Source organism: Pseudomonas sp. lyk4-R2A-10, assembly GCF_030209075.1.
Classification (GTDB): domain Bacteria; phylum Pseudomonadota; class Gammaproteobacteria; order Pseudomonadales; family Pseudomonadaceae; genus Aquipseudomonas; species Aquipseudomonas glycinae.
This window is the reverse complement of record NZ_JARVSR010000012.1, coordinates 113178-574550: the sequence shown is the minus strand read 5'-3', so window position 1 is coordinate 574550 and position 461373 is coordinate 113178. Positions and strand designations below refer to the sequence as shown.

The 461373-nt window shown below is 61.2% G+C and carries 394 protein-coding genes, 5 tRNA genes, 5 pseudogenes and 1 riboswitch (2 of these 405 running past the window's edge); of the genes and pseudogenes, 221 read left to right on the top strand and 183 right to left on the bottom strand.

What is annotated here, in order from left to right; translation table 11 throughout:
- From QRN46_RS23495 to QRN46_RS23480, 4 genes are all read right to left on the bottom strand, one after another.
- Nucleotides 1-46 carry the 5' portion of a DUF4123 domain-containing protein gene (locus QRN46_RS23495; RefSeq protein ID WP_285357556.1) on the bottom strand. Its footprint begins 803 nt before the window's first position, so the window shows 46 of its 849 coding nt (coding positions 1-46); it begins with the start codon at nt 44-46; the stop codon falls past the left edge of the window.
- Nucleotides 43-2112, bottom strand: coding sequence for a type VI secretion system Vgr family protein (locus tag QRN46_RS23490; RefSeq protein WP_285357554.1), 2070 nt, complete (start codon nt 2110-2112; stop codon nt 43-45). Before QRN46_RS23490 ends, QRN46_RS23495 begins: the two co-directional genes overlap by 4 nt.
- Nucleotides 2113-2273: 161 nt before the next feature.
- Nucleotides 2274-2585, bottom strand: a complete 312-nt coding sequence (locus tag QRN46_RS23485; protein ID WP_011331869.1) for a DUF6916 family protein — start codon at nt 2583-2585, stop codon at nt 2274-2276.
- 56 nt (nt 2586-2641) lie between these two features.
- Nucleotides 2642-3229, bottom strand: a complete 588-nt coding sequence (locus QRN46_RS23480; protein ID WP_011331870.1) for a phage tail protein — start codon at nt 3227-3229, stop codon at nt 2642-2644.
- Between the two features lie 242 nt (nt 3230-3471).
- Between QRN46_RS23480 and QRN46_RS23475 the strand changes: the two genes are divergently transcribed.
- From QRN46_RS23475 to QRN46_RS23445, 7 genes are all read left to right on the top strand, one after another.
- A complete protein-coding gene (locus QRN46_RS23475; protein ID WP_285357551.1) occupies nt 3472-5067 on the top strand; it encodes a glycosyltransferase family 39 protein in 1596 nt (531 codons plus the stop codon).
- Between the two features lie 137 nt (nt 5068-5204).
- Entirely contained in the window at nt 5205-6050 is an 846-nt protein-coding gene (locus QRN46_RS23470) for a sulfotransferase family protein (RefSeq protein WP_011331872.1), read from the top strand.
- Nucleotides 6051-6105: 55 nt separating this feature from the next.
- The gene (locus QRN46_RS23465) at nt 6106-14328 is read left to right on the top strand and encodes an Ig-like domain-containing protein (RefSeq protein WP_350310509.1); all 8223 of its coding nucleotides are present in this window, start codon (nt 6106-6108) and stop codon (nt 14326-14328) included.
- Between the two features lie 48 nt (nt 14329-14376).
- Nucleotides 14377-15891: a TolC family protein gene (locus QRN46_RS23460; RefSeq protein ID WP_102717897.1), complete on the top strand. Its 1515-nt coding sequence runs from the start codon at nt 14377-14379 to the stop codon at nt 15889-15891.
- Nucleotides 15875-16480, top strand: a complete 606-nt coding sequence (gene cysC / locus QRN46_RS23455) for an adenylyl-sulfate kinase (protein WP_221615579.1) — start codon at nt 15875-15877, stop codon at nt 16478-16480. Before QRN46_RS23460 ends, cysC (QRN46_RS23455) begins: the two co-directional genes overlap by 17 nt.
- On the top strand, nt 16477-17262 hold the full coding sequence (locus tag QRN46_RS23450; protein WP_285357546.1) for an aspartyl/asparaginyl beta-hydroxylase domain-containing protein: 786 nt from the start codon (nt 16477-16479) through the stop codon (nt 17260-17262). Before cysC (QRN46_RS23455) ends, QRN46_RS23450 begins: the two co-directional genes overlap by 4 nt.
- The gene (locus QRN46_RS23445) at nt 17250-18224 is read left to right on the top strand and encodes a sulfotransferase family protein (protein WP_041475102.1); all 975 of its coding nucleotides are present in this window, start codon (nt 17250-17252) and stop codon (nt 18222-18224) included. The genes QRN46_RS23450 and QRN46_RS23445 overlap by 13 nt, the downstream gene beginning before the upstream one ends.
- Here QRN46_RS23445 and QRN46_RS23440 read toward each other — a convergent pair.
- Together QRN46_RS23440 and QRN46_RS23435 are read right to left on the bottom strand one after the other, a co-directional pair.
- Nucleotides 18190-18948 (bottom strand): slipin family protein, encoded by a 759-nt coding sequence (locus QRN46_RS23440; RefSeq protein WP_007957673.1) that lies wholly within the window; start codon nt 18946-18948, stop codon nt 18190-18192. The two genes, QRN46_RS23445 and QRN46_RS23440, sit on opposite strands and share 35 nt — an antisense overlap.
- A 2-nt stretch (nt 18949-18950) precedes the next feature.
- Entirely contained in the window at nt 18951-19478 is a 528-nt protein-coding gene (locus QRN46_RS23435) for an NfeD family protein (protein ID WP_011331880.1), read from the bottom strand.
- A gap of 196 nt (nt 19479-19674) precedes the next feature.
- Between QRN46_RS23435 and QRN46_RS23430 the strand changes: the two genes are divergently transcribed.
- The 13 genes from QRN46_RS23430 to pgaD all read left to right on the top strand — a co-directional run bounded on the left by QRN46_RS23430 (nt 19675) and on the right by pgaD (nt 34808).
- Nucleotides 19675-20136 (top strand): aminoacyl-tRNA deacylase, encoded by a 462-nt coding sequence (locus QRN46_RS23430; RefSeq protein WP_007957669.1) that lies wholly within the window; start codon nt 19675-19677, stop codon nt 20134-20136.
- 129 nt (nt 20137-20265) lie between these two features.
- Nucleotides 20266-20511, top strand: coding sequence for a DUF2789 domain-containing protein (locus QRN46_RS23425; protein WP_011331881.1), 246 nt, complete (start codon nt 20266-20268; stop codon nt 20509-20511).
- 211 nt (nt 20512-20722) lie between these two features.
- Nucleotides 20723-21151, top strand: coding sequence for a MarR family winged helix-turn-helix transcriptional regulator (locus tag QRN46_RS23420; RefSeq protein WP_011331882.1), 429 nt, complete (start codon nt 20723-20725; stop codon nt 21149-21151).
- Nucleotides 21148-23211 carry an FUSC family protein gene (locus QRN46_RS23415; protein WP_011331883.1) on the top strand — a complete coding sequence of 688 codons (2064 nt, stop codon included), beginning with the start codon at nt 21148-21150 and terminating at the stop codon, nt 23209-23211. Before QRN46_RS23420 ends, QRN46_RS23415 begins: the two co-directional genes overlap by 4 nt.
- Nucleotides 23208-23417, top strand: coding sequence for a DUF1656 domain-containing protein (locus QRN46_RS23410; protein ID WP_285357539.1), 210 nt, complete (start codon nt 23208-23210; stop codon nt 23415-23417). The genes QRN46_RS23415 and QRN46_RS23410 overlap by 4 nt, the downstream gene beginning before the upstream one ends.
- Nucleotides 23414-24301, top strand: coding sequence for an efflux RND transporter periplasmic adaptor subunit (locus QRN46_RS23405; protein WP_201818004.1), 888 nt, complete (start codon nt 23414-23416; stop codon nt 24299-24301). The genes QRN46_RS23410 and QRN46_RS23405 overlap by 4 nt, the downstream gene beginning before the upstream one ends.
- Entirely contained in the window at nt 24298-25740 is a 1443-nt protein-coding gene (locus QRN46_RS23400) for an efflux transporter outer membrane subunit (RefSeq protein WP_285357536.1), read from the top strand. The genes QRN46_RS23405 and QRN46_RS23400 overlap by 4 nt, the downstream gene beginning before the upstream one ends.
- A 93-nt stretch (nt 25741-25833) precedes the next feature.
- The gene (locus QRN46_RS23395) at nt 25834-26469 is read left to right on the top strand and encodes a hypothetical protein (protein ID WP_011331886.1); all 636 of its coding nucleotides are present in this window, start codon (nt 25834-25836) and stop codon (nt 26467-26469) included.
- Nucleotides 26470-26668: 199 nt separating this feature from the next.
- The gene (locus QRN46_RS23390; protein ID WP_285357534.1) at nt 26669-28174 is read left to right on the top strand and encodes a YdgA family protein; all 1506 of its coding nucleotides are present in this window, start codon (nt 26669-26671) and stop codon (nt 28172-28174) included.
- Nucleotides 28175-28430: 256 nt separating this feature from the next.
- Nucleotides 28431-30911, top strand: a complete 2481-nt coding sequence (gene pgaA / locus QRN46_RS23385) for a poly-beta-1,6 N-acetyl-D-glucosamine export porin PgaA (RefSeq protein ID WP_285357531.1) — start codon at nt 28431-28433, stop codon at nt 30909-30911.
- A 12-nt stretch (nt 30912-30923) separates the two neighbouring features.
- The gene (pgaB, locus tag QRN46_RS23380; protein ID WP_285357529.1) at nt 30924-32921 is read left to right on the top strand and encodes a poly-beta-1,6-N-acetyl-D-glucosamine N-deacetylase PgaB; all 1998 of its coding nucleotides are present in this window, start codon (nt 30924-30926) and stop codon (nt 32919-32921) included.
- 1 nt (nt 32922) lies between these two features.
- Nucleotides 32923-34278 (top strand): poly-beta-1,6-N-acetyl-D-glucosamine synthase, encoded by a 1356-nt coding sequence (gene pgaC, locus QRN46_RS23375; RefSeq protein WP_201817989.1) that lies wholly within the window; start codon nt 32923-32925, stop codon nt 34276-34278.
- Nucleotides 34275-34808: a poly-beta-1,6-N-acetyl-D-glucosamine biosynthesis protein PgaD gene (gene pgaD, locus QRN46_RS23370; RefSeq protein WP_221615574.1), complete on the top strand. Its 534-nt coding sequence runs from the start codon at nt 34275-34277 to the stop codon at nt 34806-34808. The genes pgaC and pgaD overlap by 4 nt, the downstream gene beginning before the upstream one ends.
- On the opposite strand, the gene QRN46_RS23365 is transcribed toward pgaD, so the two are convergent.
- Nucleotides 34801-36330, bottom strand: a complete 1530-nt coding sequence (locus QRN46_RS23365) for an FAD-dependent oxidoreductase (RefSeq protein ID WP_221615573.1) — start codon at nt 36328-36330, stop codon at nt 34801-34803. The two genes, pgaD and QRN46_RS23365, sit on opposite strands and share 8 nt — an antisense overlap.
- A 139-nt stretch (nt 36331-36469) precedes the next feature.
- Between QRN46_RS23365 and QRN46_RS23360 the strand changes: the two genes are divergently transcribed.
- The 5 genes from QRN46_RS23360 (at nt 36470) to QRN46_RS23340 (ending at nt 40309) form a co-directional block, all read left to right on the top strand.
- Nucleotides 36470-37030, top strand: coding sequence for a YbhB/YbcL family Raf kinase inhibitor-like protein (locus QRN46_RS23360; RefSeq protein WP_011331893.1), 561 nt, complete (start codon nt 36470-36472; stop codon nt 37028-37030).
- Nucleotides 37031-37117: 87 nt separating this feature from the next.
- A complete protein-coding gene (locus QRN46_RS23355) occupies nt 37118-38809 on the top strand; it encodes a vWA domain-containing protein (RefSeq protein ID WP_221615572.1) in 1692 nt (563 codons plus the stop codon).
- 29 nt (nt 38810-38838) lie between these two features.
- A complete protein-coding gene (locus QRN46_RS23350; protein ID WP_285357592.1) occupies nt 38839-39420 on the top strand; it encodes an RNA polymerase sigma factor in 582 nt (193 codons plus the stop codon).
- Nucleotides 39417-40019: a hypothetical protein gene (locus QRN46_RS23345; RefSeq protein WP_011331896.1), complete on the top strand. Its 603-nt coding sequence runs from the start codon at nt 39417-39419 to the stop codon at nt 40017-40019. Before QRN46_RS23350 ends, QRN46_RS23345 begins: the two co-directional genes overlap by 4 nt.
- Before the next feature lie 20 nt (nt 40020-40039).
- Entirely contained in the window at nt 40040-40309 is a 270-nt protein-coding gene (locus QRN46_RS23340) for a hypothetical protein (protein ID WP_011331897.1), read from the top strand.
- 67 nt (nt 40310-40376) lie between these two features.
- Here QRN46_RS23340 and QRN46_RS23335 read toward each other — a convergent pair.
- Nucleotides 40377-40453 (bottom strand) — tRNA-Arg (locus QRN46_RS23335).
- A gap of 443 nt (nt 40454-40896) precedes the next feature.
- On the opposite strand from QRN46_RS23335, the gene gabD reads away from it, so the two are divergent.
- The 3 genes from gabD (at nt 40897) to QRN46_RS23320 (ending at nt 45155) form a co-directional block, all read left to right on the top strand.
- Nucleotides 40897-42339, top strand: a complete 1443-nt coding sequence (gabD, locus tag QRN46_RS23330) for an NADP-dependent succinate-semialdehyde dehydrogenase (RefSeq protein WP_011331898.1) — start codon at nt 40897-40899, stop codon at nt 42337-42339.
- 186 nt (nt 42340-42525) lie between these two features.
- The gene (gene gabT / locus QRN46_RS23325; protein WP_221615570.1) at nt 42526-43803 is read left to right on the top strand and encodes a 4-aminobutyrate--2-oxoglutarate transaminase; all 1278 of its coding nucleotides are present in this window, start codon (nt 42526-42528) and stop codon (nt 43801-43803) included.
- Nucleotides 43804-43943: 140 nt separating this feature from the next.
- The gene (locus tag QRN46_RS23320) at nt 43944-45155 is read left to right on the top strand and encodes a response regulator (protein WP_011331900.1); all 1212 of its coding nucleotides are present in this window, start codon (nt 43944-43946) and stop codon (nt 45153-45155) included.
- 27 nt (nt 45156-45182) lie between these two features.
- Here QRN46_RS23320 and QRN46_RS23315 read toward each other — a convergent pair whose 3' ends face one another.
- Both QRN46_RS23315 and desA read right to left on the bottom strand, forming a co-directional pair.
- A complete protein-coding gene (locus QRN46_RS23315) occupies nt 45183-46172 on the bottom strand; it encodes a GGDEF domain-containing protein (protein ID WP_011331901.1) in 990 nt (329 codons plus the stop codon).
- Between the two features lie 145 nt (nt 46173-46317).
- A complete protein-coding gene (desA, locus tag QRN46_RS23310; protein ID WP_285357520.1) occupies nt 46318-47502 on the bottom strand; it encodes a delta-9 fatty acid desaturase DesA in 1185 nt (394 codons plus the stop codon).
- Between the two features lie 146 nt (nt 47503-47648).
- Between desA and dibA the strand changes: the two genes are divergently transcribed.
- The 6 genes from dibA to QRN46_RS23280 all read left to right on the top strand — a co-directional run bounded on the left by dibA (nt 47649) and on the right by QRN46_RS23280 (nt 53856).
- On the top strand, nt 47649-49568 hold the full coding sequence (gene dibA / locus QRN46_RS23305; RefSeq protein ID WP_285357517.1) for a phosphodiesterase DibA: 1920 nt from the start codon (nt 47649-47651) through the stop codon (nt 49566-49568).
- 190 nt (nt 49569-49758) lie between these two features.
- On the top strand, nt 49759-49941 hold the full coding sequence (gene oscA / locus QRN46_RS23300; RefSeq protein ID WP_007952821.1) for a sulfur starvation response protein OscA: 183 nt from the start codon (nt 49759-49761) through the stop codon (nt 49939-49941).
- 132 nt (nt 49942-50073) lie between these two features.
- Nucleotides 50074-51087 (top strand): sulfate ABC transporter substrate-binding protein, encoded by a 1014-nt coding sequence (locus QRN46_RS23295; protein WP_011331904.1) that lies wholly within the window; start codon nt 50074-50076, stop codon nt 51085-51087.
- Between the two features lie 71 nt (nt 51088-51158).
- Nucleotides 51159-51977: a sulfate ABC transporter permease subunit CysT gene (cysT, locus tag QRN46_RS23290; RefSeq protein ID WP_007952818.1), complete on the top strand. Its 819-nt coding sequence runs from the start codon at nt 51159-51161 to the stop codon at nt 51975-51977.
- A gap of 13 nt (nt 51978-51990) precedes the next feature.
- Nucleotides 51991-52863 carry a sulfate ABC transporter permease subunit CysW gene (gene cysW, locus QRN46_RS23285; protein ID WP_011331905.1) on the top strand — a complete coding sequence of 291 codons (873 nt, stop codon included), beginning with the start codon at nt 51991-51993 and terminating at the stop codon, nt 52861-52863.
- A gap of 3 nt (nt 52864-52866) precedes the next feature.
- Nucleotides 52867-53856, top strand: a complete 990-nt coding sequence (locus QRN46_RS23280; RefSeq protein ID WP_064382696.1) for a sulfate/molybdate ABC transporter ATP-binding protein — start codon at nt 52867-52869, stop codon at nt 53854-53856.
- Nucleotides 53857-53979: 123 nt separating this feature from the next.
- Here QRN46_RS23280 and QRN46_RS23275 read toward each other — a convergent pair whose 3' ends face one another.
- Nucleotides 53980-54504 carry an Mpo1 family 2-hydroxy fatty acid dioxygenase gene (locus QRN46_RS23275; RefSeq protein WP_011331907.1) on the bottom strand — a complete coding sequence of 175 codons (525 nt, stop codon included), beginning with the start codon at nt 54502-54504 and terminating at the stop codon, nt 53980-53982.
- A gap of 85 nt (nt 54505-54589) precedes the next feature.
- Here QRN46_RS23275 and QRN46_RS23270 point away from each other — a divergent pair, with 85 nt between their 5' ends.
- On the top strand, nt 54590-55273 hold the full coding sequence (locus QRN46_RS23270; RefSeq protein ID WP_285357504.1) for a Crp/Fnr family transcriptional regulator: 684 nt from the start codon (nt 54590-54592) through the stop codon (nt 55271-55273).
- 61 nt (nt 55274-55334) lie between these two features.
- On the opposite strand, the gene uraH is transcribed toward QRN46_RS23270, so the two are convergent.
- Together uraH and QRN46_RS23260 are read right to left on the bottom strand one after the other, a co-directional pair.
- The gene (gene uraH, locus QRN46_RS23265) at nt 55335-55745 is read right to left on the bottom strand and encodes a hydroxyisourate hydrolase (protein ID WP_285357501.1); all 411 of its coding nucleotides are present in this window, start codon (nt 55743-55745) and stop codon (nt 55335-55337) included.
- A gap of 16 nt (nt 55746-55761) precedes the next feature.
- Nucleotides 55762-56244 (bottom strand): GlcG/HbpS family heme-binding protein, encoded by a 483-nt coding sequence (locus QRN46_RS23260; RefSeq protein WP_011331910.1) that lies wholly within the window; start codon nt 56242-56244, stop codon nt 55762-55764.
- A gap of 136 nt (nt 56245-56380) precedes the next feature.
- Between QRN46_RS23260 and QRN46_RS23255 the strand changes: the two genes are divergently transcribed.
- From QRN46_RS23255 to QRN46_RS23240, 4 genes are all read left to right on the top strand, one after another.
- On the top strand, nt 56381-57061 hold the full coding sequence (locus QRN46_RS23255; protein ID WP_011331911.1) for a heavy metal response regulator transcription factor: 681 nt from the start codon (nt 56381-56383) through the stop codon (nt 57059-57061).
- Nucleotides 57051-58439: a heavy metal sensor histidine kinase gene (locus tag QRN46_RS23250; RefSeq protein ID WP_285357497.1), complete on the top strand. Its 1389-nt coding sequence runs from the start codon at nt 57051-57053 to the stop codon at nt 58437-58439. The genes QRN46_RS23255 and QRN46_RS23250 overlap by 11 nt, the downstream gene beginning before the upstream one ends.
- Nucleotides 58440-58553: 114 nt before the next feature.
- A complete protein-coding gene (locus tag QRN46_RS23245) occupies nt 58554-58802 on the top strand; it encodes a helix-turn-helix domain-containing protein (protein WP_011331913.1) in 249 nt (82 codons plus the stop codon).
- The gene (locus tag QRN46_RS23240) at nt 58795-60018 is read left to right on the top strand and encodes a type II toxin-antitoxin system HipA family toxin (RefSeq protein WP_201817978.1); all 1224 of its coding nucleotides are present in this window, start codon (nt 58795-58797) and stop codon (nt 60016-60018) included. The genes QRN46_RS23245 and QRN46_RS23240 overlap by 8 nt, the downstream gene beginning before the upstream one ends.
- Before the next feature lie 15 nt (nt 60019-60033).
- Here the strand turns inward: QRN46_RS23240 and QRN46_RS23235 are convergent, their stop codons facing one another.
- A complete protein-coding gene (locus QRN46_RS23235) occupies nt 60034-61038 on the bottom strand; it encodes an AraC family transcriptional regulator (protein WP_285357493.1) in 1005 nt (334 codons plus the stop codon).
- A gap of 100 nt (nt 61039-61138) precedes the next feature.
- On the opposite strand from QRN46_RS23235, the gene QRN46_RS23230 reads away from it, so the two are divergent.
- Entirely contained in the window at nt 61139-62212 is a 1074-nt protein-coding gene (locus QRN46_RS23230) for a fatty acid desaturase (RefSeq protein WP_011331916.1), read from the top strand.
- Between the two features lie 227 nt (nt 62213-62439).
- On the opposite strand, the gene QRN46_RS23225 is transcribed toward QRN46_RS23230, so the two are convergent.
- Genes QRN46_RS23225 through QRN46_RS23215 form a run of 3 tightly spaced genes read right to left on the bottom strand, consistent with a single transcriptional unit; the run spans nt 62440 to nt 66475 of the window.
- Nucleotides 62440-64050, bottom strand: coding sequence for an arylsulfatase (locus tag QRN46_RS23225; protein ID WP_201817976.1), 1611 nt, complete (start codon nt 64048-64050; stop codon nt 62440-62442).
- Between the two features lie 14 nt (nt 64051-64064).
- On the bottom strand, nt 64065-64880 hold the full coding sequence (locus QRN46_RS23220) for an ABC transporter ATP-binding protein (RefSeq protein ID WP_201817974.1): 816 nt from the start codon (nt 64878-64880) through the stop codon (nt 64065-64067).
- The gene (locus QRN46_RS23215) at nt 64877-66475 is read right to left on the bottom strand and encodes an ABC transporter permease (RefSeq protein WP_285357490.1); all 1599 of its coding nucleotides are present in this window, start codon (nt 66473-66475) and stop codon (nt 64877-64879) included. The genes QRN46_RS23220 and QRN46_RS23215 overlap by 4 nt, the downstream gene beginning before the upstream one ends.
- Before the next feature lie 303 nt (nt 66476-66778).
- Here QRN46_RS23215 and QRN46_RS23210 point away from each other — a divergent pair, with 303 nt between their 5' ends.
- Complete coding sequence (locus QRN46_RS23210; protein ID WP_011331920.1) at nt 66779-67792, top strand: ABC transporter substrate-binding protein; 1014 nt, start codon at nt 66779-66781, stop codon at nt 67790-67792.
- A 39-nt stretch (nt 67793-67831) separates the two neighbouring features.
- On the opposite strand, the gene QRN46_RS23205 is transcribed toward QRN46_RS23210, so the two are convergent.
- Nucleotides 67832-68752, bottom strand: a complete 921-nt coding sequence (locus QRN46_RS23205) for a LysR family transcriptional regulator (protein WP_041475105.1) — start codon at nt 68750-68752, stop codon at nt 67832-67834.
- A 180-nt stretch (nt 68753-68932) separates the two neighbouring features.
- Here QRN46_RS23205 and QRN46_RS23200 point away from each other — a divergent pair, with 180 nt between their 5' ends.
- On the top strand, nt 68933-69841 hold the full coding sequence (locus tag QRN46_RS23200) for a TauD/TfdA dioxygenase family protein (RefSeq protein WP_102718543.1): 909 nt from the start codon (nt 68933-68935) through the stop codon (nt 69839-69841).
- A gap of 231 nt (nt 69842-70072) precedes the next feature.
- Here QRN46_RS23200 and QRN46_RS23195 read toward each other — a convergent pair whose 3' ends face one another.
- The gene (locus tag QRN46_RS23195; RefSeq protein ID WP_285357484.1) at nt 70073-71683 is read right to left on the bottom strand and encodes an alkaline phosphatase family protein; all 1611 of its coding nucleotides are present in this window, start codon (nt 71681-71683) and stop codon (nt 70073-70075) included.
- A 101-nt stretch (nt 71684-71784) separates the two neighbouring features.
- Nucleotides 71785-72729: a LysR family transcriptional regulator gene (locus QRN46_RS23190; protein ID WP_011331923.1), complete on the bottom strand. Its 945-nt coding sequence runs from the start codon at nt 72727-72729 to the stop codon at nt 71785-71787.
- Nucleotides 72730-72894: 165 nt separating this feature from the next.
- Here QRN46_RS23190 and QRN46_RS23185 point away from each other — a divergent pair, with 165 nt between their 5' ends.
- Nucleotides 72895-75255: a TonB-dependent receptor gene (locus QRN46_RS23185; protein WP_011331924.1), complete on the top strand. Its 2361-nt coding sequence runs from the start codon at nt 72895-72897 to the stop codon at nt 75253-75255.
- Nucleotides 75256-75462: 207 nt separating this feature from the next.
- On the opposite strand, the gene QRN46_RS23180 is transcribed toward QRN46_RS23185, so the two are convergent.
- Entirely contained in the window at nt 75463-76023 is a 561-nt protein-coding gene (locus tag QRN46_RS23180; protein WP_011331925.1) for a hypothetical protein, read from the bottom strand.
- Nucleotides 76024-76427: 404 nt separating this feature from the next.
- On the opposite strand from QRN46_RS23180, the gene QRN46_RS23175 reads away from it, so the two are divergent.
- The 10 genes from QRN46_RS23175 to QRN46_RS23130 all read left to right on the top strand — a co-directional run bounded on the left by QRN46_RS23175 (nt 76428) and on the right by QRN46_RS23130 (nt 84553).
- The gene (locus QRN46_RS23175; protein ID WP_041475106.1) at nt 76428-77240 is read left to right on the top strand and encodes an energy transducer TonB; all 813 of its coding nucleotides are present in this window, start codon (nt 76428-76430) and stop codon (nt 77238-77240) included.
- Between the two features lie 45 nt (nt 77241-77285).
- A complete protein-coding gene (locus tag QRN46_RS23170; protein WP_011331927.1) occupies nt 77286-78011 on the top strand; it encodes a MotA/TolQ/ExbB proton channel family protein in 726 nt (241 codons plus the stop codon).
- Nucleotide 78012: 1 nt separating this feature from the next.
- Complete coding sequence (locus tag QRN46_RS23165) at nt 78013-78414, top strand: ExbD/TolR family protein (protein ID WP_003220570.1); 402 nt, start codon at nt 78013-78015, stop codon at nt 78412-78414.
- A 169-nt stretch (nt 78415-78583) separates the two neighbouring features.
- Nucleotides 78584-79165, top strand: a complete 582-nt coding sequence (locus QRN46_RS23160; RefSeq protein WP_007952774.1) for an alpha/beta hydrolase — start codon at nt 78584-78586, stop codon at nt 79163-79165.
- Nucleotides 79166-79221: 56 nt separating this feature from the next.
- Complete coding sequence (locus tag QRN46_RS23155) at nt 79222-80154, top strand: sigma 54-interacting transcriptional regulator (RefSeq protein ID WP_011331929.1); 933 nt, start codon at nt 79222-79224, stop codon at nt 80152-80154.
- A gap of 164 nt (nt 80155-80318) precedes the next feature.
- On the top strand, nt 80319-81116 hold the full coding sequence (locus QRN46_RS23150; protein ID WP_011331930.1) for a MetQ/NlpA family ABC transporter substrate-binding protein: 798 nt from the start codon (nt 80319-80321) through the stop codon (nt 81114-81116).
- Nucleotides 81117-81578: 462 nt separating this feature from the next.
- Complete coding sequence (locus QRN46_RS23145) at nt 81579-82244, top strand: amino acid ABC transporter permease (protein WP_285357468.1); 666 nt, start codon at nt 81579-81581, stop codon at nt 82242-82244.
- Nucleotides 82225-82884, top strand: a complete 660-nt coding sequence (locus QRN46_RS23140; protein ID WP_285357465.1) for an amino acid ABC transporter permease — start codon at nt 82225-82227, stop codon at nt 82882-82884. Before QRN46_RS23145 ends, QRN46_RS23140 begins: the two co-directional genes overlap by 20 nt.
- A complete protein-coding gene (locus QRN46_RS23135; RefSeq protein WP_285357463.1) occupies nt 82881-83678 on the top strand; it encodes an amino acid ABC transporter ATP-binding protein in 798 nt (265 codons plus the stop codon). The genes QRN46_RS23140 and QRN46_RS23135 overlap by 4 nt, the downstream gene beginning before the upstream one ends.
- On the top strand, nt 83675-84553 hold the full coding sequence (locus QRN46_RS23130; RefSeq protein WP_064382718.1) for a transporter substrate-binding domain-containing protein: 879 nt from the start codon (nt 83675-83677) through the stop codon (nt 84551-84553). The genes QRN46_RS23135 and QRN46_RS23130 overlap by 4 nt, the downstream gene beginning before the upstream one ends.
- Here QRN46_RS23130 and QRN46_RS23125 read toward each other — a convergent pair.
- Nucleotides 84550-85710, bottom strand: a complete 1161-nt coding sequence (locus tag QRN46_RS23125) for an AAA family ATPase (protein ID WP_285357460.1) — start codon at nt 85708-85710, stop codon at nt 84550-84552. The genes QRN46_RS23130 and QRN46_RS23125 overlap by 4 nt on opposite strands.
- Before the next feature lie 144 nt (nt 85711-85854).
- Here QRN46_RS23125 and QRN46_RS23120 point away from each other — a divergent pair, with 144 nt between their 5' ends.
- Genes QRN46_RS23120 through QRN46_RS23110 form a run of 3 tightly spaced genes read left to right on the top strand, consistent with a single transcriptional unit; the run spans nt 85855 to nt 91069 of the window.
- Entirely contained in the window at nt 85855-86958 is a 1104-nt protein-coding gene (locus QRN46_RS23120) for an efflux RND transporter periplasmic adaptor subunit (RefSeq protein WP_011331936.1), read from the top strand.
- On the top strand, nt 86955-88019 hold the full coding sequence (locus QRN46_RS23115) for an efflux RND transporter periplasmic adaptor subunit (RefSeq protein WP_011331937.1): 1065 nt from the start codon (nt 86955-86957) through the stop codon (nt 88017-88019). The genes QRN46_RS23120 and QRN46_RS23115 overlap by 4 nt, the downstream gene beginning before the upstream one ends.
- Nucleotides 88016-91069, top strand: coding sequence for an efflux RND transporter permease subunit (locus QRN46_RS23110; RefSeq protein WP_011331938.1), 3054 nt, complete (start codon nt 88016-88018; stop codon nt 91067-91069). The genes QRN46_RS23115 and QRN46_RS23110 overlap by 4 nt, the downstream gene beginning before the upstream one ends.
- 26 nt (nt 91070-91095) lie before the next feature.
- On the opposite strand, the gene QRN46_RS23105 is transcribed toward QRN46_RS23110, so the two are convergent.
- Nucleotides 91096-91725 (bottom strand): class I SAM-dependent methyltransferase, encoded by a 630-nt coding sequence (locus QRN46_RS23105; protein ID WP_011331939.1) that lies wholly within the window; start codon nt 91723-91725, stop codon nt 91096-91098.
- A gap of 182 nt (nt 91726-91907) precedes the next feature.
- Between QRN46_RS23105 and QRN46_RS23100 the strand changes: the two genes are divergently transcribed.
- The gene (locus QRN46_RS23100; protein WP_011331940.1) at nt 91908-93326 is read left to right on the top strand and encodes a hypothetical protein; all 1419 of its coding nucleotides are present in this window, start codon (nt 91908-91910) and stop codon (nt 93324-93326) included.
- 5 nt (nt 93327-93331) lie between these two features.
- Here QRN46_RS23100 and QRN46_RS23095 read toward each other — a convergent pair whose 3' ends face one another.
- The 11 genes from QRN46_RS23095 to QRN46_RS23045 form a co-directional block, all read right to left on the bottom strand.
- The gene (locus QRN46_RS23095; protein ID WP_007952752.1) at nt 93332-93976 is read right to left on the bottom strand and encodes a methionine ABC transporter permease; all 645 of its coding nucleotides are present in this window, start codon (nt 93974-93976) and stop codon (nt 93332-93334) included.
- Nucleotides 93966-95090: a methionine ABC transporter ATP-binding protein gene (locus QRN46_RS23090; RefSeq protein WP_201817966.1), complete on the bottom strand. Its 1125-nt coding sequence runs from the start codon at nt 95088-95090 to the stop codon at nt 93966-93968. Before QRN46_RS23090 ends, QRN46_RS23095 begins: the two co-directional genes overlap by 11 nt.
- A gap of 2 nt (nt 95091-95092) precedes the next feature.
- A complete protein-coding gene (locus QRN46_RS23085; protein ID WP_007952748.1) occupies nt 95093-95902 on the bottom strand; it encodes a MetQ/NlpA family ABC transporter substrate-binding protein in 810 nt (269 codons plus the stop codon).
- 13 nt (nt 95903-95915) lie between these two features.
- A complete protein-coding gene (locus QRN46_RS23080) occupies nt 95916-97280 on the bottom strand; it encodes an LLM class flavin-dependent oxidoreductase (protein WP_011331942.1) in 1365 nt (454 codons plus the stop codon).
- Complete coding sequence (locus tag QRN46_RS23075; RefSeq protein WP_011331943.1) at nt 97280-98473, bottom strand: SfnB family sulfur acquisition oxidoreductase; 1194 nt, start codon at nt 98471-98473, stop codon at nt 97280-97282. Before QRN46_RS23075 ends, QRN46_RS23080 begins: the two co-directional genes overlap by 1 nt.
- A 38-nt stretch (nt 98474-98511) precedes the next feature.
- Nucleotides 98512-99753, bottom strand: a complete 1242-nt coding sequence (locus QRN46_RS23070) for an SfnB family sulfur acquisition oxidoreductase (RefSeq protein ID WP_011331944.1) — start codon at nt 99751-99753, stop codon at nt 98512-98514.
- A 266-nt stretch (nt 99754-100019) separates the two neighbouring features.
- Nucleotides 100020-100784 (bottom strand): hypothetical protein, encoded by a 765-nt coding sequence (locus tag QRN46_RS23065; protein ID WP_011331945.1) that lies wholly within the window; start codon nt 100782-100784, stop codon nt 100020-100022.
- 456 nt (nt 100785-101240) lie between these two features.
- On the bottom strand, nt 101241-101990 hold the full coding sequence (tcyN, locus tag QRN46_RS23060) for an L-cystine ABC transporter ATP-binding protein TcyN (RefSeq protein ID WP_011331946.1): 750 nt from the start codon (nt 101988-101990) through the stop codon (nt 101241-101243).
- Nucleotides 101991-101994: 4 nt separating this feature from the next.
- The gene (gene tcyL / locus QRN46_RS23055; protein WP_011331947.1) at nt 101995-102660 is read right to left on the bottom strand and encodes a cystine ABC transporter permease; all 666 of its coding nucleotides are present in this window, start codon (nt 102658-102660) and stop codon (nt 101995-101997) included.
- Nucleotides 102660-103460, bottom strand: coding sequence for a cystine ABC transporter substrate-binding protein (gene tcyJ, locus QRN46_RS23050; protein WP_285357447.1), 801 nt, complete (start codon nt 103458-103460; stop codon nt 102660-102662). Before tcyJ ends, tcyL begins: the two co-directional genes overlap by 1 nt.
- Before the next feature lie 245 nt (nt 103461-103705).
- A complete protein-coding gene (locus QRN46_RS23045) occupies nt 103706-104710 on the bottom strand; it encodes a D-cysteine desulfhydrase (RefSeq protein ID WP_085647938.1) in 1005 nt (334 codons plus the stop codon).
- A gap of 190 nt (nt 104711-104900) precedes the next feature.
- Here QRN46_RS23045 and epsC point away from each other — a divergent pair, with 190 nt between their 5' ends.
- Nucleotides 104901-105827, top strand: coding sequence for a serine O-acetyltransferase EpsC (epsC, locus tag QRN46_RS23040; RefSeq protein ID WP_007952730.1), 927 nt, complete (start codon nt 104901-104903; stop codon nt 105825-105827).
- A 288-nt stretch (nt 105828-106115) separates the two neighbouring features.
- Complete coding sequence (betT, locus tag QRN46_RS23035; protein ID WP_181457854.1) at nt 106116-108077, top strand: choline transporter BetT; 1962 nt, start codon at nt 106116-106118, stop codon at nt 108075-108077.
- Between the two features lie 24 nt (nt 108078-108101).
- Here the strand turns inward: betT and QRN46_RS23030 are convergent, their stop codons facing one another.
- Nucleotides 108102-108362, bottom strand: coding sequence for a hypothetical protein (locus QRN46_RS23030; protein ID WP_201817942.1), 261 nt, complete (start codon nt 108360-108362; stop codon nt 108102-108104).
- Between the two features lie 199 nt (nt 108363-108561).
- Nucleotides 108562-109599, bottom strand: coding sequence for a LacI family DNA-binding transcriptional regulator (locus tag QRN46_RS23025; RefSeq protein ID WP_011331953.1), 1038 nt, complete (start codon nt 109597-109599; stop codon nt 108562-108564).
- Between the two features lie 206 nt (nt 109600-109805).
- Between QRN46_RS23025 and QRN46_RS23020 the strand changes: the two genes are divergently transcribed.
- The 3 genes from QRN46_RS23020 to mgrA are packed head-to-tail and all read left to right on the top strand — an operon-like array spanning nt 109806 to nt 114429.
- The gene (locus tag QRN46_RS23020) at nt 109806-112031 is read left to right on the top strand and encodes a TonB-dependent receptor (protein WP_285357437.1); all 2226 of its coding nucleotides are present in this window, start codon (nt 109806-109808) and stop codon (nt 112029-112031) included.
- Nucleotide 112032: 1 nt separating this feature from the next.
- Nucleotides 112033-113352, top strand: a complete 1320-nt coding sequence (locus tag QRN46_RS23015) for an LLM class flavin-dependent oxidoreductase (protein WP_221615547.1) — start codon at nt 112033-112035, stop codon at nt 113350-113352.
- A gap of 39 nt (nt 113353-113391) precedes the next feature.
- On the top strand, nt 113392-114429 hold the full coding sequence (gene mgrA, locus QRN46_RS23010) for an L-glyceraldehyde 3-phosphate reductase (RefSeq protein ID WP_011331956.1): 1038 nt from the start codon (nt 113392-113394) through the stop codon (nt 114427-114429).
- Between the two features lie 219 nt (nt 114430-114648).
- Here mgrA and tauD read toward each other — a convergent pair whose 3' ends face one another.
- From tauD to QRN46_RS22975, 7 genes are all read right to left on the bottom strand, one after another.
- Nucleotides 114649-115491 (bottom strand): taurine dioxygenase, encoded by an 843-nt coding sequence (tauD, locus tag QRN46_RS23005; RefSeq protein WP_285357434.1) that lies wholly within the window; start codon nt 115489-115491, stop codon nt 114649-114651.
- A gap of 57 nt (nt 115492-115548) precedes the next feature.
- Entirely contained in the window at nt 115549-116388 is an 840-nt protein-coding gene (tauC, locus tag QRN46_RS23000) for a taurine ABC transporter permease TauC (protein ID WP_064382739.1), read from the bottom strand.
- Nucleotides 116385-117179: a taurine ABC transporter ATP-binding subunit gene (gene tauB, locus QRN46_RS22995; RefSeq protein WP_285357431.1), complete on the bottom strand. Its 795-nt coding sequence runs from the start codon at nt 117177-117179 to the stop codon at nt 116385-116387. The genes tauC and tauB overlap by 4 nt, the downstream gene beginning before the upstream one ends.
- Before the next feature lie 16 nt (nt 117180-117195).
- Entirely contained in the window at nt 117196-118173 is a 978-nt protein-coding gene (gene tauA, locus QRN46_RS22990; RefSeq protein ID WP_011331960.1) for a taurine ABC transporter substrate-binding protein, read from the bottom strand.
- Between the two features lie 186 nt (nt 118174-118359).
- A complete protein-coding gene (gene gshA, locus QRN46_RS22985; protein ID WP_007952700.1) occupies nt 118360-119943 on the bottom strand; it encodes a glutamate--cysteine ligase in 1584 nt (527 codons plus the stop codon).
- A gap of 214 nt (nt 119944-120157) precedes the next feature.
- Nucleotides 120158-120541 (bottom strand): PaaI family thioesterase, encoded by a 384-nt coding sequence (locus QRN46_RS22980; protein ID WP_011331962.1) that lies wholly within the window; start codon nt 120539-120541, stop codon nt 120158-120160.
- A complete protein-coding gene (locus tag QRN46_RS22975) occupies nt 120541-122865 on the bottom strand; it encodes a Tex family protein (RefSeq protein WP_011331963.1) in 2325 nt (774 codons plus the stop codon). The genes QRN46_RS22980 and QRN46_RS22975 overlap by 1 nt, the downstream gene beginning before the upstream one ends.
- 360 nt (nt 122866-123225) lie before the next feature.
- Here QRN46_RS22975 and ompR point away from each other — a divergent pair, with 360 nt between their 5' ends.
- Both ompR and QRN46_RS22965 read left to right on the top strand, forming a co-directional pair.
- Nucleotides 123226-123966: an osmolarity response regulator transcription factor OmpR gene (ompR, locus tag QRN46_RS22970; RefSeq protein ID WP_007952694.1), complete on the top strand. Its 741-nt coding sequence runs from the start codon at nt 123226-123228 to the stop codon at nt 123964-123966.
- A 114-nt stretch (nt 123967-124080) separates the two neighbouring features.
- A complete protein-coding gene (locus tag QRN46_RS22965; protein WP_007952691.1) occupies nt 124081-125394 on the top strand; it encodes an ATP-binding protein in 1314 nt (437 codons plus the stop codon).
- 35 nt (nt 125395-125429) lie between these two features.
- Here the strand turns inward: QRN46_RS22965 and rimK are convergent, their stop codons facing one another.
- From rimK to rimA, 3 genes are read right to left on the bottom strand one after another with little or no spacing between them, the layout of a single operon-like run.
- Nucleotides 125430-126335 (bottom strand): 30S ribosomal protein S6--L-glutamate ligase, encoded by a 906-nt coding sequence (gene rimK / locus QRN46_RS22960; protein WP_007949201.1) that lies wholly within the window; start codon nt 126333-126335, stop codon nt 125430-125432.
- The gene (gene rimB / locus QRN46_RS22955) at nt 126332-126811 is read right to left on the bottom strand and encodes a retropepsin-like aspartic endopeptidase RimB (RefSeq protein WP_011331964.1); all 480 of its coding nucleotides are present in this window, start codon (nt 126809-126811) and stop codon (nt 126332-126334) included. The genes rimK and rimB overlap by 4 nt, the downstream gene beginning before the upstream one ends.
- A 16-nt stretch (nt 126812-126827) precedes the next feature.
- Complete coding sequence (gene rimA, locus QRN46_RS22950) at nt 126828-127607, bottom strand: S6 modification regulatory phosphodiesterase RimA (RefSeq protein WP_011331965.1); 780 nt, start codon at nt 127605-127607, stop codon at nt 126828-126830.
- Between the two features lie 116 nt (nt 127608-127723).
- On the opposite strand from rimA, the gene QRN46_RS22945 reads away from it, so the two are divergent.
- Entirely contained in the window at nt 127724-128131 is a 408-nt protein-coding gene (locus QRN46_RS22945) for an RNA-binding S4 domain-containing protein (RefSeq protein WP_011331966.1), read from the top strand.
- Nucleotides 128132-128197: 66 nt separating this feature from the next.
- On the opposite strand, the gene QRN46_RS22940 is transcribed toward QRN46_RS22945, so the two are convergent.
- Nucleotides 128198-128998, bottom strand: coding sequence for a phosphatase PAP2 family protein (locus QRN46_RS22940; protein ID WP_011331967.1), 801 nt, complete (start codon nt 128996-128998; stop codon nt 128198-128200).
- A 104-nt stretch (nt 128999-129102) separates the two neighbouring features.
- On the opposite strand from QRN46_RS22940, the gene hslO reads away from it, so the two are divergent.
- Complete coding sequence (gene hslO, locus QRN46_RS22935; protein WP_011331968.1) at nt 129103-130005, top strand: Hsp33 family molecular chaperone HslO; 903 nt, start codon at nt 129103-129105, stop codon at nt 130003-130005.
- A 181-nt stretch (nt 130006-130186) separates the two neighbouring features.
- Nucleotides 130187-131728 (top strand): phosphoenolpyruvate carboxykinase, encoded by a 1542-nt coding sequence (locus tag QRN46_RS22930; protein ID WP_007952682.1) that lies wholly within the window; start codon nt 130187-130189, stop codon nt 131726-131728.
- Between the two features lie 171 nt (nt 131729-131899).
- Here QRN46_RS22930 and QRN46_RS22925 read toward each other — a convergent pair whose 3' ends face one another.
- From QRN46_RS22925 to QRN46_RS22905, 5 genes are all read right to left on the bottom strand, one after another.
- The gene (locus QRN46_RS22925) at nt 131900-132172 is read right to left on the bottom strand and encodes a type II toxin-antitoxin system RelE/ParE family toxin (RefSeq protein ID WP_285357406.1); all 273 of its coding nucleotides are present in this window, start codon (nt 132170-132172) and stop codon (nt 131900-131902) included.
- On the bottom strand, nt 132172-132615 hold the full coding sequence (locus QRN46_RS22920) for a hypothetical protein (RefSeq protein WP_285357403.1): 444 nt from the start codon (nt 132613-132615) through the stop codon (nt 132172-132174). Before QRN46_RS22920 ends, QRN46_RS22925 begins: the two co-directional genes overlap by 1 nt.
- Before the next feature lie 157 nt (nt 132616-132772).
- The gene (locus QRN46_RS22915) at nt 132773-133072 is read right to left on the bottom strand and encodes a hypothetical protein (RefSeq protein WP_285357402.1); all 300 of its coding nucleotides are present in this window, start codon (nt 133070-133072) and stop codon (nt 132773-132775) included.
- Between the two features lie 344 nt (nt 133073-133416).
- Nucleotides 133417-134544 (bottom strand): hypothetical protein, encoded by a 1128-nt coding sequence (locus QRN46_RS22910; protein WP_285357401.1) that lies wholly within the window; start codon nt 134542-134544, stop codon nt 133417-133419.
- 102 nt (nt 134545-134646) lie between these two features.
- Nucleotides 134647-134928 (bottom strand): hypothetical protein, encoded by a 282-nt coding sequence (locus QRN46_RS22905; protein WP_064382752.1) that lies wholly within the window; start codon nt 134926-134928, stop codon nt 134647-134649.
- Nucleotides 134929-135232: 304 nt separating this feature from the next.
- Here QRN46_RS22905 and QRN46_RS22900 point away from each other — a divergent pair, with 304 nt between their 5' ends.
- Nucleotides 135233-135736, top strand: coding sequence for a polysaccharide deacetylase (locus QRN46_RS22900; RefSeq protein WP_285357399.1), 504 nt, complete (start codon nt 135233-135235; stop codon nt 135734-135736).
- A gap of 17 nt (nt 135737-135753) precedes the next feature.
- On the opposite strand, the gene QRN46_RS22895 is transcribed toward QRN46_RS22900, so the two are convergent.
- Entirely contained in the window at nt 135754-135888 is a 135-nt protein-coding gene (locus QRN46_RS22895; RefSeq protein WP_267895892.1) for a hypothetical protein, read from the bottom strand.
- 234 nt (nt 135889-136122) lie between these two features.
- Here QRN46_RS22895 and QRN46_RS22890 point away from each other — a divergent pair, with 234 nt between their 5' ends.
- The 3 genes from QRN46_RS22890 to QRN46_RS22880 all read left to right on the top strand — a co-directional run bounded on the left by QRN46_RS22890 (nt 136123) and on the right by QRN46_RS22880 (nt 139847).
- Entirely contained in the window at nt 136123-138051 is a 1929-nt protein-coding gene (locus QRN46_RS22890) for a RecQ family ATP-dependent DNA helicase (RefSeq protein WP_285357397.1), read from the top strand.
- 109 nt (nt 138052-138160) lie between these two features.
- Nucleotides 138161-139384 carry a 3-hydroxyacyl-CoA dehydrogenase gene (locus QRN46_RS22885; RefSeq protein ID WP_011331976.1) on the top strand — a complete coding sequence of 408 codons (1224 nt, stop codon included), beginning with the start codon at nt 138161-138163 and terminating at the stop codon, nt 139382-139384.
- Between the two features lie 31 nt (nt 139385-139415).
- Nucleotides 139416-139847 (top strand): acyl-CoA thioesterase, encoded by a 432-nt coding sequence (locus tag QRN46_RS22880; protein ID WP_011331977.1) that lies wholly within the window; start codon nt 139416-139418, stop codon nt 139845-139847.
- A gap of 65 nt (nt 139848-139912) precedes the next feature.
- Here the strand turns inward: QRN46_RS22880 and QRN46_RS22875 are convergent, their stop codons facing one another.
- The 4 genes from QRN46_RS22875 to QRN46_RS22860 all read right to left on the bottom strand — a co-directional run bounded on the left by QRN46_RS22875 (nt 139913) and on the right by QRN46_RS22860 (nt 144845).
- Nucleotides 139913-140392: a glycine zipper domain-containing protein gene (locus QRN46_RS22875; RefSeq protein ID WP_011331978.1), complete on the bottom strand. Its 480-nt coding sequence runs from the start codon at nt 140390-140392 to the stop codon at nt 139913-139915.
- 288 nt (nt 140393-140680) lie between these two features.
- Complete coding sequence (locus QRN46_RS22870) at nt 140681-143029, bottom strand: FdhF/YdeP family oxidoreductase (RefSeq protein ID WP_285357391.1); 2349 nt, start codon at nt 143027-143029, stop codon at nt 140681-140683.
- A complete protein-coding gene (gene fdhD, locus QRN46_RS22865; RefSeq protein WP_201817931.1) occupies nt 143026-143865 on the bottom strand; it encodes a formate dehydrogenase accessory sulfurtransferase FdhD in 840 nt (279 codons plus the stop codon). Before fdhD ends, QRN46_RS22870 begins: the two co-directional genes overlap by 4 nt.
- Nucleotides 143866-143957: 92 nt before the next feature.
- Nucleotides 143958-144845, bottom strand: a complete 888-nt coding sequence (locus QRN46_RS22860; RefSeq protein ID WP_011331981.1) for a LysR family transcriptional regulator — start codon at nt 144843-144845, stop codon at nt 143958-143960.
- 137 nt (nt 144846-144982) lie between these two features.
- Between QRN46_RS22860 and lysM the strand changes: the two genes are divergently transcribed.
- Nucleotides 144983-145423 carry a peptidoglycan-binding protein LysM gene (gene lysM, locus QRN46_RS22855; RefSeq protein ID WP_011331982.1) on the top strand — a complete coding sequence of 147 codons (441 nt, stop codon included), beginning with the start codon at nt 144983-144985 and terminating at the stop codon, nt 145421-145423.
- A 93-nt stretch (nt 145424-145516) separates the two neighbouring features.
- Here the strand turns inward: lysM and yrfG are convergent, their stop codons facing one another.
- A complete protein-coding gene (yrfG, locus tag QRN46_RS22850; protein WP_011331983.1) occupies nt 145517-146179 on the bottom strand; it encodes a GMP/IMP nucleotidase in 663 nt (220 codons plus the stop codon).
- Nucleotides 146180-146267: 88 nt separating this feature from the next.
- Here yrfG and nudE point away from each other — a divergent pair, with 88 nt between their 5' ends.
- Nucleotides 146268-146834, top strand: a complete 567-nt coding sequence (gene nudE, locus QRN46_RS22845) for an ADP compounds hydrolase NudE (protein ID WP_007952641.1) — start codon at nt 146268-146270, stop codon at nt 146832-146834.
- A 5-nt stretch (nt 146835-146839) separates the two neighbouring features.
- Nucleotides 146840-147673 carry a 3'(2'),5'-bisphosphate nucleotidase CysQ gene (cysQ, locus tag QRN46_RS22840; protein WP_041475109.1) on the top strand — a complete coding sequence of 278 codons (834 nt, stop codon included), beginning with the start codon at nt 146840-146842 and terminating at the stop codon, nt 147671-147673.
- Between the two features lie 29 nt (nt 147674-147702).
- Here cysQ and QRN46_RS22835 read toward each other — a convergent pair whose 3' ends face one another.
- From QRN46_RS22835 to rfbC, 4 genes are all read right to left on the bottom strand, one after another.
- Entirely contained in the window at nt 147703-148158 is a 456-nt protein-coding gene (locus QRN46_RS22835) for a YiiD C-terminal domain-containing protein (RefSeq protein WP_011331985.1), read from the bottom strand.
- 40 nt (nt 148159-148198) lie between these two features.
- Nucleotides 148199-149587 carry a sigma-54-dependent transcriptional regulator gene (locus QRN46_RS22830; protein ID WP_011331986.1) on the bottom strand — a complete coding sequence of 463 codons (1389 nt, stop codon included), beginning with the start codon at nt 149585-149587 and terminating at the stop codon, nt 148199-148201.
- Nucleotides 149584-151392: a sensor histidine kinase gene (locus QRN46_RS22825; RefSeq protein WP_041475488.1), complete on the bottom strand. Its 1809-nt coding sequence runs from the start codon at nt 151390-151392 to the stop codon at nt 149584-149586. Before QRN46_RS22825 ends, QRN46_RS22830 begins: the two co-directional genes overlap by 4 nt.
- A 106-nt stretch (nt 151393-151498) precedes the next feature.
- A complete protein-coding gene (gene rfbC, locus QRN46_RS22820) occupies nt 151499-152044 on the bottom strand; it encodes a dTDP-4-dehydrorhamnose 3,5-epimerase (protein WP_041475110.1) in 546 nt (181 codons plus the stop codon).
- 179 nt (nt 152045-152223) lie between these two features.
- Between rfbC and QRN46_RS22815 the strand changes: the two genes are divergently transcribed.
- The 3 genes from QRN46_RS22815 (at nt 152224) to QRN46_RS22805 (ending at nt 156883) form a co-directional block, all read left to right on the top strand.
- Nucleotides 152224-155136, top strand: coding sequence for an aminotransferase (locus tag QRN46_RS22815; RefSeq protein ID WP_285357383.1), 2913 nt, complete (start codon nt 152224-152226; stop codon nt 155134-155136).
- Nucleotides 155137-155316: 180 nt separating this feature from the next.
- The gene (gene aguA, locus QRN46_RS22810) at nt 155317-156423 is read left to right on the top strand and encodes an agmatine deiminase (protein ID WP_285357382.1); all 1107 of its coding nucleotides are present in this window, start codon (nt 155317-155319) and stop codon (nt 156421-156423) included.
- A gap of 247 nt (nt 156424-156670) precedes the next feature.
- Complete coding sequence (locus tag QRN46_RS22805; RefSeq protein ID WP_007952633.1) at nt 156671-156883, top strand: hypothetical protein; 213 nt, start codon at nt 156671-156673, stop codon at nt 156881-156883.
- Between the two features lie 65 nt (nt 156884-156948).
- Here QRN46_RS22805 and QRN46_RS22800 read toward each other — a convergent pair whose 3' ends face one another.
- Nucleotides 156949-159039 (bottom strand): TonB-dependent receptor, encoded by a 2091-nt coding sequence (locus QRN46_RS22800; protein ID WP_285357380.1) that lies wholly within the window; start codon nt 159037-159039, stop codon nt 156949-156951.
- 255 nt (nt 159040-159294) lie between these two features.
- Here QRN46_RS22800 and QRN46_RS22795 point away from each other — a divergent pair, with 255 nt between their 5' ends.
- The 6 genes from QRN46_RS22795 to QRN46_RS22770 all read left to right on the top strand — a co-directional run bounded on the left by QRN46_RS22795 (nt 159295) and on the right by QRN46_RS22770 (nt 163994).
- Nucleotides 159295-159963, top strand: a complete 669-nt coding sequence (locus QRN46_RS22795; protein WP_285357378.1) for a DsbA family protein — start codon at nt 159295-159297, stop codon at nt 159961-159963.
- Nucleotides 159964-160262: 299 nt separating this feature from the next.
- Entirely contained in the window at nt 160263-161549 is a 1287-nt protein-coding gene (locus QRN46_RS22790) for an OprD family porin (protein WP_011331994.1), read from the top strand.
- 232 nt (nt 161550-161781) lie between these two features.
- On the top strand, nt 161782-162528 hold the full coding sequence (locus QRN46_RS22785; RefSeq protein ID WP_011331995.1) for a 2OG-Fe dioxygenase family protein: 747 nt from the start codon (nt 161782-161784) through the stop codon (nt 162526-162528).
- A gap of 79 nt (nt 162529-162607) precedes the next feature.
- Nucleotides 162608-162985 carry a GNAT family N-acetyltransferase gene (locus QRN46_RS22780; protein WP_007952618.1) on the top strand — a complete coding sequence of 126 codons (378 nt, stop codon included), beginning with the start codon at nt 162608-162610 and terminating at the stop codon, nt 162983-162985.
- Nucleotides 162982-163698, top strand: a complete 717-nt coding sequence (locus QRN46_RS22775; protein WP_011331997.1) for an AzlC family ABC transporter permease — start codon at nt 162982-162984, stop codon at nt 163696-163698. Before QRN46_RS22780 ends, QRN46_RS22775 begins: the two co-directional genes overlap by 4 nt.
- Nucleotides 163677-163994 carry an AzlD domain-containing protein gene (locus QRN46_RS22770; RefSeq protein WP_041475112.1) on the top strand — a complete coding sequence of 106 codons (318 nt, stop codon included), beginning with the start codon at nt 163677-163679 and terminating at the stop codon, nt 163992-163994. Before QRN46_RS22775 ends, QRN46_RS22770 begins: the two co-directional genes overlap by 22 nt.
- Here the strand turns inward: QRN46_RS22770 and QRN46_RS22765 are convergent.
- Entirely contained in the window at nt 163911-164837 is a 927-nt protein-coding gene (locus tag QRN46_RS22765; protein ID WP_011331998.1) for a LysR family transcriptional regulator, read from the bottom strand. The two genes, QRN46_RS22770 and QRN46_RS22765, sit on opposite strands and share 84 nt — an antisense overlap.
- 379 nt (nt 164838-165216) lie before the next feature.
- On the opposite strand from QRN46_RS22765, the gene QRN46_RS22760 reads away from it, so the two are divergent.
- The 3 genes from QRN46_RS22760 to QRN46_RS22750 are packed head-to-tail and all read left to right on the top strand — an operon-like array spanning nt 165217 to nt 166820.
- Nucleotides 165217-165435: a tautomerase family protein gene (locus tag QRN46_RS22760; RefSeq protein ID WP_007952610.1), complete on the top strand. Its 219-nt coding sequence runs from the start codon at nt 165217-165219 to the stop codon at nt 165433-165435.
- Entirely contained in the window at nt 165432-166076 is a 645-nt protein-coding gene (locus QRN46_RS22755; protein ID WP_011331999.1) for a DsbA family oxidoreductase, read from the top strand. The genes QRN46_RS22760 and QRN46_RS22755 overlap by 4 nt, the downstream gene beginning before the upstream one ends.
- Nucleotides 166077-166109: 33 nt before the next feature.
- Nucleotides 166110-166820 (top strand): SDR family NAD(P)-dependent oxidoreductase, encoded by a 711-nt coding sequence (locus tag QRN46_RS22750; protein ID WP_011332000.1) that lies wholly within the window; start codon nt 166110-166112, stop codon nt 166818-166820.
- 59 nt (nt 166821-166879) lie between these two features.
- On the opposite strand, the gene QRN46_RS22745 is transcribed toward QRN46_RS22750, so the two are convergent.
- The 15 genes from QRN46_RS22745 to QRN46_RS22675 all read right to left on the bottom strand — a co-directional run bounded on the left by QRN46_RS22745 (nt 166880) and on the right by QRN46_RS22675 (nt 183720).
- Nucleotides 166880-167146 (bottom strand): DUF3077 domain-containing protein, encoded by a 267-nt coding sequence (locus QRN46_RS22745; protein WP_285357370.1) that lies wholly within the window; start codon nt 167144-167146, stop codon nt 166880-166882.
- A 907-nt stretch (nt 167147-168053) separates the two neighbouring features.
- Nucleotides 168054-169601 (bottom strand): DNA polymerase, encoded by a 1548-nt coding sequence (locus QRN46_RS22740; RefSeq protein WP_285357367.1) that lies wholly within the window; start codon nt 169599-169601, stop codon nt 168054-168056.
- The gene (locus QRN46_RS22735) at nt 169594-171435 is read right to left on the bottom strand and encodes an RNA-directed DNA polymerase (protein ID WP_285357365.1); all 1842 of its coding nucleotides are present in this window, start codon (nt 171433-171435) and stop codon (nt 169594-169596) included. Before QRN46_RS22735 ends, QRN46_RS22740 begins: the two co-directional genes overlap by 8 nt.
- Before the next feature lie 399 nt (nt 171436-171834).
- Complete coding sequence (locus tag QRN46_RS22730; RefSeq protein ID WP_223457452.1) at nt 171835-172500, bottom strand: hypothetical protein; 666 nt, start codon at nt 172498-172500, stop codon at nt 171835-171837.
- Nucleotides 172501-173010: 510 nt separating this feature from the next.
- Nucleotides 173011-173283 (bottom strand): hypothetical protein, encoded by a 273-nt coding sequence (locus QRN46_RS22725; RefSeq protein WP_080587823.1) that lies wholly within the window; start codon nt 173281-173283, stop codon nt 173011-173013.
- The gene (locus QRN46_RS22720; protein ID WP_285357358.1) at nt 173280-174257 is read right to left on the bottom strand and encodes an integrase domain-containing protein; all 978 of its coding nucleotides are present in this window, start codon (nt 174255-174257) and stop codon (nt 173280-173282) included. Before QRN46_RS22720 ends, QRN46_RS22725 begins: the two co-directional genes overlap by 4 nt.
- A 1096-nt stretch (nt 174258-175353) precedes the next feature.
- Nucleotides 175354-176388, bottom strand: a complete 1035-nt coding sequence (locus QRN46_RS22715) for a type II toxin-antitoxin system PemK/MazF family toxin (RefSeq protein ID WP_285357356.1) — start codon at nt 176386-176388, stop codon at nt 175354-175356.
- A gap of 312 nt (nt 176389-176700) precedes the next feature.
- Entirely contained in the window at nt 176701-178023 is a 1323-nt protein-coding gene (locus QRN46_RS22710; RefSeq protein WP_285357354.1) for a tyrosine-type recombinase/integrase, read from the bottom strand.
- A gap of 172 nt (nt 178024-178195) precedes the next feature.
- Nucleotides 178196-178271, bottom strand: a tRNA-Thr gene (locus QRN46_RS22705).
- A gap of 76 nt (nt 178272-178347) precedes the next feature.
- A complete protein-coding gene (locus QRN46_RS22700) occupies nt 178348-179163 on the bottom strand; it encodes an FkbM family methyltransferase (protein ID WP_285357351.1) in 816 nt (271 codons plus the stop codon).
- Between the two features lie 344 nt (nt 179164-179507).
- On the bottom strand, nt 179508-180743 hold the full coding sequence (locus QRN46_RS22695; RefSeq protein ID WP_285357349.1) for a methyltransferase: 1236 nt from the start codon (nt 180741-180743) through the stop codon (nt 179508-179510).
- Nucleotides 180724-181413, bottom strand: a complete 690-nt coding sequence (locus QRN46_RS22690) for an ABC transporter permease (protein ID WP_007952568.1) — start codon at nt 181411-181413, stop codon at nt 180724-180726. Before QRN46_RS22690 ends, QRN46_RS22695 begins: the two co-directional genes overlap by 20 nt.
- A complete protein-coding gene (locus QRN46_RS22685) occupies nt 181410-182105 on the bottom strand; it encodes an ABC transporter permease (RefSeq protein WP_285357346.1) in 696 nt (231 codons plus the stop codon). The genes QRN46_RS22690 and QRN46_RS22685 overlap by 4 nt, the downstream gene beginning before the upstream one ends.
- Nucleotides 182106-182183: 78 nt before the next feature.
- On the bottom strand, nt 182184-182933 hold the full coding sequence (locus tag QRN46_RS22680) for an ABC transporter substrate-binding protein (protein ID WP_285357344.1): 750 nt from the start codon (nt 182931-182933) through the stop codon (nt 182184-182186).
- A 13-nt stretch (nt 182934-182946) separates the two neighbouring features.
- Nucleotides 182947-183720 (bottom strand): ABC transporter ATP-binding protein, encoded by a 774-nt coding sequence (locus tag QRN46_RS22675; RefSeq protein WP_007897462.1) that lies wholly within the window; start codon nt 183718-183720, stop codon nt 182947-182949.
- A gap of 552 nt (nt 183721-184272) precedes the next feature.
- Between QRN46_RS22675 and gabP the strand changes: the two genes are divergently transcribed.
- Complete coding sequence (gene gabP, locus QRN46_RS22670) at nt 184273-185664, top strand: GABA permease (protein WP_285357335.1); 1392 nt, start codon at nt 184273-184275, stop codon at nt 185662-185664.
- 70 nt (nt 185665-185734) lie between these two features.
- Here gabP and QRN46_RS22665 read toward each other — a convergent pair whose 3' ends face one another.
- Genes QRN46_RS22665 through QRN46_RS22655 form a run of 3 tightly spaced genes read right to left on the bottom strand, consistent with a single transcriptional unit; the run spans nt 185735 to nt 187581 of the window.
- Nucleotides 185735-186187 (bottom strand): hypothetical protein, encoded by a 453-nt coding sequence (locus QRN46_RS22665; protein WP_011332010.1) that lies wholly within the window; start codon nt 186185-186187, stop codon nt 185735-185737.
- Between the two features lie 6 nt (nt 186188-186193).
- Nucleotides 186194-186607, bottom strand: coding sequence for a hypothetical protein (locus QRN46_RS22660; protein ID WP_285357333.1), 414 nt, complete (start codon nt 186605-186607; stop codon nt 186194-186196).
- Nucleotides 186608-186627: 20 nt separating this feature from the next.
- Nucleotides 186628-187581, bottom strand: a complete 954-nt coding sequence (locus QRN46_RS22655; protein WP_011332011.1) for an alpha/beta hydrolase family protein — start codon at nt 187579-187581, stop codon at nt 186628-186630.
- A gap of 265 nt (nt 187582-187846) precedes the next feature.
- Between QRN46_RS22655 and QRN46_RS22650 the strand changes: the two genes are divergently transcribed.
- Nucleotides 187847-188296: a carboxypeptidase regulatory-like domain-containing protein gene (locus tag QRN46_RS22650; protein ID WP_285357330.1), complete on the top strand. Its 450-nt coding sequence runs from the start codon at nt 187847-187849 to the stop codon at nt 188294-188296.
- On the opposite strand, the gene QRN46_RS22645 is transcribed toward QRN46_RS22650, so the two are convergent.
- The 5 genes from QRN46_RS22645 to QRN46_RS22625 all read right to left on the bottom strand — a co-directional run bounded on the left by QRN46_RS22645 (nt 188293) and on the right by QRN46_RS22625 (nt 192502).
- Nucleotides 188293-188631 (bottom strand): hypothetical protein, encoded by a 339-nt coding sequence (locus tag QRN46_RS22645; protein ID WP_285357328.1) that lies wholly within the window; start codon nt 188629-188631, stop codon nt 188293-188295. The genes QRN46_RS22650 and QRN46_RS22645 overlap by 4 nt on opposite strands.
- A 135-nt stretch (nt 188632-188766) precedes the next feature.
- Nucleotides 188767-188842 (bottom strand) — tRNA-Phe (locus tag QRN46_RS22640).
- 104 nt (nt 188843-188946) lie between these two features.
- Nucleotides 188947-189219, bottom strand: a complete 273-nt coding sequence (locus QRN46_RS22635; RefSeq protein ID WP_007952551.1) for an oxidative damage protection protein — start codon at nt 189217-189219, stop codon at nt 188947-188949.
- Nucleotides 189216-190283, bottom strand: a complete 1068-nt coding sequence (gene mutY / locus QRN46_RS22630) for an A/G-specific adenine glycosylase (RefSeq protein WP_285357322.1) — start codon at nt 190281-190283, stop codon at nt 189216-189218. Before mutY ends, QRN46_RS22635 begins: the two co-directional genes overlap by 4 nt.
- Nucleotides 190280-192502, bottom strand: coding sequence for an AsmA family protein (locus tag QRN46_RS22625; RefSeq protein ID WP_108559141.1), 2223 nt, complete (start codon nt 192500-192502; stop codon nt 190280-190282). The genes mutY and QRN46_RS22625 overlap by 4 nt, the downstream gene beginning before the upstream one ends.
- 354 nt (nt 192503-192856) lie before the next feature.
- On the opposite strand from QRN46_RS22625, the gene QRN46_RS22620 reads away from it, so the two are divergent.
- The 7 genes from QRN46_RS22620 (at nt 192857) to QRN46_RS22590 (ending at nt 198614) form a co-directional block, all read left to right on the top strand.
- A complete protein-coding gene (locus tag QRN46_RS22620) occupies nt 192857-194521 on the top strand; it encodes an OFA family MFS transporter (protein WP_011332016.1) in 1665 nt (554 codons plus the stop codon).
- Between the two features lie 208 nt (nt 194522-194729).
- Nucleotides 194730-195323 carry an imidazoleglycerol-phosphate dehydratase HisB gene (gene hisB, locus QRN46_RS22615; protein WP_011332017.1) on the top strand — a complete coding sequence of 198 codons (594 nt, stop codon included), beginning with the start codon at nt 194730-194732 and terminating at the stop codon, nt 195321-195323.
- Nucleotides 195323-195961 (top strand): imidazole glycerol phosphate synthase subunit HisH, encoded by a 639-nt coding sequence (gene hisH, locus QRN46_RS22610; protein WP_285357317.1) that lies wholly within the window; start codon nt 195323-195325, stop codon nt 195959-195961. Before hisB ends, hisH begins: the two co-directional genes overlap by 1 nt.
- A complete protein-coding gene (locus tag QRN46_RS22605; RefSeq protein WP_011332018.1) occupies nt 195962-196222 on the top strand; it encodes a DUF2164 domain-containing protein in 261 nt (86 codons plus the stop codon).
- Between the two features lie 42 nt (nt 196223-196264).
- Complete coding sequence (hisA, locus tag QRN46_RS22600) at nt 196265-197002, top strand: 1-(5-phosphoribosyl)-5-[(5-phosphoribosylamino)methylideneamino]imidazole-4-carboxamide isomerase (RefSeq protein WP_011332019.1); 738 nt, start codon at nt 196265-196267, stop codon at nt 197000-197002.
- Between the two features lie 9 nt (nt 197003-197011).
- Nucleotides 197012-197782 (top strand): imidazole glycerol phosphate synthase subunit HisF, encoded by a 771-nt coding sequence (gene hisF / locus QRN46_RS22595; RefSeq protein ID WP_011332020.1) that lies wholly within the window; start codon nt 197012-197014, stop codon nt 197780-197782.
- 76 nt (nt 197783-197858) lie between these two features.
- On the top strand, nt 197859-198614 hold the full coding sequence (locus QRN46_RS22590; RefSeq protein WP_011332021.1) for a substrate-binding periplasmic protein: 756 nt from the start codon (nt 197859-197861) through the stop codon (nt 198612-198614).
- Here QRN46_RS22590 and QRN46_RS22585 read toward each other — a convergent pair.
- The 5 genes from QRN46_RS22585 to gpmI all read right to left on the bottom strand — a co-directional run bounded on the left by QRN46_RS22585 (nt 198595) and on the right by gpmI (nt 205199).
- Nucleotides 198595-199983, bottom strand: coding sequence for a Vps62-related protein (locus tag QRN46_RS22585; protein WP_201817892.1), 1389 nt, complete (start codon nt 199981-199983; stop codon nt 198595-198597). The genes QRN46_RS22590 and QRN46_RS22585 overlap by 20 nt on opposite strands.
- A gap of 118 nt (nt 199984-200101) precedes the next feature.
- Nucleotides 200102-200878 carry a divergent polysaccharide deacetylase family protein gene (locus QRN46_RS22580; protein ID WP_201817889.1) on the bottom strand — a complete coding sequence of 259 codons (777 nt, stop codon included), beginning with the start codon at nt 200876-200878 and terminating at the stop codon, nt 200102-200104.
- 2 nt (nt 200879-200880) lie between these two features.
- Nucleotides 200881-202200, bottom strand: a complete 1320-nt coding sequence (locus QRN46_RS22575; protein ID WP_011332024.1) for a S41 family peptidase — start codon at nt 202198-202200, stop codon at nt 200881-200883.
- A gap of 31 nt (nt 202201-202231) precedes the next feature.
- Nucleotides 202232-203536 (bottom strand): murein hydrolase activator EnvC family protein, encoded by a 1305-nt coding sequence (locus tag QRN46_RS22570; protein ID WP_011332025.1) that lies wholly within the window; start codon nt 203534-203536, stop codon nt 202232-202234.
- A gap of 136 nt (nt 203537-203672) precedes the next feature.
- Nucleotides 203673-205199, bottom strand: coding sequence for a 2,3-bisphosphoglycerate-independent phosphoglycerate mutase (gene gpmI, locus QRN46_RS22565; RefSeq protein WP_285357310.1), 1527 nt, complete (start codon nt 205197-205199; stop codon nt 203673-203675).
- A gap of 152 nt (nt 205200-205351) precedes the next feature.
- Here gpmI and QRN46_RS22560 point away from each other — a divergent pair, with 152 nt between their 5' ends.
- From QRN46_RS22560 to secB, 3 genes are read left to right on the top strand one after another with little or no spacing between them, the layout of a single operon-like run.
- Nucleotides 205352-205765, top strand: a complete 414-nt coding sequence (locus tag QRN46_RS22560; RefSeq protein WP_007952524.1) for a rhodanese-like domain-containing protein — start codon at nt 205352-205354, stop codon at nt 205763-205765.
- A gap of 1 nt (nt 205766) precedes the next feature.
- On the top strand, nt 205767-206021 hold the full coding sequence (grxC, locus tag QRN46_RS22555; RefSeq protein ID WP_007952522.1) for a glutaredoxin 3: 255 nt from the start codon (nt 205767-205769) through the stop codon (nt 206019-206021).
- Between the two features lie 57 nt (nt 206022-206078).
- A complete protein-coding gene (secB, locus tag QRN46_RS22550) occupies nt 206079-206564 on the top strand; it encodes a protein-export chaperone SecB (RefSeq protein WP_007909233.1) in 486 nt (161 codons plus the stop codon).
- A gap of 65 nt (nt 206565-206629) precedes the next feature.
- Here secB and QRN46_RS22545 read toward each other — a convergent pair whose 3' ends face one another.
- On the bottom strand, nt 206630-207085 hold the full coding sequence (locus QRN46_RS22545) for a tRNA (cytidine(34)-2'-O)-methyltransferase (RefSeq protein WP_007952520.1): 456 nt from the start codon (nt 207083-207085) through the stop codon (nt 206630-206632).
- On the opposite strand from QRN46_RS22545, the gene QRN46_RS22540 reads away from it, so the two are divergent.
- The gene (locus QRN46_RS22540; RefSeq protein WP_285357299.1) at nt 207084-207524 is read left to right on the top strand and encodes a hypothetical protein; all 441 of its coding nucleotides are present in this window, start codon (nt 207084-207086) and stop codon (nt 207522-207524) included. The two genes, QRN46_RS22545 and QRN46_RS22540, sit on opposite strands and share 2 nt — an antisense overlap.
- Before the next feature lie 410 nt (nt 207525-207934).
- Here QRN46_RS22540 and ntrC read toward each other — a convergent pair whose 3' ends face one another.
- The 6 genes from ntrC to glnA all read right to left on the bottom strand — a co-directional run bounded on the left by ntrC (nt 207935) and on the right by glnA (nt 214737).
- On the bottom strand, nt 207935-209371 hold the full coding sequence (gene ntrC, locus QRN46_RS22535) for a nitrogen regulation protein NR(I) (protein WP_011332028.1): 1437 nt from the start codon (nt 209369-209371) through the stop codon (nt 207935-207937).
- The gene (gene glnL / locus QRN46_RS22530; protein WP_007952516.1) at nt 209368-210453 is read right to left on the bottom strand and encodes a nitrogen regulation protein NR(II); all 1086 of its coding nucleotides are present in this window, start codon (nt 210451-210453) and stop codon (nt 209368-209370) included. The genes ntrC and glnL overlap by 4 nt, the downstream gene beginning before the upstream one ends.
- 230 nt (nt 210454-210683) lie before the next feature.
- Nucleotides 210684-211307: a DUF4124 domain-containing protein gene (locus tag QRN46_RS22525; RefSeq protein WP_011332029.1), complete on the bottom strand. Its 624-nt coding sequence runs from the start codon at nt 211305-211307 to the stop codon at nt 210684-210686.
- Nucleotides 211304-211813 carry a DUF4124 domain-containing protein gene (locus QRN46_RS22520; protein ID WP_011332030.1) on the bottom strand — a complete coding sequence of 170 codons (510 nt, stop codon included), beginning with the start codon at nt 211811-211813 and terminating at the stop codon, nt 211304-211306. Before QRN46_RS22520 ends, QRN46_RS22525 begins: the two co-directional genes overlap by 4 nt.
- A gap of 99 nt (nt 211814-211912) precedes the next feature.
- Nucleotides 211913-213256, bottom strand: a complete 1344-nt coding sequence (locus QRN46_RS22515; RefSeq protein ID WP_111539332.1) for a toxin-antitoxin system YwqK family antitoxin — start codon at nt 213254-213256, stop codon at nt 211913-211915.
- Nucleotides 213257-213330: 74 nt separating this feature from the next.
- On the bottom strand, nt 213331-214737 hold the full coding sequence (glnA, locus tag QRN46_RS22510; protein WP_011332032.1) for a glutamate--ammonia ligase: 1407 nt from the start codon (nt 214735-214737) through the stop codon (nt 213331-213333).
- A 327-nt stretch (nt 214738-215064) separates the two neighbouring features.
- On the opposite strand from glnA, the gene thiI reads away from it, so the two are divergent.
- Nucleotides 215065-216519, top strand: coding sequence for a tRNA uracil 4-sulfurtransferase ThiI (gene thiI / locus QRN46_RS22505; RefSeq protein WP_011332034.1), 1455 nt, complete (start codon nt 215065-215067; stop codon nt 216517-216519).
- 139 nt (nt 216520-216658) lie between these two features.
- The gene (typA, locus tag QRN46_RS22500) at nt 216659-218479 is read left to right on the top strand and encodes a translational GTPase TypA (RefSeq protein WP_007952502.1); all 1821 of its coding nucleotides are present in this window, start codon (nt 216659-216661) and stop codon (nt 218477-218479) included.
- Nucleotides 218480-218777: 298 nt separating this feature from the next.
- On the opposite strand, the gene QRN46_RS22495 is transcribed toward typA, so the two are convergent.
- Nucleotides 218778-219215, bottom strand: coding sequence for a YkgJ family cysteine cluster protein (locus QRN46_RS22495; protein WP_007952500.1), 438 nt, complete (start codon nt 219213-219215; stop codon nt 218778-218780).
- Between the two features lie 258 nt (nt 219216-219473).
- Here QRN46_RS22495 and QRN46_RS22490 point away from each other — a divergent pair, with 258 nt between their 5' ends.
- From QRN46_RS22490 to QRN46_RS22470, 5 genes are all read left to right on the top strand, one after another.
- Nucleotides 219474-221924 (top strand): glycogen/starch/alpha-glucan phosphorylase, encoded by a 2451-nt coding sequence (locus tag QRN46_RS22490; protein ID WP_011332035.1) that lies wholly within the window; start codon nt 219474-219476, stop codon nt 221922-221924.
- 102 nt (nt 221925-222026) lie between these two features.
- Nucleotides 222027-225623: a DUF2339 domain-containing protein gene (locus QRN46_RS22485; protein WP_221615527.1), complete on the top strand. Its 3597-nt coding sequence runs from the start codon at nt 222027-222029 to the stop codon at nt 225621-225623.
- A complete protein-coding gene (locus QRN46_RS22480; protein ID WP_201817881.1) occupies nt 225620-226984 on the top strand; it encodes a DUF3999 domain-containing protein in 1365 nt (454 codons plus the stop codon). The genes QRN46_RS22485 and QRN46_RS22480 overlap by 4 nt, the downstream gene beginning before the upstream one ends.
- 195 nt (nt 226985-227179) lie before the next feature.
- On the top strand, nt 227180-228190 hold the full coding sequence (locus QRN46_RS22475; RefSeq protein ID WP_007952492.1) for a class 1 fructose-bisphosphatase: 1011 nt from the start codon (nt 227180-227182) through the stop codon (nt 228188-228190).
- 3 nt (nt 228191-228193) lie between these two features.
- Nucleotides 228194-228796: a DUF924 family protein gene (locus QRN46_RS22470; RefSeq protein WP_221615526.1), complete on the top strand. Its 603-nt coding sequence runs from the start codon at nt 228194-228196 to the stop codon at nt 228794-228796.
- A gap of 203 nt (nt 228797-228999) precedes the next feature.
- Here the strand turns inward: QRN46_RS22470 and QRN46_RS22465 are convergent, their stop codons facing one another.
- Nucleotides 229000-230892: a methyl-accepting chemotaxis protein gene (locus tag QRN46_RS22465; protein WP_201817876.1), complete on the bottom strand. Its 1893-nt coding sequence runs from the start codon at nt 230890-230892 to the stop codon at nt 229000-229002.
- Between the two features lie 282 nt (nt 230893-231174).
- On the opposite strand from QRN46_RS22465, the gene QRN46_RS22460 reads away from it, so the two are divergent.
- Together QRN46_RS22460 and QRN46_RS22455 are read left to right on the top strand one after the other, a co-directional pair.
- The gene (locus tag QRN46_RS22460) at nt 231175-231429 is read left to right on the top strand and encodes a hypothetical protein (RefSeq protein ID WP_007952486.1); all 255 of its coding nucleotides are present in this window, start codon (nt 231175-231177) and stop codon (nt 231427-231429) included.
- Nucleotides 231430-231460: 31 nt separating this feature from the next.
- Nucleotides 231461-232030: a lipocalin family protein gene (locus QRN46_RS22455; protein WP_108559160.1), complete on the top strand. Its 570-nt coding sequence runs from the start codon at nt 231461-231463 to the stop codon at nt 232028-232030.
- Between the two features lie 137 nt (nt 232031-232167).
- On the opposite strand, the gene QRN46_RS22450 is transcribed toward QRN46_RS22455, so the two are convergent.
- Nucleotides 232168-233532, bottom strand: a complete 1365-nt coding sequence (locus tag QRN46_RS22450) for a formimidoylglutamate deiminase (protein WP_011332041.1) — start codon at nt 233530-233532, stop codon at nt 232168-232170.
- A gap of 146 nt (nt 233533-233678) precedes the next feature.
- On the opposite strand from QRN46_RS22450, the gene hutC reads away from it, so the two are divergent.
- From hutC to QRN46_RS22350, 20 genes are all read left to right on the top strand, one after another.
- The gene (gene hutC, locus QRN46_RS22445; protein WP_170928949.1) at nt 233679-234389 is read left to right on the top strand and encodes a histidine utilization transcriptional repressor HutC; all 711 of its coding nucleotides are present in this window, start codon (nt 233679-233681) and stop codon (nt 234387-234389) included.
- Complete coding sequence (locus tag QRN46_RS22440; protein WP_011332043.1) at nt 234386-234955, top strand: HutD/Ves family protein; 570 nt, start codon at nt 234386-234388, stop codon at nt 234953-234955. The genes hutC and QRN46_RS22440 overlap by 4 nt, the downstream gene beginning before the upstream one ends.
- Nucleotides 234956-235376: 421 nt before the next feature.
- Nucleotides 235377-237059 carry a urocanate hydratase gene (hutU, locus tag QRN46_RS22435; protein WP_011332044.1) on the top strand — a complete coding sequence of 561 codons (1683 nt, stop codon included), beginning with the start codon at nt 235377-235379 and terminating at the stop codon, nt 237057-237059.
- Between the two features lie 74 nt (nt 237060-237133).
- Nucleotides 237134-238606 carry a purine-cytosine permease family protein gene (locus QRN46_RS22430; RefSeq protein ID WP_011332045.1) on the top strand — a complete coding sequence of 491 codons (1473 nt, stop codon included), beginning with the start codon at nt 237134-237136 and terminating at the stop codon, nt 238604-238606.
- A gap of 70 nt (nt 238607-238676) precedes the next feature.
- The gene (locus QRN46_RS22425; RefSeq protein WP_285357282.1) at nt 238677-239645 is read left to right on the top strand and encodes an ABC transporter substrate-binding protein; all 969 of its coding nucleotides are present in this window, start codon (nt 238677-238679) and stop codon (nt 239643-239645) included.
- 84 nt (nt 239646-239729) lie between these two features.
- Nucleotides 239730-240581, top strand: coding sequence for an ABC transporter permease (locus QRN46_RS22420; protein ID WP_007952475.1), 852 nt, complete (start codon nt 239730-239732; stop codon nt 240579-240581).
- Entirely contained in the window at nt 240578-241408 is an 831-nt protein-coding gene (locus QRN46_RS22415) for a quaternary amine ABC transporter ATP-binding protein (RefSeq protein ID WP_011332047.1), read from the top strand. The genes QRN46_RS22420 and QRN46_RS22415 overlap by 4 nt, the downstream gene beginning before the upstream one ends.
- A gap of 134 nt (nt 241409-241542) precedes the next feature.
- Entirely contained in the window at nt 241543-243066 is a 1524-nt protein-coding gene (gene hutH / locus QRN46_RS22410) for a histidine ammonia-lyase (RefSeq protein WP_011332048.1), read from the top strand.
- A 117-nt stretch (nt 243067-243183) separates the two neighbouring features.
- On the top strand, nt 243184-244716 hold the full coding sequence (hutH, locus tag QRN46_RS22405) for a histidine ammonia-lyase (RefSeq protein WP_011332049.1): 1533 nt from the start codon (nt 243184-243186) through the stop codon (nt 244714-244716).
- Between the two features lie 226 nt (nt 244717-244942).
- A complete protein-coding gene (hutI, locus tag QRN46_RS22400; protein ID WP_221615522.1) occupies nt 244943-246148 on the top strand; it encodes an imidazolonepropionase in 1206 nt (401 codons plus the stop codon).
- A 10-nt stretch (nt 246149-246158) separates the two neighbouring features.
- Nucleotides 246159-246959: an N-formylglutamate deformylase gene (hutG, locus tag QRN46_RS22395; protein ID WP_285357276.1), complete on the top strand. Its 801-nt coding sequence runs from the start codon at nt 246159-246161 to the stop codon at nt 246957-246959.
- 190 nt (nt 246960-247149) lie between these two features.
- Nucleotides 247150-248097: a choline ABC transporter substrate-binding protein gene (locus QRN46_RS22390; protein ID WP_041475116.1), complete on the top strand. Its 948-nt coding sequence runs from the start codon at nt 247150-247152 to the stop codon at nt 248095-248097.
- Nucleotides 248097-249014 (top strand): alpha/beta hydrolase, encoded by a 918-nt coding sequence (locus tag QRN46_RS22385; protein ID WP_285357273.1) that lies wholly within the window; start codon nt 248097-248099, stop codon nt 249012-249014. Before QRN46_RS22390 ends, QRN46_RS22385 begins: the two co-directional genes overlap by 1 nt.
- Before the next feature lie 104 nt (nt 249015-249118).
- Nucleotides 249119-250090 (top strand): prolyl aminopeptidase, encoded by a 972-nt coding sequence (pip, locus tag QRN46_RS22380; protein ID WP_007952436.1) that lies wholly within the window; start codon nt 249119-249121, stop codon nt 250088-250090.
- Nucleotides 250087-250524, top strand: a complete 438-nt coding sequence (gene dtd / locus QRN46_RS22375; RefSeq protein ID WP_011332054.1) for a D-aminoacyl-tRNA deacylase — start codon at nt 250087-250089, stop codon at nt 250522-250524. Before pip ends, dtd begins: the two co-directional genes overlap by 4 nt.
- A 321-nt stretch (nt 250525-250845) precedes the next feature.
- A complete protein-coding gene (locus tag QRN46_RS22370; RefSeq protein ID WP_011332055.1) occupies nt 250846-252660 on the top strand; it encodes a glucan biosynthesis protein G in 1815 nt (604 codons plus the stop codon).
- On the top strand, nt 252653-255223 hold the full coding sequence (mdoH, locus tag QRN46_RS22365) for a glucans biosynthesis glucosyltransferase MdoH (RefSeq protein ID WP_221615518.1): 2571 nt from the start codon (nt 252653-252655) through the stop codon (nt 255221-255223). The genes QRN46_RS22370 and mdoH overlap by 8 nt, the downstream gene beginning before the upstream one ends.
- A gap of 362 nt (nt 255224-255585) precedes the next feature.
- Nucleotides 255586-256383 (top strand): transporter substrate-binding domain-containing protein, encoded by a 798-nt coding sequence (locus QRN46_RS22360; protein WP_011332057.1) that lies wholly within the window; start codon nt 255586-255588, stop codon nt 256381-256383.
- Nucleotides 256384-256532: 149 nt separating this feature from the next.
- Entirely contained in the window at nt 256533-257492 is a 960-nt protein-coding gene (locus QRN46_RS22355; protein WP_007952431.1) for an amino acid ABC transporter permease, read from the top strand.
- Nucleotides 257485-258219: an amino acid ABC transporter ATP-binding protein gene (locus QRN46_RS22350; RefSeq protein WP_011332058.1), complete on the top strand. Its 735-nt coding sequence runs from the start codon at nt 257485-257487 to the stop codon at nt 258217-258219. The genes QRN46_RS22355 and QRN46_RS22350 overlap by 8 nt, the downstream gene beginning before the upstream one ends.
- Nucleotides 258220-258273: 54 nt before the next feature.
- Here QRN46_RS22350 and QRN46_RS29185 read toward each other — a convergent pair whose 3' ends face one another.
- The 11 genes and pseudogenes from QRN46_RS29185 to ubiE all read right to left on the bottom strand — a co-directional run bounded on the left by QRN46_RS29185 (nt 258274) and on the right by ubiE (nt 266615).
- Complete coding sequence (locus QRN46_RS29185) at nt 258274-258987, bottom strand: methyl-accepting chemotaxis protein (protein WP_371857706.1); 714 nt, start codon at nt 258985-258987, stop codon at nt 258274-258276.
- Nucleotides 258988-259128: 141 nt separating this feature from the next.
- A pseudogene (locus QRN46_RS29180) lies at nt 259129-260073 on the bottom strand (methyl-accepting chemotaxis protein); the annotation flags it as partial.
- A 224-nt stretch (nt 260074-260297) separates the two neighbouring features.
- Entirely contained in the window at nt 260298-261005 is a 708-nt protein-coding gene (locus QRN46_RS22340; RefSeq protein WP_011332060.1) for a 16S rRNA (uracil(1498)-N(3))-methyltransferase, read from the bottom strand.
- The gene (gene tatC / locus QRN46_RS22335; RefSeq protein WP_011332061.1) at nt 261002-261796 is read right to left on the bottom strand and encodes a twin-arginine translocase subunit TatC; all 795 of its coding nucleotides are present in this window, start codon (nt 261794-261796) and stop codon (nt 261002-261004) included. The genes QRN46_RS22340 and tatC overlap by 4 nt, the downstream gene beginning before the upstream one ends.
- A gap of 256 nt (nt 261797-262052) precedes the next feature.
- Nucleotides 262053-262499: a Sec-independent protein translocase protein TatB gene (gene tatB, locus QRN46_RS22330; RefSeq protein ID WP_011332062.1), complete on the bottom strand. Its 447-nt coding sequence runs from the start codon at nt 262497-262499 to the stop codon at nt 262053-262055.
- Nucleotides 262500-262509: 10 nt separating this feature from the next.
- On the bottom strand, nt 262510-262788 hold the full coding sequence (locus QRN46_RS22325; protein WP_007952423.1) for a twin-arginine translocase TatA/TatE family subunit: 279 nt from the start codon (nt 262786-262788) through the stop codon (nt 262510-262512).
- Nucleotides 262789-262813: 25 nt separating this feature from the next.
- A complete protein-coding gene (locus QRN46_RS22320; protein ID WP_007952422.1) occupies nt 262814-263146 on the bottom strand; it encodes a phosphoribosyl-ATP diphosphatase in 333 nt (110 codons plus the stop codon).
- Nucleotides 263139-263540 (bottom strand): phosphoribosyl-AMP cyclohydrolase, encoded by a 402-nt coding sequence (gene hisI / locus QRN46_RS22315; protein WP_007909357.1) that lies wholly within the window; start codon nt 263538-263540, stop codon nt 263139-263141. Before hisI ends, QRN46_RS22320 begins: the two co-directional genes overlap by 8 nt.
- A gap of 80 nt (nt 263541-263620) precedes the next feature.
- The gene (ubiB, locus tag QRN46_RS22310; protein ID WP_011332063.1) at nt 263621-265225 is read right to left on the bottom strand and encodes a ubiquinone biosynthesis regulatory protein kinase UbiB; all 1605 of its coding nucleotides are present in this window, start codon (nt 265223-265225) and stop codon (nt 263621-263623) included.
- A complete protein-coding gene (locus QRN46_RS22305) occupies nt 265222-265845 on the bottom strand; it encodes a ubiquinone biosynthesis accessory factor UbiJ (protein ID WP_007952419.1) in 624 nt (207 codons plus the stop codon). The genes ubiB and QRN46_RS22305 overlap by 4 nt, the downstream gene beginning before the upstream one ends.
- On the bottom strand, nt 265845-266615 hold the full coding sequence (ubiE, locus tag QRN46_RS22300) for a bifunctional demethylmenaquinone methyltransferase/2-methoxy-6-polyprenyl-1,4-benzoquinol methylase UbiE (protein ID WP_007952418.1): 771 nt from the start codon (nt 266613-266615) through the stop codon (nt 265845-265847). Before ubiE ends, QRN46_RS22305 begins: the two co-directional genes overlap by 1 nt.
- Before the next feature lie 165 nt (nt 266616-266780).
- Between ubiE and QRN46_RS22295 the strand changes: the two genes are divergently transcribed.
- From QRN46_RS22295 to QRN46_RS22285, 3 genes are all read left to right on the top strand, one after another.
- A complete protein-coding gene (locus QRN46_RS22295; protein ID WP_011332064.1) occupies nt 266781-267056 on the top strand; it encodes a polyhydroxyalkanoic acid system family protein in 276 nt (91 codons plus the stop codon).
- A gap of 161 nt (nt 267057-267217) precedes the next feature.
- Nucleotides 267218-267640: a phasin family protein gene (locus tag QRN46_RS22290; protein ID WP_007952416.1), complete on the top strand. Its 423-nt coding sequence runs from the start codon at nt 267218-267220 to the stop codon at nt 267638-267640.
- 10 nt (nt 267641-267650) lie between these two features.
- Entirely contained in the window at nt 267651-268529 is an 879-nt protein-coding gene (locus QRN46_RS22285) for a phasin family protein (RefSeq protein WP_011332065.1), read from the top strand.
- A 102-nt stretch (nt 268530-268631) separates the two neighbouring features.
- Here QRN46_RS22285 and QRN46_RS22280 read toward each other — a convergent pair whose 3' ends face one another.
- The 10 genes from QRN46_RS22280 to QRN46_RS22235 all read right to left on the bottom strand — a co-directional run bounded on the left by QRN46_RS22280 (nt 268632) and on the right by QRN46_RS22235 (nt 281427).
- Nucleotides 268632-269252 (bottom strand): TetR/AcrR family transcriptional regulator, encoded by a 621-nt coding sequence (locus tag QRN46_RS22280; protein ID WP_007952414.1) that lies wholly within the window; start codon nt 269250-269252, stop codon nt 268632-268634.
- A gap of 28 nt (nt 269253-269280) precedes the next feature.
- A complete protein-coding gene (phaC, locus tag QRN46_RS22275) occupies nt 269281-270963 on the bottom strand; it encodes a class II poly(R)-hydroxyalkanoic acid synthase (RefSeq protein ID WP_285357255.1) in 1683 nt (560 codons plus the stop codon).
- A gap of 151 nt (nt 270964-271114) precedes the next feature.
- On the bottom strand, nt 271115-271969 hold the full coding sequence (gene phaZ / locus QRN46_RS22270) for a poly(3-hydroxyalkanoate) depolymerase (RefSeq protein WP_007952412.1): 855 nt from the start codon (nt 271967-271969) through the stop codon (nt 271115-271117).
- 68 nt (nt 271970-272037) lie between these two features.
- On the bottom strand, nt 272038-273717 hold the full coding sequence (phaC, locus tag QRN46_RS22265; protein WP_011332067.1) for a class II poly(R)-hydroxyalkanoic acid synthase: 1680 nt from the start codon (nt 273715-273717) through the stop codon (nt 272038-272040).
- A gap of 258 nt (nt 273718-273975) precedes the next feature.
- Nucleotides 273976-274353, bottom strand: coding sequence for a gamma-butyrobetaine hydroxylase family protein (locus tag QRN46_RS22260; RefSeq protein ID WP_011332068.1), 378 nt, complete (start codon nt 274351-274353; stop codon nt 273976-273978).
- Between the two features lie 76 nt (nt 274354-274429).
- Nucleotides 274430-275767 carry an ATP-dependent protease ATPase subunit HslU gene (hslU, locus tag QRN46_RS22255; RefSeq protein WP_007952406.1) on the bottom strand — a complete coding sequence of 446 codons (1338 nt, stop codon included), beginning with the start codon at nt 275765-275767 and terminating at the stop codon, nt 274430-274432.
- Nucleotides 275768-275822: 55 nt separating this feature from the next.
- Entirely contained in the window at nt 275823-276353 is a 531-nt protein-coding gene (gene hslV, locus QRN46_RS22250) for an ATP-dependent protease subunit HslV (RefSeq protein WP_003196958.1), read from the bottom strand.
- 257 nt (nt 276354-276610) lie between these two features.
- Entirely contained in the window at nt 276611-277327 is a 717-nt protein-coding gene (locus tag QRN46_RS22245) for an SPOR domain-containing protein (RefSeq protein ID WP_007952404.1), read from the bottom strand.
- Nucleotide 277328: 1 nt separating this feature from the next.
- Entirely contained in the window at nt 277329-279065 is a 1737-nt protein-coding gene (gene argS / locus QRN46_RS22240) for an arginine--tRNA ligase (protein ID WP_011332071.1), read from the bottom strand.
- A 142-nt stretch (nt 279066-279207) separates the two neighbouring features.
- Nucleotides 279208-281427 carry a primosomal protein N' gene (locus tag QRN46_RS22235; RefSeq protein WP_285357247.1) on the bottom strand — a complete coding sequence of 740 codons (2220 nt, stop codon included), beginning with the start codon at nt 281425-281427 and terminating at the stop codon, nt 279208-279210.
- A 168-nt stretch (nt 281428-281595) separates the two neighbouring features.
- On the opposite strand from QRN46_RS22235, the gene rpmE reads away from it, so the two are divergent.
- From rpmE to QRN46_RS22220, 3 genes are all read left to right on the top strand, one after another.
- Nucleotides 281596-281814, top strand: a complete 219-nt coding sequence (gene rpmE, locus QRN46_RS22230) for a 50S ribosomal protein L31 (RefSeq protein ID WP_007952398.1) — start codon at nt 281596-281598, stop codon at nt 281812-281814.
- A 41-nt stretch (nt 281815-281855) separates the two neighbouring features.
- Entirely contained in the window at nt 281856-282638 is a 783-nt protein-coding gene (locus QRN46_RS22225) for a thermonuclease family protein (protein WP_285357245.1), read from the top strand.
- Nucleotides 282639-282822: 184 nt separating this feature from the next.
- On the top strand, nt 282823-284091 hold the full coding sequence (locus QRN46_RS22220; protein ID WP_007952395.1) for a malic enzyme-like NAD(P)-binding protein: 1269 nt from the start codon (nt 282823-282825) through the stop codon (nt 284089-284091).
- Between the two features lie 201 nt (nt 284092-284292).
- Here the strand turns inward: QRN46_RS22220 and QRN46_RS22215 are convergent, their stop codons facing one another.
- Nucleotides 284293-286740 carry a penicillin-binding protein 1A gene (locus QRN46_RS22215; RefSeq protein ID WP_201817091.1) on the bottom strand — a complete coding sequence of 816 codons (2448 nt, stop codon included), beginning with the start codon at nt 286738-286740 and terminating at the stop codon, nt 284293-284295.
- 217 nt (nt 286741-286957) lie between these two features.
- Between QRN46_RS22215 and QRN46_RS22210 the strand changes: the two genes are divergently transcribed.
- The 11 genes from QRN46_RS22210 to hemE all read left to right on the top strand — a co-directional run bounded on the left by QRN46_RS22210 (nt 286958) and on the right by hemE (nt 302760).
- Nucleotides 286958-288022, top strand: a complete 1065-nt coding sequence (locus QRN46_RS22210; RefSeq protein ID WP_011332076.1) for a pilus assembly protein PilM — start codon at nt 286958-286960, stop codon at nt 288020-288022.
- Complete coding sequence (locus QRN46_RS22205) at nt 288022-288588, top strand: PilN domain-containing protein (RefSeq protein WP_011332077.1); 567 nt, start codon at nt 288022-288024, stop codon at nt 288586-288588. Before QRN46_RS22210 ends, QRN46_RS22205 begins: the two co-directional genes overlap by 1 nt.
- Nucleotides 288585-289208, top strand: a complete 624-nt coding sequence (gene pilO, locus QRN46_RS22200; protein ID WP_011332078.1) for a type 4a pilus biogenesis protein PilO — start codon at nt 288585-288587, stop codon at nt 289206-289208. The genes QRN46_RS22205 and pilO overlap by 4 nt, the downstream gene beginning before the upstream one ends.
- The gene (locus QRN46_RS22195; RefSeq protein WP_197869308.1) at nt 289205-289729 is read left to right on the top strand and encodes a pilus assembly protein PilP; all 525 of its coding nucleotides are present in this window, start codon (nt 289205-289207) and stop codon (nt 289727-289729) included. Before pilO ends, QRN46_RS22195 begins: the two co-directional genes overlap by 4 nt.
- Nucleotides 289730-289743: 14 nt before the next feature.
- The gene (locus QRN46_RS22190) at nt 289744-291822 is read left to right on the top strand and encodes a type IV pilus secretin PilQ (RefSeq protein WP_201817092.1); all 2079 of its coding nucleotides are present in this window, start codon (nt 289744-289746) and stop codon (nt 291820-291822) included.
- A 4-nt stretch (nt 291823-291826) separates the two neighbouring features.
- On the top strand, nt 291827-292345 hold the full coding sequence (aroK, locus tag QRN46_RS22185) for a shikimate kinase AroK (protein ID WP_011332081.1): 519 nt from the start codon (nt 291827-291829) through the stop codon (nt 292343-292345).
- 152 nt (nt 292346-292497) lie between these two features.
- Entirely contained in the window at nt 292498-293598 is a 1101-nt protein-coding gene (gene aroB, locus QRN46_RS22180; RefSeq protein ID WP_201817093.1) for a 3-dehydroquinate synthase, read from the top strand.
- Between the two features lie 10 nt (nt 293599-293608).
- Nucleotides 293609-295210 carry an AAA family ATPase gene (locus QRN46_RS22175; protein WP_011332083.1) on the top strand — a complete coding sequence of 534 codons (1602 nt, stop codon included), beginning with the start codon at nt 293609-293611 and terminating at the stop codon, nt 295208-295210.
- 353 nt (nt 295211-295563) lie between these two features.
- Nucleotides 295564-300009 carry a glutamate synthase large subunit gene (gltB, locus tag QRN46_RS22170; RefSeq protein ID WP_201817100.1) on the top strand — a complete coding sequence of 1482 codons (4446 nt, stop codon included), beginning with the start codon at nt 295564-295566 and terminating at the stop codon, nt 300007-300009.
- Between the two features lie 33 nt (nt 300010-300042).
- Entirely contained in the window at nt 300043-301461 is a 1419-nt protein-coding gene (locus QRN46_RS22165; RefSeq protein ID WP_007909438.1) for a glutamate synthase small subunit GltD family protein, read from the top strand.
- Nucleotides 301462-301692: 231 nt separating this feature from the next.
- The gene (gene hemE, locus QRN46_RS22160; RefSeq protein ID WP_007968321.1) at nt 301693-302760 is read left to right on the top strand and encodes a uroporphyrinogen decarboxylase; all 1068 of its coding nucleotides are present in this window, start codon (nt 301693-301695) and stop codon (nt 302758-302760) included.
- A gap of 67 nt (nt 302761-302827) precedes the next feature.
- Here the strand turns inward: hemE and QRN46_RS22155 are convergent, their stop codons facing one another.
- Nucleotides 302828-304042, bottom strand: coding sequence for an MFS transporter (locus tag QRN46_RS22155; protein ID WP_285357585.1), 1215 nt, complete (start codon nt 304040-304042; stop codon nt 302828-302830).
- Between the two features lie 178 nt (nt 304043-304220).
- Here QRN46_RS22155 and QRN46_RS22150 point away from each other — a divergent pair, with 178 nt between their 5' ends.
- Nucleotides 304221-305117 (top strand): LysR family transcriptional regulator, encoded by an 897-nt coding sequence (locus tag QRN46_RS22150; RefSeq protein ID WP_039766450.1) that lies wholly within the window; start codon nt 304221-304223, stop codon nt 305115-305117.
- Here the strand turns inward: QRN46_RS22150 and QRN46_RS22145 are convergent, their stop codons facing one another.
- Nucleotides 305118-305555 (bottom strand): hypothetical protein, encoded by a 438-nt coding sequence (locus QRN46_RS22145; protein ID WP_011332087.1) that lies wholly within the window; start codon nt 305553-305555, stop codon nt 305118-305120.
- Nucleotides 305556-305599: 44 nt separating this feature from the next.
- Between QRN46_RS22145 and QRN46_RS22140 the strand changes: the two are divergent.
- Nucleotides 305600-305707 (top strand): annotated as a pseudogene (locus tag QRN46_RS22140) (helix-turn-helix domain-containing protein); the annotation flags it as partial.
- Between the two features lie 48 nt (nt 305708-305755).
- Here the strand turns inward: QRN46_RS22140 and QRN46_RS22135 are convergent.
- From QRN46_RS22135 to QRN46_RS22035, 21 genes are read right to left on the bottom strand one after another with little or no spacing between them, the layout of a single operon-like run.
- Complete coding sequence (locus QRN46_RS22135; protein ID WP_201817104.1) at nt 305756-306196, bottom strand: excinuclease; 441 nt, start codon at nt 306194-306196, stop codon at nt 305756-305758.
- Nucleotides 306197-306216: 20 nt separating this feature from the next.
- Complete coding sequence (locus tag QRN46_RS22130; RefSeq protein WP_074689577.1) at nt 306217-307452, bottom strand: beta-ketoacyl-ACP synthase; 1236 nt, start codon at nt 307450-307452, stop codon at nt 306217-306219.
- A complete protein-coding gene (locus QRN46_RS22125) occupies nt 307452-308180 on the bottom strand; it encodes a 3-ketoacyl-ACP reductase FabG2 (RefSeq protein WP_011332092.1) in 729 nt (242 codons plus the stop codon). Before QRN46_RS22125 ends, QRN46_RS22130 begins: the two co-directional genes overlap by 1 nt.
- Nucleotides 308173-308637, bottom strand: a complete 465-nt coding sequence (locus QRN46_RS22120; protein ID WP_011332093.1) for a hotdog family protein — start codon at nt 308635-308637, stop codon at nt 308173-308175. Before QRN46_RS22120 ends, QRN46_RS22125 begins: the two co-directional genes overlap by 8 nt.
- Nucleotides 308634-309830 (bottom strand): beta-ketoacyl-[acyl-carrier-protein] synthase family protein, encoded by a 1197-nt coding sequence (locus QRN46_RS22115; protein ID WP_221615511.1) that lies wholly within the window; start codon nt 309828-309830, stop codon nt 308634-308636. The genes QRN46_RS22120 and QRN46_RS22115 overlap by 4 nt, the downstream gene beginning before the upstream one ends.
- The gene (locus QRN46_RS22110; protein ID WP_108559220.1) at nt 309827-310309 is read right to left on the bottom strand and encodes a hypothetical protein; all 483 of its coding nucleotides are present in this window, start codon (nt 310307-310309) and stop codon (nt 309827-309829) included. Before QRN46_RS22110 ends, QRN46_RS22115 begins: the two co-directional genes overlap by 4 nt.
- Complete coding sequence (locus tag QRN46_RS22105) at nt 310309-311034, bottom strand: class I SAM-dependent methyltransferase (protein WP_127796691.1); 726 nt, start codon at nt 311032-311034, stop codon at nt 310309-310311. The genes QRN46_RS22110 and QRN46_RS22105 overlap by 1 nt, the downstream gene beginning before the upstream one ends.
- Nucleotides 311031-312278, bottom strand: a complete 1248-nt coding sequence (locus QRN46_RS22100) for an NAD(P)/FAD-dependent oxidoreductase (protein WP_201817119.1) — start codon at nt 312276-312278, stop codon at nt 311031-311033. Before QRN46_RS22100 ends, QRN46_RS22105 begins: the two co-directional genes overlap by 4 nt.
- On the bottom strand, nt 312265-313425 hold the full coding sequence (locus QRN46_RS22095; RefSeq protein WP_285357214.1) for a cation:proton antiporter: 1161 nt from the start codon (nt 313423-313425) through the stop codon (nt 312265-312267). The genes QRN46_RS22100 and QRN46_RS22095 overlap by 14 nt, the downstream gene beginning before the upstream one ends.
- Nucleotides 313422-315761: an MMPL family transporter gene (locus QRN46_RS22090; protein WP_285357212.1), complete on the bottom strand. Its 2340-nt coding sequence runs from the start codon at nt 315759-315761 to the stop codon at nt 313422-313424. Before QRN46_RS22090 ends, QRN46_RS22095 begins: the two co-directional genes overlap by 4 nt.
- Nucleotides 315745-316347 carry an outer membrane lipoprotein carrier protein LolA gene (locus QRN46_RS22085; RefSeq protein ID WP_201817129.1) on the bottom strand — a complete coding sequence of 201 codons (603 nt, stop codon included), beginning with the start codon at nt 316345-316347 and terminating at the stop codon, nt 315745-315747. Before QRN46_RS22085 ends, QRN46_RS22090 begins: the two co-directional genes overlap by 17 nt.
- Nucleotides 316344-316769: an acyl-CoA thioesterase gene (locus tag QRN46_RS22080; protein ID WP_201817131.1), complete on the bottom strand. Its 426-nt coding sequence runs from the start codon at nt 316767-316769 to the stop codon at nt 316344-316346. Before QRN46_RS22080 ends, QRN46_RS22085 begins: the two co-directional genes overlap by 4 nt.
- Nucleotides 316762-318306, bottom strand: a complete 1545-nt coding sequence (locus QRN46_RS22075; protein ID WP_201817132.1) for an HAL/PAL/TAL family ammonia-lyase — start codon at nt 318304-318306, stop codon at nt 316762-316764. Before QRN46_RS22075 ends, QRN46_RS22080 begins: the two co-directional genes overlap by 8 nt.
- Nucleotides 318287-319234, bottom strand: coding sequence for a lysophospholipid acyltransferase family protein (locus tag QRN46_RS22070; RefSeq protein WP_221615506.1), 948 nt, complete (start codon nt 319232-319234; stop codon nt 318287-318289). Before QRN46_RS22070 ends, QRN46_RS22075 begins: the two co-directional genes overlap by 20 nt.
- Nucleotides 319231-319965, bottom strand: coding sequence for a glycosyltransferase family 2 protein (locus tag QRN46_RS22065; RefSeq protein WP_011332103.1), 735 nt, complete (start codon nt 319963-319965; stop codon nt 319231-319233). Before QRN46_RS22065 ends, QRN46_RS22070 begins: the two co-directional genes overlap by 4 nt.
- Nucleotides 319958-321637 carry an acyl-CoA synthetase family protein gene (locus QRN46_RS22060; protein ID WP_221615505.1) on the bottom strand — a complete coding sequence of 560 codons (1680 nt, stop codon included), beginning with the start codon at nt 321635-321637 and terminating at the stop codon, nt 319958-319960. The genes QRN46_RS22065 and QRN46_RS22060 overlap by 8 nt, the downstream gene beginning before the upstream one ends.
- Nucleotides 321634-322179, bottom strand: coding sequence for a COG4648 family protein (locus tag QRN46_RS22055; RefSeq protein WP_285357202.1), 546 nt, complete (start codon nt 322177-322179; stop codon nt 321634-321636). The genes QRN46_RS22060 and QRN46_RS22055 overlap by 4 nt, the downstream gene beginning before the upstream one ends.
- The gene (locus tag QRN46_RS22050) at nt 322176-322430 is read right to left on the bottom strand and encodes an acyl carrier protein (RefSeq protein ID WP_007947135.1); all 255 of its coding nucleotides are present in this window, start codon (nt 322428-322430) and stop codon (nt 322176-322178) included. Before QRN46_RS22050 ends, QRN46_RS22055 begins: the two co-directional genes overlap by 4 nt.
- A gap of 9 nt (nt 322431-322439) precedes the next feature.
- Nucleotides 322440-322700 carry a phosphopantetheine-binding protein gene (locus tag QRN46_RS22045; RefSeq protein ID WP_007952344.1) on the bottom strand — a complete coding sequence of 87 codons (261 nt, stop codon included), beginning with the start codon at nt 322698-322700 and terminating at the stop codon, nt 322440-322442.
- A complete protein-coding gene (locus tag QRN46_RS22040) occupies nt 322681-323490 on the bottom strand; it encodes a lysophospholipid acyltransferase family protein (protein ID WP_041475120.1) in 810 nt (269 codons plus the stop codon). The genes QRN46_RS22045 and QRN46_RS22040 overlap by 20 nt, the downstream gene beginning before the upstream one ends.
- Nucleotides 323466-324191: a beta-ketoacyl synthase chain length factor gene (locus QRN46_RS22035; protein ID WP_285357194.1), complete on the bottom strand. Its 726-nt coding sequence runs from the start codon at nt 324189-324191 to the stop codon at nt 323466-323468. Before QRN46_RS22035 ends, QRN46_RS22040 begins: the two co-directional genes overlap by 25 nt.
- A gap of 369 nt (nt 324192-324560) precedes the next feature.
- Between QRN46_RS22035 and QRN46_RS22030 the strand changes: the two genes are divergently transcribed.
- Nucleotides 324561-325331 carry a ParA family protein gene (locus QRN46_RS22030; RefSeq protein ID WP_064382864.1) on the top strand — a complete coding sequence of 257 codons (771 nt, stop codon included), beginning with the start codon at nt 324561-324563 and terminating at the stop codon, nt 325329-325331.
- A gap of 7 nt (nt 325332-325338) precedes the next feature.
- Here QRN46_RS22030 and trxC read toward each other — a convergent pair whose 3' ends face one another.
- The 6 genes and pseudogenes from trxC to QRN46_RS29170 form a co-directional block, all read right to left on the bottom strand.
- Nucleotides 325339-325773, bottom strand: a complete 435-nt coding sequence (gene trxC, locus QRN46_RS22025; protein WP_011332109.1) for a thioredoxin TrxC — start codon at nt 325771-325773, stop codon at nt 325339-325341.
- 81 nt (nt 325774-325854) lie between these two features.
- Nucleotides 325855-327318, bottom strand: a complete 1464-nt coding sequence (gene selO, locus QRN46_RS22020) for a protein adenylyltransferase SelO (RefSeq protein WP_285357190.1) — start codon at nt 327316-327318, stop codon at nt 325855-325857.
- 48 nt (nt 327319-327366) lie between these two features.
- Nucleotides 327367-330720 (bottom strand): mechanosensitive channel MscK, encoded by a 3354-nt coding sequence (gene mscK, locus QRN46_RS22015; RefSeq protein ID WP_064592959.1) that lies wholly within the window; start codon nt 330718-330720, stop codon nt 327367-327369.
- Nucleotides 330721-330754: 34 nt separating this feature from the next.
- Nucleotides 330755-332497 (bottom strand): potassium/proton antiporter, encoded by a 1743-nt coding sequence (locus QRN46_RS22010; protein ID WP_011332112.1) that lies wholly within the window; start codon nt 332495-332497, stop codon nt 330755-330757.
- 446 nt (nt 332498-332943) lie between these two features.
- Nucleotides 332944-333906: pseudogene (locus QRN46_RS29175) on the bottom strand (methyl-accepting chemotaxis protein); the annotation flags it as partial.
- Between the two features lie 27 nt (nt 333907-333933).
- A pseudogene (locus QRN46_RS29170) lies at nt 333934-334449 on the bottom strand (MCP four helix bundle domain-containing protein); the annotation flags it as partial.
- A gap of 295 nt (nt 334450-334744) precedes the next feature.
- Between QRN46_RS29170 and QRN46_RS22000 the strand changes: the two are divergent.
- Together QRN46_RS22000 and QRN46_RS21995 are read left to right on the top strand one after the other, a co-directional pair.
- Nucleotides 334745-334975 (top strand): hypothetical protein, encoded by a 231-nt coding sequence (locus QRN46_RS22000; protein ID WP_011332114.1) that lies wholly within the window; start codon nt 334745-334747, stop codon nt 334973-334975.
- Complete coding sequence (locus tag QRN46_RS21995; RefSeq protein ID WP_285357183.1) at nt 334972-335274, top strand: cell division protein ZapA; 303 nt, start codon at nt 334972-334974, stop codon at nt 335272-335274. The genes QRN46_RS22000 and QRN46_RS21995 overlap by 4 nt, the downstream gene beginning before the upstream one ends.
- A gap of 92 nt (nt 335275-335366) precedes the next feature.
- On the opposite strand, the gene QRN46_RS21990 is transcribed toward QRN46_RS21995, so the two are convergent.
- Entirely contained in the window at nt 335367-335585 is a 219-nt protein-coding gene (locus QRN46_RS21990) for a hypothetical protein (protein WP_201817153.1), read from the bottom strand.
- A 186-nt stretch (nt 335586-335771) separates the two neighbouring features.
- Here QRN46_RS21990 and QRN46_RS29165 point away from each other — a divergent pair.
- Together QRN46_RS29165 and QRN46_RS29160 are read left to right on the top strand one after the other, a co-directional pair.
- A pseudogene (locus QRN46_RS29165) lies at nt 335772-336950 on the top strand (cache domain-containing protein); the annotation flags it as partial.
- Nucleotides 336951-336971: 21 nt separating this feature from the next.
- Entirely contained in the window at nt 336972-337817 is an 846-nt protein-coding gene (locus tag QRN46_RS29160; RefSeq protein ID WP_439958492.1) for a methyl-accepting chemotaxis protein, read from the top strand.
- 64 nt (nt 337818-337881) lie between these two features.
- Here QRN46_RS29160 and QRN46_RS21980 read toward each other — a convergent pair whose 3' ends face one another.
- Complete coding sequence (locus QRN46_RS21980; RefSeq protein ID WP_011332117.1) at nt 337882-339684, bottom strand: acyl-CoA dehydrogenase; 1803 nt, start codon at nt 339682-339684, stop codon at nt 337882-337884.
- Nucleotides 339685-339827: 143 nt separating this feature from the next.
- The gene (gene putA, locus QRN46_RS21975) at nt 339828-343781 is read right to left on the bottom strand and encodes a trifunctional transcriptional regulator/proline dehydrogenase/L-glutamate gamma-semialdehyde dehydrogenase (protein WP_011332118.1); all 3954 of its coding nucleotides are present in this window, start codon (nt 343779-343781) and stop codon (nt 339828-339830) included.
- Between the two features lie 456 nt (nt 343782-344237).
- Between putA and putP the strand changes: the two genes are divergently transcribed.
- From putP to QRN46_RS21950, 5 genes are all read left to right on the top strand, one after another.
- On the top strand, nt 344238-345722 hold the full coding sequence (gene putP / locus QRN46_RS21970) for a sodium/proline symporter PutP (protein WP_011332119.1): 1485 nt from the start codon (nt 344238-344240) through the stop codon (nt 345720-345722).
- A 227-nt stretch (nt 345723-345949) separates the two neighbouring features.
- Nucleotides 345950-347965: a type VI secretion system Vgr family protein gene (locus QRN46_RS21965; protein ID WP_011332120.1), complete on the top strand. Its 2016-nt coding sequence runs from the start codon at nt 345950-345952 to the stop codon at nt 347963-347965.
- Complete coding sequence (locus QRN46_RS21960) at nt 347955-348662, top strand: DUF4123 domain-containing protein (RefSeq protein ID WP_041475121.1); 708 nt, start codon at nt 347955-347957, stop codon at nt 348660-348662. The genes QRN46_RS21965 and QRN46_RS21960 overlap by 11 nt, the downstream gene beginning before the upstream one ends.
- Before the next feature lie 329 nt (nt 348663-348991).
- The gene (locus tag QRN46_RS21955) at nt 348992-349309 is read left to right on the top strand and encodes a hypothetical protein (protein WP_201817164.1); all 318 of its coding nucleotides are present in this window, start codon (nt 348992-348994) and stop codon (nt 349307-349309) included.
- 303 nt (nt 349310-349612) lie between these two features.
- Nucleotides 349613-350452, top strand: a complete 840-nt coding sequence (locus QRN46_RS21950; protein WP_285357173.1) for a 23S rRNA (adenine(2030)-N(6))-methyltransferase RlmJ — start codon at nt 349613-349615, stop codon at nt 350450-350452.
- A gap of 49 nt (nt 350453-350501) precedes the next feature.
- Here the strand turns inward: QRN46_RS21950 and msrA are convergent, their stop codons facing one another.
- The 5 genes from msrA to aceE form a co-directional block, all read right to left on the bottom strand.
- Nucleotides 350502-351167: a peptide-methionine (S)-S-oxide reductase MsrA gene (gene msrA / locus QRN46_RS21945; protein ID WP_285357171.1), complete on the bottom strand. Its 666-nt coding sequence runs from the start codon at nt 351165-351167 to the stop codon at nt 350502-350504.
- Nucleotides 351168-351272: 105 nt separating this feature from the next.
- Nucleotides 351273-353969 carry a putative bifunctional diguanylate cyclase/phosphodiesterase gene (locus tag QRN46_RS21940; protein WP_201817176.1) on the bottom strand — a complete coding sequence of 899 codons (2697 nt, stop codon included), beginning with the start codon at nt 353967-353969 and terminating at the stop codon, nt 351273-351275.
- Nucleotides 353970-354207: 238 nt separating this feature from the next.
- The gene (locus QRN46_RS21935) at nt 354208-355605 is read right to left on the bottom strand and encodes an alkaline phosphatase D family protein (protein ID WP_285357168.1); all 1398 of its coding nucleotides are present in this window, start codon (nt 355603-355605) and stop codon (nt 354208-354210) included.
- Between the two features lie 281 nt (nt 355606-355886).
- Nucleotides 355887-357842: a dihydrolipoyllysine-residue acetyltransferase gene (aceF, locus tag QRN46_RS21930; RefSeq protein ID WP_285357166.1), complete on the bottom strand. Its 1956-nt coding sequence runs from the start codon at nt 357840-357842 to the stop codon at nt 355887-355889.
- Between the two features lie 11 nt (nt 357843-357853).
- Nucleotides 357854-360499 carry a pyruvate dehydrogenase (acetyl-transferring), homodimeric type gene (gene aceE, locus QRN46_RS21925; protein ID WP_011332129.1) on the bottom strand — a complete coding sequence of 882 codons (2646 nt, stop codon included), beginning with the start codon at nt 360497-360499 and terminating at the stop codon, nt 357854-357856.
- A gap of 262 nt (nt 360500-360761) precedes the next feature.
- Between aceE and QRN46_RS21920 the strand changes: the two genes are divergently transcribed.
- The 16 genes from QRN46_RS21920 to QRN46_RS21845 all read left to right on the top strand — a co-directional run bounded on the left by QRN46_RS21920 (nt 360762) and on the right by QRN46_RS21845 (nt 378773).
- Nucleotides 360762-360887: a hypothetical protein gene (locus QRN46_RS21920; RefSeq protein ID WP_255261909.1), complete on the top strand. Its 126-nt coding sequence runs from the start codon at nt 360762-360764 to the stop codon at nt 360885-360887.
- Nucleotides 360884-363823, top strand: coding sequence for a bifunctional [glutamate--ammonia ligase]-adenylyl-L-tyrosine phosphorylase/[glutamate--ammonia-ligase] adenylyltransferase (glnE, locus tag QRN46_RS21915; RefSeq protein ID WP_285357161.1), 2940 nt, complete (start codon nt 360884-360886; stop codon nt 363821-363823). Before QRN46_RS21920 ends, glnE begins: the two co-directional genes overlap by 4 nt.
- A gap of 51 nt (nt 363824-363874) precedes the next feature.
- Nucleotides 363875-364909: a lipopolysaccharide heptosyltransferase II gene (gene waaF, locus QRN46_RS21910; RefSeq protein WP_011332131.1), complete on the top strand. Its 1035-nt coding sequence runs from the start codon at nt 363875-363877 to the stop codon at nt 364907-364909.
- A gap of 1 nt (nt 364910) precedes the next feature.
- A complete protein-coding gene (waaC, locus tag QRN46_RS21905) occupies nt 364911-365972 on the top strand; it encodes a lipopolysaccharide heptosyltransferase I (protein ID WP_011332132.1) in 1062 nt (353 codons plus the stop codon).
- Nucleotides 365972-367093: a glycosyltransferase family 4 protein gene (locus QRN46_RS21900; protein WP_285357157.1), complete on the top strand. Its 1122-nt coding sequence runs from the start codon at nt 365972-365974 to the stop codon at nt 367091-367093. Before waaC ends, QRN46_RS21900 begins: the two co-directional genes overlap by 1 nt.
- Nucleotides 367094-367900 carry a lipopolysaccharide core heptose(I) kinase RfaP gene (gene rfaP / locus QRN46_RS21895; RefSeq protein ID WP_201817182.1) on the top strand — a complete coding sequence of 269 codons (807 nt, stop codon included), beginning with the start codon at nt 367094-367096 and terminating at the stop codon, nt 367898-367900.
- The gene (locus QRN46_RS21890) at nt 367900-368634 is read left to right on the top strand and encodes a lipopolysaccharide kinase InaA family protein (RefSeq protein ID WP_011332135.1); all 735 of its coding nucleotides are present in this window, start codon (nt 367900-367902) and stop codon (nt 368632-368634) included. Before rfaP ends, QRN46_RS21890 begins: the two co-directional genes overlap by 1 nt.
- The gene (locus QRN46_RS21885) at nt 368631-369383 is read left to right on the top strand and encodes a lipopolysaccharide kinase InaA family protein (protein WP_011332136.1); all 753 of its coding nucleotides are present in this window, start codon (nt 368631-368633) and stop codon (nt 369381-369383) included. Before QRN46_RS21890 ends, QRN46_RS21885 begins: the two co-directional genes overlap by 4 nt.
- Entirely contained in the window at nt 369383-370834 is a 1452-nt protein-coding gene (locus QRN46_RS21880) for a lipopolysaccharide kinase InaA family protein (protein WP_011332137.1), read from the top strand. Before QRN46_RS21885 ends, QRN46_RS21880 begins: the two co-directional genes overlap by 1 nt.
- Nucleotides 370835-370993: 159 nt before the next feature.
- Nucleotides 370994-371329, top strand: coding sequence for a YceK/YidQ family lipoprotein (locus QRN46_RS21875; protein ID WP_041475123.1), 336 nt, complete (start codon nt 370994-370996; stop codon nt 371327-371329).
- 172 nt (nt 371330-371501) lie between these two features.
- On the top strand, nt 371502-373259 hold the full coding sequence (locus QRN46_RS21870) for a carbamoyltransferase family protein (protein WP_007952261.1): 1758 nt from the start codon (nt 371502-371504) through the stop codon (nt 373257-373259).
- On the top strand, nt 373243-374373 hold the full coding sequence (locus QRN46_RS21865; protein ID WP_011332139.1) for a glycosyltransferase: 1131 nt from the start codon (nt 373243-373245) through the stop codon (nt 374371-374373). Before QRN46_RS21870 ends, QRN46_RS21865 begins: the two co-directional genes overlap by 17 nt.
- On the top strand, nt 374373-375269 hold the full coding sequence (locus QRN46_RS21860; protein ID WP_011332140.1) for an antimicrobial resistance protein Mig-14: 897 nt from the start codon (nt 374373-374375) through the stop codon (nt 375267-375269). The genes QRN46_RS21865 and QRN46_RS21860 overlap by 1 nt, the downstream gene beginning before the upstream one ends.
- An 8-nt stretch (nt 375270-375277) precedes the next feature.
- Nucleotides 375278-376723 carry a PIG-L deacetylase family protein gene (locus QRN46_RS21855; RefSeq protein ID WP_041475124.1) on the top strand — a complete coding sequence of 482 codons (1446 nt, stop codon included), beginning with the start codon at nt 375278-375280 and terminating at the stop codon, nt 376721-376723.
- Nucleotides 376720-377874, top strand: a complete 1155-nt coding sequence (locus tag QRN46_RS21850) for a glycosyltransferase family 4 protein (protein ID WP_011332142.1) — start codon at nt 376720-376722, stop codon at nt 377872-377874. The genes QRN46_RS21855 and QRN46_RS21850 overlap by 4 nt, the downstream gene beginning before the upstream one ends.
- Nucleotides 377871-378773, top strand: coding sequence for a glycosyltransferase (locus tag QRN46_RS21845; RefSeq protein WP_011332143.1), 903 nt, complete (start codon nt 377871-377873; stop codon nt 378771-378773). Before QRN46_RS21850 ends, QRN46_RS21845 begins: the two co-directional genes overlap by 4 nt.
- Before the next feature lie 18 nt (nt 378774-378791).
- On the opposite strand, the gene QRN46_RS21840 is transcribed toward QRN46_RS21845, so the two are convergent.
- Nucleotides 378792-380009, bottom strand: a complete 1218-nt coding sequence (locus tag QRN46_RS21840) for an acyltransferase family protein (RefSeq protein WP_011332144.1) — start codon at nt 380007-380009, stop codon at nt 378792-378794.
- Nucleotides 380009-381871 carry a bifunctional O-antigen ligase/aminoglycoside phosphotransferase family protein gene (locus QRN46_RS21835; RefSeq protein WP_201817193.1) on the bottom strand — a complete coding sequence of 621 codons (1863 nt, stop codon included), beginning with the start codon at nt 381869-381871 and terminating at the stop codon, nt 380009-380011. The genes QRN46_RS21840 and QRN46_RS21835 overlap by 1 nt, the downstream gene beginning before the upstream one ends.
- Before the next feature lie 154 nt (nt 381872-382025).
- Here QRN46_RS21835 and msbA point away from each other — a divergent pair, with 154 nt between their 5' ends.
- From msbA to hldE, 4 genes are all read left to right on the top strand, one after another.
- The gene (gene msbA, locus QRN46_RS21830; protein ID WP_011332146.1) at nt 382026-383828 is read left to right on the top strand and encodes a lipid A export permease/ATP-binding protein MsbA; all 1803 of its coding nucleotides are present in this window, start codon (nt 382026-382028) and stop codon (nt 383826-383828) included.
- Between the two features lie 164 nt (nt 383829-383992).
- Nucleotides 383993-384697, top strand: coding sequence for a sulfotransferase family 2 domain-containing protein (locus QRN46_RS21825; protein ID WP_011332147.1), 705 nt, complete (start codon nt 383993-383995; stop codon nt 384695-384697).
- Nucleotides 384690-385301, top strand: coding sequence for an adenylyl-sulfate kinase (gene cysC / locus QRN46_RS21820; protein WP_221615489.1), 612 nt, complete (start codon nt 384690-384692; stop codon nt 385299-385301). The genes QRN46_RS21825 and cysC (QRN46_RS21820) overlap by 8 nt, the downstream gene beginning before the upstream one ends.
- A gap of 102 nt (nt 385302-385403) precedes the next feature.
- On the top strand, nt 385404-386828 hold the full coding sequence (gene hldE, locus QRN46_RS21815; protein ID WP_011332149.1) for a bifunctional D-glycero-beta-D-manno-heptose-7-phosphate kinase/D-glycero-beta-D-manno-heptose 1-phosphate adenylyltransferase HldE: 1425 nt from the start codon (nt 385404-385406) through the stop codon (nt 386826-386828).
- Between the two features lie 66 nt (nt 386829-386894).
- Here hldE and QRN46_RS21810 read toward each other — a convergent pair whose 3' ends face one another.
- From QRN46_RS21810 to QRN46_RS21795, 4 genes are all read right to left on the bottom strand, one after another.
- On the bottom strand, nt 386895-387863 hold the full coding sequence (locus tag QRN46_RS21810; protein WP_011332150.1) for a hypothetical protein: 969 nt from the start codon (nt 387861-387863) through the stop codon (nt 386895-386897).
- Between the two features lie 31 nt (nt 387864-387894).
- Nucleotides 387895-388707 (bottom strand): aldo/keto reductase, encoded by an 813-nt coding sequence (locus tag QRN46_RS21805; RefSeq protein ID WP_011332151.1) that lies wholly within the window; start codon nt 388705-388707, stop codon nt 387895-387897.
- Nucleotides 388704-389879 carry an NAD(P)/FAD-dependent oxidoreductase gene (locus QRN46_RS21800; RefSeq protein ID WP_011332152.1) on the bottom strand — a complete coding sequence of 392 codons (1176 nt, stop codon included), beginning with the start codon at nt 389877-389879 and terminating at the stop codon, nt 388704-388706. The genes QRN46_RS21805 and QRN46_RS21800 overlap by 4 nt, the downstream gene beginning before the upstream one ends.
- Nucleotides 389880-390008: 129 nt before the next feature.
- Nucleotides 390009-390341, bottom strand: coding sequence for a DMT family transporter (locus QRN46_RS21795; protein ID WP_011332153.1), 333 nt, complete (start codon nt 390339-390341; stop codon nt 390009-390011).
- Nucleotides 390342-390443: 102 nt separating this feature from the next.
- Between QRN46_RS21795 and QRN46_RS21790 the strand changes: the two genes are divergently transcribed.
- Nucleotides 390444-391346, top strand: a complete 903-nt coding sequence (locus tag QRN46_RS21790) for a LysR family transcriptional regulator (protein WP_285357149.1) — start codon at nt 390444-390446, stop codon at nt 391344-391346.
- A gap of 11 nt (nt 391347-391357) precedes the next feature.
- On the top strand, nt 391358-392638 hold the full coding sequence (gene waaA / locus QRN46_RS21785; RefSeq protein ID WP_011332155.1) for a lipid IV(A) 3-deoxy-D-manno-octulosonic acid transferase: 1281 nt from the start codon (nt 391358-391360) through the stop codon (nt 392636-392638).
- Nucleotides 392639-392669: 31 nt separating this feature from the next.
- Here the strand turns inward: waaA and QRN46_RS21780 are convergent, their stop codons facing one another.
- Nucleotides 392670-394103 (bottom strand): TolC family outer membrane protein, encoded by a 1434-nt coding sequence (locus QRN46_RS21780; protein ID WP_011332156.1) that lies wholly within the window; start codon nt 394101-394103, stop codon nt 392670-392672.
- 196 nt (nt 394104-394299) lie between these two features.
- A riboswitch (TPP riboswitch) is annotated at nt 394300-394405 on the top strand.
- 147 nt (nt 394406-394552) lie between these two features.
- Here QRN46_RS21780 and thiC point away from each other — a divergent pair.
- Nucleotides 394553-396442, top strand: coding sequence for a phosphomethylpyrimidine synthase ThiC (gene thiC, locus QRN46_RS21775; RefSeq protein ID WP_108559280.1), 1890 nt, complete (start codon nt 394553-394555; stop codon nt 396440-396442).
- A gap of 85 nt (nt 396443-396527) precedes the next feature.
- On the top strand, nt 396528-397820 hold the full coding sequence (cytX, locus tag QRN46_RS21770) for a putative hydroxymethylpyrimidine transporter CytX (RefSeq protein ID WP_285357145.1): 1293 nt from the start codon (nt 396528-396530) through the stop codon (nt 397818-397820).
- On the opposite strand, the gene QRN46_RS21765 is transcribed toward cytX, so the two are convergent.
- Entirely contained in the window at nt 397789-398535 is a 747-nt protein-coding gene (locus tag QRN46_RS21765; RefSeq protein WP_201817198.1) for an RsiV family protein, read from the bottom strand. The two genes, cytX and QRN46_RS21765, sit on opposite strands and share 32 nt — an antisense overlap.
- A gap of 221 nt (nt 398536-398756) precedes the next feature.
- Between QRN46_RS21765 and QRN46_RS21760 the strand changes: the two genes are divergently transcribed.
- The 10 genes from QRN46_RS21760 (at nt 398757) to QRN46_RS21715 (ending at nt 409449) form a co-directional block, all read left to right on the top strand.
- Nucleotides 398757-399374 carry an NUDIX domain-containing protein gene (locus QRN46_RS21760; protein ID WP_011332160.1) on the top strand — a complete coding sequence of 206 codons (618 nt, stop codon included), beginning with the start codon at nt 398757-398759 and terminating at the stop codon, nt 399372-399374.
- Nucleotides 399365-399817, top strand: a complete 453-nt coding sequence (locus QRN46_RS21755) for a DUF1249 domain-containing protein (RefSeq protein ID WP_007952222.1) — start codon at nt 399365-399367, stop codon at nt 399815-399817. The genes QRN46_RS21760 and QRN46_RS21755 overlap by 10 nt, the downstream gene beginning before the upstream one ends.
- A 105-nt stretch (nt 399818-399922) precedes the next feature.
- Entirely contained in the window at nt 399923-400738 is an 816-nt protein-coding gene (cpdA, locus tag QRN46_RS21750) for a 3',5'-cyclic-AMP phosphodiesterase (RefSeq protein WP_011332161.1), read from the top strand.
- A 96-nt stretch (nt 400739-400834) separates the two neighbouring features.
- A complete protein-coding gene (locus tag QRN46_RS21745) occupies nt 400835-401443 on the top strand; it encodes a YqiA/YcfP family alpha/beta fold hydrolase (RefSeq protein ID WP_064382909.1) in 609 nt (202 codons plus the stop codon).
- Nucleotides 401444-401485: 42 nt separating this feature from the next.
- Entirely contained in the window at nt 401486-403393 is a 1908-nt protein-coding gene (gene parE / locus QRN46_RS21740) for a DNA topoisomerase IV subunit B (protein ID WP_011332163.1), read from the top strand.
- Entirely contained in the window at nt 403393-404382 is a 990-nt protein-coding gene (locus QRN46_RS21735) for an esterase-like activity of phytase family protein (RefSeq protein ID WP_011332164.1), read from the top strand. Before parE ends, QRN46_RS21735 begins: the two co-directional genes overlap by 1 nt.
- Nucleotides 404383-404706: 324 nt before the next feature.
- Nucleotides 404707-405714 (top strand): esterase-like activity of phytase family protein, encoded by a 1008-nt coding sequence (locus QRN46_RS21730; protein WP_041475492.1) that lies wholly within the window; start codon nt 404707-404709, stop codon nt 405712-405714.
- A complete protein-coding gene (locus QRN46_RS21725) occupies nt 405711-406235 on the top strand; it encodes a retropepsin-like aspartic protease family protein (RefSeq protein WP_007952204.1) in 525 nt (174 codons plus the stop codon). Before QRN46_RS21730 ends, QRN46_RS21725 begins: the two co-directional genes overlap by 4 nt.
- A gap of 7 nt (nt 406236-406242) precedes the next feature.
- Complete coding sequence (gene parC, locus QRN46_RS21720; RefSeq protein WP_011332166.1) at nt 406243-408507, top strand: DNA topoisomerase IV subunit A; 2265 nt, start codon at nt 406243-406245, stop codon at nt 408505-408507.
- A gap of 231 nt (nt 408508-408738) precedes the next feature.
- Nucleotides 408739-409449 (top strand): PqiC family protein, encoded by a 711-nt coding sequence (locus tag QRN46_RS21715; protein WP_041475125.1) that lies wholly within the window; start codon nt 408739-408741, stop codon nt 409447-409449.
- A gap of 376 nt (nt 409450-409825) precedes the next feature.
- Here QRN46_RS21715 and QRN46_RS21710 read toward each other — a convergent pair whose 3' ends face one another.
- The gene (locus tag QRN46_RS21710; RefSeq protein WP_011332168.1) at nt 409826-411340 is read right to left on the bottom strand and encodes an AhpA/YtjB family protein; all 1515 of its coding nucleotides are present in this window, start codon (nt 411338-411340) and stop codon (nt 409826-409828) included.
- Nucleotides 411341-411474: 134 nt separating this feature from the next.
- On the opposite strand from QRN46_RS21710, the gene serB reads away from it, so the two are divergent.
- Nucleotides 411475-412689, top strand: a complete 1215-nt coding sequence (gene serB / locus QRN46_RS21705; RefSeq protein ID WP_285357134.1) for a phosphoserine phosphatase SerB — start codon at nt 411475-411477, stop codon at nt 412687-412689.
- Between the two features lie 39 nt (nt 412690-412728).
- Here the strand turns inward: serB and QRN46_RS21700 are convergent, their stop codons facing one another.
- Nucleotides 412729-414483: a cyclic-di-GMP receptor FimW-related protein gene (locus tag QRN46_RS21700; protein ID WP_011332170.1), complete on the bottom strand. Its 1755-nt coding sequence runs from the start codon at nt 414481-414483 to the stop codon at nt 412729-412731.
- Nucleotides 414484-414705: 222 nt separating this feature from the next.
- Here QRN46_RS21700 and QRN46_RS21695 point away from each other — a divergent pair, with 222 nt between their 5' ends.
- Nucleotides 414706-415107, top strand: coding sequence for a lectin OAA family protein (locus QRN46_RS21695; protein ID WP_011332171.1), 402 nt, complete (start codon nt 414706-414708; stop codon nt 415105-415107).
- A 60-nt stretch (nt 415108-415167) separates the two neighbouring features.
- On the opposite strand, the gene asd is transcribed toward QRN46_RS21695, so the two are convergent.
- From asd to QRN46_RS21680, 3 genes are read right to left on the bottom strand one after another with little or no spacing between them, the layout of a single operon-like run.
- Nucleotides 415168-416028 carry an archaetidylserine decarboxylase gene (gene asd / locus QRN46_RS21690; protein WP_064379081.1) on the bottom strand — a complete coding sequence of 287 codons (861 nt, stop codon included), beginning with the start codon at nt 416026-416028 and terminating at the stop codon, nt 415168-415170.
- A gap of 18 nt (nt 416029-416046) precedes the next feature.
- Nucleotides 416047-416862 (bottom strand): rhodanese-like domain-containing protein, encoded by an 816-nt coding sequence (locus tag QRN46_RS21685; protein ID WP_201817204.1) that lies wholly within the window; start codon nt 416860-416862, stop codon nt 416047-416049.
- Nucleotides 416863-416901: 39 nt separating this feature from the next.
- Complete coding sequence (locus QRN46_RS21680) at nt 416902-418440, bottom strand: HDOD domain-containing protein (RefSeq protein WP_201817206.1); 1539 nt, start codon at nt 418438-418440, stop codon at nt 416902-416904.
- A gap of 167 nt (nt 418441-418607) precedes the next feature.
- Here QRN46_RS21680 and motA point away from each other — a divergent pair, with 167 nt between their 5' ends.
- Nucleotides 418608-419459, top strand: coding sequence for a flagellar motor stator protein MotA (gene motA / locus QRN46_RS21675; protein ID WP_007952169.1), 852 nt, complete (start codon nt 418608-418610; stop codon nt 419457-419459).
- 3 nt (nt 419460-419462) lie between these two features.
- The gene (motB, locus tag QRN46_RS21670; RefSeq protein ID WP_011332175.1) at nt 419463-420530 is read left to right on the top strand and encodes a flagellar motor protein MotB; all 1068 of its coding nucleotides are present in this window, start codon (nt 419463-419465) and stop codon (nt 420528-420530) included.
- 55 nt (nt 420531-420585) lie between these two features.
- Here the strand turns inward: motB and rsgA are convergent, their stop codons facing one another.
- A complete protein-coding gene (rsgA, locus tag QRN46_RS21665) occupies nt 420586-421617 on the bottom strand; it encodes a small ribosomal subunit biogenesis GTPase RsgA (protein ID WP_007950741.1) in 1032 nt (343 codons plus the stop codon).
- Between the two features lie 107 nt (nt 421618-421724).
- Here rsgA and orn point away from each other — a divergent pair, with 107 nt between their 5' ends.
- Together orn and QRN46_RS21655 are read left to right on the top strand one after the other, a co-directional pair.
- Nucleotides 421725-422267 (top strand): oligoribonuclease, encoded by a 543-nt coding sequence (gene orn, locus QRN46_RS21660; RefSeq protein ID WP_011332176.1) that lies wholly within the window; start codon nt 421725-421727, stop codon nt 422265-422267.
- An 83-nt stretch (nt 422268-422350) separates the two neighbouring features.
- Entirely contained in the window at nt 422351-422962 is a 612-nt protein-coding gene (locus QRN46_RS21655; RefSeq protein WP_096819823.1) for a trimeric intracellular cation channel family protein, read from the top strand.
- On the opposite strand, the gene queG is transcribed toward QRN46_RS21655, so the two are convergent.
- Nucleotides 422944-424023, bottom strand: a complete 1080-nt coding sequence (queG, locus tag QRN46_RS21650) for a tRNA epoxyqueuosine(34) reductase QueG (RefSeq protein WP_011332178.1) — start codon at nt 424021-424023, stop codon at nt 422944-422946. The genes QRN46_RS21655 and queG overlap by 19 nt on opposite strands.
- 63 nt (nt 424024-424086) lie before the next feature.
- Between queG and QRN46_RS21645 the strand changes: the two genes are divergently transcribed.
- From QRN46_RS21645 to QRN46_RS21590, 12 genes are all read left to right on the top strand, one after another.
- Nucleotides 424087-425586 (top strand): NAD(P)H-hydrate dehydratase, encoded by a 1500-nt coding sequence (locus QRN46_RS21645; RefSeq protein ID WP_221615484.1) that lies wholly within the window; start codon nt 424087-424089, stop codon nt 425584-425586.
- Nucleotides 425574-426044 carry a tRNA (adenosine(37)-N6)-threonylcarbamoyltransferase complex ATPase subunit type 1 TsaE gene (gene tsaE / locus QRN46_RS21640; protein ID WP_007950729.1) on the top strand — a complete coding sequence of 157 codons (471 nt, stop codon included), beginning with the start codon at nt 425574-425576 and terminating at the stop codon, nt 426042-426044. The genes QRN46_RS21645 and tsaE overlap by 13 nt, the downstream gene beginning before the upstream one ends.
- A gap of 51 nt (nt 426045-426095) precedes the next feature.
- Complete coding sequence (locus QRN46_RS21635) at nt 426096-427481, top strand: N-acetylmuramoyl-L-alanine amidase (RefSeq protein WP_373423135.1); 1386 nt, start codon at nt 426096-426098, stop codon at nt 427479-427481.
- A complete protein-coding gene (gene mutL / locus QRN46_RS21630; RefSeq protein ID WP_011332182.1) occupies nt 427478-429385 on the top strand; it encodes a DNA mismatch repair endonuclease MutL in 1908 nt (635 codons plus the stop codon). The genes QRN46_RS21635 and mutL overlap by 4 nt, the downstream gene beginning before the upstream one ends.
- Nucleotides 429385-430356, top strand: coding sequence for a tRNA (adenosine(37)-N6)-dimethylallyltransferase MiaA (miaA, locus tag QRN46_RS21625; RefSeq protein ID WP_011332183.1), 972 nt, complete (start codon nt 429385-429387; stop codon nt 430354-430356). The genes mutL and miaA overlap by 1 nt, the downstream gene beginning before the upstream one ends.
- A gap of 93 nt (nt 430357-430449) precedes the next feature.
- Nucleotides 430450-430710, top strand: coding sequence for an RNA chaperone Hfq (gene hfq, locus QRN46_RS21620; protein ID WP_007902656.1), 261 nt, complete (start codon nt 430450-430452; stop codon nt 430708-430710).
- 12 nt (nt 430711-430722) lie between these two features.
- Nucleotides 430723-432024 carry a ribosome rescue GTPase HflX gene (gene hflX, locus QRN46_RS21615; RefSeq protein ID WP_085685167.1) on the top strand — a complete coding sequence of 434 codons (1302 nt, stop codon included), beginning with the start codon at nt 430723-430725 and terminating at the stop codon, nt 432022-432024.
- A 96-nt stretch (nt 432025-432120) separates the two neighbouring features.
- The gene (gene hflK / locus QRN46_RS21610; protein WP_011332185.1) at nt 432121-433290 is read left to right on the top strand and encodes an FtsH protease activity modulator HflK; all 1170 of its coding nucleotides are present in this window, start codon (nt 432121-432123) and stop codon (nt 433288-433290) included.
- The gene (gene hflC / locus QRN46_RS21605; protein ID WP_007950723.1) at nt 433290-434159 is read left to right on the top strand and encodes a protease modulator HflC; all 870 of its coding nucleotides are present in this window, start codon (nt 433290-433292) and stop codon (nt 434157-434159) included. Before hflK ends, hflC begins: the two co-directional genes overlap by 1 nt.
- 313 nt (nt 434160-434472) lie before the next feature.
- Complete coding sequence (locus QRN46_RS21600) at nt 434473-435660, top strand: ATP phosphoribosyltransferase regulatory subunit (protein ID WP_011332186.1); 1188 nt, start codon at nt 434473-434475, stop codon at nt 435658-435660.
- 54 nt (nt 435661-435714) lie between these two features.
- Complete coding sequence (locus tag QRN46_RS21595) at nt 435715-437004, top strand: adenylosuccinate synthase (RefSeq protein WP_007950715.1); 1290 nt, start codon at nt 435715-435717, stop codon at nt 437002-437004.
- 140 nt (nt 437005-437144) lie between these two features.
- Entirely contained in the window at nt 437145-439079 is a 1935-nt protein-coding gene (locus QRN46_RS21590) for a methyl-accepting chemotaxis protein (RefSeq protein ID WP_039766777.1), read from the top strand.
- Between the two features lie 40 nt (nt 439080-439119).
- On the opposite strand, the gene QRN46_RS21585 is transcribed toward QRN46_RS21590, so the two are convergent.
- From QRN46_RS21585 to QRN46_RS21570, 4 genes are all read right to left on the bottom strand, one after another.
- Nucleotides 439120-440685: an ABC transporter permease gene (locus QRN46_RS21585; RefSeq protein WP_285357103.1), complete on the bottom strand. Its 1566-nt coding sequence runs from the start codon at nt 440683-440685 to the stop codon at nt 439120-439122.
- Nucleotides 440685-441695 (bottom strand): extracellular solute-binding protein, encoded by a 1011-nt coding sequence (locus tag QRN46_RS21580; RefSeq protein ID WP_064379104.1) that lies wholly within the window; start codon nt 441693-441695, stop codon nt 440685-440687. The genes QRN46_RS21585 and QRN46_RS21580 overlap by 1 nt, the downstream gene beginning before the upstream one ends.
- 192 nt (nt 441696-441887) lie before the next feature.
- A tRNA-Leu gene (locus tag QRN46_RS21575) sits at nt 441888-441974 on the bottom strand.
- 182 nt (nt 441975-442156) lie between these two features.
- A tRNA-Leu gene (locus QRN46_RS21570) sits at nt 442157-442243 on the bottom strand.
- Nucleotides 442244-442468: 225 nt separating this feature from the next.
- On the opposite strand from QRN46_RS21570, the gene rnr reads away from it, so the two are divergent.
- The 11 genes from rnr to QRN46_RS21515 all read left to right on the top strand — a co-directional run bounded on the left by rnr (nt 442469) and on the right by QRN46_RS21515 (nt 459137).
- Nucleotides 442469-445099 (top strand): ribonuclease R, encoded by a 2631-nt coding sequence (gene rnr, locus QRN46_RS21565; protein ID WP_064379105.1) that lies wholly within the window; start codon nt 442469-442471, stop codon nt 445097-445099.
- A complete protein-coding gene (gene rlmB / locus QRN46_RS21560; protein ID WP_007950704.1) occupies nt 445096-445863 on the top strand; it encodes a 23S rRNA (guanosine(2251)-2'-O)-methyltransferase RlmB in 768 nt (255 codons plus the stop codon). The genes rnr and rlmB overlap by 4 nt, the downstream gene beginning before the upstream one ends.
- A 306-nt stretch (nt 445864-446169) precedes the next feature.
- Nucleotides 446170-446598 carry a 30S ribosomal protein S6 gene (gene rpsF / locus QRN46_RS21555; RefSeq protein ID WP_007950702.1) on the top strand — a complete coding sequence of 143 codons (429 nt, stop codon included), beginning with the start codon at nt 446170-446172 and terminating at the stop codon, nt 446596-446598.
- Between the two features lie 28 nt (nt 446599-446626).
- Complete coding sequence (gene rpsR, locus QRN46_RS21550; protein WP_002551829.1) at nt 446627-446857, top strand: 30S ribosomal protein S18; 231 nt, start codon at nt 446627-446629, stop codon at nt 446855-446857.
- A gap of 36 nt (nt 446858-446893) precedes the next feature.
- A complete protein-coding gene (locus tag QRN46_RS21545; protein ID WP_085611056.1) occupies nt 446894-447784 on the top strand; it encodes a YybS family protein in 891 nt (296 codons plus the stop codon).
- 19 nt (nt 447785-447803) lie between these two features.
- On the top strand, nt 447804-448250 hold the full coding sequence (rplI, locus tag QRN46_RS21540) for a 50S ribosomal protein L9 (protein WP_003186385.1): 447 nt from the start codon (nt 447804-447806) through the stop codon (nt 448248-448250).
- Nucleotides 448251-448370: 120 nt separating this feature from the next.
- The gene (gene dnaB / locus QRN46_RS21535) at nt 448371-449768 is read left to right on the top strand and encodes a replicative DNA helicase (RefSeq protein WP_011332193.1); all 1398 of its coding nucleotides are present in this window, start codon (nt 448371-448373) and stop codon (nt 449766-449768) included.
- 112 nt (nt 449769-449880) lie between these two features.
- Entirely contained in the window at nt 449881-452184 is a 2304-nt protein-coding gene (locus QRN46_RS21530; protein ID WP_201817224.1) for a YgiQ family radical SAM protein, read from the top strand.
- A 212-nt stretch (nt 452185-452396) separates the two neighbouring features.
- Entirely contained in the window at nt 452397-455672 is a 3276-nt protein-coding gene (locus QRN46_RS21525) for a transglutaminase family protein (protein WP_201817227.1), read from the top strand.
- Between the two features lie 88 nt (nt 455673-455760).
- Nucleotides 455761-458247 carry a circularly permuted type 2 ATP-grasp protein gene (locus QRN46_RS21520; RefSeq protein ID WP_201817231.1) on the top strand — a complete coding sequence of 829 codons (2487 nt, stop codon included), beginning with the start codon at nt 455761-455763 and terminating at the stop codon, nt 458245-458247.
- A complete protein-coding gene (locus QRN46_RS21515) occupies nt 458247-459137 on the top strand; it encodes a transglutaminase family protein (protein ID WP_201817233.1) in 891 nt (296 codons plus the stop codon). Before QRN46_RS21520 ends, QRN46_RS21515 begins: the two co-directional genes overlap by 1 nt.
- A 64-nt stretch (nt 459138-459201) precedes the next feature.
- Here the strand turns inward: QRN46_RS21515 and QRN46_RS21510 are convergent, their stop codons facing one another.
- Nucleotides 459202-459381 (bottom strand): hypothetical protein, encoded by a 180-nt coding sequence (locus QRN46_RS21510; protein WP_007950694.1) that lies wholly within the window; start codon nt 459379-459381, stop codon nt 459202-459204.
- 68 nt (nt 459382-459449) lie between these two features.
- Nucleotides 459450-460037 carry a cytokinin riboside 5'-monophosphate phosphoribohydrolase gene (locus QRN46_RS21505; protein ID WP_064379113.1) on the bottom strand — a complete coding sequence of 196 codons (588 nt, stop codon included), beginning with the start codon at nt 460035-460037 and terminating at the stop codon, nt 459450-459452.
- Nucleotides 460038-460380: 343 nt separating this feature from the next.
- Here QRN46_RS21505 and azu point away from each other — a divergent pair, with 343 nt between their 5' ends.
- Nucleotides 460381-460827: an azurin gene (gene azu / locus QRN46_RS21500; RefSeq protein ID WP_007950684.1), complete on the top strand. Its 447-nt coding sequence runs from the start codon at nt 460381-460383 to the stop codon at nt 460825-460827.
- Between the two features lie 55 nt (nt 460828-460882).
- Here the strand turns inward: azu and nadE are convergent, their stop codons facing one another.
- Nucleotides 460883-461373, bottom strand: partial view of an NAD(+) synthase gene (gene nadE / locus QRN46_RS21495; protein ID WP_064379115.1) — the 3' portion only. Its footprint extends 337 nt past the window's final position; the window shows 491 of its 828 coding nt (coding positions 338-828); its start codon lies beyond the right edge, outside the window; it ends in the stop codon at nt 460883-460885.

Genomic DNA, 461373 nt, shown 5'->3' with positions numbered 1-461373 from the left:
CATGGTGCTGTTCAAACAGCCAGCGTTGTACAACCGAGTCGGTCATGCAGCGGCCTCCGCAATGGCGCACTCGCCCGCGCGGCAGGCTTCGCAGATCGGGCAGAAATCCGCGCCCAGGCTTTTGCTCGCGGCCATCAATGCCTGTTGTGAGGGCGCCACCAGTGGCGGCAAGGGCGCGGGCGCCGACAAGTCTTCAATGCCTTCGGGCTGCAACAATCGGGCGCGCAGGAACGGTATGGGCACGCCGCCGATCAGCAGGTCGCTGCTCCCGAAAAGACCGCCGTGATCGAGCACGAAATGCTCGCCACCGACTTTCAGGCTGATGCTCTTTCCAGCCTCCAGCACCAAATGATCCCCGGCACTGAAACAGAGCTGCCGCCCGACTTCCATCGTCAGTGATTGCCCGATCCGGGTGTGACTGCTGTCGCTGACGTGCAGATGATCGCTGGCCTTGAGATGGGTCTTGCGATGACCGGTGAGGGTGCGGTGTTCTTCTGCGTGCAGCACGCTGACGCTGTTGCCACGGATGCTTTCCCGACGTTCGTTGCCGACCTCCAGGTGACTGTCGTGCTCGATCTTCTGCTGCAGATCACGCTGGGCGCGCAGATAGATCAGCTCCTGACCGGCGCGGTCTTCGATCATCAGCTCATTGAAGCCATTGCTGTCGGGCGTGCTGCGGGACCGGAACACGCTGCGGGTCTTGTGCGCCGGCAATTCATAGGGCAGCGGGTTGGCGCTGTTGGCCAGGCAACCGCTGATCACTGGATGGTCGGGATCACCATTGAGAAACGTCACCAGCACCTCCATGCCCACGCGCGGAATGATCACGCTGCCATGGGCGTTGCCGGCCCAGTTCGTGGTGGTCCGCAACCAGCAACTGCTCTTGTCGTTGTGCCGGCCTTCGCGGTCCCAGAAAAACTGCACCTTGACCCGGCCATACGCGTCGCAATGGATATCTTCGCCTTCCGGGCCGGTAACCACGGCAGTCTGAGTACAGCCGATGGAAGGTTTGTCGTAGCGCAATGACGGGCGATAGATCGCATCCCATGGCGTGACTTCGAAATGGTTCCGATAGCCCTGGACGAAGTCGCTTTGATCCTTCACGGCGATGTCGCTACCGCTTTCTTCAAGTACTTGAGGCTGCTTGCCTTCATGACGGATTCCGGTCAGCAGCCAGAGGTCATTTAACGCGGGGTCGGGGTGTTCTGACAGCGACAGAAAATGCCCCGACACCAGCGCTGGTTCGTCGCTGTCGCCTTCGCCCGTGAGCTCATCGCTGCGATGGCGTTCCAGAGCCCGCCGGGTCAGCAGTTTGCCGTGCTCACGGTTGAGGACCCGGTCCGGATACAGGTAGTCCTCCAGATCAGGCTGGCGGGGTTCGTTCGGTATTCGCGCCTCGGACTCCAGCACGAGGTGCGCCTTTTTGAAATCGTAGGCGCGCCGACGGGTGCGATTGGTGCGGGTATTTCGCCCACACTCGAAACGGTGAATCACCGGCCTGTCGGCCACCATCGCGTTGCGCTTTTTGAATGGTGTCGGCCGGGCCAGTCTGGGAAATACGGTCTGATCATCGCCAAATACCAGCAGGTGCCTGTCGAGGCTGTGGCGAAAGTGATAGTGCAGGCCGTCTTCCTGGCACAGGCGCTGGATGAAATGCAGATCGGACTCGTTGTATTGAACGCAATATTCGCGATCCGGCAGGGCCTGGCCGATCTGAAACAGATAGCCATCTGCGTGGATGCCATGTTCCTGAAGAATTTGCCCGATGATTTGCGCAATGCTCAGGTTCTGAAAAATCCGCTGATTGAAACGATGGCCCAGGTTCGCCAGGCATGGCGCGAGGGTCAGGTGGTATTGGGTCAACCGGTGCCCGATATCGCCCCGGCCAATGTGCTGGATCTGTCCATGGACGCCATGCCCGTTGTCATCGAAGGCCAGAAAGGCCTGCCGGTGCATGAGGTCGGGAAGATCGATGTCCGGTCTCGAGCTGACCAGTTTGACGTTGAAGCAATATGGCTGGCTGATGGATTCGGTGCCGGTGAAGGACAGCACCTGCAGATCGTGATCGAGGTCGTCGGTATTGAGGCGCAAACGAGCATTGGCATTGAACATCCGTTGTTCCTTGTCCTGTGACAGATTCGGAACAACGCTAACAAGATGGCCAGCGAATTTATGTCGGACGTTTCCCAAGAAAATGGGTTTAAAAACACAGCCTACAAGGACTGCGGCCTAATCCTACTGACATGTCCTACGTGGTTTTACACTTTGTCGAATCAGTTGAAGGAAATGCAGAAATAACCCAACTGCGGATCCCGTCCCAGCGCCGGCACCCGCGACACGAAGATGTCCTCTACCCGACCGAGTTCCGGCAGGTCCAGCGCGCACAAACCGTCGACAAACTCGGTCGGTACCAGGCTGTTGAATTCCAGGCAGAAGGGCATGCGTTCGCTGTAGCGGGTTTTCGCCGCGGGAACCTCATCAAGGTATTCGATCCGAATCGGCAAGGCCGTGCCATCGGGCAGGTAAAGCGTGCGTTGCTGTCCCAGCAACGGCTGGACATGTTGGATCTGCACCGCTTGCAGCATGGTTTGACTCCAGTGAAAAAAGAACGGCCGGGGGCCATCAAGCCCCCGGCGTTTACTCAGTTGCGCGACGGGAACAGACCGTTCAGGGCAATGCTGAAGTTAAGGACCAGGGCCGGGTTCAGGATCGGCAGTGGCTGGCTGCCGCCGGTGGAGGAAATGTCCCCGGTGACGGTGGTGGTCACACCCTTGAGCGGTACCGGTGTGGCACCTTGGGCGTCGGAATAGATATTCGCCGAACCAGGGCCGCCGCCGGACGCGCCGATGTACGAATTGGTGGCGGTGGGCACAGTCGCCGGATTGCTGGCGGGTACTGCCAGCGAAAGGGCCGTGTTGGCCGTCAGGCCGGTCATGGCGTGGGTGTGATTGGGCATGTTGGCGATGGTGGCGGTGACGTTTTCGGTGCCGTACACCTGACCGATGACGCGCGGTGTCAGGCCCAGTCCGGTGCCTTGTGCGACAGGCACGCGACCTTGCAGGTTGGGCAGTTGAAAGTTGGTCGTGCCATTGCCGCCGTAGTAAGTGCCCAGCAAGGCGAACAGCGCCTGGTATTGCGAGATGCCCAGGATTTGCCCGTTGCACAAGGCCCAGCCACTCGGGGCGAAGTTGAAGGCAAACGGTTGAATCGTACCCATAAAGACTTCCATGGTTCCTCATCCTTCTGTTGTGTGGTCGGCGCGCCGCGCGGTCGCCCTTGTTGTCGGGCCGGTCGAAACGTTGTGCTGACTCCTTCCTTTTGCGCGGGCAGGTCACGCCACGCCGTAGCGTAGACCCGGATCGACGGACTTGCCGGACGTCGTCACGGCCGCGCATCGACTTCGGCGCTGGCCTACAGTGTTCGCAGTCAATGACGCAAATCGAGTTCGCAAAAAACGCTGAGGGGAGGTTGATGGAGGTCCTTCGCGAGACGCCGCTGGGGGATACCCAGGACCCGTTCGCTGCACCGAATGCCGGTGTCCGGCGCCTGTTGCGCTGGGCGCGCGAGCACTGGTTGATACCGATCCTGCTGCTGGCCACGGCGGTGCGCTTTTATGATCTGACCGCTGCCGCGATCTGGGGCGATGAAGGTTCGAGCCTGCTGCTGGCGCGCTATTCGCCGGGCGTGATCTGGACGCATGCCGCGTTCGATGTGCATCCGCCGCTGTACTTCATGTTGCTGCACGGCTGGATCGGGTTGTTCGGCGACGGCCTCTTGGCCATTCGCAGTTTCAGTGCGCTGGCCGGCATCGCCACGGTCGGACTCGGCGTGAGCCTGGTCGACCGGCTGGCCACTCGCCGCGCGGCGATCATCGCCGGGGTGTTGCTGGCGCTGTTGCCGACGGCGGTACGCTACAGCCAGGAAGTGCGCATGTACGCGTTGCTTGGCTTGCTCCTGATCGGTGCGACGCTGGTGCTGGTCAAGTGGATCCGGCGCCCGCAGCGTCACCGCTATCTGCTGATCTACGCGCTGCTGATGACGGCGGCGTTGTACACCCACTACTTCGCCGTGCTGGCGGCGCTGAGCCATTGGCTGTATCTGGGGCTGATCCGCCTGTTGCCGGGTTATCGCCTGAAGCATCTCCAGCGCAAGGACTGGTGGCTGGCCAATCTCGCCATCGTCGTGCTCTACCTGCCGTGGCTACCGAACCTGATCGACCTGCTGCAACACATGGACGCGCTCAAGGCCGGCGGCGATGTAGGCTGGGAAGATCCGGTGACCCTGTCTTCGCTGCCGTCGATGATCTGGCTCTGGTTGATTCAGGACGAGGGCGAACATCTCCCGTTGCTGCTGTTCGGCGGTGTGCCCCTGGCTTTGCTGGTGCTGGCGGGGGTCGCCGTTGCCCGTGATCGCAGCGTGAACCATGGCAGCGTGCTGCTGGCGGTCTACACCGGCATGCCGTTGTTGCTGGTGTTCGCCGTGTCTTTCATTACGCCGGTGTTCATCGAGCGTTACCTGACTGCCTACGCGCTGGGGCTGCCGATGCTGGCGGCGCTGGGCATCGACCGGCTCTGCAGCAGCGTGCGCGTGCTGGCGATGGCGGTGCTGCTGTCGCTGGTCGGGGTCGAGATGATCGGGGTGAACAACAACGCCACGGTCGACCGCAACGACCAGTTCAACGTCATGGTCGATTACGTCAACCGCCACTTCGCCAGCGGCGACCGCATCGTCACCAGCGACATGCTCTGGTACCTCAGTTACGTCTATTACAACCGCACTGAGGCTCAAGTCCGGCTGTTTACGCCGCCCACTGCCGAGGGACGCTCGACTCGCCCGAACCATTACGGTTTCGGCACGCTGGTGTCCGATGAGGTTTACCTTGATCGGTTGGGCGACCTGCCGAAGGACAGTGCCCGGGTCTGGTTGATCGGCGATCAGGACGTGGATGTACCCGATCCATTCCTGCCCTTGCCAGCGGCCTGGCACTTGCGGGATCAGGTGCAGGCGGGTGGTGCGAAAGCGCGACTTTTTTCGTTGCAGACGCCCAATGGAGCGGGAGAAAACTGACTTAAACGCTTCACCATTTTATTCGCGATAAATACGAAGTTTTTAAGTCCGTTTTGCTCTTTTCTGATATCAAAACACTACTAGTCGAATGGGTATTGTTGGATTACGCTCATCAGACAAAAGGACTTACAAATACGGTGAAGGGATTGCAGCAGTTCCACTTTATCTCCGGCTTGCCGCGCTCAGGTTCTACCCTCCTTTCTGCAATCCTCCTGCAGAACCCGCGTTTTCATGCCGGCATGACCAGTCCGGTCGGCGCGCTGTTCTCCGGTGTCCTTGAACAATGCAGTGCCGGCAGCGAATTCGGCGCGGTGATCGATACCGACATGCGCCGCCGCCTGTTGCGCGGCCTGTTCGATTCCTACTACGCCGACAAGGCCGACAAACCGGTGGTGTTCGACACCAACCGCCAGTGGTCTGCGCGACTGCCGGCCATCAACGATTTGTTCCCACAAGCCAAGGTCATCGCCTGTGTGCGCAACGTCGCCTGGGTGATGGACAGCCTCGAGCGGCTGTACCGCGCCAATCCTTTTGAAAACACCAAGCTGTTCGGCGATGCGGTCGAGCGCAACACCGTCTACAGCCGCTGCGAAACCCTGGCCCAGCGCAATCGCCTGGTGGGTTTTGCCTGGGCGGCGCTCAAGGAAGCCTATTACGGCGAGCACGCCGATTCGCTGTTGATCGTCGATTATGACCTGCTGACCCAGGCTCCGGAGCGGGTGCTGCGGCTGGTCTACGACTTCATCGGCGAACCCTGGTTCGAGCACGATTTCGAGCACCTGGCCTATGACGCGCCGGAGTTCGACCAGGCCTTGGGCGTGGCCGGCCTGCACAAGGTCAAACCCAAGGTCGCCCTGCAGTCGCGGCGCACGATCCTGCCGCCGGACCTGTTCAAGCAATACGCCGATCTGTCCTTCTGGCTCGATGGCTCAGCCAGCGCTGCCAATGTCATTCGTATGAAGTCCGACGCCGCGATCAGCTGATCGCGGCGTTTTTCATTGATGCGTCAACAACTGTGTTCGAGTCCGGGTGAGCAACATGTGGTGGAGCAAGCAGAAGTCGCGGGTTACCGAAGGCCAACGGACGCTGGCGGCGCCCATGATCATGTCGCTCGAACCGCGCATGCTGTTCGACGGCGCCGTCGCGGCCACCGTCGCCGACACCGCCGCCCAGGCTGACAGCCATGCCACCGCCGATGCCGCGAAAGCACCGGCCGCCGACCACCCGAGCGCCAGCAAGGACACCCATGGCCAGGCCGACGCCACGCCCGCTGCCAGCCCGGTCGCGGTGCCGGGGCAGAGCGTGGTGTTCGTCGATTCCCGGGTCAAGGATACCGACAGCCTGCTCAAGGGCGTGGCCCCCGGCACCCAAGTGGTCAAGCTCGATGCGGGCAAGGACGGTTTGCAGCAGATCGCCGATTACCTCGATCAGCATCAGGGCGTGAGCTCGGTGCAGATCATCGCCCACGGAAACGCCGGTGACCTGTGGCTGGGCAACAGTTATCTGTCGGCCGACAACGTCGCCCAGCGCAGCGCGATCCTGGCGGAAATCGGCAAGGACATGAACGTCGGCGGCGACATCCTGATCTACGGCTGCTACACCGCCGAAGGCGATCGTGGCCTGAGCTTCGTCGACTCGCTGGCGCAATTGACCGGCCGCGATGTGGCCGCTTCGAACAATCGCACCGGGGTGGGCGGCGACTGGGATCTGGAGATCGCCACCGGCAACATCGAAAGCGCCAACGTGCTGTCGACCCAGGCGATGAGCGAATACCAGTGGGGCCTGGCCACCTGGACCGCCACCAACAATGCCAACACCGGGGTCGGCTCGCTGCGCGCAGCGCTGGCGTCTGCGCAGAACGGCGACATCGTGACCTTCAGCTCCGGGATGACGGTGCAGCTCACCTCGGAATTGCTGATCAACAAGAACGTCACCGTCGATGGTGACCTGAACAACGACGGGGTTGCCGACGTCACGCTCGATGGCCAATACCGGACCCGAGTGGTGGAAATAACCTCCGGCAGCACGGTGACCCTAGATGGTCTGGTCATTACCCGTGGCCTGGTTTCGGGCAACGGCGGTAATGGCGGCTACGGCGCAACCGGCGCCATGGGCGGCGGGATCTTCAACGCCGGCATCCTGACCCTGAACAACGTCTCGGTCACCGGCAACGCGGCGGCCGGTGGCGGCGGTGGCGGTGGTGTCACCGGTGCGTTCTACGGCGGTGCCGGTGGTGGTGGCGGTGGTCTTGGCGGTCAGGGCGGTGGTCATGGCGGTACGGCCGGGCCGGGCACCGGTACGCTGGGCGGCCAGGCCGGCAGCGCTGGTGTCGGCGGCTACGGCGGTGGCTACGACGCGACGCACATGGGCGGGCGCGGCGGCTCGACCACTGGCGGCGCGGGCGGTGTGGGCGTGTCCTATTACAGCAACGGCGGCAATGGCGGCACGGCCAGCAACGGTACGATTTCCATCGGTGGCGGCGGTGGCGGCGCCGGTTGGGACAAGGTCGGCGGCGCCGGCGGCAATGCCGCCGGTGGCATTTACAACGCTTCCACCGGCACGCTGAAAATCGTCGGCACCTCGGTCATCAGCAACAACATCGGCGCGGGTGGCGGTGGCGGTGGTGGCAGTGGCCAGGGTAGCAATAACCTGAACGGCGGCGACGGCGGACGAGGTGTCGGCGCGATCTGGAACCAGGGCGGCACGGTACTGATCACCGCCGCCAACTTCAGCGCCATCAGCGGCAACGCGGCCGGCAGCGGCTCCGGTGGTGCAGAACTGGGTGGCGGCGTGACGGGCTCTGTACCGCTGGCCTTCGCGGCGATCTATAACAACGGCGGCACGCTCAACACCGCTTACGTAGAGCCGCCGACCGCGACCATCGTGATGGCCGACACGGCCCTGAAAATCGGCGAAACCTCGCTGGTGACCATTACCTTCAGCCGAGCGGTCACCGGCTTCACCAACGCCGACCTGACGATTGCCAACGGCACGCTGACAGCGGTCAGCAGCAGCGATGGCGGCCTGACCTGGACGGCGACCTTCACGCCGACCAACAACATCACCGACAGCACCAACCTGATCACCCTCGACAACACCGGGGTGACCGCGATCAACGACGGCGTGGCGGGTGTCGGTACGACCAACTCCGTCAACTACGCCATCGACACCGCGCGGCCGACCGTGACCATCGTGATGTCCGATACGGCGTTGAAGATCGGCGATACGTCGCTGGTGACTTTCACCTTCAGTGAAGCGGTGACCGGTTTCACCAACGCCGATCTGTCTATCGCCAACGGCACGTTGAGCGCAGTGAGCAGCAGCGACGGCGGCATCACCTGGACCGGAACGTTCACCCCGACCGCCAGCATCAGCGATACCACCAACCTGATTACCCTGGACAACACCGGTATCGCCGACCTTGCCGGTAACGCCGGCACCGGCACCACCGATTCGGTCAATTATGCGATCGATACCGTGCGGCCGACGGCAACCATTGTGGTGTCCGACACCAATCTGGCGGCCGGTGAAACCTCGCTGGTGACCATCACTTTCAGCGAAGCCGTCAGCGGTTTCACCACCGCCGACCTGACCGTGGCCAACGGCACCCTGAGCGGCCTGAGCAGCAGCGACGGCGGCATCACCTGGACCGTCACGCTCACGCCGACCAGCAACATTACCGACACCACCAACCTGATCACCCTGGACAACACCGGGGTCGTCGATCTGGCCGGCAACGCCGGCAGCGGCACCACCAATTCCAACAATTACGCGATTGACACCGCGCGTCCGACCGCGACCATCGTGGTGGCTGACAATAGCCTGCGGATCGGCGAAACCTCGCTGGTGACCATCACCTTCAGTGAGGCGATCACCGGGCTCACCAACGCCGACCTGACCATCGCCAACGGCACCTTGACGGCGGTCAGCAGCAGTGACGGCGGCATTACCTGGACGGCGACCTTCACGCCGACCGCCAGCATCACCGACGCGACCAACCTGATCACGCTGAACAATACCGGCATTGCAGACCTGAACGGCAACGCCGGCAGCGGCACCACCGACTCCAACAACTACGCCATCGATACCGTGCGCCCGACCGCGACCATCGTGGTGGCCGACAACAACCTGCGGATCGGTGAAACCTCGCTGGTGACCATCACCTTCAGCGAAGCGGTCAGCGGTTTCACCAACGCCGACCTGACGGTCGCCAATGGCACGTTGAGCGCGCTCAGCAGCAGCGATGGCGGCATCACCTGGACCGCGACGTTCACCCCGAGCGCCAGCGTCACCGACACCACCAACCTGATCACGCTGGACAATACCGGCATCGCCGACCTGGCGGGCAACGCTGGCAGTGGCACCACCGATTCCAACAACTACGCCATCGACACCCAGCGTCCGACCGCCACCATCGTGGTCGCCGACAGCAACCTCAGCGCCGGTGAAACCTCACTGGTGACCATCACCTTCAGCGAAGCGGTGACCGGCTTTACCAACGCCGACCTGACGGTTGCCAACGGTACGCTGACCGCCGTTAACAGCAGCGACGGCGGCATCACCTGGACGGCCACCTTCACGCCGAACGTGGGTGTCAACGATGCGACCAACCTGATCACGCTGGCCAATACCGGCATCGCCGACCTTTCGGGCAACACCGGCAGCGGCACGACCAACTCCAACAACTACAGCATCGACACCGTGCTGCCGACCGCGACCATCGTCATTGCCGACAACGCGCTGAAAATCGGCGAGACCTCGCTGGTGACGATTACCTTCAGCGAGGCGGTGACCGGTTTCACCAACGCCGACCTGACGATTGCCAACGGCACGCTCAGCGCGGTGAGCAGCAGCGACGGCGGCATCACCTGGACGGCGACTTTCACACCGACCACCAGCATCACCGACGCCACCAACCTGATCACGCTGGACAACTCCGGCGTGCAGAACCTTTCAGGTAATGCCGGCAGCGGCACCACTGACTCCAACAATTACGCGATTGATACGGTCCGTCCGACTGCCACCATCGTGGTCGCCGACACGGCCCTTGGTATCGGTCAAACCACGCTGGTGACCATCACCTTCAGCGAGGCAGTGAGCGGATTCACCAACGCCGACCTGACCATCGCCAACGGCGCGTTGAGCGCGGTGAGCAGCAGCGATGGCGGCATCACCTGGACCGCGACGTTCACGCCGAGCGCCAGCATCGCCGACACCACCAACCTGATTACCCTGGACAATACCGGCATCGCCGACCTGGCGGGCAACGCCGGCAGCGGTACCACCGATTCGAACAATTACGCGATCGATACGGTACGGCCGACCGCGACCATCGTGGTCGCCGACAGCAACCTCAGCGCCGGTGAAACCTCACTGGTGACCATCACCTTCAGTGAAGCGGTGACCGGCTTTACCAACGCCGACTTGACGATTGCCAACGGCACATTGAGCGCAGTGAGCAGCAGCGACGGCGGCATTACCTGGACGGCGACCTTCACGCCGACCGTGGGCATCCATGACGCCACCAATCTGATCACCCTGGCCAACACCGGCATCGCCGACCTGGCGGGCAACGCCGGCAGCGGCACGACCAACTCCAACAACTACAGCATCGACACTGTGCTGCCGACCGCGACCATCATCGTCGCCGACCCCAGTCTGAAGATCGGTGAAACCTCGCTGGTGACGATTACCTTCAGTGAAGCGGTGACCGGTTTCACCAACGCCGACCTGACGATTGCCAACGGCACGCTCAGTGCGGTGAGCAGCAGCGACGGCGGTGTCACCTGGACGGCGACCTTCACGCCGACCACCAGCATCGCCGACGCGACAAACCTGATCACGCTGGACAACACTGGCGTGCAGAACCTGTCGGGCAATGCCGGCAGCGGCACCACCGATTCGAACAATTACTCGATCGATACCGTGCGTCCGACCGCCACCATTGTGGTCGCCGACACCGCCCTGGGCGTCGGCCAGACTACGCTGGTGACCATCACCTTCAGCGAAGCGGTGACCGGTTTCACCAACGCTGACCTGACCATCGCCAACGGTACGTTGAGCGCTGTCAGCAGCAGCGACGGCGGCATCACCTGGACGGCAACTTTCACCCCGGCAGCGGGCATCACCGACACGACCAACCTGATCACGCTGGACAACACCGGCATCGCCGACCTGGCGGGCAACGCCGGCAGCGGCACCACCGACTCCAACAACTACGCGGTCGACAGTCAGCGTCCAACGGCGACCATCGTGCTCTCCGACAACACCCTCAGTGCTGGCGAAACCTCGCTGGTGACCATCACCTTCAGCGAGGCGGTGACCGGTTTCGACAATTCCGACCTGAGCGTCGCCAACGGCACCCTGAGCAACGTTTCGTCGAGCGACGGCGGCATCACCTGGACGGCCACCTTCACGCCGAACATCGGCGTCATCGACCTCACCAACCTGATCGTCCTGAACAACACCGGCATCACCGACCTGGCCGGCAACACCGGTACCGGCACCACCAACTCGCCGAACTACAGCATCGACACTGTGCTGCCGACCGCGACCATCGTCATTGCCGACAACGCGCTGAAAATCGGCGAAACCTCGCTGGTGACCATCACCTTCAGTGAGGCCGTGACCGGTTTCACCAACGCCGACCTGACCATCGCCAACGGCACACTCAGCGCGGTCAGCAGCAGTGATGGCGGCATTACCTGGACGGCCACGTTCACGCCGACCACCAACATCACCGACGCCACCAACCTGATCACGCTGGACAACACTGGCGTGCAGAACCTGTCGGGCAATGCCGGCAGCGGCACCACCGATTCGAACAACTATTCAATCGACACGGTGCGTCCGACCGCCACCATCGTGGTCGCCGACACGGCGCTCGGCGTCGGTCAGACCAGCCTGGTGACCATCACCTTCAGCGAAGCCGTGACCGGTTTCACCAACGCCGACCTGATCATCGCCAACGGTACGCTGAGCGCGGTCAGCAGCAGCGACGGCGGCATCACCTGGACGGCCACTTTCACCCCGGCGGCAGGCATCACCGATACCACCAACCTGATCACCCTGGATAACACCGGCATCACCGACCTGGCAGGCAACGCCGGCAGCGGCACCACCGATTCCAACAACTATGCGGTCGACAGTCAGCGTCCGACGGCGACCATCGTCATGAGCGACATTGACCTGCGTCCCGGCGAAACCGCGCTGGTGACCATCACCTTCAGCGAGGCGGTGACCGGTTTCGACAACTCCGACCTGAGCGTCGCCAACGGCACGCTGAGCAATGTCTCGTCGAGCGACGGCGGCCTCACCTGGACGGCCACCTTCACGCCGAACATCGGTGTCAGCGACCTGACCAACCTGATTGTCCTGAACAACACCGGTACCACCGACCTGGCCGGCAACACCGGCACTGGCACCACCAACTCGGCCAATTACCAAGTGCAGACCCAGGTGCCGACTGCCACCATCGTGTTAGCCGACACTGCGCTCAAGGCCGGGGAAACCTCGCTGGTGACCATCACTTTCAGCGAAGCGGTCAGCGGGTTCGACAACAGTGACCTGACCATCGCCAACGGCACGCTGAGCAACGTCAGCAGCAGTGACGGCGGCATCACCTGGACCGCGACGTTCACCCCGACTGCCAATGTCACTGACGCCACCAACCTGATCAGCCTGAACAATGCCGGAGTGACCAACGTCTCAGGCAACAGCGGTATCGGCACCACCGATTCCAACAACTTCGCCATCGACACCGCGCTGCCAACCGCCACCATTGTGGTTGCCGATAACCGCCTCGGTATCGGTGAAACCACCACCGTGACCTTCACCTTCAACGAAGCGGTGATCGGGTTCGATCTGGGGGACATCAGCGTCGCCAATGGTTCGTTGTCAAACCTGACCAGCAGCGACGGCGGCGTGACCTGGACCGCAACCTTCACGCCGACAGCCAACGTCAACGATCCGACCAACCTGATCCTGATCGACACTGGCGGCGTCCAGGACCTGGCCGGCAACCTCGGGGCGAGCATCGCCATCTCCAACAACTACATTCTCGACGCGACCCGGCCGACGGTGAACATCGTGGTCGCCAATCCGAATCTGGGCATCGGTCAGAGCACCACGGTGACCTTCACCTTCAGCGAGGCGGTGAGCAATTTCGACCTGTCCGACCTTAGCGTGACCAACGGTGACCTCAGCAACCTGACCAGCAGTGACGGCGGCAAGACCTGGACCGCGACTTTCACGCCGACCGCGAATGTCACCGACCCGAGCAACTTCATCGCGCTGGACACCAGCAACGTCACCGACCTTGCGGGCAACGCCGGCAGCACGGTGGCGGTGTCGAACAACTACGCCCTCGACAGCGAACGGCCGACCGCCACGGTGGTGATCGCCAATCCGAACCTGGGCGTCGGTCAGACTTCGCAGGTGACCATCACCTTCAACGAAGCGGTCAGCGGTTTCGACCTGTCGGACCTCAGCGTGGCCAACGGCACTCTGTCCAACCTGAGCAGCAGCGACGGTGGCAAGACCTGGACCGCGACCCTGACGCCGAACGCCAACGTCAACAGCGCCAGCAATGCGATCAGCATCAACACGGCCGGGGTCAGCGACCTGTCGGGCAACAGCGGCAGCAGCGTCAGCAGTTCCGGCAATTACGTGATCAACACGGTGCCTGTGCCTCCTGTGACACCGACTACTCCGTTGATCGTGGTGACACCGGATCCGGAGTTCCGCAGCAGCGATCCGGTCGCGCCGCCGCCACCGCCGAACGTTCCGCTGCAGCCGATCGTCTTCACCGCGCCCACTGGCGACCTCGGTTCACCGCTGACTTTCGCGCCGTTGTTCGAGCAACGGGTGATCGGCAACGGCATCCGTCCACTGGGGGATATTTTCATCAATCGCGGTGCGCTGAGCCCGAGCTTCATTGCCCAGGTGTTCACCAGCAGTGACAACGGCGGTGACGGCTCCGGTCATGGCTTCCTCGGGTTTGGCGGTGGCGATGGCGGGGTGTTTGGCAGCAGCACGCTGTCGAGTCTGTTCAATCAGGACAGCAGCGCCGAGCGTGATTCGCTGAATGCCTTCGGCAGCCAGTCGATCAAGGGCGGCGATATTTCCCAGGGCCTGCGCGGTGTGTTCGGCGCGCCGACCCTGGGCCAGCAACTGCAACAGATCAAGGACAGCGAGCAGCACCGGGTCGACAACCTGGCCGCCGCACTGCAACAGATCGGCATCAGCGAAATGCCGGCCTGACAACACACAACAACTCACATATGTGCGGGACCTAGGGGCGATCCAGGGATGAAGAAAAGTCAGAAGTTGTTCGGCGCCAGCCTGCTGGCGCTGGCGATCAGCGGATGTGCAGTGACCAGTGAACCAATCGAGCGCAGTGTCAGCGAACAAAGGGCCCGGGCCGACCTGCAAAGCATGTACAAGGGCCAGGAACCGTTGAGCGGGCCGCTGACCCTGCACCAGGCGATGGCTCGCGCGGTGAAATACAACCTCGAAGGCCGCCTGAAAATCATGGAGGAAGCGCTGGCCAAGCGGCAGCTCGACCTCGCCAGTTTCGACATGCTGCCGCGCATGGCGCTGGACGCCGGTTACGTCGGGCGTAACAACGTCAGCGCCTCCAGCAGCCAGAGTGTGCGTACCGGCACTCAGTCTCTGGAACCGTCGACCTCACAGGACCGCGACCGTGACGTCGCCGACCTGACCATGGTCTGGAACGTCCTCGATTTCGGTGTCAGCTACATCAGCGCCAAGCAGCAGGGCGACCAGCGCCTGATCGTTCAGGAGCGCCGGCGCAAGGTGATCAACACCATCGTTCAGGACGTGCGCTCGGCCTATTGGCGGGCGATGGCTGCCGAACGTCTGCTCAAGCAGATCGACAGCCTGATGGCGCGAGTCGACACCGCCCGCCGTAACAGCGAAAGCATGAGCGAACAGCGCATCGGTGATCCGGTGCAGTCGCTCGGTTATCAGCGTTCGCTGATCGAAGCGACCCGGCAACTGGAAGAACAACGCCGCGCGCTGTCGCTGGCGAAAACCGAACTGGCGACCCTGATCAACCTGCCGCTGGGCACCAACCTGACCCTGGCCACCGATGACGGTTACCGGATCCCGGAACTCAAGGTCGATCTGAGCAAACTCGAACAGGAAGCCCTGACCAGCCGTCCGGAACTGCGCGAGCAGGATTACCAGACCCGGATCAGCGCCGCCGAAACCCGCAAGGCCATGCTGCGTCTGCTGCCGGGCCTGGAGTTCTCCGCCGGCGGGCACTACGACAGCAACTCGTTCCTGGTCGAGCAGGGCTGGGCCGACTACGGCGTCAAAGTCACCTGGAACCTGTTCAACGTGATCTCTGCCCCGGCGGCTATCGATGTGGCGAAGGCCGGTGAGGAAGTGGCTGCCGCGCGGCGTCAGGCGATGTCGATTGCAGTGCTGGCGCAGCTCTACGTGGCCAACGCCAACTATCAGGAGGCGCTGCGCCAGTTCAAGACCAACCAGCAACTGTCGGACATCGACGGGCAAATCGTCGGTCAGTTGCGCAACCGTCGTCAGGCCGACGGCATTGGTGAGCTGGACCTGATTCAGGGCGAACTCAACACCTTGCAGGCGGATCTGCGTCGCGATCTGTCCTACGCCGATCTGCGCAACGCCTATGGCCAGATCTTCGCCAGCGCTGGCCTCGATCCGCTGCCGGATCAGGTGCAGTCGACCGAGGTCCAGTCGATCGCCACCGCGCTGGCCAACCGCGAAGCCGCGTGGGCCTCGGGGGATATTTCGCTGCCGGTGGCCCATGCCGCCGCGCAGTGACGTATTGGCGCCGACCGCCAGCATCAGCCGTGCCCAACGCGAGGCCCGCAACGGCCATCGCGGCACGGCAATGCTGCTGACCGGCTTGCCGGCGGCGGGCAAATCGACCCTTGCCCAGGCGTTGCATGCCGAGTTGTTCAGTCGTGGTCTGCAAAGTGTGGTGCTCGATGGCGATGGCCTGCGCGTCGGGCTCAACCGTGACCTGGGTTTTACCGATGCCGACCGCCTGGAAAACATCCGCCGCGCCAGTGAGCTGGCGGCGTTGCTGGTGGAGAACGGGCAGATCGTGATTCTGGCGATGATCGCGCCGTTGGCGGAACTGCGCGAAGTGTTTGCCCGCCGTTTGGGCGAGGATTATCGCGAGGTCTGGTGCAGCGCCGCGCTGGCAGTGTGCGAGCAGCGCGATCCGAAAGGGCATTACGCCCGGGCCCGGCGTGGCGAGCTGGCCGGGTTCACCGGCGTGTCGGCGCCTTACGAGGCGCCGGCCCAGGCTTCGCTGGTGCTCGACACCGGCACGCTGACGGTCGAATCCTGTCTCGACCGGTTGCTGACCTGGCTCGGCGAATCCGCGGTGTTGCCCAAGGCATGAGCCGGCCGGCGTTCTCACGGTTGCCGCTGACCGCGGATCTGCCATTGCTGTTGCAGGCGCTGGCGGCGATTGACGACGCTGCCTGGCGCGGTCATTTCAACACCGCTTATTTCGCCGGCGACTGGAGCGGTGTGGCGCTGATTTCCGCCGCCGACGCGCTGACCGAACTGTCCCCCGGCAGTGCCGAACCCGTTCAACGCCCCCCTTGGCTGAATGACCGTCGCTGGCAGCAGGCCCTGCGGGATCTGCCGCTGGAAATCGTCAGTGCTCGGCTGTTGCGACTGGGACCGGGCGGACAGATTCATGAACATCGCGACTACGACCTTGAGGGCGCGGACGCCGATTTGCGCCTGCACATTCCGCTGCTCAGTCCGCCTGCCGTGGACTTCTGGCTCGACGGCCAGCGGATGCCGATGAGGGCCGGGGAATGCTGGTTTCTTGATCTTGCCCGGCCGCATCGGGTCGACAATCGCGACCGCACGGCACGGGTTCATCTGGTGCTCGATTGCCACCCCTCGCCTTGGCTGGAGCAGATGATTGCCAACGGTTTGCCGAGCACTCCGCTGCCTGATGCCACGGAAACAGCGCTTCAGCGCTTTCAACGATTGCTTGTCACAGAACCGCTGTTGTCCGCAACGTTGCAGGCATTGCACGACCCCGAAGCATTCACTGTCCAGACGCTGGCGTTGGCCGCTGAACGAGGCCTGCATTTTTCCCGTGAAGAGCTGCTGGCGGCGATGCGCAACGGTCGTCGGTCATGGAACGAGCAATGGCGCCTGTGAATTTCGACGGCTGGTTGCCGATCCGCGTCTGGAAAACCGCCGAGCAATGGCAGGTCGACTGGTGCTGGTTTGGTGACACCCCGCTGCATCAACCGTTCTTTCGTGAGGCCGTCGAAGACGCGTTGCACCTGCCGTTCAATCAGGCGTTTCGCCGGCAAACACCCTTGTCGGCGCTCATGGATTGGCAAACGCTCAGTCCGGGGCTGCTGCCGAGCGCGTTCATCCTGCACGCCTCGCGGTGTGGCTCGACGCTGATCAGTCAGATGCTCGCCCGGCTCGATGATCACATCGTAGTCTCGGAGCCGCCGCCCCTTGATGCCTTGTTGCGCAGCGATCTGCCGGACGAAGAGCGCCGCGCGGCCATCGTCGGACTGCTCTCGGCGTACGGTCAGCGTCGGCGCGGCACGGAGCAGCGACTGGTCATCAAACTCGACGCCTGGAACATCGGCGAATGGCCGCTGCTGCGCGAGTGTTTTGCCGATACGCCGTGGCTGTTTGTCTATCGCGATCCACTGGAAATCGCCGTCTCGCACCTGCGTCGCCCCGGCCTGCACATGGTGCCGGGGGCGCTCGGCGATTGTGTGCTGGACGATGATTTGCCCTTCGAGGGGCGTGAGGACTTCATCGCCCGGCGGCTGGGGCGCCTGTTGGAGGCGGGGTGCGTGCATTGTCGTGAGTCTGCCGGGCTGGCGGTCAATTACAGCGAATTGCCCGACGCGATGAGCGGGCGGCTGGCGCGGTTTTTCGGGCTCAGCGCCACGCAGTGTGAACAGGCGCTGACAGCGACGGCGCAGCACGCGAAGCAGCCGTCACAACCCTTTGTCGTCGATGGCGAACACAAACGCCGGGAGGCATCGGCGCTGTTGCGGGCACGGATCGAAGATTGCGCCCGTGCGCCCTATGTCGCGCTGGAACGCTTGCGTGCGCTCACGATTTCGCCGACAGATCCGCCATACCCTTGAGCAGTTCGATCGGCAACGGAAAGACGATGGTCGAGCTCTTGTCGCCGGCGATCGAACTCAAGGTCTGCATGTAGCGCAGTTGCATGGCGCCGGGCTGGCGACCAAGCATTTCGGCGGCCTGCATGAGTTTTTCCGAGGCCTGCAATTCGCCTTCGGCGTGGATCACTTTGGCTCGCCGTTCCCGCTCGGCTTCGGCCTGCTTGGCGATGGCGCGCACCATCGATTCGTTGAGATCGACGTGCTTGATTTCGACGTTGGCGACCTTGATCCCCCAGGCGTCGGTCTGGGCGTCGAGCACTTGCTGGATGTCGATGTTCAGGCGTTCGCGTTCGGCCAGCAGTTCGTCCAGCTCATGTTTGCCGAGGACCGCGCGCAGGGTGGTCTGGGCCAGTTGGCTGGTGGCCATGAGGAAATCTTCAACCTGGATGATCGCTTTCTGTGGGTCGAGCACGCGGAAGTACAGCACCGCGTTGACCTTCACCGACACGTTGTCGCGGGTGATCACGTCCTGTGGCGGCACGTCGAGGACGATGGTGCGCAGGTCGACCCGGACCATTTGCTGCACCACCGGGATCAGCAGGATCAGCCCTGGCCCCTTGACCTGCCAGAAGCGTCCGAGCTGGAACACCACCCCGCGTTCGTATTCGCGCAGGATGCGGAACGTCGAGCCGGCCAGGGCGATCAGCAACAGCAGCAGCGCGACAAAACCGATTTGCAGACCCATGATCACTCTCCGAGCGGTGCCGCGTCAGTCGCGGCCACTTGCAGCAACAGACCCTTGCGCCCGACCACCCGCACCGGTTGCCCGGTGTGCAGCGGCGTGGCGCTCAGCACCTGCCAGCGTTCTCCCTGCAACTGCACCCAGCCGTTGCGGCTGTCTTCCAGTTGCACCACGGTCACCGCCGTGACACTGCCGAGCAGGCCGGCATCGCCGCTGACCGGGTGGCGCGGTCGGGTTTTCAGGGCGCGGATCAACAGTGCGATCAGCAACAGGGCGCTGACCAGGCCGAGGCCGATCATCATCGGTACCGGCAGTTCGGCGTTGCTCAGGATCAGCGCGCCGATCACGAACATGACGATGCCGCCGAGGCCGATCACCCCGTAGTTGGGCAGCGCGGCTTCGGCGATCAGAAACGTGATGCCCAAGGTGATCAGCCACAGACCGACCGGGCTGGCGGCGGTAAACGGGTTGTCCGCCGCAATCACCGATCCACTCAGCAGCAACAGGGCAAGCGCACAGCAACGAATGTTCACGTGACCCTCCGCGAGAGTCAGGACTTGTTCTTACAGTCTAGTTGAGGCTGCGGCTGGATGAATTTTGATCAATTTTCCCGCCCCGCCAGTGGGCGGATTTCCCGGTGCTCGTGGCTTGCCGGACTAGACTTTGAAGGACAGCCACAGCGTTTCATTACCGTCCGCCGCGCAGCGTCGGCGGGCACCGAGGTGCATCATGCGTATGGCCAAGAAAGTGCAGAGCAGCCTCAACCGGGCGCAATGCGAATATGACATCGTCACCCACCCGCACTCGTCCAGCAGCCTGGAAACGGCGCGGGTCTCCGGGATTGCCGCAGAGCGGGTGGCCAAATCGGTGATCCTGGACGACCGTCACGGGCACTACCTGATGGCGGTGCTGCCCGCCAGCCGCCACCTGGACTTGAGCAAGGTGCGCAGCAGCGGCGAATGGCAGATCACCCGCGAAAGCAATCTGGCGCACATTTTCGACGACTGCGAACGCGGTGCCGTACCGCCACTGGGCGACTCCTACGGCCTGGACATGGTCATCGACCCGCTGCTGACCCGGCAGAAAGACATCTACCTGGAAGCCGGCAACCATAACAACCTGCTGCACATGAGCATGCCCGAATTCCTGAAAATGGTGCCGCATGCGCAGGTGCGGGAGTTGAGTCAGTAGCTTTTTTAGCGTCTGTGCCGACGCCAATCGCGAGCAAGCCCGCTCCCACAGGTTCTGCGCTAAACCTGTGGGAGCGGGCTTGCTCGCGAAAAATCTTTCACACCCTATAAATCTCGCAGGAGTTCCGACATGGAAAACCCGACGCACAGCCTCCCATCCCTGTTCAAGCAACTCGGCCTGGACAACGACCCGGTCAGCATCGACCAGTTCATCGCCACCCATTCCCCGCTCAAACCGGAACTGCACCTGTGCGACGCGTTTTTCTGGAGCAAGAGCCAGGCGGATTTCCTGCGGGACGAAATTCTCGATGATGCGGATTGGGCGGAGGTGGTGGATCAGTTGGATGTAATGTTGAGGAAGGGGCGGGGAATGTAAAAAAAATGATCGAAAAGACCGAAATGTAAAAAAATTTGTGAGCTGTAAAAAATCAGCGCAAAAGTCAGGTTGAGATATTTTTTCTGAATTCGCCTTCGGACATGAATTTGTTTCAAAACTTGACTGAATTTCCCCACCAATGCGATATTGATAGTTAGCAAACTAACAGTGTGTGCATTCCCTCGTGCCGAATAACCTCGACGCTCTCCAGATGAACATCAGCAGTGCCATGGTGGTGGCCGCCAGGCATTGGCGGAAGATCTGCCAGACCACGCTGGTCAACTATGGAATTTCCGAAGCCTGCGCCGTCCCGTTGTTGATGATCGGGCGGCTGGGCGAGGGTGTGCGCCAGGTGCAGGTGGCGCAGGCGGCAGGGATGGAGTCGCCGTCGCTGGTACGCCTGCTCGATCAGTTGTGTCACGCCGGTTTTGTCTGCCGCACCGAAGATGCCCAGGACCGTCGCGCCAAATGCCTGAGCCTGACCGACACCGGTCGTGAGCTGGTGCAAGCGGTGGAGGCGCAACTGGTGCGTCTGCGTCATGAAGTGCTCGAAGGCATCGACCAGCGCGATCTGGAGGCTACGCTTCGAGTACTGAGAGCTTTCGAGGCGGCCACTCCGCCAACGGTGATCAATCCGTGAACGGGTTCTTTTCCGGCATGCCCCCCGCGCGGGACTGGTTCTACGGGATCCGCACGTTCGCGGCCTCGATGACCGCGCTGTACATCGCCTTGCTCATGCAGATGCCGCGTCCTTATTGGGCGATGGCCACGGTGTACATCGTTTCCAGCCCGTTCCTCGGCCCGACCAGTTCCAAGGCGTTGTATCGCGCGATCGGTACGTTTCTCGGTGCGGCGGCGGCGGTGCTGTTCGTGCCGATGTTCGTCCAGAGCCCGTACGTGCTGGTGGTGGTCATCGCCTTGTGGACGGGGATTCTGCTGTTCCTGTCCCTGCACCTGCGCACCGCCAACAACTACGCGCTGATGCTGGCCGGCTACACCTTGCCGTTGATCGCTCTACCGGTGGTGGATAACCCGCTGGCGGTGTGGGACGTGGCCGAGTCGCGAACTGAAGAGATCTTCCTCGGCATCGCCGTGGCGGCGGTGGTCGGCGCGATGTTCTGGCCACGGCGCCTGGCACCGGTGTTCAACGATGCCGTGGGCAAATGGTTCGCCGACGCCACGACCTACAGCCTGAAATTCCTCAGCCGCGACGTGCAGCCCGAAGCGGTCGCAGCCCTGCGCATGGCAATGGTCGGCAGTTTCAACAGCCTGGAATTGATGATCGGCCAGTTGCCGCACGAAGGTGCGCGTCCGCAGACGGTGCGCAACACCAAGGAACTGCGCGGGCGGATGATCCACCTGCTGCCGGTGATCGACGCCCTTGAAGACTCGCTTTACGCCCTCGAACGGCGCACGCCCGAGCTGGTGGAAAAGTTCGCACCACTGCTCATCTCGACCCGCGAATGGCTTGGCCACAAAGACGCCGATCTGGAACGCTGGCAAGCGCTGCGGGATCAGCTCGAAGCGCTGCAACCGAGCGCCGAAGCCCTCGAAGATCGCAAGCAGTTGCTGTTTTCCAACGCGCTGTATCGCCTCGGCGAGTTCATCGATCTGTGGCAGGACTGCCGCAGCCTGCAGGACGCAATCCTGTGCGAGCGCCAGGACAGCTGGCGCGCGGTGTATCGTCACTGGCGCCTCGGTCGCCTGACGCCATTCATCGACCGCGGGCTGATGTTGTATTCGGTGGCCTCGACCATCCTGGCGATCATCGTCGCCTCGGTACTGTGGATCCTGCTCGGCTGGACCGACGGCGGCAGCGCGGTGATTCTGGCGGCGGTGTCGTGCAGTTTCTTCGCCTCGATGGACGACCCGGCGCCGCAGATCTACCGGTTCTTTTTCTGGACCGGGATGTCGGTGCTGTTCGCCAGCCTGTACCTGTTTCTGGTGTTGCCGAACCTGCATGACTTTCCGATGCTGGTGCTGGCGTTCGCGGTGCCGTTCATCTGTGTCGGCACCCTGACGGTGCAGCCCCGTTTCTACCTCGGCATGCTGCTGACGCTGGTCAACACCTCGTCGTTCATCAGTATTTCCGGTGCTTACGACGCGGACTTCTTTGCCTTCGTCAATTCCAACCTGGCGGGCCCGATTGGGTTGTTGTTCGCGTTTATCTGGACCCTGATCGCCCGGCCGTTCGGCGCCGAACTGGCGGCCAAACGCCTGACCCGTTTCAGCTGGAAAGACATCGTCAGCATGACCGAACCGGCGAACCTCGCCGAACATCGACAACTCGGCGTGCAATTGCTCGACCGCCTGATGCAGCACCTGCCGCGTCTGGCGCTGACCGGGCAGGACACCGGCATCGCCATGCGCGAAGTGCGCGTGGGGCTGAACCTGCTCGACCTGCTCGCCTATACGCCGCGAGTGACGGGCGCGCCGAACGCGCTGCTCAAGCAAGTAGTGGCTGAGGTTGGCGAGTATTTCCGGGCCTGTCTCAAGGCCGGGGAACGCCTGCCGGCGCCGAGCGCCCTGCTGATGACCATGGATCGCACCCGCCGTGCGCTCAGCGGCCACGGCGATGAAGACACCCGACTCAACCTGTTGCATGCCTTGAGCGGTTTGCGCCTGGCGCTGTTGCCCGGCGTGGAATTCGTTTCCAACGCAGAGCCCGAAGAACCGCTGCCCGAAGGAGCGCCCCTATGATCGGTGATCTGGACATCAGCGGCATATTCCTGTCGACCCTGCTGGTGTTGATGGGCATCACTTATGTGCTGTTTGTGTTGGTACACGGCGTGCTCACACGCCTGCATTTCTACCGTCTGGTCTGGCACCGGGCATTGTTCAACGTGGCTCTCTACGCCGTGATGCTGTACGGCGTGGATTCACTCAGTCGATACCTGATGACATGAAAAAACCGTTTCTGACCCTCGGTCGCGTTGTCCTGACGCTGCTGATCGTGACTTTCGCCGTCGTCGTGGTCTGGCGCATGGTGATGTATTACATGTTCGCGCCCTGGACCCGCGACGGCCACATTCGCGCCGACATCGTGCAGATCGCCCCGGACGTGTCCGGGCTGATCCAGCAGGTCGAAGTGAAGGACAACCAGTTGGTGAAACGCGGCCAGGTGCTGTTCAGCATCGACCAGGATCGTTTCAAACTGACGTTGCGCCAGGCCAGGGCGGCGGTCGCTGATCGCGAAGAAACCCTCGCTCAGGCGCAGCGTGAAGCCAAGCGTAACCGTGGTCTGGGCAACCTGGTGCCAGCCGAACAGCTGGAAGAAAGCCTGTCGAAAGTGGCCCGCGCGCAATCGGCCCTGGCCGAAGCGCTGGTGGCGGTGGACAGCGCTCAGCTCAATCTCGACCGCTCGGTGATCCGCAGTCCGGTGGACGGCTACGTCAACGACCGTGCACCGCGCTCGCAGGAATTCGTTACTGCCGGGCGTCCGGTGCTGTCGGTGGTCGACAGCAATTCGTTCCACATCGACGGCTATTTCGAAGAAACCAAACTCGACGGCATCCACATCGGTCAGTCGGTGGATATCCGCGTGATCGGTGACCGTGCTCGCCTGCGCGGGCATGTCGAAAGCATCGTCGCCGGTATCGAAGACCGTGACCGTTCGAGCGGCAGCAACCTGCTGCCCAACGTCAATCCGGCCTTCAGTTGGGTGCGTCTGGCCCAGCGGATTCCGGTGCGCATTGCCTTCGACGATGTGCCGGATGACTTCCGCATGATCGCCGGGCGTACCGCCACCGTGTCGATCATCGACGATCAACCGCAGGAGCCCGCGAAATGAGCAGGGCTCTGATGATCGCCGGTTTGGGTGTGATGCTGTCCGCCTGCTCGATGGTCGGGCCGGACTATCACGTGCCCGAAGATGCGGCGATCCAGCGCAAGGATTTCCAGGGCGAACTGGCGGTGGCCGGCAAACCGGTGGTGTCGGCCCCGGTGCCGGCGGACTGGTGGCGGCTGTATCAGGATCCGCGTCTGGATCAACTGGTGCAGCAGGCCATGGCGTCCAACACCGATCTGCGGGTGGCGGCGGCGAACCTGTCGCGGGCCCGTGCGCAGGTCGATGAAGCCGAAGCGGCCGGTGGCTGGAGCGGCGGCGTGAAGATGGGTGCGCAACGCTTGCAGGAATCCGGCGAGGCGTTCCTGCTGCCGGAAAAAGTGCCGGTGGCCAACATCGGTGATATCGGTATCAGCGCGTCCTACCAGTTCGATCTGTGGGGCACGCTGCAACGCGGGATCGAAGCGGCCAAAGCCAACGCCGATGCGACTCAGGCCGCTGCCGACACGGCGCGCATCACCCTGGTCGCCGACGTGGTTCGGGCCTACACCCAGGTCTGCGCGGCGAACGAGGAACGGGAAATCGCCCAGCATTCTCTCGACCTGCAATCCCAGAGCACCACCCTGATCCAGCGCCTGCGCGATGCCGGGCGTGGCGACGAAACCCAGGTCACCCGTTCGCAGACCCAATTCAAATCCTTGCGCGCCGACATGCCGCGTTATGAGGCGGCGCGGCAGGCCGGGTTGTTCCGGCTGTCGATGCTGCTGGCCAAGCCTGTCGATCAACTGCCGGCCGGCACCGCGACCTGCGCCGAGCTGCCGAAAATCGCCCAACTGGTGCCAGTCGGTGACGGCGCCGCGCTGCTCAAGCGCCGGCCGGACATCCGCCAGGCCGAGCGGCGTCTGGCGGCCGCGACCGCCGGTATCGGCATCGCCACCGGCGAGCTGTACCCGGACATCAGTTTCGGCGCGACGATCGGCACCGTCGGCATTCTCGACAACCTGGGCAAACCGTCCACCAACCGCTGGGGCTTCGGCCCGTCGCTGAGCTGGAGCGTGCCGACCAACGGCGCCCGGGCCCGCATCCGTGAAGCCGAAGCCACGACCCAGGGCGCGCTGGCGCATTTCGACGGCGTGGTGCTCAACGCCATCCGCGAAACCCAGACAGGTCTGTCCCAGTACTCCGCGCTGCTGCAACGCCGCGATGCACTGGCCGATGCCGAGCAGTCGGCAAAACTGGCGGCGGACCAGACGCACCGCTTCTTCCAGGCCGGTCGCGAGTCGTTCCTTGCCGACCTGCAGGCCACCCGCACCTACACCGATGTCACCGCGCAACTGGCCGCCGCCAACACCCAGGTTGCCATGAGCCAGATCGATTTGTTCCTCGCCCTGGGCGGCGGTTGGGAAAGCGGACGAACGCAAGCCTCGAGCGCCAGCAAACCCTGAGGCCGTTGCTATGCTTTGAAGTATTGAAAGGGCGCCCCGAACCAGGCGCCTTTTCAGTGCACATCGCTAGCGCAGGTCTAGGGGAAACCAATAATGAAAAACCCTTACGCTCTCGGCTTCTGGTGCGCCCTGGTAGCCCTGGTGCTGCTGTCGGCCACCTATTTCTACGGCATCATGCTGGCTCATCAGATTGACAAGGCAATGGTCTTCCTCGACAGCACCGTGGCGTTGATCGCGGTCATGGCGATCGTGGTCGTGGCGTCGGCGCTGGTGCAGACCCAACGACTCAAGAAACGCCAACTCGAGCAAAGCAAGACACTGCTGCTGATCTGGGACACCAAAGTTGCGCTGCGCAAAGTCGAAACCGTGTTCGACCGCTATTTCTGGGGCGGCTACTGGCAGCCGGGGCGTACCTTCGCCGAAGTCATGGGCGAGCTCACTGGCACGCCGCTGGAAAAAAGCCTCGAAGCCCTGAAAAAACAATGTCTGGCCCTCGACCGACAAGTTGCCGGCGACGGCTGGCACTGGCTCAACAACGCCCGCGAACTGTCGGACGTCGCCACAGCCATGGCCCGCGAGCGTTATCAACTGGATTTTTGCGACCCGCGCAGCGACGGGCCGGGCGGAGCGGTGATCGACCGGGATTTCGAAGTGCTGGTGTACACCTGGACCGCGCGGCTGAAAAGCTTCGACCATCAGCTGGACGAGATCGAGGTTCAATACTCCTGAGCCCGAAAAGATCGCCGAACCCGGCGATCTTTTTGTTTGTCCATGTCATGTCGACACTCTTTAACCTTTAAACATTGGGCCGCGTTGCACTGCCAGTGCTAATCTCCACCGCTAAATTCAGCGGAGTCGCGCCACGGCCCGGTCACGGGTTCAGGGAAGACGACCACACTTTCAGCCACGGAAATCGATCAGGTCATTCATGAATAAATCAGCAGGCGTGCTTCTCGGAATTGTTGTGGCCATTGGCGCCATCAGCGTAGGCGGGGCCTGGTACACCGGCACCAAAATCGAAGGCGTGCTGAATAATGCCGTCGCCAATGCCAACAGCGAGTTGCAGACCGCCATGGCCGGCTCCAACGGCAGTGCATCGCTGGAGCTGGTGTCGCTGGAGCGCAACACCTTCAGCAGCACCGCGCACTATCGCCTCAAGGGCGAGGGTGAAATGTTCGGCGAAGCGCCGGTCGAGCTGCTGTTCGTCGACCACATCGAACACGGCCCGCTGCCGTTCTCGCGTCTGGTTTCGCTGAAATGGCTGCCGGTCATGGCCACCAGTCACTTTGAGCTGGAAAAGACCCCGATCACCGAAAAATGGTTTGCCGCCACCAAGGGCGCGGCGCCGCTCAAAGGTGTGGTCAATATCGGCTACGACCAGTCCACCACCGGCAACCTCGAACTGCTGCCACTGGAAACCGCGCTGGATGACAAGTCGAACCTGAAGTTTTCCGGCCTGAACATGGACATTTCCGCCAGCGCCCAGGCCCAGAAGGTCAAAGCCAACGGTTACATGGACAGCCTGCACCTGAGCACGGTCGCCGAAGACCAGACGCCGGTGCAGATCGAACTCAATGGCCTGACCCTGGCCAGCAATCTCGCCAAAAGCACCTACGGCTACTACACCGGCGAGAACACCCTGGAACTGACCAGCAGCAAGACCACCTTCGGCGCCAAGCAGTCGGTGCTGGGTGTGAAGAACTTCGAAATGAAGAACCGTACCGAAGAGAACGGCAGCAACGCCTCCGGCCGTGCCGACTACAAGGTCGCTGAAGTAACCCTCAACGACAAGAAGATCGGTTCGGCCAACCTGGCCATGAGCCTGAAAAACCTCGACATTCCGTCGGCCATGTCGCTGATGCAGATCTACCAGACCAAACTGCAGCCTTACGAGAAAGCCGCCGCCGAAGCTGCCGCCGCCGGCCTGCCGGCACCGGAGCTGAACCTGACCGAGGCCGAGTCGACCCAGGTCAAGGCCGACCTGCAGAAACTGCTGGCGGCCGGGCCGCAACTGGCGCTGGAAGACCTGTCGCTGAAAACCGCCAACGGCGAAAGCCGGGCGAATCTGGTGCTTGATCTGACCAAGCCTGCGTCGATGGACCTGCCACCGGATCAACTGGGCAAACAGTTGATCGCGCTGCTGGACATCAATGTGTTGGTGTCCAAGCCGATGCTGGTCGACCTGCTCAGCGTGCAGGCGCAAATCGATGGCCAGACCGATGCCAAGGCCATCGTTGACCAGGCCAGCGCTGGCGCTGACATGTTCGCCGGCATGGCCGTTGGTTCGCAGTTGGCGACACTGGATGGCACCAACGTTGTCACCAAGCTGCATTACGCCGCCAATCAGGTTGAATTCAACGGCCAGAAGATGACCGTCGAGCAGTTCGTCGGCTTCCTGATGAGCAAGTTCGGCAGTATCGAACAGCCTCAGTAACGCCCCACGCGTCACCGAAACGCCCGGCCTCTGCCCCCGCAGATGCCGGGCGTTTTGCTGTCTGGCATCCGGGTTAACGGTTAGCCGGGGCCAGCCATCGTCACGAATCTGAACAATTATTGTGTTCTGAATATTGACCTACGCTTGCGTGCAAGACTGCTTGGATAAGCTTGGCCAGGCAAATCGACCTGGCCTCCGTTACGAATTGGGCAAGGGGGGCGTTGCTACCCGGCTGGCCATGTAAGGATGCTGACGAATGCCGCGTATTGATGGTCCTGTATTACATCGTGGTTTACGCCCTTTGTTTCGAGTCGCGCTGTGCAGCCAGTTGCTCTGGCCGGCGTTCGCGTTCGCCGACACGGCCTACGATCAAATGGTGCTTGACGCCCGGGCCGGGCATTACACGCCCGCGCTGAGCGTGTTGCGTCAGGTGCCGCCGGCCCAGGCCAGCACCGGCCAAGTCAGCGATCACCTGCAAATCGCCAGTTGGGCCGGGCTCGACGCCGAAGTGGTGCAGGTCTACGAGACTCAGGGCCGTGAGCGTGCACTGCCGGTTCAGGCGCTGACCGCCACCGCCCGGGCCTACCGCAACCTGAAACGCTGGGATCAGGCGATCCAGGTCTACAACAAGGCCCTGACGCTGGAGCCGGACAACGCTGACCTGCAACTCGGTCTGGCGCTGACCCAGGCCGACTCCGGCAAGCCTGACGAAGGGGTGATCCGCGCCCGTTCGCTGGTCGCCGCCAAACCCGATGATCCTTCCCGCCGACTGGCGCTGGGCTACGCCCTGAATCGCGCCGGCAAGCCGTACGACGCGCTGTTCGAATACGACCAGGCCTTCATCCGCGCCGGCAACAAACCCGAGGTCGCCCGCGAATACGTGGTCGCCCTGCAAAAGGCGCGTCTGCCGGAGCCGGCGCTGCGTCTTGCCAGACAGCGTCCGGGGTTGATCGATCCCGTCACCTTGCGGCGTCTGGCAGGCGATCTGGCCGCCGAACGCGTGCGCCTCGCCGAACTGGCCACCCGCAGCGAAAAAGAACGCTACGTGATCGCCGACCGCGCCCTGGCCGACTACGACCAGCTCCTCGCCACCTGGACTCCGGACGCCACCGCCCACGACGACGTGACCCGCTGGCGCATCGACCGCTTGGGCGCACTCAAGGCCCGAGCGCGCACCGCCGAAGTCATCAGCGAATATCAGAAGCTGCAAGCCGAAGGCGTGAAGATCCCGACCTACGCCCTGCGCTGGGTGGCGGCGTCCTATCTGGATCAGCGCCAGCCGGAAATCGCCACCGATCTCTACCGTCAGGTGCTGGCAGCGCCAGATGCCGATGTCGGTGACCGACTCGAAGACACCACGGCGCTGTATTACTCGCTGCTGGAAAGCGACCGCGCTGAAGAGGCGCGCAAAGTCGCTGAAGATCAGGCCAGGGCGCAGAAGCCGCGCGTCGAACTCAAGGGCCTGCCGATCGGCAACCCCAACGACGAATGGATGGACGCCCAGCAACTGGCGGCACAGGCCGGCACCTATGGATCCGACCTGCCTCACGGCGAGGAGCGCTTGCAGACCTTGGTGGATCAGGCGCCGGGCAACATCGGCCTGCGCCTGGCCCAGGCCGATCTGTACCTGGCCCGAAACTGGCCGCGCCGCGCTGAAAACCAGCTCAAGGAAACCGAGAGCATCGCGCCGCGCGACACGGGTTTGGAAGTCGCGCAGGCTCGCACCGCGATGGACTTGCAGGAATGGCGGCAAATGGATGCGCTGACCGATGACGTGGTGGCGCGCTTCCTCGACAACCGTCAGGTCCAGCGTCTGGCCCGCGAGCGTGAAGTGCACGACATGTCCGAGCTGCGTGTCGAAGCCTATGGCGGCAAGGCTAACGGAGGCAGCGGTGGCGATGCCGGCGCGGTCTCCGGTAGCCGGGATTTCGGCATCCAGACCACCCTTTACAGCCCGCCGATCGATGAGGACTGGCGAGTGTTCGCCGGGGCCGGATACGCCACCGGCGATTTTGCCGAAGGCACCGGCCACCACCGCTTCCAGCGTGTCGGCCTGGAGCGTCGCACCCGCGACATGACCCTCGAAGCCGAAGTGTCGAATCATTCCTACGGTTTCGGCGACAAGCAGGGCGCGCGTCTGGCGATTGCCCGCGATATCAACGACCACTGGCAATACGGCGGCAGCCTTGAATACCTCTCGGCCGAAACCCCGCTGCGGGCATTGAACAGCGACATCAAGGCCAACGGCGGCAGCGGTTTCATCCGTTGGCGCGCCAACGAGAGCCGCGAGTGGCGGCTGGCGGTCAGCCCGTCGCACTTCAGCGACGGCAACAACCGCGTCGAAGCCTTGCTGACCGGAAAAGAGGGCGTCTACAGCGCGCCGAACCTGCAAGTCGACGCGGGCCTGGAAGTGGGCACCAGCCACAACTCCAAGTCCGATGACGTGCCGTACTTCAACCCGAAGTCGGACTTCAGTGTCATGCCGCTGCTCAACGTCAATCACGTGCTGTACCACCGCTACGAAACCGCCTGGAGCCAGCAGTTCCAGGCCGGTGCGGGGACTTACAGCCAGCGTGATCACGGCACCGGCGGCATGGCATTGCTCGGTTACGGCCAGCGCTACGCCTGGAACGACGTGTTCGAGTTGGGCGGTTTGTTCAGCGTGATCAACCGGCCCTACGACGGTGACCGGGAAACCGATCTGCGTCTGCTCGTCGACCTCACTTTCCGCTTCTAGAAGAGTTTGAAGATGCCTTTGATTTCGCGTTTCATCCTTCTGCTGGGAGTGCTGCTGGTCAGCGCCTGCGCCCAGCAAGCTCCGGCCTTCGTGCCGCCGTCCGAGCGACCGCTGGCGGCCAATGAAAAGCCCTGGCCGAAAAATCACGTGCTGGGCATTGCCTACCACGACGTCGAAGACCGTGACCCCGATCAGGCGGTGGTGGCGGTGCGCACCGAGCGCCTGCTTGAGCAACTCGCCTGGCTGCGGGAGAACAACTACCAACCGGTGACGGTCGATCAGATCATGGCCGCGCGCAAAGGCGGGCCGGAACTGCCGCCCAAGGCGATCCTGCTCAGTTTCGACGACGGTTACTCAAGCTTCTACACCCGCGTGTTGCCGGTGTTGCGCGCCTACAACTGGCATGCGCTGCTGGCGCCGGTCGGCACCTGGATCGACACGCCGCTGAACCAACCGGTGGATTTCGCCGGTACACCGCGTCCGCGCTCGGACTTCCTGACCTGGGCTCAGGTGCGGGAAATCTCGCAATCGGGCCTGGTGGAAATCGCCGCCCACACCGACGCCAGCCACAAAGGCATCCTCGCCAACCCGCAAGGCAACCTGCAGCCGGCGGCCGCGACCCGACGCTACGATCCGGTGAGCAAACGCTACGAATCCGAAGCCGATTTTCAGGCGCGGATCCGTGCCGACGTGCAGGCGATCTCGGAGAAGATCCGCAAGAACACCGGTAAAAAACCGCGCATCTGGGTCTGGCCTTACGGGACGGCGGACGGAACCTCGCTGACCGTGGTCAGCGAAGAGGGCTATGAAATGGCCCTGACCCTGGATGATGGACTCGATGCCCTCGACAACCTGATGAGCGGGCCGCGTTTCCTGGTGGCTTCCGACCCTGACGGCGAGCACTTCGCCAACAGCGTGGTCGGCGTGCAAGCGGATTTCGTGATGCGCGTGGTCCACGTCGATCTGGACAACGTCTACGACCCGGACCCGGCGCAGCAGGAAATCAACCTCGGCAAATTGATCCAGCGCATGGCCGACATGGGCGCCAACACCGTGTTCCTGCAAGCCTTCGCCGATCCGAAGGGCGATGGCCTGGTGCATTCGCTGTACTTCCCCAACCGTCATCTGCCGATGCGCGCCGACCTGTTCGACCGCGTCGCCTGGCAATTGCGCACCCGGGCTCACGTGAAGGTTTTCGCGTGGATGCCGGTGCTGAGTTTCCAGCTGGATTCGAAGTTGCCACGGGTGACGCGCTGGGATCCGAAGACCGGCACGACCGCAGTCGACCCGGATCAATACAAACGGCTGTCGCCGTTCGATCCCGAAGTGCGGCGGATCATCGGCGAGATCTACGAAGACGTAGCACGCCTGACTTCGGTCGACGGCATTCTCTATCACGACGACGCAGTGCTTTCGGACTTCGAAGACGCCGGCCCGCAGGCGCTGAAGGCTTACACCGCCCAAGGCTTGCCGGGCTCGATCGCCGCTCTGCGTGACGATCCGGCAGCCATGCAGCGCTGGACGCGCTTCAAGAGCCGCTACCTGATCGACTTCACCAATGAGCTGACCGCCAAGGTGCGCGCGATTCGTGGCCCGCAAGTGCTCACCGCACGCAACATCTTCGCCGAGCCGGTGCTCAATCCGCACAGCGAAGCGTGGTTCGCGCAGAACCTCGACGACTTCCTCGGGACTTACGACTGGACGGCGCCGATGGCCATGCCGCTCATGGAAAAACAGACGTATGCGCAGTCCGGCCCGTGGCTCGAAGAACTGGTGGCGAAGATCAAACAACGCCCCGGCGCGCTGGATCGCACGGTGTTCGAACTGCAGGCCCGGGACTGGACGAAAAAGGACCAGGCCGACATCGATGGCGCACAACTGGCCGACTGGATGAGCCGCCTCAAGCGTCAGGGCGCCACCAGTTTCGGCTACTACCCGGACAACTTTCTCGAGAACCTGCCGGACCTGAAAACCGTGCGGCCTGCGCTCTCCAACAAATGGAACCCATGACATGCTGGATAGACTGCTGGCCCTGCTTGTTCTGGCGATCGTCCTCGGCGTCCCCCTGGGGCTGATCTTCCTGGTCACCGGGCAATTCCTGATGGACTTCGTGTTCTTCTACCCGCTGTTCATGTCCGGGTTGTGGATTTCCGGTGGCCTGTATTTCTGGCTGCACTGGGAACGGCACTGGCCGTGGAAGGACGACACCCTGCCGCCACCGCTGGAAGGCGAACCGCTGATTTCGATCCTGATCCCTTGCTACAACGAGGGCGATAACGCCGCCGACACTATCCACGCGGCGCTGGCGCAGCATTACCCGAACATCGAAGTCATCGCGATCAACGACGGCTCCAGGGACAACACCGCCGAAGTGCTGGATGCGCTGGCCAAGGAAGACCCACGGCTGCGGGTGCTGCATCTGGCGGAAAACCAGGGCAAGGCCGTGGCCCTGCGCATGGGCGCCATCGCGGCGCGCAGCGAATATCTGGTGTGCATCGACGGTGATGCGCTGCTGGCGCCGAACACCGCCGCTTATCTGGTAGCGCCGATGCTCGACAACGCACGACTGGGCGCGGTGACCGGCAACCCACGGATCCGCACGCGTTCGACTCTGGTCGGGCGGGTTCAGGTCGGCGAGTTCTCGTCGATCATCGGGCTGATCAAACGCACACAGCGGGTGTTCGGGCGGATCTTCACCGTGTCGGGTGTGATCGTTGCGTTCCGCCGCACGGCGCTGAACCGGGTCGGCTACTGGAGCCCGGACATGATCACCGAAGACATCGACATCAGCTGGAAGCTGCAACTGGACCACTGGAGCATCTTTTACGAGCCCCGTGCCCTGTGCTGGATCCTGATGCCGGAAACCCTGCGCGGTCTGTGGAAGCAGCGCCTGCGCTGGGCCCAGGGTGGTGCCGAAGTGCTGTTCAAGAACATTCGCGGGATCTGGCAGTACCGCCATCGTTACCTGTGGCCGCTGCTGTTCGAATACTGCCTGTCGACCGGCTGGGCGTTCACGTTCCTGTTGTCGGTGATCTTCTGGGCCGTCGGCAAGTTCGTGGTCATGCCTGAGGCGATTGCCGTCGATCACCTGATGCCGCCAGCCTTCACCGGTTTGCTGCTGGCGTTTGTCTGCCTGGTGCAGTTCGCGGTCAGCATCGTCATCGACCGGCGTTATGAGCCGGGCCTGGGCAGGACCATGTTCTGGGTGGTGTGGTACCCGATCGCGTTCTGGCTCGTCAGCCTGCTGACCACGCTGGTCAGTTTCCCCAAAGTCTTGTTCGGCCAACACCAGAAACGTGCGCGCTGGGTCAGTCCCGACCGGGGTATCAAGCCGCTCGGGGACGATGAAGAGGAGGTTATCAAATGAAAATCATCCGGACCCGGCAACGACCGTTTCTGGTGCTGCTCGATGCGTTCTTCACCGTGCTGGCCTGGATCGGCCTGCTGTATCTGCTGGTACGCGGTCTGTGGCCGCTGATTGATACTCACGAAGGTGGGCCACGCCTCGACAACTCGGCGTTCGAAGCCCTCGGCACCTTGCAGATTTACCTGTGGGTGGCGGTGGTCAACGCGGTGATCCTGATCGGCTGGGCGCGCTATCAGCAACGCAAGAGCCGCAGCTTCGCCCAGCGCCGCCTGCCGTCCCCGGTGGTCGACGATGAAGGGCTGAGCCGCAGCTTCAAACTTTGCGACGAGCGCTTTCAGAAACTGCGCGGGCCGGGCGTGATGACCATCCACAACGATCAGGACGGCGATGTCAGTGATGTGGTGCCGCATCTGTGGCCGGTTCAGCCGCAGGAGCTGCCACCACCGCTGGCCCCGCTGGAACATCCTCGGGTGATCTTTCTGCACGCCGAGGACGACGACAACCGCGAGCCGCTTAACCGGATCACCTGACGGCGCGAATCAGCCGCCAGGCTTCATCCATCGGGAGCGGTTGCTTCATGCGCTCGGCCAGCAGCGCCATTGCACGTTCCTCTTCGCAGGCGACCGCTGCCACTACAACGCCCTTGCTCCCGAACAGACCGATAAACGGCGGTTGTTCGGGTTTGCCGATAAATTCGACCGCATCCCAGCCCTCGGCCTGGCCGAGATAGTCGTAGTTGCGGCCGAAATGCCAGGTCCAGAAATACGGCACGTCGAGGTAATGCTCCTCGCCACCGAGCAGGTTGGCGGCGGCGATCCGCGCGTGCTGCTGGGCCAGACGCCAGTGTTCGATACGTTGAGGCTTGCCGTTCAACGGGAAGGTGGCGATATCGCCAATGGCCCACAGGCTCTCGGTGACGCGCAGGCTGGCATCGACCAACAATGATTGATCGTCCTCGCGCGGAAGATCGCCGAACGCTTCGGTGGCCGGATGCACGCCGATTCCCGCCAACACCAGATCCGCCGACAGGCGCAGGCCGTTGTCGAGCAACACCGCCTCGACCTTGCCGTCGCCGGTGATCTCCCTGGCTTCGTGATCGGTGATGAATTTCACGCCGTTTTCTTCATGCAGTGCCCGGATCGCCTTGCCGACGGCTTCACCGAATTGCGCCGCGAAGGGAATTGCGTGACGCGCCAGCACCGTCACCTCGAGACCGTGCTGGCGCAGGGCCGAGGCGCATTCGAGCGCGATGAAACTGTCACCGATGATCACCGCCCGCTGACCGGATTGGGCGGCGTCCATGATGTATTGCGCCTGGGCTTTGGAGCGCAGGACAAACACCTGGGGCAGGTCGGCACCGGGTAGTTCCAGCGTGTTCGGCGTTGCGCCGGTGGCCAGCACCGCCGCGCTGTAATTCAGTGTGCGGCCATCGCTCAGGTGAAGGGTTTTGGCTTCGGTATCGAGCCCGGTGACTTCGCCTGAAACCCGGTTGATGTGCTGTTCGCGGTAAAAGTCTTCATCGCGCAGCGGCGGGGTTTCCGCCGACGTCATTTCCCCGGACAGCACGAATTTGCTCAGCACCGTTCGGTCGTAGCCGGCGTCCGGCTCGCGGTCGATCAGCACGATCCGCCCGCCGAAGCCTTTTTCCCGCAGGGCGGCGGCGCAGGCCGTTCCCCCGGCACCGGCGCCGACGATGACGAAGGTGCGCGGATCGTCCTGCGGCGGGGTGTGCGGATCCGGCAGCGGCTGGTCATCGACCCACACCTCGTCGCCGCGCAGCTCCAGCGGGTAACGCTTGAGGCTGTCCAGCGCCGGAGGCTCGCACAGGGCGCCATCCTCGGCGCGAAAGGCTGCCTTGTGCCAAGGGCAGATCAGCCGGCCGTGGCACAACGCGCCTTCCGCCAGCGGCGCGCCGGCGTGCGGGCATTGCCCCTGAAAGGCGCGCAATTGGCCGGCAACGCGCAGCAGCACGATCTTGCAGTCGCCGATCTTTACCTCCAGGCCACGGTCTTCAGGCACATCGGCGAAACGGGCGACACGGTGCAGGGTCATGGTCGTGCTCCTCACAGGCATTTCTCTTACGAGTTTGGGCCGCATTGCGAGGTTCAGCCATTTGCCACTGCCACGGCACGAACGGTACGGCTATAGTTTGCAGGCCGACGAAGGCCCAACTGCACAAGGTGCTCCCGGAATGACCCGATTGACCTCTCTCAACCCTTGGCTGGCGGCCGTTGCCGTCGCCCTTTGCGTGCAGTTTCCTGCGCAGGCCCAGGAGCGTTTCACCCTCAGCATTCCCGGTGTGTCGGATAACCGTCTGTTCACCTCGGCGGCGGCCAGCGATGCGGCCGGTTGCGGTGGCAAGAACCAGTCGCCGGCCCTGAGCTGGAATGCCGGCCCGGCCGGAACCCTGAGCTACGCCATCGTCATGCACGATCCGGACGGCCAGAAAGGCGCGGGCGTCGATCACTGGATTCACTACGGCATCAAGGCCACGACCCGGCAGATTCCCGCCGGCGTTGGCGCCAAATCGGCCCTTGAAGGCGTCGGTGGCACCAACAGCAAAGGCACCACCAGCTACGTCGGCCCATGCCCGCCGGTTGGCGACAGCGCGCACCACTACATCATCCAGATCTACGCCCTGGATCTGGCCCCGGACGCCTTGGCCGCCGGCCTGACCCGCGCCCAGCTGATGGAAAAGATCAAAGGCCACGTGCTGCGTAACAGCAGTGCGGTGCGGCGTTATCACCGCTGAAAAAAATTCGGCGAGGTTTAACCCGAACTGGAAGGGCTGCCCGTCTCAGGGGATGAATGGATCAATTCTTCCCCGAGGTCAGCCCCCATGTCCCTTCCTTCCACGCTTCTGCGCCCCCTTGCTGCCAGTGTGTTGCTGGTGGTTGCCGGTTGCGGCGTTTCCTCCAGCCCGGAAACCACCGTCGCGCCGCCTCCGGCGCAGACTGAACTGAAGTCCTCCGTGCAGCCCGAAGCGGTCATGGCCGATAGCGCGATGGCCAAGCGCAGTGCACTGACGGCTCCGATCGCCAGTTTTGCACCGATGCCGGCCGGTGAAAGTTATCCACAGGGCTATCGCGACGAACAGCGCGAGCAGTACGCCAAGCTGGCCGACAATCCGATCCACAGCGTCACCGAAACCCCGGTCTCGACCTTTAGCGCCGATGTCGACACCGGCGCCTACGCCAATGTGCGGCGCCTGCTCAATCAGGGTCGACTGCCGCCGGAAGGCGCGGTGCGGCTGGAGGAGATGGTCAATTACTTTCCTTACGACTACGCGTTGCCGAGCGATGGCTCGCCCTTCGGCGTGACCACCGAACTGGCTGCTTCACCGTGGAACCCGCACACCCGCTTGCTGCGTATCGGCATCAAAGCGTCCGACCGTGCGGTGGCGGAACTGGCCCCGGCGAATCTGGTATTTCTGGTGGATGTGTCCGGCTCGATGGACCGCCGCGAAGGCTTGCCACTTGTCAAAAGCACCCTGAAATTGCTGGTCGATCAATTGCGCGAACAGGATAGGGTATCGCTGGTGGTGTATGCCGGCGAATCCAGAATAGTGCTGGAGCCGACTTCCGGACGGGAAAAGGCGAAAATTCGCACAGCCATCGAGCAATTGACTGCTGGTGGCTCGACCGCTGGCGCATCAGGCATCGAGCTGGCTTATCAGATGGCGCAGCAGGCGTTCATCCCCAAAGGCATCAACCGCATCCTGTTGGCCACCGATGGTGACTTCAACGTCGGCATCAGCGACTTCGACAGTCTGAAACAAATGGCTGTGGATAAACGCAAGACCGGGATTTCTCTGACCACCCTGGGTTTCGGTGTGGATAACTACAATGAACATCTGATGGAACAACTGGCCGATGCCGGTGACGGCAACTACGCCTACATCGACAACCTGCGCGAAGCGCGCAAGGTGCTGGTGGATCAACTCGGTTCGACCCTCGCCGTGGTGGCGAAAAACGTCAAGTTGCAGGTCGAGTTCAACCCGGCGCAGGTCAGCGAATACCGGCTGCTCGGCTACGAAAATCGCGCGTTGAAGCGTGAGGATTTCAGCAATGACAAGGTTGATGCCGGTGAAATCGGTGCAGGCCATACGGTGACGGCGTTGTATGAAATTGTCCCGACAGGCGAGAAGGGCTGGCTGGAACCGCTGCGTTACGGAAAAACCGATGCAGTGGTTTCCGAGAAGAGAGGAGAATTGGCAATGCTGCGCGTGCGATATCAAAAGCCTGAGGGTGGGAAAAGTCTGCTGATCGAGCGGCCGATTGCCAGTCAGGTTGCACCAGCCAGTGAAGACCTGCGCTTTGCTGCCGCCGTCGCTGCGTTTTCCCAGCAACTCAAGGACGGCCGCTACACCGGCGATTTCAGCCTCAAGGACACCGAAGCCCTGGCCCGCGGTGCCCGCGGCGATGACCGCTTCGGCTTGCGCAACGAGTTCGTGCAACTGGTGGAACTGGCGCAGAGCCTGCGTACCTCCACCGCCTCCAACGGAATGTCCACTGAGCGACGGATTGAATAGTGAGCCGCCTCAAAGGCTTCATCACACAGCTGTTTGCTTTCGCCGACAGCCTTGAGGCCAGCAGCGACGAATCGCTGCTGGCCCGTTATCGCGAGGGTGACGGCAAGGCGTTCGAGATCCTGTACGCCCGCCATCGGCAGAGTCTTTACCGGTTTCTGCTCGGTTTGAGCGGCAAACCGGAACTGGCCGACGAGGTGTTCCAGGAGACCTGGCTGAGCCTGATCCGCAGTAGCAGTCAGCCACAAGGCCGGGCGACCTTTCGTACGTGGTTGTTCCAGATTGCCCGCAATCGCCTGATTGACCACTGGCGCAAGCACGGCGCCCGACAACCGCTGCATGACAGCTACGACGAGCAATTCCACGCCGTCAGCGACGATGCCTCGGATCCCGAACAACTGCTCAACCTCAGCCGCAACAGCGAGCGCCTGGAGAGCGCTCTGCAATCCTTGCCCGCCGACCAGCGCGAAGTGTTTCTGCTTCGTGCCCACGGCGACCTCGACCTGGCGCAAATCGCCAGCCTCACCGAAACACCGCTGGAAACCGTCAAGAGCCGCTTGCGCTACGCCCAGCAAAAACTGCGTCGGCTGCTGGCCGAGGAGGTACTGACATGACGGACGCCCGCCCGACACCCGAAGAGCAAGTGCTCAAGCACGTGCGCGAACAGCACAACGCCGAACCGCCGGCACATCTCGATGCGCTGATCCTCAACGCCGCCCGTCATGAAACCCCGGCACCACGGCAGAGCCTGTGGCAGCGCTGGCTCAAGGCCTGTCAGCAACCGCGCTACCAGGTGGCCTTTGCCAGCCTGGTCGGCATCGCGCTGATGCTGTCGCTGGTGCAGCGCGCGCCGGAGCCCGTGGCTCAATTCGATTTCGCCCCCGCCGCGAAACCGGCTGCGCCCGTGGCCCGATCGTTGTCGGCGCCCGCCGGCGCGCTTTCCGCGCCTGCACCCGCAATGGCCCCCGCGCCGATGGCGGAAATGGCGGCGCCGATGCAGAGCGAATCGATCCGCGCCGACACGTTGGACGAAGCCAAGGTCAGCAAGCGTGCCGCCGCCCCGGTCAACGGTCTCGACGAGCAACTGCGCGAAGTCCTGCGCCTGCGCGAGTCGGGCCAGTCGCAAGCGGCCGACAGCCTGTTCAGTAACCTGCACAAGCGCTACCCGAACGTGAATCTCGACCTGCGGCTGGAAAAAATCCGCAAGAACTGACCGTATCAGCCATCCGCCATTTGGCATTGACCCGCAAAAACGCGCACTATCGGGTCATTGCCGATGCGCTGGAGGATGCCGTGGCCCAAAAAATCGACCGCATCGCCCAAATGCTCAACTGCCCGGTCAAGGGTGAGGAACTGCGGCGGGCAGTGACGGAGAGTCGCAAGGAGTTTCTTCTGGCCAAGCAGGCCGAAGAGGATCTGGAGGAAGACGTTCTCGATGATGACTTGATCGAGGACGAAGAAGACGATGATGAATACGACGAGTTTGACTGGACGACGGAGTGAGTCGCCAGTCGGCAGGCACAAAAAAGCCCCGGACCATCACAGTCCGGGGCTTTCTCGTTTAAATCAATGGCGCACCAGGCGGGATTCGAACCCACGACCCCTGCCTTCGGAGGGCAGTACTCTATCCAGCTGAGCTACTGGTGCAGCGGGCGACATCATACCTAGGTCGGCTCGGGGCGTCCATGCCGGGTTTTGGTGCGTATTGTCAGTGCGCGTGTCGGTTGAAAAGCACTGCATTCCATAAAGCTGTAACGTCCTGCAAAAGGCTCGCTTGGCGCTTTGGGGAGGCTGTTCTATGGTTTCCCTGCGACCCGAGCTGTTGGTACGTTGATCTGAAATGTTCAGCAAAAGCGGCGTTTTTGTTCTTTTTTTCGAACGCCCTATTGTCCTTCAACCCCTTTGAACCTAGGATTCGTTTGAGATTTCAAACGCTCCTTATCCAGGTGCTGAGCCGCACGCATTTTGAATCGTGCGCTATTCATATCTCAGCCCGGTGAATGATTTCCCTGACGGCAGCCTTGCGAGGCGCCTTTCTACAATCATAATTTTGCTCCGCGCCTTGCGCGGTGCTGTTAAGGAAAGCCGACATGCAGCTTAAAGACACCCAGTTGTTCCGCCAGCAAGCCTTCATCGATGGCGCATGGGTCGACGCGGACAACGGTCAGACGATCAAGGTCAACAACCCGGCCACCGGCGAGATTCTGGGCACCGTACCGAAGATGGGCGCTGCCGAAACCCGCCGTGCCATCGAAGCCGCCGACAAGGCGCTGCCGGCCTGGCGTGCACTGACCGCCAAGGAGCGTGCAGGCAAACTGCGTCGCTGGTTCGAACTGATGATCGAGAACCAGGACGACCTCGCTCGCCTGATGACCCTCGAGCAAGGCAAACCACTGGCCGAAGCCAAGGGCGAAATCGTTTACGCCGCTTCGTTCATCGAGTGGTTCGCCGAAGAAGCCAAGCGCATCTACGGTGACGTGATTCCGGGCCACCAGCCGGACAAGCGCCTGATCGTGATCAAGCAACCGATCGGCGTTACCGCTGCCATCACCCCGTGGAACTTCCCGGCGGCGATGATCACTCGTAAAGCGGGCCCGGCCCTGGCCGCCGGTTGCACCATGGTGCTCAAGCCTGCTTCGCAAACCCCGTTCTCTGCATTTGCCCTGGCCGAACTGGCCCAGCGCGCCGGCATCCCCAAAGGTGTGTTCAGCGTGGTGTCCGGCAGCGCCGGCGACATCGGCAGCGAGCTGACCAGCAACCCGATCGTGCGCAAACTGTCCTTCACCGGTTCGACCGAAATCGGTCGTCAGCTGATGTCGGAATGCGCCAAGGACATCAAGAAAGTCTCCCTGGAACTGGGCGGCAACGCGCCATTCATCGTGTTCGACGACGCGGACCTGGATAAGGCCGTCGAAGGCGCGATCATTTCCAAGTACCGCAACAACGGCCAGACCTGCGTCTGCGCCAACCGTCTGTACATTCAGGATTCGGTTTACGACGCGTTCGCCGAGAAGCTGAAAGTGGCAGTCGCCAAGCTGAAGATCGGCAACGGTCTGGAAGAAGGCACCACCACGGGTCCGCTGATCGACGAGAAAGCCGTGGCCAAGGTGCAAGAGCATATCGCTGACGCGGTGAGCAAAGGCGCGACCGTTCTGGCCGGCGGCAAGCCGATGGAAGGCAACTTCTTCGAGCCGACCATCCTGACCAACGTGCCGAAAGACGCTGCCGTGGCCAAGGAAGAAACCTTCGGTCCGCTGGCGCCGCTGTTCCGCTTCAAAGACGAAGCCGACGTGATCGCGATGTCGAACGACACCGAGTTCGGTCTGGCCTCGTACTTCTACGCTCGCGACCTGGGCCGTGTGTTCCGTGTGGCGGAAGCCCTGGAGTACGGCATGGTCGGCGTCAACACCGGGCTGATCTCCAACGAAGTCGCGCCGTTCGGCGGCATCAAGGCCTCGGGCCTGGGCCGTGAAGGCTCCAAGTACGGCATCGAAGATTACCTGGAAATCAAATACCTCTGCCTGGGCATCTAAGCCTCGGTAGAAGATCGCTGTAAACGCAAAGGGCACGAGAGCGCTGTCCCTTTGCGTCGTTTCAAACCGGAATTTTCTCTGCGGCCGGGAACGCCGTGGCAGTCGATCATCGCATGCTGCCACCGCCGATTCCTCCCGCTTTATCCTTGAACCACGCCGCCCGATGAGCGGCGAATGAGGACTGTAATGAGCAAGACTAACGCTGAACTGATGGCCCGCCGTACCGCTGCTGTTCCACGGGGTGTTGGCCAGATTCACCCGATCTTCGCCGAGTCCGCGAAGAACGCGACCGTAACCGACGTTGAAGGGCGTGAATTCATCGACTTCGCTGGCGGTATCGCTGTACTGAATACCGGCCACGTGCACCCGAAAATCATCGCCGCCGTGACCGAGCAGCTGAACAAGCTGACTCACACCTGCTTCCAGGTTCTGGCTTATGAGCCGTACGTTGAGCTGTGCGAGAAAATCAACGCTCGCGTACCGGGCGGCTTCGCCAAGAAAACCCTGCTGGTGACCACCGGTTCCGAAGCCGTTGAAAACGCCGTGAAGATCGCTCGTGCTGCCACTGGCCGCGCTGGCGTGATCGCCTTCACCGGCGCTTACCACGGTCGCACCATGATGACCCTGGGCCTGACCGGTAAAGTCGTGCCTTACTCGGCCGGCATGGGCCTGATGCCAGGCGGCATCTTCCGCGCGTTGTACCCGAACGAACTGCACGGCGTGAGCATCGACGACTCGATCGCTTCCATCGAACGCATCTTCAAGAACGACGCCGAGCCGAAAGACATCGCCGCGATCATCATCGAGCCTGTGCAGGGTGAAGGTGGTTTCTACGTCGCACCGAAAGAATTCATGAAGCGCCTGCGCGCCCTGTGCGACCAGCACGGCATCCTGCTGATCGCTGACGAAGTGCAGACCGGCGCTGGCCGTACCGGCACCTTCTTCGCCATGGAACAGATGGGCGTTGCTGCCGACCTGACCACTTTCGCCAAATCCATCGCTGGCGGCTTCCCGCTGGCCGGTGTGTGCGGCAAGGCCGAATACATGGACGCCATCGCGCCAGGCGGCCTGGGCGGCACCTACGCCGGTAGCCCGATCGCTTGCGCTGCGGCCCTGGCCGTGATGGAAGTGTTCGAAGAAGAAAAACTGTTGGACCGCTGCAAGGCTGTTGGTGAGCGTCTGGTCACCGGCCTGAAAGCCATCCAGGCCAAGTACCCGGTGATCGGTGAAGTCCGTGCCCTGGGCGCGATGATTGCCGTCGAGCTGTTCGAAAACGGCGACAGCCACAAGCCAAACCCGACCGCCGTCGCGGCTGTCGTGGCCAAGGCGCGTGACAAGGGCCTGATCCTGCTGTCCTGCGGCACCTACGGCAACGTTCTGCGCGTCCTGGTACCGCTGACCTCGCCGGACGAGCAACTGGACAAAGGTCTGGCGATCATCGAAGAGTGCTTCTCGGAGCTGTAATCCGTTGCACCGTGTGATCGGATCGACAAAAAACCCGCTTCGGCGGGTTTTTTCATGCCCGGGAAACACCTGCGCGGTTTTCAGGTTGTACCGAAACGCCAGCATTGGCTAAGGTTCAAGCATTGCAAGGGAGGGCGAGCATGACGGCCGTCGATTTACCCGCTGTACCCCGAGTGCTGATTGCCGAGGCCGACCCGTGGTCTCGTGACCTGCTCAAACAAGTGTTGCTGAATGTGCGCTGCGATGCGCGGCTGGACCTGTGCGCCGATGGCCAGGAGGCAATGACGCTGCTCAGCGAAGTCCCTTATGACTTGGCGATCGTCGACTGGGAGTTGCCCGGCGTCGATGGCTTGAGCGTGTTGCGCAGTGTCCGCCAGCGCAAACGCAATCCGCCGCTGCCGTTCATTCTGATGAGCAGTCGCAACGACAGCGCCAGCGTGCGCGAAGCCTTGCCGCTGGCGCCGACAGCCTACCTGGCCAAACCCCTGAACATGGAAAGCCTGACCGAGCGTTTGCAAGGGCTGCTGCTCAATGCCGGCGAGGAAGTATTCTGTGAAGTGCCTGCACTGGCGCCAGGCATGACCCTCTCGGTGTTCCTCGAACGCCGCCGCGAGCAGGCCGACGGCGCACCGCTGATGACCGACGTGCAGGTGGCGGTCAAGCGCAGCCTCAATCCCAACGGCTTGGACCTGAAGCTGCTGGAAGAGGAAATCCGCACCGATCCGCAGATCACCGCCGTGTTGATCGCCGCCGCCAACAGCGCCGCCCAGCACCATGGCGCGCCGGTGCAGACCCTGGCGCAGGCGCTGCATCGTCTGGGCACCGGGCAGAGCATGAATCTGATTCTTGGCCTTGCACTCAAACGCAGCGCCCGGCTCAGCGACCCATGCCTGGCGGATTACGCCGAGCGCTATTGGGGCCTGTCGCTGCACACCGCCGAGTACGCCCGTACGCTGGCGCGGCTGCTCGATCTGGATCAGGAGCGCTGCTACTGCGCCGGGATGCTCCATCGCCTCGGCGATCTCGCGTTGCTGCGTTGTCTTCAAGAGTGGAAGCAGGCCGGCGGTGAGCTGGATGAACTGGAGGAAGTCGGCGATGCGCTGGCGGAATTCGGTGCGGCGTACGGTTCGGCGTTGCGCACCCGCTGGCGGTTGCCGCTGGAGCTGCGCGAGCTGATTGCCTCGGTCTACCAGCTCGGTGGCGGGGTCTATTCCCGCGAGGCGCTGGTGATGAACATGGCGGCGCAGATGGCGCGGCTGACCGAGCATGAGGGCGTTGAGGAGCTGGCGAAGAGCCGCACGGCGCGGTTGCTCAAGATCGGCCTGCCGGAGCTGATGCGGATGCGCAAATAGCGGTTTGATTGCGCATCCGGTCGGGAATCAGGCGGAAATGATCCGGTTCTTGCCCTGCCGTTTGGCCTCGTACATCGCTGCGTCCGCGCGGGCGAACAGGGTGTCGAGGCTTTCGTCTTCCGGGGTGAGGCTGGTCAGGCCCTGGCTGACGGTGATGCCGAAGGTCTGATCGGCGTGATTGAAGCTCAGCCGCTGAATTTCCCGTTGCAACCGTTCGGCCACCTGCATCGCCATGTCCGGCGCACAGCCCGGGAAAACCGCCGCAAATTCCTCACCGCCAATCCGCCCGAACAGGTCGCCCCGACGTAGCGAGGCACGACCGCATTCGGCGATCCGTTGCAGCACATTGTCGCCCTCGGGGTGGCCGTAGGTGTCGTTGATCACCTTGAAGTCATCGATGTCCAGCAGCAGGAACGCCATTTGCGCGCCTTGCAGGCGGGCTTGTTCAAATTCCCGGTGGGCGCATTCGAAGAAGTGCCGGCGATTGCTGCTCTGGGTCAGCACGTCGGTGGTGGCCAGGCGCTGGAGCTCGGTTTCCATCTGCTTCTTGTCGGTGATGTCTTCGGCGATGCCGACGATGATCACCGGTTGCCCTGGTTCGTCCTGACGGTTGATGAAGCACTTGTCACTGATCCAGCGAACCTGGCCGTCGGCGGCGATGATCCGGTATTCGCGGTCTTCTACGGCGCCTTTATGCAGCACTTCGGCGAGGCTGCGTTCGGCGTATTCCAGATCATCCGGGTAGATGCTGTCGCGCCACTGGTTGTAGTCGGCCAGCAACAGGCCGGCGGAACGACCGAAGATCCGCTCGTAAGCGGGGCTGACGTACAACACCTGACGGGTTTCCCAGTTGAAGGCCCAAAGCACGGCGTTGACGCTGACCAGCAGCGAACTGAACAGCTGCTCGCGTTCGCTCAGTCGGGCGACTTCGCCCTGGGCGTGCATCAATGCCATCAGGGTTTGCGCGGCCTCGGGCCACTGGGGAGGGGATGAGTCTTTTTGATTGTTGTTGACCATCGACACGAATCTCAAAGGGCGTGCCGATCAGTCGACAACGGCCACGGGAAAGCCCGCCGGGGGTGGCGAAGTGTCTTTGAGATAGGGGATCGGGGGTGAAGTTCCGAAGGGTGCGCACAGGAACCGGGCGCACCGATCAACGGCATCAGATGGCGGCAGGGCGCAGCGAGTAGGTTTTCAACTGGTCGGCGAATTCACGCAGGGACTGGATGCCACTGGCCTCGGCCTCGTGTACCCATTCCTTGATGGCGGCGAGCATGTCGTGGCCATTTGCGCTGGTCTTGACCCAGATCTGCTGCAGGGCCAGACGTTTCTCGTAGATTACCTTCAGCGCCTGACTGTGCTCGAGCATGCTCTGGATGCGCGCGTGGTGGCGATCTTCCAACAGGCTGGTTTCCCGCGAGAGCAGACGTTTGGCCCGGTGGAACTGGTGGCGTACCGAATGATCGACCTTGGCCAGTTCCTGCTTGACCAGTGGCCCGATCACCAGCTTGCGGTACTGGGCCATGATCTGGAAGCGGTTGTTGAGGATCGCCATGGCGGTGTCCATGTCCAGGCTGCCCTTGCCTTCGACGCGGTGGGCGATCGGCGCGACCCGCTGCACTTTGGCCAGACGCAGGAAGCTGAAGACCTGGATCCACGCCCAGCCGAGGTCGAACTCCCACTTCTTGACCGACAGCTTGGCCGAGTTGGGGTAGGTGTGATGGTTGTTGTGCAGCTCTTCGCCGCCGATCAGGATGCCCCACGGCACCAGATTGGTCGCCGCGTCGCGGCATTCGAAGTTGCGGTAGCCGACGGCATGGCCGAGACCGTTGACCACACCGGCCGCCCAGACCGGGATCCACATCATCTGGATCGCCCAGATGGTGATGCCGATGGTGCCGAACAGCAGCAGATCGACGACCGCCATGATCGCCACGCCCAGCAACCGGTAGCGGCTGTAGAGGTTGCGCTCGATCCAGTCTTCGGGGCAGTTCTTGCCGTAGATGCGCAGGGTTTCCGGGTTCTGCGCTTCTTCGCGGTACAGCTCGGCACCTTTGCGCAGGACGGTGGACAGACCCTTGACGACCGGGCTGTGCGGGTCGTCTTCGGTTTCGCATTTGGCGTGGTGTTTGCGGTGGATGGCGGTCCACTCGCGGGTGTTCTGCGCCGTGGTCAGCCACAGCCAGAAACGGAAGAAATGCTTCAGGCCGGCATTCAGCTCCAGGGAGCGATGGGCCGAGTAGCGGTGCAAGTAGACCGTGACGGCAACGATCGTCACGTGGGTCATCACCAGGGTGACGGCGACCAGCGACCAGGCCGACAAGCCAAGAAAACCTTCGTACCACATAGGCTATAGGGCCCTCGATAAAGAAAAAACAGCCGTTGCATTATCACCAAGCACACAGATAAAACCAGTCGCCCTTTCAGATAAGAGATGGCTGGATGTTTCTTGACCTATAATCCCGACATTTTTGTAGGGACATGGACGGCCGAATGTCTGCCACTTACCGCGATGCCTTGCGTGCAGCGCTGCTTTACCTGGTCCTTGCCGTGGTCTGGCTGCAAGGTACTGGTTATTTATTGAACAGTTTCTTCGATAGCTCTGACGAGTTGCTGCGCTGGCAACTGATCAACGGCTACCTGTTCGTGGCGCTCAGCGCCGGGTTGATCTTCCTGGCCCGGGCGCGGCTGTTCGAATGCCTGGGCATCGGCGCCCGATTGCGTGAACGCCAGGCAGATCGCGAACGCCTGCGTCAGGCCGCTGCGGTATTCGATTGCACCCGCGAAGGCGTGCTGGTCACGGACCGGCAGGGGCTGATCGTGCACGTCAATCGCGCGTTCATGGAAATCACCGGTTATCAGCGCGATGAAGTCATCGGCCAGCAGCCCAGCCTGTTCAAGTCCGGGCATCATCCGCCGGGGTTCTATCAAGCGATGTTCGCTTCTTTACAGGCGCGGGACGAATGGAGCGGCGAGATCTGGAACCGGCGCAAGAGCGGTGAAATCTACCCGCAATGGCAGACGATCCGGGTCATTCGTGACGATGACAACCGGCTCAGCCATTACGTCGCGGTGTTTTCCGACATCAGCGCAATCAAGGATTCCGAACACGAACTCAAGCACCTGGCCCACCACGATCCGCTGACTGACCTGCCCAACCGTCTGCTGTTCAGCGACCGCGCCGAACAGGCGCTGGCATCGGCGCAGACCCACAAGCGCGGCTGCGCGCTGCTGATGATCGATCTGGACCATTTCAAACTGATCAACGACAGTCTTGGCCACACTATCGGTGACCGTTTGCTCAAGGCGGTCGCCGCGCGTTTGCAGGCGTTGTTCGGGCCGGGCATCACCCTGGCGCGGCTGGGCGGCGATGAATTCGCGGTTCTGCTGGAAAGTTGTCCACAGCCGGCACAGGCGGCAGCGCTGGCTCAGCGTATTCTCGATGCGCTCAAGGAGCCGTTCTGCCTCGACGGCCATGAACTGTTCATCAACGCCAGCCTCGGCATCAGTCTGTTTCCCAGCGATGCGCTGAGCGCCGAACAGCTGTTGCGCAACGCCGATGCGGCGCTGTTCAAGGCCAAGAGCAGCGGCCGCAATGGCTACGCGCTGTACACCGAAGAGCTCACGGCTCACGCCCAGCAGCGGGTCGAAATCGCCTTCGAGTTGCGCCGCGCGCTGGAGCAGCAGGAACTGCGGGTCTACTACCAACCGGTGCACGACCTGCAAACCAGTCGCCTGATCGGCGTCGAGGCGCTGGTGCGCTGGGAGCATCCGCAGCGGGGCCTGGTGTCGCCGGCGGAGTTCATCCCGATTGCCGAGCGCACCGGGCTGATCTCGGAGATCGACGCCTGGGTCATGCAGCAGGCCTGCCGGCAGATGTGCCAATGGCAGCAGGCCGGGGTGGTGCTGTCGTTTGTCGCGGTCAACGTGTCCTCGCGGTTATTCGCTCGCCGCGAGTTGTATCAGCAGGTGGCGCAGGTGCTGCACCAGACCGGCCTGGATCCGGCCTATCTGGAACTGGAAGTCACCGAAAGCGCGGTGATGGACGATCCGGAAGTCGCGCTGGAACAGATGCATCGTCTGCGCGAACTGGGCATTCGTCTGGCCATCGATGACTTCGGCACCGGTTATTCGTCGTTGCTGCGGCTCAAGCGCCTGCCGGTGCAGAAGCTCAAGATCGATCAGGGTTTCGTCGCCGGCCTGCCGTGGGACGAGGACGATGCGGCGATCGTCCGGGTGATCATCGCCCTGGCCCGCAGCATGGGCATGCAGGTGCATGCCGAGGGCATCGAGCAGGTGGAACAGGCCGCGTTCCTGCTGGAGCAGGCCTGTGATCTGGGGCAGGGCTACTGGTTTGGGCGGCCGGTCCCGGAAGCGCAAGTCGACTGGAACCGGGCGCCCTTGATCGGTTGATGACGGCGTACGGCGGGTTTGCCGGCGGCCAAATCCGCCGCAAACCCTTGCTGCATCACATAATGTTTTCCAGTTATATAAACATTCTTAAATAGTCTTTTTAAGAATATCCGCGCCTCTCTTATATTGCTCCCACGCCGAACGCAGTGCCGCCCACTGCCAGGCATATCCCATACAAAGGAGCAGCACCATGAGCGCATCCCTGCGTAGCGTTGACGGTCAGGACGAAAGCACCATCCTGCGTGAAATCCAGAGCGCCTTGCGCGACCTGCGTTTCGGCGCGGTGGAAATCACCGTGCATAACGCCCAAGTGGTCCAGATCGAACGCAAAGAGAAATTCCGTCTGCAGCAACCGGGTAACAAACCGGCCTGATTCGTAGTCTGCGGCAGCTCCTGCGGGGAGCTGTTGGCAGAAGCTGCCACAGGCTGCGGTCGTTGAACGAGCAACCCGATTCCAGCAATCCATAAGAAAAAGCCACCACCAAGAATTCCAGGAGCTTTCACCATGTCGTCGATTCGCCGTTACGCTTTGGCCGCCCTGGCCAGCGCTGTGTTTGCCGGTTCCGCGGTTGCCAAGGATTACGAACTGCTCAACGTGTCGTATGACCCGACGCGCGAGCTGTATCAGGATTACAACGCCGAATTCGTGAAGTACTGGCAGTCGGAGCACGCCGGCGACACCGTGAAAATCCAGCAATCCCACGGCGGTTCGGGCAAGCAGGGCCGTGCGGTGATCGACGGTCTGCGCGCCGACGTCGTAACCCTGGCCCTGGCCGGCGACATCGACGAAATTGCCAAGCTCGGCAAGACCCTGCCGGCCGACTGGCAGAAGCGTCTGCCGGACGCCAGCACTCCTTACACCTCGACCATCGTGTTCCTGGTGCGCAAGGGCAACCCGAAAGGCATCAAGGACTGGGGCGATCTGATCAAGAATGACGTCTCGGTGATCACCCCGAACCCGAAAACCTCCGGCGGTGCACGCTGGAACTTCCTCGCGGCGTGGGCCTACGGCCTGAAAGCCAATGGCGGCAACGAAGCCAAAGCCAAGGAATATGTACAAACCCTGTTCAAACACGTACCGGTTCTGGACACCGGCGCCCGTGGCTCGACCATCACCTTCGTCAACAACGGTCAGGGTGACGTGTTGCTGGCCTGGGAAAACGAAGCCTTCCTGGCGCTGAAAGAAGACGGCGGCAAGGACAAGTTCGACATCGTCGTGCCGTCGCTGTCGATCCTCGCCGAACCACCGGTGGCGGTGGTCGACAAGAATGCCGAGAAGAAGGGCAACGAGCAAATCGCCGAAGCCTACCTCAAGCACCTGTACAGCCCGGCCGGCCAGGAAATCGCGGCGAAGAACTTCTACCGTCCGCGTGACAAGGACGTGGCGGCGAAGTACGCCCAGCAGTTCCCTAAACTGGAGCTGGTGACCATCGACAAGGACTTCGGCGGCTGGAAAACCGCGCAGCCGAAATTCTTCAACGACGGTGGCGTGTTCGACCAGATCTATCAGGCGCAGTAATCTGAAATAGGTCATAAACGAGCCCCGATTTAACCGTCGGGGCTTTGTGCGTTCTCAAACCAAGGACTTTTATGTCGCGTCGTATCTCCCCCGTCATACCCGGCTTCGGGCTGACGCTGGGCTACACCTTGGTGTACCTCAGCCTGATTGTGCTTATCCCGCTGGCGGCGATGTTCGTCCACGCCGCCCAACTCACCTGGGATCAGTTCTGGACGATCATCTCCGCGCCCCGCGTCCTCGCCGCACTGAAGCTGAGCTTCGGCACCGCGCTGTGCGCCGCGATCATCAACGGCATCATCGGCACGCTGCTGGCGTGGGTGCTGGTGCGTTACACGTTCCCGGGGCGCAAGGTGATCGACGCGATGATCGATCTGCCGTTCGCCCTGCCGACCGCGGTGGCCGGTATTGCCCTGACGGCGCTGTACACGCCGACCGGGCTGGTCGGGCAGTTCGCCGCTGACCTCGGTTTCAAGATCGCCTACACCCCGCTCGGGATCACGTTGGCGCTGACCTTCGTGACCCTGCCGTTCGTGGTGCGCACGGTACAGCCGGTGCTGGCCGACATCCCGCGTGAAGTCGAAGAAGCGGCCGCGTGCCTGGGTGCCAAACCGTTGCAGGTGTTCCGCCACATCCTGCTGCCGGCGCTGTTGCCGGCCTGGTTGACCGGTTTTGCCCTGGCGTTTGCCCGGGGCGTTGGCGAGTACGGTTCGGTGATTTTCATCGCCGGCAACATGCCGATGAAAACCGAGATCCTGCCGCTGCTGATCATGGTCAAGCTCGACCAGTACGATTACACCGGCGCTACCTCCATCGGCGTATTGATGCTGGTGGTTTCCTTCGTCCTGTTGCTGCTGATCAACTTGCTGCAGCGGCGCATCGAAACCCCATAAGGAGGCGCGAACCATGTCCCAATCGTCTATTGCGGCCGCGTCCTCGGCCAACGCCGCCCGCCGTGGCAGCGCCACTTCGCGGCGGATCCTGATCGGCCTCGGCTGGCTGATTTTCTTTCTGTTTCTGCTGCTGCCGCTGTTCATCGTGGTGTCGCAGGGATTGAAGAATGGTCTCGGCGCGTTCTTCACCGCGATCTTTGAACCGGATGCCTTGTCGGCGCTGAAACTCACCGTGATTGCGGTGCTGGTGTCGGTGCCGCTGAACCTGGTGTTCGGTGTCAGCGCCGCGTGGTGCGTGAGCAAATACTCGTTCCGCGGCAAGAGTATGCTGGTGACGCTGATCGACCTGCCGTTCTCGGTGTCGCCGGTGATCGCCGGTCTGGTCTACGTGTTGATGTTCGGTGCCCAGGGCCTGTTCGGGCCGTGGCTGCAGGATCATGACATCCAGATCGTCTTCGCCCTGCCGGGCATCGTGCTGGCGACGATCTTCGTCACCGTGCCATTCGTGGCCCGTGAGCTGATCCCGCTGATGCAGGAACAAGGCACTCAGGAAGAGGAAGCCGCGCGCCTGCTCGGCGCCAATGGCTGGCAGATGTTCTGGCACGTGACCGTCCCCAACATCAAATGGGGTCTGATCTATGGCGTGGTGCTGTGTACCGCGCGGGCCATGGGTGAGTTCGGTGCGGTGTCGGTGGTCTCCGGGCACATTCGCGGGGTGACCAACACCTTGCCGCTGCATGTCGAGATCCTCTACAACGAATACAACCACGTGGCCGCGTTCGCCGTGGCGAGCCTGTTGCTGATCCTGGCGCTCTTCATCCTGCTGCTCAAGCAGTGGAGCGAAAACCGTATCAACCGCCTGCGCGCCAGCGCCGCGGAGGAATAATTCATGTCGATCGAAGTGCGTAACGTCAGCAAGAATTTCAATGCGTTCAAGGCGCTGGACAACATCAGCCTGGACATCCACAGCGGTGAGCTGGTGGCGCTGCTCGGCCCGTCCGGCTGCGGCAAGACCACCCTGCTGCGCATCATTGCCGGTCTGGAAACCCCGGATAACGGCAACATCGTGTTCCACGGCGAAGACGTGTCCGGCCACGACGTGCGGGATCGCAACGTCGGTTTCGTGTTCCAGCACTACGCGCTGTTCCGCCACATGACGGTGTTCGACAACGTCGCGTTCGGCCTGCGCATGAAGCCGAAAAACCAGCGCCCGACTGAAAGCCAGATCGCGACCAAGGTTCACGAGCTGCTGAACATGGTGCAACTGGACTGGTTGTCGGATCGTTATCCGGAGCAACTGTCCGGCGGCCAGCGTCAGCGTATCGCCCTGGCCCGCGCCCTGGCGGTAGAGCCGAAAGTGCTGCTGCTCGACGAGCCGTTCGGCGCCCTCGACGCCAAGGTGCGTAAGGAGCTGCGCCGCTGGCTGGCGCGCCTGCACGAAGACATCAACCTGACCTCGGTGTTCGTGACCCACGACCAGGAAGAGGCGATGGAAGTGGCCGACCGCATCGTGGTGATGAACAAGGGTGTGATCGAGCAGATCGGCTCACCGGGCGACGTCTACGAAAACCCGGCCAGCGATTTCGTCTATCACTTCCTCGGCGATTCGAACCGCCTGCATCTGGGCGATGACAACCACGTGCTGTTCCGCCCGCACGAAGTGTCGCTGTCGCGGCATGAGCTGGAGGATCACCACGCCGCTGAAGTCCGCGATATCCGGCCGCTGGGCGCGACCACGCGGGTGACGTTGAAGGTTGAAGGTCAAACCGATCTGATCGAGGCGGAAGTGGTGAAAGACCACGACAGCCTGACCGGGTTGGCGAAGGGAGAGACGTTGTTCTTCAAGCCGAAGGTCTGGCAGAAAGTCGCCAACGTTTGATCTCGCTCGTTCCCACGCTCAGCGTGGGAACGCCGCTATGGACGCTCCGCGTCCACTGTGACGCGGAGCGTCACGGAATACATTCCCACGCAGAGCGTGGGAGCGAGCGAATCAGCCTGTGGTTCAGACAGCCGCGCGATTCGGATTGACCCGCACCACGCCCGCCCGCGCCTCGATCTGCTCTTTCAGCTCATGGCGCATCCCGAGCATGAACGCCAGTTCGGCCACCACAAACAGCGGCCCGACAATCAACCCGCTCAAGTCATCGACAAACGCCGGTTTGCGCCCTTCATAGTGGTGCCCGACAAACTGGATCGCCCAGCCAATTACGAACATCGCCAGACCGCTGCTGAGCCAGACCATGGTGCTCTGCTGCGCCAGTACATGCCCGGCCCAGACAGACAGGCCCATCAACACGGTCATCAAAGCCCCAAGCTTCAGCTCCAGGCGCAGGTAAAACCACGCCGACGCAAGGGCGGCAATCACCGCCGGGGAAATCCACAATCCACCCACCGACCATTCCGGCCGCGACAACAGCACGGCCACCGCCACCACAATCAGCGGAATCCCGATAAAGTGGCTGGCGATGTTGCGCGGGTCACGGTGGTAAGCGGCGTATTGACTCAAATGATCGACGAGGCTTTTCATTGTTGTTCCTCCTGTAGGGTGATCGAATCATGCCCCGGGTTCACGGCTCGCTCTGTCAGGCAGGCGACAGTCTTTAGGAGAACTCATGGATAAGGTCTGGCGCGAGCGCCTGCTGACCGGGCAATGGTTCAGTCATCTGCCTTCGTCCTTTCAGGATAGTCTGCTGGCAGCGGCCCGGGAGCGGCGGCTGGCGGCGGGGCAGCGGCTGTTCCAGCGCGGCGATGCGCCGTGCGGGCTGTACGCGGTGCTCGACGGCGCAGTGCGCATCGGCGCGGTCAGCGAGCAGGGCAAGGAAGCGTTGCTGAGCCTGGTGGAAGCGCCGCACTGGTTCGGCGAAATCTGCCTGTTCGACGGCCAGCCCCGCACCCACGATTCCTACGCGGTCGGGTCTTGCACCTTGCTGAACATTCCCCAGGCCACGCTGCTGAAAATGCTCGACGAGCAACCCGTCTACTGGCGGCATCTCGCTCTGTTGATGAGCCACAAACTGCGCCTGACCTTCATCAATCTCGAACAGCTGAGCCTGCTGCCGGCCCCGGCGCGTCTGGCTCATCGCTTGCTGATGATCGCCGAAAGCTACGGCGAACTCGATCCGCCACGCCGGGTGCTGCAACTGCCTCAGGAACAGCTGGCGTCGATGCTGTCGCTGTCGCGGCAGACCACCAACCAGATCCTCAAGGAGTTGCAGGGGCAGGGGGTTATCGGACTGAGTTATGGCGAGATCGAAATCCTTGACGCCGCGCGATTGCGGGCACTGGCGACCCTCTGAAGAATACGGGTTCCCCTGTGGGAGCAGGCTTGCCCGCTCCCACATTGGATCGATGTTGTTTTTACGAACCGCGATAAGTGGAGAAGCCATACGGGCTCAGCAGCAACGGAATGTGATAGTGCTGATCCGTCTGCTTCACTTTAAAAATCACCGGAATCTCCGGAAAAAACGTCTCGTGCTTGGCCTTCTCGAAGTACTCACCGGTCTTGAACACCACTCGATATTCACCGGCCTCGAACGGTTTGTTCGCCGGGAACAGCTCGGCGATCCGCCCCTGTTCATTGGTGGTGCCCTGCGCAAGCGGCTGCCAGTCCTGGCCGACATGACGCTCCAGCATCACGTTGATGCCCGGCGACGGCAGGCCGTTTTCCAGGTTGAGCACGTGTACGCTCAGCGGGTTGCCGGCGGCCAGCGCCAGGCTCGAAAAGGCGCTCAGGCCGAGCGCGGCGAAAGTGATGCGCAGTGGGGTCATGGTGATGCTCCTGGGTTCAAATTCGGTTGATGGAAAGACCGCCAGCTTCGGCCGCCTTCGTCGCACAGCTTTCGTCCTGTTCACCGCCACCGGAACCGGCCACGCCCATGGCGCCGACCAGTTCTTTCCCGGCAAACAAAGGGATGCCACCGCCGAGCAACAGCAACTCGTCCAGCGTGTTGAGGTTGGCGGTTTCCGGGTTGTTGCGGGCGCGCTCGGCGAACAATCGAGTCGGGGTTTTCGTCGACAGCGCGGTGTAGGCCTTGCGTTGGCTGGCGGCGGTGTTGTGCGGGCCGATACCGTCGCCACGCAAGGTCACCAGCAGATTGCCGCCACGGTCGAGCACCGACACCGTGGCGGTGCAGTTTTCCAGCGCCGCGTCGGCCAGCAGCCGCGCGGTTTTCAGATCGAGATCGGCGTGACGGGGCAGCTCAGGCGTGGCGTGCGCCGCGCCGCTGAGGCCGATCGCGAGGCTGGCAAGCAGGTATTTGACGGACATGGGCAGGCTCCAAAAGCGAAGGCCATCACCTTATCCGCCGGTCCCCGTCGAAACCTCGTCAGTCGGATTACAAGTTTGTAATGGGCAACGTCGCCGAAGGGGCCTAGCCTGTGTCTCTGATCAATCGAGGTGTGCCATGCGTTTGCTGGTCGTAGAAGATGAAGCCAAAACCGCGAACTTCATCGCCAAAGGGCTGGGTGAGTCGGGTTTTGCCGTGGACGTGGCGCTGAATGGCCTCGACGGTCGCTACTTTATTGAGCAGCAGGAATATGACCTGATCATCCTCGACGTGATGCTGCCGGGCCTCAACGGCTGGCAATTGCTCCAGCTGATCCGCCAGCGCGGCGCCACGCCGGTGCTGTTCCTGACGGCGAAGGACGCCATCGAAGACCGCGTGCGCGGCCTCGAACTGGGGGCCGATGACTATTTGCTCAAGCCGTTCGCCTTCGCCGAATTGCTGGCGCGGGTGCGCACGTTGTTGCGGCGCGGCCCCCTGCGTGAAGCCGAGTCGTACAACATCGCCGATCTCGAAATCGACGTACTGCGCCGCCGGGTCAGCCGGGGCGGCCAGCGCATCGCCCTGACCAACAAGGAATTCGCTCTCCTGCATCTGCTCGCCAGCCGTCAGGGTGAAGTGCTGTCGCGCACGCTGATCGCCTCGCAGGTGTGGAACCTGAATTTCGACAGCGACACCAACATGGTCGAAGTCGCGGTGCGCCGGCTGCGTTCGAAAGTCGATGATCCGTACATGCCCAAACTGATTCACACCGTGCGCGGGGTCGGCTATCAACTCGAAGCGCCCGACGATGCGCGCTAGGTCGATTGCCTGGCGCCTGGCCCTGGCGTTCGCTGCTGTCTGTGCGTTGGTACTCAGTGCGATTGGCGTGTTCCTGTATCGCTCGCTGGCTGCGGAAATCGCCTGGCGCGACGACATGGCGTTGCTCGGTCGCCTGGAACAGGTGCGCGCGCTGCTCGCCGACAGCGACAGCCTCGACGCCCTGCAGGCGCGGCCACGGCTGTACCAGAACATGCTCGGCAACCTCGACAGTCTGCTGCTGGTGCAACGAGCGGACGGCTCGAACGTGATCACGATCAACCCTCGCCAACGCGCACTGCCGTCCGTGCAGGCCATCCCCCGGGATCAACCGCCGCAACGCCGCGATGTGCTGACCTGGCAGGCGGCGGACGGTGTCGAGCTGGCCCTGTTGTCAGGTCAGGCCCAAGGGCCGAACGGCGAAGCACTGACCGTGATCGCCGGCAAGGTCTTGAGCGAGCGCGAGCAGATGCTCGGCAGCTATCGCCTGCGCTTGTATCTGGCCGTCGGCTTGGGTGCCGTGCTCGCCTTCACGCTGGGTCTGGTGCTGTTGCGCCGAGGTTTGCGGCCTCTGCGCAAGCTGAGTGAAGCGCTGCGCGGCATCGACCTGCGCAGCCTCGACCAACGCGTTCCCACCGCCGGCACGCCAGCGGAATTGCTGGAGCCGGTGCATGCGCTGAACGGCATGCTCGGGCGGCTGGACGACGGCTTCCAGCGCCTCTCACAGTTTTCCGCCGACCTCGCCCACGAAATCCGCACGCCCCTGCACACCTTGCTCGCGAGCAACGGCCAGGCACTGAATTACCCGCGCAGCAGCGCCGAGTATCAGGAAGTGCTGGCTTCAAACATGGAAGAGTTTGAACGGCTCAAGCGCATGGCCGAAAACCTGATGTTTCTCGCCCGCGCCGAGCAAGCTGAGCGAGCGCTCGATCTGCGCACGCTGGAACTGCACGAAATCGGCGATGAGTTGTGCGACTACTTCGAAGCCCTGGCGGATGACTGGGAAATCCGCCTCGAAAACACGTTCAGCGGAGAATTGCTGGCGGATCAGCAACTGCTGCAACGCGCCTTGGGCAATCTGCTGGCCAACGCCGTACGCCATGCCGATGCCGGCTCGGTCATCAGCCTGCGCCGACGCGATGAGCCAGGCCTGTGCTGGCTGCAAGTCCACAACCTCGGCCCGGTGATCGCGGATGAGCATCTGGGCAAACTGTTCGACCGCTTCTACCGCGTCGACCCGTCCCGCGCGGAGCCAGGAGACTCCGGCGGATTGGGACTGGCGATCGTGCAGTCGATCATGCAGTTGCATGGGGGCCGGGTGCGGGTCAGCAGTGATGCAACGGGTACGGTTTTTGAGCTTGGATTTGTAACCAGTCGCTAATCGACCCGCACATGCCGTTTCATCTGAGCTAGACTCGCCCTGAATTGGCATCAAATGCGATGCGTAAACGTAGAATTACGATTTTTTGCACTGTATATAATGCACGGGTGCGTCATGGAACAGTTGGGCGAACTGATCAGAACTCTGCGCAAAGCGCAAAAACTCTCGCAACAGGCGTTGGCGCAACGTTACGGCATGAGCCGCGCCACCATTTCGGGTATCGAAAACAATACGATTTCTGAAATTGGTCTGCGCAAAGTCGAGGCGATCCTCAACGGCTTTGGCTATGAGCTGACGGCGGTTCCCGTGAGAGCGCAACGTCCGACACTCGACGCGTTGCAGAAGGCCAATTTCCATGACTGAGCCGACAGATCGCTTGCACATCACCGTCGCTGATAGCCCGGTCGGAACGCTCGGTCGAGGGCAGCCGGGCATGGACAGTGTGTTCAGTTATCGCGAGGACGCCATCGACGAGAATGCAGTGTCGCTGACAATGCCGACCCGGCTGGAGAGCTACGGCTGGGAGCGGGGCATTCATCCCGTCTTCGAAATGAATCTGCCGGAAGGCGCGCTGCGCGATGAACTGGTTCGACGCTTCAGTAAAGCAGTGCGCGGTTTTGATGATTTCGCCTTGCTCGCTATCGTCGGACCGCATCAGTTGGGACGGCTGGCGATTACCAGCGAGTCGGCAACCGAGCGTCAGCCCGAAACATCATTGGCCGAGCTTTTGGTGCATGACGGTGCCCAGGGATTGTTCGATGATTTGCTACAGAAGTACGGCCAATACTCCGGGGTTTCGGGCGTGCAGCCCAAAGTTCTGGTGCGCGACAGTGCGGCAGCAGTTGATCGCCTGACTCACCGAGGCTCCACACATCTGGTCAAAGCCTTCCGTCCCGAAGAGTTTCCCGAGCTGGCGACCAACGAGTACTTCTGTATGCGCGCCGCAGCGCTTAGCGGACTTGAAGTGCCAAAGTTTGAATTGAGTGAGCAGGGCAAGTTTTTGGTGGTCGAGCGTTTTGACCTGATTGAGCACGGCTATCTGGGTTTCGAGGACTTTTGCGTACTCAACGGCTGGCCTTCCAGAGCCAAATACGATGGTTCTTACGAAGGCGCTGCCCGACAGATCAAGGCCTTTGTTTCGCCTGCGCTGTTGAGTCAGGCGCTGGAGGCTTTTTTCAAGATCGTGGCGCTGTCAGCGGGACTGAAAAACGGCGATGCGCACCTGAAGAACTTCGGTGTGCTGTATGACCATTGCGGTGCGCAGGCTTCGATCCGGCTGGCCCCGGCTTACGACATCATCACCACATCGGTTTACATCAGGAACGACAGCCTGGCCTTGCTGCTGGGCGGGTCGAAGGCATGGCCCAAGCAGAAGGCGCTCATCCGCTTCGGCCGTACGGCGTGCAATCTCACTGAAGGCCGGTGCAATGAACTACTGCAGCAGGTTGTTCATGGCATGCAGACGGCGATGGCGGAAATGCTCGAGCATTGCCGAACCCATCAGTCATTCGCCGAGGTGGGTACGGCAATGATCGAGCAGTGGGAGTCCGGGATTGAACGCAGTCTGACCAAGGGTTGAGCGACCCATTTGCGCTCAGCGCAACTGATCCCGAAACTGCCCCGGCGTCATCCCGGTCCAGCGTTTGAACGCGCGGCTGAAGCTGCTGGTGTCGGCAAATCCCAACAGATAACTGACCTCGCTCAGCGAGCATTGCGGATCGCGCAGGTGCAGCAGTGCGAGATTCTCGCGGCTTTCATTCAGCAGGGTGTCGAAGCGACAACCCTCGTCCGCCAGGTGCCGTTGCAGGCTGCGCAGGCTCAAGTGCAGGGCCTGGGCGATGCGTTCGGCGCTGGGTTCGCCTTCGGGCAGTTGTTCTTCGATGGCGTCGCGTACCTTGCGCTCCCAGGTCAGCGGCTTGAGCTGGGCGAGGGTGCGTTTGAGCACCGCTTCGTTGTGCTCGGCCAGTTCCGGGTTGGCGTCGTCGAGGTGGCTGTCAAAGTCGGTGAGGGCGAATTCGATCCGGTCTTCTTCGGCGGAAAAGTGCACCGGCGAGCGGAACACCTTGTGCCATTGATGCGCATCGGCCGGTTCCGGGCGGCGCAGGTACACCGCCAGTGGCGCGTAGTCGCGGCCGAGGCGATTGCGGCAGGTGCGCACGTAAATCGCGGCAAACGCGTCGATGGCTTCGAAGGCGGGCGCCGGGTTGTCGGCCGGAATTTTCAGGTGAAACCGGTAGCGATCTTCGGTGCGGGTCAGCTCCAGTTCCAGCGCGTCGCTGACCACCTGGTGATAACGCACGATCCGCTCGAACACTTCCCGCAGGCTGCCGCTGGCCACCAACGCGTAGCCCAATGCGTGAAACGTCGTGGGGCTGACGAACCGCGACACCCGCAAGCCGATTGCCGGATCGCCGCTGACCTGCACCGCGATTTCCCACAGGCGTGTGGTCGCGGACAACGGATAGCGGGCATTCGGGTCGTCCATCAATTGCGGATCGAGCCCGGCCTGCTGGCACAGGGCAGTGCTGTCCAGCCCCAGCGCGTCGAGTTGCTTGCGCAGGGCACGGGTCCAGCTGGCGAGAGAAGTCGGTTCCTTCATGCTGGTTGGCGCTTCCGGTCAACAGGTTGGCGTTCTCGGCTACCGCGTCCGGACCCTGCGCGGGGCAGGATACGAACATCAATAACCAGAGGATGGAAGCATGGACCGTACTTCTGCAAGTCCCCAGCGACACAATGCTGCCCAGCGATCAGCGCATATTCGCGAAGTGGTGCTGGCCAAAGGCGTCGAGCTGCGCGAGCGCTACCCGATTCTCAACCATCAGGACGCCCTCGGCGCGGGGATTCTGGTGTTTGCCCTGGCCGGAATGATCGGTTCAGCGGCGCTCTACGTCACCGGGCACATGGCGTGGTGGGCGTGTCTGTTGCTCAACGCGTTTTTCGCTTCGCTGACCCATGAGCTTGAGCACGACCTTATCCACAGCATGTATTTCCGCAAACAGCGGGTGCCGCACAACCTGATGATGGGCCTGGTGTGGCTGGCGCGGCCGAGCACGATCAATCCGTGGATCCGCCGCCATCTGCACCTCAATCATCACAAGGTGTCCGGTACCGAAACCGACATGGAAGAACGGGCGATCACCAATGGCGAGCCTTGGGGTTTCGCGCGGTTGCTGATGGTCGGCGACAACGTGATGTCAGCGTTCATCCGCATGCTGCGGGCCAAGACCTGGGCGCACAAGTTCAGCATCATCAAACGCACGCTGAAGGTCTACGCGCCGCTGGCACTGGTGCATTGGGGCGCGTGGTATGTGTTTCTCGGGTTCCATGCCGCCAACGGGATCGCCTACCTGATGGGCTCGCCGATTGAATGGTCGGCGACCACGTTGTCGGTGATGCAAGTGATCGATATCGCCGCCGTGGTGATCATTGGCCCGAACGTGTTACGCACGTTTTGCCTGCACTTCATCAGTTCGAACATGCATTACTACGGGGATGTGGAGCCGGGCAATGTGCTTCAGCAATGTCAGGTGCTGAATCCGTGGTGGCTGTGGCCGTTGCAGGCGTTCTGCTTCAACTTCGGCAGCAGTCACGGGATTCATCATTTTGTGGTGAAGGAGCCGTTTTACATTCGCCAGCTGACGGTGCCGGTGGCGCACAAGGTGATGCGGGAGATGGGGGTTCGGTTCAACGATTTCGGGACGTTCGGGCGGGCGAACAGGTTTGTTCGCAAGGAAAATGAAGGGTTGGCGGGTAAGGCGATCGAGGTGAACTGACTTTGTGTTTTCGGCTGGAGATCCAGCCCTCACCCTAACCCTCTCCCGGGGGAGAGGGGACTGATTGGGGGATATTGGGGAAGTACGCCGACGTGATCTTGATGTGCCGAATCCATAATCGACTCGGTATTTCAGGTCGATGTATAACGCGGAACACCCCAGCCCTCTCCCTCCGGGAGAGGGCTGGGCGGGCGGCGTTCCGATGAGGGCAGCTCTTGAGCTAAATCTCAATCCGGCTGAAACGGCGACTCACTCAAGATCACCCCGGTCTCCTCCACATACCGCTGCCAATGCTCGATCAGCGCTTCAAGCTTCTGCGGCTGACTCGACGCCAGGTCATGAATCTCCCCCGGATCACTCCCCAGGTCGTAAAGCTGCCAGGTCGCCGGCCCCACTGGCCCGGGGATCCACACCGCCTTCCACTGACCCTGCCGAATCGCCCGGCGCCCGAACAATTCCCAACCGGTAACGGTGTGTTCGTCATGCACCTGCGCCGTCTCGCCGGACAGGAAACCCAGCCACGATTTACCACGCAACGGCGCCACCGGTTTGCCGTGCCACTGCTTGCCGGGATGGCGCACGCCGGCCAGATCGAGGATAGTCGGCGTGATGTCCATCACCGTGCCGAAACCATGGCTGATCTGTCCCTTCAGCGGCAGTTGCGGATAGTGCAGCAGCGCCGGAACGCGAATCCCGCCCTCGGTGGTGAACGCCTTGAACAGGCGTGACGGCGCGGTCGCCACCTGCGCCCAGTTCGGCCCGTACCAGACGTAGGAATTGGCGCGGCCGATGTTGTCGAGGCTGTTGTCGTAGTGCTGGCTCAGGTAGGTCACCAGCTCCGGACCGAATTTCGGGAAGGCTTCCAGCAGCGCGCCTTCGGCACCGTTGTCGGACATGAACAGGATGAAGGTGTTGTCGAGCTGGCCCTGCTGGCGCAGGTAATCGACGACGCGCCCGATGTTCCAGTCCATACGCTCGACCATCGCCGCGTAGACCTCCATCGCCCGGGCGGAAATCCGTTTTTGTTCATCGCTCAGCGCGTCCCATTGCGCGGTCAGCTGGATCAGTGGATGCGGTTCGACATCCGGCTCGATCAGGCCCAGTGACTTGAGTTTTTCCAGACGCTCGAGGCGCAGCACTTCCGGCCCCGCGTCGTAGCGGCCGCGATATTTTTCGACGATGTCGGCGGGCGCCTGCAACGGCCAGTGCGGCGCGGAAAACGGCAGATAGGCGAAGAACGGCCGGCTCTGGTCGCGCTCCTTGAGGTACTGCAACAGCTTGTCGCCGAAAGCGTCGGAGGAATAGAAATCCTTGGGCAATTCGTCGATGAACCTGTCGTCCTCGATGTACAGCGCCGGGGTGGATTTCAGCAGGCCGGGCGTGTGTTCATCGTAGGTCGGTTCGAATCCGTAGTGGTTGGCCGCGCCGGGCAGCAGCGAGAACGAGCGCTCGAAACCACGGGCGTGGGGCGCCAGTTCGGCAGTCAGGCCCAAGTGCCATTTGCCGCTCATCAAGGTCTGGTAACCGGCCTCGCGCAGCAACTCCGGCAACGCGACGACACGATCGTTGAGATAGCCTTCGTAACCCGGTTTGCCGATCAGCTCCGGGGTCAGGGTTTCGGCCATGGTGCCGATGCCGGCGATGTGGTGATCGGTGCCGGTGAGCAGCATCGAGCGGGTCGGCGAGCAGGTTGGTGCAGTGTGAAAATCGGTCAGGCGCAGGCCATTGTTGGCCAGGGCATCGAGGTTCGGCGTGGTGATTTCGCCGCCGAACGCGCCGATGTCGGAGAAGCCGAGGTCATCGGCCAGAATCACCAGAAAGTTGGGACGTTGTGGCATCGACAGGCTCCTGTTCAGCAGGCAATGAACGACAGCGGCAGATCGCGGATCTGTACCGGTGCGCTCGGTTGGTAATGATCGTCACTGGTCAGCTCGTGCAGCAGTTCTTCGCGCAGCTGATGGAAGTCGAAACTGCTGCGCTGGCGCGGATGGGGCAGGGCGATGTCCACCACCTGCTTGATCCGGCCGGGACGCGGTTCCATCACCACCACGCGGTCGGCGAGGAAAATCGCTTCCTCGACATCGTGGGTGACCAGAATCGTGGTGATCTTTGCCCGCTCGCGGATCGCCAGCAGTTCGTCCTGCATCTGCTGGCGGGTCAGCGCGTCGAGGGCGCCGAAGGGTTCGTCGAGCAACAGAATTCGTGGGCTCGCTACCAGTCCGCGAGCAATCGCCACGCGCTGGGCCATGCCGCCGGAGAGTTGATGCGGGTAGGCGCGGGTGAAGTCGCGCAGGCCCACCAGTTCGATGAAATCGTTGACGCGTTGCTGCTTTTCGGAGGCCGCCAGCGGCTCGTTGACCAGGCCCAGGCCGATGTTGTCGGCCACCGTCAGCCACGGGAACAAACGGTGCTCCTGAAATACGATGCCGCGCTCGCCGCCGATGCCGCTGACGGCTTTGCCATCGACGCTGATCTGCCCGCGAAACTGCGTATCGAGGCCGACCAGCAAGCGCAGCAGGGTGGATTTGCCGCAGCCGCTGGAGCCGACGATGGCGACGAATTCGCCTTCTGCAATGTCGAGGTTGAATTCGCGAATCGCCTCCAGTTCGAAGCCGTCGACGTCGAAGGATTTGCCTACATGGTTGAAGCTGACAATCGGTGCGTTCATGCGTGTCTCCAGCGGGTGGCGCGGATTTCCAGGCGTTGGCCAATGAGGTTGAGCAGGGCGCCGGTGAGGCCGACCAGGAGCATCCCGGCCATGATCAGGTCCATGCGCAGCAGTTGTTGGGCGCCGATCATCTGGCTGCCGATGCCGCCGTTGGACGGCATGAAATATTCGGCGCCGATGGTGCCGAGCCAGGCGTAGATCAGGCTCAGGCGCAGACCGGCGAAAATCCCCGGCGCGGCACCCGGCAGCACCAGTCGGCGCAGGCGTTGGGCGAGGCTCAGGCGCAGCACTTGCGCGGCTTCGTTGAGTTGCGGTGAGAGGTTGGCGACGCTGCGTTGGGTCGCGACAAACAACGGAAAGAACGCGGCGAGGGCTACGAACACCCATTTCGCGAGTTCGCCCAGACCGAACCACGCGGTGAGCAGCGGCACCCAGGCGAAAATCGCGATCTGCCGCAGGGCGGCGAGGGTCGGGCCGAGTACGCGTTCGCTGGTGCGCGACAGACCCAGCAACAAACCCAGCACGAGGCCGAGGCCGCCGCCAATCAACAAGCCACCGAGGGTGCGGCCCAGGCTCAGGGCCATGCCGGAGATCAACGTGCCGTCGAGCAATCCGTTTTTCGTCGCCTCAAGCACCACCCACGGGCTGACCAGAATGTTGGCATCGATCCATTGCTGATCGACCGCCAGTTGCCACAACGCAAACAACGCCAGCGGCAGCAGCCATGGCTGCACGCGTTGCCAGCCTTCGTAGCGTGGGCCGCGACGAATTTCCGCCGTGGCCGGGTGCGGCCAGTGCACCAGTTTTTTGTCCAGCAGACCGATGCCGCGATCCATCGCCACGCCGATCAGGCCGATCACCACGATGCACACAAAGACGATGTCGAGCATGAACAACTGACGCGCCCAGACCATCAAGTAACCGATGCCTTCGCTGGAGGCCAGCAGCTCGACGGCAAGCAATGAAGTCCAGCCAGCGGCGAGCGCCAAGCGTACGCCGGCCATGAATGCGGGGAGGGCGGCGGGCAGCACCAGACGACGGATCAACAGTCGTGGCGGCAAACGTAAAACAGCGGCGGCTTCACGCAATTTGGGTTGCGCATCACGCACGCCGACCAGCGTGTGCAGGGTCATTGGCACCACGATGGCCTTGATCAGCACCACCAGTTTCAGCACTTCGCCGATGCCGAAAAACACCATGAACAACGGAATCCACGCCAGCGTCGGCACCTGGGCCAGGCCGGCGAACGTCGGGAAGATCAGGCGTTCGAGACGACGGCTGAAACCCAGCGCCGCACCAAGTACTGCGCCGGCGGTAACGCCCGCCAGCAAGCCCCAGAACAGCCGTTGCAGGCTGATCCACAAGTGACTCCACAACTCGCCCTGGGACAGCTCGATCACGCTGTTCCACACCAGTGACGGCGCCGGCAGGATCTGTTCGCTCATCCATTGATTACGCGCCGCCAGCCACCACAGGGCGAACAGTCCAAGCGGTAATATCCAGGGTAAAACGCGGTGGCTCAGGCTTGGCCAGGTACGCCGGCTTTTCAACGGCGGTGCGGCCAGTGGCAGGCTGAGCAGGGATTCACGGGCCATGGTGACCTCCGTTGTCGGGTTGGATCGAGTCAGCGGAATTAGCTAAAAACCAATAGTTATAAACGAGTTAGAAAATAATCATTTTGGAGATAAGCAGCGCCATTTAAGGCCTCCAGCCCTACGCGCATCCAATGCATTCGAAGAATATTTTCGATGCTCTCCATGCATACGGCTCTGCATGTCCCGACTTTGCTGGCTTAGCGTGAAAAGCTATAAAAATGTGCTTTTTAAGTATTTAAGTGCTGATACGGATTGCGCCTACTTTCGGCTCCTCAATGCCCGCCGTGATCAGGAGCCGCACCCATGAACCTTCCCTTCAAACGTGTCATCAGTCTGTTTGCCGCGCCGGCACTGGCGGGTCTGTTGGCGTTCTCTGCCCAGGCCGACGAGCTCAAGGAAATCAGGATTGCCGTGCCTGATCTGAGCGCCGGTACTCAACACAGTGGCGGGGGCATCGTGGATGTGCTGCGCGATCAGCAGATCTTCGAAAAGGCTTTCGCCGATCAGGGCATCAAGATTCAGTGGAGCTTCTTCAAGGGCGCCGGGCCTGTGATCAACGAGGCGTTCGCCAATGGCCAGGTGGACCTGGCCTATCTCGGAGATCTGGCGGCCATCATCGGCAAGTCCAACGGTCTGGATACGCGCCTGCTCAGCGCCAGCGCCCGGGGTGTGAAGCAATATCTCGGCGTCGTGCCGGGTTCGGGGATCAAGACGCTGCAGGATCTCAAAGGCAAGCGCGTGGCGATCTTCCGTGGCACCGCGACCCAGTTGTCGTTCGATGCGGCGCTGGCCAGCGTGGGCTTGAGCGAGAAGGACGTGAAGGTGATCAACCTCGATTTCAACGCAGCGGTTGCCGCGCTGGCGGCGAAGCAGATCGATGCGTCGTGGGGCAGCTCCGGGCTGACTGCATTGCAGGCCAAAGGACTGGCTGAGCTGCCATTGAATACCAAGGATCTCGGTGGCGCCGGCAGTGTGCAGTCGGTGCTGGTGGGCACCGGCAAGTTTGTCGACGGGCATCCGGAAGCCGTGGCGAAGCTGCTCAAGGCGCAGCAGCAGGCGGTGGAGTGGTTGACGCAGGACAGCAACAAGGACGCCTATGTGCAGCTTGTGTCGGGACTGGCTAGTTATCCGCCAGTGATCCTGACCCAGGATCTGAAGGATCAGAACCTGAGCGAAGTCTTCCCTTCGACACTGGATCCGCTGTTCCTCGAAAACCTGCAGGGCAAGGTGGATCTGGCGGCGCAGCAGAAGCTGATCCGCAAGCCGTTCAAGGTGAACGAGTGGGTGGCGCCTGAGCTGGCAGCTGCGAAGCTCTGAGTCATGCGGTCATTCCCGCGCAGAGCGTGGGAATGACCCTCAAACCGCGACGCTGATCGCCTGTTTATCCACCGCCACCAGCGTCTCGATCATCGCCCGCGCTGCCGGTGACAGCCGGAATCCCGTGCGGCTCACAATCCCGCACCGCGCATTCATGCTCTCCAGGTTCTGCGGCAGATTGCGCCAGTGCAGCAGCGCCAGCGAGCCTTGGGCGATGTCCTCGACAAACGCCTCTTCAGTGCCGACGCCGATCGCGTTGGATTGCAGCACCACTTTCACCAGCGCCGGAAAGTGCTCGGTCTCGATGGTCGGCGAAAAGTCGATCCGGCCGCTGAGATTCGCCAGCAATTTGCGAATGCCCGGCGGGATCAGCGTGGTCGCCAGCGGGTAGTCGAACATGTCGTTGGTCGACAGGCTTTCCTTGGCCAGCAGCGGATGCCCCGGTCGGCAGAAAAACACCCCGCGCTTGGGTGTCAGCGGCTGGGTCTGGAAGTTCGGGTCGGATTCGAAATGGCGAATGTCGGCGATGAAGAATTCGATCTCCTCGCGGCTCAGGGCGCGACTGAGTTTTTCCCAGTTATCCACCTGAAAGCAGGTGCGTACTTTCGGGTGCGCATTGATGAATTGCGCCACCGCGTCCGGCACCAGTTTCACCGCTGGTGCCGGACCGCAACCGAAGTGCAGTTCGCCGGCATCGAGCTTGGTCATCTGCGTCACTTCGGCGCTGAGCAATGCCGCGCCCTGCACCAGGGTCAGGGCGTGCTGAAGCACCACCTGGCCTTCGGGTGTCGGGCGTAGATCCTTGTTGCCGCGATCCACCAGCACGCAGCCGAACTCCTGCTCCAGCCCTTGAATGCTGCGGCTGAACGCCGGTTGAGTGATGCCCATGGCGTCGGCCGCGCGGACAAAACTGCGGTGTTCGTTGAGGGCGATGAAGTAGCGCAACTGGCGAAGATCCATATGCTTTTCCGGCATCCTAAAAATAGCTCGAAGGCATTTGCGACGAGGTTGCTTGAGGTTTTAAATGCAAGCTCTTATTCCGTCAACGAAGCATGTGAATATCTATTAGATGTAAATGGAATATAGATAGAGCGTTGTTTCGCTGCCGTCCAACCGCAAGCAGTCGATGAGGGTCTACCCATGAGCAATGCCGCACTCGCTGTAAAACCCGCTGTCCACGCGCTGGACATTCATCCGGTGGCCGGTCGTATCGGCGCCGAAATCCGTGGCGTGCACTTGTCCGGTGAGCTGGATGCCGCGACGGTTGAAGCCATTCAACAGGCGCTGATCCAGTACAAGGTCGTGTTCTTCCGTGAGCAGACCCAGCTCGACGATCAACGTCAGGAAGCCTTTGCGCACCTGCTCGGCGAGCCCGTGGCGCATCCGACCGTGCCGTCCCGCGAGGGCACCCGTTATCTGCTGGAACTGGACGGCGCCGAAGGGCAGCGCGCCAACTCTTGGCACACCGACGTGACCTTCGTCGATGCCTACCCGAAAGCCTCGATCCTGCGCTCGGTGGTGGCCCCGGCGTTCGGTGGCGACACGCTGTGGGCGAACACCGCGACCGCGTACAACGAACTGCCGACCGAATTGCGTGAGCTGGCGGACAAACTGGTGGCCGTGCACAGCAACGAATACGACTACGCCGCCGTGAAGCCGGACGTGTCGGCGGAGAAGCTCGAGCGCTATCGCAAGATCTTCACCTCGACCGTTTACGAGACCGAGCATCCGGTGGTCCGCGTGCACCCGATCAGCGGCGAAAAGAGCTTGCTGCTGGGTCACTTCGTCAAACGCATCAAGGGCTATTCCCAGGCCGACTCGGCGCACCTCTTCGGCTTGCTGCAAAGTCATGTGATCCGCCAGGAGAACGTCGTGCGCTGGCGCTGGAAGGCCGGTGACGTGGCGATCTGGGATAACCGCTCGACTCAACATTATGCGATTGATGATTACGGCACTCAGGATCGGGTGGTGCGTCGGGTGACGCTCAAAGGGGAAGTGCCGGTCGGGGCGAATGGGCAGCGTAGTCAGACCATCAAAGGGCGTGAGTAAGAGCAGAAGATCAAAAGCCCCCCGCCCTCCCGAAACGTCGGGCCGCCCGGAGGGAGAGGGGGCTGACCGAGGTGTCTGGCGCTATACGTCGACCTGAAGGATCAAGTCGATTATGGATTCAGCAAAGCTCATACAGGTCAGTGTAAATCATCAATTTCCCGCGATCGGTTCCCTCTCCCTCCGGGAGAGGGTTAGGGTGAGGGCGCTCTTGTTCTTGCCTTCGCTTGATCTCTACCAAACGCCAATCTGAACCATCTTCTCAGTCTCCGGCTCCCCATAACGAAACCGCTGCCCGCGCAAATCAATCTCCTGATGACTGATCGTCGTGCGCCGCCTCAACCCGCGCACCCACTCGAACAGATACCCCGCATGTGCCTCGCGCACCGCCGCATACGCCGGGTCCGCACCCAGATCCTGCAGCTCCTGCGGGTCATTCAACAGATCGAAAAGCTGCGGCCGGAAGCCGTCGTACGCCAGGTATTTCCAGCGTTCGCTGCGCACCATGGTCATGCGGCAACGGTCGATCGGCTGGCCCAGCCGCTCCCGTGCCGGGGCCTGGAAGGCATAGTCGTATTCGCTGATCGCATAGTGGCGCCAGTCAGGGTTTTTACCGTGCAGCAGCGGAATCAACGAGCGACCTTCCAGTCGATGCTCGGCACCCGTCACGCCCAGCGCTTCGAGAAAGGTCGGCACGCCGTCGATGGTTTCCGCCAGACGTTCGTCCACCGTACCCCGGGTGACATCCGCCGCCGCACGCGGGTCGCGCACGATCAACGGCACGCCCACCGCCTGCTCCAGCAAAAACTCCTTCTCGCCCAGCCAGTGATCGCCCAGAAAGTCGCCGTGATCGCTGGTGAACACGATCAGGGTGTCCTCCCAGCGGCCGTTGCTTTGCAAGAAATCGAACAGCCGCCCCAACTGATCATCGACCTGTTTGACCAGGCCCATGTACGTCGGGATCACGTTCAGTCGTACCGGATCTTTGGAGAAATTCAGGCTTTCCTCATGCTGGCGAAATGCCTGATAGACCGGGTGGTCGCTGGGAGAGGCATTACGTACCGGTTCGAGAATCGATTTCGTACTGTACAAAGTGTGGTACGGCGCCGGTACGATGTAGGGCCAGTGGGGTTTGATGTAGGACAGGTGTAAAAACCACGGTTTTTCACCTTGCTCACCGATGAAGTCGATGGCTCGATTTGTAGTGTAGACAGTCTCTGAATGTTGCTCGGGAATTCGCGCCGGCAAATGGGCATTGCGCATTTTCCAGCCGCTGAGGATTTCGCCGTTGTCGCCTTCGGCCGCGTTGGCCCAGTCGTGCCAGGGGTTACGCCCTTCGAAACCCTGCTCGCGCAGGTAGTGGGTGTATGGCGCGGATTCGCGTTTGTCATCGAACAGCGGGTTGTCGGGGAAGATGCCGTCGTGACGAAAGTACGGCTCGAAGCCGACTTCATTGAGCACTTCGGCCTGGGCGCTTTCAGGGTTGATCGCCAACCGCTGCAAGGCGTCCACGTTGGCCGTGGCGTGGGTCTTGCCGACCAGCGCAGTACGAATGCCGTGGGGGCGCAGGTAATCGCCGATGGTCAGTTCTTCCAGCGGCAGCGGCACCGCGTTCCACGCCACCTGATGGCTGCTGACATAGCGCCCGGTGTAGGCCGACATCCGCGACGGCCCGCAGATCGTGCCCTGTGTATAGGCGCGGCTGAAGCGCACGCCGGCAGCGGCCAGGCGATCAATATTCGGGGTGTGCAGGTGCGGGTGGCCGTAGCAGGACAGGTAATCGCGGCGCAGTTGATCGCACATGATGTACAGCACGTTGCGCACGGGGTTTTGCGGGTTGGACATGGGGTTCACCAGTCAGAAAGACAGGCGAGGTTTTTCGCTTTCGGCGAGGGTGTTCGGCAAGTGCATTCGGGGAATGCTTGCGATGCATGAAACGCATGGGCTCAGACGGCGAGGTTCGCCAGTGAGCACACCTCTTCTTCCACCGCATCGATCGCCTTGATCTGCTCGATCATCGCCTCGGCCAACGGTGACAACCGATACCCGGCGCGGCTGACGATTCCATAACGGGTGTAAAGCTCCTCCAGATCATCCGCCAACCCTTCGACCTTCAAACACACCAACTCACCCCGGGCCTGATGCAGCGCATCCGAATAGGCACCGACGATGCCGATCGCATCCGAACGCAGCACCACGCCGAGCAGGCTTGCGCTGTTCTCGCACTCTACGTTCGGGACGAAATCCGGCCGGCCACTGAGGTCGACGATGACCTTGCGCAGGTTTGGCGGGCGAATGCTCACGGCCAGTGGATAACTCATCAGTTGCTCTGCCGTGACTCGCTCGAAAGCGCCCAGCGGATGCCCGGCGCGGCAGCAGAAATGCCATTTGCGTGGCCGCAAGCGGTGGGTCAGATAATCCGGGTCGGCCTCGAAATGTCGGGTGTCGGCAACGAAGAATTCGAACTCTTCGCTCAGCAGCCGTTTGCTCAGGCTCTGCCAGTCATCGACCTGGTAATGCACCCGCGCTTTCGGGTAGCGGCCGATGAAGCTGCCGATCGCTCGCGGGATTAATCCCGCTGCCGGCGCCGGGCCACAACCGAAGCGCAATTCCCCAGCCTCCAGCCCGTTGAACTGGCTGATCTCGTTGGCCATCTGCTGCGCACCGCTGACCAGGCGCCGCGCATGTTCAAGCAGCACCTGGCCCTGTTTGGTCGGCGGCAATTCCTTGCGCCCGCGATCCACCAACTGACAACCGACGCTGTGCTCCAGCGCCTGAATGCTGCGGCTGAACGCCGACTGCGACAGGTTCACCGCCTGCGCGCCGGCGACGAAACTGCGTTGTTCGGCGAGGGCGATGAAGTGTCTGAGCTGGCGCAAGTCGATATGCATTTTTCACATAAAAAATATCCGGGAAATGCATTGGATATGCATTAGGTCGACTCCTTATAAAGGCAATCTCTTATGCAGTAAATCTTTGTAAAAACATAAATAAATAACTTAAAAGAATATGCGGCACGGAAGATGTCTGCGTGTTTTTTGACCAGGAGCAGTCCCATGAGTCCGTTGAACCTCGCTTCACCGCCGCCGCCACGACGGCTCAAACGTCTGCCCCTGGCCCTGTTGCTGGCGGGGAGTGCCAGTTGGACCCACGGCTACGCTGCGGAAACCGAAACCCCTGTGCCGGCACCGGCAGGCAAGACCGCGACCGCCACTTCGCAACTGGAAACCGTGACCGTCACCACCCGCCGTCGCGAAGAAAGCTCTCAGGATGTGCCGACGCCAATGAGCGTGGTGAGCGGCACGACTTTGGAGACGCAACGGGTCTACCGAATCCAGGATCTTCAGCAACTGGTGCCCAGCGTCAACGTCGCCTACATGCATGCGCGTCAGTCCAGCGTGTCGATCCGGGGTCTGGGCAACAACCCGGCCAGCGATGGTCTGGAAGGCAGCGTCGGGCTGTACATCGATAACGTTTATCTGGGCCGTCCGGGAATGGCGGTGTTCGACCTGATGGACATCGAGCAGCTCGAAGTCCTGCGCGGGCCGCAAGGGACGTTGTTCGGCAAGAACACCACCGCCGGGGTGATCAACATCAGCACCCGCGCGCCGAGTTTCACCCCGGAGCGCAGCATCGAAACCTCGGTCGGCGAGGACGGTTATTTCCAGACCAAGGGCACCATTTCCGGGCCCCTCAACGATGTGCTGGCCGGGCGTTTGTCGGCCTATCGCACCCGCAGCGATGGCGACATCAAGAACGAATTCAACGGCCATGACCTGAACGGTGGTTCCCGCGACGGCTTCCGGGCGCAGTTGCTGTTCAAGCCCAACGAGAATTTCAACCTGCGCTGGATCGGTGACTACAACGAAGAGGATTCCAGCGCCGGCACCCGGGTGCTGTACAACACCGGACCGACCATCAATGGCGTCAATCTCTACTCGGCCCGCGCCGCCGCTGCCGGCGCGACGCTGGTCAACGGCTCGCACCGCAAGGTCAACCTGGACAACGATCAGCACGTCACCGTGCATCAGGGCGGCACCTCGGTGGAGGCCAACTGGACCCTGCCGAGCGACTTCACCCTGACCTCGGTCAGCTCCTATCGCTTCTGGAATTTCACCCCGCGCAACGACGACGGCCTCAATGTGCCGGCCACCTACAACGCCGGGGTGTCGGTGGAGGACAAACAGTATTCCCAGGAATTTCGCCTCGCGTCGCCCAAGGGCGAGTTCTTCGATTACGTCCTCGGCGCCTACTATTTCGGATCGGACCTGGACAACAAATCCTTCGCCTATTACGGCCCGCAGGCCGACATCTGGAACGGCACGCCACGGGGCGCGCTGGCCAACGTCAATAGCGTCGGCCGTGGTCATATCAAGACCGACAGTTTCGCGTTGTTCGCCCAAGGCACCTGGCACCTGACCCCACGTCTGGATTTCACCGCCGGGGTGCGTGGCACCTATGAAGAGAAGAACGCCTGGGTCAATCGTGATGCGCCGGTCGGTGGCGCCGCTGTCACGGGTGCCGCAGCCACCGCGCGACGCGGCCGGACTGGCGCCTACGATTCCGGCGACCTGAACCAGTACAGCTCCAGCCCGTCCGGATTGCTCAACCTCAGCTATCGCTTCACCGATGATCTGCTCGGCTACGCCACGTTGTCTCACGGCGAAAAATCCGGCGGGGTCAACCTCGTGGTCGGCTCGGCCCCGACCGCTGGTGCCGACTCGTTGCTGATCGGCACCGAGCGCGCCAACAACGCCGAACTCGGCTTCAAGAGCACGCTGTGGGATCGCCGTTTGCAGCTCAACGCCAACGTGTTCTGGACCCAGGTCAACGCTTACCAGACCAACGCCTACGACGACGTCAACCGCGTGCAATACCTGACCAACGCCGGTTCAGTGCGCTCACGTGGCGTGGAGTTCGAAAGCACCGTGATCCCGCTGCGTGGCCTGACGCTGAACTTCAACGGCTCGTACAACGACGTCAGCTATCTCTCCTACAAGGACGCGCCGTGCCCGCCTGAAGTCAGCCAGGCACCGGGTGCTCCGGCCTCGTGCGACCTCAGCGGTCATCAGGTGGTCGGCGCCTCGAAATGGATCGGCAACGCCAACGGCAAGTACGAATGGAATCTGGATAACGGGCTGCAACCTTATGTCACCGGCAGCTACGCGTTCCGCTCCAAAGCGGTGGGCACGGTCGAGGATTCCGACTACGGCCAGATCCCGAGTTACGCGGTGGTCAATCTCTCCACTGGCCTGCGCGGCGATTTCAATCAGGGTCAGTGGGACGTCTCGCTGTGGCTGAAAAACGCCTTCGACAAAACCTACTACACGACCCTGTGGACCGGCGGCAACGGCGGCTATGAAGGCCTGCTCGGTACGCCTAGAACGTTAGGTGTGAGTGGTCGATACGACTTTTAAAGGTGGTTTGAAATGCACTTTCTGGCAGGGCGCCTGTTACGCCTGCCAGAAAGGGGGGGCCGAATATTACGTGTAGATGTATCACGACGTACAACAGACATCATCATTCAAGTATCTGATATGTATTAAGAAAGGGCATATTTCGAGGAAGTATTAACATAGAAGGTCGGCATAAGTAAGGCTGAAGTATGCTTTGAATGGATTTGGCTACTCTAGAACCCAAAAGCAGTGTTCGAGAGTGCACTTTTGCTTGTCAATTTGGATTATCTTCATATACCCATCTATATGAAATCCTGAATCATTGATGTTGCCAATTTTCGCTGATCCTCCGGGTGGAATGGTTACCCAAGACAAATCGTCTACTTTACGAGCCGTAATGTTTGATGTTCCTTTGTTGATGATCTCGAAATCAGGGGTTATGCGACGTTGAGCCGCAGTCTTGTTCAACGATGAATTAGATTTTTTAGAGTCAGACAGGACAACGCACAGTTCTTGAGGGCACCCCACCCGGGAAATCGAAATGTGCTGGATTTTGCCGCTCGCGGAGGCATTAATAATGGCGCCTGCGACAGGTAAGAATGGTATAGAGATATTTTCTCCGGGTAATAAATTCGTATCGGGGTGTCCGTAGATTTTAGCTATAAGTGTTAGAGCTTGGGAAGCGTTCTTGAAATCCGTTTTGAAATCGGCAGATTTTGATTCTTCGGCTGCGTGCAGCAGGGTCGATGAAAGCAGAGCGAGGGCTATAACGAAATTATTGAGTTTCATAAGGGTTTCTCAACGTAGTAGGTAATACGCCCTCATTTGATGATGTTTTTGACAGTGGCGATACTGTCAGAAATTACAGGTTTTGAAGATTTTCAATAATCTTTTGGAATAATGACCAACTTCTAATTCCTGATTTTCTTTTTCTATCGTTCAAGCTGCCTTTGACGAATATTTTCCATGCCTTAAAAGCATGTGGTTAGAGCTATGTTGGCCAGAGCCCTTGTAAGGCAAGGCTTTCAGAAAACCAATCGGTATTTATATTCTTTTTGGTTATATACTTTGTCATAAAAAATACTTTAAGAAATAAGTGTCTGTATCAATGATTCACCAACTGAAACGTTGTGCGGGGGATGTCAGGCATGACGCTTCGGGCTTTTCGCAAAGAGACCGCAGGGAGTAAATCAATGGGCAATGTCCAGACCGCCGCCAGCGCACAGGAGGTGCTGTGGCGCCAGGCGCCGAGCGGCGAGTTGGTCGATCTCGGCCGGCCCCATCGCGTGCCGTTGGGGCAGCTGCGTTTGCAGCGCGCGCCCAAGGGCATTTTGAGCCGCCGCGAAACGATTCTGCTCGGCGTTCTGGCGCTGGTGGTGCATGGCGCGGTGATCTACTGGATCAACCAGCATCCGACGCCGGCGCTGCCGATCGTGCCGCCGGAAATTCCACCGATGACCATCGAGTTTTCTCGCCCGGCGCCACCGGCACCACCTGTAGTTGTGCCGCCGCCACCGGCACCTGTGGTTGAGCCTCCGCCCCCGGTGGAGGACGAACTGGCAACCAAGCCGCCACCGAAACCAAAGCCGATTCCAAAACCGAAACCGGTCGCCAAACCCGTACCGAAACCGGCGCCAAAAGCGGTCGAGCAACCACCGGCTCCGCCACAACCGGCCGCCCCGGTCGCCGCGCCCGCGCCACCTGCACCACCGGCACCTGCGCCGGTGACGCCGGCCTCGGCCAACGCGGCGTACCTGAAGAACCCGGCGCCGGAGTATCCGTCGCTGGCCCAGCGTCGCGGTTGGGAAGGCACGGTGTTGCTCCGGGTGCACGTTCTGGCCAGCGGCAAACCGGGCGAAATCCAGATTCAGAAAAGCAGTGGCCGGCAACAGCTCGACGACGCGGCGCTGGACGCCGTGAAGCGCTGGAGCTTCGTGCCGGCCAAGCAGGGTGATGTCGCCCAGGACGGCTGGGTCAGCGTACCCATCGATTTCAAGATTCATTAAACCGAAACCAATTTCGCGTTAAACGTTTACACGAGGGAACACATCATGACGTTACTGGCATCTCCACTGGAATCCATCGAAAGCGCGGTGATCTGGCTGCTGGTGGTCTTCTCTGTCGCTACCTGGGGCCTGGCATTGCTCAAGGCTGTGCAGTTCGGCCGGCTGAAGGCGCAGGACCGCAAATTTCACAAGCGCTTCTGGGCGGCGTCGAGTCTGGACTCCGCCGCCGAGTTGAGCGAAACCCAGCCCGGCGCGGCAGCGCGGGTGGCACAGGCCGGTTATGCGGCGATACAAGTGGGCGAGGCGCCGCAGGCCAATGACCTGAGCCAGGCGATCAACCATCAGGATCGCCTCGAACGTGCCTTGCGTCAGCAGATCGTTCGCGAGCGGCGTTCGCTGGAAACCGGTCTGGCGGTGGTCGCGAGTATTGGCAGCACCTCGCCGTTCATTGGTCTGTTCGGCACGGTGTGGGGAATCATGGAAGCGTTGAAAGGCATCAGCGCGGCGGGCTCGGCGAGCCTGGAAACGGTCGCAGGACCGATCGGTGCAGCGCTGGTCGCCACCGGTGTGGGGATCGCGGTCGCGGTGCCGGCGGTGCTGGTTTACAACTACTTTTTGCGCCGTCTGAAACTGACGGCGGCGGACCTGGATGACTTTGCCCACGACTTCTACAGCCTGGCGCAAAAGAGTTCGTTCCGTGTGCTGATTCACCCGACCGCGCACAAGGCTGCGGCCCAGGGCAACGCAACAAAAGTGAAGGAGGCGTCCTGATATGGCCTTCTCCACGCAAGACAGCGACGAGGTGCTGAGCGAGATCAACGTGACGCCGCTGGTGGACGTGATGCTGGTGTTGCTTGTGGTGTTTATCGTCACCGCGCCGCTTTTGACCAACGCGATACCGATCAACCTGCCGAAGACCGAAGCGGTGGCGCCGGTCGAGCAGAAAGACCCGTTGGTGGTGAGTATCGACGGTGCTGGAAAACTGTTTATCAACAAGGACGAAATCCAGCCGGATCTGCTGGAGTTCAACCTCAAGTCGGCCAAGGCCAAGGACCCGGAAGTGCGCGTGCAATTGCAGGCCGACGACGGGGTGAATTACGGCGAAGTGGCGCGAGCCATGGCTTCGATTGAGCGGGCGGGCATCACCAAGCTGTCGGTGATCACTGCACGATAAGGGTTTCACGTTTTTCCGGGGCCGTCTCCTTGGCAGGGTGCGGCCCCTTTTTTTGCTCAATGCTTAATATTCTTTTCAGGTCTTAATAAATAGCTTCTTATTCCTTAACGAATATAAATCCCGTCCCTATACTCGTTCAGGAACAGACACGACGCAGGAGAGCTCCCCCATGCGCAACGAATCAATCCGCTATCTGATTGTGCCGGGCTGGCAAGGATCGCCAGAAGATCATTGGCAAACCCACTGGCAGAACAGCCTGCCCAACAGCGCGCGGGTAGAGCAGGCCGACTGGCTGACGCCGCGTCGTGAAGACTGGGTCGCGGCGCTGGCCGAGGCGATTGCCGCCGACAGCTCGCCGGTGATTCTCATCGCGCACAGCCTGGGCTGCATCACCGTGGCGCACTGGGCGGCTACTGCGCCACTGCATCATTTGCGTCAAGTGCGGGGGGCGCTGCTGGTGGCGCCAGCGGATGTCGAGCGTCCGGCGTGCGTGCCGGCACTGCGCAATTTCGCACCGATCCCGACCGATCTGCTGCCCTTCCCGAGCCAGGTCGTCAGCTCCGACAACGACGCCGCCGTCAGTGCGCCGCGTGCGCTGGAACTGGCGCGCAACTGGGGCGCCGAGGCGGGGATTCTCGCGGGCGCCGGCCATATCAACGTGAAGTCCGGGCATCAACGCTGGGAGCAGGGATTCGCTTATCTGTATCGCCTGCAAAACCGCATGGAACACCACGCCCGGCGCCGTGCCTGACCACTTTTATTTGTTCAACGCCCCCGTCTCCCGGCGATTTGGGGCGGGAGTCTGCCATGAGTCTTGAAACCTTCGGTCAGCCGTTGCTGACCTTTCCCGATGCGGAAAAAAGTCCCCTGAGCATTCGCGCCAAGGCGCTGGTGTTCGTCGATCCACGTTCGCGCCAGTTGCGCGAAGAAATGGCCCAACTCGCACCGCGCTCGATCTCTGTGTTGATTCGCGGCGAGACCGGCACCGGCAAGGAATTGCTCGCTCGCCACATCCACCGCGCCAGTGATCGCAGCGGCTTGTTTGTCTCGGTCAATTGCGGGGCGATCAGCCCGACCTACGCCGATGCGGAATTGTTCGGTTATGCCGCCGGCAGCTACAGCGGTTCGGCCAGCAGTCGCGCCGGTTGGTTCGGTTCAGCCAACGGCGGCACCTTGTACTTGGACGAGATCGGCGACCTGCCGTTGCCGATCCAGATCAAGTTGCTTTCCGCACTGGAAAACCACGAAGTCACCCGCGTCGGTGCGCATCAGCCGAGCCCGGTGGACGTGCGCCTGGTAGCGGCGACCAGCATCGATCTGGCGCAAGCGGTGGCGGCAGGGAAATTCCACGAGCGGCTTTATCACTATCTCAGCGAAGGGCATCTGGAACTGCCAGCGTTGCGCGCGCGGGTTGGCGACATTCTGTCGTTGGCCGAGTACTTCCTCGGCATTTACAGCCAGCGTCTGGATCTGCCGGTGCCTTTGATCAGCGAAGCGGCGCAGCAGGTGCTGGAACAGCACAGTTGGCCGGGCAACACCCGGGAGCTGGAAAACGTCATTCATTTTGCGTTGCTGGTGAGCACCGGCGACGAAATCCTGCCGGAGCACCTGAACCTGCCCGAGGTGTCTGGGCCGCAGGTTCAGATCGAGCGTCAGGTGGCGAGCGTCAGCCTCAACGGCACCGTCGACGAACGTAAGGCATTGAAAGAATGGCTGTTGAGCTTGAGCGAGGCGTTGTAACCCTTTTGCTCAACATGAACAAAATGGAATATGAAGCTGAATAAACGTTATTGTCCGGGAATAAAAAATCCCGGTATTGTCCGCTTCACGCCAGCAGTAGCACATCGCTGGCACACGTATTAATGCCGTCGTCGATGACGACCGATTTTCGATAAGGACACTGCATGAAAAAGGTTCTGTTGTTTACCGCATTGGCGGCTGCTCTGACGGCTTCCCTGGCCCAGGCTGGCGAGAAACTGGTGGTGGCCGCGACGCCGGTGCCGCACGCCGAGATCCTCGAGCTGATCAAGCCGACCCTCGCCAAAGAAGGCGTGGATCTGGAAATCAAGGTCTTCACCGACTACGTACAGCCGAACGTACAGGTGGGCGAGAAGCGTCTGGATGCCAACTACTTCCAGACCAAGCCTTACCTGGACAGCTTCAACGCCGGCAAATACAAGGATGACAAGGCCAAGTACCTGGTGACCGTGCAAGGCGTGCACGTTGAACCGTTCGGTGGCTACTCGAGCAAGTACAAGACCCTGGCTGAACTGCCGGACGGCGCCACCATCGCCATTCCGAACGAAGGCAGCAACAGCGGTCGCGCACTGATCCTGCTGCAGAAGGCTGGCCTGATCGAACTGAAAGATCCGAAGAACGCCCTGGCCACGCCAAAAGACATCGCCAAGAACCCGCACAACTTCAAGTTCAAGGAACTGGAGTCGGCCCTGCTGCCGCGTGTTCTGAAAGAAGTCGATCTGGACATGATCAACACCAACTACGCACTTGAAGCCAAGTTGAACCCGACCAAGGACGCTCTGGTGATCGAAGGCGCGGATTCGCCTTACGTGAACTTCCTGGTTGCCCGTGAAGACAACAAGAACAGCGACGCCATCAAGAAACTGGCCGCTGCCCTGACCAGCCCTGAAGTCAAAGCGTTCATCGAGAAGAAGTACAACGGCGCGGTACTGCCGGCGTTCTGATCCGACGCAGCAGCAACCCCCTTCAAGGTTGAAAAAAACGCCGATGACCCGCGATGGTCATCGGCGTTTTTTCTTGCGTGTGGCTGACTCAGGCAGCGCTGGTTTTCAGCGCTCTGCGCAAGGCCACCAGCCATTTCACGAAATCCTGCGGGTCCGGTCGCTGCGGCACTTTTACGTCCATGTTCTCTTCCTTGTTATGGGGTTGGCCGGGGGAGTCTGGCCAAAAGCTGTTCGTCCTTGGAGGGCTTTCATGAAAAAAAGATCCGTCCTACAGCGAAAGGAAAAATAGCCTTCTTATTCTGTCGGGGCAAACCCGCAGGATAGTTTTTTGTGTGATATCAATATGCTTTAACGGTATTTAAATTCTTTTTCTTATGCCTATAAAGTCGGTGCCTGCCGGACAGTTACCCGCTGTCCATGGACTGCACCACCGCCGCTTACCGAGCGGCGTCAGGATGTTTCATGACCTTCGATTACGCATTTATCCTCAGCACCTTGCCGGCGTTTCTCAAAGCGGTGGGCGTGACGCTGCAGGTCGGTTTGATCGCCATTGGCACCTCGCTGCTGGTGGCGTTGCTCAATGCGACGATTCTGGTGTTCCGCACGCCTTACCTGCAAAAACTGGTCGGGCTGTATGTGGAGCTGGCGCGCAATACACCGCTGCTGATCCAGCTGTTCTTCGTCTACTTCGCGCTGCCGGCACTGGGGATCAAGGTTTCCGGATTCACCGCGGCGATCATCACCATGACCTTTCTCGGCGGTGCCTACTTCACCGAAGTGCTGCGCGCCGGCGTCGATGCGGTGCCCCAGGCGCAACTGGAGTCCGGGCGCTCCATCGGTTTGTCCCACGGCCAGTTGCTGCGTTACGTGATCCTGCCGGAAGCCGGAATCCTCAGCCTGCCGTCGCTGTTCGCCAATTTCATTTTCCTGCTCAAGGAGACCACCGTGGTCTCGGCCGTGGCGGTGCCGGAAATTCTCTACACCACCAAAAGCTACATCGCGCTCTACTACAAAACCTACGAAATGCTCGCCGTGCTGACATTGATCTGCGTGCTGCTGTTCCTGCCGCTGTCGCTGCTGTTGAGCCGTCTGGAAAGGAGGCTCCAGCATGGCCAGTTCGGGTCTTGAACTGCTCTGGGTGTCGTTGCCGCAACTGGCCAAAGGCGCCGGGCAAACCCTGTCGATCTCGTTCCTGAGCATCGCCATCAGTACCGTCGGCGGCGTGCTCTACGGCGTGCTGCGCACGCTCAAGGTACGGTGGTTGAACGCGCTGCTGCGGATCTATCTGGAACTGTTCCGGGCGATCCCGGTGCTGGTCTGGTTGTACCTGCTGTTTTTCGGCCTGCCGATTTTCTTCGGCCTGAGCCTGCCGAGCTTCTGGTGCGCGGTGCTGGTGCTGTCGCTGTGGGGCGCGAGTGAGGTCGGCGAAGTGGCGCGCGGTGCGCTGCATTCGTTGCCGCGCGGGCAGCGTGAGGCGGGGCTGTCGATCGGCCTGAACGCGGCGCAGCTCTACGGTTACGTGCTGCTGCCCCAGGCGCTGAAGCGCATGACGCCGCCGACCGTCAACGTCTACACGCGGATCATCAAGACCAGTTCCCTGGCGGTGCTGATCGGTGTGGTGGATGTGATCAAGGTTGGGCAGCAGATCATCGAGCGTACCTACGAATCGGTGCTGATCTACGGCGCGCTGTTTCTGTTTTTCTTTTTCATCTGCTACCCGCTGTCGGCCGCTTCGCGCGTGCTGGAGCGGCGCTGGACGCAAGCATGAGCGCATTGATCGAGTTTCAGGGCTTCAACAAATTCTTCGGTGAACAGCAGGTGCTCAAGGGCATCGACCTGCAAGTGAAATCCGGCGAAGTCATCGTCGTCCTCGGCCCCAGCGGCTGCGGCAAAAGCACCCTGCTGCGTTGCCTCAACGGTCTGGAAACCGCCCACAGCGGCCACCTGAAATTCGCCGGCCGCGAATTGCTGGACAAGGCCACCGACTGGCGCGAAGTGCGTCAGCAGATCGGCATGGTGTTCCAGAGTTATCACCTGTTTCCGCACATGAGCGTGCTCGACAATTTGCTGCTCGGCCCGCTCAAGGTGCAGAAGCGCGAACGCCGCGAAGCACAGCAACAAGCCGAAGCGTTGCTTGAGCGCGTGGGCCTGGCGGACAAGCGCGACGCTTTCCCGCGCCAGCTCTCCGGTGGCCAGCAGCAACGCATCGCCATCGTCCGCTCGCTGTGCATGAACCCGCGGGTCATGCTCTTCGACGAAGTCACCGCCGCCCTTGATCCGGAGATGGTCAAGGAAGTGCTGGAAGTGATTCAGGGGCTGGCTCGCGAAGGCATGACCCTGTTGATTGTCACCCACGAGATGGCCTTCGCCCGCGCGGTGGCCGATCGCATCGTGTTCATGGATGCCGGGCGCATCCTTGAACAGAACCCGCCCGAGCTTTTCTTTACGAACCCGCAAACCGCACGCGCGCAGCAGTTCCTGGAGAAGTTCTCCTACGTCGAAGCGCTGACTTCAACGACTTCGCCCACAACGCCTCAAACCAAGGAACTGGAACTGCCATGAAAACTGCCAAAGCCCTATTTGCATTACCGCTGATCAGCCTTGCGTTGCTGGCCGGCTGCAACAAGACCGAAGAGCCGGCCAAGCCGAAAGTCGCCAGCGAAAGCACCGCGCCGGCGGGTTACCTGGACAAGATCAAGGCCCGCGACAAACTGATCGTCGGCGTATTCACCGACAAGCCGCCGTTCGGTTTTGTCAACGAAGCGGGGCGCTACGTCGGCTTCGATACCGACATCGGCCGTCAATTCGCCAAGGATCTGCTGGGCGATGAAAACAAGGTCGAGTTCGTGGCCGTGGAACCGGCGAGCCGCATTCCGTTTCTGCAAAGCGACAAGGTCGACCTGATCCTCGCCAACATGACCGTGACCCCGGAGCGCAAGGAAGCGGTGGAATTCACCAACCCGAATCTCAAGGTCGCGGTGCAGGCGCTGGTGCCGCAGAGCAGTGATGTGAAAAAGCTCGATGATCTGGCAACCCGCACCACCATCGTCACCACTGGCACCACCGCCGATATCTGGCTGACCAAGAACCACCCGGACTGGAAACTGCTGAAGTTCGAGAAAAACTCCGAGTCCCTGCAAGCCCTGGCCAACGGCCGTGGCGATGCCTACGCGCAGGACAATCTGGTGCTGTTCAGCTGGGCCAAGCAAAACCCGGGCTACCGTGTGCTGGACGAAAAACTTGGCGCCGAAGCACCGATTGCGCCGGCGGTGAAGAAGGGCAATATCGAATTGCGCGATTGGGTGAATGCGGAATTGGCCAAGCTGGGGGAAGAGAAATATCTGCTCAAGCTGTATGACCAATACGTGCGTAAAGAGCTGAGTGATGACACCAAGCCTGAGAGCGTGATTGTCGAAGGCGGGAAGTGGCAGGGTTAATCAGGCCAATTCCACGCCGGCTCATCCAGAACCCTCTGCCCGACGATCCCGGTCTGGCCGAGGGTTTTTTCCAGCACGATGCAATTGCATTCCGGGTCTTGCTGCAACGCCGAAATCAATCGTCGGGCATGGGATACCACCCACACCTGACACTGCTCCGACACGCGGATGATCAAGCGCGCCAGCGCCGGCAGCAGATCCGGATGCAGGCTGGTTTCCGGCTCGTTCAGGACCATCAGCGATGGCGGGCGTGGCGTCAGCAGCGCGGCGACCAGCAGCAGATAGCGCAACGTGCCGTCCGACAATTCCGCCGCCGACAACGGCCGCAGCAACCCTTCCTGAAAGAACTCGATAGCGAAGCGTCCGCCCGCCAGCGGCGCAATGTTCAGGCGTGCACCGGGAAACGCATCACTGATCGCCGCCTGCAGCGCCTCGGGATCGCCGATCTCGCGGATGGTCTGCAACGCCGCCGCCAGATCGCGCCCGTCGTGATGCAGCACCGGCGTGCGCGTGCCCAGTTGCGGCTGGCGCACCGGGGCGTCGGCGTCGCTGCGAAAGTGATCGTAGAAGCGCCAGCGGCGGATGAACTCGCGCATCTGGAACACCTCCGGGGAGGTGCGCAGGCTGCCGACCTGATCGAACAGGCTGTCGAAGTTCGGCGTGTGCTGGGCCAGCACGTCCCAACTGCGACCGTCGCGGGTACGGATCATCGGCCCGTCGCGATCCACCAGCAGGCTGGCCGGACGATAAAGCGGCCCGGCCCAGATGCATTCCTTTTTGATTTCCGGGTCGAGGGAAAAGTACGAGAGGCTCGGCTCAGGCAATCCCAGGGCGATCGAATAACTGAAATCCTCCCCGGCAAAGCCCAGACGCAGGCGTTTGACGCCCTGGCGCACGGTGGACTGGATCGGCACTTCACCGTTGCGCATGCGCCGGCTGATGGTTTCCGGCCCGGCCCAGAACGTCGAGTCTAGCCCGCCCTCACGGGCCAGCGCATTGACCACGCCGCCCTGAGCGGTTTCCGCCAGCAGCCGCAGCGCCCGGTACAGGTTGGACTTGCCGCTGCCGTTGGGGCCAGTGATCAGGTTCAGACGGCCCAGCGGAATCACCAATTTATTGATCGAGCGGTAATTGGCCACCGCGAGGGTCTTGAGCATGAAAATCCTTCCTGGGTGCCCCGAAATCCGGATAAGGATACTCGCCGCACAGAAATGCATATATCGCCCGGACGAAGGTTGAACCCTGTTCTAAGCTCACAGTCGTATCGTCACTTGCACGTTCGTACACAGGAAGGAGTCTGCATGGCGAGTCCCGGATTGAAAACAGCGGTCATGCTCAGTCTGTTCGCTTTATTGAGCGCCTGCGGCGAGAAAAAGGCCCCTGCGGAATACCTGCCCCGGGTCTTCGTGCAGGAGGTGAACCCCGCCAATTACGCCGCCGCCGTGACCCTCACCGGCGATGTTCAGGCACGGGTGCAGACCGAACTGTCGTTCCGGGTCGGCGGCAAGATCATCCAGCGCATGGTCGATGTCGGTGACCGTGTCTCGGCCAAACAAGTGCTGGCCAAGCTCGATCCGAAGGATTTGCAGACCAATGTCGATTCCGCTCAGGCTCAGGTAGTGGCCGAGCAGGCGCGGGTCAAACAGAGCGCCGCCGCGTTCGTCCGCCAGCAGAAACTGTTGCCCAAGGGCTACACCAGCCAGAGCGAATACGATTCCGCGCAGGCTGCATTGCGCAGCAGCCAGAGTGCCTTGAGTGCAGCGCAGGCGCAGTTGGCCAACGCCAAGGATCAATTGAGCTATACCGCGCTGATCGCCGATGCGCCCGGCGTCATCACCGAGCGTCAGGCCGAAGTCGGCCAGGTGGTTCAGGCCACGGCACCGATTTTCAGCCTGGCCCGGGACGGCGACCGCGACGCCGTGTTCAACGTCTACGAATCCCTGCTGGCCGAACGGCCGGCGGAGCGTTCGATTGTCGTCAGCCTGCTCGACAACCCCGCCATCAAGACCACCGGCACCGTGCGCGAAATCACCCCGGCGGTGTCCGCGCAGTCCGGCACGGTGCAGGTCAAAGTCAGCCTCGACAGCCTGCCGCAAGGGATGCAACTGGGCTCGGTGGTGAGCGCCACGGCCAAGGGTACCGGCAAATCGGCCGTTGAATTGCCGTGGTCGGCGCTGACCAAGAACGTCAGCGATCCGGCGGTGTGGATGGTCGACGACAAAGGTGAAGCGCAGTTGCACAACGTCACCGTCAGCCGCTACCTGATCGGCAAGGTCATCATCAGCGAGGGCCTCAAGGGCGGGGAAAAAGTCATCGTCGCGGGTGGGCAGTTGCTGCATCCGGGCATGAAGGTCGAAATTGCCGAAAACACCTACAAGGATCTGCAGCCGGGAGCACAGCCATGAAGCGTCTGGGGCTGTTATCCATTGGCGTGTTGCTGGCCGCCTGCTCGAAAAGCGAGCCACCGCCGGAGCCGGTACGGCCGGTGTTGTCGGTCAAGGTCGAAGCGTTGAGCGAGGAAAACCTCGGGCGTTTCGCCGGCAGCATTCAGGCGCGCTATGAAAGCAATACCGGTTTTCGTGTCGGCGGGCGCATTGCCAGCCGCAACGTCGACGTCGGTACCGAGGTGCAGAAGGGCACGCTGCTCGCTACGCTCGATCCGACCGATCAGCAGAACCAGTTGCGTTCGGCCCAGGGCGATCTGGCCAGGGTTCAGGCACAACTGATCAACGCCCAGGCCAACGCCCGCCGTCAGCAAGCGCTGTTCGACCGGGGCGTGGGTGCGCAGGCGCAACTGGACATTGCCATGACGGACCTGAAAACCACCCAGGCCTCGCTGGATCAGGCTCGCGCGGCGGTCAATCAAAGCAAGGACCAACTCGATTACACCCAACTGCGCTCCGATCACAAAGCCGTGGTCACCGCGTGGAACGCCGAGGCCGGGCAAGTGGTTACGGCGGGCCAGCAAGTGGTGACCCTGGCGCAACCGGACATCAAGGAAGCGGTGATCGATCTGCCGGACACCCTGGTCGATGAGATCCCGTCCGACGTGGTGTTTCTGGTGGCCGGCCAGCTCGACCCGAACATCAACACCACGGCCACCCTGCGCGAGATCGAACCGCAGGCACAAAGTGCCACGCGCACCCGCCGTGCACGGTTGACCCTGGCCAATACGCCCGACGGCTTTCGCCTCGGCACGGCGATCAGCGTCACCCTCAGCTCGGCGATCAAACCACGTATCGAATTGCCAGCTACGGCGTTGCAGGAGGCCGATGGCAAACAGCGGATCTGGGTCATCGACACCCAAAGCAAAACCGTCAACCCGCGCGACGTCAGCGTGATCAGCCGCACCGACAGCAGCGTTGTACTTGCGGGTGGCGTGAAGAACGGCGAGCGCGTGGTCAGCGCCGGCGTCAACAGTCTCAAACCCGGACAATCCGTGAAACTTGACGAGGACAGTCAATGAAAGGGTCTTTCAATCTCTCCGAATGGGCCCTCAAGCATCAGTCTTTCGTCTGGTATCTGATGTTCGTCGCGTTGCTCATGGGGGTGTTCTCCTACTTCAATCTGGGGCGCGAGGAAGACCCGTCGTTCACCATCAAGACCATGGTGATCCAGACCAAATGGCCGGGCGCGACCCAGGAGGAAACCCTCAAGCAGGTCACCGATCGCATCGAGAAAAAACTCGAAGAACTCGATTCCCTCGACTATGTGAAAAGCTACACGCGCCCCGGCGAATCGACGGTGTACGTGTACCTGCGCGACACCACCAGCGCCAAGGACATTCCGGAAATCTGGTACCAGGTGCGCAAGAAGATCGACGACATTCGCGGGCAGTTTCCTCAAGGGATTCAGGGGCCGGGATTCAACGACGAATTCGGTGACGTGTTCGGCTCGGTGTACGCCTTCACCGCCGACGGCCTGACCATGCGCCAGTTGCGCGATTATGTGGAACAGGCGCGGGCCGAGATCCGCAATGTGCCGGGGCTGGGCAAGATCGAAATGATCGGCCAGCAGGACGAAGTGATTTACCTGAACTTCTCGACCCGCAAACTGGCGGCGCTGGGCATCGATCAGCGTCAGGTGGTGCAGAGCCTGCAATCGCAGAACGCCGTGACCCCGGCCGGTGTCATCGAGGCGGGGCCCGAGCGGATTTCCGTGCGGACTTCGGGGCAGTTCGCTTCGGAGAAAGACCTGGCCGAGGTCAATCTCAAGCTCAACGACCGCTTCTATCGTCTGGCGGATATCGCCGACATCACTCGTGGTTACACTGATCCGGCGACGCCGGAATTCCGTTTCGACGGCAAACCGGCGATCGGGCTGGCGATTGCCATGCAGAAGGGCGGCAACGTTCAGGAATTCGGCAAGGCCCTGCACAAACGCATCGATGAACTGACCGCGGATCTGCCGGTTGGCGTGGGTGTGCACACGGTGTCCGATCAGGCGGTGGTGGTGGAGGAGGCCGTTGGCGGATTCACCAGTGCCTTGTTCGAGGCGGTGGTTATCGTGCTGGTGGTCAGCTTCATCAGCCTGGGCGTGCGCGCCGGGCTGGTGGTGGCGTGCTCGATCCCGCTGGTGCTGGCGATGGTGTTTGTGTTCATGGAATACAGCGGCATCACCATGCAGCGGATTTCCCTCGGCGCTCTGATCATTGCCCTCGGCCTGTTGGTGGACGATGCGATGATCACCGTGGAAATGATGGTCACGCGCCTGGAAATGGGCGAGAGCAAGGAGGAGGCTGCGACGTTCGCCTACACCTCGACCGCGTTCCCGATGCTCACCGGTACGCTGGTGACGGTCGCCGGTTTTGTCCCCATCGGCCTCAACGCCAGTTCTGCCGGCGAGTACACCTACACGCTGTTCGCGGTGATTGCCGTGGCGATGATCGTGTCCTGGATTGTGGCGGTGTTCTTCGCCCCGGTGATCGGCGTACATATTCTGAGTACCAACGTGAAATCCCATGAGGCCGAACCGGGGCGCGTTGGTCGGGCGTTCAATGGAGGTTTGCTGTGGTGCATGCGCAATCGCTGGTGGGCCATCGGCATCACCGTGCTGTTGTTTGTGCTGGCAGTGTTCTGCATGCGGTTTGTGCAGAATCAGTTTTTCCCGTCTTCGGATCGACCGGAAATTCTGGTCGACCTCAACCTGCCGCAAAACGCCTCGATCGACGAAACCCGCAAGGCCGTCGACAAACTCGAGGCCACGCTCAAGGGCGATGCGGACATCGTGCGCTGGAGCACCTACATCGGTCAGGGTGCGATCCGTTTCTACCTGCCACTCGACCAACAATTGCAGAACCCGTATTACGCGCAACTGGTGATCGTCAGCAAAGACTTCGAAGCCCGCGAGGCCCTGAGTCAGCGCCTGCGCGAACGTCTGCACAAGGACTTCGTCGGCATCGGCAGTTATGTGCAGGCGCTGGAAATGGGGCCGCCGGTGGGGCGCCCGATCCAGTACCGGATCAGCGGCAAGGACATCGACCAAGTGCGCAAGCATGCCATCGACCTGGCGACTGAACTGGACAAGAACCCGCACATCGGCGAGATCATTTACGACTGGAACGAGCCGGGCAAAGTCCTGCGCATCGACATCGCCCAGGACAAGGCGCGCCAGCTCGGGCTGTCGTCCGAAGACGTGGCGAACCTGATGAACAGCATCGTCAGCGGGGCGCCGCTGACCCAGGTCAACGACGACATCTACCTGATCAACGTGGTCGGTCGCGCGGTGAGTTCGGAACGCGGTACGCCGGAAACCCTGCAGAACCTGCAGATCGTCACGCCCAACGGCACGTCGATCCCCTTGCTGGCCTTCGCCACGGTTCGTTATGAGCTGGAGCAGCCGCTGGTATGGCGTCGTGACCGCTTGCCGACCATCACCATCAAGGCGTCGGTGCGTGACGAGATTCAGCCGACCGATCTGGTGAAAATCCTCAAGCCGTCCATTGATGCCTTCGCCGAAAAACTGCCTGTGGGCTACAAGGTCGCCACCGGCGGTACGGTCGAGGAAAGTGGCAAGGCGCAGGGACCGATTGCCAAGGTATTACCGCTGATGCTGTTCCTGATGGCGACGTTCCTGATGATCCAGCTGCACAGCGTGCAGAAGCTGTTCCTGGTGGCCAGTGTTGCGCCGCTGGGGTTGATCGGTGTGGTGCTGGCGCTGGTGCCGACCGGTACGCCGATGGGCTTCGTGGCGATCCTCGGGATTCTGGCGTTGATCGGCATCATCATCCGCAACTCGGTGATCCTCGTGACCCAGATCGACGAGTTCGAACGCAAGGGCTATGCGCCGTGGGATGCGGTGGTGGAAGCCACCGAGCACCGACGTCGCCCGATCCTGCTGACGGCCGCGGCGGCGAGCATGGGCATGATCCCGATCGCCCGGGAAGTGTTCTGGGGGCCGATGGCCTACGCAATGATCGGCGGGATCGTGATTGCGACCCTGCTGACGCTGCTGTTTCTGCCGGCGCTGTATGTCGCCTGGTACAAGATTCGCGAGCCGAAGAAAGAGGCGCAGTAAGGCGAGCGCCTTGTGTTCATCGCCAACTACACGGCTTTGCGCCAGACACTCGCCAGCCAGGGCTGCTGCTCACGCGGCAGCCCCGCCGGCCGGTAGTAATGTTCCAGTTCGACGAACCCGGCAGCGGTCAACAATCCGCGCCAGGCCTCCAGATCGTGATACGAGCCATAACGCGGCCCGTTCCAGCCCTCGCGGTTATCCCCGCGCGGATTGGAGCTGAACAACACGCCACCCGGTTTCAATGTCCCGTGCAGTTGCTTCAGAACCCGAGGCAGCTCCTGCAACGGCACATGAAACAGCACCGCGTTGGCGAAGATCCCGTCGAAGCGTTCTGGCGGCAGATCCAGCTTCAGAAAGTCCTGACACCACACCTCGCAACCGCTGTCCTCGCGAGCCATCTGCGCGAATTTTTCCGCACCGTCGAGGCCGACGGCGACGTGTCCCATCCGGGTAAATGTCTGTAAGTCCCGCCCCGGCCCGCAGCCGAAATCGAGGATGGAAAACGGCGCCGTACCCTGGATGTGCCGCAACAGGGCGTCGATGTTCTGGCTGACATCGTGATCGCGGGTGCCTTCACGAAAATCTTCGGCCACCGCGTTGTAGTGGCCGAGCGTGGTCGAAGTGATCTGCTCAAGATCGGTGGGGGTCTGTTTCATGGTCGGACTGCGGTGGCATTCGGGTTTGGTGAATATACGCCATACAGGTTCAGGCGGGTGCGCAGGCAATAACCCTGTACCGCACTGAGCAATCCCGAAACGGATGAAATAACGCCTGTGCGACAGATGATTGTCGCGATGCCGCCCCGTCTCGGGCGACCTCTTCAGAAACAGGATTTCCTATGGTCATCGGTCGCAAGCCCCACGTCACGCCATCACCTGCCCGTTTTGCACCGGATGCCACGCGGCCCCGTACAAGGCCAGGCGATACCCTTTCCATCGAGGCCCCGGCAATCAAGGTTGCGCGAACCTCTCCAGCGCTGGAAAAAGATCCGGCGATGCCGGTTCCTGCTGACGCCGCGGTCACGATTACCGGGATGCCCCTGGCGGAAAATACTTCTATCCGGTCCGTAGTGATGTCGCTTGAAAAGTATCGCCTCAGACTGCCGCGTGGCCTCCCGGCTGCCGATACCCAGGGCATCAGGCGTTTCAAGGGCCGCGAGTTTGTCGATATCGCTGCGGGTGAAATCGTGCAGGTCCGGCAGGACGTCGTAACGGGTGAATACCGTGCGACGCTCCCGTCGGAACAGTCCGCCTCAGGGCCGAGACTTGTTCTTGATCAGCGGACGATGATCTGGAAAGCCGAACAACTGTCGATTCTGGCTGACATCGGCAACGCCATGAGCGCCCGATCCGATTCCGAGCTTATCGGCCTCAAGCCTTCAATCGGCAGGGATGCAACAGCTGCGCAGGGCCGACTGTATGAAGGCCGGGATGACCGGTTCGAGCGTCAAACCTCTCTCGCCGTGACGATCGTTGCCCGTGGACTGAGTCAGTTTGAACCCCGGCACGCAGCCACCCTGCGAACCGAGTTGCACGCGACGCACCAGATATTTTCCGATGCTCGCAATGGGCTCGCGGCGAACTACGCCGAGGTCGCAGGTATTTTTCAGGGATTTTTCGGCACGCAGCATGCACTGATCAAGGCGAAGTTCGCCGATTGCCTGTCGCGAGGCGAGGCGCTGTCAAAGGAGTATCAGGGGCCATGGGGGATGGAAAAGTTCGTGGGTGTGGCGTTTGACCAGGATCGCCGGGCGTGGATGTTCCAGTTCGATTTTCATGGCCGTTTATTTATCAGTCTCAATCACCTGCAAACCGGGGATTTTGCGGCCGTTCTGGGTCATGAGATGCTGCACACGAACAGGGTCAACCGATTCAAGAGCGTTGGGCCAGGCGCGCTGGATTTCTTTTATCTGGACGCGCGCATGGGAAATGCCCTAAGTCGTCCTGTGCCGGTTTACGACATGGCCGAGCGCGGTGTTTCGGAAGTCATCATGCAGGGCGGCATGACGGTGGCATACCTGGATGGGTTCACGAGCGACCACAGCCGTTTCACCGCCGGAGTCAGAGAGGCTCTGGGACTGGCAGAGAAGTTGGATGTCCAGACGGCTGTCGACCTGTTCAATGCCCACCCGACCGTTCGGACATCGCTAGCCTCAAGCAATGCCGACAGCATTATCTACGCCGCCACGAGTCTGCAGGCTCTGCATCTGGCCAGAATCGCAGACAGCCAGCTGCTTGAAAGCCTGTTGAACCGTTGACTATCTCAGCGCTTGTTCAGCCCCCGTGCCAGACGATCTCCACCCAGCTGAATCAGCGCCACCAGCGCCACCAGCAACACGATCACGGTCAACATGATCTGGCTGTCGAAGCGCTGATAGCCGTAGCGATAGGCGATGTCGCCCAGACCGCCAGCGCCAATCGCTCCGGCCATCGCCGAGGAGTTGATCATCGTCACCAGGGTGATGGTGAACCCGCCGACAATCCCCGGCAGGGCCTCGGGCAACAGCACGTGCCAGACGATGTGCCAGCGTCGGCAGCCCATGGCCTGCGCGGCTTCGATCAGGCCGTAATCGACTTCACGCAGGCTCACCTCGGCAATGCGCGCAAAGAACGGCGTGGCCGCGATGGTCAGCGGTACGACGGCCGCCCACACGCCGTAGGTGGTGCCGACGATTAGCCGGGTGAACGGGATCAGCGCGACCATCAGGATCAGAAACGGGATCGAACGAAACAGGTTCACGAACGCACCCAACGCGCGATTGAGCACCGGCGCTTCGTAGATGCCGCCCTTGTCGCTGGTGACTAGAATCACCGCCATCGGAATCCCGGCGAGCAATGCGATCAGCGACGACACGCCGACCATCAGAAACGTGTCGATGAAACCCTGCAGCAAGCGATCAAACCACATAACCCAACACCTCCGTGCGTTGTGCCCATTGGCCGGCACGCTCACGCAATTGCTCGGCATTCAGCTGTGAACCAGCGACCGCCAGCAACAGTTGCCCGAGCGCGTGGCCCTGGATCCGTTCCACGCCGCCCTGGAGCAATTTCACCCGGCCACCAAGCGCGGCGAACAGCGCGGCCAGATCCGGCTCATCCTGCTGGCTGCCGGTGAACTGCAAACGCAGCACAACTGACGCATCGGACGACGACGGCTGCACCTGCAAACGGCTCTGCAATTCTTCGGGCAAAGCGTGCTGCAACGGTGCGAGCAAGGTCTGGCTGACTTCGTGCTGTGGATTGCCAAACACTTCCCACACCGGGCCTTGCTCGACGATGCGGCCATGTTCCAGTACGACGACGCGGTCGCAGATTTCCCGGATCACCGCCATCTCGTGGGTGATCAGCACGATGGTCAGGCCCAGGCGTTTGTTGATCTCGCGCAGCAGGCCGAGGATCGACTGGGTGGTTTCCGGATCCAGTGCCGAAGTGGCTTCGTCGCAGAGCAGAATGTCCGGGTCATGCACCAGCGCGCGGGCGATGCCGACACGCTGTTTCTGCCCGCCGGACAGCTGCGCCGGATACGCCGTGTGCTTGGCTTGCAGGCCCACCAGTTCCAGCAGTTCGCGAACCTTTTTCTCCCGCTGTTCCTTCGGAACGCCAGCGACTTTCAGCGGCAGTTCGACGTTTTGCCACACCGTTTTCGCCGACATCAGGTTGAAGTGCTGGAAGATCATGCCGATCCGCCGCCGCAGGGCGACGAGGCGATCCTCGTCGTATTCGCCGATGTCCACCTGGTCGATCAGCACCCGGCCCGAGGTCGGTTGTTCGAGGCGGTTGATGGTGCGGATCAGCGACGACTTGCCGGCGCCGCTGCGGCCGATGATGCCGAACACTTCACCGCGCTGGATCGCCAGGTCGATGCCTTGCAGGGCAGCGACCGTGCCTTGTTTGCCGTCGTAGGTTTTGCCGAGCCCGACGAAACGCACATGAGCGCGGTTCAGTTCCGGATGCAGTTCGGTGCGTTGCGCAAGCGCAGGTGGCTCTGAAAGGTCCAGTCGCCGTTGGATGGCTGCGGTCATCCTCAGCTTTCCCAACCGGCCTGGTACAGCTTGCCGTGGGCCTTATCCAGTGCGGCGCGAACGGCTGGCGAATGTTGGTAAATGTCGACGAACTTGATCAGGCGCGGGTCGGTCTTGCTCTTCGGCTGGATCACGAACTGGATCACGTATTCCTTGTGGTCGAGGCCGTCGAACAGCAGTGCGGAGCCGGCATCGAAAGTCTTCGCCAGACGAATGTAGGCCGGATAGCCCTGGACCAGATCGGCGTCATCGTAGGCGCGCACCAGTTGCACCGCTTCGACCTGCAGGATCTTGATTTTCTTCGGGTTGGCGACGATGTCGTCTTCGGTAGCCTTGTAGCCGACGCCTGGTTTGAGGGTGATCAGACCGGCTTTGGCCAGCAGTTGCAGACCGCGACCGCTGTTGATCGGGTCGTTGGCAATGGCGACGCTGGCGCCTTCCGGCAGCTCGTCGAAGCTTTTGTATTTCTTCGAATACAGGCCGACGTTGTTGATGATCCCCGGGGCGAACGGCACCAGGTCGAAACCGGAGGCGGCCTTGGCGTTTTCCAGGAACGGAATGTGCTGGAAGTAGTTCACGTCGATGTCACCGGCGGCGAGGCTGACGTTCGGCGCGATCCAGTCGGTGAATTCCACCAGCTCGACTTTCAGGCCTTGTTTGGAGGCCTCTTCGACTGCGGCTTCCAGCGGAATCGCGAAGGCGGCGGTAGTGCCGATTTTCAACGGGGCATCGGCGGCGAAAACAGCCGAGCTGAACAGGCCGAAGGCCAGGGCCAGTGCTTTGACTGGGTGGGACAGCAGTTTCTTGGTCATGGTGGTTTTCCAGTCAGTGCGAGGAGGTGTGTCGGAAGTGGGCGCCGGTGTGTTGCGGCGGCAAATGCGCTTCGCCGTGAAACAGTTTTTCCCGCAGGCTGCCGCTGTCGTACGCGGTCTTGTACGAGCCGCGCCGTTGCAGTTCCGGAATCACCAGATCGATGAAATCCACATAGCTTTCCGGGGTGACGATGCGGGTCAGGTTGAAGCCGTCGAGGCCGGTTTCGGCGATCCACGATTCCAGTTCATCCGCCACTTGCTGCGGCGAACCGACCACGGTGATGTAGCGCCCGCCGAGGGCGTGCTGGTCGAGCAATTTGCGCCGGGTCCAGTCGTTGTTCTGCAAGTTCTTGGTGGCGGACTGGATCGCGTTGCTCTTCACGTACTGGATCGGTTCGTCGATTTCGTACTGGGAAAAATCGATCCCGGTGGAGGCCGAAAAATGCGCCACGCCCGCTTCGGCGCTGGCGTAGCTCAGGTATTCAGCGTGCTTGGCCCAGGCCGCTTCCTCGGTCTCGCCGACGATCACGTTGAGGCCCATGAACACCTTGATGTCCTCGGGATTGCGCCCGGCTTCGACGGCGCTGGCCCGGACTTTGTCCACCTGCGCCTTGGTCGACGGCTTGTTCTGGCCGCTGATGAACACGCACTCGGCATGGCGCCCGGCGAACAGCAGACCGCGATCCGAACTGCCGGCCTGAAACAGCACTGGCGTGCGCTGCGGTGACGGTTCGCACAGGTGATAACCCTCGACCTGATAGAACTCGCCCTTGTGTTCGACCTTGTGCACCTTGTCCGGCTGCGCGTAGATCCGCTGCTGTGGATCGTTGAGCACCGCACCGTTTTCCCAGCTGCCTTCCCAGAGTTTGTAGAGCACTTCGAGGTACTCGTCGGCCTGATCGTAACGCCGGTCGTGCTCGACCTGTTCACTGAGGCCCATCGCCTTGGCGGCGCTGTCCAGATAGCCGGTGACAATGTTCCAGCCCACCCGTCCACGGCTCAGGTGATCGAGGGTCGACATGCGTCGGGCGAACAAATATGGCGGCTCGTAGGTGAGGTTGGCGGTCAGGCCGAAACCGAGGTTTTTGGTCACCGCGGACATCGCCGATACCAGCAGCAGCGGGTCGTTGACCGGCAGCTGGATCGACTCCTTCAGGGTGACGTCCACCGAGTTCTGATAGACGTCGTACACGCCGACGATGTCGGCGATGAACAGCCCGTCGAACAGCCCGCGCTCCAGCAACTGTGCCAGTTCGGTCCAGTACTCGAGGGTCTTGTATCGGGTCGAGGTGTCGCGGGGATGGGTCCACAACCCGTGGTTGATGTGGCCGATGCAGTTCATGTTGAACGCATTGAGCAGGATCTTTTTCTTGCTCATCAGATGGTCCCTCGCAGCGGCGGGTTTTCATCGTTGAGGTAGTAATTGCCCACCGCGTGATACTTCCAGCGCACCGGGTCGTGCAGGGTGTGTACCCGGGCGTTGCGCCAGTGGCGGTCGAGGCCGTGCTCGATCAGGGTGGCCTGGCTGCCGGCCAGTTCGAACAGGGTGCTACCGGCGGCCAGGGAGATTTCGGTGCTGATTGCCCGTGCTTCGGCGACGGCAATCGAGGCTGCCGCAACGGTCTCGGCGTTAGTCTCGGCCTGGGCCGCGTCGAGGAATTCGCCGGCACGTTCGAGTAGGGCTTCGGTGGCGTGCAGGCGAATGCTCAAGTGGCCGAAGCTCTTGAGGGTCAGCGGGTCTTCGGTGGCTTTGTCGTTGCCCGAATCGATCCATGGACGGGTCTTGCTGCGCACGAAGTGCAACGCGTCTTCGTAAGCGGCGCGGGCGATGCCGGTGTCGATGGCGGCGTGAAGGATCTGCGCCAACGGGCCGACCGGGGTCGGGCGCTCGAAAGCGCTCTGGAACGGAATGACGTCTTCGGCGGCGACGTACACGTTTTCGAACACCACCGAACCGCTGCCAGTGGTGCGCTGGCCGAAGCCGCTCCAGTCGTCGATCACGGTCAGACCTTTGCTGTCGCGCGGGACGAACGCCAGTTGCTGCACGCCGTTTTCATCGACCACGGACGTTGGAATCCGTTGGGCGTAAATGGCGCCGGTCGCATAGAACTTGCGACCGTTGATGCGATAACCGCTGCCGTCGCGTTCGAGGCGGGTGACACGGTCGTGGGCGGTCCTGGTGCCCAGTTCTGCCAGGGCATTGCCAAAACGCTGGCCGGCGAGGACTTCGGCGTACAGACGTTGTTTCTGCTCGTGGCTGCCGTTCACCCGGAGCACTTCCAGGGCATAAAAATGGTTCTGTGGAATCTGCCCGAGCGAGCCATCGGCCCTGGCGATCAAAGCGATGACTTTGGCCAGGGTCACGTTGGATACGCCGGCGCCACCGTACTCCTTGGGCACGCTGATGCCCCACAGGCCGGAACGGGAAAACACGTCGAGCTCCGGCAGCGGCAGCCGGCGTTCGCGGTCGCGCAGGTTGCTGTCGCGCTGGAAATCTTCGGCCAGGTCGCTGGCGACGATCAGGGCTTGCTCGTCGCTGGTGATGACCGCGACGGGATGGGAAAAAGTCATGTATTTCTCCAGAGATCTGGTCAAAAGTGTTCGGGTCGTCAGATCCAGGAATGGCGAGCCGGCAACTTGCCGTTGAGGCGATAAGCGCCGACCGCGTGGTACTTCCAGCGCACCGGGTCGTGCAGGGTGTGCACCCGGGCGTTGCGCCAGTGACGGTCGAGGTTGAATTCGGCGAGGGTCGCGCGGCTGCCGGCCAGTTCGAAGAGTTTTTCGCTGGCCAGCAGCGAGATCTCGGTGGTCAGCACCTTGGCTTCGGCCACGGCAATCGAGGCGCGGGCGGCGGACTCGGCAGTCAGCGGTGCGGCGTGCACCTGATCCAGTACCTGCCCGGCCTTGCGCAGCAGCGCTTCGGCGGCGTGCAGTTCGATTTTCAGTTTGCCGATGTCGGCGATGACGTAGAGGTCATCGCTGGCCCGTTCGACGTTAGCGTCGATCCACGGCCGGGCGCGAGTCTTGACGAACTCAATGGCGTCATCGATGGCGCCACGGGCGATGCCGGCGTCGATCGCCGCTTGAATCAGCTGCGACACCGCGCCCTGGGTGTTGGGCTTTTCGTTGATCTTCCAGTTGTCCACCACGAGGCCGGCGTCGACCCGCACGTTGTTCAACAGGATCGTGCCACTGGCGGTGGTGCGCTGGCCGAAACCGGACCAGTCATCGACGATGCGCAGGCCCGGCGTGCCCCGACGGACGAAGGCCAAAACCTGTTTACCGTCATCGTTCAGCGCCTTGACCGCGACCCAGTGGGCGAACAGGGCGCCGGTGGAGTAGAACTTCTGGCCATTGATCACGTAGTCATCGCCGTCGGCGGTGATGCGCGCTTTCAATTCCAGGGTGTTCTTGGTGCCACGCTCCGGCCCGGCATTACCGATGCGCCAGCCTTCGAGCACACTCTGTAGCAAATGTTTTTTCTGCTGTTCGGTGGCGCTGCCGAGGATCAGGTTGATGATGCCGAACTGGTTCTGCGGGATCTGCCCCAATGCCGGGTCGGCTGCCGAAATGATCGCGAACACCTCGGCCAGGGTCACGAAGGAAACCTGCGGACCGCCGTATTCGCGCGGAATCGCGATGCTGCCGAGGCCGCTGCGGGTGAACTGTTCGATTTCCGACCACGGCAGCTTGCGCTGGCGATCACGTTTGGCGGCCTGCACGCGGGCGACTTGCGCCAGCTCATGGGCGGCCTTGATGGCTTGAGCGTCGTTGCGCAGCACTTGTGCAGGCAACAACAACGGGGCGATGTCCAGGTCACTCTGGACGTTTGCGTCTGCCAGACTGGACATCAGTGCCGCTCCCTGGCTGCACGCAATGCCCTGGCGATCTGCACTGGGGTGATTGTGTTCCGGACCATGTTACCTACCTCACATCTCATGAAAAACGCCGCAAAAGTGCGGCGAACGAAAGAATGTCCGGTGGTCCGGTTCATATACCCTAAGCGCGTATAAAATTTAAATAAACTAACTTTTAGGAATATGTATAGAAGGGGGCGTGGTCCGGTTGGTTAAGCGTGCGGCGGCGAGGGAAGTCGTCCCTCACCGGCCGTCGATGCTCATTTTTTTTGCGGCTCTGCTGCCTTCGGCGTTTCCTTGAGCGGCACCTTGAGGTAGGGATTCACGCAACCGATCTTCAGCGTTCGCGGCGGCGCCCAGCGCGAGTTGTTGCCGACCCGGTCGAGGATGCAGTAGGTCACATCCAGCCGCAGGTCTTCGCCGGCCTCGGTGATGATCGCCGGCGGCACCCAGACCTGAATCGGCTGGCCGACATCGGCAGGGGTGATGCGCGCCAGGTCCATCCGCACATCGCCCCAGCGCAGGGTGATGGCATCGCCGTCAGCCATGTTCAGGTACGGCTCGATGGTCAGTGGTACGCCACGCTTGATCTGGTTCGCGTTGACCCCCTGACGGCGAATGGTCTCGGGCAGGGTCACAGGGGCCAGTTGCTGGTTTTCGTCACCACACACCGCGGGGGGCTGCCCGCCGGGGCAGTCGAGTTTCACCGTGACGCGCGCCGCCGCCGACAGCGATGGCCCGTGCCCGACCCGCATGACCCGATAGTGGATGCGAGACGAACCGCTGGCGATGAAGCTTTCCGGCACTCGCAGGCTGATTGGGGCCGCGACGTCCTGTGCTGTCAGCAGGTGAGAAGCGACATAGCAGTTGTTCCAGAACAGTTCGATCAGGTCGCCGGTGTCCATCTCCGGGTAAGGCGGCACATCGACCAGCAGATGAGCCGCTGCCGCGAGGTTGATGCCATTGTTTCGGGATGGCGCCAGGCTCGGCGCGGCCAGTTCGGGGATGTGCGAAGTGCGGGTCATGAAGTCCTCTCCTTGAAGCCTTGCAGCGAAATCCGTTTCTGAAAGTTAAAATGGCGTGAATTGTCCGGTAATAAAAACAGGGTCGTTCGGCCATTCGTTATCGGGTCTTGGTCATGTTGTGGGGCGTGATGAGTGACTAGATAAAAGTTCGCTGAATGGCGTGTCAACGGACAGCGTTAGTTAATTGAAGAATTACGGATTTATCAGAAGCTTCCTACGCAGATAAGGCGCTCTACCTATTCCACCTGGCGAATCGGGCCACAGCTTTTGCCGGATTTTATTGTTCTGTCGTCGGTCTGTTTATACGGCTGGAAACTTGGAGGGGGCAAACTTTAATCGCGCCGAGACTGTTGCAGGACATATATATGTAATGCGGTCACTTGATTAAGTTTTTATTCGGGAGGGCGTAAGGCAAACTTCCATCCATGGAAGTTTATATTCAGGAAAGTTTACGGATCAGCCGTTGTTTCTGAACTTGCTGAGGAACTGTCGAGTGCGTTCTTCTTTCGGATTGGCAAACAACGCTTTCGCTTCGCCTTGTTCGACGATCACGCCTTTATCGAAAAACACCACGCGGTTGGCCACGTCACGGGCGAACGCCATTTCGTGGGTGACGATCACCATGGTGCGTTTCTCCTCGGCGAGGCCGCGGATGGTCGCCAGCACTTCACCTACCAGTTCCGGATCGAGGGCCGAGGTCGGCTCGTCGAACAGGATCACTTCCGGCTCCATCGCCAGCGCCCGGGCAATCGCCACGCGCTGTTGCTGGCCACCGGACAGGCGCCGTGGGTAGGCGTCTTCCTTGCCCGCCAGGCCAACCTTGGCCAGCAGCTTCTTGCCCAGGGCAATGGCTGCATCGCGAGGCGTCTTCTTGACCACGATCGGGCCTTCGATGACGTTTTCCAGGGCGGTGCGGTGGGGGAACAGGTTGAAGTTCTGGAACACGAAGCCCACGTGCTGGCGCAGGTTGCGCACCAGGTTCTGCTGCTGGTTCAGCGGGCGACTGGTATCGATCTCGATCTCGCCGACCTTGATCCGGCCGCTGGTGGGTTCCTCGAGGAAGTTCAGGCAACGCAGGAACGTGGTCTTGCCCGAGCCGCTGGGCCCGATGATTGCCACGACCTCGCCTTCCTTCACCTCCAGGTCAATGCCGTTGAGCACGACTTGACCCTTGAACTGCTTTGTCAGTTTTTCCACGACAATCATGGGGTCAGGACTCCTGGTCGTGCCGATTGACCCGCTCTTCCAACTTGTTCTGGAAGTGCGACAGCACCGTGGCCAGAATCCAGTAGATCAGCGCGGCGGCAAGATACATGGTGAAGACTTCGAAAGTCCGGGCGGTAATCAGCTGTGCCTGACGGAACAGCTCCGGCACCTGAATGGTGGCGGCCAGTGCGGTGTCCTTGACCAGTGAAATGAAACTATTGCCCAGCGGCGGCAACGCCGTGCGCATCGCCTGCGGCAGGATGGCCCGGCGCAGGGTCTGCGCACGGGTCATGCCGATGCTCGCAGCGGCTTCCCACTGGCCGCGTTCGATCGAACCGATCGCGGCACGCAGGATTTCACAGGCGTAGGCGGCCATGTTCAGCGAGAAGCCGATCAGTGCCGCCGGCAGCGGGTCGAGTTCCATGCCCAATTGCGGCAAGCCGTAATAGATCACGAACAGTTGCACCAGCAACGGCGTGCCGCGAAAGAACGACACGTAGATGCGGGCCAGCCAGCTGACCGACTTGAAACGCGACAGGCGCATCAACGCCAGGCCAAAGCCCAGCAGCAGGCCGAAAAACATGCCGCCGAGGCTGAGGATTACCGTGTAGTACGCGCCCTTCAACAGGAAGGGCGCGGAGTCCAGAGCGAGTTGGAAAGCTTCTTCCATTATTGGGTGACGTCAGCGTTGAAGTATTTCTTGGACAGCTTCTCAAGGGTGCCGTCGGCACGCAGTTCGTCGAGGGCCTTGTTCACGGCGGCCAGCAGTTCAGGTTCGCCTTTGCGCAGGGCAATACCCGCTTCCTGACGGGAGAAGGCTTCACCGGCAGCGACGGTTTTTGGCGCTTTCTGGGCGTATTCCAGCGCAGCCAGACGGTCGATCAGGATCGCGTCGGTACGGCCGTTGTTCAGGTCGGCGAACTTGGTCGGATCATCGTCGTAGGTGCGCACGTCGGCACCCGGCACGTTGGCGCGGACCCACTGCTCGTAGTTGGTGCCCAGGCCCACGCCGACTTTCTTGCCGGACAGGTCAGCGGCGGATTTGATGTTCAGCGCGGCGGCCTTGTCTTTCAGTACCAGCGCCTGAATCCCGGAAACGGTGTACGGCTCGGAGAAGTCATACTTCTTCTTGCGCTCGTCGGAGATGGTCACCTGATTGACCACGACGTCCAGACGCTTGGATTCCAGTGCCGCGAGGATGCCGTCCCATTTGGTCGGCTGAATCTTGGCCTTCACGCCCAGCTTCTTGGCCAGGGCTTCGGACAGTTCGACTTCGAAACCCGACAGCTTGCCGTCGGCATCGACGAAGCTGAATGGTGGGTAAGTGCCTTCCAGGCCGACGTTGATAACGCCTTTGTCCTTGATCTGTTGCAGTTGCTCACCGGCAACCGCCTGCCCCAGCAGACCGGCGCTCAGTGCCAGGCCCAGCGAACCTACCAGCAGATTTCGACGTATTGCGGAAAGAATCATGACAAGCCCCTGTGTTTTCTTATGGAAGACGCTTAAGGAAAGTTGGCGAATCCGGGAATTGGACGACAGCGCTATCCTGCCTTAAAGCAGCTTATGCGTCTCTCGCGAAATTCGCCTGCGGCGAGACTATATGACGGTTCTTTTAGAATGGAAAATAATGAATTTTCCGTTTGTTATTCATCTGTGGAATATGTGTTTTTCGTATTCCGGGATGCATTCCCACGCAGAGCGTGGGAACGAGCGCGTCAGAGAAAATCCTTGTACGCAAACAACGCCGGGGCGCCGCCGGTGTGCAGGAAGATGATCGGGCCGTCGTCGAAACGCCCGCGACCGATGCCGTCGAGCAGCCCGGCCATGGCCTTGCCGGTGTAGACCGGATCGAGCAGCACGGCGTCCTGACTCGCCAGCAGTTTCACCGCCGCCAGTGTCCCGGCATTCGGCTCGCCGTAGCGCGGGCCGAAGTATTCGTCCCACAACTCGACCTTGAAGCTGTCCGGCAGCGCCACGCCCAGCAGGTCGGCGGTGCGTTCGGCCAGGCCCTGGACTTTCGGGCGCTGATCTTCTTCGCTGCGCGAGACGGTCACGCCGATCACCGGCAGTTGCGGCAGGGCTTCGCTCAACGCCAGCGCCAGACCGCTGTGAGTGCCGGCACTCCCCGAGGCCAAAACGACGGCGGAAAATTGCAGCCCGGTGTCCTTGATCTGTTCAGCGAGCTCCAGACCGGCGCGCACGTAACCCAGCGCGCCGAGGGCGTTGGAGCCACCGATCGGTACCAGATACGGCTTCTTGCCGTTGCTGCGCAGGCGGACGGCGAGGGCTGCCAGTTGTTCGTCGGCGTTGTCGAGGTTGTCGACCAGTTCGACCTTGGTGTCGAACAGGTCCAGCAGCAGGCGGTTGCCGTTGCCGGTGTAGTTGCTGTCGTCGGTGCCCAGCGGGTTTTCCAACAGCGCCACGCAGCCCAGGCCCAGTTTGGCGGCCAGTGCGGCGGTCTGGCGAACGTGGTTCGATTGCAGTGCGCCGGCGGTGATCAGGGTATCGGCGCCTTGGGCGAGGGCATCGGCGGCGAGGTATTCGAGCTTACGCAGCTTGTTGCCGCCCATGGCCAGCGGCGTCAGGTCGTCGCGTTTGATGTAGACATCGCGGCCGAGCCAGGTGGACAGGCGCTCGAGCTTTTCCAGTGGGGTCGGTTGGCCGAGCAGGTCGAGGCGGTTGAAGCGTTGCAGCTGTTGTTTGATCGGTTGTGTGGACATGGTTCCGTACTGGCGGAGGAAGATCACCGGACTATAGGCACGCCGATTTACCGGGGCAACCGCCAATCGCTTATATCCAAACGTGCTTAGGCCAGCACTATCGGTTCTTAATTCGCGCCCGTGGGCTTGCCGTAAAGTAGTCGCCGTTGACGCGGCCAGACAGTCCGGCCGCCCGTGAGGAGTCTTTACCGTGAGCGAGCGTTCCAGCCATTGGCAATTGCAGACCATCGTCAGCCAGCTGCGTACCGCGCGGGATCAGTGGCGGGCACAAAATGGCCGTGCTTCCGGCGAGCAGGGCGGGCGCGAATTGCCGTCCCGTGATGCGATGGCGCAGATCCTTGAAGCCCTGTGCGGCGCACTGTTTCCGATGCGGCTGGGGCCGGTGGATCTGCGTGAAGAGAGCGAGGATTTTTACGTCGGTCATACCCTCGATGTCGCGCTGAATGCGTTGCTGGCCCAGGCACGACTCGAGTTGCGTTACGTCGCCCGTCACAGTGCTCAGGCAGACACTGAAGTCGAGGCTCAGGCGATCAGGATCATCCAGGATTTCGCCCTCGCACTGCCGGGCCTGCGCAGCCTGCTCGACACCGATGTGCTGGCCGCCTACCACGGTGACCCGGCGGCGCGCAGCGTCGATGAAGTGCTGCTGTGCTATCCGGGGATTCTGGCGGTGATTCACCATCGTCTGGCTCACCATTTGTATCGCGCAGGTCTGCCGCTGCTGGCGCGGATCAGCTCGGAAATCGCCCACTCGGCGACCGGCATCGATATTCATCCGGGCGCGCAGATCGGCCGCAGTTTCTTCATCGACCATGGGACCGGCGTGGTGATCGGCGAGACCGCGATCATCGGCGAGCGCGTCAGGATTTACCAGGCGGTGACCCTCGGCGCCAAACGCTTCCCGGCGGACGAGGACGGCCAGTTGCAGAAAGGCCATCCACGCCATCCGATCGTCGAGGACGATGTGGTGATCTACGCCGGGGCGACGATTCTCGGGCGGATCACCATCGGCAAAGGCTCGACCATCGGCGGCAATGTGTGGCTGACCCGCAGCGTGCCGGCCGGGTGCAACCTGACCCAGGCCAATCTGCAGCATGATGACGGGACGCAGAAGTAATTTTTCTGTCTGATTGTTCCCGCGCAACGCGGGAACGATCGTCCTCGCCACAGCGTCATAACCCCTCTTGAGCTAGCGTACGAAAGGTACCGCTGAGCCCTGCGATTAGTCCTGAGCGTACTATCCATGTTTAACTTGAACGTTCATTCAAGTTAAACCGGCGGTTCGCTGCCCGCTCACAACAGGAGGCTTGCCTTTGCTGAGTCCGATCATTTCAGCCATTTTCCAACCCCTTGAGGTGCACCGTTCATGAGTGCATCGTCCACCCCCGCCAGCGGTCTGGTGCGCATGAATCCGCCGGTGTTCTGGTTCGCCGCGACGGTGATCCTGCTGTTCGGCCTGACGGTCATCGCCATGCCGGAACAGGCCGGCGCCTGGCTTCTCGAAGCGCAAAACTGGGCGGCCAATACGGTCGGCTGGTACTACATGCTCGCGATGACCCTGTATCTGGTCTTCGTGGTGGTCACCGCGTTATCGGGCTACGGCAAGATCAAACTCGGTGCCGACCACGACGAACCCGAATTCAGTTACCTGTCCTGGGCCGGCATGCTGTTCGCCGCCGGGATCAGCATCACGCTGTTTTTCTTCTGCGTATCCGAGCCGCTGACCCACATGCTTCAGCCGCCGCAAGGCGAGGCCGGCACCCCGGAGGCGGCGCGTCAGGCGATGCAGATTCTGTTTCTGCACTGGGGCCTGCACGGCTGGGGCGTGTTCGCCTTTGTCGGCATGGCGCTGGCGTATTTCGCTTATCGGCACAATCTGCCACTGGCCCTGCGTTCGGCGCTGTACCCGCTGATCGGCAAACGCATCAACGGCCCCATCGGCTACGCGGTGGACGGCTTCGGCATCATCGCCACGGTGTTCGGCCTCGGTGCGGACATGGGCTTCGGCGTGCTCCATCTCAACTCCGGTCTGGACTACCTGTTCGGCATCGCCCACACCCAGTGGATTCAGGTCGGCCTGATCACGCTGATGATGGGCGCAGCGATCATCGTCGCCGTCTCCGGTGTGGATAAAGGCGTGCGGGTCATGTCCGACATCAACATGCTGCTGGCCTGTGCGCTGCTGCTGTTCGTGTTGTTCGCCGGCCCCACCCAGCATTTGCTCAACACCCTGATCCAGAATCTGGGCGACTACCTCGGCGCGTTGCCGATGAAGAGTTTCGACCTCTACGCCTACGACAAACCGAGCGACTGGCTCGGCGGCTGGACGGTGTTCTACTGGGCCTGGTGGATTGCATGGTCGCCGTTCGTAGGCCTGTTCATCGCACGGATTTCCCGTGGCCGGACAATCCGCGAATTCGTCTTCGGCGTGCTGCTGATTCCGCTCGGTTTCACCCTGGCGTGGATGTCGATCTTCGGCAACAGCGCCATCGACCAAGTGCTCAACCACGGTATGTCGGCGCTGGGCATGTCGGCCCTCGACAACCCGTCGATGACCCTCTACCTGCTGCTGGAAACCTATCCGTGGAGCAAGACCGTCATCGCGGTGACGGTGTTCATCAGCTTCGTGTTCTTCGTCACCTCCGCCGACTCCGGCACCGTGGTGCTCTCGACCCTGTCGGCCAAGGGCGGCAACCCGGATGAAGACGGGCCGAAATGGCTGCGGGTGTTCTGGGGCGCGATGACCGCGCTGGTGACCAGTGCGCTGCTGTTCTCCGGCAGCATCGATGCGCTGAAGTCGGCGGTGGTGCTGACCTCGTTGCCGTTCTCGCTGATTCTGCTGCTGATGATGTGGGGCCTGCACAAGGCGTTCTATCTGGAGTCGCAGAAGCAGATCGCGCAACTGCATTCCCTGGCGCCGGTGTCCGGCTCACGGCGTGGCAAGGGCGGCTGGCGTCAGCGTCTGAGCCAGGCCGTGCACTTCCCGTCGCGCGACGAGGTGTACCGCTTCATGGACACCACGGTGAAACCGGCCATCGAAGAAGTGACGGCCGTGTTTGCCGAGAAAGGCCTGAACGTGGTCACCCAACCGGATCCGGCGCACGACAGCGTCAGTCTGGAAATCGGACACGGCGAGCAGCACCCGTTTATTTATCAGGTGCAGATGCGCGGCTACTTCACGCCGTCGTTCGCCCGCGGAGGCATGGGCTCCAAGCAGCTCAACAATCGCCGCTACTACCGCGCCGAAGTGCATCTGAGCGAGGGCAGTCAGGACTACGATCTGGTCGGTTACACCAAAGAGCAGATCATCAACGACATCCTCGACCAGTACGAACGGCACATGCAGTTCCTGCATCTGGTGCGTTGATCGGGGCAGGGCGCCGGGACGCTTTCAGGTCTCGGCGCTCAGCACCATGAACAACACCATCGCCGCCAGCGGCACGCCATACACGGCGCTGCCGATCGCAATCTCCGTCCCCAGCGGCTGCCCGGCGTGCACCACGCCGACCGCACCATTGATCACCGTCAACGCCAGCCACAACGCCGCGAAACCATAGGCCAGCGTCTGCCGACTGAAACCGATGCGCTCGCCGATGTAGAACATCAGCGCCAGCAGGATCAGGCCGAAGAAGATGATGATTGCGGTGTGCATGGGGAGGCCTGCGGCATAGTCGGTGTTTGGTCGGGCGCCTTCGCGGGCAAGTCGAATCGTCGCACCGCCGCTCCCACAAGGGTTCTGTGTCCTCCACAGATTCTGTACGCAACACAGAACCTGTGGGAGCGGGCTTGCCCGCGAAGGCGCCACCTCGGTTTCATTTAGAGCATAGCCAAACCCGCCCACGCCATATTCGTCAGATACTTTCCCGCTCAATGACTGTGCATTGCAGCAGATTCAACCGCTGCACCTCATCACTCGGCAGCACGCCCAGACTTTCCAGCACCCGCGTCGCCGCCAGTACACCGATCTCCAGCGCGGGCGGTTTGATGGTGCTCAGGCTCGGCAGCAGCATTTCGGCGAACGGGTAGTCGCCGAAGCCGAGGACGGCGCAGTCTTCGGGGATCTTAAGGCCGGCGCGTTGTCCGGCGAGCAGGCCGCCGGCGGCGAGGTTGTCGTTGGCGAAGATGATCGCGTCCGGGCGGGGTGAGGCGTTCATCAGCGCTTGCATCGCTTGCTTGCCGGCCTCGAACGGGGCTCGATCGGTGTCGGGTGCGAATACCCAGGGCTCAAGTCCTAGCTCACGCACGGTCGCCGCATAACCGTCGCGGCGCTCCAGTGCGCTGAAGTCGCCGGGTGCGCTGTTCTGCACGAAGGCGATTCGCCGGTAGCCTTTGTCATGCAGATAACGAGCGGCACTGACCCCCACTTCAAAGTGCGAAAAGCCGATCTGCATCGGCTCGCGATCCGGTTGGTAATCCCAGGTTTCAACCACCGGAATATCCGCTTCGGCGAGCATCTTTTCCGTGCCCGCGCTGTGGAAGTGACTGGTGACCACCAGCGCCGCCGGCGACCAGCCGAGGAACGCCCGCACGGCGTTTTCTTCCTGCTCGGTGCTGAAGTAACTCGATGCCAGCAACAGCTGATAACCGTGACGGCTGAGGGTGTCGCTGAAGCCCTGAATGGTGTTGGCAAAGATCGGCCCGGAGATGTTCGGGATCACCATGCCGACGATTTTCCCCCGTGCAGAGGCGAGTCCGCCGGCCACCAGATTCGGCACATAACCCAGTTCGGCGACCACCGCCGCGATCCGTTCGCGACGCTCGGGCGAGACCTGTTCCGGCTGGTTGAAATAGCGCGACACGGTGATCGCCGAAACACCGGCCTGGCGCGCCACCGCGTTGAGGGTCACGCGGCCGGCGCCACGGCGTTTGCGGGGCTTTTCTTCGCTCAAGGCTCGACCCTTCTTAAAAACCAAAACGCATATAAAAGTAATTTTTCAGTATTGGACGGTCTATGTCCGGCTTGCCAATACTGGCGATGTTAGCGCTAACAATGCGCGTTGTCTGCTACTCGCTCGAGCGAATGCCCAAGACACCGAGACAGGCGCTGTCGTCGCAGAACGGCAGCGGTTCAGGGCAACTTTCCGAGCGGGCAAACATGCACAACATTCCTGGGGCGACACACAAACTGGCGCAATCGATCCGCGCTGCGGGCTGGCTAATCACCGGGCTGGCTGCGCTGCCGCTGCCGGCCGCGTTCGCCGCCGACAGCACCGATCAGGAGCCGACACTCAAGTCCGTCACGGTCACCGCCACCCGCCGCGAAGAGTCGCTGCAAAAGGTCCCGGTGGCGGTGTCGGTGATCGACGGCGAGCAGTTGGAACGCGACAACCGCAACAGCGTGGCGAGTATCGTCCAGCAAGTGCCGTCGCTGAATTTCCGCACCGGCGCATCGAACAAGGACACCTCGTTGTTCGTGCGTGGCGTGGGGACGATTTCCACCTCGCCAGGCGTCGAGCCGACCGTGGCCACGGTGATCGATGGCGTGGTCTATGCCCGTCCCGGCCAGTCCACTCTGGATCTGCTGGACTTGGAACGCGTCGAAGTTCTGCGCGGCCCGCAAGGCACGCTGTTCGGCAAGAACGCTTCGGCCGGCGTGCTGAACATCACCAGCAAGGCGCCGACCGCCGAGACCCACGGCTACATCGATCAGTCGTACTACAGCGGCAACGAAAGCCGCACCCGTTTCGGCATCGGCGGCAGTCTGATTCCGGACACGCTCAAGGGCTCGATCAGCACCTTGTTCGGCACGTACGACGGCAACGTCGACAACCAGCACAACGGTCAGGAGGTCAACGGCTATAACCATCGTGGCGTGCGCGGCAAACTGGAATTCACCCCGAACGACGACATCACCTTCACCCTGATCGCCGACTACATGCAGTCCCACGATGACGGCCCCAACGGCGTCGTGACCAAGGCTCTGACCCCGGCTTTCGCCAATGCGTTGAGCCCGGTCAGTGCCACCAGCCACAACCGCGACATCAACACCGACACCCGTTCCCACGTCGAGGACACCAACAAGGGCCTGTCCGGCCAGCTCGATTGGCAACTGGGGGATTACACCCTGACCTCGATTACCGCGTGGCGCGGCTGGGACAACACTCAGTATCAGGATGGCGACCGCCTCGGCAGGGTGACGGCTGCGTTCTCCGGCACGGCGGACAAGGGCGATCTGGCCTTCGATCAGTACTCGCAGGAGCTGCGGCTGGCGTCGCCGAAAGGCGAGTTCCTCGAATACGTCGGCGGCCTGTTCTACATGCACGGCAAGGACGAGGAAACCTATCAGCGCACCCTGACGACCACCACGCGCACTGATCGCGGCGTCGCCGATTACAGCACCACCAGCGACAGCTATGCGGTGTTCGGCGAGAGCACGCTGAATTTCACCTCGGACTTTCGTGGCATCGCCGGCCTGCGCTACACCCACGACGATCTCGAATACGATCACCGTCGCGTCTCCACGTCCGCCACCACCGTCAGCGGCATTCAACCGGCCACCCGCAGTTCCGGCTCGGTGGACGAGGACGGCTGGTCCGGCCGGCTCGGTTTGCAGTACGACCTGAGCGATACCGTCACCACCTACCTGACTTACTCGCGCGGCTACAAAGGCCCGGCCTACAACGTGTTCTTCAACATGCAGCCGCGCGATACCGAAGCGCTGAAACCGGAAACCTCCAACACCTGGGAGGCGGGGATCAAAGCCTCGTCCTGGAACAATCGCCTGACAACCAACCTGGCGGTTTTCCACAGCGACTACGACAACTATCAGGCGAACTTTTTCGACACCGTCGCCGGGCAAGTCGTAACGCGCCTGATCAACGCCGGCAGCGTCAGCACCGAGGGTGTGGAACTTGATTTCGCCCTGCAGGCGACCCAGCAACTGAAGTTCTCCGGCGCGCTGGCCTACACCCGCGCCCGCATCGACGAGTTCGCCTGCCCGGCGGGCGCGGCGGCGTCGTGCAACGTCAACGGCAAGCCGCTGCCGTTCAGCCCGGACTGGAAAAGCTACGTGCGGGCCGACTACACCATCCCGCTGGATAACGGCCTGGATATCGAACTCGGCACCGACTACAGCTGGCAGAGCGAAGTGCAGTACGACATCAGCCAGAACGCCGACACCAAGCAGGGCGCCTACGGCCTCTGGAATGCCAGCGTGGCCCTGGCCGATTACACCAATGGCTGGCGCGTGGCATTGCTGGGCAAGAACCTCACCGACAAGTCGTATTCGCCATTGCTCGCCAGCGGTGGCAACTACATCTACCGCGCCGTGCCTCGCGACCACGAGCGCTACTTCGGCGTGCAACTGCGCAAGGACTTCTGAGATGAGCAGACAGCTGAAACTCGGCGCGTTCCTCATGGCCACCGGGCACCACGTCGCCGCGTGGCGTCACCCGAATGTGCCGGCTAACGCCGGGCTGGATTTCGCCCACTACAAACGCCTGGCGCAGATTGCCGAGGCGGCGAAGTTCGACACCTTGTTCGTCGCCGACAGCGTCGCCGCCCCGACCCAGGACATCGCCAGCCGCATGGCCCGTTCCGATCATTTCGAGCCGCTGACCTTGCTCTCGGCACTGAGCGCAGTGACCGAGCACATCGGCCTGATCGCCACCGCCACCACCAGCTACAACGAGCCGTACCACGTGGCGCGTAAATTCGCTTCGCTCGATCACCTGTCCGGCGGGCGGGCGGGGTGGAATCTGGTGACCTCCGACAACGCCGCCGAAGCGCAGAATTTCGGCCGCGACGAACACATCGGCCATGCCGAACGCTACAGCCGCGCCCGGGAATTTCATCAGGTGGTCACCGGGCTTTGGGACAGTTGGCAGGACGATGCCTTTCTCCGCGACAAGGTCAGTGGCGCGTATTACGACCCGGAAAAACTGCATGTGCTGGATCACGTCGGTGAGCACTTCCGGGTCAAAGGCCCGCTGAATGTCGCGCGTTCGCCACAGGGTCAGCCGGTGATCGTGCAGGCCGGCTCGTCGGAAACCGGGCGTGAACTGGCGGCGCAGACGGCCGAAGTGGTGTTCACCGCGCAGACCTCACTGGCCAGCGCTCAGGCGTTTTACGCCGACCTCAAGGGACGCTTGCCGAAGTACGGACGCAGTGCCGATTCGCTGAAAATCATGCCCGGCGTGTTTGTCGTGGTCGGGCAGACGGAAGCCGAAGCGCAGGAAAAATGTGAAACGTTTCAGCAATTGGTCGAACCCGAGGTGGGCATCGCCCTGCTTGGGCGTATGCTGGGCAACTTCGATCTGTCGAAGTACCCGCTGGACGGGCCGCTGCCGGAGTTGCCGCTGACCGACAGCGGTCAGCAGAGTCGACAGAAACTGCTGACCGAACTGGCCGGCCGCGAGCATCTGACCCTGGCCGAACTGGGCCGCAGAATCGCTGGCGGTCGCGGGCATTACAGCGTCGTCGGCACTCCGGCGCAGATTGCCGACCGTTTGCAGGAATGGTTCGAGCAGGGCGCGGCGGACGGCTTCAACGTGCTGGTGCCGCACCTGCCCGGCGGGCTCGAAGACTTCGCCAACGGCGTGGTCCCGGAACTGCAACGGCGTGGGCTGTTCAGAACCGAATACGAGGGCCGGACCTTGCGCCAGAACCTTGGCCTCGCCCGGCCCCGCAACAGATTTGCGTAGCAATCGACACCCGATTCAAGACCGACAAGAGAGGATTCGATGACTTACACCGCTGCCGAAAACCGCTATGACTCCATCCCTTACCGCCGCGTCGGACGCAGCGGTCTGGTGCTGCCGGCGCTGTCGCTGGGCCTGTGGCACAACTTCGGCGACAGCACGCCGATCGACACCCAGCGCTCGTTGCTGCGCACGGCGTTCGACCTGGGCATCAACCACTTCGACCTGGCCAACAACTATGGCCCGCCCTACGGCAGCGCCGAGATCAACTTCGGCCGTCTGCTGCGCGAAGACTTCAAGCAGTATCGCGATGAACTGATCATCTCCAGCAAGGCCGGTTGGGACATGTGGCCCGGCCCTTACGGCCAGGGCGGCGGTTCGCGCAAATACGTGCTGGCCAGCCTCGACCAAAGCCTGCAACGCCTGGGCCTGGACTATGTGGATATCTTCTATTCGCACCGCTTCGACCCGGACACCCCGCTGGAAGAAACTGCAAGCGCCCTCGCCACGGCGGTGCAGCAGGGCAAGGCGTTGTACATCGGCATCTCGTCTTACTCCGGGGTGAAAACTCGCGAGATCGCGGCACTGCTCAAAGAGTGGAAAGTGCCGCTGTTGATTCACCAACCGGCCTACAACCTGCTCAACCGCTGGGTGGAAAAGGATCTGCTCGACACCACCGACGAACTTGGCACCGGCGTGATTGCGTTCACTCCGCTGGCGCAAGGTTTGCTGACCGACAAATACCTCAACGGCGTGCCGGCGGATGCGCGGGTCAATCGTCCGGGTGGTGGTTCGTTGCAGGCTTCGCATTTGTCCGAGGCCAACATCGCTCACGTGCGGGCGTTGAATGAAATCGCCAAGCGTCGTGGCCAGAGCCTGGCGCAATTGGCATTGGCGTGGACACTTCGGGATCCTCGGGTGACTTCGGCGCTGATTGGCGCGAGCCGGCCGGAGCAGATTGTCGAGAACGTCGGGGCGTTGAAGAATCTGAGCTTCAGTGCTGAGGAACTGGCGGAGATTGACCGGTTTGCCCAGGAGGGCGGGATCAATCTTTGGGAGAAGCCTTCGACGGCGGAGTGATCGAAACTGGGGTGGGTCAGATAGATCCCCCCCTCACCCCAGCCCTCTCCCCCAGGGGGGCGGGGGGGAAAGGGAGCAAATCTCCGTGCTTTTCAAACCCGAGTTCGATTCGATATTTCAGGTCGGTATATAGCGACAAAACACCTCGGTCAGTCCCCTCTCCCTCCGGGAGAGGGTTAGGGTGAGGGGGGCTCTTGATTTTGCTCTGGCGTTAAAGGCTCAGCGAAAAAACGGCACATCCCCCAACACCGTAGCCCGCTGCATCACCCGCCGCGCCGGCCGGTAGTCATCCACCGCGTAATGCTGCGTCACGCGGTTGTCCCAGAACGCAATGTCGTCCTTCTGCCAGCGCCAGCGAATGGTGAACTCCGGCCGCGTCGCATGCGCGAACAAGAACTTCAACACCGCTTCGCTCTCGGTCTCCGACAGCTCATTGATCTTCGACGTGAACCCTTCGTTGACGAACAGCGAACGCCGTCCGCTCACCGGGTGCGTGCGAATCACCGGATGCGACAGCGGTGGATTCTTGCGCCGCGCCTCTTCCCACTGCGCCAGTGCCTGCGGCGTGTTGCCATAGCGCTCCAGCGGAAACGAGCGGGTGAAGTCGTGAGTCGCGGTCAGCCCTTCGAGCAGCGCTTTCATCGGCGCCGAGAGCGCTTCATACGCAGCGATCCCGCTGGCCCACAACGTGTCGCCACCAAACTCCGGCAACAGCTTGGCGCTGAGCACCGCACCCATGGCCGGGGTCGGCAGGAAGGTCACGTCGGTGTGCCAGATCGCGTTGTCGCGCACGTCGGTGACGGCGGTGTCGAGGATCAGCACTTCCGGCTGTTCCGGCACGTTCGGGTAGATCGGATGAATGTGCAGGTCGCCAAAGTAGGCGGCGAAACGCGCCTGCTGCGACGGTTCGATCGGTTGATTGCGGAAAAACAGCACCTGGTATTTGAGCAGTGCCTGCTCGATGGCGTCGCGCTGTTCCAGGTTCAGCGGCTGGCTGATGTCGACGCCGCTGATCTGTGCGCCGAGGGCCGAGCTTAACGGGGTGATGTTCAGGCTGCTCATGGTGGTTCTCTTCAATTCCGGGGCCCCGAAACTGTCGGGGTAGTCAGTGCTGAAAGATCAGTGGGCCTGGCCGTGCCACGGCACCAGTTTGCGTTGCAGGGCGCGCAGGCCCATCTCCATCGCGAAGGCGATCAGGGCGATGACCAGAATCCCCAGCACCACCACATCGGTGACCAGGAACTGCGCGGCCGACTGCACCATGAAGCCCAGGCCGCTGGTGGCCGCGATCAGTTCGGCGGCGACCAGCGTCGACCAACCCACACCGAGGCCAATGCGCACACCGGTCAGAATGTCCGGCAGGGCGCTTGGCAAAATCACATGGCGGATCAGTTGTGCGCGAGTGGCGCCCAGCGACTGTGCGGCGCGCAATTTGGCCGGGTCGACGGTGCGCACGCCGGTGGCGGTGGCAATCGCGATCGGGGCAAAAATCGCCAGATAGATCAGCAGCACTTTCGACAACTCGCCGATGCCGCACCAGATCACGATCAGCGGCAAATAGGCGAGTGGCGGAATCGGCCGGTAGAACTCGATCAGCGGATCGAGCACGCCACGGGCGATGCGGTTGGCGCCGATGGCAATGCCCACCGGCACTGCGGTCAAAATCGCAAAACCAAGGCCCAGACCGATGCGGCTCAGGCTCGCGCCCAAGTGCTGCCACAACGTCGAATCCATGTAGCCCGTGGTCGCCAGCAACCAGCCTTTTTGCAGCACGGCGGACGGTGGCGGCAGGAACAGCGGCTCGATCAGGCCAGTGGCCGTCACCGCCCACCAGATCACCAACAATGCGAACAGGGTCAGCAGGCTGATCCAGCGGGTGCTGAGGCTGCGGCGCACGGGAATCACCACCGACGTGGCGGCGGGTTTCACGGCGGTAGCGGAAACGTCGTAACTGCTCATGCGCGCTCCTGCCGCTGAACGGCGCTGCGTTGCGAGAACACTTTGGCCAGCACGTGCTCGCGGGTTTCGATGAAGCGCGGATCGGACTTGATCGCCCGCGCCGATTCGCCGGCGGCGTAGCGCTGGCCGAAGTCGAGGTGCAGACGCTCGACGATCTGCCCCGGATTCGGCGCCAGCAGAATCAGGTCAGTGGCGAGGAACACCGCTTCTTCAATGTCGTGGGTAATCAGGAACACCGGCTTGGCGGTGCGTTGCCAAACCTGCAGCAACAGCTCCTGCATCTGTTCGCGGGTGAAGGCATCGAGGGCGCCGAAGGGCTCGTCCATCAGCAATACACGCGGGTCGGCCGCGAGGGCGCGGGCCAGGCCGACACGTTGCTTCTGGCCGCCGGAAAGCTGCCAGATGCGACGGTGTTCAAAACCGGAAAGATCGACCAGCGCGAGCATTTCCCGGGCGCGCTGTTCGCGTTTGTCCTTGGCCACACCGGCCAGTTCCAGACCGAAAGCGACTTTGGCCAGTACATCCTGCCAGGGCAGGAGGGCGTCGTCCTGAAACACCACGCCGCGCTCGGCGCTCGGGCCTTTGACCGGCACGTTGTCGAGGGTGATACGACCGGCGCTCGGTTCGACGAAGCCGGCAATCAGGTTCAACAGCGAAGTCTTGCCACTGCCGGACGGGCCGAGGGCCACCAGCAATTGCTGAGGGCCGAGGGTCAGGGAAATGTCGGACAGTACCGGTTCCGGGCTGCCGGGATACTGTGCGCTGATGCGCTCCAGCTGTAGCAAGGCCATCGCGATTAACTCCCGATCAGTTGGTGATGTACTTGGCGCTGACGTACGGCGCGTAGTCCGGCAGCACCGCTTCGACCTTGCCTTGTTCTTTGAGGAACGTGGCGGTATCGGTGATGGCTTTGGTGGTCGGCGCGCCGAGGTCACTGACCTGATCCGCCGCCAGCGGGTAGACGTTACCTTGCAGCAGCAATGGGATGTCGCTGGCCTTGGCGCCGGAGAGCTTCACCAGCTTGTCGACGTTGCTCTGGTTGGCGAGCCAGGCTTTCGGATCCTTGCGGTAGTCGGCGTAGGCGTCGAGGGTGACCTTGGCGAAGGCGGTGACGATTTCCGGGTGCTTCTCGGCGAAGTCCTTGCGCACGATCCAGGCGTCGAAGGTCGGCGCGCCGAACTTGGCCAGTTCACCGGATGTGATCAGCACTTTGCCGTTTTCCTTGGCCACACCCAGCGCCGGATCCCAGACGTAGGTAGCGTCGATGTCACCGCGTTTCCACGCAGCAATGATCGCTGGCGGGGCGAGGTTGAGGACGGTGACTTTCGATGGATCGATGTTCCAGTGCTTCAGCGCGGCCAGCAGGCTGTAGTGACCGGTGGACACGAACGGCACGGCGATTTTCTTGCCGACCAGATCCTGCGGCGTCTTGATGCCAGAGCCGTCGCGGGCGACCAGTGCTTCGGCGGCGCCGATCTGGGTGGCGATGAGGAAGGTTTCCACCGGAACTTTGCGGGTGATCGCGGCGGTCAGCGGGCTGGAACCGAGGTAACCGATCTGCACGTCACCGGACGCGATGGCGGCAATGATGTCGGCGCCGTTATCGAATTTGCGCCAGTTGATGTCAGCCTTGGTGGCTTTCTCGTAGGCACCGTCGGCCTGGGCGACTTTCGCCGGGTCAACGGTGGTCTGGTAGGCGACGGTGAGGTCGGCGGCCTGAGCCAGGAAACTTGCAGCGGCCAGAGAGGCCACGGCCAGCAGGCGAAGCGGGAAATTCAGTTTCATTGAAGAGCTCCATATCAGGCGACCGAGCGTCGGCGTGAAAGGAGACTAAATAATCTAAAAATAAATAACTTTTTAGAATGAGCTTATGAGCGGAAAAATCTAAGGGAGAGAACGTGATAGTTGGGAGAGAAGGTGATCGTTCCCACGCTCTGCGTGGGAACGATCAAAGATCACGGATGGAAGCGATCAGTTACTGATCGCCAGAATGCTCGCCTGATACGACCCGACAAACACGTCGAAATCGCCAACTTCGTTTTGCTCCAGCTCAGCTTGCTGCGCCAGCGAAGACCGCGCCAGTTCTTCAAACTTCGCCTGTTCCTCAGCCGCCAACGGCTCGCTGCGGAAGAACTCGGCATGGGCCTGGCTCTGGCGCAGGGAGAATTGCGCGAAGCTTTCCTTGTGCGCTGCCATCGCCGCAAGCACCTGGGCCGAAGGCGTCAGGGACGAATCCTTAACCTTGGCCAGTTGCGCATCGAGTGCCTTGCTGTGGGCATCGCCGCCGTGGCTTTGATCCAGCAGCGCCGCCAGCGGAGCGATTTTTTCCAGCAGTTCGGCGGCCCATTCCTTCAGCTCGACCGGTTGGCCGTCGCGCTGCAATTGCAGGCCCGGACGACGACCTTCCTTGACCACGCTGAGGAAGTTGGAGGTGGCGTTGCCGCAGGAGTTGTTGGTCAGCAGCGGGCTTTCGTTCAGCGCGCAGTACAGCAGGAACGCGTCGAGGAAGCGCGACTCGGTGAGGTCGATGCCCATTGGCAGGAACGGGTTGATGTCCAGGCAGCGCACTTCGACGTACTGGATGCCACGGGCCATCAGGGCCTGGATCGGACGCTCGCCGGTGTAGGTCACGCGTTTCGGGCGGATGTTCGAGTAGTACTCGTTTTCGATCTGCAGGATGTTGGTGTTCAGTTGCACCCACTCGCCATCCTGGTGCGTGCCGACTTCGACATACGGCGCGTACGGCGTCGCCACCGCTTTGCGCAGGCTGTCGGTGTAGCTCGCCAGGTCGTTGTAGCAAGGGGTCAGACCGGCCTGGGCGTTGCTCTGGTAACCGAGATCGCTCATGCGCAGGCTGGTGGCGTAGGGCAGGTACAGGGTGTCCGGATCCAGCTGTTCCAACTGGTGCGCACGACCGCGCAGGAAACCCGCGTCCAGCGCCGGCGAAGCACCGAACAGGTACATCAGCAGCCAGCTGTAGCGGCGGAAGTTACGGATCAGCGCGATATAGGACGACGACTGGAAATCCCGGTCGGTGCCGACGAAGCCTTCGGCTTCCTTGAGCAGCGGCCAGAGCTTTTCCGGCAGGGAGAAGTTGTAGTGAATCCCGGCGATGCACTGCATGGTCTTGCCGTAACGCAGGGCCAGACCCTTGCGGTAGACGTACTTGAGCTGACCGATGTTGGAGGTACCGTAATAGGCGATCGGGATGTCTTCCTCGGCCGGCAACGGGCACGGCATCGATGGACTCCACAGGTACTCGTTGCCGAGCTTGCTGTAGGCGAAGCGATGAATCTTGTCCAGGCTCGCCAGGGTGTCGGCCGGGTCTGGCAGGGCGGGCGTGATGAACTCCAGCAGCGACTCGGAATAGTCGGTCGTGATCTGTTCGTTGGTCAGCGCGGAACCCAGGGCTTCAGGGTGCGGCGTTTGGGCCAGGCGGCCTTCGCCGGTCACGCGCAGGCATTCACGTTCGATACCGTGAAGGCACTGCTCAAGCAGAGAGAGGTTAGCGCGCTCGCCGAGCAGAGCCAGGCGGCGGTTGAGAAGTTCGCTCAATTTGGATTCCTTCACGCGTCAGTCGCCCCAATATGGGGGTGGGCAGGACGGTCTACAAGGGTGAAGTTGAAACTGGCGTTTTCGCCTGGTTTTCGGGCCATGAAAGCCCCATTGGAAACGCCAACTTCAGTCCCTGAATCTGGCAGACGCGGGCGAGGAAAACTCCGACGCTGCGATCACAGCGCCGAAATTAACTCAAAATGATGAACAACATCTACAGGACAGCGAACGTGCCTTGCGCTTTTGCGACCAGTTTGTCGCCCTGCATCACGTCGGCTTCGACCACCAGCGTGCGCCGGCCCGGGTGGATCACCCGCGCCGTGCACATCACCTCGCCTTCAGAGACGGCGCGGATGTAGTTGATCTTGCACTCGATGGTCGCGCTCTGCTGGTCGAAGCCGTGGGTGCTGGAACAGGCCAGCCCCATGGCGATATCCACCAGACTGAACAACGCGCCACCGTGCAGCTTGCCACCGCGGTTGCGCAGTTCGGGTTCCAGCACCAGGGCGACTTGCGCCACCCCGGTTTCCAGGCTGTGCAGGCGGCAGCCCAACAGCTTGAAAAACGCGCTCTCGACGAGCCCGGCCGGCATATCCATCAGCGTTTCTTCAACTGCTTGGCGTTGGCAAACAACGACGCCATCGCGTTATTGGCTGGAGCCGCCGGGGTGCTTTCCTTGCGTGGCGCCGAACCTTGCGACTGGCGTGGTGCCGAGCCCGGACGCGAGCCACGGGCACCGTCGATCTTCTCGCCCGGGGTGTCGCTCATGCGCATCGACAGGCCGACGCGTTTGCGCGGGATGTCGACTTCCATGACTTTCACTTTCACCACGTCGCCGGCCTTCACCGCTTCGCGCGGATCCTTGATGAATTTCTCCGACAGCGCCGAAATGTGCACCAGACCGTCCTGATGCACGCCGATGTCGACGAATGCACCGAACGCGGTCACGTTGGTCACCACGCCTTCGAGGATCATCCCCAGTTGCAGGTCCTTCAGGTCCTCGACGCCTTCCTGGAACTCGGCGGTCTTGAACTCCGGACGCGGGTCGCGGCCCGGTTTTTCCAGTTCCTGCAGGATGTCGGTGACGGTTGGCAGACCGAAGGTCTCGTCGGTGAATTTCTTCGGATCCAGACGCTTGAGGAACGCGGCGTCGCCGATCAGCGAGCGAATGTCGCGGTCGGTTTCAGCGGCGATGCGTTGCACCAGTGGATAGGCTTCCGGGTGAACGGCTGAGGAATCCAGCGGGTTGTCGCCATTCATCACACGCAGGAAGCCGGCGGCCTGTTCGAAGGTTTTCTCGCCCAGACGCGCGACTTTCTTCAGCGCCGCGCGAGTCTTGAACGCGCCGTGCTCGTCACGGTGGGCCACGATGTTCTGCGCCAGGGTCGCGTTGAGGCCGGAGATCCGCGCCAGCAGCGCCACGGAGGCAGTGTTCACGTCCACGCCCACGGCGTTCACGCAGTCCTCGACCACGGCGTCCAGACCGCGCGCCAGTTTCAGCTGCGACACGTCGTGCTGGTACTGGCCGACACCGATGGATTTCGGATCGATTTTCACCAGTTCGGCCAGCGGATCCTGCAGACGACGGGCGATCGATACCGCGCCACGGATCGACACGTCCAGATCCGGGAATTCCTTGGCTGCCAGTTCCGATGCCGAATACACCGATGCGCCGGCTTCGGAGACCATGACTTTGGTCATTTTCATCGCTGGGTATTTTTTGATCAGTTCGATCGCCAGCTTGTCGGTCTCACGGCTGGCGGTGCCGTTGCCGATGGCGATCAGGTCGACCGAGTGCTTGGCGCACAGGGCGGCCAGGATGGCGATGGTCTGATCCCATTTGTTGTGCGGCACGTGCGGGTAAACCGTGGCGTGATCCAGCAGCTTGCCGGTGGAGTCGACCACCGCAACCTTGCAGCCGGTGCGCAGGCCCGGGTCGAGGCCCAGAGTCGCGCGCGGGCCGGCCGGGGCGGCCAGCAGCAGGTCGTGCAGGTTGTGGGCGAACACGTTGATCGCTTCGGTTTCGGCGCCGTCGCGCAGCTCGCCGAGCAAGTCGGTTTCCAGGTGGGTGTAGAGCTTGACCTTCCAGGTCCAGCGCACCACTTCACTCAGCCACTTGTCGGCCGGACGGTTCTGGTTCTGGATGCCGACGTGCTGGCCGATCATGCCTTCGCACGGGTGCAGGGTGCCCGGCAGCTCTTCGCCGACTTTCAGCGCGGAGCTGAGAATGCCTTCGTTGCGGCCACGGAAAATCGCCAGCGCGCGGTGCGACGGCATGCTTTTCAGCGGTTCGTCGTGTTCGAAGTAGTCACGGAACTTGGCGCCTTCCTCTTCCTTGCCGGCGATCACGCGGGCACTGAGGGTGGCTTCCTGTTTCAGGTAGGTGCGCAGTTTTTCCAGCAGGTTGGCGTCTTCGGCGAAGCGCTCCATGAGGATGTACTTGGCGCCTTCCAGCGCTGCCTTGACGTCGGCCACGCCTTTTTCGGCGTCGATGAAGCGCGCGGCTTCGGCTTCCGGGGCCAGCGACGGGTCGTTGAACAGACCGTCGGCCAGTTCGCCGAGGCCGGCTTCCAGGGCGATCTGGCCCTTGGTGCGGCGCTTCTGCTTGTACGGCAGGTACAAGTCTTCGAGGCGGGTCTTGGTGTCGGCGAGTTTGATTTCGCGCTCCAGCTCAGGGGTGAGTTTGCCCTGCTCCTGAATGCTGGAAAGAATGCTGATGCGCCGTTCGTCGAGTTCTCGCAGGTAGCGCAGACGCTCTTCCAGATGACGCAGTTGGGTGTCATCGAGGCTGCCGGTCACTTCTTTCCGGTAACGGGCGATGAAGGGAACGGTAGAGCCTTCATCGAGTAGCGCGACGGCCGCTTCGACCTGTTGTGGGCGTACGCCGAGTTCCTCGGCGATGCGGCTGTTGATGCTGTCCATAAAACCACCTGACAAATTGTGAAAGCAGGCTCGCAGGCGCGTAAATGAAGGCCCGGAGTCTGGTGGGGCGGCTTGATGCTGGCCGCTGCCTGGGTCAAAAGGCATCCCATTGACCCGTGAAATCGAACAATTACTGCGGCGCCCATGAAAATAAGGGACGGCCACCTTCGGTAACGATTCAGACGTTGCCTGACACAAAAGGCCGCGCATTATAACCAGCGTTCTGTCATTCGGGGGCGACACAGTCTGTAGGCTCAAGCCCCGGTTTTCTGGCAGTGAAGGAAAAATCTGCTAACAATGCACACGGTGCGTATAACGGCAGCTACGCCATAATGCGCGCCGAGCTAAAAGGAGCATCCAATGAGCAGCACTGCACAAACTGCTGAAGGCGAAAAAATTCTCATCGTTGACGACGATCCGGGGCTGAGCAGCCTGCTGGAACGCTTTTTCGTCAGCAAGGGCTATCGTGCCCGCGCCGTACCGAATACCGAGCAGATGGACCGTCTGCTGTCGCGTGAAGTGTTCAACCTGGTCGTCCTCGACCTGATGCTGCCGGGCGAAGACGGCCTGACCGCTTGCCGCCGCCTGCGTGGCGCGAACAATCAGATTCCGATCATCATGCTCACTGCCAAGGGTGACGAGCTGAGCCGTATCAAGGGCCTGGAACTGGGCGCCGACGACTACCTGGCCAAGCCGTTCAACCCGGACGAGCTGATGGCTCGCGTCAAAGCCGTGCTGCGCCGTCAGGCCGCGCCGGTGCCGGGCGCGCCGGGCAGTGAAGAAGAAAACGTCACGTTCGGCGACTACGTGCTGTCCCTGGCCACCCGCGAACTCAAGCGCGGCGACGAAGTGCACATGCTCACCACCGGCGAGTTTGCGGTACTCAAGGCCCTGGTGATGAACGCCCGTCAGCCGCTGACCCGCGACAAGCTGATGAACCTGGCCCGTGGCCGTGAGTGGGATGCCCTGGAGCGTTCCATCGACGTGCAGATTTCCCGTCTGCGCCGGATGATCGAACCCGATCCTTCCAAGCCGCGCTACATCCAGACTGTCTGGGGTGTCGGCTACGTGTTCGTGCCGGATGGCAACTCCACCAAGTGATGGGTGATTTGTAGGAGCGGGTCTGCGGGAAACGGTCGGAAACGCCGTCCGCGCAGACTCGCAATCCGCAATATGCGAGCATTGCTCGCTCCTGCAAGTGTGTAGCGGTTATCCATGAAAACCCCCGTCTGGTTCCCCCAAAGTTTCTTCTCCCGCACCCTGTGGCTGGTGCTGATCGTCGTATTGTTTTCCAAGGCATTGACCCTGGTTTATCTGTTGATGAACGAGGACGTGCTGGTGGACCGCCAATACAGCCATGGCGTCGCCCTGACGCTGCGCGCCTACTGGGCTGCCGACGAAGAAAACCGCGCGAAAATCGCCGATGCTGCCACGCTGATCCGGGTGGTGGGCGCCGGTGTGCCGGAAGGCGAACAGCACTGGCCGTACAGCGAAATCTACCAGCGGCAGATGCAGGCGGAGCTGGGGGCCGACACCGAAGTGCGCTTGCGCATGCACTCGCCGCCGGCCTTGTGGGTTCGTGCGCCGAGCCTCGGTGACGGCTGGCTGAAAGTGCCACTGTATCCACACCCGTTGCGTGGCCAGAAAATCTGGAACGTGCTCGGCTGGTTCCTGGCGATCGGTTTGCTGTCCACGGCGTCCGCCTGGATTTTCGTCAGCCAGCTCAACCAACCACTGAAGCGTCTGGTCTACGCCGCCCGGCAACTCGGCCAGGGCCGCAGCGTGCGCCTGCCGATCAGTGACACCCCCAGCGAGATGGCCGAGGTGTATCGCGCCTTCAACCAGATGGCCGAAGACGTCGAGCAGGCCGGTCGCGAGCGTGAGCTGATGCTGGCGGGGGTGTCCCATGACTTGCGGACGCCGCTGACTCGTTTGCGGTTGTCGCTGGAGTTGATGGGCGACCGCACCGACCTGACCGACGACATGGTGCGCGACATCGAAGACATGGACGCGATTCTCGATCAGTTCCTCGCGTTCATTCGCGATGGTCGGGACGAGTCGGTGGAGGAGGTGGATCTCAGCGATCTGGTGCGTGAAGTGGCGGCGCCCTACAACCAGACGGAAGAGAAAGTGCGCCTTCGCCTGGAGCCGATCCAGCCGTTCCCGTTGCGTCGGGTGTCGATGAAGCGCTTGCTGAACAACCTGATTGGCAACGCGTTGAATCATGCCGGCGGCAGCGTGGACGTCGCGGCCTATGTGTCCGGTGACACCAGTGCGCCGTATGTGGTGCTGAGCGTGATGGACCGGGGGGCAGGTATCGATCCTTCCGAACTTGAGGCGATCTTCAACCCGTTCACCCGTGGCGATCGTGCGCGGGGCGGGAAGGGCACCGGGCTGGGACTGGCGATTGTGAAGCGGATTGCTTCGATGCACGGCGGCAATGTCGAACTGCGCAACCGCTCTGGTGGCGGGCTGGAAGCACGGGTTCGGTTGCCGCTGGGATTGATGCTGCCGCGAGACGCGGTTTAAGTTTCAGGCGACCTTGCGGCCGCCTGATTCAAGGTTCAGCCCTTGCCTTTTGTGCGGGTCATGTTCGGCCCGCCATTCTTCTCGAGATGCTCGATGATGATCCCCGCCACGTTCTTGCCCGTGGTGGTTTCGATCCCTTCCAGACCCGGTGACGAGTTCACTTCCATCACCAGCGGGCCGTGGTTGGAACGCAAAATATCCACGCCCGCCACCGCCAAGCCCATGACCTTGGCCGCACGCAGCGCGGTCATGCGTTCTTCCGGGGTGATCTTGATCAGGCTGGCACTGCCGCCGCGGTGCAGGTTGGAGCGGAACTCGCCAGGCTTGGCCTGACGCTTCATCGCCGCGATCACCTTGTCGCCGACCACGAAGCAGCGGATGTCGGCGCCGCCGGCCTCCTTGATGTATTCCTGCACCATGATGTTCTGCTTCAGGCCCATGAACGCCTCGATCACCGACTCCGCCGCCGTCGCGGTTTCACACAACACCACGCCGATGCCCTGGGTGCCTTCCAGCACCTTGATCACCAGCGGCGCGCCGTTGACCATGTCGATCAAGTCGGGAATGTCGTCCGGCGAGTGGGCGAAACCGGTCACCGGCAAACCGATGCCCCGGCGCGACAGCAATTGCAGCGAACGCAGCTTGTCCCGCGAGCGGGCGATGGCCACCGATTCGTTGAGCGGAAACACGCCCATCATTTCAAACTGGCGCAACACTGCGCAGCCATAAAACGTCACCGACGCGCCGATCCGCGGGATCACTGCATCGAAACCCTCCAGCGGCTTGCCACGGTAGTGGATCTGTGGCTTGTGGCTGGCAATATTCATATAGGCGCGCAAGGTGTCGATCACCACCATTTCATGCCCGCGTTCGGTTCCGGCTTCGACCAGACGACGGGTGGAATACAGACGCGGGTTCCGCGACAGCACAGCGATCTTCATGCAACACCTGTGGAGGAGGTAGATACCGGGAACACCGGCTTGTCTTGTACATATTTGATGCCCGGATTGACCACCAGCTGGCCGTCGATCAGGGCTTTGGAACCGAGCAACAGGCGATAGCGCATGGACTTGCGGCAAGCGAGGGTGAACTCGATCGGCCAGACCCGGTCACCCAGGGCCAGGGTGGTGCTGATCACGTAGCGCACCTGGGCCTGGCCGTTCGAACTCTTGATGGTCTTGCGGGCAACCAGCGGCGCTTCGCATCGCCGATGGCGCAACTGCACGACAGTGCCCAGGTGCGCGGTGAAACGCACCCACTTCTCGCCGTCGCGTTCGAACGGCTCGATGTCGGTGGCATGCAGGCTGGAGGTGCTGGCGCCGGTGTCGATTTTTGCCCGAAGGCCAGCGACTCCCAGATCCGGAAGCGCCACCCACTCGCGCAGACCGATAACGGTCAAATGGTCAAATGTCTTCAATGGAAAAAACCAACGATTAACGCGTCCACGCTTCAGGGGACACCTGGGCTAACGCTTTGAATGCGGGTCTGGCGAACCAGTAACCCTGCATCAGAAATATTCCGCAGTCCGCCAGGAAATCCCGTTCACCCGCACTCTCTATGCCTTCGGCGATGACTGTAACGCCCAACTCCGCACAGATTGTGACAATCCCCCGAACGATAGCCTGACGTACACGGTCATGGTCGATATCGCGGATCAGCGCCATGTCGAGTTTGATCAGGTCCGGCTGGAAATCGGCCAGCAGATTGAGCCCCGAATACCCGGCACCGAAATCGTCGATGGCCGTCTTGAAGCCGAATTCGCGGTATTCACGCAGAATATTGGTCAAATGGCGATAGTTATCTACATGCTCGCTTTCCAGTGTTTCGAAAATCAGCCGGTCGACCGGGAAATTGTGTTTTTTTGCTGCTTCCAACGTGCTCCGTATGCACAGCTCTGGACGATAGACGGCGTTGGGCATGAAGTTGATCGACAAGTGTGTCTGCATATTAAGCCCGGCTGCGCCTTCGATGGCGCGAGTCCGGCAGAGCTGGTCGAAACGGTAGCGGTTATCTTCTGTAACTTGATCCAGCACGGTTAACGCACCTTCACCGGCCGTACCACGGACCAGGGCCTCGTAGGCGTACACCGACTTGTCCCGCAGATCCACGATGGGCTGATAGGCGAAGGAAAAATCGAAGCCCAGCGGCTCGCTTTGCTGGCAGCCCTGGCACCCGGATTGGGGTGAGGTCAATGAAGACGGAAATTTGGTCACTCGATCACTCCATGCCGTTGAACCGGCGAAGATCACAGTTTATCTGGAGGGCCGAGTTCTTGCGCCCGACAGAATCGGTAGTACAGTTCCGACTACTGGCTGAACGAGGAATTCATATGGCACAAAAAAGCGAAGAAGACGACAAGGTTCGTCTCGACAAGTGGCTGTGGGCCGCGCGTTTTTTCAAGACTCGCGCTTTGGCCAAAGCCGCCATCGAGAGTGGCAAGGTGCATTGTCGGGGAGAGCGCTGCAAGCCCGGCAAAGAACCACGCATTGGCGACGAATTCGAGATTCGCGCCGGCTTCGATGAGAAGACCGTGGTGGTTCAGGCCTTGTCGATCGTGCGTCGCGGCGCACCTGAGGCGCAGACGCTGTACGCCGAGACCGAGGCCAGCATTGCCAAACGTGAAGCGGCTGCGGCGATGCGCAAGGCAGGCGCCCTGGGCGTGACCACCGATGGCAAACCGAGCAAGAAGCAGCGTCGGGATCTGTTTAAGTTTCGTGGGAACAGTAGCGGCGAATAAAAAAACGCAGCCTGACGGCCTGGGCTCAAGACCCGCCGGCGGCTGCGTTTTTTCAGTAACCGTTGATTACTGCGCGGACACCACGCTCATCCGCGAAACCATCGGCAGTTTGCCCAGCAGCCGGAACACCGGCGCCGTGACCTTCAGCCAGAAGTTCGCCGCGTGATAAGCAAACGGCGTGTAGTAACCCCAGCCCAGTGCCCACACCGCCAGCAGCATGCCGCCGATGTAATCGTCCTGGCCCCAATGTGCACCGGCGACCAGGCGAGGCAACATGAACAGCAGCGCCAGACCCCAGATCACCAGGAACTGACCAGCCGTACGGCTGAACACGCCCATGAAAAGAGCCCAGATCAGCAGCACCGATGCGTGGTCACCGGGGAAGCTCTGGCTCGAGCGGTCCTTCAGCTCCCAGGTCTTCTCCAGATGCGGGAAGTAATCGCTGATATGCACCGCGCCTTCGAGCACCATCGACGGGCTGCTGTGCTGCCAGCCCATGTGATCGGAGAACTTGGAAAACAGCGCGCGGATCACCACCATCAGCAGCAGGATCGAAAAAAAACCGAAAAATGCGCGGCGTACATCAATTGCCCTGAACACCCAGTCGCCCTTGATCAGCAGCATCAGCAGAATCACACCGACGACAATGTCGAACGGTCGCAGACTTGCAATTGCCCAGATGTGGAGCCATATGGGGTTGCTGGCCAGCGGTGCATTGAGTGAGCGGAACAGCCACTCGTCGAAAATCACACACAGCATCTGACCTGTAGGCCATAACCAGAAAGCCAGTAGTGCCAATGGCACAACGTTGCACAGAACCAGCCGGCCGAGGTTCCACCTTGATTGGAACAAACCCGGATTGTTCATAAAATGCCTCCCGTGGCTGAACATCGGCATCAAAAAGGATGCCAGAAGCGCGGGATTTTCATTCTTTGTAACCATTTTGTCATCACATTCAGATACCCAGACCTATGACCGATTTCCTCGATACCGATTACACCCAACGCTTCATCTTCGATGACAGCGACACGCGCGGCGAACTGGTGTCGCTGGAGCGCAGCTACGCCGAAGTGCTCGCCAAGCACCCGTACCCGGAACCGGTTGCGCAATTGCTGGGTGAACTGATGGCCGCCGCCTCGTTGCTGGTGGGCACCCTGAAATTCGATGGCTTGCTGATTCTTCAGGCCCGTTCCGAAGGCCCGATCCCGCTGCTGATGATCGAGTGCTCCAGCGAGCGCGAGATTCGTGGCCTGGCGCGCTACCACGCCGAGCAGATCCCGGCCGACGCAACCCTTGGCGACCTGATGCCGAACGGTGTCCTGGCCTTGACCGTCGACCCGATCGCCGGCCAGCGTTATCAGGGCATCGTCGACCTCGACGGCGAAACCCTGTCCGACTGCTTTACCAACTATTTCGTCATGTCCCAGCAGGTCGGCACTCGCTTCAAGCTCTGTGCCGATGGCCGTCGTGCCCGTGGTCTGCTGCTGCAGCAACTGCCGGCCGATCGCCTGAAAGACGAAGAAGAACGCGCCGCCAGCTGGCAGCACATCACCGCGCTGGGCAACACCCTGACCGCTGATGAACTGTTGAGCCTGGACAACGAAACGGTTCTGCATCGCCTCTACCATGAAGAGCAGGTTCGTCTGTTCGATGTGCAGAAACTGCGCTTCCACTGCAGCTGCTCCCGCGAGCGTTCGGGCAATGCACTGGTCAGCCTGGGTCTGGAAGATGCGCAGGCACTGGTGGCCGAGCAAGGTGGCCAGGTCGAGATCGATTGCCAGTTCTGCAACCAGCGCTACCTGTTCGACGCGGCGGATATCGCTCAATTGTTCGCTGGCGCGGGCGTCGAGACGCCGTCAGATACCCGGCACTAAAACGGTTCAGCGCAGGTAAATTCACTGCTCAACGACGGAATTACGCCGTTACGACGGGAGGGCCCTACTCTTTTTGGGCTTTTCTGGCATAATCCGGCCCACTTTTTTCGCGGTAGTAGTGCACGACTTTCTACTACAAAACGTTTGGAGCACACTCGGCCACTGGCCGACGGGGAACCTCATGACGCAAGCCAATAACGCCGTGTACACCGATCTGAGTGTTGATGATCTGGTAAAAGAAGCCCTGAACCGCGGTGAGGGCGAGCTTGCCGATACCGGCGCTCTGGTTGTTCGCACCGGTCATCGCACCGGCCGTTCGCCAGTCGACCGTTTCATCGTTGAAGAGCCTTCCACCCAGGCTGCCATCGCCTGGGGCCCGATCAACCGCAAGTTCCCGGCCGACAAGTTCGACGCGCTGTGGGCTCGTGTTGAAGCATTCAACAACGCGCAAGAGCATTTCGTTTCCCACGTGCATGTAGGCGCGGCCGAAGATCACTACCTGGCCGTGAAGATGACCACCCAGACTGCCTGGCAGAACCTGTTCGGTCGTTGCCTGTTCATCAACCCGGCCCAGTACAACCCGGCCGGTCGCGAAGAGTGGCAAGTGCTGAACGTCGCCAACTTCGAGTGCGTGCCAGAGCGTGACGGCACCAACTCCGACGGTTGCGTGATCATCAACTTCGCCCAGAAGAAAGTGCTGATCGCCGGCATGCGTTACGCCGGTGAAATGAAGAAAGCCATGTTCTCCGTGCAGAACTTCCTGCTGCCGGCCGCTGACGTGCTGCCGATGCACTGCGCTGCCAACATCGGCGAAGAAGGCGACGTGACCCTGTTCTTCGGTCTGTCGGGCACCGGCAAGACCACCCTGTCCGCCGACGAAAGCCGTTACCTGATCGGTGACGACGAACACGGCTGGGGCGAAGGCGTTGTCTTCAACATCGAAGGCGGCTGCTACGCCAAGTGCATCGACTTGTCCGAGAAGAACGAGCCGGTCATCTGGAAAGCCATCAAGCACGGCGCGGTGCTGGAAAACGTCGTAATCGACGATGCCAAGCACGCCGACTACGCCGATGTCAGCCTGACCCAGAACAGCCGCGCGGCCTACCCGCTGGAGCACGTTGCCAAGCGTTCCGAGAAGAACCTGGGCGGCGAGCCGAACGCTGTGATCTTCCTGACCTGCGACCTGACCGGCGTGCTGCCGCCAGTGTCGATCCTCAACGAAGAACAAGCGGCCTACCACTTCCTGTCCGGCTACACCGCACTGGTGGGCTCGACTGAAATGGGTTCGGGCAGCGGCATCAAGTCGACCTTCTCCACCTGCTTCGGCGCACCGTTCTTCCCGCGTCCGGCCGGCGAATACGCTGAACTGCTGATCAAGCGCATCCGCGGCTTCGGCTCCAAGGTCTACCTGGTCAACACCGGCTGGACCGGCGGTGGCTACGGCGTCGGCAAACGCTTCAACATCCCGACCACCCGCGCGGTGATCGCAGCGATCCAGAGCGGCGCGCTGATCGGTGCAGCCACCGAGCACCTGGACACCATCAACCTGGACGTGCCACTGGCCGTACCGGGCGTCGAAACCAACCTGCTCAACCCACGCAACACCTGGGCTGACAAGGCTGCGTACGACGAAGCTGCCAAAGCACTGGCCGGTCTGTTCATCGAGAACTTCAAGAAGTTCGAAGTGAGCGACGCGATCAAGGCTGCCGGGCCTAAGTTGTAAGACTTAGTTTTGGTGAATGAAAAAGCCGCCTGTTGAGGGCGGCTTTTTTGTGGGTGATGGGTTGGACTTCGTTGTCAGATCAACTGCCATTATTCCCGCAGAATCCGCGTTAAACAGCCAGAATAATGCTACTTATGGAGCCGCGAACTCCTAGCTTTTTCTCTCCAGCCATCATGGCCATTGCCGTCTGGTATTCAGCACTCGTAGCACTTCCACAACATCAACTTTGACTGTGTAGATGATGACATAGTTTGGAGTGACGACGATTTCGCGGGTACCTCCCGCGATACCTTTTCGGTACAGGGCTGGGTGGTGCCGAGCGCTTTCTCCTTTCAGTTCGAAGGCCTCATCAAGTTCAATCGCTGCAGCGGGATTTTCCTGGCCGATACGCTCCATGATGTTGTCTCGGTCATCCAGCGCCTCTTGGCGCCAGACCAACCTCATCAACGTACTCGCTGACGCAGGGCATCCCGCTTGGCGGCAAATATCCTCCGAGCGTCTTCATCGCTGACGCTGGGTCTTGGGTCATCAATACTGATTTGTACCTGTTGCTTGACCCATTCCTCATACGCAGCTGCTTCATGAGCTTGTTTCATCGCTTCGGCGCGATCAGGGCGGGCATAGGTTTTTATCTGAAGAGGGTCATAACTGGAGGCGTCCACATCGAAGTGATTGATGCCCACCCCTTGCAGGTAGGTCACCAGTGTTTCGAACCGTTTGAACAGCCGCACCTGACCACTGCGCTGTGCGGTCAGTGAATATTCTTTGCCTCCTTGCTGAATCTGAATCGACCAGCCACCCGGTTTGGCGACGATATGTGCGCTACTGATCGAGCCGTTCTCAAACAGCCGCGTGAGAGTGCTGTGATCAATGGTTTCAGTGGTCATGAAGGCAAGCCCTTGGTTGAACAATGGCTCCCATCGTACGCAATCAATAATAGTTTGCAAAATTCTGATCCTTAAGTTTCGCGCCGGAGATGTCAGCGTCAGTGTTCGAGATAGGGGCAGGCAGTTCTAGCTATGAACACGCCTGCCGAGGAGTTCGTCAGGCCGGGGCTTTCCAGCTGAGCATTTTCTGCTGGGCGACCTGGAGCAGGTCATAGCCGTCTTTGGTGAGAAGGTAGAGTGCGTGCGTGATGTGCGGGATGTCTTCGACGTCGGCGTGTTTGAAGCAGAGGCAGTAGAGGGTTTGCAGCAAGTCGCTTGAGGCGCGCAGGCGCTGGACGGCGCATTCGAGGATGTCTTGCGGGTTGGCCTCGGTGTCGATGACCAGGGGCTTGGTGTCGTTGAGGTTGGAGTCGAGTGGGCGGTAGCGATCGGAGTGGAGCTCGTTCCATGATTTCATTTTTTTCTATCTCTGTAGGCATCGATGAACCGCTGCTACCGTGACCAAGCGGTGGAGGCGGACTGTGTTCAAGTTGGTCAAACCGGCAGAGATAACCCGGTACGCCGAAGCGTCCCAAACACAGCCCGCCATAAAGCGTGCCGACAGAAAGAGGTCGGCAGCATACAAGGGCATGCATCAGTTATCTCTGTTTTTCAGGTGACCAAACCTGAATCGCTGATTAGGCAGCGACACTCACAACTATAGATTTGGGCTAACAGGCGCCGATAGAAGACAAGGCGCCGCTGCGTGTAGGAACGGGATGCAGATTCGGGCAGTCCGTTCCTACAGATCAATCACGGTTTTCAACGAATCGCCCGATACCCCTCAACATCCAGCACACTCGTCGTCAACCCGGTCGCCGGGGTGTAGATCCCGCCTTTCACCGTCGAGAACGGCACGCCTTTGCTGCCCAGCGATACGTAGCGTTCGCCTTGATCCAGCTCGGTGAACCAGGTGTAGGAGCACTTCTCCATGGCCTTGTATTTCGCTGCCGCGTTGACGATGGCGGCGGTGTGGTTGCGAAGGTCGGCGTCGGTGAGGTTGAGGTTTTTGTCGAGTACGGTGCCCCAGCGTTTCAGGCAGACCTCGGCAAAGTGGCGGACGATGAGGCCGGGTTCGGCCAGCACTTTGGGACCACTGTTGCCATCGGCGGATGCGTTACCGACCAGGGTGGCGTGACGGCCAGGCATCGGGAAGATGCTGGTCTTGGTGCCGGTCGCGGTTTGCGGGATGACGCAGCTGAAACCCTTGGAGCGTTCGTCCCGTGCATAAAAGCCCACGTACTCCTTTACGTTGTAATTGAGTTTAACCCGATGCTCCTGAAAGTTACCGATACCGGGTACCGGATCAATGGCGAAGATATTAACCGGAATGTTTGTCAGCATGCTGTCATTGAACATGGCGTTGGCCAGCATATGGCAACTGATACCGCCACGGCTCCAGCCCACCAGATTGACCTTCGTTGGAATAACGCCGTCCTTGCGGAAGGTTTTAATGATTTGTTCCTGCAATTTCTGTTGGGTGACGCTGCGGTCGCCATAGTTATATTTGCGCCATAGCCAGGAACCTTCGACCTTTACATCTTCAATCGGGATGCCGGCGGCTTTGAGGCGGTTGTATTCCGCTTCGGTCAATTGCTCGCGCTGCCAGTCACACTTGCCTTTGATGATGTTTACCGCGTGCTGGACGTTTTCCTCCCAGCCCTTGCCGAACAGGGTTCCGCTGAGGCCGTAGTCCTTTGATTGGGTGAACAGTTCATCGGCTTGCAGGTTACTGGTGCCGGGGCCGTCGACCACGATCCATTCGGCGAACTCGCGACCCGCGTGATGTGAGGCGAGTGTGGATACCAATTCACCATTCCAATAATTTTCGTGGGCGTTATCAAACTTTGTCGAACCTGTACCGCAAAAGAAAATAGTTAACGTAGTCATGTTGTTGCTCCTGGTTGATGTAAGAGCAAGCAGGCTAGTTCTCAACTTTGCAGTAATGGAAGCGATGGGTTGTTGCGAGCTTTGTAAATTTTGAATCTGGCGTTAATTATTTATTCGTTGCCTGGCAACTTCCAGCAAGTCACAACCGTCTTGGGTCAATAAATAAAGCGCATTGACGATGTTGGGGATGTCTTTCACATCGGCCTGTTTGAAACACAAGCAGTAAAGAGTTTCCAGCAGATCGCTGGCGGCACGCAGACGTTGATCGGCGGCATTGAGCAGGTCTCCCGGTTCTGCCTCGGTGTCGATAACCAATACCGGTTTTTCGCTGTCGCAAGTCTTGAGAGGGCGAAAACGGGTATTCAGCGGTTTGTACATATTCATGATCAAGGTGTGTCCCTTACGAAGTCGCTTCGGTGAGCCGACACAGAGTTTTCAGTCGCGCCAGCCACTATAGAAGGGCGCTGACCGGAGGGACAATACGGCCGCAATGGACAGATTTCGTAAGGGTTTTTTCCATGATATGGGCATTTGCCCTACATGTTTTTTCGGTTTTTCAAAGCCAAACCCTTATTGGCGAATTTTCCGACGTGATTATCAGGCGTTTCAGAGTAAACCTCTGTATGGTGCGCGCCAGAATCCGTAGGGCGTTTCCAAACGTCCTGCACAGGCTTAAAGGGAATTAGGTATGCAGTGGCTACGAATGGCCTCGATCGTTTTGCTGTGGGTTAGTGGTTGTCGTCTGGCGTTGGCCTCCGACGCGGGCAACGGGTTGGTGCTTGCCAACCTGGAGCGCACCGGTTGGCCCGACGCGCTCGCCACTCAGGCCGACATCGACACGGCTTCCCGCGCGGAGGTGCTGGTTTTCGCCAAGGCTCTGCTGGCAAGCGAAGCCCTGGACGAGCCGCAACTCACACAACGACTGGGCGTGCAGCAAATGCAGCTCAAGTCGATCAGACAAGTACGCGACGGTCTGTGGGATCGCCTGCTCAACACCTACCGCAATGCCAGCACTCAGTGCGACGAGCAAGCATTTTGCCCCCGTGTCCGTAGCGTTGCCGACTTGCGTCAACTGGCGGCAGCCTTCACCGGCGATATCAGCCCGGCTCATGCACGATGGGCGAGCAAGAGCCTCGATGTGCATGAACGGGTGCTGGATGAGCAACTGCGGGTAGCCGTATTGCGGCCCTGACACAGCGCTTGCGGGGGTTAAGTCGATGGCGCTTCGGTGACGGTCACAACGCTGGCCAGGATCGGCGGAAAGTCGTCTGGAGAGGGCGTGCAGCCTCCCAGCAGCAGGGAGGCAAAGATCAGGGCGAGGGGCAGTTTCAAGTTGTTCGACATATTCACTCCTTGGTAAAAATCCATGCACATGGGCCGTCCTGGCTCAAGGCGTGACGGACATTACCCTCGGGTCGTTCCACACGGCGATGAACAATGTGTTTCATTTGATTGATCCCTTGACCGAGCCGTCGACCCTGTATCATCCCGTTTCGATTTGACCCCCGACCTTTTCTCGACTCGCTGCGATCGCCCGCTAGGCTGTTGGCATCACAGCGGTCAACGGAGTGACAGCGAATGCACAACACCCTGGAACAGGTTTTCGGTTATCCACAGTTTCGACCCGGCCAGGAAGCGGCGATCAGCGCTGTGCTCGCCGGGCGCTCGGCAGCCGCGATATTTCCCACCGGCTCCGGCAAATCCCTTTGTTACCAGGTCCCGGCACTCTTGCTGCCGCACCTGACGCTGGTGGTCTCACCGTTGCTGGCGCTGATGCAGGATCAGCTCGAGTTCTTGCGCCGGCACGGGATATCCGCAGGCAGCATCGACTCGACGCAGAGCCGCGAAGACGCCAACGATGTGATGGCCCGCGCCCGTTCGGGCGAATTGAAGATCCTGATGATTTCCGTGGAGCGTTTGAAGAACGAGCGCTTTCGCAATTTTTTGCAGCAGGTGCCGATCTCGCTGCTGGTGGTGGACGAGGCGCACTGCATTTCCGAATGGGGCCACAACTTCCGTCCAGACTACCTCAAGCTGCCGGACTACCAGCGTCAGTTCAACATCCCGCAAACCCTTCTGCTGACCGCCACCGCAACGCCAAAGGTCATCGACGACATGCAGGCGAAATTCGCCATCGCGGCAGACGATGTGGTGACCACCGGTTTCTACCGGCCCAACCTCAATCTGCTGGTCGAGCCGGTGCGTGGACAGGACAAGCGCCGGCGCCTGGTGGAGTGGATGAACGAGCGCGCGGGGCAGCCGAGCATCATCTACGTGACCCTGCAGAAAACCGCCGAGCAGATTGCCGAACATCTGGAGCGCAATGGCATTCAGGCCGAGGCTTACCACGCCGGTTTGCCCCATGAGCAACGGGATGCGATCCAGAAGCGCTTCATGGGCGGGCAGTCCAATTGCATCGTCGCCACCATCGCCTTCGGCATGGGCATCGACAAGAGCGACATCCGTAACGTGGTGCATTTCGACCTGCCCAAATCCATCGAAAACTACAGCCAGGAAATCGGTCGCGCCGGACGTGACGGGCAACCGTCTGATTGTCTGGTACTGGCCAACCGCGACAGCCTCAACGTGCTGGAAAACTTCGTGTATGGCGACACGCCGGAACAGGAGGGCATTCGTCACGTGCTCGACGAGTTGCAGGCCGCCGCGCCCGAAGGCCAATGGGAATTTCTGCTCGGGCCGCTGGCGGATCAGAGCAACATTCGTGCGTTGCCTTTGAAGACGCTGTTGGTGCAATTGGAGTTGCGAGGACTGATTGCCCCGCGCTACGCGTACTACGCCGAGTATCGCTTCAAATACCTGCTGGAACCCGAGGCGTTGCTTGAGCGTTTCGAAGGTGAACGAAGGGATTTCGTCGCCGCGATCATCCAGACCTCAAGCCGCGCACGCACCTGGGCCACGGTGGATTTCGAGGCGATGTACGAGCAGTATTCCGCCGAGCGCAACCGGGTGGTGAAGGCCCTGGATTATTTCCAGGAGAAGGGCTGGGTCGAGCTTGAGAGCAAGCAGATGACCGAGGTCTACAACGTCCTGCGTGGCGATTTCGACAGCCAGGTCTTGAGCGCTGAACTGCATGAGTACTTCACCCGCCATGAGCAAACCGAAGTGGCGCGGATTCACGCCATGCTCGAGCTGTTCGCCACCGAGCGATGCCTCGGTTATCGGCTGGCCGAATATTTCGGTGATCACAATGCGCCGCAGCAATGCGGGCATTGCTCGGTGTGCCACGGGCACGTCGCCCGGTTGCCGGCACCGCCGGAATTGCCGGCGCTTGTGGATAAAAACTTTACGGAGTTGTGTGGGGAATTTATCCACAGGCATCAGCAGTACGCTGGCAGTGCTCCGTCGGCCGAGCGGCTGACCCGGTTCCTCTGCGGAATCAGTGTGCCGCTGTTTACCAAACTCAAGGCCCGGGCCATTTCCGGGTTTGCGGCACTGGAGGAGTATCCCTACGCCGAGGTTCGGGCCTGGGCTCAGGCGCATCTTTGAGGTCTCGAATCCATCTGCTGAATGTCGATCATCACGGCAATGAACTTCAAAAATGCCCGGCGGCTGACTAAGGTGATGGCTGTCTTCGGATCGCCAACAAGAGAACAACATGAGCCAGACATCCTTCGCTATTCAGCAGGCCGCCGTGATCGGCGCCGGCACCATGGGCCGCGGCATTGTCATGTGCCTGGCCAATGCCGGCGTGTCAGTGCAGTGGGTCGATAACAATCCACAGATGCTCGAACAGGCGCTGTCCAGCGTGGCCGAGACTTACGCACACAACGTGCGGCAGGGACGGATCGATCAGGCCGAAGCCGATGCGCGGATTGCCCGTGTCAGCAAGGCGGCCGACTATGTGGCGATCCGCAATGTCGATCTGGTGATCGAAGCGGTGTACGAGAATCTTGAGCTCAAGCAGAAGATCTTCCGCGAGCTCGATGGCGTGCTGAAGCCCGAGGCGCTGCTGGCGAGCAATACTTCGGCGCTGGACATCGACGCCATTGCCGCCGCGACACGGCGCCCGACTCAAGTGTTGGGCCTGCATTTCTTCAGCCCGGCACACATCATGAAGTTGCTGGAAATAGTCCGTGGCGCGCAGACCGCACCGGCTGTGCTGGAGGCTGCGCTTGAGCTGGGCAAGCGCATGGGCAAGGTCAGTGTGGTATCGGGCAACTGCCACGGCTTTATCGGCAATCGCATGCTCCATCCGTACGTGCTCGAAGCGCGCAAGATGTTGCTCGAAGGGGCGTACCCGCATCAGGTCGATGCAGCCTTGCAGAGCTTCGGTTTTGCCATGGGGCCGTTCCGCATGTACGACGTGGTCGGCATCGATCTCGAGTGGCGTGCCCGCGAGCTGGCAGGCAAGGGGCAGGACGCGCCGGAGGTTCAGGTGGATAACCGTTTGTGCGAGCAGGGTCGGTTCGGTCAGAAGTCCGGCAACGGTTATTACCATTACGAGCCGGGCAGCCGTCAGGCCGAGCATGATCCCGAGGTCGATGCGCTGGTGTTGAGTGTCAGCGAAGGGTTGGGATTTCATCGGCGGGATATCGGCTCGGAGGAGATCCTCGAGCGGTGTCTGCTGGCGTTGGTCAACGAGGGTGCGAAGATCCTGCAGGAAGGGATTGCCGAGTCGGCGCATGACATCGATCAGGTCTATCTGAATGGCTATGGCTTCCCGGCGGAGCGGGGCGGGCCGATGGCCTGGGCGGACGATCAGGGGCTGGCCGATATTCACAAGCGATTGCTGGCGCTGGAGACTCGGCAGGGCGATCACTGGCGGCCGGCGCCATTGATCGGCGAGCTGGCGGCGCGAGGCAAGGGTTTTTACCTTTAGACTGAGCAGATCACTCCAGGAATAGACACTGATGTCCAACCCGATGCCGCAACGCAGCGATTACCCGCACTTCCAGCCGATCACCACGCGCTGGCACGACAACGACGCCTACGGCCACGTCAACAACGTCACCTATTACAGCTTCTTCGACACGGCGGTGAACACCTACCTGATCCAGGTTGGAGGGTTGGATATTCATGACGGCGAGGTGGTGGGGTTTGTGGTGAGTTCGTCTTGCGACTACTTCGCGTCGATTGCTTTCCCGGATCGAATCGAGATCGGTCTGCGGGTCGGTAAGCTGGGCAACAGTTCGGTGCAATACGAACTGGCGGTGTTCAAGGAAGGAGAACAGGAAGCCTGTGCCGCCGGGCGCTTCGTGCATGTATTCGTCGACCGGGCATCCAATCAGCCGGTGTCGATTCCGGCCCGATTGCGCGAAGCGCTGGAACGCCTGACGGTGTGACGGGCAAAAAAAATCGCAGCCCGGGGGAGCTGCGATCTGGGGGTATCAGCTAACGAGGCCAGGCCTCAGTCGCGATAGTAGCGGTGGTGCTTGCGATGGCCATAGGCATGGCCACGACCTGGGTGACGGTCACGGTAGTAGCGACGATCATCATGGCGACGATCGTAATGACGATCATCGTCATCGCTCTTGTTGCCCATGTAGTTGCCCAGCGCGCCACCCGCGCCGCCACCGGCTGCTGCGCCGATCAGGCTGCCGGTGGTGCCGCCCATGCTGCGGCCGACCACGTTGCCGCCGGCTGCGCCCAGCGCACCGCCGATGGCTGCTTCGCCACGGCTGCGCTTGTCGGCGCCCACCGCACTACCACCCGCGCCGCCCAGGGCCGCGCCAATGGTTGAACCTGTACTGCCGCCTAAGGATTGACCGACGACCGAGCCAAGAACCCCGCCCAATGCGCCGCCCACACCTGCTTCGGTGGTGCCTCCGGCAGAAGCGAAGCCACTGACCAGGCCAAGGGACAACAAGAGAATCGAGGAGAACTTCATAGAGGAGCCTCAAAGGGATGACGGCGCGATCCTGAGGCTCTGCGATGGGCGTGACAATCGAAATCCGACGAATAGCACGACCTGTATACAATTCTGCAAGTTGCTGATTTTTGGGCGGAACTTAACGGTTTTTCGCCGGTCTTTAGCTACTTCGGACAGGCCGCTTTGATCACAAGGCGGCCTTTTTTGTGGGCGTTTGAAAAGTGTCTGCGAGATGTATCGAGTCTGACTTTCGGACGCGGAGCGTACACGGCTGCGCTCCCACGCAGAGCGTGGGAGCAATCAGAATCAGGCCGACTTGGCCATGATCAGCCCCGTCTCACTCGCCGCTTCCAGCCGGATAGCGATGAACTTCGACGTTGGCGTATGGCTGCCATCGCCAGTGCTTTCCAGCGGCACCAACGGGTTCACCTCAGGGTAATAAGCCGCCGCTTGCCCCGCCGGTATATCGAACGCCAGCATCGTGAAACCCTTCACCCGACGCTCGCGGCCATCGTCCCACAGCGACACGATGTCAGCCTTCTGCCCCGGTTTGAAGCCCAGGCGAATGATGTCCGCCTCGTTGGCGAACAGCACGTCACGCTGTCCCTTCACCCCGCGATAACGGTCGTCGAGACCGTAGATCGTGGTGTTGTACTGATCGTGAGAACGCATCGATTGCAGGATCAGGTCCGGCAGTTTGCCGGTGGCGCGGGTGCGCTCGTGGATCAGGTCTTTGGGCAGCATGTTCGGCTTGAAGTTGGCCCGGCCGGACGTGGTGTTCCACTTGCGCGCACCGGCGCTGTTGCCGAGGTAGAAACCGCCCGGGTTCTTGACCTTCTCGTTGAAGTCCTTGAAGCCCGGAATGGTGTCGGCGATCAGTTCGCGGATGCGTCGGTAGTCGGCCACCAGCCAGTTCCAGTCCACCGGTTGGCTGCCCAGGGTCGCGGCGGCGATGCCGGCGATGATCGACGGCTCCGAGCGCATCTGGTTAGACAGCGGCTGCAACTGACCGTTGGAGGCGTGCACCATGCTGAACGAGTCTTCCACGGTGACGGCCTGCGGGCCTTCGGTCTGGATGTCGATGTCGGTACGGCCCAGGCACGGCAGGATCAGCGCGTCCTTGCCGTGAGCCAGGTGGCTGCGGTTGAGCTTGGTGCTGATCTGCACGGTCAGGTCGCAGTTGCTCAGGGCCTGGAACGTGCGCGGGCTGTCCGGCGTGGCCTGAGCGAAGTTGCCACCCAGCCCGATGAACACCTTGGCGCGACCTTCCGCCATCGCGTGAATCGCCTCGACCACGTTGTGCCCGTTGTGGCGCGGCACCTTGAACTGGAAGCGACGCTCCAGGGAATCGAGGAACGCCACCGGCGGACGTTCGTTGATGCCCATGGTGCGGTCGCCCTGCACGTTGCTGTGACCACGCACCGGGCACAGACCGGCGCCGGGTTTGCCGATGTTGCCGCGCAGCAGCATCAGGTTGGCGATTTCCTGGATGGTCGGCACCGAGTGACGATGCTGAGTGATGCCCATCGCCCAGCACATGATCACGTTCTTGCCTTTGGCGTACATGCGCGCCGCCTGTTCGATTTCCACCAGGGTCAGGCCGGACTGCTCGACGATCTGCTCCCACGGCGTGTCATCGACGACGCCAATGTATTCGAGCACATTGACGCTGTGCTCATTGAGAAAGTCGTGATCGAACACCGCCGGCGCACCGGCCTTCTGCGCATCGCGTTCCCATTGCAGCAGGAACTTGGCCATGCCGCGCAACACCGCCATGTCGCCGCCCAGTGCCGGGCGGAAATACGCGGTGTTGGTCGGCTTGTCGCCGTTGGTGAGCATTTCGATCGGGTGCTGTGGATGCTGGAAGCGTTCCAGACCGCGTTCTTTCAGCGGATTGATGCACACCACCTGAGCGCCACGTTTCACCGCTTCACGCAGCGGCTCGAGCATGCGTGGGTGGTTGGTGCCGGGGTTTTGGCCCCAGACAAAAATTGCATCGGCGTGTTCGAAGTCGTCGAAGGTCACGGTGCCTTTGCCGACGCCGACACTCTGCGCCAGCGCCACGCCGCTGGCCTCGTGGCACATGTTCGAGCAGTCAGGGAAGTTGTTGGTACCGAAGGCGCGCACGAACAGTTGATACAGGTACGCCGCTTCGTTGCTGGCGCGACCCGAGGTGTAGAACTCGGCCTGATCCGGACTCGACAGCGCTTGCAGGTGTTTGCCGATCAGCGCGTATGCATCGTCCCAGCTGATGGGTTTGTAGCGATCGGTTTCGGCGTCATACACCAGCGGTTCGGTCAAACGACCCTGATACTCGAGCCAGTAGCCGCTCTGTTCCAGCAGCGAGGTGACGCTGTGTTTGGCGAAGAATTTGCCATCGACCCGGCGCTTGGTCGCTTCCCAGTTCACCGCTTTGGCGCCGTTCTCGCAGAACTTGACCATGCCGCTTTCCGGCGAATCGCCCCAGGCGCAGCCCGGGCAGTCGAAGCCGCCGTTCTGGTTGGTCTTGAGCATCATGCGCAGATTTTTCAGCGCGTTGTCGCTGGTCAGCCAGGCCTGGGCCACGCTGATCAGGGCACCCCAGCCGCCGGCCGGGCCCTTGTAAGGCTTGTAACGCGGGACGGGTTTCTGGTCGGCTTGATGATGTTGGCTCACGGGTGTTTCTCCATATCTGGGCTATACACCCGCGGCGCGTTTTTCTGCGGCAGGTGGATGAGATTGAGGTTGTGGCGCCGGGCCCATTGCACGGCAAGGCCGGTGGGCGCGGACAGGCTGACCAGGGTCTGAATCCCGGCCCGCAAAACTTTCTGGATCAATTCGAGGCTGCAACGGCTGGTGACAATCGCCAGGCCACCGGCTGTCGATATCTTTTGCCGGATCAGGCCGCCGATCAGTTTGTCGAGGGCGTTGTGCCGGCCGATGTCTTCGCGGCCCAGCAGCAATTCACCGCTGGCGTTCATGAACACTGCCGCGTGCACCGCGCCGCAGTGCTGACCCAGTGGCTGAAAAGCACCGATGCGCTGACGCAAACCGTCGAGCCATTCGATGGGCGGCAAGGGGGCGCCGGGCAAGACCTTGAGATCAGGCAACGCCTGCTCCACTGCTTCGACGCCGCACAACCCGCAGCCGCTGGTGCCGGCCAGTTGCCGACGCTGTTGCTTGAGGTTCCAGAACGCGCGGTTGGCGATGGTCACTTGCGCGTATTGCGCCGAGCCCGAACCGCTCAGTTGCAGATCGTAAATGTCCGAGGCGTCTTCAATGATGCCGCTGCCGAGGCTGAAACCGACGATGAAGTCTTCAAGGTCGGTCGGCGTCACCAGCATGACGGCCTGGCTGATGCCGTTGTAGGCAATCGCCAACGCGACTTCTTCGGCCAGCGCGGTGCTGGCCGATTCCGCGAGGGGTAGATCGCTGTAGCTGTAGGTCTGACTGGCGGCAGGCGCGGGTGTTTCGAGAGCGGGCGCCGCGCAGGCCGGGCGCTTGGCGTTCATGGCATCACCGATGGATTGATCAACGTTAAGACTAGGCGCGGCAAGATGTCGCGTCTAATCGCTAGTGTCGATCCCTCGATAGATGCCGTCGATCAAGCGTCCGTCGGTGATTTTTGATAGAGCGCGAAACAGGCCTCGGCCAACGCCGATCGTGGTGCCCCGCGCCGCATGATCAGCCCCAGTCGGGCGAGGGTCTGGGCGTTTTCGATGGGTTGCAGGCGCAGGTTATCCGTGAGGTTTTCCAGACCACCATCGAGTGGCATTACCGCGCAGCACAGGCCGCCGTGCACGGCTTGCAACAATTGGTGAACGGCGTCGGTTTGCAGCAACGGTTGTGGCGTCAGGCCACGGCTGTGGAAGTTATGGTCGATGGATTGGCGAAAATGCATGCCGCTGGTGAGCATGCCCAGTGGCAGTTCGATCAGCGATTCCCAACTCAGCGGCGCCTGACCAAAACTGAAGAATCGCTGGTCGTAGAGCAGGCCCATCTGCGTTTCACTGAACGCCAGGGATTCAAAACGCTCGCCGTCGAGGCGGTCCAGGTAAGACACGCCAATGTCGATGCGGTTGTTCGCCAGTTGCTCCAGAACCTGTTCCGAGCTCAGCGAAGACAGTTCGAAGCGCAGGTTCGGGTGTTGCGCGTGCAGGCGTTGCATCAAAGGCAGCGCATCGAAACTCGACAACGGCACCACGCCCAGCCGCAGGGTGCCGATCAGGTTGCCGCGACAGGCCGCCGCTTCCGCCTGTAAGCCGTCGTAGGCCGCCAGCACGGTGCGCGCCCAGGCCAGCACCCGTTCGCCCGGCGCGGTGAACCCTTCGAAGCGCTGGCCACGGTTGACCAGTGGCAGGTCGAGTTCTTCTTCGAGGCTGCGCAGGCGCATCGACAGGGTCGGCTGGGTGATGTGGCAGCGGGCGGCGGCCTGGCCGAAATGGCGGGTTTCGTCGAGGGCGATGAGGAATTTCAGCTGCTTGATGTCCATCTTCGCTCCGGGGCGCTGGCAAGGGTGGGCGATTCTACCGCTTGCGCGGGGGCAGGGTCATTGGTCGGGCCGCAACCGGGTTTGTCCGGCGTGGTCTAGGCTTGGGCGTCTGGAACTTTAATCAAGGAGTGTGCGCGATGAGTCTTTTGAGCTTTGTGAAAGAGGCCGGTGAGAAGTTGCTCGACCTGTTGACCCCCGGCAACGCCAATGCCAGCGAGCAATTGAAGGAACATATCAGCAAGGTCGGGTTGGGTAACCCGAATGTTCAGGCGACGGTGGATGGCGACAAGGTGACGGTCACCGGCGAGGTGGCGAGCCAGGAAGAGAAAGAGAAGATTCTGCTGGCGGTGGGCAATATTGAAGGCGTCGGCAGTGTCGATGACCAGATCACGGTCACTGGGCCAGTGGTGGCTGCCGCACGTTTCGTAGTGGTGAAAAAGGGCGACACCCTCAGCGCGATTTCCTTGGCGGTGTATGGCAATGCCAACCAGTACAACAAGATCTTCGAGGCAAACAAGCCAATGCTCAAGGATGTGAACAAGATCTATCCGGGGCAGACGCTGCGCATTCCCGAGTAATCGCAGATACCGCTACCGCGAGCAGGCTCGCTCCCACATTGGAATGCATTTCCATTGTGGGAGCGAGCCTGCTCGCGATGGGGACGATGTGGTCTACAGGCCCGTAATCAAATCCCGATAATCCTCCACCGCCGCAAACTCCCCGGTGTCCTTCGGCCCTTTACGGCTGTCCGGCTCCTTCACGGCCAGCAGATGCGCCACGCCGAAATTCCGCGCACTGCGCAGGATCGGCAAGGTGTCGTCGATGAACAGGCTGCGTGCCGGGTCAAAACCGATGTCGGCCTGCAAGGCATCCCAGAACTGCGGATTCTCCTTGGGGAAGCCGTAATCGTGGGAGCTGATCAGCCGTTCGAAGTACGGCGCCAGTTCGATTCGTTCCAGTTTCAGCGACAGTGAATCGCGGTGCGCATTGGTGATCATCACCACGCGTTTGCCGGCTCGTTTGATCGCGTCCAGAAAGGTGTCGGCATCCGGGCGCAGGGCGATCAGGTGGGCGGTTTCCAGTTTCAGCTCACGCACCGACAGCTTCAGCTCCGCGCTCCAGAAGTCCAGGCAGTACCACTGCAACTGACCGGCATGGCGCTCGAACAGCGGCTGCAATTCCATTTCCGCCATCGCCCGGCTCACGCCGTGCAGTTCGGCGTAGCGCTGCGGCAGATGTTCCAGCCAGAAATGGTTGTCGAAGTGCAGGTCCAGCAACGTGCCGTCCATGTCCAGCAGAACGGTATCGATGTCGGACCACGGTAATGAAGGCATGGCAACGTCTCGAACGGTAGAAAGATATCCGACGCAAACAATCGGAAAAGCCGCGTTATAGTAGCGCGTTCACGCCAAGGAGCTTTGCATGCGCCAGAAACCCACCGTACTTGCCCGCGAGATCGTCGCCACCAGCCGGCTGTTCTGCGTCGAAGAGCTGAAGCTGCGTTTCTCCAACGGCGTGGAACGTACCTACGAGCGGCTGGTCGGCAAGGGCGCCGGTTACGGCGCGGTCATGATCGTGGCGATGCTCGATGCCGAGCACGCGGTGTTGGTCGAGGAATACTGTGGCGGCACCGACGAATATGAACTGTCGCTGCCCAAAGGCCTGATCGAACCTGGCGAAGATGTGCTGGCCGCCGCCGAGCGTGAGCTCAAGGAAGAAGCCGGTTACGGCGCGCGACAACTGGAGCATCTGACCGAGCTGTCGTTGTCCCCCGGTTACATGAGCCAGAAAATTCAGGTGGTGCTGGCCACCGACCTGTACGAGGAGCGCCTTGAAGGCGATGAGCCTGAGCCGATGCGCGTGGACAAGGTCAATCTGCGAGAGCTGTCGACGCTGGCGCAGAATCCGAATTTCAGTGAGGGGCGCGCCCTGGCGGCGCTATACCTGACCCGCGACCTGCTGACCCAGCGCGGATTTTTCCAGTCATGAGTGAGATGCCAATGAATTTTCCCCATCCGTTGATGGCGCCGGTGGTCGAGCTGGCATTGCGGGCCGGTGAGGCGATTTTGCCGTTCTGGCGTGCCGATGTGGCCGTCACCGCCAAGTCCGATGATTCACCGGTGACGGCGGCGGACATGGCCGCTCACCACGTGATCGTGGCCGGCCTGACAGCGCTGGATCCGAGCATTCCGGTGCTGTCCGAAGAGGACGCCGACATCCCGCAAAGCGTGCGTGCAGGCTGGCAGCGCTGGTGGCTGGTGGACCCGCTGGATGGCACCAAGGAGTTCATCAGCGGCAGCGAAGAATTCACCGTCAATATCGCGTTGATCGAGAATGGCCGGGTGGTGTTCGGTGTGGTGTCGATGCCGACCAACGGTCGCTTCTACGTTGGCGGAGCCGGGCTCGGTGCCTGGCGCGGCGACACGGGCGGCACGCCGGTGGCGATTCAGGTGCGTGATGTGCCGGGGCCGGGCGAAGCGTTCACCGTGGTTGCCAGCCGCCGTCATTCGAGTCCGGAGCAGGAACGCTTGCTGGCCGGATTGAGTGCCAGCCTTGGCGAGTTGCAACTGGCCAACATCGGCAGTTCGCTGAAGTTCTGTCTGCTCGCCGAAGGGGCGGCCGATTGTTACCCGCGACTGGCGCCGACGTCCCAGTGGGACACAGCGGCGGCGCAGGGCGTTCTGGAAGGCGCCGGCGGCGAGGTTCTGGATTTGAACGGTGACGCGTTCTGCTATCCACCACGGGATTCGTTACGCAACGCGTTCTTTCTTGCACTGCCGGCAAAAGCGGCGTGGCGTTCGAAGTTGCTGGAACTGGCCCATTCGTAACAGCGCTCCCGGCCCGGAGCGCCAAGCCCTCAGCGGTGCAGGACGTACTGCCCGCTGAAGGTCACTGCATCCTCATTGCTACCGGCATTGACGACCCGCGTATGCAGAGTCAATCGCGCCCGTCCGTAACGTTGATACATCGCCAGAAATTTCTTCCACTGCGTTGCACTCGGTGACGGGCAGATCGCAATGGCATCGCCGGTCACAGGCAGTGGATAACTGATCTGTCCTTCCTGAATCACGATGTGCCCGTCTTCGATGCCTTCCTCTTTCAAACGCAAATGCAGCCAGCCCCAACCGGCCAGCACCGCACCGCAATACAGGCTGCCGCCGAACATGGTGCTCTTGTGATTGACGTTGGCGTCCAGCGGCAGATGCAGGCGCAGTTGCTGTTCCTGCCAGTCGAGCACTTTGAGTCCCATGTCCCGGGTCAGCGGGATGTCGTGATGGAGTACGGATTCCAGATAACGGCTGTCGTGCTTCATGCCCGGACCTCTTGCGGCAGAAAAGTGAATTGAGCGCGCTTCATTCGGATTCGTCGGAATGGCCGCCGCTGCCAGCGAAATTCAGACCGTGCTTGCGCAGTTTGTCGTGCAGGGTCTTGCGCGGAATGCCCAGGGCCTCGGCGAGACTCCGCACGGAACCGTGAGAGCGGGCCAGTTCGGCGGCGATCAGGGATTTCTCGAAGTTTTCCACTTGTTCGCTGAGCCCTCCCGCCGTGATTTCGACGCTGGTGCCGGGGCTGCCATCGGGCTGTGTGTTGTCCAGCGCCAGCTCCAGGCCGAGGGCAAAACGCTCCGCTGCGTTCTGCAATTCCCGCACGTTGCCCGGCCATGAATGGCGCAGCAGCAGCGCCCGTTGGGCCGGTTGCAGTTCATGCGCTGGCAGACCATGGCGGGCGCTGGCTTCGTCGGCGTAATGCTGGAACAGCATCAACGCGTCTTCGCCCCGTTCACGCAGTGGTGGAATGCGCAGCGGCGCCACGTTGAGGCGGTAATACAAGTCCGCCCGGAATCGCCCCTGATCGGCGGCCTGGCGCAGGTCTTCCTTGGTGGCGGCGATGACGCGGATGTCCAGCGGGATCAACTGATTGCCGCCCAGTCGTTCGACCACGCGCTCCTGCAGCATGCGCAGCAGTTTGACCTGCACGTCCATGCTCATGCTCTCGATTTCGTCGAGGAACAGCGTGCCGCCATTGGCGAATTCGAACTTGCCGATCCGGCGCTTTTGCGCGCCGGTGAAGGCGCCGGGTTCATGGCCGAACAGTTCGCTTTCGACCACCGACTCGGCCAGCGCACCGGCATTGATTGCCACGAACGGGCCATTACGCCGGCTCGACAGATCGTGCAGGGCGCGGGCGACAACTTCTTTACCCGCGCCGGTTTCGCCGAGGATCAAGACATCGGCCTTGGTCGCCGCCAGTGCGCCGATCTGCTCGCGCAGGCGCAACATCGGCGCGGATTGACCGACCAGCCGCGCGCTCAACTCGTTGCGATCGCTTAGGGCCATGCGCAGGCTGCGGTTGTCCAGCACCAGACGCCGCAGGGCCAGGGCGCGGCGCACGCTGTCGAGCAGGGCGTCGCTGGCGAAGGGTTTTTCCAGAAAATCATAGGCACCGGCGCGCATGGCCTGCACGGCCAGTGGCACGTCGCCGTGGCCAGTGATCAGCAGCACGGGCAGTTCCGGGTCCTGGGCGTGCAGTTCGCTCAGCAGCTCCAGGCCATCCATGCCGGGCATGCGGATGTCGCTGACCACGACGCCCGGCCAGTCACGCTCCAGTTGCGCGGCCAGGCCCTTGGCTTCGGACAGCGGAAGAATTTTCAGGCCGGCCAGATCCAGGGTCTGGCCGAGGGCCTGACGCAGGTGCGGATCGTCGTCGATCAGCACCACCTGGATGCGGTTGTCGATGGTCATGCGCTTCGATCCTCGGACGGTTGCAGGCTGACCCCGGGCGCGCCGGCGCGCAGCCGCAGGGTGATCAAGGCGCCACCTTGCTTGTGGTTGGCGAACGACAGTTCACCACCGAAGGCGCGCATCAGGGTTTCGCAAATGGCCAACCCTAAACCCAGGCCCTGAGTGCGGGTCTTGGTCGTGTAAAACGGTTCGCTGGCACGGCCCAGGGCTTCCATGCAGAAACCCGGGCCATTGTCGCGAATGTACAGGTTGACGCCTTCGTCGGTGGATTCGGCACTCAGCCACAATTTGCGCGGCGGGCCTTTTTCGGTCAGGGCGTCGAGGGCGTTGGCCAGCAGGTTGCCCAGCACCTGGCGCAGTCGGGTTTCCCCGGCCTCGACCCACAGGGTGGCGGCGGGCAGGTCGCGGATCAGCTCGACATCCATGCTCCGGCGACGTTTGGCCAGCAAGGCAAGTGCGTCGTCCAGCGCGGGTTGCAGGGCGACGCTTTCCGGGGCGTGGCGGTCGCGGCGGGCGAAGGCGCGCAGGTGGGCGATGATCGAGGCCATGCGCCCGGTCAGCTCGCTGATCAGTTTGAGGTTGCCTCGTGCGTCTTCGGTGCGTTCGTGGTCGAGCAGCACTTCGGCGTTCTCGGCGTAGCTGCGGATCGCCGCCAGCGGCTGGTTGAGTTCGTGGCTGATGCTCGCCGACATCGTCCCCAGCGCCGACAGCTTGCCGGCCTGCACCAGATCGTCCTGGGCCCGCACCAGTTCCTGCTGGGCCTGTTCGCGTTCGAGCACTTCCTGTTTCAGGCGGCGGTTGAGGCCTTCGAGATCACTGGTGCGCTCGGCAACCCGGCCTTCGAGTTCCCGGCGGGCCTTGGCTTCGAAGGCGATCCGTTCCAGGTAATGACGACGACGCTGCATCATCAGGCCCAGCAACAACATGACTACCAGCAAGGTGGCGCCGCCGATCGCCACCACGGTACGCACCGGTCGGTCGATCAACGTGCGCGGGGCCAGAATGCTGACGCTCCAGCCGGTTTCCGCGATGTCCTGGGTCTGTGGCAGCCACGCGGTCGGGCTCAGGTTCAGGGGGCGTGGCTCGCGGGTCGGGTAGGGCTGGATCGCGGTGATTGCCGAGCGCTCGGCATCACTGAGGGTGCGGGTCGCGCGAAAGCGCCATTCCGGGCGCGAGGTGAGGATGACGACACCGTTGTGGTCGGTCACCAGCAGTTGTTCCGGGGTTTTGCCCCACAGGCTTTCGGTGTGGTCCAGATCTACCTTGATCACCAGTACACCGATGATTTTTTCGCCGTTGCGCACCGCTGCGGCGAAGAAATAGCCGCGTTTGGCGGAAGTGGTGCCCAGACCGAAGAAGCGCCCGAGGCGGCCGGCCATGGCCTCGCTGAAGTACGGCCGGAACGAGAAATTGCGCCCGACGAAACTGTCGTGCTTGTCCCAGTTCGACGCCGCGAGCGTCTGGCCGCTGGTGTCCATCAGGTACATGACTTCGGCGCCGGTCTGCGCAGCGATGTTCTTCAACAGGCGGTTGGCGTTGCCCTGGGTCACGCCGTCATCCGGCGCCCCGAGCACTGCGCGCAGGGCCGGCAGGTCGCCGAGGATTTGCGGCAGCACTTCATAGCGATGCAGCGTGCCCAGCAGGTTGGCGACGTAGAGGTCGAGGGTCTGACGGTTCTGGCCGGCCAGTTCGCTGCGGTAATAGCGCTCGGCCAGATGTTCCAGCGGCCACAGCAGCGGTGCCAGGCACAGGGCCAGCAGGGCAAGACTGCGCCATCGGGGGCGGCGGGGTAGGGTCGGAGTCATGAGCATCGAGCGCCTGTGGGTACAGGCGCATTATGCCTAGGCTTGCCGGCGCAGTCTGCGCACCCGTGGCCGGGTCCGCAGCGGCGCTGAAGATTCACACAGGACTTCAGGAAAAGACGTCGGCGTCCTTGAGCAGTGCCGCCGCCTGGTCCTTGGCCGACAGTTTCGGCGCTTCATCCAGCTGCCAGTCGATGCCCAGATCCGGGTCGTCCCAACGAATGCTGCGCTCGGAAGACGGGTTGTAGTAGTCGGTGGTCTTGTATAGGAATTCGGCGAACTCGCTCAGCACCACGAAACCGTGGGCGAAACCTTCCGGAACCCACAATTGACGGTGGTTGTCGGCGGACAGACGCACGGCCACCCACTTGCCGAAATGCGGCGAGCTGCGACGGATATCCACGGCGACGTCGAGGACTTCGCCGGCGGTAACGCGGACCAGTTTGCCCTGGGTATTTTCCAACTGGTAATGCAGCCCGCGCAGAACGCCTTTCTGCGAGCGCGAATGGTTGTCCTGGACAAATTGCGTGTCCAGGCCGGTCGCGTCCTGAAAGGCTTTCGCATTGAAGCTTTCGTAAAAGAACCCGCGTTCGTCACCAAATACCTTGGGTTCGATGATCAAGACACCAGGCAGGTCGGTGGTGATTACATTCATGTAGATTTTCCAGTGGCAGGTGTGAATGGCCGACATTCTTGCGCAAAGCGTCGACAGGTGCGAGGGGCGCTTGCAAATCCGCCGGTCTCGCAGCGTGTCGGGGGACGGATGGTCGGGGGTTGCTTATCGCCCGAAGCAATGGCGATATAGGCGCCTAATAAAATTTCAGGGGTCGTTCCATGTCGTTCGCCACGTTGATTCATCGCGCCAGTTTGCCCAGCCCGCAGGTATCGGTGGAGCAGGCCCGGCATTTGCTGGCGCAGCATTACGGCTTGAACGGCACGTTGCAGGCCCTGGGCAGCCAACAGGATCTCAATTATCGGGTCGACAGCGACCGTGGGCGGTTCGTGCTGAAGATCTGCCGGGGCGACTATTCGCTGGTCGAGTTGCAAGCCCAGCATGCGGGCCTGAAATATCTGGCCGAGAAGGGTGCCGTTAAGGTTCCTCGGGTGATGGCGGCCACTAACGGCGCTGACCTGCTGACCCTGGACGTCGGTGGAGAATCGGTGCATGTGCGACTGCTCGATTACATCGACGGACAACCACTGACGGCCCTCGATCACCTTGGCCACGAAGTCGTCGCCGGCTTCGGCCGGCTTTGCGGCGAAATGGATCTGGCCCTCGTCGGTTTCGACCATCCGGGGCTCGAGCGCACGTTGCAATGGGACGCGCGCCACGCCAGCGCACTGATCGAGCACCTGCTGCCGGTGATCGAAGACGAACGCCAGCGCACGCTGATCGCCGAGGTTGCCGAGCAGGCCAGACTTCGTTTGCAGCCGCTGGTGGAAAAGCTGCCGGTGCAGGCGATCCACATGGACATCACCGACGACAACGTGGTCTGGCAGCGTGACGCCCGGCGGGACTGGCGGTTGCAGGGCGTCATCGATTTCGGCGATCTGGTGCGCACCTGGCGCATCACCGATCTGTCGGTCACCTGCGCCGCACTGCTGCATCACGCCGCCGGCGATCCGTTCGTGATCCTGCCGGCCGTGCAGGCCTATCACGCGATCAATCCGCTGCAACACGAAGAACTGCTGGCGCTGTGGCCGCTGATCGTGGCACGGGCGGCGGTGCTGGTGCTCAGTGGCGAGCAACAGGTCAGCATCGATCCGGGCAATACCTACAGCCGCGACAACCTGACCCATGAATGGGAGATCTTCCGGGTCGCCACCTCGGTGCCGCTGGCATTGATGGAGGCGGCGATTCTCACGGCGGTCGGCCAGGCATTGCCGGCCATCGACAGTGAAGGTTTTGCGCCGTTGTTGCCCGATCTGGTCGGGCGCGAATTCGCGTTGATCGATCTGGGGGTGTTGAGCGCACACTTCGAGGCGGGCAACTGGGAGCAGCCAGGCATCGATCAGCGCCTGTTGAGCGAGGCCGCTGTCATCCATGGTCTGGCGGCCAGTCGATACGGGCAATACCGGTTGTCGCGCACCCGGCCTGACAGCGCCGATGAGCCAGAGACATTCCCGCTGCACGTCGAATTGCATGTGCCCCAAGGTTCGGCGGTGGAAGCGCCGTTTGCTGGCGTGCTTCACCTGTCGGCCGACGGCGCGCTGCGACTCGACGGCCCGCAACTGAGCCTGCGCTTGCTGGGCGTGAAACCTTCGTTGCACGGCGGCGCAGCGCTGGTCAAAGGCCAGGTGCTGGGTTCGGTGGACGGTCCGTTGATCGTGCAATTGATTCGTGGCGCACAGCTTGAAGCACCGCGGTTCTGCACGCCAACCCGCGCGGCGGCATGGCAGGCCTTGTCCCCGTCACCGGCCGCGCTGCTGGGCCTGGCCTGCGACGCCGAACCCGAGCTGGACGCGACAACCCTGCTGGCGCGCCGCGACGCCAGTTTCGCCCGCACCCAGAAGCACTATTACGTCGACCCGCCGCGTATCGAGCGCGGTTGGCGCAATCACCTGATTGACATGCAGGGCCGTTCCTACCTCGACATGCTCAATAACGTCGCGGTGCTCGGCCACGGTCACCCGCGCATGGCGGCGGTGGCGAGCCGACAGTGGTCGCTGCTCAATACCAACTCGCGGTTCAACTATGCGGCGGTCGCCGAGTTTTCCGAACGCTTGCTGAAACTGGCGCCGGAGGGCATGGATCGGGTGTTCCTGGTCAACAGCGGCAGCGAGGCCAATGACCTGGCGATTCGCCTGGCATGGGCCGCCAGCGGTGGGCGCGACATGATCAGCGTGCTGGAGGCCTATCACGGCTGGACGGTCGGCGCGGACGCGGTCTCGACCTCGATTGCCGATAACCCGAAAGCCCTGAGCAGTCGCCCGGACTGGGTGCACGCGGTGACGGCTCCCAACACCTATCGCGGCGAATTTCGCGGCGCGGATTCGGCACCGGATTACGTGCGCAGCGTCGAGCAACATCTGGCGAAGCTCGATGAGCAGAAACGCCAGCTGGCCGGGTTTATCTGCGAGCCGGTCTACGGCAATGCGGGCGGGATTTCGCTGCCGCCGGGTTACCTGAAAAAAGTCTATGACATGGTGCGTGCCCGTGGCGGCGTGTGCATCGCCGATGAGGTGCAGGTCGGTTACGGGCGCATGGGCCACTTCTTCTGGGGCTTCGAAGAGCAAGGCGTGGTGCCGGACATCATCACCATGGCTAAAGGCATGGGCAACGGCCAGCCGCTGGGCGCGGTGATCACCCGCCGGGAAATCGCCGAAGCGCTGGAAGCCGAGGGCTATTTCTTCTCGTCCGCCGGCGGCAGTCCGGTGAGCTGCCAGATCGGCATGGCGGTGCTCGATGTCATGGAAGAAGAAAAGCTCTGGGAAAACGCCCAGGTGGTCGGCGCCCACTTCAAGGCCCGGCTGGAGGCGCTGATCGATCAATATCCGTTGGTCGGCGCGGTGCACGGTTCCGGGTTCTATCTGGGGGTCGAGCTGATCCGCAATCGGGCAACGCTGGAGCCGGCGACCGAGGAAACCACGCTGTTGTGTGACCGCCTGCGAGAGCTGGGGATTTTCATGCAGCCGACCGGCGATTACCTGAACGTCCTGAAGATCAAACCGCCGATGGTCACCTCGCGGCAGAGCGTGGATTTCTTCGTCGATATGCTGGCCAAGGTGTTGGAAGAAGGGCTTTAAAGCGATCCGCAACCGGGCAAATACCGATTTGTATCGGTATTTGCCCGGTTAAATTGGGATTGTTTTTTCTTTATGGCTTCTAAAGCCGATATTTATCGTTTATAAAGTCGCCATAGTCCGTCGTCCAACCCTGTACGGCGCGTTGAACAACCTCGACGGTTCCCTGGAGTCCTGATCGACATGACCACATTGAAAAGCACACCACGCGCCGATGGCTTCTACATGCCGGCCGAATGGGCACCGCAAACCCAGATCTGGATGATCTGGCCCGAGCGTCCGGACAACTGGCGTCTCGGCGGCAAACCGGCGCAGGCCGCCCACGCGGCAGTGGCCAAAGCCATCGCGCGTTTCGAACCGGTCACCGTGGCGGTCTCTGCCGGCCAGTATGAAAACGCCCGCACTCGCCTCGACGTGCCGAATATCCGCGTGGTGGAGATGTCCAGCGATGACGCCTGGGTCCGCGACAGCGGCCCGACTTTCGTGATCAACAACAGCGGCGAAGTGCGCGGTGTGAACTGGGACTTCAACGCCTGGGGCGGTTTTGATGGCGGCCTGTATTCGCCGTGGAACCGTGATTCCCAGGTCGGCGGCAAGATCCTAGAAATCGAGCGCAGCCCGCGCTACCGCACCGAAGGCTTTGTGCTCGAAGGCGGCTCGATTCACGTCGACGGCGAAGGCACCCTGATCACCACCGAAGAATGCCTGCTCAACCGCAATCGCAACCCGCACCTGGGCCGCGAAGAAATCGAAGCGGTGCTCAGCGAAAACCTGTCGGTGGACAAGATCATCTGGCTGCCGGATGGCCTGTTCAACGACGAAACCGACGGCCATGTGGATAACTTCTGCTGCTACGTGCGTCCGGGCGAAGTGCTGCTGGCCTGGACCGACGATCCGCAGGATCCGAACTACCCGCGTTGCCAGGCCGCGATGAAAGTGCTGGAAAGCAGCACTGACGCCAAGGGTCGCCCGTTCACGGTGCACAAGATGCCGATTCCGGGGCCGCTGTTCGCCACCGAAGAAGAGTGCGCGGGCGTGGACCCGGTGGACGGCACTCAGGAGCGCAACCCAAGCGTGCGTCTGGCCGGTTCCTACGTGAACTTCCTGATCGTCAACGGCGGCATCATCGCGCCGAGCTTCGACGATCCGATGGACGCGCCAGCGCGGGAGATCCTGCAGAACCTGTTCCCGCAACACGAAGTGGTGATGGTGCCGGGTCGCGAACTGTTACTGGGCGGCGGCAACATTCACTGCCTTACCCAACAGCAGCCCGCGCCGCACAAAGAGTGAGTGCGGATGTAACAGCTTGAGTTGATTGGGAAATCGACCGGGCGGTCATTTGTTGCCCATGCTTGAAGAGAAACCCGCAGCCCGTCAGGACTGCGGGTTTCTTTATGTCCGCCGGTCGACAATTTCATGACGTTGGCATAGCTCTTGTATCGCTCATGGCGCACTAGGGAGGGGGGGGAGAACTTCAACAGTTCTGTCATAAACCTTGGATAACGTAGCCGCTCACGAACGGGGAGAGAGCGCTGAAATGAACGCCGAAGTGAACGTAATCAGCGAGCGGACATTGCATCCCATGGCTGTAAATAGTGAGTCGCTCCAGATTGTCGCGCACTGGTTGAAATCCAATGGAACGCGTCAGATCAGGGAACCTGATCCGCGCCGGATGATGATCGAGCGTTACCCCGCTGGCCTGTTCAGCGAGGCCGAACTGGAAGCACTCTGGGATGTGATGGAAGGATAAGAAGAACAAACAAGGATTGTAAAAAGCGCTGCCGGGATGGCAGCGCTTTTTTTATGGGCGCGATATCAGAAGCTGTAGGTGCCGGTGACGACCAGGCTGCGCGGTGCACCCGGCTGGATCTGGAACGCGCTGGTGGCCGACGAGTAATACTCGCGGTCGGTGATGTTGTTCAGGGCACCACGCAAATCCCAGTCCTTGTGGCGGTAGCCGACCAGCGCGTCCCACCGGCCATAGCCCGGCAGTACGGTGGTGTTGGCGTTGTCGGCATAACGCTTGCCGACCAGGGTCAGGCCGGTTTCGGCGTACCAGCCCATTTCCGGTTTCCAGGTCAGGAACAGGCTGCCGTTGCGCTTGGCCACGTTGTTCACGCGTTTGCCTTCCAGGCCGTTGTTGTCCTTCTCGATGGTCGCGTCCTGCACGCCGACACCACCGCGCAGGTACCAGTTGCCGACGATCTTGCCGGTACCGGTCAGCTCGATCCCGCGCGAGCGTTGCAGGCCGCTGAGCACGGTCAGGGTCGGGTCGTTCGGATCGGTGGTGCGGCGGTTGTAGAGTTCCAGCTCGTAGATCGCCAGGGTGGTGCTCAGGCGATCGTCGAGCCAGTCGCTCTTGACGCCGATTTCCTTCTGCTTGGTCAGTTCCGGGCTCAGGTCGTTGGTGTTGCCGGCCGCACCCGGGGTGATACCGATCAGGCCGCCACCGACCGGCGAGAAGGTCTTGGTCCACGAAGCGTAGAACGAGTGGTTCTGCAGCGGCGTCCAGACCACGCCGAAACGTGGGCTGGTGCTGTGGCTGTCACGGTCTTCGGAGATGTTGCGCAGCTTGTTGGTCGACTCGATATCAAAAGTGTCGTAGCGCAGACCGGTCAGCAATTGCCATTGATCGTTCAGGCGCAGTTGATCCTGAACGTAGACCGCGCGGCTTTCGACTTCGGTGTGGCTGCTGCTCGACACTTGCATGCGCCCGGTGTGGCGCAGGTCGCGGTTGGGGGTGTACAGATCCAGCGACGGAACGGCGGAACTGCCGCGCCCGGAAGTGGCAGCGTTGTACAGCGTCGGGTCGCGGCGCTGGCTGCCGGTTTCGAGGCCGGTCAGCAGGCGGTGCTCGAGGCCGAAGGTTTCGAATCCGCCTTCCAGCTCAACGTTGTTGAACACGTTGCGGGTGGTCAGGTCCTGTTGCCAGTGCTGGCGGGTTACCTTCTTCGTCGCCGGGGTGTAGCCGGTGAGGTAGGTGTTGTCGAAATCGCTGTCGAGCTTGAACACACCGAGCGTGTGGCGCAGCTGCCAGTTGTCGTTGATTTCATAGCTCAGCTTCGAGCGCAGGGATTGCGTCTTGTCGTCGATGAAATCGTGATCGTTGCCGTAGGTGGTGTCCCGGCCGACGTCGGCAGGGCGCCCACCGACCCCGGGAATGCCGCGATCGGGCGTGCGGTTGTAGCGGCTGTATTCGTATTGCACCAGCCAGTTCAGGTCAGGGGTGAGCTGCCAGCTCATCGACGGTGCGAACAGTTGGCGATTGCCGCTGACGCCGTCGCGGAAGCTGTTCTCGTCCATGTTGCCCATGTTCAGGCGCAGGCTGATGTTGTCGCTCGGGTCGGTGCTGAGGTCGGCGTACAGGCTGCGCAGGTCTTCGCTGCCACCCTGGGTCTCGATGGTCGAGCGACGGCCGAACTCGGGTGCCTTGCTCACGCGGTTGACGATCCCGCCCTGGCTGCCACGGCCATACAGCACAGCGGCCGGGCCCTTGAGCACTTCGACGCGTTCGATATTGTGCAGGTCGCGCTTGTACTGGCTGTCGTCGCGGATGCCGTCCAGATAGAAGTCGTTGCTGGCATCGAAGCCGCGGATGCGCAGGCTGTCGAAGCGCGTGTCGCCGCCGCTGCTGACGTTGGGCATGCCGCTCAAGGCGTCGCCCAGGTCATTGGTACCGTAGTTGGCGAAGTTGGCGGTCTTGACCGAGTCGATCGCCTGCGGCACGTAACGGACAGGGGTTGAGGTACGGGTCGCAGTGTTGCTGACCTTCACGCGCGGGTCGTCGGCCTGCGCTTCGGCACTGATCGAAGTGGCGGGAAGCTCGGTCGCGGAGTAAGCGAAACCGGAGGACAAGAAGGCAGAAAGCCCAAGGGTGACGGGCGTGAGACGGAACGGGGCAGGCATTGAAAAGCGCATCCGAAAGGGTGGAAAAAATCGAGCGCGCGAATGGTAATGCTTTGCATTTGCTTCCGTTAATTATTCCTGAAAGGTTCCGTGGTTTGATTGTGTCAATTCATTTCATGTTTGTGTCGGAGCTGACAACGACTGCATTTGACCGATTGCCGAAACAGACTGAAAGCCATTCCGGCGTTTTTCCGCAACGACCGAGGGACTAATGTGCCGACATTATTTTTCCCACCTTCTTGCCGGAGTTTTCCGATGACCCTTCATTACATCTACGACCCGCTGTGCGGCTGGTGCTATGGCGCCAAACCACTGGTGCAGGCCGCGCAACAAGTGCTGCCGGTAATCGCCCACGCCGGCGGCATGATGACCGGTGCCAACCGCCAGAGCGTTTCGCCGCAACTGCGCAATTACGTGATGCCTCATGACCGGCGCATCGCTGAATACACCGGTCAGCCATTCGGCGAAGCTTATTTCGAAGGTCTTTTGCGTGATCAATCGGCGGTGTTTGATTCGGCACCTCCGATTGCCGCTGTGATGGCAGCGGAAAAAATCGACGGTCGTGGCCTGGAACTGCTTGGCCGTTTGCAGACTGCGCACTATGTGGAAGGGCGGCGAATTGCCGATGAAAGTGTGCTTGTGGAATATGCAGTAGAGCAGGGCTACAACGCCGATATGTTCTTGAATGCCTTGCAGTCCGTCGACACCGAACAACATATAAAGAACAGCCGTGCCCTGTTGGCAAAACTGGGTGGGCAGGGTTTTCCAACTTTTGCGCTGGAACAGGACGGACGATTCACGCTGGTTGATATCGGGCCGTGGCTCGGCAAACCAGAAGCCTTCGCCCAATGGTTGAGCGAGTCGTTTACGCCTGCGCCAGGGACTGAAACCCTGCCGGTCTGTGGCCTCGATGGTTGCGCGTAATCCAGCATCAAAATCCCTGACTGCGGGCAATTCCGTGCACGAAGCCATCGCAAAATTTACTTTTTTTAGACGTTTTTCGCCTATTTAAAGACGATTCTTGAAATTGACACATTGTTGAGGGCGCGGCTACGATTCGGCCCAACGCCTGTGGCTAACCGCCATGACTCAAAATTAGGAGCAGGCCCGCCATGACATTGTCTTGAGCGGGTCTTTTTGTTTCGGGGTGAATAAAAGAGTGCAATAAGCGCCGTTTCAGCCGTTCGACACAGCGCGTTTCAACCCGTAATAAGGAAAACAAAATGTTGAACAAGCGAATCAGTTTGATCGCACTGGGGATGTTGAGTGCCACTTCGGCCATGGCTAACGACCAGGCCGAGTCCAAGGGTTTTGTTGAAGACAGCAGTCTCAAAGTGCTGCTGCGCAATGCCTACATCAATCGTGACTACAAAGATGGCAACCAGGACAAAGCCGAATGGGGCCAAGCGGCCATCGGTACGTTCTCGTCCGGTTTCACTCAAGGCACCGTCGGTGTCGGTGTGGATGCCTTCGGTCTGTACGCGCTGCGTCTGGACGGCGGCAAGGGCCGCAGCGGTGCGGGCGGTATCGACTTCTTCAAGCGCGGTGACAGCGGTAACGCGGCTGACGACCTGTCGAAGGGTGGCGCAGCGGTGAAATTCCGTATTTCCAACACCGTACTGACTTACGGTGACCAGATGCCGGCCCTGCCGGTGCTGAGCTACGACAACGTGCGTCTGCTGCCGGAAAGCTATACCGGTACCCTGATCACTTCCAAAGAGATCAAAGGTCTGCAACTGGATGCCGGTCGTTTCACCGCCGAGTCGCGCAAGAGCGCTGAAGGCCGTGACAGCGGCGGTCTGAAGTCGATCAACGTATTGGGCGGTAGCTACCAGTTCACCGAACAGTTCAAGGCTGCGCTGTACGCTTCCGACGTCGAAGACGTGCTGAAGAAACAATACGTGAACGCCAACTACGTGTTCCCGATCGACAAGGATCAGTCCCTGACCCTGGACTTCAACGGTTACCGCACCAAGCTGGACAACTCCTACGTCCGCGAAAACGGTGTAACCGGCGACGACAACAAGATCTGGAGCCTGGCAGCGACCTTCGCCACCGGCCCGCACTCGTTCACCGTGGCGCACCAGCGCTCCACTGGCGACAGCAACCTGGGTTACGCCTACGGCGGTTATCAGAAAGGTCAGGGTCGCGTGGGTGACGGTGGCAACACCATCTACCTGGCCAACTCCTACTGGTCCGACTTCAACGCTGAAGACGAGCGCAGCTGGCAGTTGGGCTACGGCCTGGACTTCAGCGCATTCGGCGTTCCGGGTCTGAGCTACAACTTCGCGTACGTGCGTGGCGACAACATCACCACGTCCACCAGCGAAGGCGGCACCGAGCGCGAGATCTTCAATCAGTTCAAGTACGTCGTGCAAAGTGGCCCGGCCAAAGACCTGAGCATCAAGCTGCGTAGCTCGATCCTGCGTGTTTCGCAGAAATCCAGCGAATACAACGTCAGCGGCAACGAACTGCGTGTGTTCGTGGATTACCCGATCAACATCTTCTGATGATCGGTTGAACCCGCGAAACGCGACAGAAAAACCCCGACTCGTTCGGGGTTTTTTTTGACGCTTTTTGAAAAAGCAGCATAAAAACCCGTGTTTTTGTCATTTGAAATGCACTTTCAAGCCGTTTCAAATCGCGTTTCAAACAGGGCTTTAAATGCCTGAAATTCTTTCTCATGGACGCAAATTCTCCACCTAATAGATTAGGCCGCTCAATGCAGCGGAGAATTTGGTAATGATCGTTTTAACCAGAGAAGTGGGCGAATCGCTACGGCGCGACAAGTACGCCAATGTGCAGGGTGCTGACTTCAATCTCTACGGTCATTTCGCCGACTTCGTCAGACTGACCAAAAGTTGGGAAAACATGGAGCCTGACAGTTACTACGGTCAGGCCGAAGCCGGCATGCGTTACCGTCGTTACAGCGACTTTGAGTACAACCCCAAGACTCGCGAACTGAAGCAACTGGAACATCGCGCGTACGTGCAGTCCAAGGCCAACAACAGCTATGTGGGCGGGGTGGTGCGGCACTTCCAGGACTTCTCGGACGAAGTCATCAGCTCGCCGGTGATGCGCAGCCTGATCGACACCGATTTCGAAGTGTACAAAAGCGTGTTGCCGGAAGAGCTGCACGATGAAATCTGGCAGTGCCAGATCCATCAGATCCGCATCGAGATCAAGCCCGGCAAACAACTGGAAATCACTCCGGAAGGGATTCACTGCGACGGTTACCCGTTCAGCGGCGTGCACTTCTGGGGGCGCAATAACGTCGAGGGCGCGGAGAGTCGTCTGTACGACATCCACGAGCAGCAACTGGCGTCGACCACTTACCAGGAAATCCTCGACACCACCTACTTCCTCGACCGTGACATGCGTCACTACGTGACACCGGCACGCAACACTCACTCTCACGCCATGGCGTACCGGCAGATCCTGGCGATTTCCTTCTCGCGGCCCGGGACCGCTTTCGACATTGTTCGCTAATCAGATCACCCCAATCGACGGCGTCGAGTGCTCGACGCCGGTGGTGCTGCGGCGTGCGACGGCCAAGGACGCGCAGCGCATGGAGCGCTTCTTCCGCCAGTTCGACGAGGTGTCGTTCTGTGAATGGCAGGATGCCAAATGCCTGCGCGGCGTGCTGATCCAGAAAACCACCACGGCGTATCTTGCTTTCGATGTCGAAGGCGAAATCGTCGGCGCGGTGCTGGGCGGCATGCTCGGCAGTCGTGGCACGATCAACCATCTGGCGGTCAGCCTGCGCTATCGCAGCCAGGGCGTGGGCCAGCGGCTGGTGGAAGCGGCGTCGGCCGACATGAAACGGGTCGGAGTGCTGCGGATGTTCCTGTTCGTCGATGATGCTAACCTCGCGGGCAAGCGTTTCTGGACGGCCCAGGGTTTTTGCGAACCTCACGGCGAGCGGACATTTGAGAGGGACCTATGAATGAAACATCCGGCAGTGCGCCGCTGATGGTCGACCGTCAGCCGTCGCGCACCTTTGCCGAAGCCAGCCCGGTGGTGGCCGGTTACTTCACCGTGTCGTTCGTGTTCGGGCTGATGGCCGTCAACGCCGGGCTGCCGTTGTGGCTGCCGGTGGCGATGTGTCTGTTCGTGTATGCCGGGGCTTCGCAATTTGCGGCGCTGGCGCTGATCAGCAGTGGGGCGTCGCTGACCACCATCGTGCTGACCACGTTTCTGATCAACGCGCGGCACATGCTGATGTCGGTCTACATGGCGAAAGCCCTGCGGGCGCTGGGCCTGAGTCGCATGGAACGCTGGTGTTACGCCGGCGGCCTGACCGATGAATCGTTCGCCTTCCACAGCGTCAAACTGGGCACCGGGGCGCCGGTGAACGTCCGTTATCTGATTGGCTTCAACCTGTTCTGCCACACCTCGTGGGTGATCGGCGGATTGCTCGGCGCCCTGTGCGCGCAGTACGCCTCGCACTTGATCAAATACCAGCTCGATTACGCGCTGACCGCGATGATGCTCTACGTCCTGGTCTCACTGTGCAACACCCGCAACAAACTCATCGCCGCCTTGGCCGCAGTGGTCTGCATGGGCGCACTGAGCCTGGTGGGCAGCTCGCCATTCAACGTTTTCATCGCCACGTTTGTGGGCTGCGGAGTGGGTGTATGCCTGACCAAACGTTCCTGATTCTGGTGGTCGCGCTGATGATGGCCGTGACCTTTTTGCCACGGGCCCTGCCGTTGCAGGTCAACACCGAACACTGGCCGCCCTTCGTCGCCCGCGCGCTGGAATACCTGCCGGTGGCGATCGTCGCTGCGATCAGCCTGACACCCTTGTTGATCAAGGATCAGCACATACAGCTCGATCGCCCGGAATTTTATGCCGCGATTCCGACGCTGTTATGTGCGTATTTCAGCAAAAACCTCTTTCTCAGTGTGGCGGTTGGGACGGCTGCGTACATTGCGCTCGGCTCGCTCATGTAGCGGCAGATCGACCACGTCGTTCAACGCCTGACCGGACAGATCCGGGTTGTTCACCGCCAGGCGCACTTCGAGGAAATCCTCGAACCCGGGGAAAATCGTCAGGCCATTTTTCTGCGCCGCCTCGCGGGAGACCATGCCGACGGCGTCCATCTGCGTGATGAGCGACAGGGTCAGCGTTTCGCTGCAGGAGTAGATCGTCCGCTGGCTGTTCTCGTGATTACCCAGCCCGGCGTCGAGAAAACGCAAAAAGCTGTGGGAATACGGACAGTCTTCTGCGGGACGCACCTGAAATTTGTTGCCAAGCAAGGTCAGCGGATCGTTCTCCTGACCACAGTGCGCGCCGACCACCTGCACCTGCACTTCCGGCAGGACAATGCTCGGCAGACCCGGACGCTGCGGACCGATCAGCACCGCAAGGTCGAAGTCCTCGTTCTTCAGCTTGCTGAGGTTTTCCATCGACTCGGCGTAGCTGAATTCCATCTGGTAATCGGGAAACACCTCGATCAGGCGTCCGATCAATCGCCGGTTGAAGTCCGGCGCCAGCGTGGTGTTCAACGCCACTTTCAACGTGCGCTGTCCCGGCACCTTCAAGGCTTCGACTTTCTCTTCCATCTGCCGTGTGGCAATCAGCACTCTGTCCATATAAGGCGTCAGCTCGGTGCCTTGCGGCGTCAGCGTCAGCCCCTTGTTGGATCGTCTAAACAAGCGGAAACCGAACTGCTCTTCGACCTTGTTCAGCTGTGCGGCCAAGGCCTGCACAGTCAGGCACGAATGCTCGGCTGCGGCCGACAACGAGCCGGTCTGCACGATGCGCATGAGGTTGCGTAAGGTTCTGCTATCCATGGGTAATGCCCTCTGAAGTGGGCTGGGTATTGTTGTGTACGTGACAGCCGGAACGGCGCCATTTGCCGGCTATATTCCTGTACCTGAGCATAGTTGTCGCGCAATTAGTAGCGAATCGATGTCCCCGCCGATGGCTGGAGGCTGACACAGGATCGGGGTTTTTGGTGACGTGGGGGTGATTGGGGTCAAAAAAAGTGCACGGTTTGGGTGCGTCTGCGGGTTTTTCCAAAGGAATTTTGGCGCGATTTTTACAGGCTATTCATTACACTACCTCACAAATGAAGTACCCCACCCCTACTTTTTCCCCTCCCGGCACACGCCTAAATTGAGCTCCAACACCTGACCATCATCCCGAGGGCAGGTCACTGGAGTAGTCGTCATGCCATTTGTCAGCGTACGCATCACCCGCGACGGCGTTACCCGTGAGCAGAAAGCTCAGGTGATCGCCGAAATCACTGAAACCCTGGAACGCGTCCTCAACAAACGCCCGGACCTGACCCACATCGTGATCGAAGAAGTCGACACCGATAACTGGGGCTACGCCGGCATCACTACCACCGAGTACCGCCGACAGCTGGCGGAACGGGGTCAGTCATGACCCCGACCGTGACCATCGATTTCGTCTCCGACGTGGTGTGCCCCTGGTGCGCACTCGGGGCGACAGCGCTGGAGCAGGCGATCGGCAATCTGGCCGGCGAGATTTCGGTGGAGCTGACCTACAAGCCCTTCGAACTCAACCCGGACATGCCCGCCGAAGGTGAACCGGCCGTGCAGCACCTGATGCGCAAATACGGCCGCACCGCCGAAGACGTCGCCGCCGGCAAGAAGATGCAGATCGAACGCGGCAAGGCCATCGGTTTCGAGTTCGACCTGGAGAAACGCACGCACTTTCACAACACCTTCGACGCCCATCGATTGCTGATGTGGGCAGCGCAGGAAGGGCGGCAGGTCGCGCTGAAAAAGATCCTGCTGCGCGCTTACTTCCGCGACGGCGACAACCCCAACGATCATCCGACGCTGATCCGTCTGGCGACCAAAGCGGGGCTGGATGCGGCGAGGGCCCGCAAGGTGCTGGCCAACGATGAATTCGCCAGCGAAGTGCGGCAACTGCAGGCGTTCTACCGGCAGCACGGGATCAACTCGGTGCCCGCGCTGATCCTGAACGGCAAGCACCTGGTTTCCGGTTCGCAATCGGTCGAGTACTACGAACAAATGCTGAAACAACTGGCTGCGGCCTGATTCAACACCTACTTATTGATTGAGGATTTCATCATGAGCAACTCGAAAAAAACCGTCGTTATCACTGGAGCCTCTCAAGGTCTGGGCGAAGGCATGGTCAAGGCCTTCCGTGAACTGGGCTACAACATCGTCGCCACCTCGCGCTCGATCAAGCCGTCGAACGACCCGCAGATCCTGACCATCGCCGGCGACATCGGCGACCCGGCCACCGCTCAACGGGTGATCAGCGAAGGCGTGGCACGCTTCGGCCGCATCGACACCCTGGTCAACAACGCCGGCATCTTCGTCGCCAAACCGTTCACCGCCTACACCCCGGAAGACTACGCGGCGGTGCTGTCGGTCAACCTCAACGGCTTCTTCTACATCACCCAACTGGCCATCGCCGAGATGGAAAAACAGGGCAAGGGCCACGTGGTCAACATCACCACCAGCCTGGTCGACCACGCCATCGACGGCGTGCCTTCGGTCCTCGCTTCCCTGACCAAGGGCGGCCTCAACGCCGCCACCAAATCCTTGGCCATCGAATACGCCAAACGCGGAATACGGGTGAACGCGGTATCGCCGGGCATCATCAAAACGCCGATGCATGGCGAAGAAACCCATGAGGCACTGGGCGCGCTGCATCCGGTTGGACACATGGGCGAAATCGACGATATTGCGCAGGCGGTGGTGTACCTCGATAACGCGAACTTTGTGACTGGCGAGATTCTGCATGTGGATGGCGGGCAGAGCGCTGGGCACTGATTGATTCGGTAACACAAAGCCCTTGCAGCGATGCGAGGGCTTTTTTTGTGGGCGACGATTTATGGGCTTGGACTCAAGACTTTGACCGCGTCATCGACCAGTGCCTTGCTCAATTCCTGCAAATATTGCGAGGCACAGGCGTGGAGTTCCGGATCGTTGGCGGCGGAAGTATCTGATGTGAGCAATTTGGAAATGTGGAGCAGATGGGAGGCGTGGGAGAGGGCGGTGACGACCGGGACGCCGGGGTTGGTGCGGAAGAGTGCGTGATTGGAGTGGAAGAAAAAATGGGTGAGGCCGAGGGTTTTCAGATCGTGGAGGTTGGTCATGGCTTCACCTACCGTTGGCTGGTTGGTGGAAAGGGCAGACTTTGGACGGATCGATGCTAATCATTTGTGAAACTCCCTGTATCAAATGAGGGCTGCCAATTCGTTATCAGGCGAATGGGTGGCAGCTATGCGCAGGCTGATAAACCGGAGATACAGGAACCCGGCAGACCCGAAGGTCTCCCACGCACAGCCGCCATTACACGGAATTGCAGGCATGAAAAAGCGCCGACAAACGTGGGTTGGGGCGCTGGTGCGCCTGTATCTTACGCGGGTTATCAGGCCCGGTCGCTGAATTGGCAGCGACGGGTTTGACGGTAGCGTGGAGGGGGATTGAGCGCAATCGTGGCCAGGTGGTGGCGAGGAAGTCGACATACTTGGGTGCAACACTTGTGTTGCATGAGCAACGAATATGTTGCACGTTCGCTCTGCCGAAACGGCAAGTGATGTACATGGGCAGAAAAGTTGGCAGATTTATTTTTCGATCACTTGTCAGTGTTCTAAAGAGCGTGGTCGCGATCACCGAATACCGATGTCCAGCGCAAAGAATCTTCCCCATTGCGGCAAGAGCATTCTCCAAACCCCAGAAACAACAAAGCCCCTGCATTTCTGCAGGGGCTTTGTTTTGTATGGTGCGGCACCAGGAGTCGAATATGCAGCTATCTTATTGATAATGATGTGATTTATTTATGCTAAATAAGCAGTCTACCTCTAAAGCTACCTTTATCATCTGGAAAAGGATTAGTTAGAAAGTCTCGAGACATATGTACGTCTATCTCCAGATCGAGTGAGCGTCGGAGGTGATTGCAGTCACCAAGATGTGCCAGGTGAATCCAGTAAAAACTAGGAGCCTTTAACCAATCCGTAAGGAGCTCTCAAGCAATTTCGTATCTGTCCACAGCTTTACAAGCTACCGATCTTCATGAAATTGGCTTAATGACGCCTTGCCTTGAATCTTATTTTGAAAATGTTCAGACATTATTTCTGAAAAAATATTGATTACCCGATCTATGTCGTAGTCTGCGGAATTCTCCAGCAAAACAGCGTCGTGCATTGGCAGTTTTAGTTTTACTTCAGATATTGAACTCAAGCATAGTAATGCTTTCTTGAATATTAACGAGGCAGTCCCTTGCACAACTTGGCTGATAGCAGATCTTTTTTCCTTGCTTGTTAGTTCTCCTTTTCGATCACGGTGCATATAATTACCAAGCGCAGTGCCAATTCTTCCCGTACGGTGAAACTCTTCGTGAACTAAGACTTTCCAAGCGTCGAATGTTTTGAATTGTTCAAAGAATTTTTTAGCGTTTTGGCGATCTGCACCAAAACCCTGCGCTGCAGCAAGGATGTGTTGCCGCTTCATTCCATAGGCATAAGAAAGAAATAGCCTCTTGGCTTGTTTTCTCTTGCTCTTGTCGTCAAATATTTCTTCTGCAGCAATTTCATAGACATCGCTACTGTTATATAACTCTAATAGTTTTTCATCGCCGGAGAGCGCGGCCATTACGCCTGCTTCAAATTGGTCGTAGTCTATGTAGGACAACCGCTTGTTGGTATCTGGAATTAAAATGTCTCGATGGTGTTTTGCCAAATTTTGTAACGACGGGTCTTTGAAGTAGATTCTTGAGGTGATAGAACCAAAGCTATCGACTATCGGATAAATTCGGCTTTGGCTCAAGGGAATGGCTGCTAATACTCTACGTGAATTCTGAATCTTTCTTAAGCGAATTAAGTCCTCCGCAAAATTTGATTGCATAGGGACAAAATTTAAAATGTAATCCACGTCTATACCGGTAAAGTCAAAGCCTTTGGGCTCTAGGTATTCGATAACGGCTTGGTCGGAGGGAACCTCTAGAGGCATATCGTAGTCGGAAGAAAAACTCTTCAATGCCATATAGAATTCGAATTCTATTTTGTTCTTATGATATCTAAGTTTTTCTTCAGAAATAGAGATACCTTCTGATGTTGATCTTATTAGATAGTCGTTTACGGGACGTTCGATTACGATGAATCTCTCCCATTCACCGGCAGTAATTGCATCGCTTTTTACAACTTCTGAGCATTTTAATAGGGCTTCGCCAATTGACGACAGAATAGCTTCATCTAAAGGTATCTTACGGTTAAAAATCTCTTTATATCTTGCAATAATTTCTTCGGAAACAAATGAGGATAGGAGTTGGGATATGTCTTTCTTGTCTCTTGATTCTCTTTCTTTTTTCTTTCCAGAAGTGAGGATTCGAAGTTCTTCAATGTCTGTGATGTTGGATGGTAGTTTGTTTGTCGCCCGATAGAGAGATGGGGCAATTAACCATAAGTCATGGCAGACAAGCTCATGCTTTTGATCTACTAAATCAGATATGGTGACTTCACCTAAAGTGCCATCTGACCATAAGAAGATTCTGTCTTGCCCTTGGTCTGTATAGTCAGCTATAAAAAGTAAGGCTTTTTTTGATTCAGTCATATGGTGTGATCTCATCATAAAGATCAAGCATGGCTATTTTGTCTCGTTCGACCAAAGGCATACCATTAGTAAAATAAGGCTTGGCTCTGCTACCGGTCCATTTAAGTTTGGGGCCTAGCTTAGAAATTAAAGGTTTCAATTGATTTTGATCAAAGTCGCTACAGGCTAATAGAAAATTTCGCTGATGGTAATATGGCCAGGCAGACTCAAATTTGGAAATGTTATCAATTAAAATTTGTGCTTCATCAACACACTTTAGATAAATAAATATGGCCGCTATCTCTGGTTGAAGTATGTCGGACTCTATTCTTGCAGTTGCTAGCGTTATTAAATTAGTGCTTTTATATTTGCGATTTGCTAGAAGTAACCATAGATGAAAGTTTTGCCAAGAGTGAACCGAGCGCTCATGATCACTGAGATGCTTGTAAATATCATTGAGCTCTTGCTCGTTGAGGTCTAGAATCCCAAGAAGTCTGCAGTACTGATCGGTCGAAGCCGCATGGTCCTCAAGTGAGCTAATTAAGAGTGCTTTTAGGTCTGTTGCTATGGTTGCATGAATATCAAAAATGCCTGCATCGGTCAGCTTAATCAGTCGGTTTACCGCGAATCGAAACTGCCTGGACTGTGTTTGTTTTTCTTCGATGCACTCTTTCAAAATTTGAAATATATACTTTGCTGAACGCGCAATAACCCTTCTGCTTCTTGATCTCCACATGTTGTCGATTGTGAGGCTTCGATCGTCAGATGTTGGAAAAAACTCATCAACTTCATTAGCAGTCGAGTCTTGGGTTAAAATTTTTGTTTTTCCAGAATTTATATTCATCCCGACCTTTCTGAGCTGATTTATAAGCTCAGTCAACGCTTTCTTTGCGACTCTCGTGTTGGGACAAATTACTCTGATGTCGTCCACGTATCGATAATAATCGTACCCTAATCGCACCATTTCATGGTCAATATCATTCAAGACAACGTTTGCGATGAATGACGATGCGTCGCGGTTTTGAGGCAGGCCGTGACGTTCACTGTATCCCCACCGCGACAAAAGGTTGCAGAGGGTTTGCACTGCATTCCTAATTAATACTTTGTTTGGACCCGAAGTATTTATATGTTCAATTGATCGCTCAAAAGCTGTGCGGATTGTTTCAATTGTAATATTTTCATAGCAATTGATTAGATCGGTTGCTAGTAGTGATTGATTGTTGCTAAGTGCCGTTCTAGTTACCCCTTCGAAAGTTTGCCATAAATCAATACGGCTTTTGAATATGTATTTCTCTGATTTTCTATCTTTATTGAATCTGTGGCTTAGTACTCGATGAGACAAGAGTGGATCATAAAATTGTATTAGGAAGGTACAGATTGCTTGATATATAAATCTGTCATAAAAGTCAGTTTCTAGCGAGTATCTAATCCCTAGCCCTTTTTTAGGTATATTGTAAACATTCCTGAAAGAGCCGATATATTGTCCATTTCCTTCATTTAATAATTCATATAGGACTTCATGAAGGGATTGTTTGTTTGAGAGAAGATCTTTGTGTTGAAGTGTGTCAGTAAACCAGTCATCCCTCATATCTTGGTTTAAATGTTGCAGGACACTGTCGACGTCGATCGGAAATGCTAAAACGTCTTTTCCATCTTGAAATAAATCTGCTAAAACGCCACCTTTTTTTAGTAGCGGTGAAAGAATGGACCGGAGTTCTTGGAGCTTCTTTTGTTCGCTGGAGCTCAGTTTGTCTGTATTGAAGGATTCAACCAATAACTTCAGATTTTTAAGGCCATCATCCTGCTCTGCCAGATGCGGAGTTCCTGCCGCCTCGGACACGAATTGTTCACTCATGTCTCATTCCTCGATCTATCCGGGATTCGATAGTTTTTTTCTATTTATTGTTTTTCTCAAATACCCCTTCAATAGGTACTCGACTCGCAAAGCTGCTGCTGAAAGCTAGGTTATCAAAATGCTATCAGACGTACTATAGCCGTATAGTCTAAGACAGGCGCAGAAATATTTTTTTGACGAAACAGCATGCAGCTATCTATATGGTCGCTTGCCGCCCAATACCTGCATGTCCGAGCCAAGATACTCTGCAAAAGCGCCGTACTGATTTTTTAGGCGGATGTATGAGTCCCATTAATATTTCATACATCCGCATCCAATCTCATTGGAATAACTTTATGATTTGACTAATAAGCTTTATGGTTTCGATAGCTAGTATCATAAGCAATTTTATACTTTCCATTATTTGGTCTCCTTGGCTGGCTTATCTATGAGATCACCGTCTGCGCCAATCTCAATCGCACGTTGCAAGAGCAACTGATAATAGGATGCAGGTATCTGAGGCTTAAGCTTTTTCAATACTAAATATGGGTTATATATAAGGACAAAATTGTAGGGGCCATAAGCACCTTCCTTCGTATCGATAAATCCCAATTCTTGAAGGACCTTCATATGCTGCCGCCAAGTCGTCACATTCCGTTCCCCGGAATATCCTGACTCAATGGCATAAACAGATTCATTCTCAATAGTTAGCATGTTTTCATCCCACACCCTACACCACAGAGCAAAATACGTTTTTCCAGCTGCGGCAGACTTTCCGGTATGTTTTTTTGCGAGGTCGTCAATCATGTTGGTTATGAGTGAAAGCGTCCTAGGGATCGATGAGTATCCATCATTGACTGTTCGATCCCATAGAAGACTGGTATCTAGCTCTGGCCATAACTCTCCACGCATTTTCATCGCATTAAGATGGGCTTTACTTTTTCTCTTTTTTTTCTGAGTGGTATTCAAAGCAAGTAGAGCAGCAAAATTTTGGTCTAGTACACCGGCGGGCGTCTGATTTACGACAGTTGTGGGCTGGGCAGCGGCAAGTGGCGCTGGGGGTGATGGGATAGGGGTATCAGTCATGATGCAATCTCCGAGTTAGTAATCTCAGCTGAAAGCCCGGCGGTTCGGGAAACAATCGCTGGAACCAAGATTCGACTAAAAAACGTTATTTATCAAATACTTAGAACGTGCAATCTGAACCCGATACTGCAGGTATATTCCAATCTGAGTATTGAGTAAGAATATAGAAATAGCCACTCAGATTTGAGTTGAAAATTATGCGTCATCAAACTTGTTAAAAAACATGTAGTTATAGGCGTTGCAGTGCTCGCTGGGCTGTGCGTGCTCACCGTGCTGTGTGTGCTCCCGGTGATCGCGGGTTGTAGGGGTTTTGTAGGCACCCGGTTCAGTGCTCTGGAAAAAAAATAACGGACGCTTCGGTGCGGGGATGCTCTATTTAGAGGGCAAGAAGCGGGGGAGGGGGTGTAAAAATCGATGTAGTGGCGTCACTAGTAGCGGCGGTGTTGCGAAAAACTGGCGAAGAAGCCAATTCCTATCGCCCGTCTCTGGTCGGTTGCTGATCCTCGACTATCAATTGAACTGCCATGCCTTTCCTAAGCGAATAGTGAGCAAATTTATGGTCAACAGATAGTAGTAGCGCGTCGACTCAGCGCGCGGATTCACGTGCGTATCAAGAAACCAGGCCAGATGCTTTCGCTGCCAGGTCCATGGATTATCTCGGTGCCAGCGATTAGAAATCGCAGCGTGAATTGCTTTAGCCTGACGTATGTGACGTACACGTGTGTCGCGCGCTCCGGTCAGTACTCCAGCTAGGAACAGCTCCATATCGAATGGCTTGCTCATGCTCGATCACCGATGTAGGCAGACGTCACGTCAATTCGACCGTGTCCCAGCTCATAGCTGATTTGTAAGCGTGCCTCTCGATCAAGGCGTGGATCGATCCGCCTGCATCTGCCACCATTGATGGGCGCTGGGTGATTGGTGATCTGCTCATAGCGTTCGCATGCAAAAGCCGCCCGTAATTCATGAAAGCCTTTGAGGTTGTGCTTATGGAGGAGGTCCCGTGCGGCGCGGACGATTTCCCGTTGGAAATCGAGGTAGCTTTCGTTCGGCGCAAGCAGGTTGTGGCTGCCGTCGGGTGAGACCTGTTCGGCGAATCTCAGCGCTTCGTGAATATGATCATCCACCCTGATCCAGCGAGGTGCCGAGGCACCTGAGCGGCCCCCTTTGGTGCCATCCTGGATGTTGATCTTGCCGTAGTGTTCGGCCTCACGTTTTAAGCGCGGTAAGTCGGCCAAAATGGCCTCGCGCAGGCGCATGCCGGTGGCCCGCGCCAACTGAGCGATGGCCGCGGCACGAGAATGCTGTTCGCTGAGCGACTCGACGATGCGCATCAGGTGTTCGCGATCCTGGCCTTGTGGAGCTGTCGTGCGGATGGTGGTGCGCTGCATTCCCAACGCCTTGCTCGGACTCGGCACTTTCACATATTGATCACCGCGAAGCGCCGCCATGGTTCGGTTCACACTGGACAACCGATTTTGCGCAGTTGCGATGGCGAGCTCACCTTGTTCAACGTGCTCGCGCAGATGCCCCGCGTAGTCCAGCAAGGTCTGCCGATCAATTTGTCGCGCATCGTTAAACCCTGGTCCATCGTCTGAGCGGCACCAGCGTACAAACGCCTGCCAGCGATCACTGTGTGCCTTGACCGTCCCGTAATGCCCGCCGCCAAACAGATCGCGCAACGCTTGCGGCCCGGCATAGCTCAGTTGCCGGCCATAGCCAAAATTGCGCCCATCCCGTCTACCTACCAATGCCATGATCAAACTCCTGTCGAAGCCAAATCTTTGAAACTTTCCCCACGTCATCCCGCCAAGAATGTTGAGTGTTATCAGGGATCAAGGCCCCTGCGACCTGTGAGGGTTGTCCACTAACGCGGGACTGACGGCTCCTTACGGCCGGGAGCTTGGGCATCTCATGATCTGGCCTCCTGAACACTTCCGAAGAAGTGGGCGGGTGGAGGCTGCACTGGCTGACGAGACCGGCGCCACGAGATCCTGAGTCGGGTGAAGGCAGTGATGCGATGACCGGGGCATGCCTGACTGTCAGTCAGGTGCAGTCCATTCCTTGGGCTGCGGCACCATCATCTGCATCGCTGTTGCTGGCGACTTCGGTGTTTGTCACGCCGATTGTCACGAGGGGGAATGCCGCAAAGCCTTGTACGAGTTGGGCTGCAGCAGCGGTAGGAGCGTCCGTCTCTTTCCGGGAGAAAGAGACGGACGCAGGTTGGCGCAAGGAAATGGCCAAGCGGACAGGTTGCTGCAGGGCAGCTGGGTAGGGGGATGTATTTGCCGCAATGGCAATGATCTGAAGTAGGCATCCATCACATCGCTGTGACCGTGCGAGCCGCCGGACGCTAATCGCACTTTGGGAGAACCACCACGGTGTGGCGTAGCCTCAAAGGTTCTGGCTACCTGGGTTGCTGTCAACGACAGCGCTTTGCCCGATCTTTTCTACGCCTGTGGATAATTTGGGTCAAGGCTCGAATTTTCGGGAGTTCTGCGGCTGTGGATGAAATTATCCACCGGTGGAAATCTGTGGTTTTCTACAGACAGTTGCAGGGGTTTTAGATTTTTTAAGTGAGGTCCATCCAAGCAGGGCGGCTCTGCAGCCCTGCTTGGATGGACCCGCGTGGACGAGCGGATCGTTGTTCCACGACGTTTACGTCCAGGGCACGAATCACGCAAGCTAACGGAGCATCAGACACAAATCTCGGGCATAAAAAAACCGCCTCAATGAGACGGTTTTTTCATTTCGTTTTCTACTGCAGCAAAGCGCGAGCGCTGTCGCGAGGTTTCGGCGCTGCTCCAAAATCCCCGCCAATGGAGTGAATGCTATACAACTGGCCTAATAGAGTCAACCTGAATGGACTAGCTTATCCATCTCCTCTGCGTACATTTGGCGTAGAAGGCCTACCTCTGCATCCAATCCATTTGGATTACCAAGTTGCGCTTCCCACATCCGTGCGACCTCCTCTACGAGCTTCAGGTTCTCACAGGAAGCTTCCACCTCTGCGAGTCGTAATTGAAGCTGCTCGTGTAGAAGCTCTAAAGCAGCCAATGCTTGGCTGTCCTTACGACTCTCAACCAGACTGTCCTTGGTGGATTGATAATCGGTGACATTTATTGAGTGAAGCAGCGCGGTCTTGAGCTCCGCTTTCTCAGATCCTGACAACCTCACAGAGTAGTTAACGTCTCGCCCTGTCTTTCTGTTGCCGCGATGCATCGTGATGGAAACAGGTGGAAGGACTCGGCTTATAGAGACGGTTTCGATCATACTGCATAGGACCCAGCTTGATTTTCCGCTAGAGCCATAGAACGACAGCTTATCAAGCGTATCTCGGGAGAGCTCAAAACAAGTCCTGTCGCCTTGGCTAGACCCATCAGACGTAACTGGAGCGATTTGAACGCGACTATTCTTATTAGTACTGATCACGACTGCAAGTCGGCGCTTATGCATCTCACCTTTTTGCAGAGTATCGCTGTACCGTTTATTCGTTTTTGTCTGACCATCTTCACGGCCAATGTCCTGGATGAAACCGTAATCAACCTCAACCAGGGTTCCAGGCTGAACCGTCCTCGCGAGTGAGGCCTTCGTCAAGATCAGTGTCTGTTTAAGGTAAACCTCTGGATAACTAGAAAAGATCTTGCTCAAAATTACGTGGAAAACCGCTGGCGCGTCACCCGGTGCGGACGCACACGTGACACCGTCTACAAACCAACGATAGTTGGTGTTGCCCGTAAAACGCTTCACACAAAAAACGTTGTATGTCCCGGGCAGCAATACCTCAGAGACTCCTTCGTAAACCTCACGACCTAGCGGAGCCAATGTGAAGGTACCAGATGCCAGATCTTTCTGATTCTCAAAATAATTAACTACGATAGTTTCCATGCTCGTCCTCGGTCCCTCGATCCCGAACGCCATCATTCAGGCATTGTTTTGGAGTGCTTCTCTGGTCTTAGGCGTTCGAAATATCAGCAGTTTCTCATATCTCTCATGACCCTCCACGAAATGAATTCCCCCAGACTTCCTCTACGCCACGGGGGTGTCTGACGAGCAGTTCCGGGCTTCAAGCAATCAGTTGTCACTACGGATTTCGCTACTTGATCCGCATGGAGTGGAGTCAATTCGAATGCAAAGAACCTGGTCGGGTGAAATTGTAATGAGGTAACCAAGTCGGAGCTATGACTCGAGGATGAGCGATTAGTCTGCTGCGCCACGTTTTGACTTTATTCGAGTGACGTTCGCCCCGGTCTGGTTCGCGAATTCGTGTGGAGTGACATGCTCCTGCCGGTTGACCTCCAGGTAACGGCTCCACCAGTTCATGATCAGCCTGCGCTCCTCGATGAACTCGGCCTTGTGGATGTAAGCGGCGCGGACGTTGTTGCGCTCCTTGTGGCTCATCTGCCGTTCAATGGCGGTCTCCGACCACAATCCTGACTCGATCAGTGCGCTGCAGGCCATCGAACGAAACCCATGCCCGCAGATATCGGTTTTGGTGTCGTATCCCATCGTCCGAAGCGCGTTGTTCACAGTATTTTCGGACATGGGCTTCCAGGGTTTGGCATCACCTGCGAAGACCAATGCGAATTTACCTGTGAGTGCATGGATTTTTTCGAGTAGCTCCACGGCTTGCGGCGATAAGGGTACTAAATGGATATCCCCTGCCATCTTCGTGCCCCTTGTGGAAAAGGGTACTCCCTCCAACGCTGGCCGAGTGTCGGGTATCTCCCAGGTGCCGCGCTTAAGGTCGAACTCGCTCCAGCGGGCGAAGCGCAGCTCACTGGAGCGTACAAACACATGCAGCGACAGCATCACCGTCAGACGGGTAAGTGCCCGGCCTTTATAGGTGTCGATCCGCTCCTGCAGTTCCGGCAGTCGCGATAAGGGTAGAGCGGGGCGATGTACCACCCGCGGGGCTTTGATCGAGCCTTCGAGATCGTAAGCAGGGTTTATGGTGATAAGCCGTAGGCGCTTTGCCTCGCGCATGATGCTCTGCAGGTAGTTTTGTACCCTTAAAGCAACGTCTATCGTTCCGCGCTTCTTGATCGCTTCCAAGGGCTGCATAAGGTCATGGGTGTCGAGATCAACAATGGCGCGTGCGCCGATCAGCGGGAATACGTGGGTTTTGAGGCGGCTCATCACTGTCTTGGAATGGCCTGGTGCCCACTTGGCCGACATTTCCGTATGCCAGTCGAGCGCAACGCTTTCAAAGGTTCTGCCTTTGATTACGGCTTCCGCCTTAGCTTGGTGCTTGGTCTCTATAGGATCAACGCCATCTGCCAGCATTCGCTTGACTTCCAAGCGCTTGCGGCGCGCATCGGCGAGGCCAATGACGGGGTAGTTACCGAACGAGGTCAGTCCTTCCCGTCCGTCAGGTTTGACGTAACGGAGCCGCCAGCCTTTGCGGCCATTGGGTTGGACTAGAAGATAGAGGCCATCGCCGTCGAAAAGCTTGTAGGCGCGGTCTGTTGGCTTGGCTAAACGGCAAGCTGCGTCTGAGAGCGGAGCTGTGGTGCGCGACATAAGGGTACTCCCTTTTATCGAAGTGACCTGTATCCCAAACTCTACCCTTAAAACGGTTGGAATCCACCAGTTTCTGACGGAAACCGATGGAACCCAAAAACGAAAAAACCCGCCAGAAGGCGGGTTTTTCGGGGGTTCTAGAGATTTTGAAAGCCTTCTCTGGAACCTTGTATGGTGCCGGCACCAGGAATCGAACCCGGGACCTACTGATTACAAGTCAGTTGCTCTACCATCTGAGCTATACCGGCGTGTGGGCGACGATTATAGCGACTCGGGTGCTTCTGTAAACCCCTGAATTCAGACTATTTTTGCGCCCTCTGCGAATCACGCCCGGCGCAGGACGTTGCGCAGTTTTTGTACAGCGCGCCAGGTGCGGCTGTTTTGCATGGCGCGCAGTTGGGCTTCGGCTTGTTCGGCGCGTTGCAGGGCGGTTTCCAGGGCCGGGTTTACCGGGTGGGCGAGGTTGTGGCCTTTGCACAGCTGGAAATTGTCGAGATTGCACGGTGGCAGGTCGAACGCGGGCTTGAGGTTGATGTGTTCGTTGGCGAGGAAGAAGCTGTTGAGGCCGTCGAACAGGACGTTGGTGTAGCCAGCGTCGGTCACCAGGTGTTCCCAGGTGTGGTCGCGCTCCCATGGGGTTTCGATGAGGATGATCCAGGGGCGGAAGCGGCTGAAGTCCATGCCGCGCAGGACGGTTTCTTCGTGGCCCTCGACGTCGATTTTCAGGAAGTGGATCGGCCGCTCGGCGGCGTGTTCTTCGCAGATCGAAGTCAGTGTGCGTGCGTTGACGGTCAGGCTTTGCACGTCCATGCCAAGGTTTTTGCGTTCTTGCGCGACGACCGGGTCAGCGGTGGACAGGCCGGTGTCGGGAATGCCGTAGAAAGTCAGTTCGCCCGGCTGGTCGCTGGCCACGCATTGCAGCGTGGTGTCGCGGGGGCGATGCTGGCGGAGGGCGTCGTAGTAATTTTGCATCGGTTCGACGTTGATGCCCTGCCAGCCGTGATCGTAGAAGGCCTTGGTGACCGAGTCGTGGATCGGGTCATTGGCGCCGACGTCGATGTAAAAACCGTTTTCAAAATACTGCAGGGCGCGCCAGAGGCGAACGTCCTCGAAATTCTGTGCGTAAGAAATGAACGTCACGGTCGTTTCCTGTCGGTCAGATTTTTCTTGTTCGGGTGCGCGCTACCTGCACGGCACAGGTCTGTATAGCAAGGGCGGATGGCAGGCGCAATTGCCCGCTGCCGGCGTCCGCGATTCGGCGGTTATGTCCTTTTGGTCGAGGGCTTATGCACAACAGGCTTTGAAGAGGACGGGCTTAGAGGGGATTTTGTGGACGGGTTCTCATTTGAATCGCAAATCCCTGTTTTGCCGGTTTTTTATTCATATGAACAAAAAATGACCAGCGCTGTTAGTGGCCTGAAACAGCCGTGGATATTGGATCCACGATAAATCCATCAACAGAGTTATCCACAGGCTGCGAAAAATTAAGCGCGTTCGGCCAGCAGCAGGAAATTGCGCGGTGTGAGCGGTGCCTCGCAGAAGGTGCCTAGACGTACGATGTATCCCTGTTCGGTGAGGAAAAGAGCTCGGTCAAGATTCAGCCAAAGCTCCAGCGGCCGTCGGAACAGTCCGCGCAGCAATTCCAGGTTGCGAACTTCGGCCAATCGCTGCCAACCGGCGGCTTCCAGTGCTACCCAATCTGGCGCGCCAACTGTGGATAACTCTTTCAACGCTGCCAGATCGTGGCAGTAATCGGCGAACGGTTTGTCCAGCCAGACGCTCGGCAGGGACGGCACCGGCAAGTATTCGTCGACGCCACGCACTTGCCGTTGCAACAGATCGAAAGCCAGTCGGCGGGCCATGGAGGTGTCACGCTGACGTCGGACGCGGGCACCGGCGGTTACCGTTTCGCTCATCGGCAGGGACAGATCTTCCAGCGAGAGCTGTAGGACGGAGCGTGAACCTGCGGAGGACAACGCCTGATATTCGGTGCGACTGATCCGGTTGTAACAGCACGGTGCAATTGCCAGTTGTCGGCAGCCAGCGGCGGAGGCCAGTTGCATCAGCCGCACATGCAAATCACCGCAAGCGTGCAGGGCGACAGGGGTGTGTTCGGTGTTCAGCAATAAAGCCGTGTCCGCTGCGAGCACATCCTGCTCGACATGCAGCGCATGCAAGTGATGACGCTGACTCAGTGCCTGACCGCTGGAAACCAGCGCCGGGTCGTATTCCAGACAGGTGAGTTGCTGATCGGCACCGAGCAGACGCCGACCCAAATGACCTTTGCCCGAACACCAATCCAGCCAGTGTCTCGGTTGCGCGGCAAACGACAAGCGGCTGGCGAAGGCTTCGATCTGCTGCCATTTGCGCCCGGGCACATCGACATTCAGACGATGCCCGGCGGCTTCCAGTGAATGTGTAGGCAGTTCACCCACCGCACTCAGTTCAAGCGACAACGCCGCCAACGAACCAAACGGCTCCGGCGCATTCAAGAGTTCGGCAGGGTGGTTATGGGCGTTTTCCGCATCTTCCAGCGAACGTCCGCGTAGCCACGAGGATAATTCAGGGTAGGACGCTTCCCATGGCAGTTGCAGATGAGTGAACGGGCGGGGTTTCCACAGCGCCTGATGCGCTGTGAGAAATGTATCCAGTGCCGTGAAACGGGCGAGTAGGGCCTCGCCCGTTAGCACGTCAGAAGTATCAGCGTCCCTGGCACGCATCGACGCGCAGCCAGCGTTCCAGCAGTTTGAAGCCGCGAACCAGCACGTAAGCCATCACCAGATAGAACACGCCGGCGGCGAAGAAGATCTCCACCGGCAGGTAAGTGCGGGCAATGATCGTGCGCGCCATGCCGGTCAGTTCCAGCAGGGTCACGGTGCTGGCCAGGGCACTGGCCTTGAGCATCAGGATCACTTCGTTGCTGTAGGCCGGCAGGCCGATACGCGCGGCACGCGGCAGGATGATGTAGAACAGCGCTTTCGGTCGGGACATGCCCAGCGCCCGCGCCGCTTCGATCTCGCCCGGCGGAATCGCCTGGATCGCCCCGCGCAGGATCTCGGCGATGTACGCCGCGGTGTGCAGGGTCATGGTCGCGGTGGCGCACCAGAACGGATCGCGCAGGTACGGCCACATCGAACTGTTACGCACCGCATCGAACTGCGCCAGGCCGTAGTAGACCAGGAACAGTTGAACCAGCAACGGCGTGCCACGGAAAAAGAAGATATAGGCGTAGGGCAAAGCGCGCACGTACCACAGCTTCGAAGAGCGGGCGATGCCCAGCGGAATTGCCAGCAGCAAACCGGCGATCACGGCGATGGCCACCAGTTCCAGGGTCAGCGTTGCGCCCTGGGCCAGTTTCGGCAGCCACTTGATGATGACTTCCCAATTCATTGAGCGCTCCTCGCGAAGCCGCGTGCGGCGCGTTTTTCCAGCAGGTGCATGCCGATCATCGCCAGCACGGTCAGGCCCAGGTACATGAGCGCCGCCACCATATAAAAGGTGAATGGCTGTTTGGACACGGTCACGCCGATCTGCGCGTGGCGCATGATTTCTTCCAGGCCGATGACCGACACCAGCGCGGTATCTTTCATCAGGATCATGAACAGATTGCCCAGGCCGGGCAGGGCGATGCGCCACATCTGCGGCATGATCAATTTGGTGAAGATCCGCCATTTCGACAGGCCCAGGGCCACGCCGGCCTCACGGTGGCCTTTGGGAATGGCGAGGATCGCGCCACGAAACACTTCCGTGGCGTAGGCGCCGAAGCACAGGCCCAGCGCGATGACGCCGGCGGCGAAGGCGCTGAGTTCCAGTTCGGGATTGCCGAGGAACTCACCGAGCGCGCGCATGGCGTTGACCGTACCGAAGTAGATCAACAGCACCCAGAGCAATTCCGGGACACCGCGCACCAGGGTCGAATAGATACCGCCAAGCCATTGCAACGGCTTGTACGGGGAAGTCTTGGCCAAGGCGCCGAGCAGACCGAGCACCAGCCCCAGGCAAAGGGCCGAGAGTGCCAGTTTGACGGTCATCAGCGCGCCGGCGAAGAGCGCCGGGCCGAATCCGTAGAGGTCGATAATCATGGATTTCTTTTCAAATCGCGGCAGGCAAGGCCGGGGATCGGCGCCGTCATTTGGCGGCGCCGATCCGGCAGGTCAGTATCAGTAGATGCTGAACGGGAAGTACTTGTCGTTGATCTTCTTGTAGGTGCCGTCGGCAACGATTTCCTTCAGCGCAGCATTCAGCTTCTCGCGGATCGGGTCGCCTTTACGTACAGCGATACCGATCTTGTCGCTTTCTTCCACCGGGTCGCCTTTGAATTCGTAGGCTTTACCGGCGTCGCTTTTCAGCCACTCGTAGTTGACGTATTTGTCGGCGAGGATGCCGTCCAGGCGACCGGAGGTCAGGTCGAGGTAGGCGTTTTCCTGGGTGTCGTACAGCTTGATGGTGATGTCGTCACCAATCTTGTCTTCCAGCCAAGTGCCGGCCAGGGTCGCCCGTTGTGCGCCGATGATTTTGCCTTTCAGCGCGGCCTTGTCGGTCTTGAAGTCGACGTTTTTTGGCGCGATGAATTGCAGCTTGTTGGAGTAGTACGGGTCGGTGAAGTCCACCGCTTGCTTGCGCTCGTCGGTGATCGACATCGAGGAGATCAGGAAGTCGAACTTCTTTGCGTTCAGGGCCGGGATGATGCCGTCCCAGTCCGAGGTAACCACGGAGCATTCAACTTTCATCTTGGCGCACAGAGCGTCGCCGATGTCTTTGTCGAAGCCGACGACGTTGCCGCTGGCATCTTTGTTGTTGAACGGCGGGTAAGCCGCTTCGATGCCCATCTTCAGGGTCTCGGCCATGGCACCGGCGCTGAACGCGAGAGTGACGGCGGCGGCCAGGAAGACCTTTTTGTAGTTCTGCATGCGGGTAGCTCCGTTAGCGGTTGCTGGACATGAATTGTTTGCAGCGCGCCGAAAGCGGGTTTTCGAACACCTGCTGTGGCGATCCTTGCTCTTCTACCAGGCCCTGGTGGAGGAACACCACTTCGCTGGAGACCTGACGGGCGAAGCCCATCTCGTGGGTCACGAGCAGCATGGTGCGGCCTTCTTCGGCCAATGCGCGGATGACATTAAGTACTTCCTGGACCATTTCCGGGTCAAGGGCGGAGGTGGGCTCGTCGAACAGGATCACTTTGGGCTGCATCGCCAGCGTGCGGGCAATCGCCGCGCGCTGTTGCTGGCCGCCGGACAGTTGCGCCGGGTAGGCGTGGCGCTTGTCGGCGATGCCGACCTTGGCCAGCAGCGCTTCGGCGACCTCGATGGCTTCGGCCTTGCTCTGGCCGAGCACGCGGCGCGGGGCTTCGATGATGTTGTCGAGCACGCTCATGTGCGGCCACAGATTAAAGTTTTGAAACACAAAACCAATCTCGGAGCGCAGGCGATTGATCTGCTTGCCGTCGGCGGCAACCAGTTCGCCATTCTTGGCGGCCTTGAGCTTGAGTTCTTCCCCGGCGACCAGGATCTGGCCCTGATGCGGGTTTTCCAACAGGTTGATGCAACGCAGGAACGTGGACTTGCCGGAACCGGAGGAACCCAGGATCGAGATCACATCGCCGTCGCGGGCGGTCAGCGAGATGCCTTTGAGCACCTCAAGCTGTCCGTAGCGTTTGTGCAAGTTGCGGATTTCAAGCGCGGGCGTGGCCTCAGCCATGTGCGTTCCTCATATATGTTGCGCTCCTGCTGTTGGTTGGCCTTCCTGGCGAGGCGGCCAAGCTAGCATAGCGTTTCAATGGCAGCCAACAGCGCTACGGGCGGTAAACGGATGGCGTGTGGCAGGTTGTCGCATCGGCGCAGCAGACTGTCGCCCCATCAACAACCGAACGGGTGTTTGAACGTTGATTCCCGTGGGTGTCGCGTAAAAAAAGGCGCGATGTTGCCACCTTTGGCGGGGTGTTGGAAGCGCTATCCGGCCGATCGTTCCTCATTCGTCCTTTTATTGTGCATCCCGCACTTTTTCAGTGTGTTTCTGGTGCGCTCGTTCGTTTGAAAAGTGAGTCGCAGGGTAACGCTTTGGCGAAAGGCCATTATTCTCAAGGACTTGCGATGACTGTCCGGTCGCTCGCAAAACCGCACGGCAGAAGAGTTTGAAACATTTTGGCGCATTTATTGCGTGCAGAATCCGGAACGCCCCGTTGGATTCTTTTTACGAGAAGGAACGCCAGACGGGCCGGACGCAATCGCTTTCCTCGCAAAGGTAGTTCCAATGAGCAGTACCCAAAGCTCCAATGGCCTCGAACAGGGGCTCAAACCGCGTCATGTGACCATGCTGTCGATCGCCGGGGTGATCGGTGCAGGTCTGTTCGTCGGCTCCGGCCACGCCATCGCCGCTGCCGGCCCTGCTGTCCTGCTGGCTTACGCCGCTGCTGGCGCGCTGGTTGTGTTGGTGATGCGCATGCTTGGCGAAATGGCTGTTGCCTCGCCTGACACTGGCTCCTTCTCGACTTACGCCGACCGCGCTATCGGTCACTGGGCCGGTTTCACCATCGGCTGGCTGTACTGGTGGTTCTGGGTTTTGGTGATTCCGCTGGAAGCCAACGCCGCCGCAACCATCCTGCATGCGTGGTTCCCGGGTGTGGATATCTGGGCTTTCGCGCTGATCATCACCATGCTGCTGACCGTGACTAACCTGTTCAGCGTGAAAAACTACGGTGAGTTCGAATTCTGGTTCGCCCTGCTCAAAGTGGTGGCGATCATCGGTTTCATCATCCTTGGCGTCGCGGCGATTTTCGGCTTCCTGCCGAACAGCCAGGTCAGCGGCGTTTCGCACATCTTCGACACCCAAGGCTTCCTGCCGAACGGCATGGGCGCAGTGCTGGGCGCGATCCTGACCACCATGTTCTCCTTCATGGGTACCGAGATCGTGACCATTGCGGCCGCGGAATCGAAGAACCCGGGCAAGCAGATCTCCAAGGCCACCAACTCGGTGATCTGGCGGATCGGCCTGTTCTACCTCGTTTCGATCTTCATCGTCGTGGCCCTGGTGCCATGGAACGATCCGGTTCTGGCCAGCGTCGGTTCCTACCAGACCGTGCTTGAGCGCATGGGCATCCCGAACGCCAAGATGATCGTCGACATCGTGGTTCTGGTCGCTGTAACCAGCTGCCTGAACTCGGCGCTGTACACCTCTTCGCGCATGCTGTTCTCCCTCGGCAAGCGCGGCGATGCCCCGGCCATGGCGACCCGCACCAACAAGAGCGGCACGCCTTACTGGGCGGTGATGCTGTCCACCGGCGCGGCGTTCCTGTGCACTTTCGCCAACTACGTGGCCCCGGCTGCGGTGTTCGAGTTCCTGCTGGCCAGCTCTGGCGCCATCGCATTGCTGGTGTACCTGGTGATCGCGATTTCGCAACTGCGCATGCGTAAACAACGCATGGCTCGCGGCGAAAAAATCGTCTTCAGCATGTGGCTGTTCCCGGGCCTGACCTACGCGGTGATCGCCTTCATCGTGGCAGCCCTGACCATCATGCTGTTCCAGGACGCCCACCGCGTGGAAATCCTCGCGACCGGCCTGCTGAGTCTGGTGGTTGTGGCGACCGGCCTGTTGGTGGCTCGTCGTCGGAAAATGGAAAACCGTGGTGCGGCAGTTCTGAACTGATCCGCAACGCATAACGCAAAACGGCCGCTGTCAGTGATGACAAGCGGCCGTTTTTGTTACTGCGAGCGGTTTATTCGCTCTTCTCTTCCTGCGCTTCCACCGACTGACCGTAAGTGTCCAGCGCAATCCCGAAATCGCTGATGAACTCCGGTTCGCTCAGCCACGCCTGGGCGGTCTCGCGATCCATGCCGTCGGCCCACATGCGGTAGTCGATCAACATGTCGGCGGCCAGGTGAGTGGCGGCCATGCCTTCGTTCTCGGCGTTTTCCATGTCCAGCAGATCAGGATGATCGACGATTATAAACGCCAGCTCACGCAGCAGCGTCAGCAGCATTTCATTGCGGCTGACGGCTTCGGCGTCGCGCATCTTGCTGAACATCGCCAAGGTGTATTCCGGGATCGGCTCGGCCAGATGGCCAAGGTCATCGTCCTGCGCCAGGGGTTTGCGACCGACCATGCGGATCTGCTTGGCTTTGGCCTTGGCGCGTTTGGCGCGTTTCTGTTGCTTGTTCAGGGATGCCATGGGAACTCAGTTTTTCTGTTGGGTTTGTGCGGCGATTGCGTCGGACGCGGCCACATAGTCTTTTTGGAAATCCGGCGATTCGATCCACGCCAGAGCGCCAGCCTCGTCAGTCTCGGTGGACCACTGGCGGTACTCGATCAGCGCGGCGAGGATGAAGTCCATTGCGCCTTCTTCGCCTTCCTGCTCGTACACCAGTTCCAGCAGCGGGTCTTCGAGGAACGAGGTGCACAGGGCCTGCTGGCTGATCTTTTCGGCGTCGATCATTTTCTTGAACAGTTCGGTGAGGTCTACCGACTCGAAATCGATGCGGTCGTCGTTCGGGTCCAGCTCGACCGGCGCTTCCGCACGTTTGGTGCGGTTTTGCTTGGCCTTGGTCTTGGCCCGGGCGGCGCGTTTTTGCTGCTTGTTGGCGGAAGCCATGGTGTGTGTTCCGTGGTGCGTTAAAGGGCTTGGCTGCGTGGGATCTTGCGCCCCGGTGTGTCGGAGGCCAGTTCGCCGGTCTGCAGCCAGGTCAGAGCGATGGGCCATAGTGTGGCTTGGTATGCGCTGCGAAAAAAGGCGAAATGTCCGACTTGCTGTTCGCCGATGTCCTGCGGCTCGATTCGCAGGTGGGTCTTTTGCGCATTGTGGAAGTAAGCCAGCAGGCGTTCGATGGCGGGAATCGTGCCGTAGGGATCGTCGCTGATGCTGATTGCCAGGGCTTTGGCCCGGACGTTGGCGAAGGGCAGGTTGCGGATCGTTCTACCGCTCGGGCGCCGCTCATAACGCGCGGCCGGCGTGCTCCAGTCGCGCACCACGCCGGCGGGCGTATCTTCCAGCCAGCCAAGTCGTTTGCCCGGAAAATATCCACAGAGCAGCGTGACCAGCGGCATCAGCAGATGCCATTTGCCGAACATCCGCCAGCGGTGCCCGGGCGCGTAATCGCGCCAATAAGCGAATTGCGCGCCGACCGTCACCAGTCGTCGGATTACCTGTCCGGAGGCCCCCAGGCCTGCTGCGCAGCCACCGAAGCTGTGCCCGACCACATCGATAGGCTGACCGGGAAACTCTCGCTGCGCGCGTTTGAGCATCGCCTCGAAATCCAGCGCGCCCCAATCCGTCCACGAAGCCTGCAAATGCCGCATCGACTTCGGCTGCGACTCGCCAATGCCCCGGTAGTCGTAAATGATCACGTCGAACCCATTGGCGAACAGATACGCCGCGAAGCGCGAGTAGTGGCGGCATCGCACGGATGTGGCGGCGTTGATGATCACCACCGGGCGTTGTGGGTCCGGTGAGGCGTGACGCCAGGTGAAACCGCCGAGCAGATAGCCGTCGGCGGCGGGCTCGTGGAAGGGCTCGCTTTCAATGTCGGATGCTTGGCCAAGTGGAGGTGGCGCACTTTGTAGGTTCATGGGTTTCGAGCCTGGCTAGGACGGGTCGAGAATGAACTTCAGGCGGGATGTAGCGCAATGATTTGGCACGCAGTGCATACCGGATGGAAGGTTCGATAAGGCGCTCGCCAATTCGTGACGCAGTGCGTCATGAATTGGCTGGGAAATACTTCAGTAGTCCTTTTCGCATTCAAAACAACTCCCAATCGTTCTAAAACCCACCCCGCAAGACAAAATCTAAAAAGAGGTAACGATTGGGCTCCGCGAGAGCCCGGGAGTCGTCCTCATGAAACGCGTTCTTTCATTCGTGCTGCCCGTTGCCGCTGCGGCGGTGCTGCTGTTTCCGATCATGGCGCAGGCTGCGAGTCTGGAGCCGATCGACAGTTCCGCTGTGCAGGTTCAGCAGCAAGAGCAAAACGGTGTTCGCTATCTGGCCGGCGGGATTGGTGAAGATGAATCGAAAGCCATTCAGCAATCCGCGGGCTACAACCTGCATATGACGTTCGCCGTCGGCATGCAAAACCAATACACCGCCGATGTCGATGTGATGATTCAAAAAGCACCCGGCCAGACCGTGCTGACGCTGAGTCAAACCGGGCCATTGGTGTACGTGCAGTTACCGCCCGGCAAATACACGGTCGTCGCGACGCGCAATGGTGAAACGCGCCGGGATGCGGCGGAAATTGGCGGCGGTGCTGCGCGCAATCTGGTGTTCCACTGGAACGACAACAGCTAGCGTTGCTGACGGTCGCGCCGGGATGGCGCGACCGTTGCCGTGCGGCCCAGCCAGATCGATACCCAGGCGGCGCCCGACAGAAAGAGGGCGAGGAGGCAATGCGCGGCGACGGCAAACCAGAAGCTGCTGGGTTGTGTGGTCAACGAATACACGGCGAAGCGTTTGCCGCGTGCCATGTTGCCGATGCGCCCCTGAATCAGGCCGTCCACGGTTTCATAGGCGATCAGGCCGATGCACAGGATCAGCACCAGGCCGAGCGCGATCATCAGCCAGTCGGTACGTTTTACGGGCGGCGCGGGATGGGGCAGGGGAACGCGGGCTCTTTTCTGGTTCATCGCGGGATGACCCTCTTCCGTAAGGGTTATGCAACGTATCGCGAATTTCGGCCTGCAAGAAGGGCGGGATCGGGCCGTCATCAAATCGCAGGCATAAAAAAACCCTGAATCTTGCGATTCAGGGTTTTCGGTATTTGGTGCCCAGAGACGGAATCGAACCGCCGACACGGGGATTTTCAATCCCCTGCTCTACCGACTGAGCTATCTGGGCAACGGGGCGCATTAAAAGGGTTTTTCGGATTTACGTCAACGACTTTTTTAAAATTTCTTAAATTAATTCCGTCGCTTACGATCCGCCCCCCGATTTCGCGGGGTTTACTCTGCAGGCGGAACGTAGCCTTCGGCCTGAGCGTATTCCTCGCCGGAGAAGTACTTGTCCATTTCGCCCTGAAGAAATTTGCGGTCTTCGGCGTTCATCATGTTCAGGCGTTTTTCGTTGATCAGCAGGGTCTGGTGTTTCTGCCAGTCAGCCCAGGCCTTGGCCGAGACGTGTTCGAAAATATCCTGGCCCTTGGCACCCGGGTACGGTGGGCGCTCCAGACCTTCGAGTTGTTCTTTGTACTTGCGGCACATTACGGTGCGGGTCATGTCGACTCTCCTGCATTCAAGACGGCGGCCGCGCGTTCAAGCAAGGTCTTGACCGGGGCGGCGAGGCCCAGGCGCGGCGGGGTGGCGAGGTTATACCAGAGCCAGTCGGCCTCGGCCACGTGACCGCCGGCTTCCTGAACCTGAACCAGCCAGGGTTCGATGGACAGCTGGAAGTGGCTGAAGGTGTGGACAAGGCTCGGCAGCGCCTGCTGCTCGCCCAGTTCCAGCGAGTGCTGCGCGGCGAGGTGTTGCAGGTCGTCGAGGTCGTCGAGTTCCGGCAGGCTCCACAAACCGCCCCACAATCCGCTGGACGGGCGGCGATAAAGCAAAATCGCGCCATCCTCGTTGGCCAGCAGCGGCATCAGCGTGCGCTTCTGCGGGATGGTTTTGCGCGGCTTGGGGATCGGATAGCGTGTCTCCAGGCCCAGCATGTGCGCTTCGCAGCCCTTTTCCAGCGGACACAGCAGGCAGCTCGGTTTGCTGCGGGTGCAGAGCGTGGCGCCCAGGTCCATCATCGCCTGGGTGTAGGCGTTGACCCGATCCTGCGGCGTGAAGCGCTCGGCGTTGGCCCACAGTTGCTTGGCGACCTTCGGCTCGCCGGGATAGCCCTCCTGCGCGGTAAAGCGCGCCAGCACCCGTTTGACGTTGCCGTCGAGGATCGGCGCGCGCAGGCCCATGCTGATGCTGGCGATCGCGCCGGCGGTGGACAGGCCGATGCCCGGCAGCTCGGTGAGCTTCTCGACATCCCGGGGGAACTCGCCACCGTACTGGCTGACGACGATCTTCGCGGTCTTCTGCAGATTGCGCGCGCGGGTGTAGTAACCCAGCCCCGTCCACAGGTGCAGCACTTCGTCTTCCGGCGCTGCGGCCAGGGCTTCGACCGTCGGCAGTGCGGCCATGAACCGGTCGAAGTAATTGAGCACGGTGCTGACCTGGGTCTGCTGCAACATGATCTCGGACACCCACACCCGATATGGGTTGATGTTCTGTTGCCAGGGCAAGTCATGGCGACCGTGGCGGTCGAACCATTCCAGTACCGCCGTGGAAAACTGCTCTGCTCTCATCGCTTGAACAGCCCCTTCAATGCGTTTTTCAGTTCCGGGCTGACTTTATCACCCAGTTTTTCGTCGATTTTTTCGCTGAGCTTGTCGCCGGCCAGTTTGCTCGCGACCTGGCCCATGCGTTCGTTGTCCACGCGGCAGGCCTTGGCGCCCAGTTCCAGTGGGCCACGGCAACGCAGCGGCCATTCGATGCCGACGAATTTGTCGCCGACCTGGCAGGCCGGGTCAGGCATGGCGCTGGTGTCGCCTTCGACGATGATGCCGACGCGATAGTCCATGCCCAGCACCTTGAGGTCGATATCGCCGTCACCGTTGACGCTCATGCCGGGGATGCGCACTTTCAGGTCCGGGTTGCTGGCCACGCCGTTGCGGAAGGTCAGGTTGCCCTTGAGCTCCTGGAACGGTGTGTCCTTGCCCCGCGGCTCGCCGCTCAGGGATTTTCGGTTGAGGGTGGCGATGCCCTTGCACAGTTGCTGCTCAAGGTTGGCGTTGAGCAGCACGCCGTTGTTGATCACGAAACTGGCGTTGCCGTTGAGGGTTTCGATCAGCGCCTGCTGGCTGTTGCCGCTGCCGGTGACGGTGCTGGTGAGATTGACCAGACCCTTGACCGGCGGGTTCTTGCCCTGGCTTTCGAGGATTTTCTCCACTGGCACGCGGTTGATCCGGGTTTGCAGGTTCAGCACCGGCGCGGTCTGGCGCACGTCCAGTGTGCCCTTGGCTTCGAAGTCGCCGTTGTACAGCTCGCCGCGCAGGTTCTCCAGAGTCAGCAGGCCGCCCTGGCCGGTCGCTTTCAGTGCGGCGTTCTGGATCGGCAATTTGTCGAGGGTCAACTGGCCGAAGGTCAGGTCAGCGTTCACGTCGAGCTTGCTCAGGCGCTCGACCGGGAACAGGCGCTCGGTGCTCCAGGCGCTTTTGCTCGGTTTCTCCGGCAGCGGTGTGCTGCCGGCACCCGCCATCGCATCGGCCTCGGTACTGGCGACTTCGGCCTGACGAACCTGAGTGGCGTTATTGGCTTTTTCCGATTTCGGCGGCAGGTAGCGGTCGACGTTGAAGGTGTCGGCCTTGAGGACCGCCCGCAGCGATTGTTTGGCGAAATCCTCGACGGCGATGCGGCCACTGAAACTGCTGTCGTCGAGTTTCAGGTTGATGTTGTCCAGTGACACGCTGGTCGGCGTCGCGGCCACCCGGCTGACCAGTTCAACCTTGCTCAGGCTGCCTTCGGCCATGGCTGGCAGGGTCTGGCCGATGCTGTCGACGAATTTCGCCAGGTCGAACTGGGCGATGGAAATACCGCCGCTGATCTGTGGGGTCTTGTCCAGGTCGTTGGCCTTCAGCTCGCCGAGGGCACGCAACTGATTGACCGACAGTTTGATGCCGGTCCATTCGGCGACGTTGGCGGCCTTGTCCAGCAACAATTGGCCCTGGGCGGCAAAGGTTACGGTCTTGCCCTGCAGCGGATCGCCGGCGACTTCGCCGGACAGCTTCAGGTCTTCGAACTTGTAGCGTTGCAGGGCGCGCTCGAAGCGCAGCTCGCCGTTGAGCTCGGTGCGCACCCGCAGCACTGGCTGGTTGGTGCCGAGGAACGCGGTGGCCTTGACCGGGATGTTGGTCGAATCGTGAACCGCGCCGGTGCTCAGCTGAATGCTTTCGGCGCTGAATTGCTTGCCGGTCAGCTCGTCGTTGTATTCCACGCGGGCGTTGTTGACGGTCAGGCTGTCGATGTCGAGGCGGATCGGCTGGGCCGGTTTTTCCACCGGGGCCGGTGTTGCTGGAGACGCTTCCCCGGCGGTCGCAGGCGGTGTGCTGCCGGCGGGAGCCGGCACCTTGCCGATGTCTTCCCAGTTGCCGTGGCCATTCTTGTCGCGGTTCAGGCGCAGGTTCAGGCCTTCGACACGTACGTCGCTCATCTGCACTTCGCGGCGCAGCAGCGGCAGCACGCGCACGGACAGGCCGAGCATCTGCAGGTCGGCGAACGGTTCGGCAGGCTTGGCCAGGGTCGCGACGCTGGCCTCGTGCAGTTCCAGGCCGAGCCACGGGAACAGGCTCCAGCCGATGTCGCCATTGAGCGTCAGCTCGATGTGGGCCTTGTCGCGGGCAATCTGGCGGATCTCGTCTTTGTAGTCGTTGGGATCAAACAGGTGGGTCAGGGCGAAGCCCGCCGCCACAATGATCAGCAACAGCCCGAGAAGTACCAGACCCAGGATTTTGCCGAACGCTTTCATGGGCGAGTCCTTGTAAGTAGTCGAATTCGTAATTTAGCCGGGGAGTATAGCGCTGCATCAACCCGCGCTGTTGCGGTGTCCCCTGCACGCTGCTGAACCGTGATGTACAGCGCTTCGACAACGGTCGGCATCGGGGTTCCCCGGCGTCATAAGATCAGATGACTCAAAAAAGGTGATATCAGTTTGGTTTTTCTGTCACGTGCAAATGGTAACCTTCGCCCGTTCGTCCGCCCATCTGCGACTTAACGTCGCGCTTTCAAGGAGCTTCACCCGTAAAAAACGGTCATGCCTGCGTGCATAAAGGCCGGGGTGGGCAGTGGCTGGCGAACCATACTAATAATTGGGGGATACACAATGAGCACGACCATTACGGCGGACGGCCTCAAAGCCGATCAGCCCGGGTTCCTGTCCAAGGAACGCATCATCGCCAAGCCCGGTTTCAACCGTTGGCTGGTTCCACCGGCCGCTCTGGCCATTCACCTGTGCATCGGCATGGCCTACGGCTTCTCGGTGTTCTGGTTGCCGCTGTCCAAGGCACTGGGTGTAACCGCTCCGGTGGCTTGCGCACCGGACATGAGCTTCATCGCACAAGTGTTCTCGTCGCAATGCGACTGGCCGATCTCCATGCTCGGCTGGATCTACACCCTGTTCTTCATCTTCCTCGGCTGCTCGGCAGCGATCTGGGGTGGCTGGCTCGAACACGCCGGGCCACGCAAGGCCGGCGTTGTATCGGCACTGTGCTGGTGCGGCGGTCTGCTGATTTCTGCGCTGGGTATCTATACCCACCAGATCTGGCTGATGTGGATCGGCTCCGGTGTGATCGGCGGTATCGGTCTGGGTCTGGGCTACATCTCGCCGGTCTCGACCCTGATCAAATGGTTCCCGGACAAACGCGGCATGGCGACCGGCATGGCGATCATGGGCTTCGGCGGTGGCGCGATGGTTGGTGCGCCACTGGCGACCGCTCTGATGAGCCATTTCGCTTCGCCGACTGGCGTGGGCGTGTGGCAGAGCTTCGTGGCCATGGCTGCGATCTACTTCGTGTTCATGATCGGTGGCGCGCTGGCTTACCGCGTACCGCCAACCGGCTGGAAGCCTGAAGGCTGGACCGCGCCAGCGAAAAAAGCCTCGAACGCGATGATCACCCACCGTCACGTTCACGTGAATGTGGCGTGGAAAACCCCGCAATTCCGCCTGGTGTGGCTGGTGCTGTGCCTGAACGTGTCTGCCGGTATCGGCATCCTCGGCATGGCTTCGCCACTGTTGCAGGAAGTGTTCGGTGGCAAGCTGCTGGGCAACGATCTGCCGTTCGGTCAGCTGGATGCCGGTCAACTGGCTTCCATCGCAGCGATTGCGGCCGGTTTCACCGGTCTGCTGAGCCTGTTCAACATCGGCGGTCGCTTCTTCTGGGCGTCGTTCTCGGACTACCTGGGCCGCAAGAACACTTACTTCGTGTTCTTCGCACTGGGCTTTGCGCTGTACGCACTGATCCCGAACCTCGGTCACCTGGGCAACGTTGCGCTGTTCGTGGCGGCGTTCTGCATCATCCTGTCGATGTACGGCGGCGGTTTCGCGACCGTGCCGGCGTATCTGGCCGACCTGTTCGGTACGCAGATGGTCGGCGCGATCCACGGTCGTCTGCTGACGGCCTGGGCTGCCGCTGGCGTGCTGGGTCCGGTGCTGGTGAACTACCTGCGTGAGTATCAGCTGAGCATCGGCGTTGAACGCGCCGCCGCTTACGACATCACCCTGTACATCCTCGCCGGCCTGCTGGTGCTGGGCTTCCTGTGCAACCTGCTGGTGCGCCCGGTGGCGGACAAGTACTTCATGACCGACGCCGAACTGGCTGCCGAACAGGCGCTGGGTCACGACAAGGGTGCTGATGGCAGCACCGTGCTGGAGTGGAAAGCCGCGCCGGGCAGCAAGCCGCTGGCGATCGCTGCGTGGCTGGTGGTGGGAATTCCGTTGGCGTGGGGTGTGTGGGTGACCCTGCAGAAGACGGCGGTTCTGTTCCACTAAGTAACCGTTAAAACGCAGAACCCCTGTGGGAGCGGGCTTGCCCGCTCCCACATTTGTTTCCGGGTGCCTGTAATGGCTTGTATGGACATGTCTACCCGCGACAGCCGGGGCTTCTATCCGTCTGCCATATCACCTCTCGTGTTTCTGTTTCGGCCCCGCGCCCCTATAATGGCTGCCTTTTTCGCCCAATGATTTTGCGGAGCTGGTGATGGCCGAACGTAAGGCGTCTGTCGAGCGCGACACTCTGGAAACCCAGATCAAAGCCTCGATCAACCTTGATGGCACCGGAAAGGCCCGATTCAATATCGGTGTTCCTTTTCTTGAGCACATGCTGGATCAGATCGCCCGTCACGGGTTGATCGACCTGGATATCGAATGCAAGGGCGATCTGCATATCGACGACCACCACACGGTGGAAGACGTCGGTATCACCCTCGGCCAGGCCTTCGCGCAAGCCATTGGCGACAAGAAAGGCATCCGTCGCTACGGCCACGCCTACGTGCCGCTCGATGAAGCGCTGTCGCGCGTGGTGATCGACTTCTCCGGCCGGCCGGGCCTGCAGATGCACGTGCCGTACACCCGCGCCACCGTTGGCGGCTTCGACGTCGACCTGTTCCAGGAATTCTTCCAGGGCTTCGTCAACCACGCACTGGTCAGTCTGCACATCGACAACCTGCGCGGCACCAACACCCACCACCAGATCGAAACCGTGTTCAAGGCTTTCGGCCGCGCGCTGCGCATGGCCGTCGAGCTGGACGAGCGCATGGCCGGCCAGATGCCTTCGACCAAGGGCGTCCTGTAATGCAGACGGTTGCAGTTATCGACTACGGCATGGGCAACCTGCACTCGGTGGCCAAGGCCCTCGAGCACGTTGGTGCCGGCAAGGTGCTGATCACCAGCGATGCGGCAGTGATCCGCGAAGCCGACCGCGTGGTGTTCCCCGGTGTCGGCGCGATTCGCGATTGCATGGCGGAGATCCGTCGCCTCGGTTTCGATTCGCTGGTGCGTGAAGTCAGCCAGGATCGTCCGTTCCTCGGCATTTGCGTCGGCATGCAAGCCTTGCTCGACAGCAGCGAAGAGAACGACGGCGTCGACTGCATCGGCCTGTTCCCGGGCGCGGTGAAGTTCTTCGGCAAAGACCTGCATGAAGACGGCGAGCACCTGAAAGTCCCGCACATGGGCTGGAACGAAGTGAAGCAGGCGGTGGATCACCCGATGTGGCACAACATTCCGGACTTGGCGCGTTTCTACTTCGTGCACAGCTACTACATCGCCGCCGGTAACCCGCGGCAGGTGGTCGGCAGCGGTCATTACGGCGTCGATTTCGCCGCGGCGCTGGCCGAAGGTTCGCGTTTCGCCGTGCAGTTCCACCCGGAGAAGAGCCATACCCATGGCCTGCAATTGCTGCAGAACTTCGCGGCGTGGGACGGTCGCTGGTAAATGGCTGTCAAGAAATCCAAACCGCCGATCCTGACCCTCACTCCCGAGCAGGAGAGCGAGGCCAACCGCAAGATTCAGCGGTTCATGGAGGATCGTTTCGAACTGGACCTGGGTTCGTTCGAGGCGGCGGAAATTCTTGAGCTGTTTACCCGCGAAATTGCTCCGCACTATTACAACAGGGCGATTTTCGATGTGCAGACCCACCTCAAGGAGCGGTTTGAAAGCATCGAAAGCGACCTGTGGGCGCTCGAGAAAAACTGATTTCCGAGCCAAGCTGAACATTCAAATTTGAAGGTTTGCCAGATGCTGATTATTCCCGCTATCGATCTTAAAGACGGTGCCTGCGTACGTCTGCGCCAGGGCCGCATGGAAGATTCCACAGTGTTCTCCGATGACCCGGTGAGCATGGCTGCCAAGTGGGTGGAAGGCGGTTGCCGTCGTCTGCATCTGGTCGACCTGAACGGGGCTTTCGAAGGCCAGCCGGTCAACGGCGAAGTGGTGACCGCGATCGCCAAGCGCTACCCGACCCTGCCGATCCAGATCGGCGGCGGCATTCGTTCGCTGGAAACCATCGAGCACTACGTCAAGGCTGGCGTGAGCTACGTGATCATCGGCACCAAAGCGGTGAAGGATCCGGCGTTTGTCGCTGAAGCCTGCCGCGCGTTCCCGGGCAAGATCATCGTCGGTCTGGATGCCAAGGACGGTTTTGTCGCCACCGATGGCTGGGCTGAAATCAGCACCGTGCAAGTTATCGACCTGGCCAAGCAGTTCGAAGCCGACGGCGTGTCCTCGATCGTTTATACCGACATCGCCAAAGACGGCATGATGCAGGGCTGCAACGTTCCGTTCACCGCCGCGCTGGCGGCTGCCACGAAGATCCCGGTGATCGCTTCCGGCGGCATTCACAACCTCGGTGACATCAAGTCGCTGCTCGACGCCAAGGTGCCAGGCATCATCGGCGCCATCACCGGCCGGGCGATCTACGAAGGCACTCTCGACGTCGCCGAAGCGCAAGCTTTCTGCGACTCGTACCAAGGCTGAGGACTGACCATGGCGCTGGCCAAACGCATCATCCCTTGCCTGGACGTGGACAACGGCCGGGTCGTCAAAGGTGTGAAGTTCGAGAACATCCGTGACGCCGGCGATCCGGTGGAAATCGCCCGTCGCTACGACGAGCAGGGTGCCGACGAGATTACTTTTCTCGACATCACCGCCAGCGTCGATGGCCGTGACACCACGCTGCACACCGTCGAGCGCATGGCCAGCCAGGTGTTCATCCCGCTGACCGTCGGCGGTGGCGTGCGGACCGTGCAGGACATTCGCAACCTGCTCAATGCCGGTGCGGACAAGGTGTCGATCAACACCGCTGCCGTGTTCAACCCGGAATTCGTCGGCGAAGCGGCGCAGCATTTCGGCTCGCAATGCATCGTTGTCGCCATCGACGCGAAGAAGGTCTCCGGCCCGGGCGAAACCCCGCGCTGGGAGATCTTTACCCATGGCGGCCGCAAGCCGACCGGCCTCGACGCGGTCGAGTGGGCGAAGAAAATGGAAGGCCTGGGTGCCGGTGAAATCCTCCTGACCAGTATGGATCAGGACGGCATGAAAAACGGTTTCGACCTCGGCGTGACCCGCGCCATCAGCGATGCGCTGGGTATTCCGGTGATCGCGTCCGGCGGCGTCGGCAACCTGCAGCATCTGGCTGACGGCATTCTTGAAGGTCACGCCAGCGCGGTGCTGGCGGCGAGTATTTTCCACTTCGGCGAATACACGGTTCAAGAAGCCAAGGCTTACATGTCTAAACGCGGCATCGTAATGCGTTAAACATCCATACAGGCCAGTGGACAGCATGGCGTACCCAAGGCACTCTTGGGCACGCCATGGATTTCGGTAGCCCGACATGATCAAACGCCTGCTTCTCGCCCTCGCCAGTGCCTCCGTGTTGTTGATCAACACCGGCCACGCCGAGGAAAGTCCCGACACCGATCTGGTGCTCCTCACCGAAAACTTCCCGCCGTACAACATGGCGAAGAACGGCAAGAATTTCGCCCAGGATGAAAACATCAACGGCATCGCCACGGACATCGTGCGCGAGATGTTCAAGCGTGCCGGCATCACTTACAGCCTGACCCTGCGCTTCCCCTGGGAGCGGGTCTACAAGCTGGCGCTGGAAAATCCCGGTTACGGTGCGTTCGTCATGGCGCGGCTGCCGGATCGCGAAAAGCTCTTCAAATGGGTCGGCCCGATCGGCCCGGACGACTGGGTCATGTTGGCCAAGGCCGACAGCAAGATCACCCTCGAAACCCTCAATGATGCGCGCAAGTACAAGATCGGCGCCTACAAGGGTGATGCGATTGCCGAGACTTTGACCAAACAGGGGCTGAAGCCGGTGGTGGTGCTGCGTGATCAGGACAACGCCAGGAAACTCGTCAGCGGTCAGATCGATCTGTGGGCCACCGGCGATCCTGCCGGCCGTTATCTGGCACGGCAGGATGGCGTGACCGGGTTGAAAACCGTACTGCGCTTCAACAGTGCCGAACTGTATCTGGCACTGAACAAAGACGTGCCCGATGCAACGGTTGCCCGGTTGCAGGCCGAGCTGGATCAGATGCGCAAGGACGGTGTGGTCGATGAGATCATGGGACGGTATTTGTAGCGACTTCTTCCTCTGTCGTCGGCTGAGGGGCGAAACCGATATTGTCGCGGTCACTGTCTGAATGGCCTTCGCTTGATGGCGGCTCTGTCGCCAGTTGCGGAGTGAAGGTCAGCGTGCTGTCGCTGTCTGGCGGATACTCGGTCAGGTAAAGGCTTTCATCATCGGTGTAACCCACGCTCACTGCTACATGAGTGCCGTCTGCGCGCCTCAACGTATAGATACTTTGTATTTGATAGACCGCCACGGCCTTGTGTTTGGCAGCCATGGCGACGATGTCCAGTGGGCGCGATTCATCCCAGCCGCTGGCTGATGTCTCGCAGTAGGTAAAGTCTTTGTACAGATGTGCCGAGAAGCGGATGGCAGGTGGGGCGCTCGAAGGCAGCGCTGACCACGCTGTCGAGAACTCGATAGCGGTGAGGCGGCTGAAAATCTGCTGCATCTGCGAGTTCTGGACGCGAACCGCTTTCCATTTGAAAGGCCGCGGCAGATCACTGGTGTTGTGGCCGTGCCCCACCAGGACATATTGATCCGAGCGTTCCAGACGGTAGAACGGGGAAGTGGACAACTGCTCGCCCGCAGACAGTTGATCGTTTACCGCGAACCATGGAATTCGCACGGTCTGTGTGACCTTGGCCGGTGCCAGTTCCGGAGGGGCCCCATACCCCGACAGTTCAGGCGCCTCGGGTGCAGGTATTGACTGTCGGGGAAGCTGCATTCGCAACGCATGGACGATGGCATTCACAGGTTTGGAGTGGCTCTGGACTCCGAAGAACGTGCCCGCTGCAAAGTGGATTTCACCCGCAGCAGCCTGCGCAGGTTCAATGTCCCAGGCGCTGAAGTTCTGCCTGGCGCCACTGCCTTTGTCATCCCAGATCAAATCGCCAACGGTTGCGGGCATGACCAGATCTTCCCGGACACAGCGGATCGCATTGAGTAATGGCTTGTCGCGACCGTTGGAGCAGACAAGCCCCATGGCCACATAACCGGGAGGAGGGATCGGGCGCCATACCGTGCAGTCGGCGGCGGCTCCGGAGTTGGCGTCCTTCCAGACTCTTTCGTAGTCCGTGGGCGGGCTGAGTGCGTTGCTCCGGGAGGGGGCATCGCCTTGCGGCTCGCCTTCACGGACGACGGCCACGATTCTGTTTCCATTGACGTTTTCGTATCCGGTCACGGCCACATCCCCCAACGGGAAATACCCCGGTAGCAGATCGGGGGCGGGAGCCGGGCGCCAAAAACTGCCAACCGCGGAACCGGAGCCGCGGCTGTCCCAGATCCGGTGGAATTCGCTGGTGAAATTGATCAGCAGATTGCCGAACCGGATCGGTTCCATTCGCTGCGCAGATAATGTGTTGCTGTCGATGCCTGTCATAGTCAGTCCTGAAGTTTGCAAGGCGACCCACAAGAGTCGCTAACCATTACAGGGGTGACTATCCAGACGCGGGCGAGTCGTCAGGCAATAACTATGTGTAGCGGTTGTATCAGGGCATTTATCGGTAGACACCGTTTTTGCCGTGTGCGGCCGTGGCGCGATTGCTGCGCACACTGATCATCTGCTTGATGTCGATCCACTCGATGCCTTGGGCTTTCAACTTTGGCAGCTCCCGTTCCAGCACCGCGAGTGTCTGTGGATAAGGGTGCCCGATCATCACGGCTGAACCCTGTTTGTGCGCCAGGCTGATTGCCGTCTGCAATTGAATCAGGATCGCCGCTTCGGTGCGCACGTCATCGAGAAACACATCCCGTGAAACGCTCGCCAGATCGATCTTCTGTGCCTGCTGCGCGGCGACAGTCTGGGCGCTGGTCCGGCTGTCGACGAAGAACTTGTGGCGGCGCTGCAACTCGCCCATCAACCAGGCCATGGCCACCGGCTGCGCAGTCATGCGACTGCCCATGTGGTTGTTGATGCCGGCGGTGTAGGGGACCATTTTGAACGCGGCACTCAGCCGTTTTTCGAGTTCTTCGATGGGCAGTTCGGGATGCCAGGCGAACGGGCCAGTGGCCGGGTCCATCGGCATGTGCAGGATCACGACCTTGCCGGCGCGATGGGCCTCGCGGGCAAACTCGGTGGCGTGCGGGGTGTCGGGCATGATCGCGGTCGTGACCGGCCCGGGCAGGGCCAGCACCCGGCGATCCCGGGGCAGGTTCTGCCCCAGGTCGTCGATGATCAGTGTCAGGTAGGCTTTTTGAGGTGTGGGTCTGGCAGGTTCTGCATGAGCAGCACCCGCCAGACAGCACAGCAGGACAAAGACCAAACGCAAGGACATCCTCAACGGCCGGACGTGATGCTCAGGCCTTTGAGCAGGCTCAGGGCCTGGGCCAACTGGTAATCGTCATCCTGCGGCATCGCCTTGGCTTTGCCGCCAGAGCCGGTCGGTTTGTCCGCGCCGCCGTTGCCGTTGCCCAGGTGACCTTGCAGATCGGCTTCCTTGAAGTAGTCGCTGTCCGCCTCGTTGGTGATCTTGGCGCGGCGCACTTCGATGTCCGGGACGATGCCCTGGGCCTGGATCGAGCGGCCGTTCGGCGTGAAGTACAGCGCCGTGGTGATCTTCAGCGCGCGGTCGTTGTTCAGCGGCAGCACGGTCTGTACCGAGCCCTTGCCGAAACTGGTGGTGCCCATGACCACGGCGCGTTTCTGATCCTGCAGGGCGCCGGCGACGATTTCCGAGGCCGAGGCACTGCCACCGTTGATCAGCACGACCATCGGCACGGCTTCGCTTTCGTCCTTGCCGGTGGCGGAGAAGCGCAGTTCGGAGTTGGCGATCCGGCCCTTGGTGTAGACGATCAGGCCTTTGGTGATGAAGTGGTCGACCACTTCCACCGCCGCCTGCAGTACGCCACCCGGGTTGTTGCGCAGGTCGAGGATGATGCCGTTGAGCTTCTTGCCGTTGTCCTTGCGCAGCTTGGCCAGGGCCTTGGAGACCTCTTCGCCGGTCTTGACCTGGAACTGAGTGATGCGGATCAGGCCGTAGCCCGACTCCAGCAGTTGCGCCTTGACGCTCTTCACCTGGATCACGGCGCGAGCCAGGGTTACATCGAACGGCGTGCCGCCGTCGCGCACCAGGGTCAGGGTGATCTTCTGGCCGATCTTGCCGCGCATCTTGTCCACGGCTTCGGTCATGGTCTGGCCGCGGGTCGGCGCGCCGTTGATCTTGACGATGAAGTCGCCGGCCTGGATGCCGGCCTTCGACGCCGGAGTGTCATCGATCGGCGACACGACCTTGATGAAGCCGTCCTCGGCGCCGACTTCGATGCCCAGGCCACCGAATTCACCGCTGGTGCTTTCCTGCAACTCGGCAAAGTCTTCAGGGCCCAGGTAGGCGGAGTGCGGATCGAGGTTGCTGAGCATGCCCTTGATCGCGTTTTCCAGCAGGGTCTTGTCGTCCACCGGCTCGACATAGGCGGCCTTGATCCGGTCCATGACCTCGGCAAAGGTGCGCAGCTCTTCCAGCGGCAACGGCGCCTTGGAAGTCGCGGCAGTACCTGCCGGAGCGACGGCCGGAGCCGGTTGAGCGGCAAACGCCAGAGGCGCGCCGATCACCAGGGCGATCGTCAGGGCCAGCGAGGTAAGGCGGGACAAATGCAGCATGTCGAACGAACTCCTGAATTAGATGGCGTGCTTATCCTTGCGCACGGCACCATTGCGCCGGATCACTCGGGTGACCCTGCTGACGAATTGCGAAATACAGCGCTGGTGTGTCCTGGCCGCCACTGTTACCCACAGTGGAGATGGACTCACCGGCTTTTACCACGTCACCCGCCGACTTGAGCAGCGTCTGGTTGTGACCGTAAAGACTCAGAAAACCGTTGCCGTGATCGAGGATCACCAATAGCCCGGCACCGCGCAACCAGTCGGCAAACACCACGCGCCCGCCATGTACGGCGTGCACCTGGCTGCCGGCGGAGGCGCTGATCATCACGCCGTCCCACTTTGTACGGGCATCGTCGCCACGGGTTTCGCCGAAGCGTGCCAGCAGTCGACCATCAACCGGCCATGGAAGTTTTCCCCGGGTGGCAGCAAAAGGGCCGCCGAACGTCTCGCCGCTGCTGGAAACCAGCGCGCCAGGTGTGGGTCTGGCTTGTTTTCGCGGGGCGTCGCTGGTATCCGAGTCCGCATCGGCACGGGCCTGGGCCTCACGCAAACGCTTTTTTTCGGCTTCCTGCTGGGCGATGAGCGCTTTCTGTCGCGCTTCTTCTGCCTCACGGGCCTGGCGGGCCAGGGTTTCTTCAATGGTTTTAAGGACTTTAGACAGGTCTGCCTGGTCCTGCTCGCGGGCGGCCAGTTTCTGGTCCCGGGCTTTCACGTCGTCATTGAGTTTGGCAAGGGCCTGCTGGCGCTCCTTGCGGACCTTGTCGAGCGCTTCGCGCTGAGTGTCGAGATCGCTTTGCTGCACCAGCAATTGCGCCTGCTGCAAGCCGATGTCCTTTTCGACATTGGCCAGTTGGCGCAGGGTTTCGTTGAAGCTTTTCAGCTGTTCCAGGCGAGCCTGGCTCAGGTAGTCGTAATAGGTGAGGGTGCGGGCGAATTTCTCGGGATTCTGCTGGTTGAGCAGCAGCTTGAGGTATTCCTGGCGACCGTTCTGGTAGGCGGCGCGGGCCTGGATGGCGATCAGTCGCTGCTGTTCAGTGCGCGCGCTCTGGAGTTTTTTTTTCTCCGCATCGAGCCGCTGCAGCTCGGATTCGCTCTTCTTCAGCTCTTTCTGCAGGGCTTCGACCTGTTTCTCGAGCTTGCCCATCTCGGTTTCGGTGCCCTTGAGCTCCTTTTGCACGCCGGATTTTTCTTCCTGGAGCTTGCCCAGCAGTTTTTTCAGCTCGGCGATGTCCTGGCGCGTGGCGTCCAGTTGCTGTTGGGTTTGCGCGCGCTCATCCGCGAAGGCCGGTTGAAGCAGGCATGTCAGAGCGAGGGCGATCAGGACGCGAAGCATAGAGGCGGGCGGCACCAGGGTAAGGGACGGTCTAGTATGCCCGCCCGACGCAGCAAAAAAAACGCCTCAAAGCCAACTGCTTTGAGGCGTTCGTCATAAAAAGCCGTTTCAGGCTGATTACAGGGCGTTTTTGATATCAGACCAGAATCGAAGTGCCAGTCATTTCCGCCGGTTTTTCCAGACCCAGCAGTTTCAGCATGGTCGGCGCCACGTCCGCCAGCACGCCGCCTTCGCGGACTTTCAGATCGCGCTTGCCGACATAAATGAACGGTACCGGCTCGGTGGTGTGTGCGGTGTGCGCTTGCCCGGTGGATTCGTCAGCCATCTGCTCGACGTTACCGTGGTCGGCGGTGATCAGCGCTTCACCGCCGACTTTTTCCAGAGCCTCGACGATGCGGCCTACGCAGGTGTCCAGGCATTCCACGGCTTTCACCGCGGCTTCGAACACGCCGCTATGGCCGACCATGTCGCCGTTGGCGTAGTTGACCACGATCACGTCGTAACGCTGGTTCTCGATGGCCTCGACGATGCGGTCGGTGACTTCCGGCGCGCTCATTTCCGGCTGCAAGTCATAGGTGGCGACTTTCGGCGACGGGATCAGGATGCGCTCTTCGCCCGGGAACGGTTCTTCGCGGCCACCGGAGAAGAAGAAGGTCACGTGGGCGTATTTCTCGGTTTCGGCGATGCGCAGCTGGGTCTTGCCGTTTTTCGCCAGGTAGTCGCCGAGCACGTTTTCCAGGCTGCCCGGGGCAAAGGCTGCGGGAGCCGGAATGCTGGCGGCATATTGAGTCAGGCCCACGTACTGCACGTTTGGCTGGCGTGCGCGTTCGAACTCCTTGAAACCGTCTTCGACAAACACACGGCTCAGCTCGCGGGCGCGGTCGGCGCGGAAGTTCATGAACACCACGGCGTCGCCGTCTTCGACTGTCACCGGCTCACCGATGCTGGTGGCCTTGACGAATTCGTCGCTCTCGCCACGGGCGTAAGCGGCTTCCAGACCTTCCTGGGCGGTGGCGGCGTTGAATTCGCCCTTGCCGTCGACGATCAGGTTATAGGCCTGAGCCACGCGATCCCAACGGTTGTCGCGGTCCATGGCGTAGTAGCGGCCGATCAGGCTGGCGATGCGGCCCTTGCCGAGGGCCTGGAAGGTCGCGTCGAGCAGTTCGATCGACGAGGCAGCGCTTTTCGGCGGCGTGTCACGGCCGTCGAGGAAGGCGTGCAGGTAGATTTTTTCGGCGCCGCGCTTGAAGGCCAGTTCGGCCATGGCGATCAAGTGATCCTGGTGGCTGTGAACCCCGCCGTCCGACAGCAGGCCCATGAAATGCACGGCCTTGCCGGCGGCCACAGCCTTGTCCACGGCGGCGCAGATGGTCGGGTTCTCGAAGAACTCGCCGTCGCGGATCGCTTTGGTCACGCGGGTGAAGTCCTGATACACCACGCGCCCGGCGCCGAGGTTCATGTGGCCGACTTCGGAGTTGCCCATCTGGCCGTCCGGCAGACCGACGTCCATGCCGCTGCCCGAGATCAAGCCGTTCGGTACGGTGGCCCACAGGCGATCCAGCACAGGCTTCTTGGCCGCATAGACGGCGTTGGACTCGGGGCTGTCGCTGTGACCGAAGCCGTCGAGAATCATCAGGACCAAAGGTTTAGGCGTGGTAGTCATGGAATCCACTCGTGGCTAATAAGAAGAGGGCGATGGAAAAGGGAGTTGGAGTTTAAAGCGAAGTTCCGGCGGCGTCACCGCCGGACGGGGTTTGGCCGACCATAGTGGCTGTGTATACTGGCCGACATTTTAACGCCCTGGAACCTCCTTCGATGGTTGCTCACCTGATTGAATTTGCCACTAACCACTACATTCTTGTCGGTATCTTCGTCGTACTGCTGGCTTTGCTGCTGGCGCATACGGTGCAGGGCGGCGGTAAAAGCCTGAGCACGGGCGAGCTGACCGCGCTGGTCAACAAGGAAGCCGGCGTGGTGGTGGACATCCGTCCGAGCAAGGACTACGCCGCCGGTCACATCGTTGGCGCGGTGAACATTCCCCAGGACAAACTGGCCGCCCGCATCGGCGAGCTGGAAAAACACAAGGCCAAGACCATCATTCTGGTCGACGCCCTGGGCCAGACCGCCGGCACCCACGCCCGCGAGCTGATGAAGGCCGGCTTCACCGCCGCCAAGCTGTCCGGCGGGATTTCCAGCTGGAAAGGCGACAACCTGCCGTTGGTGAAGTGACATGAGCGACGTCATCGTCTACTCCAGCGATTACTGCCCTTACTGCTCGCGCGCCAAGTACCTGCTCGCGAACAAAGGCGTGGCCTTCGAAGAGATCAAGGTCGATGGCAAGCCGCAGGTGCGCGCCGCCATGGCCCAGAAGGCCGGACGCACGTCCGTGCCGCAGATCTGGATCGGCGACACCCACGTCGGCGGATGTGATGATTTGTATGCCCTGGAGCGCGCCGGCAAGCTCGACGCGCTGCTCAAGGCCTGAACTGCTGCACCTGCAAACCAAGAACCCTAAAAGACCCAAGATCAGAAAGGATCTGAGATGACTGACCAACAGAACACTGCAGCCAGCGAAGAAGAAACCGCACCGCAATTCTCCTTGCAGCGCATCTACGTACGCGACCTGTCCTTCGAAGCCCCGAAAAGCCCGGCAATCTTCCGCCAGCAGTGGGATCCGGCGGTCGCTCTGGATCTGAACACCCGCCAGAAAGCCCTGGAAGGTGATTTCTACGAAGTCGTGCTGACCCTGTCCGTCACCGTGAAAAACGGTGAAGAAGTGGCCTTCATCGCTGAAGTGCAACAGGCCGGTATCTTCCTGATCAAGAACCTGGACGCGGCTTCCATGAGCCACACCCTGGGTGCGTTCTGCCCGAACATCCTGTTCCCGTACGCTCGCGAAACCCTGGACAGCCTGGTGACCCGCGGTTCGTTCCCGGCCCTGATGCTGGCCCCGGTGAACTTCGACGCCCTGTACGCGCAAGAGCTGCAGCGCATGCAGGAATCCGGCGAGACCCCAACCGTTCAGTAAGCGGTCGATGCAACAACGAAAAAAGCGCCGTTACCGGCGCTTTTTTCTTGGGCGATCGAATGGCGTTACTTGAAGTCGTTCTGCCGCCACGCTTCGTACACGGCCACCGCCACAGTGTTGGACAGGTTCAGGCTGCGGCAGCCTTCGCGCATCGGCAGGCGCAGGCGCTGTTCGCCGGGCAGGGCATCGAGCACTTCCGGCGGCAGGCCACGGCTTTCCGGGCCGAAGATGAACGCATCGCCGGGGACGAACGCGGCATCGTGAAACGGCCGCGAACCCTTGGTGGTGAAGGCGAACAGCCGTGGATGACCGAGGCTTTCCAGGCAGCTGGCGAGGTCGGCGTGGCGCTGCAGAGTGGCATACTCGTGGTAGTCGAGACCGGCGCGGCGCAGGCGCTTGTCGTCCATCTCGAAGCCCAGCGGTTCGATCAAATGCAGGTGGCAGCCGCTGTTGGCGCACAGCCTGATAACGTTGCCGGTGTTCGGCGGAATTTCCGGTTGAAAAAGGATGACGTGAAACATGCACGGCTCCGAAGGTAAAGATGACGCGCATTCTACGCCGCAAGCGGATCCGCGTTCGAAACTATTCCCGCGGGTGATGGCATCGCTGGCGATCGTCGGTGTGATGGTCGGAATGATGATCGGTCGTTTGACCACGCCTGACCCGACCGTCTTGCAGCAGGTCGAGGTGATTGATGATGGTCTGGCGGTCTGGTTCAACAACGAGCCGAAGCTGCACGGCGAGATCGTCGATGGCAGCGTTGCGCTGTTGTTCGGGGCTGAAGGCAAGCCCCAGAAAGGCCAGCTCAAGCTCAACGGCAAGGACGTGAACTGGCGGACGCGTTTGAGTGACGGGGGATTGTTGCTGACGCTGGTGGCGGCGCGGTCGCTGCAGGGCGACTGGGCCGGCCAGGCGGTCGATGACCGCTGGCGGCTGGAGATCCATCTCCGGGAGCAATAAAAGAGGGAATCCCCGGCCTGCCTGTACCAAGGTTCCCGAAACGGGCGGGCTCATCGCATCGCGTTCTGAGCCGGTGTAAAGAAGGAACCCCTGACCTGCCTGTATCAAGGGCCCCAAAAGGGTGGACTCGCTGAGTCCGGTGTAAAGAGGGGAATCCCCGGCCTGCCTGTACCAAGGCCCCCGAAAGGGTGGGTGAATCGAATCACCTGAAGGAGTTATTGCAGGGGGCGTGCCAGTTTTTCTCGTTTTGAAACAAAAAAGCTCGGCACAACGACGAAGGCCCCGTAATACGGGGCCTTCGGCTTTTCACAGGACGGGATTTTCAGCGGTTTACAGTGCGAGACTGAGTCAGTTGCCGTGCCCGATTAAGGGTCACGGTGCCTTGCGGCGGTGCAGGCTGGCGCTGAATCTCAGCCTTCATCGCCCTCATCGTCATCCCCGCCATCGACCTTCATGCCGAGTTCCTTGATCTTGCGGGTCAAGGTGTTCCGGCCCCAGCCCAGCAGCACGGCCGCGTCGCGACGACGTCCGGCGGTGTGCTTCAGTGCTGTCTCGATCATGATTCGCTCGAACGCCGGCACCGCGCTGTCGAGCAGGCTCGACTGACCGCGCGCCAGGGCCTGATCGGCCCACTGTCGCAGCGCCTGTTCCCAGTTGGTGACCGGCGCCGAGTCCTGCGGCAGGCTCAGCAGTTCCGGCGGCAGGTCGCTGATGTGCACTTCGCGCCCGGAGGCCATTACGGTGATCCAGCGGCAGGTGTTTTCCAGCTGCCGCACGTTGCCTGGCCACGGCAGGTTCTTCAGGTATTCCTCGGTCTCGCTTTTCAGCAGCTTCGGCTCCACCGCCAGCTCTTGCGCGGCGCGGCTGAGGAAGTGCTTGGCCAGGGTCGGGATGTCTTCGCGACGGTCCGACAGGCGAGGGATGTGGATGCGGATCACGTTGAGGCGGTGGAACAAGTCCTCACGGAATTTCCCGGCGTGAACCAGGGTTTCCAGATTCTGGTGCGTTGCGGCGATGATCCGCACATCGACTTTGACCGGCACGTGCCCGCCAACGCGATAGAACTCGCCATCGGCCAGCACCCGCAGCAGGCGAGTCTGGGTGTCCGCCGGCATGTCGCCGATTTCATCGAGGAACAGCGTGCCGCCGTCGGCCTGTTCGAAACGGCCACGACGCAGGTTGGCCGCACCGGTGAACGCGCCTTTTTCATGGCCGAACAGCTCGGATTCCATCAGGTCTTTCGGAATCGCCGCCATGTTCAGCGCGATGAACGGCGAGGCCGCGCGCGGGCTGTGGCGGTGCAGGGCGTGGGCCACCAGTTCTTTACCGGTGCCGGATTCGCCGTTGATCAGCACGGTGATGTTGGAGTGGCTCAGGCGCCCGATGGCGCGAAACACTTCCTGCATCGCCGGCGCTTCGCCGATGATTTCCGGGGTGCGGGTCAGCGCTGGCGCGACTTCCAGACCTTGCTGTTCCTGGGCGTGCTGATTGGCGCGCTTGACCAGCGACACGGCTTCGTCGACGTCGAACGGCTTGGGCAGGTATTCGAACGCGCCACCCTGATAGGAGGCGACAGCGCTGTCCAGATCGGAATGAGCGGTCATGATGATCACCGGCAGCCGCGGGTGCTGCTCGCGGATCCGTGCCAGCAGGTCCAGGCCACTGGCGCCGGGCATGCGGATGTCGGAGATGATCACGTCCGGCTGCTGGCGCGCGAGGCGGCTCATCACGCCATCGGCACTGTCGAAGCTCTGGGTGGTCATGCCTTCCTGTTGCAGGGCTTTTTCCAGAACCCAACGGATAGAACGGTCGTCATCGACGATCCACACGGTTTCACTACGGCTCATGTCGATGTGGCTCCTTGTTCCAGTGGCAGAAAGATCGAGAACGTGGTGTGGCCTGGATGGCTGTCACACTCGATCAGGCCCTGGTGCTGGCTGATGATGTTCTGGGTGATGGCCAGGCCCAGCCCGGTACCGTCCGGACGGCCGCTGACCATGGGAAAGAAGATGGTTTCCTGGAGTTCCGCAGGAATGCCCGGGCCGTTGTCGATGATCTCGATCTTGGTCACCAGGCGATGGCGGACGTGGCCGATGGTGAACTGGCGCATGGCGCGGGTGCGCAGGCTGATGCGGCCCAGGCGCAGTTCGTTCTGGCTGCTGATGGCCTGCATCGCGTTGCGCACGATGTTCAGCACCGCCTGAATCATTTGTTCCCGGTCGATCAGGACGTCTGGAATGCTCGGGTCGTAATCGCGCACCAGCGTGATGCAGCCCTGGCTTTCGGCCTCGACCAGTTGGCAGACCCGCTCCAGCACTTCGTGTACGTTGCACAGGGCCAGCGACGGCAATTTGTTCGAGCCGAGCATGCGGTCGACCAGATTGCGCAGGCGGTCGGCCTCTTCGATGATCACGTTGGTGTAGTCGCGCAGGCTGTCTTCCGGCAGTTCCCGGGCCAGCAACTGCGCGGCACCACGGATGCCGCCCAGCGGATTCTTGATCTCGTGGGCCAGGCCGCGCACCAGCATCTTGCTGGTTTCCTGTTTCGACAGTTGCGCCTCTTCCTTGGTGATCCGCAGCAGGCGGTCACGGGGATGGACTTCCAGCAGGAGCAGGGTCGCGCCGTTGCTGAGGATCGGCGTCACCGCGTAATCCACGGTCAGGGTCTGGCCGGTGAGGGCGGTGAGCATCGCTTCGCGCTTGGTGAACGGGTGCGCCTGCTCCACCGCCTGGCGCAGCGAGTTGAGCGCCTCGGTGGACTCGGTGAACAGCTCGCTGATGAACTGCCCATGGCTGCGCTGACCGCTGATGGCCAGCAGCATCTCCGCCGCCGGGTTCATGTACTCGAGGCGCAATTCGCTGTCGAGCAGGATGGTGGCGGTGGTCAGGTTGTCGAGTAGCAAGCGATGCAGTGCGTCACTGATGGTCATGAGGACCTCTTTTGGAGCATGGCGCGCGCAGGGATACAGCGCTGATGCGAGGAAAATGCAAAAACCAAACCAAGGCTCCGAAAAGAAGCGTTCAACCCCTGAAACGGGCGTTTGACGCTCGTTTGCGTGGCAGTCAAACCGCTCTGGCGGGTACTTTCGAACCAAAATGGGTTGGAATGTGAGTACGGTGCAGCGTATTGCACCAATATAGTGCGCAAAGCTGAACGACGTCAGAAGAAACGCAGGAAAGGATTTTTCGGTTCGGCGGGTTTGTCTTTCAGCGGGCATTCCGGGCGAACGCCGTAGTCGGCGCTGACACACGGTTTGACCTGACGCTTCTGTGCCAGGGAAATGCGCTGCATGTGGAACGGCTGGTTGGCGGTTTTCTCCACGGTCCGGCCTTGGGCGTCGAGGATTTCCACCGACAGGTTGTGGCTGCCACGATCGATGTTGCTCAGCGGGAACACCGGGCTCAGGCCGGGTTCGCCGACGGCCTGGCCATCCAGCAGCAGGCGATACAAATGACCTTTTTGCAGGCCCGGCTCGCTGGTGACGCTGACGATCAGCTCTCCGGCGCTGCTGCGAATGGTCGCGTCCGGCTCGGGGATCAGCACCCGCAGCATGTCGTAGTGGAACAGCGGCGGCTCTGCTGATTTCATCGACGGCTTGACCGGTGCAGTGGCGGTTGGATTCGAGGCCATGCGATTGCTGGTGGCCAGCGGCACACGCTTGGCGTTGCCGCGCGGTTGATCGGTGTAGACGCGATTGCCCTGTGCATCGATGTAAGTGAACACCTCGGCCGATGCGCCAAACGCGATCAGCGACAGGCACAAGGCAATCAATCCTCGCCTCATGGCTTGTGCACCCGCTGCACGGTGAACACCACCGCCGGACTCTGCTGAATGATCGTCTCGCCATTGATCACCTGCACCGCCAGCCGATGCTCGCCCCGGTCGACGTTAACCAGTTGCAGGATCGGCACGTTGCTCGGTTGGCCATAAGGCGCGTCGTCCAGCAGCAGGCGCAATTGATGCGGCGGTTGCAGGCGCGGCTTGATCAGCACGCTGACCGTGAAGGTGCCGTTGTTGGCGCGCAGGGCTTCCTCGGTGGGCAGGCCGGTCAGCTCCAGCACTTCATAGACGTTACGCGCCGGCTCACGAGTGGCCGTATCGGCAGAGGGCGCATTCGGTGCCTGAGGCTGGACGCTGTTGAGCGGCGGCAACGCCACCGGCTGCACCTGCACGCCGTCCGGCGCGTGATCGCTGTAGACCGTGTTGCCGTCGGCGTCGGTGTACTTGTAAATCTGTGCGGCAGCGGGCAGGACGATCAGCAGCAACAGGAGAAAAAAACCACGACCCATGGATTCGACCGATCAACAATGAGATTGGCTTGCAGCATAGGCCAGGGGCGGCGGTAAGCCCAATCGGGACAATATCTGCTCACACAAACCGCTCAGGATTTATTGCGCGGCGCCAGGCGCACCCGTATTTTCGCGGGCGCCGGACAGGACACCTGCCTTGTAGTGCTCGATCAGGACCGGCACACCCTTGGCGTCGACTTCGCGCCATTCGCCTTCCTTTACGTCGTCAACGAAGTTGACGTTGAGGGTGTGGCCATTGTCGAGTCTGGTCACCCAGAGGCCTTGGCGTTTGTCATCGCGATATTCGCCGCGCTCGGTAGTGCCACGAACAGTCAATTCACTCAGGCCGTTGAGTTGGCCGTGGACATAGGTCTGGAATCCGGTGGCGACCCATTCCATGTCGTCGTGGTTGAGAAGCTGCCAACGACCCTCGCGCAAATCATTGTGGAATTCGCCCTCCAGTGTTTGCCCATCCTGGTACAGCGTCCACTGGCCCTCTCGTTTGCCCTCTACGAAATTGCCGGACTCCGAATATTTCTCGTCTTTGGAAGAAGACCACGGACCGACCCGAACGCCCTGCTTGTAGGCACCTTGGGCCGAGAGCGAGCCGGAATCATAAGACACCGATTGGCCGTCTTCGCTGCCGGTGAATTTAGTCGGTTCGGTTTCCCAGGCAATACGCCTCACCCGATAGTTGTAGAGCGTGCGCTTGCCCTCGACGAGCGTCTGGTCGAGCCATCGCCAGAAAGTAACGGTAAGGAACCGGCCGTTTTTTTCCTGATAGGTCTTCTTGAAGAAGTAAGGTTCGTCATCTGGCGTCGGGTCGCTCAGTGGGTCGTAGTACTGGCCGTAAAAGCTCACCAGTTTCCCTTGGCTGAAATCGAGCTGGTCGAATTCCGGTATGCCGGACTCTTCAAGGAAGAGGCTGTAGTTGAGCGGGGTGATTTGGCTCAGAGCCTTCTTGATGGTCAGGGCGTCGAGGTGTTTGCGACCTTCGGCGATGCGGTCCAGCGCCGGCTGCAATCGCGTGACGCGGCTGTAGAGGTGGTCGTTGGCGTTGTATTTGTAGGCGTAGATTTTGTAGCGGTCGTTTTGCCGAAAAAGCACGAAGCGGGTCGGATCCTCACTGTCGAGCGACATGAGAAAAACCGATTCGATGTTCACCTGGCCGAACTCATCAAGCAGTTGTGGGCGTTCGCCCGGCGTGTCGCAACGGCAGTAATAGCCTTTGACGCCGTTCGTTTCCTTGATGAACGCCAGAGTCATCGAGCTTTCCTGCAAGCCCTGGATCAGCGGGTGAGCCAGCGGCTTGTCTTCATAGAACTCGGCAGCGCCAGTTGTTGAGCGGGCGAGGCCGGCCATCAGGGCGATAGCCCGTAACCACTTCATGCGAATCCCTTCGTCAAGGCGCCGGTCGTGGCGCGAAAGCGGCGGATTATCCATGGATGAGCGGGCACAAAAAAGGCCTCCCGAAGGAGGCCTTTCTTTGTCACGCCGCGTAGCGCGGCGCTACCGGATCAGCAGCTGTAGTACAGCTCATATTCCAGTGGGTGTACGAAGGTGCGGACCTTGATTTCTTCTTCGGATTTCAGCGCGATGTAAGCGTCGATGAAGTCGTCGGAGAACACGCCGCCCTTGGTCAGGAACGCACGGCCCTTGTCCAGCTCTTCCAGGGCTTCTTTCAGGCTGCCGCAAACTTGCGGGATCTCTTTCGCCTCTTCAGGCGGCAGGTCGTACAGGTTCTTGTCGGCAGCATCGCCTGGGTGGATCTTGTTCTGGATACCGTCCAGACCAGCCATCAGCAGCGCTGCGAAAGCCAGGTACGGGTTGGCAGCCGGATCCGGGAAGCGGGCTTCGATACGACGGCCTTTCGGGCTGTTGACGTAAGGAATACGGATCGAGGCGGAACGGTTGCGAGCCGAGTAGGCCAGCATCACTGGAGCTTCGAAGCCTGGCACCAGACGCTTGTAGGAGTTGGTGGCCGGGTTGGTGAAGCCGTTCAGGGCCTTACCGTGCTTGATGATGCCGCCGATGAAGTACAGGGCGGTGTCGGACAGGCCGGCATAGCCTTCACCCGCGAAGGTGTTCTTGCCATCTTTGGAGATGGACATGTGAACGTGCATGCCCGAACCGTTGTCGCCGTACAGAGGCTTCGGCATGAAGGTCGCGGTACGGCCGTAGGCGTCGGCAACGTTGTGGACAACGTATTTCAGGGTCTGGGTTTCGTCGGCTTTCTTCACCAGGGTGTTGAACTTGACGCCGATTTCGTTCTGGCCGGCAGTTGCCACTTCGTGGTGGTGAACTTCAACGGTCAGGCCCATTTCTTCCAGTGCGTTGCACATGGAGGTACGGATTTCGTGGTCGTGGTCGAACGGCGGAACCGGGAAGTAGCCACCTTTCACGCCTGGACGGTGGCCTTTGTTGCCGCCTTCCACGTCCTGGTCGGACATCCACGAGCCTTGCTCGGAGTAGATCTTGAACATCGAACCGGAGATGTCGGACTTGAACTTCACTTCGTCGAAGATGAAGAACTCAGGCTCTGGACCGGCGAATACGGTGTCACCGATACCGGTGGTCTTCAGGTATTCCTCGGCGCGGCGGGCGATGGCGCGCGGGTCGCGATCGTAACCTTGCATGGTCGAAGGTTCGATGATGTCGCAGACCAGGATCAGGGTCGGCTCTTCGGTGAACGGGTCCAGAACGGCGGTTTCGTCGTCCGGCAGCAGGATCATGTCGGAGGCTTCGATGCCTTTCCAGCCAGCGATGGAGGAACCGTCGAACATCTTGCCAACTTCGAAGAAGTCGTCTTCCAGCGCATCGCGAGCCGGCATGGTCACGTGGTGCTGAGTGCCTTTGGTGTCCGTGAAGCGCAGATCAATCCACTTGACGTCATGATCTTTGATGAGTTGAACCGACTTCGACATAGTGTCCTCCGGGTGAATTAGGGCGGGTAGTGGATGCCCTTAATAGTGGTGATGCCGGCGCGAATACTCTGCCAAGGCAACCTGCCTCACAAGGGAGCAAATTGCATGCCAGTGCCCCAGCATGGGTTTTTTGCCCCAAATTCACGCTTCTAAAGGTCGAAAGCGCCTTAATGGCAGAAAACTCGCCCTTTAATGTAGCGTTTGAACTGAGAATTGACCCGTTTTGGTGCGCGCAAAACCTTCTGCACATTAACTGGTTAAACCTTGAGCAATTTCCGCTATAATCCGCGCCCCCCTTTTTCGGCTGGCCCTGCGCGCGCTGTTTTCATGAAACTAATCGTAAAAGTCTTCCCCGAGATCACCATCAAAAGCCGACCTGTCCGGACGAAATTCATCCGCCAGCTGGCCAAGAACATCCGCACCGTGCTCCGCGACCTGGACCCGGCCGTGGTGGTGAACGGTGTGTGGGACAACCTCGAGCTGGAAACCCGCGTCACCGACCCCAAGGCCCTGAAAGAGATGGGCGAACGCCTGACCTGCATGCCGGGCATCGCGCACTTTCTGCAGATCGACGAGTACCCGCTGGGTGACTTCGACGACATCACCGAGAAGTGCAAACAGCACTACGGCGATGCGCTGGCCGGGAAGATCTTCTCGGTGCGCTGCAAGCGTGCGGGCAAGCATGCGTTCAGCTCGATGGACGTCGAAAAATACGTCGGCAGCAAGCTGCGCCGTGAGTGCGGTGCCGCCGGAATCGACCTGAAACAGCCGGAAATCGAAGTCCGTATCGAAGTTCGCGACAAACGGTTGTTTGTGATCCACAGCCAGCACAATGGTATCGGCGGTTACCCGCTCGGTGCGCTGGAACAGACGCTGGTGCTGATGTCAGGCGGCTTTGACTCGACGGTTGCCGCGTACCAGATCCTGCGTCGCGGCCTGATGACGCACTTCTGCTTCTTCAATCTGGGCGGTCGTGCCCACGAATTGGGCGTGATGGAAGTCGCGCATTTCATCTGGAAGAAGTACGGCAGCTCGCAACGCGTGCTATTTGTCAGTGTTCCGTTCGAAGAAGTCTTGGGCGAAATTCTCGGCAAGGTCGACGACAGTCATATGGGCGTCGTGTTGAAGCGTATGATGTTGCGCGCCGCATCGAGCATTGCCGAACGCCTGCACATCGATGCGCTGGTCACCGGCGAAGCGATTTCCCAGGTGTCGAGCCAGACGCTGCCGAACCTGTCGGTCATCGATTGCGTCACCGACAAGCTGGTGCTGCGACCGCTGATCGTCGCCCACAAGCAGGACATCATCGACACGGCCGACCAGATCGGTACCGGTGATTTCGCCCGGCACATGCCGGAATACTGCGGCGTCATCTCGGTCAACCCGAAGACCGCCGCCAAGCGTGGCCGGGTCGAGCACGAAGAGCAGGAATTCGACATGGCGGTGCTCGAGCGTGCGCTCGCAAACGCCAGACTGGTGCCGATCGATCGGGTGATCGACGAATTGGGCCAGGATTTGCAGATCGAAGAAGTCAGCGAAGCACTGGCCGGTCAGATCGTCATCGACATCCGCCACCCGGATGCCGCCGAGGATGACCCGCTGGAACTCGCCGGCATAGAGGTACAGACGATGCCGTTCTACGCAGTGAACGCTCGTTTCAAGGAACTGGACCCTACTCGCCAGTACCTGCTGTATTGCGACAAAGGCGTGATGAGTCGCCTGCATGCTCACCATTTGCTCAGTGAGGGGCATGCCAATGTGCGCGTTTATCGACCGAGCTAAGTGCCCGGGGCTGTTTGCCTGTGGCCTGCGTCACCGGCCCCCCGACACCGCCGTCAAGCTGTAACGGCCATGCCGGACACTACTGTCAATCGCTGCCAAGACTTGTCAGCAAACCGAATCCTCTGATCGAGATACACAAGTGATCGAAAATCTACGCAACATCGCCATCATTGCCCACGTTGACCATGGTAAGACCACCCTGGTAGACAAACTCCTGCGTCAATCCGGCACCCTGGAGCGCAACGAGCTCAACGACGAGCGCGTGATGGACTCCAACGACCAGGAAAAAGAGCGCGGCATTACCATTCTGGCGAAAAACACCGCCATCAACTGGAACGGCTACCACATCAACATCGTGGACACCCCGGGCCACGCCGACTTCGGCGGCGAAGTCGAGCGCGTAATGTCCATGGTTGACTCCGTGCTGCTGCTGGTCGACGCTCAAGACGGCCCTATGCCGCAAACCCGTTTCGTGACCAAGAAGGCTTTCGAAGCCGGCCTGCGTCCAATCGTGGTCATCAACAAGGTTGACCGTCCGGGCGCGCGTCCTGACTGGGTTCTGGACCAGATCTTCGATCTGTTCGACAACCTGGGCGCTACCGAAGAACAACTGGACTTCCAGGTTGTTTACGCTTCGGCCCTGAACGGCATCGCCGGTCTGGACCACACCGCCATGGGCGAAGACATGACCGCGCTGTACCAGGCGGTAGTCGACCACGTTCCGCCTCCGGCTGTTGACCGTGACGGTCCGTTCCAGATGCAGATCTCCGCTCTGGACTACAACAGCTTCCTGGGTGTTATCGGTGTTGGCCGTATCGCTCGTGGTCGCGTCAAGCCGAACACTCCGGTTGTCGCTATCAGCGCCGACGGCAAGCGCCGCAACGGTCGTATCCTGAAGCTGATGGGTCACCACGGTCTGCACCGCGTTGACGTTGAAGAAGCAGCAGCCGGCGACATCGTCTGCATCAGCGGTTTCGACGAGCTGTTCATCTCCGACACCCTGTGCGACATCAACAACGTCGAGGCGATGAAGCCGCTGACCGTTGACGAGCCAACCGTTTCCATGACCTTCCAGGTAAACGACTCGCCATTCTGCGGTAAAGAAGGCAAGTTCGTGACCTCCCGTAACATCAAGGATCGTCTGGACAAAGAGCTGCTGTACAACGTTGCACTGCGCGTTGAAGAAGGCGACTCGGCTGACAAGTTCAAGGTTTCCGGCCGTGGTGAGCTGCACCTCTCGGTACTGATCGAAACCATGCGTCGCGAAGGCTTCGAGCTGGCCCTGGGCCGTCCTGAAGTGATCATCCGTGAAGTTGACGGCGTGAAGCAGGAACCGTTCGAAAACGTGACCATCGACATCCCTGAAGAATCCCAGGGCAAGGTCATGGAAGAAATGGGTCTGCGTAAAGGCGACCTGAGCAACATGGTGCCGGATGGCAAGGGCCGTGTTCGTCTGGAATACAACATCCCTGCTCGCGGTCTGATCGGTTTCCGTAACCAGTTCCTGACCCTGACCAACGGTGCTGGCATCCTGACCTCGATCTTCGACCGTTACGCTCCAGTGAAGTCGGGCCACATGTCCGGCCGTCAGAACGGCGTTCTGGTTTCGGTTGAAACCGGCAAGGCACTGACCTACTCCCTGGAAACCCTGCAGGCTCGTGGCAAGCTGTTCGTAGAACACGGCCAGGAGATCTACAACGGTCAGATCGTTGGTCAGAACTCCCGCGACAACGACCTGGGTGTGAACCCGACCAAAGGCAAGAAGCTCGACAACATGCGTGCTTCGGGTAAAGACGAAACCATCGCTCTGGTCCCACCTGTTCGCTTCACCCTGGAACAGGCTCTGGAATACATCCAGGAAGACGAGCTGTGCGAAGTGACTCCTAAGTCCATCCGTCTTCGCAAGAAGATCCTGGACGAAAGCGAGCGTACCCGCGCTGCCAAGAAAGCCAAGGCGTAATTTAGCCCAGGCTTAAAAAAACGCCCCCGGTCGAGAGACCGGGGGCGTTTTTGTTTATTCGGGGAAAAGTGCTGAACCTCAAAAGCCCCCTCACCCTAACCCTCTCCCGGAGGGAGAGGGGACCGATTGGGGGATGCTCAAGAAGTACGCCGACCTGATCGGGATTTACCGAATCCATAATCGACTGGTTGTTTCAGGTCGATGTATGACGCAAGACGACCTCGGTCGGCTCCCTCTCCCTCCGGGAGAGGGCTGGGGTGAGGGGGCGAGGTTCGAGGGTTGGAGTGAGGGTCGGCTTTTAGAAGCGTTCGATCGACCGCGAATTCTGTACCCGTTCCACTTCCTTTGGCTTGTACGCGCAGTAACCCGGGCGCGGGCCGATTTTCGGGTGGTTGCGGCAGGTGTCCGGGCGCTTGTCATAAATGGTGCACAGGCGGCTTTTGCGATCCAGGTAGTAGCAATCGTTGTTGCTCATGCGCTGCAGGGTGAAGATCCCCGACTTCTGGTTGAAGCGCTCGACCAGCCCTTCCTTTTGCAGACGCTTGGCGATGTTCTTCGGCGGGTCGCCCAGTTCGAACTCGTCGACCACGCCGATGCGTACCAGGTCCTTGATCTTGACCTCGACCGGCAGCGTGCAGCAGCTGGAAACGCACGAGCCGCACATCGGGGCCGAATATTTGGCCCAGGTATCGAGACGGTCGATCTCGGCGGCGGCGATCAGGTTGGGCTTCATCATCGGTGTTTACCAGGCGTGTGCATCAGGGCGCGCGATCATACCGGGACTGGTGGATTTTTGAACAACCTTTCGCCAGATTTTTTCTTCATGCACCCGCATCGTCCGACAATTCGGCACGGCCCCTGCATTCATTGAGGCATTCGCCAGAGTATTGCCGGTCGATCTCACACTCTCGGTAAAAACTGCCGAACCAGAGCCCTTACCGTCGGTCAGACCGTCTAGGCTCTGACAACTCCCCGCTCGCTCGAGGTCCTATCGATGACTCAAGAACCACTAGTTCGCGAAGCAGAGGTGGCCGCATTCCGCGACGCCGTCCTGACCAAACTCACCTACGCGGTGGGCAAAGACCCGGATCACGCCTTCGACCATGACTGGTTCGAAGCCATCGCCCTGGCGGCGCGCGATCACATGGTCGAGCACTGGATGGACCACACCCGGCAGATTTACCGCAAAGGCCAGAAGCGGGTGTATTACCTCTCGCTGGAATTCCTCATCGGGCGCCTGCTGTACGACAGCCTGAGCAACCTCGGTTTGCTGGACGTCGCCCGTGAAGCCTTGACCGAGCTGGGCGTCGATCTGGAGCGCATCCGCATCCTGGAGCCGGATGCGGCGCTGGGCAACGGTGGCCTCGGACGGTTGGCGGCATGCTTCATGGAAAGCATGTCGACCCTCGGCATCGCCGGCCATGGCTATGGCATTCGTTATGAACACGGGCTGTTCCGTCAGGCCATCGTCGACGGTTGGCAACAGGAGCAGACCGAGCACTGGCTGGATTTCGGCAACCCCTGGGAGTTCGAGCGGCCGGAGGTGGTCTATCCGATCGGCTTTGGCGGCAGCGTCGAGACCGTCACCGACGCCAATGGCAACTCCCGGCAGGTCTGGCACCCGGCGGAAACCGTCCGGGCGATTGCCTACGACACCCCAGTGGTCGGCTGGCGCGGGGCGAGCGTCAATACCTTGCGCCTGTGGCGGGCCCGAGCGATGGAGGACTTGCACCTGGAGCGCTTCAACGCCGGCGACCACCTGGGCGCCGTCGCCGAAGTGGCCCGGGCCGAAAGTATCTCCCGCGTGCTCTACCCGGCGGACAGCACCGAAGCCGGGCAGGAACTGCGCCTGCGTCAGGAATACTTCTTCGTCGCCGCCTCGCTTCAGGACCTGCTGCGCCGTCATCGCAACATGCACACCTCGGTGCTGACCCTCGGCGATCACGCGGCGATCCAGCTCAACGACACCCACCCTTCGATCGCCGTCGCCGAACTGATGCGCCAACTGGTCGATGTCTACGACGTGGCCTGGGACGCGGCGTGGCAAGTGACTGTCGATACGCTGTCGTACACCAACCACACGCTGCTCCCCGAAGCGCTGGAAACCTGGCCGGTGGGGCTGATGGAACGCATGCTGCCGCGGCACATGCAGATCATTTACCTGATCAACGCCCAGCACATCGATTCGCTGCGGGCCAAGGGCATCCACGATTTCGACGTGCTGCGCGCGGTGTCGCTGATCGAGGAAGACAACGGGCGCCGGGTGCGCATGGGCAACCTCGCGTTCCTCGGCTCCCACAGCGTCAACGGCGTGTCCGGGCTGCACACGCAACTGATGCGCAAAACCGTGTTCGCTGAACTGCACAAGCTGTATCCGGAGCGAATCAACAACAAGACCAACGGCATCACCTTCCGCCGCTGGCTGTACCAGGCCAACCCGGAGTTGACCTCGATGCTGGTCGATGCCCTTGGCCCGGACGTTCTGGATAACCCCGAAGAGCGTCTGCTCGATCTTGAACCGTTCGCCGAGAAACCCGCCTTCCGCAAAGCCTTCGCCGAGCAACGGTTGCACAGCAAAAAGGCCCTCGCTTACCTGATCCATGAACGGCTGGGGATCGCGGTCAACCCGGCGGCGATGTTCGACGTGCAGGTCAAACGGATCCACGAATACAAACGCCAGCTGCTCAACCTGATGCACACCGTCGCGCTGTATCAGGCGATCCGTGCCGAGCCGGAAATCGACTGGGTGCCACGGGTGAAAATCTTCGCCGGCAAGGCTGCGGCGAGTTATCACCAGGCCAAGCTGATCATCAAACTGACCAACGACATCGCCCGGGTGGTGAACAACGACCCGACCGTGCGCGGCCTGCTCAAAGTGGTGTTCCTGCCCAACTACAATGTCAGCCTGGCGGAAAGCATCATTCCGGCGGCGGACCTGTCGGAGCAGATCTCCACCGCCGGTTTCGAGGCCTCGGGCACCAGCAACATGAAGTTCGGCCTGAACGGTGCGCTGACGATCGGCACCCTCGACGGCGCCAACGTGGAAATGTGCGAAAACATCGGCGCCGAGCACATGTTCATCTTTGGTCTCAGTGCCCAGCAGGTCGAGGCGCGCAAGCAGAACCACGAGTTCAGCGCGGTGCCGGACATTGCCGCGTCCCATCGCCTCAACGATGTATTGCAGGCGATCCGCAGCGGGGTGTTCTCGCCGGACGACACGTCGCGCTACACCGGGCTGATCGATTCGCTGGTGGATTACGACCGGTTCTTCGTCTGCGCCGATTTCGACTCCTACTGGGAGGCGCAGATGCGTGTCGATGCGCATTGGCACGACGCCAACAACTGGTGGCGTTCGGCGGTGCTGAATACCTCTCGCATGGGTTGGTTCTCGTCCGACCGGACTATCCGCGAGTACGCCACGGATATCTGGAAGGCACTCGAGTAACTTTTAGCGACAAATGTGCGCCCGGCCCCACGATTGTTGGGCCGGGCCGATATACTGAGCCTTGGTTCCGCCCCGCCACGGGGCTGCTCAGGGATATCGACCATGCAATGGATGTTCATGTTGATCGGGCTGCTGCTCGGCTGGCTGCTCGACGAGTCGTTCAGCGATGCGCTGTTGGGCGCCTTGCTCGGGCTCGCCATTGGCCAGGCGATGCGTATCGCGCGGCTCGGTTCACAGGCTGCCGAGCAACAGCGTCAGCTGGATCACGCGAAGATTGCGTTGCAGGGCGTCGAACAGCGTCTGTTTCTGCTGGAAGGCGCTCCGGCGCATTCGCCAGCGTCGCCGAGCGTCGCGCCGGTCAGCGAAACGATCGTTGAACCCGTCACGGTATTTGAACAACCCGCTGCCGCAGAACCCGAGCTGGTCTGGGAACTGCCTCCCGAGCTCGAACCTGTTGCTGTCGCCGCCAGCGCATCCAGCCAGCCGCTGCCGGTCGATGTCTGGCGTCTGGACGCCGTTACGCCCGAGCCTGAACCCCGACAACCCGCCGAACCCCGTGGCCCGAACCTCATCGAGCGCGGCATCAGCGCTGCGCGCAACTGGCTGTTCGGTGGCAACACCGTGCTGCGGGTCGGCGTGGTGTTGTTGTTTTTCGGTCTGGCGTTCCTGCTGCGCTACGCCACCGAAGGCATGGTGGTGCCGATCGAATTGCGTTACGCCGGAGTTGCGGCGGCAGCACTGGGCTTGCTGGCGCTGGGCTGGTGGTTGCGCCATCGCAACAACAGCTACGCCTTGATGCTGCAAGGCACCGGGATCGCAGTGCTGTACCTGACGGTGTTTGCGGCGATGCGTCTGCATCCGCTGCTCGATCCGTCTGCCGCGCTGGGATTGCTGGTGGCAGTGACGGTGTTTTCGGCCATTCTGGCCATCACCCAGGATTCCCTCGCTCTAGCCTGCGTCGCCGCACTGGGCGGTTTCGCCGCGCCGATTCTGACCTCCACCGGCGCCGGCAACCACGTCGCGCTATTCAGTTATTTCGCGCTGCTCAACGCCGGCATTCTGGCCATCGCCTGGTTCAAGGCCTGGCGCCTGCTCAACCTGATCGGCTTCGTTGGGACCTTCGGCATCGGTTTCGCCTGGGGCCTGCGTTCGTACACGCCGGAACTGCTGTGGAGCACCGAACCGTTCCTGATTCTGTTCTTCCTGATGTACCTGGCCATCGGCCTGCTGTTCGCCCGACGCAAGTTGCTGGACATGCCGGACGCCCCGGCGGACGACGATCGCGAGGCGCTGCTGCACTGGTCGGCGCGCAAGGGCGATTACGTCGACGGGACGATGCTGTTCGGCCCGCCGCTGGTGGGTTTCGGCCTGCAATTCGCGCTGGTGCAGCATCTGGAATTCGCTGCCGCGTTCAGTGCGCTGGCGCTGGGCATGATCTACATGGCCCTGGCCAAAGTGCTGATGGGCGGCCGGGCGTTGTTGCTGGGTGAGACTTGCCTGGCGCTTGGGGTGATTTTCGCCAGCCTGGCGATTCCGCTGGGGCTGGATGCACGCTGGACATCTGCCGCGTGGGCGGTGGAGGGTGCGGGGATTTTCTGGCTGGGCTTGCGCCAGCAACGGCCGTTGGCCCGGGCTTTCGCATTGCTGTTGCAACTGGGTTCGGCGCTGGCGTTTCTCAGCCAGTTGCGCGTCGGCGAAAGCAGCCTGCTCGACGGAGCGCCTCTGGGCGCATTGATGCTCGGCGCGGCGTTGCTGTTCAGCTTCTATCAATTGCGCAAGGCGTCGCCGGAGCAAACTTCACCTTGGGAGCGTCAGGGTTTGCCGGTGCTGGCGTGCCTGGGGCTGACCTTCCTGTATCTGCTGGCGTCGCTGTTCTTCTTCATTCAGGGCACGGCGATCAGTTGGGCATTGGCCGGGCTGGCGACCTTGTTCGTCGGCTTGCGCCTGCAATCGCGCACGTTCCTGTTCACCGCGTTTGCCGTGCAGTTGCTTGGCGGGGCGTTATTCCTGTTGCGCCTGCAAGGGGCGGGCGAGGATTCGGCGGCCGTTTTCAGCGCCGGCTGGAGCGGTCTGCTCAGCGCCTCGCTGATCGGTCTGGCGCTGATCGCCGGCATGCTGCTGGCGGCGCGTGACGAGATGGTGCGCAGCGATGTGCGGCTGCTGCGCGGTTTGTCGGTGGTGCTGCTGGCGGGGCTGGTACTGATCAATCTGGCGGTGTTGTTCGTGCTGCCGTGGCAAACCGCGAGTGCCGTTTGGGCGGCCAGTGGCTTGCTGATCATCTGGCTCAGTCTGTACCTCAAGCAGCGCGTGAGTTTTGTGTTCGGTCTGCTGTTGCAACTGATCGGCGGCGCGGCGTTTCTGCTCGCCGGTCCCGAGCTGCTCGGGCTGCTGTCCAGCGAGGGGCTGCGACCGCTGGCCCATGGCGGATTCTGGACGCCACTGGTGCTGGGCCTGGCGGCGATGATCGGAGCGTGGCGCCTGCAACTTGGCAATCATGCCTCGGCGTTCGATGTGCTGAGTCTGCAGCGACTTTCGGAAGTGTTGCTGGTGTGGGGCGCCGGTTGGTGGGCGCTGGCGTGGGTCAGCGAAGTGCTGCGGTTTGCGCCGCAGAATCTCCAGGCGACGCTGTTGCTGCTGGTGGCCGCGCTGAGCGTCGCGTTGTGGACGTTGTTGGCCTTGCGTCTGAAATGGCCTTCGCTCGGGTTGCTCTGCACCGTGCTGATTCCGGCGGCCGGACTTGTGTTGCTCGGCGCGTGGCACTCGCGTTATCACCCGGCGGCGGATTTCGGCTGGCTGGTGTGGGCGGCGGTGTTCGTTGTGCATTTCATCAGCCTGCGACGTCTGGCACCGATGCTGCCGGCGCGGGCCTTGAGCACGGCGCATGTGCTCGGTTGCTGGCTGCTGATCGGCGTGCTGGCGCTGGAATTGCGCTACGGCCTGCTGCTGTTGTCCGAGCAATACAACGCCTGGCGCTGGCTGGGCTGGGCGATTCTGCCGAGTTTGTATCTGTTGCTGATGGCCGCACCGCGTCAGTGGCCATGGCCGGTGGCAGCGTTCCCTCGTGAATATCGCCTGTACGCGGCGGCGCCGCTGGCGGTGTTGATGCTGGTCTGGTTCTGGCTGGCCAATGGCGTCAGCGATGGCAATGCCGAACCGTTGCCTTATGTGCCGCTGCTCAACCCGCTGGAGTTGGGTCTGCTGTTTGCGCTGTTCGGTGTTTACGTCTGGTCGCGCAGCGCCGTAGCCGAGCTGTCGATCCGCCAGGATTACGCGGCATACGCTACGCAACTGATTGCCGGCGTTTCGCTGTTCGCGTTCTGCACTGCGCTGGTGACCCGCGCCGCGCACCATTGGGCGGGGATTCCGTTCGAACTCGATCTGCTGCTCGAATCGATGCTGGTGCAGGCCGGTCTGTCCATCGTCTGGACGCTGATGGCGCTGGGTCTGATGATCGGCGGGCACCTGCGTCATCGCCGCGAAGTGTGGCTGATCGGCGCGGCGCTGATTGCGCTGGTGGTGGCCAAACTGATTTTTGTCGAATTGAGCAACCGTGGCGGACTGGCCCGGATCGTCTCGTTCATCGGCGTCGGCGTTTTGTTGCTGGTGGTGGGCTACTTTGCGCCGCTGCCGCCCAAACGCGTTGACGCTGCACCGGCGGCGGACAAACCGGCCCCGGAAACCGAAGGAGTGTCGTCTTGAGTCGCAAGCTTAATTTCGGGTGGCTGTTGCTGGGCGTGGCCATGACGGCCGGCGCCCAGGAAAAACCGGCGGACTTCGCCGCGCAGGTGCCGTTGTCGGTCAGTGGCGCAGGCCCGTGGTATCGCCTCGAACTGCCGCTGAACGTGCAGTTGCAGGCGCGTCAGACTGATCTCAGCGATCTGCGGGTGTTCAACGCCGCCGGAGAACCGCAGGCCTATGCGCTGGCCCGGGAATCGGCGCAGACCCGCGACGATGGCCAATTGCATGAGGTGAAGTGGTTCCCGCTGTACAACTCGGCGGATGCCACCGAACGTGCGCCGAGCGTTCGCGTGCAATCCACCACCACCGGCACGCTGGTGGAAGTGCAGCCGTCCAGTCAACTTGAAGCCGGTGAAGAAGTACTGCGCGGCTGGCTGCTCGACGCCAGTGCGATCAAGGCGCCGTTGCAGCAACTTTTCCTCGACTGGACCAGCGAGCGCGACGGCTTCCAGCGTTTCAGCATCGAGGCCAGCGACGACCTGCAGCACTGGCAAGCCTGGGGCGAAGGCCAGGTCGCGCGCCTGACCTTTGCCGACGAACGGGTCGAGCAGCATGAAGTCGCGCTGCCAGGGCAATCGGCGCGGTATCTGCGTCTGCTTTGGGATTCACCGGCCTCGGCGCCGGTCCTGACGTCAGCGCAACTGAAAAGCAGCGACCCGCGCAACTTGCCGCTGCCATTGGTCTGGTCGCCAGCGTTGGCCGGCAGCAGCGGCAAGCCCGGCGAATACACCTGGCAGTTGCCGATGGGGCTGAACATCGAGCGGGTGCAGGTCGAGCTGAAGCAAGCCAACAGCCTCGCGCCGGTGACACTTTCGGGGCGTCGCGAAAGCAGTCTGCCGTGGCAAGCGATTAGCAGCGGCTTGCTCTATCGCCTGACCCAGAATGGCCAGGACGTGGTGCAGAACGAATTGCAGCTGTACGGGCAGACCGTGCAGCAGTTGAAACTCACGGTCGACGAACGCGGCGGCGGTCTCGGCGAGCAGGCACCGAGCGTGAAATACGCGGTGCGCGCCACTCAGGTGATCTTCCTCGCGCGCGGCGACGGGCCTTACAGCCTGGCGCTGGGCAGTCCGACGGTGAAGACGGCGAACCTGCCGCTGACCACGCTGATCCCCGATTTCAAACCGGAGAAACTGGCCACGCTGGGCAAGGCCACGGTGCAGGGTGAAGCGCTGGCGACTCAGACCTCGACGGCCACCACGGCTGCGACCACCGACACCCACTGGAAGAAGTTCGGCCTGTGGGCGGTGTTGCTGCTCAGTGTGCTGTTTCTGGCGGCGATGGCCTTCAGTCTGCTGCGCAAGCCGCCGGCCAAATCCTGAATATGAAGGGTGTGGCCTCTACACCCGTCGGGTTTCCAACTACGCTGAATCCGGTGCCTGAACTCTCTGGGTTCGATCACGTCTGATAGCAGGAATTGCACCCGACGCACGTTACCGGGCGTCATTGCTCGCTACGGTTTCAGACTCCCTGTAAACTGCGCGGGTTTTTAGCCCCCCATTCCACCGGAGCCGTCCATGTCCCGCGTTACCCTGAGTCGCTATTTGATTGAGCAGACCCGCAGCAACAACACTCCTGCCGATCTGCGTTTCCTGATCGAAGTGGTGGCGCGCGCCTGTAAAGAAATCAGCCACGCCGTGTCCAAAGGCGCCCTGGGCGGTGTTCTGGGCAGCATGGGCACGGAAAACGTGCAAGGCGAAGTGCAGAAGAAGCTCGACGTGCTGTCGAACGAAATCCTGCTCGAAGCCAACGAATGGGGCGGTCACCTGGCCGGCATGGCGTCCGAAGAAATGGACAACGCCTACCAGATCCCGGGCAAATACCCGAAAGGCGCCTACCTGCTGGTATTCGACCCGCTGGACGGTTCGTCGAACATCGACATCAACGCGCCGGTCGGCACCATCTTCTCCGTGCTGCGTTGCCCGAACGAATACCTGAGCCAGAACGAAGCCCTGGATGAAAAGGCCTTCCTGCAGCCGGGCACTCAGCAAGTTGCCGCCGGTTATGCCATCTATGGCCCGCAGACCATGCTGGTGCTGACCCTGGGCCACGGCGTCAAAGGCTTCACCCTGGACCGCGAAATGGGCAGCTTCGTCCTGACCCACGAAGACATCACCATTCCTGAATCCACCCAGGAATTCGCCATCAACATGTCCAACCAGCGTCACTGGGAAGCTCCGGTACAGCGCTACGTTTCGGAACTGCTGGCCGGTGAAGAAGGCCCGCTGAAAAAGAACTACAACATGCGCTGGGTCGCGGCGATGGTTGCCGACGTGCACCGCATCCTGACCCGTGGCGGTCTGTTCATGTACCCGCGCGACAGTCGCGAGCCGTCCAAACCGGGCAAACTGCGCCTGATGTACGAAGCCAACCCGATGTCGTTCCTGGTGGAACAGGCAGGCGGCGCTTCCACCGACGGTCACCAGCGCATTCTCGATATCAAGCCTGAAGGCCTGCACCAGCGCGTAGCGGTGTTCCTCGGCTCGAAAGAAGAAGTCGCCCGCGCCACGGCGTACCACAAGGAATAAACCATGACCGCGCCCTGGCAGCCGTTGCTCGATTGGTGGTTCGGTCATGCCGAATCGGCTACTGAAGTGACGGCGCAACAGGGCGGGTTGTGGTTCGGCAAGAAAGACAGCCAGGATCTCGAAGCGCGTGAGCGTTTCGGGGTCTTTGTCGATCAGGCCCTCGCTGGCGAATTGACCGAGTGGACGCAACGTCCCGAAGGCTGGCTGGCGCTGGTGCTGTTGCTCGACCAACTCCCGCGAATGATCTTTCGCGATACGCCCAAGGCTTTTTCCGGTGATCTACGGGCCCAGAAACTGGTCGCTCAGGGGATTGCTGCAGACTTCGATCGGCAGTTGAAGCCGATCCAGCGCCTCTTCATCTACCTCGTCTTCGAACACTGCGAAAACCTCGCGGTGCAGAATGAAGCGGTCTCGCGATTCATCAAGCTGGTGGCTGAACAGCCGGAGGCGGAGCGCGGGGTGTTTGCCGACAACCTGGATTATGCCGAGCGGCATCAGAAGGTGATTGCGCGGTTTGGACGGTTTCCGCATCGCAATGCGGTGTTGGGGCGGGAGTCTACGGTTGAGGAATTGGAGTTTTTGAAAGAGCCGGGTTCGCGGTTTTAGGGCGATTTTCGGCAACCTCAAAAAGCGGCCCTCACCCTAACCCTCTCCCAGAGGGAGAGGGGACTGACCGAGGTGTTTGGTCGTGATACATCGACCTGAAGGTCCAGAGTCGAACTCCGGATTTGAAAGGCATGGAGATCGGCTCCCTTTCCCCCTCGCCCCCTTGGGGGAGAGGGTTGGGGTGAGGGGGTTGCTCTTGATCTTCAGATTCTGAAACTACCCACCAACTGCTTGAGTCGCGCAGCCTGCTGCTCCAGATCCGCACAAGCCCGCAACGTCGCCTGCAAGTTCTCCACGCCTTCCTGGTTCAGCGTATTGATCTCGTTGATATCCACGTTGATCGACTCGACCACCGCCGTCTGCTCTTCCGTCGCGGTCGCCACCGACTGGTTCATGCCGTCGATCTCGCCGATGCGCTGGGTCACGCTGCCCAGACGTTCGCCGGCCTGGTTGGCGATGCCGACGCTGCTTTCGCTCTCACGCTGGCTCTCGGTCATGATGCCGACCGCCTGACGCGCGCCGACTTGCAGCTCTTCAATCATCTTCTGCACTTGCTGCGCCGAATCCTGGGTGCGGTGTGCCAGGTTGCGGACTTCGTCGGCCACCACGGCGAAACCACGACCGGCTTCACCGGCACGGGCCGCTTCGATGGCGGCGTTGAGCGCCAGCAGGTTGGTCTGCTGGGAGATGCTGGTGATCACTTCCAGAATCTGCCCGATGTTCACGGTGTTGCTGTTCAGGGTTTCGATGTTGCCGCAGGAGTCGCTGATCTTCGCCGACAGTTGCTGCATCGCGTGGATAGTCTTGTCCACCACCTGCTGGCCGTCTTCGGCCAGGCTGCGCGCATCGCTTGAGTGTTGCGAGGCGAGGGCGGCGTTCTGGGCGATTTCCTGGGCGGCAGCGCCGAGCTGGTTGATCGCGGCGGCCACGCTATTGGTGCGCGAGGCCTGCTGGTCGGAGTTGAACATCGACGAGTTCGACGCCGCGACCACGCGCAGCGCGACTTCGTTGACTTGCCCGGTGGCCGAGGAGACTTCGCGGATCGAGGTGTGGATGCGCTCGACGAAACGGTTGAACGACAGCCCCAGCGCACCGAATTCATCGTGGCCGTGGATGGTCAGGCGTTTGGTCAGGTCACCTTCGCCTTCGGCGATGTCGTGCATGGCGCGGCCCATGGTCAGCAGCGGCTGCATCAGCACGCGGATCAGCATGCCGAGCAGGGCGATGATGATCACCACGGCGATGACCATCGCGATCAGCGCCGAGGTGCGGAACTCGCTGAGCATCGAGAACGCGGTGTCCTTGTCCAGCACCAGCGCCACGTACCAGTCGGCCGACGGCACGCCGTTGACGCGGGTGAAGGAGATCAGTTGGGTCTTGCCGTCGAACTCGACTTCTTTCAGGCCCGGGCTGACGTTCGGCGCGCCGTTGGGATAGGCCTCGGCCAGGGTCTTGAGTACCAGCTTGCTGTCCGGGTGGATCAGGATCTTGCCGTCGGCGCTGACGATGAACGCATGGCCGTGGCCGCCGAAGTTCAGTGAGTTGATGATTGCGCTGACGCTGGACAGATCAATGTCGGCACCGGCCACACCAATCATCTGGCCCTGGCGCTGTACCGGCGTGGCGACGGTGATCACCAGTTTGCCCGACGAGGCGGCGATGTACGGTTCGGTGACGATGGTCTGTTGCGCAGCGTTGGCGGCCTTGTACCAGCCACGGGCGCGCGGGTCGTAATCCGGTGCGCGGTTGCCGGCCGGGACCGAGAACATCACGCCGTCGGCGCCGCCGAAGTAGCTGAGCTGGAAATTGCCGGTGTAGGCGGGCAGGTCGATGATGCGTTTCAGGCTGGCCGGGGCGTTGCCGTCGGCGACAACCTGCTGCGCCATCGATTGCAGCAACTGGATGCGGCTTTCCAGCCAGGTCTGGATGTTGCTGGTGGTCAGGCTGCCCAGTTCCTGCATCGATGCTTCGGTGCTACTTTGCAGGGCTTCGCGCTGGCGATAGTCGTTGAACAAAATGAAACAGGCGAATGCAACGGCCACCACGAGGGCGGCAGCCAACAAGATCTTGTGGCTGAATTTCATGTTTCTGGTCATTAAGAGAGCTACCGCGAAGGGGCTGGTCAAGAAAGGGCGGCAATTTGCCACACTCTGGGGCTTTGCGCTGCTGTTATTTCGACCGCCACGCGCCAAAGATTAGGCGCCTTTTGCTAAAAGCGACGAAATGCTCGATAGCCTTACAAACTGTCTGATTTACCGGCAAAAGCCGGACGAGCGGGTTAACAAATAGCCAGCCTCCCAGGGAACCAGACAGGGGTTTTCTCTTCTAAGCTTCTGGTTGGCGCCATGCCATCCCCCTTCCGTTCCAGGAGTTACACCATGTCGCTGCGATCTATCGCCCTTCTGTCGTTTTGCGTGCTGTTGGCCGCATGCAGCAAGGTCAATCAGGAAAACTATTCGAAGCTCTCGGCCGGCATGGCCAAGGCCGAAGTGGAGACGCTGCTTGGCAAGCCCACCGATTGCTCGGGCGCGCTCGGCATGTCCAGTTGCACCTGGGGCGACAAGAACAGCTTTATCAGCGTGCAGTACGCCGGTGACAAAGTGCTGATGTTTTCCGGCCAAGGCCTGAAGTAAACCGGGGCTTCGCGCCCACGGGAGAAAAACAATGAAGCGGTTATTGCTTGTCCTTTTGGCCGGCCTGGTATTGGTCGGCTGCGCCACGTCCGGTGAAGATCCGCTGGCGCCGAAGACGGTCAACAGTGTCAATCTCAAGCGTTACCAGGGCACCTGGTACGAACTGGCGCGTCTGCCGATGTACTTCCAGCGCAATTGCGCGCAGTCCGAAGCCCGTTACTCGCTCAAGCCCGACGGCAATGTGGCGGTGTACAACCGCTGCCTGACGGCGGACTGGACGTGGGAAGAAGTCAAAGGCACGGCTTATCCACAGGTGCCGGGCAAGACCGACAAGCTGTGGGTCGAATTCGATACCTGGTTCTCGCGCCTGATTCCGGGTGTGGCGAAGGGTCAATACTGGGTGCTGTACGTCAGCGATGACTACAAGACCGCCCTCGTCGGTGACCCGAGTCGTCGCTACCTGTGGCTGTTGTCCCGCACGCCGACCGTCAACGGTGTGGTGCGTGAGGAGCTGTTGAGCAAGGCGCGTCAGCAGGGTTATGACACCACGCGCCTGATCTGGCGTACGTCGGATCAACAAATGGCCAAGACGTCCAACTGACTTCTCCTGTTCTGATCGTTCCCACGCTCCGCGTGGGAATGCCTCAATGGACGCTCTGCGTCTGCTTTTGGGACGCGGAGCGTTCCGGGCTGCATTCCCACGCAGAGCGTGGGAACGATCAGTAACAGAAGTTTGTGTCAGCCCAAAAGCTCTCGCAGGACCTGGGTAAAGGCGCGATTGCTGTCCTCCTCCCCGGCATGTCGCCCCTCGCGCACGACCCACTGACCGTTGACCAGCACATCGCGCACCTGACGGTCGCCACCGGCAAACAGCCAGCGATTGAGAATCCCGTCACCGCTGGCCGTGGCCAGATACGGATCGTTGCCATCGAGTACGATCCAGTCGGCACGCTTGCCGACTTCCAGCGCACCGATCGGCTGGCCCAGTGCCTGAGCGCCACCGTCCAGTGCCGCGTCATACAGCGTACGGCCGACCATCGGCTGATCCGCGCCATACAAGCGATTGCGCCGCTGATCGCGCAGACGCTGGCCGTATTCCAGCCAGCGCAGTTCTTCCACCACACTCAACGACACATGGCTGTCGGAGCCGATGCCCATCCGCCCGCCCTGAGCGAGGAAATCCACCGCCGGGAAAATCCCGTCGCCGAGGTTGGCCTCTGTGGTCAGGCACAGGCCGGCGATGGCGCGACTCTTGGCCATCAGCGTGACTTCTTCCGGATTGGCGTGGGTCGCGTGCACCAGGCACCAGCGCTGATCGACCTCGGTGTTTTCGTACAACCATTGCAGCGGACGGCGACCGCTCCAGCTCAGGCAGTCGTCGACTTCCTTCTGCTGCTCGGCGATGTGGATGTGCACCGGGCATTGCTGGTCGCTGGCCGCCAGTACTTCGCTGATCTGCTGTGGCGTGACCGCGCGCAACGAGTGAAAGCACAGGCCCAGCGACTGCGCCTTTTGCTGTGCCAGCAGCGGTTGCAGGCGCGATTGCAGCTTCAGGTAGTTTTCGGTGCTGTTGATGAAACGGCGCTGGCCTTCGTTCGGCGTCTGGCCACCGAAACCGCTGTGGCTGTAGAGCACGGGCAGCAAGGTCAGACCGATGCCGACGGAACTGGCCGCCTGGCTGATGCGCAATGCCAGTTCCGCCGGGTCGGCGTAAGGCTGGCCGTTGTTATCGTGGTGGACGTAATGGAATTCGGCGACCGAGGTATAACCGGCCTTGAGCATTTCGATGTACAGCTGACGGGCAATCACACCGAGCTGATCGGGGCTGATTTTTCCGACGAGCCGATACATCAGATCGCGCCAGGTCCAGAAACTGTCGTTGGGATTGCCGGCCACTTCCGCCAGTCCCGCCATCGCTCGCTGGAACGCGTGGGAGTGCAGATTCGGCATCCCCGGCAGCAGCGGACCGCTCAGCCGTTCGGCGCCGTCTGCAGTGGAATCGGCCTGGATTCGGGTCAACACGCCATCGGCGCTGACCTCGAGACGTACATTGTTGGCCCATCCGTTAGGCAGCAGCGCGCGTTCGGCAAAGAAGGCGGACATGGTTCAGCACCCCATCGTGTGTTATTTGTATATACATATACAGACGTTTGCCTGCCCGGTAAACTCCGGCAAGCTAGCAACTTTCATCCAATGAACAGGGATCCACCGTGCCGACTCCGCCTCCAGTCTCCCCGTTGGCCGCGAACATGGGCGACAGTCCGGCGCCCTTGTACGCCCGCGTCAAACAGATGATCACCCAGCAGATCGACAGCGGTAACTGGCCGCCGCATTACCGCGTGCCGTCGGAAAGCGAGCTGGTCAGCCAGCTGGGTTTCAGCCGCATGACCATCAACCGCGCGTTGCGGGAAATGACCGCCGACGGTCTGCTGGTGCGTATGCAAGGCGTCGGCACTTTCGTTGCTGAGCCGAAGAGCCAGTCCGCGCTGTTCGAAGTGCACAACATCGCCGACGAAATCGCCTCCCGTGGCCATCGCCACACTTGCCAGGTGATCACCCTGGAAGAAGAGGCTGCCGGTTCCGAGCGCGCGCTGGCGCTGGACATGCGCGAAGGGCAGAAGGTCTTTCACTCGCTGATCGTGCACTACGAAAACGATGTTCCGGTGCAAATCGAAGACCGTTTCGTCAATGCGCTGGTCGCCCCGGAATACCTCAAGCAGGACTTCACCCTGCAAACGCCTTACGCCTATCTGAACCAGGTCGCGCCGCTGACCGAAGGCGAGCACGTGGTCGAAGCGATCCTTGCCGAAGCGTCCGAATGCAAATTGCTGCAGATCGAAAAAGGCGAGCCTTGCCTTTTGATCCGTCGTCGTACCTGGTCGGGTCGTCAGCCGGTGACGGCGGCGCGCCTGATCCACCCCGGTTCCCGTCATCGTCTGGAAGGTCGGTTTCATAAATGAGTGAAGTGAAGGTTTTACGCGCTGAGGGCTACCCGCGCATGCCGTGGAAAAACGGCGGCGGCAGCACCGAGGAAATCACCCGTGACGCCGGCGCCGGCCTCGACGGTTTTGGCTGGCGTCTGTCGATTGCCGACATCGCCGAATCCGGCGGTTTTTCGACCTTCGCCGGTTACCAGCGGGTGATCACGGTGTTGCAGGGCGACGGCATGACCCTGTGTGTCGACGGCGACGATACCCGGCCACTGTTACCCCTCGACCCGTTTGCCTTCAGCGGCGAAAGCCAGGTGTCCTGCACCTTGCTCGGCGGCGCGATCCGCGATTTCAACCTGATCTACTCGCCCCAGCGTTACCGTGCGCGCCTGCAATGGCTGGACGGCGACCAGCGGTTTTTCAGTTCGGCGAGCACCGTGCTGGTCTTCAGCGTCAGCGAACTGCTGGAGGTCACGGTCGGTGACAGTGCATCGCAACTCGGCCGCCATGACTGTCTGCAACTGGACGGTAACACCGGGCTGACCGAGATCGCCGTCAATGCCGGCTGCTGCGTGATCGAACTGTCCCCGCACTGATTCCTTCACACGCTCTGCGTGGGAAACGATCAAAAACCGCTGCTTTGAAAGCAGCGGTTTTTTTTCGTCCCGACGTTCCCGAAATGCGCACCAACTTGTTACCGAACGCCCCAGCGTGGCGCAAAACCGCGCTTCCGTAACAACCTCTCGCCACCCTCAATTCACCCCACGGAAAATTTCATGAACGCCAGAGCCCTTGATTCAGGCGCTCTGCAGCCCTGTTCGGAATTTTTATTGAACAGCCCTCCAACAAGTTGGCCGCTTGATTGCATATGCTTGTATGTACAAGTAAAGACGTATGCGTATGAGTCGAACGAGACTCTCCGCAGCGTCCACTGATTCGCTTGTCGCGCACTGAGGCGCACAGGCTGCTTGCCCACTGCCAGGGTTGGTTTGAATTGATCGCTGAGGAGTCTTTTTCGTGACTGACAATAAGCCTACTAAGTTTCGTAATGTTGAGATCCGTGCCGCCCGCGGTAACAAGCTGACCGCCAAGAGCTGGCTGACCGAAGCGCCGCTGCGCATGCTGATGAACAACCTCGACCCGGAAGTCGCCGAGAACCCGAAAGAGCTGGTGGTCTATGGTGGCATCGGCCGCGCGGCGCGTAACTGGGAGTGCTACGACAAGATCGTCGAGAGCCTGACCAACCTCAACGAAGACGAAACCCTGCTGGTGCAATCGGGCAAGCCGGTCGGCGTGTTCAAGACCCACAGCAACGCCCCGCGCGTACTGATCGCCAACTCCAACCTGGTGCCGCACTGGGCGACCTGGGAACACTTCAACGAACTCGACGCCAAAGGCCTGGCCATGTACGGCCAGATGACCGCCGGCAGCTGGATCTACATCGGCAGCCAGGGCATCGTCCAGGGCACCTACGAAACCTTCGTTGAAGCCGGTCGCCAGCACTACAACGACAACCTCACCGGCAAATGGGTACTGACCGCCGGCCTCGGCGGCATGGGCGGCGCCCAGCCACTGGCCGCGACCCTCGCCGGTGCCTGCTCGCTGAACATCGAATGCCAGCAGATCAGCATCGATTTCCGCCTCAAGACCCGCTACGTCGACGAGCAGGCCAAGGACCTTGACGACGCGCTGGCCCGCATCGCCAAATACACCTCCGAAGGCAAGGCGGTTTCCATCGCCCTGTGCGGCAACGCCGCTGAAATCCTCCCGGAGCTGGTCAAGCGCGGCGTGCGCCCGGACATGGTCACCGACCAGACCAGCGCCCATGACCCGCTCAACGGTTATCTGCCGGCCGGCTGGACCTGGGACGAATACCGCGCCCGCGCCAAGACCGAGCCAGCCGCTGTGGTCAAGGCCGCCAAGCAATCGATGGCCGTGCACGTCAAAGCCATGCTCGACTTCCAGAAGATGGGCGTGCCGACCTTCGACTACGGCAACAACATCCGTCAGATGGCTCAGGAAGAAGGCGTCGAAAACGCATTCGATTTCCCGGGCTTCGTACCGGCCTACATCCGTCCGCTGTTCTGCCGTGGCATCGGCCCGTTCCGCTGGGCTGCACTGTCGGGTGATCCGCAGGACATCTACAAGACCGACGCCAAAGTCAAAGAACTGATCCCGGACGACGCCCACCTGCACAACTGGCTGGACATGGCCCGCGAGCGCATCAGCTTCCAGGGTCTGCCGGCGCGTATCTGCTGGGTCGGCCTGGGCCTGCGCGCCAAGCTCGGTCTGGCGTTCAACGAAATGGTCCGCAGCGGCGAGCTGTCGGCTCCGATCGTGATCGGTCGCGACCACCTCGACTCCGGCTCCGTATCCAGCCCGAACCGTGAAACCGAATCCATGCAGGACGGCTCCGACGCAGTCTCCGACTGGCCGCTGCTGAATGCCCTGCTGAACACCGCGAGCGGTGCGACCTGGGTGTCTCTGCACCACGGCGGCGGCGTCGGCATGGGCTTCTCCCAGCACTCGGGCATGGTGATTGTCTGCGACGGTACCGACGAAGCGGCCGAGCGTATCGCTCGCGTGCTGCACAACGACCCGGGCACCGGTGTCATGCGTCACGCCGATGCCGGTTACCAGATCGCCATCGACTGCGCCAAGGAACAAGGGCTGAACCTGCCGATGATCACCGGCAAGTGAACATCTGCGGGAGCGGGCACCCTCGCTCCCGCAGGGCCACAACAATAACCAGAACAATCCACAGAGGTTGAATCATGGCGGGCAACACCGATCGTGCAGGCAGTAAACCGTTGATCGAAAGGCGTTCGATCGACTACATCCCGGAAGCGGAAAGACACGGTCGTCTGTTCAGTCAGTTCACCCTGTGGATGGGTGCCAACCTGCAAATCACCGCGATTGTCACCGGGGCCCTGGCCGTGGTGCTGGGCGGCGATGTGTTCTGGTCGTTGATCGGTCTGCTGATCGGTCAACTGCTGGGCGGCGGGGTGATGGCGTTGCATGCGGCGCAAGGGCCGAAGCTTGGCCTGCCGCAGATGATTTCCAGCCGGGTGCAGTTCGGCGTCTACGGCGCGGCGATTCCGATCGTGCTGGTGTGCCTGATGTATCTGGGCTTCACCGCCACCGGAACGGTGCTGTCCGGTCAGGCGCTGGGCCAGTTGTTCGGGGTCAGCGACACCGTCGGCATCCTGCTTTTCGCCAGCGTCATCGTGGTGGTCACGGTGCTCGGCTATCGGGTGATCCACTGGATCGGCCGCATCGCCAGTGTCATTGGTGTGATCGCTTTCGTGTACCTGTTCAGCCGTCTGATGAGTCAGGTGGACGTCGGTGCACTTCTGCAAATCCGCCATTTCAGCTGGAGCAGTTTCCTGCTGGCGGTGTCGCTTGCGGCCTCTTGGCAGATCGCTTTCGGCCCGTACGTGGCGGACTACTCGCGTTACCTGCCGAGCAAGGTGTCTTCGGTGAAAACTTTCTTCGCCGCCGGTGCCGGTTCGGTGATCGGTGCGCAGGTGGCGATGATCCTCGGTGTGTTCGCGGCCGCTTCGGCCAACGGGCAATTCGCCGGTCATGAAGTCGCTTACATCGTGGGTCTGGGCGGAACCGGTGCCACCGCCGCGCTGCTGTATTTCAGCATCGCGTTCGGCAAGGTCACCATCTCCACCCTGAACTCCTACGGCAGCTTCATGTGCATCGCGACCATCATCAGCGGCTTCCGTGGCCACCTGACGGTCACCCGCATGCAGCGTCTGGTGTTCGTGCTGGGGATCGTCGGCGCGGCGACCCTGATCGCGCTGCTCGGCCAGCATTCGTTCCTCGGTGCGTTCAAGTCCTTCATCCTGTTCCTGCTGGCGTTCTTCACGCCGTGGAGCGCGATCAACCTGGTGGACTACTACTGCATCACTCGCGAGCGCTATGACGTACCAGCGCTGGCGGATCCGAACGGTCGCTACGGCCGCTGGAACCTTCTCGGTATCAGCGTTTATGTGTTCGGGGTGCTGGTGCAACTGCCGTTCATCTCCACCAAGTTCTATACCGGTCCATTGGTAGCGGCCCTGGGGGATGTGGATATTTCCTGGATCATCGGTCTCGTGCTGCCCGCAGCGCTGTACTACGTCTGCGCGAAAAAATGGCACGGCACCGTACCCGATCGACTGATTCTGCCCGTCGAGCAGGACAGCGTTGTACAACCTAAAACAAGCGGGGCCGGTCGCGCTGCGGCGCAGGCCTGATTTGGACGTGGACAGGGCTGGATGCCTCTTGACTGCCGTAAGCCAATTCATGATTAGGAGCGTCACAACAATGAAATCGAACAAGACCCTGCTGACCACCTTGCTTTCCATGGGCCTGCTGGCCAGCGCCGGCGCGACCCAGGCCGCCGGCTGGTGCGAGTCCGGCAAACCGGTGAAATTCGCCGGCCTGAACTGGGAAAGCGGCATGCTGCTGACCGACGTTCTGCAAGTGGTGCTGGAAAAAGGTTACGACTGCAAGACCGACAGCCTGCCGGGCAACTCCATCACCATGGAGAACGCCCTGAGCAGCAACGACATCCAGATCTTCGCCGAAGAATGGGTCGGCCGCAGCGAGGTCTGGAACAAGGCCGAGAAGGCCGGCAAGGTCGTCGGTGTCGGCGCCCCGGTGGTGGGTGCGATCGAAGGCTGGTACGTGCCGCGCTACGTGATCGAAGGCGACGCCAAGCGCAAGATCGAAGCCAAGGCACCGGACCTTAAAAACATCGCTGATCTGGGCAAATACTCGGCCATCTTCAAGGACGCCGAAGAACCTTCCAAGGGCCGCTTCTACAACTGCCCGGCCGGCTGGACCTGCGAGCTGGACAACAGCGAAATGCTGAAAAGCTACGGTCTGGAAAACAGCTACACCAACTTCCGTCCGGGCACAGGTCCAGCGCTGGATGCGGCTGTGCTGTCGAGCTACAAGCGTGGCGAGCCGATCCTGTTCTACTACTGGTCGCCAACCCCGCTGATGGGCCAGATCGACGCGGTGAAACTGGAAGAGAAACCGGGCGTCGACAAGACCGTGACCATCAAGGTCGGCCTCTCCAAGACCTTCCACGAGCAAGCGCCGGAACTGGTGGCCGTGCTGGAAAAGGTCAACCTGCCGATCGACCTGCTGAACCAGAACCTGGGCCGCATGGCGAAGGAACGTATCGAGTCGCCAAAACTGGCGAAAATCTTCCTCAAGGAACATCCTGAAGTCTGGCACGCGTGGGTGAGTGAAGACGCTGCCAAGAAAATCGACGCGGCGCTGTAGGTCGAATTCCTCCCGGCCAACCGAGAGGCTGGCCGGGGTGTTCGCCGCAATCGCTTGATTGAGTTTCCTGATTGAGAGCCGCTTATGTTTCCCGAAAGCTTTACCTTTTCCATCGCCGACTGGGTCAACGGTTGGGTCGATGCGCTGGTCACCAACTACGGCGATGTGTTCCGCCATATCTCCGACACCCTGCTGTGGGCCATCGTCAATCTTGAAGGCCTGCTGCGCGCCGCGCCGTGGTGGTTGATGCTGGCCATCGTCGGTGTCGTGGCCTGGCACGCAACGCGCAAAGTCGTGACCACCGCCGTGATCGTCGGTCTGTTGTTCCTGGTCGGCGCCGTCGGCCTGTGGGACAAGTTGATGCAGACCCTCGCGCTGATGATGGTGGCGACGGTCATTTCGGTACTGATCGGCGTACCGCTGGGGATTCTCTCGGCGCGCAGCAATCGCCTGCGTTCGGTGCTGATGCCGCTGCTCGACATCATGCAGACCATGCCCAGCTTCGTGTACCTGATTCCGGTGCTGATGCTGTTCGGCCTGGGCAAGGTGCCGGCGATTTTCGCCACCGTGATCTACGCCGCGCCGCCGCTGATCCGTCTGACCGATCTGGGCATCCGCCAGGTCGATGGCGAAGTGATGGAAGCGATCAACGCCTTCGGCGCCAACCGCTGGCAGCAACTGTTCGGCGTGCAACTGCCGCTGGCCCTGCCGAGCATCATGGCCGGGATCAACCAGACCACCATGATGGCCCTGTCGATGGTGGTGATCGCCTCGATGATCGGCGCCCGTGGCCTGGGTGAAGATGTGCTGGTGGGCATTCAGACCCTCAACGTCGGACGCGGTCTCGAGGCCGGTCTGGCGATCGTGATTCTCGCAGTGGTCATCGACCGCATTACCCAGGCGTATGGTCGGCCACGGCATGAGGTGAGCAAATGAGCAACGCAACCGTGAGCAAGATCGAAGTCAAAAACGTCTTCAAGATTTTCGGCAACCGCGCCAAGGACGCTCTGGCGATGGTCGGCCAGGGCAAGACCAAGGATCAGGTGCTGAACGAAACCGGTTGCGTGGTCGGGGTCAACGACTTGTCCCTGAGCATCGGCACCGGCGAGATCTTCGTGATCATGGGCCTGTCCGGCTCCGGCAAATCGACCCTGGTGCGCCACTTCAACCGCCTGATCGACCCGACCAGCGGCGCGATCCTGGTGGACGGTGTGGACATCCTGCAATACGACATGGACGCCTTGCGCGAATTTCGCCGGCACAAGATCAGCATGGTGTTCCAGAGCTTCGGTCTGCTGCCGCACAAGACCGTGCTCGACAACGTCGCCTATGGCCTGAAAGTGCGCGGCGAGAGCAAGCAACTGTGCGCCGAGCGCGCGCTGCACTGGATCAACACCGTGGGCCTCAAGGGCTACGAAAACAAATACCCGCACCAGCTCTCCGGCGGCATGCGCCAGCGTGTGGGTCTGGCCCGGGCATTGGCGGCGGACACCGACATCATCCTGATGGACGAAGCGTTCAGTGCGCTGGATCCGCTGATCCGCGCCGAGATGCAGGATCAGTTGCTGGAGCTGCAAAAGACCCTGCACAAGACCATCGTCTTCATCACCCACGACCTCGACGAGGCCGTGCGCATCGGCAACCGCATCGCGATCCTCAAGGACGGCCGCCTGATCCAGGTCGGCACGCCGAAAGAGATCCTGCATTCGCCGGCGGACGAGTATGTCGACCGCTTCGTGCAGCGGCGGGCGGCGGTGGTTTAAACAGATTTGTGTTGGCTGGGCCGGCCCCATCGCGAGCAGGCTCGCTCCCACAGTTGGAATGCGGTCTCCTGTGGGAGCGAGCCTGCTCGCGATAGCGTCGGCAAAGCTGCATCAATGTTCGGATGAGGTTTTAGATGTCCCAGGCTGAAAAAATCGTTATCGCCGACGCTCCGATGCGTTGGCAGGATGTGGTCGCAGTCGCCCGTCACGGCGCGCAGCTCGAGCTGTCGGCGCAGACCTGGGCGCGCATTGAAAACGCGCAGGGCATCGTCCAGCGTATCGTCGCCAGCGGCGAACGCGCCTATGGCGTGAACACCGGGCTCGGTGCGCTGTGCAACGTCTCGCTGAAAGACGAGCAGCTCAGTCAGCTGTCGCGCAACACCTTGCTCAGCCATGCCTGCGGCGTCGGTCCGGTCCTGGCCGACGAGCAGACCCGGGCAATCATGTGCGCCGCGATCCGCAACTACAGCCACGGCAAATCCGGCATTCATCGCCGGGTGGTTGAAGCGCTGCTGGCGCTGCTCAATCGCGGCATCACCCCGCAAGTGCCGTCCCAGGGTTCGGTGGGTTACCTGACCCACATGGCGCACATCGGCATCGCGCTGCTGGGCGTGGGTAATGTCAGCTATCGCGGGCAAGTGGTTTGCGCGCAGCAGGCGCTGGCCGAAGAGGGCCTGCAACCGGTGCAGCTCGGGGCGAAGGACGGTCTGTGTCTGGTCAACGGCACGCCGTGCATGACCGGCCTCGGTTGCCTGGCGATCGCCGACGCCACGCGCCTGCTGCAATGGGCCGACGTGATCGGCGCCATGAGCTTCGAGGCCCAGCGTGGCCAGATCGCCGCGTTCGATGCCGAGATCATTGCGCTCAAACCGCATCCGGGCATGCAGCAGGTCGGCGTCAATCTGCGCGCCTTGCTCGATGGCAGTGAAGTGATTGCGTCGAGCAAAGGCATTCGCACTCAGGATGCCTTGAGCATCCGTTCGATCCCACAGGTGCACGGCGCCGCCCGCGATCAACTGGAACACGCAATCAAACAGATCGAAACCGAGCTCAACGGCTGCACCGACAACCCGTTGCTGCTGGGCACGCCGGATGACTTCCGTGTCATGTCCCAGGCCAACCCGCACGGACAATCGGTGGCGCTGGCGGCGGATCTGCTGGCGATTGCGATGGCCGAAATCGGCTCGATTGCCGAGCGGCGTCTGGATCGCCTGATCAACCCGCACGTCAGCGGTCTGCCGGCGTTTCTGGTGGCCAATCCGGGGGTGAACTCCGGGATGATGATCGTGCAATACGTCGCCGCGTCGCTGTGCGCGGAAAACCGCCAGTTGGCGCAACCGGCGGTGCTAGACAACTACGTCACCTCGGGCCTGCAGGAAGACCATCTGAGCATGGGCACCAACGCCGCGCTGAAGCTGCATCGCGCGCTGGAAAACTGCACGCAGATCCTCGCCATCGAGTACCTGCTGGCGGCCCAGGCGTTTGAATTTCTCAAGGAACAGCGATTCGGCGCCGGCACCGATACCGCCTGGCGACTGCTGCGCGAAAAAGTCCCGGCCTACGATCAGGACCGCTGGCTGGCGCCGGACATCGCCGCTGCTGCAAGCGTTCTGAAAGACCCGGATCTGCTGCACAACGCATTACCGAATCTGCACTGACAACTACCCATACCAGCGTGCCAAGGCGCGGATCGTCCAAAAGACGAGAGGCGACGGATAACGGAATGCTCCGGAGCGACTGGTAGTTAATAACAATGCCTCAAAAGGAGCATTTAAATGACTGCGCTGAACCTGATCCCCGGCCAACTGAGCCTGGCCCAACTGCGTGACGTTTATCAGAACCCGGTCAAGCTGACCCTCGACAACAGCGCCAGCGCGCAGATCGAAGCCAGCGTGGCCTGCGTCGAGCAGATCCTCGCGGAAAACCGCACCGCCTACGGCATCAACACCGGTTTCGGCCTGCTGGCCTCGACCCGCATCGCCAGCGAAGACCTGGAAAACCTCCAGCGCTCGCTGGTGCTGTCCCACGCCGCCGGCGTCGGCCAGCCGATCAGCGATGAGCTGGTGCGCCTGATCATGGTGCTCAAGGTCAACAGCCTCAGCCGTGGTTTCTCCGGCATCCGTCGGGTGGTGATCGATGCGCTGATCGCCCTGATCAACGCCGAGGTATATCCGCACATTCCGTTGAAAGGCTCGGTCGGTGCCTCCGGTGACCTGGCGCCATTGGCGCACATGTCGCTGGTGCTGCTGGGCGAGGGCAAGGCGCGCCACAAGGGCGAGTGGATGGATGCGACCGAAGCGCTGAAAGTCGCCGGTCTGACGCCGCTGACGCTGGCGGCGAAAGAAGGTCTGGCGCTGCTCAACGGTACTCAGGTTTCCACTGCATTCGCGTTGCGTGGTCTGTTCGAAGGTGAAGACCTGTTCGCCGGCGCGCTGGCGCTGGGCGGTCTGACGGTGGAAGCGGTGCTGGGCTCGCGTTCGCCGTTCGATGCGCGCATCCACGCCGCCCGTGGCCAGAAAGGCCAGATCGACGCCGCTGCCGCTTACCGCGATCTGCTGGGCGAGCGCAGCGAAGTCTCCGACTCGCACCAGAACTGCGAGAAGGTTCAGGACCCGTATTCGCTGCGTTGCCAGCCGCAAGTCATGGGTGCGTGTCTGACTCAGTTCCGCCAGGCCGCCGAAGTGCTGGCCATCGAAGCCAACGCCGTATCCGACAACCCGCTGGTGTTCGCGGCCGAAGGCGACGTGATTTCCGGCGGCAACTTCCACGCCGAACCAGTGGCCATGGCCGCTGACAACATGGCGCTGGCCATTGCCGAAATCGGTTCCCTGAGTGAGCGCCGTATCTCGCTGATGATGGACAAGCACATGTCGCAACTGCCGCCGTTCCTGGTGGCCAACGGTGGCGTGAACTCCGGTTTCATGATCGCCCAAGTGACCGCTGCGGCCCTGGCCAGCGAAAACAAGGCGCTGTCCCATCCGCATTCGGTGGACAGCCTGCCGACTTCTGCCAACCAGGAAGACCACGTCTCCATGGCCCCGGCTGCCGGCAAGCGCCTGTGGGAAATGGCCGAGAACACCCGCGGGATCCTCGCGGTGGAATGGTTGGCGGCGGTGCAGGGCCTGGACCTGCGCAACGGCCTGAAGACCTCGGCCAAACTGGAACAGGCCCGTGGGATTCTGCGTCGCGAAGTGCCGTTCTACGAGAAGGACCGCTTCTTCGCGCCGGATATCAACGCGGCGACCGAGCTGCTGGCTTCGCGCATCTTGACTGAACTGGTCCCGGCGAAACTGCTGCCGAGCCTGTAAGAGCCACCCCTCACCCCAACCCTCCCGAAACGTCGGACCGCCCCAAGGGGGAGAGGGGGAAAGGGAGCCGATCTTCATGATTTTCCAGACTTGAGTTCGACTCGGTATTTCAGGTCGATGTACCTCGAAAGAACAACGCGGTCAGTCCCCTCTCCCTCCGGGAGAGGGTTAGGGTGAGGGGGCTTTTGAAGGCTGCCCACCGAACAGAATCCAACGGAGGCTCACAGTGAAAACCCTCTGGCAACACTGCCACGTCGCAACCATGGCGCAAGGCGTCTACTCGATCATCGAGGATGCGGCCATCGTGACGTCCGGTGCACTCATCGAGTGGATCGGCCCGCGCAGCCAATTGCCGTCAGGCGAATACCCGGCGGTCAATGACCTGCAAGGCGCGTGGGTCACTCCCGGCCTGATCGACTGCCACACCCACACCGTGTTCGGCGGCAACCGCAGCGGCGAGTTCGAGAAGCGCCTGCAAGGCGTCAGCTATGCCGAAATCGCAGCGGCCGGCGGCGGCATCGCCAGCACCGTGCGTGCCACGCGTGAGGCCTCGGAAGACGAGCTGTTCGCCAGCGCCGCCAAACGTCTGAAAAGCCTGATGCGCGACGGCGTGACCACGGTCGAAATGAAATCCGGCTACGGCCTCGATCTGGCCAGCGAGCGCAAGATCCTGCGGGTCATCCGTCGCCTCGCCGCCGAGCTGCCGATCAGCGTGCGCAGCACCTGCCTGGCCGCCCACGCCTTGCCGCCGGAGTACCAGGATCGCGCCGATGATTACATCGATCACATCTGCGCCGAAATGCTCCCCGCGCTGGCTGCCGAAGGCCTGGTGGATGCGGTGGATGCCTTCTGCGAATACCTGGCGTTTTCGCCGGAGCAGGTCGAGCGGGTGTTCATCGCCGCGCAAAAACTCGGTCTGCCGGTGAAGCTGCACGCCGAGCAATTGTCGTCGCTGCACGGCTCCAGCCTGGCCGCGCGTTATCACGCATTGTCCGCCGATCACCTGGAGTTCATGGACGAAGCCGACGCCATCGCCATGGCTGAGTCCGACACCGTCGCGGTGTTGCTGCCGGGCGCGTTCTACTTCCTGCGTGAAACCCAGTTGCCGCCGATGGAAGCCCTGCGCAAACACAAAGTGAAAATCGCCATCGCCAGCGACCTCAACCCCGGCACCTCGCCAGCGTTGTCGTTGCGCCTGATGCTGAACATGGCCTGCACCTGTTTCCGCATGACCCCGGAAGAAGCCCTGGCCGGCGCGACCATTCATGCGGCACAAGCCCTGGGCATGGCCGAGACCCACGGTTCGCTGGAAGTCGGCAAGGTCGCGGATTTTGTCGCCTGGCAGATCGACCGCCCGGCGGATCTGGCGTACTGGCTGGGTGGTGAACTGGACAAACGCGTCGTGCGTCACGGCGTTGAATCAAGTCTGTAGGAGAGCGGTTGTGGATAAGGTTCTGAACTTCAAACAAGGTCGCGTGCCGCTGCTGATCAGCATGCCCCACGCCGGTGTGCGCCTGACCCCGGCGGTCGAGGCCGGGTTGATCGCGGACGCGAAAAGCCTGCCGGACACCGACTGGCACATTCCGCAGCTCTACGATTTCGCCGCCGAACTGGGCGCCAGTACTCTGGCGGCCGAATACTCGCGTTTCGTCATCGACCTGAACCGGCCGTCCGACGACAAGCCGCTGTACGCCGGCGCCACCACCGGTCTGTACCCGGCGACGCTGTTCGATGGCATTCCGCTGTTCAAGGAAGGCCAGGAGCCGTCGAAAGAAGAACGCGCGACCTATCTGGAGCAAATCTGGACGCCGTACCACCGCACCTTGCAGGAAGAGCTGGCGCGGCTGAAGGCAGAGTTCGGTTACGCGTTGCTGTTCGATGCGCATTCGATCCGTTCGGTGATCCCGCACCTGTTCGATGGCAAGCTGCCGGACTTCAACCTCGGCACCTTCAATGGCGCCAGTTGCGATCCACAGCTGGCCACGCAACTGGAAGCCATCTGCGCACGCCATGGCGATTACAGCCATGTGCTGAACGGACGCTTCAAGGGCGGCCACATCACCCGTCACTACGGCAACCCGGCCGAGAACATCCACGCCGTGCAACTGGAGCTGGGCCAGTGCACCTACATGGAAGAGTTCGAACCGTTCCGCTACCGCGCCGATCTGGCGGAGCCGACGCGGGTTGTGTTGAAGGAACTGCTGGAAGGGCTGCTCGCCTGGGGCAAAAACCACTACAACTGAGTCTGCTCTGATCGTTCCCACGCAGACGGTTCGACGCCTCGGCGTGGGAACGATCGGGAGAAGTCGCCACCGTGCAAATCCCGGTCGCCTCAGTTCGCTTTTCCCGCTCGTCCGCTGCGTAATGTTTCGACCACGGTGCAAGAAGACACCGATCCGAACAATAATCCGCTGCCGCACGAGACGATCCCTCATGAAAAAACTGTTCACTCGTTGTGCGTTAATCCTCACCGGCAGTGCGCTGCTCAGCGCCGGCGCCATGGCCTCCGACGATGCCTCCTGCAAAACCGTGCGCATGGGCGTGGTCAACTGGACCGACGTGATCGCCACCAGCGGCATGGCCGACGTGCTGCTCAACGGCCTCGGCTACGAAAGCAAGCAGACCAGCGCCGTGCAGCAAATCATCTTCGCCGGCATCCGCGACAAGCGTCTGGACATCTTCCTCGGCTACTGGAAACCGGCGATGGACAAGAACATCGCGCCGTTCCTCGCCGCCAATCAGGTCAAGGTCATGGACAAGCCCAGCCTGGCCGACGCCCAGGCGACCCTGGCGGTTCCGGACTATGTGGCGGCGGCAGGGCTGAAGACCTTTGGCGACATCGCGAAATTCAAGGATCAGCTCGGTGGCAAAATCTACGGCATCGAGCCCGGCAGCGGCGCCAACACCACGATCAAGACGATGATCGAAACCAACCATTTCGGCCTGAAGGATTTCAAGATCATCGAATCCGGTGAGGCCGGCATGCTCGCCGCCGTGCAACGAGCGGTGAACCGCAAGGAATTCGTGGTGTTCGTCGGCTGGACCCCGCACCCGATGAACATCAACATGAAAATCACCTACCTGACCGGCAGCGAAGACGTCTACGGCCCGAACGAAGGCGCCGCCACCGTGTCCACCGTCACCGCGCCGGACTACGCCGAGCGCTGCCCGAACGTCCATCGTCTGCTGGAAAACCTGACCTTCACCGCCGCCCAGGAAAGCCAGTTGATGGTGCCGATCATGGAGCGCAAGACACCACAGGAAGTGGCGAAAACCTGGCTGCGCGAGCATCCCGAAGACCTGCAACGCTGGCTGGCGGGTGTCAGCAGTTTCGATGGCAAGGACGGCGTGGCCACGGTTCAGGCCAGCCTGAAAAACTGATGGGCACTTATCCACTCTCGCCGTCGATGGCGGCGTTCGTCGCCAGAACCGAAAGCTTCGCCAGCGATGACAGCAGCCTCGGCGGATTGCGCAAATCCTATGACGACATGTGCCGCGCCTTCACGCCCGGACGGCCGGCGGGCCTTGAGGTGGTGGATTTTCAGTTGAGCGGGGTGGCGGTGCGTTCGTATCGCCCGCCTGTCCGGCCATCGGCCAGTGGCTGGCCGTGCGTGTTGTATCTGCATGGCGGCGGTTGGGTGGTCGGCGGGCTGGATTCCCATGACTTCATCTGCTGCGAGCTGGCCATGGCGCTCGGGGCGATGGTGGTGGTGGTGGATTACCGGCTGGCGCCGGAGCACCCGTTCCCGGCCGGTTTCGAGGATTGCCTGAGCGTCTGGCGCGCGTTGCGCAGCGGACCGTTCTGGTTCGATCCCGGACGGATGCTGGTGGCGGGCGACAGCGCCGGCGGCAATCTGGCGGCGGCGCTGTGCCTGGCGCTACGCGATGCCGGCGAGCCGCTGCCGGGCGCGCAGGTCTTGATCTATCCGGGGCTGGGTGGCGACGCACAGTTACCGTCGCGCAGCGAATGCGCCGATGCGCCGTTGCTCGCCAGCAGCGATGTCGATTGTTATCACGCCTTGTACCTGCGCGGCACCGCGAAGCCGAACGCCTATGCGATGCCATTGCTGGCCGGGGACTTCAGCGGTTTGCCACCGGCCTGGATCGCCGTGGCGCAGTTCGATCCGCTGCGTGACGACGGCGTGTGCTATGCCGAACGGCTTAACGCAGCGGGCGTCGACGCGGCGCTGTATTACGGCGAAGGGCTGGTTCACGGCTGCCTGCGGGCGCGACATCAGGTCGCCGAGGTCGATCGTCTCTTTGAGAACCTGCTGGGGTTCATGGCTGACAAAATGTGACAGCGCACGGGCATGCTCATTGACGTAAATCGGGTTTATGATGCCGAACGGCAGAATAATAGAAGTCCCCCCAGGGATGACCTCGACCCCTTACGGAGCGCGCAATGCAGACTTTGTTTCCGCAGATCAAACCTCACGCACGGCACGATCTGGCCGTCGATGACACCCATACGCTGTACGTCGACGAAAGCGGTTCACCGGAGGGTTTGCCGGTGGTGTTCATCCACGGAGGTCCCGGCGCCGGGTGCGACGCCCAGAGTCGCCGTTACTTCGATCCGAATCTGTATCGCATTGTCACCTTCGACCAGCGCGGCTGCGGTCGCTCCACGCCCCACGCCAGTCTGGAAAACAACACCACCTGGGATCTGGTCGAAGACCTCGAGCGCATCCGTAAACATCTGGGCATCGACAAATGGGTGCTGTTCGGCGGTTCCTGGGGTTCGACCCTGGCGCTGGCCTACGCGCAGACCCATCCGGAGCGCGTACATGGCCTGATCCTGCGCGGGATCTTTCTCTGCCGTCCGCAGGAAATCGAATGGTTCTACCAGGCCGGCGCCAGCCGTCTGTTCCCCGATTACTGGCAGGACTACCTCGCGCCGATTCCGCTGGACGAGCGCGACGACCTGCTCAGCGCGTTCCACAAACGCCTGACCGGCAACGACCAGATCGCCCAGATGCACGCGGCCAAGGCCTGGTCGACCTGGGAAGGGCGCACCGCGACCCTGCGGCCGAATCCGCTGGTGGTCGACCGTTTCTCCGAGCCGCAGCGCGCCTTGTCGATCGCGCGGATCGAATGCCACTACTTCACCAACAATGCGTTCCTTGAGCCGAACCAGCTGATCCGCGACATGGGCAAGATCGCCCATCTGCCGGGCGTGATCATCCACGGCCGCTACGACGTGATCTGCCCGCTCGACAACGCCTGGGAACTGCATCAGGCCTGGCCGAACAGCGAGCTGCAGGTGATCCGCGATGCCGGCCACGCCGCGTCCGAACCGGGCATCACCGATGCACTGGTGCGCGCCGCCAGCAAAATGGCCCGTCGTCTGCTCGACCTGCCGCCCGAAGAAGCATGAAGGGTCTGTTGCAGCGCGTGAAAGGCGCGCGGGTCGAAGTGGCGGGCGAGGTGGTTGGCAGTGTCGATCAGGGTTTGCTGGTGCTGGTGGCGGTAGAACCCGACGACACGCCGGCCAGCGCCGACAAACTTCTGCATAAGCTGCTTAACTATCGAGTGTTCAGCGACGCCGAGGGCAAGATGAATCTGTCCTTGGCGGATGTGGGCGGCGGGTTGCTGCTGGTCTCTCAGTTCACCCTCGCCGCCGACACCAAAAGCGGGTTGCGCCCGAGTTTCTCGACCGCCGCCCCTCCGGCGCTGGGCGAAAAATTATTCGACTATCTATTAAGCAGAGCGAAACAGATGCATGGCACAGTGGCATCAGGTAGATTCGGCGCGGATATGCAGGTGCACCTGGTCAACGATGGCCCGGTAACCTTCCTGTTACAGACATGAAAGCGCTTGAAACATCTTTTTAAGGGCTTTTCGACTGAAAACAGGAAATTTTCGCGATAAATACTTTGTTACCCCTGATGCGTTGTCACGCGGGCTACTAGATAATCGCGCGCTACGGGGATCAGCGTTCGTTGGTCCATTTTGACTTAGGTAGAGACTTGTCCGGATCCGATTGGGGAATCATTTTGACCCAGCGGAGTCGGAACAATGCTCGCCAACTTGGCAAGGGTGCCCTGAAAGATCGGTTTTTTTGTACCGAATCCCTCACAGGCACTTCATCTGGCCGTTGGTTTATTGATCTGTTTTCGGCGAGGGTTGCTCGTGATTGTTAGTCCCTGTAATGCAGCAAAATTGTCTGCCAAACGCTTGCGCAGCGCTCTGGTAGCGGGCTCGGCAGTACTCTGCCTGCTCAGCGCCGGCCAGCTTTGGGCATTCAATCTTGACGATGTGTCGGCCAAGGCCAAAGAGCTGGCCGGGCAGAAGTTCGAAGCCCCGCGCAGCAACCTGCCGAACGAATTCCGTGAAATGAAATTCGCGGACTATCAGAAGATTCGTTTCCGCACCGAAAAAGCCGAATGGGCCGACCAGAAGACCCCGTTCAAGCTGTCCTTTTATCACCAGGGCATGCACTTCGATACGCCGGTGAAAATCAACGAAATCACCGCGAACACCGTCGAAGAGATCAAATACGATCCAAGCCGTTTCGATTTCGGCGACCTGCAGTTCGATCCGAAGGCCACCGAACAACTGGGCTACGCCGGTTTCCGTGTGCTGTACCCGATCAACAAGGCTGACAAGCAAGACGAAATCATGACCATGCTGGGCGCGAGCTACTTCCGCGTTGTCGGCAAGGGGCATACCTACGGTCTGTCGGCCCGTGGTCTGGCAATCGACACCGCCTTGCCGTCCGGCGAAGAATTCCCGCGTTTTCGCGAGTTCTGGATTCAGCAGCCGAAGCCGGGCGACAAGCACCTGGTGATCTTCGCCCTGCTGGATTCGCCACGTGCGACCGGCGCCTACCGTCTGATCCTGCGTCCGGGCAGCGACACCATTGTCGACGTCAAGGGCCAGATGTACCTGCGTGACAAGGTTGGCAAGCTCGGCATCGCGCCGCTGACCAGCATGTTCCTGTTCGGCGCCAACCAGCCGTCGAAAGTGCTCAACTACCGTCGCGAACTGCACGACTCCAGCGGTCTGTCGATCCATGCCGGCAACGGCGAGTGGATCTGGCGCCCTCTGAACAACCCTAAACATCTGGCTGTGAGCCAGTTCAGCGTCGAGAACCCGCGTGGTTTCGGTCTGCTGCAACGTGGCCGTGATTTCAGCCACTACGAAGACCTCGACGACCGCTACGACAAGCGCCCAAGCGCCTGGATCGAGCCGAAGGGCGACTGGGGCAAGGGCACCGTTGATCTGGTCGAAATCCCGACTGCGGACGAAACCAACGACAACATCGTTGCGTTCTGGAACCCGGAAAAACTGCCGGAGCCAGGCCAGCCGCTGGACTTCGCCTACCGCATGCACTGGACCATCGACGAAGCCGCGCTGCACGCGCCGGACAGCGCCTGGGTCAACCAGACCCTGCGTTCGACCGGTGACGTCAAGCAATCGAACCTGATCCGTCAGCCGGATGGCAGCGTGGCGTACCTGGTCGACTTCGAAGGCCCGTCCCTGGCCGCTTTGGCCCCGGATGCAGACGTTCGCAGCCAGGTCAGCGTCGGCGACAACGCCGAACTGGTCGAAAACAGCGTGCGCTACAACCCGGAAACCAAAGGCTGGCGCCTGACCCTGCGGATGAAGATCAAGGACCCGAGCAAGTCCACCGAGATGCGCGCGGCACTGGTGCAGCCAGTGGTCACCGCTGATCTGGCCAAGTCTTCGGTGCCGACGTCCAACTCGTCGGTGGCCAAAGCCGACAAGGTTGCCGCCAAGCAACAAGAGAAAGCCGACAAGGAAGCCAAGGCCGCCGAGGCCAAACAGGCCGACGCCAAGCCGGTTGCAGATGCCAAGGACAAGGCCAACAAAGACGCCAAGCAGCCAGCCGCTGCGGACGCGGCCCCAGCCACACCGGAATCGGCACCGACTGAAGAAGTCCTGACCGAGACCTGGAGCTATCAGTTGCCTGCCGATGAGTAACTCTCAAGTACAGCCAGAGACTCTGTCCGAGTACCTGGCGCATCTGCCGATGACCGACGAGCAGCGCGCGGAACTCGCGGGCTGCCAGTCCTTCAGCGAATTGCATGAACGCCTGTCGTCCAAGACCTTTGACGCGCCGACCGAAGCCGCCCAGGCTTCGGTGGGCCAGCGCCTGATCCTGAGCACCGCCGAAGAGCTGCAAGACGCGGAAATGCTGGTGCTCGACGCCAGCGGTCGGGTCAGCATGAAGGCCACGCCGCCGATCCGTCGGACCAAGGTCGTGCCGGAGCCGTGGCGCACCAACATTCTGGTGCGTGGCTGGCGCCGCCTGACCGGCCGGACCAACCCGCCGCAACCGCCGAAGGACGCCAACGTGCTGCCGGCGGCGCGCTGGCGCACGGTCGGTTCGATCCGTCGCTACATTCTGCTGGTGCTGATGCTGGGTCAGACCATCGTCGCCGGCTGGTACATGAAAGGCATCATGCCGTACCAGGGCTGGTCGTTCGTCGATCTGGAAGAAGTCCTGCATCAACCGCTGCTGCAAACCGCCACGCAAGTGCTGCCGTATGCGCTGCAGACCAGCATCCTGATCATGTTCGGGATTCTGTTCTGCTGGGTGTCGGCCGGTTTCTGGACTGCGCTGATGGGCTTCCTCGAATTGCTCACCGGCCACGATAAATACCGGATCTCCGGTAAAAGTGCCGGCAACGAGCCGATTCCGAAGGATGCGCGCACCGCACTGGTGATGCCCATCTGCAACGAAGACGTGCCTCGGGTGTTCGCCGGTCTGCGTGCGACGTTCGAGTCGGTCGCCGCTACCGGTGACCTGGACCGTTTCGACTTCTTCGTCCTCAGTGACAGTAACGACACCGACATCTGCGTTGCCGAGCAGCAGGCCTGGCTGGACGTCTGCCGCGAAGCCAAGGGCTTCGGCAAGATCTTCTATCGCCGCCGTCGCCGTCGCGTCAAACGCAAGAGCGGCAACCTCGACGACTTCTGCCGTCGCTGGGGCGGCGACTACAAGTACATGGTCGTACTCGACGCCGACTCGGTCATGAGCGGCGAATGCCTGACCAGTCTGGTACGCCTGATGGAGGCCACTCCAGACGCCGGCATCATTCAGACCGCGCCGCGCGCTTCGGGCATGGACACGCTGTATGCACGCATGCAGCAGTTCGCCACTCGCGTGTACGGTCCGCTGTTCACGGCCGGTCTGCACTTCTGGCAGTTGGGTGAATCCCACTACTGGGGTCACAACGCGATCATCCGCATGAAGCCGTTCATCGACCACTGCGCCCTGGCGCCGTTGCCGGGCAAGGGTGCGTTCTCCGGTGCGATCCTCTCTCACGACTTCGTTGAAGCGGCGCTGATGCGCCGTGCCGGCTGGGGCGTGTGGATTGCCTACGATCTGCCGGGCAGCTACGAAGAACTGCCGCCGAACCTGCTCGACGAGCTCAAGCGTGACCGTCGCTGGTGCCACGGTAACCTGATGAACTTCCGTCTGTTCCTGGTAAAAGGCATGCACCCGGTGCACCGTGCGGTGTTCCTGACCGGCGTGATGTCTTACCTGTCGGCGCCGTTGTGGTTCTTCTTCCTGGTGTTGTCGACCGCGCTGCTGGCGGTGAACACGCTGATGGAGCCGCAGTACTTCCTCGAACCGCGTCAACTCTATCCGCTATGGCCGCAATGGCACCCGGACAAGGCGATCGCGCTGTTCTCGACGACCATCGTGCTGCTGTTCCTGCCGAAGCTGTTGAGCATCATCCTGATCTGGGCCAAGGGCGCGAAAGAGTTCGGCGGCAAGTTCAAGGTGACCCTGTCGATGCTGCTGGAGATGCTGTTCTCCATGCTGCTGGCGCCGGTGCGGATGATTTTCCACACCCGTTTCGTTCTGGCCGCGTTCCTCGGCTGGGCCGCGACGTGGAACTCGCCGCAGCGTGACGACGACTCCACGCCGTGGAGCGAAGCGGTCAAGCGTCACGGTCCGCAGACCCTGCTGGGCTTCTTCTGGGCGCTGCTGGTGATCTGGTTGAACCCGAGCTTCCTGTGGTGGCTGGTGCCGATCGTCGGTTCGCTGATGCTGTCGATTCCGGTGTCGGTGATTTCCAGCCGTGTGGGCCTGGGCCTGAAGTCCCGTGACGAGAGCCTGTTCCTCATTCCCGAGGAATACAATCCGCCACAGGCGCTGCTGGCCACCGATCAGTACACCCACGAAAACCGCTGGCACGCGCTGAACGACGGCTTCGTCCGCGCCGTGGTCGATCCACAGCAGAACGCCCTGGCGTGCTCGCTGGCGACCTCGCGTCACGGTCAGGCCGAGCCGATCGAATGGCTGCGTCAGGAACGCGTGCGTCACGCGATCAAGGTCGGCCCGGCCGGGCTGAACAACCATGATCGCCTGCAACTGCTGAGCGATCCGGTGGCCCTGGCCCGTCTGCACGAGCAGGTGTGGGCCGAAGGTCACGCCGAGTGGCTGGACGCCTGGCGGGCCTCGGTGAAAGCCGATCCCCACGCGCCGCTGCTGCCGCTCAAGCCGGTGAGCTTGCAGGCACAACCGGCCTGATGAAGAAACCCCGCTAACTGGCGGGGTTTTTTTATGCTCGCTGAAAAGCCCCCCTCACCCTAACCCTCTCCCGGAGGGAGAGGGGACTGACCGGGTTGAATGTTCGAGTTACGCCGACGTGAGATACCGAGTTGAACTCTGGTCTGGAAAACGACGGAGATCGGCTCCCTTTCCCCCTCGCCCCCTTGGGGGAGAGGGTTGGGGTGAGGGGGTAAATCTTGAATGTTAAACAAATCGTCCATTAAACCTTGTGCAAAAAATCGAGTGCGTTAGCATCCGTCCCCGAATTGGCGCACCCGGACAATCTTGTCCATTTCTGTCGGTTTTCGCGCCGCAAACGCAATGGTTTTGGGGACTTGAAGATGAAGAAGTATCTGTCGATGCTGCTGGTCGGCGTCACGGCACTGGTTGCAGTCAATGCGGCGCAGGCCGGCGCAATCGACGACGCGGTCAAGCGCGGCTCGTTGAAAGTCGGTATGGATCCGACCTACATGCCGTTCGAAATGACCAACAAGCGCGGCGAAATCATCGGTTTCGAAGTCGACATCCTCAAAGCCATGACCAAGGCCATGGGCGTCAAGCTGGAGCTGGTCTCCACCGGTTACGACGGGATCATCCCGGCGCTGATGACCGACAAGTTCGACATGATCGGCAGCGGCATGACCCTGACCCAGGAACGCAACCTGCGCCTGAACTTCAGCGAACCGTTCATCGTGGTCGGCCAGACCCTGCTGATCCGCAAAGAGCTGGAAGGCACCATCAAGTCCTATAAAGACCTGAACACCGCCGACTACCGCATCACCTCCAAGCTCGGCACGACCGGCGAGATGGTCGCCAAGAAGCTGATCTCCAAGGCCAAGTACCACGGCTACGACAACGAGCAGGAAGCCGTGCTCGACGTGGTCAACGGCAAGGCTGACGCCTTCATCTACGACGCGCCGTACAACGTCGTTGCCGTGAACAAGGTCGGCGCCGGCAAACTGGTGTTCCTCGACAAGCCGTTCACCTACGAGCCACTGGCCTTCGGTCTGAAGAAGGGTGACTACGACAGCCTCAACTTCATCAACAACTTCCTGCACCAGATCCACGAAGACGGCACCTACGATCGCATCCATGACAAGTGGTTCAAGAGCACCGAGTGGCTCAAGGACATGGAATAAGCCCGGTCAGATAGACCGAGTCGCCCCATTCGCGAGCAAGCCCGCTCCCACATTGGAATGCGTTCCCTGTGGGAGCGGCGGTGCGACGATTCCACTTGCCCGCGAAGGCGGCCTCCCCGGCGACATAACTTTCGGATTTCGCTAAACCCATGAAACAGAAAAAAGCCCAATGGCCCTGGCACGTCCTGACCGTGCTGGTGCTGGTCGGCCTGGCCGGCGCGCTGTATTACGCCACGTCGCTGATGTCCTACGAATGGCGCTGGAACCGCGTGCCGCAGTACTTCGCCTATCAGGCCGAGGAAACCCAGCGCGCGACCGACATTTCCACCGTCAGCGAACTGGTGCGCAAAGGTGGCAGCGCGCAGGTCACCCTGCGCAACGATGCCGGTGACGAGCAGCACCTGACCGTCGACGAAAACAGCCTGCAATTCGCTCAGGGCGACGATGTGGCCGAAGGCGACGTCGTGGGCGTGACCCGGCATTGGGCGGCGGGCCCGCTGTTGTGGGGCCTGTGGACCACGCTTTGGCTGTCGGTGGTGTCCGGCGTGCTGGGCTTGCTGATCGGTCTGGCCACCGGGCTGTGCCGGCTGTCGAGCAACCCGACCCTGCGCGACCTGTCGACCATCTATGTCGAACTGGTGCGCGGCACGCCGCTGCTGGTGCAGATCTTCATTTTCTATTTCTTCATCGGCACGGTGATGAACCTGTCCCGGGAGTTCGCCGGGATCGCCGCGCTGTCGCTGTTCACCGGTGCCTACGTGGCGGAAATCATCCGTTCCGGTGTGCAGTCGATTGCCCGCGGCCAGAACGAAGCGGCCCGTTCGCTGGGGCTGAGTGCCGGCCAGTCGATGCGCCACGTGGTGCTGCCGCAGGCGTTCAAGCGCGTGCTGCCGCCGCTGGCCGGGCAGTTCATCAGTCTGGTCAAAGACACTTCGCTGGTGTCGGTGATCGCCATCACTGAGCTGCTGAAAAGCGGCCGTGAAGTCATCACCACGTCGTTCTCGCCGTTCGAGATCCTGTTCTGCGTCGCCGGCCTGTACCTGTTGATCAACCTGCCGCTGTCGAAAATCGCCAGCCGGCTTGAGCGGAGGCTCGCGCAAAGTGATTGAAGTCCGCGATCTGGTAAAAGTCTTCGACACCCGTGGGCAAGTGGTGCGCGCGGTGGATAACGTCAGCACCCGTGTCGCCAAGGGCGAAGTGCTGGTGGTGATCGGCCCGTCCGGTTCCGGCAAGTCGACGTTCCTGCGTTGCCTCAATGGTCTGGAAGAATTCGATTCCGGCTCGGTGAGCATCGACGGCCTGCAACTGGCCGACCCGAAAACCGACGTCAACGCCTACCGCCGCGAAGTCGGCATGGTGTTCCAGCATTTCAATCTGTTCCCGCACATGACCGTGCTGGAGAACCTGTGCCTGGCGCAGAAAGTCGTGCGCAAGCGCGGCCAGAAGGAAAGCGAGGCCAAGGCTCTGGCATTGCTGGAGAAGGTCGGCATCGCCCAGAAGGCCCGCGAATATCCGTCGCGCCTGTCCGGCGGTCAGCAGCAGCGCGTGGCAATTGCCCGGGCGCTGGCGATGGACCCCAAGGTCATGCTGTTCGACGAGCCGACCTCGGCCCTCGATCCGGAAATGGTCGGCGAAGTGCTGGACGTGATGAAGAACCTGGCCGTGGAAGGCATGACCATGGTCTGCGTGACCCACGAAATGGGCTTCGCCCGTGAAGTGGCGGATCGGGTGCTGTTCTTCGATCACGGCAAACTGCTGGAAGACGCCTCGCCGGCCGAGTTCTTCGATGCACCGAAGGATCCGCGAGCCCAGGCGTTCCTGCGGCAAGTCCTCTAAACGCAGGACAAAAAAAATCGCAGCCAATGGCTGCGATTTTTTTGTGTGCGCGGTTTACACCTTGAACCGGCCCACCAGTGTTTGCAGGTGGGTGCCCAAACGCGCCAGCTCGACGCTGGAGGCCGCTGTCTCTTCACTGGCCGCCGAGGTCTGGTCCGAGACATCCCGCACGTTCAGCACGCTGCGGTTGATCTCTTCAGCCACAGCGCTCTGCTGCTCGGCCGCCGCAGCGATCTGCTGGTTCATCGCCTGAATCGCCGAAACGGTGCGGGTGATGCTTTCCAGCGAACCACCGGCACGCCGGGTCAGCTCGACGCTGCTGTCGGTCAGGGTGCGGCTGTTGTCCATGATCGTTGCCACTTGCTGGGTGCCGTTCTGCAGTCCGACGATCAGCTCTTCGATCTCTTCGGTGGACTTCTGGGTGCGCTGGGCGAGGCTGCGAACTTCGTCGGCGACCACCGCAAAACCACGTCCGGCTTCACCGGCACGGGCGGCCTCGATGGCGGCGTTGAGGGCCAGCAGGTTGGTTTGCTGAGCCACGGACTTGATCACGTCGAGCACGCTGCCGATCTTGTCGCTCTCGCGCTTGAGCTCGCCCATGGCCTCGGTGGAGTGGCCGACTTCGGCAGCCAGACGTTCGATCTGGGCGATCGCCTCGCCAACCACCTTGTCGCCTTCACGGGCCTGCTGATCAGCAGCGACCGCGGCTTCCGAAGCTTCCTCGGCGTTGCGCGCGACTTCCTGCACGGTGGCGGCCATTTCGTTCATGGCGGTGGCGACCTGGTCGGTCTCGATTTTCTGATTGTTGACCCCGGCGCTGGTCTGCTCGGTCACGGCGGACAATTCTTCGGCGGCGCTGGCGATCTGGGTCACGCCGTCGCTGATGCCGCCGATCAATTCGCGCAGGCCCTGAGTCATGCTCTGCATCGAGCGTTGCAGTTGACCAAGTTCATCGCGGCGCAGGGATACCAGATTGTGGGTCAGGTCACCGGCGGCCACGCGCTCGGCGACTTTCAGGGTTTGCTCCAGCGGAATGATGATCTGCCGGGTGATCGCCCAGGCCGCCAGCAGACCGAAGGCCAGGGCCAGCAGGGTGGCGATCATCAGCATGTTTTTGGCGTGCGCGGCATCGGTGTCGCGGACGATGGTCTGAGATTCGGTAAGTTTCTTGCTGACGTCGAGCAGGATGTCGCCCTGAGCGGTCATTCGCGCCATGGCCTTCGCGTTGTTCACCTGGGAGTCGCGGAACTGGCTGACGGCGGCGCGATAAGCCTTCAGCGATTCGGTGGCCTGTTGCAGGTTGGCGATGTGTTGCTCGGGCAGTTTGCTCGGCAGGCTTTCCAGATTGTTCAGGGCGGCGGCGATGGCATCCAGCGCCGGTTGTTCGGCTTCGGCCTTGCCGCTGTAGGTGTAGCCGCGCACCTGATAGCGCGCCTGCTGCAGCAGTTTGCTCAGCTCGATCACGCTGTTGAATTGCGCAACGCTGTCGCCTTGCAGCAGGGATTTCTCGACTTCGCTGACCTTGGCCACGGCGTTATCGGCGCTGGCGCCGAGTTTGCTGCGGGCGTCTTCACGCTGCACGGTGGCCTGGGTCATGTCGGCAAAGGCGCGTTTGTACTCGGCGACCGCCGCGAGTTGCTGGTCGATCATGGCCACGTCGGACGGTTGCTCGATCATGCCGCGCGCGCTTTGCAGGCCGCTGTCGAGCTTGCCGAGCAGGTCGTTGACCGCGCCAGGGCCCTGTTCGCCACGGCGGGCTTCATAGTCCAGGCGTGCCAGGCGCAGGTCTTTGGTCAGCTCGTTGAGGCTGGAGATGAACCCGAGCTTGTCACCCCGGCTGATGATCCCGCTCATGCCGGTCCAGCCGGTGAAGGTGATCAACAGGGTCAGCAGCAGCACCAGGCCGAAACCGATTCCAAGCTTACGTTTGACGCTGACGTTTCCAAGACTCTCGGCTAACCAACGGTACATGCGACGACTCCCCTCGGACCACTAATTGGACTTATGGGGAGTGTATCGGCCGCATGATGGCAATCTGTAACGCCTTTTGTCTGGCGAAGCGCTTAGAACAGAAGCGCTCAGAACAGCCGGGCGAGCAGCGCGGTGACGGCGGTTTCGACCCGCAGGATTCGCTCGCCCAGTTGCACCGGTTGCAGCCCGGCCTTGGCCAGCAGATCGATTTCGTAGGGAATCCAGCCACCCTCGGGGCCGATGGCCAGGGTCACCGGTTCGTTCAGGGCGCGGGGGCAGGGCGGGAAGTTGCCCGGATGACCGACCAGACCGAGGGTGCCGTCGGTGATGGCCGGCAGGCGATCTTCGACGAACGGCTTGAAGCGCTTCTCGATGATGATCTCCGGCAGCACCGTATCCCGAGCCTGTTCGAGGCCGAGGATCAGTTGTTCGCGGATGGCGTCCGGTTCGAGGAACGGCGTCTGCCAGAAGCTTTTCTCGACCCGGTAGCTGTTGACCAGAATCACCTTCGACACGCCCATGGTCGCCACGGTCTGGAACACCCGGCGCAGCATCTTCGGGCGGGGCAGGGCGAGCACCAGGGTCAGCGGCAGTTTGGCCGGTGGCGGTTGATCGAGGTTGACTCGCAGCTCGGCTTCGCCCGCGTCAAGGCGCAAAAGCTCGGCCGAGCCCATCAGCCCGCCAATGCACCCGACCCGCAGGCTGTCGCCGACTTCCGAACGGTGGACTTCCTGCATGTGGGTCAGGCGCCGATCACGCAGCACGACGCGGTCGGCCGCAATGAAGTCGGCCTCTTCGAGCAGCAGCAGGTTCATGGCTGAGTCGCTGGCGGCTGGTCGTTGTGATCGTCGGCGGTTTCTTCCGGGCGCTCGCGCTTGCTGACCAGACTGCCGAAGAGGATGCCGACTTCGAACAGCATCCACATCGGCACGGCCAGCAGGGTCTGGGAGAAGATGTCCGGCGGGGTCAGGATCATGCCGACCACGAAGCAGCCGATGATCACGTACGGACGGATCTTCTTCAGGTATTTGACGTCGACCACGCCGATCCACACCAGCAGCACCACGGCCACCGGGATTTCGAACGCCACGCCGAAGGCGAAGAACAGCGTCATGACGAAATCGAGGTAACTGGTGATGTCGGTCATCATTTCCACGCCGGCCGGGGTGGCCGAGGCGAAGAACTTGAAGATCAGCGGGAACACGAAGAAGTAGGCGAACGCCATGCCGGTGTAGAACAGCAGGATGCTGGAGATCAGCAACGGCACTGCGACACGCTTCTCGTGCTTGTACAGACCCGGTGCGATGAAGCCCCAGATCTGATGCAGGATCACCGGAATCGCCAGGAACAGTGAGACCATCATCGTCAGTTTCAGCGGCGTCAGGAACGGCGACGACACGTCGGTGGCGATCATCGTCGCGCCGGCCGGCAGGTATTCGCGCAGCGGCGTCGAGACGAAGGTGTAGATCTGCTGGGTGAAGGCAAACAGCCCGGCAAAGATGATGAAGATCGCCGCCACGCAACGCAGCAGGCGGGTGCGCAACTCGGTGAGGTGCGAAACCAGCGGCATGTGCTGGTCGTTTTCGGGGAGGCTAGGGCCTGTCATCGGTCATTTCCTGTGTCGCGCCGAGCCCGTATTTGCGCAGGGCAAGGCGCGAGGCGCGTAGTTTGGCGTTTCAAATAAGCAACGAGTAACGCAGCCCTGCGCAAATACAGGCCGGCCCTTCGGGTTGTGCCTGAAAGCGGGCCAGGCTGCGTTGTAGTCCTTGGAAAGGTAAAACACATTCCCTGCGGACTACGCCTTGCCTGGCCCGCTTTCAGGCGACAACGCGACACAGGAAATGACCGATGACAGGCCCTTGTCATGGGGCTCGCGGCGGCTGAGTGGTGTCGTTTGGCGCTGGTGTGGTCGGCGCGGCGGTTTGGGCTACGTGTTCAACCGAGGCTGGCGCGACGACAGGCGCTGATTCGGTTGGCGCTACAGCAGGTGCCGCTGGCGTTGGAGCGGCAGGGCTGTGAATCGTCTGCTCACCCACGTGCTCGACCGGCGTCGGCTCCTGCTGAACCGGCGTGAAAATCTTCCGCGCCTCCTGTTCCAGTGACAGGATGTGCTCGTTGTGCAGTTGCCGACGGATTTCGTCGGCACCGATTTCACGCTCAACTTCCTGTTTGATCGCGTTGAAGCTGCGCTTCAGCCGCCCGACCCACAGGCCGGCGGTGCGTGCAGCGCCCGGCAGACGCTCGGGGCCCAGCACCAGCAGGGCGACGAGGCCGACGAGCAGCAGTTCAGAGAAGCTGATACCAAACATTAGTCAGTGCTCACACGTCTTTGCGGATCGGCTCTTCGACTTTCTGCGCCTGCACGTCGATGGTGTGCGGCGGGTTGGCCTGAGCGGTGGCTTGCGGCTGTACCGGCGGTACCGGTTGCGCAGGCGTGACGGTCGGATCGGCCGGTTTTTCGTCGTCGTTCATGGCTTTACGGAAGCCCTTGATCGACTCGCCAACGTCGGTGCCGAGGTTCTTCAGTTTCTTGGTACCGAACACCAGTACCACGACCACCAGGATGACGATCCAGTGTTTCCAGTCAAAAATGCCCATGTTGCTGTTCCTCTCTTGAAGTTGTTCAGGCGGACGGGCGCGAGGCTTTCTCGACGTGTCCGGACAGGCCGAAACGGCGATCCAGTTCATCCAGCACCGCCTGCGGATGCTGCCCCAGCTGGGCAAGCATGACCATGCTGTGGAACCACAGGTCGGCGGTCTCGTAGATCACGTCGCTGCAGTCGCCGCTGACGGCGGCGTCCTTGGCGGCGATGATCGTTTCGACCGATTCTTCGCCGACCTTTTCCAGAATCTTGTTCAAGCCCTTGTGATACAGACTAGCCACATACGAACTGTCGGCAGCAGCGCCCTTGCGCTCTTCCAGCACCTGAGCGAGGCGGGTCAGGGTGTCACTCATGTTTGTGTCCTGCGGAGTAAATAGCGTGCGGGTCTTTCAGGACCGGGTCGACCGTTTTCCAGTCGCCGTTTTCGAAGACGCGGTAGAAGCAGCTTTGACGGCCGGTATGGCAAGCAATGTCGCCGATCTGCTCGACCATCAGGATGATGACGTCGGCGTCGCAGTCCAGACGCATTTCATGCAGCGTCTGTACGTGGCCGGACTCTTCGCCCTTGCGCCACAGCTTGCCACGGGAACGTGACCAATAGATGGCACGGTTTTCCGCCGCGGTCAGCTCCAGGGCTTCGCGGTTCATCCAGGCCATCATCAATACGCGTCCGGTCTTGTGATCCTGGGCAATCGCCGGCACCAGGCCATCGGCGTCCCACTTGATCTCGTCCAGCCAGTTTTTCATCTTCGACTCCGACAGCGAACCCACACTTCAATAGTCGGGTTCAGGCGTTGAAACAGTGTGCCAGCCGATCACGGAACTGGCTATCGGCGAACGACCAGATACAAGCCGACTGCCACCATGATCCCGGCGGGCCAATGCCCCAGTTCGTGCAACGGGCCCCCGGCGGCGAGGATCGTACCGCCCGCCAGATGGGCGCTGCCGAGCAGGCGCAGGAACCAGTCGTCCTTGCGTTTTTTCCACGGCGGTGGCGGGTCGTTGGCGTGGGGCTGGGACATGCGTTCGAGCAGGTCGCGAGCCATGTTGGCCAGGTGCGGCAGTTGTTCGAACTGGCTCTGGACGTTGCCGAGCAAGGCTTTCGGGCTGACGCGCTCGCGCATCCAGCGTTCGAGGAACGGCTGCGCGGTGTTCCACAGATCGAGGTCCGGGTACAGCTGACGGCCCAGGCCTTCGATATTCAGCAGGGTCTTTTGCAGCAATACGAGTTGCGGCTGCACTTCCATGTTGAAGCGGCGCGCGGTCTGGAACAGGCGCATCAGCACCTGGCCAAATGAAATATCTTTTAATGGTTTTTCGAAGATCGGCTCGCACACGGTACGGATCGCCGCTTCGAATTCGTTGAGCTTGGTTTCCGCCGGCACCCAGCCCGAATCGATGTGCAATTGCGCCACGCGGCGGTAGTCGCGCTTGAAGAAGGCGAACAGGTTGCGCGCCAGATAGTCCTGGTCTTCCGGGGTCAGGCTGCCGACGATGCCGCAGTCGATCGCGATGTACTGCGGGCTCCACGGATTGACGGTGCTGACGAAGATGTTGCCCGGGTGCATGTCGGCGTGGAAGAAACTGTCGCGGAACACCTGGGTGAAGAAGATCTCCACGCCGCGCTCGGCGAGCATTTTCATGTCGGTGCGCTGGTCGGCGAGGGTCGCCAGATCCGTCACCTGAATCCCGTAGATGCGCTCCATCACCAGCACTTTCGGCCGGCACCAGTCCCAATAGACTTGCGGCACATACAGCAGCGGCGAGCCTTCGAAGTTGCGCTTCAACTGGCTGGCGTTGGCTGCCTCGCGCAACAGGTCGAGTTCGTCGTAGATGGTTTTTTCGTAGTCGCTGACCACGTCCACCGGGTGCAGCAGGCGGGCGTCGGCCGAGACCTTTTCGGCAGCGCGGGCGAGGATGAACAGCCACGCCAGATCCTGCGCGATGATCGGTTTCAGGCCCGGGCGGATCACCTTGACCACCACTTCTTCGCCGGTCTTCAGTTGCGCGGCGTGTACCTGCGCCACCGAGGCCGAGGCCAGCGGTTCGACGTCGAAGCGACTGAACACTTCGCTGATCTTCTTGCCCAGTTGCTCTTCGATCAGCTTGACCGACAGCTGCGAATCGAACGGCGGCACGCGGTCCTGCAACCGCATCAGCTCATCGGCGATGTCTTCCGGCAGCAGGTCGCGGCGGGTCGAAAGGATCTGCCCGAACTTGATGAAGATCGGTCCCAGGTCCTGCAGCGCCAGGCGCAGGCGTGCCCCACGACTGAGCTCCAGCGGCTTGCGCGGAAACCAGCGCCACGGCAGGACGTAGCGCAACGCCAGCAGGAACCACGGCAAAGGCAGATCGAACAGCAGGTCATCGAGGCGGTAGCGGATCACGACGCGCTGGATGCGCAACAGACGGCGGACGGCGAGCAGCTTCATGCGTTATCGCTTGGGTCGAGGGATCGGGAAAGGCGCTCGAAGCGCGCCTCGAGACGTTCCAGATCGAGTTTGATCCGGTCCAGTTCGCTGAAACGGGCTTCGGCTTCGCGCTGCCCGACGAGGGTGCGCGATTCTTCGGCCAGGTATTCGGCGAGGTTCTGGTTGAGGCTGGCAAATCCTTGTTGATACCAGCGGGCGCGGCTGCGCAGGTGACCGCCGACCAGTTGCGTGGCGACCGGGCCCAGCCAGCGCGAGAGTTCGTACTCCCAGTCCAGCTCGAGGTCCTGTAGTACGCCGGCCAGTTCCAGCAGCACGCCGCTGTCACCGTCGAGTTCGACTTCCGGTGCGTGCAGCACCGCCGTCTTGTCCTTGCTCAGGGCCAGTTTCACCAGGCTCGAGGCCGGGGCGCGCAGGGTGCAGTCGACGCCGGTTTCCCAGTGGGACGCCAGCATCAGGCCTTCGTCGCTCGGCAGGATGAACAGTTGCAGCGCCGGGCTGCGGCAATCCACGGCAATCACTTTGCCGGTCAGATGCGCCAGTCGCGGCAGCGCCGTGCTGTCGAGACGCAGCACACGGTTGAGGCCGAGTTCGACGCTGGCGAGCAGCCCGGTCAGCAGCATCAGGGTTTGATGCCGCGGTGCAGGGCGACGATGCCTGCGGTCATGTTGTGATAGGTCACGCGGTCGAAACCGGCGTCGACCATCATCGACTTCAGGGTTTCTTGATTCGGGTGCATGCGGATCGATTCGGCCAGGTAGCGATAGCTTTCCGAGTCATTGGTGATCAGCTTGCCCATCAGCGGCATGAAGGCGAACGAGTAGGCGTCGTAGGCCTTGGACATCAGCGCGTTGGTCGGCTTGGAGAATTCCAGCACCAGCAGGCGGCCGCCCGGCTTGAGGACGCGCAGCATCGAACGCAGGGCGTCTTCCTTGTGCGTCACGTTGCGCAGGCCGAAGGCGATGGTCACGCAGTCAAAGTGGTTGTCCGGGAACGGCAGCTTTTCAGCGTCGGCCTGAACGAACTCGACATTGCCCGACACGCCGACATCCAGCAGGCGGTCACGACCGACCTTGAGCATGGATTCGTTGATGTCGGCCAGCACCACCTGACCGGTCGGGCCGACCAGGTGCGAGAACTTCTTGGTCAGATCGCCCGTGCCGCCGGCGATGTCCAGCACGCGATTGCCGGCGCGTACGCCCGACAGTTCGATCGCGAAACGCTTCCACAGACGGTGCATGCCGCCCGACAGAAGGTCGTTCATCAGGTCGTACTTGGCGGCCACGGAGTGGAACACCTCAGCGACTTTTTCCGCTTTCTGGCTTTCCGGAACGTTTTTGAAGCCGAAGTGAGTGGTGGGTTCGGCATCGCTGCCTTTGCGCTGATCAGTCATATCGCTGTCACCAAAAGAGAATGCGCGACATTCTAATCCCCAAGCCATGCTTTGTCTTGGAATGGCTAAAGGTAAGATGGGCAACCTTCGGGACGATTTGCCGCAGTGGCGGTCAAGATTCGTTGCAGGCATTCATAGCCCCATTCAAAAAGCAGGAGTCATTCAATGGCCCATATCAGTGTTGAGCGTGCCCACAGCCTGGGCAAGGAAGCGGCCCGCGAGAAAGCCGAAAAACTGGCGCAGAAACTCTCCGATCAATATGGCCTGGAGCCGCAGTGGTCGGGCGATGTCCTGAACCTCAAGCGTTCGGGCGTGAAGGGCGCGGTGCATGTGGCCGAGGATTCGATCCGGGTCGACGTCGAACTGGGCCTGATGATGTCGGCCATGAGCGGCATGATCAAAGCCGAGATCGAAAAGGCGCTGGATAAAGCGCTGGTCTGATCAGGACAAAACGGGGAGCTTTGGGCTCCCCGTTTTTTTCTCGTGCACCTGCCTTTTATGTCAGTTGTTAGGGTGCCGTTTCTAATTTTTCTCCCTACTTTGTGCCTGAGCCCGACACTCGTCAGGGCAGTTCCTCAAACCTTCTGCGCGTGAGGTGCACCATGGCCAAAGTCATTTTGAAGAAAAAAATCGACGCTTCGACTTCCGCTCTGAGCGACGTCAAATCCTATGCCCGCAAGATCTGGCTGGCAGGCCTGGGGGCCTACACCAAGGTCGGTCAGGAGGGCAGCGAGTACTTTCAGGAGTTGATCAAGGCTGGTCAAACTGTTGAAAAGAAAGGCAAAAAAGCCGTCACCGAAAAACTCGAAGCAGCCAACGCCGAGATCGATGAAGCCAAGAGCGAAGTCAGCTCTTTCAAAGGCCGGGTCGAAGTTCAGCTGGACAAGGTCGAGAAGGCCTTCGACACACGTGTCGCCAGTGCCTTGAATCGTATCGGCATTCCGTCTAAACATGACGTTGAGGCACTCTCTGCTAAGCTCGATGAGCTGACGGCATTGCTCGAACGCGTCGCGCGTAAATCTTAAGGAGAACGGGATGGCTGGTAAAAAGAACACCGATAAAGAAGGCAGCTCGTGGATCGGAAAAGTCGAAGACTATTCCCGCAAGATCTGGCTGGCTGGTTTAGGCGTGTACTCGAAGATCGACACTGACGGCAGCAAGCTCTTCGATACATTGGTCAAAGACGGCGAGAAAGCCGAGAAGCTCACCAAGGCTGCAGTCGGCAAGAAAGTCGATGCTGCCAAGGATTCTGCAAGCTCGGCAAAATCGCGCATCAGCGGCGTGAAAGATCGCGCGCTGGGCACCTGGGATCAGCTGGAAGGGGCTTTCGACAAGCGCCTGAACAGTGCGATTTCGCGCCTGGGCGTACCGAGCCGCAACGAGGTGAAGGATCTGCACAAGAAGGTCGATACCCTGACCAGGCAGATCGAAAAACTCACCGGCCTGAAAGCTCAGCCTGTCGCGGCCAAAACCGCAGCAGCCAAGCCTGCGGCCAAAGCCGCAGCCAAGCCACTGGCTAAAGCCGCCGCCAAGCCGGCCGCAAAAGCAGCAGCCAAAACCGCTGCCGCCAAGCCTGCAGCGAAAGCCGCGGCCAAACCGGTTGCCGCCAAGGCCGCCGCCAAGCCGGCAGCAAAACCAGCCGCCAAACCTGCGGCCAAGTCAGCAGCCAAGCCAGCAGCGAAAACCGCTGCCGCCAAACCCGCTGCCAAGCCTGCCGCCAAACCGGCTGCGGCGAAAAAACCGGCAGTGAAAAAACCGGCCGCGCCGAAAGCCGCTGCGCCGAAAGCTGCAGCACCAAAACCGGTGACCACACCGCAAGCACTGGCAAGCACGTCGAACTCCGCCTCGGCTCCAACCCCGGCGCCTGCTCCGACTGCTGCATCGACTCCGTCGACGCCAACCAGTCAGTCCTGATTTTTCAGGGCTCAAAAAAACGCCCGGCCTGTGAAGGTCGGGCGTTTTTGTTTGGGCGATTTAAAACTTACCCCTCTCCCCAAGGGAGAGGGGGCTTTGGCGTTACTCGTGATCTTCGAGGTACTGCAAAGCCATCCTCTCCGTCGCCACCTTCACCGGTGGCAACAGATGCGGCGCCACCAGCATCATGATCTGGTACACCACCAGCCGCACTTCCCCTTCGCGATCGAGAATCCGCTGATAGTCCAGCGAGAACAGCAGCGTCATGGTGATCTGCTCCACCAGTTGCCCCAGCGCCTGGGTGTCGCTGACCAACTGCCCCGACGCCTTCAACCGCGCCAGCAATGACGCGAGCGTACGCTTGAGCACGTTGAGAAACTGGCGAATGCCCTTGGCCAGTTTCGGCAGACGCCCGGCCAGGTTCGACAGGTCCTGGAACAGGAAGCGGTACTGCGCCAGCCGTTCGACGATCAGGTGCAGGAACAGCCAGTAATCCTCCGGCGCCAGTTCGACATCAGCGGGCGGGTCGAGCAGCGGGGCGAGGTCGTTCTGGAAACGCTCGAACAACCCGAGAATCAGCGGTTCCTTGCCGTGGAAGTGGTAGTAGAGGTTGCCGGGGCTGATCCCCATCTCATTGGCAACCTCCATGGTGGAGACGTTCGGCTCGCCCTTTTCATTGAACAACTGCAGGGCACATTCGAGGATCCGTTCGCTTGTTTTCATCCAGTCTTCTTAAAAGGGCTTGGGTCAGTCAGCGCACACGCACATAGGTGCCGGGTGCCGCTTCCATCGGTGGATAATTGGCGTTGCCGAGGGTCATCCGGGTTTCGTGCAGGGTGCCGGAGCGCTGCTGCACCCACTCCAGCCATTGCGGCCACCAGCTGCCGTCGACTTTCTTGGCGTCGTAGTACCAGGCGCGCGGATCGCTGCTGAGCTTTCCGTTCTCGACGTAATGGGCTTTCGGGTTGCCCGGCGGGTTGAGGATGCTCTGCACGTGGCCGCTGTTGGACAGCACGAAGCGCCGCTCGCCGCCCAGCAACAGTGTCGAGCGATACACCGCGTCCCACGGCGTGATGTGGTCGTTCATGCCGGCCACGCTGAAACTGTCGACCGTGACCTTCTGCAGGTCGATCGGCGTGCCGCACACTTCCAGGCCCCCCGGATGGGTCAACGGGTTGTGCTTGAAGAAGTCCAGAATGTCGCCGTGAAACGCGGCGGGCAGGCGGGTGCTGTCGTTGTTCCAGTAGAGAATGTCGAACGCCGGCGGCTCCTTGCCCAGCAGATAGTTGTTGACGAAATAACTCCAGATCAAATCGTTGGGGCGCATCCAGGCGAACACCTTGGCCATGTCGCGGCCGTCCAGCACGCCTTTCTGATAGGAACGCCGCTTGGCCGCTTCGAGCGTTTGCTCATCGGCGAACAGGGTGGCCGGGGTGTTCATCTCACTGTCGAGCAGGCTCACCAGATAGGTGGCGCTGGAGACTCGCCGCAACTGCCGCTTGGCCTGCAGATGCCCTTGCAGTGCCGCGATGGTCAGCCCGCCGGCGCAGGCGCCCATCAGGTTGACCTCACGGGCGCCGGTGATCGCCCGGCAGATGTTCATCGCTTCCTCCACGGCTTCGACGTAGGTCGAGAGGCCCCATTCGCGATGCCGCACATCCGGGTTGCGCCAGCTGATCATGAAGGTCTGCAAACCGTTCTTCAGGGCGAACTGGACGAAGCTGTTGCTCGGGCTGAGGTCGAAAATGTAGTACTTGTTGATTTGCGGCGGCACCACCAGCAACGGTTTCGAATACTGTTTTTCGCTCATCGGCCGGTACTGGATCAGCTCGAGCATTTCATTGCGAAACACCACCGAGCCGGTGGTGGTGGCGACGGTCTTGCCGACTTCGAAAGCTTGTTTGGTGACCTGGCGTGGCAGGCCGTCGTTGTGCAGCAGGTCATCAATCAGATGGCTGAGACCGCGCACCAGACTGTGGCCGCCGGAGTTGAACAGTTCTTTCACAGCCAGCGGATTGAGCAGGGTGTTGGAAGGCGCCACGGCGTCGTTGAGCAGGGTGAAGGCGAAATGCGCGCGGGCGCGGTCGTCGTCACTCATGCTGCTCTCGTCGATCCAGCTCTTGACCTGTTTCTGCCAGGTCAGATAAGCCTGCAGGCTGCGCCGATAGAACGGGTTCAGGCTCCACGCCGGATCGGCGAAGCGGCTGTCCTGCGGATTGGTCGGGTGCAGGGTTTCGCCGAGCAGCACGCGTCCGAGCGCACCTCCCAGCTTCAAGGCGTGTTTTGCACTGTGGATCGGATTGCGCAAGCCGTGGGCTGCCACGCTGCGCAAGGTCGAGATCAGGTCGCGGCCACGCAGACCGGTCATGGCACTCTGTGCATTGATGAACACGGCGGGGCTGGGCACGACGCCCGTCGCTGGTTTGTCACGCATGACTCAACACTCCTTCGTCTTCAGGCCAAAAACAAACACACCGAACCAGAACACCATAGACGCTGTTGCGGGTTGCTGCTTGCGCGGCCTCCTGCCACGCACCTGTCCAGACGCGCTGCAAAACGCTGTCCAGAAATCCGTGCCGGGACGGTTATCCGCCCAGCGGTGTCGGGTGCGGATGCATCACCGCACGCTGACGTTCCTCCTGGAGGAATTTCATGATGATCGGCGCCACCGCCTCGGCCCTGGTAATCAGGAACAGATGCCCGTCGTCGATGATGTGCAGCTGCGCGTTGGGGATTCGCCAGGCGAGCATGCGCATGTTGATCAGCGGGATCAGCGGATCGTCATCACCGGCCAGCACCAGGGTCGGCTGGTGGATCTTGTGCAGCCAGTGAATGCTGGTCCAGCCCAGGCCCGCGAACAGTTGCCAGTAGTAGCCGAGCTTGCCCGCCGAACGCACCTTGGCCGCATGGCTGGCGGCGAGTGTCGGGTCGCGGCGGAACGAGCCGCCGTAGATCATCGGGGCGATGCGGATCACATGGGACGGCTGGATATAGCGCCGCGGACTGGCCATCATCCACAGCACTTTCGGCTTGCCCGGCACCATCACCGCACCGGCAGCGGTCGCCGCCAGCACCAGCTTCTTGCAGCGCTCGGGATAGTCGTAGGCGAACTGTTGCGCCAGCGCGCCACCCCAGGACACGCCGATCACGTTGACCTGTCCGTAGTCGAGGTAATCGAGCATCCGCGCGGTGAGCTTCGCCAGCCCCGGAAAGCGATACGGCCGGCTCGGCGTCGAGGAACCGCCGACACCGGGCACGTCGAAGGCGATCACTTCCAGATCCGGATCCAGCGCCGCGACAAAAGGAAACACCAGCTCCAGGTTGGCGCCGATGCCGTTGAATATCAGCAAGGGCGTCAAGTGAGGCTTGCCGGGGCGGACCGCCGTGCGGATGGTCTGGCCATCCAGCTCGACAGTTCGAAAGATGAACGGGTGCGGCATGCTTCAAGGCCCTGTGGGTCGCAATCTCAGTGATCACCTCACTCCCCGCAGGGAGTGAGGGGTGTCGGTTACCGCTCGTGAACGTAAGTGCCCGGTGAAGCTTCGCCTGCCGGATACGCCTTGTTGCCCAGCTTGGTCGGCGCCTTCTTCAGCTCGCCCGAACGCGCGGCCTGCCATGCCTGCCAATACAGCCACCAGGAGTCGGCGTGCTTGGTCGAGTTCTCCTGCCAGTCATCGGCATTGGCGGTCATTTCATCGCTGGTCATGTAGCGCGATTTCGGGTTGCCCGGCGGGTTCAGAATGCTCTGGATATGCCCGCTGCTCGACAGCACGAATTCCACCTTGCCACCGAACAGCTGCGCCGACTTGTAGCAGGACTTCCACGGGGTGATGTGGTCGTTGGTGCCGGCCAGCGAGAAGATGTCGGCGGTCACCTGCTTGAGGTCGATCGGCGTGCCGCACACTTCCAGTGCATTGGGGCGGATCAGTGGGTTGTTTTTGAACATCTCGATCAGGTCGCCGTGGAACGCGGCCGGCAGTCGAGTCGTATCGTTGTTCCAGAACAGGATGTCGAACACCGGCGGCTCGTTGCCGAGCAGGTAGTTGTTGACCCAGTAGTTCCAGATCAGATCGTTGGGACGCATCCAGGCAAAGACTTTGGCCATGTCTTTGCCTTCGAGCACGCCGGCCTGATAGGAGTGTCGCTTGGCCATTTCCAGCGTCTGCTCGTCGACGAACAGTGCGACATCACTGTCGAGGGTGGTGTCGAGCACGCTGACCAGCAGGGTCAGGGCATTGACCTTGTTCTCGCCCGTGGCGGCATAGTGGCCGAGCAGGGCGGTACAGGTGATGCCGCCGGAGCAGGCGCCAAGCATGTTGACGTCCTTGCTGCCGGTGATCGCGGTGACCACGTCGACCGCTTCCTTCAGGGCTTCGATGTAGGTCGAGAGGCCCCACTCGCGCTGTTCCTTGGTCGGGTTGCGCCAGCTGACGATGAAGGTCTGCACATTGTTGCGCAGGCAGAAACGCGCCAGGCTCTTGTCCGGGCTCAGGTCGAATACATAGAACTTGTTGATCTGCGGCGGCACGACGAGCAGCGGGCGCTCGTGCACTTGCTCGGTGATCGGCTTGTACTGGATCAGCTCCAGCACGTCGTTGCGAAACACCACCGCGCCTTCGGTCACGCCCAGGCTCTTGCCGACCTCGAACGCGCCCATGTTGACCTGGCTCGGCATGCCGCCGTTGTGCACCAGATCCTTGGCCAGGTGCGAGAGGCCGTCGAGCAGGCTCTTGCCGCCGGTCTCGAAGAAGCGTTTGACCGCCGCCGGGTTGGCCGCCGTGTTGGTCGGGGCCATGGCCTCGGTCATCAGGTTGATCACGAAGTGGCCGCGCGCGATGTCCTTGGGCGAGAGGCTGCTGTCGTCGATCCAGGCATGGAGTTCCTTGCGCCACGCCAGGTAGGTCTGCAGATAACGTTTGTACAGCGGGTTCTGACTCCACGCCGGATCGACGAAGCGACGGTCATCGCCCGCCGGTTGCAGGTCGGATTTGCCGAACAGCACGTTCTTCAGTTCGAGGCCGAACTGGGTGACGTGTTTGACACTATGGATCGGTTGTTTGATGGCCTGGGTCAGCACCATTCGAGCAGAGGCCAGCAGATCCTTTCCGCGTAGCCCAACGACAGGATTCAGCCCCAGGGTGTTCTCCGAGGCCTGGTACTTCAAATCATCGTTATTCTTGTTACTCATCTACGACGCTCCATTGTCCTGAGACGAGTACCCGGTTTTCTGCTGTGCAGTTCCACAGCCAATGCCAGGTACTACTGCTCGGGTGACCGTTGATTCTGCATAGCTGCTTTACAGTCGTAGAGCACTGCAGGGAACTTGCCAGTTCCATTGGTTACCCGAGATTGATTTTTTTCGCAAGCAGCCGATCCCGGGCCGCTTTAACGGAGCATTCAAACAGATGAATCTAGAAAATGCCCTCTAAACAGTCCGAGGCGCGGACTAGAGCATCAGCTTGACGACGGACTGGTCCGGGTCGCGGGTTTTGCCGGCGGCTTTGAGTTCGGCCAGATAATCCGCCCAGAGTGCGTCATGACGTCGCCCCAGCTCGTACAGGTAATCCCAGGTGAACAGACCGCTGTCGTGACCGTCGTCGAAGGTCAGTTTCAGTGCGTACTGACCGGCCGGTTCTACCTTGGTCAGGCCGACGTGCAGCTTGCCGAATTGCAGGATCGGTTTTCCGTGACCCTGGACCTCGGCGGAGGGGGAGTGCACGCGCAGGAATTCGGCGGGCAGGGTGTACTCCTCGCCGGACGCGTATTTGAGCGACAGGGTTTTCGAGGCTTTGTGCAGTTTGATGTCGGTGGGGAGTTGGGTCATTGCCGGCGTTCCGTCAGGTGGAAAAAATTGTGGGAGCCGATGGCTCCCACAGTTTCACGACCACTGTAAGTATGGCTTACAGGATATAACGGGACAGGTCTTCGTTCTGCGCCAATTCGCCCAGGTGGCTGTTGACGTACTCGGCGTCGATCTGGATCGCTTTGTCGTCGTGGGCGCTGGCCAGATCGCCGGCACTGAACGACACCTCTTCCAGCAGACGCTCGAGCAGTGTGTGCAGGCGACGGGCACCGATGTTCTCGGTCTTCTCGTTGACCTGCCAGGCGATTTCCGCCAGACGCTTGATGCCTTCCGGCTGGAACTGGATGTTCAGGCCTTCGGTTTTCAGCAGCGCGCAGTACTGCTCGGTGAGCGAGGCGTGCGGTTCGCTGAGGATGCGTTCGAAGTCCTGCGGGCTCAGGGCCTTGAGTTCCACACGGATCGGCAGACGACCTTGCAGTTCCGGCACCAGATCGCTCGGCTTGCTCAGGTGGAACGCACCGGAGGCGATGAACAGGATGTGGTCGGTCTTGACCATGCCCAGCTTGGTGTTGACGGTGCAGCCTTCGATCAGCGGCAGCAGGTCACGTTGCACGCCTTCGCGGGACACATCAGCGCCGCCGACATTGCCGCGCTTGGCGACCTTGTCGATCTCGTCGATGAATACGATGCCGTGCTGCTCGACGGCTTCCAGGGCCTTGGCCTTCAACTCTTCTTCGTTGACCAGGCGACCGGCTTCTTCATCGCGTACCAGTTTCAGCGCTTCCTTGACCTTGAGCTTGCGGGCCTTCTTCTTGCCCTTGCCCATGTTGGCGAACAGGTTCTGCAACTGGTTGGTCATTTCTTCCATGCCCGGAGGCGTGGCGATTTCGATGCCGGCCATTTCGGCGACTTCGATCTCGATTTCCTTGTCGTCCAGCTGACCTTCGCGCAGGCGCTTGCGGAACAGTTGGCGAGTATTGGAATCCTGGGTCGGCGCTTCTTCATTGCTGAAGCCCATGCGTGCCGGTGGCAGCAGGGCGTCGAGAATACGGTCCTCGGCGGCGTCTTCGGCACGGTGGCGAACGCGGGTCATTTCCTGCTCGCGCAGCATCTTGATCGCGGCGTCGGCCAGATCACGGATGATCGATTCGACGTCACGGCCGACGTAGCCGACTTCGGTGAATTTGGTCGCTTCGACCTTGATGAACGGCGCGTTGGCCAGTTTGGCCAGGCGACGGGCGATCTCGGTTTTACCGACACCGGTCGGGCCGATCATCAGGATGTTCTTCGGGGTCACTTCAACGCGCAGCTCTTCAGGCAGCTGCATGCGGCGCCAGCGGTTGCGCAGGGCAATCGCGACGGCGCGTTTGGCATCGTCCTGGCCGATGATGTGGCGGTTGAGTTCGTGGACGATTTCGCGGGGAGTCATGGACATAATAATTGACGGTCCTCAAGCAGAAACAAGCCGTGGCACAGGGGCCGCGTCAGGCTCATTCAGCGAGATCCTGCTCCTCAATGGTCTGGGTGTGGTTGGTGAATACACAGATGTCGCCGGCGATGCCGAGAGCGGTCTCGACGATTTCGCGGGCCGACAGGTCGGTCTTTTTCAGCAGCGCGCTGGCGGCGGCTTGCGCATAGGCGCCACCGGAACCCATGGCGATCAGGCCGTCTTCGGGTTCGACCACGTCACCGTTGCCGGTGATGATCAGGGATGCGTCCTTGTTGGCGACCGCGAGCATCGCTTCGAGGCGGCTCAGGGAGCGGTCGGTGCGCCATTCTTTGGCGAGTTCGACGGCGGCGCGAACCAGGTGACCCTGGTGTTTTTCAAGCTGGCCTTCGAAACGTTCGAACAGGGTAAAGGCGTCGGCGGTGGCACCGGCGAACCCGGCGATGACTTCGCCGTGGTACAGGCGACGAACTTTCTTCGCGTTGCCTTTCATCACGGTATTGCCGAGAGAAACCTGGCCGTCGCCGCCCATGACGACTTTGCCGTGGCGGCGGACTGAAACGATGGTGGTCAAGGGAAGAGTCTCCACACTGCGGGGCGAAAATGCCTTATGCCCATTCATATGGGGGTGGTGGAGAGGATTTCAACTGCGGGGCGGGAGAGGGGACGAGCGGTGGTTTGCGCGGGGGCGTTCCCACGCAAAGCAACGTGATCGTTCCCACGCTCCGCGTGGGAATGCCTCAATGGAGGCTCCGCGTCCCTGCGGCAAGGGACGCGGAGCGTCCCGGGCTGCATTCCCACGCAGAGCGTGGGAACGATCGGTGAGGAGGATCAGCGGCTCTGGCGTTGTTGTAACAACAGGTTGCTGAAGCCGGCGCCCGCCAGTTGTTTCTGGGCGGTGGTCAACTGTTCGCGGTTGCTGAACGGGCCGACCAGTACGCGATACCAGGTTTCATCCTTCACCGTCCCGGATTCAACCGCGACCGCCTGACCGAGCAGAATGATCTGCGCGCGGACCTTGTCGGCATCCGTCTCTTTGCGGAACGAGCCGGCTTGCAGGAAGAACTTGGTCACCGGTGCAGCCTTGGTCACCGGCGGCGCTGGCGGCGGGGTGATCCCGGCCAGTGCAGCCTGTGCCCGTGCGGTGTCGATCTTCGCCGCTTCCGCCGGGGTCACCGGCGTGGTCGGGATTGCCGGCACCTGTGGCGTCGGCAGGGTTTTCTCAGGCACCGCGTCCGGCGGCACGATCACTTCCGATTCCGGCAGCAAGGTGTAGAAGTCGTACTTCGGCTTCACCGGTTGCGTCGGGCTCGGCGGGGTCTTGTTGGCCTCGGCGATCTTGGAGGCTTTCTGTTGTTGCTGTTGCTCGATCTTCTCGCGCTTGACCGTGTCGCTGCCCTTGCCCGGCTCCAGTTTCATCAGAAACACGATGAACGCGCCGACCGTCAGGCCGATGGCCATCCACAGCCAACCCGGGATCGGTTGCTTCGCTGGAGCTTGGTAACGGCTGGCGCCACGCTTGGGTGCAGGTTTTTTCTTGGCAGCCAACTTACATGCGCTCCAGGGTTTCCAGGCCGAGCAGTTCCAGGCCTTGCTTGAGGGTACGGCCGGTCAGCGCGGCAAGGCGCAGACGGCTTTGCATTTGTGCCGGGGTCTCGGCGGTGAGGATCGGGCATTTCTCGTAGAAGCTGGAGAACAGGCCGGCCACCTCGTACAGGTAGGTGCACAGGGTGTGTGGCGTGCCCTTTTCCGCAACGTTGTTCAGCACTTCACCGAACTGCGCCAGTTTGGCTGCCAGATCGTGTTCCTGCGGCGCTTCGAGGACGATCTGGCCATCGACTTCGCTGTATTCCTTTTCAAGCTTGCGGAACACACCGGCCACGCGGGTGTAGGCGTACAGCAGGTACGGGGCGGTGTTGCCTTCGAGGTTGAGCATCTGGTCGAAGTTGAAGCTGTAGTCGCTGGTACGGTGCTTCGAAAGGTCGGCGTATTTCACCGCGCCGATGCCCACAACCTTGGCGATGCTGCGCAGTTCGTCGTCGGCCAGTGTCGGGTTTTTCTCTTTTACCAATGCGTAGGCACGTTCCTGCGCTTCGGTTAGAAGATCGATCAGCTTCACGGTGCCGCCATCTCGGGTCTTGAACGGACGACCGTCGGCGCCGTTCATGGTGCCGAAGCCCATGTGCTCCATTTCCATCGGATGGGTCACGAAACCGGCCTTGCGCGCCACGGCGAACACTTGCTGGAAGTGCAGGGCCTGACGCTGGTCGACGAAGTACAGCGCACGGTCGGCCTTCAGCTTGCCGCTGCGATAACGCACGGCCGCCAGGTCGGTGGTGGCGTACAGGTAGCCGCCGTCAGCCTTGACGATGATAACCGGCAGCGGCTCGCCTTCGGCGTTCTTGAATTCGTCGAGGAACACGCACTGGGCGCCGTTGCTTTCGACCAGCATGCCGGCGGCTTTCAGGTCGTTGACCACGTTGATCAGGTCGTCGTTGTAGGCGCTTTCGCCCATCACGTCGGCCATGGTCAGTTTGACGTTGAGCAGTTCATAGATCTTCTGGCAGTGCGACAGCGAGATGTCCTTGAACTTGGTCCACAGCGCCAGGCATTCAGCGTCGCCGGCCTGCAACTTGACCACCAGGCCACGGGCGCGGTCGGCGAATTCCGGCGATTCGTCGAAGCGTTGCTTGGCGGCGCGGTAGAAGTTTTCCAGGTCCGACAGCTCGTCGCTGGTGATCGGGTTTTCCTGCAGGTACGCCATCAGCATGCCGAACTGGGTGCCCCAGTCGCCGACGTGGTTCTGACGGATCACGGTGTCGCCGAGGAATTCGAGTACCCGCGCCACGCCGTCGCCGATGATGGTCGAGCGCAGGTGGCCGACGTGCATCTCTTTGGCCAGGTTCGGTGCCGACAGGTCGACCACGGTGCGTTGTGCCGGGCCGGCCTTGCGCACGCCGACGTGAGCGTCGGCCAGAGCCGCGTCGAGGCGCGAGGCCAGCGCCTGGGTGTTCTGGAAGAAATTGATGAAGCCAGGACCGGCGATTTCGGCCTTGGTGACGTTCTCGTCAGCCGGCAGGGCGGCGATGATTTTCTCCGCCAGGTCGCGTGGCTTCATGCCCGCAGGCTTGGCCAGCATCATCGCGATGTTGCTGGCGAAGTCGCCGTGGGTCTTGTCCCGGGCGTTTTCCACCTGGATCGCCGGCGTCAGGCCTTCAGGCAACACACCTTCGTTGACGAGTTGGGTGAGGGCTTGTTGGATCAGCTGGCGAATGGTGTCTTTCATGGTCTTCTCTTTCGACCGCAAGCGCGGCGGCGCATCGATGCGCGGGTGGAAAAACTGGGCATTATCCGTTGCGAAGACGGGCTTGCCAACCTTAGCAGGCAGGATGTGGATGTGTGGTGACAATTCGGCCGGTTTTGCCCGGTCAGTACAGATCCACCGGATCGACATCCAGCGACCAGCGCACCGCCCGACCGCTTGGCATCTGCTCCAGTACCAGCAGCCAGCTCGCCAGCAATCGGTGCAACGGCGCCCGGGCCGTGGCCTGTAACAGCAGCTGCGCGCGGAAGCGTCCGGCCCGGCGTTCCATCGGCGCCGGCACCGGTCCAAGCAGTTCGATGCCGGTCAGGTTCTGTTCGGCCAGCAAACGCTCGGCCTCGCTGCACGCTTCATCAAGAAAACCTTCGGCCTGCCCCGGCTTGTGCGCTTCGGCGCGCAACAGCGCCAGGTGCGCGAACGGCGGTAGGCCGGCGGCGCGGCGTTCGCTCAGGGCCTGTTCGGCGAAGGCGAAGTAACCCTGCTCGGTCAGTTGCACCAATAAAGGATGGTCGGCCAGATGCGTCTGGATGATCACTTTGCCCGGTTCCTCCGCACGCCCGGCGCGCCCGGCAACCTGCACGATCAGTTGCGCCATACGCTCGCTGGCGCGGAAGTCGCCGGAGAACAGCCCACCGTCGGCATCGAGGATCGACACCAGCGTCACCCGAGGGAAATGGTGCCCCTTGGCCAACATCTGGGTGCCGACCAGAATGCACGGCTGACCTTTCTGGATCGTGGCGAACAACTGGTTCATCGCGTCCTTGCGCGACGTGCTGTCCCGGTCGACGCGCAACACCGGATAGTCCGGGAACAGAATCGCCAGCCTTTCCTCGGCCCGCTCGGTGCCGGCGCCCACGGGGCGCAGATCGACCTTGTTGCACTTCGGGCATTGGCGCGGCACGCGCTCCACGTAACCGCAGTGGTGGCAGCGCAATTCGCCGTAGCGCTGGTGCACGGTCATCCGCGCATCGCAGCGCTGGCATTCGGACATCCAGCCGCAATCGTGGCACAGCAGAGTAGGGGCAAAACCCCGACGGTTGAGGAACACCAATACCTGCTGGCCGGCGGCGAGGGTCTGGCCGATGGCTTGCTGCATCGGCCCGGAAATGCCGCTGTCCAGTGGACGACTTTTCACATCCAGGCGCAGGAAGCGTGGCTGCTTGGCGCCACCGGCCCGCTCGTTCAGTCGCAGGAGTCCGTAACGACCGGTGTAGGCGTTGTGCAGGCTTTCCAGGGATGGCGTCGCCGAGCCGAGCACGATCGGGATGTTTTCCTGCCGCGCCCGCACCAGCGCCAGATCCCGCGCGTGGTAGCGCAGGCCTTCCTGCTGTTTATAAGAGCCGTCGTGTTCTTCGTCGATGATTATCAGCCCCGGATTCTTCATCGGGGTGAACAGCGCCGAGCGGGTGCCGATAATAATGTCGGCCTCGCCATCGCGGGCGGCGAGCCAGGCATCCAGACGATCACGATCGTTGACCGCCGAGTGCAGCAGGGCGATGCGGGCGTTGAAGCGTTGTTCGAACCGCGCGAGGGTCTGCGGGCCGAGGTTGATCTCCGGGATCAGCACCAGCGCCTGCTTGCCGGCCTCGAGGGTTTCGCGGATCAGCTGCAAATAGACTTCGGTCTTGCCGCTGCCAGTGACCCCGGCCAGCAGGAACGCGTGATAACTGTCGAACCCGGCGCGAATCGCTTCATAGGCGGCGCGCTGTTCGCTGTTGAGCGGCAGTTCCGGCTGGGCCAGCCAGTGTTCATGGCGTGCGCCGGGGGCGTGGCGGCGCACTTCGACCTGCACCAGATCCTTGGCCAGCAGCAGATCAAGGCTGTCCTTGCTCAGCATCAGTTTGCTCAGCAACTGATGGGCCACGCCGTGAGGGTGCTGGGCCAAAGTCGCCAGGGCTTCACGCTGGCGCGGGGCGCGGGCGATGCGTGGGTCATCGAGGCTGGCGCCGGGAGCGGCGGACCAGAAGCGTTCCTGCCGAACTTCGGCCAGTTCGCCCTGGCGCAACAGCACCGGCAGCGCCCAGCTCAACGTGTCGCCGAGGCTGTGCTGATAATACTGAGACGTCCACAGGCACAGCTTGAACAGCGCTGGCGGCAGTGGTGCGGTGACGTCGAGCAGCGCCAGTGCCGGTTTGAGCTTCTCCACTGGCACTTCGCTGGTGTCAGCGACCTCCACCAGAATCCCGATCATCTCCCGTCGGCCGAACGGCACCCGCAGGCGCATGCCCGGTTGCAACTGCGAACGCAGCACGCCGGCCGGGGCCCGATAGTCGAACAGGCGGCGCAGGGGCGAAGGCAGGGCGAGGCGCAGAATGGCGTCGGGCACGCGGAGGATTCTCATAGGCGGGGCGGTGGAGAAGGGCGCGAGCCTAGCAGACGGTCGGTCTCAGTGACAGCTTGCGTGATTGGCATTGTCTGGTAGAATCCGCGGCCTAATTACGTGCGGTATTCAACAATCGTGTTGGATGGCGGCACGCCAGCTGAGGAAAACACCATGAAAGCCGATATCCACCCGAATTACCCAGAAGTTGCAGTAACTTGCAGCTGCGGCAACAAGTTCGAAACCCGTTCGACCTTCGGCAAAGCCCTGGCGATCGACGTTTGCAACGAGTGCCACCCGTTCTACACCGGTAAGCAGAAGACTCTGGACACCGGTGGTCGCGTTCAGAAGTTCGCCGACCGTTTCGGTGCTTTCGGCGCGAAAAAGGCCTAAGGCCCTTCATTCTGGAAAACCTCAGCGGCTTTTCCGGTCTGATGAAAAAGGCGTCCCTTGCGGGCGCCTTTTTTGTGTCCGCGATTTGGCTCTCCGCCGCCCAGGCCTTCTGCCCCGTGCCGGCCAGGCTGGACAGCGCCACGGTGCAGCGGGTGGTCGACGGCGACACCCTGCGCCTGAGCGACGGGCGCAATGTGCGGATGATCGGCCTCAATACGCCCGAACTCGGCAAGCAGGGTCGTAGCGACGAGCCGTTTGCGGTAGCGGCGCGCAAGCGCCTGGAAGCCCTGGTCGCCGAGAGCGACGGGAGGGTTAGTCTGCGACTGGGCGCCGAGTCCAAGGACCGTTACGGCCGAACCCTGGCCCATGTGTTCAGCGCCAAGGGTGAGAACATCGAAGCGCAGATGCTCGCCGATGGCCTCGGTTTTCAGGTCGCGGTGGCGCCGAATGTCGATCTGGTCGATTGCCAGCAAGCGGCCGAACACCGCGCGCGACAGGCCGGGCTCGGCCTGTGGAAGCGCTCACCTGTACTGAAAGCGGAGCAGATCGAGCGCTCGGGTTTCGCGCTGGTCAGCGGTCGTGTGAGCAAGGTTCAACGCAATCGCGGCGGAATCTGGATCGAGTTGCAGGACAAGCTTGTACTGCGCGTTGCACCCAATCTGCTGGATCGCTTCGATGGCGCTGCTCTGCAGGCGTTGAAGGGCAAGCAGATCGAGGCCCGTGGCTGGGTGGTCGACCGTTCCCGGCGCGGTGGACTGAAATCAGGTCAGGCGCGCTGGCTGTTGCCGCTGACCGATCCTTTGATGCTCCAGCCGTCCCGTTGAATAAAAAGTTGTAGACATTTTTTCTGTCGATTGTGAACAGTCTAACCCTTGTGCGCCGTGGCTCTTGGCCCAAAGTCTTAGGGCAGGGCGCTTGACAGGGGTGACCGGGCAGTCTTGTGGGGACTTTGCGAGGCGCGTATCCTCGCTGACCAGTCTGTCCAACAGTAAAAAGCGGAATGCCAAAATGTCTGATCTGAAAACTGCCGCTCTCGAATATCATGCCAATCCTCGTCCAGGAAAGCTGAGTGTCGAGCTCACCAAGGCCACTGCTACCGCCCGCGACCTGTCGCTGGCCTACAGCCCCGGCGTAGCTGAACCAGTGCGCGAGATCGCCCGCGATCCTGAACTGGCCTACAAGTACACCGGCAAGGGCAACCTGGTTGCAGTCATTTCCGATGGCACCGCGATTCTGGGCCTGGGTAACCTCGGCCCACTGGCTTCCAAGCCAGTCATGGAAGGTAAAGGCGTGCTGTTCAAGCGCTTCGCCGGCATCGACGTCTTCGACATCGAAGTCGACTCCGAGAGCCCGCAAGCCTTCATCGACACCGTAAAACGCATTTCCATCACCTTCGGTGGCATCAACCTGGAAGACATCAAGGCACCTGAGTGCTTTGAGATCGAACGCGCTCTGATCGAGCAGTGCGACATTCCGGTCTTCCACGATGACCAGCACGGCACCGCAATCGTGACCGCTGCGGGCATGATCAACGCCCTGGAAATCGCTGGCAAAACCTTGGCCGACGCCAAGATCGTCTGCCTGGGCGCTGGCGCCGCCGCCATCTCCTGCATGAAACTGCTGGTGAGCATGGGCGCCAAGGTCGAAAACATCTTCATGGTTGACCGTACCGGCGTGATCCACGCTGGCCGTGACGACCTGAACCAGTACAAGGCTGTGTTCGCTCACCCTACCGAGAAGCGCACCCTGGACGACGCCATCGAAGGCGCTGACGTATTCGTCGGCCTGTCGGGTCCAAACCTGCTGAGCGCCGAGCAACTCAAGCGCATGGCGGCCAACCCGATCGTCTTCGCCTGCTCCAACCCGGATCCGGAAATCTCCCCGGAACTGGCTCATGCCACCCGTAACGACGTGATCATGGCCACCGGCCGTTCGGACTACCCGAACCAGGTCAACAACGTACTGGGCTTCCCGTTCATCTTCCGTGGTGCCCTGGACGTTCGCGCCAAGCGCATCAACGAAGAAATGAAGATCGCTGCCGCCAACGCCCTGCGCGAACTGGCCAAGCTGCCGGTCCCGCAGGAAGTCTGCGACGCCTACGGCGGTATCTCCCTGGAATTCGGCCGTGAGTACATCATTCCGAAGCCAATGGACAAACGCCTGATCACCGTGATCTCCGACGCCGTGGCCAAGGCCGCGATCGAGACTGGTGTGGCGACCCTGCCGTATCCGAAGAACTACCCGCTGAAAAGCGTGGATGACGTGTTCAACGGCTAAGTCGTTGTAGCGCTTCAAGCGAAAGCCCTGACTCGTGAGAGTCGGGGCTTTTTTATGCCTGTTGATTTTGGGGTGATCTTAAGGGCCTCTTCGCGAGCTTGCTCGCGAAGAGGCCGGCCCAGACAACACAAAAATGAACAGGTAATAAAAAGCCCCGCACTTCAATCGAAGGCGGGGCTTTTTAGCGATTCAGGATCAGGATCAGAACAAATCGATCGGCGCCTGTTCATCCGCCGGCAGCGGGCTACCCGGCACGGCACCATTGCCGATCTCGTTGACCGACGGCGGCGTGTCCTCAGCCTTGAACAGCTCGAAGTACGCACCCGGCGTGCTCGGCGATGCCGCACGACCGCTGACCGGATCCACCCGCAGGCTGAGGATGCCTTCCGGCTCCGGCTGGACATGCGGCGGCTTGTCCTTGAGCGCGGCGGCCATGTAGTTCATCCAGATCGGCAGTGCCACGGTGCCGCCGAATTCCCGGCGACCGAGGCTTTCCGGCTGGTCGAAACCGGTCCACACGGTGGTCACGTAGTCGGCGTTATAGCCAGAGAACCACGCATCCTTGGATTCGTTGGTGGTACCGGTCTTGCCGGCGATGTCGCTGCGGCCCAGAGCCAGTGCGCGACGGCCGGTGCCGAGCTTGATCACGTCCTGCAGCATGCTGTTGAGGATGTAGGTGGTACGGCCATCGACGATGCGCTCGGCGACGGCTGGTGCTTGGGGCACGGCAGCGTTGCCCGGCGCTTCACCTGGAACCGGCGCTGCATTGACCGTGAACGCCTGGGTGGCGGGTGCGGCAATGCCGTCGGTAGCTGCGGCGCCCTGAGGTACGGTCGGCGGGTTGGCGACGAACAGCGTATCGCCGTTGCGGCTTTCGATCTTGTCGATGATGTACGGGGTGATCTTGTAGCCGCCGTTGGCAAAGGTGCTCCAGCCAGTGGCGATTTCCATTGGCGTCAGGGTCGCGGTGCCCAGCGCCAGCGACAGGTTTGGCGGCAGGTCCTGCTTGTTGAAGCCGAAGCGGGTGATGTAGTCGATGGTCTTGCCTACGCCCATCGCCTGCAACAGGCGGATCGACACCAGGTTGCGCGACTTGTACAGCGCCTCACGCAGGCGGATCGGGCCGAGGAAAGTGTTGGTGTCGTTCTTCGGACGCCAGACCTTGTCCAGGTACTCGTCGACGAACACGATCGGTGCGTCGTTGACCAGGCTGGCGGCGGTGTAGCCGTTATCCAGCGCGGCGCTGTAGACGAACGGCTTGAAGCTCGAGCCCGGCTGACGCTTGGCCTGCATCGCGCGGTTGTAGTTGCTCTGCTCGAAGGCGAAACCACCGACCAGCGAACGGATCGCGCCGTTCTGCGGATCCAGTGACACCAGCGCGCCTTGCGCCTGCGGAATCTGGCTGAACTTCAGCGAATTGTTCGGCTGGCGCTGCACGCGAATCAGGTCGCCGATCTGTGCCACATCCGACGGCTGACGCGGCGCGGCGCCCATGCTGTTGGTGTTGAGGAACGGTCGCGCCCATTTCATGGTGTCCCACGCCACATGCTCTTCGCCGGTGCGGGTCAGCACTTGCAGGCCGGTCTTGTCGACCTGGGTGACGATGGCCGGCTCGAGGCTGCTGATGGTGCGTTGCTTGGTCAGTTCGGTGGCCCAGGCTTCACGGGTCTTGCCCGGCAGGCGTGATTCAGGGCCACGGTAGCCGTGACGCTGGTCGTAGGTCATCAGGCCTTCATGCAGCGCGGTGTTGGCCATTTCCTGGAGGTTGCTCGGCACCGTGGTGGTAACGCGGAAACCTTCGGTATAGGCGTCGCTGCCGTAGCGACCGACCATTTCCGCACGGGCCATCTCGGCGATGTACGGCGCGTTCACTTCCGGGGTCGGCACGTGATAGCTGGCATTCAGCGGCTCGTTGATCGCGGCGGTGTAGTCGGCTTCGGTGATCTTGCCGAGCTTGTACATGCGGCCAAGGATCCAGTCACGACGCTCCTTGCTGCGCGCCGGGTTGGCCAGCGGGTTGAAGCGCGACGGGGCTTTCGGCAGGCCGGCGATCATCGCCATCTGCGCCAGGCTGACTTCGCGGATCGACTTGCCGTAATACACCTGTGCCGCCGCCTCGATGCCGTAGGCGCGGTTGCCCAGATAGATCTTGTTCACGTACAGCTCAAGGATCTCGTCCTTGGTCAGTTGGCGTTCGATCTGCAGGGCGAGAAGGATTTCAGTGGTCTTGCGCGAGAAGCTGCGCTCGCTGGTCAGGAAGAAGTTCTTCGCCACCTGCATGGTGATGGTGCTGCCGCCGGACTGGATGTGCCCGCTCTTGACCAGTTGGGTCGCGGCACGCATCAGGCTGCTCGGATCAACGCCGTAGTGGTTGGCGAAGTTGTCGTCTTCAGCACTTAGTAACGCATTGATGAAATTGGGGGGAATGTCGGCGAAACGGATCGGTGTGCGGCGCATTTCGCCAAATTCTGCGATCAACTTGTTGTCGCTGCTGTAGACCCGGAGCGGAATCTGCAACTGAATGCTTCTCAGCGCCTCCACAGATGGCAAACCCGGACTAAGGTAAAGAAACGCGCCGCTGAGACCTAAAAGCAGTCCGCAGAAAACGGCGACGATGGACCAACCGAAAAATTTCAGCAGACGAATCAAGGCTTTTGGACATCCACGGCAAAGAATGAATTGGGCGACAGGGTCCCGGCTAACACACAGAACGACCCGCGCCGGCAGTAAAAAGCGGAAAAAAACGCTGGGCATTATAAGCACTTTTCCGCTGGGGGCGTCATTTGCGCTTCTGTCAAGACGGGGCGAGGGAACGCAATGCGCATTACAGAGTCCGTAACTCACGGAAAGTCATAGGGAATTGGTAGTGCTAGGACTCTTCAATAAAAAGGCCAATACGTTACTGGGGATCGACATCAGCTCCACATCGGTCAAGCTGCTGGAGCTGAGCCGTCAGGGTGAGCGCTACCGGGTTGAGGCGTACGCGGTGGAGCCGTTGCCGGCGAACGCCGTGGTCGAAAAGAACATCGCCGAGCTCGAGGGCGTTGGCCAGGCTCTGTCCCGGGTGCTGGTCAAGGCGCGCACCGGGCTGAAAACCGTGGCGGTGGCGGTGGCTGGATCTGCGGTGATCACCAAGGTCATCGAGATGGACGCCGGGCTGTCCGACGACGAGCTGGAAAACCAGCTCAAGATCGAAGCCGATCAATACATTCCCTATCCGCTGGACGAGGTCGCCATCGACTTCGAAGTCCAGGGCGTTTCGCCGCGCAACCCCGAACGGGTCAACGTGCTGCTGGCCGCCTGTCGCAAGGAAAACGTCGAAGTCCGCGAAGCGGCGCTCGCTCTCGCCGGGCTGACCGCGCGGGTGGTGGATGTAGAGGCGTATGCGCTGGAGCGCTCGTTCGGCCTGCTGGCCACGCAACTGGCCGCGTCCCAGGATCGGTTGACGGTGGCGGTGGTCGACATTGGCGCCACCATGACCACCCTGAGCGTCCTGCACAACGGCCGGATCATCTATACCCGCGAACAGCTGTTCGGCGGTCGACAACTGACCGAGGAAATCCAGCGCCGTTACGGCCTGACCCTTGAGCAGGCGGGGCTCGCCAAGAAGCAGGGCGGCCTGCCGGACGACTACGTCAGTGAGGTGCTGCAGCCATTTCGCGAGGCGCTGGTACAGCAGGTGTCGCGCTCCCTGCAGTTCTTTTTCGCCTCCGGCCAGTACAACGCTGTCGATCACATTCTGCTGGCCGGCGGCACGGCGTCAGTGCCCGGCCTTGACCGGCTGATCGAAGAGCGCCTGCACACCCCGACCCAGGTTGCCAACCCGTTTTCCGACATGGCCTTGAGCAGCAAGGTCAACGCCGGGGCCCTGGCGAGCGATGCGCCGGCCCTGATGATTGCCTGCGGGCTCGCGCTCAGGAGTTTCGACTGATGGCGCGGATCAACCTTTTACCCTGGCGCGAGGAGCGTCGCGAAGAACGGCGCAAACGCTTCCTGCTGGCCTTGACCGGTGTGGTGGTCGGTTCGGTGGGGGCGGTGCTCATTGCCGACCAGATCATCAGCGCCGCCATCGCGCGGCAGGTCGCGCGCAATGACTACATCGGCAAGCAGATCGCCGTGGTCGACGAGCGGATCAAACAGATCAGCGAGCTCAAGGCTCATCGCCAGCAACTGGTGGAGCGCATGCGCATCATCCAGGACTTGCAGGGCAACCGGCAGATCAGCGGACGGATCTTCGATCAGCTGGCGCGCACCTTGCCTGACGGGGTGTATTTCACCGACGTGAAAATGGTCGGCAAGACCCTGTCGATCAGCGGCGCGGCGGAGTCGAACAATCGGGTGTCCGACCTGATGCGCAATCTTGATGCCTCGGACTGGTTCGATGCGCCCAACCTCAATGAAGTGAAAGCCACCACAGCCGGACAAGTGGATCAGGCCAACGTCTTTCAGCTGACCGTTCGCCAGACTCGTCCCCGGCTCGAGGAGGACGACCAATGAAGCCGTCCGAGTGGCTGGACAGCCTGCGCAATGTCGATTTCAACGACCTCGACACCAGCAACATCGGCTCCTGGCCGCCAGTGGTCAAAGGTCTGGCCGGCGGGCTGTTGATGGTGCTGGTCCTGGCGCTTGGCTATAACTTTTTCATCAGTGATCTGGAGAGCCAGCTCGAGCTCAAGCGTGAGGAGGAGGTCACCCTCAAGGAGCAATTCGCGAGCAAGGCACACATGGCGGCCAATCTCGAGCTGTACACCCAACAGATGAAGGAGATGGAAAACTCGTTCGGCGTGCTGTTGCGACAACTGCCCAGTGACACCGAGGTGCCAGGGTTGCTGGAAGACATCACCCGTACCGGGTTGGGTAGCGGTCTTGAATTCGAAGAGATCAAACTGCTGCCGGAGGTCACCCAGCAGTTCTACATCGAGCTGCCCATCCAGATCACCGTGACCGGGGCCTATCACGACCTTGCCACCTTCGTCAGCGGCGTGGCCGGGCTGCCACGGATCGTCACCCTGCACGATTTCGAGCTGGCGCCGGCCAATCCCGAAGGCGGGCCGAAGTTGCGCATGAGCATTCTCGCCAAGACCTACCGCTACAACGACAAGGGGCTGCAGAAATGAGCCCGATCCGTTTTATCGCCTTGTCGGCATTGTTATTGGTGCTCGGTGGCTGTGGCGGCGATGACTTCAGCGACCTCGACGCCTACATGAATGAAGTGCGCCTGCGTCCACCGGGCAAGATCGAGCCGACTCCGACCTTCCGCTCCTACCCGACGTTCACCTACAGCGCCGCCAATCTGCGCAGTCCGTTTTCGCGCCAGTTGCGGGTCGATCTGGCCGGGCAGAAACACGGTTCGCGCGACGTGAAACCCGATCCCAACCGGGTCAAGCAATACCTCGAAGGTTTCAACATCGAGCAGTTTGAAATGGTCGGCACGATTGCCAACGCCTCCGGTTCCTTCGCCCTGCTGCGAGGCGCGGGCGGGGTTCATCGGCTCAAGGTCGGCGACTATCTGGGGCGCAACGACGGGCGCATCGTCGCCATCAGCGCTTCACAGGTCGATGTGGTGGAAATCGTTCCGGATGGCCAGGGCGCCTGGCTTGAGCGGCCGCGCACCATTCCTTTGAAAGAGCATTCATAAGTGGAAGTCGAACAATGAACAGGATTTTCTCCACCCTCGGTTTCTCGCTATGGATAGCGCTGCTTTCGCCGATGGTACAGGCAGCCAATCTGAAGGCGCTGGACGTCGCGGCACTGCCGGGCGACCGGGTCGAGTTGAAGCTGTCGTTCGACGGCCCGCCTCCGCAGCCCAAAGGCTACACCACCGATTCGCCGGCGCGGATCGCCCTCGATCTGCCGGGTGTCGCCAGTCAGCTGGCGAGCAAGACCCGTGACCTGGGCAGTGGCAATGCCCGCACGGCCACGGTGGTCGAGGCCAATAACCGGACGCGGCTGATCATCAGCCTGACGCAACTGGCGCCGTACGACACCCGGGTCGAAGGCAATACGGTGTTTGTGGTGGTCGGGCAGGGCAGCAAAGCCGCTGCCCCGCGTACGGCGGCTCGTGCACCGCGTGCGGCACCTGCGGCAGCGCCGGTCCGCACGTATACGCCGACCGCCAGGGCCATTCGCGGCGTGGATTTCCAGCGTGGCACGGCGGGTGAGGGCAATGTGGTCATCGACTTGTCCGACCCGGCTATCGCTCCGGACATCCAGGAACACGACGGCAAGATCATCCTCAACTTCACGCGTACCCAATTGCCCGAACCGCTGCGGGTGCGCCTCGACGTCAAGGATTTCGCCACCCCGGTGCAGTTCGTCAATGCCGGTGTCAGCGGTGATCGGGCGACGATCACCGTCGAACCCAGCGGTACGTTCGACTATTCCACCTACCAGACCGACAACAAGCTGACCGTCAGTATCCGGCCGTTGACCGTCGATGACCTGCAAAAGCGCAACGCCGACCGCAACAGCTATAACGGCGAAAAGCTCTCTCTCAACTTCCAGGACATCGATGTGCGTTCGGTGCTGCAACTGATCGCCGACTTCACCAACCTCAATCTGGTAGCCAGCGATACGGTACAGGGCGGGATCACCTTGCGCCTGCAAAACGTGCCGTGGGATCAGGCGCTGGATCTGGTGCTCAAGACCAAGGGGCTGGACAAGCGCAAGGTCGGCAATGTGTTGCTGGTGGCGCCGGCGGATGAAATCGCCGCCCGCGAACGGCAGGAACTGGAATCGCAAAAACAGATCGCCGAGCTGGCACCGCTGCGCCGCGAGCTGCTGCAAGTGAACTACGCCAAGGCTGCGGACATCGCCAAGCTGTTCCAGTCGGTCACCAGTGCCGAGGCCAAGGTCGACGAACGGGGTTCGATCACCGTCGATGAGCGGACCAACAACATCATTGCCTATCAGACCCAGGATCGGCTCGATGAACTGCGGCGGATCGTGGCGCAGCTGGATATTCCGGTGCGTCAGGTGATGATCGAGGCGCGGATCGTCGAGGCCAACGTCGACTACGACAAGAGCCTGGGCGTGCGCTGGGGCGGCTCGATCCAGAACAAGGGCAACTGGAACACGTCCGGGGTCAGCAACGGTTCCTCGACCACCATCGGCACGCCGGGCAGCACCAGCACCAACTCGCCGTTCGTCGACATGGGCACGGTCAACAACACCTCCGGGATCGGCATCGCGTTCATCACCGACAACGTCTTGCTCGACCTTGAGCTGACCGCGATGGAGAAGACCGGCAATGGCGAAATCGTCTCGCAGCCCAAGGTGGTCACGTCCGACAAGGAAACCGCGAAGATCCTCAAGGGCACCGAGATTCCGTATCAGGAAGCCAGCTCCAGCGGTGCTACGTCGGTGTCCTTCAAGGAGGCGTCGCTGTCGCTGGAAGTGACGCCGCAGATCACCCCGGACAACCGCATCATCATGGAGGTCAAGGTCACCAAGGACGAACCGGACTACCTGAACAAAGTGCAGGATGTACCGCCGATCAAGAAGAACGAGGTCAATGCCAAGGTGCTGGTGAACGACGGCGAGACCATCGTGATCGGGGGCGTTTTCTCAAATACTCAAAGCAAGGTCGTAGATAAGGTGCCATTTCTTGGCGATGTGCCGTATCTTGGCCGCCTTTTCCGGCGTGATGTGGTTTCGGAGAAAAAATCCGAGCTGCTGGTATTTCTCACTCCGCGTATCATGAATAACCAGGCGATTGCTGTGAGTCGTTGATTCTGTGCGAAATTTGATTCTTGTAGGACCGATGGGGGCTGGAAAAAGCACCATCGGCCGATTACTGGCCAAAGAGCTGCGCCTGCCGTTCAAGGATTCCGACAAGGAAATTGAACTGCGTACGGGCGCCAATATCCCGTGGATCTTCGACAAGGAAGGCGAGCCCGGCTTTCGTGACCGTGAGCAAGCGATGATCGCCGAGCTGTGCGCGTTCGACGGCGTGGTGCTGGCGACCGGCGGCGGCGCGGTGATGCGCGATGCCAACCGCAAGGCCCTGCACGAGGGCGGGCGGGTGGTGTATCTGCACGCCTCCGTCGAGCAGCAGGTCGGACGCACCTCTCGCGACCGCAACCGGCCGTTGCTGCGCACCGCCAATCCGGAGAAAACTCTGCGCGACCTGCTGGCGATCCGTGATCCGCTCTATCGGGAAATTGCCGATCTGGTGGTGGAAACCGACGAGCGGCCACCGCGCATGGTCGTGCTCGATATTCTCGACCGCCTGGCGCAGCTTCCGCCCCGTTAAAGCATCGCTCGAAATGCGCTATCCTCGGCGTCCTGTTACAGCCCGCCGAGGTTGTGGCGGATGGCGAGCGAGCGGCGTCATACCCGCTATAGGCCGCAGACAACCAATAATTCAGGGCAGGACGCCTGCTTCCATCTTCACTGTGGGGACACATGCAGACACTCAAGGTCGACCTAGGCGAGCGCAGCTACCCGATTCACATTGGCGAGGGACTGCTGGACCAGCCAGGGCTGCTGGCCCCGCATATCCATGGGCGGCAAGTGGCAATCATCTCCAACGAGACCGTTGCGCCGCTCTATCTCGAGCGTCTGACCCGCAGCCTGGCGCAGTTCTCGGTGGTTTCCGTGGTGCTGCCCGACGGCGAAGCCTTCAAGAACTGGGAAACCCTGCAACTGATCTTCGACGGCCTGCTGACCGCCCGTCATGATCGCCGCACCACAGTGATCGCCCTCGGTGGCGGTGTGATCGGCGACATGGCCGGTTTCGCGGCCGCCTGCTACCAGCGCGGCGTCGATTTCATCCAGATTCCTACCACGCTGCTGTCCCAGGTCGATTCGTCGGTGGGCGGCAAGACCGGGATCAACCATCCGCTGGGCAAGAACATGGTCGGCGCGTTCTATCAGCCGAACGTGGTGCTGATCGATACCGCGTCCCTGAAAACCCTGCCAGCGCGTGAGCTGTCGGCCGGCCTGGCGGAAGTCATCAAGTACGGTCTGATCTGCGATGAACCGTTCCTGACCTGGCTTGAAGACAACGTCGACGCCCTGCGTGCGCTGGATCAAACGGCCCTGACCTATGCCATCGAGCGCTCCTGTGCCGCCAAGGCGGCGGTGGTCGGCGCTGACGAGAAGGAAACCGGCGTGCGCGCCACGCTCAATCTCGGTCACACCTTTGGTCACGCCATCGAAACCCACATGGGCTATGGTGTCTGGTTGCATGGTGAAGCGGTCGCCGCTGGCACCGTGATGGCGCTGGAAATGTCCGCGCGCCTGGGCTGGATCAGCGAGCAGGAGCGTGATCGCGGCATCCGCCTGTTCCAGCGTGCCGGTCTGCCGGTGATCCCGCCGGAAGAGATGACCGAAGCCGATTTTCTTGAACACATGGCAATTGACAAAAAAGTGATCGACGGTCGCTTGCGCCTGGTGCTGCTGCGCCGGATGGGCGAAGCGGTGGTGACCGACGATTATCCGAAAGAGGTTCTACAGGCCACGCTGGGAGCGGATTACCGCGCTCTGGCTCAGCTTAAAGGTTAATAAGATTCCGATGACTAGTTTGCATGCCGACGAGGCGTTCCTCGGCCATTTCCAGTTAAGTCACGACCCTTTCGCGCCGCGGGTGCCGGGCTTCAAATTCTTCCCGGCCCAGCGCAAGCCGGTGCTGGGTCAGCTGCATCATCTGGCGCGTTACAGCCAGTTGCTGCTGGTGGTCACCGGCCCGCAGGGTAGCGGCAAGACCCTGCTGCGTCAGGCGCTGGTGGCCAGCACCAACAAGCAATCGGTGCAGAGCGTCGTCGTTTCCGCCCGTGGCGCAGGCGATGCAGCCGGTGTGCTGCGTCAGATTGCCCAGGCGCTGGATGTGGCCCAGGCCGAAGTCGGGGCGATCCTCGATCAGGTCGTGCAGCTCGCGCTGACCGGTCAGGAAGTCTATCTGCTGGTGGATGATGCCGAGCAGCTCGACGAGTCCGCGCTTGAAGCACTGATGGCGCTGGGCGCCGGCGCGCCGGAAGGTCGCCCGCATGTGTTCCTGTTCGGCGAGTCGTCACTGATCGCGCAGCTCGAGGCTTTGCACCTTGAGGAAGAGCGCTTTCACGTCATCGAACTGCAGCCGTACACCGAAGAAGAAACCCGCGAGTATCTTGACCAGCGGCTCGAAGGCGCCGGCCGCGGTGTCGAACTTTTCACCGCGGATCAGATCTCTGATATTCACGAAAGCTCAGAGGGTTGGCCGGGCAACATCAACCAGGTCGCTCGCGATGCTCTGATCGAAGTCATGATTGCCAGCCGCTCTGCGGTCAAGCGTCCAAGTATGGGGTTCAACATGCCGAAGAAACACGTATTGGCGATCTCCGCCGTCGTTGTGGTCGCGGTCGCTGCCGCCTGGCTGATGCCGGGTCGCAACAAGGCACCGACCACCGGTGCGCCGGCCAACGAGCAGGCGCAACTGCCCTTGGGCCAGGGTGCGCCGCAAGCGGGTGGCGCACCGTCCGTCGAATTCAACGGCAATACCCAGCCGATGCCGCTGCCATTGGTCGGCAACTCGCAGCCGGTAATGCGCGGTCCGCTGGCTGAAGCCGCTGGGGGCATCACTGAAGGCGACGACGGCGTGCCGGTCGAAGGTTCCAGCAACACGCCACCGACCGTGACCACCACCGCGCCACCTGCGGGCGTTCAGGCCGGCCCTGCGCCGACACCGGTTCCGGTTCCAGTCCCGGCGGCCAAGCCGACCCCGGCGCCGACCCAGGTCGCGACCGCCAAGCCTGCTCCGGCCGCTCCAGTGGCCAAACCGGCTCCGGCACCTGCCAAGCCTGTTGCCGCCGCGAAACCTGCCGAGAAGCCGGTCACCGTCGCCAAGGCTGCCGGTGGCAGCTGGTACGCCGGTCAGCCGACCAGCAACTACGTGGTGCAGATCCTCGGTACCAGCTCCGAAGCGACCGCGCAAAACTTCGTCAAGGAGCAGGGCGGCGAGTACCGTTATTTCAAGAAAGTCCTCAACGGCAAGCCTCTCTACGTGATCACCTACGGCAACTTCGCCAATCGTGATGCAGCCGTTTCTGCCATCAAGGCCTTGCCAGCGAAGGTTCAGGCTGGTAAACCTTGGCCTCGCACTGTCGCCAGCGTCCAACAGGAACTGGCAACAACTCGCTGAAGATTCGGCGGCCTTACCCAGGCCGCCTCTCCAAGCACCTCAAAATCTCTACAAGTGCGCGCCGTCTTCTCTACAGACCGCGTGCCTTGTGGTGTCTGCGTCACAGTAGTCTTTGAGTCGTTGCGGTCAAAATTAAAAAAGTTTTGACTAGCACAGCAGATCGCTTTAAACCTTTCACAAATGCGACATGAATTTGCGACATTTCGTCGTCAAATTTGTGAGCCTCTGTGTCGCTGTGTACAATGACCACCCTTTTGCCCCCGCAAAGCCGGCGTACGTTCGGCGCGGCAAGCAAGTGGTTGAATTGAAAAGAAATTTGCCTCGGTAAGAGGCAGCCTGGTGAGAAAGTGTCTATGAAAGCAGGTCTGTACCAACCAGATGAATTCAAGGATAACTGCGGTTTCGGCCTGATAGCCCATATGCAGGGCGAGCCCAGTCATACCCTTTTGCAAACGGCCATTGAGGCCCTGACCTGCATGACCCACCGCGGTGGGATTAATGCCGACGGCAAGACCGGTGACGGTTGCGGTCTGCTGATTCAAAAGCCCGACGCGTTCCTGCGTGCCATTGCCCAGGAAACCTTCAGCGTCGAGCTGCCCAAGCAATATGCCGTGGGCATGGTCTTCTTCAATCAGGATCCGGCCAAGGCCGAAGCCGCTCGCGAGAACATGAACCGCGAGATCCTGGCCGAAGGCCTGCAACTGATCGGCTGGCGCAAAGTACCAATCGACACCAGCGTCCTCGGCCGCCTGGCCCTTGAGCGCCTGCCGCAGATCGAGCAGGTGTACATCGGCGGCGAAGGCCTGAGCGATCAGGACATGGCGGTCAAGCTGTTCAGCGCCCGTCGTCGTTCGTCCGTGGCCAACGCCGCCGACACCGACCACTACATCTGCAGCTTTTCCCACAAGACCATCATCTATAAAGGCCTGATGATGCCGGCCGACCTGGCCGCGTTCTATCCGGACCTGGGTGACCAACGCCTGCAAACCGCGATCTGCGTGTTCCACCAGCGCTTCTCCACCAACACCCTGCCGAAATGGCCGCTGGCTCAGCCATTCCGCTTCCTTGCCCACAACGGCGAGATCAACACCATCACCGGCAACCGCAACTGGGCGCAGGCCCGTCGGACCAAGTTCACCAACGATCTGATGGATCTGGAAGAACTCGGCCCGCTGGTCAACCGTGTCGGTTCCGACTCATCGAGCATGGACAACATGCTCGAACTGATGGTGACGGGCGGCATCGACCTGTTCCGTGGCGTGCGGATGATCATTCCGCCAGCGTGGCAGAACGTCGAAACCATGGACCCGGATCTGCGTGCGTTCTACGAGTACAACTCGATGCACATGGAGCCGTGGGACGGCCCGGCCGGCGTGGTCATGACCGACGGCCGCTACGCGGTGTGCCTGCTCGACCGTAACGGTCTGCGCCCGGCACGCTGGGTCACCACCAAGAACGGTTTCATCACCCTCGCGTCGGAAATCGGCGTCTGGAACTACCAGCCTGAAGACGTGCTCGCCAAGGGCCGTGTCGGCCCGGGCCAGATCTTCGCCGTGGACACCGAAACCGGGCAGATCCTCGACACCGACGCAATCGACAACCGTCTCAAATCCCGTCATCCGTACAAGCAATGGCTGCGCAAGAATGCCCTGCGCATCCAGGCGACCATGGAAGACAACGATCACGGTTCGGCTTTCTACGACGTCGATCAGCTCAAGCAGTACATGAAGATGTATCAGGTCACGTTCGAAGAGCGCGATCAGGTACTGCGTCCGCTTGGCGAACAAGGCTACGAAGCCGTCGGCTCGATGGGCGACGACACGCCGATGGCCGTGCTGTCCCAGCGCGTGCGCACGCCGTACGACTATTTCCGCCAGCAGTTCGCGCAGGTGACCAACCCGCCGATCGACCCGCTGCGTGAAGCGATCGTGATGTCGCTGGAGATCTGCCTCGGTGCCGAGCGCAACATCTTCCAGGAGTCGCCGGAACACGCCTCGCGCGTGATCCTCAGCTCGCCGGTCATTTCCCCGGCCAAGTGGCGCTCGCTGATGAATCTAGACCGCCCGGGTTTCGAGCGGCAGATCATCGACCTCAATTACGACGAAAGCGTCGGCCTCGAAGCGGCGATCCGCAACGTCGCCGATCAGGCTGAAGAAGCCGTGCGTGCCGGTCGTACCCAGATCGTCCTGAGCGACCGCCATATCGCTCCGGGCAAACTGCCGATCCACGCCTCGCTGGCCACCGGCGCGGTGCACCACCGCCTGACCGAAAAAGGCCTGCGCTGCGACTCCAACATCCTGGTGGAAACCGCCACTGCACGCGATCCGCACCATTTCGCGGTGCTGATCGGTTTCGGCGCCTCGGCGGTCTATCCGTTCCTGGCGTACGAAGTGCTGGGTGACCTGATCCGTACCGGTGAAGTGCTGGGCGACCTCTACGAGGTGTTCAAGAACTACCGCAAAGGCATCACCAAAGGTCTGTTGAAGATCCTGTCGAAGATGGGCATCTCGACCATCGCGTCGTATCGCGGTGCTCAGTTGTTCGAAGCGATCGGCCTGTCCGAGGAAGTTTGCGAGCTGAGCTTCCGTGGCGTGCCGAGCCGTATCAAAGGGGCGCGTTTCGTCGACATCGAAGCCGAGCAGAAAGCACTGGCCACCGAAGCCTGGAGTCCGCGCAAGCCGATCCAGCAGGGCGGTCTGCTGAAGTTCGTCCACGGTGGCGAATATCACGCGTACAACCCGGATGTGGTCAACACCCTGCAAGCCGCCGTGCAGCAGGGCGACTACGCCAAATTCAAGGAATACACCTCGCTGGTGGACAACCGTCCGGTGTCGATGATCCGCGACCTGTTCAAGGTCAAGACTCTCGACACGCCGCTGGACATCAGTGAAGTGGAACCGCTGGAATCGGTGCTCAAGCGCTTCGACTCCGCCGGTATCTCGCTGGGCGCCCTGTCGCCGGAAGCTCACGAAGCCCTGGCCGAAGCCATGAACCGCCTCGGTGCGCGTTCCAACTCCGGCGAAGGCGGCGAAGACCCGGCGCGCTACGGCACTATCAAGAGCTCGAAAATCAAGCAGGTCGCGACCGGCCGTTTCGGGGTGACCCCGGAATACCTGGTCAACGCCGAAGTGTTGCAGATCAAGGTCGCACAGGGCGCCAAGCCGGGCGAGGGCGGGCAACTGCCGGGCGGTAAAGTGAACGGGCTGATCGCCAAACTGCGTTACGCAGTGCCAGGCGTGACCCTGATTTCGCCACCGCCGCACCACGACATCTATTCGATCGAAGACTTGTCGCAGCTGATCTTTGACCTGAAACAGGTCAACCCGAAGGCGCTGGTCTCGGTGAAACTCGTGGCTGAAGCAGGCGTCGGCACCATCGCCGCCGGTGTGGCCAAGGCCTATGCCGACTTGATCACCATCTCCGGCTACGACGGTGGCACCGGTGCTTCGCCGCTGACCTCGATCAAATACGCTGGCGCTCCGTGGGAACTCGGCCTGGCCGAAACCCACCAGACCCTGCGCGGCAACGACCTGCGCGGCAAGGTTCGGGTACAGACCGATGGCGGCCTGAAAACCGGCCTCGACGTGATCAAGGCTGCGATCCTCGGCGCCGAAAGCTTCGGCTTCGGTACCGCGCCAATGATCGCGCTGGGCTGCAAATACCTGCGTATCTGCCACCTGAACAACTGCGCCACCGGCGTCGCGACCCAGAACGAGAAGCTGCGCAAGGATCACTACATCGGCACCGTCGACATGGTGGTGAACTTCTTCACCTACGTCGCCGAAGAAACCCGTGAGTGGCTGGCCAAGCTCGGCGTGCGCTCCCTCGAAGAGCTGATCGGCCGTACCGATCTGCTGGAAGTCCTCGAAGGCCAGACCGCCAAGCAGCATCACCTGGATCTGACTCCGCTGCTGGGCAGCGATCACATCCCGGCGGACAAGCCTCAGTTCTGCGGCGTCGAGCGCAACCCGCCCTTCGACCAGGGCCTGCTGGCCGAGAAAATGGTCGAGATGGCGACGTCGGCGATCAACGACCTCAGCGGCGCCGAGTTCGATCTGGATATCTGTAACTGCGACCGTTCGATCGGCGCACGGATCTCCGGCGAAATCGCGCGCAAGCACGGCAACCAGGGCATGGCGAAAGCGCCGATCACCTTCCGCTTCAAGGGCACTGCAGGTCAGAGCTTCGGCGTGTGGAACGCCGGCGGTCTGAACATGTACCTGGAAGGCGACGCCAACGACTACGTCGGCAAAGGCATGACCGGTGGCAAGCTGACCATCGTTCCGCCGAAGGGCAGCGTTTATAAGACTCAGGAAAGCGCCATCATCGGCAACACCTGCCTGTACGGCGCCACGGGCGGCAAGCTGTTCGCCGCCGGCACCGCAGGCGAGCGTTTTGCCGTGCGCAACTCCGGTGCCCACACGGTCGTGGAAGGCACTGGCGATCACTGCTGTGAGTACATGACCGGTGGTTTTGTCTGCGTTCTGGGCAAGACCGGTTACAACTTCGGCTCTGGCATGACCGGCGGTTTCGCCTACGTGCTCGACCAGGACAACACCTTCGTTGACCGGGTCAACCACGAACTGGTGGAAATCCAGCGGATCAGCGGCGAGGCGATGGAAGCCTACCGCAGCCACCTGCAGAACGTGCTGAACGAGTACGTCGCGGAAACCGACAGCGAGTGGGGTCGTGAGCTCGCCGAGAACCTCGATGACTACCTGCGTCGTTTCTGGCTGGTCAAGCCGAAGGCTGCCAACCTGAAGTCGTTGCTTTCCAGCACCCGTGCCAACCCGCAGTGATATGCGCCTGAAGAGTTTGATGAGGTTTTAACAATGGCTGAACGTCTGAATAACGACTTCCAGTTCATCGATGTCGGGCGCAAGGATCCGAAGAAGAAACTGTTGCGTCAACGCAAGAAAGAGTTCGTGGAAATCTACGAACCGTTCAAACCCCAGCAGTCGGCCGACCAGGCTCACCGCTGTCTGGGTTGCGGCAACCCGTATTGCGAATGGAAGTGCCCGGTGCACAACTTCATTCCGAACTGGCTGAAGCTGGTGGCCGAGGGCAACATCCTCCAGGCCGCCGAGCTGTCGCACCAGACCAACACCCTGCCGGAAGTCTGCGGCCGGGTGTGCCCGCAGGATCGTCTGTGCGAGGGTGCGTGCACCCTCAACGACGGCTTCGGCGCGGTGACCATCGGTTCGGTCGAGAAGTACATCACCGACACCGCGTTCGCCATGGGCTGGCGCCCGGACATGTCCAAGGTCAAACCGACCGGCAAGCGTGTCGCGATCATCGGCGCGGGCCCGGCGGGCCTCGGTTGTGCCGACGTGCTGGTGCGCGGCGGCGTGACCCCGGTGGTGTTCGACAAGAACCCGGAAATCGGTGGTCTGCTGACCTTCGGCATCCCCGAGTTCAAGCTCGAGAAGACCGTGCTGAGCAATCGCCGCGAAGTCTTCACCGGCATGGGCATCGAATTCCGCCTCAACACCGAGGTCGGCAAGGACGTGACCATGGAGCAACTGCTCGCCGAATACGATGCCGTGTTCATGGGCATGGGCACCTACACCTACATGAAGGGCGGTTTTGCCGGTGAGGATCTGCCGGGCGTTTATGACGCGCTGGATTTCCTGATCGCCAACGTCAACCGCAACCTGGGCTTTGAAAAGTCGCCGGAAGATTTCGTCGACATGAAGGGCAAGAAGGTCGTGGTGCTGGGTGGCGGCGACACGGCGATGGACTGCAACCGCACGTCGATCCGCCAGGGCGCCAAATCGGTGACCTGCGCCTATCGTCGTGACGAAGCGAACATGCCCGGCTCGCGCAAAGAGGTGAAGAACGCCAAGGAAGAGGGCGTGAAATTCCTCTACAACCGCCAGCCGATCGCCATCGTCGGCGAGGACAAGGTCGAAGGCGTGAAGGTGGTCGAGACCCGTCTCGGCGAACCGGATGCCCGTGGCCGTCGCAGCCCCGAGCCGATCCCGGGCTCCGAAGAGATCATCCCGGCCGACGCCGTGGTCATCGCGTTCGGTTTCCGCCCGAGCCCGGCGCCGTGGTTCGAGCAGTTCGAGATCCAGACCGACAGCCAGGGCCGCGTCGTTGCGCCCGAGCAAGGTCAGTACAAGCACCAGACCAGCAACCCGAAAATCTTCGCCGGTGGCGACATGGTGCGCGGTTCCGACCTGGTGGTGACGGCGATCTTCGAAGGCCGCAATGCGGCTGAAGGGATCCTGGACTACCTGGGCGTCTAAACCTTCCTCTGATCGTTCCCACGCTCTGCGTGGGAATGCCTCCCGGGACGCTCTGCGTCCCAAAAGGCGTGACGCGGAGCGTCACTGGCGGCGTTACCACGCGGAGCGTGGGAACGATCTTCTGTGAAAAAAACGCGACAAATTGACCCGATAGACAAAAGGCTGACCTGCATCCGTGCCTTTTGCGTCGCGCTCTGAGAAAATGCCCGCACTTTTTTTCCGGATGCCGACATGACTGCCCTGAAGAACGACCGTTTCCTCCGCGCCCTGCTCAAGCAACCCGTAGACGTCACCCCAGTGTGGATGATGCGCCAGGCCGGCCGCTACCTGCCGGAATACCGCGCCAGCCGCGCCCAGGCCGGTGATTTCATGAGCCTGTGCATGAATCCGGAATTCGCCTGCGAAGTCACGCTGCAACCGCTGGACCGCTATCCGCAACTGGACGCGGCGATCCTGTTCTCCGACATCCTCACCATTCCCGATGCCATGGGCCAGGGCCTGTACTTCGAGACCGGTGAAGGTCCGCGCTTCAAGAAAGTCGTCAGCACCCTGGCCGACATCGAAGCCCTGCCGATCCCGGATCCGCACAAAGACCTCGGTTACGTGATGGACGCCGTCAGCACCATCCGCCGCGAACTGAATGGCCGTGTACCGCTGATCGGTTTCTCCGGCAGCCCTTGGACTCTCGCCACGTACATGGTCGAAGGCGGTTCGTCGAAAGACTTCCGCAAGACCAAGGCGATGCTCTACGACAACCCACAAGCCATGCACCTGCTGCTGGACAAACTGGCGCAGTCGGTGACTTCGTACCTGAACGGCCAGATCCAGGCCGGTGCGCAAGCGGTGCAGATCTTCGATACCTGGGGCGGCAACCTGTCGGCGGCGGCATATCAGGAATTCTCACTGGCCTACATGAAGAAAATCGTCAGCGGCCTGATCCGCGAGCACGACGGTCGCAAGGTGCCGGTGATCCTGTTCACCAAGAACGGCGGCCTGTGGCTGGAAAGCATCGCCGAGGCTGGTGCCGACGCACTGGGCCTGGACTGGACCTGCGACATTGGCAACGCCCGCGCTCGCGTTGGCGACAAGGTGGCACTGCAAGGCAACATGGACCCGACCGTGCTCTACGCCAAGCCGGAAGCGATCCGCACCGAAGTCGGGCGCATCCTCGCCAGCTACGGCAAAGGCAGCGGCCACGTGTTCAACCTCGGCCACGGCATCACGCCGGAAGTCGATCCGGAACACGCTGGCGCGTTCCTGCGCGCGGTGCACGAGTTGTCGGCGCAGTATCACGAGTGATCGGCGCTCAGCTCTGATGGTAGAAAAAAACGCCCGGCTTATGCCGGGCGTTTTTTGTGGGCGTGAATCAAGCTTTGACGCCACCCAGCGGCGGCAGCTTCGCCAGTTTCAACGCCACCAGCAGCGCCACCAGCAACAGCGCGCCGATGAACAGGCCAATCCCGTTCCACCCGGCCATGTGCCAGAACACCCCGCCCGCTGTCCCGGCGATGCTCGACCCGGCGTAATAGCTGAACAGGTACAACGACGACGCCTGGCCCTTGGCCTTGAGCGCCCGGCGGCCGATCCAGCTGCTGGCCACCGAGTGGGCGCCGAAGAAGCCAAAGGTGAAGATCAGCATGCCAATGATCACCAGCGGCAGCGGTGTGAACATGGTCAGGGCGAGGCCGGCGAACATCAGGGCGATGGTGGCCCACAGCACTTTGCGGCGTCCCAGTTTGTCGGCCAGCGAACCGATTTTCGCCGAGCTGTAGATGCCCGACAGGTACACCACCGACAGCAGTCCCACGAACACTTGATCCATGTGATACGGCTCGGCCAGCAGGCGGTAACCGATGTAGTTGAACAGGGTGACGAACGCACCCATCAGCACGAACGCCTCAAGGAACAGCAGCGGCAGGCCGGCATCGCGAAAATGCATGGTGAAGCCGTCGAGCAGGCTGCGCGGATGCAGCGAGCTGGAGCGGAAGTTGCGCGATTCCGGCAGGATTTTCCAGAACACCGCCGCCGCAATCAGCGCCAGGCCGCCGATCACCATCATCGCTGTGTGCCAGCTGACGAAGTCGATCAGTACGCCGGTGATCAACCGCCCGCTCATGCCGCCAATCGCGTTGCCGCCGATGTACAAACCCATCGCCAGCCCGATGTGCTGCGGATGGATTTCCTCGCTCAGATACGTCATCGCCACCGCCGCCAGGCCACTCAATGACAGCCCGGTCAGCGCGCGCATGATCAAGACGCCGTGCCAGCTCGGCATCATCGAACTGGCGATGGTGCATAGCGCAGCAGCAAACAGCGCGGCGACCATCACCGGTTTGCGCCCGACCCGATCGGAAATCGGGCCGGTGATCAGCAGACCGAACGCCAGCATGCCGGTGGCCACCGACAGGATCAGGCTGCTCTGCGCAGCGTTGATCGAATACTCGTGGGACAGCAGCGGCATCATCGGCTGCACGCAGTACAGCAGGGCGAAGGTGGCGAAGCCTCCGCTGAACAGCGCGAGCACCGTGCGCATGAACGCGGGCGTGCCTTTCTCGATGTAGATCTCTTGCAGTTCGGTCATCACATCGTCCGCCGCAGCGGGCGGGACTTCATGGGCCAGTGGAGCGACGGCGGTTTTCACATCAGACCTCGGAGGGCGCGGGCAGACAGGCAATGAAAAAATCATATAGCTGGCTAATGTTTCTATCCAATATATTGTTCGACCTGTTTGATAGCTTTAACGACCTAATGGGGTGCCCATGGAATTACGTCATCTGCGCTACTTCATCGCCGTCGCCGAAGAACTGCACTTCGGCCGCGCCGCACAGGTGCTGGGCATCTCCCAGCCACCGCTGAGCCAGCAGATCCAGGCGCTGGAACAGGAAGTCGGCGCGCGACTGTTCGAGCGGACCAATCGTCGGGTCGAGCTCAGCGAGGCCGGGCGACTGTTTCTGGAGGAAGCGCGGCTGGTGCTCGCGCAAGTCGATAAAGCGGCCGACGTGGCTCGCCGCGCGCAACTTGGTGAGTTGGGTGAGCTGAAGATCGGCTTTACCTCATCGGCGCCGTTCAACTCGACCATTCCCCAGGCGATATTTTCCTTCCGTCAGCGTTTCCCGGCTGTGCACCTGAATCTGCGTGAGATGAGCAGCACCATGGTGGCCGACGCGTTGGTGGACGAATCGATCGAAGTCGGCATCATGCGCCCGCTGGGTTTGCCGGATTCGCTCAGCGTGGTCGAACTGATGCGCGAGCCCTTGGTGGCGGTGCTCAGCTCCAAACATCCGCTGGCGCAGGGCTCTGAAGAAGGGCTGTTCCTCTCGGCGCTGGCCCTGGAGCCGTTCGTGTTTTTCCCGCGCAGTTACGGCAGTGGTCTGTATTCACAGTTGATCAGCCTGGCCCGCGACGCGGGATTCAGTCCGCACTTTGCCCAGGAGGCCGGCGAAGCAATGACCATCATCGGTCTGGTGGCAGCCGGCCTGGGCGTGTCAGTCATGCCGGCGTCGTATCAGCGGATGCGCATCGACGGCGTGGTCTATCGACCGCTGCTCGATCCCGAGGCCGTGACGGCGGTGTGGCTGGTGCAGCGCAAGGACCAGAAATCGCCGATGGCCAAGGCGTTTGTCGAACTGCTCACGCGCAAGGTCGAAGCCGGTTGATCAGGGCAGCCGCACCAGATCACCCTTCAACGCCACCCGCGTGACAAAGATGCCGGCCCGACATTCGTAAGTGTTCAGATCCTTGCGCACATGCTGGTCGTAGTAGCTGACGATGTTGGTCACCGCATTCGCCCCGACACGCTTGGCCTCGGCCTGCAGCGCAATCAGATTCGACTGCAACACCCACTCGCACGAGTCGTGATCGCTCTTGTTGAAGCCGTTGGTCTTCAAGTCGCTGACCACCCCGCGTTGTAACAACCGCTGAGTGCCCTGAGGTCCGTTGCCGACCAGATAAAACTTCACACTGCCATCCAGCCGCCCGGCGCGCATTGCATCCGACACGACGGTTTCGAACGGCATGTACATCAGATTGGTGGCGTGGCTGGCACTGGGGAGCAGGCTGAAAAGGGCGGCAGCGATCAGGGCTTTCGCTTGCATGGTCATCTCCTTGATGTAACGCGCAGCAAATCATGGGTATGACGAGTGTAGACGCCATATATCGCGCACTGTCAGGCGAGGTAAATCCCGAGTTTGGAACGATCCTCAAAGTCATGAAAGCGCTGGGGCTGAAGTTGCATGCCAGCACATGATCTGAATTGAAAAGGGCGCCGAAAGGCGCCCTTTGTCGTTTCCGGCCGTTACTGAACCGTCGCCAGATCGCCCTTCAACGCTACGCCCGCCATGATGGCGCCCGCGTGGCATTCGTAGGTTTTCGCATCCTTGCGCTCGTTGCTCTTGTAGAAGCTGACGATGTTGGTCACGGCGTTGGCGCCAGCGTTTTTTGCGGCCTGGTGCAGGCTGATGATCGCCGATTGCACGACCCACTCGCAGGCTTCCTGGTCGGACTTGTTGAAGGCGTTGGTCTTCTTGTTGGTCACGGCGCCGGGGCTGACGACAGTGACCTTGCCAGCCGGGGCGTTGCCCGCCAGATAGAACTTCACGCTGCCGTCGATCTTGCCGGTGCGGGTCGCTTCGGCGACGGCCTTGTCGAACGGCAGGTAGACCGCCGTGTCACGGGCCTGGCTGACGGCCGGCATGGCGCAGATGAGCAGGGTGGCAGCGAGTTTCTTGAAGTGCATGGAGGTCTCCTTGACCTGGATTAATTCGGTTGTGACCAGCGACGGAAAATCAGCGAGGTGTTGACCCCGCCGAAAGCGAAGTTGTTGTTCATCACGTATTCGTGGCTCATCTGGCGGAACTCGCCGCGCAGGTAGTCGAGTTTGCCGCAGTGCGGGTCGACCTCGTCGAGGTTGAGCGTGTGCACGTACAGGTCGCGGTTGAGCATCTCGATGCTGAACCACGACTCCAGCGCCCCGCAGGCGCCGAGGGTGTGGCCCAGGAAGCTCTTTTGCGAGCTGATCGGCATGCGTTCGCCGAACAGGGCACTGGTGGCCAGGGTTTCAGCGACATCGCCCTGTTCGGTGGCGGTGCCGTGGCCGTTGACGTAGCCGATGACGTCCGGCGCAAGGCCTGCATCTTCCAGCGCCAGTTCCATTGCCCGGCGCATGGTGATCTGTTCGGGGCGGGTGGTGTGCTGGCCGTCGGCGTTGCTGCCGAAACCGACGATCTCGGCGTGAATGTGCGCACCGCGCGCCAGGGCATGTTCCAGTTCTTCAAGCACCAGCATGCCGCCGCCTTCACCGATCACCAGACCGTCGCGGCCCTTGTCGTACGGGCGTGGCGAGGTGTGTGGCGCATCGTTTTTCAGGCTGGTGGCGTACAGCGCGTCGAACACCATGGCTTCGGTCGGGCACAGCTCTTCGGCGCCACCGGCGAGCATTAGCGGCAGGCGTCCGAATTTGATCGCCTCGTAGGCGTAGCCTATGCCCTGGCTGCCACTGGTGCAGGCGCTGGAGGTCGGGATCAAGCGGCCAGTGAGGCCGAAGAAGATGCTGATGTTCGCCGCCGTGGTGTGCGGCATCATGCGCACGTAGGAGTTGGCGTTGAGGCCTTCGGCCACCGAGTTGAGCAGCATGTTGCCGAACGCCTTGATCTCGTCGGTGCTGCCGGTGGACGAACCACAGGCCACGCCCATGCGCCCGTCCTTGATCGATTCGTCGCCGAGCAGGCCGGCATCGGCCAGCGCTTTTTCCGCCGCGCCGACAGCCAGCCGCGAGACACGGCCCATGCTGCGCAGCTGTTTGCGGGTCCAGTGCGCCGGCACCTGGAAATCATCGATAGGCCCGGCCAGGCGCGTGTTGAGCTCGCTGAAGCGATCCCACTCGTCCATCCGGCGGATGCCGCTGCGGTTGGCGGCGAAATTGCCGGCGATGGTGTCCCAGTCGCTGCCCAGCGAGGTAATGCCGGCCATGCCGGTGACGACGACGCGCTTCATCAGCACAAGCCTCCGTTGACCGCCAGCACCTGGCGGGTGATGTACGACGCTTCCGCCGACATCAGGAAATTCACCGCACCGGCCACCTCTTCAGGCGTGCCCATGCGTTGTGCGGGGATCATTTTCAGCAGTTCTTCCACCGGCACGTTTTCATCGAGCATGGCGGTATCGATCAGACCGGGCGCGACGCAATTCACCGTGATTTTGCGCTTGGCCAGTTCGATCGCCAACGCCTTTGCCGCGCCGATCACGCCGGCCTTCGAGGCGCTGTAATTGACCTGGCCACGGTTGCCGATCAGCCCCGAAACCGAGGTGATGCAAACGATGCGACCAGCGGCGCGGCGGCGGATCATCGGCATCATCACCGGGTGCAGGACGTTGTAGAAACCGTCGAGGTTGGTGCGCAGCACTACGTCCCAGTCATCGTCGCTCAGGGCCGGAAAGGCACCGTCGCGGGTCAGCCCGGCATTGAGCACCACGCCGTAGTAGGCACCGTGGGCTTCAACGTCGGCTTCGAGGATGGCTTTGCAGGTTTCGCGATCCGCCACGTCGAATTGCAGGATGCGCGCGGTGCGGCCGAGGGCTTCGACTTCGGCTTTCACTGCTTGTGCTTCCGTCACGCCGCTGCGGCAATGCAGGACGATATCGTGGCCGGCGCTGGCCAGGCGCAGGGCGATGGCGCGGCCGATGCCACGGCTGGAGCCGGTGACCAGGATGGATTCAGTCATCGTTCGACTCCTTGGATTGTTCCAGATAGTCCGCTGCCTGGGGCGGGCGGAACACGTTCAACCGGGCGCTGGCCTCGATGCCGGGCGCATTGATATGGCATTCGAATACACCCATGCCGTTGTCGTCTTCCAGCGAGCGCAGGCCATGGATGGTCAGTTCGCTGCCAACCGGAAAGGCCGCGACATTGCATTCGAACTTGCGTGTGCCGAGCAGAAAGCCCAGCTCCACCGGGTTGCCTTTCTGCCGCGCATGGCAGCCGGCAAACGCGGCGACGCTTTGCGCCATCAGCTCAACGCCGACCCACGCCGGCAGGCTGCCGTCGGGCAGGCTGAACAGGCCGCCGGGCCGGACGGTGAGCGTGGTGTGGATCTGTTCGTCGTCAAAGCTCAGGATCCGGTCGATCAGGATCATGTCGCCAGCGTGGGGCAGCAATTCGGCGAGCGGCCAGTGGGTCATGGGGCGTCTCCGATAATCAGGCTGACGTTATTGCCACCGAAGGCAAACGAGTTGCTCATCAGGTAGCGGGGTGCAATGGACGCCAGGCGTTCGCTTGCGGTCACCCACTTGAGCGGTGGAAGGTCGGGATCCGGCTGGCCGTCCCAGACGTGCGGCGGCAAGGCGTGGTCGGGATTGTCGGCACTCAGGCTCAACCAGCAGAACGCTGCTTCCAGTGCACCGGCGGCACCGAGGGTGTGGCCGGTCATCGGTTTGGTCGAGGAACACGCCACGTCGTCGGCGAACAGCGCGGCGACGGCCTGGCTTTCCATGGCGTCGTTGTGCTGGGTCGCGGTGCCGTGCAGGTTCAGGTAGCTGATGTCGTCGGCTTGCAGGTGGGCTTGATCGAGGGCTTTTTGCATCGCTTGCAGCGCGCCGCGGCCGGTCGGTTCCGGTGCGGAAATGTGGTGCGCGTCGGAGCTGGCGCCAGCGCCCAGCAAGGCGATGCCCGGCCCTGCGCCGCGTTCTTTGCTCATCACGAACAGCACCGCCGCTTCGCCGATGTTGATGCCGTTGCGGTTGGCGGAAAACGGGTTGCAGCGCTCGTCCGACACCGCTTCCAGCGCACTGAAACCGTTGAGGGTCAGTTTGCACAGGCTGTCGACACCGCCGCACAGCACGGCGTCGCACAGGCCCAGATCGAGCAGGCGTCGGGCGCTCATCAAGGCGCGAGCGCTGGAGGTGCAGGCAGTGGAAATCACATAGGTCGGGCCGCTCAGTTGCAGCCAGTCGGCGAGGAAGTTCGCCGGTGCGCCTAGTTCCTGTTGCCGGTAGTCGTAATCGGCCGGGAACTGCTGGTCACGAATGTAGTGCGCCAGGCCTCGGCTGGCTTCGTCGATACCGGAAGTGCTGGTGCCGAGCACCACGCCGATGCGATCGCGCCCGTAAGTCTGGATCGCCTGCTCGATGTCATCGCGAATCTGCAACGCGGCTTCCAGCAACAGTTGATTGTTGCGGCTGCGCTGGTCGGCCAGCGCCTCGGGAATCGGCGCCAGATCGCCGTGTACGGCGGCCACCGGCAGTTCGCGCTCCGGCACCCAGCCGGACTCGCGGCGCATGCCGGAGCAGTCGCCGGCAAACAGGTTGCGTGCCACGGTTTGCTTGTCGCGCCCCAGGGCGCAGATCACGCCGAGGGCATTGAGGTAGGCGGTCATGACGTCGGTTCACCGAGTGGCGTTACGCGATAGTGCGGGCCTTGTGGCAGGTTCAATTCGAAACTCAAGGGTTGGGTGTAACGGATGTCCCAGCGCGCCGGCAGGGACCGTCGGCCGCCCTGTTGCTGCGCGTCGGGGTAGTTGCGCGACAGCTCGCCCGCGGGGGTCAGGGCGAACAGCAGCGCGGCGAACAGCTCCCGGGCTTCCGGGTTGGGCGGCAGCAGGCCGTCGGCCTGCCAGTGCCCGTCGATCAACTGCTGACGCGCCTGGGGAATGCCCAGCGGATCCATCATCGACCAGCGGATGCCCGGCCCTTCGCGCTGGATCACCAGCAACCAGTCTTGCTGTTGTCCGGCCAGGTGCCGCTCGATATGCAGTTGCATCGGCAGCGGCAGGCTCGGGTTGCCGGCCGGCAGCGGCGCCTGACTGGCGCAGGCACCGAGCAGCAGGACGCAGGCGAGCAGTAGAACACGCAACATCAGACAGCCTCGTTCAAAGGTTTGCGGGCCACCACGTTGACCAGGGTTTCTTCCCGCTGGCCAAAGGGCTTGGGCTGGCGCAATCCAAAACGTTCGAGCAGACCGAAATCCTTCGACCGGCTCCACCACAGATACGGGTACGAAACGTTCTGTTCGGCGAACTCGAAACCCTGCTGGCGAATCATCTCCAGGTACTGCGCCGCGCTCTTTTGCACGTGCATCGGATGACGGAACAGCCAGCGAATCACCCACGTATCAATGTAAGCCTCGGTGGACTCGGCGAACAGCAGATAACCGCCCGGCTTGAGCACCCGATAGAACTCGGCGAGGGCTTTTTCCTGCTCCACCAGATGATGGAACGTCTGGTGACAGAACAGCAGATCGACGCTGGCGTCCGGCACATTGAGCGTCGCACAGTCGCTGCCGATCAGCTCGACGTCGAAGCCCAGGCGCGCGGCCTCGGCGGCGCTCAGTTCAAGGCTGTGCGGATCGGCATCGACCCCGATCAGGCGCTGCGGTGCGAAGGTCTGGCGCAGGTGACCGAACGACTTGCCCTGGCCGCAACCGGCATCCAGCAGCACCGGACTGGCTGGCAACGATTCGCTGAACAGCCCGCGCAGATCGTTGATTGCCACCCGCAGCACATGGTGCTGCCAGGTGTGGCTGCGCAGGAACCAGAAGCCGAAGCGGGTTTCCTCGACGTAATTGTCGCTCAGGTAATTCATGTGTCGTCCCTTGCACAGAGTTCGGAGATCATCTTCAGCCGACGGCGCGCTTCACTGACGAACGGGTTGCGTTCGTCCCAGGCGTAACCGGCGAGGATCGAGCAGATCATGCGGCGGATTTCCGGCGAGCCTTGCTCGTGGAAAATCACGTCCTGAAAGGTGCCGGCGTACCAGCCTTCGACGTAGCAGCGGAAGGTGTCGACCCCACGTTTCAGCGGCTCGGCGAACTCCCGTTGCCAGTCCACCGTTTCGCCCTGCAGCTGTCGGTGCAGCACTGCGGCGGCCATGCTCGCGGAACGCATGGCAATGGTCACGCCCGAGGAGAACACCGGGTCGAGAAATTCCGCCGCGTTGCCCAGCAGCGCGAAGCCCGGGCCGTGCAGGGTTTTGACGTTGGCCGCATACCCGCCGAGAGTGCGCGCCGGGGTATCCCATACGGCGTTGTTCAGCACTTTGGCCAGGCTCGGGGTTTCGGCGATGAACCCGCGCAGGCAGGCGTCGAGGTCGGCATCGCGACCTGCGAAATGTTCAGCGGCAGCCACCACGCCCACCGAGCAGCGACCGTTGCTGAACGGGATCGACCAGAACCAGATATCGCGGTGCTGCGGGTGGGTGGTGATGAGGATCTTCTCGCGGTCGAAGCCGGGGTGGTCGATGTGGTCTTCGACGTGGGTGAAGACAGCTTGGCGAACCGGGAAATTCGACGGCGCTTCGAGGTCGAGCAGGCGCGACAGCACGCGGCCGTAGCCGCTGGCATCGAGCACAAAATCAGCTTCGACGCGGTACTCGCTGCCGTCTTCGCGATGCACATTCAGCTGTGGTCGCGGACGTTCGAAATCAACGCTGACAATCGCGTCGCCATAGCGGATTTCCGCACCCTGCAACGCCGCCTGATCGGCCAGCAACTTGTCGAAGTCGGCGCGTTGCACCTGCAGGGTCGTCGGCTTGCCGGCGGTGAAGGTGTCAGCAAAATCGAAGGCGCTGTAGCGCTCGCCCCAGGCAAACGCCGCACCGTTCTTGCGCTGGAACCCGGCGGCATTTACCGCCTCGAGCATGCCGGCTTCTTCGACGAAATCCAGGCAATGGCAGAGCAGGCTTTCACCGATGGAGAACCTCGGGAAATGCTGACGCTCGATCACCAGCACGTCGTGCCCCTTGCGCTTGAGCAATGCGGCGGCGATGGCGCCGGAGGGGCCGGCGCCGATGATCACGACCTGACGGGATTCCATTTCAACGATTGGCACGCGAGCTCCTGGGTACGGCGATAGGGTTCAGTGACGCCCGGTGCAGGCCGATGAAGGCCGGCAGCAACGTCGCGATCAGACCCATCAGCATCAGCGCAAAGTACAGCGCCGGGCTGATGAGTTGTTGTTGCAACAGCAGGTTGAGAAAGACGATTTCGCTCAAGCCGCGAATGTTCAGCAGCACGCTTTCGCGCCAGCGACTGGCGCCTGCGAACGACGCGCCGGCCCAGCCGAGGCCGAGCCAGTTGCCCAGGATTTTGCTGGCGACCGGCAACAGCAGCAGCGCCGCCCATTGCACGGCGCCGAGGCTGGCGAGGGCGCTGTGCACGTCGATCTGGACGATGCCGAAAGTCAGGATCAGCGGAATCGCCACCCACGTCTGCAAGCGGTTCATCCAGTGCGCCGGGATCGGCAATACCAGTGGCACTTTGAGCGCGGCCATGCACAGCAGATAGCCGATGCCAAAAATCAGCGCGTTGAGTTTGTAGTGTTCGGCCAGCACCAACAGCGCAAAAAAACCGAGGCTGTAGGTCAATGGTCGGCGTATGCCGAACACCCGCAGCAGCACCGGCACGCAGGCCAGCCCCAGCGGCAGCAACAGACTGCTAAGGTGCAGGCTGCCCTGAGCGAGACCGAACAGCGTCCAGCAAGTCAGGTCGATCAGGATCGCGGTCTGCACCAGACGCCGGGTGGCGGCGGGCGGGTAGTCGATGTGGCGCAGGTACAGGTACAACACCGGGATCGCGGTGATGGCGAACACCAGACCGATGGCCAGCGAGTTGATCCATGGCTGCGTCGGCAGCAGCCAGTACGCCGTCGCCAGGCCGCAGACGAATGGCACGGCGAAACTCGGCAGGGCGATCTTCACGCTCTGGCGGTCCAGGCGCAGGTCGATCACGTCGCTGAGAATGTGCCCGAGCAACAGGGCGAAGCTCAGGCTGTAGAGGTTTTTCAGCCAGCCCGGTGCGATCAGTTCGGCGCCGTTGAGTTGCCAGCCCGGCTCGATCCAGAAGTACATCAGCAGCGGCAGGCCGAAGCTGGCCAGCAGCAATTGACTGACGATCGGGATCAGCCCGAAATGCCGGCCGACCCGGGTGGCGACGAAGAACAGCGCCAGGGCCATCAGCCAGAAAATCACCACCATCATGCTGCAGGCTCCGTGACGGCAACCGCATGGGTCTGACGCCCGGCCCACGGCGCGAGCATGAAGCTGAACGCCAGGCCGAGGCTCACCGACAGGCCGAAGTTACTCACCGCCGGGGTGCTCGACACCGCCAGCAGGCCGAACGACAGCCAGGTGGTGGCGGCTGCGAGCAAAGTGCCGAGCAGGCTGACGGCCGCGCCGCCGACCTGCTCGCGCATGAGGATCGCATAGTCGACGCTGATCGCCGTTACCAGCAACAGGCCGAACAGGCTGAACAGGGTCAGCGGCTGACCGAGCCAGCCCAGGCTGGCGAGGCTGCACAGCGCAGCGAGCAGCGGCAGGGCGACGATCCGCAGCGCGCCACCAAGACCGAACGGCAGCATCAGCACCAGCACGATCAACACGCAGGACGCGAGTTTCAGTTCCGCGGCGCTGATCTGGGTCTGGGCGAACACCTTGTTCAGTTCGCCGAGCCGATCCACCAGCATCACCCCCGGCAGATCCAGCGCCTGCACCCGCAGCAGCGACGGATTGTTCAGGCCTTGCAGGCTGACCATCGCCGCCACGCCGTCCTCGGTCGGCCCCAGCCACAGCGTGCGGTAGGGCTCGCCGAGCGGGCCGGCCAGCGCCGCATCGATGTCTTCGGCGGGCAGGGCCTGCAACTGTTGCAGCTCGGTTTGCAGCGCCGCCAGCGGCACGCCGACCTCCAGCAACGGCTGCCAGAACTGCGGCAACTTGCTCAGCGCCTCACGCACTTGTTGCTGCTGGGCCGGCGGGCTGACCAGTTGATTGAGCGCCAGATATCCCTGCAACTTGTCGAGGTTGACCAATTGATCCAGGCGCTCGCTCAGGGCCGCTTGCCGCTCCAGCAATTGCTGCTGATCGGCGGCGCGCACCAGGAAGAACTGGCTGGTCGGCTGATAGCCGGTAATCCGCGCGATGGTCTGCGCCTCATCGGTCAGGCGTTGCGGCGCGCCGACCCACTGGCGAATGTCGTTCTTGCTCTCCAGTTGCAGCAGACCACCGACGCAGAAGGCGATCAGCAGGGCCAGCAACACCGGCGTTCTGATGTGTTCGAGCAGGGTTTCCCGCAGTCGCACCAGACGCTCGGCCAGTTGCAGCGGCCATTGCGCCGGGCGCAGTTCGACGTTTTTCAGCAGCGCCGGCAACAGGCACACCGCCGACAGGTAGGCGCCGAGCAAACCGGCGGCGGAGAACACGGCGATCTGGGTCAGCGCCGGGAAAGGCGTCCAGGCCAGCGCCAGGTAACCGATGGCGCTGGTGATCAGGCTCAGCGTCAGCCCGGACAGGGTCAGGCGCAACGCCGGCCAGCTGTGCCACGGCTTGAGGCTCCAGCTCTTGGACAGATAGTGCAGCGGGTAATCCACCGCCACCCCGATCAGGCTCGAACCGAGCACCAGCGTCATCACATGCATGTGCCCGAACAGCGCGACGCAGGCCACCGCGCCGAACAGCATGCCCACCAGCACCGGAATGAACGCCAGCAGCACCCGCCAGCGGCGGAAGGCGAGCAGCAACAGCAACAGGATGCCGACGGTGGCGCCGCCGCCGACCCAGGTCATTTCCCGGGTCGCCTGCTGCTGACCGTTGGCGGCGTACAGCAAGCCGCTGGCGGCCAACAGTTGCACGTCGGCGCGAGCTGCTTGCTCACGGCTGTGTTGCAGCAGGGCGGCGACTTGCAGCGGTTGATTCATGTCGAAGGCGCTGCCGGTGGTGCGTGCGCGCAGCAGCACCCAGCTCTTGCCGTCGGCGTCGGCGATCAACGCACCGCTGCCGATGTCCAGCTGCACCGCGCCATGTTGTGGCTGGCTGTTCTGGATGCGCCCGGTCAGGCCCAGCCAGTCGTCCTGGCTCGGCACCAGACTGAACCCGGTGAACGGGTCGAACAGTGCCTGCACCCGTTGCTGGATGAAGGCGTCGGGGTGTTCGGTCAGCAGTTGCCGGTCATCCGCCGAGAGCATCGCCAGCTGCCCTTGCAGCAATTGCGTGCGCAGGGCCGGCAGATCGGCCTGCAGGTTCCACTGGACCTTTTCGAACAACCCGCTGGCCTGCCATTGCTCGCCCAGGGTCTGGGCCATGGCGACGGCTTGCTGGCGATCGGTGTGGCCGACCAGCACCAGCATGTCGCGGTTGAGCGGTTCCTGCATGCGTTGTTCGGCGCGCAGTTCGAGGGCGTCCGGGTGGGTGCCGGGCACCAGCTCCATCAGGTTGGCCGACAGCGGCGCGCCGTCGCGCCACTGCCAGGCGCCCAGTGCGACGACCGCCAGCAGCAGGATCAGGAACAGCCAGGGCAGCCTGCGTTCACTCGGCAAAGTCATGTTGCTCCGCGTCGCTCAGAGGTTGGCCGGCGGTGCTGTCCTGCATGCGCAATACGGTGCTGTCGCCCTGGGTTTCCAGCAGTTCGATGGTGTTCACCAACGTGCCGCCGCTGATGTTGATCTGGTTGAAGACCTGCTTGAGCAGCACCGAACGCGGGGTCAGGGTCAGTTGCCATTTCTGCGCATCGCCGCTCAGGGCCAGTTCGAAATCCCGTTGCAGACCGCTGCTGTCGCCTTGCAGCACGGCGAGGAACAGTCGGTTCTGTTCGGCACCGGCACTCTTGTTCGGCAGCAGTTGCCAGCCGGTGGCATCACGTCGGGCGATGCCCTTGGCGCTGATGCGGTAATCCTGTTGCAGCGGGGTTTTCAGCAGCCAGAGCAAACCGTGGTTTTTCGCCAGCACGAAGCTGCCCTTGCTGATCAGTGGCTGAGGCAGGGCGCGCAGGTGTTTTTCCTGGATGAACTGGCCGTGGATCACGTCCGGTTTCGCCAGTTGCTCGCTCAACTGTTGCAGGTCGAAGGCGTTGGCCAGTGACGACAGCGTCAGCAGCGCCAGGGCCCCGAGGGATTTCAACAGCACATTCATCGCAGCATCCTTTCCACGGCATCGGTGAAGACTTTCGGCGAGGCCAGTTGCATCTCGCGGCTGCTCATCTCGACGGCGACCTGAACCGAGCTGGCGCGGGTCAGGCGTTCGCCGGTCTGGGCATCGGTGATCAGGTAGTGGATCTTCAGGCGGTTCTCCCACTCCACCAGACTGGCGCGCACGTTCAGCCGCTGACCGAACACCGCGCCGCGCACGTAGCGCAATTGCAGGTCGATCACCGGCCAGGCGTAGCCCGAGTCGACCATCTGGTTGTAGTTGTGGCCGATCCTGTCGAGCAACGCGCAACGCGCCACTTCCAGGTATTTCACGTAATGGCCGTGCCAGACGACATGCATGGTGTCGACGTCAAAGAACGGCACGAGGATTTCCGTATCGGCGTGAAGCACTCCGGCGCTACGCATGCAGCCTCCAGTGTTGCTCGGCGATGCGTTGCAGGCACAGACGCAGTTCGCCTTCCAGAGCACGGTCTTCGATCACTGGCGGGAAGTCCTGGGCCAGTTGTTCATGCATGGCGGCCAGCGACGGTGGCAGTGGGCGAGCGTCTTCATCACGGCCGCGCAGCCATACACCCTGATTGGCCGCGAGCAGTGTGGCGGCGGCCACCTGTTCGGTCAGCTCCAGCACACGAATGGCGTCGCGGGCGGCGATGGTGCCCATGCTCACCTTGTCCTGGTTGTGGCACTCGGTGGAGCGTGAGAACACGCTGGCCGGCATGGTGTTTTTCAGCGCTTCGGCAGTCCAGGCACTGGCGCCGATCTGCACGGCCTTGAAGCCGTGGTTGAGCATCGCGCGGTCGGCGCTGGCGCCGGACAGGTTGCTCGGCAAACCGTGGTTGTAACGCTCGTCCACCAGCAGCGCGAATTGTCGGTCGAGCAGGTCGGCGACGTTGGCCACGAGGTTTTTCAGGCTGTCCATGGCGAACGCGATATGCCCGCCGTAGAAGTGTCCGCCGTGCAGCACGCGCTCGGCTTCGGCGTCGATGATCGGGTTGTCGTTGGCGCTGTTGAGTTCGGTTTCGATGAACGAGCGCAGCCAGTTCAGGCTGTCGGCCAATACGCCTAGTACATGCGGTGCGCAGCGCAGCGAGTAGCGATCCTGCAAGCGGTGCAGCGGCGCGGTCGGCGCGTCGATTGCCAGATCCTTGCGCAGCCACGCGGCCACCTGCATCTGACCCGGATGCGGCTTGGCGGCGAACAGGCGCTCGTCGAAGTGTTCCGGATTGCCTTGCAGCGCCACCACGTTCAACGCGGTGATGCGGGTGGCCAGTTGCAGCAGGTAATCGGCGCGGGCGTAGGCCAGGCAGGCGAGGCCGGTCATGACGGCGGTGCCGTTCATCAGCGCCAGCGCCTCTTTCGGGCGCAGCACCAGCGGCGTCCAGCCCAGTTCACGGTGCACATCGGCAGCCTGGCGGCGTTCGCCACGGAACATCACTTCACGCTCGCCGGACAGGGTTGCGGCGACGTAGGACAACGGCGTCAGGTCGCCGCTGGCGCCCACCGAACCCTCTTCAGGGATCAGCGGCAAAATGTCGTGTTCAAGGAAGGCATGCAGACGTTCCAACAGCTCGATGCGCACCCCGGACACGCCGTGGCACAGCGACTGCAAACGCGCTGCGAGCACTGCACGAGTGGCCTGGGGGTCGAGCAGTTTGCCCAGTCCGCAACCGTGGAACGTGTAGAGATGACGCGGCAGCGCCTCGACGTGATGCAACGGCACCGCGACCACGCAGGAGTCGCCGTAACCGGTGGTCACGCCGTAGATCACGCCTTCCTTGTCCAGCAGCGAATCGAGGAACCGCGCGCCCTTGGCGATGCGTTCGCGATAAGGCGCGTCGCTCTGCAACTGCACGGGCGCCTGACGGTTGGCCAGAGCCAGCACGTCTTCGATGCGCAAAGGGCGTTCGCCGAAGGTAACCGGCTCAGGAGTTGGCGTTGTCATCGGTTTTCCAGAATGGGTAAAAGTTGAACCATTGGCACGGTGCTTCGAGGCAATAGTGACTCAGGCGTTGCGCATAGCGGGTGGCCCACTGATGAATGACCTGTTCGCGCTCGCGGCGTGACCACACCACGGCGTCGGCGAAGGGTTCGAGGGTCAGGCGATAGTGGCCGTCAGGCTGCTTGAGGCACATCAGCAGGTTGACCGGGCATTTCAGCAGGCCGGCCAGCAGCCACGGCCCTTGCGGGAACGGCGCCGGGTGGCCGAGAAAGTCCACGGTCACGCTGCGCCCGCCATGCAGTGGCACGCGGTCGCCGGCAATCGCCAGCCACTCGCCGCGCTCCAGGCGTTCGTGCAGTTGCAGCATGATCACCGGGTCCAGCTCGCTGACCTGAATCAGTCGCAGATTGGTCGCCCCGGCCTCGCCCAGCAGGCGATTGAACTGCTCGGCATGCTTGGTGTGCACCAGCACGTTCATCGTGACTTTCTCGCCCAGCTCCGCCAGCGCCCGGCACACTTCGAGGTTGCCCAGATGCGCGCCCACCAGCATTTGCCCGCGACTGCCGCGCAACTGGTTGCGCAACAGCGCCGGGTCGATGATTTCGATCTGCTCGATCTTCAGCTTGCCGTTCCACACGTCGAGCTTGTCGAGCAGCGAATCGGCGAAGGCCATGAACTGGCGGAACACCCGCCACCGGGTCGGACGCAATTCGTGGCGACCGCTCCAGTCGGCGAGGCGCTGCTGATACTGCCAGGCACTGCGCCGCGCAGTGCGGCCGAACAGGAAAAAGTACAGGACGATGCCGTACAGCAACGGGCTAAGCAGGCGTCGGCCGAGAACCTTGGCGGCGAGTGCGGTGAATTTCATCAGCAGGAAACTGCCACGCTCTTCGCGGTCGGCCCAGTGCTTCTTGTCGGTCTCGACGGTCATGGACGCCACCGTCGCCAGAGGATCACGGGCAGACGCAGCAACATGCCGAAGAACAGGCGCGTGTGCATGCTCGAGATCAGCACGTTGTCGTGGAACAGGCGAAAGTGCGACACGCCGTCCAGCGGGTAGTGCACGCTGGTCTGCAACCAGCGCATCGGCTGATTGCGCCAGGCCAGGCGCACCAGAATGTCCGAGTCGAAATCCATGCGCTTGCCGATCCGCGCCGAGTCGATCACGCCCAGCGTCGGTTCCAGCGGATACACCCGGAAGCCGCACATCGAATCGCGAATCTGCAGCGACAAGGTGTTGATCCACACCATTACATGGGTCAGGTAACGCGCATACAAACGGCCCTTGGGCACGCTGGCGTCATACAGCGGATAGCCGCAGACCAGCGACTCGGGGTGAGCGCGGGATTCTTCGATGAAACGCGCGACATCCTGCAAGTCGTGCTGACCGTCGGCGTCGACCTGCAAGGCATGGCTGAAGCCCAGCCGCGCCGCTTCACGCAGACCGGTCATCACCGCGCCACCCTTGCCCTGATTGGCAGTGAGGCGCACCAGATAAACCCGTTCGCGCTCGGCCAGGGCGTCGAGCACCGCCGCGCAGGATTTGCTGCTGGCATCGTCCACCAGAATGCACGGCAGATCCTCGGCGAGCAGGGCGTCGACCACCGTGCCGATGGCGGTTTCGTGGTTGTAGACCGGAATCACGGCGCAAGGGTTATGCATCGCCAGCCCCCAGCAGAATCCGCCCGCTGGAGCAGGTGGCGGTGTCGTTGCGGTAGGCGAAATACAACTTGCCGCGTTCCGGATCGAAGCGCAGATGCAGCTGGATTTCATCGCCGGGGCGCACCAGTTGCTGGAACTTCAGCACTTCCATGCCGGCGAACGCGCCGGGCAGGTTCAGCAGTTGCCGACCCAGGTTCAGTGCCCATTCGACCTGCACCACGCCGGGCAGCACCGGGGCCTTGGGGAAGTGGCCGCTGAAGTAGGCAAGGTCCGGCGGAACGCTCAATTGCAGGTTCCATTCACCCTCGGTTTCGGCCTGTTCCAGGATTTCCGGCGCTTTCGGTCGTGGTGCCAGCAGCAAGGCTTCGACGTCGGCTTGAGGCAACTTGCCCTGCGAGGTCAGCGGCATTTGCCGCAGCAGGCGCCAGCGGCGGGGCAGGGCCAGGGCTTCGCAGTGGTCGCCGAGATGACGGCGCAGGGTTTCGGTCAGGCTGCGCCGACCGTGTTCGCGCAGGGCAAACAGGCCCGATTCGCTGAGCACCAGCAGAGCGCCGAGCGACGCGCGGTTTTCCTGCACCACGCCCAGACGCGCTTCGGCGACCCAGTCGTGGGCCACCAGCGCCTGTTCAAGCATCGGCAGGGATATGCGTTTTTCTTCGAGTTTGACGATCCGGTCGAGCCGCCCGAGCAGTTCAAAGCGGCCATCGGCCTGAATGCGCGCCGCATCGGCGGTGTGTTCGACCTGCCCGGCGGGCAGGTAAGGCGAAGCGATCAACAGGGCGCCGTCGCTGTCCTGGCTCAACTCGATACCGGCAAACGGCTGCCACAACGATTCGCCTTGGCGCCAGGCGATGCCGCCGGTTTCCGAGCTGCCGAGGATTTCCGTCGGCCACTGCCCCAAGCGTTGATGCAGGCTTTTTGCGGCGTCTGTCGGCAATGCGCCTCCAGAGGAAAACACCCGGCGCACGGCGCTCAGCGCTGGCCAGTCGAGGTTGTCGCCCATGCGTTTGAGCAGCGCCGGGCTGGCGACCCAGGCGAAGGCCGGATGCTCGCGGCTGGCGCGTTGCAAGTCTTCCGGGAAGGCCAGTTGCTTGCGCAGGAACGGACGCCCGGCGCACAGCGGCCACAGCACGCGGAACAGCAGGCCGTAGATGTGCTGGGTGGCAACGCTGCCAAGAATGCAGGCTTCACCGAGATCCGCACCCCACAGCTGTTCGAGGGCTTCGACTTCGTTGGCCAGTTGCCGCAGGGATTTGTCGATGCGCTTGGGCTCGCCGCTGGAACCGGAGGTGCACAGGCTGAGGCGGCACTGGTCGAGATCCAGTTCGGCTGCGGGCAGGGCCGGTTGTTGCAGATCGCTCAGGCGCGTGTCATCGGAATGATCGGTCAGCCACAGATCGACGTCGTTCGACCAGCGCTGGCGGGTCTGCGCTTGCAGATCCGAGGGCAGCAACACGCTGATGCCGGCACGCCAGGCACCGAGCAGGGCGACGGCCAGATCGGCGGCATCTTGCAGATGCACCGCCAGACGCTTCACGCCGCGTGCTTGCAGACCGGCGGCCAGGCTCAGGGCCTGTTCGCGCAGTTGTGCGTGATCGAGTGCCGGTGCGCTTGTTACTGCGCGCGCCGGCAGGGCCTTGAGCAACAGCTGCTCAAGTTTTATCCAGTTCATGGGCGACCTCTTACCCGTTGTCGTATCAGCCATTCAATGGCAAACATCAGGCCGATCAATCCGTAGGAGATCAGGCCGGTGTACAACATCCACCAGTTCAGCGGCGCCCACAGTGTCAGCAGGGCGGCGCACAAACCGTTGCAAAAGAAAAACACGCTCCAGGCCACGGTGACCTGGCGGGTGTAACGAATCGCCTTGGGCGGCAGTTGCGGCTCACGCAGGCGAGCCAGACGCTCGACCATCGGCGGGCCGTATTTCAGGCTCAGGCTGAACAGCGCCAGCATGAAGCCGCTGATCAGCACCGGGTACCAACGCAGCAGCAAAGGGCTGTCGAACACCGCCAGCAGCAGGCAGAACACGATCGCCACAAAGGCCATCCACAGGCTGCCGGGCTTGCGTTCGCCGGTCAGCGCGCGGGCCAGCCACAGGCCGCCCAGCAGCAGGCCGAACTGCCATGGCGCGAAATGCTCCATGCCGAAATACACCGCAAAGGGATACAGCAGGCCCGCCAGCAGCAGGCCGAGACCGATCAGTCGGCTCATGCCGCCGGTTGAACCAGACGGTAGACCGCCTCGACCACGTCGCTGACGGTGCGCACCGACTTGAACTCCTCGGCGGCGATTTTCTTGCCGGTCTGGCGCTTGATGTGATCGATCAGGTCGACGGCGTCGATGCTGTCGATTTCCAGATCCTGATACAGGTTGGATTCCAGGCTCACGCGGGCCGGGTCCAGTTCGAACAACTCGACCAGGGCATCGCGCAGGGTGTTGAAGATGTCGTCACGAGTTTGCATGGTCCGGTCTCAAGCTGCCTGTTTTGCCGTGACGAACGCCGCAAGGCTCGCCACGTTGGAGAAATGGTTGCGGGTGTCCTTGGCGTCGGCGTCGATTTTGATGCCGTACTTTTTCTGGATCGCCAGGCCAAGTTCCAGAGCGTCGACGGAATCCAGGCCCAGGCCTTCGCCAAACAGCGTCTGGTCGTCGCCGATGTCCTCTGCGCTGATGTCTTCGAGGCCCAGGGCGTCGATGATCAGCTCTTTGATGTCACGGTTTAGATCGCTCATCTTCGGCGAGCTCCTTGATAAAGAATTGGTGCAAATAGTCGTTGAGCTTGCGCGAAGCCTGAGGCGCGGGGCCCTGCGCGGCGAAAGTCTGTGGGTCTATATCGGCCCCGACGTGAAAACTGAAGTGCACGCGGCGACCGGGAATGCGATACCAGGGCTCGGCCTTGGTCAGGGTGGTCGGACTGACCTTGATGACTACCGGGGTGACGATTTTCGCACCGCGCAGCGCGATGGCCGCCGCCCCCCGATGAAAGGCCGGCGCCTGACCCGGCTGTGTGCGGGTACCTTCAGGGAAAATGATCAGGGTCTGCCCGCTTTGCAGGGCACCGGCGGCAGCGTCGAGCATGTCCATGCTGCCGTCGTTGCTGATGTATTCGGTGCTGCGCAGCGGGCCGCGAGTGAAGGGGTTTTCCCACAGGCTTTTCTTCACCACGCAATTGGCCCCGCGCACCAGACCGATCAGGAACACCACATCGATCAGCGACGGGTGGTTGGCGATGATCATCTGCCCCGGACGGCCGAGACGTTCGGCGCCCTGAATGTCGTAGGTCAGCACGCCGGTACGGGCCATGAAGCGGACAAAAAACCAGAACAGCCGACTGACGGTCTGGCGCGCCCGCTCGCGGTGCGCAATGGCGTCGCCCGGCAGGAAACCGAGCAATGGAAATACCAGCAGGCGCAGGCACAGACCACCGAGCCCGAACAGGGCGAAGCTGGTGGCAGTCGCCAGCAGACGCCAGTAATAGGCATCGCGATTTTTTCCGATCACGGGTTGCGTTGCCAGGTCCATAGACGATTCTTCCAGGCATGTTGGCAATGGGGTTGCTGATCGAGCAGGGTTCGCAGCAGATTCAGCGCATGAGGCCGCTGCGTTTTTGACCGTGCTTCGGGGGCGCTGTTCAGGGTCAGCCGCCAGTCGGTACCGGGGGTGAGCAACAGCCCGACTGCATAGGGAAATGGTACGTCGTCGATCCACGTCGAATAGGCTTCGGGCGGTTGTTCCTCGGTGATCACCAGCAGCACTGCCGGGGCTCCTTCGTTCAACAACGTCGCCGCTTCGAGCATGCCGTGTTCGAGGCCGTCGCCGGCTGCGGCGAGGGCAGTCATTTCGCTGGTTTCGCCGCGCATGATCGACCACAGGCCGATGATCGCGTTATGCACCGACAGGCTGAACTGGGTCGGCGACAGCGGCTGATCGTTGGCCAGATCGCTGAGAATTTCAAAGGTGCGCGGGGTTTCGCCGTGCCGGGAAACGAATACCAGCGGCAGACTTTCCCGACCGTCGGCCAGCGGCCAGCCGACACTGAACGCCATCCGCGCCAGACGGCTGAGACGACGGCGCTGCATGGCCGGCAGAAACGACACATCGGGTGCGGCATCGCTGCTTTCGAGCACGACCGGTTGTCGGCTCCAGGCTTGCCAGGCTTCCACACTGTCGAGCCCGGGAGCCCAGGCGCGCCATTGGGCGATGTTGAAGTTGATCACGGACATTTATCCCGCCCCTGCGGGCTGAGTTGACGCGGTTTCGCCAACGTCGCCGCTGAGCTGATTTAGCCTGAAATGGCATGGCGCGTGGCGCCGGGTGGCGCGCATTATCCCGGTGCGACGAGTGTGTAGCAAATGCTGGTTACATTTTGAACGACGAAATGAACCGAATGGTACGCGGCATGAGCTGTCACTTGGCCATTATCCAGATTGCCGGGTGTCTGTCTGTCAGGCGAATCGGCGATCAACGGGTGTCTTTGCGCCGTATTCATTGGGAGATTGGCGCCTGACTTTGTAGTCCGCGTCCATCGAGGTAGCGAATCGGCACCGGGCACCACTACACTCGGTCATTCTTTGATACACGGAGGTTTTGTCATGCGGCGCGTGGTGTTCAATCAGAAAGGTGGCGTAGGCAAATCCAGCATTGCCTGCAATCTGGCGGCGGTAAGCGCCAGCGAGGGTTATCGCACGCTGTTGGTCGACCTTGATGCCCAGGCCAATTCCACTCAGTATCTGACCGGGCTCACGGGTGATGACATTCCGATGGGCATTGCCGATTTCTTCAAGCAGACCCTGTCTTCCGGGCCGTTCTCGAAAAAGAACCAGGCGGATATCTACGAAACGCCGTTCGACAACCTCCACATCATTACCGCCACCGCCGAGCTGGCTGACCTGCAGCCCAAGCTTGAGGCCAAGCACAAGATCAACAAGCTGCGAAAGCTGCTCGACGAGTTGTCGGAAGATTACGACCGGATCTATCTGGATACGCCGCCGGCGCTGAATTTCTATGCGGTCTCGGCCCTGATTGCCGCCGATCGGGTACTGATTCCCTTCGACTGCGACAGCTTCTCGCGTCAGGCCCTGTACGGTCTGATCGCCGAGATCGACGAGTTGAAGGAAGACCACAACGAAGGCCTGGAAGTTGAAGGCATTGTGGTCAACCAGTTCCAGGCCCGAGCCAGCCTGCCGCAGCAGATCCTCGACGAACTGATCGCCGAGGGCCTGCCGGTGCTGCCGGTCTACCTCGCCAGTTCAGTGCGCATGCGCGAATCGCATCAGGCCAGCATGCCGCTGATCCACCTCGATCCACGGCACAAGCTGACGCAGCAGTTCGTCGAACTGCACAACCTGCTCGAAGACGCCTGAGGCCTCGTCAGATGCCCTGGCTGCGCAGCCAGGCCATCAACTGCGGCAACGGGAAGGCCCCGCTCTGACGGGCCACTTCCCGGCCGTTGCGCAACAGAATCAGGCTCGGAATCGAACGAATCCCCAACTGCGCCGACAACTGCTGATTGGCCTCGCTGTCCAGCTTGGCCAGCCGGCACTTGCCTGCCAACTGCGCAGCCGCCTGCTCGAACACCGGCGCAAACGACTTGCACGGCCCACACCAGTCCGCCCATACGTCCACCAGTAACGGCAGATCGCCCTTGATCTGACTGGCGTAATCGCCTTGCTTGAGTTCGAACGGCTTGTTCAACAGCACCTCGGACTTGCAGCGCCCGCACTTCGGGTGGTCGTTGAGGCGCTCGGCGGGGATGCGGTTGAGGCCGTTGCAGGAGGGGCAGGGGATGAGGAGTGGGTCGGTCATGATCGGCTCGGTGAATAAAACGGGATCGTACGACTGATCTGGAGCCGTACGGATCGATTATCAAGGTTCAGTCGTTCCCGCTTACGACGAACAACTGATCTCCAAATGCTTGCCCCACTCCGGCGGACGTTCCGCGTAACTCTCCATTCCGGGCTGTTCCTCGAATGGATTGCTCAGCACCGCATGCAATCTGCGCACTTCTGAATAGTCACCCTGCTCGGCAGCATCGATTGCCTTCTGCGCCAGGTAATTGCGCAGGATGTACAGCGGATTCACCGCATGCATGCGCGCACGGCGCTGTTCCTGATCGGTCGCGCCGTCGCGTGCGACACGGGCGACATAGCGCTCGCCCCAGGCATCGAAACCCTTGATATCGACGAAGTCATCGCGCAGGCGAGCGACGGCCTGCTCGGCTGACTCTTCGCCCAGTCGGCGGAAGAACAGCGTGTAGTCGACGCCGCTGTTCTGCATCAGTTGCAGCAGTTGTTCCAGGAGCATCTGGTCGTCGTCCTCGGCGGTGGTGAAGCCGAGGCGGCGGCGCATCAGGTCGAGGTAGTGCGCCTGGAACAGTGGCAGGTACAGGCCTAGGGTTTCGCGCAGGGCTTCGACGCTGATGAACGGCGTGAGGGCCTGGGCCAGGGCGCTGAGGTTCCACTGGCCGACCGGCACCTGATTGCTGAAGGAGTAGCGGCCCTGATCGTCGGAGTGGTTGCAAATGAAGTTCGCGTCGAAATCGTCGAGGAAGGCGAACGGGCCGAAGTCAAAGGTGATGCCGAGGATCGACATGTTGTCGGTGTTCATCACCCCGTGGCAGAAGCCGTACGCCTGCCACTTGGCAATCAGTTCGGCGTTGCGCTCGACGATTTCGCGGAACATCGCCAGATACGGTTCCGGCTGTTCCAAACACTCGGGGTAGTGCATCGCCAACACGTGTTCGCCGAGCAGCTTCTGCTGTTCGGGGCGCTTGGTGTAATAGAAGTATTCGAAGTGGCCGAAACGGATGTGGCTCGGCGCCAGGCGCAGCACCATCGCGGCGCGTTCCTGTTTCTCGCGCCAGACCGGGGTGTCGGAGCCGATCACGCAGGCGGCGCGTGAAGACGGGATGTTCAGCGCATGCAGCGCTTCGGAAGCGAGAAACTCGCGGATCGACGAACGCAGCACCGCGCGACCGTCGCCCATGCGCGAGAACGGTGTCTGCCCGGCGCCCTTCAGATGCAAGTCCCAGTGCTCGCCGGCGGCGTTGTAGACCTCGCCCAGCAACAATCCGCGCCCATCGCCTAGTTGCGGGGTGTAGCCGCCGAACTGATGTCCGGAATAGACCATCGCCCGCGGCTCGGCGTCGGCCCATAGCTTGTGGCCGCCGAACAATTCGGCAAATTCCTGGGTGTCGGCCACTGCCGGGTCGAGATCCAGCAGCGCCAGGGCCGCCGGGCTGGCAACCACCAGTCGCGGATTGTCGATCGGTTCGGGCAGCACGTGGGCCGAGAACGCATCGCCCAGGCGGGCGAAGCGGTTGTCGAAGGTCAGTTCGTCGAGGGCTTTCAAGGACCGGCTCCAGCAGAATGTCCGAGCATTCTGCTGGGATTAGCCGGGTTAGTCGAGTTTGGCCGGCGGCGGTTCCTGCAACGGTTTCTGGTCATCGCTGACCGGCACGATGGTTTTGGTTTCCGGCTCGATCGGCACCATCTTGTATTCCTGACCGTGGAGGTTCTTCAGGTAAACCTCCATCTGGCGGAACGAGATGTTGATGTGCTGCTTCTTGAACTCGCGGTTGATGAAGCGGTTGACCTCATCGAGCACCGGGTTGCGGTCGCCGAGATCACGCACATGCATGCGCAATTCGTGGTCGAGGGTGCTTTCGCCGAAGTTGAGGAAGTACACATGCGGCTCGGGCTCCTTGAGCACGCGCGGGTTTTCCCGGGCGGCCTTGAGCAGCAATTCCTTGACCAGATCCAGATCCGAACCGTAATCGACGCCCAGTTTCAGGGTCACCCGGGTGATGGTGTCGGTCAGCGACCAGTTGATCAGTTGCCCGGTGATGAACGTCTTGTTCGGGACAATGATGTCCTTGCGGTCGAAGTCGGTGATGGTCGTGGCGCGGATGCGGATCTTGCTCACCGTGCCCGACAGGTTGCCGATGGTGATGGTGTCGCCGATCCGCACCGGGCGCTCGAACAGGATCATGATGCCGGAGATAAAGTTCGCGAAGATCTCCTGCATGCCGAAGCCGAGGCCGACCGACAGTGCCGCCACCAGCCATTGCAACTTGTCCCAGCTCACGCCGAGGGTCGACAGGGTCGAGACGAAACCGACCCCGGCGATCACGTACGACAGTAGCGTGGTGGTCGCGTAGGCACTGCCCTGGGCCAGATTGAGTTTCGATAGCACAAACACTTCAAGCAGGCCCGGCAAGTTGCGGGCGAGCGCAAAGGTGATGCCGATGATGATCAGCGCGCCGAGCATGTCGCCGATGCTGATCGGCACCATGCTCATGTTGGCGCCGGTGCCGCTGGTGTATTCGTAGAGGGTGATGTTGTCGAGGTACGAGAACACGGTGATCAGGTCGGCCCAGACCCAGTACAGCGCGGCGATGAAACCGCCGAGCAGCGCCAGGCGGATCAGGCGCAGGGACTGTTCGTTGACCTTCTCGATGTCCAGGGTTGGCTCTTCGATCACCGCTTCGCCGTCGCCGGCTTCTTTCGCGGCCTGACGTTTGGCCAGGGCGCGCTGGTAGGCCAGACGGCGTGCCGCGACCGCCAGACCTCGGACGAAAGTCGCTTCGATCACCAGCCAGAACATCAGCAGGTACAGGGTGTTGATCAAGCGGTCGCTGAGCTTCAGCGCGGTGTAGTAGTAGCCGAAGCACACGGCGACGAACAGCGCGATGGGCAGCAGGGTGAACATCACGCCCACAGCCTTGCGGAACAGCGAGGCGTTTTCGTGGGTCGGGCTGCTGATCAGCAGGCGGCTGAGCAGCCACGCCATCAGCGCATAGCAGGTCAGCACCACCGGCATGCCCAGTACATCGTCGGCCAGCGCCGCCGGTTGCAGTTCGGCAACCGCCACCACGGCCACCAATGCCATGACCACCAGACCGAGGCGACGCACCCAGCCTTGCAGGAATTCGACCTGCGGCTTTTCCCAGCGGAAGTGCAATTCGGCCACGCCGCCCGGCGCGAGGATCCGGTAAGCGGTGTAGAACACCAGCCACGCCTGGGCCATTTGCAGCAGCGCCGCGCCCATGTTGGCGTTCTGCCCACGGGCGTCGATCTGCAACGCCAGCCCGCACAGAGCCAGGCCCAGCGCCACCGGCATCGCCAGCAGAATATTGATCAGGATCGCCTGTGGCGTATGCCACTGGCTGTCACGCTTGAAGTGACCGATGTCCTGGTGAACCTTGTTCAGGCGCGAATACAGTTGCTTGCGCCGCCACAGGAGCGCGCCGATCAGCAGCGCCAGCGGCAGGAACAACAGTGGTCGCTGGGTCAGGCCGTCGGTCAGTTCGCTGAAGCTTGAGGCCAGCGGCAGGGTATCGATCTGACGCTTCAGACGCTCCGGCACGCCGCGCATCCATTCGGTGTCCAGCGGCTTGTTGCTCGGAATCCAGAACATCTGCTCGTCGAGAGTCGCGCGCAGGCTTTGCGCGGTGCTCAGCAGTTGTTTCTGGTTCAGTTGCAGGGTGATCGATTCGTTGAGCATCGCGCTCAGTTCGCGGCTCAGCCGTTCCAGCAGATCGACACGGGTGTTGGCCAGCTCCAGCAGACTCTTGCGCAGTTGTGGCGTGACTTGCTCCGGTGGCTGAGTGGACAGCAGGTTGTCGACGTAAGTCGCCGGATTGCTCAGCTGTTCACGTTGTTGATTGATTTCGAACTGGTACAGGCGAATGTCGGCGATCTGGTCCGCCAGATCGCGGTCGACCTTGAGGCGCGGCAGCGCTTGCTTCTGTTTATAGAGAATCTTCGACAGCAGCAGGCTGCCCTTGAGCACGTTGATCTGCTCGTCGAGGGCCGAATCGCTCTGGGTCACGCTGTCCAGTTGCTGCTTGGTCTGCAGGTTCTGCTGGGTCAGTTCGTTGAGACGGTCGGTGCTTTTGAGCAGGTAGTCGGAGAGCTTGAGGTTGGCCGCGCTTTCCGTGGCGAGCAGGGCGCTGCTGCCGGACTTTTGGGCCTCGATCGACTGCTGCGTCACGGTTTCCTGCGACAGGGTCAGACGTTTCTGGTTGATCAGGGTTTGCAGTTCCTGGATCTCGCGATCCAGACGGTCGGACTTTTCCGAGAGCAGGTCATGCTGACTGTTGCCCAGATCCTGCAATTGGTTGTTGCCGGCCAGTTCCTGACGGCGCAGCGGGATCAGCGCATTGAGCGCCGCCAGTTCGGCGTTGAGCAGGTCGCGCTGCTCGGCGCTGACGGTCTTGCCGGCGTCCTTGCCGGTCTTGAGGATGTTATTGATCTGCTGGATGCGCGTCTGGCTGCTGGAAATCTCGGCCTGGGCACGTTCGGGACGGGTCTGGGCGGTGATGATCAGGCTGTTGGCGTCGGCCAGGGCCTTTTGCAGATCGCTTTGCTGGGTCGAGCGCTCGGTGAGCATCTGCTCCAACTGCTGGATGTTTTCCTTGGGGAAGCGCTGCGCTACCGGTACCACGGCGCTGGCCTTGAGGCGGGTCAGTTCGCGCGAATTCTCGATGGTCTGCTTCGGCGCAGTGGCCAACTGCTGCTTGAGGTCGATCAGCTTCTGCTCGTAGTCACGCCGGTTGTTGAGCTGGTTCAGCGTGTTTTGCAGGACCGTCTGCAGGGCCTTCTTGTCGGCCTCGGGCAGTTTGCTGTCGGTGAGCTTGTCCAGGCTGGCCTGCACGGCGTCGCTGGACGGTGGTTCGGCGGCTTGCAGCGGGCCGACGGAAAGACTCAGGCCCAGCAGGGCCGCGAGGAAAAAGGAGCGCAGGGTAGGCATAGAGACCGGTCAAGCAAGTGAGAGTGGACGCAGTTTAGAGGAAGAGCCCGGGGCCCGGGCGACTTCCTTCGGGGAATCTGACGCCCACTTTGCCGATCTTGTTCCCGTCCATGACCGCAACCGTCCAGTGGGTGTTGTTCCATTCCACCTGGTCGCCAACGATCGGTGCACCGCCGACTTTCTGGGCAATGAAGTGGCCCAGGGTCATGTCCGGATCGATGCCTTCGGCGGGCAGGCCGTACAGGGCGGCAACCGCTTTGAGCTGGGCATCTCCTTCGAGTACGAAGTCGCCGAAGAAGCGCAGATCGAGGCCGCGTTGCGGCGCCTGGCTGAACAGTTTTCCGAGGGCCGGCAGGTTGTGCTCATGGCCGATAACACACAGCAAATCATCGACTTCCAGCACCGTACTACCCGACGGATGGAGCAGTTGCTGACCGCGAAACAGGGCGGCGATACGGGTGCCTTCGGGCATTTTCAGTTCGCGCAGGGGCGAACCGATGCACCATTTTTCCGCGCCGAGCTTGTAGACGAACAGTTCCCACTCGCTGGTGACGTGTACTTCGAGGGCGGCGCGGGAAATCGGCGCCGGCTCCGGCGGTACCGTCACCTTGAGCAGCTTGGCCACCCACGGCAGGCTCGTGCCCTGCACCAGCAGCGACACCAGCACGATGAAGAACGCGAGGTTGAAGTACAGCTGCGCATTCGGCAGCCCGGCCATCAGCGGGAACACCGCCAGAATGATCGGCACCGCGCCGCGCAGACCGACCCAGGAAATGAACGCCTTTTCGCGGCCATGGAAGGCTTTGAACGGCAGCAGCCCGACCAGCACCGACAGCGGCCGTGCGAACAGAATCATCCACAGCGCCAGACCCAGCGCAGGCAGGGCGATCGGCAGCAAGTCATGCGGGGTGACCAGCAGGCCCAGCACCAGGAACATGCCGATCTGCGCCAGCCACGCCATGCCGTCGAGCATGTGCAGAATGCCGTGACGGCTGCGCACCGGGCGGTTGCCGATCACCAGACCGCACAGGTACACAGCAAGGAAGCCGCTGCCGTGCAGGGCGTTGGTCAGGGCGAACACCACAAGACCGCCGGCGATCACCAGAATCGGATACAGACCGGTGGCCAGGTTGATCCGGTTGACCAGTTGCAGCATCAGCCAGCCACCGCCCAGACCGATCACCCCACCGATGCCGAATTCGCGGATCAGGTGGGTCAGCAGGCTCCAGTGCAGGCCGGTCTGGCCGCTGGCGAGCATGTCGATCAGGGTCACGGTGAGGAACACCGCCATCGGGTCGTTGCTGCCGGATTCGATTTCCAGGCTGGCGGTCACCCGCTCGTTCAGGCCCTTGCCGCCGAGCAGCGAGAACACCGCGGCGGCGTCCGTGGAGCCGACGATGGCGCCGATCAGCAGGCCTTGAATCAGGTTGAGGTCAAACAGCCACGCGGCCGCCATGCCGGTGAGGCCGGTGGTGATAAGGACGCCGACCGTGGCCAGCGACAAGGCCGGCCACAAGGCCACGCGGAAACTGGACACCCGGGTGCGTAACCCACCGTCGAGCAGGATCACTGCCAGTGCGAGGTTGCCGACCAGATAGGCCGTCGGGTAGTTATCGAAAATGATGCCGCCGCCATCGACCCCGGCACTCATGCCGACCGCGAGGATGATCACCAGAATCGGGATGCCGAGACGGGAGGAAAGGGAGCTGACAAGAATGCTTGCGCCTACCAGCAACGCGCCGATCAAGAACAGGCTGTTGATGGTCGTCGCATTCAAAGGCAGTACTCCAGAAGCGGAAAGACGGGCACAAACTGACCATGCAGTCTGCGTGCCAGCGATTCTAACCTGTTGAAATGTGATGCTGTCAAAAAGGTTTTTGCGGCGGAGTCATTAGCGGTTGTGCCTGGCTTCAGACCGCTGCCCTCACCCTAACCCTCTCCCGGAGGGAGAGGGGACTGATCGCGGCGTTTATGCGAGTTGCACCGACTTGCAATTGCGAGTCGAACTCACGATCTGAAAAGCCCCCCGATCTGCTCCCTTCCCCCTCGCCCCCTTGGGGGCGGTCCGACGTTTCGGGAGGGCTGGGGTGAGGGGGGCTTTTGATCTTGATCTCAAAATTACAGGCTAAACCGCCCAACCATATTGTTCAGATCCAGCGCCAATCGCGACAGCTCATTACTCGCCGCACTGGTCTGATTCGCCCCGGTCGCCGATTGCACCGACAGATCGCGGATGTTCACCAGGTTGCGATCCACTTCCCGCGCCACCTGCGCCTGCTCTTCGGCGGCGCTGGCGATCACCAGGTTGCGCTCGTTGATTTCAACGATGGCCGTGTTGATCGTGTCCAGCGACAGGCCGGCACCACGGGCGATGTTCAGGGTCGATTCGGCGCGCTCGGTGCTGTTGCGCATCGAATCCACGGCGTGTTCGGTGCCGCTCTGGATGCTGCCAATCATGCGCTCGATTTCGCTGGTCGACTGCTGGGTGCGGTGCGCCAGGGCGCGAACTTCGTCGGCGACCACCGCAAATCCACGACCGGCTTCACCGGCGCGGGCCGCCTCAATCGCAGCGTTGAGCGCCAGCAGGTTGGTCTGGTCGGCCAGGCCACGGATCACGTCCAGCACCTTGCCGATGTCGCGGGATTCGTTGGCCAGATCACCGATCAGGGTGGCGGTGCTCTGCACGTCGGCGCTCATGCGTTCGATGGCGCTGACGGTTTCCTGCACCAGATCGCGGCCGTCGCCGGCGGAGGTGGTGGCGTTCTTCGAGGCTTCCGAGGTGCTGACCGCGTTGCGCGCGACTTCTTCCACGGCGCTGGTCATTTCGTTGACGGCGGTGGCGGCCTGCTCGATTTCGTTGTTCTGCTGAGTCAGGCCACGGGCGCTTTCGTCGGTGACGCTGTTCAGCTCTTCGGCGGCGGACGCCAGTTGGGTTGCCGAGCCGGAAATCCGCTGCAGAGTATCGCGCAGCTTCGACTGCATTTTGGCCATGGCCGCCAGCAGGCGTCCGGCTTCGTCGGTGCCGTCCACGTGGATCGGCTGGGTCAGGTTGCCTTCGGCGATGGTTTCCGCTGCATCCAGCGCCTTGGCGATCGGCTTGGTGATGCTGCTGGTCAACAGCCAGGCGAACAGCAAGGTCAGACCGGTGGCGATCACCAGCAGGGTCACCACCAGATTGAACGACATCGAATACTGATCCGTGGCGCCCTGATTGGTCTCGGCGATCTGTTGGGTGTTGATCTCCAGCAAACGCGCGAGAGCGGTATTCACCGCTTCGGAATTGGCGAGCAACTCGGTGTTGAGCATCTGCCGCAGTTCGTCGACCTGATTGTTGCGCGACAGAGTCTTCATGCGGTCTTCGAGCTGACGGTACTGCGCCAGCAACTGCACATACTGGTCGTAGGCCGCACGTTCCTGTGGGCCATCGATCAGCGGCTCGTAGGCGCGTTGCGCGTCGGCGATCTGCCGGTTGCGCAAATCGAACAGCTCGATGGTTTTCTGTTGTACGTCTGCTTCACGGTTGATCAGCAGGCGATAGGACAGCACCCGAAGACGCAACGTGAGTTGGGTGAACTCATCCAGAGCCTTGATCGAAGGCACGCTGGCGGTGGCGATGTCTTCGCCTGCTGCGCGGATCTTGCTCATCTGATTCAGGGCGAACACGCCGAGAATCAGCATCAGGCCGCCGATCAGGGCGAAACCGGTGAACGCCCGGGGGGCGATATTCATATTGCGAAGGGACATGGAGGCGGATACCAGGGAAGGGCCGCATCCGTGCGGGCTGAGACTGCTGTTGGGTGACTTATCGGTCATACGACTAAAGTCTTGAGGTGGTGTGCGTATTTGTCGCATGGGGCGTCGGGCGACGAAGTGCAGGAACCAGATCGGCAGATCACAGTCTCTAGCACTCGCAAGAACGGTCGAGCCGCCAGGAAAATCAAGGCCTTGCGCCGGTTTAACCCTGGCGTCAACGACGACTTTTCTTTATCGTACGCGCCCTTTGAAAAAGCCCTGGAAGATCAAAATGTTGGAAGCATCCCTCAGCCAATTGGAACAGCTCGTCAGTGATCTGGTGCAACAGAACCAGGCCCTGTCGGAAACCAACCAGACCCTGTCCACGGAACTGGCCCAGGCCAAGGATGAAAACGAAAGCCTGCAACTGAGCCTGATGGAACAGGAAGAAAAGCACGGTGCCACCGCCGCGCGCATCCAGGCGCTGGTTGATCGCGTCAACGCAGGTCCTGTCAGCGCATGAACCACGGCACAGCAGGGGTAAAAGTCATCTCCATCCTGGGGGAGGACTATTCGATAAAGGCACCAGCCGGGGAAGAACAGACCCTGCTGGACGCCGCATTGATGCTCAAGGCCGCACTGGCCGACACCAAGCGCAAATACCCGACCCTGATCGGCGACCGCCTGCTGGTGCTGGCGGCGATGAATCTGTGCTCGCAGCAGATTGAAATGAAGAAGCAGCACGAGCAGGAACTCGAGCGTTACCAAGAGCAAGTCAGCGCCACGGTCGAGACTATTGCCAAAGCAATAGATAGAAATTAATTGGTTATAGATTAAATGGCTGGATGATTTATTAAGTTCTGAAGTTTTTAGTATAGGTTAATAATGGAGTCCCCTGAGGGACTCCTGGCTTATTAAAGCAGAATCGCCGTCCAGACTGAGATTTTAAAATCGAACTGATCATTCACCTGAGTATACATTTTTCTATAGATGCGATGGTTCGTTCCATCCGAGAATAGCATTTCATCTCCTATATTCATGAATAGCTCGGCTTTTTTTGGGGGGAGAATAACTTCCTCATAACTATTTGTTGAGTTGTTGATTGCTTTATTGATTACTACTTCAATGCTCATAAAGAATTTCCTTTAATTTTTTTAGTTATGCCTGTCTAAAAATAGGAGATAACTTGAAAGTGATGTTGTGCACTGATTCAAGTTACTTAATTATAAAATGGCATTTGAATTTGTAACCTGTCATATCTGACAGGATGTTTGTATGTACAGTGTTTCTGCGAATTAGCGGTAGCGAATGTACTCACGATGAAATATGCGAATCAGTACAATACTAAAGCGATATTGTCAGTCGGAATGTATACAATCGGCACGGCTGTTGCAGTGTTTCAGCCTCTTATTCTTTGGGGGTGCTCCATGCAGTTCTGGCGTCGCAGTATTCAATGGCAGTTGATCCTCGGCATGGGCACCGCCCTGCTGGTCAGCATTCTGATCGTGGTTGGCATTTATACCCTGGTGGTCAACCGCCTCGCCCAGAGCTATCTGGTCGAACAGGCGCTGCCGTCGAGCATCGAAGCGACGCGCAACGACATCGAACGAATCCTCGTTCAACCCCTCACCGCCGCCAAGGATATCGCCAGCAACACCATGGTCCGCGACTGGCTGGCCAATGGTGAGGACTCCGCCAAAACCGCGGGTTTCGCGCAGTATCTGGAAGGCATCCGCGCCGAACACAAGGCTTTTACTGCTTTGATCATCGGCACCGAATCCAATCACTACATCACCGAAAAAGGCCTGGATCGCACCCTCAGTCGCGACAAACCGGCCGATGCGTGGTTCTACTCCTTCCTCGACAGCAATCAGCCGCGAACCTTGAACATCGACAACGACGGGGCCACCGGAGAGCTGGCGCTGTTCATCGATTTGAAGGTGGAGCAGGCCGGCAAAGTGGTCGGTGTCGCGGGGCTCGGGCTGAGCATGAAAGAGCTGTCGGAGCTGATTCACAACTTCAGCTTCGGCGAGCGCGGGAAGGTCTATCTCGTGCGTTCCGACGGTCTTATCCAGGTCCATCCCGAGGCACAGTTCAGCGGCAAGCGCACCTTGAGCGAGCAGATCGGCGTCTCGGCAGCACAAGCGGTCATGGGCCATAAAGTCGCCGCCAACAGCAGCTTTCAGCGCGACGGCGAAGATTTCCTCGCCTTCAGCCTGCCTTTGCGCGATCTCGGCTGGACCCTGGTGGCCGAAGTGCCACGGTCGCAGATCTACGCCGAAGCCCGCCGGGCGATGTGGATGAGCAGCGGCATCGGCCTGGTGGTGGCGCTGGTTTGCCTGGCGCTGGTGATCTGGCTGGCCCAGGGCTTGGTGCGACCGATTCGTCAGGTAACAGCTGCATTGGTAGCAATCGGTAGCGGTGGTGGAGATTTGACTCATCGGTTAGATTCCAGCCGCGCCGATGAACTGGGCGACCTCGCCCGGGGCTTCAACCGTTTCCTCGACAGCCAGCGCGGGATGATCGGCGAAGTGCTGACCACCAGCGTGCGTCTGCGCGTTGCCGTGGGCCAGGTGGCCAGGGTTGTGGATAACACCGCCGAGCGCTCCGGCCGCCAGCAGGAAATGACCGACATGGTTGCCACCGCCGTCCACGAAATGGGCCTGACCGTGCAGGAAATCGCCCAGAACGCCGGTAATGCGGCACTCGCCTCGCAAACCGCCCGCGATGAAGCGATGCAGGCGCGGGAAGTGGTCGGCGGCTCGATTCGCCATATAGAAAGCATGTCCGATGAAATTGGCGTCGCGGCGGGCGCGGTGGGTGAGCTGGCGCATCAAGTGGCGTCGATCGATCAGGTGCTGGCGGTGATTCGCGGGGTGTCCGAGCAGACCAACCTGCTGGCGTTGAACGCTGCCATCGAGGCTGCTCGAGCCGGCGATATGGGGCGTGGTTTTGCAGTGGTGGCCGACGAGGTGCGGACATTGGCGCGCCGGACTCAGGCGTCTACCGACGAGATTCAGCAGATGATCGGCAGCCTTAAACAGGGCGCGGAGAATGCGGTGTCATCGATGCGCACCGGGCAGGCCGCGACGGGTACCGGAGTCGAATCGAGCCAGCGTACCGGGGCGTCTTTGACGGCGATTACCGGGCAGGTCGAGCGCATCAGCGACATGAACCATCAGGTGGCGACAGCGACTGAGGAGCAGTCGGCGGTGACCGAGGAGATCAACCGCAACGTACAGGGCATTTCCGATCTGGCCCGGGCGACGGCGGGGGAGGTTCGGGCGTGTCGTGAGGATTGTCAGATGTTGCAGCGGCTGGCGGATGATCTGGCGCGGCAGATGGGTGGGTTCAAGTTGAGCTGATGTGTCGTCAGATTGATCGTTCCCACGCTCTGCGTGGGAACGATCGCTAACGATCACCGTGGGATCAGAACCACGCATCCTGCATTGCCAGACACGTATCATCCCGCGCCTCCAGCAACGTCAGCTCATGCTGGCAGCCCGGCACTTCCCACGTCAGGAAATACCGCGCCGCCTGCAACTTGCCCTTATAGAAGTCGGCATCCGCCGCATTGCCTTTGGCCAACCCTTCCTCCGCCCGAATCGCCTGCTCCAGCCAGCGCCAGCCAATCACCGCATGCCCGAACACCTTCAGGTACAACGCCGAGTTCGCCAGGCTGCTGTTGACCTTGCCCTGAGCCAGGTCGGTCAGCAGACCAATGGTCACGCTCTGCAAGCGCGCCACCAGTTTCTCCAACGGCTCACGCAGTGCGGTCAAGGATTCGTACGGGACTGCGCGCTCGGCGGTGTTGGCGATCAGGCGAATCAGTTGCTTGAGCCCGGCACCACCGTTCTGCGCCAGTTTGCGTCCCAGCAAGTCCAGCGACTGAATGCCGTGAGTGCCTTCGTGGATCGGGTTCAGGCGATTGTCGCGGTAGTACTGCTCCACCGGGTATTCGCGGGTGTAACCGTGGCCGCCGAGAATCTGGATCGCCAGTTCGTTGGCCTTCAGGCAGAACTCGGACGGCCAGGATTTGACGATCGGCGTCAGCAAATCCAATAGCTCGTGAGCCTGTTTGCGCTCGGCTTCGATCTCCAGCGTGGTGGTGTCATCGAACAGGCGCGCCGCATACAGACCGAGATCGAACGCCCCTTCAACGTAGGATTTCTGTGTCAGCAGCATGCGTCTGACGTCCGCGTGCTGAATGATCGCCACCGGCGCCGTCGTCGGGTCCTTGCTGTCCGGCACCCGACCCTGCGGCCGTTCGCGGGCGTATTCCAGCGAGTACAGGTAACCGGCGTAACCGAGCATCACCGCGCCCATGCCGACACCGATCCGAGCTTCGTTCATCATCTGGAACATGTAGCTCAAGCCGTGATGCGGCTTGCCCACCAGATAACCGACGCACTCACCGTTATCGCCGAAGTTCAGCGCCGTGGACGTCGTTCCGCGCCAGCCCATCTTGTGGAACAGCCCGGCCAGCAGCACGTCGTTGCGCTTGCCCAGGCTGCCGTCATCGTTGACCAGAAACTTCGGCACGATGAACAGTGAAATACCTTTCACCCCGGCCGGCGCGTCCGGCAGCTTGGCCAGCACCATGTGCACGATGTTTTCCGAGAGCGGGTGGTCACCGCCGGAGATGAAGATCTTGTTGCCCTTGAGGCGATAAGTGCCGTCGGACGCAGGCTCGGCTCGGGTACGAATATCCGACAGCGACGAACCGGCATGGGGCTCGGTCAGGGCCATGGTGCCGAAGAAACGGCCGTCGATCATCGGTTGAAGGAAGCGTTGCTTCTGCTCTTCGGTGCCGAAACTTTCGATCAGGTTGGCCGCACCCATGGTCAGGAACGGATAGGAGGTCGACGCCGCGTTGGCTGACTGGAAGTGGGCGAAGCAGGCCTGGGACAACAGTGTGGGAAGTTGCATGCCGCCGGCGTCGAAACTGCGCGCCGCGTTGAGGAATCCGGCTTCGAGGAACGCATCCACCGCCGGTTTCACCTCGGGAATCAGAATTGCCTGACCGTTCTCGTAGCGCGGCTCGTTCTCGTCGCCCTTGCGGTTGTGCGGTGCGAAGTACTTCTCGGCGATGTTGCGCGCCGTGCCGATGGCGGCATCGAAGGTTTCGCGGTTGTGCTCGGCAAACCGCTCGCGCCGGGTCAGGCCCTCGGCATCGAGGACTTCGTACAGCTCGAAAGCCAGATTGCGGGAACTGAGCAGCGTCTCGGACATGGCGGCCTACCTTTTTTTGGAATGAACCGAGTCTAGGCGTGCGAATAAAGGCTGAACAGGAAGATTGATAACGGTGATGGAGAGGCCAAAAAAATGGGCGCCGGTGAGGGCGCCCATTTTTATGTTGCTGACAGAGTTGCTGATTAACCGATGGTCATCAGACTGGCGTTGCCGCCTGCTGCCGCGGTGTTGACGCTCAACGCACGCTCGATCACCAGACGCTCCAGTGCAATGTTGGTCTCGCCCTGGGACAGGCCCTGAACCCCGACGATGGCGCCGGCACGCTTGGCGATCTGCTGGCAGACCGCACGCAACTGGTCGGAATGGCCGTGATGCAGAACCGCGTCGAACACCACGTCGTCCTTGTTCCAGTCGGAAACCAGTTTGATTCGCGCCTGAATTTCCTTCGGCAGGCGTGCGAACAATGCCTTGCTGGTGTCGGATTCCGGCCAGACTGCCGAACCGCCTACTGCCAGTACTGCAGCGAGTTGGGTCAGCAGATCACCTTCGATGTCCGCCAGGCACAGCACGTGCTCGCGCGGCAGGATCGCGTAGCTGTTCTTCTCGCCGGTCGGGCCGGCCAGTACGCGGGTGATACCGCTTTGCGACTGCGCCGCGTACTGCACGCACAGGGTGCTCAGGTCGGCGAACTTGTTGCTGTCGGCCCAGGCTTTCAGAGCGGTCAGCGGTTTGCTCATGGCGTCGCGCAGACGAACGTCCGGCGCCACGGCAGCATCAGCGCGAGCGAAGGATTGTTCGATGGCATCGGTAGGACGCGTCGACAGCAGACGGTACAGGTACAGCGGGCCACCGGCTTTCGGGCCAGTACCCGACAGGCCTTCACCACCGAATGGCTGGACGCCGACCACGGCACCCACGATGTTGCGGTTGACGTAGACGTTACCGGCGTTGACGTTGTCGATCACCTTGGCGATGGTCTCGTCGATGCGGGTGTGCACGCCGAGGGTCAGGCCGTAACCGGAGGCGTTGATCTGGGCGATCAACTGGTCGATCTCTTTACGCTTGTAGCGCACCACGTGCAGCACCGGGCCGAAGATCTCGCGTTGCAGTTCGTCGAAGCTTTCCAGCTCGATCAGGGTCGGCATGACGAAGGTGCCGCGTTTGACTTCCTCGGTATCGGCAATAGCCACCTGGTACACGTTGCGACCTTTGTCGCGCATGCCCTGGATGTGCTTCTCGATGCCGGCCTTGGCTTCGGCGTCGATCACCGGGCCGATGTCCACGGACAGGCGCTCCGGGTTGCCGAGACGGCTTTCAGCCATCGCACCTTTAAGCATTTCGATGACGCGATCAGCGGAATCTTCCTGCAAGCACAGGACGCGCAGGGCCGAGCAACGCTGACCGGCGCTGTCGAAGGCCGACGACACCACGTCGATCACCACCTGTTCGGTCAGTGCCGAAGAGTCGACGATCATCGCGTTCTGGCCGCCGGTTTCGGCGATCAGCGGAATCGGACGGCCCTGGTTGTCGAGGCGACCGGCGATGTTGCGTTGCAGCAGACGCGCGACTTCGGTGGAGCCGGTGAACATCACGCCTTTGACGCGTTCATCGCCGACCAGACCGGCGCCGACGGTTTCACCGCGACCCGGCAGCAGTTGCAGCACGCCTTCCGGAATCCCGGCTTCGAGCAGCAGGCGTACGGCTTGTGCGGCGACCAGCGGAGTCTGTTCGGCCGGTTTGGCCAGCACCGGGTTACCGGCGGCCAGTGCCGCGGCAACTTGGCCGCTGAAGATCGCCAGCGGGAAGTTCCATGGGCTGATGCACACCACCGGGCCCAGTGGGCGGTGGGCGTCGTTGCTGAAATCGTTGCGTGCCTGCACCGCGTAATAACGCAGGAAATCGACGGCTTCGCGGACTTCGGCGATGGCGTTGGCGAAGGTCTTGCCGGCTTCGCGGGCCAGCAGGCCCATCAGCGGCTGGATCTCGCCTTCCATCAAGTCAGCGGCACGTTCCAGAATCGCGGCACGTTCGGCCGGCGGGGTGGCCTGCCAGATCGGTGCGGCGTTCAGGGCGCATTGAATGGCGTTGTCGACGTCTTCGACCGTGGCTTCCTGCACATGGCCGACCACGTCACGCAGATCGGACGGGTTCAGCACCGGTGCCGGCGCTTCGTTGCTGGAGGCGCAACCGAGCATCGGCGCGGCTTTCCAGTTGTTGTGCGCGGTGGCCAGCAGGGCGCAGGACAGCGACGCCAGACGATGTTCGTTGGCCATGTCGATGCCGGCAGAGTTGGCGCGCTCGGAGCCATACAGGTCACGCGGCAGCGGGATGCGCGGGTGCGGCAGGCCGAAACCACCTTCCACGGTCGCCATCTGCTCGATCTGTGCCACCGGATCGGCCACCAGCTCCTGAATCGAAACCGACTGGTCGGCGATGCGGTTGACGAACGAGGTGTTGGCACCGTTTTCCAGCAGACGACGTACGAGGTACGCCAGCAGGGTTTCGTGGGTGCCGACCGGAGCGTACACGCGGCACGGACGGTTCAGCTTGCCTTCGGAAACCTTGCCTACAACCTGTTCGTACAACGGTTCGCCCATGCCGTGCAGGCACTGGAATTCGTACTGGCCCGGGTAATAGTTCTGACCGGCAATGTGATAAATCGCCGACAGGGTGTGGGCGTTGTGCGTAGCGAACTGCGGGTAAATGACTTCCGGCACCGACAACAGTTTGCGGGCGCAGGCGATGTAGGAAACGTCGGTGTACACCTTGCGGGTGTAGACCGGATAGCCTTCCAGGCCTTCGACCTGGGCGCGCTTGATTTCGCTGTCCCAGTACGCGCCTTTCACCAGACGGATCATCAGGCGATGACGGCTGCGGCGAGCCAGGTCGATCACGTAGTCGATCACGTACGGGCAACGCTTCTGGTAGGCCTGGATCACGAAACCGATGCCGTTCCAGCCGGTCAGTTGCGGCTCGAAGCACAGACGCTCGAGCAGATCCAGCGACAGCTCCAGGCGGTCGGCTTCTTCGGCGTCGATGTTCAGGCCGATGTCGTATTGCTTGGCCAGCAGGGTCAGCGACAGCAGGCGCGGGTACAGCTCGTCCATCACGCGCTCGTACTGGGCACGGCTGTAACGCGGGTGCAGGGCCGACAGCTTGATCGAGATGCCCGGACCTTCATAAATCCCACGGCCGTGGGACGCTTTGCCGATCGAGTGAATGGCTTGTTCGTACGAGGCCAGGTACTTCTGGGCGTCGTGTTCGGTCAGCGCCGCTTCACCGAGCATGTCGTAGGAATAGCGGAAACCCTTGGCTTCGAACTTGCTCGCGTTGGCCAGGGCTTCGGCGATGGTTTCGCCGGTAACGAACTGCTCGCCCATCAGGCGCATGGCCATGTCGACGCCCTTGCGGATCATCGGCTCGCCGCTCTTGCCGATGATGCGGCTCAGGGACGAAGTCAGGCCGGCTTCGTTGTGAGTGGAAACCAGTTTGCCGGTCAGCAGCAGACCCCAGGTCGCCGCGTTGACGAACAGCGACGGGCTGTTGCCCAAGTGCGGCTGCCAGTTGCCGGTGCTGATCTTGTCGCGGATCAGCGCATCGCGAGTGCCTTTGTCCGGGATCCGCAGCAGTGCTTCGGCCAGGCACATCAGCGCCACGCCTTCCTGGGACGACAGGGAAAATTCCTGCAACAGGCCCTGAACAATACCTGCACGACCGCCGGCACTCTTCTGGTTACGCAGTTTTTCCGCGATGGTTGCGGCGAGTTTGTTGGTGGCTTCGGCCATCGGCGCCGGCAGGCGCGCCTGCTCGATCAGCATCGGCACCACTTCCGGCTCGGGGCGTCGGTAAGCGGCGGTGATCGAGGCGCGCAGCACCGATTGCGGCAGGATGCTTTCGGCGAATTCGAGGAAGCATTGGTGAGCGTGATCGGTATGGACTTCGCCCGCGTCGTCGGCGTCCTTGGCGGTCAAACCGTTCAGCTCGGTCAGGGTTGCACCACCCTCGAGTTTCTCCAGGTAATTGAAAATTGCCTGCTTGATCAGCCAGTGCGGTGTGCGATCAATCGAGGTTGCGGCGGCCTTCAGGCGTTCGCGGGTCGGGTCGTCAAGTTTGACCCCAAGGGTGGTGGTAGCCATATTTTTATCCTCATAGGTGCCGCAGTTGCGCGACAACAGCTGGCGGCAAGATTAGCCGCGAGCCGAAACAGGTGCAACCGGGTGCAACCCTTTTTTGTCGGAATATTCTGCAGCTCGTCAGGAAATAATTTCTGGTACGAAAGTGCTGCTCTTGCTTGGTGCTTTTGCTTCTAGAAAACCTCTGCGACTGCGTTAAAAAGGAGCAAAAAGCCACTTCCGTAGGATAAATCCGACTGGGTGCAACTAATTCCCAAGAAACTGGTTGCACCTGTTTTGCTTTGTTGCATAGGATTCGCGCCCAAGGTGCAACCGGGGAAACCCGGTGCACCGGCCAATGGCTTTCCTGGGGAAACATTGGTCATAAATGCGCGGCCGTGCGATTCGTCTGTCAGGCGTCAGTCTGCAAACGGTGCAACCGCCGCCGCTACATAAAAACAAAGCCAGGGCACGTACGTAATGAGCGCAAGCAATCCAACCCTGATCACGTTCGTGATCTACATCGCAGCAATGGTGCTGATCGGCTTCATGGCCTATCGCTCCACCAATAACCTTTCTGACTATATTCTGGGCGGCCGCAGCCTGGGCAGCGTGGTGACGGCATTGTCCGCCGGCGCTTCCGACATGAGCGGCTGGTTGCTGATGGGCCTGCCGGGCGCCATCTACATGTCTGGCCTGTCCGAAAGCTGGATCGCCATCGGCCTGATCGTCGGTGCCTACCTGAACTGGCTGTTCGTCGCCGGTCGTCTGCGTGTTCAGACCGAGCACAACGGCGATGCACTGACCCTGCCGGACTACTTCTCCAGCCGTTTCGAAGACAAGAGCGGTCTGCTGCGCATCATTTCGGCAGTGGTGATTCTGGTGTTCTTCACCATCTACTGCGCTTCCGGCATCGTGGCCGGTGCCCGTCTGTTCGAAAGCACCTTCGGCATGTCCTACGAGACAGCGCTGTGGGCCGGTGCTGCGGCGACGATTGCCTACACCTTCGTCGGCGGTTTCCTCGCGGTGAGCTGGACCGACACCGTACAAGCCACCCTGATGATCTTCGCCCTGCTGCTGACGCCGATCATCGTGCTGCTGGCTACCGGCGGTGTCGACACCACGTTCCTGGCGATCGAAGCACAGGACCCGAGCAACTTCGACATGCTCAAGGGCACCACTTTCATCGGCATCATCTCGCTGATGGGTTGGGGTCTGGGCTACTTCGGTCAGCCGCACATCCTGGCGCGCTTCATGGCCGCTGATTCGGTGAAATCCATCGCCAACGCCCGTCGCATCTCCATGACCTGGATGATCCTGTGCCTGGGCGGTACCGTGGCCGTGGGCTTCTTCGGTATCGCTTACTTCTCGGCGCACCCGGAGGTGGCAGGTCCAGTGACCGAAAACCACGAGCGTGTGTTCATCGAACTGGCGAAAATCCTGTTCAACCCGTGGATTGCAGGCGTGCTGTTGTCGGCTATTCTCGCGGCGGTGATGAGCACCCTGAGCTGCCAGTTGCTGGTGTGCTCGAGCGCCCTGACCGAAGACTTCTACAAGGCTTTCCTGCGTAAATCCGCTTCGCAAGTCGAACTGGTATGGGTCGGTCGCGCCATGGTGCTGCTGGTTGCACTGATCGCCATCGCGATGGCCGCCAACCCGGACAACCGTGTGCTGGGTCTGGTGTCCTACGCCTGGGCCGGTTTCGGTGCAGCCTTCGGTCCGGTCGTGCTGATCTCGGTGATCTGGAAGAAAATGACCCGTGACGGCGCACTGGCCGGCATCCTGGTCGGCGCGATCACCGTGATCGTGTGGAAGCATTTCGAACTGCTGGGTCTGTACGAAATCATTCCGGGCTTCATCTTCGCCAGCCTGGCGATCTACTTCGTCAGCCTGATGGGCCAGCCGAGCGCCGGTATGGTTCAGCGTTTTGAAGCGGCCGAGAAGGATTTCCATCTGAACAAGTGATGGGAATGAGCTGAGACTCACCAGAAAACGGCCCGCGTCCTAAAGGAAGCGGGCCGTTTTTTATTGCCTGCGATTTTTCTGAAGGAAAAGTCTGTAGTCGAATGCGCCGATTTTTGAAGGGGAGATCGAAGTTTCAAGTAGGGGAAATCTGATTTTTCGGTCACCCCGTCTTCACCCCTCGCGCCTCATGCAGAATCGCCCGCCCTCAATCTGCAGAGAGACATCGGATGTTCGCGCCTGCCAATCAACCGCGTTTCACGTTGACCGTCGAAGGCGCCCAGTTTGACCTCAAAGTCCTTGAGTTCACGGGCAAGGAAGCCATCAGCCAACCCTTTCGCTTTGACCTGGAGCTGGTCAGTGAACGGCCGGATCTGGATCTGGAAAGCCTGCTGCACTGTCAGGCTTTTCTGAGTTTTGATGAAGAAGGTTCCGGTATCCACGGTCAGATCTATCGGGTCGGGCAGGGGGATTCCGGCAAGCGTCTGACCCGCTATCACGTCAGCCTCGTTCCGCGTCTGGCCTACCTGGGTCATCGGATCAATCAGCGAATCTTCCAACATCAAAGCGTGCCGCAGATCGTGACGCAGATCCTCAAGGATCACGCGATCCTACGCGATGCCTTCGCGTTTCGCCTCGGCAGCGATTACCCGCCCCGTGAATATTGTGTGCAGTACGCCGAAAGCGATTTGGCGTTCATCCAGCGCCTGTGTGCCGAAGTCGGTATTCATTTTCACTTTCAGCACAGCCCGGACGGACATCTGTTGGTGTTCGGCGACGATCAGACGGTATTCCCGCGTCTGACCGAGCCGACGCTGTACCTGCCGGGAAGCGGCATGGCTGCATCGGCGCCGGCGATCAAGCGTTTCACCGTACGCGTTGAGACCCGCACCAGCGTGGTCACCCGGCGTGATTACGACTTCACCAAGCCCCGGCTGGCGCTGCAAAGTCGCGCCGAAAGCGAGCAGCGCCCGGTGCTGGAGGATTACCACTTTCCCGGCCAGTTCACCGAGCGCGAAACCGGCAAGCAACTGGCCCAGCGCACCCTTGAACGACATGTCGCCGACTACCGTCAGGCCGAGGGCCGCAGCGATCAATCCGCTCTCGTCAGCGGACATTTCCTGCAACTGACCGAGCATCCGCGCCAGGATCTGAATGACCTCTGGCTGCTGACTGCGATCGAGCACCGTGGCCGACAGCCGCAAGTGCTGGAGGAATCGGTGACCAGCGACGGTGATGACTTCCAGGGCTACCGAAATACCTTTTTCGCCACGCCGTGGGACGTGTTCTTCCGCCCGCCGCTGGGCCCGGAAAAACCACGGATGCTCGGCTATCAACCGGCCGTGGTCACCGGCCCGCAAGACAGTGAAATCCATTGCGACGAGTACGGTCGGGTCAAGGTGCAACTGGCCTGGGATCGCGACGGTGAACTCAACGAGCATTCCAGTTGCTGGCTGCGGGTCGCCAGCGGCTGGGCCCATGATCGTTATGGCAGCGTGCTGATCCCCCGAGTCGGCATGGAAGTGCTGGTGGGTTTCATCGATTCCGACGCCGACAAACCGCTGGTCATGGGTTGCCTGCCGAACGCCGCCACGCCGGTTCCGCTGGAGCTGCCGGCCGACAAGACCCGCAGCATTTTCCGCAGCCAGAGTAGTCCCGGCGGTGGGGGCTACAACGAATTGCGTATCGAAGATCGCAAAGGTGCCGAGGAAATCTACCTGCGCGCCCAGCGAAACTGGACCCAGCACGTATTGAACGATCAGCAGGTGCAGGTGGATAACCAGCGCAGCGTTGTCGTCACTGGTCTCGCTAAACACGAACTGAAGGCCGATGAGCAGCACATCACCCACGGCCAGCGCCAGACTGAAGTGAAGCAGGACGACCACCTCACGGTGACCGGCGACCGGCACATTCGCGTGAGCAATCAGGCGATCAACGCCAGTGCTCAATTCCACGTCAGCGCCGGCCAGCAGGTGGTGATCGACGGCGGGGCGAGCGCAACGATTCAGGCGGGCGGGCAGTGGATCAACATCGGCCCCGGCGGGATCTTCAGCAGCGTGCCGATTGTGGTGGGTGGTGCGCCGATGGCGGCGATAAGTGCGGCGCCGACGGTGCCGGGGTTGCCGGAAAAACTGGCGGCAGCCCCGGCTGCGATTCTGACTGCTGCGCAAATCATGAGCCTGAAAGGTGATGCGCCTTTCTGTGAAGAATGCGAGCGCTGCAAAGGTGGTGTCTGTGCAGCCTGATCAATGGTTGAAGGATGTGCCGCTGAAGCCGTCGGAGCAGTTGTTCGCGATTTTCAGTAGCGCCAGTGCGGCGGAGCCGCTGAAGGCCTGGCCGCTGAAAGCGCAGATGCCGAAACCGGTCTGGGCGGAAACGATCTATGCCGAGTGGGACGCGGTGATGCCCTACGTGGGAATCGTCGACGCGGGCAGTGAGTTTCTGGATTGGGTGGCGACCACGGAGTCTCGGGACTGGGGCTGGCTGGCGGTTTCTTCGGCGGGGCTTGAAGCGGTGGTCGAGCACTTTCGCAGTTTGACTCAGGTGCTGATGCCGGACGGGAAAGCGGTGTTTTTCCGGTTCTGGGATGGGCGGTTTTTGTTGCCGATCCTTGAGTCGTCCGAGGTGGATGCCGGGCAACTACTACCGGTCCTCACGCGAGGCTTGATCAATGGTCAGACCGTCGAGATCGGGGGCAGGGCGCGGGTCTCGGGTCGGGAGTTTCCTTGGTGGTCGGTGCCGGAAAAGCTGCTGGCGCAATTCGGCGATGATGCCCGGATCAACAACGCCTTGCAGTGGTTGAGCGAGGAGCAGCCGGCGTTGTTCGAAGCGTTCCCCGCCGATGTCTTGCGCTGCAAGGTTGTCAGGTTTTTTGCGGTTTCGGCGTCGGACGAATCGTCGGCTTCGGCATTGCTGGACTACTTGCGGGACGAGTCAGAGTGAAATTTCCGGGCAAAGGCTTCGGACGTTTCCCGCGAGTTGCGGCGGTTTGCGTGAACTGGTGGGCGCGGTGCTGCGGGGATAGTCTTTGGCTGTCTCCGCGAGTGGAGACAGGGCGTAGGAGCCCTGATTTCAGAGCAGTGCATAAGCGTCGTTGCCCGATTTGCGGCAGTCTTCGCTCGACCGTAAGATCCTTTGCGGCGGTTATGCGCGGGCACGCTTCGGCGTGGCTGAGTGCTCTGGTCTCAGTCCTCCTACCCCGCGCATGGCTGCCACCCAATCCTGTAGGAGGGAAACGGTGTGCGCCTCTTTCACTACCAGAGGATTAAACAATGAGCACGCTTCATCCAGATCCACCCTACGAGCCCTTCATCCCCCACCCCGACAACCGCCTCATGGCGCTGACCAGCAACTGCAACGACATGCCCACCCTGTTCATCGACACCCACGCCCCGCTCGACATCCTGATGGACGCCGCCAACTACCGCATCCGCGCCGTGATCCAGGTCCTGGAAAACATGTGCATGCGCGGCTCGGTCGAGTGCGACTCGTTCATCCTCAGCGACTTCGCCCAGCTCTGCGTGATTCCGTTGCGTGATGGCTGTGATGTCTTGGATGTGATTGGCCGCAGGTTGCGTGACCGGCCTTAGATCCCATCCCCTCACCCTAGCCCTCTCCCCGAGGGAGAGGGGACCGACCAAGGTGAATAGGTGACGTACGCCGACCTGCAACTTCGGTGGTGAACTTGGCTTGGCCAAGCCTTAGGTCGTGGTGATTTTTCAGGTCGATGCAAACCGAAAGATCACCTCGGTCAGTCCCCTCTCCCTCCGGGAGAGGGTTAGGGTGAGGGGTTTCTCAAGGATGTACCCGACAGCAAGACCACCCACTCAGCCCCCAACCCCTGACTTGCCGCCCGGTAAAAGGTAAACTTCACGGTCCTCGCAGGAGCAGCCATGAATTATCGTCACGCCTTCCATGCCGGCAATCACGCCGATGTGTTCAAACACCTGACCTTGACCCGCCTCATCGCCCTGATGTCGCGCAAGGAGCAGCCGTTTGCCTATCTCGACAGCCACGCCGGCATCGGTCTGTATGACCTGCAGGGTGATCAGGCCAACCGTACCGGCGAGTACCTGGAAGGCATCGCGCGGTTGTGGAACCAGCCGGATCTGCCGGCGCTGACCGCGGACTACATGAACGTGCTGCACGAGATGAACCCGGACGGCCAGTTGCGCTACTACCCGGGTTCGCCGGAACTGGCGCGGCGTCTGACCCGTTCCCAGGATCGCGTGCTGCTCAACGAGAAGCACCCGGAAGACGGCGTGCTGCTCAAGGACAACATGAAGGGCGACCGCCGTGTGGCCGTGCATCTGGGTGAGGGCTGGCATGTGGCGCGGGCGTTGCTGCCGGTGGCCGAGAAGCGTGCGGTGATGCTGATCGATCCGCCGTTCGAGAAGCTCGACGAGATGCAGCGTTGTGCGGCGTCGCTGAAAGAGGCGATCTCGCGGATGCGCCAGACCGTCGCGGCCATCTGGTATCCGGTGAAGGATCAGCGCGCATTGCGTCGTTTCTATCAGGATCTGGCCGGCACCGGTGCGCCGAAGTTGCTGCGGGTCGAGTTGCTGGTGCATCCACTGGATACGCCGAACAGCCTTAACGGCTCTGGCCTGGCGATTGCCAATCCGCCGTGGGGGCTGGAGGAAGAGTTGCGTGAGCTGCTGCCGTGGCTGTCCAAGAAGCTGGGCCAGACCCAGGGTGGGTGGCAGATGGATTGGTTGATCGCCGAAAGCTGATCAACCGTCAATCGCTCCCACGCTAAGCGCGGGAGCGATCAGGGCGGGCTTAGTTACCCGCCAGACTCGGCGGCATGCACACGCCAGTGCCGCCAATCCCGCAATAGCCTTCCGGGTTTTTCGCCAGATACTGCTGGTGATAGGCCTCGGCGAAGTAAACCGTCGGCGCCTGTTCAATCTCGGTGCTGATTTCACCCAGACCCGCCTTCGACAGTTCGGCCTGATAAACAGCCTTGCTCTTCAACGCCGCCTCCAGTTGCTCCGGATGGGTCGCGTAGATCACCGAACGGTACTGGGTGCCGATGTCATTGCCCTGGCGCATGCCCTGCGTCGGGTTGTGCAATTCCCAGAACATCGCCAGCAGTTCTTCGTAGCTGACCTTGGCCTTGTCGAACACCACCAGCACCACTTCAGCGTGGCCGGTCAGGCCCGAGCAGACTTCTTCGTAGGTCGGGTTCGGCGTGAAACCGCCGGCGTAACCGACCACGGTGCTGACCACGCCTTCACGCTGCCAGAAGCGGCGCTCGGCACCCCAGAAGCAGCCCAGACCGAAGATCGCAAAGTCGACGTCTTCGAAAAACGGGCCGAGCAGCGGCGTGTCTTCGAACACAAAGTGCTTTTCAGGCAGGGTCATTGCGGTTTCGCGGCCAGGCAGAGCTTGTTCTTTAGTCGGTAGCACGTTTTTGTTCACCAGAATTTCCGAGCGCAGAACCATGATCGTTCCTCTCAGTCAGGATGGGATGTCTATAAGCTGACCCACAGTGTGCCCAATGATGCCCGGTTAATCACCAGGCAAAATGTGCGGATAGTGTCCTGTGGGTTATAGAGAGAGCGGGCCACGCGGGTAGCGCTTGAGCGCCTGGATCAGCTCGCCGCCCGGAATCGGCCGGTCGAACAGGTAGCCTTGGCCGACGTCGCAGCGGTGCCGGCGCAGGAACGCCAGCTGCTCGGCGGTCTCGATGCCTTCGGCCACGACCTTGAGTTTCAGGTTGTGGGCCATGGCGATCACGGCGGAGGTGATTTCCATGTCGTCCTGGTTGTCCGGGATTTCATGGATGAAGCTGCGATCGATCTTGATGATGTCGATCGGGAATTTTTTCAGGTAGCTGAGCGACGAGTAGCCGGTGCCGAAGTCGTCCATGGCCAGGGTCAGGCCCAGGCGCTTGAGCTGGTCGAGCTGCAAGTGGGTGTCTTCGGTGGCTTCCAGCAGCAGGCCTTCGGTCAGTTCCAGTTCCAGCAGATTGGCCGGCAGCGCTTCTTCCTTGAGGATGTTGGCGATCGAGGCCACCAGATCCGGGTCGGAAAACTGCTTGGGCGACAGGTTGATCGCCACTTGCAGATTGCCCATGCCGGCGGCGGTCAGCGCCTTGCTCATGCGGCAGGCCTGGCGGGCGATCCACTTGCCGATCGGGATGATCAGGCCGGTTTCCTCGGCGACGCTGATGAACTGATCCGGGCGGATCATGCCGCGCTCCGGATGATTCCAGCGCAGCAGCGCTTCCATGCCCAGCAGGCGACCGCTGCGCAGGCACAGCTTGGGCTGATAGAACACGTCCAGCTCGTTCTGGGTCAGAGCGCGGCGCAGGTTGTTCTCGACGAACAGTTTGTAGCTGGCCTCGGCGTTCAGCGCTTCGGTGAACACCTGGACCTGATGTTTACCGTTGGCCTTGGCCTTGTGCAGGGCGAGGCCGGCGTTGCGCATCAGGGTCTGCGGGTCGCGGCCGTGTAGCGGCGCGCAGGCCAGGCCCACGGAGCCGGTGACGCTGATCAACTGGTTGTCGACGAACATCGGTTTATCCAGCGTCGCCAGCAATTGATTGGCGATCTGCTGCCCGGTGGCAAGGTCAGTGTCGTCGAGCAACACCGCGAATTCATTACTGGCGAACCGCGCCAGGCTGCCGCTCGGGCTCAGGCTGTTGCGCAGGCGCCGGGCCAGGCTGATCAACAGTTTGTCGCCGGTCTGGTGACCGAGGCTGTCGTTGATCCGCTTGAAGTTGTCGATGTCCACCAGCAGCAGGCTGATCGGGGTATCGCTGTCACGGGCGAAGCGTTCATCCAGGTTGCGGATAAATGCAGGCCGGTTGCCGAGGTTGGTCAGGTTGTCGGTGTAGGCCAGGCGCTCGATGCGCTGCTGCGCCAGTTTGGTCTGGGTGATGTCTTCGTAGATGCCGATGTAGTGCGTCAGCTCACGGTTGTCGCCGTAGACCTTGGAAATCGACAACTGGCCCCAGTAGGGTTCGAGGTTCTTGCGGCGGCTCTTGAATTCGCCTTGCCAGCTATTGCTTTTGGCCAGCGCGGAGGGCGCATCGAACAGCAACTCGCTGAGGTTTTCCAGGGCCGGCAGCTCCGAGAGGCGCTGGCCGTGGACTTCCTCAGTGGTGTACTGGGTGATCGCGGTGAAGCTCGGGTTGACGTACTCGACCACGCCGTCGCAATTGACCAGCAGGAAGGCGTTGGCGCTTTGCTCGACCGCGCGCTGGAACAGGTGCAGGGCGCTGGTGGCGGTGCGGCGGTTGTGGTTGTTGATGACCTGGGCGAACTGGTCGGCCAGTTCACCGGCAAAGGCGATTTCGTCGGACTGCCAGGCGCGGGTGACACCGGTCTGCTCCAGGCACAACACGCCGACCACCTGGCCGTCGACGCGGATGCTGGCGTCGAGCATGGCGTTGACGTCACGCGGGCGCAGGGCTTCGGCCATTTCCCGGGTACGCGGGTCGCGCATCGCATTGTGCGCGTCGATGGCGCGGCTGCCGTGCAAGGCTTCCATGTAATCGGGGAAGCCGCTGACATCAATCACGTCCGGCAGGATGTATTCCTGGGTAGCACGGTGGTACGCCGAAATCGGCACCAACTTCTGGCCTTCGAGGTTCCACAGGCTGGCACAGTCGATTTCGTAGATATCGCAGGCGCAGCGGGTGATCAGCTCGGCCGCTTCCTGCAGGGAGTTCTGGCTGCTGTAGCGCTGGCGGGCCAGCAACAGGATCAGGTCCTGTTGGGCTCGCACCCGTTCCAGATGCTGCAGTTGTTCCTGCTGGGCACGCTGATTGAGCTCAAGGGCGATTTGCAGGCGTGAATTCTGGGTTTCAAGGTCGACGGACGGCAGCGAAGGTGCCTCGTCGAACACATTGTCGACCGCCAGCAAGTAACCGCGCAGCAAGTGGCGGTTGTGCTGTCTGTAGGCTTCACCGAGTTCGAGAATGCTCAGCGCACCGGCGGCGGTGTGCAGGGTATAGCGCACCAGGTAATGCGGGCTTTGGCCGAGTTGTTGCTGGATCGCATCATGCAGTTGATAGCGCGCTTCGGGCTCCATCAGGCTGGCGTAGGGCGAGCCGACCAGGGCGCAGAGCTCGACGGCGGGCTGGCCGAACTGGCGTTCACAGTTGGGATCGAGAAACAACATGGCCCAACTGGCTTCATTCAAGCGCTCGAAACGCAGCATGCCGAGCCGCGAGGGCACAGGCAACTGCGTCACTACCTCGGCCACCATACGGCTGGCGGCATCGGGTTGGCTCTTCATGAAGGGAACTCGCTTGGAAATTTGCTGAACGCGCCGGGCTCGCGCCCTCTTTACTGTTGCCTGCGGCAAGGTTGCATCATTGCGGCACCGACTGACAAGAGACATGAAGGCCAAGTGCTATAAGAATATGTCGGCTGCAGTGAACATTTCTCCAGCGGTAGCCGGAAACTAATGCTATTAGGCGTGGAGAGTACCGTTCCAGAGCCTTTTGGCATCCGGAACGGTCGCACCGCTGGATTCATCGCAACGGAATATCGATGGATTGCAGGTGCCTGCCATCCCGGTCGTGATAGTTGACCTGGATCCGCCCGGTCTCGACCACCATGTGCGCGAAGTTGTCCTGGCTGACGACCTGGCTGGTCAGCGCGTGCCGGTATTCGCCTGCCTCGGTCTGCGTCAATGGCTGATCGAGAATGAAGGTGGCGGCGGTGGCGTAGGGCAGCAGTTTGCTGTTGCTCAGCGGTGAAGACACGACGGTGTGCACTTCGAAGTCAGGGTCTTCGCTGTGGCTCAGGCGACTGGTCAACGAGCCGTGCACGTCGCCTGAAATGAACACGACGTTCCTGATCCGATGCAGGCGGATGATTTCCAGCAGACGCAGGCGCTGTTCGGGGAAGCCCGCCCAGGCATCATCGCCGTTCAATTTGCGGTCAGGGTAGAACATGACGCTGGTGACCACGAACTTGACCCGCGCCGGGCTTTCGACCAGCCACTTGCACAGGGCCTGTTCCTGTTCTTCGTCGAGGAGGCGGCGGTTGTCCCTCGACAAGTTGCGGCGAGTTCGACTGTCCGTCACAAACCATTCGATATCGCCGTCGCTGAATTGATACCAGTAGTGCTTCAGTGAAGTTAGGTCGATTGTGCCGTTAGTTGTTGTCGAGCAGATCGGGCTATGACTTGCTTGATAGATTTCGTAAGCCGCCATTGCATTGCGAAACAGTATGTCGTCGGATTTTTCGGCGTTCATTGGCCAGTTATCTTCTATTTCATGATCATCCAGAATCATGTAAGTCGAAGTGCCGGACATCAGTCGTCGAATGTTAGGCAGGGAAAACGCCGCACGATACTTTGCAATGATCTCGTCATAGTCGCGGTCCGGAGCGAACAGGTTCAGATCGTCGGCATAGATCTGATCGCCACACATCATGATGGCGCTGATCGCAGGTTGTGCGCCTTCGATCAATTGGCTGATGGAAGCGAAGATCCGGTCGCCCAGATGCGGGAGCACCGGGATGCCGGATGTCATGCGCAGGTAGCGACACGAACCGAGGATGTAGGCGCGGGGTTGTAAGGGCTGATGGCTGCGGGTGCGCAGGCGATAAGTCTCCCGTGGCCATTGCAGCGGCAACTCCGCCACGCTGTGGATGGTATGGACAGGACTCATCGGGCTGAACCAGCCGGTCTGGTATTCGTAGTCCGTGTCGGCTTGCAAATGATCGAGCACCAGCACTTCAGTCATGTCACGGGTTGGATCGAGTTTGACAAACTGGCTCGGTTGCCATTGTTTGGAATCCAATGTTCGGTAACGGATGCCGGCAAATACGGCCGCGTTATGTTGCAGCCCGCCACGAATAAAGATTCGCGCCTGATTAGTTGTTGTGTGACCAATGATCGGGCCGACAGTAGGTTTCAGCATGTGTTCGAATCCATTCGAATGAATAATAGTAAGGAATAAAGTTTCCCGGTTTTATTGGTTTAACTTTGATGTGCCAAGGTTAGTTGTCTGCCGCTGAAAAATGTCGATAGGATGTGGACTAAGCTCGTGGCTTAAATCAGAAAAAGTTGTGGGAAAAGTGCGGGCGGCAGTTATTTCAGACAAAAAAAAGCCCCGCCAAACTGACGGGGTTGAGGTACGAGCGTGTGGCGCTCGAAAACGTGGAGCGCGGTCGGCCCTCCGTTGCCGGAGGGCCGAGCGCTTTACAGCAGGATGGTGCGGATGTCCGCCAGCAGGTCGCTCAGACGCTTGGTGAAGCGTGCAGCAGCGGCGCCGTTGATCACGCGGTGATCGTAGGACAGCGACAGTGGCAGCATCAGTTTCGGCTGGAAGGCTTTGCCGTCCCAGACTGGCTGGATGGTTGCCTTGGAAACACCAAGGATCGCCACTTCCGGCGCGTTGACGATCGGCGTGAAGCCGGTGCCGCCAATGTGGCCGAGGCTGGAAATGGTGAAGCAGGCGCCTTGCATCTCGTCCGACGAGAGCTTCTTGGTCCGGGCTTTTTCAGCCAGGGAAGCGGCTTCGGCGGCCAGTTGCAGCAGGCTCTTCTGGTCGACGTTCTTGATGACCGGTACCAGCAGGCCATCCGGGGTGTCGACGGCGAAGCCGATGTTCACGTACTTCTTGCGAATGATCGCCTTGCCGCTTGGCGCCAGCGAGCTGTTGAAGTCCGGCAGTTCCTTGAGCAGGTGTGCGCAGGACTTGAGCAGCAGCGGCAGAATGGTCAGCTTGACGCCAGCCTTCTCTGCGACAGCTTTCTGTGCGGTGCGGAACGCCTCCAGCTCGGTGATATCCGCCGAGTCGAATTGCGTCACGTGCGGCACGTTAAGCCAGCTGCGGTGCAGGTTGGCAGCGCCGACCTGCATCAGGCGGGTCATCGGCACTTCTTCGATTTCGCCGAAACGGCTGAAGTCGACGACCGGAATCGGCGGGATGCCCGCGCCACCGGTTGCGCCAGCAGCCGCGGCCGGTGCTTCCTTGGCCTTCTGCATCATGGCTTTGACGTAGGTCTGCACGTCTTCTTTCAGGATGCGACCGTGCGGACCGCTGGCGCCGACAGCGCTCAGCTCGACGCCGAACTCGCGAGCCAGTTGACGCACGGCAGGGCCGGCGTGAACTTTCGCACCAGGCTTGGCTGGAGCAGCAACCGGAGCGGCAGCAGCAGGTGCAGCGGCAGCCGGAGCAGCAGCTGGCGCCGGAGCGCTCGGAGCAGCAGCGGCAGCTGGAGCCGGGGCAGCAGCCGGAGCGGCGCCTTTGACTTTCAGCTTGAGGATCAGATCGCCAGTGCCGACTTCGTCGTCCAGCTTGATGGAAATGCTTTCCACCACGCCGGCGGCAGGCGACGGGATTTCCATGCTCGCCTTGTCGGATTCCAGGGTGATCAGCGACTGGTCGGCTTCAACGCTGTCGCCAGCCTTGACCAACACTTCGATGATCTTGGCCTTGCCGGCCGAGCCGATGTCCGGAACGTGGATGTCCTGAACGCTGTCGGCAACCGGTGCGGCAGGTGCAGCAGCCGGCGCCGGCGCAGCGGCTGGCGCAGCAGCCTGGGCCGGAGCGGCAGCCGCAGGGGCCGCAGCACCCGCCACTTCCAGATCCAGGATCAGGTCGCCGGTGCCGACTTCGTCGTTCAACTTGACGCTGATAGCCTTGACCACGCCAGCGGCAGGCGACGGGATTTCCATGCTCGCCTTGTCGGATTCCAGGGTGATCAGCGACTGATCAGCCTCGACAGTGTCGCCGACCTTGACCTGGATCTCGATGATCTGGGCCTTGCCCGACGAACCGATATCCGGCACGTGCACTTGCTGAACCGAAGCGGCAGCAGGGGCAGCGGCCGGAGCAGCCGGTGCAGGAGCGGCGGCCGGTGCAGCTTCGGCCTTGGCGGCAGGCGCAGCAGCCGGAGCAGGGGCCGCTTGCGCGGCGCCCTCGACTTCCAGTTCCAGCAGTTCGTCGCCTTCCTTCAGGCGATCGCCCAGCTTCACTTTCAGGCTTTTGATGACGCCGGCCTTCGGGGCCGGCACTTCCATGCTGGCCTTGTCCGATTCCAGAGTCAGGATGCTCTGGTCGGCTTCGATACGGTCGCCGACCTTCACAAACAGTTCGATTACTTCACCTTCACCGCTGCCGATGTCAGGTACGCGAATGAGTTCGCTCACAGAGTTTCTCCTCAGCAGTCCAGTGGGTTGCGTTTTTCCGGGTCGATGCCGAACTTGGTAATGGCCTCGGCCACGACTTTAGGTTCGATATCACCACGGTCAGCCAGTGCTTCCAGGGCTGCCAACACCACGAAATGACGGTCGACTTCGAAGAAATGACGCAGTTTCTTGCGGCTGTCGCTACGGCCGAAACCGTCGGTGCCCAGGACTTTGAATTCCTTGGACGGTACCCACTGACGGATCTGCTCGGCGAACAGTTTCATGTAGTCGGTAGAGGCGATGACCGGACCCTTACGGCCGCTCAGGCATTCTTCGACGTAGCTGCGCTTAGGCTTCTGGCCAGGTTTCAGACGGTTGCTTCGCTCTACGGCCAGGCCGTCGCGACGCAGTTCGTTGAAGCTGGTGACGCTCCACACATCGGCGCCGATGTTGAACTCTTCACGCAGAATCTTCGCCGCTTCACGGACTTCACGCAGGATGGTGCCGGAGCCCATCAGCTGTACGTGATGCGCCGCATCGCGGGTGTCTTCTTCGAGCAGGTACATGCCTTTCTTGATGCCTTCTTCGGCACCGGCCGGCATGGCTGGCTGCTGGTAGGACTCGTTCATCACGGTGATGTAATAGAAGATGTCCTGTTGCTCTTCGGTCATCTTCTTCATGCCGTCCTGAATGATCACCGCCAGCTCGTAGCCGTAGGTCGGATCGTAGGTGCGGCAGTTCGGGATGGTGGCAGCCAGCAGGTGGCTGTGACCGTCTTCGTGCTGCAGGCCTTCACCGTTCAGGGTGGTACGGCCGGCGGTGCCGCCGATCAGGAAGCCACGGGTGCGGCTGTCGCCGGCAGCCCAGGCCAGATCGCCGATACGCTGGAAGCCGAACATCGAGTAGAAGATGTAGAACGGCAGCATTGGCTGGTTGTGGCTGGAGTACGAAGTACCGGCGGCGATGAAGGAACTCATGGCGCCTGCTTCGTTGATGCCTTCTTCAAGGATCTGACCTTTCTGGTCTTCCTTGTAGAACATCACCTGGTCTTTATCGACTGGCTCGTAGAGCTGGCCGACGGACGAGTAGATGCCCAGTTGGCGGAACATGCCTTCCATACCGAAGGTACGGGCTTCGTCCGGGATGATCGGAACGATGCGCGGGCCGATTTCCTTGTCCTTGACCAGTTGCGCGAGGATCCGCACGAAGGCCATGGTGGTGGAAATTTCACGGTCGCCGGAACCGTCGAGGATCGCCTTGAGGGTGTCCAGATCCGGAGTCGGTACGCTGAAGCTCTGGGCGCGACGCTGAGGCACGAAACCACCCAATGCGGCGCGACGCTCGGCCAGGTAACGGGCTTCGGCGCTGTTTGGCTCTGGCTTGAAGAACGGCAGGTTTTCCAGCTCTTCGTCTTTCACCGGGATGTCGAAGCGGTCGCGGAACAGCTTCAGGCTGTCGACGTCGACTTTCTTGGTGTTGTGCGCGGTGTTCTTCGCTTCGCCCGCACCGGTACCGTAACCCTTGATGGTCTTGGCCAGGATGACGGTCGGTTGTTCTTTGTGGTTGACCGCTTCGTGGTATGCCGCGTAGACCTTGTACGGGTCGTGGCCGCCACGGTTGAGTTTCCAGATCTCGTCGTCGGACAGGTCTGCAACCATCGCCTTGAGTTCTGGCGTGTTGAAGAAGTGTTCGCGCACGAATGCGCCGTCTTTGGCTTTGTAGTTCTGGTACTCGCCGTCGATGACTTCGTCCATGCGACGTTGCAGGATGCCGTCGACGTCTTTGGCCAGCAGTGGGTCCCAGAAACGGCCCCAGATGACTTTGGTCACGTTCCACTGAGCACCGCGGAACACGCCTTCGAGTTCCTGGATGATCTTGCCGTTGCCGCGAACCGGGCCGTCGAGGCGCTGCAGGTTGCAGTTGATGACGAAGATCAGGTTGTCCAGCTTCTCGCGGCCGGCCAGGGAGATGGCGCCCAGGGATTCCGGCTCGTCGCACTCGCCGTCGCCCAGGAAGCACCAGACTTTCTGTTTGCCCGGCTGAATGAAACCGCGGTGTTCCAGGTACTTCATGAAGCGAGCCTGGTAGATCGCCTGGATCGGGCCCAGCCCCATCGAAACGGTCGGGAACTGCCAGAAGTCAGGCATCAGCCAAGGGTGCGGGTAGGACGACAGGCCCTGACCGTCGACTTCCTGGCGGAAGTTGTTCATCTGGTCTTCGGTGATGCGGCCTTCCATGAATGCACGGGCATAAACGCCTGGCGAGGTGTGGCCCTGGAAGTAGATCAGGTCGCCGCCGTGTTCGTCGGTCGGGGCCTGGAAGAAGTAGTTGAAGCCGATGTCGTACAGGGTCGCACTGGAAGCGAAGCTGGAGATGTGACCACCCAGGTCAGAATCTTTCAGGTTCGTACGCATTACCATGGCCATCGCGTTCCAGCGTACCAGCGAGCGAATGCGGCGTTCCATGAACAGGTCGCCAGGCATGCGTGCTTCGTGGGTAACGGGGATCGTGTTGCGGTAAGGCGTGGTGATGGCGTAAGGGAGCTGCGAACCGCTGCGGGTTGCCAGTTCACCCATACGGGTCATCAGATAGTGAGCACGGTCTTCGCCTTCTTTGTCGAGAACCGATTCCAGGGCGTCCAGCCATTCCTGGGTTTCGACGGGATCGAGGTCTTGCATGGCTTGCTCCAGGGCGGAAAGGCTTCCAGAATCGGTTGCCTGAGTTTGCGACTGGCCTTGTGGGCAGACGATTTAAAATTCTTGGATTGCCGACAGGTTGTTCCGGCGGCGTGTAGTTTTACTACAAATCATCCGGCATTTCAGCCTTTCGAATGTATAGACGAGTAGTAAAACTACAGATGAAAGGCTTGTGGCCTCCGACTGCGTTGTGAGAATAATCGTTAAGGTTGGTCTTTGGCCATCCGAAAAAGGTGAAAGTTTGATGCTGGCTGCCAAAGAAAAAGAAATTTCAGCTATTTCTCACTTTTGTTCGACAGTCCTTCGCGTAGCGGTTTTTCAATCATCACTACAAGCGGCCATTTACACGCCGATCAAGGATAGACCATGACCCTGCCCGCGCTTGCCGAACTGCCCGCCATTCTCCTGCCGTTGGTCAGCCGATCGGAGCAGTCGTTCCGTGCGGCTGTCGCGCAACTGGAAGACGATCACGGCTTCTCGTCCTGGACGCCGGAACGCTGGGCGCAGTTCGCCCGCGTCAGCGCCGCCAGCGATTTCGTCATTGAACAGAGCGTTCGTGACCCATTGATGTTGTTGTCGCTGGTGCAGTCCGGCGAACTGGACCGGCCGTTCGCCCGCGGCGAGTTGTGTGGGCAGATTGCAGAGGCGGTGAGCACTGCGCAGACCGAAGATGAGTTGGGCCGCGTCCTGCGTCGCCAGCGCACCCGGCATCAGGTGCGGATCATCTGGCGCGACCTCAACCGCCAGGCGGATCTGGTGCAGACCTGCCGCGATCTCTCGGACATGGCCGACGCCAGCATCGATCAGGCCTATCAATGGTTGTACCGCCGCCATTGCGAGCAGTTCGGCACGCCGACCGGTCGGCGCAGCGGCGAACCGCAGCAGATGGTCATCCTCGGCATGGGCAAGCTTGGCGCGGTTGAGTTGAACCTGTCCTCGGACATCGACCTGATCTTCGCCTACCCCGAGGGCGGTGAAACCGTCGGCGTGAAGCGCCCGCTGGACAACCAGGAATTCTTCATTCGTCTCGGCCAGCGCCTGATCAAGGCCCTCGACCCGATCACCGTCGACGGTTTCGTGTTCCGCGTCGACATGCGCCTGCGCCCATACGGATCGTCCGGCGCGCTGGTGCTGAGCTTCAATGCGCTGGAGCAGTATTACCAGGATCAGGGCCGCGACTGGGAACGCTACGCGATGATCAAGTCGCGGGTGGTAGCTGGCGATCAGGTGGCGGGCGAGCAGTTGCAGGAAATGCTGCGGCCGTTCGTGTACCGACGCTATCTGGACTTCTCGGCGATCGAAGCGCTGCGCACCATGAAGCAGCTGATCCAGCAGGAAGTGCGGCGCAAGGGCATGGCCGACAACATCAAGCTTGGCTCCGGCGGTATCCGTGAAGTCGAGTTCATCGCCCAGGCCTTTCAACTGATTCACGGCGGTCGCGACCTGAGTCTGCAGCAGCGCCCTCTATTAAAGGTGTTGAGTACGCTCGAAGGGCAGGGCTATCTGCCGCCGGCGGTGATCAGCGAGCTGCGCGAAGGTTACGAATTCCTGCGTTACACCGAACACGCGATCCAGGCGATCGCCGACCGCCAGACCCAGATGCTGCCGGACAGCGCTCAGGATCAGGCGCGTATCGCATTCATGCTCGGTTTTTCCGACTGGGATGCGTTCCACGAGAAGCTGATGTTCTGGCGCGGCCGCGTGGCCTGGCACTTCGCGCAAGTGATCGCCGATCCCGATGAGGACGAAGGCGTTGAGAGTGAAGTGGTGGTCGGCGGTGAATGGCTGCCGCTGTGGGAAGAGGCGCAGGACGAAGAGGCGGCCTGTCGCCAGTTGGAGGAGGGCGGTTTCGCTGACGCGACCAAGGCCTTGAAAGCACTGGCGAGCCTGCGCGCCAGCCCGCAGTTGCGGGCGATGCAGCGTTTGGGACGCGAGCGTCTCGATGCCTTTATTCCGCGCCTGCTGGCCCAGGCGGTGGAGCATGAAAATCCCGATCTGGTGCTGGAGCGGGTTCTGCCGCTGGTCGAAGCGGTGGCCCGGCGTTCGGCATACCTGGTGTTGCTGACCGAAAATCCCGGCGCGCTGCGGCGTTTGCTGACGCTGTGCGCCGCCAGCCCGTGGATCGCCGAGCAGATCACCCGTTTCCCGCTGCTGCTGGATGAACTGCTCAACGAAGGCCGGCTGTTCAAGCCGCCGCTGGCGCCGGAACTGGCCGCCGAATTGCGCGAGCGCCTGACCCGGATCCCGGAAGACGACCTCGAACAACAGATGGAAGCCCTGCGTCATTTCAAACTGGCGCACCGCTTGCGCGTCGCCGCCTCGGAAATCGCCGGCAGCCTGCCGTTGATGAAAGTCAGCGATTACCTGACCTGGCTGGCCGAAGCAATTCTTGAGCAAGTGCTGGCCCTGGCCTGGCGTCAGACCGTGGCCAAGTACGGCACGCCGCTGCGCACCGACGGCACGCTGTGCGATCCCGGCTTCATCATTGTCGGTTATGGGAAAGTCGGCGGGATCGAGTTGGGGCATGGTTCGGATCTGGATCTGGTGTTCATCCACGATGGTGATCAGCAGGCCGAAACCGATGGCCCGAAACCGATCGATGGCACGCAATTCTTCACCCGGCTCGGCCAGCGGATCATTCACTTGCTGACGGCGCAGACCAACTCCGGTCAGCTGTACGAAGTGGACATGCGCCTGCGTCCGTCCGGGGCGTCCGGGCTGCTGGTCAGTTCGCTCGGCGCGTTTGCGCGCTATCAGGAAAATGAAGCCTGGACCTGGGAACATCAGGCGCTGGTACGGGCCCGGGTGCTGGTGGGCAGCAAGGATGTCGGCCAGGCCTTCGAGAACGTCCGGGCCCAGGTGCTGGGCAAGGCGCGGGATCTGGCGAAACTGCAACAGGAAGTGAGCGAGATGCGCGCCAAGATGCGCGACAACCTCGGCAGCAAGAGCACCGCCGCCGGTACCGGGGCGAATGCCTTCGAGGCCACGGCGCCGTTCGACCTCAAGCAGGACGCCGGAGGTATCGTCGATATTGAATTTATGGTGCAATACGCGGCCCTGGCGTGGTCGCAGACCCACCCGGCGTTGCTGCGCTGGACGGACAATATCCGCATTCTGGAAGAGCTTGAACACGAAGGGCTGATGCCGGCCGAAGACGCCAGCCTGTTGCGCGAGGCCTACAAGGCCTATCGTTCCGCCGCCCACCGGCAGGCCTTGCAGAAGGACGCCGGGGTGATACCGGGCGATCAGTTCGCGGACGAACGGCGGCAGGTGATGCGGATCTGGCGTGAGCTGGGGCTAAGCTGATTCTCGAGACGGGGAGGCGTAAAGCCTCCCCGGTTCGTTTATGGAAACCACATGAATATTCTGATCGTTGGGCCCAGTTGGGTCGGTGACATGGTGATGGCGCAGACACTGTTTCAGTGTCTCAAGCAGCGCCACCCGCAGTGCGAAATCGACGTGCTGGCCCCGGAGTGGAGCCGGCCGATCCTCGAACGCATGCCCGAAGTGCGCAAGGCCTTGAGCTTCCCGCTCGGCCACGGCGCGCTGGAGCTGGCGACCCGTCGGCGGATCGGCAAATCCCTGGCCGGCCAGTACGACCAGGCGATCCTGCTGCCGAATTCGTTGAAGTCGGCACTGGTGCCGTTCTTCGCCGGCATTCCGAAACGCACCGGCTGGCGCGGCGAATTCCGCTACGGCCTGCTCAATGACGTGCGCACGCTGGATAAAGAACGTTATCCGCTGATGATCGAGCGTTTCATGGCGCTGGCGTTTGAACCGAACGCCGAACTGCCGAAACCCTATCCGCGCCCGAGCCTGCAAATCGACCCGGTGACCCGCGAGGCCGCATTGGCCAAGTTCGGCCTGACCCTCGACCGTCCGGTGCTGGTGTTGTGCCCCGGCGCCGAATTCGGTGAAGCCAAGCGCTGGCCGTCTGAGCATTATGCCAAGGTCGCCGAGGCGCGCATCCGTGAAGGCTGGCAGGTCTGGCTGTTCGGTTCGAAGAACGATCACGCGGTCGGCGAAGACATCCGCGCGCGGCTGATTCCGGGTCTGCGTGAAGAGTCGGTGAATCTGAGCGGCGGCACTTCGCTGGCCGAGGCCATCGACCTGATGTCCTGCGCCGATTCGGTCGTCTCCAACGATTCCGGCCTGATGCACGTGGCCGCTGCGCTCAATCGCCCGTTGGTGGCGGTCTACGGTTCGACCTCGCCGGGTTTCACCCCGCCGCTGGCCGAACACGTGGAAATCGTCCGTCTGGGCCTCGATTGCAGCCCTTGCTTCGACCGCACCTGCCGTTTCGGCCATTACAACTGCCTGCGCCAGCTGATGCCGGACGCGGTCAACGATGCCTTGCAGCGTTTGCAGGGCTCTGTGGTCGAGGTTCATTAACTTGCGGGTATTGCTGATCAAGACTTCATCGCTGGGCGACGTGATTCACGCATTGCCGGCGCTGACCGACGCCGCCCGGGCGATTCCCGGGATCAGGTTCGACTGGGTGGTGGAAGAAGGCTTCGCCGAGATTCCGACCTGGCACCCGGCCGTAAGCAAAGTGATTCCGGTGGCGATCCGCCGCTGGCGCAAAAATATCTGGAAAACCATCACCGGCGGCGAATGGAAGCGCTTCAAACAGTCCGTTCGGGCGAACAAATATGACCTGGTGATCGACGCTCAGGGCTTGCTGAAAAGCGCCTGGCTGACCCGCTACGTCAAAGCCCCGGTGGCCGGTCTCGACAAGGGCTCGGCCCGCGAGCCGATCGCCGCGCGCTTTTATGACCGCAAACTGGCGGTGGCCCGTGGGCAGCACGCCGTCGAGCGCGTGCGCCAGTTGTTCGCCATTGCTTTGGGTTACGACTTGCCCAAAGGCCTGGGCGATTACGGCCTCAACGTCGAGCGTCTGGTCGAGCTGCCGCGCAAAAATGCTTACGTGGTGTTCCTGCATGGCACCACTTGGGACACCAAACACTGGCCGGAAGCCTACTGGCGCGAGCTGACCGAACGGGTCGGCTACCTCGGCGTCGGGATCAAGTTGCCGTGGGGCAACCCACTGGAGAAGGCCCGGGCCGAGCGCATCGCCGCCGGTTTCAAACACGCCGAAGTGCTGCCGAAACTGAACCTGGCCGGGGTCGGCAAGGTGCTGGCCGGTGCCCAGGCCTGCGTCGCGGTGGACACCGGTCTTGGTCATCTGGCCGCGGCACTCGATGTGCCGACGATTTCCCTGTTCGGCCCGACCAATCCCGGCCTGACCGGCGCCTACGGCAAGTTGCAGATTCACCTCGGCAGCGATTTCCCGTGCGCGCCGTGCCTGCAAAAGAAATGTACGTATCAACCGACCGCGCAGGATGCCGGTCAGTTTGACCTGAAACGCGAGTGGCCTCTGTGCTTCACGCGTCTGAATCCCGAGCGTGTTGCCAGCCGACTGAGCACGTTGTTGATGGCTGAGGAGCTGCGCTGATGCAATTGGCTTTTGTCCTGTACAAGTATTTCCCGTTCGGCGGTTTGCAGCGCGACTTCATGCGCATCGCCCTCGAATGCCAGAAGCGCGGCCATCAAATTCGCGTCTACACCCTGATCTGGGAAGGCGACGTGCCGCCCGGTTTCGAAGTGCTGGTGGCGCCGGTCAAGGCGTTCTTCAATCACCGGCGCAATGAAAAGCTCAGCGCGTGGATGGAAGCGGACCTGGCCAAGCGTCCAGTGGATCGCCTGATCGGCTTCAACAAAATGCCGGGGCTGGACGTCTACTACGCCGCCGACGGCTGCTTCGAAGACAAGGCGCAGAACCTGCGCAATTCCCTGTATCGCCGCTGGGGCCGTTATCGCCACTTCGCTGAATACGAGCGCGCGGTGTTCGCCAAGGATGCGAAGACCGAAGTGCTGATGATTTCCGAAGTGCAGCAGCCGCTGTTCATCAAGTATTACGACACGCCGCTGGAACGCTTCCACCTGCTGCCGCCGGGCATTGCCCAGGATCGTCGCCGTCCGGCGGATGCCGACCAGATTCGCGCCGGTTTCCGCGCCGAATTCAATCTGAAGGACGACGAACTGCTGCTGGTGCAGATCGGTTCCGGGTTCAAGACCAAGGGTGTCGATCGCAGCCTCAAAGCGCTGGCCGCCTTGCCTGCCGAGCTGAAGAAACGCACCCGGCTGTTTGTAATCGGCCAGGATGACCCCAAATTGTTCCAGATGCAGAGTGCGACGCTGGGCCTGGGCGACAACGTGACGTTCCTCAAGGGGCGCAGCGATATCCCGCGTTTCCTGCTCGGCGCCGATCTGTTGATCCACCCGGCGTACAACGAAAACACCGGTACGGTGCTGCTTGAAGCGCTGGTCGCCGGGTTGCCGGTGCTGGTCAGCGCAGTCTGCGGTTACGCCCATTACATCGCCGAGGCCGACGCCGGGCGAGTGCTGGACGAGCCGTTCGATCAGGCGCAACTGACGCAATACCTGACGGACATGTTGAACGACGACGCTGCACGGGCGGCCTGGAGCCGCAACGGTCTGGCCTTCGCCGAGACGGCCGACCTCTACAGCATGCCGCAGCACGCGGCCGATGTGATTCTGGCGGAGCACGCTTAAATGAAGTTGATGCTGGCTGAACCGTTCAAGAGCCTGTGGGCTGGCCGCGATGCGTTCGTGGAAGTCGAAGGCTTGCAGGGCGAGGTGTACCGCGAGCTGGAAGCTCGCAGGACTTTGCGCACGGAAGTCGACGGCAATGGCTTTTTCGTCAAGATCCACCGGGGTATCGGCTGGGGCGAGATCTTCAAGAACCTGCTGACCGCCAAGCTGCCGGTACTCGGCGCGGGCCAGGAATGGAAAGCCATCCAGCGCTTGCAGGAAGTCGGCGTGCCGACCATGACCGCCGTCGCGTACGGCGAGAAGGGCAGCAACCCGGCGGATCAGCATTCGTTCATCGTTACCGAAGAGCTGGCGCCGACCATCAGTCTCGAAGACTTCAGCATCGACTGGGTCAAGCAACCGCCGCAGCCGAAACTCAAGCGGGCGCTGATCGCCGAGGTTGCGCGCATGACCGGCATGATGCACCGCGCCGGGGTCAACCACCGCGACTGCTACATCTGCCACTTTCTGCTGCACACCGACAAACCGGTCACTCCCGAAGATTTCAAACTTTCGGTGATCGACCTGCACCGTGCCCAGACCCGCCCGGCGATCACCCAGCGCTGGCGCAACAAGGATCTGGCGGCGCTGTACTTTTCCGCGCTGGACATCGGCCTGACCCGTCGCGACAAGCTGCGTTTTCTCAAAGGCTATTTTCAGCAACCGCTGCGCCGGATCCTGGCCGAAGAAGCGCCGTTGCTGAGCTGGCTTGAAGGCAAGGCCAACAAGCTCTACGCGCGCAAGCAGCGTTACGGGGATGCGCTCTGATGGCGGGTTGGAATCTGGAGCCTGAATACAGCGATCTTGCACAACACTTCGGTAGCCTCGAAGCGGTATTCGCCCTTCAGGGCGAGCGCCTGACCCGCGATCCTTTGTCCGAAGTCATTCGCGTGCAGCTCAATGGCGTCAATTATTACGTCAAGCGCTACGTCGGCGCCGGCAAAGGCTTGCGGCGTTATCTGGGCAAGCCCCGGGTGAAGATGGAATGGCAGAACCTCAAGCGCTTCGCCAAGTGGGGCATTCCCACTGCCGAAGTGGTGGCGTGGGGCCTGGAGCGCAACGGCATGGCCTACGATCGCGGGGCGATGATCACCCGTGAGCTGCCGCGCACCGAAGACCTGTCGGCGCTGGCCGAACGCAACGATCCCAAGCTCAAGGATCGCGCCTGGGTCGACGGTGTCAGCCGGCAGTTGGCCGGTTACACCCGGGTCATGCACGACCACCGCTTTACCCATAACGATCTGAAGTGGCGCAACCTGCTGATCGACGATCAGGCGCAGCTGTTTCTGATCGACTGCCCGAACGGCGATTTCTGGCGTGGCTTCTGGCTCAAGTACCGGATCACCAAGGATCTGGCCTGCCTCGACAAGGTGGCCAAGTATCACCTGTCGAACACCCAGCGCCTGCGCTTCTACCTGCAATACCGCCAGCGTGACCGGCTGAATGCCGCCGACAAGCAACGGATTCGCCACGTGGTGAGATTTTTCGAGGGACGCGAATGACTGATTTTCTGTCCGCTGAAGACCGTGCGCTGCTGGAGCGCCACGGTCTCGGCACGTTCGATGCGCTGTGGTCCAAGCAGCTCGACGCCGTGGATGAGCCCAACACTGATGGCGGCGGCTGGAGCAGCGTGTTTCGTCTGGACCTGGAAGGGCATGGCTATTACCTCAAGCGCCAGTGCAATTACCTGACCCGCACGTTGCACGCACCCTTCGGCGAGCCGACGTTCGCCCGGGAATTTCGCAACATCAGTCGTTACAACAAACTCGGCATTCCGGCGTTGCAGGCGGCGTTCTTCGGTGAGCGCAAAGTCAATGGTGAAGTCCGTGCGATCCTGCTGACCCGCGCGCTGGACGGCTGGGACGATCTCGATTCGTTGCTGCAGCGCTGGTCGGACCTCGATGCCGCGCAGCAGTCGGCGATTCTCAAGTCTTGCGGACTGTTGGCGCGCCATCTCCACGGCATGCGCCAGGTGCACGGCTGCTTTTATCCCAAGCACATTTTCCTGCGTGCCGAGGGCGACGGCTATCAGGCGCAGTTGATCGATCTGGAAAAGACTCGGCCGTTGCTGTTCGGTATGCGTGATCGGGTCAAGGATCTGGAGCCGCTGCTGCGCCGTGCGCCGGAGTGGAGCGAAGCGCAATTGCGTGAGCTGCTGGCGGCGTATCTCGATCAATCGACGGACAGTTCGCTGGTCGACAGCTGGGTCACGCGGCTGACCGCGCGGCGCAGTCGCAAGGAGACCCGCTGATGCAGTTGTCCGACCTGAAAAATGCCGGGCGCACGCCCAGTCTGCCGCTGACGGTTTCGCTGGCCGATGCAGCCGGAGCGGCAGATCTGCAATTGCTCAGCCTGCTGCGGGTGTTGCCGGGGCAGCGTTACGTCGGTGCCGGTGTGTGGCGCGGGCGTGCGGTGCTGGCCAAATTGCTGGTCGGTAGCAAAGCGGCGCGGCACTTTCAGCGTGAACTGGAGGGTGTGAAGCTGCTCGCCGCTCAGGGCATGACCACGCCGTTGCTGCTGGCCGACGGCCTGAAGGACGGCGAAGGCGGCTGGTTGCTGTTCGAGTTCCTTGAAGGCGCCGAGAGTCTGGGCGATGCCTGGAGCAAGGTCGAATCCCTGCCGGTGCTGGCCGACGAACAATCGGCGGTGCTGGCCGAAGCGCTTGGTGCCATCGGTCAGTTGCACGGCAAAGGCCTGTGGCAGGAAGACCTGCACCTGGACAACCTGTTGCGCCACGGCGGTCAGCTGTATCTGATCGATGGCGCGGGTATCTGCGCCGAAAACGCCGGCCAGCCGTTGTCCCGGCAGAAAGTGCTGGAAAACCTCGGGGTGTTCTTCGCCCAGTTGCCCAAGTCGCTTGAGCCGTTCACCGAAGAATTGCTGGTGTATTACCTGCTGAGCAACAGCGAGCACGCGCTGCCGCTGGAAGCCCTGCAAAAGCAGATCGACAAGGTGCGCGCCTGGCGCTTGAGGGATTACCTGATCAAGGTCGGTCGTGAATGCACGCTGTTCAGCGTCAAGCGCGGCGCATTTGCTCTGCGCTCGATTCGCCGCGAGGAAGAGGCCGCGATGCTGCCGGTGCTGGAGCAGGCCGATGCCTTGCTCGATCAGGGGCATCTGTACAAGACCGGCGGCGCGGCCAGTGTCGGCAAGGTCGAGGTTGCCGGGCGTGCGCTGGTGATCAAGCGTTACAACATCAAGAATTTTGCCCATTGGCTCAAGCGCTTCTGGCGTCCAAGCCGCGCCTGGCATTCCTGGCGTGAAGGCAATCGCCTGGCGTTCCTTGGCATCGCCACGCCAAAACCGCTGGCGGTGCTGGAAACCCGGTTTTTCTGGCTGCGCAGCAAGGCCTATCTGATCACCGAGCACCTCGCCGGACCCGACATCATCGAGCGCTTTGCGCCGTACGTCGAAAGTGGCGAGGCGCCGGAAGCCGAGTTGCAGGCGCTGGATCAGTTGTTTGCACGGCTGATCGCCGAACGCATCAGCCATGGCGACTTCAAAGGGCATAACCTGTTCTGGCAGGAAGACCGCTGGGCACTGATCGATCTGGATTCGATGTGCCAGCACGGCTCGCTGGGCAGCTTCGCCCCGGCCTATGCCCGGGATCGCGCGCGGTTCATGCGTAACTGGCCTGAGAACAGTGCGCTGTATCAGGTGATTGATCAGCGTTTGCCCAAGGATGTAGCGGGCGCTGCGTGATTATTTTCGTCAGCGTGTAAGACATTTCTGCTGTTGAAATCGGGTGAGGGTTGTAGCGACAAATCCTTGTGACTTGTCCTACGGCCTTTCCGGAACCCATGAACTGCCCCCCGCAAAACCCCGATGCTAGTTTGCCCCGACGTTCCCGGAGGGCAAATCTTGACCATCAAAAACGCTATCGCCATCGGCGCATTTTCCCTGGCACTGTCCGGCTGCGGCACCGCCGTCACGGTCTTGCAGGGCGATGAAGCCGCCACGCGCGGCCTGCGCAAACAGAAGACCTACTGTCAGTCGATTCCGCGCATCTACAGCGGACTCGCCCATGATTTCTGCCTGCTGCACGCGCCGCCCGATCCTACCGGCATTCTGGTACCGGTCGTCCTGCTCGACCTGACCCTGTCCGGTGTGTTCGACACGGCTTTCCTGCCGTATACGATCTATCGCCAGGCGGTGGACGGGAATATCAGTGTTTATTGGCGGCCAAGCCGTGGATAGGCCCATGGACAAGGGTTCTGTGGGTTGAACGACATGGGGCAATTCGCACAGGGTCATTCCCGCCACGTTTACGCTATAATCCCGCCCTTTAGCTGTCTCTCGCCCGGTGCGAGGGCACATCATTTTTCAAGGCGCATCGCGCCTGAATGCAGACTAAAGAGGCTAGACCCCTGTGGCATTGACGATTCTTGGCCTGTCCGGCGCCCTTAGCCATGATCCTTCAGCAGCCTTGTACATCGACGGCAAGCTGGTCGCGGCGGCTGAGGAAGAGCGCTTCGTACGCGATAAACATGCAAAGAACCGCATGCCCTACGAATCGGCGAAGTTCTGCCTGGAGCAGGCAGGCATCAAGCCGTCCGACGTTGACGTGGTCGCGATTCCGTTCGCCCCGATCAGCATTTTCGGCAAGGCGCGCTGGCAGTACGCCAAGCGTTACTGGTACGCCCCGGACCGCGCACTCGACGCGATCCTGATGGGCAACCGTCGCTACAAGCGCTATCGCAACAAAATCGTCTGGTGCCTGGAACAACTGGGCTTCGATCCGAAGAAAATCAAGATCGAGCCGGTTGAACACCACCTGGCCCACGCTTCCAGCGCCTACCACTGCTCGGGTTTCAAAGAGAAAACCGCGATCCTCGGCATCGACGGCAAGGGCGAATACGCCACGACCTTCTTCGGTTATGGCGAGAACGGCAAGATCCACAAGATCAAGGAATTCTTCGATCCGGACTCCCTCGGCGGCCTGTACGGCGCGATCACCGAGTTCCTCGGTTTCGACATGCTCGACGGTGAGTTCAAGGTCATGGGCATGGCGCCGTACGGCGACGCCAGCAAATACGATTTCTCGCGCCTGGCCTCGTTCGAGAACGGCGAGCTGGTGATCAACACCGACTACGCCAACGTGATCGGCCTGCGTCGCTATAAAGAGAAGGGCAAGGGTTACTACTTCTCGCCGAAGCTGATCGAGTGGCTGGGTCCGAAGCGCGAAGGCGACATCGCCGACGAGCCGTACATCCACTACGCCGCCAGCATTCAGGCGCTGTTCGAAAAAATCGCGCTGCAGATGATCGACTACTACCTGGGCGACGTGCTCAAGGAAACCGGCAAGCTGGCCTACGCCGGTGGCTGTGCGTTGAACGTCAAGCTCAACCAGAAAATCATCGCCCGCGACGACGTCAAGGAACTGTTCGTACAGCCTGCCTCCGGCGACGCCGGTACGGCGGTTGGCGCAGCGGCCTATGTGTCCAACGCCCGTGGCGTGCCGGTCGAGAAGATGGAACACGTCTACCTCGGCCCGTCGTACAGCAACGAAGACGTGATCGCCGCGTGCGCCCGTCACGAGAACAAGCCAACCTGGCGCAAGCTCGACAACATGCCGGAGCAGATCGCCAAAATCATGGTCGATGGCAACCCGGTCGCCTGGTTCCAGGGCCGCATGGAGTTCGGTCCGCGCGCGCTGGGCGGTCGTTCGATCATCGGTTGCCCGAGCGTGGCTGGCGTGGCTGACCGGATCAACCACCAGATCAAGTTCCGCGAGCGCTGGAGGCCTTTCTGCCCGTCGATGCTCGACACCGTTGCGCCACAGATGATCAAGATCGACCACCCGGCGCCGTTCATGACCTTCACCTTCGAAGTGGCTGAAGAGTGGAAGACCCGCGTGCCGGAAGTCGTCCACGAAGACGGTACTTCCCGGGCCCAGGTGCTCAAGCGCGAATACAACCCGCGTTACTACGACATGATGAAGGCGCTGGAAGTGCTGACCGGCAACGGCGTGTCCCTGAACACCTCGCTCAACCGTCGTGGTGAACCGATGATCTGCTCGCCGACCGACGCCCTGAACATGTTCTTCGGCTCGGATCTGCAGTACCTGATCATGGAAGACATCCTGGTGGTCAAAGAAGGCGCAAACGCTTATGACACGCTCGGCTGAACGCCATGTGCTGCAGTTCTGTCACGGCTATGACGGGCCGTTCCTCGACTGCGCGCGGCAGTACGCCAGCCTGTTCGCGGGCACCGGTTATCGGGTCACCACGGTCTTTCTGACCGGGGCTGCCGATAGCGAGGTGGCCGCGGCCTGCGCCTCCGATGAAGTGTTGTTCATGGAATACAGCTCCAAGGCCATTCGTGGCCTGAAGCTGGGCGCCATCGGCGATCTGCGCAAGATCGCCGCTTCACGCAATTTCAGTTTCTGTATCGCCCATCGCTTCAAGCCGATCTACATCGCCTTGCTCGGCACTTCGCTGCCGGTGATCGGCGTGCACCACGCGTTTGGCGATTACAAACGCGGTTCGCGCAAACTCTTTGCGCACATTTTCCGCAAGCGTCTGAGCCTGCTCGGCGTGTCCGATGCGGTGCGCGACGACATGCGCCGCTGCCTGCCGAAATGGCCGGCGACACGAATCCAGACCCTCTACAACCGCATCGATGTCTCTGCGTTGCAGATGAGTCAGGTGTCCGCCCGCGAAGCCCGCGAGACCCTCGGTCTTTCAGCGGATGCGTTCATTGTCGGCAACGTCGGTCGCCTGCACCCGGACAAGGATCAGGCCACGCTGCTGCGTGGTTTTGCCGCGGCGCTGCCCGGTCTGCCGGCCAACAGCCAACTGGTGATTCTCGGCAAGGGGCGTCTCGAGGATGAACTCAAGGCGCAGGCCCGTGAGCTGGGCGTTGGAGATCGGGTGCTGTTCCTCGGCCAGGTGCCGGACGCGCGTAATTATTTCCGCGCATTCGATGTGTTTGCCTTGAGTTCCGACCACGAACCGTTCGGCATGGTGCTGCTGGAGGCCATGGCCGCCGGCGTGCCGTTGCTGGCCACGGCGTGCGGCGGGGCGAAGGAAGTGGTCGAAGGCGTCGGGATCCTGTTTCCGCTGGGTGACGCCGAGCATCTGGCCCAGGGCCTGAAACATCTGGCCGGCATGGACGAGCAGCAGCGTCGTCAGTGCGCCGAGATGATGTTCGACCGCCTGCGCGAGCGCTTCTCCGACCGCGCCGTACGCGACACCTTCTGGCATTTGCCGCAAGTTACCGATCTGGCACCGAGGGGCTGATGCTCAACCGATTTCAAGGCTGGCGCGAACGTGGCTGGTCGCCCGTTGACGCCTCAACTTATGCACAGGCCTGGCAGCGTTTTGGCGGTAGCGTCGCGACTCATCCCATGGTCGTCGAGCGCCTGGCGGATCTGGCCGGTATCCCGGTGCGTTATCTGGCCTGGGAGCAGCAGGGCGAAGTCAAAGCCGCGATCCCGACCTGGGGCCGCGACCTGGCCTTGTCCAAGGACGTGCTCAAGCGCAACGGCAAGAAAGGCCTGTTCGACCTCGGCAACGCCGAGCTGATCCTGCCGGCCGCCGCCGATGCCCAGGCCCCGCTGCGTCATCGCGGGCGCTACCTGTCGGCGCTCAACGAAAACCGCTTCAGCGGCCTCAAGTTGCAGACCGAGCAACTGGCCATGGCCCGCACTCCGGAAGAACTGTCGAAGAAGTTTCGTTACAACCAGCGTCGCGAACTGCGCCTGCTGGAAGAGGCAGGCGGGGTGGTGCGGCCGGTCAGCGATTTTTCCAGTGCCGAACTTGCAGCCATTTATTGCGATCTGTTCCAGCGCCGCTGGGGTTTCCCGGCCACTGGCGCAGCACGCATGGCTGAAGTCATCGAACTGTTGCGCGAGCTGTTGATCGGCTCGGTGATCTTCCTCAACGACGCGCCGATCGCCATTCAACTGGTGTATCGCGTCGAAGCGCCGGAGTGGATCAGCGTCGAGTACATCAACGGCGGCGTCGACCCTGAAACCCGTGAATTCAGCCCCGGCAGCGTCCTGAGTTTCCTCAATACGCAATCTGCCTGGGAGCACGCGCGGGCACTGGACAAGCCGCTGCGCTTTTCCTTCGGTCGCGCCGACCGTGAATACAAGGATCGCTGGTGCAATCCTGTGCCGGTCTTCACCGTATGAGTCAGCCCATGAGCCGCAAACAGCAACTGCTCAAGCGTCACCGGCGCAATAAGCGCATCAGCCTGTTGATCGCACTGCTCGTGTTGATTGCCCTAGGCGTGCTGGTGGCCTGGTGGTTGCCGCTGGTGCTGGCGGTGGTCGGCTGGATTGCCCACGAAGCGTGGTTCGCCGATCACCTGTTCTATTCGCCGAAAGACGATTACCAATACAGCTTTCCTCCGTTCACACCGCAGCCAAAAGTGCATTTGAACGGCGAGCAATTGCGCCTCGACGAGGGCGTGATGCTGGTGGACGACGCCACACTGATCCTCGCCGTGAAGGTCAAAAGCAGCTTTCTGGGACGCTTCTTCGACCCTCGGGTCGAGTTGGCCGGCGGCACCCATCCCGACGCGCAGACGTTCGAGCGTGGCGTGAACGGCCTGCGTTATCTGAACCTCAGCGGCCAGGCGCAGGCCTTGTCGCAAGGCCAGTTGCGTCTGCGCGGGCGCTTTTGCCGGGTGTCCGGCGAGCCAGTGCTGTGGGCGCTGGAACAACCGGACTACCGTCAGCAGCGGGTGATGGTCATCGCCCCTCACGCCGACGATGCCGAACTGGCCGCCTACGGACTGTACAGCCAGGCCAAAGAAGCCTGGATCGTGACCCTGACCGCCGGCGAGATCGAAGCCGAACACTATCAACAGATGGGCCTGAACAAGGTCGAAGCGGCGCGTCTCAAGGGGCGTCTGCGTGCCTGGGACAGTCTTGCCGTACCGCGCTGGGCCGGCGTACCGCAGGAGCATTGCGTGCAGCTCGGGTATTTCTGCCTGCAACTGGCGGCGATGCAGGCTGCGCCGAATCAACCCGTTGGCTCGCGGGAAGCCGATCTGAGCGACACACGCCTGTTCCGTCAGCTGAATCCGTTTGCCTTGCCCGGCGATGCCGACGGCGCGCCGACCTGGAACAATCTGCTGGCCGACCTGCGTGATGTGCTGTTGCGTGCGCGCCCGGATGTGATCGTGTTGCCGCACCCGACGCTGGATCCGCATCCCGACCATATCTGCGCCCAAGAGGCGGTGCTGGAAGCCTTGCGCGGTCTCGATTACCAACCGACGCTGCTCGGTTACGCCAACCACTTGCACGACAACGACCGTTGGCCGATGGGTGACAGCGGGCAGGGCATCGCCTTGCCGCCGACGTTCGATGCGACCCACGCGATGCAGCCGCTGTGCCTGCCGCTGTCGATCCAATTGCAACGCGACAAGGCCATGGCGCTGGGCATGATGCATGACCTGCAGCCACCGGCGCCGTTCAAGCGTCGCCTGCGCCGGCTGTTTCAGCGACTGCTGGCTGGTCGGCGTCCATCGGTATACGGCGAGAACGAATTTTTCCGCAAAGCGGTCAGACGCCAGGAGTTGTTCTGGGTACTGAAGCAGAGCGAAACAGGCGCGACGGGATCGCACCGGGGAGAGGTATGAGTCAACGCGCAAAGGTGCTGCAGCTGCAGCCCGATTACAACGTCAAATCCCATGATTTCGCCGACCTTGCCGAGCAAATCGTCAAGGCGCTGCCGACCGATCGTTACGAAGTGACCGCCGCCTTCCTGCGCGGTAAACCCGGACCGGGCGAGGCGGTCAGCCGTGCCGACCGTTCGGTGTATTTCGAGTTTTCCGACAAGTCCCTCAAAGGCATGCGCCTGCGGGCGATGTGGCAGCTGTACAAGTTCTGCCGCCGGGAAAAGTTCGACGTGGTGATCTGCAACCGCTTCAAACCGGTGAACATGATGCTGACGCTCAACCGCTGGTTGAAGGTGCCGTTGTGCATCGGTATTTCCCACGGCTTCGGCGAGTACGACCGCTTCTACCGTCGTCGCCAGACTCAGCGCCTGATCGACCGGCACTGGCGTTTCGTCGGCGTTTCGCCGGCGGTTAAGCAGTATCTGCTGGATTGCGATTGCGGTTTCACTGACCAGAACACGTACGCAATCACCAACGCCATCGACATCGAACAGGCCGAGGGCTTGCAGCACAGCCGCGAACGCGCGCGCGAGTTGTTGGGTATCGATCCGAATGTGCGCCTGATCGGTGCGCTGGGGCGACTGGTGTCGGTCAAGGGCCACACTTATCTGTTGCAGGCTTTCGCCCAACTCAAAGACAAATACCCGAACGCTCAACTGGCAATCATCGGTGCCGGACGCCTGCAGGCGCCGCTCGCCGCCGAGATCGAACAGTTGGGCCTGAGCGGTCGCGCACACCTGCTGGGCTTCAAGGAAAACGCCCTGCAATACGTGCGTGCGTTCGATATCTGGACCATGCCGTCGCTGGCCGAAGGCCTGGGCCTGGCCTTGCTGGAAGGCATGAGCGGGCACCTGCCGGTGATCGCCTCGAACGTGCCGGCCATGTTGCCGCTGATCGAAGGTGCCGGTGGTTTGTCGATCACGCCCAAGGACGTACCGAGCCTGGTCGCGGCGCTGGACAGCTACCTCGCGCTGTCGGATGACGAGCTCAAGGCCAAGGGCGAGCAGGCCTACCGCTATTTGCAGGAACAGCACGACATCGAGGTCTTCCGCCAGGAATACCTGAACCTGATCGACTCCGGCCTGGAACAGGCCCGCAAGGAACAGCCATGAGCGATTCAGCAGCCACGAGCGCTGAGCAACCTCTCGTTACCGTCATCATTGCGTCCTACAACCACGGACCGTACATCGAGGAGAGCATCCTCAGCGTCATCAACCAGAGCTACAAGAACATCGAGCTGCTGGTCGTCGACGACGGATCGAAAGATGACAGTGTCGAGCGCATCAATGCCCTGCAGGCCCAATACGGCTTCGATTTCCGGGTGCAGCAGAACCAGGGCCTGACCAATACGCTCAACGGCGCGATCGCTCGGGCCAAGGGCAGCCTGATCGTGCCGTTCGGTTCCGACGACATCATGTACCCGGACCGGATCGACACCCAGGTCGCTTATATGGACGGCAAACCGGAAGTGGGTATCTGCGCCGGCAACATCGAATTGATGGACGCTGACGGCAATCTCTATCCGGAAAAGCGTCAGCGCCGGGACGTGCCGTTCCGGCGCCTGGATTTTGATGACATGTTCCTGGAGCGCAAGCCGTATCCGCCGGCGCCGACCCTGATGATCCGCCGTGAGGCACTGGACAAGGTGGGCGGGTTCGACCCGACGATTCGTCTTGAAGATCTGTACATCGAGCTGAAAATCACCCGCGCCGGTTACTTCATCGATGGTCTGAACGTGGTGATGGCGCGCTATCGCAAGCACGCCACCAACTCCTACAAGAATCACCGTTTCATGATCGAGAACATCCTGCGTACCTACGCGTTGTTCAGCGATCATCCGCTGTACGACGAAGTGCGCTACAAGTCGCTCAACTCGATGTTCCTGAAGACTGCCAACCGCGACCGCAAACTGGCGCGGGAACTGCTGGCGCAAATCCCGTTCAAGGCCTGGAACAAGAAGACCTGGCGCGGGTTGGGCCGGTTGCTGTTTTCGCCGCTGGAAAAAGATTGAGGTCGTTGTCGCTCGCACTCAGCGAGCGACTTTTTCCGACAGGTGCTTGCTGCCCTTCTGACGCTGGCGAATCCACTGCACCACTTTCTTGCCCGCGTTCATGCCTGGCTGCTCGATGTAAAGGAACGTTGCGCTGCTGATCAGTATCAGCAGACAGGTGCAGGCTGCCATCAACGGCAGGTAAACCCAGGTCTCACGGGCATCGAGGTGCAGCAACAGCGGCAGGCGCTGAACCATCAGCCAGAGCACGAAACCATGGAGCAGATAAGTGCTGTAGCTGATCTCCCCCAGCCAGCGGATGCTGCGCGGTTTCAAGGCGCCGAACAGGGTGTTGCCCGAAGCCACGATCACGAAAAACAGCGACAGCAGAAACAGCGGTGCGGTCTTGAAGGCCCGGTTGAACGCGGTGAAGGCCAGTGCCAGAGCCGCCAGGGCGATGATGCTGGCCAGTGTCGTGCGGCTCCAGGCCACCAGCTGCGGGCGTCGAACCCAATAGGCGGCGGTGATCCCGCCGAGAAAGCTGGCCAGAAAATGTTTCTTCAGCGAATGCTCCCAACCGACCAGCTGGTACAGCGCGTAAATCCCGATCAGGCACAGCACGACCTGTCGCCAGTTGCTGCGGTAGACGAATACCAGGGCCGCCAGTGGCAGCGCCAGATAGAAAAACACTTCATAGGCCAGCGTCCAGGTGACGTTGGAGATCAGCATGCCGGTTTGCGGATACTGGTTGACGTCCGGGCGATCGAACGTCAGCCACAACAGGCTCTGTTTGAGCAGTTGTGACACCGGTTCCTTCAGTTGCCAGTCCTGCAGGTAGAACACGGTCACGAACACCGCCAGCATCAATGGCAGGTACAGCGGATACAACCGGAACACCCGAGAAACGCCGAAGGCCAGCCAGTCGTGCTGACGGCCCTGGGTCAGCAGACGGCTCCAGAACAGGAAGCCGGTAATCATGAAGAACAGCGCCACACTGCCCTGGCCAAGCATCGAGTAGAAGTTGCTCGGTGGAAATTCGAACACGCCCGTGCGCAGAAAGATCCAGGTGATGACCGAGTGATGCACGAATACACCGAATGCCAGATAGCCGCGCAGGCCGTCGATGCTGGCATAGCGGCTTTCGCCCGAATGCTGCAGATGGCGTGCGATCTTCGGTACGGCCCGCAGCAGTAAAGCGGCGGATACGATGGCCAGCAGATAGGCGGCCGGCGCAATGAACGGACTGGTCTGAATCATCAATGAACCCTAGCCGGCGTGTTGCCGGCCAGCACTTGCCTGTGCAGATTGTCTACGGCGGATTTCGACGCCGTTACGGCGTATCCCTGGAGCAGTGCCTCGAGGTGATCCTCGAACAGCCAGCGTCTGTCGACGGTGTAGCGTTGCATGTGGCGCAGATTACGCTGGCGCAGTGACAGGCTGAGGGGGGAAGGGTAGATCCGCAGGTCGGCCAGATCGATCAGCCCGAACTCTCCGTCTTCCAGCACCAGCACATTGCCCAGATGCAGCGAGCGGAAATACACGCCTTGCTCATGCAGGCTGGCCATGAATTTGCCGAAACGCTCCACCAGCGCATGACGCACTGCAGGCGCGGTGATCCCCTGCAGCACCTGGCGCAGGGTGTGGCCCGGCAGCGGCGTGTAATGCACGGCGCTGCTGCCGTCGTCGAGGCGATAGAGGTTGAGCACCTGTGGCGTGGGAATGCCCATCCGGCGCAGCTGTTCGCTGTTGACGGCAAACCGCTCGGAATACGGGTTGAAGCTGCCCGATGTATACCAGCGGCGACGGCGAAACAGTTTGAGGAAACTGCCATCGGACAGGCGCAGGACCTTGGGCCCCAATCCATCTTCCTCGATGACCTGGGCGTCGCTGCTCAGCTGTTGCAGAGCGGTTGCCGACAGCTTTTGTACCGGCATTGCCAAAAGCCGTCGGGCACGTTGATTGATGCTCAGGGCCGCAATCAGCGCCAAAGGAATCCACAGCAGGAACCAGTGTTCCTTGGGGCGGGAAATGATTCCGCCGCCTTCGGTCAGCCCGGCACCGATGCCGAACACCAGCCAGGTCGAGGCGATGATCAGCAATGGCTGCACGCGCTGACGCCAGCTGCTCAGCAGCCCCCAGGCCTGGAAAAACAGCCAGGGCAGCATGCCGAGGATGCCGACGTAATAAAGCACTCCCAGCGCAAAGCTGTGCGGTTCCTGGAAGTTGTAACCGACGCCTGGGTCAATCGCCAGAACCGCGTTGTAACCGTGGCCGATCCACGGATGCTCGGCGATTTTTTCCAGGGCTTGCTGCCAGATCTCGAAACGATAGGAGTCACCGCGTTCGATGATCATTTTCGAGAACAGCACCACCACCGTTGCGCCACCAATCGCGAGTGTGCCCAGCAGCACCAGTGAGCGACGGTTCCAGCAAATCAGGCTGAGCCACAATGCGGCCATGGTCAGCGCCACCAGCGGGGTGCGGGAACCGGTTCCGATCACGGCCATGAACATGATCAGCATCGCAGGGATGCTGAGCCAGTACAGCCGGCGATTCTTGCAGGTCATGCTCAGACTGAGCCAGTAGGCGCAGAAAAATCCGAACAGATGGGAGCTGAGCAGCGGGTTGTCGAACGCGCCGCCGCCGATCAGGCGCGCGCCGGGTTCGAAGTGGAGCATGAACGGGATCAGGAAGGCGATCGTTGCGATCAGGGCCACCAGTGCGGCGGCGAACAGCAACGGGGTCAGGATGTCGCTGCGGTAGCGGACCAGCAGAAAACACCCGGCGAACAGCATCAGGGTATGCAACGGAGGTTTGAACATGCCGCCTATCGGTTCATCCTGCGGACCCCAGCAAAGACTGAGTAACGCCCAGCCGGCAAACAGCAGCAGTGCGATGAACACCGGTTCACGCAGCATTTCCTTGAGTTCACGCGGGCGCAGGCACAGGGCGATCAGCGTCGGAATGCTGAACAGGCCGTAAAACAGCTTGTGATGAAGGCTGCGGCCCGGCAGGAAGAACAGCGCGCACAAGAGCAGGAAGTAGCCGACGGGAAGAATCCACAGGCTGATGAAATCGAAAATTCGACTGGACGTACTGCTGAAGCCGCTGAATTGCATGCTGTGTGTTTCAATCCTGAGGTTGATCGGCCATTTGGATGATGGCTATTTGACGCTGAAAAAGACGCCTAACAATAACAGCCTTTGGCCGATTGCCAGAACCCTGAAGAAGCTGTGCTAAAGTCAGCGTCCTTTTTATCGACTTTCGCGTGATATGACCGACTCCAGTCCCGCCGCAAGCCCTTCGAGCTTGAAAATCTACTTCCGCCTGCTCGGCTATGTCCGGCCGTACATCAGTCTGTTCCTGATCAGCATCGTCGGTTTTCTGATTTTTGCCTCGACCCAGCCGATGCTCGGCTACATCCTCAAGTACTTTGTCGACGGTCTGTCCAATCCCGAGGCAGTGCTGTTTCCCACCGTGCCTTACCTGCGCGACCTGCAACTGCTGCAGGCCGTACCGTTGCTGATCATCCTGATCGCCGCGTGGCAGGGGCTGGGATCTTATCTGGGCAACTATTTCCTGGCCAAGGTTTCCCTGGGCCTGGTGCATGACCTGCGGGTTCAGCTCTTCAACAACCTGCTGGTCCTGCCCAACCGGTATTTCGACAAGCATAACTCCGGACATCTGATTTCGCGTATCACCTTCAACGTGACGATGGTCACGGGGGCGGCAACAGATGCGATCAAGGTCGTAATCCGTGAAGGCATGACGGTGATCTTCCTGTTCGCCTCCCTGCTGTTCATGAACTGGAAGCTGACGCTGGTGATGGTTGCGATCCTGCCGCTGATCGCCGTGATGGTGCGCACTGCCAGCAAGAAATTCCGCAAGCAGAGCAAGAAAATCCAGCTGGCCATGGGCGACGTGACCCACGTCGCCTCGGAAACCATCCAGGGCTATCGCGTGGTGCGCAGCTTCGGTGGCGAAGCCTACGAGGAAAAACGCTTTCTCGATGCCAGCCAGGGCAATACCGACAAGCAGTTGCGCATGACCCGCACCGGGGCCATCTACACGCCGCTGCTGCAGCTGGTGATCTACAGCGCCATGGCGATCCTGATGTTCCTCGTGCTGTACCTTCGCGGCGATGCGTCGGCCGGTGACATGGTGGCCTACATCACGCTGGCGGGTCTGCTGCCCAAGCCGATCCGCCAGCTGTCCGAAGTCAGTTCGACCATCCAGAAGGGCGTGGCCGGTGCCGAAAGCATTTTCGAGCAACTGGACGTCGAGCCCGAAGTCGATACCGGCACGGTCGAGCGCGATTCGGTCAGCGGTCGCCTCGATGTGCGCAACCTGAGCTTCACCTACCCGGGCACCGAGCGTCAGGTGCTCGACGACATCAGCTTCTCGGTCGAGCCGGGGCAGATGGTGGCGCTGGTGGGGCGTTCTGGCAGCGGCAAGTCGACCCTGGCCAACCTGATTCCGCGCTTCTATCACCACGACAAGGGCGAGATCCTGATCGACGGCGTGGAAGTGGAGCAATACAAGCTGCTCAACCTGCGCCGCCACATTGCCCAGGTGACCCAGCACGTCACGCTGTTCAGCGACACCGTGGCCAACAACATCGCTTATGGCGATCTGGCCGGGGCGCCGCGCGAAGACATCGAGAAGGCCGCGCGTGATGCTTATGCGATGGACTTCATCGCGCAACTGCCTGAAGGCCTGGACACCCAGGTCGGCGAAAACGGCGTGCTGCTCTCCGGCGGTCAGCGCCAGCGTCTGGCAATTGCCCGCGCCCTGCTCAAGAACGCGCCGCTGCTGATTCTCGACGAGGCTACCTCGGCACTCGACACCGAATCCGAACGGCACATTCAGGCCGCCCTGGATCAAGTGATGAAGGGCCGCACCACGCTGGTGATCGCTCACCGGCTGTCGACCATCGAGAAGGCCGACCTGATTCTGGTCATGGACCAGGGCCGGATCGTCGAGCGCGGCACCCACGACGACTTGCTGGCACAGAACGGCTACTACGCGCGTCTCAATGCCATGGGCCTCGATGCCCCGGCGGAAGACATCGCCTGATCCCGCCACGAAAACGCCGGGCGCGCAATGCGCCCGGCGATTTGTATCCAGACCTTTACCCTTCTTGACCAAACCGGCATAAAACCCGGCATCGCGCTTGTTAAGGTTCCTGAACGAACTCTGACTTCAATCGAAGGGGCCATCCTCTTCGCGCGGGTGCTGGCATGCTGCAACGTTATCTCTGGAAATTGCTGCCCAAGCCGCAGCGGGCCTTTTTGCTGGGGCGTCTGTCGGTGGTTGACCGGCAAGTGGTGAACAAATCGATGTCGGCCAGTCTGGCCTTTCCTGCCGCCTTCGAGCAGCGCGACTGTCTGTTTATCCACGTACCCAAATGCGCCGGAAGCAGCTTGTGTGCGGCGATGTTCGACGGCTGGCGTCCCGGACACTTGCCGTTGTACTGGTACGAAGAGCAATTTCCCGAGCAATATGCCGCCGCCTACAAATTCGCCTTTGTGCGCGACCCGCTGGAGCGCGCCTATTCGGCGTACGCCTTTTTGCATGGCAACACCTTGAGCGGGCGTGATCACGCCGCTCAGCAGATGGTTCGACAATATCGGGATTTCGACGATTTTGTCGCACGCTGGCTGCATCCGGAGACGATCTCGCGGCAGCTGCACTTTGCCGCACAGACCGACTTTCTCACCGACTCGCTGGGGCATCTGGCTCTGGATTTCATCGGTTACCAGGAACATCTGGAACAGGATTTCAAACAGGTCTGTGACCGCTTGGGGATGGTGTGTCAGTTGCCGCACGTCAACAGCTCGCGGCAACGTCAACCACTGAAGGCGCGGGAGTTCTGCTCGGCGCGAACCCGTCGGCTGGTGCGTCGGGCCTATCAGCGCGACTACGAGTTGCTCGGTTATGAATGAGGCGCTGCACAGTCTGGCGACAACGCCCGCCATCAGCCCCTATAACCTGGCGCTGCCGCGCCAGGCCCGGGCCGCGCTCAACGGGCAGCGGCCGCGTTGCCTGTGGCTGACCGGATTATCCGGCGCCGGCAAGTCGACCCTGGCCAATTCGCTGGAGCTGCACCTGCATCAATTCGGGCGGCACACCTTTCTGCTCGATGGCGACAACGTGCGCAATGGCCTGTGCCGGGACCTGGGTATGGACGATGCCGGTCGCCGGGAAAACATCCGGCGCATGGCCGAAGTCGCCCGGCTGATGGTCGATGCCGGGCTGATCGTCATCGTTGCGGCGATTTCCCCGTTTCGAGCCGAACGGGATGCTGCGCGGCGACTGTTTGCCGAGGGCGACTTCGTCGAAGTGCATGTGAGCACTTCGCTCACGGTGTGCGAGCGCCGTGATCCGAAAGGTTTGTATCAGGCGGTGCGTCAGGGTCGTATCCAGCATTTCACGGGCATCGACAGTCCTTACGAGGCTCCGCTGGCGGCGGAATTCCGTATCGACACGGAAGAGATCGAGCCAAGCGAGGCCTGCGAACGGCTGGCGGCTTTGCTGCTTGAAAAATGAGCAAAAAAGCCAGCTGTTTCATCCTGTTGCAGCCACCGCACAAGCCTTCGCCAACCCTGTGTTAATATCGCGCCCCTGTTCATTTTGTATGTGGGTTGCTCCATGAAGTTGTCCATGCCGCGATTCGATCAAGCCCCTGTCTTGGTGGTCGGCGATGTCATGCTCGACCGTTATTGGCATGGTGGTACCTCACGGATTTCCCCTGAGGCGCCGGTTCCTGTCGTTAAAGTCGAGCAAATCGAAGACCGCCCGGGCGGTGCCGCCAACGTTGCCTTGAACATTGCCGCGCTGGGTGCGCCGGCGTCGCTGGTCGGTGTGACTGGTGACGACGAAGCCGCCGACAGCCTGAGCAACAGCCTCAAGGGTGCGGGCGTACGAGCCTTGTTCCAGCGCATCGCGCACCAGCCGACCATCGTCAAGCTGCGGGTCATGAGCCGGCACCAGCAATTGCTGCGTATCGACTTCGAAGAACCGTTCGCCACCGATGCACTGGCCCTTGGCGCGCAGGTCGACGACCTGCTCGAAGGCATCAAGGTGCTGGTGCTGTCCGACTACGGCAAAGGCGCCCTGAAAAACCATCAGGCCTTGATCCAGGCCGCCCGTGCCAAAGGCATTCCGGTGCTGGCCGACCCGAAGGGCAAGGATTTCTCGATCTACCGTGGTGCCAGCCTGATCACCCCGAACCTCAGCGAGTTCGAAGCCATCGTCGGCGGTTGCGCCGATGAGCACGAGCTGGTGACCAAGGGCGCGACGCTGATGCACGACCTGGATCTCGGCGCACTGCTGGTGACCCGTGGCGAACACGGCATGACCCTGCTGCGTCCGGATCATCCGGCGCTGCATTTGCCTGCGCGGGCCCGTGAAGTGTTCGACGTGACCGGTGCCGGCGACACGGTGATTTCCACCCTGGCAGCCGCGATTGCTGCCGGTGAAGAATTGCCGCACGCGGTGGCGCTGGCCAACTTGGCGGCGGGCATCGTGGTCGGCAAGTTGGGTACCGCGGCGATCAGCGCCCCGGAACTGCGTCGCGCCATTCAGCGTGAAGAAGGTTCCGAGCGTGGCGTGCTGGGGCTGGAGCAACTGCTGCTGGCAGTCGCCGATGCCCGTGCGCACAATGAGAAGATCGTGTTCACCAACGGCTGCTTCGACATCCTGCACGCCGGCCACGTGACCTACCTCGAGCAGGCGCGAGCCCAGGGCGATCGCCTGATCGTCGCGATCAACGACGACGCCTCGGTCAGCCGCCTGAAAGGGCCGGGCCGGCCGATCAACAGCGTCGACCGGCGCATGGCGGTTCTCGCCGGTCTCGGTGCGGTGGACTGGGTCATCAGCTTTGCCGAAGGCACCCCGGAAAACCTGCTGCGCGAGGTCAAGCCGGACGTGCTGGTGAAGGGTGGCGATTACGGCATCGACCAGGTTGTCGGCGCTGATATCGTCAAAGCCTACGGCGGCGCCGTCAAAGTGCTGGGGCTTGTGGAGAACAGCTCGACCACGGCGATTGTGGAAAAGATCCGCAAGTCGGAGTGATGCAAACATAAAGACCGCGTCTGCGATGACTCTCCGGAGTCACTCGCAGGCGCGGTCTTTTGCCGTTCAGGAATTCACTTTCTTGCGCGGCACGATCTTCTTCAGCAGTTGTTTGGCCTTGCCGCGCAACCGTGCCAGCCCCGTGTCCCTGGGCGGCGGCGTCAGACCCTGCTGGCGCAGCCAGTCCTTCCAGCGAATCCGCTCATCGCGCACCAGCCAGCCGTCCTGTCTGGCGAAGCTTTCCGCCAGGTACAGACCGCGAGTGCCGGCCGGGTACAACTGACCTTTCTTCAGCGTGTACAGCTCAGGCAGCGGCTCACCGTCCTGCAACGGCATCAAATACAGATCGGGACGTTTGCGGTCGAGCCGGGCGACCAGTTGATCGCCTTCCAGCCGTTCATCGACATGAAACAGGCTGAGGTTTTTGGCTTCCTTGGGCACGTCGAGGCGCAGGTCATAGATCAGTTGCAGGGACGCGGTCGGCAAATGCACGTAGGCCCGTGGCCGTTCGAGCAGTTGCAGATTGGCGCAGCGCACCGGCCGGGCCGAGCCGGACAGCGGCGTCAGGCGAAAGGGCAGGGCCTCGCGATAATGCAGTGCCGATGCGTACGGCGCTGGCAGCCACGTGTCGTTGAAGCGCCCGCCGAGCCAGCCTTCCGGGGTTTCCAGCAGGCATTCTTCGGCGATCTCCTGGATCGCCGTGTGCAGCGGAATGTTCAGTTCATGGGCTGGCACGTAGCCGGAAATCAGCTTGAGCACGACGTCGCCGCGATCCTGCCGCCGCTGGCGCACCAGCACCCAGTAATCGCGATTCTGCCAGTGCAGGGTCAGACGCACCGAAACGCCTAGGTTGGCCAGCTCCAGCGCAAAGCGCTCGGCGTCGGCCACGCTGACCGGTTTGCGCCGCTGCAGGGTCTGGGCGAAATTCAGCGGCATGCCGACGCTCTGGTAGGTCAGGCCTTCCGGCGTGGCTTCGACGAACAGCGGCAGCGTCTTGAAGTTGCTCGGGTTCTTTCTGATGAGCGTACGCGGCATGTCGGCTCCTGCTTAAGGCCGCGAGGCGGCGTCAGTGACCACGAAGGACCTGGGCAACGGTCGCAACGTTGTGGGCGAGGTGCAGCGGATTGATCGTCCCGACGATGGCACTGGCCACGCCGGGCTGGGCGAACAGCAACTCGAAGCTGGCGCGCACCGGATCCACGCCGGGACTCAGGCACACATGACCACTGGCCAGCGCCTTCTTCACCAGAATGGCTTTGCCGTGGGCAGCAGCATAGTCAATGACCGCCTTCTCGTTTTGTTCGTTCAGATTGTAGGTGACCATCGCGCAGTCGCCTTGCTCCAGTGCTTTGAGGCCACCGTCGACGGTTTTGCCGGAAAAACCGAAGCCGCGAATCTTGCCCTCGGCCTTCAGCGCCGCGAGGGTTGCGTAGACTTCGCTGTCGTTGAGGATCGCCAGATCGTTGCCATCGGAGTGCACCAGCACCAGGTCGATAAAATCGGTTTCAAGACGTTGCAGACTGCGCTCCACCGACATCCGGGTGTGAGCGGCGCTGAAATCGTGGGTCGACTGGCCGTCGACGAATTCTTCGCCGACCTTGCTGACGATCACCCAGTCCTGACGCTGGCCACGCAGCAGTGGGCCGAGGCGTTCTTCGCTGCGGCCATAGGCCGGGGCGGTGTCGATCAGGTTGATGCCCAGCTCCCGCGCCTGTTTGAGCAACATGCGCGCAGCGTCATCGTCGGGGATCTGGAAGCCGTTGGGGTATTTCACGCCCTGGTCGCGGCCGAGTTTGACGGTGCCCAGGCCCAGCGGCGAAACCAGCAGGCCGGTGCTGCCCAGTGGGCGATGCAGATCGTGCAGGGTCGGCAGGCTCATGGCAGCAATTGCTCCCAGGCGGGAACGCCCATCGGTGGTTTTGGCAGCTCGGGCAGCGGACCAGGATGGCTCGGCTGGATACCGTCGCGTTCCAGGGAGGCAATCACTCGGTCAGCGAAGTCCGGCGCCAGGGCGAGCTTGGTTGGCCAACCCACCAGCAGGCGACCGTCTTCGGCGAGGAAGGCGTTGTCCGGGCGGGTCAGGCCGGTTTGCAGCGGTTCGGCGCGATCGACGCGCAGGGTCGCCCATTGCACGGTGCTCAGGTCGATCCATGGCAACAACTGGCCAAGTTCTTTCTGGGCGGTGGCGATCTGTTCGGCCGGCTCACGGGCCACGCCTTCGGATTCGGCGATGTCACCACCCAGATACCAGACCCACTGGCCGTCAGCGGCCGGGTGGGTGGTCACGGTGATGCGCGGCTTGGTGCCGCCACCGAGGCAGTGCGCGTACAGCGGCTTCAGGCCCGGACCCTTGGCGATGATCATGTGCAGCGGCCGCCGTTGCATGGCCGGATGAGTCAGGCCCAAAGCGGTCAGCAGATCGGCAGTGCCGGCGCCGGCGCTGAGCACGATGCGCTGGGCACGGATCTCACGGCCATCGACTTTCAGGCCAACCAGCACGCCGCTTTCCAGCAACGGCTCGATGTTCTGGCCGGCGAGCAGACCGTCGCCCGACAGGTCGGCCAGACGCTGGATCAGGCTCGGTACATCGATCACCAGTTCGGCGAGGCGGTAGACCTTGCCTTTGAAGCGCTTGTCTTGCAACGCCAGCGGCAGTTGATCGCCCTTGACCTGATCGACCCGGCCACGCACCGCTTTACTGGCGAAGAAACTGGTGAGGTTGCCGGCGAGGGTGCCCGGCGACCACAGGTAATGGGCTTCGGACAGCAGGCGCACGCCGGTCAGGTCCAGTTCGCCGTTGCCGGCCAGGGCCTCACGCCAGCGGCGCGGCATGTCGGCGATGGCTTCCGAGGCGCCGGTCAACGCACCGTGCAGCGCGTACTTGGCGCCGCCGTGAATGATGCCCTGTGACTTCACACTCTGCCCGCCGCCGAGGCTGGCGCTTTCCACCAGCACGGTCGAGAAACCCTGGCGACGCAGGCGCGCGTTCAGCCAGAGACCGGCGACACCCGCGCCGACAATCAGCACGTCGGTGGAAATTGGAGATGGCATGCAACGACCTCAGTGTTCAAGACGAGGGCGCAGTATACAGACTCGGGGAAAAGGGAATTTGTCGATGATCAACAGAGGGAGGGCATGAGCCTTTGCCGGCGTGATTGCCTGCAAGGGCTCAGGTCAGGATCAATGGCCGGCGGTTTTCGAGAACAGCTGAATCACCACCACGCCGAGCACGATCAGCGCCATCCCGAGCATCGCCGGGATATCCAGCTTCTGCCCATAAATGAACAGCGCCGCGACGCTGACCATCACGATGCCCATGCCGGCCCACACCGCGTAGGCCACGCCCACCGGTACGCTGCGCACCACCAGGGTCAGCATCCAGAACGCGATGCCATAACCGACGACGACCAGCAGCAGTGGCAATGGCGTGCTGAAGCCTTTGACGGCTTTCATCGAGACGGTCGCGATCACTTCGGCACAGATGGCGATGGCCAGGTAGACGTAAGCGTTCATGTTCAAATCCTCGTGTGAAGCGTTGCTTTCTGAGGCGGCATTCTAGTGACTCCCCAGATGGGGTAAAGTCATTACCTATCTGTTTACAAGATGGGTTGGCCGATGAGCATGCAGTGGAATCTGGAGCAATTGCGGGTGTTCGTCGAGGTGGCCGAACAGCGTTCGTTCTCCGCCGTGGCGCGGCAGCAACGCAAGGCACAGTCGGCGATCAGCAGCGCGATTGCCGTGCTCGAGGACGATCTCGGCGTGAGTCTGTTCGAGCGTAGCAGCGGCCGCCAGCCGAGTCTTACCGAAGCGGGGGAGGCGTTGCTGGAAGAGGCGCGGGAAGTGTTGCGCCAATGCGAGCGCCTGAACGGCCGGGCCGTGGCCATGATGCGCGGGCAGGAAGCGCAATTGCGGGTGGCCCAGGACGAGGCGATGCCCTATCAGGCGCTGGTGGAAAGTTTCGGCGCCCTGGCCGAGCAGTTTCCCAGTCTTGAAGTCCAGTTGACCAGCGCCGCCCAGGGCGAGGTTTCGCGCAAGCTAGTGGAGCGCCGGGCCGATCTCGGGTTGTTGTTCTATCACGATGAAATCCCTGAAGCGCTGGAGCGCCGGGTGCTGGGCAGTGTGGAAATGGTCACAGTCTGCGGCGTCAACCATCCCTTGGCATCGCAGGCTTACGTCACCTGCCAGCAACTGGCTCAGCATCGGCAGTTGTTGATGTCGACCCAGACCAGCATTTATCCCGGCAACGAACCGGCCAGTCCGCAGGTGTGGCGCGCTGACAGCTTCTATGTGATGGCCGAATGGCTGGTGCGCGATCTCGGCTGGGCCTGGCTGCCGCGTCACGTGGTGCAGTACTCGGCGTATCAGGGGCTGATGGTGGAGCTCGACAGCGAATGGACGCCGCCGGCGCTGGTGGTGGAACTGGTCTGGCGCCGCGACGAACCGCTTGGCCCGGCCGCTCGCTGGCTGGCGGAGCGATTTGCCATACACCTGCGGGCGATCGGCGGCAAAAGCCGATAAACTCCGCCGCCATGAATAGAACTCTCTACACCGCGCTGTTTTACCTGGGGCTGCCATTGGTGGCGATTCGGCTGTGGCTGCGTTCGCGCAAGGCGCCGGCGTATGCCGAGCGGATTGGCGAACGTTTCTCCTGTGGCATGCCGGCCCTGCAACCGGGCGGCATCTGGGTTCACGCCGTGTCGGTGGGCGAAAGCATCGCCGCCGCGCCGATGATTCGTGCACTGCTGCAACGTTATCCACAGCTGCCGATCACCGTGACTTGCATGACGCCGACCGGTTCGGAACGCATCCTGGCGATGTTCGCCAACGAGCCGCGCATCCAGCATTGCTACCTGCCTTACGATTTGCCCTGCGCGGCGGCGCGTTTTCTGGATCGCGTGCAGCCGAAACTGGCAGTGATCATGGAAACCGAACTCTGGCCGAACCACATCCACCAGTGCGCCAAGCGCGGGATTCCGGTGGCGTTGGCCAACGGGCGGCTGTCCGAGCGTTCGGCCAAGGGCTATGGCCGGTTCAGCAAACTGACCGCGCCGATGCTCGCCGAAATGAGCCTGTTCGCCGTGCAGACCGAGGCCGAAGCACAGCGCTTTCGCGATCTCGGTGCGCGCCCGGAGACAGTCGAAGTCACCGGCTCGATCAAGTTCGACCTGACCATCGACCCGCAACTGCTGCAACGTGCCCATGAATTGCGCGGCCAATGGCAGGCGCTGGAGCGTCCGGTGTGGATCGCCGCCAGCACCCATGAAGGCGAAGACGAAGTGGTGCTGAGCGCTCACCGTCGTTTGCTGGCCAACCATCCCGATGCGCTGCTGATTCTGGTGCCGCGCCATCCGGAGCGTTTCAACTCGGTGTTCGAGTTGTGCCAGCGTGAAGGTTTTGCCACGGTGCGTCGTTCCACTGGCGCGAGCGTCGATGCGCAGACTTCGGTGCTGCTCGGCGACACCATGGGTGAGCTGCTGTTTCTCTACGCATTGGCCGACAGCGCGTTCGTCGGCGGCAGTCTGGTGCCCAACGGCGGACACAATCTGCTGGAACCGGCAGCCTTGGCGAAACCGGTGATCAGCGGGCCGCACCTGTTCAACTTCCTCGACATCGCCGCGCAACTGCGCAGCGCAGGAGCCTTGGCCGAGGTTGACGACGCCGAAGGTCTGGCCACAGAGGTGCAGCGCCTGTTCGAATTGCCCCGCGACGCACAGCGCATGGCCGACGCCGGGCTGAGCGTGATGCGCCGCAATCAGGGCGCGTTGCAGCGCTTGCTCGATGGACTGGGAAGGTTGATCGACCGCCCATAAAAAAACGCAGCCTCAGGGCTGCGTTTCTTGTTTAAGGCCGGGCCTTGAGCTGGGCTTCGGCAGCCTTGGCCAGATCCGGCGGCAGGAAATCCTTGTCCGGGTTGTAGTCGGCCTTCAGGTAGCGGGTCAGATCCTGCAAGTCACCCGGGTTCAACGTCCCCGCCGCCTGCTTCAAGCGCAGATTGTCGAGGATGTAGTCGTAGCGGGTGTTGTTGTAGTTGCGCACCGAGGTGTACAGCTGACGCTGGGCGTCGAGCACGTCGACGATGTTGCGCGTCCCCACCTGATAACCGATTTCCGTGGCTTCCACCGCACTCTGGTTGGAGATGATCGACTGGCGGCGCGCCTGCACCTGCTCGACGTCGGTGTTCACCGCGCGGTGCAGGTTGCGGGTGTTCTCGACCACTTGCCGACGCAGGCCTTCACGCTGCTGTTCGGTCTGGTCCAGCCGTGAGTAGGACTCGCGCACCTGGGAGCTGGTCAATCCGCCACTGTAGATCGGAATGTTCAGTTGCAGGCCCACGGTGCTCTGCTCGACATTGCCACTGTACGGCGTACCGAACGCATTCGGGTTGGAGAAACCCAGGGCGTCGTTGTCGCCCTTTTCGTATTTGGCCACGGCGTCGAGGGTCGGCAGGTGGCCGGCCTTGCGCTGTTTCAGGGTCTGTTCGGCGGAGCTGACCGCATAGTTGCTGGCCAGCAGATTGAGGTTCTGTTTCGCGGCGGTATCGACCCAGGCCTTGGCGTCGTTCGGTGCCGGCGGCAGGATCGGCAGGGTGTGGACGATGCCCTGGATCGAGTTGTACTGGCGGTTGGTCAGGGTGATCAGCGCTTCGAACGCATCATCGACCTGACGCTGGGCGACGATCCGGTTGGCGCGTGCGGTGTCGTAACTGGCTTGCGATTGCAGCACGTCGGTCTTGTCCGACAGGCCCACATCGAAGCGCTCGTTGGACTGATCGAGCTGGCGCTTGAACGCGGCTTCCTCGGCTTTGGTCGAGGCCAGGTTGTCCTGGCTGCGCAGCACGTTGAAATAGCTTTCGGCGGTTTGCAGGATCAGGTTCTGCTCGGTGGCCGAGAGTTGCAGCGCGGCCTGCTCGTTGACGTCCTTGGCGGCCTGGTACTGGAACCAGCGGTCGGCGCGGAACAGCGGCTGCGCCAGCGTCGCCTGATAGGAGTGCGCGCTGCGGTTGGCGATGGCCGAGGGCTGGTCGATCGACGTGCGTACGTTGGCGACTTCAGCGCCGCCGGACAGGTTCGGCAGCAACCCGGCGCGGGCCTGGGGCACGACTTCTTTCTGCGCACCGTACTGGGCGCGGGCGGCGGCCAGGTCGGCGTTGTTGTCGACCGCTTCCTGATAGACGCTGACCAGATCAGTCTTGGTCGATAAAGGCGCTTCTGCTGCCCAGACCGTTGTGGTGGACGCACAAGACACGGCAACAGCCAGTGAGAGTTTGCGCAGCATGAGGCGATCCCTAGCATGAATATTATGGAAATAATCCGGGCGCCAAAGGTAAGGCGCGGCCCATGCAGCGTCAAGGCGCAGCATGGCGTAGCGAGTGTAGTTGCGCCAGCAGCAGGCAACAATCTGCCAATTGCGCCATTCATCATGGTGTTTGCCGCGGTGTTGGCGTTCTTTGCCGGTTGTGTCTAGACTGGCCGGGTTCTTGTCGGGGTGCCTTGCTATGAGGCTGAGATCGAATAATTTCGGATCCCGTTGAACCTGATCAGGTTAGCGCCTGCGTAGGGAACAAGATTTCTCGTCACCCGGCGAGTCCTCTTGTGCTTCGTCCGGGAAATTGTTCGACAATCGAACGATCGACGACGATGCACAGCACCCGTTCTGGGTGCGTCCGTGCCTTTCAGGTTCTGCTCCGACAATCCACTGCCTGGATGCTGTCTGGAGAGCCCGTGATGACTACAAAATCTAAAAATGCGATCAACCTGAGTGACTCGGCCAAGGTCGACGAGCAGTCGGTCCAACCGTTCACCCGTTCGCAAAAAGTCTACGTTCAGGGCTCCCGCCCGGACATCCGCGTGCCGATGCGCGAAATCACCCTCGATGTGACCCCGACCGACTTTGGCGGCGAAATCAATGCGCCGGTCACCGTCTACGACACCTCGGGCCCGTACACCGATCCGAACGTGGTGATCGACGTGCGCAAAGGTCTGGGCGACGTGCGTTCGGCGTGGATCGACGACCGTGGCGACACCGAGCGTCTGCCAGGCCTGAGTTCCAACTTCGGCCAGGAACGCCTCGCCGACCCAGAGCTGACCAAACTGCGTTTTGCCCACGTCAACAACCCGCGCCGGGCCAAGGCCGGGGCCAACGTCAGCCAGATGCACTACGCGCGCAAAGGCATCATCACCGCCGAGATGGAATACGTCGCCATCCGCGAAAACATGAAGCTGCAAGAGGCCCGCGCCGCCGGCCTGTTGAAGCAGCAACATGCCGGCCACAGCTTCGGCGCGAGCATCCCGAAAGAAATCACCCCTGAATTCGTGCGCGAAGAAATCGCCCGCGGCCGCGCGATCATCCCGGCCAACATCAACCACGTCGAACTGGAACCGATGATCATCGGTCGCAACTTCCTGGTGAAGATCAACGGCAACATCGGCAACAGCGCGCTGGGTTCGTCCATCGAAGAAGAAGTGGCGAAACTGACCTGGGGCATTCGCTGGGGCTCGGACACGGTGATGGACTTGTCCACCGGCAAGCACATCCACGAAACCCGCGAGTGGATCATCCGCAACTCGCCAGTGCCGATCGGTACGGTGCCGATCTATCAGGCGCTGGAAAAAGTGAATGGCGTCGCCGAAGACCTGACCTGGGAGCTGTTCCGCGACACGCTGATCGAGCAGGCCGAGCAGGGCGTCGACTACTTCACCATCCACGCCGGCGTGCTGCTGCGCTACGTGCCGCTGACCGCCAAACGCGTGACCGGCATCGTGTCCCGTGGCGGTTCGATCATGGCCAAGTGGTGCCTGGCGCACCACAAAGAGAACTTCCTCTACACCCACTTCGACGAAATCTGCGAAATCATGAAGGCCTACGACGTCAGCTTCTCGCTGGGCGACGGCCTGCGTCCGGGCTCGATTGCCGACGCCAACGACGAAGCGCAATTCGGCGAACTGGAAACCCTCGGCGAGCTGACCAAGATCGCCTGGAAGCACGACGTGCAATGCATGATCGAAGGCCCGGGCCACGTGCCGATGCAGTTGATCAAAGAGAATATGGACAAGCAGTTGGAGTGCTGCGACGAGGCGCCGTTCTACACCCTTGGCCCGCTGACCACCGACATCGCACCGGGTTACGACCACATCACTTCCGGTATCGGTGCGGCGATGATCGGCTGGTTCGGTTGCGCCATGCTCTGCTACGTGACGCCGAAGGAGCACCTGGGTCTGCCGAACAAGGATGACGTGAAGACCGGGATCATCACCTACAAGATTGCCGCTCATGCGGCGGATTTGGCCAAAGGGCACCCGGGCGCGCAGATCCGCGACAACGCCTTGAGCAAGGCGCGGTTTGAATTCCGTTGGGAAGACCAGTTCAACCTCGGTCTGGATCCGGACACCGCCCGTTCGTATCACGATGAAACCCTGCCGAAGGACTCGGCGAAGGTCGCGCATTTCTGTTCGATGTGCGGGCCGAAATTCTGCTCGATGAAGATCACTCAGGAAGTCCGCGAATACGCGGCCAACCAGCGGATCGACGCGGTCGACGTGGACGTCGCCCAGGGCCTGGCGGAACAGGCCGAGCGGTTCAGGAAGGAAGGCAGTCAGCTGTACAAGAAAGTTTGATCCCGCGCTGATCGTTCCCAAGCTCTGCGTGGGAACGATCACAACGGGTCAGCACAACAACAAATGTCCCTCTGAGATAACACCCTTGAGCATTCAACCCGGTACTTATTCCCCCGACCTCGCCGTGCCCGCCAGCCAGCGAGTATTCGGCGGTCGCGATCTGTTTTCCCTATGGTTCTCCCTCGGCATCGGCCTGATGGTGTTGCAGACCGGTGCATTGCTGGCGCCGGGGCTGGGCCTGTCGGGATCGCTGCTGGCGATTTTCCTCGGCACCCTGGTCGGCGTCCTGTTGCTGGCCGCCGTTGGCGTGATCGGCAGCGACACCGGCCTGTCGTCGATGGCCGCGCTGAAACTCAGCCTCGGCAGCAAAGGTGCGAGCCTGCCGGCGCTGCTCAACCTGCTGCAACTGATCGGATGGGGCTCGTTCGAAATTATCGTCATGCGCGACGCCGCCAGTCTGCTCGGCACCCGTGCGTTCAGCGAAGGTTCGCTGTGGGCCAGTCCGATGCTGTGGACGTTGTGCTTCGGTGCGCTGGCGACCTTGCTCGCGATCAGCGGGCCGTTGACGTTCGTGCGCAAGATCCTGCGCAAGTGGGGCATCTGGCTGATTCTGGCCGCGTGCATCTGGCTGACCTGGAACCTCTTCGCCAAGGCTGATCTCGCCGCCTTGTGGGCACAGGCCGGGGATGGCTCGATGTCACTCGCCGTGGGCTTCGACATTGCGATTGCGATGCCGCTGTCGTGGCTGCCGCTGATCGCCGACTACTCGCGTTTCGGCAAGCGGGCCAAGAACGTGTTCGGCGGTACGGCGATCGGTTTCTTCATCGGCAACTTCTGGCTGATGAGCCTCGGCGTGGCGTACACCCTAGCCTTTGCGCCGAGCGGTGAGGTCAACGCGCTGCTGCTGGCACTGGCCGGCGCAGGTCTGGGCATTCCGCTGTTGCTGATTCTGCTGGACGAGTCGGAAAACGCTTTCGCCGACATTCACTCGGCGGCGGTTTCCAGCGGGATTCTGTTGCGTCTGAAAGTCGAGCATCTGGCGCTGGCCATCGGTGTGATCTGCACCCTGATCGCCTTGCTCGCGCCATTGGCGCAATACCAGAACTTCCTGCTGCTGATCGGTTCGGTGTTTGCGCCGCTGTTCGGCGTGGTGCTGGTAGATCACTTCATCCTGCGCAAGCGCAGTGCCCAAGTGGCGTCGGCCGCGTTGCGCTGGCCGGCACTATTGGCCTGGTTGGGTGGCATCAGCACCTATCACTTGCTGGCCAATCTGTATCCGGATGTCGGCGCGACCCTGCCGGCGCTGGTGCTGGCAGGGCTGCTGCAACTGGTGCTCGGCCGGGCTTTCAGTTACGGCCGGGAAACAGCTCGGGCTTGAGAATGCCGTTCAGGCGCGGGTAAGGGATCTTCAGTTCGACGTGGCCCAGCGCATAAGGCGCGATAGTGGTCACGTCGTACTTGAGGATCACACCGCCGTAGGTCAGCGCCACGTTCGGGGTTTTGACGAACGGCCAGCTCTTCACGAACTCCGGTTCCTGATCGAGCTTGGTGCTGATCAGCCAGCTGTTGTGCGCCACTTGCGCCGCTTTCCAGAACGCCTCTTCCTGACCCGGCAGCAGCATGTCCGCCAGGGTCAGCACCTTGTGCTGCTGACGCGAATAGTTGATGAAACCACGGCCAGGCGTACCGTGGGCACCGCCGGTGTCCAGGTAGCTCGACGTTTCGATGATCACCAGACCGTCATGCTGCTCGCGTACTTTCGCCTGCAAATAGCTGCTGTTGCGCGGGCCGGCGGTGGCCAGGAACTGCTCGCGATACGCTGCCAGCGTCGGCGCCACCGGGGCGTTCGGTGCGGTGCGGGTCATTTGCAGCAGGCGTTTTTCGATGATGCCGTCCAGCGCCGGTTCTGCCGGGAAGCGCAACGTATCGATGTTCACCAGTGGGCAGTCCTGGTTGGAGCAACCCGGTTTCAGCGTTTCCGAGGCGTCGCGGGTGGTTTCCAGCGGCGTGCGGTAGTTGGGCTGGAACAGGCTGGCGCAAGCGCCCAGAGTCAGGGCGATGGCGGCCACGGAGGCGATTTTGAAAAGCGACATGGGCGTCCTTTCTGAAGCAGGGGAAGGCAAAAAGTTACCGCTTCGACTCTCAACGAAGCGGTCAGTTCGCCACTAAGCTAATTAGAGTGGGTTTCGCCTCCACCGTCCATCCCGCTGACAGTAAAGGGGCTGCATCAAACATCACGGGCGCGTTAGGATGGCGCGAAGTCGAGGTCGCAGGTAAGGCGCCTCGTATTGGATTTGCAGTAAAGAGGATGCTCATGACCGATTTTGCCAAAGCCATTCCGACCGCCGTCGATATCGTGCGACGCGAACAGTGCTACAAGGGCTTCTACAAGCTCGACCGTCTGCACTTGCGCCACGAACTGTTCGCCGGTGGCATGAGCCGCGAAATCAATCGTGAAGTGTTCGTGCGCCACGATGCCGTGTGCATGTTGCCCTACGATCCGCAGCGCGATGAAGTGGTGCTGATCGAGCAGTTTCGCGTCGGTGCTCTGGGCAAGACGGACAACCCGTGGCTGGTGGAGCTGGTCGCCGGTCTGATCGACAAGGACGAACAGCCGGAAGAAGTTGCTCACCGCGAGGCACAGGAGGAAGCTGGGCTGGACATCAAGGCCCTGTGGCCGATGACCAAATACTTTCCGTCGCCGGGCGGCAGCAACGAATTCGTACATTTGTACCTGGGGCGTTGCAGCACCGAAGGCGCTGGCGGCCTGCATGGGCTGGAGGAAGAAGCCGAAGATATTCGCGTCACGGTCTGGGCTTTTGAAGATGCCCTGCAGGCCGTACGTGACGGACGGATTGCCAATGCGGCGAGCATCATCGCCTTGCAGTGGCTGGCGCTCAATCGCGCCGAAGTGAGGGGGCTATGGTCGTAAACAAGTTGCGCGATCGCTACCGCGTCGACCTCGTGGGCCTGCAAGCCGCCTGCGAGGCGAACTACGCGCGCCTGATGCGACTGTTGCCGGACATGCGCAGCGACCCCGAAGCGCGGCGCATCGCCGTGACCCAGGGCGACCAGATGCTCGGTGTGCTGACCCTGGAAGTGTTGCAGGCCTGTCCGTACACCACGACCCTGCAGGTGCGTCAGGAACACAGCCTGCCGTGGCTGCCGGTGCCGCAACTGGAAGTGCAGGTGTATCACGACGCGCGCATGGCCGAGGTGATCAGCGCCGAGCATGCGCGACGCTTTCGCGGCGTCTATCCTTACCCGAATGCGGCCATGCATCAGCCGGACGAGAAGGCCCAGCTCAATCTGTTCCTGGGTGAGTGGCTGAGTCATTGTCTGGCGTGCGGACACGAATACGCGGCAGTCCGATAACCAGCGCAAGTTGTGAACTGCGTCCGGTTCGCCGGTTTCTCTTTGTGCTGTCCCCCCGCATAATTGCCGCACCTATCCATTCCCGCGATCCCGGGGGAGAACGCCTTGCCGAGCGTATCGACTTTGACCACCGCCGACACGGCGTTGCTGGTGCAACTCTCTGACAGTCACCTGTTCGCCGAAGCGGATGGAACGCTGCTGGGCATGAACACCCGCGAGAGCCTGCAAAAAGTCATCGATCTGGTGCTCGAACAGCAACCGCGGATCGACCTGATCGTTGCCAGCGGCGACCTGTCCCAGGACGGTACGCTGGAGTCCTATCAGCTGTTTCGCCAAATGACGGCGCAGATCGATGCGCCGGCCCGCTGGATCCCCGGCAATCACGACGAACCGCAGATCATGGCGCGGGCGACGGTGAAGAGTGCACTGCTGGAGTCTGTGGTAGATGTCGGCAACTGGCGCGTGACCCTGCTCGATTCGGCAGTGCCCGGTTCGGTGCCGGGATATTTGCAGGATGACCAACTGCAATTGCTCGCCCGTTCCCTGAGCGAAGCGCCGGATCGCCATCATCTGGTGTGCTTCCACCACCATCCGGTGTCGATCGGTTGCGCCTGGATGGAGCCGATCGGCTTGCGCAATCCGGAAGCCTTTTTCGAGGTGCTCGACCGCTTCCCGCAGGCCCGCGCCGTGCTGTGGGGGCATGTGCATCAGGAAATCGACCGCGAGCGCAACGGTGTACGGCTGATCGCCTCGCCATCGACCTGCATCCAGTTCGAGCCGGGCAGTGAAGACTTCAAGGTCGGCGAGCAGGCACCGGGGTATCGCTGGTTGCGGCTGCTGCCGGATGGGCGGCTGGAGACCGGCGTGGAGCGTGTCACCGGTTTTGATTTTCAGGTGGATTACGGCTCCAACGGTTACTGATTGACGGGTGCAGCGCTGATTTCCTCGGGTGCTGGCCCAACACCCCCTGACTCCCTGTAAACTCCGCTTTCTTCAGCCGACGCCCAGGGAGCTCAAATGTCCGGTTCGATTCTCTATATCCATGGTTTCAACAGCGCGCCGGCCTCGAAGAAGGCCTGTCAGCTGGTCGAGGTGATGGAGCGGCTGGGTTTGAGCGATCAACTGCGTGTCCCGGCGCTGCATCACCACCCGCGCGAAGCCATCGGTCAGCTGGAGCAGGCAATCGCCGAACTCGGCCGGCCATTGCTGGTGGGAAGCTCGCTCGGCGGCTACTATGCGACTCACCTGGCCGAGCGCCATGGCCTGAAAGCCTTGCTGGTCAACCCGGCCGTCAGTCCACACCGGATGTTCGACGGATACCTGGGCACCCAGAAAAACCTGTACACCGACGAAACCTGGGAGCTGACCCACGACCACGTGACGGCCCTGGCCGAGCTGGAAGTGCCGGCGCCGCAGGATCCGCAGCGATATCAGGTATGGTTGCAGACCGGGGATGAAACGCTGGATTATCGCCTCGCCCAGCAGTATTACCGGGCCTGTGCCTTGCGCATTCAGGCCGGCGGCGACCATAGTTTCCAGGGATTTGTTACACAATTGCCGGCATTGCTCAGCTTTGCCGGGATTGGCGCCGATACCTATCAGGCAATCGATTTCACCGCACTGTGAAGTCTTGCCCCATTTTCATTGAATCACTGACGACGAGACCCTATGGCCACTCCCAGCGCTAGCTCCTATAACGCCGACGCCATCGAAGTCCTCTCGGGCCTCGACCCGGTGCGCAAACGCCCCGGCATGTACACCGACACCAGTCGGCCGAACCACCTTGCCCAGGAAGTCATCGACAACAGTGTCGACGAAGCCCTGGCCGGCCACGCCAAATCGATTCAGGTCATCCTCCACGCCGACCACTCGCTGGAAGTCTGCGACGACGGCCGTGGCATGCCGGTCGACATCCACCCGGAAGAGGGGGTGTCTGGCGTTGAACTGATCCTCACCAAGCTCCATGCGGGCGGCAAGTTTTCCAACAAGAACTACCAGTTCTCCGGCGGTCTGCACGGGGTGGGTATTTCCGTGGTCAACGCCTTGTCGACCCAGGTACGGGTGCGGGTCAAGCGTGACGGCAACGAATACGAAATGACCTTCGCCGACGGCTTCAAGGCCACCGATCTGCAAGTGATCGGCACCGTCGGCAAGCGCAATACCGGGACCAGCGTGTACTTCGCGCCGGACCCGAAATACTTTGACTCACCAAAATTCTCCATCAGCCGCCTCAAGCATGTGCTCAAGGCCAAGGCCGTTCTGTGCCCGGGGCTGCTGATCAGCTTCGAAGACAAAGGCACCGGCGAAAAGGTCGAGTGGCATTACGAGGATGGCTTGCGCTCCTATCTGGTGGACGCGGTCAGCGAATTCGAGCGTCTGCCGGATGCCCCGTTCTGCGGCAACCTGGCCGGCACCAAGGAAGCGGTCGAGTGGGCGCTGCTGTGGCTGCCGGAAGGCGGCACCTCGGTCACTGAAAGCTACGTCAACCTGATCCCGACGGAGCAGGGCGGCACCCACGTCAACGGTCTGCGTCAGGGCCTGCTCGATGCGATGCGCGAATTCTGCGAGTTCCGCAGCCTGCTGCCGCGCGGCGTGAAGCTGGCGCCGGAAGACGTCTGGGAGCGCATTGCTTTCGTCCTGTCGATGAAGATGCAGGAACCGCAATTCTCCGGCCAGACCAAAGAGCGCCTGTCATCCCGTGAAGCGGCGGCTTTCGTTTCCGGTGTGGTCAAGGACGCGTTCAGCCTGTGGCTCAACGCCAACCCGGAAACCGGTCTGGCCCTGGCAGAGCTGGCGATCAGCAACGCCGGCCGTCGTCTGAAGGCCAGCAAAAAAGTCGAGCGCAAACGCATCACCCAGGGACCGGCATTGCCGGGCAAACTGGCCGACTGTGCCGGGCAGGACCCGATGCGTTCCGAGCTGTTCCTGGTGGAAGGTGATTCCGCCGGCGGTTCGGCCAAACAGGCGCGGGACAAGGAGTTCCAGGCGATCCTGCCGTTGCGCGGCAAGATCCTCAACACCTGGGAAGTCGACGGCAGCGAAGTGCTGGCCAGCCAGGAAGTGCACAACATCGCGGTGGCCATCGGGGTCGATCCGGGCGCCGAGGACATGAGCCAGCTGCGCTACGGCAAGATTTGCATCCTCGCCGACGCCGACTCCGACGGCCTGCACATCGCGACCCTGCTCTGTGCCTTGTTCGTCCAGCATTTCCGCCCGCTGGTGGATGCCGGTCACGTCTATGTCGCGATGCCGCCGTTGTACCGCATCGACCTGGGCAAAGAGATCTACTACGCCCTCGACGAAGCCGAGCGCGACGGGATCCTCGACCGTCTGGTCGCCGAGAAGAAACGCGGCAAGCCGCAGGTCACCCGATTCAAAGGCCTGGGTGAAATGAACCCGCCGCAACTGCGCGAAACCACCATGGACCCGAACACCCGGCGCCTGGTGCAGTTGACCCTCGGGGGCGACTTCGCCGAGACCTCGGAAATGATGGACATGCTGCTGGCGAAAAAACGCGCCGGCGACCGCAAGACCTGGCTCGAATCCAAGGGCAACCTCGCCGAGGTTCTGGCCTGATGCGGTTTGGCCGGGCCTTGGCGGGTGCGTTGCTGCTGGGTTCGATGACGGTGTCGGCGGAGCCTGCGCAAGAACTGCGCGTGCTCGCCGAACACCCGGTCGAAGGCATGCGTGGCGGCAACCTGTCGGGGCTGGCCTTGTGCGGCAATGACCTGTGGACCGTTTCGGATCGCGACGATGACCAGATTTATCGTCTCGATACTCGCGATCCCGTCTGGCAGGCGACTGCCGTGCGCATCGACCCGCCGCCAGTACCCGACAGCGGTTTGCCGTGGGGCATCAAGTCGCGGACCTGGGCGGCGTCGTTTGTTCGCGGCGGTGATCTGGATTTCGAAGGGATCACCTGCGACAGCGCCGGCAATCGCTACATTGTCAGCGAAGGCCACGCCGCCGTACTGCAAGTGCCGCCGCAGGGGCCGTCGTCGTGGCTGAAAATCTCGCCGATGATGGTTCGCGAAGCGCGGGCCAGTGGCATGTTGCTGCAATTCAACGCGATATTCGAAGGCCTGGCGATCAATCCGGCGGGCGATCAGATGTGGCTGGCCGCCGAGCGGCAAAGCCGTGGCTTGTTGCTGATCAAGCGCCAGCAGACGGTGTGGGATTGTGACGGTCGCTGCGTACTGCTCAGCGAAGGCGGGATGGAAATGCAACCGCCGCAGTTCCCGAAAGCCCGACCGGTCAATCGGGATTTTTCCGACGTGTCCCTGTTCGACGGCAAACTGTTTACCCTTGAGCGCAACGCCTACCAGATCTGTCGCCGTGATGCGCAGACGGCCAAGGTCGAGCTCTGCTGGTCGTATGCGGCCGAGCTGTTGCAGGCCAATCGGCGTTATTCGCAGAACTTCGGGTTGGAAGAGGCGCTGGTGGTCGATGCTCAAGGTGCCTGGATCGGCGTCGACAACAACTTCGGCCCGCGCGCCGATGGCGAGGTTCGCCCGATCATCTGGCGTTTCGCCGCGCCTGAGGGGGGCTGGAGCGCCAAGCCTTAGGTTTCGATCTTGCGTTGCTGATTGTTCGCGATCCGTAGCAGGACCGGAAAACCCTGTAATACTTTGGTCAGGAAAGATTGGCCTGTTACGGAATGACTGGCCGGGCGTTACCGCCGGACAGGCTTGTGATGCGCACGCTGATGATAAGAAGCGCTCAATGATTTACAGCTTTGCTGCACTGGCCAGTGGTTGAAGTCCTTGGCCTCAAGTGCAGGCAATGAAGCTCTGAAGCAATGCTGTCGAGACAGTAGTGAGGTCGTTGAATTCCGACATGTCGTGCAAGGCTCGGGGAAACTTGAAACGCCGACTGCGGGAGATTCAATGATGAAGCTCAATTATGTTGTTGCGGGTATTTTGTTCGTCTGTAGTTCACTGGTACTGGCCGCTGATCCGGAATTACTGATGCTTTCGGAGCATCCGGTAGATGGCATGCGTGCTGGTAATCTATCCGGCCTGGCCAGGTGCGGTGAGCAGTTGTGGACGATTTCGGATCGAGATGACGATCGCCTGTACAAGCTCGATACACGAGCCACGGTGTGGAAGGCCGAGGCTGTTTTGATTAATGTTCCACCAGCGCCTGACGATGCCGGGCGGACTCTGGGCATGAAAACCCAGAGCTTTTTCAGGTCGCTTGCGGGTAATGGTGCGTTGGACTTTGAGGGGATCACCTGCGACTCTGCCCGGAATCTGTACGTGCTCAGCGAAACGTATTCAGCCATTCTCAAGGTCCCATCAAGTGGAGCCTCGGCCTGGTTTTTGACCATCTCGCCGAACATGCAGATAAAGGCGAGGGAAGCCGGGTTGTTGGCGCACGCCAATGCGCTGTTTGAAGGCTTGGTGATTACTGGCATCGCCAGTACTCAAATCTGGCTGGCAGCAGAGCGGCAAAAAAGAGGGTTGGTAAAAATCGAGCGGCGTATTACTCCGATTTATTACACATGGTATTGCGCTGTCGGTTGTGTGGTGATGACAGAGGGCGGGCTGGCGCCGCAACCGCCCCAATTCCCAGGCTCAAAATTAGTCGAGAAGGACTTTTCGGATATTGCTCTATTCAATAACAAGTTGTTTCTGCTGGATCGCAATGCTTTCAAAATCTGTCGGCATGAAATGTTGACGGGCAAGCAGGAGCGTTGCTGGTCATTCGCTGCGGATGCACTGGTTCCGAGCCGTCAATACGACGCCGAACACGGAATGGCCGAAGCGTTGCTGGTCGATGCGCAAGGCGCGTGGATCGGCGTCGACAACAACTCGGCAACCCGTGCCGATGGCGAGTCTCGGCCGATTGTGTGGCGTTTTGCTGCCCCTGCGGGCGGCTGGGATGCGAGCCCTTGAGTCAGCAACCACCAGGCAAGCGCGCCGGTCGGGTGTTGATGATTCTGGCGTGGTGCGCGGCGCTGTTTCTGGCCACGCGGTTTTTTGGACAGTGGGAAGAACGCCAGCGTAATCCCAATGTGGAAGTGGCTTCGCAGCAGGGCAACGGCTTTATCGAAGTGAAATTGATCGGCAACGCCCAGGGACATTTTGTCGCCAGCGGCCTGATCAACGGTCGGCCGGTGGAGTTCATGCTCGACACCGGCGCGACCGATGTGGCAATCCCGGCCGAGGTGGCGAAAAACCTCAGGCTGGAAGAAGGTTTCGGTGTGACCCTGAGCACGGCCAATGGCCTGAGCCAGGGCTATCGCACCCGAATCGACCGCCTGCAACTCGGCGACATCGTGCTGCGGGACGTCCGCGCACTGGTGGCGCCGGGGCTGCATGGCGATCAGGTGCTGCTCGGCATGAGCGCCCTGAACAAACTTGAATTTACTCAGCGCGGCGGCACCATGCTGCTGCGCCAGACAACGAACCGATGAGGCCCGCATGAGCGACAACCTTGCAGACAGCTTAGATGGCGTAGAACGCCGGTCGCTGGCTGACTTCACCGAAAATGCCTACCTCAACTACTCCATGTACGTGATCATGGACCGTGCCCTGCCGCATATCGGCGACGGTCTGAAACCGGTACAGCGGCGTATCGTCTACGCCATGAGCGAGCTGGGGCTGGACGCCGATTCCAAGCACAAGAAGTCGGCGCGTACCGTCGGCGACGTGCTCGGCAAGTTCCACCCGCACGGCGATTCGGCGTGCTACGAAGCGATGGTGTTGATGGCCCAGCCGTTCAGCTATCGCTACACGCTGGTGGACGGTCAGGGTAACTGGGGTGCGCCGGACGATCCGAAGTCCTTCGCCGCCATGCGTTACACCGAAGCGCGGCTGTCGCGTTATTCCGAAGTACTGCTCAGCGAACTGGGCCAGGGCACCGCAGACTGGGGCCCGAACTTCGACGGCACCCTGCAGGAGCCGTTGGTGTTGCCGGCACGTTTGCCGAACATCCTGCTCAACGGCACCACCGGCATCGCCGTTGGTATGGCCACCGACGTACCGCCGCACAACCTGCGCGAAGTCGCCACCGCGTGCGTGCGCCTGCTCGATGAGCCGAAAGCTACGGTTGAACAGCTCTGCGAGCACATTCAGGGCCCGGACTATCCGACCGAAGCGGAAATCATCACGCCGCGCGCAGACCTGCTGAAAATGTACGAAACCGGCAAGGGCTCGGTGCGCATGCGCGCCGTGTACCACGTCGAGGACGGCGACATCATCGTTACCGCGCTGCCGCACCAGGTCTCCGGGGCCAAGGTACTGGAACAGATCGCCGCGCTGATGCAGGCCAAACCGTCGAAAGCGCCGCAGATCGCCGATCTTCGCGACGAATCCGACCACGAAAACCCGTGCCGCATCGTGATCATCCCGGTCAACAGCCGTGTCGATCACGAAGCACTGATGCAGCACCTGTTCGCCAGCACCGAGCTGGAGTCGACCTACCGGGTCAACGTCAACATCATCGGTCTGGACGGCAAGCCGCAGCTGAAAAACCTCCGTGCGTTGCTGGTGGAGTGGCTGGAATTCCGCGTGCTGACCGTGCGTCGCCGTCTGCAATTCCGACTCGACAAGGTCGAGCGTCGCCTGCACCTGTTGGACGGTTTGCTGATCGCCTACCTCAATCTGGATGAAGTGATTCATATCATCCGCACCGAGGAGCATCCGAAAGCCAAGCTGATCGAGCGTTTTGCCCTCAGCGAAATCCAGGCCGACTACATCCTCGACACCCGTCTGCGTCAGTTGGCGCGACTGGAAGAGATGAAGCTGCGCGACGAGCAGGACGAACTGCTCAAGGAACAAGCCAAGCTGCAAGCCCTGCTGAGCAGCGAAGCCAAGCTGAAGAAGCTGGTTCGCAGCGAACTGCTGAAAGACGCCGAAACCTACGGCGATGACCGTCGGTCGCCAATCGTTGAACGTGCCGAAGCCAAGGCGTTGACCGAACACGATCTGCTGCCGAACGAGAAGGTTACCGTCGTACTGTCGGAAAAAGGCTGGATCCGTTCGGCCAAGGGCCACGAGATCGACGCCACTGGCCTGTCGTACAAGGCCGGAGACGGCTTCAAGACTTCGGCGGCGGGGCGTTCGAACCAGTCAGCCGTGGTCATCGACTCCACGGGCCGCAGTTACTCGCTGGCCACCCACACCCTGCCATCGGCACGGGGTCAGGGCGAGCCGTTGACCGGCCGTCTGACGCCACCGCCGGGCGCAACGTTCGAGTGTGTGCTGATGCCTGAGGAGGACTCGCTGTACGTGATCGCCTCCGACGCCGGTTACGGTTTTGTGGTGAAAGGTGAAGACCTGCAGGCCAAGAACAAGGCCGGCAAGGCCCTGTTGAGCCTGCCCAACAACGCCAAGGTGATCGCGCCGCGTCCGGTGGCCGATCGCGAGCACAACTGGCTGGCCTCGGTGACGACCGAGGGTCGCCTGCTGATCTTCAAGATCAGCGATCTGCCACAATTAGGAAAGGGCAAAGGCAACAAGATCATCGGTATTTCCGGTGAGCGTGTGGCCAGTCGCGAAGAATATGTCACGGACATCGCCGTTCTTCCGGAAGGCGCCACCTTGGTGCTGCAGGCCGGAAAACGCACCTTGTCGCTGAAAGCCGACGACCTCGAACACTACAAAGGTGAACGTGGTCGCCGTGGTAACAAACTGCCACGTGGCTTCCAGCGGGTGGATGCGCTGCTCGTCGAAAACCTCAATTAAGCGGCCAGGAAGCGTTCGTACTGTTTTCTCCTTCGGGGAAAATGACTGAGAACGCCTCTCTAGAGCGTCCGATCTACGATTTAACCCGTAGATCGGCGCTTTGGCGCTGGAGTCGGAACGCATATTCACGGATGATATGGCCTTTCCAAGCGCCGGCGTGGCCGAGCGTTCTTCATATTTGTTGAGTATTTTCACTGTGGTCAGCCTTGTGGCGGCCACCTGGACGGGATGATGACTTCTCTGCGCCCCCTTATTTTCCTGCTCGCCGGCGTTCTTGGCCTGGCGGGTTGCAGTGTTCACCAGCCGGTGTCGCTGTATCAGCTGGACAGCGGAAGTCCGGCTCAGCCTGCGCAAAGCGCGGGCATGGCAGTTTTGCTGGGCCCTGTAATCGTTGCCGATTACCTGCAACGTGAAACCCTGTTGCAGCGTCAGCCGGACGGCAGCCTGCAGGCCTCGGTCGATGGCCGCTGGGCCGGCAGCCTGTCTTCGGACATCGATCAGTTGCTTCTGCGTCAGGTTGCCGGGCATCTGGACAGTCAACGCGTAGTGCTGGCGCCAGCGACCCTGGGCTTCACCCCGGATGTGCAGGTGCTGTTGACCATCACTCGTCTGGATTCCGGTGCCAAGCAACCGGCGATTCTGGACGCGCAGTGGCGCCTGATCGACCGTCGTGGTCAGGTGCGGGACAACCGCATCGTGCATCTGCAGGAACAGCATGCCGGCACCACCGCCGCGCAGGTGCAGGCGCAGGGCGTGTTGTTGCAGCGTCTGGCCGAGCAGCTGTCGGTGGCGCTCAAGCCGTTGGCCAATCAGCCACCGGTTGCCGAAGCACCGCGCAAACCGGCACCGAAGCCGGCAGCACCGGCGGCGGAAGCCGAGAAACAGCCGAAGATCCCGATGGCTTCACCTATTCGTACGGATATGGAAGTGTTTCGCTTCTAAGGCTGGATCGAGTCAGAACAGAGCCCGCCTTGTGCGGGCTTTGTTGTTTCTGAGGTCGGAAGATCAAAAGCTACCCTCACCCCAGCCCTCTCCCGGAGGGAGAGGGAGCTGACCGAGGTGTCTGGCGTCATACGTCGACCTGAAAGATCCAAGCGATTATGGATTTTGCGCAGATTGGTCTTTCGATTATGGATTCGGCAAAGCACGTTCAGGTCGGTGTAGATCCCGAGTATCCCCCAATCGGTTCCCTCTCCCTATGGGAGAGGGCTAGGGTGAGGGGGGCTCCAAAGCCGGGCGCAATCACGAAAACACCACGCACAAAAAAGCCCACAGACAATCACTCGTCTGCGGGCTTCTTCACATCAAGGGCAGGGCCTCAGGCCCGACGCTCATGCATCCGCGCCAGTTGCCGCTCAAGCATCGACGGATAAGGCTCCATCAACCGCTCCACGCAGCAAGCCCCCTCAGGGCTGGCAATCGGCCGGATCCGTGCACGTTGGCGGATCAGCGCGTCGTCACCGATCTTGCGCTCCACCAGCAGCAGGTTGCGGCTGTGTTGCGACAGGGCCAGGGCGTCCTGGGCGGAATCGGTCAGCAACAAGTCGATCTGGCTCAGACCGAACAGTTCGTCACCAAGGGTCAGTCCCAGCTGCAATTGCAGGGTGATGCCGCTGTCGGCGACTTCGATCTGCAACTGGTGGCCCAGCGCCCGCAGCAGCTCGCCGCAGCAGATGGCATTGGTCAGGTAATCGTCGCCGCTGTCTTCGGTATGGAACAGCATCAGCGTGCTGCCGTCGTTCAGGGTTTCGATTTCGCCCTGATACAACGAGGCAGCCTGGTCCAGGCAATCGCGATAGCGATCCTGCAACTCTTCCAGGCGTGCACGCGGCAAACGGCGCAGTTGCTCCTGCGAGCCCAGTTGTACCGCCAGCACCGCCGTGTGTTGCGGCACGCTTGGGGTCGGTCGGCGCACCGCCGGTTGTGCAGCTTCGCTCAGCGACTCGTCACGCAGGTCGGCGAACGGGTCTTCGTCATCGTCGTCTTCAACGGTGCTGACCACATGGCGTGGCGCAGGCTTCTGCGCAGCCATCGGGCGGCTCTCGTCGAAGCTCGGATCACGCAGGTTGCGCACTTCGAATTCCGGCTCGATGTCGTCGTCCTCGAACTCGGGTTCCGGCTCGGGCTCCGGTTCAGCCGGCTCCGGGGCATAGTTGGCGTGCAACTGGCGGGCAAGATCGCCGATCTCGTCCTGACGCTCGATCCCCGGCGTGTATTCGTCGATCCGGCGCAGCCATACACGCAATTGCAGCAGCGGCGTGGAGATGTGTCGGCCCAGACGCAGGCTCAGGGCCAGGGACAGCGCCAGCAGGATCGCACTCAGAATGCCCATGCTTTGCAGGCTGATGGTCATCGGCTGCTGGAACTGATCCATGTCCAGGCTGATGCGCAGTTGCCCGGCGGTCACGTCCTGGAAGGTGATCTTGCTCTCGTACATGCCCTCGGCTTCGCCGAGCAGGCCGTGCTTGGGCCGCTGACCGGACTCGGCCAGGATGCGGTTGTCCACGCTGTAGATGGCGGCGTGGGCCACCAGCTTGTTCTTGGTCAGGTTGTTGAGCAGCACGTTGAGGCTGAGGATGTCGTTGGACACCAGCAGCTCGGTGGCGGAGGTGGCGGTCTGCGTGGTCAGGCTTTCGCCCAGCGCATCGGCCTGCTCGTGCATGGCCTGCTTGAACTGCAGGCCCATCACGCAGGCATAGATCACCAGGGCCAGAGCGACCAGGATCACGTTATGGCTGGCAATGCGCAATGCAATCGGTACACGGCGGTGGCGCAGTGCACGGAAGATCAGCAGAAAGAAGTTATCGGTTTTAACTGGCGTGGGCCGGTTCACTGAGCTCGGCTCTTTTGTCCGTGAAGTTGACGCGCAGTATAGCGACAGGCCCTAGACCGGCAAAGCGCTGGCGGTGCCCGATGGTCACTGAAAGTGGGTAGAATGCGGTTTTTTTCCAGTTGCGGGGGTGCGCGTTGCGCGAAATCGTCCTGATTAACATCACGGGAGTCGACCGTCCTGGTCTGACGGCGGCCATTACCGGTGTACTGGCCCAGGGTGGTGTGAATATCCTCGACATCGGTCAGGCGGTGATCCACGACATGCTGTCGTTCGGCATCCTCGTGGAAATTCCCGACTCCGAGCAAGGCAAGTCGGTGCTCAAGGACATCCTGTTCAAGGGCTATGAGCTCGACCAGCAGGTGCGCTTCACCCCGGTGTCCGAAGAGGATTACCAGCAATGGGTGGGCAATCAGGGCAAGAAACACCACATCGTTACCCTGCTGACCCGCAAGGTCACCGCCGGCCAGTTGCAGGCCGTGAGTTCGATCACCGCCAAATACGGCCTGAACATCGACCATATCGACCGTCTGTCGGGTCGCATGCCGCTGGACACCCCGGCTGACAAGGGCAAGGGTTGCATCGAGTTCTCCGTGCGTGGCGAAGCCGCCGATCCACAGGCCCTGCGCGCCGAGTTCCTCAGCGTGGCTCAGGAGCTGAACGTCGACATCGCCTTCCAGGAAGATTCGCTGTTCCGTCGCAACCGTCGTCTGGCGGTGTTCGACATGGACTCGACCCTGATCGAAGCCGAAGTCATCGACGAACTGGCCAAAGCCGCCGGCGTCGGCGATCAGGTTTCGCAAATCACCGAGCGGGCAATGGCCGGCGAGCTGGACTTCCGCGCCAGCTTCAAAGAGCGCCTGGCGCTGCTCAAGGGCCTGGATGTCAGCGTGCTCGATTCGATCGGCGCGTCGCTGCGCCTGACCGAAGGTGCCGAAACCCTGTTCGCCGAACTCAAGCGTCTGGGTTACAAGACTGCGATCCTGTCGGGCGGCTTCACCTACTTCGCCAAGCAATTGCAGGCCAAGCTCGGCATCGACTACGTGTTTGCCAACGAACTGGAAGTGGTCAACGGCAAGTGCACCGGCGTGGCGATCGAGCCGATCGTCGATGCCCAGCGCAAGGCCGATCTGCTGAAACAGCTGGCCGAAAAAGAAGGTTTGCGTCTGGAGCAGACCATCGCCGTGGGCGATGGCGCCAATGACCTGCCGATGCTGGCGATTGCCGGCCTGGGCGTGGCGTTCCGCGCCAAACCGCTGGTCAAGCAGTCGGCGAAGCAGGCAATATCGACCCTGGGGCTGGATGGCGTTCTGTACCTGCTGGGCTTCCGCGATCGCGACGGACAGCTCTGACGTCGGCGCAGGATCGCAGCCCTCGGCTGCGGTCCTGGCTCAAAGGGATTTCCACAACGAGTCGAAATCCTCTTCACTCTCGCCATTTTTGGCGGTCTCCAGCGAGCGATAGGCGAACTGATTGAAACTGTGTGTGCTCGCCACCCGCCGATCCAGCCCGGCGCGGTGTTCTTCACCCTGGGTGTTGATCAGCACTTTATTGCCTTCCTGAAACGGCAGCCGTGGCGCCAGTAACGTCGCCGGCAAGTCGATCGCACTGATTTCCGGCAATAACAACCCTCGCAGGTAATGGCTGTGATCATCCCGGGTGCGCACCAGCTGCAAGCCGCAGGGCTGAGCGTGGGGCGCCACCAGTTCGATGCCCATTTGCGTACCGGCGCCGCGCACCTGGCGGATCCAGCGCACCACGGCAATGCTCCAGCCCTGATTGAGGCTGTCCTGAATCCCGACCATTTCCCCGGCCTGCAATTCGGCAGGTACTTCTTTTGGCCAGGCCAGGCAGTAACCGCCGGGGCTGTGGTTGATGACGGGCAAGGCATAGGTCGGATAATGCGGCGGGCTGTCGGTGCCGCTTTCGTCGTCGGCCAGCGGTTCGTAGCGGATTTCTTCGTAGGGCAACAATTCGTCGGACGTGCCCTGTGGCGCGGCATCGAACGCCTGGCTCCAGCTGTCCTTTTCCCCCTGAACCACCGCGCGGCTGAAATTCGCCGCGCGGGCCCCGGGGTGCTTGAGCAGTTCGCTGAAGGTGCGTTCGCCGCCGAGGTAGAAGTGCAGGGCGCTCATGCCGACGCACACGGTCAGGTTGCCCTGGCCGACGGTGCGCTGAAAGCTGCGCTCGGCGGTTTCGCCCCAGGTCGCGTGCAGGTGTTGCAGGGTGTCGAGGGTCAGGCCGGCCGGCACGGGCAGCGGCGTCGTTGTGTCCTGATGCTGAAGGTGCGCCTCGATGGCGTTCACCAGCGGTTGCGGATCGAAACCGAGCAGACTGGCCTGTTGCTCGCTACGGAATTGGGAGCGGTAGCGCGGGCCGGCGTCTATCTCTGCCGAGACCGCGAACAAACCCTCGCCCGGATGGGCGGGATGCAGTTTCAGCCACGCGCTCCACGGTTCCACTACTTGGGCCAGGCGCGCGATCTGGTTCTGCCGCAACTGATTGCAACGGGCGCAGCCCAGCAGCAGGGCGGCGAGGTAGGTCTGCTCGACACTCAACTCGCCGGTCAGGCTGGCAAGATCGTCGCGTACCCGGCGATGCTGCAGTTGCAGCTCGCAGGCGCAGCGAAACAATTGATGCAGTTCGAACCACAGCTGTTCCGGCGCCGGGCTGTACAGCTGCGTGGCGCGAACCAGTTGCCCTTTCAGCGCGTGGGCCGCCCGCTGCAGCGCTTCGCTCACCAGGGCTGCGCGATCCCGGGAGTACTTGGGCGCGATCCGCAGAATGATGTGTTTGTAACCGATGGCCAACTGACTTTGCAGGGCCTGGCACAGATTGCTGATCTTGCGTGAGCGCTCATCGAGCATGATCGCCTGATGCAGAAAATGCCGTTCCAGATGCTGGCAGACGAAGTAAACCTCGGGTCGCAACAGTTCCAGCAGATGCAGGCGGTTGTCGCTGGGGGTCAGCAGTTGATTGAGTTCGCCGAGGCCTTGATACAGCAGGCGTGCGGTTTCGCCGATGTTGGCCTTGGGCAGGCCGGCGATCCAGCGCTTGAGGTCGCGCGGGGTGGCTTCACAGAAGGACAGGCGCAACTGCGTGGGCGTCGGGGCGCTCAGTTGGGGGCGGGATTGTGGCTCACTCATGCCGTGGCAAGCTCCGGCGGCGAATAGGGCAATGCCAAAAACTCTAGCAGTTGTGGTTTTTTTCGCAGGCGATTGTCAGGCTTTTTTACCGTTGGTCTGCTGGCCTGATGCCATTTCGGCAGGCGCTACTAGGCTCTCAGACGTGCGATCGGAAACGCACGGTTGCACGGCCTGCCGTCAACGTCGGGGCAGGTCTCCCGAAACTTCAAGGAGATGAGGTTCATGTCTAAATACGCAGTGGCAAATCAATGGGGCGGTAGTTCGGCACCTTGGCATCCGGGTGGAACCTGGGTGCTGGGCGCGCGGGACAACCAGAACGTCGTCGCGATCGAGATCAAGTCCGGCGACGGTGGCAAATCCTTTACCGGCACCATGACCTACGCCGGTGAAGGCCCTATTGGCTTCAAGGCTCAGCGCACTGGCCAGAACCAGTACAACGTCGAGAACCAGTGGGGTGGTAACGATGCCCCGTGGCACCCAGGTGGCAAGTGGGTGATCGGCGGGCGGGATAACCAGAATGTTATCGCGTTGAGCGTCACGTCCAGTGACGGAGGGAAAAACCTCAGCGGCACCAATACCTACGCCAACGAAGGGCCGATCGGCTTCCGTGGGCAGATAGAGTAACGGCGCCACTCAGGTCGTGTCCGCCCCTTCGCAGACGTGCGAAAGGGCGGATCAACAGGTTCAGGCGTTCGACTGTGCCAGGGCCTGACCCATCTGTACCGGCGAGCCGGCTTTCAATTCTTCAACCCATTTCACCTGATCCGGCCCGAACAGCACGATCGCGGTCGAACCCAGCTTGAAGCGCCCCAGTTCCGCACCTTTCTCCAGATGAATCGGCGCACGGGCGGCTTCGTCGTAACGGAAGGTTTTCAGTTCGCGCTTCGGTGGCGTGACCAGACCGGCCCACACGGTTTCGATCGAGGCCACGATCATCGCGCCCACCAGCACCACGGCCATTGGCCCGCGCTCGGTGTCGAAGATGCACGCTACACGCTCGTTGCGGGCGAACAGTTCCGGAACGTTTTCTGCGGTGGTCTGGTTGACCGAGAAGATCCGGCCCGGGATGTAGACCATTTCTCGCAGGGTGCCGGCCAGCGGCATGTGCACGCGGTGGTAGTCCTTCGGCGACAGGTAAACAGTCGCGAATTCACCGCCCATGAACGGTGCCGCATTCGCTGCATCGCCGCCCAGCAGTTCCAGCACGCTGAAGCTGTGGCCCTTGGCCTGGAAGATACGACCGTGTTCGATCGGGCCGAGCTGGCTGATCGCACCGTCGGCCGGGCTGAGGATCGCGCCCGGGGTCTGATCCAGTGGGCGAGCGCCGTCTTTCAAGGCGCGGGTGAAGAAGGCGTTGAAGTGCTCGTAAGCGGTCACGTCTTCAACCAGTGCCTGCGACATGTCCACTTGATAACGCTTGGCGAACCAGGTGGTGAAGGCATTCTTGAACCAGCGCACGCGGCACTCGGCGACGCAGCCGGCCAGGCGCGACAGCAGGTGATGGGGCAGCAGGTACTGACTGATGATAAACAAACGCTCTTTCATGACTGTCCTTAAAAATCCTTAAAGCTCGACGGGGGTGTCGGGGTGGTTGCCCCATTCGCCCCAGGAACCGGCGTAGCCCTTGACCCGCGGATAACCGAGGGCCTTGGCCACCAGATAAGTGAAACCGGACCGGTGATGGGTCTGGCAGTGGGTAATGATTTCTTTGTCCTTGGTGATCCCGAGGTTTTCCAGGATCTGCGGCATGTCGGTACGGATGCGCAATTGACGCGCCTGATCCATGCCCGCCGTCCATTCGAAATTGACGGCGCCGGGGATGTGCCCGCCCTTGGCCGCCAGGACCTTCTCACCGGAATACTCCAGCGGCCCGCGAGCGTCCCAGATCGCCAGGTCAGCGGCGCCGAGACGGCTTTGCAGGTATTCGCGGGTGGCGGTCGGTTCCTCGTGCAGGGTCAGGGCAACCGGGCCGCCCACCGCCGGAGGAATCTGGATCGACATCGGTGAACCCTCCGCCAGCCACGCCGGCAGACCGCCGTCGAGGTAGTGATATTTGTCGTGACCGATCACATCGAGCAGCCAGATGAAGCGCCCGGCCCAGCCGCCGCCTTCGTCGTCATAGACCACGTAAACCGAATCTTTGCGATGGCCCAGCTCACCGAACAGTTCTTCGATTTTTTCCTTGCTCGGCAACAGCCCCGGAGCCGGCGCCTGACCCAGCTGGGTGCGTTTCGGATCGACAAAACGTGCGCCGGGAATGTGTCCTTCGGTGTAGCGGGCGGCACTGGTCAGATCCACCAGAATCAGATCGCGGGATTCGAGGCGCGGCAGCAGATCGCTCGGCTCGATCACCAGGGCCAGGCCAGAGAAATCAGACATGTGAGGTCTCCAGAGCACAAAGGGGAGGGATTGTAGCTGTCATTGGCCGCGCTGGCTAAAACTGTGCAGGGCTTTCTCGATGCACTGCGCGGTTTTGCCGAAGGCTTGGACGGTGATGTCGGCGAACGGACCGCCACCCTGGTCGGCGACCACGATCATGATCACCCGGCCGTTGTTCACCAGTGAACGCAGGAACAGGTGTTCACCACGGAAAAGGGCGCGCAGCGAGGGCGGCAGCAGGGCGGAAAACTGGGCGTTGTTGTCCGGGGTGATCCGCACTTGCGCCTGCTGCGCGAGCAAGCGTTGCAGCACCGAACTCTGGCTGACGACGAAATTCAGCGCAGCGGCGTCCTTCGGCAACCCGGAGGTTTGATGGACGCGCAGATTGGCGTGGCCGCGGTCGGCCATCAGGATCATCACCCGACGCATGCCGCTGGCGACCAGCGCGTCGCGGGCGGCGACGGTCAGGCTCATGGCGTTGGTGAAGCGACTTGGCACCGCCAGCAGTTCGGCGCATTGCCGGCGCCACTGGCTCAGGTCTTCAGCGGACGGCGCGGCAGCCGGCAGCATTCCGGCTGGAAGGCGACGGGTACCCCACGGCCACAGCAGCGAAAGCGCCGGGTGCCAAAGGTCCGGCATGAAATGATGGCGAGCGCTGACGGCGGCCTGTTGGTGCAATTGTTGTTGCACCTCGTCCATCGAGATTTGCAGGTAGAGGCTGGTCAGGAATTGCCAGCGCTCACTGTGCGGACTGTCCCAGGCCTGTTGCGCCGAGAGTGCCAGTCCGTTGGCCAGCAACACGGTGTTGGCCGGCTGGTTGAGCCAGCGGCGCAGGGTCGGGTCGTCATCGAGGCGATTCTGCTGGCGCAACGGATGATCGACGTCGCGGGCAATGCGCAGGACTTTGACCAGTTCGCGCTGTTCGGTCAGCAGCAGCCGATAACCTTGCTGCACCCAGACCGGCAGACGCCAGACTTGCACCAGCGCCTCGCCGATCTTCAGCAGGCGCACGCCGAACAGCTGCTTTTCCACGACTCGCGCCGATTCACCCTTGTGGATAACCCGCACTTCCCACTCTTCAAGCAGTTGGGGAAAGGTCAGCGCCAACGGCCACAGCGGCGACAGAAACAACAGGCTGCCCCAATGAATGTCCTGCCACAGTCGCGCCAGGCGACTGGCGAAAAAACCGTTGGCCTGTTGCGTGGCGTGCTGGCTGATCATCTGCAACTGGCGCAGGGCCTGGGGGATTTGCGCGGCAGGTTCGGCGGGCAGGCGGGCGAGCAGTTCTTCGGTACGGGCAAGGCCGAGTCGATTGATCGCCACTTCGAGGTTTTCCGCAGGCGCAGTCATGTTGCCGTGGGTGTGGCGGTTGGCTTCGCGGATGATGCTCAGGGCCAGCGCCGGGCTGTCCTGCATCAGGTCGGCGATGTCGCGCAGCGAGCTGCGGTCATCGCGAATCGCCCGGCAGACCCGGTCATGGGCGTCTTGCGGCACTGGCAGACGAACGCTGTCGAGCAGCTTCACCCAGCCATCGAGTGTGGTCGGCTTTACGTGTGGGACGTTCGTTTCATTAGCCATGTCTGGACGAGATCTTCACTGACTGTAGACGCGCCCGGCATGGGCTAAATTGGCTTTTCGCCTGAACTGGCTATAGTCTGGCGCAGTTTTGCCGATAAGTAGAAGAAGAGATTTTTTAACTTCCGAATATGACCTTGAACCCGACTTAAACAAGTACCTTTCTACCTATGGCTAAAATTATCGGCATCATCGTCGTATTCGCGAGCGTGCTCGGCGGATACGTGCTCTCCCACGGCAAGATTGCCGCCCTGATCCAGCCCTTCGAGGTGATGATCATCGGCGGTGCGGCACTCGGAGCCTTCCTCCAGGCCAACCCCGGCTACATGACGATGCACGTGCTCAAGAAATCCCTGAGCATGTTCAGTTCGCGTTTCAGCCACACGTTCTATCTGGAAGTGCTTGGCCTGATCTACGAGATCCTCAACAAGAGCCGCCGTGAAGGCATGATGGCCATCGAAGGCGACATCGAAGACGCCGCCGCGAGCCCGATCTTCGCCAAGTACCCGGCGGTACTGAAAGACGAACGCATGACCGCGTTCATCTGCGACTACCTGCGCATCATGTCCTCCGGCAACATGGCTCCCCACGAGCTGGAAGGCCTGTTCGACATGGAACTGTACAGCCTGAAGGAAGACCTCGAGCATCCGTCCCACGCGGTGAACGGCATTGCCGACGCCATGCCGGGTTTCGGTATCGTCGCGGCGGTACTCGGTATCGTGGTGACCATGGCCTCGCTGGGTGAAGGCGATCAGAAATCCATCGGCCTGCACGTGGGTGCGGCACTTGTGGGTACCTTCTTCGGTATTCTCGCGGCGTACGGTTTCTTCGGTCCTTTGGCGCACTCCCTGGCGCACGATGCCAAGGAAGAGCTGAACGTCTACGAAGCCATCAAGGCCTCTCTGGTGGCTTCGGCTTCCGGCATGCCGCCGTCGCTGGCTGTCGAGTTCGGTCGCAAGGTGCTGTACCCGGCTCACCGTCCAAGCTTTGCCGAGCTGGAACAAGCCGTTCGCGGTCGTTAAGTCATGGAAAATAACCAGCCGATAATCATCAAGCGCGTCAAGCGCATCGCCGGCGGGCATCACGGCGGGGCGTGGAAGATCGCCTTCGCCGACTTCGCGACGGCGATGATGGCGTTCTTTCTGGTGTTGTGGCTGCTGTCCACCGCGACCCCGGAACAGAAGATCGCCATCGCCGGTTACTTCAAGGACCCGGTCGGTTTCTCCGAGAGCGGCACGCCGTACATCATCGACCTGGGCGGTACGCCGACCCTGGCGCCGGAAAATACCCTCAACCCCGAAGTGAAGTCGCAGCCGCAGCCGGACAAGGTCACGGTCGACACCGAACAGGTTGAAGGCATGGCCGAGCAGGTCGAGAAAGAACGCCTGGAACTGTTGCTGCAAGAACTGCAGAACAAGGTCGACGAGAACCCGCAGTTGCAGAAGTTCAAGGATCAGATTCTGTTCGAAATCACGCCGAACGGCTTGCGTATCCAGATCATGGACGCCGAGAACCGGCCGATGTTCGACTCCGGTTCTGCACGCCTGAAGCCGTACTTCGAAGACATCCTGCTGGCCATGGCCGACACCATCAAGGCGGTGCCGAACAAGATCAGCATCAGCGGTCACACCGACGCCAAGCCTTACGTGGGCAACGGCGATTTCGGCAACTGGGAGCTTTCGGCCAACCGCGCCAACGCCGCCCGGCGTGCGCTGGTGGCGGGCAGTTACCCGGACTCGCAAGTGGCGCGTGTGGTGGGTTACGCCTCGTCGGCGCTGTTCGACAAGGAGAACCCGTTCAACCCGGTCAACCGCCGTATCGACATCGTGGTGCTGACCAAGAAGGCCCAGGCCGCCATCGAAGGTGCGCAAGGTGCCGACCCGTCGAAACCGGCGGATCAAGGCCAGAACGGCGCCGCCCCGGCCACCCCGGTCGACCCGAACGCCTTGCCGGCGGATCAGCAGCCAGTGCCGGCCCACGAGTTGCGCGAACGGCTGAACCTGTTCGACGACCCGCTGCCGAAACCGACCGAGCCAGGCAGCGCGGCGCCAGCCCCGGTGCCTGCTGCACCGGCTCCCGCGCCGAAACAGTGACCCACAAAAAAGCCGACAGCGATGTCGGCTTTTTTGTGTCTGGTTACTTGAAAGCCTAGTAACCGTTTTCCGGCAGGCTGGCGATGATCGAGCGGTAGCTGTTCATTCGCTGCTGCTGCACGCGGCCGTCTTCCAGGGCTTTGAGCAGTGCGCATCCCGGTTCGCGGTCGTGCTTGCAGTCGCGGAAGCGGCAGGTGCCGAGCAGATCGTTGAACTCGATGAAGCCGGCTTCGACGTCGGCGCGGCTGACGTGGCCGAGGCCGAATTCACGGATGCCCGGGGAGTCGATCAGCTCGCCGCCGCCGGGGAAGTGGAACAGGCGTGCGGTGGTTGTGGTGTGCGTGCCTTGGCCCGACAACTCGGACAGCGGGCCGACGCGGGTTTCGACTTCCGGCAGCAGGCTGTTGACCAAGGATGACTTGCCGACACCGGACTGGCCGACGAACACGCTGATGCGCCCGTCGAGCTGCTTCTGCAATTGCTCCATGCCGTTGCCGTGGTGCGCCGAGACTTCCAGTACCGGATAACCCAGCGTGCGATAGACCGCCAGCAGGGCATTCAGCGCCGGGGCGTTCTGTTCGTCGATCAGGTCGAATTTGTTCAGCAGGAGCAACGGGCGGATGCCGGCGTGCTCGGCGGCGACCAGATAACGATCGATCAGGTTCGCATGGGGCTCGGGCAGCGGGGCGAAGACGATGACGATCATGTCGACGTTGGCGGCCACCGGTTTGAGCTGGCCACGGCTGTCCGGGCGGCACAGCTCGGTGGTGCGCGGCAGTTGCGCGACGATCACGCCGATGCCCTGGTTGCCGGCGCGCCAGACCACCTGGTCGCCGGTCACCAGCGCTGGCAGGTTGGCGCGCAGGTGGCAGCGGAAGACCTGGCCGGCCAGTTCGCCGTCAACGGCCTCGACCTCGACCTGCACACCGAAGTGGGCGATCACCAGACCGTGCTGTTCCGGGCCCAGATCGCCGCCTTCGAGGGCCTCGACGGCCGAGGACTCGCGTTTGGCGGCGCGGGCGGCGCGCTCGCCCTGAATCTTTTCGATGCGCCAGTTTTGACGACGATTGAGTTGGCGTTTGGCCATGGGTGTTCCGTCTGAAGAATACAGCGATTAGGTAAAACGGCCGCGAGTTTAGCACGCCCGGCAGGCTGCCTAGGCTAAACTGCGCAGCATTGCTCAGGAGCCGAAATATGCAAAACCCGCAGAATCTGATCTGGATCGACCTCGAAATGACCGGTCTCGATCCGGAAAACGACGTCATCATCGAGATGGCCACCATCGTCACCGACAGTGACCTGAACACTTTGGCCGAAGGCCCGGTGATCGCCATCCACCATAGCGACGAAGTCCTCGCCCGCATGGACGAGTGGAACACCCGCACCCACGGCAACTCCGGCCTGACCCAGCGCGTGCGTGAAAGCCGTGTGAGCATGGCCGAGGCTGAAGCCGAAACCATCGCCTTCCTCGAACAGTGGGTGCCGAAGGGCAAGTCGCCGATCTGTGGCAACAGCATCTGCCAGGATCGCCGCTTCCTTTATACCCACATGAAGGCGCTGGAAAGCTACTTCCACTACCGCAACCTCGACGTCTCCACGCTCAAGGAGCTGGCCGCGCGCTGGGCGCCGGACGTGCGTGACAGCTTCAAGAAGGGCAGCACTCACCTCGCACTGGATGACATCCGCGAGTCGATTGCCGAGCTGCAGCACTACCGCAAGCATTTCATCAAGTTCTGAGATCGGCACCCTCGCCGGGGCGCCCTCTTTTGGTGCCTCGGCGAAGTGAGTAGACTGCGCGCCTTCCTGCCAGGATCGCCACCATGTTGCTGATGCTCTACCTCGTCGCCATTACTGCCGAAGCCATGACCGGCGCCCTGTCTGCGGGCCGCCGTGGCATGGACTGGTTCGGCGTGGTGCTGATCGCCTGCGTCACCGCATTGGGCGGTGGTTCAGTGCGCGACGTGCTGCTCGGGCATTACCCGCTGACCTGGGTCAAACACCCGGAATACCTGGTACTGACCACAGTCGCGGCGATGATCACCGTGTTCACGGCTCGCTGGATGCGCCATCTGCGCTCGCTGTTTCTGGTGCTCGACGCGGTCGGTCTGGTGGCGTTTACGCTGATCGGCTGCATGACCGCCCTGGAAATGGGCCACGGCATGTTGGTGGCTTCGGTCAGCGGCGTGATCACGGGTGTGTTCGGCGGCATTCTGCGCGACATCTTCTGCAACGACATCCCGTTGATCTTCCGCCGTGAGCTGTACGCCAGCGTCTCGTTCGCTGCGGCGTGGTGCTACATGCTCTGTCTGTTCCTGAATGTGCCGAGCGAACAGGCGATCCTGATCACGTTGTTCGGTGGCTTTCTACTGCGGCTGTTGGCGATTCGCTTCCACTGGGAAATGCCGAAGTTCGTCTATAACGACGCACCTTGACGGTCGGCGTGTTGTTTCAGCGCCCATTCCACATGTTCACGCACCAGTTCTGACGGGTATTCGCGCCGGGCCTTGAGCGCTTCCAGCACTGGAATGCTCGATGGCGCATTACCCAATCCAACCGCCAGATTGCGCAGCCAGCGTTCGTATCCCGCACGGCGCAATGGTGAACCCTCGGTGCTGCTGAGGAATTTGTCTTCATCCCACAAAAACAGTTCGGCCAGTTCGGCGTTGTCCAGGTTGTGCCGTGGCTTGAAATCGCTTTCGCCGGACGGGCGGGCGAAGCGGTTCCATGGGCAGCAGATCTGGCAGTCGTCGCAGCCGAACACCCGGTTGCCGATCAGCGGTCGCAGGTCTTCGGGGATGGCGTTCTTCAGTTCGATGGTCAGGTAGGAAATGCAGCGTCGCGCGTCCAGCACATACGGCCCGACAAAGGCATTGGTCGGGCAGATGTCGAGGCACGCGGTGCAACGCCCGCAATGTTCGGTGCTATGGGGTTCATCCACCGGCAGGGGCAGATCGACGAACAGTTCGCTGAGAAAGAAGTAACTGCCGGCCTTGCGGTTCAGCACCAGGGTGTTTTTGCCGATCCAGCCCAGGCCGGCCTGTTCGGCGATGGCCTTTTCCAGCACTGGGGCGCTGTCGACGAAGGCGCGGAAACCGAACGGGCCGATCTCAGATTGAATCCTGTCCGCCAGTTGTTGAACGCGCTTACGGATCAACTTGTGATAATCGCGGCCCAAGGCATAACGCGAGATGTAGGCCTTTTCCGGTTTGGTCAGCAATTGCGCCATTTGCGTGTCGCCCGGCAGGTAGTCCATGCGCAGGGACACCACGCGCAAGGTGCCCGGCACCAGCTCTTCGGGGTGCGAGCGTTTGCTGCCGTGGGCGCCCATGTAATCCATTTCGCCGTGATAGCCGGCCTCGAGCCAGCGTTGCAGGTGCTGTTCATGCTCGGCCAGGTTCAGACCGCTGATGCCGACTTGCTGGAAGCCCAGCTCACGACCCCAGTCCTTGATGGATTGGGCGAGGGCAGGCAGATCTGTGGTGATGGCGGACATGAGGCGAGAGAAACCGGAGCTGAGGTGCGTATAATTCTGCCAGACATCGGAGCCCGAAGACGCATGCCGCACACTAAAGATCAATTACCCGACGCACTGTACCGTGCCGCGCAGGTGCGCGAACTCGATGCACGGCTGATCGCCGGGGGCACGCCGGGCTTCGAATTGATGCAGCGTGCCGCCCATGCCACATGGCGCGCGCTGGTGCGCCAATGGCCGGCCGCGAATGAAATGACGGTGTTCGCAGGGCACGGCAACAACGCTGGCGATGGTTATCTGGTGGCGGCGCTGGCCCACCGGGCGGGTTGGCAGGTTCAGGTGCTGGCTGTCGGTGAGCCGCAGCGTTTAAAGGGCGATGCTGCCGTGGCGCACGCCGAAGCCGTGGCCGAGGGTGTCTCGATTGCAGCATGGGATCTGTCCTGCGAGTTGCGCGGCATCGTCGTTGACGCGTTGCTCGGCACCGGCCTGAACGGCGAAGTGCGTGAGCCTTACGCCGCTGCGATTGCGGCGATCAATGCCAGCGGACTGCCGGTGGTGGCGGTCGATATTCCTTCCGGGTTGTGCGCCGATACCGGTCATGCGCTGGGTGATGCAGTGCACGCCGACCTCACCGTGACTTTTATCGGGCTGAAACTCGGGTTGTTCACGGGTGCGGCGGCGGATCACGTCGGCGAACTGCGGTTTAACGATCTGCAGGCCACGGCCGAAAACTTCAGTGACATTCCTGCCGCCGCTCAACGGCTCAGCGCGATTAACCTGCCGCGTCTGGCGGCCCGCGCGCCGGCGGCGCACAAGGGGCGTTTCGGCCATGTGCTGCTGATCGGCGGCGATTACGGTTTTGGCGGAGCGATTCTGCTCAGCACCGAAAGTGCCTTGCGCAACGGCGCCGGGATGGTGTCGCTGGCGACCCGCCCGGAACATGTGCCAGCGGCGTTGAGCCGGGTGCCGGAAGCCATGGTGCTGGGTACTTCTTCGGCCAATCAGTTGATGGGGCTGCTGGAAAAGGTGTCGGTGCTGGTGGTCGGGCCGGGACTGGGGCAGGCCGCTTGGGGAAGGGCGCTGTTGTCGGCCGCTGCCAATGCCTCGCTGCCGCAGGTGTGGGATGCCGATGCGCTGAACCTGCTGGCCCGGGGTTTTGTCAGTTTGCCCAAGGATTGCGTGATCACGCCGCATCCGGGGGAAGCAGCGCGTTTATTGGGGATCAGTACCGCCGAAGTGCAGGCTGATCGTCCGGCGGCGGCGCTGGCGTTGAGCAAAAAATATACAGCGGTGGTGGTGCTCAAGGGCGCGGGCAGTCTGATCGCTCATCCCGATGGTCGTCTGGCGCTGTGTCATCAAGGCCATCCGGCGATGGCCACTGCCGGGCTCGGCGATGTGCTGGCGGGCCTGATCGGCGCGCTGCTGGCCCAGGGCATGGACGGTTTCGATGCCGCGTGTCTGGCGGTCTGGCTGCACGCCAGCGCCGGGGCGCAACAAGGTAAATTCGGCCGTGGGCTGGCGGCCAGTGATCTGATTCCAGCCATTCGTCAGTTGTTGGAGGAGCATGCACCGTGTCTGAAGTAACCCTGTACCTGGCCGATGAGCAGGCCATGAGCGACTTTGGCGCACGCATCGCCCGTATCACCCAAGGCCATGGACTGATCTTTCTCGAAGGCAACCTCGGGATGGGCAAAACCACGCTGTCGCGGGGCATCATTCGCGGCCTGGGGCACGTCGGGGCGGTGAAAAGTCCGACCTTCACGTTGGTCGAGCCCTACGAGATCGGTGACGTCCGGGCGTTTCACTTTGACCTGTATCGCTTGGTCGATCCGGAAGAGCTGGAGTTTCTCGGGATTCGCGACTATTTCGAAGACGACGCCCTGTGCCTGATCGAATGGCCCGATAAAGGTGCAGGCTTTTTGCCAAAGCCTGACCTGACCATTACCATTAGCCCGCAAGACAGCGGACGTTCGCTGACCATTTTATCCCAGGGCTCGCGCGGCGAGGCCTGGTGTGCCGCTTTGGCATTGGAAACCAATTGAATGATGGGGTTAGGTATGCGCTTTCGCGCGTTGGTGGCTGCCGCTGGACTGATGTTGATGGCAGTAACCGTCAACGCTGTGGCCGAGACGAAGGTCAACAGCGTGCGCCTGTGGCGGGCGCCGGACAACACGCGACTGGTGTTCGACCTGACAGGCCCGGTGCAGCACAGCGTCTTCACGCTGACCGCGCCGGATCGTCTGGTGATCGATATCAACGGCGCCACCCTCGGCGCGCCGCTGAATGTGCAGACCGCCAACACGCCGATTACCGCCATGCGTTCGGCCCAGCGCACGCCGACCGACCTGCGGGTGGTCATCGACCTGAAAAAAGCCGTCACTCCGAAAAGCTTCTCGCTGGCGCCGAATGCGCAGTATGGCAACCGTCTGGTGGTCGACCTGTTCGATAACCCGGCTGACGCCGCACCAGCGCCTACGCCTGCGTCGACCCCAACGGTTGCGACCGTTCCTGCGGTGCCGGTGACGCCGGCCGAGCCTGCGATCAAACTGCCACCAGCCCCGGCCGGCAAACGCGACATCATCGTGGTCATCGACGCCGGCCACGGTGGCGAAGACCCGGGTGCATCGGGCTCGCGCGGTCAGCGCGAAAAAGACGTGGTACTGCAGATCGCCCGTGAGCTGCAGCGTCAGGTCAACGGCATGAAAGGCTTCCGCGCCGAACTGACCCGTACCGGTGACTATTTCATCCCGCTGCGCGGCCGTACCGAGATTGCTCGCAAGAAGGGCGCCGACCTGTTCGTCTCGATCCACGCCGACGCCGCGCCGTCAGCGGCCGCGTTCGGTGCGTCGGTGTTCGCCCTGTCCGACCGTGGTGCCACTTCGGAAACCGCCCGTTGGCTGGCCGACAGCGAAAACCGTTCCGACCTGATCGGCGGTGCCGGCAACGTCAGTCTCGATGACAAGGACCGGATGCTGGCCGGTGTTCTGCTCGACCTGTCGATGACCGCCTCGCTGACCTCCAGCCTCAACGTCGGCCAGAAAGTCCTGACCAACATTGGCCGGGTCACCCCGCTGCACAAACAGCGCGTGGAACAGGCCGGGTTCATGGTGCTGAAATCGCCTGACATCCCGTCGATCCTGGTGGAAACCGGCTTCATCTCCAACGCCAACGAAGCGAACAAGCTTTCGGCAGCGAGCCACCAGCAGGCGCTGGCGCGTTCGATCAGCAGCGGCGTGCGCCAGTTCTTCCAGCAGAATCCGCCACCGGGCACTTACATTGCCTGGCTGCGCGATTCGGGCAAGATCGCTCAAGGGCCGCGTGACCACCGGGTAGGTCCGGGTGAGACCGTGGCAATGATTGCCGTGCGTTATCAGATTTCGCCGGCCACGCTGCGCAGCGCCAACAATCTGAAAAGCGATGATCTGAAAGTCGGTCAGCACCTGACCATTCCTGGCACCGAACTGGCGTCCAAAGAATGAATCAGGTCCTGAACGCTGCCCGCATCGAACTGCTCAGCCCGCGGCTGGCGAACCAGATCGCCGCCGGTGAGGTGGTCGAACGGCCTGCCTCGGTGATCAAGGAGCTGCTGGAAAACAGCCTCGACTCCGGCGCCAAACGTATCGACGTCGATGTCGAGCAGGGCGGCGTCAAGCTGCTGCGAGTGCGCGACGACGGCAGCGGCATTTCCGCCGATGACCTGCCGTTGGCCCTGGCCCGTCACGCCACGAGCAAGATCCGCAACCTGGAAGACCTCGAGCAGGTGATGAGCCTGGGCTTCCGGGGCGAGGCTTTGGCATCGATCAGTTCCGTGGCACGCCTGACTCTGACCTCGCGCACCCGCGATGCCGATCAGGCCTGGCAGGTCGAAACCGAAGGCCGCGACATGGCGCCCCGCGTGCAGCCGGCGGCGCACCCGGTCGGCACCTCGGTGGAAGTCCGTGACCTGTTCTTCAACACCCCGGCGCGACGCAAATTCCTCAAGACCGAAAAAACCGAATTCGATCACCTGCAAGAGGTGATCAAGCGTCTGGCGCTGGCGCGTTTCGACGTGGCGTTCCATTTGCGTCACAACGGCAAGACCATCCTCAGCCTGCATGAAGCCCACGATGATGCGGCCCGCGCCCGGCGTGTGGCGGCGATCTGCGGTTCGGGTTTCCTCGAGCAGGCGTTGCCGATCGAGATCGAACGCAATGGCCTGCATTTGTGGGGCTGGGTCGGTCTGCCGACCTTCAACCGCAGTCAGGCGGACTTGCAGTATTTCTTCGTCAACGGCCGTGCGGTGCGTGACAAACTGGTGGCTCACGCGGTGCGTCAGGCTTATCGCGATGTGCTGTTCAATGGCCGGCATCCGACGTTCGCGCTGTTTTTCGAGGTCGACCCGGCAGCGGTCGACGTCAACGTGCACCCGACCAAACACGAAGTGCGCTTCCGCGATGGGCGCATGGTGCATGACTTCCTGTATGGCACCTTGCACCGTGCCCTCGGCGATGTGCGGCCGGAAGATCAGCTTGCCGGTTCGGTCACCACCGCGATCGTCCGGCCAACCGGCCTTGAAGCCGGTGAGTTCGGGCCGCAGGGCGAAATGCGTCTGGCCGCCAACGCGCTGCTGGAGCAACCGCAGGCGCAACCGGCGTTCAATACAGCGTCGGGCGCCAGCGCTGGCGGCGCCTATCAGTATCAATACACGCCGCGTCCGCAATCGACCGTGCCGGTTGCCGAGGCTCAGGCCGCGTACCGCGAGTTTTTTGCGCCGCTGCCCGAGGCCAACGCCAATGCGCTGCCGGCCGGTCAGGAAGACATTCCACCGCTTGGCTATGCGCTGGCGCAGCTCAAGGGCATCTATATTCTGTCCGAGAACGCCCAGGGCCTGGTTTTGGTGGACATGCACGCCGCTCACGAGCGGATCATGTATGAGCGCCTGAAAATTGCCATGGCCAGCGAAGGCCTGAGTGGCCAGCCGCTGCTGGTGCCGGAATCGCTGGCGGTCAGTCAACGCGAGGCCGATTGCGCCGAAGAGCATGCGGCGTGGTTCCAGCGTCTCGGTTTCGAATTGCAGCGCCTCGGCCCGGAAACCCTGGCCATCCGGCAGATCCCGGCCTTGCTCAAGCAGGCCGAAGCCAACCGACTGGTGGGCGATGTCTTGTCGGACTTGATGGAATATGGCACCAGTGACCGGATCCAGGCACATCTGAACGAACTGCTCGGCACCATGGCCTGCCACGGCGCAATCCGCGCCAACCGGCGCCTGGCCCTGCCGGAAATGAACGGCCTGCTGCGTGACATGGAAAACACCGAGCGCAGCGGTCAATGCAACCATGGCCGACCGACCTGGACCCAACTGGGCCTGGACGATCTGGACAAACTGTTCCTGCGCGGTCGTTGATGAGCCAGCTTCCTCCAGCGATTTTCCTGATGGGCCCGACCGCTGCGGGCAAGACCGATCTGGCCATCGAGCTGACCAAGGTGCTGCCGTGCGAGCTGATCAGCGTTGACTCGGCGCTGGTCTATCGTGGCATGGACATCGGCACCGCCAAGCCTTCCAAAGAGCTGCTGGCCGAATTTCCCCACCGCTTGATCGACATTCTCGACCCGGCCGAAGCGTATTCGGCAGCGGATTTCCGCCGTGATGCGCTGGAGGCCATGGCCGAGATCACCGCACGTGGAAAAATTCCACTGCTGGTGGGCGGCACGATGCTCTATTACAAGGCTTTGATCGAAGGTCTGGCCGATATGCCGGCGGCCGATCCCGAAGTTCGTGCGCAGATCGAAGAAGAGGCTGCACGCCTTGGCTGGCAGGCCCTGCACGATCAACTGGCAGCAATCGATCCGGAATCGGCGGCGCGCATCCATCCGAACGATCCGCAACGACTGAGTCGTGCGCTGGAAGTTTACCGGGTCAGCGGTCAAAGCATGACTGAACTGCGGCTGAAACAATCTGTACAAAGTACCGAAGCGGCCGCATCGGGACTGCAACAATTGCCCTATACTGTCGCGAACCTGGCGATTGCTCCAACTAATCGGCAGGTACTGCACGAGCGCATTAAACAAAGATTCACAAATATGCTGGAACAGGGATTCATCGACGAGGTCGTAGCCCTGCGTAATAGAAGTGACCTGCATGCCGGGTTGCCGTCTATACGTGCGGTAGGCTACCGCCAGGTCTGGGACTTCCTGGATGGCAAGCTGACGTCGGCCGAGATGCAGGAACGGGGCATCATCGCCACGCGCCAATTGGCCAAACGCCAGTTCACCTGGCTGCGCAGCTGGAAAGATTTACACTGGCTCGACAGTCTGGATTGCGACAATCTGCCACGCGCCTTGAAATACCTTGGGACGATCTCCATATTGAGCTGAGTCCTTGCAATTGCCGTCTATCCTTGGGGGTGTGGCGGCAAAAGCCATCTGTTTACCTATTTTTTATATTGAATCCTTAAAGGAGTGCGGCACATGTCAAAAGGGCATTCGCTACAAGACCCTTACTTGAATACTTTACGTAAAGAGAAAGTGGGGGTTTCCATCTACCTGGTGAACGGGATCAAACTGCAAGGCACGATCGAATCGTTCGACCAGTTCGTTATCCTGCTGAAGAACACCGTCAGCCAGATGGTTTACAAACACGCTATCTCTACAGTCGTGCCGGTTCGTCCAATTCGTCTGCCAAGCGCAACCGAATCCGAAGCAGGTGACGCTGAGCCAGGTAACGCCTGATAGGAGTCTCCTTTGTTCTTTGAGCGCCACGGTGGTGGTGAACGAGTCATCCTCGTTCACTTGGATGGACAGGACCCTGAGGCGCGCGAAGATCCGCAGGAGTTTCAGGAACTGGCAAATTCGGCTGGCGCCGAGACCGTTGCGTTTTTTAACGTGCCGCGTCATCGGCCAACCGCCAAATACCTGATTGGCAGCGGCAAGGTCGAGGAACTGCGCGACCTGGTCCACGCCGAAGAAGCCGATCTGGTCATCTTCAATCACACCCTTACGCCCAGTCAGGAACGTAACCTCGAACGTGTTTTCGAGTGTCGCGTGATCGACCGTACCGGTCTGATTCTCGATATTTTCGCCCAACGCGCCCGTACCCATGAGGGCAAGCTCCAGGTCGAACTGGCTCAGCTTGACCACATGAGCACCCGGCTGGTTCGCGGCTGGACTCACCTTGAGCGTCAGGGTGGCGGTATCGGCATGCGCGGCCCGGGTGAAACCCAGCTCGAAACCGACCGACGACTGCTGCGGGTTCGCCTGCGTCAGATCAAGGGCCGGCTGGAAAAAGTGCGCAGCCAGCGCGAGCAGTCGCGGCGCGGCCGCTCGCGCGCGGATATCCCTACCGTGTCTCTGGTGGGATACACCAACGCCGGCAAGTCCACACTGTTCAATAACGTGACCAAGTCCGAGGTGTACGCGGCTGACCAGCTGTTCGCCACGCTCGACCCGACCCTGCGCCGTCTGGATCTGGACGACCTGGGGCCGATTGTCCTGGCCGACACCGTGGGCTTCATCCGCCACTTGCCGCACAAACTGGTCGAGGCATTTCGGTCTACGCTCGAAGAGTCGAGCAACTCCGACCTGCTGTTGCACGTGATCGATGCGGCCGAACCGGATCGCATGTTGCAGATCGAGCAGGTGATGGTGGTGCTGGGCGAGATCGGTGCCCAGGACTTGCCGATCCTCGAGGTCTATAACAAACTCGATTTGCTTGAAGGCGTTGAGCCACAAATCCAGCGCGATGAAAACGGCAAGCCCCAGCGGGTCTGGCTGTCGGCGCGTGATGGCACCGGTCTGGAATTGCTCGAGCAGGCGATTGCCGAGTTGTTGGGCAGCGACCTGTTCGTGGGGACCTTGCGCTTGCCTCAACGGTTCGCGCGTCTGCGTGCGCAGTTCTTCGAACTGGGCGCGGTACAGAAAGAAGAACACGATGAAGAAGGGGTCAGCTTGCTGGCCGTTCGATTGCCACGCTCGGAGCTCAATCGACTGGTGAGTCGTGAAGGCGTTGTGCCGACGGAGTTCATCGAGCAACACACTTTGCAATAAAAGCCTGACAAAGCGGTTGTGCCGCAACGGCAGGCATTCTGTAGCATTGGTCGGCGCGCCGTGGGTGCGTCTTTGCTTTATCAGATGGAGAGCGCTATGGCTTGGAATGAGCCGGGTGGCAACTCGAACAATCAGGATCCTTGGGGTGGCAAGCGTCGCAACAACGGCGACCGCAAGGGACCGCCGGATCTCGACGAGGCCTTCCGAAAGCTGCAGGAAAGCCTGAACGGGTTGTTCGGTGGTGGAAAAAAACGCGGTGATGACGGTGGTGGCTCGGGCAAGAGCGGCGGCTTCGGCGGCCTGCTCGGCATCGGCCTTGTCGTGCTGGCGGCCGTCTGGCTGTACAGCGCGGTGTATGTCGTGGACGAGCAGGAGCAAGCCGTGGTGCTGCGCTTCGGCAAGTACTACGAGACTGTCGGTCCCGGCCTGAACATCTACTTCCCGCCGATCGACAAGAAGTACATGGAGAACGTCACGCGTGAGCGTGCCTACACCAAGCAGGGCCAGATGCTGACCGAAGACGAGAACATCGTCGAAGTGCCGCTGACCGTGCAGTACAAGATCAGCAACCTGCAGGACTTCGTGCTGAACGTCGACCAGCCGGAAATCAGCCTGCAACATGCGACCGACAGTGCGCTGCGCCATGTGGTGGGCTCCACCGCGATGGACCAGGTGCTGACCGAAGGTCGTGAGCTGATGGCCAGCGAGATCAAGGAGCGCCTGCAGCGCTTCCTCGATACCTATCGCACCGGTATCACCGTCACCCAGGTCAACGTACAGAGCGCAGCGGCACCGCGTGAAGTGCAGGAAGCCTTCGATGACGTGATCCGCGCCCGTGAAGACGAGCAGCGTTCGCGCAACCAGGCTGAAACCTACGCCAACGGCGTGGTGCCGGAAGCCCGTGGTCAGGCCCAGCGTATCCTCGAAGATGCCAACGGTTACCGTGACGAAACGGTCTCGCGCGCCAAGGGTGAGGCGGATCGCTTCACCAAACTGGTTGCCGAGTATCGCAAGGCGCCCGAGGTCACTCGTCAGCGTCTGTACCTGGACACCATGCAGGAAGTCTTCAGCAGCACCAGCAAGGTACTCGTGACCGGCAACAAGAACGGCCAGAGCAACCTGCTTTACCTGCCGCTGGACAAGATGATTCAGAACAGTTCGGGCAGCAATGCACCGGTCACCGGTTCGGCTGCCGCCAGCAACAACACGGACGCTACGCCGCATGTCACTGACCTGCCACAGTCGCGTACAAGGGAGACCCGCTGATGAGCAATAAATCGCTGATCGCCCTGATCGTTGGCGTTGTTGTGGTACTGGTTGGCTGGAACTGCTTCTACATCGTCGCTCAGACCGAGCGCGCGGTGTTGCTGCAATTCGGTCGCGTGGTTCAGGCTGACGTTCAGCCGGGTCTGCATGTGAAGGTGCCTTACGTTAACCAGGTGCGTAAATTCGACGCACGTCTGATGACGCTGGATGCGCCGACGCAACGCTTCCTGACGCTGGAAAAGAAAGCCGTGATGGTCGATGCCTACGCCAAGTGGCGCGTGAAGGATGCCGAGCGCTTCTACACCGCAACGTCCGGCCTCAAGCAGATCGCCGACGAGCGTCTGTCCCGTCGTCTGGAATCGGGTCTGCGTGACCAGTTCGGTAAGCGCACCCTGCACGAAGTGGTGTCGGGTGAGCGCGATGCGCTGATGGCCGATATCACCGCGTCGCTGAACAAGATGGCGGAAAAAGAGCTGGGTATCGAAGTGGTCGATGTCCGGGTCAAGGCCATCGATCTGCCGAAAGAAGTGAACCGCAGCGTGTTCGAGCGCATGAGCACCGAGCGTGAGCGTGAAGCTCGCGAGCACCGCGCCAAGGGTAACGAGCTGGCCGAAGGCATCCGTGCCGACGCCGATCGTCAACGCCGTGTGCTGCTGGCTGAAGCCTATCGTGAATCCGAAGAGATTCGCGGTGACGGTGATGCCCAGGCCGCTGCGATCTACTCCAAGGCCTACGGTCAGGATCAGGAGTTCTACGGTTTCTACCGTAGCCTGCGTGCCTACCGTGAAAGCTTTGCGAACAAATCCGACGTCCTGGTCCTCGACCCAAGCAGCGACTTCTTCCGTTACCTGGAAAAGTCCAAGCCTTGATACGACGTTGACCTGAATCATTCCGCCCGGCGGCTAAAACCTCGGGCGGGGTGATCCTTTGGGAAAACGTGTGTATGATGCGGCAGCCGGGAAATTCCCGGCTTTTTTGCGTCTGCACGTTTGATTGCTGTTTTTGTTGCAGAAGATCGGGTTGAATGGCCCGACAGTTTTTCGAGGAAAGTGATGGGCGAAGCCGGTAACAGGCCTTTCGCCGCGTCGTTCATGCGCGTGCGTTTTGAACGGGCCGGTCATTTTCTGCTTCACTCAAGGCTCGCCCTCGGGCTGGCCGCCCGGATCTAAGGGGAATGGCGTAATGGCAACGGTAGACCGCTGGCTGCTGCCAGATGGCATCGAAGAAGTACTGCCACCGGAAGCGGCGCGCATTGAAGTCGCGCGTCGTCAGGTGTTGGATCTGTTCCAGAGCTGGGGTTACGAGTTCGTCGTGACTCCCCATATCGAGTACCTGGAATCCCTGCTGACCGGCGCGGGCCAGGACCTGGATCTGCGTACCTTCAAGGTCATCGACCCGCAATCGGGCCGGCAGATGGGTTTCCGTGCCGACATCACGCCGCAAGTGGCGCGCATCGATGCGCACACCCTGCGTCGCGAAGGCCCGAGCCGTCTTTGCTACGCCGGCAGCGTGCTGCATGCCCAGCCGCGTGCCTTGTCGTCCTCGCGCAGCCCGATCCAGTTGGGCGCCGAGTTGTACGGCGATGCCAGCCCGAGCAGCGACGTCGAAGTCATCAGCCTGATGCTGGCCATGCTGCAACTGGCCGATGTGCCGGACGTGCACATGGACCTCGGGCATGTCGGCATCTACCGCGGTCTGGCCCAGGCGGCCGGTCTGTCGGGTGAAGTCGAGCAGCAGTTGTTCGATGCGTTGCAACGCAAGGCCATCGACGAGGTCATTACCTTGACCGAAGGCCTGCCGGCCGATCTGTCCGGCATGCTGCGCGCGCTGGTCGACCTGTGCGGCGGCCGTGAAGTACTGAGTGCTGCCCGCGAGCGTCTGGCCAATGCGCCGGCGCCAGTACTGGCGGCGCTGGAAGATTTGCTGGCGATCGCCGAGCGTCTGTCGGTGCGTTTCCCGGAGCTGCCGCTGTACTTCGACCTCGGCGAGCTGCGCGGTTATCACTACCACACCGGTGTGGTGTTCGCGGTGTTCGTGCCGGGTGTTGGCCAGTCCATCGCCCAGGGCGGTCGCTACGACGACATCGGCGCCGACTTCGGTCGCGCCCGTCCGGCCACCGGCTTCTCCACCGATTTGAAAACCCTGGTGACCCTGGGGCGTGCTGAGATCGAGCTACCGTCTGGCGGTATCTGGATGCCTGACAGTACGGATGCGGCACTCTGGCAGCAGGTTTGCCAGTTGCGCAGTGAGGGTCAGCGTGTCGTTCAGGCATTGCCTGGACAACCTTTGGCCGCCGCCCGTGATGCGGACTGCGACCGGCAATTGATCCAGCAGAACGGGCTTTGGCAAGTATCGCCACTGGCTTCTTGAGTTTTCCTGCCGGCTGACGCCGGCACCAAGTTTGCGCGAATGAGGACAAGTGTTATGGGTAAGAATGTCGTAGTCCTGGGCACCCAATGGGGTGATGAGGGCAAAGGCAAGATCGTTGATCTGCTGACCGAACATGCTGCCGCCGTAGTGCGCTACCAGGGTGGCCACAACGCCGGTCACACTCTGGTGATCGACGGTGAAAAAACCGTCTTGCACCTGATCCCGTCGGGCGTGTTGCGCGAAGGCGTGCAGTGCCTGATCGGCAACGGCGTGGTGGTTGCACCTGACGCCCTGCTGCGCGAGATCACCAAGCTGGAAGAGAAAGGCGTACCGGTGCGCGAGCGCCTGCGTATCAGCCCTTCCTGCCCGCTGATCCTGTCCTTCCACGTGGCGCTGGACCAGGCCCGTGAAAAGGCCCGCGGCGAGCTGAAGATCGGTACGACCGGTCGCGGCATCGGCCCGGCTTACGAAGACAAGGTTGCACGTCGTGGCCTGCGTGTTGGCGACCTGCTCAACATGCCGCGCTTTGAAGACAAGCTGCGTGAACTGGTGGACTACCACAACTTCATGCTGGTCGGTTACTACAAAGAGCCTGCCATCGAGTACGAAAAGACGCTGGCCGAGTGCAAGGAATACGCCGAGCTGCTCAAGCCGCTGATGCTGGACGTGACTGCCGAGCTGCACGACCTGCGTCGCGCCGGCAAAGACATCATGTTCGAAGGCGCCCAGGGTTCGTTGCTCGACATCGACCACGGCACCTACCCGTACGTGACCAGCTCCAACACCACCGCGGGTGGCGTGGCGACCGGTTCGGGCGTTGGCCCGATGTTCCTGGATTACATCCTGGGCATCACCAAGGCTTACACCACTCGCGTAGGTTCGGGTCCATTCCCGACCGAGCTGTTCGACGAAGTCGGCGCGCACCTGGCCAAGCAAGGTCACGAGTTCGGTGCTACTACCGGCCGTGCCCGTCGTTGCGGCTGGTTCGACGCCGTTATCCTGCGTCGCGCTATCGATGTGAACAGCATCTCGGGCATCTGCCTGACCAAGCTGGACGTACTCGACGGCCTGGAAACCATCAACATCTGCACCGGCTACAAAGACGCGCAAGGCAACGCTGTTGCCCCGACTGACGCTGACAGCTACGTAGGCCTGCAGCCTGTGTACGAAGAAGTGCCAGGCTGGACCGAATCGACCGTGGGTGCCAAAACCCTGGAAGAGCTGCCGGCTAACGCTCGTGCCTACATCAAACGCGTTGAAGAGTTGATCGGCGCGCCGATCGACATTATTTCGACGGGCCCGGACCGCAACGAAACCATCGTTCTGCGCCATCCGTTCGCTTGATAAGTCGTTGATGTAAAAACACAAAGGCCCCTTCATCGGGGCCTTTGTCGTTTATGCCTGTTGGACGGCATGACCTTTGCTGTGATTCTGTCTACAAGAGTGCCATCAAATTAATGGCGTCAGACGTAGAGGGATTCAAAGTGTCAGCCGTTCTCTCACTGTTACAAAGCCGTCTGTTGCGGCCCGTGTTCGTTACCCTTGGTATCGCTCTTTTGGTGCAAGTGCTGGTGGCCGTCGCCCTGACGCGGAGCACCGTCACCGCGCTGGAAGCCGATCTCGGCACTCGCCTGGGCGCCGACAGCCAGAAGTTGTCCGGTGAGCTGGAGCAGGCCGGGCGTGAAGTCACGTCGAGCCTCGACAATCTCTCCTCAAGTACCCGTCAGCGTCTTACCGCCGGTCTTTCCTCGCGTCTGAAGGAAGAGCAGGCGCAGCTGCGTGCGACTCTGGAAAAAGACCTGAAGGATTCGGCCAATGACATGGCCCAGTTGCTGGCCTCGGTGGCGCCTCGCGCCATGTGGGACAGCGACGTGCCGACCCTGTCCGAATTCGCCCGCCGGGCCCAGCGCAATCCCAACGTGCTGTTCGTGGTGTATGACGACGCCACCGGCCAGCATCTGACCCGCTACCTCAACCGCGAAAACCCGATCAACAAGGCTCTTTTGGAAAAGGGTCAGGGCGAGCGGGCGCTGGATAAAGTGCTGGATGCGGCGAAGAACGATCCGTCGGTCTACTACCTTGAAGCTTCGATCAATCCCAATGGCGTGGAAATCGGCAAAGTGCTGATGGGCGTCTCGACCGCCTCGGTTGAAACCGATCTGGCGGCGCTCGATCAGCGCTTCACGGCGTTGATTGCCAGCAGCGATCAACTGGTCGGTGACAGCCTCAAGGGCGCCGCTGCCGACAGCGCCACCGCCATGCAGGCTCGCCTGCAATCGGCGCAGTCCACCGCCGCCGAAATGAAGGCCAACACCACCAGTACCGTACAGGACGCAGCAGCAACCCTGCGCTGGCGCATCGGCATGGGTCTGGCGCTGGTCGGTGCCGGGGTGTTGTTGCTGCTGGCGGTGGTGCTCGGTCATCGGGTGGTCAATCGCCTGAAAATGCTCAACGCCGCCATGGATGATCTGGCCGCCGGCGAGGGCGATCTGACCAAGCGTGTGCAGATCAACAGCAAGGATGAGATCGGCGACATGGCTTCGGCGGTCAATCGCTTTGTGGACAAGTTGCAGCCGATCGTGCGCGAGGCCGGGGATGTGGCTCAGCGTACCGGTGTGGAAATCGGCGCCATGACCCTGCGCAACGCCGGTGCCGATGCGGCGGCCGGGATGCAGCGTGATGAAGTGGCCGAAAGTCTGCGGGCCCTGTCGCAAATGGCCGATGAAGCGCAATCGGAAAGCCATGCGATGCAGGCCGCGTTGAAACAGGTGGTGGATATTCGGCAGGCCACCGACGAGAACACTCGCACCTCGGCCAAGGTCGGCAGCCTGATCGAGGCGCTGGCGGGGCAGGTCGATACCGGGGCGAAAGTCATCGAGCGGCTGGCGCAGCAGAGCGAGCAGATCGAAGTGGTGCTGACGGTGATTCACGGCATCGCCGAGCAGACCAACCTGCTGGCGCTCAACGCGGCCATCGAAGCGGCCCGGGCCGGCGAGACCGGTCGCGGGTTTGCGGTGGTGGCGGATGAAGTCCGGGCGCTGGCGAGCAAGACCCAAAGCTCGACCGGGGACATTCAAGCGCACATCGTGGCCCTGCAGCAGGGCGCCCGTGAAGCGGTCGAGGCGATCGGCCAGGCCGGGCGCCAGGCCAGCGAAGGTTTGCTGGTGCTGCGTGACAGTGCGCGGTTGCAGCAATCGGTGCAGGCGTCGGTCGAGCAGGTGCATGCGGCGATTGGCCTGGCGACTCAGGCAGCGGCGCATCAGGCGCAGGGCGCGCAGGCTGTGCGTGGGCGGGTCGAAACGATTCATGCCCAGGCCGAGAAAGCCGCTCAGGCCGTGGTCGAGACCACGGCCAGCGGCAAGGTGCTGGATGGTCTGGCGGCGCAGCTCAAGGCCAGTCTGGGGCAGTTCCGAGCCTGATACCGCGGGCAAAAAAATCGCAGCCTCGGCTGCGATTTTTTTATCGGCTCAAATACATCCGGGTGGTCAGTAGGTAGACGGGCAATCCCGACACCACAATCAACAACGCCGCATAAGGCGCTGCGGCTGCGAACTCGACATTCGCGGTGTGGGCCCAGACTTCGGTCGCCAATGTGTTGAGCCCCGTCGGACTCAGCAGCAGCGTCGCCGTCAGTTCTTTCATGGCATCCAGAAACACCAGCGCAAACGCTGCGCCCAGCGCCGGGAAGATGATCGGCAAGGTCACTCGGCAGAACGCCGTGAACGAAGATGCACCCAGCGTGCGGGCGGCTTCTTCGAGTTGCGGTGCGGCCTTGTTCAGCGCCGTGCGGATCGGCGCTTGAGCCAGCGGCAGAAACAGCAGCGCGTAAGCGATCAGCAATAGCGCGGAGGTCTGGTACAGCACCGGCACGTAATGCAGGGCGAAATACACCAGCGTCAGCGCGATCACCAATCCCGGCAGGGCGTGCAGCAGATAGGGCAGGCGCTCGGCCCAGATCGCCAGTTGGCCTTTGTAGCGCACCACCAGCAACCCGACCGGCACCGCCAGCACCAGGCACAATCCCGCGCCACCCAGCGACAGCGCCAATGACGACAGCAAGGCTTCGGTGATCGCCGCAATCGGGAATGCCGCTGACGATCCCACGGCAAGCCAGTAAGCCAGCATGCCCAGCGGAATCCCGCTGCCGACAATCGCCAGCATCAGGCAATACAGCTGACCGGCAATCGCCCAAGGCCCGAGTCGCACTTGTTCGGCCCGACGCGCCGCGCCCTGGCCAGTGCGCACATGACGGCCCTTGCCGCGCACGCGCAACTCCAGCCACAACAGCATCAGGCACAGCGCCAGCAATACCGCCGACAGCATTGCCGCGTTGGCATTGCTGAATTCCAGTTCGAATTGCTGATAGATCGCGGTGGTGAAAGTTTGCAGGCCAATGATCGACAGTGCGCCGAACTCCACCAGCATGTGCAATGCAATCAGCAATGAGCCGGCCAGAAGCGAAGGCCAGAGCAGGGGCAGGGTGACGAGGAAAAACACGCCCCAGCGATTCTGTCCCAAGGTGCGAGCCGACTCTTCAAGGGCTGGATCAAGATTGCGCAGCGTGGCGGCCACCGGCAGAAAGATCAGCGGATATTTCGACAGGCTCATCACCAGGATTGCCCCGCCGAGGCCTTCGAACTGCGCACTGAGCGAAACCCAGGTGAAGCTGCTGACGAATGCCGGCACCGCGAACGGCAGGCAAAGAATCACGCCCCACAGTCGTCGGCCCGGCAGATTGCTGCGCTCCAGCAACCAGGCCAGCGACAGACCGATCACGCCGCAAGTTACCGTTACGCCGACCATCAGCGCCAGCGTGTTGCGCAGCAGGCTGAACACATACGGGCGCCACAGCAAGTGCAGCGCCTCGGACCAGCCGGCCTGCCAGGCTTTGAGCCCGACATAGGCCAGCGGCAACAGGCTCATGACCACCAGCAACAACACCGGCAGCACCAGCCAGATTGACGGCCGCTTGCGCCGTGGCACGTAACCCCCGCGTGTAGCGGGGGCGGATAACGATGCGGTCATCAGTTCAGGCCAACTTCGCGTTCCAGCTCCAGCGCTTCTTCGGCATTACCGAGATCGGCCGGCGTGACATCCGGTGCTTCCAGTTCGCTGAATGGCTTGAGGCCGCGATCCGATTCCATGCCTTTGTGCAGCGGGTACTCGGCGGTGGTCTGGGTGATCACACGCTGACCTTCTTCGCTGGCCATGTAGGCGAGGAATTGCTGGGCTTCTTTTGGATGTTTGCTGGATTTCAGCACGGCTGCGCTGGACACGGTGATCAGGCCACCGACATCGCCGCCGGTGAAGTAATGCAGTTTGGAATCAAGCTTGCCTTTCTCTCGCTGCAGGGCGAACCAGTAATAGTTGTTTACCAGCACCGTGGCGACTTCGCCGTTTTCCACAGCCTTGAGGGCGACCATGTTGTTGCTGTAGGTCTTGCCGAATGCGCGCAGGCCGGTCAGCCATTCTTCGGCGGCTTCGCGGCCGTGCTTTTTGATGATTGCCACGGCCTGTTCCTGGAATGCGCCGCTGGTCGGGACGAAGCCGACCTTGCCTTGCCACTGCGGATCGGCGAAATCCAGCACCGATTTCGGCAAATCTTTTTCGTCGATCAGTTTCGGGTTGAAGGCCACCACGCGAACCCGGGCGGTCACTCCGATCCAAGTGCCGTTACCGGCGACGTATTCTTTCGGCAGAACGGCCAGGGTCGCGTCGTCAGCCTTGGCCAGCAGGCCTTGTTCGCCGAGGTTGTTCAGCGGCGGGGATTCTTCGGTGTAGATGACGTCGGCGGGGGAGCGGTCGCCTTCTTCGATGATCTGGCTGGCCAGCTGATTGCTGCTGCCCTTGCGCACGTTGACGTGAATGCCGGTCTTGGCTTCGAAGGCTTTGGCGATCGCGTCGCCGACTTCCTTGTGTTGACCGTTGTAGAGCGTCAGGGAAACCGCGTCGGCAGCCTGGGTGAGGGGGGTGGCGAGTGCCAGGCCGAGCAGGGTGAAGGTCAAGCCGCGGCGCAGGGTATTTCGAAACATCATTCGCAGGGTTCCTCACTGTCGCATTGCAAAAACTTGCAACAATGATAAACGATATTGTTTCTCAAGTGCGCTTTGCGAGGAGAGGTAGTGTTTGCCAGGTGTCGGCTCTCAAGCTTTTCCAAACCCCGGAAACGCAAAAACCCGCTTTCGCGGGTTTTTGTGAGATTCAAGATCGTGACCTTGAATTTGAATTGGTGCCCAGAAGAAGACTCGAACTTCCACGACCGTAAGGTCACCAGCACCTGAAGCTGGCGTGTCTACCAATTTCACCATCTGGGCTTCATCTTCAGCGTTGCCGCTGTTGATGTGGCGCACTATACGGAGCGCCTTTTGATCTGTAAACCCCTGATTTGATTTTAATAAATCAATTTCAGAAAAAGTCCGGGGCGCAGAATGCAAAAAACCCGCTTTCGCGGGTTTTTGTGTGAGTCTTGAAACTGATCTAGTCTCAAACTCGAAATTGGTGCCCAGGAGAAGACTCGAACTTCCACGACCGTAAGGTCACCAGCACCTGAAGCTGGCGTGTCTACCAATTTCACCACCTGGGCATCTCGTCAACGTGTGTACGTCGTCGATGGCGCGCACTATACGGAGCGCCTTTTTAACTGTAAACCCCTGCCAGCAAAAAAAATGATTTTTTTTACCAGCGGTGTTCAAAACGCCCTCCAGGCGTCGATACAAGGCTCCAGACGCGCCTTATATAGTCGGAAATTTCCCGTTTGATGGCGCCTATGCCAAACTAACCCGCATATAGACAAGGTGAAAACTCTCTAATGGCCGATTGGCAGTCCCTCGATCCCGAGGCCGCTCGTGAAGCGGAAAAATATGAAAACCCTATTCCCAGCCGCGAACTGATCCTTCAGCACCTTGCTGATCGGGGTTCGCCTGCTGCCCGCGAGCAACTGGTCGAAGAGTTTGGTCTGACCACAGAAGACCAGATCGAAGCCCTGCGCCGCCGTCTGCGTGCCATGGAGCGCGATGCTCAACTGATCTATACCCGCCGTGGCACCTATGCGCCGGTGGACAAGCTCGACCTGATCCTCGGTCGCATCAGCGGTCATCGCGACGGCTTCGGTTTCCTGGTGCCGGATGACGGCTCCGATGACCTGTTCATGAGTCCGGCGCAAATGCGTCTGGTGTTTGACGGCGACCGTGCTCTGGCCCGTGTTTCCGGCCTGGACCGTCGCGGTCGTCGCGAAGGCGTGATCGTTGAAGTGGTGTCCCGTGCCCACGAGAGCATCGTTGGCCGCTATTTCGAAGAAGGCGGTATCGGTTTCGTCGTTGCGGACAACCCGAAGATTCAGCAGGAAGTGCTGGTCACCCCGGGCCGCAACGCCAACGCCCAGATCGGTCAGTTCGTCGAGGTGAAAATCACCCACTGGCCGACCCCGCGCTTCCAGCCGCAAGGCGATGTGATTGAAGTCGTCGGCAACTACATGGCGCCTGGCATGGAAATCGATGTCGCCCTGCGCACCTACGACATTCCGCACGTTTGGCCTGAAGCCGTTCTGAAGGAAGCCGGCAAGCTCAAGCCGGAAGTCGAAGAGAAAGACAAAGAGAAGCGCGTCGACCTGCGCCATCTGCCGTTCGTCACCATCGACGGCGAAGATGCCCGCGATTTCGACGACGCGGTCTACTGCGAAGCCAAACCCGGCAAACTGCGCCTGTTCTCCGGCGGCTGGAAGTTGTACGTGGCGATTGCCGACGTTTCCAGCTACGTGAAGATCGGTTCGGCTCTGGACAACGAAGCCCAAGTGCGCGGCAACTCGGTGTACTTCCCCGAGCGTGTGGTGCCGATGCTGCCGGAGCAGCTCTCCAACGGCCTGTGCTCGCTGAATCCACATGTTGATCGTCTGGCCATGGTTTGCGAGATGACCATTTCCAAGTCCGGCGAAATGACCGACTACTGCTTCTATGAAGCGGTGATCCACTCCCACGCCCGTCTGACCTACAACAAGGTCAGCGCGATGCTGGAAACGCCGAAAGCGACCGAAGGGCGCAAGTTGCGCGGTGAATACACCGATGTCTTGCCGCACCTCAAGCAGCTCTACGCGCTGTACAAGGTATTGCTGGCTGCCCGTCACGTGCGCGGCGCGATCGATTTCGAAACGCAGGAAACCCGGATCATCTTCGGTTCCGAGCGCAAGATTGCCGAAATCCGTCCGACTACCCGTAACGATGCACACAAGCTGATCGAGGAATGCATGCTGGCGGCCAACGTGGCCACTGCCGAATTCCTGAAGAAGCACGAAATCCCTGCGCTGTACCGCGTCCACGACGGCCCGCCACCGGAGCGTCTGGAAAAACTGCGCGCGTTCCTCGGTGAGCTCGGTCTGTCCCTGCACAAAGGCAAGGATGGCCCGTCGCCGAAGGACTATCAGGCCCTGTTGGCCAGCATCAAGGACCGTCCGGATTTCCACCTGATCCAGACCGTGATGCTGCGCTCCCTGAGTCAGGCGGTGTACAGCGCCCAGAACGAAGGCCACTTCGGCCTGAATTACGAAGCCTATACCCACTTCACCTCGCCGATCCGTCGTTACCCGGACCTGCTCACGCACCGGGCGATCCGCAGCGTGATCCATTCGAAACAGGACACCCCGCACGTTCGCCGTGCCGGTGCGATGACCATTCCGAAGGCGCGCATCTATCCGTACGACGAAGCAGCGCTGGAGCAACTCGGCGAGCAGTGCTCGATGAGCGAGCGCCGTGCCGACGAAGCGACCCGCGACGTAGTGAACTGGCTCAAGTGCGAGTTCATGAAAGACCGCGTGGGCGAATCGTTCCCGGGTGTGATCACTGCCGTGACCGGTTTCGGCCTGTTCGTCGAGCTGACCGATATCTATGTCGAAGGTCTGGTACACGTGACGGCGCTGCCGGGCGACTACTACCACTTCGACCCTGTGCATCACCGCCTGGCGGGCGAGCGCACCGGTCGCAGCTTCCGTCTTGGCGATACCGTTGAAGTGCGGGTCATGCGCGTCGATCTCGACGAGCGCAAGATCGACTTCGAGATGGCTGAAAAAACCATCAGCGCGCCGATCGGCCGCAAGAAGCGTGGCACCGAGACGACCGCTCCTGCAGCCAAGGTTGTGGAAGAAAAGGCTCCGGCAAAAACCGCCAGCCGTCGCCCGGCCAAGGAAAAGGCTGTCGAGGCTTATCGCCCAAGCGATGCCGTGGCGAAAAACGCCGAGCTGCGCAAAAGCCGTGAAATGAAGAAGGCCTTGCTGGCCGACGCCAAAAACGGTGGTAAAGCGGCGTCCGGGGGAAAGACCGGACGGTCGGCGCCTGACAAGGCCTCCGGCGGCAAGCCAGCCAAACCGAGCAAACACCGTAAAGGCCCGCCGAAAGCGGGTTCCGCTCCAGCCAAAAGTGGCGGGGCGCGTAAACCGAAGGCGAAGTCATGAGTCAGTTGGAAAAAATCTACGGCGTTCACGCGGTAGAAGCGTTGCTGCGTCACCACCCGAAACGCGTCAAACAGATCTGGCTGGCTGAAAGCCGCAACGATCCGCGGGTGCAGACGCTGATCGAGCTGGCAAACGAAAACCGGGTCCAGATCGGTCAGGCCGAGCGCCGTGAAATGGATGCCTGGGTCGAAGGCGTGCACCAGGGCGTGGTGGCGGACGTCAGTCCGAGCCAGGTCTGGGGCGAAGCGATGCTCGACGAGTTGCTCGATCGCACCGAAGGCGCGCCGTTGCTGTTGGTGCTAGACGGCGTGACCGACCCGCACAACCTCGGCGCCTGCCTGCGTTCGGCGGATGCTGCCGGTGCGCTGGCGGTCATCGTGCCGAAAGACAAGTCGGCCACTCTGACGCCCGTGGTGCGTAAAGTGGCTTGCGGCGCTGCGGAGGTGATTCCTCTGGTGGCGGTGACCAACCTTGCTCGCACATTGGAAAAACTCCAGCAGCGCGGGTTGTGGATTGTCGGCACGGCAGGTGAGGCCGAGGTCAGCATCTATGACCAGGACCTGACCGGCCCGACCATCCTGATCATGGGCGCCGAAGGCAAAGGCATGCGTCGCCTGACCCGCGAGCATTGCGATTACCTGGTGCATTTGCCGATGGCCGGTAGTGTCAGCAGTCTCAACGTCTCGGTTGCGACCGGCGTGTGCCTGTTCGAAGCCCAGCGCCAGCGCGGTGCCAAGGCCAAGGCGGCTGCCAAAAAAGCTTGAGCCTTACGCAGTCCAAAATGTGGGAGCGAGCCTGCTCGCGAAGCGGAGTTACATTCAGCATCATTGTTGGATGTTAAGCCGTCATCGCGAGCAGGCTCGCTCCCACAGTGTTTTCTGGTGTGGCAGAAAGTGTGACTGTTCAAATAATCACCAATTGCCTTGCACCTCTTCAGTCCCTTCTCTACAATTGCGCCCCTTGCTGTGACGGCAGGCATTCATGTGCCCCGCGCCAGCAAGTCCATAAGTGTCATTCACTCCTTGTCTGACCGTTTTTGAGCGGCAGGCTACAACCCGTAAGGAGCATTCATGCGTCATTACGAAATCATCTTTCTGGTCCACCCTGACCAGAGCGAGCAAGTCGGCGGCATGGTTGAGCGTTACACCAAGCTGATCGAAGAAGACGGCGGCAAAATCCACCGTCTGGAAGACTGGGGCCGTCGTCAACTGGCCTACGCAATCAACAATGTTCACAAGGCTCACTACGTGATGCTGAACGTTGAGTGCACCGGCAAGGCCCTGGCCGAGCTGGAAGACAACTTCCGCTACAACGATGCTGTGATCCGTAACCTGGTCATCCGTCGCGACGAAGCCGTTACCGGCCAGTCCGAGATGCTCAAGGCTGAAGAAAACCGCAGTGAGCGCCGTGAGCGTCGCGAACGTCCTGAGCACGATGGCAGCGCCGATGGCGATGACAGCGATAGCGACAGCGACAACAGCGATAACGCTGACGAGTAATCCACGGACCTTTTAAGGAGCCTATCAAATGGCACGTTTCTTCCGTCGTCGTAAATTCTGCCGCTTCACCGCTGAAGACGTGAAGGAGATCGACTACAAAGATCTCAACACTCTGAAAGCCTACGTATCCGAGACCGGCAAAATCGTTCCAAGCCGCATCACCGGTACCAAAGCTCGTTATCAGCGTCAGCTGGCCACCGCTATCAAGCGCGCCCGCTTCCTGGCCCTGCTGGCCTACACCGACAGCCACGGCCGCTGAGACCGGGCAGTCGACAAGTAGCAAAGGATTGAATGCATGCGTGCCTTAGCTGAGTTCATCATGCGCGGCCGTATGCAGGCCACTCTCGTAGTGGCCGGGTGTGCAACATTGCCGTTGTTGTATTGGTTGGGTGCTGCCGCCGGGAGCCTGGTGCTTCTGCGGCGCGGATTGGCCGACGCCCTGGGCGTCGTGTCACTGGGACTGCTGCCGGCATTGATCTGGTGGTTGTATGCCGATGACCCACGGGCACTTCTGGTGCTGCTGGGGTCTTCGGGGCTTGCGTTGGTGTTGCGCGCAAGCGAGTCTTGGGTCCGCACGCTGCTGGTCAGCGTAGCCATGGGGCTAGTGTTTTCAGTGGTGCTCGGGGCGGCGTTTGCGCCCCAGATCGAGATGCTGGCGCAGGCCTTGGTAAAGGTCATGCCCGCGCTTCTCGGTGATGCCTACCAACAATTGTCGGTAGACGAGCAGGCGCGTTTCGCGTCGCTGATCGCACCGGTCCTGACCGGCCTGATTGCGGCCTTGTTGCAGATCGTCAGCGTGCTGAGCCTGATTGTCGGGCGTTACTGGCAGGCGTTGTTGTACAACCCGGGTGGTTTTGGTCGCGAGTTTCGCGCCATCCGGATCCCGCTGGGACCGGCGATGTTGCTGCTGGCGTTAATGCTTCTGGGCCCGAATCTCGGTGCACAGATGGCCATGTTGACGCCGTTGTGCAGTGTACCGCTGGTGTTCGCCGGGCTGGCCCTGATTCACGGGCTGGTGGCGCAAAGGCGACTGGCCGGTTTCTGGCTGGTGGGGTTGTACGTAACGCTGTTGCTGTTCATGCAGCTGATCTATCCGTTGCTCGTGGTTCTGGCCATTGTCGACAGCCTGATTGATTTTCGCGGTCGGGTGTCGAAAGACACCGATAACGCGAACGGTGAAGGTTAAAAGTTAAGAGGATTTCCACATGCAACTGATCCTTCTGGAAAAAATCGCCAACCTGGGCAACCTGGGCGACAAAGTAAACGTTAAGGCTGGTTACGGCCGTAACTACCTGCTGCCTTTCGGCAAAGCCACCGCTGCGACCGCTGCCAACCTGGCTGCGTTCGAAGAGCGTCGCGCTGAGCTGGAAAAAGCCGCCGCAGACCGTAAAGCTTCGGCTGAAAGCCGTGCTGCCCAACTGGCCGAGCTGGAAGTGACCATCACTGCCACCGCTGGCGACGAAGGCAAGCTGTTCGGTTCGATCGGTACTCACGACATCGCTGACGCACTGACCGCCTCCGGCGTTGAAGTGGCGAAAAGCGAAGTTCGTCTGCCGAACGGCACCATCCGCAACGTGGGTGAATTCGACGTGGCTGTGCACCTGCACGCCGAAGTTGAAGCCACCGTACGCGTTGTCGTGGTAGCAGCTTAAGCAACACCCTGATCGACTGGCGGCTTGTCCGGCAGACGGTTAACATCGGGCACGATCCTGTTTACAGGTCGTGCCCTTTGTCTTTCTGCACTCCCTGCTTTTCCTGATTAAAAAGTGGCCATGAACGAAATCTCCGCTCCCGAGCAATACGATCTGCAAACCGCCGCGCTGAAGGTGCCGCCGCATTCCATCGAGGCCGAACAGGCCGTGCTCGGTGGTCTGATGCTGGACAACAACGCCTGGGAACGCGTGCTCGATCAAGTCTCCGACGGCGATTTCTACCGACATGACCACCGTCTGATTTTCCGTGCGATCGCCAAACTGGCCGATCAGAACCTGCCGATCGATGTCGTGACCCTTGCCGAGCAACTGGACAAGGAAGGTCAGACTTCGCAGGTCGGCGGCCTCGGTTACCTGGGTGAGCTGGCGAAAAACACGCCGTCCGTCGCCAACATCAAGGCCTATGCGCAGATCGTCCGCCAGCGCGCGACGTTGCGTCAGCTGATCGGTATCAGCACCGAAATTGCCGACAGCGCCTTCAACCCCGAAGGTCGCACCGCCGAGGAAATCCTCGACGAAGCCGAGCGGCAGATCTTCGCGATTGCCGAGGCCCGGCCAAAAACCGGCGGCCCGGTGGGTGTGAATGACCTGCTGACCAAGGCCATCGACCGCATCGACACCCTGTTCAACACTGCCGACTCGATCACCGGCCTGTCCACCGGCTACACCGACCTCGACGAGAAGACCAGCGGCCTGCAACCGGCCGACCTGATCATCGTCGCCGGCCGTCCGTCGATGGGTAAGACCACCTTCGCGATGAACCTGGTGGAAAACGCCGTGTTGCGCAGCGACAAAGTGGTGCTGGTGTACTCCCTCGAGATGCCAGGCGAATCGCTGATCATGCGTATGCTGTCGTCCCTCGGCCGTATCGACCAGACCAAGGTACGTTCCGGCCAGTTGGAAGACGACGACTGGCCGCGTCTGACCTCGGCGGTCAATCTGCTCAACGACCGCAAGCTGTTCATCGATGACACCGCCGGCATCAGTCCGTCGGAGATGCGTGCCCGGACCCGGCGGCTGGTGCGCGAGCACGGCGACATCGGCCTGATCATGATCGACTACCTGCAGCTGATGCAGATCCCGGGTTCCAGCGGCGACAACCGGACCAACGAGATTTCCGAGATCTCCCGATCCCTGAAAGCCCTGGCCAAGGAATTCAACTGCCCGGTAGTCGCCCTGTCGCAGCTCAACCGCTCCCTGGAACAACGTCCCAACAAGCGTCCAGTGAACTCCGACTTGCGGGAATCCGGAGCGATCGAGCAGGACGCCGACGTGATCATGTTCGTGTACCGGGACGAGGTGTATCACCCGGAAACCGAGCACAAGGGCATCGCCGAAATCATCATCGGCAAGCAGCGGAACGGCCCGATCGGCTTCATCCGCCTGGCCTTCATCGGCAAGTACACACGTTTCGAAAACCTCGCGCCGGGCAGCTATAACTTCGACGACGACGAATAAGTCTGTCGTCGTCTGAAAGCCCCTGATATTTCCGACCACAGCCGTCGGAATTGGTCATTTTTTGTGCTATATTCCGCGCCCGCGATTTTGCACCTCAACACCGGTCATCGACATGCAAGCAGCCAAGCCGTTATTTGACTATCCAAAATATTGGGCCGAATGTTTCGGGCCAGCGCCGTTCCTGCCGATGAGCAGGGAGGAGATGGATCAGCTTGGCTGGGATTCCTGCGACATCATCATTGTCACGGGTGATGCCTACGTCGATCACCCGTCGTTCGGCATGGCGATCATCGGCCGGCTGCTGGAGTCGCAAGGCTTCCGCGTCGGGATCATCGCGCAGCCGAACTGGCAGTCCAAAGACGACTTCATGAAGCTCGGCGAGCCGAACCTGTTCTTCGGCGTCGCGGCCGGCAACATGGACTCGATGATCAACCGCTACACCGCGGACAAGAAAATCCGTTCCGACGACGCCTACACCCCGGGCGGCATGGCCGGCAAACGTCCGGACCGCGCGAGCCTGGTTTACAGCCAGCGCTGCAAGGAAGCCTACAAGCACGTGCCGATCGTGCTCGGCGGCATCGAAGCCTCCCTGCGCCGCATCGCCCACTACGACTACTGGCAGGATCGCGTGCGCAACTCGATCCTGATCGACGCCAGCGCCGACATCCTGCTGTACGGCAACGCCGAGCGGGCGATTGTCGAAGTCGCCCAGCGTCTGTCCTACGGTCACAAGATCGAAGAAATCACCGATGTACGCGGCACCGCGTTCATCCGTCGCGACACGCCGGCGGGCTGGTACGAAGTCGATTCCACGCGCATCGACCGTCCGGGCAAGATCGACAAGATCATCAACCCGTATGTGAACACCCAGGACACTCAGGCTTGCGCGATCGAGCAGGAGAAAGGCCCGGTTGAAGATCCGGAAGAAGCCAAGGTCGTACAGATCCTGGCCAGCCCGAAAATGACCCGCGACAAGACCGTGATCCGCCTGCCGTCGATGGAAAAGGTGCGTAACGACCCGGTTCTGTACGCTCACGCCAATCGCGTGCTGCACCTGGAAACCAACCCGGGCAATGCCCGTGCGCTGGTGCAGAAGCATGGCGAGGTCGACGTCTGGTTCAACCCGCCGCCGATTCCGATGACCACCGAAGAAATGGACTACGTGTTCGGCATGCCTTACGCACGTGTTCCGCACCCTGCGTACGGCAAGGAAAAAATCCCGGCCTACGACATGATCCGCTTCTCGGTGAACATCATGCGTGGCTGCTTCGGTGGCTGCACCTTCTGCTCGATCACCGAGCACGAAGGCCGGATCATCCAGAACCGTTCCGAAGAGTCGATCATTCGCGAAATCGAAGAGATCCGCGACAAGGTGCCGGGCTTCACCGGCGTCATCTCCGACCTCGGCGGCCCGACCGCGAACATGTACCGCATCGCCTGCAAGAGCCCGGAAATCGAATCCGCGTGCCGCAAGCCGTCCTGCGTGTTCCCGGGCATCTGCCCGAACCTGAACACCGACCACTCGTCGCTGATTCAGCTGTACCGCAGCGCCCGTGCGTTACCGGGTGTGAAGAAGATCCTGATCGCCTCCGGCCTGCGTTACGACCTTGCGGTCGAGTCGCCGGAGTACGTTAAGGAGCTGGTGACCCACCACGTCGGCGGTTACCTGAAGATCGCCCCGGAACACACCGAGGAAGGTCCGCTCAACCAGATGATGAAACCGGGGATCGGCACCTACGATCGCTTCAAGCGCATGTTCGAGAAGTACACCAAGGAGGCGGGGAAAGAGCAGTACCTGATTCCGTACTTCATTGCCGCGCACCCGGGCACCACCGACGAAGACATGATGAACTTGGCCCTGTGGCTCAAGGGTAACGGCTTCCGTGCCGACCAGGTCCAGGCGTTCTATCCGTCGCCGATGGCTACCGCCACCGCGATGTACCACTCGGGCAAGAACCCGCTGCGCAAGGTCACCTACAAGAGCGACGGCGTGACCATCGTCAAGAGCGAGGAGCAGCGCCGTCTGCACAAGGCGTTCCTGCGTTATCACGACCCGAAAGGCTGGCCGATGCTGCGTGAAGCGCTGACCCGCATGGGCCGCGCCGACCTGATCGGGCCGGGCAAGCACCAGTTGATCCCGCTGCACCAGCCGGCCACCGACAGCTACCAGAGTGCCCGTCGCAAGAACTCGACCCCGGCCGGCAGCCACAAGGTCGCGAAAGAGAAGACCACCAAGATCCTCACCCAGCACACCGGTCTGCCTCCACGCGCCAGCGACGGCGGCAATCCTTGGGACAAGCGTGAACAGGCCAAGGCCGCGGCATTCGCCCGTAACCAGCAGGCCGCCAAGGAGCGCAAGGAAGCCGCGAAAGGCAAAGGGCCGAAACCGGCACGCAAGCCGGTCGTACCGCGCTGAAACACACTTGAGCTAAAACAGAACGCCAACCTTCGGGTTGGCGTTTTGCGTTGTGCCTCGCAACATTTGCGTGCAACTGTGCCAAAGCATTTCACCGCATCGCCCGATTTTGGTGCTGTACTGCCCTAAGCATTCCGGGAAAGCGCCCAAGCCTCTGCATGGCATAAGTCTTGCGCGCTTTCGAATACGCTTGGGCTCGCAGGAGGCACGCCGTGTCGATTCATGTCGCATTGCATCACGTCACGCATTACCGCTACGACCGCGCTGTCGAACTCGGCCCGCAGATCGTGCGTCTGCGCCCGGCTGCTCACAGCCGCACGCGGATTCTGTCCTATTCGCTGAAAGTCTCGCCCGAGCAGCACTTCATCAACTGGCAGCAGGACCCCCAGGGCAACTACCTCGCACGGTTGGTGTTCCCCGAGAAAACCGCCGAACTGCGGATCGAGGTCGATCTGCTGGCCGAAATGGCGGTGTTCAACCCGTTCGACTTCTTCCTCGAGCCCTACGCCGAGAAAATCCCCTTCGCCTACGCCGCCGACGAACGCAAGGAGCTGGCGCCGTACCTCGAAACCCTGCCGCTGACGCCTAAATTCAAGGCCTATCTGGATGCCATCGACCGCACGCCGTTGCCGGCCGTGGATTTCCTGGTGGCGCTCAATCAGCGTCTGAGCGAAGACATCAATTACCTGATCCGCATGGAACCGGGTGTGCAAACCCCGGAGCATACCCTCGAACACGCCTCCGGCTCCTGCCGGGATTCGGCGTGGCTGCTGGTGCAACTGCTGCGAAACCTCGGGCTGGCGGCGCGTTTCGTCTCCGGTTACCTGATTCAACTGACCGCCGACGTGAAAAGCCTCGACGGCCCGTCCGGCACCGAAGTGGACTTCACCGACCTGCACGCGTGGTGCGAGGTGTATCTGCCCGGCGCCGGCTGGATCGGCCTTGATGCGACGTCGGGGCTGTTCGCCGGTGAAGGGCATATCCCGCTGGCCTGCAGTCCCGATCCGTCCTCGGCGGCGCCGATCAGTGGTCTGGTGGAGCCTTGCGAGTGTGAATTCAGCCACGAAATGTCCGTGGAGCGGATCTGGGAAGCACCCCGGGTCACCAAGCCCTACACCGATGAGCAATGGCTGGCGATCCAGTCGCTGGGCCGGCAGATCGATGCCGACCTGCTGGAAGGCGATGTGCGCCTGACCATGGGCGGCGAACCGACCTTCGTGTCCATCGACGACCCGGATGGCGCCGAGTGGAACACCGCCGCGCTGGGCCCGGACAAGCGTCGGCTCTCCGCCGAACTGTTCCAGCGCCTGCGCAAACATTACGCGCCCAAGGGGTTGGTGCATTTCGGTCAGGGCAAGTGGTATCCGGGCGAGCAACTGCCGCGCTGGTCGCTGAATTGCTACTGGCGCCGCGACGGCGTGCCGATCTGGCATAACAATGCACTGATCGCCGATGAGCAGCAGGATTACGGCGCCACGGGTGAACTGGCCGGGCGCTTTCTGGCGAGTGTCGCCGAACGCCTGAAACTGCCGACACGCTTCGTTTTCCCGGCCTACGAAGACAATTTCTATTACCTCTGGCGCGAGGGCGCCTTGCCGAGCAACGTCAGCGCCGAAGACTCGCGTCTGGAGGAGCCGCTGGAACGTGCGCGACTGCGCAAGGTGTTCAGTCAGGGGCTGGACAAGGTCATCGGCCAGGTGCTGCCGCTGGCGCGCACCGCCAAGGGCGATCAGTGGCAGAGCGGGCGCTGGTACCTGCGCGATGAGCATTGCCGGTTGGTGCCGGGGGATTCACCGCTGGGCTATCGCCTGCCGTTGGGTTCACAGCCCTGGGTGAAGGCGGCGGAGTACCCGTTCATTCATCCGAACGACCCGAATCAGGATTTCCCCGAGCTGCCCGAAACAGCGCAGCTTAACCAACACGGTGAGCCGGCTCCGGCGTACGATCGTGTGCCGAAAATCGACGAGTCCGCCGACTGGCTGACCCGCACCGCCTTGTGCGCCGAGGCCCGAGAGGGCCGGTTGTACCTGTTCATGCCGCCACTGGAGCGGGTCGAGGATTATCTGGAGCTGGTGGCCGCCATCGAAGCCACCGCCGAGGAGCTGCATTGTCCGGTATTGCTGGAAGGCTACGAGCCGCCGAGCGATCCGCGCCTGAGCAATTTCCGCATCACCCCGGATCCCGGCGTGATCGAGGTCAACGTGCAGCCGTCGGCGACCTGGGACGAGCTGGTCGAGCGCACCGAATTTCTGTACGAAGAGGCGCGCCAGACCCGACTGTCCACCGAGAAATTCATGGTCGACGGGCGACATACCGGAACCGGCGGCGGCAACCATTTCGTCCTCGGCGGCGCGACACCGGGCGATTCACCGTTTCTGCGCCGCCCGGACCTGCTGCGTAGCCTGATCAGCTACTGGCACAACCATCCTTCGCTGTCCTACCTGTTTTCCGGTCTGTTCATCGGCCCGACCTCTCAGGCGCCGCGAGTCGATGAAGCGCGCAACGATGCGTTGTATGAGCTGGAAATCGCTTTCGCGCAGATGCCGGCGCCGGGAGAAGAGTGCGCCCCATGGCTGGTGGATCGGCTGTTGCGCAATCTGCTGATCGACGTTACCGGCAACACCCATCGCGCCGAGTTCTGCATCGACAAGCTGTATTCACCGGATGGCGCCACCGGGCGCCTCGGGTTGCTGGAGTTGCGTGGTTTCGAGATGCCACCCCATGCGCGCATGAGCCTGGCGCAGCAGCTGTTGTTGCGAGCGCTGGTGGCGCGGTTCTGGCGCGAGCCCTATGCGCCGCCGAAACTGGCGCGCTGGGGTACGGAGCTGCACGACCGCTTCATGCTGCCGCACTTCATCGAGCAGGACTTCGCCGACGTCATCGTTGAGCTCAACAGTGCCGGTTATCCGCTGCGTGCCGAATGGTTTGCGGCTCATCTGGAATTCCGCTTTCCCAAAGTCGGCGATTACGCCGTCAACGGCATCGAGCTGGAATTGCGTCAGGCTCTCGAACCCTGGCATGTGCTGGGCGAGGAGGGCGCAGCGGGCGGAACGGTGCGCTACGTCGACTCATCGCTGGAGCGCTTGCAGGTCAAACTCACGGGGCTGCCGCCGCAGCGCTATCTGCTGACCTGCAATGGCATCCCGGTGCCGCTGCAACCGACCGGACGGGTTGGCGAGTTTGTCGCGGGTGTGCGTTTCCGCGCGTGGCAACCGGCCAATTGCCTGCAACCGACGATCCCGGTGCATGCGCCGCTGGTGTTCGACCTGCTCGACACCTGGATGCAACGTTCGCTGGGCGGTTGCCAGTACCACGTCGCCCATCCCGGCGGGCGCAATTACGAAACGCTGCCGGTCAACGCCAACGAAGCGGAGAGCCGGCGCATGGCGCGTTTCTTCCGCATCGGACATACGCCGGGGAAGCTTCCGATACCGAACCTGACAATCTCCGACGAGCTGCCGATGACACTCGATTTACGACGTTTCTAAGTCGTACGCGACGCCCGGATTTTTCGTATATCCGGGCGTCATGTGCCTGCGTTAGTCTGACCGTTCCTTGCCGGCTGCCGAGCTTTCCATGCCTGACCTGCTTGACCGCTACCCGCTGACGGCGGGCACCTATCACGAACTGCTCGACGACAGCGGAGCGGTGCGCCCGCACTGGCGGCGACTGGTCGACCATTTGCAGCGCAGCACCCCGGCGCACCTGGTGCAGCGTCAGGCGTTGCTGACCCGGCAGATTCAGGAAAACGGTGTCACCTACAACGTCTATGCCGACCCCAAGGGCGCGGACCGTCCGTGGGAACTGGATCTGCTGCCCCACGTGATCGCCGCTGACGAGTGGCAACAGCTGTCGGCCGGAATCGCCCAGCGCGCGCGGCTGCTCAATGCGGTGCTGGCGGACCTGTATGGCCCGCAGCAGTTGATCCGCGAAGGCTTGCTGCCGGCGGAGCTGGTGTTCGGTCACAACAACTTCCTCTGGCCCTGTCAGGGCATTGCGCCACCGGACGGGGCCTTTCTGCATCTGTATGCCGTGGATCTGGCGCGCACGCCGGACGGGCGCTGGTGGGTGACGGCGGATCGCACTCAGGCGCCATCGGGTGCCGGGTATGCGCTGGAAAACCGCACCATCGTGTCCCGCGCCTTCCCCGAGTTGTACCGGGATCTGAAGGTGCAGCATCTGGCCGGCTTCTTCCGCACCCTGCAGGAAACTCTGGCCCGTCAGGCCCCGTGCGACGATGACGCGCCGCTGGTGGTGCTGCTCACCCCGGGGCGTTTCAACGAGAGCTATTTCGAACATCTTTATCTGGCGCGCCAGCTCGGTTATCCGCTGGTGGAGGGCGGTGACCTGACGGTGCGTGATGCCACGGTCTACCTGAAAACCCTCAGTGGCCTGCGCCGGGTGCACGCGATCATGCGCCGCCTCGACGACGACTTCTGTGATCCGCTGGAGTTGCGCACGGATTCGGCGCTGGGCGTTCCGGGATTGCTGGAGGCGGTGCGTCAGGGCCGGGTTCTGGTCGCCAATGCACTGGGCAGTGGAGTACTGGAGTCGCCGGGGCTGCTGGGGTTCCTGCCGAAGATCAATCAGTACCTGTTCGGTGAAGATCTGATCCTGCCGTCCATTGCCACGTGGTGGTGCGGCGAAGCGCCGGTGCTGGCCCAGGCCCTGGAAAAATTGCCGGAGCTGCTGATCAAACCGGCGTTCCCTTCGCAAAGCTTTACGCCGGTATTGGGTCGGGATCTGAGCGAAAAACAGCGTGAAAGCCTCGCTGCGCGCATGCAGGCCCGCCCTTATGCGTATGTCGCGCAAGAACTTGCGCAGCTGTCTCAGGCGCCGATCTGGCAGCCCGAGGACGGGCAACTGCAACCCCGGGCAATCGGCATGCGCATGTACGCGGTGGCCAGTCACGACGGTTATCGGGTGCTGCCCGGTGGCCTGACCCGGGTCGCGGCCGAAGCCGATGCCGAAGTGGTGTCGATGCAGCGCGGTGGCGCGAGCAAGGACACCTGGGTGCTGGGGGATCGACCGCCGAGCGGGGAACAGTGGAAAGCCCAGCGCAATATCGGCGTGCCTGATCTGGTGCGGCGCGATCCGTACCTGCCGTCGCGGGTGGTGGAGAATCTGTTCTGGTTCGGCCGTTACTGCGAGCGCTGTGACGACAGCGCGCGGTTGTTGCGGATCATGCTGGCGCGGTACGTCGACGGTGATGATCCACAGGCCTTGCAGGCCGCTGTGGATCTGGGCGAGCGGCTGATGCTGCTGCCGGATGAAGGTGAACTTCCGGAACGCTTGCTCGCGGCACTGCTCGGCGAGGACTGGTCGTTCAGCCTGCGCTCCAACCTGCAGCGCTTGCAGTGGGCGGCTTCGCAGGTGCGCGGCAAGTTGTCCCGGGAAAACTGGCAGGCGCTGGTGGAGTTGCAACGTGAGGCTTCGGAACTTGACACCGACGAACCGGACTTCGGCGAGCTGCTGGATTTTCTAAACCGGCTGGTGATGTCGCTGGCGGCGCTGTCCGGGTTTGCCCTCGACGACATGACCCGTGACGAAGGCTGGCGCTTCCTGATGATCGGCCGGCGCATCGAACGCCTGCAATTTCTCAGCAGCAGCCTTGCGGGTTTTCTGCGCGGCGCCGGGGCGTTCGATCAGGCCGGGCTTGAGTGGTTGCTGGAGCTGGGCAACAGCAGCATCACCTATCGCTCGCGTTATCTGGCAGTGGCGCAGTTGATTCCGGTGCTTGACCTGTTGCTGCTGGATGAGCAGAACCCCCATGCGGTGTTGTTCCAGTTGAAACTTGTGACTCGCACCCTCAAGCGTTTGAATGATGACTTCGGAGTGCCGAGGGAGGCAGGATTGCCGACGCTGGTCGAGCGTCTGGCGCGTTTCGACTTGAGCTGTCTGGAGAATCCTTTGTTCGGCGAACCCAGCGTGCGCGCGGCCCTCGACGGTCTGGCGGATCTGCTGCAGGAGATCGCCGACGCCAGCAGTCAGGTGTCGGATCGTCTGGCCCTGCGCCATTTCGCCCATGTCGATGATGTCAGCCAGCGCACGGTGTCCGTCTGATGAGCGCCCATTACCAGATCCTTCACGACACGTGCTATCGCTACGACAGTCCGGTGTCCCTGGCCCAGCAACTGGCGCACCTGTGGCCGCGCGAATGCGAGTGGCAGCGTTGCACCGAACAGCAATTGCTGATCAGTCCGGAGCCGACCACCCGCCGTGACGAGCAGGATGTGTTCGGCAATCCGCTCACCCGCCTGGCCTTCGAACGGCCGCATGATGAATTGCAGGTCAACGCACGGCTGACGGTGGAAGTGCTGGCGCGACCCGTGGTGGATTTCCAGCAGTCACCGGCCTGGGAGTTGACGCGCAACGTGCTGACTTACAGCAGTCAGCCGTTGTCTGCCTCGTTGCTGGAAGCCTGTCGCTATCGATTCCAGTCGCCCTACGTGCACCTGAAGCGCAGTTTCGTCGAGTTCTCGGAGAGCTGTTTCCCGGCCGGCCGGCCGTTGATGCTGGGTGTGCAGGCCCTGATGCAGAAGATTTTCAGCGAGTTCACCTTCGATGCCGAAGCGACGCAAGTCGCGACGCCGCTGGTGGAAGTGCTGGAGCGCCGACGCGGGGTCTGTCAGGACTTTGCGCATCTGATGCTTGCCTGTGTGCGCTCACGCGGGCTGGCGGCGCGTTACGTCAGCGGTTACCTGCTGACGCAACCGCCACCGGGGCAGCCACGGTTGATCGGCGCCGATGCGTCCCATGCCTGGGTCTCGGTGTTTTGCCCGGTGCTGGGCTGGGTGGATTTCGATCCGACGAACAACGTGCAGCCGGCGCTGGAGCACATCACCCTGGCCTGGGGCCGGGATTTTTCCGATGTCTCGCCGTTGCGCGGGGTGATTCTGGGGGGAGGGAGCCATGATCCGGAGGTGCGGGTCACGGTGATGCCGCTGGAGTAAGTGCGATCCATTGTGGGAGCCAGTCAGCTCCCACAATGGAGTGTGTTCAATTTCGCGATTCAGCTCAGGCGTCAGGTGCCTGGTCTTTCGGTGCCTCAACATCATCATCGGTCGCCACTTCACCGTCAGGATTCAGTGCCGCTTCTTCAGCCATCTGTTTCTTGCGCTGAAGCTTTTCCTCTTTCTTCTGTTCCTTGGCCAGGTCACGTTGACGTTTGGCGAAGGAGTAATTGGGTTTGGCCATGGGCGATCCTCTGGGGTCGAAGGTGAGGTTGAGCGGCGCGTATTCTGCCCTGTATCGGTGCCCGGGGGTTAACCGGGTTTCTGGTCGACCCACTTTGGCGTGACGGTCGGCTGCCATTGATCGAGGGCTTCGAGCAGCGTTTGCGGCGATTCGCTCACTTGCAGCATGTCACGGTGTGGCGCGCGAACGAAGCCTTCGCCGACGATGTGATCGAGAAATGCAGTGAGTTTGCTGTAGAAACCGTTCACCTCGAGCAGGCCGAGCGGCTTGCCGTGGTAGCCGAGCTGGCCCCAGGTCCAGACTTCGAACAGCTCTTCCAGGGTGCCGAGGCCACCGGGCAGGGCGATGAACGCATCGCTGAGTTCGGCCATCCGCGCTTTGCGCGCGTGCATGCCGTCGACCACTTCCAGGCGGGTCAGGCTCTTGTGACCGATTTCCTTGTCCATCAGGCTCTGCGGGATGATGCCGATCACTTCGCCACCGGCCGCCAGCGCAGCGTCGGCGACAATCCCCATCAGGCCGACAGCCCCGCCGCCGTAAACCAGCGTCAGCTTACGCTCGGCAATGGCGGTACCGAGGGCGATGGCGGCTTCGGTGTACGCCGGAGTGGTGCCGGCGTTGGCACCGCAAAATACACAAACGGATGTGAGAGACATGCCTTGCTCCTGTGTCGATCAGTCGCACAGGGTAAAGGCTGGCGGGTCTCGATCCAAGGACTAGACTTCGCGTTTCGGGGTTTCATAGGTGCCGCTGGCACCACAGGCGTAGGCGGCAAGCAGACTGCACAACAGGCTGTTGAAGGACATGACGGATGCTCCAGATTAACGTTGAGCCCTGAAGATACGGCCCGGCCAAACGTCTGGCTGTTAGATTGTTTCGATGAGTGTCATAGCCTGAAAGTTGTATACAATTTTTGACTCAAGTCATAGGAACTTGCGAAGATTTCAGGCAGTCTTCCAACCATTCGTGTTTTTGTTAACCCTGCCTTGGAGATTCACCATGTTTTCCAAAGTTGTTGCGGTATCCCTGCTGGCGCTGGCCAGCAGCCAATTGATGGCTGCCGAGTGCAAAACCACCGTTGATTCCACCGACCAGATGTCCTTCAACACCAAGGCCATCGAAATCGACAAGAGCTGCAAGACCTTCACCGTCGAATTGACCCACTCCGGCAGCCTGCCGAAGAACGTCATGGGCCATAACCTGGTGATCAGCAAAGAAGCCGACATGCAGCCGATCGCCACCGACGGCCTGGCCGCCGGCATCGACAAGAACTACCTGAAGGACGGTGACGAACGCGTGATCGCTCACACCAAGATCATTGGCGCCAAGGAAACCGATTCGTTGACCATCGACGTGTCCAAGCTCAAGGCTGACGAGAAGTACGGCTTCTTCTGCTCGTTCCCGGGCCACATCTCGATGATGAAAGGCACCGTAACCCTGAAGTAAGCAACACAAGGTCAAAAAAAAGCGTCCCGAAGGACGCTTTTTTTATGCCCTGGATTCAAGGCGCAAACGGCATGACCCGCTTGTGATGAGTCTTTTTGTAGGTGTTGACGATGATGTCGAACGCCTCCTGACGCACCGGCTCTCCGTGCAGGAAAGCGTCGATCTCGGCGTAGGTCACGCCGTGTGACGCCTCGTCCGGCTTGCCCGGCGACAGGTCTTCCAGATCCGCCGTCGGCACTTTTTCCACCAGTGATTCCGGTGCGCCGAAGCTGCGGGCGATGGCCCGGACCTGGTTTTTCACCAGACCGCTGAGCGGGGCCAGATCGCAGGCGCCGTCACCGAACTTGGTGAAGAAACCCATCACCGCTTCCGCCGCGTGGTCGGTGCCGATCACCAGACCATGAGCCGCGCCGGCGATCGTGTACTGGGCGACCATGCGCATCCGCGCCTTGGTGTTGCCGAGCACGAAATCCACCGACACCGCGTGCTTGCCTTCGAAGGCTGCGACTTCGCTGGCCAGCGATTTGACCGCCGGGCCGATGTTGA

Bases quoted from the DNA above. Each gene is read 5' to 3' on its own strand.
- hflK (WP_011332185.1), top strand. From the start codon at position 432,121: ATGGCTTGGAATGAGCCGGGTGGCAACTCGAACAATCAGGATCCTTGG.
- QRN46_RS22885 (WP_011331976.1), top strand. From the start codon at position 138,161: ATGAGCCAGACATCCTTCGCTATTCAGCAGGCCGCCGTGATCGGCGCC.
- QRN46_RS21980 (WP_011332117.1), bottom strand. From the start codon at position 339,684: ATGTCCGAGACGCTGCTCAGTTCCCGCAATCTGGCTTTCGAGCTGTAC.
- QRN46_RS22945 (WP_011331966.1), top strand. From the start codon at position 127,724: ATGGCACAAAAAAGCGAAGAAGACGACAAGGTTCGTCTCGACAAGTGG.
- QRN46_RS22645 (WP_285357328.1), bottom strand. From the start codon at position 188,631: ATGAACCAGAAAAGAGCCCGCGTTCCCCTGCCCCATCCCGCGCCGCCC.
- hisF (WP_011332020.1), top strand. From the start codon at position 197,012: ATGGCGCTGGCCAAACGCATCATCCCTTGCCTGGACGTGGACAACGGC.
- QRN46_RS22780 (WP_007952618.1), top strand. From the start codon at position 162,608: ATGGAGCGCTTCTTCCGCCAGTTCGACGAGGTGTCGTTCTGTGAATGG.
- QRN46_RS23245 (WP_011331913.1), top strand. From the start codon at position 58,554: ATGGAACAGTTGGGCGAACTGATCAGAACTCTGCGCAAAGCGCAAAAA.
- QRN46_RS22765 (WP_011331998.1), bottom strand. From the start codon at position 164,837: ATGGATAGCAGAACCTTACGCAACCTCATGCGCATCGTGCAGACCGGC.
- QRN46_RS22065 (WP_011332103.1), bottom strand. From the start codon at position 319,965: ATGCATAACCCTTGCGCCGTGATTCCGGTCTACAACCACGAAACCGCC.
- QRN46_RS23400 (WP_285357536.1), top strand. From the start codon at position 24,298: ATGAGCAGGGCTCTGATGATCGCCGGTTTGGGTGTGATGCTGTCCGCC.
- QRN46_RS22135 (WP_201817104.1), bottom strand. From the start codon at position 306,196: ATGCACTTCAAGAAACTCGCTGCCACCCTGCTCATCTGCGCCATGCCG.
- yrfG (WP_011331983.1), bottom strand. From the start codon at position 146,179: ATGCCTTCATTACCGTGGTCCGACATCGATACCGTTCTGCTGGACATG.
- QRN46_RS23140 (WP_285357465.1), top strand. From the start codon at position 82,225: ATGGCCAGTTCGGGTCTTGAACTGCTCTGGGTGTCGTTGCCGCAACTG.
- QRN46_RS22725 (WP_080587823.1), bottom strand. From the start codon at position 173,283: ATGAGCAAGCCATTCGATATGGAGCTGTTCCTAGCTGGAGTACTGACC.
- hisA (WP_011332019.1), top strand. From the start codon at position 196,265: ATGCTGATTATTCCCGCTATCGATCTTAAAGACGGTGCCTGCGTACGT.
- mdoH (WP_221615518.1), top strand. From the start codon at position 252,653: ATGAGTAACTCTCAAGTACAGCCAGAGACTCTGTCCGAGTACCTGGCG.
- QRN46_RS22575 (WP_011332024.1), bottom strand. From the start codon at position 202,200: ATGCTGCATTTGTCCCGCCTTACCTCGCTGGCCCTGACGATCGCCCTG.
- tatC (WP_011332061.1), bottom strand. From the start codon at position 261,796: ATGACAGGCCCTAGCCTCCCCGAAAACGACCAGCACATGCCGCTGGTT.
- QRN46_RS22355 (WP_007952431.1), top strand. From the start codon at position 256,533: ATGAAACAGAAAAAAGCCCAATGGCCCTGGCACGTCCTGACCGTGCTG.
- QRN46_RS22465 (WP_201817876.1), bottom strand. From the start codon at position 230,892: ATGACCAGAAACATGAAATTCAGCCACAAGATCTTGTTGGCTGCCGCC.
- QRN46_RS23120 (WP_011331936.1), top strand. From the start codon at position 85,855: ATGGCGAGTCCCGGATTGAAAACAGCGGTCATGCTCAGTCTGTTCGCT.
- QRN46_RS23315 (WP_011331901.1), bottom strand. From the start codon at position 46,172: ATGGTCAACAACAATCAAAAAGACTCATCCCCTCCCCAGTGGCCCGAG.
- QRN46_RS23465 (WP_350310509.1), top strand. From the start codon at position 6,106: ATGTGGTGGAGCAAGCAGAAGTCGCGGGTTACCGAAGGCCAACGGACG.
- QRN46_RS22390 (WP_041475116.1), top strand. From the start codon at position 247,150: ATGAAAAAACTGTTCACTCGTTGTGCGTTAATCCTCACCGGCAGTGCG.
- msbA (WP_011332146.1), top strand. From the start codon at position 382,026: ATGACCGACTCCAGTCCCGCCGCAAGCCCTTCGAGCTTGAAAATCTAC.
- mutY (WP_285357322.1), bottom strand. From the start codon at position 190,283: ATGAGAGCAGAGCAGTTTTCCACGGCGGTACTGGAATGGTTCGACCGC.
- QRN46_RS23210 (WP_011331920.1), top strand. From the start codon at position 66,779: ATGAACCTTCCCTTCAAACGTGTCATCAGTCTGTTTGCCGCGCCGGCA.
- QRN46_RS22605 (WP_011332018.1), top strand. From the start codon at position 195,962: ATGGCTGTCAAGAAATCCAAACCGCCGATCCTGACCCTCACTCCCGAG.
- QRN46_RS23365 (WP_221615573.1), bottom strand. From the start codon at position 36,330: ATGACCCTGCACCGTGTCGCCCGTTTCGCCGATGTGCCTGAAGACCGT.
- hutC (WP_170928949.1), top strand. From the start codon at position 233,679: ATGGGCGACAGTCCGGCGCCCTTGTACGCCCGCGTCAAACAGATGATC.
- QRN46_RS22040 (WP_041475120.1), bottom strand. From the start codon at position 323,490: ATGGACCTGGCAACGCAACCCGTGATCGGAAAAAATCGCGATGCCTAT.
- QRN46_RS22095 (WP_285357214.1), bottom strand. From the start codon at position 313,425: ATGATGGTGGTGATTTTCTGGCTGATGGCCCTGGCGCTGTTCTTCGTC.
- QRN46_RS22770 (WP_041475112.1), top strand. From the start codon at position 163,677: ATGCCTGACCAAACGTTCCTGATTCTGGTGGTCGCGCTGATGATGGCC.
- QRN46_RS22475 (WP_007952492.1), top strand. From the start codon at position 227,180: ATGTCCCGCGTTACCCTGAGTCGCTATTTGATTGAGCAGACCCGCAGC.
- QRN46_RS23015 (WP_221615547.1), top strand. From the start codon at position 112,033: ATGAGCAGACAGCTGAAACTCGGCGCGTTCCTCATGGCCACCGGGCAC.
- QRN46_RS21600 (WP_011332186.1), top strand. From the start codon at position 434,473: ATGGCAACGGTAGACCGCTGGCTGCTGCCAGATGGCATCGAAGAAGTA.
- QRN46_RS22190 (WP_201817092.1), top strand. From the start codon at position 289,744: ATGAACAGGATTTTCTCCACCCTCGGTTTCTCGCTATGGATAGCGCTG.
- ubiE (WP_007952418.1), bottom strand. From the start codon at position 266,615: ATGACTGATCAGCGCAAAGGCAGCGATGCCGAACCCACCACTCACTTC.
- QRN46_RS22490 (WP_011332035.1), top strand. From the start codon at position 219,474: ATGACTCAAGAACCACTAGTTCGCGAAGCAGAGGTGGCCGCATTCCGC.
- ubiB (WP_011332063.1), bottom strand. From the start codon at position 265,225: ATGAAGCTGCTCGCCGTCCGCCGTCTGTTGCGCATCCAGCGCGTCGTG.
- QRN46_RS21845 (WP_011332143.1), top strand. From the start codon at position 377,871: ATGAGCGATTCAGCAGCCACGAGCGCTGAGCAACCTCTCGTTACCGTC.
- QRN46_RS21685 (WP_201817204.1), bottom strand. From the start codon at position 416,862: ATGTCTGATTTCTCTGGCCTGGCCCTGGTGATCGAGCCGAGCGATCTG.
- pip (WP_007952436.1), top strand. From the start codon at position 249,119: ATGCAGACTTTGTTTCCGCAGATCAAACCTCACGCACGGCACGATCTG.
- QRN46_RS23235 (WP_285357493.1), bottom strand. From the start codon at position 61,038: ATGAAGGAACCGACTTCTCTCGCCAGCTGGACCCGTGCCCTGCGCAAG.
- QRN46_RS22680 (WP_285357344.1), bottom strand. From the start codon at position 182,933: ATGCAGAACTACAAAAAGGTCTTCCTGGCCGCCGCCGTCACTCTCGCG.
- mgrA (WP_011331956.1), top strand. From the start codon at position 113,392: ATGACTTACACCGCTGCCGAAAACCGCTATGACTCCATCCCTTACCGC.
- QRN46_RS23185 (WP_011331924.1), top strand. From the start codon at position 72,895: ATGAGTCCGTTGAACCTCGCTTCACCGCCGCCGCCACGACGGCTCAAA.
- QRN46_RS23405 (WP_201818004.1), top strand. From the start codon at position 23,414: ATGAAAAAACCGTTTCTGACCCTCGGTCGCGTTGTCCTGACGCTGCTG.
- cysW (WP_011331905.1), top strand. From the start codon at position 51,991: ATGTCCCAATCGTCTATTGCGGCCGCGTCCTCGGCCAACGCCGCCCGC.
- QRN46_RS22760 (WP_007952610.1), top strand. From the start codon at position 165,217: ATGCCATTTGTCAGCGTACGCATCACCCGCGACGGCGTTACCCGTGAG.
- QRN46_RS23475 (WP_285357551.1), top strand. From the start codon at position 3,472: ATGGAGGTCCTTCGCGAGACGCCGCTGGGGGATACCCAGGACCCGTTC.
- glnE (WP_285357161.1), top strand. From the start codon at position 360,884: ATGACCCTGCCCGCGCTTGCCGAACTGCCCGCCATTCTCCTGCCGTTG.
- QRN46_RS23090 (WP_201817966.1), bottom strand. From the start codon at position 95,090: ATGACCGCAGCCATCCAACGGCGACTGGACCTTTCAGAGCCACCTGCG.
- QRN46_RS21580 (WP_064379104.1), bottom strand. From the start codon at position 441,695: ATGATGTTTCGAAATACCCTGCGCCGCGGCTTGACCTTCACCCTGCTC.
- QRN46_RS23115 (WP_011331937.1), top strand. From the start codon at position 86,955: ATGAAGCGTCTGGGGCTGTTATCCATTGGCGTGTTGCTGGCCGCCTGC.
- QRN46_RS21810 (WP_011332150.1), bottom strand. From the start codon at position 387,863: ATGCCGCGTACGCTCATCAGAAAGAACCCGAGCAACTTCAAGACGCTG.
- QRN46_RS23395 (WP_011331886.1), top strand. From the start codon at position 25,834: ATGAAAAACCCTTACGCTCTCGGCTTCTGGTGCGCCCTGGTAGCCCTG.
- QRN46_RS22165 (WP_007909438.1), top strand. From the start codon at position 300,043: ATGGCTGAACGTCTGAATAACGACTTCCAGTTCATCGATGTCGGGCGC.
- QRN46_RS22430 (WP_011332045.1), top strand. From the start codon at position 237,134: ATGGCGGGCAACACCGATCGTGCAGGCAGTAAACCGTTGATCGAAAGG.
- aceE (WP_011332129.1), bottom strand. From the start codon at position 360,499: ATGCAAGACCTCGATCCCGTCGAAACCCAGGAATGGCTGGACGCCCTG.
- dtd (WP_011332054.1), top strand. From the start codon at position 250,087: ATGAAGGGTCTGTTGCAGCGCGTGAAAGGCGCGCGGGTCGAAGTGGCG.
- putA (WP_011332118.1), bottom strand. From the start codon at position 343,781: ATGGCTACCACCACCCTTGGGGTCAAACTTGACGACCCGACCCGCGAA.
- QRN46_RS23390 (WP_285357534.1), top strand. From the start codon at position 26,669: ATGAATAAATCAGCAGGCGTGCTTCTCGGAATTGTTGTGGCCATTGGC.
- QRN46_RS23175 (WP_041475106.1), top strand. From the start codon at position 76,428: ATGGGCAATGTCCAGACCGCCGCCAGCGCACAGGAGGTGCTGTGGCGC.
- QRN46_RS22625 (WP_108559141.1), bottom strand. From the start codon at position 192,502: ATGAAAGCGTTCGGCAAAATCCTGGGTCTGGTACTTCTCGGGCTGTTG.
- QRN46_RS23490 (WP_285357554.1), bottom strand. From the start codon at position 2,112: ATGTTCAATGCCAATGCTCGTTTGCGCCTCAATACCGACGACCTCGAT.
- pilO (WP_011332078.1), top strand. From the start codon at position 288,585: ATGAAGCCGTCCGAGTGGCTGGACAGCCTGCGCAATGTCGATTTCAAC.
- QRN46_RS22425 (WP_285357282.1), top strand. From the start codon at position 238,677: ATGAAATCGAACAAGACCCTGCTGACCACCTTGCTTTCCATGGGCCTG.
- QRN46_RS21880 (WP_011332137.1), top strand. From the start codon at position 369,383: ATGCAGTTGTCCGACCTGAAAAATGCCGGGCGCACGCCCAGTCTGCCG.
- QRN46_RS22655 (WP_011332011.1), bottom strand. From the start codon at position 187,581: ATGAACCTACAAAGTGCGCCACCTCCACTTGGCCAAGCATCCGACATT.
- QRN46_RS23420 (WP_011331882.1), top strand. From the start codon at position 20,723: ATGAACATCAGCAGTGCCATGGTGGTGGCCGCCAGGCATTGGCGGAAG.
- QRN46_RS23135 (WP_285357463.1), top strand. From the start codon at position 82,881: ATGAGCGCATTGATCGAGTTTCAGGGCTTCAACAAATTCTTCGGTGAA.
- QRN46_RS21825 (WP_011332147.1), top strand. From the start codon at position 383,993: ATGCTGCAACGTTATCTCTGGAAATTGCTGCCCAAGCCGCAGCGGGCC.
- QRN46_RS21865 (WP_011332139.1), top strand. From the start codon at position 373,243: ATGACACGCTCGGCTGAACGCCATGTGCTGCAGTTCTGTCACGGCTAT.
- oscA (WP_007952821.1), top strand. From the start codon at position 49,759: ATGAGCGCATCCCTGCGTAGCGTTGACGGTCAGGACGAAAGCACCATC.
- hisH (WP_285357317.1), top strand. From the start codon at position 195,323: ATGCAGACGGTTGCAGTTATCGACTACGGCATGGGCAACCTGCACTCG.
- QRN46_RS23485 (WP_011331869.1), bottom strand. From the start codon at position 2,585: ATGCTGCAAGCGGTGCAGATCCAACATGTCCAGCCGTTGCTGGGACAG.
- rpsF (WP_007950702.1), top strand. From the start codon at position 446,170: ATGCGTCATTACGAAATCATCTTTCTGGTCCACCCTGACCAGAGCGAG.
- ompR (WP_007952694.1), top strand. From the start codon at position 123,226: ATGAGCAGCACTGCACAAACTGCTGAAGGCGAAAAAATTCTCATCGTT.
- cysC (WP_221615579.1), top strand. From the start codon at position 15,875: ATGCCGCCGCGCAGTGACGTATTGGCGCCGACCGCCAGCATCAGCCGT.
- QRN46_RS23260 (WP_011331910.1), bottom strand. From the start codon at position 56,244: ATGTCCGTCAAATACCTGCTTGCCAGCCTCGCGATCGGCCTCAGCGGC.
- QRN46_RS22115 (WP_221615511.1), bottom strand. From the start codon at position 309,830: ATGACCGCCTACCTCAATGCCCTCGGCGTGATCTGCGCCCTGGGGCGC.
- QRN46_RS23320 (WP_011331900.1), top strand. From the start codon at position 43,944: ATGACGGCCGTCGATTTACCCGCTGTACCCCGAGTGCTGATTGCCGAG.
- QRN46_RS21900 (WP_285357157.1), top strand. From the start codon at position 365,972: ATGCAATTGGCTTTTGTCCTGTACAAGTATTTCCCGTTCGGCGGTTTG.
- QRN46_RS22570 (WP_011332025.1), bottom strand. From the start codon at position 203,536: ATGCTTCGCGTCCTGATCGCCCTCGCTCTGACATGCCTGCTTCAACCG.
- QRN46_RS22800 (WP_285357380.1), bottom strand. From the start codon at position 159,039: ATGCCTGCCCCGTTCCGTCTCACGCCCGTCACCCTTGGGCTTTCTGCC.
- QRN46_RS22225 (WP_285357245.1), top strand. From the start codon at position 281,856: ATGAAAAAGGCGTCCCTTGCGGGCGCCTTTTTTGTGTCCGCGATTTGG.
- waaA (WP_011332155.1), top strand. From the start codon at position 391,358: ATGAATAGAACTCTCTACACCGCGCTGTTTTACCTGGGGCTGCCATTG.
- QRN46_RS22495 (WP_007952500.1), bottom strand. From the start codon at position 219,215: ATGATGAAGCCCAACCTGATCGCCGCCGCCGAGATCGACCGTCTCGAT.
- aguA (WP_285357382.1), top strand. From the start codon at position 155,317: ATGACCACATTGAAAAGCACACCACGCGCCGATGGCTTCTACATGCCG.
- QRN46_RS23030 (WP_201817942.1), bottom strand. From the start codon at position 108,362: ATGCACACCGCAATCATCATCTTCTTCGGCCTGATCCTGCTGGCGCTG.
- QRN46_RS22735 (WP_285357365.1), bottom strand. From the start codon at position 171,435: ATGAGTGAACAATTCGTGTCCGAGGCGGCAGGAACTCCGCATCTGGCA.
- QRN46_RS23200 (WP_102718543.1), top strand. From the start codon at position 68,933: ATGAGCAATGCCGCACTCGCTGTAAAACCCGCTGTCCACGCGCTGGAC.
- QRN46_RS23430 (WP_007957669.1), top strand. From the start codon at position 19,675: ATGCGTATGGCCAAGAAAGTGCAGAGCAGCCTCAACCGGGCGCAATGC.
- dnaB (WP_011332193.1), top strand. From the start codon at position 448,371: ATGAACGAAATCTCCGCTCCCGAGCAATACGATCTGCAAACCGCCGCG.
- QRN46_RS22715 (WP_285357356.1), bottom strand. From the start codon at position 176,388: ATGGAAACTATCGTAGTTAATTATTTTGAGAATCAGAAAGATCTGGCA.
- QRN46_RS22620 (WP_011332016.1), top strand. From the start codon at position 192,857: ATGAGCACGACCATTACGGCGGACGGCCTCAAAGCCGATCAGCCCGGG.
- QRN46_RS22940 (WP_011331967.1), bottom strand. From the start codon at position 128,998: ATGAACAATCCGGGTTTGTTCCAATCAAGGTGGAACCTCGGCCGGCTG.
- QRN46_RS23230 (WP_011331916.1), top strand. From the start codon at position 61,139: ATGGACCGTACTTCTGCAAGTCCCCAGCGACACAATGCTGCCCAGCGA.
- gabT (WP_221615570.1), top strand. From the start codon at position 42,526: ATGAGCAAGACTAACGCTGAACTGATGGCCCGCCGTACCGCTGCTGTT.
- QRN46_RS23250 (WP_285357497.1), top strand. From the start codon at position 57,051: ATGCGCGCTAGGTCGATTGCCTGGCGCCTGGCCCTGGCGTTCGCTGCT.
- nudE (WP_007952641.1), top strand. From the start codon at position 146,268: ATGCGCCAGAAACCCACCGTACTTGCCCGCGAGATCGTCGCCACCAGC.
- cysQ (WP_041475109.1), top strand. From the start codon at position 146,840: ATGCCAATGAATTTTCCCCATCCGTTGATGGCGCCGGTGGTCGAGCTG.
- QRN46_RS29160 (WP_439958492.1), top strand. From the start codon at position 336,972: ATGATCGGCGAAGTGCTGACCACCAGCGTGCGTCTGCGCGTTGCCGTG.
- gabP (WP_285357335.1), top strand. From the start codon at position 184,273: ATGAGCAGTACCCAAAGCTCCAATGGCCTCGAACAGGGGCTCAAACCG.
- QRN46_RS21755 (WP_007952222.1), top strand. From the start codon at position 399,365: ATGGTCGTAAACAAGTTGCGCGATCGCTACCGCGTCGACCTCGTGGGC.
- QRN46_RS22980 (WP_011331962.1), bottom strand. From the start codon at position 120,541: ATGGATATGCCGGCCGGGCTCGTCGAGAGCGCGTTTTTCAAGCTGTTG.
- QRN46_RS22155 (WP_285357585.1), bottom strand. From the start codon at position 304,042: ATGACCGAACTGCAAGAGATCTACATCGAGAAAGGCACGCCCGCGTTC.
- trxC (WP_011332109.1), bottom strand. From the start codon at position 325,773: ATGACCGACCCACTCCTCATCCCCTGCCCCTCCTGCAACGGCCTCAAC.
- QRN46_RS23070 (WP_011331944.1), bottom strand. From the start codon at position 99,753: ATGTCCAGTCTGGCAGACGCAAACGTCCAGAGTGACCTGGACATCGCC.
- QRN46_RS22485 (WP_221615527.1), top strand. From the start codon at position 222,027: ATGCAATGGATGTTCATGTTGATCGGGCTGCTGCTCGGCTGGCTGCTC.
- QRN46_RS21855 (WP_041475124.1), top strand. From the start codon at position 375,278: ATGAGCCGCAAACAGCAACTGCTCAAGCGTCACCGGCGCAATAAGCGC.
- QRN46_RS23360 (WP_011331893.1), top strand. From the start codon at position 36,470: ATGACCCGATTGACCTCTCTCAACCCTTGGCTGGCGGCCGTTGCCGTC.
- QRN46_RS23445 (WP_041475102.1), top strand. From the start codon at position 17,250: ATGGCGCCTGTGAATTTCGACGGCTGGTTGCCGATCCGCGTCTGGAAA.
- QRN46_RS21955 (WP_201817164.1), top strand. From the start codon at position 348,992: ATGAGCACGCTTCATCCAGATCCACCCTACGAGCCCTTCATCCCCCAC.
- QRN46_RS22075 (WP_201817132.1), bottom strand. From the start codon at position 318,306: ATGACAACGCCAACTCCTGAGCCGGTTACCTTCGGCGAACGCCCTTTG.
- QRN46_RS23275 (WP_011331907.1), bottom strand. From the start codon at position 54,504: ATGAAAAGCCTCGTCGATCATTTGAGTCAATACGCCGCTTACCACCGT.
- QRN46_RS23270 (WP_285357504.1), top strand. From the start codon at position 54,590: ATGGATAAGGTCTGGCGCGAGCGCCTGCTGACCGGGCAATGGTTCAGT.
- QRN46_RS22890 (WP_285357397.1), top strand. From the start codon at position 136,123: ATGCACAACACCCTGGAACAGGTTTTCGGTTATCCACAGTTTCGACCC.
- QRN46_RS23020 (WP_285357437.1), top strand. From the start codon at position 109,806: ATGCACAACATTCCTGGGGCGACACACAAACTGGCGCAATCGATCCGC.
- QRN46_RS21545 (WP_085611056.1), top strand. From the start codon at position 446,894: ATGCGTGCCTTAGCTGAGTTCATCATGCGCGGCCGTATGCAGGCCACT.
- QRN46_RS22880 (WP_011331977.1), top strand. From the start codon at position 139,416: ATGTCCAACCCGATGCCGCAACGCAGCGATTACCCGCACTTCCAGCCG.
- QRN46_RS22675 (WP_007897462.1), bottom strand. From the start codon at position 183,720: ATGGCTGAGGCCACGCCCGCGCTTGAAATCCGCAACTTGCACAAACGC.
- QRN46_RS21520 (WP_201817231.1), top strand. From the start codon at position 455,761: ATGCCTGACCTGCTTGACCGCTACCCGCTGACGGCGGGCACCTATCAC.
- QRN46_RS22900 (WP_285357399.1), top strand. From the start codon at position 135,233: ATGCAGTGGCTACGAATGGCCTCGATCGTTTTGCTGTGGGTTAGTGGT.
- QRN46_RS22035 (WP_285357194.1), bottom strand. From the start codon at position 324,191: ATGTCCGTGATCAACTTCAACATCGCCCAATGGCGCGCCTGGGCTCCC.
- QRN46_RS21510 (WP_007950694.1), bottom strand. From the start codon at position 459,381: ATGGCCAAACCCAATTACTCCTTCGCCAAACGTCAACGTGACCTGGCC.
- phaZ (WP_007952412.1), bottom strand. From the start codon at position 271,969: ATGCCGCACCCGTTCATCTTTCGAACTGTCGAGCTGGATGGCCAGACC.
- QRN46_RS22720 (WP_285357358.1), bottom strand. From the start codon at position 174,257: ATGGCATTGGTAGGTAGACGGGATGGGCGCAATTTTGGCTATGGCCGG.
- QRN46_RS23190 (WP_011331923.1), bottom strand. From the start codon at position 72,729: ATGCATATCGACTTGCGCCAGCTCAGACACTTCATCGCCCTCGCCGAA.
- hutH (WP_011332048.1), top strand. From the start codon at position 241,543: ATGTCCCAGGCTGAAAAAATCGTTATCGCCGACGCTCCGATGCGTTGG.
- QRN46_RS22730 (WP_223457452.1), bottom strand. From the start codon at position 172,500: ATGACTGATACCCCTATCCCATCACCCCCAGCGCCACTTGCCGCTGCC.
- QRN46_RS22030 (WP_064382864.1), top strand. From the start codon at position 324,561: ATGCGGCGCGTGGTGTTCAATCAGAAAGGTGGCGTAGGCAAATCCAGC.
- QRN46_RS22740 (WP_285357367.1), bottom strand. From the start codon at position 169,601: ATGACTGAATCAAAAAAAGCCTTACTTTTTATAGCTGACTATACAGAC.
- rpmE (WP_007952398.1), top strand. From the start codon at position 281,596: ATGAAAGCCGATATCCACCCGAATTACCCAGAAGTTGCAGTAACTTGC.
- QRN46_RS22930 (WP_007952682.1), top strand. From the start codon at position 130,187: ATGACGCAAGCCAATAACGCCGTGTACACCGATCTGAGTGTTGATGAT.
- queG (WP_011332178.1), bottom strand. From the start codon at position 424,023: ATGTCCGCCATCACCACAGATCTGCCTGCCCTCGCCCAATCCATCAAG.
- QRN46_RS21595 (WP_007950715.1), top strand. From the start codon at position 435,715: ATGGGTAAGAATGTCGTAGTCCTGGGCACCCAATGGGGTGATGAGGGC.
- QRN46_RS22805 (WP_007952633.1), top strand. From the start codon at position 156,671: ATGAACGCCGAAGTGAACGTAATCAGCGAGCGGACATTGCATCCCATG.
- QRN46_RS21935 (WP_285357168.1), bottom strand. From the start codon at position 355,605: ATGCTGAAACCTACTGTCGGCCCGATCATTGGTCACACAACAACTAAT.
- cysC (WP_221615489.1), top strand. From the start codon at position 384,690: ATGAATGAGGCGCTGCACAGTCTGGCGACAACGCCCGCCATCAGCCCC.
- cysT (WP_007952818.1), top strand. From the start codon at position 51,159: ATGTCGCGTCGTATCTCCCCCGTCATACCCGGCTTCGGGCTGACGCTG.
- parE (WP_011332163.1), top strand. From the start codon at position 401,486: ATGGCCACTCCCAGCGCTAGCTCCTATAACGCCGACGCCATCGAAGTC.
- QRN46_RS22085 (WP_201817129.1), bottom strand. From the start codon at position 316,347: ATGAATGTGCTGTTGAAATCCCTCGGGGCCCTGGCGCTGCTGACGCTG.
- QRN46_RS22045 (WP_007952344.1), bottom strand. From the start codon at position 322,700: ATGAGCGATCTAAACCGTGACATCAAAGAGCTGATCATCGACGCCCTG.
- QRN46_RS22665 (WP_011332010.1), bottom strand. From the start codon at position 186,187: ATGGCATCCCTGAACAAGCAACAGAAACGCGCCAAACGCGCCAAGGCC.
- QRN46_RS23110 (WP_011331938.1), top strand. From the start codon at position 88,016: ATGAAAGGGTCTTTCAATCTCTCCGAATGGGCCCTCAAGCATCAGTCT.
- QRN46_RS22455 (WP_108559160.1), top strand. From the start codon at position 231,461: ATGAAGCGGTTATTGCTTGTCCTTTTGGCCGGCCTGGTATTGGTCGGC.
- QRN46_RS22825 (WP_041475488.1), bottom strand. From the start codon at position 151,392: ATGACTCCGACCCTACCCCGCCGCCCCCGATGGCGCAGTCTTGCCCTG.
- QRN46_RS21800 (WP_011332152.1), bottom strand. From the start codon at position 389,879: ATGCCATCTCCAATTTCCACCGACGTGCTGATTGTCGGCGCGGGTGTC.
- QRN46_RS22415 (WP_011332047.1), top strand. From the start codon at position 240,578: ATGAGCAACGCAACCGTGAGCAAGATCGAAGTCAAAAACGTCTTCAAG.
- QRN46_RS21850 (WP_011332142.1), top strand. From the start codon at position 376,720: ATGAGTCAACGCGCAAAGGTGCTGCAGCTGCAGCCCGATTACAACGTC.
- QRN46_RS21890 (WP_011332135.1), top strand. From the start codon at position 367,900: ATGGCGGGTTGGAATCTGGAGCCTGAATACAGCGATCTTGCACAACAC.
- QRN46_RS21950 (WP_285357173.1), top strand. From the start codon at position 349,613: ATGAATTATCGTCACGCCTTCCATGCCGGCAATCACGCCGATGTGTTC.
- QRN46_RS23295 (WP_011331904.1), top strand. From the start codon at position 50,074: ATGTCGTCGATTCGCCGTTACGCTTTGGCCGCCCTGGCCAGCGCTGTG.
- gpmI (WP_285357310.1), bottom strand. From the start codon at position 205,199: ATGACTACCACGCCTAAACCTTTGGTCCTGATGATTCTCGACGGCTTC.
- tcyJ (WP_285357447.1), bottom strand. From the start codon at position 103,460: ATGATTCTTTCCGCAATACGTCGAAATCTGCTGGTAGGTTCGCTGGGC.
- uraH (WP_285357501.1), bottom strand. From the start codon at position 55,745: ATGACCCCACTGCGCATCACTTTCGCCGCGCTCGGCCTGAGCGCCTTT.
- putP (WP_011332119.1), top strand. From the start codon at position 344,238: ATGAGCGCAAGCAATCCAACCCTGATCACGTTCGTGATCTACATCGCA.
- msrA (WP_285357171.1), bottom strand. From the start codon at position 351,167: ATGGTTCTGCGCTCGGAAATTCTGGTGAACAAAAACGTGCTACCGACT.
- QRN46_RS22515 (WP_111539332.1), bottom strand. From the start codon at position 213,256: ATGGATAATCCGCCGCTTTCGCGCCACGACCGGCGCCTTGACGAAGGG.
- motB (WP_011332175.1), top strand. From the start codon at position 419,463: ATGGAAAATAACCAGCCGATAATCATCAAGCGCGTCAAGCGCATCGCC.
- QRN46_RS22130 (WP_074689577.1), bottom strand. From the start codon at position 307,452: ATGAAGCGCGTCGTCGTCACCGGCATGGCCGGCATTACCTCGCTGGGC.
- QRN46_RS23460 (WP_102717897.1), top strand. From the start codon at position 14,377: ATGAAGAAAAGTCAGAAGTTGTTCGGCGCCAGCCTGCTGGCGCTGGCG.
- QRN46_RS22110 (WP_108559220.1), bottom strand. From the start codon at position 310,309: ATGTTGCGTGTTCTACTGCTCGCCTGCGTCCTGCTGCTCGGTGCCTGC.
- QRN46_RS23150 (WP_011331930.1), top strand. From the start codon at position 80,319: ATGAAAAAGGTTCTGTTGTTTACCGCATTGGCGGCTGCTCTGACGGCT.
- QRN46_RS22280 (WP_007952414.1), bottom strand. From the start codon at position 269,252: ATGAAAACAAGCGAACGGATCCTCGAATGTGCCCTGCAGTTGTTCAAT.
- azu (WP_007950684.1), top strand. From the start codon at position 460,381: ATGTTTTCCAAAGTTGTTGCGGTATCCCTGCTGGCGCTGGCCAGCAGC.
- tcyN (WP_011331946.1), bottom strand. From the start codon at position 101,990: ATGATTGTCGTGGAAAAACTGACAAAGCAGTTCAAGGGTCAAGTCGTG.
- QRN46_RS22915 (WP_285357402.1), bottom strand. From the start codon at position 133,072: ATGAAATCATGGAACGAGCTCCACTCCGATCGCTACCGCCCACTCGAC.
- QRN46_RS22305 (WP_007952419.1), bottom strand. From the start codon at position 265,845: ATGCTGCTGACCGGGCTGCTCGCCAGCGTCGAACTCGGCCTCAACCGT.
- QRN46_RS21840 (WP_011332144.1), bottom strand. From the start codon at position 380,009: ATGATTCAGACCAGTCCGTTCATTGCGCCGGCCGCCTATCTGCTGGCC.
- QRN46_RS22320 (WP_007952422.1), bottom strand. From the start codon at position 263,146: ATGAGTGACACCCTGACCCGCCTCGCTCAGGTGCTGGAAGAGCGCAAG.
- QRN46_RS23130 (WP_064382718.1), top strand. From the start codon at position 83,675: ATGAAAACTGCCAAAGCCCTATTTGCATTACCGCTGATCAGCCTTGCG.
- QRN46_RS23220 (WP_201817974.1), bottom strand. From the start codon at position 64,880: ATGAACGCACCGATTGTCAGCTTCAACCATGTAGGCAAATCCTTCGAC.
- hisI (WP_007909357.1), bottom strand. From the start codon at position 263,540: ATGAAAAACTGGCTGGACGAGATCAAGTGGGACGCCGATGGCCTGGTG.
- pgaC (WP_201817989.1), top strand. From the start codon at position 32,923: ATGCTGGATAGACTGCTGGCCCTGCTTGTTCTGGCGATCGTCCTCGGC.
- QRN46_RS22830 (WP_011331986.1), bottom strand. From the start codon at position 149,587: ATGACCATCGACAACCGCATCCAGGTGGTGCTGATCGACGACGATCCG.
- tauB (WP_285357431.1), bottom strand. From the start codon at position 117,179: ATGGCCTTGCTACAGCTGGAGCGCATCAGCGCACAGTATCCCGGCAGC.
- thiI (WP_011332034.1), top strand. From the start codon at position 215,065: ATGAAACTAATCGTAAAAGTCTTCCCCGAGATCACCATCAAAAGCCGA.
- grxC (WP_007952522.1), top strand. From the start codon at position 205,767: ATGAGCGACGTCATCGTCTACTCCAGCGATTACTGCCCTTACTGCTCG.
- rnr (WP_064379105.1), top strand. From the start codon at position 442,469: ATGGCCGATTGGCAGTCCCTCGATCCCGAGGCCGCTCGTGAAGCGGAA.
- rfbC (WP_041475110.1), bottom strand. From the start codon at position 152,044: ATGAATGTAATCACCACCGACCTGCCTGGTGTCTTGATCATCGAACCC.
- glnA (WP_011332032.1), bottom strand. From the start codon at position 214,737: ATGTCGAAGTCGGTTCAACTCATCAAAGATCATGACGTCAAGTGGATT.
- QRN46_RS23080 (WP_011331942.1), bottom strand. From the start codon at position 97,280: ATGAGCAAGAAAAAGATCCTGCTCAATGCGTTCAACATGAACTGCATC.
- QRN46_RS23105 (WP_011331939.1), bottom strand. From the start codon at position 91,725: ATGAAACAGACCCCCACCGATCTTGAGCAGATCACTTCGACCACGCTC.
- QRN46_RS22660 (WP_285357333.1), bottom strand. From the start codon at position 186,607: ATGGCTTCCGCCAACAAGCAGCAAAAACGCGCCGCCCGGGCCAAGACC.
- QRN46_RS22175 (WP_011332083.1), top strand. From the start codon at position 293,609: ATGACTAGTTTGCATGCCGACGAGGCGTTCCTCGGCCATTTCCAGTTA.
- QRN46_RS23125 (WP_285357460.1), bottom strand. From the start codon at position 85,710: ATGCTCAAGACCCTCGCGGTGGCCAATTACCGCTCGATCAATAAATTG.
- QRN46_RS22785 (WP_011331995.1), top strand. From the start codon at position 161,782: ATGATCGTTTTAACCAGAGAAGTGGGCGAATCGCTACGGCGCGACAAG.
- QRN46_RS23480 (WP_011331870.1), bottom strand. From the start codon at position 3,229: ATGGAAGTCTTTATGGGTACGATTCAACCGTTTGCCTTCAACTTCGCC.
- QRN46_RS21765 (WP_201817198.1), bottom strand. From the start codon at position 398,535: ATGTCGCTTTTCAAAATCGCCTCCGTGGCCGCCATCGCCCTGACTCTG.
- QRN46_RS21780 (WP_011332156.1), bottom strand. From the start codon at position 394,103: ATGCTGCGCAAACTCTCACTGGCTGTTGCCGTGTCTTGTGCGTCCACC.
- thiC (WP_108559280.1), top strand. From the start codon at position 394,553: ATGACTACAAAATCTAAAAATGCGATCAACCTGAGTGACTCGGCCAAG.
- QRN46_RS22815 (WP_285357383.1), top strand. From the start codon at position 152,224: ATGTCGTTCGCCACGTTGATTCATCGCGCCAGTTTGCCCAGCCCGCAG.
- mutL (WP_011332182.1), top strand. From the start codon at position 427,478: ATGAATCAGGTCCTGAACGCTGCCCGCATCGAACTGCTCAGCCCGCGG.
- QRN46_RS22545 (WP_007952520.1), bottom strand. From the start codon at position 207,085: ATGTTTCACGTCATCCTTTTTCAACCGGAAATTCCGCCGAACACCGGC.
- QRN46_RS21515 (WP_201817233.1), top strand. From the start codon at position 458,247: ATGAGCGCCCATTACCAGATCCTTCACGACACGTGCTATCGCTACGAC.
- QRN46_RS23425 (WP_011331881.1), top strand. From the start codon at position 20,266: ATGGAAAACCCGACGCACAGCCTCCCATCCCTGTTCAAGCAACTCGGC.
- QRN46_RS23240 (WP_201817978.1), top strand. From the start codon at position 58,795: ATGACTGAGCCGACAGATCGCTTGCACATCACCGTCGCTGATAGCCCG.
- miaA (WP_011332183.1), top strand. From the start codon at position 429,385: ATGAGCCAGCTTCCTCCAGCGATTTTCCTGATGGGCCCGACCGCTGCG.
- hflC (WP_007950723.1), top strand. From the start codon at position 433,290: ATGAGCAATAAATCGCTGATCGCCCTGATCGTTGGCGTTGTTGTGGTA.
- phaC (WP_285357255.1), bottom strand. From the start codon at position 270,963: ATGCGTGACAAACCAGCGACGGGCGTCGTGCCCAGCCCCGCCGTGTTC.
- lysM (WP_011331982.1), top strand. From the start codon at position 144,983: ATGAGTCTTTTGAGCTTTGTGAAAGAGGCCGGTGAGAAGTTGCTCGAC.
- QRN46_RS22000 (WP_011332114.1), top strand. From the start codon at position 334,745: ATGTTGGAAGCATCCCTCAGCCAATTGGAACAGCTCGTCAGTGATCTG.
- orn (WP_011332176.1), top strand. From the start codon at position 421,725: ATGCAAAACCCGCAGAATCTGATCTGGATCGACCTCGAAATGACCGGT.
- QRN46_RS22295 (WP_011332064.1), top strand. From the start codon at position 266,781: ATGGCCCATATCAGTGTTGAGCGTGCCCACAGCCTGGGCAAGGAAGCG.
- QRN46_RS23145 (WP_285357468.1), top strand. From the start codon at position 81,579: ATGACCTTCGATTACGCATTTATCCTCAGCACCTTGCCGGCGTTTCTC.
- QRN46_RS22070 (WP_221615506.1), bottom strand. From the start codon at position 319,234: ATGACCGTCGAGACCGACAAGAAGCACTGGGCCGACCGCGAAGAGCGT.
- QRN46_RS21530 (WP_201817224.1), top strand. From the start codon at position 449,881: ATGCAAGCAGCCAAGCCGTTATTTGACTATCCAAAATATTGGGCCGAA.
- QRN46_RS22585 (WP_201817892.1), bottom strand. From the start codon at position 199,983: ATGACAGGCATCGACAGCAACACATTATCTGCGCAGCGAATGGAACCG.
- QRN46_RS22775 (WP_011331997.1), top strand. From the start codon at position 162,982: ATGAATGAAACATCCGGCAGTGCGCCGCTGATGGTCGACCGTCAGCCG.
- QRN46_RS22710 (WP_285357354.1), bottom strand. From the start codon at position 178,023: ATGTCGCGCACCACAGCTCCGCTCTCAGACGCAGCTTGCCGTTTAGCC.
- QRN46_RS21655 (WP_096819823.1), top strand. From the start codon at position 422,351: ATGTTGCTGATGCTCTACCTCGTCGCCATTACTGCCGAAGCCATGACC.
- QRN46_RS29185 (WP_371857706.1), bottom strand. From the start codon at position 258,987: ATGAACGAAATGGCCGCCACCGTGCAGGAAGTCGCGCGCAACGCCGAG.
- gabD (WP_011331898.1), top strand. From the start codon at position 40,897: ATGCAGCTTAAAGACACCCAGTTGTTCCGCCAGCAAGCCTTCATCGAT.
- QRN46_RS22745 (WP_285357370.1), bottom strand. From the start codon at position 167,146: ATGACCAACCTCCACGATCTGAAAACCCTCGGCCTCACCCATTTTTTC.
- QRN46_RS22910 (WP_285357401.1), bottom strand. From the start codon at position 134,544: ATGACTACGTTAACTATTTTCTTTTGCGGTACAGGTTCGACAAAGTTT.
- QRN46_RS23155 (WP_011331929.1), top strand. From the start codon at position 79,222: ATGAGTCTTGAAACCTTCGGTCAGCCGTTGCTGACCTTTCCCGATGCG.
- QRN46_RS21995 (WP_285357183.1), top strand. From the start codon at position 334,972: ATGAACCACGGCACAGCAGGGGTAAAAGTCATCTCCATCCTGGGGGAG.
- QRN46_RS23225 (WP_201817976.1), bottom strand. From the start codon at position 64,050: ATGCCACAACGTCCCAACTTTCTGGTGATTCTGGCCGATGACCTCGGC.
- QRN46_RS21940 (WP_201817176.1), bottom strand. From the start codon at position 353,969: ATGAAGAGCCAACCCGATGCCGCCAGCCGTATGGTGGCCGAGGTAGTG.
- QRN46_RS22125 (WP_011332092.1), bottom strand. From the start codon at position 308,180: ATGACTGAATCCATCCTGGTCACCGGCTCCAGCCGTGGCATCGGCCGC.
- hutH (WP_011332049.1), top strand. From the start codon at position 243,184: ATGACTGCGCTGAACCTGATCCCCGGCCAACTGAGCCTGGCCCAACTG.
- rlmB (WP_007950704.1), top strand. From the start codon at position 445,096: ATGAGTCAGTTGGAAAAAATCTACGGCGTTCACGCGGTAGAAGCGTTG.
- QRN46_RS22975 (WP_011331963.1), bottom strand. From the start codon at position 122,865: ATGGACAGCATCAACAGCCGCATCGCCGAGGAACTCGGCGTACGCCCA.
- QRN46_RS21860 (WP_011332140.1), top strand. From the start codon at position 374,373: ATGCTCAACCGATTTCAAGGCTGGCGCGAACGTGGCTGGTCGCCCGTT.
- QRN46_RS21585 (WP_285357103.1), bottom strand. From the start codon at position 440,685: ATGACCGCATCGTTATCCGCCCCCGCTACACGCGGGGGTTACGTGCCA.
- QRN46_RS22145 (WP_011332087.1), bottom strand. From the start codon at position 305,555: ATGCAAGCGAAAGCCCTGATCGCTGCCGCCCTTTTCAGCCTGCTCCCC.
- rplI (WP_003186385.1), top strand. From the start codon at position 447,804: ATGCAACTGATCCTTCTGGAAAAAATCGCCAACCTGGGCAACCTGGGC.
- QRN46_RS22150 (WP_039766450.1), top strand. From the start codon at position 304,221: ATGGAATTACGTCATCTGCGCTACTTCATCGCCGTCGCCGAAGAACTG.
- glnL (WP_007952516.1), bottom strand. From the start codon at position 210,453: ATGACCATCAGTGACGCACTGCATCGCTTGCTACTCGACAACCTGACC.
- QRN46_RS21885 (WP_011332136.1), top strand. From the start codon at position 368,631: ATGACTGATTTTCTGTCCGCTGAAGACCGTGCGCTGCTGGAGCGCCAC.
- rsgA (WP_007950741.1), bottom strand. From the start codon at position 421,617: ATGGCCAAACGCCAACTCAATCGTCGTCAAAACTGGCGCATCGAAAAG.
- QRN46_RS21715 (WP_041475125.1), top strand. From the start codon at position 408,739: ATGACTTCTCTGCGCCCCCTTATTTTCCTGCTCGCCGGCGTTCTTGGC.
- rimK (WP_007949201.1), bottom strand. From the start codon at position 126,335: ATGAAGATCGCTGTGCTGTCGCGGAACCCGCGTCTGTATTCCACCCGT.
- QRN46_RS22690 (WP_007952568.1), bottom strand. From the start codon at position 181,413: ATGAATTGGGAAGTCATCATCAAGTGGCTGCCGAAACTGGCCCAGGGC.
- tatB (WP_011332062.1), bottom strand. From the start codon at position 262,499: ATGTTTGGTATCAGCTTCTCTGAACTGCTGCTCGTCGGCCTCGTCGCC.
- QRN46_RS22590 (WP_011332021.1), top strand. From the start codon at position 197,859: ATGATCAAACGCCTGCTTCTCGCCCTCGCCAGTGCCTCCGTGTTGTTG.
- QRN46_RS22105 (WP_127796691.1), bottom strand. From the start codon at position 311,034: ATGAATTACCTGAGCGACAATTACGTCGAGGAAACCCGCTTCGGCTTC.
- QRN46_RS22685 (WP_285357346.1), bottom strand. From the start codon at position 182,105: ATGATTATCGACCTCTACGGATTCGGCCCGGCGCTCTTCGCCGGCGCG.
- QRN46_RS23440 (WP_007957673.1), bottom strand. From the start codon at position 18,948: ATGGGTCTGCAAATCGGTTTTGTCGCGCTGCTGCTGTTGCTGATCGCC.
- parC (WP_011332166.1), top strand. From the start codon at position 406,243: ATGAGCGACAACCTTGCAGACAGCTTAGATGGCGTAGAACGCCGGTCG.
- QRN46_RS23100 (WP_011331940.1), top strand. From the start codon at position 91,908: ATGGTCATCGGTCGCAAGCCCCACGTCACGCCATCACCTGCCCGTTTT.
- QRN46_RS21920 (WP_255261909.1), top strand. From the start codon at position 360,762: ATGCTGGCTGCCAAAGAAAAAGAAATTTCAGCTATTTCTCACTTTTGT.
- phaC (WP_011332067.1), bottom strand. From the start codon at position 273,717: ATGAGTAACAAGAATAACGATGATTTGAAGTACCAGGCCTCGGAGAAC.
- QRN46_RS23255 (WP_011331911.1), top strand. From the start codon at position 56,381: ATGCGTTTGCTGGTCGTAGAAGATGAAGCCAAAACCGCGAACTTCATC.
- QRN46_RS22925 (WP_285357406.1), bottom strand. From the start codon at position 132,172: ATGAGGTTGGTCTGGCGCCAAGAGGCGCTGGATGACCGAGACAACATC.
- QRN46_RS22325 (WP_007952423.1), bottom strand. From the start codon at position 262,788: ATGGGCATTTTTGACTGGAAACACTGGATCGTCATCCTGGTGGTCGTG.
- QRN46_RS22060 (WP_221615505.1), bottom strand. From the start codon at position 321,637: ATGAACTGGATAAAACTTGAGCAGCTGTTGCTCAAGGCCCTGCCGGCG.
- QRN46_RS23355 (WP_221615572.1), top strand. From the start codon at position 37,118: ATGTCCCTTCCTTCCACGCTTCTGCGCCCCCTTGCTGCCAGTGTGTTG.
- QRN46_RS22055 (WP_285357202.1), bottom strand. From the start codon at position 322,179: ATGAGCCGACTGATCGGTCTCGGCCTGCTGCTGGCGGGCCTGCTGTAT.
- QRN46_RS22120 (WP_011332093.1), bottom strand. From the start codon at position 308,637: ATGACCCACTGGCCGCTCGCCGAATTGCTGCCCCACGCTGGCGACATG.
- hslO (WP_011331968.1), top strand. From the start codon at position 129,103: ATGACCGATTTCCTCGATACCGATTACACCCAACGCTTCATCTTCGAT.
- QRN46_RS21805 (WP_011332151.1), bottom strand. From the start codon at position 388,707: ATGAGCCTGCCGACCCTGCACGATCTGCATCGCCCACTGGGCAGCACC.
- QRN46_RS21730 (WP_041475492.1), top strand. From the start codon at position 404,707: ATGAAGCTCAATTATGTTGTTGCGGGTATTTTGTTCGTCTGTAGTTCA.
- QRN46_RS22875 (WP_011331978.1), bottom strand. From the start codon at position 140,392: ATGAAGTTCTCCTCGATTCTCTTGTTGTCCCTTGGCCTGGTCAGTGGC.
- hslU (WP_007952406.1), bottom strand. From the start codon at position 275,767: ATGTCCATGACTCCCCGCGAAATCGTCCACGAACTCAACCGCCACATC.
- QRN46_RS23065 (WP_011331945.1), bottom strand. From the start codon at position 100,784: ATGACCCGCACTTCGCACATCCCCGAACTGGCCGCGCCGAGCCTGGCG.
- QRN46_RS22920 (WP_285357403.1), bottom strand. From the start codon at position 132,615: ATGACCACTGAAACCATTGATCACAGCACTCTCACGCGGCTGTTTGAG.
- QRN46_RS23205 (WP_041475105.1), bottom strand. From the start codon at position 68,752: ATGGATCTTCGCCAGTTGCGCTACTTCATCGCCCTCAACGAACACCGC.
- gltB (WP_201817100.1), top strand. From the start codon at position 295,564: ATGAAAGCAGGTCTGTACCAACCAGATGAATTCAAGGATAACTGCGGT.
- hldE (WP_011332149.1), top strand. From the start codon at position 385,404: ATGAAGTTGTCCATGCCGCGATTCGATCAAGCCCCTGTCTTGGTGGTC.
- QRN46_RS22965 (WP_007952691.1), top strand. From the start codon at position 124,081: ATGAAAACCCCCGTCTGGTTCCCCCAAAGTTTCTTCTCCCGCACCCTG.
- QRN46_RS23450 (WP_285357546.1), top strand. From the start codon at position 16,477: ATGAGCCGGCCGGCGTTCTCACGGTTGCCGCTGACCGCGGATCTGCCA.
- QRN46_RS22580 (WP_201817889.1), bottom strand. From the start codon at position 200,878: ATGTCCTTGCGTTTGGTCTTTGTCCTGCTGTGCTGTCTGGCGGGTGCT.
- QRN46_RS21680 (WP_201817206.1), bottom strand. From the start codon at position 418,440: ATGGCTAATGAAACGAACGTCCCACACGTAAAGCCGACCACACTCGAT.
- QRN46_RS22285 (WP_011332065.1), top strand. From the start codon at position 267,651: ATGGCTGGTAAAAAGAACACCGATAAAGAAGGCAGCTCGTGGATCGGA.
- QRN46_RS22220 (WP_007952395.1), top strand. From the start codon at position 282,823: ATGTCTGATCTGAAAACTGCCGCTCTCGAATATCATGCCAATCCTCGT.
- betT (WP_181457854.1), top strand. From the start codon at position 106,116: ATGAATCCGCCGGTGTTCTGGTTCGCCGCGACGGTGATCCTGCTGTTC.
- hfq (WP_007902656.1), top strand. From the start codon at position 430,450: ATGTCAAAAGGGCATTCGCTACAAGACCCTTACTTGAATACTTTACGT.
- QRN46_RS22650 (WP_285357330.1), top strand. From the start codon at position 187,847: ATGAAACGCGTTCTTTCATTCGTGCTGCCCGTTGCCGCTGCGGCGGTG.
- QRN46_RS22290 (WP_007952416.1), top strand. From the start codon at position 267,218: ATGGCCAAAGTCATTTTGAAGAAAAAAATCGACGCTTCGACTTCCGCT.
- QRN46_RS23170 (WP_011331927.1), top strand. From the start codon at position 77,286: ATGACGTTACTGGCATCTCCACTGGAATCCATCGAAAGCGCGGTGATC.
- waaF (WP_011332131.1), top strand. From the start codon at position 363,875: ATGAATATTCTGATCGTTGGGCCCAGTTGGGTCGGTGACATGGTGATG.
- QRN46_RS22260 (WP_011332068.1), bottom strand. From the start codon at position 274,353: ATGACCCAACTCCCCACCGACATCAAACTGCACAAAGCCTCGAAAACC.
- tauD (WP_285357434.1), bottom strand. From the start codon at position 115,491: ATGAGCAGCCTGAACATCACCCCGTTAAGCTCGGCCCTCGGCGCACAG.
- QRN46_RS22750 (WP_011332000.1), top strand. From the start codon at position 166,110: ATGAGCAACTCGAAAAAAACCGTCGTTATCACTGGAGCCTCTCAAGGT.
- QRN46_RS23180 (WP_011331925.1), bottom strand. From the start codon at position 76,023: ATGAAACTCAATAATTTCGTTATAGCCCTCGCTCTGCTTTCATCGACC.
- QRN46_RS22540 (WP_285357299.1), top strand. From the start codon at position 207,084: ATGCACGGCTCCGAAGGTAAAGATGACGCGCATTCTACGCCGCAAGCG.
- ntrC (WP_011332028.1), bottom strand. From the start codon at position 209,371: ATGAGCCGTAGTGAAACCGTGTGGATCGTCGATGACGACCGTTCTATC.
- QRN46_RS21735 (WP_011332164.1), top strand. From the start codon at position 403,393: ATGCGGTTTGGCCGGGCCTTGGCGGGTGCGTTGCTGCTGGGTTCGATG.
- pgaD (WP_221615574.1), top strand. From the start codon at position 34,275: ATGAAAATCATCCGGACCCGGCAACGACCGTTTCTGGTGCTGCTCGAT.
- QRN46_RS23085 (WP_007952748.1), bottom strand. From the start codon at position 95,902: ATGACCAAGAAACTGCTGTCCCACCCAGTCAAAGCACTGGCCCTGGCC.
- QRN46_RS21760 (WP_011332160.1), top strand. From the start codon at position 398,757: ATGACCGATTTTGCCAAAGCCATTCCGACCGCCGTCGATATCGTGCGA.
- hisB (WP_011332017.1), top strand. From the start codon at position 194,730: ATGGCCGAACGTAAGGCGTCTGTCGAGCGCGACACTCTGGAAACCCAG.
- hemE (WP_007968321.1), top strand. From the start codon at position 301,693: ATGACTGCCCTGAAGAACGACCGTTTCCTCCGCGCCCTGCTCAAGCAA.
- argS (WP_011332071.1), bottom strand. From the start codon at position 279,065: ATGAAAGACACCATTCGCCAGCTGATCCAACAAGCCCTCACCCAACTC.
- QRN46_RS22340 (WP_011332060.1), bottom strand. From the start codon at position 261,005: ATGAACCTGCTGCTGCTCGAAGAGGCCGACTTCATTGCGGCCGACCGC.
- QRN46_RS21790 (WP_285357149.1), top strand. From the start codon at position 390,444: ATGAGCATGCAGTGGAATCTGGAGCAATTGCGGGTGTTCGTCGAGGTG.
- QRN46_RS23345 (WP_011331896.1), top strand. From the start codon at position 39,417: ATGACGGACGCCCGCCCGACACCCGAAGAGCAAGTGCTCAAGCACGTG.
- QRN46_RS21700 (WP_011332170.1), bottom strand. From the start codon at position 414,483: ATGAGTGAGCCACAATCCCGCCCCCAACTGAGCGCCCCGACGCCCACG.
- QRN46_RS21645 (WP_221615484.1), top strand. From the start codon at position 424,087: ATGCCGCACACTAAAGATCAATTACCCGACGCACTGTACCGTGCCGCG.
- QRN46_RS22385 (WP_285357273.1), top strand. From the start codon at position 248,097: ATGGGCACTTATCCACTCTCGCCGTCGATGGCGGCGTTCGTCGCCAGA.
- QRN46_RS21990 (WP_201817153.1), bottom strand. From the start codon at position 335,585: ATGAGCATTGAAGTAGTAATCAATAAAGCAATCAACAACTCAACAAAT.
- QRN46_RS22635 (WP_007952551.1), bottom strand. From the start codon at position 189,219: ATGACCCGCACCGTAATGTGCCGCAAGTACAAAGAACAACTCGAAGGT.
- QRN46_RS23410 (WP_285357539.1), top strand. From the start codon at position 23,208: ATGATCGGTGATCTGGACATCAGCGGCATATTCCTGTCGACCCTGCTG.
- dibA (WP_285357517.1), top strand. From the start codon at position 47,649: ATGTCTGCCACTTACCGCGATGCCTTGCGTGCAGCGCTGCTTTACCTG.
- secB (WP_007909233.1), top strand. From the start codon at position 206,079: ATGACTGACCAACAGAACACTGCAGCCAGCGAAGAAGAAACCGCACCG.
- mscK (WP_064592959.1), bottom strand. From the start codon at position 330,720: ATGCCTACCCTGCGCTCCTTTTTCCTCGCGGCCCTGCTGGGCCTGAGT.
- QRN46_RS21635 (WP_373423135.1), top strand. From the start codon at position 426,096: ATGTTGATGGCAGTAACCGTCAACGCTGTGGCCGAGACGAAGGTCAAC.
- QRN46_RS23280 (WP_064382696.1), top strand. From the start codon at position 52,867: ATGTCGATCGAAGTGCGTAACGTCAGCAAGAATTTCAATGCGTTCAAG.
- QRN46_RS22525 (WP_011332029.1), bottom strand. From the start codon at position 211,307: ATGAGGCGAGGATTGATTGCCTTGTGCCTGTCGCTGATCGCGTTTGGC.
- QRN46_RS23165 (WP_003220570.1), top strand. From the start codon at position 78,013: ATGGCCTTCTCCACGCAAGACAGCGACGAGGTGCTGAGCGAGATCAAC.
- QRN46_RS22860 (WP_011331981.1), bottom strand. From the start codon at position 144,845: ATGGACATCAAGCAGCTGAAATTCCTCATCGCCCTCGACGAAACCCGC.
- QRN46_RS23195 (WP_285357484.1), bottom strand. From the start codon at position 71,683: ATGTCCAACCCGCAAAACCCCGTGCGCAACGTGCTGTACATCATGTGC.
- QRN46_RS22895 (WP_267895892.1), bottom strand. From the start codon at position 135,888: ATGTCGAACAACTTGAAACTGCCCCTCGCCCTGATCTTTGCCTCCCTG.
- tauA (WP_011331960.1), bottom strand. From the start codon at position 118,173: ATGAAACTGAATTTCCCGCTTCGCCTGCTGGCCGTGGCCTCTCTGGCC.
- QRN46_RS23215 (WP_285357490.1), bottom strand. From the start codon at position 66,475: ATGGCCCGTGAATCCCTGCTCAGCCTGCCACTGGCCGCACCGCCGTTG.
- desA (WP_285357520.1), bottom strand. From the start codon at position 47,502: ATGTGGTACGAAGGTTTTCTTGGCTTGTCGGCCTGGTCGCTGGTCGCC.
- aroB (WP_201817093.1), top strand. From the start codon at position 292,498: ATGCAGACACTCAAGGTCGACCTAGGCGAGCGCAGCTACCCGATTCAC.
- rfaP (WP_201817182.1), top strand. From the start codon at position 367,094: ATGAAGTTGATGCTGGCTGAACCGTTCAAGAGCCTGTGGGCTGGCCGC.
- QRN46_RS22450 (WP_011332041.1), bottom strand. From the start codon at position 233,532: ATGTCCGCCTTCTTTGCCGAACGCGCGCTGCTGCCTAACGGATGGGCC.
- QRN46_RS23160 (WP_007952774.1), top strand. From the start codon at position 78,584: ATGCGCAACGAATCAATCCGCTATCTGATTGTGCCGGGCTGGCAAGGA.
- pgaB (WP_285357529.1), top strand. From the start codon at position 30,924: ATGCCTTTGATTTCGCGTTTCATCCTTCTGCTGGGAGTGCTGCTGGTC.
- QRN46_RS22695 (WP_285357349.1), bottom strand. From the start codon at position 180,743: ATGCGTGCCAGGGACGCTGATACTTCTGACGTGCTAACGGGCGAGGCC.
- tcyL (WP_011331947.1), bottom strand. From the start codon at position 102,660: ATGGAAGAAGCTTTCCAACTCGCTCTGGACTCCGCGCCCTTCCTGTTG.
- QRN46_RS22470 (WP_221615526.1), top strand. From the start codon at position 228,194: ATGACCGCGCCCTGGCAGCCGTTGCTCGATTGGTGGTTCGGTCATGCC.
- rpsR (WP_002551829.1), top strand. From the start codon at position 446,627: ATGGCACGTTTCTTCCGTCGTCGTAAATTCTGCCGCTTCACCGCTGAA.
- QRN46_RS21505 (WP_064379113.1), bottom strand. From the start codon at position 460,037: ATGTCTCTCACATCCGTTTGTGTATTTTGCGGTGCCAACGCCGGCACC.
- QRN46_RS22205 (WP_011332077.1), top strand. From the start codon at position 288,022: ATGGCGCGGATCAACCTTTTACCCTGGCGCGAGGAGCGTCGCGAAGAA.
- QRN46_RS22905 (WP_064382752.1), bottom strand. From the start codon at position 134,928: ATGAATATGTACAAACCGCTGAATACCCGTTTTCGCCCTCTCAAGACT.
- fdhD (WP_201817931.1), bottom strand. From the start codon at position 143,865: ATGAACGCCAAGCGCCCGGCCTGCGCGGCGCCCGCTCTCGAAACACCC.
- QRN46_RS21695 (WP_011332171.1), top strand. From the start codon at position 414,706: ATGTCTAAATACGCAGTGGCAAATCAATGGGGCGGTAGTTCGGCACCT.
- QRN46_RS23045 (WP_085647938.1), bottom strand. From the start codon at position 104,710: ATGTCCACACAACCGATCAAACAACAGCTGCAACGCTTCAACCGCCTC.
- asd (WP_064379081.1), bottom strand. From the start codon at position 416,028: ATGAAAGAGCGTTTGTTTATCATCAGTCAGTACCTGCTGCCCCATCAC.
- QRN46_RS21835 (WP_201817193.1), bottom strand. From the start codon at position 381,871: ATGCAATTCAGCGGCTTCAGCAGTACGTCCAGTCGAATTTTCGATTTC.
- QRN46_RS21795 (WP_011332153.1), bottom strand. From the start codon at position 390,341: ATGAACGCTTACGTCTACCTGGCCATCGCCATCTGTGCCGAAGTGATC.
- QRN46_RS21745 (WP_064382909.1), top strand. From the start codon at position 400,835: ATGTCCGGTTCGATTCTCTATATCCATGGTTTCAACAGCGCGCCGGCC.
- pgaA (WP_285357531.1), top strand. From the start codon at position 28,431: ATGCCGCGTATTGATGGTCCTGTATTACATCGTGGTTTACGCCCTTTG.
- QRN46_RS23075 (WP_011331943.1), bottom strand. From the start codon at position 98,473: ATGACTTTTTCCCATCCCGTCGCGGTCATCACCAGCGACGAGCAAGCC.
- QRN46_RS22520 (WP_011332030.1), bottom strand. From the start codon at position 211,813: ATGGGTCGTGGTTTTTTTCTCCTGTTGCTGCTGATCGTCCTGCCCGCT.
- QRN46_RS22420 (WP_007952475.1), top strand. From the start codon at position 239,730: ATGTTTCCCGAAAGCTTTACCTTTTCCATCGCCGACTGGGTCAACGGT.
- QRN46_RS22360 (WP_011332057.1), top strand. From the start codon at position 255,586: ATGAAGAAGTATCTGTCGATGCTGCTGGTCGGCGTCACGGCACTGGTT.
- motA (WP_007952169.1), top strand. From the start codon at position 418,608: ATGGCTAAAATTATCGGCATCATCGTCGTATTCGCGAGCGTGCTCGGC.
- QRN46_RS22090 (WP_285357212.1), bottom strand. From the start codon at position 315,761: ATGACTTTGCCGAGTGAACGCAGGCTGCCCTGGCTGTTCCTGATCCTG.
- QRN46_RS22440 (WP_011332043.1), top strand. From the start codon at position 234,386: ATGAGTGAAGTGAAGGTTTTACGCGCTGAGGGCTACCCGCGCATGCCG.
- QRN46_RS22080 (WP_201817131.1), bottom strand. From the start codon at position 316,769: ATGCGTAGCGCCGGAGTGCTTCACGCCGATACGGAAATCCTCGTGCCG.
- QRN46_RS22790 (WP_011331994.1), top strand. From the start codon at position 160,263: ATGTTGAACAAGCGAATCAGTTTGATCGCACTGGGGATGTTGAGTGCC.
- QRN46_RS22460 (WP_007952486.1), top strand. From the start codon at position 231,175: ATGTCGCTGCGATCTATCGCCCTTCTGTCGTTTTGCGTGCTGTTGGCC.
- QRN46_RS22195 (WP_197869308.1), top strand. From the start codon at position 289,205: ATGAGCCCGATCCGTTTTATCGCCTTGTCGGCATTGTTATTGGTGCTC.
- tauC (WP_064382739.1), bottom strand. From the start codon at position 116,388: ATGAGCAGTTACGACGTTTCCGCTACCGCCGTGAAACCCGCCGCCACG.
- QRN46_RS22755 (WP_011331999.1), top strand. From the start codon at position 165,432: ATGACCCCGACCGTGACCATCGATTTCGTCTCCGACGTGGTGTGCCCC.
- QRN46_RS22795 (WP_285357378.1), top strand. From the start codon at position 159,295: ATGACCCTTCATTACATCTACGACCCGCTGTGCGGCTGGTGCTATGGC.
- QRN46_RS23095 (WP_007952752.1), bottom strand. From the start codon at position 93,976: ATGTGGTTTGATCGCTTGCTGCAGGGTTTCATCGACACGTTTCTGATG.
- QRN46_RS22835 (WP_011331985.1), bottom strand. From the start codon at position 148,158: ATGAAGCACGACAGCCGTTATCTGGAATCCGTACTCCATCACGACATC.
- QRN46_RS22560 (WP_007952524.1), top strand. From the start codon at position 205,352: ATGGTTGCTCACCTGATTGAATTTGCCACTAACCACTACATTCTTGTC.
- QRN46_RS22050 (WP_007947135.1), bottom strand. From the start codon at position 322,430: ATGCAAACTCGTGACGACATCTTCAACACCCTGCGCGATGCCCTGGTC.
- QRN46_RS21965 (WP_011332120.1), top strand. From the start codon at position 345,950: ATGTTCGCGCCTGCCAATCAACCGCGTTTCACGTTGACCGTCGAAGGC.